The organism is Acinetobacter colistiniresistens, assembly GCF_024582815.1.
Classification (GTDB): domain Bacteria; phylum Pseudomonadota; class Gammaproteobacteria; order Pseudomonadales; family Moraxellaceae; genus Acinetobacter.
In genome coordinates, this window is sequence record NZ_CP102099.1 from 1,325,835 (window position 1) to 1,787,207 (window position 461,373).

Below are 461,373 nucleotides of genomic sequence, written 5' to 3' on the forward strand. Positions count from 1 at the left end.
TGTTGCTTGACCCACAAGGTTTTGTTTGCCAAGGCGCAGGCGAGAACGTATTCCTGATTAAAGATGGTGTATTACATACCCCAGATTTAGCAGGTGGTGCATTGGAAGGGATTACCCGTCAAACCGTGATTACCATTGCCAAAGACTTGGGTTATGAAGTGGTTGAACGCCGTATTACCCGTGATGAATTCTACATCGCAGATGAAGCATTCTTTACCGGTACTGCTGCGGAAGTGACACCAATCCGTGAATATGATGACCGTGAAATTGGTTGTGGTTCACGTGGTCCGATTACCACTGTGATTCAAAAGACTTTCTTTGATGCGGTACAAGGCCGCAATGACAAATATGCACATTGGTTAACGTATATCAAATAAGCGTTTAATATGTGCGAAGGCGAAGCTTAGGCTTCGCTTTTTTATTGACGAATTAATAATAAAAAAAGTCATAGGGTCTATGCTAAGATGAGCATATATTCAGTGCATATGATTGAACACTTTTGTTTTTTTTCGACAAAGTGAGCCGTCATATCTCAAGCATTTAAGGTTATCAGATGGTAGAGATTCAACAAAATTCGGCAACTCCTGAAGACAATGTGATTTTATGCATGAAGTGGGGAACCAAATATGGCGCTGAGTATGTCAACCGTTTGTATAACATGGTCAAACGTCATCTGACTTTGCCTTTTAAGATGGTCTGCCTGACGGATCGTACAGAGGGCATTGATCCCAATATTCAATGTTTCCCAATTCCATCGTTGGATTTACCTGCGGGGAGTCCTGAACGTGGTTGGAATAAGCTTTCAACGTTTGAACCGGATCTCTATGGCTTAAAAGGTAATGCACTGTTCCTCGATCTGGATGTAGTGATCATTGATAATATTGACTGCTTCTTCCAAGCGGAAGGAGAATTCTTGGTGATTCATGACTGGAAACGTCCTTGGCGCATCACCGGTAATAGTTCAGTTTATCGTTTTAAACTGGGAGCTTTCCCTGACATTTTGCCGTATTTTCGTGCAAACTTTAAACAGATTAGTCAAAAGTTCCGTAATGAACAAGAGTATCTGTCTTGGTTTGTGCATAAAGAAGGCAAGCTGAGCTATTGGGATAAAGATTGGTGCAAGAGTTATAAATATCACTGCTTGCGTCGAGTTCCCTTTGCTTATTTCCAGCCGCCAGTAAAACCGAAAGGTGCGAAAATCATTATTTTCCATGGCGAGATTAATCCACCAGATGCGATCAGTGGTGGCGGTGGTAAATGGTATCGTTATGTGTTGCCATCGGACTGGATTAAAGAGTCTTGGCAGTAATCCAAGCGTTACGTATCCTTAGAAGGGGTAGGTAGAATAAAAAAATCAGGCATTTCGCCTGATTTTTTGCTTTAAGTCTTGTTAAATATTGTGGTATTGGCGGTACCAATCAACAAAGTTTTTCACGCCATCGATCACTGAAGTCGCTGGTTTATAGTCCACATAGTTTTCTAGTGCAGAGCTGTCGGCAAAGGTATCAGGTACATCACCAGGCTGCAGAGGAAGTAGATCTAAAATCGCTTCTTTACCTGCGGCTTTTTCTATGGCCTGAATATATTCAATCAGTTTGACTGTACGGTTGTTCCCAATATTGAAAATTCTAAACGGGGCATTGCTGGTGGATGGATTTGGATGGTTGCTGTCCCAAGTCTCATCAGGTGTTGCAATCTTGTCGCTAGTACGAATGATGCCTTCAACAATATCATCAATATAAGTGAAGTCACGGGTATGATTACCGTGATTAAAGACCGGAATAGGCTTGCCTTCAAAAATATTTTTGGTGAACTTGAACAGAGCCATATCTGGACGTGTCCAAGGACCGTAGACGGTAAAGAAGCGTAGACCTGTAGTTGGCAATTTAAATAAATGACTATAGCTATGTGCCATGAGTTCATTGGCGCGTTTGGTTGCAGCATAAAACTGTAATGGATGATCTACGCCGTGTTGTTCACTGAATGGCATAGTGGTATTGGCACCATAGACACTACTGGTACTGGCATAGGTCAAGTGCGCTGTTTCAGCATAACGACAAGCTTCTAAAATATTGGTAAAGGCAATCAGATTGCTTTCCACATAGCTATGTGGATTTTCAAGTGAATAACGTACACCAGCCTGCGCAGCCAAATGAATTACACGATCAAAACTATGATCTTGGAAACATTGATCAACAATGGCTTTATTGGCTAGGTTTTCACGGATTAAACTAAAGTTGCCTGTATCTTGGCGTTCAGCCAATAATTGTAATTGCTGAGCACGTGCTTCTTTAAGAGAAGGGTCATAATAATTATTAAAATTATCAAAACCGACCACATCATCACCGCGTTCCAGCAGTTTTTTTGCAACACTAAAGCCGATGAATCCAGCAGCACCTGTGACTAGAACTTTCATTCATCGCCTCCAAAAATATCTCGGGTATAAACTTTATCTTGTACATCGAGCAAATCACTGGAGAGGCGATTGGCAATAATCACATCGCACGATTGCTTGAACTCATTTAAATCTTGGGTCACTTTTGACTTAAAGAAACTATCTTCATGGAAGGTCGGTTCATAAATGATGATTTCAATGCCTTTGGCTTTTAAGCGCTTCATCACGCCTTGAATCGCAGAGGCACGATAATTGTCTGAACCGCTTTTCATCACCAAGCGATAAATACCGACTGTACTTGGATTTTTGGCAAGAACAGAATCGGCAATAAAATCTTTACGGGTTCGATTGGCATCTACAATCGCTTTAATCAGATTGCTAGGTACATTGTTATAATTGGCCAATAGCTGTTTGGTGTCCTTGGGTAAACAATAACCGCCGTAACCAAAAGATGGGTTGTTATAATGATTACCAATGCGAGGATCAAGACAAACCCCATCAATCACTTGTTTGGTATCCAGACCGAAACTTTGCGCGTAGGTATCTAATTCATTAAAGAATGCAACTCGCATGGCCAAATAAGTATTGGCAAACAGCTTAATTGCCTCGGCCTCGGTTGAATGAGTCAAAAGTACAGGAATATCTTGTTTTATGGCACCTTCTAATAATAGATCTGCAAATTGTTGTGCACGTTCAGATTGCTCACCGACGATAATTCGTGAAGGGTAGAGGTTGTCGTGCAGTGCTTTACCTTCACGTAAAAACTCGGGTGAGAAAATAATGTTTTGGGTTTGATATTTCTGTTTGACTTGTTCAGTAAAACCAACAGGAACGGTGGATTTGACGATCATGGTCGCGTTCGGATTAATTGCCAGTACATCCTGAATGACACTTTCCACACTTTGGGTATTAAAGTAGTTGCTTTGAGGGTCATAGTCGGTGGGCGTGGCAATAATAATAAAGTCAGCACCTTGAAACGCCAGTTGTTTATCTGTCGTCGCTGTGAAATTTAACTTTTTTTCTTTTAAAAAAATTGAAATATCATGATCTTGAATCGGTGATACTTTGTTGTTCAGTAAATCTACTTTACTTTGGAGGATATCCAGGGCAATAGTTTCATGGTGTTGTGCAAATAGCATTGCATTTGACAACCCGACATATCCTGTTCCAGCAATCGCTATTTTCATAAGTACCTAACAGATTCGATATACATCATGGACGGGTTAATAGGATAACCAGAGTGACCCTAATTTAAAATCCCATTCTACGGGCGTAATCACCATACGTCCTGCATTCGGAGTGAGTGTGATTTCACTAAAATACACATGATCTTGAGAAAGTAAGAAATCTATCCGGCTATAGCCATATGCTAAACTGAGTTTTTCTGACAATTGAATAATATCCTGCAATTGTTTTGGCACAGCTAAAGCTGATGGGGAATTATCTTTAAGATCGACCCGAAATGGCTGTAACTGCCATTGTGTATCATAAATGTTTGAATAGTCTTTGCCTTGTGCATCTTGGACATCAATTTCAAGATATTCTGGACGACCTTCAAAGCAATGCACACGACACGTCGTAATGGTGGATTGGCTGACTGGATCTACATAGAGCTCAACATACTGTTCAACCAACACTTTAGGGCAAATATCTTTGTAGTGCCATTCCCGTTTTCTAAAATACATATTCATTTTGAGATGATTTTTGATTTTAGTAGAGGCTGCCGTGATATTAAATTTACTTTTATCACGACAGATCATGGCACTACCACTGTCATGGGTACATTTTAAAACAAATTGGTCGGGTAGTTGATCGAAGTTAATCTCATCAAAACACGTATAAACGCCAATCAGTGGAACAAAATAGGCATCACCAACTTTAGCTGAAACAAGTTGTCTTACTGCACATTTGTCAGCTAATTTTGTGAATAAGGGACTTCGCTCGAAAATCATTCGGGCTGTAACTTTTTCATTGAAGCTTTTTGGTGAGCAAAAATCAGGGGTATAACCTAATTTGCAGATAAACCGTTTAGTCAAGTACGCTTTATCTGAGACAAATTTAGTTCTAATTATTTTTGCTTGATACTCAAAGTAGTTATAAATCATCAGTCAAAAGATTAAATCCCGTCAAAGTAACCTGTAATTATAATAAAAATACCTAAATCCGTCTAATAAAAAGATGGAGAGTTTAGGTGTAAAATAATTCAAAAAGGTTTGATTTTGTTAAAGATTGTGAGGTTTTAAGTTGGGATTAATAAATCTGCTGAATGCAAAGAAATCATTTGTTGGTTGAACGCCTTATCGCTGTGAAAACTTAGAAAATTATAATATATTGATTTATATGAAATGATCGAGATTATTGTCCCCCTGCCATTACGAAAAGAGACTGCCTGTAAACAGGACAGTGGTGTTATCATAGGCCCTAGATTAAACATGCTGAGCCGTATTTTCGAGCTTTCTGATCGTTTAAGAGTGAATTGATGAGTGAAATGATGCAACCGGTTGATGTGGTAATTGCTTGGGTGGATGGTAATGATCCGAAGTTAAAACAGAAACGCATGCAGTATCAGGGTAAAACCCAAGCTTCTGATGCGATTAGTGATACCCGCTTTGCCAGCAACCATGAAATTTACTATAACGTTGCATCGATTTTAAAATATGTTCCATTTTGTCGATACATTTATATTGTGACGGACGGTCAGCAACCGCAGTGGATTAATGAATTTGTTCAGGATGGGATTTGTGAGGCGGATAAAATTCGCATCGTTGATCATCGTGAAATCTTTGCAGGTTATGAGCAATACTTACCGACCTTCAACACGCGTTCGATTGAAAGCATGATTTGGAATATTCAAGGGTTGTCTGATTACTTTTTTTATTTGAATGATGACTTCTTTTTTAACGCACCAGCGCAATTGGACGATATTCTGGTTGATCAGAAAATGGTGATTTACGGGCATTGGCAAAGTAGTTTTGCGCTCAAGGCCAAGCTTTGGTATCGACAGCTTTTAAATCAGTATTTTGCCAAGCCAATACAACCTAAGCATATGATTGCACAAATGTTAGGTGCAGATATACTTGGATTTAACAGGTTTTTCGAAATTCATCATTATCCACATGCAGTTGACCGAAAAATATTACAAGACTATTTACTGGCCCATCCCCAGTTTCTAGAAAAACAGATTCAGTATAAGTTTCGCAGTGTAGAACAAATCAATCCGATTTCATTGATGAATCATCTGAAAATTCAAAAAGATGAGGCCTTGCTGAAACCTGATCTTGAAATTGCGTATTTAAAAAATGAAAGCAGTTTAAGTCGCTTCTTGCAAAGTCTGGGGAATGAACAGATTAAATACGGGTGTATGCAAAGTCTGGATCAATTGAATGGTGCGGCAGCTGCTGAAATTTATGCAGCCCTAAACCAGAAATTGGCTGGCTATATCCCGAAAGTTTTATTGGCTGAAACGGCCAAAGGATAAATGATGAAAGTTGAAACTTATCTGATTAATCTCGATGGCAGTGATCAGCGTCTCGCCAATGCAACAGCCCAATTACAGCAACAGGGTTGGCCATTTACTCGTTTTGCAGCCTATGATGGGCGAGGTAAGGACTTATCAGAGTTCAAACAGTACGATGATGCAGAGGCTCAACGAATTTTAGGTCGTAGTCTGATCAACTCAGAGCTGGGATGTTATCTGAGCCATTATGGCTGTGTGGAAAAATTTCTTGCAACCGATGCTGATTATTTGCTAGTGCTGGAAGATGATATTCAGGTTTTGCCCAACTTTAAACACAATCTTGAGTCGCTGCTCAATTATCTGGATCAGCATAAAGCATTAGATTGGTATGTGGTCAATCTGGCAGCTAAAAAGAAAAAACTTGCCAAAGATATTGTTCAGATGGCGCATTATAACTTGTGGCATGCCTATTATTTTCCAATCCGTGGGGTCGGCTTGCTTTGGTCTCGTAAAGGGGCCGAAGAGTTTGTCAGACGTGGTAAAAATATAAATGTACCTGTCGATATTTTCTTTCAGGGCTGGCTCAGTAAAAATGGTAAAGGCTTAGGTGTTTGGGGCCCTTTTGTAAAACCTGCCGGATTGGACAGTGATATTTTGGGTACCGTTGCAACGCAGGGTATTCAGCGTAAGGATTTGGAAAAACGTGATTCTTCGCATGCTTTTAAAAAGCAGAAACGCATGTGGCGTGACCGTTTTTATGCATTTAAACATTTAATTTTTAATGAAAATTGTCTGCATAGATTGCCTGGTTTAAATAACAAGCTAAAGCAGTTTAAGAGCATGACTGAGTCCCTTTTATGAAAATATTAAAAAAATATTCTATCTCTTAAAATTTTATACGATGTATGCAAATAAAAAGAGAGGAACAAATGAAGCCATAGACAATGATGCAGATCTGATTGTATTAAATCCGATTGTGCATAATGCAATCATTCCTAAAAAAATATGGATGTATTGGGAGGGCTCTCTCTCTGGGTTTATAGAAAAGTGTGTTGAGCAAGTAAAAAAAACCAATCCACACTATGAAGTCAATTTTTTGACACCAGACACACTCAAGGACTTTTGTAATATTGATTTTGATCGTTTTCAGCACATCACCCCACAACAAAAGGCTGACCTGATTCGTTTGGATCTGCTGTATCAATATGGTGGAATTTGGTTGGATGCCAGTATTATTGTTTATGAAAGCCTGGACTGGATTCAGAGCCTGGTGACGAAAAACCAGACCAATAGTTTTGCTTATTATCGCGCCAAAAATACCACCATCAATGACTTTCCTGTATTGGAGAATTGGTTGTTGGCAAGTGAAGAAAAGAACATTTTTTTTAAGTATTGGCTTGAAGAGTTTACTAAAGCCATTGAAGTGAGTCCTAAAAACTACCTTCAACAGCTCAAGAAGACTGAGCCGCATTATCTAGACTTGTTCCAAGAGATTGGCCGTCTGGAATATTTGGTCGCTTACGTGGCTTGTCAGAAGGTGATGCGCGATCATTTGCCGAGTATGAGCTTAATTAACTGTGATAAAAACGCATTATTTATTCAAGTAAAACACCAATGGAGTAAAGAGAAAGTTCTTATCGATATGGCGATCAACTCACCACCCGTAGAAATGCCGAGACTAATCAAGCTTGCTGGGAAGGAGAGGAAAACCTTGAGCCATTATTATGAAAAGGGAATGTATTTAAAAGGTTCATTGTTGGACATTTCTTAACAAGACTCGAAGAAATTGAGGGTGAAAGGGAGCATGGAAGCAAGTAGAATAGCAGTAAGACCAATGTTTCTATTGCCATGAAAAAATTTGTTATCAGTTTATCTACTGCACATGAGCGCAGGGTACATATCAATAGCGAATTCAGTAAGAAAGGTATCGATTTTGAATTTTTTGATGCCTTGACACCTGAACCAGCAGCATTATTTGCCCAAGAGCTTGGTTTAAATATCGATGAGTATGCTTTAACAAAAGGTGAAGTGGCATGCTTCATGAGTCATGTGTTTTTGTGGAAAAAGATGGTGGACGACAATATTCCACATATGGCTATTTTTGAAGATGATATTTATTTGGGCGATAATGTAAGTGTTTTTTTAACAGATGCGTTGTGGATCGAGCAAAATTGGCATTTGATCAAAATTGAAGAATTCACTCCGAAGGTCGCTCTAGGCCAAAAAATTAAAGAATTTAATAGCACTCCAGATAGAGCGTTATTTGAGCTTAAAAGCAAGAATCTTGGCACCGCAGGTTATATTTTATCCTTGCATGGAGCTAAGCAGTTAATCAATTATATTCAATCTCTCGATCAGCTGATTGCATTAGATCACCTTATGTTTGAAAAGCTTATTCAAGATAAAATCTTATCTGTATCTCAGATGAAACCTGCCCTATGTATTCAAGATGTAACACTTTATTCAACAAAAGACAGTGTGAAGTTTGCAAGTCATTTGTATAAAGAGCGTTTGGTACGAATGCAATATAATAAGAAACGAGGAATGAGTAAAATTCTTATTGAGCTGCAAAGGATTATTTTGCAAATAAGAAATTTAATTTTTTTAAAGTCAGTCGGATTTAAATAGGGACGTATGTGAAAAACTTTGTCATCAGCTTAAAGTCAGCATCTGATCGTAGAACTCATATTGAAAATCAGTTTGGCAATCAAAGTATTCCCTTTCAGTTTTTCGATGCAATTGAGCCTGTTCAGATTGAGAGTCAGGCTGAAAAAATTAATTTCACGCTCCACCAAGGAGATTTAACCAGAAATGAGCTGGCGTGTTTATTAAGTCATGTTTCTCTATGGCAAAAAGTTCTTGATGAGAAAATACCTGCGATTGCGATTTTTGAAGATGATATCCATTTAAGTGATGATGCTGAGTTATTTCTAAAAGATGCAAATTGGTTAAAGGTCGATATTGTTAAGCTAGAAAAGTCTTATAAAAGTGTGATTTTAGATTTAGATCAGCTACAGGTTTTTGATGATAAAGATTTTGTGTTGCGAAAACTTAAAAAGCCACATTTGGGCGCTGCTGGATATATTTTAACGTACAATGGCGCTGTAGCATTACTGGATTATATAAAGCAACAGGATACTCTTGATCATGTTGATCAAATTGTTTTTCGCAACTATATCAACGAGGGTGGACTGGGCATTTATCAATTAAATCCAACGCTATGTATTCAAGACTACATACTCAACCCTGAGGATCAGAAATTTAAGACTACACTTCAGTGGCGTGATAAAAAAAAGGTCAAACCACAGGGATGGAAAAAGTTGTTAAGAGAATTCAACCGAATTTTTACTCAATTGTTTGAAGCCCCTTACAAGACCAGCTTGAAATTCATAAAGAAGCAGCAGGATTAGCTTACTGAGTTCTGTGTACAGCTTTAAATTTTACATTTTAATTGTATATAATTGTGATTTATAGTCTAAAGGATAATGGTTCCATAGGTGAGCGTTTTTGTTATTAGTTTAGATTCAGCACATGAAAGAAGACAACATATCAGGGAGGAGTTTAGTAAAAACTCAGTTGTTTTTAATTTTTATGATGCAATTACACCAAAAACCCTATCTTGTGCTGCAGACAGTGTCCAGATTGATTTAACTCGTAAAGGTGTCTTAACGGATGGTGAACTTGCCTGCTTGTTAAGCCATGTTATGCTTTGGAAAAAAATTGTTGATCAAAATCTCGAATACATGGCAATTTTTGAAGATGATGTTTATCTAGGTGAAGATATACAAAGTTTTTTTAAAGATTTTGCATGGATTCCTGATGATATCCATATCATAAAGCTAGAGGCTTTTGATAAGGAAGTTGATCTTTCATTTTTTTCAAAATTATCAAAAAGCGGTAGAGGCTTATATCATTTAAAAGCAATGCATTTGGGAGGGGCTGGCTATATTTTATCAAAAACTGCAGCCAAACATTATCTTAAGTTGATTGTAGATATGCCAGAGTTAGTGCCTGTAGATCATATTTTATTTGGCTGTGATGTTAAAAATGGAAAATATAAAGTCTATCAAATGACGCCAGCCATTTGCGCGCAAGATTTCTATATTTATAATAAATATGATAACTTGCCGAGCCACTTGGAAGTGGAACGTTCGGTTCGCCATCATGCAGAGAAGCTGCTACGACTTCAACAAAAGCAGAATATGAGCCTATCTGTCAAAATAAAGAGAGAGCTTTTTCGATTATTTCGGCAAATTTTGAAACTTAAAGATTTTTCTGCTTATCGGAGGGTGAAGTTTAAATAGTGTGAATCAAATAAGTCTTCACTTATAGAGAGATTCATCTCCACCTCTAAACCGTTTATAGCCCCACATGTATTCAGCAGGAAAGCGGTTAATCATTTGTTCAACCGCTCGATTGAGCGCGGTTGTGGCAACTTCGATATCTCGATCATAGAGCTGAGGATCATTTAGATCATCACAATACACATCAAAACCGTCACCATCTTCACGACGGAAACAACTGAGGCCAACTAAACGGCATTGGGTTTTCTGTGCCATTTTGCTGGCCAGAGTACTGGTTAGACAAGGGATTCCGAAAAAAGGAACGACAACTCCACCAGATGGATCAGGTACATGATCAGGTAGAATGACACTGAAACCACCTTGTTTTAAGTTTTTAAACAAGGCTTTGACGCCAGATGCATCAGTAGGAACCAAAGTGGCGTTAAGACGCTGACGTGCGTGCAGGGCAAATGCATTAAAGCCTGAGTCTTTCATTGGCTTATACATGATGGTCGGTATACCATATTGATGCACCCATGCATTCATCATTTCCCAAGTGCCTAAATGAGGGGTAATAATCAATGCACCTCTTGGATCACTGAGTGCATCTGTTAATACCTTTAAATGATGTACCTTCTGAATCTGCTGAATGCTCCATTCAGGAGGCATTGCCCAGCATTTACCAGATTCGACATAACTGAGACATTGCTTGGTCACACTCTCTCGAGCCAGCCGTTCTTTCTGCTCTTGACCGAGTTCAGGATAAGCCAGCCCAAGATTGACTCTGGTTTTCCACAGCATACTTTTATTCGGATTTTGATTAATAACGTAAGCTGCCACTTTTGCGATACTGCGCAAAAATGCTAAAGGTAGAAGACGAAGAAGTGTAGGATAAAACGACATGCTTTTAATCTTGTTTATCGGCGTTGCCTTTAAGTACCATGTAGATCAATGCAACGAAGATCAGTAAGGCACCTGCTAAGCTACTGACACAGAAGTATAAAATACGTTGATTGGTATTCATATTGAAGAGTTCATTTGCCAAGATGTAACGCATAAAGAACCATTGAGCAAGTGAAAACACAATAATGATAATTGCATGTCGACGTACATCAGGACGCATTGCCATAAGACTGACCTCTCAATAAAAAGCAGTCTATTATGCCATTAGCGGACATGATCTCAAAGTATAAATCCTTATTTTACCTTCCCGTTGCGGGACTATAATTGTTCCTCATCTCCTAAAAGGAGGGGAATTGTAGGGATATAAAAAACCCTGCACGGGGGGCAGGGTTCTTGTTGAAGCATAAACTCAGAGTTTATTTTTCTTCAGCTTTAGGTTTTTCGCGTAAACGAATACCCAAGTCACGCAATTGATTTGCTTCAACTGGCGCTGGTGCTTGAGTCAACGGACATTCAGCAGTCTTGGTTTTCGGGAATGCAATCACATCACGAATCGAAGATGCACCTGTCATGAGCATAATTAAGCGGTCAAGACCAAATGCCAAACCACCGTGTGGAGGCGCACCGTAACGTAATGCATTGAGTAAGAAACTGAATTTCTCTTCAGCTTCTTCTTCACCAATACCTAAAGCTTCAAAGATTGCCTTTTGCATCTCTAAAGTATAGATACGAAGTGAACCGCCACCGATTTCAGTACCATTCAATACCATGTCGTAGGCAACAGAAAGTGCTGCACCAGGGTTACTCTTCACTTCTTCAACGCTTGATTTTGGAAGTGTGAATGGGTGGTGAACAGAAGTCCATTTGCCATCATCAGTTTCTTCGAACATTGGAAAGTCAACAACCCAAAGTGGTGCCCACTCACAAGTTGCAAGGTTGAGATCATGACCGATTTTGACACGTAGTGCGCCCATTGCATCGTTTACAACTTTGGCTTTATCAGCACCAAAGAACACGATATCGCCATTCTCGGCACCAACACGTTTTAATAGATCAAGCACGATTGGCTCGATGAATTTAACGATTGGTGATTGCAGACCTTCGATGCCTTTTTCAAGTTCGTTGACTTTGATATAAGCCAAGCCTTTAGCACCGTAGATACCTACGAATTTGGTGTATTCATCAATCGCGCTACGTGGCAGTGAACCTGCACCAGGTACACGTAAAGCTACAATACGGCCTTTCGGATCTTTAGCAGGGCCAGCGAACACTTTGAACTCAACGTCTTGCATTAAGTCTGCAACGTCAACAAGTTTTAGCGGAATACGCATATCTGGTTTGTCAGATGCATAGTCACGCATTGCGTCAGCGTAAGTCATACGTTCAAATTTATCGAATTTTACATTCAATAATTCATTGAACATTTTAACGGTTAAGCCTTCCATTAAATCCATAATGTCATCGTCACTCATGAACGATGTTTCAACGTCGATTTGGGTAAATTCAGGCTGACGATCCGCACGTAAGTCTTCGTCACGGAAACATTTGGCAATTTGGTAATAACGGTCAATACCGCCAACCATCAACAACTGTTTGAACAATTGTGGTGATTGTGGAAGTGCGTAGAAGCTCCCATTTGAAACACGGCTTGGCACTAAATAGTCACGTGCGCCTTCTGGGGTTGCACGTGTCAAAATTGGGGTTTCAACGTCTAAGAAACCATGATCTTCAAAATAGTTACGGATCAAGTTGGTCACTTTAGAGCGGAAACGCAAGCGCTCGAGCATTTCTGGACGACGAATGTCCAAGAAACGGTATTTCAAACGAATTTCTTCTGAAATATTGGTGTTTTCGTCATTCAATGGGAATGGCGGAGTATCAGAAGCTGCAAGAACTTCGATTTCTTTACCTAAAACTTCAATCTGACCACTCACCATGTTGGCATTTTCAGTACCTTCATAGCGGCGACGCACACGGCCTGTAATTTTTAATACAAATTCAGAACGTGCTTTATCGGCTGTTGCGAATGCTTCAGGGGTATCTGGATCGATCACCACCTGTACTAAACCATCACGGTCACGCATATCAAGGAAAATTACACCGCCATGGTCACGGCGACGGTGAACCCATCCGCATAACGTAACGGTTTGATCGATTTGGGCTTCAGTTAAAGAGCCACAGTAATGAGTGCGCATCATATTGAATTATGTATCCAAACTATATTGGCTGTAGAAGGTGAATGCGTAAACAGCGCAGCACCAATGAAGGGGAGATTATGCCTTGTTGAACGTAGAGTCTCAAGTCTTAATATTTTCAAGAGAATTTAAAACGGATGCTTTTTGTTAAAACGATTTCAGCCGATGGTTGCGATACAAAAATAAGAAGAATAAACATGAGACCGTGAATAGACTTAAGCCCGTTTGTGTAAACTCATTGATGGATTTTCCAATGAAGAAATAGCGTTCGCTATGCCAAAGTGAGGAAGGTATATATCTGCTATAGTCCCATACAGAGAGAAGTGCTGAAGCGGTACAGATGATCAGGCTAATCACGAAAAACCATCTCTCTTGAGTTGAACTTGGCTGAGTGCCTTTATGCTGCTGATAATAATGCCAGCACATCTGCATTAAAATCGGGAGTGTGATGAGAGATGAACCGATCTGTAAGACAAAATGCAGAGGGTAATTAACACCCAGTAGAGATATGTTTTGTGCAAGAAGTTGTTTAAATGCAAACGTACGAAAGTCGAGATGAGTTAGCCCATCCCAGATTAAATGTGTTGCACTCCCTAAAAGAATGGCAAAGCAACTCATCAAGATGAAATTAACAGCTTGATCAAAGGAATTGATATGTAAAGGATGCTGAATGCCCAGAACGCGGTAGATGACAGGTCGGTAAATTAAATACCAGAACAAGCAAAACAATAGACCCATCGGCAAGTTGGGAAATAAAAGACCAGACCATTGATGCGTAATGGCAATAGTTTCCTGCGTGAATAACCGGTATAGATCAGGAGTCATACAGCCAATGGCTAAAGCAGCGACAGGTAAATGTCCTTGACTGAGTTTAGAGAGTGGCGGCGCAAGAACAGCATGTGAAAGGGTAAAAGGCATAATAAGATAGCCAATAAAGATAATTAGATGCTACATCGGGGAAAAAGCGGCAACAATATTTTTCTGTAAATAAACGATGATTACTATTCTGCCCTTGTACTCAGTTGTTTTATAATTGTAATTTTGTTTCAATAGCACGTTGTTTTTTATGTTGTTGATTGGTTGATAATCTAACTTGGGTGCTGTAGGGGTTTAATTTTATTATGGGTTTTTATTTAAACTTCTTGGGTGAAACTAGAGTTTCGAAGCTGATTTCATTAACGATATTAATTTTATTTTTATTATATTTTTAATGAAAATTTTAGAGTTTGGTATCTTTCAATTTTTATTTGCTAGCATTTATTTATGTTTTAATAAAAAATAAAAAGTGGTTGTTAATATTCCATTGGTTCTATTTTGTCTAATCAGTTTTTTACGTTCAGTCTAAGTTATTATCTTTTGATCGGTTAGATGATATCCCTCCAGGCGGGCCTTATCGGACTTATAAAAATATTGTCAATCAATACTTGTGGGTAATTCCACTGTGCTTTTTACCTACTATTTATAGTTACTTTGGCTATAGGGTTAAGAATTTTTTATTATTCTTTATATTGTAATTGGTTTCTTAATGTTTTATAGCTGGGCTGTTGGATTTCAACTTGATTTTGACCGAGGCTTGTTTGCACAGTTTTATAATCCGATTATTTCATATGATATTGTATTCGTATCTTTAAGCATTGTGGCTTTGGTTTTCTCATTTTATTTAAGAGGCTATTGGGCATATCTATTATGCAGCATTAGCTTGCTGAGTTTATTTATTTTTATATTACATGGTTCTAGAGGAACTTGGTTAATTGTTCCTTTTTACTTTTATTTTTAATATTGTTTTACTATAAAACTCAGAAAAAAGCTTTTATTTGTTGGCGGAGCATTTTTATTTTTGTAATTATCAATGCCATTATTCCGAACTCTCCGTTGTTTAGTCGTCTCGATGATTTTCAAAATGATAAAAATGCAATAGAAAATCAAAGTTATCAAAATAGTACCGGTGCAAGATTGGTGATGTGGGAGAATGCAATTGAATTGTTTGAAAAACACCCTCTGATCGGGGTCAGTGCCTATGGTGTTGAGCAAGAGCAATGTCGCCTAGCAGAGCAAGGGATTTTACCTAGTTGTTTCCAACATAAGCATAATATTTTCTTTCAGGATTTAGCTGCAAATGGTTTGATCGGTTTAATGGGGCTTATTATTTCATTACTTACTCCGCTGATGTTTTTCTTTTCTCAGTTTTCTAGCAGAAACGAATTGGTTCGAAATTTGGCACTCGCAGGATTTTTATTTGTTTTTTCATTCTTTCTGAGTGGATTGACAGAATATTATCTGTTTTTCCCTTATGTCACTTATATTTTCTTTTTATAACAGCAAGCTTGATGAGTTTTATCATATTGAAAAATATGAAATAAATTGTGATGAAATCAACCGATATGTCGAAGGATAATGTCGGTTTTTCTAAAAAGTGTTGGTTAACTTGTCATAGCATAGTGTTGAAAAATGACTATTCATGGAATCATGGAGAAGTTGTGTGGCAAATGTTTTTATGAGACGGTTTCTTATTGCAAAATAAATGAAATGTTATAATATTACAATGTAGCAAACAACTGATTTGAGACATGGTATGTCATTTTCCAAAAATATTCTGACCTTATCTATTTTAGCTGTTGTATCTGTGTCCACATTTGCAGCAGAAACTGAACAGGTTTCAACCCTAGATACAATTCGAATTAAAGCACATCCACTTGAGCAAACCTCTAAAGATTTTGCGGTTGCCGATACGGTTGTGGACCAAAAACATTTACAGCAAGGGGCCGTAACCATTGGTGACGCACTGAGTAGTGAGCCTGGTATTTATTCCAATCAATTCGGTGCTGGGTCAAGTCGTCCTGTGATTCGCGGTCAGGATGGTCCACGTGTGAAGGTTCTACAAAACTCTTCTGAAAACATTGATGTATCTACCTTGTCTCCAGATCATGCGGTGACGGTTGATCCAGCATTGGCGAAGCAGGTCGAAGTGATCCGAGGGCCATCAACCTTATTGTTTGGTGCTGGAACGGTCGGTGGTTTAGTCAATGTTACGGACAGTAAAATTCCAACGCAAATGCCTGCAAATGGTTACGAGGGGAATGTTGGATTACGCTATAACACGGGTAGCGATGAAAAACTGGCCACCGCTGGTGTCACGGTTGCTTTAGGCGATCAGGTGGCTTTACGTGTGGAAGGTTTAAATCGAGAAGCAAATGACTACATTGCACCAGACTATTTCCATGAAGGTGAAAAAGAGCGTCGTGTAGGCAATACTTTTGCTAAAGGTGAAACGGTGAATGTCGGTTTATCCTGGATTTATGACCGTGGTTTTACAGGAATTTCATATAGCAATCGTCAAGATAAATATGGTTTACCAGGCCATAGCCATGAATATGAAAGTTGCCATTTACATGGTTTAAGCTTGCATTGTGGAGATCATGATCATAATGACGGGAATGATCACAGCCATGATCACGCAGATGAGTCTGGTCCTTGGATCGATTTAAAATCTGAGCGTTATGATGTGCGTACTGAACTAAACGATCCATTTGCGGGTTTTAAAAAGTTACGTGCTCAAGCCAGTTATACCGATTATAAGCATGATGAAATTGAAGAAGGCACGATTGCTACGCGCTTTAAAAACAAGGGCTATGATGGGCGTCTGGAATTGGTACACAATCCCCTCGGTCCTTGGGAAGGTGTGATTGGAACCCAATATGGTCAGCAAAAACTGGAACTCACGGGTGAAGAAGCGTTCTTGGCACCAAATACCACCAAGAAGTGGAGTGTTTTCGCCTTGGAGCATGCTCAATTTAATGATGTACATGTGGAAGTCTCAGCACGTGCAGACCAGCAAAAAATTGATATTGATGACTCATCGAAAAAAGATTTCAGTGGTTCGGCCTTTTCTGTTTCAGGTGCCGCCAACTGGGAATTTGCACCGAACTATAAACTTTCATTGGTAACTTCACATCAAGAACGTTTGCCTTTGGCACAAGAGTTATATGCGAATGGCGGACATTTTGCGACCAACACCTATGAGTTAGGTGATGATCAATTGAAGAAAGAGAAGTCTAATAATGTGGAATTAGGCTTCCATTATGACGATAACAAGTTTGACTATCATGTCCATGTATATCACAACTGGTTTGATGACTATATCTACGCACAAACTCTAGACCGCTATAAAGATTTCCGCTTGGTGAAATATACACAAGATCAGGCACGTTTCTACGGTGCCGAGGCTGAGGCTGGCTATCAAATTTCGCCAATTTATAAAGTTGGTGTATTTGGAGACTATGTTCGTGGCAAGATCGACAATGAAAATGCACCAAGAGTACCAGCAGGCCGTCTAGGTACCAAAGTAAATGCGGACTTTGGTGATGGTTTTAGTGGTTCAGCGGAATATTATCATGTGTTCCAGCAAGACAAAATTGCAGCCTATGAGACGGATACCCAAAGCTATAACATGGTGAATCTGGGTGTGGCATATACGGGTAAATATAGCAATGTTGGTGATTACCGCGTATTCCTGAATGCGAATAACCTGCTTGACGATCAGGTTTATCAACATGCATCGTTCTTGTCGACGATTCCGCAAGTGGGCCGTAACTTTACCGTTGGGGTAAATTTTAACTTCTAATTTTTCACTTAAATCTTATTGAAAAATCAAAGTATAAGCTCTAGCCTTAGTACATTAGGCTAGGGCTTTTTTTGTTTATATGCGTATCTTCCAACGAATTCATCGGAAATTAAACTGGTCAGGTCGTCGTTACATGGCAGTCATATTGTGTATTTTTGCGATTGGATACATTGCTTCGGCAATTTATCACACGGTAAAACCCCTCCCGAAAGGGCTGGATTTTACGGGTCAGTTGCGTCATGCCAATGTGAAGTTTTTGGCGGATCAGACTTATATTGATACGCAAGGTCAACAGCAGGTTGATCAGCATATTTTCAAAGAAGTTTTCCAGTTGATCGATCAGGCACAAACCACGATTGTGCTGGATATGTTCTTGTTTAATCAGGAAGTCGGAAAGTCCAAAGTCAAACAGTTTCCTTTGATGCAAGAATTGACGGATGCCTTGGTTGTGAAGCGTCGTTTGCATCCAACGATTGAAATTGTGGTGATTACCGATCCGATTAACTCGGTTTATGGCGGTATGACACCTCAGCATTATCAGCAGTTACGTCAGGCGGGGGTAGAAGTCATCGAGACGGATTTAAAACCGCTCCGTGCCTCGAATCCACTCTGGTCAGGTTTCTGGTATATCTGTTGCCAGAACTTGGGGAATAATCCAGAAGGGGGATGGTTAAGCAGTCCATTTGGCAAGGATAAAGTGACTTTGCGTAGCTATTTGGAACTCTTTAATTTTAAAGCCAATCATCGTAAAACTTTGGTCGTGGATACGGTGGACGGCTGGAAAAGTTTGGTAACTTCAGCCAATCCACATGATGGTAGTTCGCATCATAGCAATGTGGCGTTGGTGGTGGATGGCCCAACCGCGATTGATATACTGCAAACCGAACAAGCAGTGGCCAATATGTCTAATGGCTCTAGTCCATTTGTGATCATGGGCGGGCTGGCAGAAGATAAAAGCTTACCTCAAGTCCAAGTGCTGACTGAAAAGGCCATTTATGAGGCTGTCTTAAAGATGATTCAGACTGCGAAAAGTAAAGAGCATCTGGATATGGCCATGTTCTATTTGTCGGCACGCAATATCATTGATGCGCTGAAGCTAGCACAGCAACGTGGTGTCAATATTCGCATCATGATTGATCCGAACAAAGATGCGTTCGGTCTGAAAAAGAATGGTATCCCAAATCGTCAAGTGGCTTCGGAACTCCATGCCGCTGGCATTCCAATTCGTTGGTGTGACACGCGTGGCGAGCAGTGCCATAGCAAAATGCTGTTGAAATATAATGCGCAGCAAGCAGAAATTATTCTGGGTTCAGCCAACTTAACTGCACGGAATTTGAAAAATTATAATCTTGAGACTGATATGCGGGTGATTGGTGCAGCACAAGCGCCAGTGTTTAAAGATGCAGGACAGTATTTTGATGCAGCGTGGAGCAATGCCAATGGTCGTCAAATTACGGTTGATTATGCAAAATATGCAGATGAGTCAAAGGTGAAATACTGGCTGTATCGTTTTATGGAATGGTCGGGGTTATCGACGTTTTAATTGAGCAGAGCAGGTGTTCGACGGAATGGCAAAAATTAAACTGACTACTAGGCAGGATCAGCAGCTTGATTTAGCTGTGCATCAACTCCAGCATTATGCTGATATTGTTGAAATTCACAGTTGGGCTGAATTGCTGGAATGCTATCTGAGCCTGAAACAAGACGTTTATCCCAAAAAAGTGTTTCTGATTCTAGATGATGCAGCACAGGCAAAATATACCTCGATGCATGCAGTTGAGGATGACCGCTTGTATGTTGATTTTAGTGATGATCTGAACGGGATTGAGGTTGGTGATCCAAGTTGGGAACAGACCTATCAAAATGTTTGTGTACCCAAGCAATTGCGGCATTATCTTCAACAGTTGAGTGATCCAGCCCATCAGCTGCGCTTTGAAAACTTTGCTGAGAAAATGCAGCATTACGATGAAAGTGATTTAGAGGCGATCATTTATTTTAATCAAAATCTATTGATTTCAATGGAGAGTGTGATTGAAGTGAAAGTCGCGGATGTTGAAACCGAAGCACTGAAATTGGCGATGTTACCGAACGGTTATTTTTCTTGTGATTTTGATCCATTTGAAAACTTTGCCATCATTGGAAAAATGCAGCACTATGGTTTTGAGTTTATCGGCCTCGGGGCGGCTTTATTGGGGTGGATCAAAACATCAGCGTTTAAAGTGAATACGATTGATGACTTGGTTCAGGATCTTGCTTTGATTTACCCTTTAGATATTTCTCATCAGGAAAAAATAAAAGCCCTGATTTTAAAAAATGATTATCTGATTTTACCTTATTCGGAATCACCACAAGAGTATTTGGGCTACGACTTATAGTGCTTCACAGCCGCATCTCAACGAGCTTAGGTATCATTGATCATTAAGCTCGTTGAAAAGATGACAAGTCTTCAGATCAAGGGCTCGGAGGAATCAACTGATCCAAATCCTTATCGGCCAATTGCTCAAGTTCGCTTAAATCTGTTTTGATTTTCCACTGAGTTTCATCTTCGACTGGATTGGGTAAACGGGCTTCTAGCCAGTCACAGACCACATCTGGTGTGAATTCTGGATGATTACACTGGATTACCCACGCCAAGAAATCTTTAGCTTCACCGTTCATGTACGGGGGAGGAGACACGGGAAAGAACTGAGTGGGTAAACGTTCATTGGTGGATAAATAATTGAGGACGTGCCCGAGTTCTTGAACCGTTTGCCATGCCAGCGGATGCTCAACATCAATGTTGAATTTAAACCACCACGCATGTTGACCATCTGCACCATGCGCAACGATACGAGATTCTTGTACGCTGGGAACTTTACAGAAAAATTGATAGAGACGATCAAAATTCATTTCAGCCACAGATGTTGCCTCAAAACCAAAAAATTGATTTTAGCATATCTAATGATGGCTTTAGGCAGCTGCTGTTTATCAATGCAATGCAACAGCTGATCTGAAAAAATATTATTACAACATCAGTGCTGGTTTTTTATTCTAAAATAAAAACATACTCTGATTTTAGGGAGATCATGATGATGCAATCTAAACGCTATATTTATGGCTTAGCGGTTCTATTGGGCTTTCTGCCTGTGATGAGCTATGCAGATAATGCATGGGGTGGTTATCGTGGCGTAGAACGTCACTCTTCTCATCAAACCTCATCTTCCTATCAGCCACCTGCACAAGATCCATTCGCATTCTCGAATCAGCGTGATACGCCAACAGCACCGCCAAAAGGCTATTATTATCAGCCCAATCAAAATAACTATTATCCTCGTCCGAATCACCGTCCTGGTGTGCGTGTTGAATATTATCCAGAGACACAGTATGAGCGCAGTTACCGAAGCGGCTCCTTTGTGGTTGGCAATGAATTACCCGGTCAATTCAGGAATGAACGCTATATCGTTCGGGACTGGGATTATTATTCATTACGTGAACCGCCGCGCGGTCGTCATTGGGTGATGGTGGATGGACGTTATCTTTTGGTGACGGATGATAGTTTTACTATTGAGATTATTCGCTGATTTTAAATCATTTTCTTATATTTAGGTGGTTGATAACTCTCCATAATTTCTTGGATTTCATTACAAAGTTTTGCAATGTGACAGGTTTTATTCATGCTTTCTCCTAGAGTTTTTCTTAATCTGGTTTCAGATCGAAAAATAGAGGATCAAACAATGAAAAAGACAGCGGTGTTATTGGTATCGACTTTAATGCTCGGTATATCTGCTTCGGCAATGGCAGATTCAAATCGTTGGAGTCATGATTATAAAGATCGTTACGATCAGCGCTATGATCGTTATGACCACCGTTATGATCATCGTGAACAACCACGTTGGTCGAATGGAGATCGTGGTAAGCATTATAGTCAATATATTAATTTTAAACGTGGTGAGCGTTTACCTTCCGAGTTCCGTAATAACCGCTATATCGTCTCAAATTATCGCTACCATCGTTTGTATGAGCCACCGCGTGGTTATAACTGGATGCAAGTACAAGGCAAATATGTACTGGTTGATTCCCAATATCGTGTCTTCCGCGTAGGATAAGATCGCGAATAAAGAAAGCAGGCCAAATGCCTGCTTTTTATTTATGCCAGTTCGTCATCTTGTGGTCGAGGTGTTTTATTGGAAGGCAATTGTTGTTCCTGATCTTTGCCCCGAATCACAGAAGGGTAGTTCCATGATGCAAAACGAACCACCAAAATCGCCACCGCTAAAATTAAGATCGAACCTGTGGTGATGACTAAATCCATCGAGGCTTTATGGTTATGCTGAATATCGGCGATCAACAGGCGAGTGAGGGCGGTAATCGCGACATAAATCAAAAAGCGCACTGGCATATGGTTGGTCTTGAAATAAATCCCCACCATGGCGCCGAGTTCTAAATAGATAAATAAGAGTAAGATGTCATCAATGCTGGCGTACTGTTTCACCGTCAGAATTTCGATCACGGTATGCACGGCTGACCATGCAATCATACAGCCGATAATAAATAAGGCTAAATAATGAAAGGCTTCAACCGCATAGTGACCGAAGCGGTCGAATAGGCGAGATAAACCTTCAAGTTTCTCTTTAGGGTTCGACATAGCGATTCAGATGCTCAACATGATTATTAGAATATTATGCAAGTTTTATGCTGATTTTATTATAGCGATAAAAAAAACTGCCTCAACCAAATGGCCGAAGCAGTTTTTATGACCAAGCTAAATTAAGCTTGATTGGTGAAGTAATCTTCGCTGAAGTTCATGATCAAGTCAGAACCCGCTTTGATCTTCGCTAAACGCGCATCAATTTCAGGCAGGATACGGTCTACAAAATATTGTGCCAAAGCCAGTTTGTTTTGGTAGAAATCACCAGACTTGTCTTTAGCCGCGGCAGCAATTTTCGCAAACATATAGGCGAAGCTGAGTAGGCCGACTGCATGTAGGTAATCAACCGCAGCAGCATTTGGGAAATCTACGTTTTCAGCTGCTTGCTCAATAATGAACTGCGTGATCGCTTCGATTTCAGTGGCTGCGTCTAAAGTTGCATCTTTAATAAAGTTCAAGTCCGTATCTAAATCATTGGCAAAGTCACGAATCTCTGTGATGTATTCTGCGATGAATGCACCACCACATTTAATGGTTTTACGACCAATTAAATCTTGAGATTGAACGCCGTTGGTTCCTTCGTAAATTTGAGCAATACGAAGGTCACGGATACATTGTTCCATACCCCATTCACGGATATAACCGTGTCCACCGAAGACCATTTGTGCATCTAGAGTTGCTTGGAAAGCCGTGTCAGTCAAATACGCTTTTGCAATTGGTGTTAATAAGGCAACGCGGTCGTTGGCTTTCTTCACGGCTTCAGCATCAGTCGAGAATTTGGTAATATCCAGTTGTTGACCGACATATACTGCAAATGCACGAGAAGCTTCGTTGTTGGCACGGACATTGAGCAACATACGACGTACATCACCATGTACTAAAATGCTATCCGCTGGCTTGTTTGGTGATTGAACGCCAGACGCGCTACGACCTTGTAAGCGGTCAGTCGCATATTGTGCTGCATTTTGATAAGCAAATTCAGAAGCCCCAAGACCTTGAATACCCATCGACAAACGTTCGTAATTCATCATCACGAACATCGCTGCAAGACCTTCATTTTCTTTACCTACGAGGTAACCTTTAGCACCATCAAAGTTCATCACACATGTTGCAGAGGCTTTGATGCCCATCTTGTGTTCGATTGAGCCTGGGCCAACCGGGTTACGCTCACCTAAAGAACCATCTTTATTGACCAAGAATTTCGGTACGATGAATAACGAAATACCGCGTGAACCCGCAGGCGCATCCGGTGTTTTCGCAAGAACAAGATGAATGATATTCTCAGCGAGGTCATTATCACCGCCAGTGATGAAGATTTTAGTACCGGTAATGTTATACGTACCATCTTCATTACGTTCAGCTTTAGTTTTGATGATCCCTAAATCCGTACCCGCATGTGGTTCGGTTAAGCACATGGTACCTGACCATTCACCAGAGTAGATTTTAGGTAAATAAGTTTCTTTTTGCTCTTGTGATGCATAGCTGTTTAAAGCCATACCTGCACCCACAGAAAGAAGCGGGTAGAGCATGAATGATGGGTTGGTCGCGAATAACATCTCATCAGACAGGACAGTCAGCATTTTTGGCATGGCCTGACCACCCCATTCTTCGTCCGCACCTAAGCCGATCCAACCGCCTTCAGCGTATTGACGGAATGCTTCTTTAAAACCTGCCGGGGTGAAAACTTCACCATTTTCCCAACGTGCGCCTTCTTCATCACCCGTACGGTTTAACGGATGTGTCACGTTTTGGGCAAACTTCGCCATTTCTTCTAAAATTGCTTCAGCTGTTGCAGCATCTACATGAGCCAGTTTCTCATTAGACTGCCAGAATTGTTCTGCTTTAAATACATCATTCAAGATGAATTTCATGTCTGCTAAAGGCGCATTGTAAATTGGCATAATCGTTCCCTTCTAGGCACAGTGTTATGTGCAAAGTGATCAAATAAAACGAACAAATAAATTGAATGGTATCAATTTAGCATTGATTAAACAAAAAAAGGACGGTCAAAACTGACCAGTCCTTTTTCTGTGATGAACGTTGCATCTCATTCTAAACTATGTTTAGAAAGCGAAGTGTTCCGCATCAAGTTCAAACAATGGCGCAACGCCAGTTGAAAGTACGTCTACATGTGAGCGAACACGTGGCAAGATCTTCTTGAAGTAGAAACGAGCTGTGGTGATTTTCGCATTGTAGAAGTCAACATCAGTCGTACCTTCAGCCAATTTCTCTTGCGCAACAAGTGCCATACGCGCCCATAAGTAAGCAAGCGTGACATAACCTGCGAAGTAGAGGTAATCAACTGCAGCTGCACCCACTTCATCTGGATTCTGCATCGCACGCATACCGATTTGCATGGTGATATCGCCCCATTCTTTGTTGGCAGCAGCCAATGGCGCAATGAATTCTTGCATTGCCGCATTGTCTTTGTTTGCTTCAACAAATTTATGGATGATCTTGGTGAAGTCTTTCAACATTGCACCTTGAGTTTGCAATACTTTACGACCTAACAAATCAAGCGCTTGAATCTCGGTGGTACCTTCGTACAAGCAAGCAATACGCGTATCACGTACGATTTGCTCCATACCGTGTTCAGAAATGAAGCCGTGACCACCAAAGACTTGTACACCGTGCTTCGCAGATTCAGAACCCGTTTCAGTTAAGAATGCTTTTGCAATTGGCGTTAACAAAGACAAGATGTTGTCAGCAAACTTACGCTCTTCTTCAGTGGCACCTTTTTCAACGATGTCTGCGTATTGAGCCAATAAATAAACTAGTGCACGACCACCTTCAGCAAATGATTTTTGCGTTAAAAGCATGTTGCGAACAGCAGGGTGAACGATAATTGGATCAGCTTCTTTTTCAGGTGCTTTAGGACCAGAAAGAGAACGCATGGCTAAACGGTCTTTCGCATAAGCCAAAGCGCCTTGGAAAGACGATTCAGATGCAGATAAACCTTGAACCGCTGTACCAATACGTGCTGTGTTCATGAAGGTGAACATACAGTTTAAACCACGGTTTTCAGGACCAATCAAGTAACCTTTTGCTTGATCAAAGTTGATCACGCAAGTTGCGTTACCATGGATACCCATTTTGTGTTCAATCGAACCACAACGAACCGCATTACGCTCGCCGATAGAACCGTCAGCATTCACGTGGAATTTAGGCACGATGAATAATGAAATCCCTTTTGTACCTTTTGGCGCGCCAGGTAAACGTGCAAGTACGATATGGATGATGTTTTCAGCCATATCATGTTCACCAGCAGAGATAAAGATTTTCTCGCCAGAGATTGCATAACTGCCATCTGCATTTGGTTCAGCTTTAGAACGGATAATACCAAGGTCAGAACCTGCATGAGATTCAGTTAAGCACATGGTTCCAGTCCAAACACCAGAAACAAGGTTTGGCAAGTAAGTGTTCTTTTGTTCGTCAGAACCGTGATGTTCTAACGTGCGCACCGCACCATGAGAAAGACCTGGGTACATACCCCATGACCAGTTAGCTGTACCGACCATTTCAGAGATCGCAATCCCTAAAGAGTTTGGTAATGCTTGACCGCCAAATTCTTCATCAGCAGAAAGAGATGGGAAACCAAGTTCGATATATTTTTGATACGCTTCTTTAAAGCCTGTAGGAGTCGTTACAACGCCGTCATTCCAAGTACAACCTTCGCGGTCGCCCACTTGGTTTAAAGGAGAAAGTTCGTTTTCGCAGAAATCAGCCGCTGCTTCTAAATATTGATCAACCAATTCACGGCTTACTGTGTCTTGAAATGCAGGAAGTTTCGCGTAATGTGCTTCAGCATTTAATAATTCGTGCAATACGAACTGCATATCACGTAAGGGTGCTTTGTATTGTGGCATAGCGGGTTCCTCAATACTGGTTAAACCAGAGTTATAATCTTAGTCAATGTTTAATGTGCCCAAGAGCACCATTTGGTAACGCTAATCGTGCAACAAGTTATAGTTCGGTACAAGCTTTTGCAGGTCATTTCTTAGTGACTGCGAAGTCAAAGTTTATAGTTCAATCTGCTTAAGCGTGTAGATTGTAGGTGGTTTTCTGGATTTTGACTTAAATTGCAGAGGTAAAATCGTAAGCAGCTGTGTAGTTAAAAATATAGCTTTTATCTCAATGAAAAAAAGGCGCTTGAACAGCGCCTATGAGGAAGAGGGGATTAAGTGGTTGCGTTAGTTTGACGCTTGAATTGGGATTTGTCTGGGGTAAAGCGGACCTCACAAGTCCCTTGAATGACACGATTATTCCATTGAACATTGACACGGTCCCCGATACGTTTACCTTGGCAAGCCTGTTCAATCTGCGCACGTTGAGCCTGATGTTCCTGACGCATTTGTTCACGTTGTTCTAAGCGTTGCTCACGTTTGGCTTGCCATTCAGCACGTTGTTCTGGTGTTAGAGGCGCACGTTGCATATTATGGCGGTGATGATCACGATCCATCGATTGTTCCGCTGGCGCGGTCGATTGACATGCAGCCAAGCCTAAAACAGAACTGAGTAGAGTGGTCATCAATACGATTTTTGTCTTATTCATTGTTTTATCCAGCGTTATCAGTTGAGATGTGATGGTTAAAGATTAGATAATAAAGATGAAGAAACAATGGAGAGTTTTTTTCGACCATGTTGGTTACAATCCACAAATAGAACACTATTGAGACCCAGCTTTTGAATGTTCGTCGCGTGCCCTTAGCCTTACGCCTGTTTTTAACGGTATTACTCACTACCTTGCTGATTGCAACGATCAGTCTGGGAGTTTTGCATTGGACCATGCAAAAGAACTTTGCCCGTTATGTGGCCGATGTGGAAATGCAAAAGCTGGATCGTTTGATTGCCAACCTAGGCAATGTCTATACGGTTTATCATGACTGGGGTAATGCAATTCAGGCACAAATTCTACAGATTGAAGGCACAGCGGCGCCAGATGACTATGATCGACTGTCTCAATGGTGGTTACGTCGTCAGTATGATATTGCCTTGCAGCAACGTTATTTTAATGATCATACCCTGTTAAGTATGTCTCCCTCTTTAGCACAAAATAATGTGGAGATCAGAAATCGGCAGATTTTCAATGATGAAGAACTCAAAATTCTGAAACAAAATTTACCTTCTGAATATCAGCCTTTTGAGGGGCTACGCTTTCCCTTAAGCCCAAGTCAGTTCCGTTTAAAGAAAGATGGAAAAGAGGACAGGCAGGAAAGCAAATTAAATACCTCGATGGAACACGGCAAAAAGCGTTTTGTCTCGATTCCTGACCGTTTGGGTTTGAGTTCACGCCTCTCTTTATATGATGAAAAGCAGCAGTTTATTGTGGGTGAACCCGCCACGGATCAGATCTCGTTCCGTCCAATTATTGTGGATGATCGGGTGGTGGGCTATCTAGGACTAAAACCTGTATTAGATCAGGATGATGCATCCAGTATTAACTTCTTTAGTAATCAAAAACGCTATTTACTTTTGGTCTATGCATTAACGGTGCTCTCAAGTTTGGTGGCTGCCTTATTGATGGCAACGTACTTTAAAAAGCCAATTCAACGCTTATTGAATGCAACGTTAGAATTGACCCGTGGTAATTATCAGCATCAGGTGATGATTAAGCGTAATGATGAGTTGGGTGATTTGTCTAATCAGCTCAATCATTTGGCCGATATTTTACATCAGCATGAAGAATCTCGTCGTCAATGGGTGTCAGATACGTCACATGAACTGAAAACACCCTTGGCGGTATTACAGGCCCAAATTGAAGCCATGCAGGATGGGATTCGTAAAGGCACGCCTGAGCATCTGAATGCCATGATGCGTCAGGTCAGTACTTTGAAAAAGTTAACTCAAGATTTGGCTGATCTGGCTCAAGCCGATGCACAACAGCTGAAATGCTATTTTGCTGAAGTCAATCCATGGGATGTGGTCGTACAAGAAGTCGAAAATTTCAAATCGACATTTGAGCAAAACCAGCTTGAGGTGATGTTGTCAGGAGAAGGTACAACCTTATCTTTAGACCGTGATCGCTTTAAACAGATTATTGTCAATCTGCTAGGTAACTGCGTTCGTTACACGGAACAAGGTGGAAAAATACAGATTCATACTCAACAAGATGAGCAACAATGGATAATGTATGTGGATGACAGTCCATTGGGTGTGAATGATGAGCAACTGGCACGTCTTGGTGAGCGTTTCTATCGTGTTGATGATTCACGTACCCGTAGTACAGGCGGAACCGGCTTAGGTTTGGCTTTATCATGTAAACTGGCACAAGCCTTAGGTGGCTCACTCACTTTTGAGCATTCACCTTTAGGTGGATTACGTTGTGTGCTGACTTTCCCAAAACAGATCAAATAACTTTTAGATCCTCTTGTGTTGAGGATGATGGATAGGATGAAAACCATGAAACATATTATGTTGGTTGAAGATGAAGTTGAACTGGCACAGTTGGTTCGTGATTACTTAGAAGCTGCTGGTTTTGAAGTCAGTATGTTTCATGATGGCCAAGACGCCTATACCCAGTTTCAACAACGTAAACCGAGTCTCATGATTCTGGACTTAATGGTGCCACGTATGGATGGCCTAACCATTTGCCGTAAAGTACGTGAGCAGTCTGACTTACCCATTATTATGGTCACGGCCCGTACTGAAGAAATTGATCGTGTTTTGGGGCTGAACATGGGGGCGGATGATTATATCTGTAAGCCTTTTAGTCCAAAAGAATTGGTTGCCCGTGTACAGGCGGTATTACGTCGGTTAGAACGTAAAGCGGAACCTGAGCAAAATGATTTATTCCGTATTGATAAAGCGCAGCAACGGATCTGGTATCAACAAAAAGCACTAACCTTGACGCCAACCGAGTTCCGCTTATTAGAGCTGTTTTTAGAACATCTTGGACAGGTCTATTCACGTGCACAGTTGCTCGATCATATCAATCCAGACAGCTTTGATGTGGCAGACCGTGTGATTGATAGCCATATTAAAAACCTGCGCCGTAAGATTTCAGAGGCAGCAGATACAGGAAATCGTCATGAATGGATTCAGGCGGTATATGGTGTCGGTTATCGTTTTGAATATCCAGATGAGTAAATCATTTACCTTATCCGATAATATCGCTTGGGTTGCTTTCGCTCCGATTGCGCGGTTACAAGACCTTGCACTGTTATAGTCCCTTGTGCCGCTTCAACGCCTTGCACTGCTATAGTCGCAGTTCATATCCAAGAAAATGTGGAACAGTTTTCACGGATTAGCTGATGATTTGTTCTTGGTGTAGAAAGCCTGAAAATAAGATGAGTCTTGAAGATAATAAGGATGAAGTAGGTAAAAAGTTTTATCCTGTGGATAACCACAGTGTTATCCACAGAAAATGTGGATAGTTTCGCAAAGCTTTTGTCGAAATTATCTTCTTTTCTGGTGATAACTTAAGTATCAGCTTTTTATAAGTAGAGAAATTTTACATTACTTTACAATTGCTTGTGATGTATTGTGACGGTGAACTGTGACTGATTTCAGATGATAAACTTATCCTCTGCATAAGCCTTGTGCAGTTTGATCATTGCCTTTATCCGCAAAACCAACCTGAACGGTTATCTCATCATGGGTGAATAATAATAGGGGTATGGTCAGAGACCAATAGCCATATTTCATCCATATCCGAGTTGGTCACTGCAATACAGCCCAGCGTCCAGTCTTTACGTGGCATATAGCTTGCGCTTGCAGGAACGGATGTGGCTCGTGTTGGCACAGTACCGTGAATCATCACATTACCACCCGCAGATTGGCCCTGCTGTTTGGCATAGCTTATATCATCCACATTGGGGTAAGAGATATGCAAAGATTTATAGTAAGCACTCTGTGGATTGCGCCAGTCAATTGAATAGCTACCTTCAGGGGTTTTACCATCACCTTCAAACTGTTTGTGTCCGATTGGATCAAAGCCTAAACGGATTGGATAGCTGCGAATGACTTCCTGTTGATGTTTCAATTGTAAAATGCGCTGGCTTTTAAACACTTCAATTGAGGTCACGGGTTTACTCTGTTGGAGCTTTTGTATTTCTTGGGCTGAAAGGGGCTGATGTACCGATCCCAATGTCGGAATGAACTTGCCATACTGGAAGTAAGCCAGTCCCAATAACAGGATTAAAATCGCACATCCAATCATCAGCCCAATTTTCATAGATTTCTTCTGCTAAGATGAACAACTGACAGAAATTTCAGGCATGTCACTTGGCAATGGTGAGATATCTGCTTCTGTTTCTAAGTCAGGCTGTTTTTGATAAGGCTGATTCAGTAACTTAAACAAACGATCAACCTCGCTAAAATCACCACGCTCCGCAAGCTCAATGGCTTTCTGTGCCATATGGTTACGCAGGGTATATTGTGGATTAACTTGTTGCATCAGCGCATCTAAGGCATCGGTATCTTGATGCTGTCGGATATTTTGATAGCGGGTCAGGAAATCATCGAACTGCTGCACATGGATACAATCATTTCTTAAAGCTTTGTAATCCTGTTGTTGTAAACGCAGAAAACTTTGGGTGTAATCCAATTGCTCGGTTTGCAAAATTCCGAGAAAGGCAAAACTACAATCCAGACTGTCTTTATGAAACTCTGGCAGCCCCATTTTTTGACATAGACCTTGCCCATAATGTTGTAAGAAGGTCGGCTCAAACCGTTCTAAACATGCTGCTAGATCGAGTTTGAACTGTTCTTTATTTTCTGCTGTTGCCAATGGAATTAAGTTATTCAGCCACGTCCATAGATTCCAATGACCAATACTGGGTTGATTCTGATAGGTATAACGGCCTTGGTAATCGGAATGGTTATTTATCCAATTCGGGCGAAAACGTTCCATAAAGCCATATGGACCAAAATCCAGAGTGGAGCCAGTAATATTGAGATTGTCAGTATTCATCACCCCATGTGCAAAGCCCACCAATTGCCATTTGGCAATCATAATGGCAGTGCGCTCAATCACTGCTTGAGCAAATGCAAGAATCGGATTTTCAGCTTCTAGGCATTCTGGATAATGCCATTCAATACATTTTTGTGTGAATTCAGCTAACAGTTCTGGGGCATATTGATTGATCCACTCAAAATGACCCAAGCGGATATGACATTCAGAAGTACGCAACAGCATTGCACCGAGCTCAAGGGTTTCGCGCTGCACGCCTTGAGTCGAGGTGGTAAAACCCACAGCATGACTGGATGCAACACCCAGTGCATTTAATGCATGACCAGCTAAGTATTCACGTATGACGGAACGTAGGACTGCTCGGCCATCACCCATGCGTGAGTAGGGGGTTGAACCTGCACCTTTAAGATGAAGGTCGATGGTTTGTCCTTGCCGATTCAGGATTTGCCCGATCAATAGGCCACGACCATCACCGAGTTGCCCAGCCCATTGTCCAAATTGATGCCCCGCATAGACCATCGCGAGTGGAGGAAATTCAGCAAAAGTTTTTTGACCGCTACAAATTTCAACCCAGTTGGCTTTATCTTCTTCGTTCCATTGCAACTCATCAGCCAAAGCTTCATTAAAATGGCCTGCTTTAGCACCACGCAACGGACTTGGTTGTTGCTGGTGATAGAGTTTGGGGTTAAGCGAAGCATAGCGGGAATTGAATTGCATAAACGAAACATCAGAGAGGACTGAATCTTGACTATAGCAAATATCAGCATGAAATGGTGAGCCGTTGCGGGAAGAGCGTGTGGATGAGTAGACATAAAAAATGGCCTCTTGAGAGACCATTTTCGTGAAGCAATTTGTTATTCAGAAACAGGCGCTTTTTTAATGTTGCGCATCAAGGTTTCTAAACATTCACGATGATGGCTTAAGCGATGTTCAAGCAACTGAAAATCAACTTTAAGTTTGTGATCCATCTGATGGATTTTTTCAGCCATCGCGGCTTTCTTCGCGTGAAGTTCTTGTTCTTTCAGCTTTGCCCAATCATTTAAGGTATGGGTAAAAGCTTCATATTCTTGGGCAATACGTTGTTTCATTTGCACGATGTCGGTATTGACATCATGACCATAAATCGCCAAGTCACGTTCAGCATATTTAAACTTCATCGCAAGTTCAGCTTTCTTGATATTAAAGCTTGGAATACGACGTAGATTTTTTGCCAAACCGAGTTTAGAACTGGTCCAGATCAACCATTTGGTTGGGTCATATTGCCACCATTTCACCCCATTACGATAGTCGTACTGGAAGATATGGTGATAATTGTGATAGCCCTCACCCCAAGTGAAGATCGCCAACACAAAGTTGTCACGTGCGGTGTTTTCATCGGTATACGGACGTTTGCCCCACATGTGGCAAAGCGAGTTGATGAAGAAGGTGACATGATGGCTAATGATCAAACGCAATAAACCACCAAGCAAGATGACGCCCCAGATATCGCCTGTTGCCCAACCAATTAAGCCCAGCACACCAACATGAACCGCAATCACCATTGGTACATAGTAGTTGTGTTGGAACATCACCAGTTTATCATTCAGCAAATCAGGGACATTTTTGAAATCGGGTTCTGATGGAGAGTGGTCGCGGATCATCCAACCTAGGTGAGCATACCAAAATCCACGTTTGATTGAATAAGGATCTTGGTCGACATCATCGACATGACGGTGATGCGTACGGTGCCCCGAAGCCCAGAACAAAATACTGTTTTGAACGGCAAAGGTACCACCAATCATCAATAAAATTTTAAGCGGTAATGCCGCTTCATAAGCACGGTGTGCCCAAAGACGGTGATAGCCTGCGGTAATTCCCAAGCTGCTGAGTGCAAGCAAGAAGATCATGCTTACCCACGCACTTACACTAAAATCATAATAATAAGCGTACAAAGGAATTAAAATAGCGGCAAGAATTGGTGTTCCAATTAAGGTAATGCTAGCAGTCCAGTTGATGGGTGCCTTTTTGAGTGGGGCGGAAGTCATATCCGTCAGCGCTCCTAAAAACCTTGTTTGCACAAGATAATAAAACTAAACGAGATAGCAAAACCAATCATGACGATATATTGCTATTTTATCACTGATATTAGCATGTCCAAATCAGTTAGCACTAGTATTATTCTACAGTTGTATCGAAAGAACAGTAACAGAATTCATTCATAAATTTGATCAATGAATTAAAAGGTGAAATAAATCAATGTCTGAGCAAATTACCATGAAAAATCCGATTTTTTCTTTGAAGGCATTTTTTAACAAAACTTTAATATTCTCTGCTGCGGTCATGCTTGCAGCCTGCCAAAGCCAACCGAAACCAGTGCAGAAACATAGCTTACAACCTAAGCGAGTGGCTCAACCCCCTACAATGCAAGTGCGTAAGAGCGTGGATGGTGTTCAAGATATTGAATGGCAGATCATCAGTATCCAGAATAGAAAGGCATTGTTCTTTAATCAGTACCCAAGTTTCTCGCTTAACTCGGCCTCAAAGATGGTGACAGGTCATACTGGCTGTAACAATATCTATGGGCGCTATAAATATGACTTTGCACAACGTAAACTGGATTTTGATGTGATGGCACAGCATCAGAGCTGTAATCGTGCTCTAGCGCAAGAGGCGGACTTGATGGATGCGATTCAACGGGTTGAACGCTTTCAGTTAGAGGGTACAAACTTATATTTATTAGATGCCAAAGGGCAGCGTTTGATTCAGGCACAACGCAAATGACAATAAAAAGGCGGAATGATTTCCGCCTTTTTATGATTTGAAATACTGCAACATGGTACTTGGGATATCGGTAATTAGACCTTGAATGCCGAGTTGTTGTAAATGTTTGGCACGTTCAACTTCATTCACAGTCCAGACACTGATCTCAAGATTAGCCTGTTGAGTCCGTTGAATGATTTCATCTGTTGCCAATAAATCTCCCCAACCAATCTGGCAACAGCCATACTGCTGCGCTAACTCGATCGCATATTCACCAATGGGAATTTCAACCAGTAGTCCACGTTTAAAAGAACTCTGTTGTTGCTGTAGGGCAGACAGGATTTTGACATCAAAGCTGGTAATGGTTGCGGTGGCTTCAAAACCTTTTAAATCATGCTGCAATTGTATAATCAAGCGCTCTGCGGCTGCTTCGTCTGCAACTGCCTTAATCTCCACTTCGATATGTTCAAAGTCAGTGAGGCAATCCAGTACTTGTTGCAGACTAGGAGTATATTCTTCAAAGGCCCATGCTTGCCACTGATGTCGATGATCAAATTGTTGGGCTTCAAGCAAGGTGCTACTTTCTACCTGTTGTGAACGACCTGCCGTACGTACAAAGTCCTCATCATGAATCACCACCAAGTGGTCATCTTTCAGTTGGCGCACATCAAATTCAACGGCACGTACACCTAAATCATGCAGATAGCGGAATCCACCTAATGTGTTTTCGGGCGCTTCGCCACGCGCACCACGATGACCAATAATTCGCATCTTTATCTATCCAACAAATGATTATGCTTGATCGATACTGTCATTAATATTCTTTTGCCACAACACTTCGTTACCACCTTCAGCACGTTGTAAGGCACGTGAAGCAACAAACAGCCAGTCCGATAATCGATTGAGTAATTGTAATGCGGTTGCCTGAATATTTTGGTCACGATGATGTACTGACAATAAAGCACGTTCTGCACGACGGCACATTGCACGAGCTTGATGTGCATAACTACAAGCTAAAGTGCCTGATGGTAAAATGAAGTCTTTTAACATCGGCAGCGATTCATTCATGTGGTCGATTTCTTTTTCAAGAAAATCAATGCATACGGGCTGCAGTAAATGATAGTTTGGAATACACACCTCACCGCCTAAATCGAATAGCCAGTGTTGGATCAGACTTAAACTTTTGTCCCAACGTGCTTTATCTGCAACTTGGCTGGCACTGATTTGTGCACGAAGCACGCCAATGGTGGCATTGAGTTCATCGACATCGCCTAAAGCTGCAATGCGTAAATCATCTTTGGCAACGCGTGAGCCATCCCCTAGGCCAGTTGTGCCTGAGTCACCTGTACGGGTATAGATTTTACTTAAACGATGTCCCATAGTGCTGTTTCTCTGATCCTGAAAATAAAAAGGGGATAATGTCGGTCAGAACATTACCCCGAAACTGGAGTTAAGAAAATATTTTTTATGATTTTATCACGCAATTAATAACGGAATGTGACACCCGCAGAAGCTAGGCGACCGCCGTTGATGTACCAAGAACCAAAATTATAAACTTCCTGATTGCGTACATCACCGATATTTTGGATGTTGGTAAATACTTTCACATTTGGATTAATGTTCCAATAAGCATTCAGATCCACAGTAGCAGAACCTGGTACTTGATTGGCACTGCTGGTCTGACTTGAATTTGCTTTACCACGTGCGATGACAGAAGCATTGATCCCGACATTATCATATTCATAGCCAGCGGTTAGGGTTAAACGCTGACGAGGGCGATAAGCAATATCACGATCAGTTTCATCGTTTATACTACGCGCATAGGCATATTGTGTGTTGATGTAGTAGATATCATTTGACCATTTCAGGTTAAATTCACCACCCGTAATCTTTGCTTTATTAATGTTGATATTCTTTGAAACAGGGAAAGTTGAAACCCAATCTCCGTCACAAGTTGCAATACAGGTATAAGTAATTAGATTATCAATTTCAGTATAATAGGCAGATAAGCCCGCACTTAAACCATAATTTAACTTTTGATCAAAGCCAATTTCATATGACGTGCTTTTTTCAGGTTTAAGTTCGGTATTCCCACCCCATTGTGTATACATTTCATTCAGAGAAGGGGCTCTAAAGGCTGAACCAATGTTGGCATAAACACTCGTTAGAGGGAGTAGCTGATAACGAATAGCTGCTTGCCCTACTGTATGCGTACCGAAACGTTCATTATCTTCTACACGAACACCGACCTGTGTACTGATACCATTATCTTGGTATTGATGTTGTAAATAATAGCCAACAGAATCAATGCTTTGTTTCTTATCTTTAATGCTTGGTGTTTCATATTCAGAATCAAGATAATTTACCCCAAATAAAACATTTTGATGAGGTAAAAGATTCCATTTCAGGCTTAGATCTCCTTCATTGCTTTCAGTATTATAATAAGACTTATCTGTTGGAATTTTCTGTTGATCTCGAATATTTGAGTAACGAGCATTTAAAGTGAAATCAGAATTTAATACATATGCTGCTTTGGCATTGATGACCTGATTCTTAAAGTCACGTACTGCATTGTTTACATTCATATTGTAGTTGTAGTAAATGCTGCGACCTTGGTTTTGATTGATTTCAAGGCTCGTGTCGATTTGATCTTTTTGATAATAACCGACTTTTGTGTAGTAACCTTTTTGATCAAAACCTGCTTTTTCATTTTTATTTTGGATATTTAAAATTGATGTCCCATCAGATTCGAGACGTTGTCCACCGATTTGTGCATAAAAACCAGAAGCATCGACATAATCAGCACTTACTAAGGTTTTATAAGTATTATTTTCTCCATAGATGCCTGTGAGTTGTGCTCCAGTTTTTTCTGGTGTGATTGTAATCATATTAATTACACCACCAATTGCATCACTGCCATATTGCACAGAGGCAGGGCCTTTGAGTACTTCAATTTGTTGAATATGTGACGTATCTAAAAAAGCTGAAAATAAAGGGGATAAGTTATTTTGATTGTTTAGACGAGCACCATCTTGTAAGACTAGTGTTTGCGCTGGTGATGTGCCTCGTAAAGAGAGTTCTGAAATTTGCCCGATACCACCTGATTGTTTTACATAAACAGAAGGATCAAGCTGAATAAGATCAGAGAGGTTTGAAATTGGGTTTTGATGAATGGTTTTCGCATCAATTACATTGATTCTTGCAGGCACATTTTTAATTGATTCAGGTGTTTTTGATGCTGTCACAACAATCGTATCTAGCGTTGCAGTTTTATCGCTTGATTGATCTTGAGCAAAAGCTGGTGAAGAAAACCCCATCGCAATAGCGATAGCCCCAACTAAACGCGTTGGTTGAAAAGCAGTAGACATGCGTACTCCAGACATTCACCCGTCGTGAATGATAATGTGGAAATAAACAACAAGCAGGTCTCCGGACTTCACTATAATCATTAAATAAATGATGTTACTCATCATCTTCCCACATCATACCGATGCAGTGATTTGGCGTTGAGCTGAGATGAGTGATTCGATGTTACCGTTGCGAGGGCAGTGTCGGAATTTCACCAACTTCCCTATAAGCAAAAGAATTTGCTTTAGACTTGTTGCAAGATTACGCAAAGTATAAAGTGTTAACGTTTTTTAAACAATTGCAATTCCGAATGAACTTTGCCCAAAGTGGGTCAAATTGCATTACAATGCCAAAGTTTCAAAAATATTCAGTTTAAATTGGACAGCTCATGTGCCAAAGCCAAATGCGAACCCGCGCCAAGATTTGTGGAATTACCCGAGCACAAGATATCTATGCCGTTGTCGAGTCAGGTGCAGATGCGATTGGCTTTGTCTTCTTTCCACCGAGCCCACGTCATGTCAGCATTGAGCAGGCAAAAACCTTGGCAGAGCTGGTGCCGCCCTACGTACAGTTGGTTGGCTTATTTGTAAATGCCAGCGCTAAAGAAATACAGACGGTGCTTGATTCAGTTCCTTTGGATGTATTACAACTACATGGTGATGAAACACCTGAACAATGCCAACAAATTGCATCACAATGCAAACGTCGCTGGTATAAGGCCATTCAGGTTAAACCAGACCTGAATGTGGTGGCTGAAATTCAACGTTATCAGTCCACAGGTGCCAGTGCCGTGCTGTTGGATGCATGGCATCCTGAATTGAAAGGTGGCACAGGGCACAGTTTTGACTGGAACCAATTTCCACAACTTGAAATTCCACTCATCTTGGCAGGGGGCTTAACCCCTGAAAATGTCAGTGAAGCTATTGATACTACAGCGGCATTTGCTGTGGATGTCAGCGGAGGCGTCGAATCCGCAAAAGGTATAAAAGACCAACAACTGATTGAAAAATTTATGCAAGGAGTCCAACGTGGATCAGCAAAGCCTTAGTCAAAAAAATCAAGTGATTGACTACACCCAGTTTCCAGATGCGCAAGGGCATTTCGGTATTCATGGTGGACGTTTTGTATCAGAAACGCTGATGGCTGCACTTGAAGACCTCGAAAGTCTTTATGGTCGTATGAAGAATGATGCTCAATTCTTGGCTGAATTTGACCGTGATCTTGCCTTCTATGTTGGTCGTCCTAGTCCGCTGTATTATGCTGAACGATGGTCTCAGCACCTCGGCGGTGCGCAAATTTACCTGAAACGTGAAGACCTGAACCATACCGGTTCGCATAAAGTTAATAACACCATTGGTCAGGCATTATTGGCAAAGCTGTCGGGTAAGAAGCGTATCATTGCGGAAACTGGTGCGGGTCAACATGGTGTGGCGACGGCAACGATTGCGGCGCGTTTAGGAATGGAATGCGTGGTGTACATGGGCGCTGAAGACGTGAAACGTCAGGCCATGAATGTCTATCGTATGCGTTTGCTGGGTGCGACGGTGGTACCTGTACAAAGTGGTTCAAAAACATTGAAAGATGCCATGAACGAAGCAATGCGTGACTGGGTCACCAATGTTGATAGTACTTACTATGTGATTGGTACCGTGGCTGGTCCGCATCCATATCCACAATTGGTTCGTGATTTCCAATCGATTATTGGACGTGAAGCGCGCCGTCAAATTCAAGAACAAGCAGGGCGCTTGCCAGATGCTTTAGTCGCTTGTGTGGGGGGGGGGTCAAATGCGATGGGCCTGTTCTATCCGTTCCTGAATGATCAGGATGTGAAAATGTATGGTGTTGAAGCAGCAGGCTATGGCATTGAAACAGGTAAACATTCTGCACCATTAAATGCAGGTCATGTGGGAGTATTACATGGTAACCGTACTTACTTGATGTCGGATGCGCAAGGCCAGATCATTGAAACTCACAGTATTTCGGCAGGTTTGGATTATCCAGGTGTTGGTCCTGAGCACAGTTTCCTAAAAGACATGAACCGTGTTGAATATGTGCCAATCAACGATGATGAAGCCTTACAAGGTTTCCGTGATTTGACCAAGATTGAAGGGATTATTCCTGCACTTGAAAGCTCACATGCAATGGCCTATGTCACTAAACTTGCGCCAACCATGTCAAAAGATCAAATCATTATTGCAACAGTTTCAGGTCGTGGTGATAAGGACTTGATGACGGTTGCACGTATTGATGGCGTTGAAATGGTTGATATGTAGGTCTTTACGATGCCAAGTTTGTTTGTGGTGATGTTGGGTGGTCGGCATGCAAGAGCCAATACTGAAGTGCATGATGTGGTAATCGCAATAGGCACATCTTTGCAAGAGGTAATTCCACAGCTCAAACAAGCTTGGTTTGGTGAAGCCAACGGTTTACATATCGATGCTTGGGCACAGATTTCAGGTGTGCAATCGCAAGGTGTGAATTATCAAATTCTGTTTTCTGATGCAGCGCCTTCTGCCTCGGATGAAAAGCTCTATTTGATTAATCTGGGGGGATATTCAGCGGACATCTTTGGTGAGTTGCATCATTATCACTTGGTTGTTGCAACAGATGCTATAATTGCAAAACAGCTAGGTAAGCAGTTTATTGGGGTGGATTGGCATAAGCCGCATACCGATCGTGTGATCGATGTGGATGACTGTCTCCCGATTGATCATGTTGCAGGGCGTTATATTCATTTGGTTCAAGGCGAGTTTAACCCCACCATTTGGGAAAATACCTATTTACCGATTTGATCCTTCTTAACGAAAGCTTAACTTTAAGAAAAAATTATAAAACGTTGCCAATCTCGTATATAGCACTCTCAAATTGCAACTTTTTTGTAGCACTATTTACAATTCGTCCGATTAGACTTAAAACTCAAATAAAACTCTTTGGAGTAATAAAAATGGGTCTGTTAGATGAAGTAGGTAAAATTGCGGGTGCGATTGTCGCTGAACAAGGTGTCGATAAATTGGATCCAGATGCGGGTTTTCTAGAAAAAGCGGCAAGTGCTTTTGCTGGCTATGAAGCTGCAAAAATTGCTGAAAATAAATTAGAAAATCATGATAGCGACGAGCAGGAGTCTGAACCGGCAAGTGATGATGACGCCTAATTCAGTGTCTTGGTTATTCAAAGTTCAAATATATTTAAACGAGTAGTGAAAAACAGGGAGGCAAAGGCTTCCCTGTTTTTTATTCTATGTGTAATCAAGGAATTACTTTGATTCGATCTGTTTTGGGTGCAGTTAGTGGAGAATATTGAGCGACATATTTCTCTAACGCATCAATATCCTGCCCACCACCAACTGGATTTTTCCCTTCTTTTAAGACGGTAAAGTTATCACCACCATCGGCAAGGAAACTATTTACCGTAACTCGATAGACCTTGCTGTCATTTAACGCTTGTCCTGCAACTAAAATATTGCTGGCACGTGGTGAAACCGAGCTGTCTTTCTTATAGGAATAACTGAGCTCTTTCGATGGTTGCAAGATACGTACTGTTCCAGTATTGGCACCTGACCATTGTTGTTCTAACACATCACGAATTTGTTTGCCTGTCAGGCTGACCGTGACAATCGAGTTGCCGAAGGGCTGTACAGTAAAAACATCGCCAAAAGTAATCTGGTTGCTACTGTTCACCAATAAATCGGCACGTACACCGCCTGGGTTCATCAGGGTAAAGTCTGAACCTTGATTACTTGCACTCAAAGCCATCGCTTGTTGCGCATCGGCAATTAAATTACCCAGTGCACTTTCACCGCTTTCGGTTGCATTACGATTAATAACACCGTTGGCTGTGCCGACCACACGTGCTGAAATGGTGGTGACTGCTTGACGATATTTATCTAAAATCGCTTCAATGCTTGGCGTTTTATTAAATTTCTCATACAGATTGGTCAAGTTTACTGTGGTTGCGCCAGAGCTATAGGCTTCACTTTGAACAGGGACTTGTTTGGCATCTTTTTTAATCACATGACCTGTTTTGCCATCCAGTTCTAACTGAATATTGGTAATAATCGTGCCATATTGCCCCGCAGAAGTCAGCAAGAATGGTTTTTGTGGATTCTTGGTCGCGTAATCACAAATATATGATTGATGGGTATGACCTGAAACCACCACGTCAACCGCAGGGTCTAGGCGATCCAAAATACCGAGTAGTGGGCCACTTAAACCATCGCAAGTCTTCTTATTAAATTTAGTACTTGGGGCAACACCTTCGTGCACGACAACTACAATCGCTTCAATTCCTTGTTTCTTTAATTCAGGAATTAAGGCATTGACGGTATCCGCTTCATCCTGAAAGTCGACATCTTTGATTCCTGCCGCCGATACGATACTTGGCGTAGCTTTCAAGGTCATCCCGATAAAGGCAACTGGAATACCGCCATAAGTTTTGACTTTATAGGCAGGGAACAAGGTTTTCTTTGGATCAGCCTTCATCGAGACATTGGCTGCCAAGAAATTAAACTTTGCACCCTCGAATTTTGGATTGATTTGACAAGGTTTGGCACTGGTGTACTGCTGACAGCCACCATTTTGCAAACGACGTAATTCATCTGTTCCTCGGTCAAACTCATGATTTCCCACTGCATTGAAATCAATCTGAATGTCATTCATGGTTTCAATGGTGGGTTCATCTAGGAACAGAGAGGAAGTGAGTGGAGAGGCGCTAATCAAGTCACCTGCTGACACGACGGCATTGTTTGGATATTGCGCGCGTAGTTTTTTGATGGCATCGGCAAAATAACTGACCCCTCCGACTGGGATACGTACTGTTTTGCTGTTATCACTTGGATCATCGGCTTCAATAAAGCGTTTTGGTGGCTCTAAATTGCCGTGAAAATCATTGAAGGCAAGGATGTTGATACTTTGATTTTTGCGTTCAACGGTCGGTGTCTGGTTATTATCATTGTCGTCATTACACGCCGTTAAAGCCAGCATCATGAGACAGAGTACATTTGCTTTTAAGAGTCGTTGAGTCGTCATGTTTTTTGATCGAGTGGTATAAGATTGTTTTTTAAAATAAAACTTCTGTATGAATCTTTGATGAAATTATGAGCTAAAGAAGTTTATTAATCGCTTGGATTTATCGGGGGAATGTGAATTAAGTTGCACTTCTTTATATAGAAATAGTAGTAAATTTGATCACTTACAGTCTATTATGGGCGTAGATGCGACCTCGCAATCATGGAATATAAAATGGATTTAATACAAGCCAATGGTCAACCGCGTTATGGACGTTTTGAGCAAGTACCTTCTCGTATTAACTTGGATGACTATGTCTATAAAACGCCTTATGGTCAGATACTCAAAGGCTGGCGCAAACAACTTAAATATAAGAAATTTAAATTCTGTGGTTTGCAGCACGCAAATTACAGTATAGGTGTCGCAATTGTCGATCTATCCTGGGCGGGTCATGGCTTTTTCTATGTCTATGATCATCAGTCTGAAAAAGTGATTGAATGGAATGCAATTCAGCCACTGGCATTAAAAACACAACTGGATGAACAGCCTTTATTTAGTCAAAGCTCTTTTAAAAAATCGGCTTATCAATTCGATATGCAGCATGCCAATGGCGTGCGTTATATCCAAGTCACCAAACATGGTGAAATTCAGTTAAAAGCACGGATTTTTTGCGCAGGTACCGACGCACTCAGTTTATGTAGTCCGACGGGCATTAATGGCTGGACCTATACCCAGAAGCAAACCACGCTGGCAGTTGAAGGATTCTTTATGAGTCCTGATCAACAACAGATTGAATTCAATGCGCATAGTCTTGCTGCATTAGACGATACCTGTGGTTTCCTACGTCCTGAAACGGCTTGGTTTTGGTTGTCTTGCCAGTTCCGTGATGCGCAGGATCGTCGGATTGGATTGAACCTTGCTTCAGGAGTGAATGAAAGTTTTGGTAATGAAAATGCCTTGTGGGTCAACGGGCGTTTGTATCCTTTAACCGATGTGCTATTCGAACAGCAAAATGAAAATACTTGGTCGATTCGCTCATTAGGTGGCTGTTTAAACTTGATGGTAGAAACAGGTTGGTGCCGTTTTGAAAATATTAACTTGCGCCTAATTGGCAGTCAGTTTAATCAATGGCAGGCCAAAGTCAGTGGGACGATTGCGCATGACCAAGTCGAATTAGTGGTATTAGATAGCCAATATGGTTTGTTAGAACAACATTATGCGAAGTGGTAATAACGAAAATAAAAATCCCCTCAATCGAAAGGGGATTTTTTAAGGAAGTGATTTAAAGCCCTGCTTGCCAAAAAGCCTCACCTGCGGCAATCGGATCATTGGTTTTGGCCAAAGTGTCAATCCAGACATCGTATTGGCGAATCACCGGATGCTGATTCGGATGAAAATCTTTTTTAAACCAGTCACGATATTGCGCTCTTTTTGCGGTTAAAATACCGTTACGGCCAAAGAACCACGGCAAGCCTTTACGTGCCATATCAAAACGTTGTCTTAAGTTGAAACCATCGGTTTTGAGCATTACATCAGTACGATACAGGGTAAAACCAAACATCATCACGGTAGTAAAGACCAAGGCAAAACGACGAGTTGTTTCAGGCACTTCGCCAACTTCTCGCATTACATCAAAAGCCACATCCCGATGTTCCATTTCTTCAATCGCATGCCAGGCAAAAAGTGCACGGACAAAAGGATCTGCTTCGGCCAATGTTGCTTTTTTACTGTAAAAGGTATCGGCCATCAGTGCAGTTAGATGCTCGGCTGCTGCAGTCATGGCAATGTTGTATTGAGGAGAGCGATTTTTCAGTTCAAATCGAAAGATTTTCTTTAAGCGGGCAGTGAACTGTTCTACAGGCATGCCCTGATCTTTCATGATCTGGTTCATTTTGTCATGGGCAAGACCATGTTGCGCTTCCTGACGAATAAAATCAGCCACACGTTCCTGCAAGTCTGGATCATCAATTTTGTCGCGGAATAAACGGACACATTCAATAAAATAACGCTCGCCATCAGGAAAGGTCAGGCTTAAAGCATCAAACATACGGGTGCGGAACGGATCACCTCCAAACCAGAAGCGTGGTGCTTGATCGAGATGGAAGTCCAGTTTGGTTCTGACTACCGGATCAACTTGATAGGAAACATGTGCATTCATCGTGACTATTCCTTGTTTTTCTTCATGTACTCAGTATGGAAAAACTCCGATGAAATGTTTTGACAGTTACAGCCAAGTTTTATACAAATAACGACAGATCGGGATGAGATTGGCGTATGTCAGTTAAAATAATAATCGGATATCTGCGTTTGTTTAATCGCGTACTACAACAGGAACAAGTTGATTTGTCTAAAGTTGTTGCACCTGAGCTTTGGCAAGCCTTTCAAGCCTGTTTAGAAAATCCAGATGAAAAAGACTTTGATGTCGAACGCTATGCCTTACTACTACAGGCCGCTCAGCCGCACTTCACTCGTCCGATTACTTTGGTGCTGGCTGAACATGCCAATCTACAAGATTTGGGATTGATGGGCTATTTGGCATCGACCAGTATTGACTTGCAGCAAGCATTGCAATTATTGCAACGTTATTATTCTTTGGTGTTTAAACAAACCAATTTAGAACAGCTTGATGTACAACAGTATCCTGAATATATTCAAATTATTTGGAGCGCATCCTATAGCGACTATCGGGAAATGTATGAGCTTAATCTGGCCTTGATCTTTAAAATTGCGCAGTCGATTGTGCAAGATGCTTTAGTGCCACCACAGATTATTCAATTTGGCTATGCACCGCATACAGCACTTTATCATTTTGAGAAATTTTATGGCTGTCCGATCCAAATTCAGCAAGGACAGTATGCCATTCGCTTTTCCAATCAGATTTTAAAGGCAAAGAGTATTGCCGCAGATCAGCAACTGAACCATGTGTTATCGACTCAAGCACAGCAGTCATTGAACAGTGTTAGTTCTTTTGAAGTTCAACAGCAGCAATTTCGTCAGAAAATACATGCCTTTATTGAGCAAGGTGTATTGCAGCAGGAAGAGCTGTTGCAGCGTTATGTCGCGAAACGCCTGCATTGTTCGGAACGGACTTTACAACGTCAGCTTAAAGCCTTTGAACTGAATTTTCAGGATGTGCTGGATCAGTATCGCTTGGAACAGAGCAAGCTGTATTTGCAGCAAGGGAAGTCTTTTTCTGAGATTGCGGAGCGGTTGAATTATGCTGATCAGAGTGCGTTTGGACGGGCATTTAAGCGTTGGACAGGAGTTACGCCTAAGCAGTTTTTAAAATCTCTTTAGATTTTAAATATAGCGCTAGGCTTGATTTAAATTATGGTATGAAATGTGATACGCGGAAATGTCATCCACAACCTGAGTAAGCCAAAGCGACTAAAGCTTTGGTGAAACGCAAGTAAGAAATGAACCTTGCGGAGCTTCAATCGCTCCTCATGTGGATGACGGATGCCTTTGGTTACTTTGGGCTAAACCAAAGTAACTCGCCGAAGGCATATCCTAGAATACGATGAGAACTAGGAGGGACGTCCTTATGATCATTGTTAATTTCAACAGATGAATAAAGAACTTATAACACGCTGTATTATTTTAACGTGTTTTGAGGCGTGGATAATTAAAGACAATGGCAAGCACTGCACAAACCGCAAGAATCCAGCAATAATAAATATTGCTAATCAATTCAACAGGTGACAGTTTGGCAATCGAGCAGGCCAAAAGCAGCTGCGCGCCGTAAGGGATAATCCCCTGAATGACACAAGAAAAAATATCCAGTAATGCGGCACTACGTTTTGGATCTACCCCATATTCTTTCGCCACTTCACGTGCCATATCACCCGATAAAATAATCGCAACGGTATTGTTGGCCACAAATAAATTCGAAAAGACCACCAGAAAGCTGATGCCCAGCTCACCAGCACGTTGTTTGCCAAATTTGAATAGGCGAGTAATAGCATAGATGCGTTGGATCAGCCACTGCAAACCACCTTCTTTTTGCATCAAGGCAGATAGTCCACCCAGCAACATGGAAAGTAATGCCACTTCAAACATGCCAACAAAGCCATCATAAATTGCACTGTTCAGTTTAAGCAGGTCAAAATCTGGCTTTTCAATCAGTCCCATCAAGCCGGATAAAATCACGCCGATCATCAGCACTGCTAATACATGTAAACGGGTAAAAGCAAGAAAAAATACCACGACATAAGGCAGAATCAGCCAAATATCATAGGGCTTGGATTGAATCGCTTCTGCTTCATGACTCATGAAGATATAGACCAACAAGGTCATGATCGCGGCAGGAAGTGCAATCCAGACATTGACCCTGAATTTATCTCGAAGTTCAACATTCTGGCTACGGGTTGCAGCAATGGTGGTATCTGAAATCATGGATAAGTTATCGCCAAACATGGCGCCGCCGACGACTGCACCAATCGCATAGACGGGTGCAATATCTGTGGCTTGGGCGAAACCAAAGGCAATGGGGGCACAGGCTGCAATGGTGCCCATAGAGGTTCCCATTGCGGTCGCAATAAACGCAGCAATGATAAACAGCATGGGTAACACAAATTCTGGCGAAATCAGTGACAGCCCTAACTGTACGGTTGCATCGACACTGCCAATGGCACTGGAAACACTGGCAAAAGCTCCTGCCAGCATAAACACCATAAACATTAAAATCAGATTGGGATGACTGGCACCTTCTAGGAATTCTTCAATGGCTGCATTGAGTTTTTGTTTGTATAGTAGCAAAGCTAAAATAACGGCTGGAATCGCGGCTACAGGTGCTTTGACCTGATAAAAGGCAAATTCTGTCCCGATCATTGAATGATAGACACCACTCCCGAGAAAGATGATCAAAAATACCAATAGCGGTAGCAAAGCAAGAGCACTGCTTTGTACTTTTTCCTGAGAGTGGGCAGACATAAAAAATAAAAAGAAAACTTAAAAATTGCGGCTAGTATAAAGGAGCTTGGCCGATTTCTAAAATGTCATGTAATCAGCCTGAAATTAGGAAGCTTTGATCATTGAGAAAAAACTCAAAATATAGATAAATGTACACGAGGCGTTGTAAGTCGCAAGATTCACGGTCGCAATCACGTCAAACTCTGTTCAATGAACAAAAAATAGCGTTACAATGCAGTGTTTTTGTATGACTACAAACAACTCCTCAATTTATATAAATCAAGGAAAGCATAATCCTATGTCACGTCTTGCCACTCGTTTTGAACAGCTTAAATCTCAGCAACGTAAAGCGCTTGTTTCTTATGTGATGGCAGGTGATCCGCATCCACAGGTGACTGTTCCTTTACTCCATCAAATGGTGGACGCAGGGGTTGATGTCATTGAACTGGGGCTCCCATTTTCTGACCCAATGGCAGATGGTCCTGTGATTGCTTTAGCCGCTGAGCGTGCTTTGGCAGGTGGAACCAGTACTTTAGATGCATTGGATATGGTGAAAGCCTTTCGTGAAAAAGATCAAACGACACCTGTTGTTTTGATGGGATATTTAAATCCTGTCGAAGTGATTGGTTATGACAAGTTTGTGGCTTATGCGAAAGACTGTGGTGTTGATGGTGTACTTTTGGTGGACTTGCCGCCAGAAGAGTCAGAACAATTAGGTGAAGTTCTTAAACAAAATGGAATGGATCAGATCTTCTTGCTTGCGCCAACCTCAACCGATCAACGTATCCAGCATGTGGTCAATCAAGCCAGTGGCTTTGTTTACTACGTGTCACTGAAAGGTGTCACTGGTGCAGCCACTCTAGATACCTCCGAAGCTGCAGCACGTATTGCAAAAATTAAGTCTAAGACCAATGTGCCAGTGGGCGTCGGTTTTGGAATTAGTGATGCAGCGTCTGCAAAAGCGATGGGTCAGGTTGCTGATGCCGTGATTGTAGGAAGTGCTTTCGTTAAATCTTTTGCGACATTGCCAGCCGATCAAGCTGCGCAACAGACGGTGAATAAAGTGAAGGAGCTTCGAGCTGCGCTCGATGAGTTAGTATGAGTCAAGAATTAACATCAGGGAAGGTCCTTAACCCTTCAACACCTTGGACGGAACGTCATGTCCCTGGTATTCAGGTTGCAGATCAACAGCAGACATTCAAAGCGACCTTTACTGAGCCAACGATTGAGTGTCCAGAATGCCATGCATTAGTGACACGTACTGCAATGTCATTTAATGCCTATGTGTGTCCACAGTGCGATGAGCACTTACATATGCGTGCGCGCGATCGTTTGAACTGGTTCTTTGATCAGGTCAACGCTGAGCTAGGTCAAGAGTTTGGAGCCAAAGATCCCTTAAAGTTTGTAGATAGCAAACCTTATCCAGATCGTATTCGTGAAGCACAAGACAAAACCGATGAAACCGAAGCACTTGTGGTGATGCAGGGCTCTTTAAAAGGTCTAGATCTCATTGCGTGTGCCTTTGAGTTTGATTTTATGGCAGGTTCAATGGGAACTGTGGTTGGTGACCGTTTTGTACAAGCCGCTGAGCGTGCGATTGCCTTACATCAACCGATGATCTGTTTTGCTGCTTCGGGCGGTGCACGTATGCAGGAAGGCATGTTGTCTTTGATGCAAATGGCGCGTACTGCTGCGGCAATCCAGAAAATGAAAGATGCCCGTGTTCCTTATGTCGTGGTATTGACTCATCCTGTATATGGCGGCGTGACCGCTTCATTGGCCATGCTCGGTGATGTCCATATTGCTGAACCGAAAGCCATGATTGGCTTTGCAGGCAAACGTGTCATCGAACAAACTGTGCGTGAAAAACTGGAAGAACCATTCCAACGTGCAGAATACTTGCTTGATCATGGTGTGGTCGATCAAATTGTTCATCGTCATGCATTACGTGATACTGTATACAGACTTGTTGCAAAACTGATGAACTTACCTTGAGACCGCACGCTCCACATTCAACGGATACATTAACAACATGGCTCGATTATTGGGGCCATGTTCACGTTACAGGCATTGATTTAGGTTTAGAACGCGTTATTCCTGTTGCTGAAAAGTTGGATGTAATGCAACTTACGGCCAAAGTATTTACTGTTGCAGGTACCAATGGCAAAGGCTCAACCACAACCACTTTAGCTGCGATTTTAAATGCACAAGGTTATAAAGTCGGTCTTTACCAATCACCGCATATTTACCGTTTTAATGAACGGGTAAAGCTGGCAGGTGCAGAGGTCGATGACCAAAGTCTGGTAGATGCGTTTGTTTTAGTCGATCAGGCCCGTCGTGAATGTGGATTAAGTCTTTCTTTTTTTGAAGCAACCACGTTGGCTGCTTTTGTTATTTTTAAACAACAACAATGTGATGTCTGGGTACTCGAAGTTGGTCTGGGTGGCCGTCTTGATGTCGTCAATGTGATTGACCCTGATATTGCCGTGATTACCAACATTGGCTTAGACCATGTTGATTGGTTGGGTGATACCGTTGAAAAAATTGCATTTGAGAAAGCTGGCATTATCCGTCCAAATATTCCAGTGGTATTTGCGGGGCAGCAGCAACTTCCACAAGCTATTCAAGATAAAGTGAATGATGCCCAAGCGCAATTATACGCCTTAGATCGTGATTATTTTTATCAGCTCAATGATGACGGCGAAACATGGTCATTTGCATCGTCGGGTACAACTTTAAAACTTCCTGTTGGTCAGCTTGCGCTAGAAAATATTTCAACTGCTGTGGCTGCGGTATTGGTGAGTGGAGTTGAGGTTTCTCAAGCAGCAATTACCACCGGTATTCAACAGGCTCGCTTGCAAGGCCGTTTTGAAATACGCCAGATTCAAGATAAAACTGTGATTTTTGATGCAGGCCACAATGCACATGGCGTCGAATTTTTATTGAAGCAGTTGCGAAAATTCTTAAAATACAATAAACAGTACACAGAAGTTGTTGCTGTATTTTCAATGTTGGCTGATAAAGACATTCCTTCGGTCACTGATTTACTAAAAACAACAGTAAAAGATTGGTTTATTGCTAATTTAGATGTGCCTAGAGCCGCTCCAGTGCAGCAAATCCAAGAAGCATTGCAAGGGCAACAGGTGTATGAGTTTGGCAGTATCCAGCAAGCGTTTGAAACTGCGCTGAAACAAGGTCATAACAATCAGCTGATTTTAGTCTGTGGTTCGTTTCATACTTTAGAAGCGGTCTGGGAGTATTTAGAAGAATGTCGATGAATAACAAGCAACGCTGGATGGGTGGCGTTGTTCTATTAGGTGGTGGTGTTTTATTGGCAGCATTACTTCTGAAAGGTAATCAAGAAATAGAGCAAGATCAGACTCACGCGCCCGTTACTCATCCGATTCCCAAAACAGAGTCTAAGCCGAAAACAGCTCAGCCTGCTCAAGACAGTGAAATGGTGTCATTACAGCCTTTGGCCGTTGATGTTGAAACTGAAAAACGTTTGCTGGAAGAACAACGCCGTTCGCGTGAAAAAGCGGTTGCAGAACAAGAAGCACGTGCTGCTGAATTTTTAAAGATGCAGCAGCAAGCGGAAGCAGCGGCAGCACGTAAGGCGGCAGAGGAATACGCGGCGATTAACGCGCGTCGAGCAGCGGCTCAGGAAAGTTCAGACAATATTCCACCAGAGCTTGTTGAAGATGAAAAAGCCAAGGCACAGCGCCTTGCAGAAGACAAACGTAAAGCCGATGAAAAGAAGCGAATTGAACAGCAAAAAAATGATCAGCAGAAATCTGATACTGACAAGAAGTTAGCCGAAGACAAACGTAAGGCTGAAGCTGAGAAGAAAGCAGCAGAGGAAAAACGTAAGGTTGAAGCTGATAAGAAAGCGGCGGAAGACAAACGTAAGGCTGAAGCTGAGAAGAAAGCAGCAGAGGAAAAACGTAAGGCTGAAGCAGACAAGAAAGCAGCAGAAGACAAGCGTAAAGCTGAAGCAGACAAGAAAGCAGCAGAGGACAAGCGTAAAGCCGAAGCTGAGAAAAAGGCTGAAGCAGAAAAAGCACGTGATCTCATGGAAAATGGCGATAAGAAATGGATGGTGCAAGTCGCATTGGCTGCGAACCAAGCCAATGCCGATGCTGTGGTGTCTAAATTACGTGCTAAAGGCTATAAAGTAACTACTAGTCCGACTTCGAAAGGAATTCGCATTATGGTTGGCCCAGCCAAAGATCGTGATATTGCGGATGCAACCCGTAAGAAGATTACCTCTGATGAAAGCTTGAATATGAAATCGGCTTGGGTGATTGACTGGGTTCCACTTGACCAGCGATAAGTAAGACTCTTTGGATTCGTGGACTAAGAAGATGGATTCGACAGTTGTCGTTGAATCCATTTTACATTTTCAGGGCTGAATAAAGGATCAATGTTTTTCCAGATCACATGGAAGCCGTAACCACCTTGTTTCATTTCTTTCACTGCCTCATCAATGGACCAGTTTTCAAAAATAATACGGTACATGGCAATGGTTGCCCCAGTACGATCAGAACCGTGATAGCAATGTACCAATACTTTTTGATTATTTTGTTTGGCCGTTTGAATGGCACGCATTGCTTCTAATAAGTCTTCACGATTGATCGCCCAAGTATAAATGGGAATATGCACCAGATTAAAAGGTTGATCTTTTAAAACTTTGGCATCTTCATTTCTAGAACGTAGATTAATGACGGTCTCAATTTTATATTTCTTCAAAATAGGGATCAATTCATTACTGGGTTGGTCACTGCGGAACACATCATTGCTAATTTGATAAAAATTATGCGTTGGTGAAATGAGCGTTCCCCAGTTTTTTGGACGTTGCTCACCATCTAGGCTAGGATGTTTCATACATCCACCTAAGCTAAGTATTGAAATGAGCGTAACGGTAATGAGCGTTGTTTTCATATTATTGATAACGATTGAATTCGACTGGATCATGCGCACAAATTAACTCAATGCTTGGCTCTTGTTGAGCGAGATATTGTAACTGTTTGAGGTTGTGCAAACGCAGTCGGTTATCTTCAGCCAATAAACGTTCAGTCAGGTTGAGGGCTCTCAATTTATTTTTCGGATTGAGCTCCAGATGGGTGTAGTAGGCATCACCACAAAATAACATCCAACCATCCACTTTTTTGATCGCAATGCCACAGTGCCCAGCCGTATGCCCGATTAGGGGAATCATTAAAATCTCATCGTGAAATAAAGGAAGCCCTTGGACTTTTTGCAGGTTAAACCATGGCTCGCCATCGTTGTGTTCAGCAAAGTTCCAATGACGATGCTGTTTAAATTGTTCTGTTTTATAGCGCAATTTTCCCTTAGTTGTGAGTAATTGGGTGGCATTAAACTCCGCAGCTAAGAGATGTATGGTCGCATTGGGGAAATCGGAAATTCCACCAGCATGGTCAAAATCCAGATGAGTCACAAAAATATGTCTGACATCACTTGGGTTAAAACCGAGTTGCTGAATTTGCTGAATGGCGGTCAGTTTGAGGTTCGGCACAATCGAACCGAATTGTTTCAGTAAACGGCCTAAGCGTTGTTCGGTATGTAAATAATCTTGTGTACCTAAGCCTGTATCAATTAATACCAAGCCTTGATCCGTTTCAACCAAGAGGCAATGGCAGACCAAGTGGGCTTTCCAGCCCTTTTGTCCAAACAGGGGAGCGCAGACTGGACAAAAACTTCCGCAATGAAGATGGTGAATGTTATAGATCATGATGCTGTTTTTATTCTGTAGCGGATCGAATTATTCTTATAACGTATTGATTAAAAAAATACCAAAATAAATTTAAGCGGTACAGAAAAAGCCTATTCAGAGAATAGGCTGAGATGCATGTTATTCAATCTTGATTGGATTTATTTATTACAGATGCGATTGCGCTTTAATTTCTTAACTCACAGCATAGCTGTTCGACTTCTTGCGAAGCTTCAGTCGCTTCTCAGGAACGAGCGTTGCTCGTTTGATCCTCACTCAGGCTGGGGCGTGAGTCTTAGATAAGATTTGACGGCTTTATAGCCTTTCGGGAAGCGTTGTTTGATTTCTTCTTCATCTTTCAATGAAGGCACAATCACCACATCTTCACCTTGCTGCCAGTTCGCTGGTGTTGCCACTTTGTGGTTATCGGTTAACTGTAGTGAGTCGACGACACGCAGCACTTCATTAAAGTTACGACCTGTTGAAGCTGGATAGGTAATAATCAAACGCACTTTTTTATTTGGATCAATAATCACCAATGAACGTACAGTTAAGGTCTCACTGGCATTTGGGTGAATAAATCCATATAGTTCAGACACCTTGCGATCTTTGTCGGCAATGATCGGGAAATTAACTGTGGTATTTTGTGTTTCATTAATGTCCTGAATCCAGCCTTTATGTGATTCGACATCATCCACTGAAAGGGCAATGGCTTTTACGCCGCGCTTGTCAAACTCATCTTTTAACTTTGCAGTGTAGCCGAGTTCGGTGGTACAGACTGGGGTGTAGTCCGCAGGATGGGAAAAAAGGATTCCCCAGCTATCACCTAAAAAGCCATAGAAATCAATGTCGCCTTGGCTTGATTGTTGCTGGAAATTCGGGGCGGTATCGCCTAAACGTAATGTCATGATCAGTCCTCTATACATTCTTTATGTTTTCTATCTGCTTCCAATATGCAGGATCTACTTTATAAATAAAATTATTGTTTTTGTATTTTATTATGAACTTTTGAGATATTGATTATTGATCTTGTTAAAAAATGAGCAGAAATTCACATTCAAATCGATGTAAGTTAAATGCAAATTTGCTACATTAACGCATCTTTAGTGATGTGACGTCAGAATCGCCTCGCAGATTTTTTTGCCTGTTTGAATGCAAAGCACTTGTAGTTCTTATTTCTGACTCCATAATAACAGCTAAGAAAAAATTAACCGACCTAGGGTTTGTTGTTATTGACAAACCTTATAACAAACAGGATTAGAGAGTTTATTCATGTTGGCAAGTCTGATCGGAGGTATCTTCGGTACAAAAAATGAGCGTGAGCTCAAACGCATGCGTAAAATTGTTGAACAAATCAATGCGCTTGAACCGACGATATCTGCTCTTAACGATGCAGACCTCTCTGCAAAAACTCCAGAATTCAAACAGCGTTTTAGCAATGGCGAAAGTTTAGATAAATTAATGCCAGAAGCGTTTGCGGTGTGTCGTGAAGCAGCAAAACGTGTCATGGGCATGCGCCATTATGACGTGCAGTTAATTGGTGGTATTACCTTACACGAAGGTAAGATTGCCGAAATGCGTACAGGTGAGGGTAAAACCCTGATGGGTACTTTGGCCTGTTATCTGAATGCATTGAGCGGTCAGGGTGTTCACGTGATTACCGTGAACGACTACTTGGCACAACGTGATGCTGAGTTAAACCGTCCATTATTCGAATTCTTAGGCCTTAGCATTGGGGTGATTTACTCGATGCAAATGCCAGATGAAAAAGCACAAGCCTATACTTCCGACATTACCTACGGAACCAACAACGAGTTCGGTTTCGACTATCTTCGTGACAACATGGTGTTTTCTCTGCAAGAGAAAAAGCAACGTGGTTTAAGCTATGCCATCATCGATGAAGTCGACTCAATCTTGATTGACGAAGCACGTACGCCGTTGATTATTTCAGGCCAAAGTGAAGATTCATCTCATCTTTATCAGCTGATTAACAGAATTCCTCCAACATTACGTCCACAGAAAGAAGAAAAAGTGGCTGATGGCGGACATTTCTGGGTCGATGAGAAACAACGCTCAGTTGAAATGACTGAAGTTGGTTATGAAACAGTTGAACAAAAACTGATTGAAATGGGCTTGTTGGCTGAGGGTGAGAGCCTGTATTCAGCAACCAACCTGAATTTGGTACACCATGTCACCGCTGCAATTCGTGCGCATTATCTTTATCAAAAGAATGTGCATTACATCATCGGTGTGAATCCACAGACGCAGAAAGAAGAAGTCATTATTGTGGATGAAAGTACGGGTCGTACCATGCCAGGTCGTCGCTGGTCTGAAGGTCTGCATCAAGCGGTTGAAGCCAAAGAAAACATGGAAATTCAACCTGAAAACCAAACCCTTGCAACTACAACTTTCCAGAACTATTTCCGTCTGTATAAAAAGCTTTCAGGGATGACCGGTACTGCCGATACTGAAGCTGCGGAAATGAAAGAAATTTATGGCTTAGACGTTGTGATTATTCCAACACACCGTCCAATGGTTCGTGTCGATCATAACGATTTAATCTATCTAAACCGTAATGGTAAATACACCGCGATTATTGAAGAAATTACCAATATTCGTCAGCAGGGTGTTGCACCGATCTTGATTGGTACAGCAACCATTGAAGCCAGTGAAATCTTGTCTTCTAAGTTGCTACAAGCTGGTATTCATCACGAAGTCTTGAACGCAAAACAACACGAACGTGAAGCGGATATTATTGCGCAAGCGGGTAGTCCGAATGCGGTAACAATTGCCACCAACATGGCAGGTCGTGGTACCGATATCTTGCTGGGTGGTAACTGGAAAGCCAAGCTTGCCAAAATTGAAAACCCGACCCCTGAAGACGAAGCCCGTTTACAGGCGCAATGGGAAAAAGATCACGAAGATGTTTTAAGTTCTGGTGGTTTACATATCATTGGTTCTGAGCGTCATGAATCACGTCGTATTGATAACCAGTTGCGTGGTCGTGCAGGTCGTCAAGGTGACCCAGGTGTATCACGCTTCTATCTATCACTTGAAGATGACTTGATGCGTATCTTCGCGGGTGATCGCGTGGTTGCCATGATGCGTGCAATGGGCTTGCAAGAAAGTGAAGCCATTGAACATAAAATGGTCAGTCGTTCAATCGAAAACGCCCAGCGTAAGGTTGAAGCCCGTAACTTTGATATTCGTAAAAACTTGTTGAAGTACGATGATGTAAATAACGAACAGCGTAAGATCATTTATTCACAACGTGATGAAGTTCTAGCTGAAAGCACACTTCAAGACTATATCGAAGAAATGCATCAGGAAGTGGTGAAAGGTTTGATTGCAAACTTTATTCCACCTGAGTCGATTCATGACCAATGGGATATTGAAGGTCTGGAAAGTGCCTTACATAGTGATTTAGGTATCGAACTTCCTGTACAGCAATGGTTAGACCAAGATCGTCGTTTGGATGAAGAAGGCTTAGTGGCTCGTATTTCTGATGAAGTCATTAATCGCTATCGCCAACGTCGTGAGCAAATGGGTGATGAATCGGCAGCAATGCTTGAACGTCACTTTATGTTGAACTCACTGGATCGTCATTGGAAAGATCATTTGGCTGCGATGGATTATTTGCGTCAAGGGATTCACTTACGTGGCTACGCACAGAAAAATCCTGAGCAAGAATACAAGAAAGAAGCCTTTAACTTGTTTGTAAATATGTTGGGTGTGATCAAGTCCGATGTGGTGACGGATTTATCTCGTGTTCATGTCCCGACGGCAGAAGAATTGGCAGAACTTGAAGCACAGCAACAACGTCAGGCGGAATCGATGCGCCTTTCATTTGAGCATGATGATGTCGATGGTTTAACGGGTGAAGTGACTATTTCTGAGGAAACGGAAGGATTTGCCAATACGAATGAATTCCCTGTGCCTGAGAGCCGCAATGCACCTTGCCCGTGTGGTTCTGGTTTAAAATACAAGCAGTGTCACGGCAAAATCTAGGCAGCGACATAGGTTGAGCTAAAATAAAAAAGCAGAGCATGAAGCTCTGCTTTTTTTACGAGAATTTACTTGAGTCTAGGCACGCTTTGTAGTTTCATAATTGCACTTAGAGATCTTGATTGAGTTCGCATTAAAAGCGGGAAGACAATGAAAAAACCATTACAACTTTTAATTTTGGCAAGTGTTGCAGTATCGGGTTTTGCATTTGCAGATGATGCGCCACAAACCACAACAGTGGATAAAGTACTGGCAGCAAAGGGTAGTAATACCGCTGAAGCACAAGTCAAACGTGAAGTGACCACCGTCATTAGTCCACGTACTGGTATTCGCTATACCTTGGGTGACACTGAGAATCGTCCAATCGTAATGCAAACAGCCGCTATTGCACCTGCAAATTCAGCAAATATTAACCGTATTGTGGCATCAAACCCTGCATTGTCAGCACAAAGCCAAGAGAAGGCGAAGATTGCTCTCATTGGTGAAGCAGCTGTTCAAGCGGCGAATGCTGCTGCGGCCCAGACAAGTACACAAACAGCAAAAGCAAATTAACATCAGTGTGTTTTCCATAAAAAAAGAGATGCATTAGCATCTCTTTTTTTATGGAAAACACAGTAGCTTATAGAAGGCTTGGCAGCAAAATCAAGCCAATCAGGATGGCAAATAGTAACCATTTTGACACATAGTACAGCGGACGGTTACGCTCTTTTAGGCCACGGCCATAATGATGTACTGCATAACCATATTTAAAAATACGGTTAATAAAACCAGTCTTGTCTTGATCATCATTGGGCGAGCTTGCAGCAGACATGACATTGCGGCCAAACCAGTGATTAAACCGCTGTGCCCAGCCCCATTTCATTGGACGCTCAATATCACAGAACAAGATAATACGCGTTTCATCAGTTTTGTTTTCTGCCCAGTGCACATAGGTTTCATCAAACACGGTGGCTTCGCCATCTCTCCAGCTATAGCGTTCCTGATCGACTTCAATAAAACAATCATCGCTATTCGGTGTTACCAAACCAAGATGATAACGGACAGAACCTGCATAGGGATCACGATGTTTACCTAAATAACTCCCAGACGGTAGTTCAGTAAACATTGCCGCTTTGACGGAAGGAATACTTTCTAATAAAGCAACTGTTTTTGGGCAAAGTTGTTGCGCAGAGGGATGGCTGTCTTGATACCATTTCAGATAAAAGCGCTTCCAGCCTCGTTTAAAAAAGGTATTAAAGCCTGCATCATTATTTTTTTCAGAGGCTTTGATTTGATTCTGGAGCTGAATTGCTTCTTCACGAATCACTTGCCAGTTATCTTGCAATGGTTTGAGTTCTGGAAACTGCGCCACATCGAAGAAAGGCTGGTTTGGCAACTTGGAAAAGCCAGTCATAAACATGTTGATTGGCGCTAAAAATGTCGAATGGTCAAATAATTGTCGAGATGCTTTTAAGCGCTCTTTACCGCGTAGATAGGTATATAAAAAGCTGATTAAAAATACGGCAACGATAATCACTGCGTACATAACACAATCGTCTAAGAAAAATGAAGGCGATTATTTTAGCATAAAAAATATTTGGATGAATGCTATCCTAAATGTAACTTTATAAGATAAAAATGATGATTTAAATGGTAATTCAGATGGTCCAAATTGATATTGTATAGACCATCTGAATAAAGATTCTAAATATGATTATTTACATCTTCATATTTGGTTTCACGAATCATTAAAAATGCAATCAGGGAGAGGATTGAAGCAACACTGAGATATAATCCAACTGCACCAAGCCCATAACTTTCTGCCAATTTTGTTGCAATGTAGGGCGCAAAGGATGCTCCAAAAATACCGGCCAGATTAAAGGTTAATGCAGAACCTGTATAACGGACGGAAATTGGAAAAATCTCAGATAAGACCGTACCAATTGGCCCATAGGTTAGGCCCATAATCGAAAGACCAATACACAGGAACAAGAACACTAAAATTGGACTACCTGAACCTAATAGCGGAGCAAAACATAATCCGAATAGGGCAGAAAGAATACACACCGCAATCGACGTATTTTTACGACCGAATTTTTCTGCCAAAATTGCCGACAGTGGAATAAAGGCGGCAAAACATAGGGTCGCCACCAGTTGTAACACAAGGAAGTCGCCCCGTGCATAACCAAGTTTAGTGGTTCCCCAATTCAGTGCGAACACAGTGGTCAGATAGAACACCACGAAAGTACAAATGGCAGCAATGGTGCCAAGAATCAGCATGGGTAAGTGTTTGGTCATGACTTCTTTAAAAGGGACATTCACTTCTTTTTGCTTGTTTAATACTTTTTGGAAGGCTGGGGTCTCATGTAGTTTTAAGCGAATGTATAAACCGATCAAGACCAATGCTGCACTGGCAATAAATGGGATACGCCAGCCCCAGGTCATAAAGGCTTGTTCCGACATAAAAGCATTCAGTAACAGAAATGAACCCGTAGCAAGGATGAAGCCAAGCGGCGCTCCTAATTGCGGGAACATACCATACCAAGCGCGCTTGCCTTCTGGCGCGTTCTCAGTGGCAAGCAGTACGGCACCACTCCATTCACCACCTAAGCCTAAACCTTGGCCTAAACGGCATAGGGCAAGCAATAATGGGGCAGCGAGACCAATTTGTGCATAGGTCGGAAGCAGACCGATACACACGGTAGAAATTCCCATCGTGAGCAAGGCTGCAACCAGCGTGGCTTTACGTCCGATCCGATCACCAAGATGTCCAAAGAGTGCTGCACCAATGGGACGAGCAATAAAGGCGATGGCAAAGGTTGCCAGTGATTTGAGTACCGCAGCGCCATCGCTACTTTCAGGGAAAAATAAATGTGGAAAAATCAGAACAGCAGCTGTGGCATAGATATAAAAGTCAAAAAACTCAATCGTGGTACCGACAAGGCTGGCAAATAATACCCTTACTTTTGAATTACTGGCCACTTCTGGGGTGGCCGTCGTAGTGCTCGACGACATACAAGACCTTCATGTTATTTATTCAAGAACATATAGGGGCTGCGGCCATTTCACTTTACGAGCTATAGCTCTCATTGCGACAGTGGGAATTTTTTAGGCGGTACAAGGAATGCCTTGCGAAACTTAGTCATTCTAAGTAAGCAAGATATAACGCAGTAACGGCAAAAATATCCCTGTCCTTGAGCTTCGCCTTGTACTGCAATTAAAGCAGGGCTTTGCTCTTGCTCAGGGTTATGGCTAAAACTTCTCTAAACTGCGTTATGAAACTTGACAAGGGGATACCATTGCCTGCGTTTCATACCTTGTTTATGTCGTTTTAGCCAATAACGCAATGTATGGATGAAACGTCAACAGCCCCTAATGACTGTCTTGAAAAATTCCTTTTGAATGTGCAGTTTTACTTCGAAAACTTAATGCTATATATGGACTTATAATACATAACAATAGATTGCCAAAAAGTGTAATCCTGCCCCTAATAGCACAAAAACATGCCAAATTGCGTGGGTATATCTTACCTTTTTTAAGGCATAAAACAATGTGCCGATGGTATAAGCCAATCCCCCTGCAATCAGCAGTTGTACCGCTTCTTTAGACAGGTAATGTTGCATATCATCCATAACCAAAACAGCCAGCCAACCCATGACTAAATAGGCGGCTAAAGAAAGTTTTTGGAAGCGATGAATGAAGACCAGCTTAAACAGTGTACCGATCAGGGCAATGACCCATAAGGCAATCAGTAAATAATGCGCTTTGGCCGTTGGAATGGCGATACTGAGAAAAGGGGTATAGGTGCCTGCGATCAGATAGTAAATCGCGGTATGATCCAGTTTCTTGTACCAATAACGTTTGCGTTCGTCTTGGGCAAAGTGATACAGCATGGAACTACTCAGTAATAATACCAAGCTAAAGCCATAGACCCATAAACTGATCCATTGTCCCAAAGGCAGGCCATAGCCTTTGATGATCAAAAAGACTGAGGCAATTAAAGCCAGTACTGCGCCAGCCCCATGACTATAGGCATTCATCAGTTCTTCTTTGGGGTCATAGTCCAGTAATGTGTTTGTGTTCATCAGGCGCAGTCATATTGCATAAAAATACAACTGTATCGTAATGCAATTTCCCTTTTAAAGTAAGACGCTTTAAAATTTAGTTTCTATTTGTCAGGTTTTCATTATGTTTGCGCCGAATTTTTCTTTTGAACAAGAACAGCAGTTTTTCTTGGATATCCAGCAATCTATTGAAAATAAAAGCTTTGATCGTCTGATTTTGAGTCAGTACAAAGGCGAAATGGCGCAATTAGAAAAGATGACCTTCCGTGTAATTGAACTACAGGGTCAGGCAAGCTTGTCTTGCTTATATCATTACACTACACAAGACATGACCAAAAACTATGCGATTGATGAAGGTTTAGAAAAAATTGCTGAGCTATTGAACCTGTCTAAGCAAGCCAATCTATTCACTTCTGATCAAGATGTTCAACTCAAGAAAAATAAAAAGAAAGCCATGTTGAATACTCAGAAAAAACAAGTGTCAACCCTCAAAGTTGAACAGCAGCATGATCGTGAAAAGCAACGTTATGTGCAACAGCAGAGTCCATTTTTAAAACATCTGGGGATTACCGATGAAAAAGGACACATCATTCCAAGCATGGCACGTAAGTGGAAACAGATTAATAAATTCATTGAAATCTTTTCACATGCCTATGAGCAGATTGATGCATCGCAGCAAGAATTGAATATTGTCGATTTTGGTTCAGGAAAGGGCTATTTGACCTTTGCCTTATATGATTATCTGCAAGCGCAACAGAAAACCCCGTTAATCACGGGCGTTGAGCTACGTTCAAATTTGGTTGAGTTTTGCAAGAATGTAGCTGATCAAGTCGATTTTAATCATCTTGATTTTTTTGAAGGGGATGTGCGGAGTTATCAACCTGAAAAGCTGGATGTGATGATCGCCTTACATGCCTGTGATATTGCCACTGACTTCGCCATTCATACCGGTATTCGTCTGAATGCGTCAATGATTATGTGTGCACCATGTTGCCATAAGGAACTCCGTCCACAGCTGCAAAGCCCAGAGGTGTTACAGCCAATGTTGCAATTCGGAATTCATGCGGGGCAACAGGCGGAAATGCTGACCGATACTTTGCGTGCCTTATTGCTAAAAGCCTATGGTTATGAAACTAAGGTATTCGAGTTTGTCTCTTTGGAGCATACCAGTAAGAATAAAATGATATTAGCGACCAAACGCAAACAAATTCAACAGCCCGATGCCAAGATTATGCAGCAGATCCAAGCTTTAAAAGCCATGTATGGTATTGAAAAACAAAGTCTGGAATTATTATTGCAAGATCAAATGCCCATCGAGAATATTGGCTGTAAGTGCTAATAGCATGAATTGATTGCTGGATAAATCTAACGATATCAATCAATATGGGTTGATATCGTTACTTATGCGATAGGGTTATAAATAAAAATTGAAGAATAACAAGTCGAGTCATTCCAATGATGAAAAACAAAATTTATCTCGCTGTTTTGCTCTTGGTCTTCTCCAATTTAAGTAAAGCAAAAGAATTTGAGAGTCCACTCAATCAGAAGGGAGTCGTCAGTTTTAATCCTTCAACACAAGCCAGAGTCCGTTTATATGGTCAAAATGGTCAGCAAATATATATGCAGCATACTTTTGATTGTAAAAATAGAAAACAGGGCATACGTGAAAATTTAAGTGGCTACGGGGCATGGAATGCTTTTAAAACCTATACTCGAATCAATATGAATTATTCGATTGGTATGCCACGAACAATCATACAAAAGGACATTGAGCAGAATTTTAATACCTATCAGATGGTGACCTATAAGGAATATGTGGTGACTGCTAATCAACCGATCAGCCTGCATGGATTTGTAGTAGGTACAGAGCGTACTACAGGTAAAGCCAAACTGGTCGATGGATGTGAGAATACGGAAGCTTCATTTAAGCCACAAGCAGGCCGCGAGTATGAAATATTGGGAGAAAATGAAAACCAGAAATGCCAATTCAAGGTCTATGACTTAGAATCGAGACAACTGGTTTCTGTCTCAGAGCAAGCCTATATCTGCCCAAAAGATAAGTGGAAGTTTTGGGGGAAAGGTGAGTAATAATTAGCGCTTTAATTTGGGAAGGCAGATGACAAACTTCGCGCATGAGAAGTTTGTCAGGATCTAAAATCCGTTAATGCTGTTCGGTTGCGATTTCCGAAGCAGCTGCTGGTTCAATATGTTGCTGTTGTTGCGCTTTACGTTGTGCACCGGGACTGTTCTAAATTTTGTGTAAGTACTTAATTTTCATTTATCCTTCAGAGGATAATTACAAAAGGTACTTCACATGGATGAAGCAACAATCAAAAGTATGGCTGCCGAATTGGCTAAAGGTCTAAAAACACCAGAAGACTTAAACCAAATGACAGCAGTCTTTAAAAAATTCATGATTGAAACTGCACTCAATACTGAACTTTCAGACCATCTCGGTTATGAAAAGCATCAGTCCAGGAAAGGCTCAAATAGCCGTAATGGGTTTAGTTCTAAAACCATTACAACTCAAGATGGACAACTGGCTTTAGATATTCCCCGTGATCGAGAAGGTTCATTTGAGCCACAAATTATCAAAAGCACCAAACACGCATCACCAGTATGGATGACCAAATCCTCTCACTGTATGCAAAAGGAATGACTAATAGGAAATTGTAGCCTTCTTCAAAGAAATGTACGATGCCGATGTCTCAGCATCTCTCATCAGCAAAGTTACCGATGCTGTGATTGAGCAAGTGACTGAGTGGCAAAATAGAGCCTTAGATAGCCTTTATCCTGTTGTCTATCTTGACTGTATTGTTGTCAAAGTCCGTCAGCACTCCAATGTGATTAACAAGTCCGTATACCTTGCTTTAGGCATCAATATGGATGGACAAAAAGAATTACTGGGTATGTGGATTGCTCAGACAGAAGGTGCCAAATTCTGGCTGTCAGTCATGACAGAGCTAAAAAATCGAGGAGTACAGGATATTCTTGTTGCCTGTGTAGATGGATTAAAAGGCTTTCCTGACGCGATAGCCTCCGTTTACCCTCATACTGATATTCAACTGTGTATCGTGCATGTTGTACGCAATAGCCTGAGATTTGTAAGCTGGAAAGACTACAAGGCTGTTACCTCGGGTCTGAAAGCGATTTATCAGGCAAGTACAGAGGAAAATGCTTTAAAGTCCCTAGACATCTTCTGTGATCAATGGAATCACCAGTATCCCAAAATTGGAGAATCCTGGCGGGCCAATTGGGAAAATATCCGAACGATCTTTAGCTATCCAGCCGAAATACGTCATGCAATTTATACAACAAATGCGATTGAGTCGTTGAATAGCGTAATACGCCATTCAACGAAGAAGAGGAAAATCTTTTCATCTGATGACTCAGTAAAGAAGGTCATTTACTTAGCAACATCAAATGCTGCGAAGAAATGGACGATGCCAATTCAAAATTGGCGTTTAGCAATGAATTGGTTTACGATTCAGTTCGATGATCGATTAAAAGATCATTTATAAAAAATGGAACTTACACAAAATAATTTACAGGCTCTTGTGCACCTGGCATATAATCCGGTTCTTGGGTCATGGCCAAATAGAAAAAGCTTAAAAAGATGGTACTGAGCACCCCGACAATGATGACAAATTTCCATCCCAATACGGTTTCTTCATTTGAATCTTTTTTTGGGGATGGCTGGTTATTCATAATAAATTCCAAAAATAACAAAAACAAAACTAGATTTTGCGCCTTTTGCGGCTGATTTGCCAAGTGGAAATATACACTTCTTGATTGTGTTGAGTGAGTCAGCACTTTGAATGGTGCACACAGACGAGATTTCTGTCATCTCATCCGTTTTATCATCGGCACGATGTGCGGCCATTCAAAGTGTTGTTGATTTGATCTAAAGAGGGTTAAAGCGCGTTCCAGTCTTCAATCGCCTTAAAGCCTGTTTCCAGACCGACATCATAGCTATAGCGAATCTTGGCCTTATCCTTGGAAAGACGACCTGCCATGTTTTTTAAATCAGGGGGACACACTTCCAGAATTTTCTGGTCAGAGGCTGAGCGGGTAAATTCGACAGCATCGTTATAACGTTGGGTGCGAGTCAAAAGACTATGTGCAAAACCACGTTGCTGCTTAAACAGGTATTTGGCAAGCAATTGGTCACCTTTACTGCTGGCCTTATAATAATTTTTTGGGCGAGTTCGGAGTACCATGAGTTTAGAGACATCATGCTGTTGCGCTGCCCAATGTACGGGCAAGGCATCGGCAACACCCCCATCAAAGTAGGGCTCACCAAATACTTCAACGGCTTGACGTGTTAATACTGGAATCGAGCTCGAGGCTCTTAATCCGTCAAGAATATTGTCTTTCGAAGCTTTGATATAGGTGGCTTCACCTGAAATAGCATGGGTCAACACCATATAAAATTCAGGATGATTGGCAAATAGATGGGCTTGATTGAGAGGATGTTCTTTTTCAACGATGTCCCACATCCATTTTAAATCCAGTAAGTCACCACCTTTGAAAAAGCGACCATATTGGATAAATTCAGAACGAAGTGAGTGGTCGAGGTAGAGATTTAGCGTACGACCTTGCTGTGCGGCAAGATAATTGGCGACATTGGTCGAACCTGAAGAGACACCAACGCAGAGATCAAAAGGGTTAAATTGTTGCTGTAAAAATGCATCTAAGACACCACTGGTGAATGCGCCACGCATGCCACCGCCTTCAACGACCAGTGCCTGACGATTTTGTTGAAGCATTGAAAATCTCGAGTACCATGATAAACCCATGTTTTACACGGATTTATCATATTCGACAATAACACTTTAGTGATTGTGTTGATGTGCTTCAGTTGAGCCAGTTTCTGTCGACATTGAGGATTGTGACATTTCAGCAGGGGTTGCCGCTTTTTTCTGGTTCATTGGCATATAATCTGGTTCATTGTTAATAGCCAAGTAGAAAATCACCATAAACAAAAAACTAAGAATTGTGGTGATAATTAATGCTTTCCAGCCCCAAGGCGAAGTTTCTGGGCAGAGTTTTTCAGACATAAGAAATTTCCAAATGATGCAAAAAAATAAAGCAGAATTACTGAAGTTATAGCATAAATTGTGATGCATTACTCAGATGTTTTGCTGTGATTTTGTCGAACCTATAAAAAAGCCCGTATAGACAAGGAGTTCCATACGGGCCTTAATCGGCTTGGCTAAATCGAGATTATTGAATCACTGCCTTTTGTTGCGCTTTCTCTCTCAATAATTTTGGTGGTGTGAAACGTTCACCATATTGATCGGCTAGTTGCTCAGCACGTTGTAAGGATTTTTCAATGCCATTTTGATTCAGGAATTGAATCGCACCCCCTGTCCAAGGAGCAAAGCCAATTCCAAAAATCGAACCGACATTGGCATCAATCACAGATTCTAATACGCCTTCTTCATAGCAACGCAACGTATCCAGAGCCTGCACAAACAGGAAACGGTCAATCATGTCTTGTTCAGAAATATTGTTGTCTTTTTGCCAGCGACTGAGCCCATCCCATAAATGTTTTTTACCATTTTCAGGATAGTCATAGAAACCTGCACCGGCCGCTTTGCCTTTACGGTTTAGCTCGTGAATCATGGTGTGTACCACCTCATCCACTGGGGTTTTTGGTAAATCTTTGCCTTCCGCTTGCAGGGCTTTACGAGTTTCTGCTGCAACATGTTCAGTCAAGGTTAGAGAGACTTCATCCTGGATCGCCAGTGGGCCAACCGGCATACCTGCTTTCAATGCGGCCATTTCAATTTTGGCAGGGTGTACACCTTCTGCGAGTAAACGCATTCCTTCTTGGATGAAAGTACCAAACACGCGACTGGTAAAGAAGCCACGGCTGTCGTTCACCACGATTGGAGTTTTGGCAATTTGCTGAACAAAGTCATAAGCCTTGGCCAAAGTTTCGGCAGAGGTTTGTTTGCCTTTGATAATTTCAACCAGTTGCATCTTATCCACTGGGCTAAAGAAATGCAGCCCAATGAATGTTTGAGCATCTTTACTCGCTGTCGCCAAACCTGTGATGGGCAGGGTCGAGGTATTCGATGCAAAGATTCCACCTTCAGCCAAATATTGTTCAGCTTCTTGGGTCACTTTGGCTTTCAGTTCTTGATTCTCAAACACTGCTTCAATGATCAGGTCACAGCCTTGTAAGTCAGCTGCATCTGCTGTTGCGGTAATCAGTGCAAGCACTTGATCACGTTTTTCTGCCGTCATACGACCTTGTGAAACACGTTTATCCAAAAGTTTCTGTGAATAAGCTTTGCCTTTTTCTGCATTTTCAACAGAGACATCTTTCAGGATCACAGGAATGCCTTTGATTGCAGTTGAATAGGCAATGCCTGCACCCATCATCCCTGCACCTAACACACCGACTTTGGTCGCTTGCCATTTTGCAACTTCAGCAGGGCGGCTCGCGCCAGACTTGATTGCATTCAGACCATGCCAGAAGGTACCGATCATATTTTTAGAAATCTGACCGACCGTGAGTTGAGTAAAGTAACGTGATTCGATACGCAAAGCGGTATCAACATCAACCTGTGCACCTTCAACCGCAGCCGCCATGATCGCTTCAGGCGCAGGATAGCAACCTTTGGTTTTGTCACGTAGCATCGCAGGGGCAATCGCAAGCACTTGTGCAACTGCAGGCGTTTTGGGATCGCCCCCCGGAATTTTGTAGCCTTTCACATCAAAAGGTTGTTGCGATTTCGGATTGGCTTTGACCCAAGCAATGGCTTTGTCTAATAGCTCTTGCTCATTTTCAGCAGTGTCATGTACCAGACCCAACGATTTTGCTTTATCCACGCCAAACTGCTTACCTTCCATCAAGAATGGAAATGCATTTTGTAAGCCCAACAAACGCACCATACGCACGATACCGCCACCACCTGGCAGCAAGCCTAAGGTCACTTCAGGCAAACCAAATTTGGTTTTTGGATCATTGATGGCAATACGGTAATGGCAGCCCAACGCAATTTCCCAACCACCACCCAGTGCCGTACCATTTAAGGCAGCAACAACAGGTACACCTAAAGTTTCAATCGTACGTAAGTCACCTTTGAGCTCTTCAATCATTTTGAAGAATTCAGTAGCATGTTCAGGTTGTACTTGAATCAATTCATCCAAGTCACCGCCTGCAAAGAAGGTTTTCTTGGCAGAACGGAAAATAATGCCTTTCAGATCCGTTTCTGTTTTAAGCTTTTGGCTGACTTCATTGAGTGAATCACGGAATTCTGCATTCATGGTATTGGCAGATTGACCCGATGAATCAAGAGTAAGAATTACAATATTGTCCGCGTTTTTTTCGTATTTAATAGCGCTCATGTTGTTCTCCTCACACCAACTCAATAATGGTGGCAATCCCCATTCCACCACCGACACACAAGGTAGCCAAGCCACGTTTTTTACCTTGACGCTCTAATTCATCCAGCAAAGTGCCTAAAATCATCGCGCCAGTCGCACCCAATGGATGGCCCATGGCAATAGCACCGCCATTGACGTTGACTTTCTCGGCAGGAACCTTGAGTTCATTGATAAAACGCATTACGACTGCTGCAAAGGCTTCGTTGACTTCAAACAGATCGATGTCATCAATCGTTAAGCCAGCTTTGGCCAAAGCTTTACGTGCAGCAGGGGCAGGACCTGTCAGCATGATGGTTGGGTCTGTACCTACCAAGGCGGTTGCCAGTACTTTGGCACGTGGTTTTAAACCTTGTTCTTTGACGGCTTTTTCAGAAGCCAATAACACCACCGCAGCACCATCAACGATGCCTGAGGAGTTACCCGCATGATGTACATGGTTGATTTTTTGTGCTTCAGGATACTTCTGTAGCGCAACCGCATCGAAGCCCATTTGTCCCATCATTTCAAAGCTGGCATTGAGTTTTGCCAAGCCTTCAACCGTGGTATTGCCTTTAATAAATTCATCTTTTTCCAAGATCAGCACACCTGAATGATCTTTAACAGGCACTACGGATTTGTCGAAATAACCTTTGGCTTGAGCCGCAGCCGCTTTTTGCTGCGAACCTACGGCAAAAGCGTCTACATCTTCGCGGCTATAGCCATCTAAAGTGGCAATTAAGTCTGCGCCAACACCTTGTGGCACAAAAGACGATTTTAAGTTGGTTTCAGGATCAAGTGCCCAAGGACCACCATCAGAACCCATTGGGATACGTGACATGGATTCCACGCCACCGGCAACTACCACATCTTCCCAACCTGAACGGACTTTTTGTGCTGCCAAATTGACCGCTTCTAAGCCAGATGCACAGAAACGGTTGATTTGTACGCCGGCCACATCATCATTCCACCCTGCGGCAATCGCAGCGGTTTTGGCAATATCGCCCCCTTGATCTGCAATTGGAGTGACACAACCTAAAACAATGTCATCGACTTTTGAGGTATCCAGTTGGTGACGTTGTTGTAATTCATTCAATAATGATGTGAGTAAAGTAATCGGTTTGACTTCATGCAGTGAGCCATCTTTTTTTCCTTTTCCGCGTGGCGTGCGAATGGCATCAATAATGTAGGCCTCGCTCATAGGTTTTCCTTGTATCACCTTAAAATTGTTGTTTATCGAGTGTACTCAATTTAAGTGTCAGTGCAATGATGATAAACATTGACAAGTTTGATGTTTTTCGCCAATGGGCTGAGAAATTCAGACAATCGTTAATTTTGGTGTCTTTTGATATGTCTGACAGTGTCTTCGATTAGACTAGGGCTTGAAAATGAGAGATAGAAATGATGAGCGAAAGCACATGATAAAAACCAAGCACCACTATGCCGTGATGGCATTGATCTTGTCACTTTTGGGATGCGATACCTCGGGACGGGATGTTGATAACAGCACAGCAAAGCAGGATAAAAACAAGATGAGTCAAACCTATTCCAATCAAGTTGCTGATGACAAAATGTTGTTGGTATTGTCTGCACCTTCTGTACATGACCCTTATTACAAATCTGCTTTTCAACGGATTGTCGATTTCCAGATTGATTATGCCAAGTCCATTTTGGGTAATGATAATGTGGTGATTGTGGTCGATAAAGACACCAAACCGTATTTCACTGGCAAAGTGCCAGAAGACATTTTACTGGTGGATGATGTCCGTGATATCTGGATGCGTGATTTCACCACGGTTAATCCAATGCAACCGGTGCAATTTACTTATACGTGGGCGTCGATGACGCAGAAGCAAAGTAAAGATGTGCAAAAAAGCTTTAGTCGTTTTGCAGATCGCTATCAGATTCAAAGCGCCAAAACTGATTTGATGATTGATGGGGGGAATTTGGTTGATGACTATGCGGGTCGTGTGATTACCACCACACGTTTCATGGAAGATAATGAACTGAGTTATAACGAGGCCAAACAAGAGTTAAAAGCCACGTTGGGTGCAACCGAAGTTGCCATTTTAGAACCAGATGAAGAAGTACTAGCACATTCGGATGGCATGGTCAGTTGGGTAGATAAAAATACCTTGTTGGTGAATGACTATTCAAAAACGCCTGCATTTAGAACAACGGTGATGAAGGAGTTAAAAGCTTCATTTCCAACTGCAAAAATTGTCGAAGTGCCTGTGGAATATAAAACTAATCCCAAAGGGCAATGGGAAGGTTTTGAGTCGGCTTGTGGGGTGAATTTAAATGCCACGGTCACGCATCATAATATTTATGTGCCGACCTTTAATATGCCGCATGATCAAAAAGCACTTATGATTATCCAGCAAAATACCAGTAAGAAAGTTATTCCTATAAATGCCGAAAGTGTTTGTCCAATGGGCGGTAGTGTGCGTTGTCTGACTTGGCAGGTAACTGGAGACAATGCCGTGAAACTTATTCAAGCGGCGAGAGATAAGTGATAGATGTGTCATTATTTAAATAGGAAGAAGAGAAACATTGAGTGCTTATGAATAACGTCGAGAAGCCATGAAGTTTATCAATGTCGTCGGTACATCTGCTGCTGGAAAAACCACTTTTGCTCGTCAACTTGCTCAAAAGCTAGGATTGTCTTACATTGAAATGGATGATTTATTTTGGCTGGATGATTGGCAAGAAACACCTGATCATGAGTTTTTTGCTAAATTACAACATCAAATGGATCAAGCCGCTGGTGGATGGGTGCTTGATGGTAATTATTCTCGAACTCAAGATTTGAAGCTTAAATATATTGATACGATTATTTGGCTGGATTATTCATTTTCGTTAAATCTGTACCGCTCAGTTAAAAGAGCAATTAGTCGAGCGGTGACACAAAAAAGATTATGGGAAAATTCCAATAATCGAGAAAGTTTCAAGACCAGTTTTCTGTCTAAGGATTCGATTATTTTATGGATGATTACCCATCATGCTCAAAATCGTAAAAAGTATTTGGCGATGATGAATGATGCTCGATATCAGCATATCCAGTTTATTCGTTTGACTTCGCCAAAACAGACAGCAGTATTTTTAAACGAGATGGATACTCATTTATTTAACTTGTAGAAAGAAGCTTATCCAGATTGCTTAATCTGATAAATCTAAATGAAAGAATTGGTTGTAGGGTGATTCGTTATATTCTGCGAAAGCAGCACCTTCAACAAATCCAAACTTCTTATACAGTTTGATTGCGGCATCAAAGTGAACGTCTTTTCCTGTTTCTAAACTGACTCTTTGATAGTGACGTTGTTGAGCGAGTTTTAATAAAAATTCAAGCAGTTGTGCTGCGACCCCTTGACGTAAATGGGCAGGATGAGTCCGCATAGATTTGATTTCTGCGTGGTCGGGTGTCAGTTCTTGGATTGCGCCACAGCCCAGTAATTGCTCATCGTTCCATAAGGTATAGACGCTAATTGAATCTTTTTGCAGACTGCTGAGGTCTAATGCAAAACTATGTTCCAGTGGGGTATTTTGATGTAGACCATGCAAATGGAGATAAATCAAATTTTGAACTTGTGGATGGCAGAAGTCAGCTTTTTTAATGATCATTGTTATTCAAGCAAATTGTAGAGGTCTGCTTGATTATTAGCACATTTAAAAAGCAATGTTCAACTGTATAAAGTTGAACATTGCTTTGTTGTTATATTAGTTGTGATGGCCATGCAACTGACGATATAAACCAGGGGTTACTCCCGTCCATTTCTTAAAGGCACGGTGGAAGGTACTGGTTTCACTAAAGCCGACTTGCTGTGCTACATCTTCAAGGGTGAGATTTGGTGTCAACAATAAATGAATTGCAGCATCACGACGTAAGGCATCTTTTACGCCTTGATAGCTTTTACCTTCTGCAGCCAAACGACGACGTAAGGTTTGCGGTGATAAATACAACATTGCCGCGACATCATTCAGTGTTGGCATTTCTTCACCAATCTGGCTCTTTAATACATCACGGATACGCGAAGTCAATGAGTTGGTATTTTTGAACTTCACTAACAACTGGGCAGGTGCTGCTTTCAGGAATTCTTCTAAAGTTTTTTCATCTTGACGGATCGGGAGATCCAGATAATCGGCAGCAAATGTAATTTCGGTGCGTGGTGCATCGAACTGCATCACTGGAGCAAAAAACAAGGCATCATATTCATCGGCATGATTTGGACGCTCATAACCAAAATGCACGCGCTCTAAAGGTAGACGACGTTCAATTAACCATGACGCAAGACCATGCCAGATCATCAGCATGCTTTCAGTAATAAAGTGATCTGGGTCTAAAGCTTTGGGAATGTGTGGAACCAAACGTGCTTCATGTTTATCACGCTCTAAGCTGACCGCCCACTCATCTCCAAACAGTTTGTAGAATTGAGAGGAGAGTTCCAGTGCCTGACCAAGCGTTTTGGAATGGATAATCAATTGGCACATGATGGCAAAAGTACCTAAACGACGCGGTTGTATATCAAAACCGACATGTTCGTCTTGGGTGACCATCCATAACATTTTTATAAAACGGGTGTACTGCTCTGGAGAGATTCGAGCCTTCGGTTGGCGGAGTAGTTCTGCTTCTATGCCGACATGTGAAAGTAATGTTTCAACGTCCATGCCTAGGCGTTTAACACCTGTTAAAGCCGCATTCACGAAGTGGATGCTGATCGTATCACGGCTCATATTGAATCCTTCAGTTTCTTTACTATTCACGATAATTGACCTAAATAACCGTCTAAAATAAAAAGGGCTTGTTGGTTGATCAGATATAGCTGCGACAATAGACATTTTTTAGATGGTACAAGGCGTGGCTTGTGAAATTTAGTACTTCTAAATGAGCATGACATAATGCAGTAGCATCAAAAAATGCCTTTGTCCCGTAGGGTTGTAACAAAAATTTCCTCATACATCGTTATAAAACTTGGAAATGAATTATCATTCCTGTCGTTTCATGCCTCGTCTGATAAAATTTTTGCCAACAACGCAACATATATATGATCAATTAACAAGCCCTATGGCAATTGACAAGAAAAATAATTGCGCCTTGTATACATGTTAAATTGCCGAAACTATCAAGGTAAATGGCTGAACATGACATTGTTTTTGTGTTTATCCACACCTAGTATAAAAGAAAATTTAAACAAATTGAGTAAAAAATATTATGCCATCTGCACTAAAGGGATTGAAAGTCCTCGACTTTTCGACTTTGTTACCAGGACCATTTGCCAGTATGTACCTTGCGGACATGGGTGCAGAAGTTATCCATGTTGAATCACCGACTCGTCCCGATCTGGTACGGATTATGCCACCCTATGCTAACGGTCAGGCCACTGCACATAGTTATCTGAATCGAAATAAACAGTCGATTGCACTCGACCTGAAAGATGCCGCTAATATTGAACTGATCAAAAATAAAATCTCTGAGTTTGATATTGTGCTGGAGCAATTTCGTCCTGATGTAATGCGCCGTTTAGGCTTGGATTATGAAACTTTAGCTGAGATTAATCCGCGTTTAATCTACTGTTCCATTACAGGCTATGGTCAGACAGGAACATATAAAGATCGGGCAGGACATGATATTAACTATTTAGCACTAGCAGGCGTGTCGGGGCATAGCGGTCGTCAGGATGGTGGTCCACCACCACTGGGGATTCAAATTGCAGATGTGGCGGGCGGCTCTTTGCATGCGGTGATTGGTATTCTTGCTGCTGTGGTTGAGCGGCAACGTAGTGGTCTTGGGCAATATATTGATATTTCCATGACGGATTGTGTGGCGAGTTTGAATAGTATGGCCGCTTCAGCAAGTCTGGCAGGACAAACACCGCAAGCTGCTGAGGCAGGCATGCTGAATGGTGCGAGCTTCTATGACTATTATCAAACCAAAGATGGGCGTTACTTCTCGGTGGGGAGTTTAGAACCACAATTTATGGCGGGTCTGGCTACAGCTTTAGAGTTACCTGTACTGCTTGCCAAAGGCACATCCTTTGATCCAGAAGATCGACAAGCGGTGAAACAAGCCTTGCAGGAAAAGTTTCAAACTCAAGATTTTGCTGCATGGCAGCATCTATTCCAAAGTTTGGATATCTGTGTTGAACCTGTACTCAGTCTGGATGAGGCATTGGTCTCGCCCATCGCGCAGCAACGGGGTTGGGTGGTAGAAGTCCCATTATCGGAAAATGCAGCACAAACTGAGCCTCAGTTGGCCTGCCCAATCAAATTTTCTCGTTCACAAATGAAGTATGCTTTTATTGGTCAGGGTTTGGGTGAGGGTAAATGGTAGAAAATATGTGCGACTAATCACTGATTGTTAAAATATTGTACAGATTGTTAACATTTTGAATAAGTTGTAATTTAAAAATAAGAGTAACCTTTTATACACAATAACATAAAAGGTTACGTAAACATGACAATCTCTAAATCTATGATTGTTTCCTGTTTATCCGTTCTCTCATTGAGTCTTTTCACACAACATACTCAAGCAGCTTCTTCCGCATTTGATCCAAATGGTCAATGGCTGTTTGGTGATTGGAACGGTCAACGCACTGCGTTGCAAGAACAGGGTTACAAATTTTCTGCTGATTACACTGGTGAATTTGCAGGGGTTTTAGATTCTAAACAACACTCAAGCCATGGCAGTGAATTCACTGGGCAGTTGGCTTTAGGTACTCATTTCGACCTGAATAAAATTTTAGGTTGGCAGGATACTGAAGCCCAAATCACGGTAACCTATCGTGATGGTCAGTCTTTGTCTCAAACTGCAGATGCCTTACAAGGACATCTTAGTTCTGCGCAAGAAGTCTGGGGGCGTGGTCAAACATGGCGTTTAACTGACCTGTGGATCAAGAAGAAATTTTTAGATCAGGCTTTGGATATCAAAGTGGGTCGTTTCGGCGAAGGTGAAGATTTCAATAGCTTTGACTGTGATTTCCAAAACTTGGCCTTATGCGGTTCTCAGGTGGGTAACTGGGTTGGTGACCAATGGTATAACTGGCCAGTAAGCCAATGGGCATTGCGTGTCAAATACAACTTGCAACCAGACCTATACGCACAAATCGGGGCATATGAATATAACCCTGAAAACTTGCAACGTGGCAAAGGTTTTAACCTGAGCACAGATGGTTCACGTGGCGCGATTATTCCAGCAGAAGTGGTCTGGACTCCAAAATTGAGTGCGCAGTCTTTACCAGGCGAGTATCGTTTTGGTTATTACTATAGTACTGCTGATGCTGCTGAAATTGAAAATCCTGCCAGAACCGGACATAAACAGGGTGGCTGGTTTACAGCGAAGCAGCAGCTCACTCGCCATGATGGTCAGTCTGATCGTGGTTTAACGGGCTTTGTGAATATTACAGTTCACGACTCGAAAACCAATTCGGTTAAAGACATGCAAAATGTTGGTTTAATCTATAAAGGCCCATTTGATCAGCGCCCTAAAGATGAACTTGCTTTGGGTGTCGCGCGTATTCATGCCAACGATAAAAATAATGGTTTACTGGATGACGAATATAACACCGAGTTGTATTACGGCATTCATGCGACCAACTGGTTGACCATTCGTCCAAATATTCAATATGTCCATCATGTCGGTGCACTGAAAGATGGTGATAAGACTTGGGTTGGCGGGATTAAGTTCCAAACCATTTTCTAATTTCGATATTCGGGCAACTTTGCAGCGTGAGGCCAGACATGGGTGAGATCTGCAAAGTTGTTGTGATTTGAACTCGACCATAAAAACAGACCTTTTTTGCTTTTTATGGATCCAAAATATAAAAGATGCAAGGTGATCTTATGAATCAATCTGCTTCAAAATCTGGGCTTAGAACATTGACGGTGGTGATTATCGCCCTCATTGCATTGTTCTTGCTGATTGGTGGTATCTGGCTCGCAGTAATTGGTGGGTCTTTTTATTATGTGATTGCAGGCGTACTGTTACTGGTTGTAGCAGTACAACTTTATAAACGAGCGTCAGGGCCTTTATGGGTCTATGCTGGATTGATGTTAGGTAGCGTTGTTTGGGGTGTTTGGGAAGTTGGAACCGATTTCTGGGCACTGGCACCGCGTCTTGATATCCTCGGCATTTTGGGGTTGTGGTTACTGGTACCTGCGGTAACGCGTGGTATTGATAATCTCAGTTCGAGTAAAGTCGCGCTATCATCGACTTTAGCGATTGCGATTGTGGTGATGGTGTATTCGATCTTCAATGATCCACAAGAAATTAATGGGGTGATTCAAACACCTCAGCCCGCACAAGCGAAAGCAGTGGAGGGTATCGCACCTGAAGATTGGCCAGCATACGGTCGTAGTCAGGGTGGTGAGCGCTACTCGCCATTGACACAGATCAATGATAAAAACGTTAAAGATCTAAAAGTAGCTTGGACATTGCGTACTGGCGATTTCCGTACTGAAAATGATTCGGGTGAAACCACCAATCAGGTCACACCAATCAAGATTGGCAATAACATGTTTATGTGTACGCCACATCAACATTTGATTTCAATTGATCCTGCGACAGGTAAGGAAAAATGGCGTTTTGATCCGAAACTCAAAGCGGATAAAACTTTTCAGCATTTAACTTGTCGTGGTGTGATGTACTACGATGCGGCCAATACCACTGAATTTGCAACCAGTTTACAGGCGAAAAAGTCGAGTTCAACTGAGTGTCCGCGTAAAGTATTTGTACCTGTGAATGATGGCCGTTTAGTTGCTGTGAATGCAGATACAGGTAAGGCATGTTCTGACTTTGGTCAAAACGGTGAAGTAAACTTACAGGAATTCATGCCATACGCCTACCCAGGTGGTTATAACCCGACTTCTCCAGGTGTGGTTTCTGGTACAACTGTGGTGATTGCTGGTTCTGTAACGGATAACCATTCGAATAAAGAGCCTTCAGGTGTCATCCGTGGTTATGATGTCAACACGGGTAAGTTGTTATGGGTATTTGATACAGGTGCAGCTGATCCAAATGCAATGCCTGGTCAAGGCACAACGTTTGTACATAACTCACCTAATGCTTGGGCGCCGCTTGCCTATGACTCAAAACTGGATATCGTCTATGTACCAACAGGCGTCGGTACACCAGATATCTGGGGGGGTGACCGTACTGAGTTGAAAGAGCGTTATGCCAACTCAATGCTGGCGATTAATGCAACGACAGGTAAGTTGGTCTGGCACTTCCAAACCACACATCATGATTTGTGGGATATGGATGTACCATCACAACCTTCATTGGCCGATATTCAAGATAAATCAGGTCAAACAGTCCCTGCGATTTATGTATTGACCAAAACAGGGAATGCCTTTGTTTTAGATCGTCGTAATGGTCAGCCGATTGTACCGATTACAGAGAAACCTGTTCCGCAAACGGTGAAATGGGGTCCTCAAACCAAAGGTGAGTTTTATTCAAAAACTCAACCGTTCTCTGACTTCGATTTAGCACCAAAAGACAAATTGACGGATAAAGACATGTGGGGTGCCACCATGTTTGACCAGTTGATGTGTCGTGTGAAATTTAAAAGTTTGAACTATGATGGTATTTATACGCCACCTTCTGAAAACGGAACTTTAGTATTCCCTGGTAACTTGGGGGTATTTGAGTGGGGTGGTATGTCTGTGAATGCGGACCGTCAGGTTGCAGTCATGAACCCGATTGGTTTACCGTTCGTAAGCCGTTTAATTCCAGCAGATCCAAATCGCCAAGCGGTTGCACGTGGTGCTGGTACGGAGCATGGCATGCAACCGATGTATGGCACGCCATATGGTGTGGATATCAGCCCGTTCCTTTCCCCATTAGGTTTGCCATGTAAACAACCAGGCTGGGGCTTTGTTGCTGGTGTGGATTTAAAAACCCATGAAGTGGTCTGGAAAAAACGTATTGGTACCATCCGTGATAGCTTGCCAACATTATTCCAATTACCACCAGTGAAAATTGGTGTGCCTGGTTTAGGTGGTTCGATTTCGACTGCGGGTAATGTGATGTTTGTTGGTGCAACACAAGATAACTATATTCGCGCATTCAATGTTTCAAATGGTGACAAGTTATGGGAAGCACGTTTACCTGCGGGTGGACAAGCAACACCAATGACTTATGAAGCCAATGGCAAACAGTATGTGGTGATTATGGCGGGTGGACACGGTTCATTCGGCACCAAAATGGGTGATTATCTCGTGGCTTATGCATTGCCAGATAAGAACTAATTTCATTTAGAAATTATCCGAAAAAGCCTAGATTCGTCTAGGCTTTTTCTTTTTGTGGCAATTAGATAGGCTTATCAATAAAACCGTTATTAAATATGCAAAAAAAGCATTTTGTTGATGAATGAAAGCTCGCTATGCTAGTCGCCTTTATAATGAATGACTAGCCATACGCCATGTATTTATATACGGATTTCGATCAACAGCTGATTAACCAACGTGTTGCTCAGTTTCGCGATCAAACAGAACGCTATTTAGCAGGAAAATTAACAGAAGACGAATATCGTCCATTACGTTTGCAAAATGGTCTGTATGTGCAACGTTATGCGCCTATGCTCCGTATCGCTGTGCCGTATGGCTTGATGAATACCAAACAACTTAGAAAAATTGCTGAAATTGCGACTGAATATGACCGTGGCTATGCGCACGTTTCAACGCGTCAAAATATTCAGTTGAACTGGCCTGCATTAGAAAATGTCCCTGATATCCTTGCTGAACTGGCAACGGTACAAATGCATGCCGTACAAACCTCAGGTAACTGTATCCGTAATACTACGACTGACCAGTTTGCAGGTGTAGTTGCGGGTGAAATTGCGGATCCACGTCCGACCTGTGAATTGATTCGTCAGTGGAGTACCTTCCATCCTGAATTTGCCTTTTTGCCACGCAAGTTCAAAATCGCGGTTTCGGCTTTAGCAGAAAAAGACCGTGCTGCCACAGCATTCCATGACATCGGTGTTTATCTGGTGCGTAATGATGCAGGCGAAATGGGTTACAAAATTATGGTGGGTGGTGGTTTGGGGCGTACCCCGATCATTGGTAGTGTGATCCGTGAATTCTTGCCACGTGAAGATTTGATTGCTTATTTGGAAGCAACTTTACGTGTGTATAACTTGCATGGCCGCCGTGATAACAAATACAAAGCACGTATCAAAATTTTGGTGAAAGCTTTAACACCAGAAGTATTTGCACAAAAAGTGGAAGCTGAGTTTCAGCACACACGCGAAACATTAAAGATTCAACCTGAAATCTTGAAAAAATTGGATGAAGAGTTCACTCCATTTGCTTATCAAGATTTAGAAGATCAAGATTTCACAGCTTTGTTTGCCGAACATCCGAAATTCAAACAATGGTTTAACGTTAATACCAATGCACATAAAGTCAAAGGCTATCGTATTGTGACGATTTCCTTGAAGCGTGCCGGCGTTGCTCCTGGTGATGTCACCACTGAAGAAATGAACTTAATCGCAGATTTAGCCGATAAGTATACCTTTGGTGAGTTCCGTACCACCCATGAACAAAATATTTCGTTGGTTGATGTACCACAAAAAGATTTATTTGAATTGTGGCAAACGCTTGAACATCACAACATGGCGCGTGCGCATATTGGCTTTATTACCGATATTATTTGCTGTCCAGGTGGCGACTTCTGCTCATTGGCCAATGCCAAATCAATTCCGATCTCGGAAGCGATCAGCCGCCGTTTTGAAGATTTAGACACGATCTATAATTTAGGTGAACTGGATCTAAACATTTCTGGCTGTATGAATGCTTGTGGTCATCACCATGTCGGCAACATTGGTATTCTCGGTGTGGACAAAAAAGGTGCTGAGTTTTATCAGATCACGCTGGGTGGACATGCTGATCATGATGCATCATTAGGGGATATCCTAGGCCCATCTTTTGCTGCAGATGCTGTACCTGATGTGATTGATGAAATCTTGAATACCTACCTTGACTTACGTAATGAAGGTGAGCGCTTTATTGATACTTACCGCCGTGTCGGCATTCAACCATTTAAGGAGCGTGCTTATGCTTAATACAACGCTACAAGTGCTGTTTAAAGATGGCACGATTGCTGACAATAGCTACCAAATCATTACCGAAGAGGGCGTTGTTCCACAGGGGGATGTGGTGCTTACAACGGCACAGTTGGATCAATTAGCACATGTACAAGGTAAGAAGGCGTTGTACATTACTGTTGATGATTCACCTGAAACACACCAATTTCCATTAAATGAACTGGATGCGATCTTTATTGAGTTTGCAGGTTTCAATGATGGTCGTGGTTATTCATTTGCTGCTTTATTACGTCGCCAAGGTTATCAAGGTGAGTTACGAGCGGTCGGTGATATCTTTAAGGACGTTTTAAACTATTTAAAACGTTCTGGCTTTGACACTTTTGTGGTGAAAGAGGGTAAGGATATTCATGAAGCGGCTGCAGGGCTTCAGGACTTTACCAACCCTTATCAAGCTTCAACTGCTGTGCCACAGGCAAGTTATCAAACTGGTGCGTAAAGAGATTGAAACAAAAAAAGCTGAACTTTGGTTCAGCTTTTTTATTTGATGCAGATTATTCATCTAACTGGCAATTGATCATCCATTTAATTCCAAACTGATCGGTAAAAGCGCCATAAAGCGCACCCCAGAAGGTCTTTTCGAGTGGCATTTCAATTTGGCCATTCGCAGACAAAGCATCAAATAGTCGTTGCGCTTCATCCAACTCATCCGGGTCAAGATTGATTGAAATATAGTGATTTGTACCTTGGGTAAAGACACTGTTGGGAGCACAGAACTGGTCATTGGTATCAGATGCCATCAATACGGTAAATTCATTGATGGGTAAGGACACATGTAAAATTAAATTTTTATCGGCTTCTGATAGGCTAATACCTTCAGTCGGTGGCATATCACCATAACGACTAAGCATGGCAAATTCACCACCAAACACAGATTTATAAAAGTTAAATGCTTGTTCTGCTTGTCCTTTGAAATTTAGATAATGATTGAGTTGCATGGGGGACTCCTTGTTGTTTTTTTATACAATGCATAACTTATCGGGATTTTAGCAATGGATGCATTATTTTTTGTAATCCCAAACCTAAAAAATCCTGCATTACGCAGGATTTTTTGAACAAATTGAAAAATTATTTAGATCAATTCAATTGCGACCGCAGTTGCTTCACCACCACCGATACACAGTGCAGCAACACCTTTCTTACCACCTGTACGTTTAAGGGCGTGAATCAATGTCAGGATGATACGAGAGCCTGTAGAACCAACAGGGTGGCCCAATGCACAGGCACCGCCATTGATATTGACTTTTTCAGCATCTAATTTGAAATCATCGATTGGGCACATGGTGACCATCGCAAAAGCTTCATTGATTTCCCATAGATCGACGTCTTGCGCATCCCAACCAGCTTTGTTCAATACTTTTTGAATTGCACCTACAGGAGCAATGGTAAATTCAGAAGGGTGCTGTGAGTTTGAAGCAGTTGCAATAATTTTTGCCAAAGGCTGTAAACCACGTTGCGTTGCAACATCGCTAGATGTTAACACCAGTGCAGATGCACCATCCGAGATTGAGCTTGCGTTTGCGGCGGTAATGGTTCCGTCTTTTGCAAAAGCGGGTTTAAGTGATGGAATCTTGTCAATTTTTGCACTTAATGGTTGTTCATCCTGATCAATCACCACGTCGCCTTTACGTGTCGAAACGGTAACAGGTACGATCTCATCCTTAAAGTAACCTTCAGTAATGGCCTTTTGTGCGCGTTGCAAAGAACGAATCGCAAAATCATCCATTTGTTCACGTGTATAGCTGCGTTTATTGGCCATATCTTGGGCAAATGAGCCCATTAAACGACCTGTTTCCGCATCTTCTAAGCCATCAAGGAACATATGGTCTTTAATTTCACCATGGCCCATACGATAGCCAGCACGTGCTTTAGGTAATATATACGGTGCGTTGGTCATTGATTCCATACCGCCCGCAACGACGATTTCTGCACTGCCAGCCTTGATCATATCAGTTGCTTGCATCACGGCTTTCATGCCAGAACCGCAAAGCTTGTTAATAGTGACTGCACCGGTAGAATCTGGTAGACCTGCTTGACGCATGGCTTGACGTGCAGGGCCTTGTTTTAAACCCGCTGGTAAAACACAACCCATGATTACTTCTTCTACATCGGTTGGTTGTAGGCCAGAACGAGCAATTGCTTCTTTAATTGTTACTGCACCTAGTTCTGGTGCTGTTACACCTGAAAGTGCACCTTGGAAGCCGCCCATTGCTGTACGAGCGCCGTTAACGATTACGATGTCAGTCATGATGTGTCTCCACACTTATAATTTATAAAAATGTTCCAAACTTAAGCAGTATAGTAAAAAAAGCATCTGAATAAAGTGTTTTACCTATTTTAGGCTAGACTGAAGAGTTTTTAGCAACGCGATAACTTTTCGAAACGTATATTACCCATTCGGCTTAACATAATTTTCGTATGATAGTTTGGAGAGGTTGAGCAATAGATGAAACTGCCGTTGGATGCTAGAGGAAGACCATTGCTGGATTGAAATATAATAGAATCGGGGGTATTGCCAAATGCTCTATAGCTTAAATGACCATATTTATGGTTGAGTGCAATTGTAAATAACAATGTTTCCTCTGCATCTCGTTGTCTATTCCGATTGCTATCAATAAATCCAATAAAACCTTTATTCCAGTCATGATCACAATGAATCTCATCTGAACTTGGGCACAGCATCACATTTTGATGATGAAGTTGTGCATCCGTTTTTGCTTTTTGTATATGAATTGTGAGGATTCTTTTAAGGTAGGCAGCTTCGTTTGAGATCATAATTTCACGGAAATAGGGGACTGCAAAGGTGGCAAGAATGGCTAAAACTCCAAGCGTGATGATTAATTCGATTAGAGTCAGTCCATGGAATTTAAACATATTATCTCTTTGTGTTTTTATTAAATTTTTGATTAACAAATACTTGGATTGATTTTTTATAATCCAGAACAGGATCGGTAATAAAAATATTACTAATAAATTAATTAAGAAATACTAAATCGCAAGCTTTAAAACCATAATTCATCCCAATATTAAATGGGAATTGAAAATTTACTGAACTACAACGGAAATTGTAAGAAATTTTGTCAATAATTTACGAGGTTAAAGTTATCAAGCACTTGGAAAATTCATCAAGTGTTTGTATGATTCAAAGTGAAGTGAATAGCTTAAAAAATAATACTGTTGGACATTCGTGTTCTCAGGACGAAAAATCATAGGCTAAGCTTACACAACAAACAATTGTTATCTCTGGAGGATATCCATGAAATTGAGTCGTATTGCACTTGCTATGCTTGTTGCTGCTCCTTTAGCTGCTGCTAATGCGGGTATTACAGTAACACCATTGATGCTTGGTTACACATTCCAAGATTCTAAAAGCAACAATGGTCCTAAGCATTTAACAAATGCTCCTGAAATTAAGGATGACTTATTTGTTGGTGCTGCACTAGGTGTTGAATTAACGCCATGGTTAGGTTTTGAAGCTGAATACAACCAAGTTAAAGGTGATGTAGACGGTTCTACTCCTAATGCTAGCTACAAACAACAACAAATCAACGGTAACTTCTATGTTACTTCTGATTTGATCACTAAAAACTATGACAGCAAAATCAAGCCTTACGTATTGTTAGGTGCTGGTCATTACAAATATACATTTGATGATGCTACTCCAGCTCAATTGGGTCGCGCTGGTCGTGGCTTGAAAGAAGAAGGTACTTTGGGTAATGCAGGTTTTGGTGCTTTCTGGCGCTTGAACGATGCTTTGTCTCTTCGTACGGAAGCTCGTGGTACTTATAACATCGATGAAGATTTCTGGAACTATACTGCACTTGCAGGCTTAAACGTAGTTCTTGGTGGTCACTTGAAACCTGCTGCTGCAGTAGTAGAAGTTACTCCAGTTGAACCAACTCCAGTTGCTCCACAACCACAAGAGTTGACTGAAGACCTTAACATGGAACTTCGCGTATTCTTCGATACGAACAAGTCTGACATCAAGCCACAATACAAGTCTGAAATTGCTAAAGTTGCAGAGAAGTTAGCTGAGTACCCGAATGCGACAGCTCGCATTGAAGGTCACACAGATAACACTGGTCCACGTAAGTTAAACGAACGTTTATCTTTAGCGCGTGCTAACTCTGTTAAGTCTGCACTTGTTAACGAATACAACGTAAGCGCATCTCGTTTGACAACTCAAGGTTTCGCTTGGGATCAACCGATTGCTGACAACAAAACTAAAGAAGGTCGTGCTATGAACCGTCGCGTATTTGCTGCGATCAGCGGTAGCCGTACTGTTCTTGTACAACCAGGTCAAGCTAGATAATCTCTAGTTAAGATCATAAAAAAGCGACTCAATTGAGTCGCTTTTTTTATGGATATAAGTGTTTTTGTGGCATTGATGTAAAAGTAAACAATACTTGGTCAAAAACTAGCATAATCTGATTTTAATCTTGAGCGTTGCATGGGGATTATTTAGTTTTATTGAAAAGATTTTGGTAGCTTGTTAAAATTTTGATTAAAAAGTGATAAGCTCTCAGCGCTTTATTTGACGTTGTTAAATGAGAAAGTTCTAGCTTTTTGGGCGAGAAATAGGTCATTTTTTCAGTGGCTGCAAACTAAATGTTGTTAAATACTTGGAATGTTGGCCAAGTATTTGTATGATTCAACACCAAGTGAATGACTGAAAAAGATGCAATAAAGCTATTTCTCAGTATTCAAAATTATTAGATAGAGTTTAGAGAACAACAGTTTTTGTTTTGGAGGATATTCCATGAAATTGAGTCGTATTGCACTTGCTATGCTTGTTGCTGCTCCTTTAGCTGCTGCTAATGCGGGTATTACAGTAACACCATTGATGCTTGGTTACACATTCCAAGATTCTAAAAGCAACAATGGTCCTAAGCATTTAACAAATGCTCCTGAAATTAAGGATGACTTATTTGTTGGTGCTGCACTAGGTGTTGAATTAACGCCATGGTTAGGTTTTGAAGCTGAATACAACCAAGTTAAAGGTGATGTAGACGGTTCTACTCCTAATGCTAGCTACAAACAACAACAAATCAACGGTAACTTCTATGTTACTTCTGATTTGATCACTAAAAACTATGACAGCAAAATCAAGCCTTACGTATTGTTAGGTGCTGGTCATTACAAATATACATTTGATGATGCTACTCCAGCTCAATTGGGTCGCGCTGGTCGTGGCTTGAAAGAAGAAGGTACTTTGGGTAATGCAGGTTTTGGTGCTTTCTGGCGCTTGAACGATGCTTTGTCTCTTCGTACAGAAGCTCGTGGTACTTATAACATCGATGAAGATTTCTGGAACTATACTGCACTTGCAGGCTTAAACGTAGTTCTTGGTGGTCACTTGAAACCTGCTGCTGCAGTAGTAGAAGTTACTCCAGTTGAACCAACTCCAGTTGCTCCACAACCACAAGAGTTGACTGAAGACCTTAACATGGAACTTCGCGTATTCTTCGATACGAACAAGTCTGACATCAAGCCACAATACAAGTCTGAAATTGCTAAAGTTGCAGAGAAGTTAGCTGAGTACCCGAATGCGACAGCTCGCATTGAAGGTCACACAGATAACACTGGTCCACGTAAGTTAAACGAACGTTTATCTTTAGCGCGTGCTAACTCTGTTAAGTCTGCACTTGTTAACGAATACAACGTAAGCGCATCTCGTTTGACAACTCAAGGTTTCGCTTGGGATCAACCGATTGCTGACAACAAAACTAAAGAAGGTCGTGCTATGAACCGTCGCGTATTTGCTGCGATCAGCGGTAGCCGTACTGTTCTTGTACAACCAGGTCAAGCTAGATAATCTCTAGTTAAGATCATAAAAAAAGCGACTCAATTGAGTCGCTTTTTTTATTTGAGTAATTTAAATATGGAGTCATTTTGTTCTCCTTGGTCGTTAGGGGGATTTTGAGTTACCACATCTGTTTTTTTAGTTGCTGTTTGGCATCCTGTCTTGCACGGCGATGCTGGGCTCGCGGCTTTTCTGTTTCATGAACGCCACCTTTGTGTAATAAAGGGGAGAGTGCAACAGGGTTGCGCACTTTGATTTTAGGCATTTCCTTGAGTTTCATATCATTAACCTTTAATGCATAAGATTTGTTTGAGGGTGTGTACAATTTCGATCAAGTCCGCTTGGTTTGCCATAACTTGATCAATATCTTTATAGGCAGCTGGAATTTCATCAATCACAGCGCTGTCCTTTCGGCATTCAATCCCTTGGGTTTGCTGAATCAAGTCATCTTGGCTAAATAGCAGTTTTGCCTTACTGCGGCTTATCTTTCTACCTGCACCATGTGAACATGAGCAAAAGGACTCTGGATTGGCCTTGCCTTTGACGATATAAGAGCGAGCTCCCATTGAACCTGGGATAATGCCCAATTCATCCTGACCTGCCCGAATTGCACCTTTACGTGTTATCAATAGATTCTCACCAAAGTGGGTTTCTTGACTCACATAATTGTGGTGGCAGTTAATTGCTTCTTTGGTCATTTGAAAAGGTGATAGTAGTGGACGAATCGCTTCTAGGATCAGACGCATCATTTCACGTCTGTTTTCAAAGGCGTATTCTTGTGCCCATTGCACGGCTTCAACATAATCGTCAAAACTATTTGAGCCTTCAGCAAAATAACTTAAGTCTTTGTCCGGAACGTGACCGAAACGATGCTGTGCTTCTTTCTTTGCCAATTCAATGAAATATGTACCGATCACATTGCCTAAACCGCGGCTACCTGAGTGTAGCATGACCCAGACGTCCTGATTTTCATCCAGACACAGTTCAATAAAATGATTGCCGCCCCCTAAGGTCCCCAGCTGTTTTTGCCAAGTGGCATCGAACTTTCTAAGCATTCGAACCAGACCTGGATGTTTCTTGATGATGGGTTGTAAGCGTTTTTCTAGCGGAATAATACTAGAAGCTTTAGCTTTCACTTGTTTGTGTAATTCAAAGCCGACAGGGACTTTGCGTTCAATTGCATGGCGTAATGGTGCTAGATGATCTGGTAGTTGTGACGCTTTAAGATTGAGTCGAATCGCATTCATGCCACAACCGATATCAACCCCTACGGCTGCGGGGATGATGGCATTTTTTGTGGGAATCACGCTACCTACAGTCGCACCTTTGCCGACATGTACATCAGGCATCACGGCAATATGTGAATAAACAAATTGTAGTTGTGCCATTTTTTTCAGTTGTTCAATACTTTCGCTATCAATGTCGTTGGTGAAAATTTTCACTGGAACGCCATATTCAGCCTCAGCATTGAGAATTTTTTGTATGCCCATTTTCTTGTCTCGGGTATTTTAATTGTTGGTCCGAATAGGCGTAAAAAAACCTAGCGAATGCTAGGTTAAATAGAGCATTCGGACAAGCGATCATAATATTTGAACACTTGTCCGTGAGTTGACAGTGCCAAATCTTATGGTGTAGTTCCTAGTTGTAATGGCATGCTGTCGTCCTCCTATTATGTGGTGCCGTTGAAAATATGAGCGCGATTTTACTCATATTTTCATTTGGGTCAAGTTTTTATTCGCCTTCTTTGACATTCATATCTTGATATGCGATCAGTTTAGTCTTGTGTTTCCACTTATAACCGAGCCAAATTGCCAAAAATAATGGAATGCTGATATAGGTTGAGAGCAACCCTAACCAATCAATTTTTCCACCGAGCAGAGCTTGATAGTTTTGACCTAAGATAATGATCGAACAAAGAATAAATGCAAACCATGGTGCAAATGGGAAAAACTTGGCGCGGTAAGCAAGGTCTTCAACCTTATAACCTTGTGCGATATAACCTTTACGGAAACGATAGTGTGAAATCGCAATCCCAAGCCAGACAATGAAGCCACACATGCCTGACATATTGAGTAACCAGTTGAATACCTGTTTCTCACCAATGAACGTGGTTAAGAAACACAGCGCTGCAACCGCAGTCGTTGCGTAGAGGGCATTCATGGGTACACCGCGGCCATCCAGTTTCGAGAACCATTTTGGCGCGCGGCCTTCTTTGGCCATATCAAATAACATACGGGTAGAAGAATACATTCCAGAGTTACCCGCAGATAAGATTGCACTGAGAATCACCGCATTCATTAAACTTGCTGCGAAAGCAAAGCCTGCTTTTTCATATAGTAATGTAAATGGTGAAAGTGCAATATCTTCACTTTGAGCTGCTTTTAACAACAGTGGGTCGTCATAGCTGACCAATGTCCCGATAATAAAGATACACAGGATATAGAACAGTAAAATGCGCCAGAAGATCTGTTTAATCGCTAAAGGAATGGTTTTCTTCGGATCTTTAGATTCACCCGCTGCAACCCCCACCATCTCAGTCCCTTGGAACGAGAATCCGGCAATCATGGCAACCCCGATCAGGGCTTGTAAGCCACCGACAAATGGCGCTTCTTTGTAAGTCCAGTGCTGAAATACCGATACATTAGGTGTCAGCATGATTTTAGCAATCATCCAGATCCCAATGACAATAAACACGATAATGGCAATGACTTTGATCAAGGAGAATAAAAATTCACTTTCACCAAAACCTTTCACCGTTAAGGCATTAATCCCAAAAATAATGGCTAGGAAGATCGCACTCCAGTAGAACCCGGGAATATCGGGAAACCAGAATTTCATGATGAATTGAACCGCAACCAATTCAAATGCAACAGTAATCGCCCAGTTGTACCAATAGTTCCAACCTAAAGCAAAACCAAAGCCGTCTTCGACATAGCGACTGCCATAGGTAAAGAATGCACCCGATGTTGGATTGTGCGTGGCTAACTCACCTAAACTGGTCATCAAGAAGTAGATCATGATACCAATGAGCGCATAGGCCAGTAAGGCACCGCCGGGACCGGCAGTTGCAATGGTCGAACCAGAAGCAAGGAATAAGCCTGTGCCGATCGATCCACCAATCGCAATCATGTTCAGGTGACGTGCCCCGAGCTTACGCTGAAGGTGTTGAGGAGCAGATGTATCGCTCATAAAAATTCCTTAAAATGTTTATTTTGCACAGGCATATAACACCTTGAATCCTTGTTGATCTGCCTTAACCAAACATTGACCAAAATTTTGCTCAATGAGGGGCGGGTAATTCAGAAAACGATTGGCTACGATCCATAATTCACCTGCATTTTTCAGATGCTGTTTCGCACGTTGGCAAAGTTCTTCACTGGCATCGTAATTGGTATGAATCCCCTGATGAAAAGGTGGATTGCTTACGATGGCATCCAAATCTTTGGGTGCATCGACGAAACCAGTGACAGCATGTAGATTTAACTGATTGAGATTCAGATTGTTTTTCTGAAAAGTCAGCTCAGTTGACCGTAATGCAAATGCATCAACATCAAGTGCAAAAATTTGTTGGTTCGGATTTAGCTTGGCTAAATAAGCGCTAATAATTCCAGCACCACAACCAAAGTCGGCAATCTTACCTGATTTTACTTGGCTAAGGTAAGGGACTAATATGGCTGTTCCGACATCTAAATGATTTTGACTAAACACACCGGGTAGGGCGCAGATCTCTAATTGATCTTGATCTATCTGAACTGTATAGCTTTTTAACCAGTTTTCAAGTGGTTTTAACTGTTCAGTTTTTTCAATTTTCATTTGCCAAAATTGACAGTGACGTGCGCTATCGAGTTTTAATGTTTTACCATAAGGCTGTAATTGCTTGGCCGCTCGCTCAACACCGCCTTTTTTTTCACCCACTAAAAAAACCTGCTGATCCAGTTTTAGGTGGCTCATGACAACATGCAGAATATAGTTTAATAATTCTTTTGATTTAGGAACAAAAATAACAACTTGATCAAATTGGGCTTGAGGAAACTCAACTGAAAAATGTGAGTTGATATCAGTTTTTAAAAAACCTAGATGATCAGCATAATTCCAAGTCCACACGGATGCTTGGGCTTTTTCGGGTAAATTTTTGGCGAGCTGATCATTGGGCGCATTGATCAATAAGACTTGGCCATTTAAATAATCTTGCTGTCGGATGACAACTTCACTACGTGGATCCATTTTGATCTCTCATCAAAAACAAAGCCCAGTCGTGAAACTGGGCACTTGCGATTGTTTGTTGATTACTTATGTGTGTCAGGTAAAACAATGTTTAAAATCAAAGCGGCAATACCGCCAGTTGCGACACCAGAGCTAAAAATATTTTTAAATAGTTCAGGCAGGTGTTCAAGAATTTGAGGAACTTGAGCGACACCTAAACCAAGTGCAAGTGAAATCGCAATAATCAGCAGGGCGCGACGGTCGAGATGAATACTCGAAAGAATATTAATCCCAGACGCGGCTACAGCCCCAAACATCACCATCACGGCACCACCAAGGACCGCTTGTGGCACGGCTTGAATTACAGCAGCTACTGCAGGGAATAAGCCTAAAATCACGAGCAGCACGGCAATCCAGATTCCGACATAGCGGCTTGCCACACCAGTCAATTGAATGACACCATTGTTTTGTGCAAATACTGAACTTGGGAAAGTATTAAAGATACCTGCTAAGAATGAGTTTGCACCGTTGACCAGTACGCCGCCTTTAATGCGTTGCATCCAAACTGGACCATCAACTGGTTGATTCGATATTTTACTGGTCGCAGTGACGTCGCCAATTGCTTCAAGTGAAGTGACCAGATAAATGAATGCCATTGGAATGAATAAGCTCCAAGAGAAACTTAATCCAAAATGCATTGGGGTTGGAATTTGAATTAATGGTGCATCATTGAGGACAGCAAAGTTCAGGTGTCCCATAAAACCGGCAAGAATATAGCCAATCACCAGTGCAATTAAAATGGCTGAACTTTTCACCCAAACAATGCGGATTCGATTCAGTAAGATAATAATTCCAAGAACAGTACAGGACATGATCAAGTTGTCTGCATTGGCAAAAGTATTGTCTTGCATGGCGGTATAACCACCGCCCATGCTGATCAAACCTTCTTTAATCAGAGTAAGACCAATCAATAGCACCACAATGCCTGTGACTAACGGAGTAATCAGCTTTTTCACCCAAGGTAAAATTCGTGATACACCCATCTCAATAAATGAACCGGCAATGACGACACCAAAAATGGCGGCCATCACTTGCTCAACTGGGGTGCCTGCAGCCACCATTGCACTACCAATCCCGATGATTGGTCCGATAAAATTAAAGCTGGTACCCTGAACAATTAACAATCCGGCACCAAAAGGGCCAACTTTTTTACATTGTAAAAAAGTTGCAATTCCTGAGATGATCAGTGACATGGAAAGGATCATATTGGTGTCTTCACGCGAGACGCCAAGTGCCAAACAAATCAGTAATCCAGGGGTCACAATCGGGACTAAAATCGCCAAGAGATGCTGTAGAGCGGCTAAAAATGCAACAAAAGGTTTCGGTCGATCATTGAGTCCATAGACCAGATCAAGCTGCTGCTGAGGTTGTGAATTCGACATGGGAGTATAAAAAGCGAGAGGCATTAGGGCAATATTCTAATAGAGTTAGCTCGCTTTACCAACGATTCAATGACACTTCGTCAGAAAAAAAATGCACTGTCAATAAACTGTCACTACTAAAGTTTAGTATTTTTCTGTATAATTTGCCCTCAAATTTAAAGCGTATCGAATTTTACATGTCAGATATTAAAACTCTCCGTAACATTGCCATTATTGCGCACGTCGATCATGGTAAGACGACTTTAGTCGACAAACTTTTACAACAATCAGGTGCTCTTGGTGATCGCGCAGGCGAGATTGAACGTGTTATGGATTCTAACGCGCTTGAGTCTGAACGTGGTATTACCATTCTTGCAAAAAATACTGCAATTAAATGGTTAGATGCACGTACAAACACTGAATACCGCATTAACATTGTTGACACCCCGGGACACGCCGACTTCGGTGGTGAAGTTGAACGTGTAATGTCGATGGTTGACTGTGTATTGCTTCTTGTAGACTCACAAGAAGGTCCAATGCCACAAACTCGTTTCGTAACGCAAAAAGCGTTCGCACGTGGTTTGAAGCCAATCGTGATTATCAACAAAGTTGACAAGCCTAGCGCGCGTCCAGACTGGGTTATCGATCAAGTTTTTGATTTGTTTGATAACTTAGGCGGTACTGACGAACAGTTAGACTTCCCAGTTGTCTATGCTTCTGGTCTTCGTGGTGTTGCTGGTCCTTCACCAGAAGAATTAGCGGAAGATATGACACCGTTGTTCCAAACTATCGTTGATATCGTTGAACCACCAGCAGTTGATGTTGATGGTCCTTTCCAAATGCAGATTTCATCACTTGACTATAACAGCTTCGTAGGTGTTATTGGTGTTGGTCGTATTCAACGTGGTTCTGTAAAATTAAATACACCTGTTACTGTTATCGATAAAGATGGCAATACACGTAACGGCCGTATCTTAAAAATCATGGGTTACCATGGTTTAGAGCGTGTTGATGTTGAATCAGCTTCAGCTGGTGACATCATCTGTATTACGGGTATTGATGCATTAAACATTTCCGATACGATTTGTGATCCTAAAAATGTTGAAGCATTACCAGCATTGTCTGTAGATGAACCGACTGTATCGATGACTTTCCAGGTAAACAACTCACCGTTTGCTGGTAAAGAAGGTAAATTCGTAACTTCACGTAACATTCGTGAACGTCTTGACCGTGAATTGATTCACAACGTAGCACTTCGTGTTGAAGATACTGACAGCCCAGACCGTTTCAAGGTTTCAGGTCGTGGTGAACTTCACCTTTCAGTCTTAATTGAAAACATGCGTCGTGAAGGCTTCGAAATGGGCGTATCACGTCCACAAGTGATCATGAAAGAAATAGATGGCGAAAAACAAGAGCCATACGAAAATGTCACTTTTGACGTTGAAGAACAGCATCAAGGTTCTGTAATGGAACAAATGGGCTTCCGTAAAGGCGAAATGACCAATATGGAAGTTGACGGTAAAGGCCGTATCCGTATTGAAGCAACTGTACCTTCACGTGGCTTGATTGGTTTCCGTTCTGAATTCCTAACCATGACTTCTGGTACAGGGATCATGACATCAAGCTTCTCGCATTACGGTCCAGCAAAAGCAGGTACTGTTGCGAAACGTCAAAATGGTGTGTTGATTTCTATGGTTCAAGGGACTTGCTTGGGCTATGCATTATTTACGCTTCAAGACCGTGGTCGTTTATTCGCTAAACCACAGTTGGAAGTGTATGAAGGTATGATCATCGGTATTAACTCACGTTCTGATGATATGGTTGTAAACCCAACCAAAGCGAAACAGTTAACTAACGTTCGTGCGTCAGGTACTGATGAAGCTTTAACTTTAACACCTGCAATGGAATACACGCTTGAACAAGCGCTTGAATTCATTCAAGATGACGAGTTAGTTGAAGTAACACCAAAATCGATTCGTATCCGTAAGCGTTACTTAACTGAAAACGAACGTAAGCGTAACCGCGATAAATAATTTTTCTTCACCGAAAAATGACAAAACCGCTAAATTTATTTAGCGGTTTTTTATTGCATAAATCTGATGGGAAGGACATGCTTAAAGACATATTTTTATGAAAATAAAAAGTGTTGTTAAAGTGTGAAATAACTTTCTTTTTGATAAAAATATTAAATTATCAGCATTATGTGGATAACCGCACCTGTGTAATAAACAATGCAAAAACAGGCCGCGATCAAGTTCAGCTCTGGAGAGTTATAGATGAGTATTATTAAAGAATTTAAAGAATTTGCCATCAAGGGCAATATGATGGATTTGGCGATTGGTGTCATCATTGGTGGTGCTTTTGGTAAAATTATTGATTCATTAGTGAAAGATATTGTAATGCCAGTGATTTCATGGATCTTGGGTGGCAATGTAGATTACACCAACTGGTTCCTTATCCTCGGCGATAACCCGAACAATGTGACGACGTTGAAAGCGGCACAGGATGCAGGACTGAATGTCTTTGCGTATGGTAGCTTCTTAACTATTCTTATTAATTTCTTGTTATTAGCATGGGTTGTGTTCTTATTAGTGAAAGTGATGAATCGTATTCGTAAACAAGAAGAGGCTGCACCTGAGCCAGAAGCAACGCCAGAAGATGTTCAACTGTTACGTGAAATTCGTGATGAGTTGAAAAAACAGGGCTAAGTGAGCTTGAATAAAAAACGGCATCTGAGATGCCGTTTTTTATTGTCTATTGGAACAGGACCGTGCTGGATAGTGGCGTAAAATCGTCATTTCTCATAGAAAAAAAGCTGCTTTCATTTTAAGATGCTGTACATATTGTGAGGGGGATCAACCAACATGAACCGATTATTTGTATATGGTACATTATGCCCAAATCGAGAAAATGCCCATATTTTGGGAGAAATCGGTGGCGACTGGCAGCAAGCTTCGGTGCATGGCACGATTCATATTCTAGATTGGGGGCCAGATAAAGGCTTGCCTGCTATCGTTCTGAATGAAGCAGATTCTTTGGTTGAGGGATATTTGTTTAGTACTGACAAATTAGAACAAAACTGGCAAATGCTGGATGATTTTGAAGGGATACAATATCAACGTGTAAAGACTCAGGTTCAGTTGTCTAATGGTGAAATGACATTGGCATGGACCTATGTGATGAGGCCACAGGATTAAAAGATTTATTCTCGGAACTGACTGTTGAGCTTAAATCTAAATTTAAGCTCAAGTAGACCGATTATCTCAAACTGCCCATACGGAATTTGACTTCAACCAAATGAAAACCAAACTGGCTTTTAATCGGACCATGTAAAATACGTTCTGCTGCGCTAAAGACCAGTTTATCGATGACAGGCACCAACTGACCTTTTTTCACCTCGCCGAGTTCACCACCACGTTTGGCTGAGTTGCAGGTTGAATATTGCTTGGCAACTTTTCCGAAATCTGCACCTGATTGAATCCGCTTTTTTAGCTGCTCAGCTAAATCTTTATCTTTGACGAGAATATGTCGAACAATCGCAGTTTGCATGATTTGTTCTCCTTGGGATATCTGAATAAGCCTAAGCTTTTTTTAACTTCAATGGTTGGCATTGCGGGCAAAATACGCTGGCACGTTGACCAAGCTTTAAGTTTTCCAGTGTGGTTTCGCAATTTACGCACATTTCGCCTGCACGCCCATAGGCCAAAAGCGTCTGTTGAAAATAACCATTTTCACCCATGGCATTGCTATAGTCACGCAAGGTAGAGCCACCAAGATCAATTGCCTGTTTTAAGATGCGTTTAACTTCAATGACCAGTTTTTCTACCTGTGTTTTGCTTAAGGTTGAAGCTGGCTGTGCAGGATGAACCCCGATATTGAATAAACTTTCAGTCGCATAAATATTGCCGACACCAACCACCACATGATTATCCATCAAAGCAATTTTAATGCCGACATTCTTTTTACTCAGTTTTTCACCTAAGTAAGCCGCATTAAAATCTTCACTGAGTGGCTCAGGGCCGAGTGTGTCGATCAGTTTGCTTTGATTGGCTTGGTCTAACCACAAAATGCAGCCAAAACGACGTGGGTCGTGATAGCGGAGTTGCAAATCCTCAAAATCAATCACCAGATGATCATGCTTTCTCAGCGCTTCATTAGCTTGACACAAACGAAAGCTGCCAGACATACCCAAATGCCAGAGCATCTGATCTTGTTCAAATTCGGCCAGAATATATTTAGAGCGACGTTTCAGTTGCGTTAGACGTTGTCCAACCAGTTTGTCGAGATCGTTGGGAATTGGCCAGCGTAAACTCGCATTCAATACAGTGACGGCTTGAACACGTTGCTCTAAAAGAGGGAGAAGGCTGGTTTTGGTGGTTTCAACTTCAGGAAGTTCAGGCATATAGAGCTCAAGTTGTTTCAACAACAATACAATGAGGGTAAATGTTTCACTTACAATTATGACGGTATTTAATTTTATTTGCCAATGCAGATCGGTAACGTTCTTGATGATGGCCGTAAAATTTAAATAGGTAAGTTAAATATAAAATAATTAGATGCTTACTTTTAAAAATCATCCTTTTGAAATTTTGAGAAATAAGGAATCTTCATGCCTTCACTGAAAATTAACCTTTTATATGGTTGCGTCGCAATGTGTATGGGGGTGGGTAATAGCGCTGTCTGGGCGGGTGAATCTGATGCTGAGCAAGCTGTGCAATTGCCATCAATTAAAGTCGAGGCAACACGCACCGACACTACATATATACAAACACCAGCCTCAATTTTTAGGGTGGATATGCCTAAAGATGATCAATCAGCACAAGTGAATTTAACAGAGGTTGTTAAAGGAATTCCAAGTCTTCAATTACGTAATCGTGAGAACTATGCACAGGATTTGCAATTGTCAATGCGCGGTTTTGGTGCACGCTCTACTTTTGGTGTGCGTGGCATTCGTTTATATACCGACGGTATTCCGGCAACGATGCCCGATGGGCAGGGGCAAACCTCAAATATTGATTTAAGCAGCTTGAGCCATCTTGAAGTATTAACGGGCCCATTTTCATCACTATATGGCAATTCATCAGGCGGCGCGATTCTGGCAACAACCAGAGAGGGGCAGGGTAAAGACTCGATTGAAATGAGTTATGCTGGGGGCAGCCACAATAAGAATCGCGCGGGTATTGTGTTGCAAGGCGGTGCTAAAAATCAAAATGAACCGAGTTATGTGATTAGCTCATCTTATTTTGATACCGATGGTTTTCGAGACCATAGCGGAGCAAACAAGGTTTTAAGCAATGCAAAACTGACGTGGAATTTGGATGATGGTAGTAAGATTAACTGGATCACTAACTACGTCAAGATTGATGCTGATGATCCTAGTGGCTTAACACGAGCAGATTGGGAAGTGAATCCAAGACAAGTGGCAAAAAATGTTTTGGATTACAATGCACGTAAAAAGATTGATCAAACCCAAACAGGGCTTACATGGTCAAAACCAATCAATGACCAAAATGAACTGTATGCGATGGCCTACATTGGGCAACGTCAAGTAACACAATATCAATCGATTCCAGATATGGTTCAAAAAAATCCAGCGACACCGTATCAAGCTGGTGGAGTAATTGATTTTAAACGTGATTATTATGGTGCAGACTTCCGCTGGACGGGGAAGGACTTACTACCGAATACCCAGTTCAGTGCAGGTGTGGCAATTGATGCGATGAATGAAGGTCGACAAGGCTATCAAAACTTTAATGAGACTGGGGATAAAGGGGTAAAAGGAGCCCTGCGCCGTGATGAGCGTAATACCTTGTGGAATGTCGATCCTTATTTACAGGCTTCATGGTCTTTTTTACCAACGATGCGTCTAGATACAGGTGTGCGTTATAGTAATGTGCATTACGAATCGAAAGATCATTATATTGTTGGTCTGAATGGGGATAATAGTGGCAAAACTAGCTATGAAGAAGTATTACCTTCAGTGGCTCTAAGTTGGCAAGTTATTCCAGAAGCTTTACTCTATGCAAGTTATGCCAAAGGTTTTGAAACGCCAACATTCACTGAGATGGCTTATCCTGCAAAAGGTGGCAGCAGCACGCTAGACTTAAGACCTTCAAAAAGTGATAACTATGAGGTGGGTCTAAAATCTTCAAATGTGTTAGGTGATTTTAATTTGGCTACATTCTACATTCAAACCAAGGATGACATTGTTGCAGCTGAAAATATTGGTGGTCGTGCAACTTTTAGGAATGCAGATAAGACTTTACGCAAAGGTGTTGAGTTGGCTTGGAATAAAGCGCTTTGGAAAGATTTGGCCATCAATGCTAGTTATGCCTATTTAGATGCGACCTTTGATTCTAAAGTTCCTGCGGTTGGAAAAGTTGCTGAGATTCCTGAGGGAAATGCAATTCCTGGAATCGCAAAGAGCCAAGCTTTTATTGGTTTGGCGTGGAAACCTGAGCAGGGCTTTTACGCAGGTGCAGATGTGCAGTATATGGATAAAGTGTATGTTAATGATATTAATAGTGATGCAGCACCAAATTATACGGTCGCGTCATTGTATACTGGATATGCGTGGAAATATGCAGACTGGGGAGTGAGTGGTTTTGCACGCGTAGATAACCTGTTCGATAAAAACTATGCAGGCTCGGTGATTGTTAACGAAGGAAGCAACCGCTTCTTTGAACCCGCAGATGGGCGTAATTGGAGTGCTGGGATTAAAGTCAGCAAACAGTTCTAAGTGAAAACAAGCAGCACTTACAAAGTGCTGCTTGTGGCTTTTTATTTTTTGGTTGGCGCTGCTTTTTTCGCAGCAATGGCTTCGTTAACTTTGACTAATGATTCTTTCGCATTTGGATAGTCCACAGCCGCTAAGCGTGAAAAGATATTTTTTGCCTGCTCTAAATCCTGATCGATAATACTGCCATTGGCAAGCATATTGCCAAGAATCATGAGAGAGGGTGCATAATCCTTTTTGGCAAGATCCTTTAAGCTCTCAATTGCTTGCTGTTGCATAAACGGGTTTTTATTCTTAACCCCAATACCAAGGTCATAAACTGCTTTTAAATTTCGTGCCGGATAATAATCCTTTCGGAGGAGAGGCAATAATTTCTGAATGGCGAGTTGGTCGTATTCAGGTTTTCCTTGGCGGAATAGAAGATCTGCAAACTCAACGGTTGCTTCATCTGAGCCTTGGATCGAGGCTTTTTCTAAATATTCTTTATACTTTTGTGGATTCTTGCCTAGGCCAAGCGTACCTTTGTGGTAGGCCTGAGCAATACTAAAGCTGGCTGGGCCATAGCCTTTAGTTGATGCGTCTTGGTAATATTGTAATGCTTTTTTCTCATCTTTTGCGGTACCTTGACCTAGCTGAGTCATGTAGCCAAGATTATAAATCGCTTGTTGATTACCCGTTGTGGCTAAACGTTGCATTTCTTGAAAGGCAGCAGCATAGTCCTTTGCTTCGTAAAGTTGGGTTGCTTTTGTAAAGACAGGATCGGGTTTAATGGTCGATGTTTTTGCGTCTGCTGCGAAAGCACTATGACTAACAACAGTAATTAAACTCGCAATCAGCAATTTTTTCATGTTTATTTTTCCTTTCATGTTGATCTGCTTTCATCCCTTGTATGGCAGAACTCAATATGCTGTCCTCATCATAAAAGTTTAGGCAAAAATGTAAATAAGGATTTTGTATAAATCGTGGTGAAATGAAAGAACCTAAATTAACTATTTTATATGAGTTAAGAACTATTAAATCAATATCTTATGTTTTATTTTTTTAGATAATCGCTTGTGACCCTTCTGTGGCAAAAGAGTCATAAGCCTTCATCATTGCATATTATTTGTTACTGCTGGCTTCCTGTAAAAGCTGCTCAATCTGTTCAGCATTTTGTGGGCTGCCAGAGAGCCGCATGCCATTTTGTAAGAATAGGGTCGGAGTGCCATCAATTTGTAATTTTTGACCCAAGGCTAAATTCTTTTGTATTGGGGTTTCACACTGAGCTGCATTTTTTGGTGCTTTACGATGCAGCATATAATCTTCCCAAGCTTCGTACGGATTTTTGGAACACCAAATTTTATTGGCAACCGCTTCTGCCTGAGGATGTAATTTTTTCAGTGGGAATAAGAACAGATAAACTGTGACATTATCTATAGAGGTCATATGCTGTTCAAGTTTTTGGCAATAAGGACAGTCAGGATCGCTAAAGACGTACAGGATACGATCTCCCTTGCCTTTGACATATTTGATTGCTTGATCGAGCGGCAGTTGTTTGACATCAATTTTTCCAAATTCGGCTAAGTGCTCTTCGGTCAGATTTTTCTTGTTTTTGACATCGAGGAGGTTACCGAAAAACAGATACTTGGCGGTTTCATCAGTATAGATGATTTTACCTGCGGCATAGACTTCATAAATACCCGGTAAAGGAGAAGGACTAACCGATTTGACCGGAATATCTGGATAATTCTGTTTGAAGTTGCGTTCCAGTGTTTTGCTATCGGCATGTAATGTTTGTAAGCCAAAAAGGCTAAGCGTGATAGCGGATAACCATGTTTTGATCGTTATTTTCATGTGGAATCGATTGTGTTGAGAATATAGGAACAATAACGTCGATTTAAACTTTCGACAAGAACAGCGATGAAACTTTATTTTAAATAGGGCTGCATCGCCAATTGAAGTAATTCAATCAGCTCAGGGTCCATATAGTGATAGTCATCTGGAATATCGAGCACAAACACTTTTTTATGCGCTAGTTGTTTGGAAAACTGTTCTTTGATCTGTTGCTTGTGTCGAGATTCCATCACAAAGATTTGCTCAGCCCAAGCAATGTCTTTTAATGAAATGGTGTGTTTGGCATGACGGCTGGTGCCAGCTGAACGGGTACGTAGACCATACCCTTGTGCGAAAATACGTTCAGCTGTTGGACTGCGCCATTGGTTACGGCTGCAAATAAAGAGAATATTCAGAATCAAAGAGTCCAATAATTAAAACGGGCATCATGTAAAGATTGAGCTTTAGAAATGCGAGGATATTCGATTCTTAATTGCTTTGCCCGAGCAAGTTTAACTTGTCTTGTATAGAGATATTTCCATTGCTTTACAGGCTTCCACAAACGTGTTGTGTGTCTACAGTCTCGGCCTCGAAATAAAAACTTTTGCTTACGTCGCCATGCTCGGTTACGTTGTTGTGCTAAATCATCCATTATAAAAAACTCATGAGTTAATCGGGTTCAGCAGCCGCGATAACACATGAGTTTTTACTATAATATTAAAGCCTAATTTCCACAAGGATTTAACTTGGTCGAGCGACATCGCCATTCAGTGTTTCAGGCAGCTCTAAAACAGTTACACCAAGTTCTGTTAAGGCTGCGGGTTTGGCAATCACAAGTGCCAGATAACCAGTTTCAAAGGCAACACTATTGACTACTTCAACATCTTTACTGAGTTGCGTTGCTGGGGCTGGCAGACCACCTTCGGCTTGAATTAAATGCAACCAATGCTTTGGTTTGGCTTTAAACCAAAGACGTGCCACGATTTCTTGGCCAAGATAACAGCCCTTATCAAAATGTACGCCATCGCGTTGATGTAATCGTAATTCTTGTGGTTGGAATAGGTGTTCTGTACTTTGACTAATCCAAGCTTGCCCAGACTGAATTGCCTGAACTTGCCAAGTACTGATATCGCTTACTGTTGCAGAAAACTCAGTTTGAATACCATTTACTGTTGGGTAAACAGGGCTGATTTGTTCTAACTTCATTTTAGAAAAAGCACCAAACTTTTTAATATGCTTAGCAAATTCTTCGGCTTGGTCCTGCGTGGTCACAAGTTCAAAGCTCTCTGGGGTGAGTCTTTTAATCCATAAACCAAAATGAATACGTCCTTTTAAATCACAAATAGCGGTATAGCGATTTTCATTTTCAGGTATCCGTTCGACATGAATGGTCACCTGACCTTGTAAAAATTTCTGTGCATCTACACCATTTAAGCTAAAAGCAGTAAAAGCAAGCTGGCTCATAGATCAATCCTAAATCTGCGTTCTGATCACTAAAATATGGATTGTTATTTTGCGCCATTTTTCACAAAAAAGCAGCTTTAGATTCTCGATAATCGTGCTCAAATGAGCGATTGAAGGCATGGCATTTGTACAGCAAATCGCTATGATAAATCGATCCAGCGCAAGAATTGTAAGATTGGAGAATAATAATGACGGGTACAGTAAAATTACATCGTGTATTAAATGCGCCACCTGCTCGGGTTTTTAAAGCCTTTTTAGATCCAGATGCCTTGGTCAAATGGTTACCACCGCATGGATTCACAGCAAAAATCCATCATCTTGATCCACAAGAGGGTGGTAGCTATAAAATGTTATTTACCAATTTTTCAACAGGACACTCTCATTCTTTTGGTGGAAGCTATATCGAACTGGTTCCCAATGAACGCTTGCGTTATACCAGTCGTTTTGATGACCCAAACCTGCCCGGTGATATTCAGGTGACGATTCAACTCAAACAAGTATTGGTCGGTACTGAAATCCATATTACCCAAGAAGGGATACCAGACGTGATTCCAGTTGAAGCGTGTTATTTAGGCTGGCAAGAATCATTGTATTTGCTTGGCTTATTGGTGCAGGTTGAGATTCCAGATTAGAAATTGAAAAAGCAGAATCAGCTTAAAAATACAGTTTATGATGATGACATCGGGGGATGCTATGTCAGGACAAGCAATTGTTGAACACCGTGAACAGCTTGCACGTCGTGCAATGCGAGAAGCTTTAGAAAACCAACAGGCCGAAGACAGTGTAGAGCTATTTATTCAACACCATCTTGAGGAGGTTGAATCTGCATATTGGCAAAAACATTTTGGGACACCTACTCCAACACCGTTACAGGTGTTAGAGATTTTAGTCTTGGATCATCAATGCGATGATGACGGCTTAGAACCGCATGAGATGCTTGATTTTACTTTGCCCGATGGAATGACCAATTATGTGATTTGTGTAAGTTTTGATGCAAAAGGGCAGGTGATTGATATCGCAATGGAAAGCTAAGCCTAAATTGTAGGCGAGTGTGTATGCAAATCGAGATTAAACGTATTTATGATCCTATCGCCGTTTCCGATGGCAAACGTGTCTTGGTAGATCGTTTATGGCCGAGAGGAATATCGAAAGAACGGGCACATTTGGATTTATGGCTCAAGGAAATTGCCCCCTCAACCGAGTTGCGACAGGCATTTTGTCATCAAGCCGAGCATTGGCTGAGTTTTCAGCAGGGCTATTATCAAGAATTAAGTCATAATCCACATGTTCAAGAACTGAGAGAGATGGCCAAACAGCAACCTTTAACGCTGATTTATGCGGCCAAAGACCCAGCCTTGAATCATGCTTTGGTACTGAAGAATTATCTACTTGGGAAAGAGATTCAAGGCTGAAATTTTGAAAAAGTAGCGTCTATCCATCATAATAGCCTTTTGAGTTTTTTTTATGTCTTTTCCAAATTGCCCACAATGCCAATCAGAATATACTTACCAAGATGGCGATTTATTGATTTGTCCTGAATGTTCACATGAATGGAAGGAAGGGGAAGCTGTTGCTTCAGAAGTACAGGACATTATTAAAGATGCCAACGGAAATGTCTTGGCTGATGGTGATAGTGTAACGGTCGTGAAAGATCTAAAAATTAAAGGTTCATCTTCTGTGGTGAAGGTTGGAACAAAGGTCAAAAGCATTCGCTTGGTTGCCGATGCAAGTGATGGTCATAACATTGATTGTAAAATTGATGGTGTTGGTGCGATGAAACTTAAGTCTGAATTCGTGAAAAAAGTTTAATCATCTGATCTAAAAAGGAGTATGTAGATGCTCCTTTTTAGATTTAGGCTGGAGAGGTAATTATTTTCTTTATCTGCTATTTAGTTGATTATTTTAACTGAAATTGTGGAGCGTTGTGATCACGGGATTAGGTATTAATCGCTCCTAAGTAATAAGGTATGATCTTGATTAAAGCATAATATATTGATTTATTATTAATAATCATTGTGTTTCTATGGTGCTAAGTCGATTCACAGTTTTTACATAATCGACAACTTTTTCAGTAGAAAAATTTATACTTGAAATTTCATCAAATAAATAGCTCTAATAAATGAAAATCGAACGTCCTTGGTATAATGAATATCAGAAGTATAATGTTGCTTATCAATTAAAATCACCTAGCGAGCATGAATCTTTAATTGAGATGCTAGAGCAATCTTTTCAGCAATTCAGTAATGCTGCTGCTTTTATTTTTTATGATCAAATCCTTTCTTTTACTGAGCTTGATCAGCTTAGTCTGCGATTTGCCAGTTATTTACAACAGTTAAATTTAGCTCAGCAAACCCGCATTGCAATCATGCTCCCGAATTTACTGCAATATCCAGTCATTGCCTGTGCCATTCTTCGTGCGGGTTATATTGCAGTTAATGTGAATCCTCATTATACCCCCCGTGAGCTTCAGTATCAGCTCAATGATTCTGGCGCAGAGGTCTTGATTATTATTGATGATGCGATTCCAGCTTTTCAGCAAATTGAAGCACAAACCAAGGTCAAGACGATTATCCAGACCTCGATTCCGGATTTATTGACGGAGGAAACACGATTTAAATATCCACACTTGCAAGAAAGCAAAGTGGTTCAACATGAGCTTATCGGTAATGTATATCAATTTAAAAGCATCATGAATGAGGTTGGTTCTACGCATTATCAACGCCCAGCACTCCAGCTTCATGATATTGCCTTACTACAATATACTGGTGGCACAACGGGTCTTTCAAAAGGCACCATCCTAACGCACGGTAATTTATTTATTAATACTTTGCAGATGGATGCCGCTTTTTCTTCAAATTTGTTGTTATCGTCTCAAGGTGGCAGTAGTCGAATTTTATGCCTTCTGCCGTTTTATCATATATTTGCTTTTTCTTTCAGTATTTTATATAGCCTTTATTTAGGTCAGACGGTCGTACTCATATTGAATCCACGCGACATCAATTACATTCTAGACGCTTGGCGCCGTTACTCTCCAAATGTATTTCCTGGTGTCAACACGATATTTAATACTCTCGCCAATCAACCTGATTTTAAGGAAATAGATTTTTCTGACTTCAAACTGGCCGTGAGTGGCGGGATGCCAACCTTGCAGGCAACAGCAGATTTATGGCAGCAGTTGACGGGCAATATTATTTGTGAGGTCTATGGCCTTTCTGAGACAGGGCCTTTAGCTACGTTTAATCCCAAAGGGCAAACGACTTTTAGTGGCAAGGTGGGTATCCCGGTCCCCTTAACGGATGTCGTGATTATTGATCAGCATGGCAATCCACTGCCCTATGGTCAGCCAGGTGAAGTGGCCATACGTGGCCCACAAGTGATGCAGGGCTATTGGCAAAAACCAGAAGAAACAGCACAGGTTATGACTCGGGATCAACTGTTCCGTTCAGGTGACATTGGCATAATGGATGAGCAGGGATTTATTGAACTGATTGATAGAAAGAAAGATATGATCGTTGTTTCTGGATTTAATGTTTATCCAAGGGAAATTGAAGAAGTTGTCGCCCAGTATCATAAGGTGCTCGAGGTGGCTGCGATTGGGGTAAAGGATGAAAAATCTGGTGAAGTTCCAAAAATCTTTATTGTGAGTAAAGATCCATCTTTAACGGAAGAGGAAATTTTAAGCTATACCAAAGCTCATTTGACCGCCTATAAATGTCCAAAATATATTGAGTTTGTACAAGAGTTACCGAAATCAAATATCGGAAAAATACTACGTCGACATTTAAAAGAACAACAGTAGGAGATGTTTGGCCTTGGTCTGGTTTTATAGTTTGATGCAGTCGGTCAATTACTAAAATTGAACAAAAAACAAGCTTTTTAAACTGGGATAGCTGAACTATATTGGTGGAGATAACAAACAATGATTAACTCCAATAAATAGAGGTTCTTATGTCAGGGTGGTTTGAAGTAAGTAAGGCGAGTGATGGGCAATATCGTTTTGTACTTAAGGCAGGAAATGGTGAACCAATTTTAAATAGTGAATTATATAAAACCAAAGCAGCAGCATTGAATGGGATCACATCAGTACAGAAAAATAGTCCTGATGATGGTCGATATGATCGCTTAACCTCAAAGAATGAAAAACCATATTTTAATTTGAAAGCAGCCAATCATCAGGTCATTGGAACCAGTCAGCTGTATTCCAGTGAGCAGTCGCGTGACAAGGGCATTGAATCTGTGAAAAATAATGGGCCATCTGAAACTATTAAAGATTTAACTGTTTAATCAATAAAAAAGCCGTTTCATTGAAACGGCTTTTTTATCTCTAGAGTTCAGATTAGCGGATCAATTTCGCCAATAATTCTTCTTTATTGAGGTTGCTGGCTTCAGCATCACGACGGCCTTTGTATTCGAAGGTACCTGCATCGAGACCCTTTTCACCAATCACGATACGGTGTGGAATACCCATCAATTCAAGATCAGAAAATTTTACGCCTGGACGTTCGTTACGGTCATCCAGTAGGACATCATAACCCTGTGCTTGCAATTCTGCATAAAGTGCTTCAGCGGCTTCGAGAGTGCGTGGTGATTTATGGGCATTCATTGGCACAATCGCAACTTCAAAAGGTGCAATCGCTTGAGGCCAGATAATCCCTTTGTCATCAAAGTTCTGCTCAATAGCAGATGCGATCACACGAGTCACGCCGATACCATAGCAACCCATGGTCACGGTGAGGGGTTTGCCATCTTCACCCAGCACTTTACAGTTTAATGCTTCTGAGTATTTGGTACCCAGCTGGAAGATATGACCAACTTCAATCCCGCGTTTAATTTGAATTGTGCCTTTACCATCTGGAGATGGATCGCCTTCAACTACGTTACGCAGGTCAAAGAATTCGGTAAATGTCGCATCACGATCCCAGTTTACTCCAGTTGCGTGCTTGTCGACTTCATTTGCCCCCGCAACGAAGTCAGACAGTACCGATGCAGCACGGTCTACAATCACGGTGAGCCCTTTTTCAACTAAGCCTTGCGGGCCGCAGAAGCCTGCCGTTAAGCCATGTTGTTGCAATTGCTCTTCAGTGGCAAATGTTAAAGGTGCTGCAATTAAGGGATGCTTTTCAGCTTTAATATCATTGAGTTCATGGTCACCACGCAAGAACAGGGCAACTACAGGTGTATTGCCTTTTTCATCTGTTGGACCTTGTACCAATAATGCTTTGACAGATTGTTTTGCATCGGCATTTAAGAACTGACACACATCAGCAATGGTTTTCTGATTTGGGGTGTCAACCACGCTGTAGGCTTGGGTTGCAGCAGCACGTTCACCGACCAAAAGCGCTTCAGCCATTTCAACATTGGCTGCATAGTCAGATTCAGTAGAGAAGGCAATATCATCTTCACCGCTGGCTGCAAGGACATGAAATTCATGTGATGCAGAGCCACCAATTGATCCTGTATCTGCTTGTACTGGACGGAAATCCAGCCCCAGACGGGTGAAGATACGGCTATAGGTGTCATACATCACATCATAAGTTTCTTGTAATGATGCTTGATCGATGTGGAAAGAATAAGCATCTTTCATGATGAATTCGCGAGAACGCATTACACCGAAACGTGGACGAATTTCATCACGGAATTTGGTTTGAATTTGATAGAAATTCAACGGCAATTGTTTATAACTTTTCAGTTCATTACGTGCTAAATCAGTAATGACTTCTTCGTGGGTTGGCCCAAGCACGAATGGATTGTCATGACGATCTTTAAAACGTAGAAGTTCTGGCCCATATTGTTCAAAACGGCCAGATTCTTCCCAAAGCGCTGCAGGTTGGGTCACTGGCATAAATACTTCCAATGCGCCAGAGCGATTCATTTCTTCACGTACAATCGCATCTACTTTCTTTAAAACACGCGTTCCCATGGGCAACCAAGAGTATAAGCCAGAAGCGAGTTTACGAATCATCCCCGCACGTAACATCAGCTGATGAGAAATGACCTCAGCATCATTTGGGGTTTCTCTTAACGTTGCAAATAAAAAGCGGCTTGCGCGCATGGAAACTGTCCTAAAGTTAAGTGTTATTTAAAAAGTGCTACAACAACGAGCAAAATAATATGCCCAGTTTTGGGCAATGGGCATTATGACATGAATCATTCAATTTGGCGCAGTATAAAGTAGAGCTGAGTATTTAAATATTCGAATTACTTAAAATTTAATGTCGAGATTGTAAAAGGGCATATGGATTAAGTCGGGCCCAGCGCATTTAAGCGCTGGATAATATCGCTATACTCGACTTCAGTCTTGTGATAGGCATTACGGAGGCTTTCCACCGTTTTTTTGATGTTCTCAATATTTTGAGTGTTATTTTCCAGATTGTTTTTAAGCTGTGCTGGCAGTACTTCACCTTTACGATGATATTCCATCTCCTGACGTTTAAACGCGATTTTATCCTTTTGTAATTGTTGTAATTGTTCTTGCTGATAGTTTAGCTGTTTTTTCAGGTTCGCCAAAATTTGGTCTCGTTTTGTTGCGGCAATTTGTGGGTTGCCATAGGCGCGTTTTAGTCTTAAGTCCTGTTCGCGACGACGCGCTACGGATTCCCGTTGTGCAGATTGTTGGGCATCTGCTGCTGCGTTGTAGGGGTTATTCCGTTTTATCACTTGCATGTTGCGATCTAGTGCTTCGTAGCCGTAACGAATATGATTTGGGGAAACGGAAGTGCTGACATTGGCAACGCCATTTTTGTCATAGTAACGATACCAGACAGCTTTAGGTTGTTCTGTGGTAGCAGCACTGGAATAGCTAACAAAACACAATAGAAAAAATGAACAAATGTAAGTACGAGTAATCGTTGTAAAGTGACCCATGCGAAAACCGCACTTTAACGAACCAGTCATTACATTCCCCGAAAAAAGTTAATTAAATCACTTATTTTTAAATAATAATCAGTTGTATATTAGTGCTAATTTCTACATTTAAAAATAGTTATTCAGCAAAAAAATTAGGAATTTAATTAAAAGTGTGAACTGTTTGTGATTGTGTAGAGAAACTGATAGGTTGGTTCAAAAACTTCATTGATAATGCAAGTAAAGATATGTTAAAAATATCAACTAATCTGTATAAAACAAATTAAACCAACCATAATTTGTATTGAGTATTGGGGCGGGACAATAAATGGAAGATAAATTTCAAAATTTAAAGGTGATGGTGATTGACGATTCAAAAACGATTCGTCGTACAGCTGAAACGTTATTGCAGCGTGAAGGTTGTGAAGTCATTACCGCTGTTGATGGCTTTGAAGCATTGTCAAAAATTGCAGAAGCCAATCCTGATATCGTTTTTGTTGATATCATGATGCCTCGTTTAGATGGTTATCAAACCTGTGCATTAATTAAAAATTCTCTAAGTTATCAAAATATTCCAGTGATTATGCTATCAAGCAAAGACGGTTTGTTTGACCAGGCAAAAGGGCGTGTTGTGGGCTCGGATGAATATTTAACCAAGCCATTTAGTAAAGATGAGTTGTTAAACGCGATTCGCAACCACGTTAGTGCATAATAAAAGTTAAGATTGAGGAAAAAATGGCTCGCATACTTATTGTAGATGATTCACCTACAGAAACATTTCGCTTTAGAGAGATTTTGACAAAGCACGGTTATGACGTTATTGAAGCGACCAATGGTGCTGATGGAGTCACAATGGCTCAAGCTGAATTGCCAGATTTGGTGCTGATGGATGTGGTGATGCCAGGGATGAATGGCTTTCAGGCAACCCGCCAAATCAGTAAAGGTAAGGATACACAACATATTCCTGTTGTGATTGTCAGTACCAAAGATCAGGCCACAGACCGTGTGTGGGGTAAACGTCAAGGGGCTTACGACTATTTGACTAAACCCATTGATGAACAGCAACTTATTGATGTCATTAAACAATTATTAAGTTAATTTTTTGCTCAAGTTGAGCCTTCTCATTACTCAATACGGGATAGGGTATGGCAGCAAATGGATTTATCGAATTGCTTCGTTTATCCAAGCGAGGCAATAAACAATACACTTCAACTCAAAATGAAGTCAGTCGTTGGTCTGGTATTGCATTTGAGATGTTAGGGCAATATTTTGTTGCGCCTTTAGGGGAAATTTCGGAGGTGATTTATCCGCCGAAATATACACCAGTACCAAATACTCAGGCGTGGGTAAGAGGTTTGGCCAATATTCGTGGACGTCTGCTTTCAGTTTCTGATTTAACACATTTTATTTCAGGGCAACGGAGTCAGTTTTCACCAACGCAAAAAGTGATTTGTATTAGCCATCAAGACCATTATGTGGGGTTGGTCGTCGATCAGGTTTTGGGGATTCAACACTTTAACAAAAAGAGTTTTTTCTCCCAGAATAATGATCTGGATAATAAGCTGAAAGATTATTGCCAAGGTCATTTCCATCAACATAATCAACAATGGCATGTGTTTTTATTGAGTCGTTTGTTAAGCAATCCTCAATATATGAATGCATCAATAAAATTTATAAACTAATTCTACGCTACGGAACATAAACGCGTATTCGGGGAGAAGCTGATATGGGCTTTAAACTTAAAAAAAAGAACGGCAATGGCGATAGTGCCGGGCTGAAAAAAGGCGGTGCGTTCTTCGATAATATTCGAACGCAACTTGACCAGTTTTCGCGCTTATTCGGTGAAACAGAGAAATCAAAACCGATTATCTATCGCGCTTTAATTGCTTTGGCCCTTGCAGTTATTCTCCTCATTTACTTATTCGTAAGTGTTCCTCGTTCGAATCAACTCACCCGTAGTCTCGGTGAGTTGCGTTTGTTATCACAAACCATTTCACGTCAAGCAACGGAAGCTACTGCATCTGGTACACCAGAAGCAATGAAGAAGTTGGTTGAGTCTGAAAAGCAATTTGCTGAAAACCTGAGTACCGTTGAAAGCGTGTATGGTAAAGGTTCGGATGAATACAAGAAGGTGAGTGGGCTTTGGGACAATGTTTCTAAAAACATTGACCTGATTGCATCGCAACAAAAAGTTATTAACCAGCTTTACGATACCAACATTTCGATTAGTGAAACCATTCCTGAGATTCAGGCTGAATATAACTTGATGGTTGATCAGATGGTACGTGAGAACATGCCGAGTAGTCAGGTAATCATTACCAAGAACCAGGTGTTCATTGCCGAGCGTATTTTACGTTCGATCAACTCGGTACTGGTGGGAACAGATAACTCAAACGTTTCGGCGAATGACTTTGGTGCCGATATTGATACCTTTGGTGTGTATCTAAATGCGCAGTTGAATGGAAGTGCTGAACTGGGTGTAGACCGAATTAGTTCTGCCGCTTTACGTGAATCTGTGGATAGTATTAAGTCTGACTACGATGCAGTATTGAAGTCTGCGGCAGCAACAGTACTTCAAAACGCCAATCAGATTGTTCGTGTACGCCAGGCATCTTCACAAATTTTCACCCAGTCAGATGCACTTCTTACTTCACTGAATGATTTATCGAATAAATCTGAAGGCGGCTGGGGTAATGTCTTTGCTGGTATTGTTTTAATTTTATCGTTAGCGGCATTGGTGTTCTTTGTATTACAACTCTTGATGTTACGTAGTAATACCGATAAAGAGCGCGTAACACGCTTACAAGATGAATATGACCGTAACCAAAATGCGATTTTACGTTTACTTGATGAAATTGCAGACTTGGCAGATGGTGACTTACGTTCATATGCAACGGTATCAGAAGATTTTACAGGTGCGATTGCCGACTCGATTAACTTTGCGATTGATCAGTTACGTGACCTTGTTTCCCGAATTACCGATACCTCGCAAGAAGTTGCACGTTATACCCAAGACACTCAGAACATTACCAACCAGTTGGCAGAGGCATCTGAGCATCAGGCACAAGAAATCGCAGGGGCATCTGCGGCAATGAACGAAATGGCATTGTCAATTGACCAAGTATCTGCCAACGCATCTGAGTCTGCTGACGTAGCACAACGTTCAGTACAAATTGCAACCAATGGTGCGCAAGTGGTAAACCGTTCGATTGAGGGGATGGATCACATTCGTGAACAGATTCAAGAGACTTCGAAACGTATTAAGCGTTTGGGTGAATCTTCACAAGAGATTGGTAACATTGTCTCGCTGATTAACGATATTGCCGACCAAACCAACATCTTGGCATTAAACGCTGCGATTCAGGCGTCGATGGCGGGTGAAGCGGGACGTGGTTTCGCGGTCGTAGCCGATGAAGTACAGCGTCTTGCAGAACGTTCTGCTTCCGCAACCAAGCAGATTGAAAGCCTGGTAAAAACCATTCAGACGGATACCAATGAAGCTGTAATCTCGATGGAACAAACCACGTCGGAAGTTGTCCGTGGTGCGAACTTGGCGAAAGATGCGGGGATTGCACTAGATGAGATTCAAACGGTATCGGGTGACTTGGCAAAACTGATTGCAAGCATTTCCGATGCAGCGAAACTTCAGTCTGCCTCAGCAAGTCATATTGCTACGACGATGAATGTCGTGCAGGAAATTACTTCACAAACGACAACAGCAACGTTTGATACAGCGCGCTCAGTATCTGAGTTGGCAAACATGGCTGAATCATTACGTGAGTCTGTAACTGACTTTAAGTTACCAGACTAAACCGAATTGGAAAGGCAGATGGGGGTGTCTGCCTTTCCATTTTTAAAGAGGTTGGATATCTCAACAAGATGATGGTGCAGTGGGACTACATCTTGTGTAATAGATAGACGTAATTTTTACCCACATTGGTGGATAAAAACGAAAGAAGCAGCTATGAAACAAATATTAAAAACGTTAGTTGAAACGATGACGCTTCCTGAAGACAGTTATCTTGAGCAAGATGCAGAGATTCTTGAGATTTTTATTGAAGAATTAGATGAAATCTTTGTTGAGTTAGAACCATTACTCGTTCAGTGGGCGGAACAACCACATCAGCAGAATGTGTTGAGCGATATTCGCCGCCACTTTCATACCTTAAAAGGTTCTGGAAGAATGGTGGGAGCTAAATCTTCAGGTGAGTTGGCATGGACAGTTGAAGATACGCTGAATCGTGTTATCGCAGGCACGATTAGCTTGAATGCAGATATTCAGCGTTATGTAGAAACAGTGTTCAATATTTATCGTTTTAAACTTTGTCATGATTTTAAAGCAGTTCAACAGCATTTAATCGACTTTAGACCTTTGGTCGTGTTGGGACAGCAATTACAACAACAGCAAAGTCCTGAACCAGCCTTAGCAGAATTACTTCATCTTGCGACTGATTTAACCAGTGAAGAGCAAATGACTGGACTTGAGCAGATGGAGGAAACAGCAACCACTGATCTCGAACAGCAGCAGGTTGAGCCTGTATCTGAACTTGAATGGGCGGCACCGTTTGAAGATGAGGCACTGGCTAAAGAAACCTTGGCCATTTTCCAAGAAGAAGCCGAAGAACATCTAGCCACCATCGACCAATTTTTGCAGAATGATCGCCCAAGTAACGACCATTATAATACCTTGATTCGTGCATTACATACCTTACGTGGCAGTTCTGCCATGGCGCATGTGAATCACGTTTTTGAGGCGAGCTCAAAAGTTGAGAATCTATTTAAAACCTTATTACAAGAAGAGTTGGATTCTAGTTCGGATGAAACGGCTTTGCTGACGCATTATGCGCAGTTTGTACGGGATTATTTGCATACATTAAAACAACAGGCTTCACAGCAGAAACTCGATGAAATCTATCAGACGTTTAATGTGGCATGGGACAGTTACGATTTCCAGCTTGAAGAAAAGAATGGTGCTGCAATAAGACCGCAAGGCTTGGTATCTGAGTTGCTTGAACTCAATATCAATGATCTTTTAGATGTCGAATTTGATTTTGAGAGTCGTGCCCGTCAGGAGTTCCCTCAATACCTGCAACTACTCAGTCAACAAACAGAGACCTTGTTACAGCATACGCATCATCATGCAACCATCGGGATGTATCAATACACCAGTCTGTTGCGTTCTAGCTATCAAGATCTGATTTTTAAGCCAAGTTTACTGCATTTGGATTATGCATTTGAGCTCTATCACCAAGTCCATCAACAGTTTATCCAGCTATTTGATACCTTGGCGGCGGGACAGCGCGTCACTTTAACCAAAGCACATGAACGTGTTTTAAATGAGTTGAGTTCATTTACACAACAAAATGTTGAATCTTTGGATGACATATCTGTTGTAGAGGAAGAAGATGCAGCTGAAGAAACAGCAGCGACTGAAGCTCATGCAAAAGCTGGTTCAGCTATTCAAACAACGGATTTTTCCAGTCAATTTGCGCTCGATAAACAGCAGTTGCAGTCAAGTGAAGCAAACCGTGATTTTGACCCGGATCTCGTGGAGATTTTCCTTGAAGAAGCAGATGAACTGCTTGGCGGAATTGATACTGACCTGAACACTTGGGCAACTGATCATCAAAATATCAATGCGTTAAAGAATCTGATGCGTTATTTGCACACCCTAAAAGGGGGAGCAAATATGATTCAGGCACGTCATATTGGCTTGATTGCGCATGAACTAGAAACTCTCTATGAAAAGTTAATTAATCAGCAGATTCAAGCAACACCACAATTGCTTACAGCGATTCGTTCAGTTCAGGATGATATTGCCGATCGTATCCAAACCATTCGTGATCAGCAGGTCGATTATCCTGCCACGCATACTTTAGCTGTGCTTGAGCAGTTATCGAAAACAACAGTTGTTGCTGAGCAGCTTGAACGTGAAACTGTGCCAGTCACCGTGCCTGAGCAACTAAAAACAGCCGAAATGGAAGGCGATGATACGGAAGTTGCTCTTACTGCGACGCCACATAAGGTTGAATCGATAACGACGACGATTGATGTTACTGCATTTGCAGCGCAACTCGCGCTGGATAAGCAGCAGTTACCGTCTGATCAGGCCAATCGTGACTTTGATCCAGACCTGATAGAGATTTTCCTTGAGGAAGCCGATGAGTTGCTGGTCGGGATTGATGCGGATCTGAATACGTGGACGACGGATCATCAAGATATCAATGCCCTCAAAAACCTGATGCGTTATTTGCACACCTTAAAAGGGGGTTCAAATATGATTCAAGCGCGTCATATTGGTTTGATTGCGCATGAATTAGAAACCATTTATGAGAAGCTGATCAATCAACAGATTCAGGCGACACCACAACTGATTGCCATTATTCGTTTGGTACAGGATGATATTGCGGATCGTATTCAAACCATTCGTGATCAGCACACCGATTATCCATCGACCCATGTGGTGCAATTATTGCAACACGCTGATCAATCGGATGTTGCTTCTGTTGAGTCTGGGCTTGAAACAGCACACGAGTTTGAAAGAGTTGAGTCGAGCCAAGTCGAGACTTTGCTGGAACAGCCTGAGTCTGTCAAAACCGAAACGCTGGTCGATGAACAGCCTGTTGACGTTGAGTCAGCGTCTGAGTGGGTTGAAACCGAAGTTCTTGAGCATACTGCAGCGGCACAACTGCCGCAGACAGTGCTGGAGCCTACGGATGATGACGTTCGTTCTCTGGTTGAGCAAACCTTCCTTGAAGAAGCTGAAGAACTGCTGGAGCAAGCACAAGGCTTATTGAAGCAATGGTTTGAGCAACGGGGTAACCGTAGTTTATTGCTACAGTTACAACGTATTGCGCATAGTCTGAAAGGTGGCGCGCGCATGGCTGAAATGGATGCCATTGCGATTATCGCCTACCATTTAGAGAATGCTTTTGAGCAATTTGGTGTACATCATTTCAATTCGAATGTGTATGACAACCTGCTCAATACCGCATTGGCATGGTTAAATGATGCCATCTCTAAACGTCAATATGCAAATTTTGACGGCTTGAAACAAAGCTTGGAGAAGATGGAGTTTGTCGATGTATCTGCACAACTTCCTCAGAAGCTCTCGACCAAAGATATCTTTACACCTGAATTTACCATGGAGTTTGTGCAGGGGGATGGCACTGAACCTCCATCGATGTTGGGTGAGTGGGAAACCACGGAACGCATAGAACAGAACAATGAAATGATTCGTGTCTCTGCTGAGGTCATCGAGAAGATGATTGACCTGTCAGGGGAAAATGCGATTAACCGTTCACGTATTGAAATGGATTTGGGTCAGTTAGGCAGTACGTTGACGGAAATGGAATTGGCAATCAAGCGTTTGGCGGATCAGTTACGCCGAATGGAAGGTGAGTTGGAAAGCCAGATTATCGCCCGTCATGGTGGCGAAGAGGCACGTTATGCAGACTTTGACCCACTGGAAATGGACCAATATTCATCGTTGAATCAGCTCTCCAAATCACTTGCTGAATCGGCTTCGGATTTGGTTGATTTTAAAACGACACTGTCTGAAAAAATACGTGATACTGAAGGCTTATTACTACAACAGTCGCGGATTCAGGCTGAAATTCAAGAAAGCCTGATGCGTACCCGTCTGGTTCCATTCTCTCGTCTATTGCCACGTCTGCAACGTATTGTGCGCCAAACGGCATCGACGTTGAATCGACCAACAGAACTGGTGGTGAACAATACTGAAGGTGAATTGGACCGCAGTATTCTTGAGCGGTTGGTTGCACCATTTGAGCATATGTTACGTAACGCGATTGACCATGGTATTGAAGATCGTGAACAGCGTTTACAAGCACAAAAACCAGAAACTGGGCATATTGTGTTGAACATTGGTCGCCAAGGGACAGATGTCGTGGTGACGTTCAGTGACGATGGTAAAGGGATTGATGTTAACCGCATCAAAGAAAAAGCGTTACAAACTGGCCTCATGACCAAAGATCAGAAACTGGATCAGGAAGAAATTCTACAGTTTATCTTCCATCCAGGCTTTAGTACGGCAACCCAAGTGACTCAAATCTCGGGTCGTGGTGTGGGTCTTGATGTGGTTCAGAGTGACATTAAGGCCTTGGGTGGTCATGTCAGTGTCGACTCTACGCTGGGTAAGGGAACAACCTTTACCATTCGCGTACCAACCACGGTTGCCGTCAGTGATGCCTTGATGGTAAAAGCAGGCGATCAGCAGTTTGCCTTCCCATTGGCTCAGATTGACCGTATTGTTCGTATCTCTCCATTGGCGTTAGAACAATACTTTGAAAGTCAGGATGACTATTTTACCATTGACCAAGAACGTTATCGCTTACGCTACTTATCCGAGTTCGTTGCAGGACAACCTGTTCCTCGCTTAAGTGGAGTGGTTCATTCTTTACCTGTGTTGTTGATTAAAGGTGCTCAAGGACAAACCACAGCCCTGTTGGTTGATCAACTGATTGGTTCACGTGGACAGATTGTCGTCAAACCGGTGGGGCAACAGTTCTCCAATATTGGGGTGATTGCAGGTGCAACGATTCTTGGTGATGGTCAGGTCTGTTTGATTCTGGATGGTCAAAATATTGCACGACAAGCGCAGTCTACTGCGCGGAGTAAGCAGGCAGATGAGACATATAGCAAACAGCGTTATGATGAGCGTCGCTTGATTATGATTGTCGATGACTCGGTGACCGTACGTAAGGTGACCTCACGTCTGTTAGAGCGTCAAGGTTATGATGTAGTGACCGCGAAAGATGGTGTGGATGCCATAGAACAGCTTGAAACCGTGAAACCAGACCTGATGTTACTGGATATTGAAATGCCGCGTATGGATGGTTTTGAAGTGTCGAATCTGGTACGCCATCATGAAATACACCGCGACTTGCCGATCATCATGATTACATCACGTACTGGTGAGAAGCATCGTGAACGTGCACTATCACTAGGCGTTAACCAATATATGGGTAAACCATTCCAAGAAGAAGCACTCTTGGAGAATATTGAAAGCTTACTTACGGTGCGCTAAGAGGTAAAAAATAATGGTTAAGAAAAGCGCAAACTCGGCGTTGGGACAAATTGACCAACAAGAGTTACAACATTTAATTACGGTTTCCACGGGGTTTATTGATGCATACATTATTGAATGTCATCAAAACGTACCCATGCTGTTGCCACAAAATATTGTATTGTCAGCAATGGATACTCAAACCAATGTTGATCATATTGAATGGCATGATTTAAAACTTCCTGTATACGCGGTCAATGATCCGATGCAAAAACAAGGTGTGGCCCTGGTTGTCGAAGGAGATGATGTATCACAACGCTTTGCCCTAGTTTGCAATCAAATGCCTGAGTCGATCCGTTTACGTATTTCGGAAGTGGTCGATGAAGAAGGTGAAGTTGACGATAGCAAGGTGTTTAAATATGTGAAGATGGGGGAAAACCGATTTTATGTCCCACATCTACAGAATATACAGACCCAACTTGGACTGTAATAAAAGGAACTCATCAGAGTTCCTTTTTATTTATACATTTTTATTTTAGGCAAGTAGTTCGACTAGAATTTGTTCGTAGATTTCAGCCAATGGTTCTAATTCTGCGACATTCACATGTTCATTGATTTGGTGGATTGTTGCATTCAATACGCCCAATTCAAGTACTTGTGCACCTGTTGGTGCAATGAAGCGACCATCAGAAGTGCCACCACTGGTTGAAAGTACCGTATCAATCCCCGTGACATTTTTAATCGCGGTTTTTGCCGCATTGACCAAGTCACCTACAGGCGTAAGAAATGGTAAGCCCGATAACGTCCACTGAATATCATAATGAAGGTGATGTTGATCCAAAAGTTCGACTACGCGTTGTTTTAAGATATCCGCAGTCACTTCCGTTGAGTAGCGGAAATTAAACGTAACTTGTAATGTGCCTGGAATCACATTGGTCGCGCCTGTGCCAGCCTGAATATTGGAAATCTGGAATGAAGTCGCAGGGAAATATTCATTGCCATTGTCCCAAACGGTTTCACATAGCTCATTTAAGGCTTTAGATGCGGTATGGATCGGGTTTTCTGCCAGATGTGGATAAGCAACATGACCTTGCTTGCCGTGTACAGTTAACACGGCATTGAGTGAGCCACGACGGCCATTTTTAACGATATCGCCAAGTTGATTGGTACTCGATGGTTCACCGACCAAGCACCAGGTCATTTTTTCATTACGTGCTTCCAATGTCTCAACCACTTTCACTGTCCCATTGATGGATGGGCCTTCTTCATCAGAAGTGATTAAAAAAGCAATTGAACCTTTATGATTTGGATGTTTAGTCACAAAACGTTCAGAGGCAACCACCATGGCAGCCAAAGCAGTTTTCATATCAGCAGAACCGCGACCATATAATTTACCATCACGAATACTCGGTAAAAATGGATCGGAATTCCATGCATCTAAATGGCCCGTTGGAACAACATCAGTATGGCCTGCAAAACAGAATACCGGACTTTCAGTACCACGACGTGCCCATAAATTATCGACATCTTCAAAGCGCATGTTTTCGATGTTGAAACCAATTTTTGCTAAGCGTTCTGCCATGATATTTTGACAATCATGGTCTATCGGGGTGACAGAAGGTTGGCGTAGGAGTTGTAAACTAAGTTCGAGCGTATCGGAGTGATTCATGCGAGATGGAGCTAAATCTGGTGAAATGTGAACCGATATAATAGGGGAATATTGTGGAGAAAGGTATTAAAAATAAACCTTATCTAGGTCTAGATAAGGTTTGGTAAGGCGGGTTGTATCGAATTACATTTTATTTTGCGTTTTTTCAGCCGTTTGAGTTACTTTGTCACCAGCTTTAGATACATCCTTACCGATACCTTTAAATGTATTACAACCAGTTAAAACAAAAGCAGTCATGATTGAAGCAACTAAGATTTTTTTCATCATCTTCTCCGTTTAAATGTAATTATGATGTACTTAAGAGGCTAAAAAATTTAGCATTAAATGAACATAAGGGTTTGATGGTAAATGTGTTATAAAATGTTACTCTATGAACTAATGAGTTTGTTTAGGTTTGCTAAACAATAATGAGGGCTGGCGAAACATATAAAACACAGGAGTCGGTGAATCCTGATAATAAAGACCATTGCTCCACCAGACTGCTGTTTCAGAAGTGGGGTACCGATCGGGACAAAGCCATTCATGCCGCTGTAAGCGATAATAAGCTGTTTCAGGAAGATCAGTGCCCCAATGACCTAAACGCCTTGAGGTGTTAATCCAGCAAGGCAGGTTGAGGTGGTGGGATTCTGCTGGAAGATATAACTGTCCCTTCATCACCGCAAATTTGCGTTGGATCTGATGATGATTTGCTTCAGTAAACTGGAACTGACGCTCGGTAAAATGTTTTAATTTACGCTGTAAAGTATCTTCTCGGTTCAGTCCATACCACTGTGCTAAATCTAGCTCGCCTTCACCTAAGTAGTATTTTAAAGCCACTTCCCAGTGCTCTATTTCTTGAGTGTCTTGATTAAGAAGTAAAAAATCAAGTTCGCCTAATGTGATAGCACCTGCAATTTTTTGAATACTATGTCCAAGGAGCTGGTACGGATGATAAGCGTCATCTAATAACCAAAACCACAATAGATTTTCAAAACGCAAACCAAGCCGAGTACTTTTGAGTTGCGCCAGAAAATCAATTAAGGGTTGGGGCTGCTGATCAAGTTGTTTTAAGCGGTTTTCATAACCTAGATAGTGATCTAGCCAGTTCTGATTTGAATGAAGCTCAAACGGATGCTTAATGTTTAAATCAGGTGGAATTTGAGCCAAAATATTCGGACTGGCAATACAAAATGCTAAATGTCGTACGATGGGGTGCTTAAACTGTAACCACGGCTCAAAATAGCAAGGGGTGGTAATCATCTTAGACATGAAGTCACTCAATCATTGAAATAATAGGTTAAGTTTAAGAAACGACACTAAAAACGCTTTATACTAGCACGGTTGTAAACAGGTATTGGTTAATGGCTCAATGAAAACTTTGTTCTGGCGTAGTTTGGTCGTATTTTTTATTACGTTGGGAATCATTGGGGCGATTTTACCGGGAATGCCCACGACAGTATTTCTGATTCTTGCCGCATGGGCTGCTTCCAAAGGTTGGCCTGAAATGGATGCGTGGTTACTCAATCATCCTAAATATGGTCCGACCTTACGCAACTGGCGTGAACATGGCACTGTGCCACGTAAGGCAAAATGGATTGCCAGTATCATGATGTTGATTAGCGGTATTTTGATGCTGTTTACCAATGCGCCATTTTGGGTCAAAGTCTTTACCGATGTCACCATGTTTATTGTTGCGGTATGGTTGTGGTTACGCCCCGAGCCTGAGCAGCGTTAAGAAAAGCAACGCTTTTTAGCTGCGCAAGACGAGCAGCTATGCTGCGAGTGGCGAGGATAAACAAACTTAAAGCAACGCTCTTGCGAAATGTATTTCTCATGCGCAAGACCTTGCGCCAAATATGGTTCATATGCTGCGAGTGGCGAATTAAAAGAAAAGCAACGCTTTATGCTGAGGGGTGGCTAAAGCCCTGTAACAAGAAGACTATGCCTAAATGCAAGAGATGAAATAAAGGCTGGCAATGAGAAAAAATACAAGGGTTGTGCGTTTATACTTATATTTAAAACTCACCCATGATTAAAACTACGGAAAAGTACAAGAAAAAAGCGCCCGTCTATGTTGAAATGAAGTTGTTCCATCCGTTATTGAGATAAAAATGAGCTATACCTTAGATCAGGCAGATATTGTCATTGATTTAGCACAACAAACATTACATTTGCCAAAACAGAATAAATTTTATGTGATCTCTTCTGGGAAGAACGGTATTGGTGAACAGGAGAATAGCGGGAAAACGCCTCGGGGTTGGCATCAGGTCGCACAAAAGATTGGTGAGGATGCACCTAAAAATGCCGTATTTATTGCACGTCAGCCCACAGGGGAGGTCTATGACCAGCAATTGGCTCAGCAATTCCCGCAACGTGACTGGATCTTATCGCGAATTTTATGGCTGGATGGTTTAGAGGAAGGCTTTAATCATGGAGAAGGGCACGACACGTTTAAGCGTTATATCTATATTCATGGGACACCCGATACAGAACCGATGGGGATTCCCATGTCGCATGGGTGTATTCGAATGAAGAATGATGAAATTCTCGAACTATTTGGACTCGTTTCTGAGCAAGCGCTGGTTTATATCTCAGAACATGCCATCGAAAATGAGCTAAGAAAATAGCAATAAGTGCTTAAATAAAATACAGAAATGTCGGTTTTTTCAAGGAATTACTTATTTTTTAATCACTCGTGCGGTTTTTTTGGAAAAGAATGGCAAAAGCGTTTGACAGGCTGTAAAGATTCTCTATAATGCACCTCACAAACGATGAAGACGTTAAGGGCGCTTAGCTCAGTTGGTAGAGCGTCTGCCTTACAAGCAGAATGTCGGCGGTTCGATCCCGTCAGCGCCCACCAAGCCTTTACGTTAAGACTCAAGTGCAGCGGTAGTTCAGTTGGTTAGAATACCGGCCTGTCACGCCGGGGGTCGCGGGTTCGAGCCCCGTCCGCTGCGCCACTTAAGTTTTAATCGTCGTTTGCTGTGATTGCAAAATTATCGTGCAGCGGTAGTTCAGTTGGTTAGAATATCGGCCTGTCACGCCGAGGGTCGCGGGTTCGAGCCCCGTCCGCTGCGCCACTTTAAGATTGCAAGAATAGCTAGAGTTGATTAGATAGGATTAACATCCTTGATATTCAGACAGATTTTAAAGTTATACTTTAAGTTTGTTACCTCGCTCAGGGCGCTTAGCTCAGTTGGTAGAGCGTCTGCCTTACAAGCAGAATGTCGGCGGTTCGATCCCGTCAGCGCCCACCATAATTTGTGACACTTACTTCTGTTTGGAAGTAATACCGTGCAGCGGTAGTTCAGTTGGTTAGAATATCGGCCTGTCACGCCGAGGGTCGCGGGTTCGAGCCCCGTCCGCTGCGCCATTTTCTTGATATCATTTTAAGAGAATGTTAGTTTTAACAAGTATCTTTATACTTGATCTCTGATACGAGATGCCATTAGAAAAATCAAAGATTTTTCTCTTGCGCTCAGACAAAGCTTCGCTTTGTTGATCCTCGCTCAGGGCGCTTAGCTCAGTTGGTAGAGCGTCTGCCTTACAAGCAGAATGTCGGCGGTTCGATCCCGTCAGCGCCCACCATATTTCTTCTCAAATTCCTCATTGTTGTAATCACTATAAAGTTATTTTATTATTAGCATTAATAATGATTCTAATAAGACTTACTCTATGAGAAATCCTTATCAACGCAAGGCTGCGTCGAAATCTCAAGCTACCCCCGTCAATTCTTCGCTCAAAGAGAGCTATCGTCAATTTATTCAAAATATTATTATACAGCGTCAGGTGATTGCGCTCTATCATGACGGTTGGGCACTATGCTCAACTCCATCTGGCCAGCATGCTTTATCGGTTTGGCAGAGTAAAAGCTTGGCAAAGTTATTGATTAAAGACAATTGGGTGCAATATGAGATTCAGGAGGTCTCCTTATTGGCGTTTATTGAAAAAATAATTCCCTTTCTAAAAGAAAATAATACGATTTTATCTCTGGACTTGACCCCGGAAGGAAATAATATCTTGGTTTCCCCAGATGCTTTATTATTGGATATTAATAATTTTCTGTACCAAATCTATTTGCAACGTCCAGATGTATTTGCTGAGCTAAAACTTCCGTTACCACGCGATATTCGTTTGCATAACTCAGCATCATCTTGAGATCGGGAGGAGCGTCCTCAATCAATATTCATTGAGTAGCCAACCACTGGCATAGGCGAAGTATTCTCTTAACCATGCATTGTAGCGTGTTGCCAAAGGTGTGCTTGCACCAAGCATGGTAATATCGCGATAGCCTTGTTTCTTGGCAATGGCTGCTGCACGTAAGGTATGGAAATCGCTGGTCACAATTGCAATCGGCTGTTGAATGCTAATCTGTTGTGCCTGCAATAACTGCTGGCTATTTTTAAGATTAAGTTCGGTGCTGGTGCTTTGATCTTCCAAAATGATTTGAGAGGCAGGAATCTGATAGCGCTGTTGTACATAGTTTGACATGACGATGGCTTCACTCTGGGTTTCGCCAAAATCAATACCGCCCGTCATCACCAATTTAGCTTGTGGTTGAGCCAAAGCAATCGGGGCAGCACGATCCAGTCGTTTGGCCAGCGTCGCAGAAGGTTGCCCATTTTCAATACCACTCCCTAACACAATAATAGCCTTAACAGGAGAGATGGTTTGCGCTTGAGTATTATTGTGAGAAAGATAATCAAAGAAATAGCCTAAGCTAACAACCCAGATCCAGAAGCACAGCCAGCCAAAGCGCCAAATCGAGTGCAGGCGAAAATGATAGAAAAAGAAACGCTCAATATGATAATAAAAATAAGCGTAAAGACAGAAAAATAGACCAAGCAGTAAGGGGAGTACTGTTCCGATATGAATCTTCTTAAAGGCGATGAGAATGGCACCATCTAAGAACAAGACTGAACCGATAAGGGCTAAAACAATACGAACCCATGAACTTATTTGCATAATCTTAATTGTAGTCGATTTGAATCGTGCTAAGTGTATGCAAAATTCTGAGAAAGGCAAATTCTCTTATGGTCTGATGAAAAAAACGAGTGACTAGCACTCGTTTTTTAGATCGGACAAAATTAATAAACATCGCGACGATAACGTCCCGCCTGCCTTAATTCATCTACTGTTTCCTCGCCGAGAATATCATTCAACGCTTGATCGACCCCACTTGCCATGCCTTCAATACTGCCACAAACATAGATTACGGCGCCTTGCTCAATCCATTTTAGCAATTCATCGGCATTGCTGCGTAAGATATCTTGTACGTAGATACGTTGTTCTTGGTCGCGGGAAAAGGCGAGGTCCAAACGTTGCAGGCTCCCCATGTTTAACCAGGCTCGAATGGTTTCCTGATAGAAGAAATCACGTTCGCGTTGACGTTCACCAAAGATCAGCCAGTTGGCGGTGTAGTTTTGTCGATTCCGTTGCTGTAATAAACTCATGAGTCCAGCAATGCCTGTTCCATTACCAATACAGATAATTGGACGGTTATCGTCAATCAGATGGAAAGATTCATTGGTGCGAATACGCAGAGCAATCGTTTGTTTTAGTTGGGCAAACTCCGTGAGCCAACCTGAACCTAGACCAAGTTGACCTTGTTCATCCTGTTGTTGACGAACCACCAGTCGTAATATTTGCTGCGAAGGAATGCTGGCAATCGAATATTCACGTGTCGGTAAGCTTGGAAGTTGTTCCAATAAATCTTCAAGCGTGCTGAAAGGTTTGATCTCGACCCGTAAATTCTTATCCCAAAGCAGCTGTTCAATTGTTTGACTCAATGACTCAACCAGACTGTTTGCTGGAATTTGATATTGGATCAAGAAATTTTGAATTTCAGCTAAGCTATTGGCTGGTTGTATCTCCGCAATATCACCTGCATGCCAAGTCATATCTGAAGCTGAGCTGAGCTCGATGTTATAGGCGGCTTGTCCTAAGCTATTCGGATTGAGCAATGTGCGTTCAGCGAGAGTCCATTGATCAAACACTTTCTCGATATTCATGGCATGTAGTTCATGCTTGGTCACGACTGAAAGGGCCTGATTCCAGCGTTGAATATCGTTGGCATTGGCATTATCGACTTCGATTAAGTCAAATAATGCTTGGGCTTTGCATTGTTTTAGCCACGTATCAACAGCATAACCAAAGCTACAATAGCTATCTGGGTATTCTTTTGATCCCAGCGCAAGCACTGCATATTGCATTTGGCTGAGGTCGAGGTCTTGTTGCATCAGTTTTTTGCTAAAACTGGCGGCAAGATCGGGTGCTTCGCCTGTGCCATAGGTACTGATTACAAATAAAACCTGTACTGCTTGTAAAAGGTCTTGTTCCGTCAATTGTTGAATCGGTTTGACTGTGGTTGGCTGCTGCGCTTCTTGCAAGCTGGTTGCTGTACGCCAAGCCAATTGTTCAGCCACGCCTGTTTGCGATGCATAAGTAATCAGCCAAGGTTTGGCATTCGGATCAATTGGCTGTGCGCTGAGTGATTGACGGGCTGCGAGAGTGAGTTTCTTCTGCTTGCGACGTTTTAGATAGAGCATCCAGCCTGTTATAAAGAACAGTGGCATTGCCAATGAAGCCAGCATGGCAATAAATTGATAGGTTGAACCAAAGAAGCTACCCCGATGTACAGGCAGCATACTGCTCATGATTTTTTCATTGAGCTTTTTGTCTTCATACAGTTCAAACTTTTCAAATTTATTTTCTTGATAGTTATAGACCGCTTGATTGCGTGCGCGCTCATGCTGAGGAATGGCATCAACAAAGGAAAGCTCAACTTTAGCATCTTCACGTTTTGGAATATTCAGGGTCAAGCTTGAGTATTCACGGCCGATCTGTGCATTTACTCCAGTCCATGTTTGCGTCAGGATGGTGCTGACCTGTGCTTTGGCCAGTTCTGGTGGTTTATCTTTGCCGCGTTCATTATTATGCTGATTGCGTTGTGGTTGTTCAACGCCCATGACTTTGAACATGCCGGCACGCCACCAGTCATAAGACCAATATAAGCCAGTACATGCAAAGAGCAGATAGAACACCACTACCCAAGTTCCAACTACAGCATGCAGATCCCAAATAAAATTACGGCCTTTCAGTTTGGGTTTAATAAAGAACCATTGTTTAAAAGTGTGTTTCTTTGGAAAGCGTAGATAAAGCCCACTCAAAACAAAGAAAATCAGCATCAATGTAGATGCGCCAGTAATCTGCGCACCGAACTCACCTGCGGTTAAATTACGATGCAAACGCTGAATAAATTGCAGCGTGTCACGCCCCTTAATGTCGGGTAGGACTTCTGCGGTATAAGGGTTAACCATCATATTGTAGCCACGACGTGCACCTTCTTTTTTAATATTGACGGTAGAAGAGGCTGTGGGGTCTGAAGCGATAGTAATGCTGTTAATTTCAATCTCGGGTTGTTGCTGATTGAAATGTTGATACAGCTGGGCAGGGCTAAGTTTAGGTGTTTGAGCAACTTCAACGACATAGCTGTCTTGGTTGATCCACTTTAGAATTTGCGGTTCGTATGAGTAGATTGCACCCGTGACTCCCATTAAAGAGAGAATCAGCCCTGCGGTAATCCCTAAAAACCAATGGATCTGAAAGAAAACTTTTTTAAACATGGTCAAAAAATGAAAAGATAATGGAATTCATGTAAAAATTATAACCCAAGAATAAGAACATAATATGGATTTTGTAGGTAATATTGATTTTGATTCTCATTTATTTTATGGGTATAAAAATTTATATCACCTTGGATATTGGTTACGTATTTTTACTAGTAAAACTGATTGGTCTGTATACAGGTGGCTTTTATTGTTTATAATTTAGTTAAATTAAAAACAATGATAAGGATATCTATATGCCTCTGGCTATAATTGTGCAAGGATGCAAGACAGATCATGGTGGTGTGGTTATACAAGGACACCCAAGTATTTCAATTAATGGTATTGGCATGGCGGGCAAAGGCTATATGGTCGCCTGTCCTAAATGTAAAGGTGTGTTCCCAATTTCTGAAGGCGCAGAAAACTTTATCCTGCCTGATGGTAATCCTGTCGCTTTGGCTACGATGAAAACGGCATGTGGTGCAACCCTCCTTCCAAGTTCATTTTTGGTGGTTGTAGACCCAAGCTCACCCTTTGGTTCTCAACTGATGGGGAATCCTAATGATGAAGGTGAAGATACAGTACCACCACCTGAAGATCATACAGGGCGGTTTCAATTGGTTGATCAAAATACAGGACAACCAATTACGAATCGTCGTGTAAGAGTCACTTTAGCTGATGGTACCAGTACGATGTATGCAAGTGATGATCAAGGCTTTACTGATTGGATTTATACGCCTTCTGAGCAAGAAATTCATCTCAATTTAGTGGATGAATTAGACAATGGCTGAACAAGGAAAACCTCTTGGAACATTAAAAACGGCACCTGCTCAACTTCAAACAATTAAAGTTGTTGCTATTGGAAATGATCAACTGGACCCACAAGACAAAGAAGTGATCTGTAAGGCAATTTGCTATTGTGATGCCAGACCCAATAAAGGTAAGGCAGGGCATAATCAGTACCAATCATGTGTATCTGAGCGTTTAAAGGAACTAGATCGCTTCTTGGGGCATCATAGCCCTTATAAGCCCGAAGTAAACTATGACATGCATAAAAATCCCCCTGAACCCATCATGGACAAAGGAATTTTAACTAAGGCTCATGACTATCTTCCTGGGTGGATTAAGAAATACTGGGAAAAGGACAAAGGCTATCCTTATGAGGCTGGCGAAGGTATGGTTCGTCGACCTGATGTGGTCATTGTCAAAGACCCCACCAAACCACCCACTCAAGACAATATTAAACAGGTGGTTGAAATTAAGTTTGGTACTGATGATTTTGGAAAAACTCAAAAAGAGGAATATGCAAAGATTGCAGGCAATCGACATAAAGTTAAACAGCTAGATGCGAATGAATGTGATTGCGGCAATCAAAAAGACGATAATGCAAGCGAAGTATCGACTGCAGCAGCTTGGGCTACTGCAATAGCTGGAACACTTTTATATTTTATTTCCAGAGGAAAAATCCCTCGACCACGTTTCCCATTACCTAAACCAACACCAGCTTGGTAATTTTGGACAAAGTTATGCATTTTAAAAATCAAGAAGATTATAAAGTTTGGGCAGATCAACAGGAAAAAGGCGCAATTGGTGGAGGTATTTTCACTCCCCAAGGTCCAGAAGATTATGTTGGGGCAATCCCTGCCATTCGTGCCGTCCTTTATTTTAAAGAAGGCTATAGCGATGAAATGCGTGAAGCCATAGTGCAATGCTTTGATGATTATCAAAAAATTGCTAAAAGTCATTTAACATGGTTATGGCAAGATGAACCACCCAAAGGCGAAAAAGCAACTTCAGCCTATAAAGATACAAAACCATTAACAGATATTTTGAAATCCTACAGCCAAATGAAAGCATTTAATTTGCTATATACCAGCGGAAAGGAGAAATTTGCGACGGGCGCATGGGAGTGTAATATTAGCGGAAAAAGTAAATGGCAAATAGAAAATGGGACATATCAAAGTACCTTAACTTTTTCGATGCCTGTTGAATGGGTAGAAGAAAACACCAAAGTTTTTATTGAGTTATTTATCAACTGTGCTCGACGCTTAAAAGCCAGTCATGGTTATGCGGGCTATGCTTGTATTATTTCTCAAATCCGTGATGACAAGAATGAACCGACAGAAGCCTATTTATCTCGTAAATTTTGGGCAATGGATATCGGGAATCCATTCCTTGACGCAAGTTATTTGCTTAATGGCATAAAAACAGTCAGTTGGCTCACTGCAATTAACAACGAATGGTTTAATAAAATTCGTGAAGAAGAAGCCTTAAATAGTGAGTTACCAATGAGCTGGTTTATTGGGTACGATTATGGGACTGGCATCGTGATTCAAGCAGGCAATCTCCCTTTAAGTGGTTCTGACGAAGTTGACCCTCTGCCTGCACCTTATGTCTTACTTAATCGTATCCTGAAGCCATTACGAGTCGAAAGGATACAGACGCTGCATAGAGGCAATTACGATACAGAAGAAATACCTCTGCTTAAAGGTTATCGAGCCGAAGCATGGATGAAACGTTTTGACATTAAAGATGATCAGAAGCTTGAGTATTTAGGCAAGCTACAATCTGAGCCAAAGCTAAACTCGAAGCATGCATTCTTAGATCGGCGTGTGGATTGGGGGTAGGTCTTTGCATTTTAAAAATCAAGAAGATTATAAAGTTTGGGCTGATCAACAGGAAAAAGGTGCAATTGGTGGAGGTATTTTCACTCCCCAAGGTCCAGAAGATTATGTTGGGGCTATTCCTGCCATTCGTGCTGTGCTTTATTTTAAAGAAGGCTATAGCGCTGAAATGCGTGAGGCGATTGCACAATGTTTTGATGACTATCAAACCTACGCCAAAGAACATTTGACTTGGCTGTGGTTATCAGAACCTCCTAAAGGGGCTGGTTCAGACAGTACTGAGTTCAAAAAGACAAAGCCCATACGTGAGATTTTTAAGTATTATAGCCCAATGAAAGCACTTAGCTTTCTTTATACCAGCGGCAAAGAAAAATTTGCTACAGGCGCTTGGGAATTTAATATTGGCGGAAAAAGTAAATGGCAAGTGGAAAATGGGACATACCAGAGTGTTTTAACCTTTTCTATGCCAGTCGAATGGGTTGAAGAGAATACCAAACTATTTATTGAATTATTTATTAACTGCGCGCAACGCTTAAAAGCCAATCATGGTTATGCAGGCTATGCCTGTATCATCTCTAAAATTAGATCTGAAAAAAATGAACCTACAGAAGCTTATTTTTCTCGGAAGTTCTGGGCAATGAATGTTGGTAACCCATTCTTAGATGCTAGTCATTTATTAAATGGTATAAAAACAGTCAGTTGGCTCACTGCAATTAACAACGAATGGTTTAATAAAATTCGTGAAGAAGAAGCCTTAAATAGTGAGTTACCAATGAGCTGGTTTATTGGATACGATTATGGGACTGGCATCGTGATTCAAGCAGGCAATCTCGCTTTAAGTGGTTCTGACGAAGTTGACCCTCTGCCTGCACCTTATGTCTTACTCAATCGTATACTGAAGCCATTACGAGCCGAAAGGATACAGACGCTGCATAGAGGCAATTACGATACAGAAGAAAATCCATTAATTACAGGTTATCGAGCCGAAGCATGGATGAAACGTTTTGACATTAAAGATGATCAGAAGCTTGAGTATTTTGGCAAGCTACAATCTGAGCCAAAGTTAAACTCTAAACACGCATTCTTGGATCGGCGTGTTGATTGGGGGTAGGTCTTTGCATTTTAAAAATCAAGAAGACTATAAAGTTTGGGCTGACCAACAGGAAAAAGGTGCAATTGGTGGAGGTATTTTCACTCCCCAAGGTCCAGAAGATTATGTTGGAGCTATTCCTGCCATTCGGGCTGTGCTTTATTTTAAAGAAGGCTATAGCACTGAAATGCGTGAAGCGATTGCACAATGCTTTGATGATTACAGTCAAATTGCTAAAGAACATCTAACTTGGCTTTGGCAAGACGAGCCACCAAAAGGTGAAAGTGAAAGTATAACCTTTAATAAGGCCAAGCCTATACGTGATAGCTTGATGAAAGCTTTCTATTTTTTATACACTAGCGGTAAAGAGAAATTTGCGACGGGAGCATGGGAGTTTACTGTTGGTGGAAAAAGTAAATGGCAATCAGAAATGGGGATTCATCAGAGCGTTCTAACCTTTTCCATGCCCGTGGAATGGGTTGAAGAAAATAGCAAACTTTTTATTGAATTATTTATTAACTGCGCGCAACGCTTAAAAGCCAATCATGGTTATGCTGGCTATGCCTGTATTATTTCTCAAATTAGAGAAGATAAAAATGAACCAACTGAAGCCTACTTATCTCGAAAATTTTGGGCAATGGATGTTGGAGATCCGTTCTTAAGTGCAAAATATCTTATCAGCGGAATAAAAACAGTCAGTTGGCTCACTGCCATTAGCCATGAATGGTTTAATAAAATTCGAGAACAAGAAGCCTTAAATAGTGAGTTACCAATGAGTTGGTTTATTGGGTACGACTATGGGACTGGCATCGTGATTCAAGCAGGCAATCTCGCTTTAAGCGGTTCTGACGAAGTTGACCCTCTGCCTGCATCTTATGTCTTACTCAATCGTATCCTTAAGCCATTACGAGTCGAAAGGATACAAGCTATTCATTGGGGAAATCAAGATACTGAGGAAAACCCTCTAATCAAAGGTTATCGCGCCGAAGCATGGATGAAACGTTTTGACATTAAAGATGATCAGAAGCTTGAGTATTTAGGCAAGCTACAATCTGAGCCAAAGCTAAACTCGAAACATGCATTCTTAGATCGGCGCATAGACTGGAATAACGCATCTAATCTGCTTTAAAAAAAATGATGACATTATCCTTAATTTTTCTTTTATTCATCCATTAAAAAAACCTCCCAGCAAGGGAGGTTTTGGAATCAATCTTTAAAGCTTAGATTGATTTGGCAGCACCAACGGTTTCGTTTAAATGCTTGCGTACGGTATTGAAAGAGAAGTTCTTTGAATCCATGCGTTTTGGCAAAATATAAGCGCCTTGTTGTTCTTCACCTTTTGGCGTTTTTACTTTGAAGTTCACCAAAATAAAATCAGGAGAACTATACCATTCGTAAATGTCTTTCCAGCCAATAGTTGCAGTACCTTCTTGTAGGCCCATTTTTTGGCGCATTACGATACCATGTGGTTGTACCCCTAAACGTAAGCCTTTGATTTCCTGTACTGGGAATTCAGTCATTTTACGTTTAACGTACCATTCCAGACCAAAACGTTTGATCAGATAGAACAGTACCACACTGATAATCACGACCCAGCAAATCACGGTTGAGTAGGTTGAATAATATTTAATAAGTCCTGCAGCAACCAATGAAAGCACAACCAGTGCAATCATAATCATCCATGCTTTGCGGCTGAATTTGTTGGTACTACGCCAAATCATCAGTTGAGCTTGACGTTGTTCAGCTTCAGAAACTTCATAAGGAACAGGTTGTAGCGTATAAGCGTATAGCGTTTTGGCGGTCATAGTATAAAAAATGAGTATATAACTGGGTTTAGTTTAACATCTATTGGCATGCAAAGATATTATGCCAATGGCGAATCATGGGAGCGGTTGCAATCTCAACGGCTGTTAAAGTGAAGCAAATTCGGTACCCTCTTCATTCGGTTCATGGCTCAGGCTCTGTTTTAGCATACTGAGACGCGTTAATACGCTGAGCATCAGTGAAAGTTGCTGTAAAATGATGAGCGATTTTGGATCATTATCATTATTGTCACTCAGGCGCTCACGGATGGTTTGCATCAGGTTTTGCGCAGATAGATCAGGAACTTCATCTCTCAGTAGTGCCCCTTGGATATCATCCAGAGCCTGATCAAGTAAGGCTAAGACTTCCTGATCTTGAATTTGCTCTCGATGCGCCCCCAATGCGGCGATATAGCTTAAAAAAGTATGGCTGAGACATAAAAACTCAAACGCCTGACTTTTTTTATTGATATCGATATTCGGTTCTGTCGCAATGGTTGAGATCAGTGATGCGACTTCTGCATCGGTATTATGTGCGGTGCGGCGTACCACCCGATAATTTAAAGCATTGTTGCGACCTTGATGATATTGTTCAACCACTTCCGCAAGGTATTTACATTGTGCCTGTAAAGAACGTTGAATCGAGCGGGGCAGTCTGCGGAATTTCCAGTCTGGCCAGATAAAGCTGACCCCAAACCATGCCAAGGCACAACCAATCACGGTATCAATCAAACGTGGAAAACCTGCAGCAAAAGCAGAACCATCTAAATTAAAGTTAATGAGGGCAAGGATCGTAATAAAAGCGGTCGCTTGGGCATATTGTTTACTGCGCAATTCAAGGAACAGTACACCGCTCAGAATCAGCATTACCAACTGTCCTTCGATCGAAGGAATAAAATAGATAATCGCCAGACCGACAATAATCCCGACCAGTGTGCCGATGATACGAAGGTATAAGCGGCGTTTGGTGGCATTGAAGTTGGGTTGGCAGACAAACAAGGCGGTGAGTAAAATCCAGTAGCCGTAAGCAATATTGGTGAGCTGAATAAACAGATAGCCAATAAAGAGGACGATGGATAAACGCACGGCATGACGGAATAATACCGATTCAGGCGTGAGATGTTGTTTTACCCGTACCATGATGTCATTCCAGCCCTTGAGATCATCATCTTTAAGCTGGCTCTCGGTATGCTCTGCATTAATCTTTTGCAGATTACGTTCAGTCTCCAAGTTTTGTAACTGAGCATCAATTGATTTGAGATTTTGATACAGTGCAAACAGGGCATTGATCCGGACTTGATCATATTGACCCTCTTCACGCAGTTTTTCCAGCGATAGACGCAAGTTCTCAAAACTGTGTTTAAAGCGTTTGTTATGCGTATAACGGGTACGACTTAAAATCGATTGGGCCAAGTCCTGACAGGCTTTGCCTTGGATGGACAAAATCCGCTGAAAACGAAATAAAATATCGCTATGTTGAAATACCTTTGCCAGCTTTTGATAATCAATATGGGCTGAGTCAGCGCGTTCATGGATGTCTTGTGCTACGAAATAATATTGCAGACTACGTCGAGTGTCTTTTTGCCCTCGGTCACCTTTGAGACGTGTTAATAATGACATGCGAAGATCATTAAAGATTGCGACTAACTTACCGTTTTCCATGGCGATATCAATCATACTTTGCTGATAGCTGGAAGGGGTCATGTCCACATCAAATAAGTTTGACTTGGCAAACAGGAAACTCCCCAGAGCCGTGTAGGATGCAGCAAGCTGATCTTGAACTTTTCGGACTGGAAAAAGCAGGAAGCTAATGGTAGAAAGCAAACCATACCATGCAGCACCCGCGACCAATAAGGCAGGTTGCATATACCATTGTTCAAATAAGTGCACACCCAGCATGGCATAGACCGAAATCACCAGACAGCCATAGGCAATGGTGGCATAACGACGGCCCAAAGAACCCAATAAAATCCAGCCGATACATGAGGCGATTAAGCCAATGGCAAAAGCGACAGGATAGGGGAATAACAGTTGTACCGAAGCGGCGGTAATAAAGAAACCAATATAGGTATAGAGCAGATTTTGGATGCGCACTGAAAAGCGATCATCAATATCACTAATCGCGGCGGCAACTACACCCAAAGTCAATGGAATGGTGGCCAATTGATAATTTAAAAGATAGGGAACAAAAGCTGTACCCGTAAAGGCGATTAACATGCGCACGTTATACATAAACGTGGTGTTATAGGTTGCTTGTCTTAAACGTCCGAACCAAGGATTCAAAGTTTGTCCTTTTTGTATTCTGCAATCGATTTTCTCATTCTTATTATGCACAAATATGTTGAGGATGCTAAGCTTAGAATCTAAGTAATAGATGGAAAGTAGAGCATTATGCAGGCAGAGCAACCCCATCAGCGTCAATATTCAACAGCATGGATTTTGTTGCTTGCCTTGTTAACCGCATTAGGGCCCTTATCAATTGATATGTACTTACCCGCTTTGCCACAAATGGCAGATGAGTTTGGGGTCAGTACACAAATGGTGGCCAATACCTTGCCTGCTTATTTTTTAGGGTTGGCGATTGGACAATTGATCTATGGACCTGTCAGTGACCGCATTGGCCGTAAAAAACCCCTATATTTTGGTTTGGCACTGTATGCAATCGCCAGTCTGGCTTGTGTGTTCGCCACCAATGAATGGGCCTTGATTGCCGCACGTATCTTTCAGGCCGTGGGCGGCTGTGTGGGCGTGGTCATGGCACGGGCGACCATCCGTGATCGTTTGGACATGCAAGGTTCTGCACAAGCGTTTTCCAGCATGATGATTGTGATGGGGCTGGCACCAATTCTGGCGCCTATTTTTGGCGCATGGATTTTGAATTTCTTCCCATGGCAGGCGATTTTTATCACCTTGTCGATGATTGGGGTGCTGTGTTGGCTATGTGTGCATTTCTTCTTTAAAGAATCTCTGCCTGTCGAACGCCGTTTAAAACTTTCGGCTTATCAGGTCACGACGCTTTATGCCGCAATTTTCAAAGACGAAAGCTTCCGTGTGCCGATGTTTGCGGGTTGTTTAACGGGAGCAGCCTTATTCTGTTATATCAGCTCGGCTTCTGAAGTGTTTATGGGGCAATATGGCTTATCCCAACAGCATTTCTCTTATGCCTTTGCGTTAAATGCCGCAGGGATTATGTTGATGTCATCTTTCAATAAACATCTGAATAGCCGAATGGGGATTTTCCAGCGTTTGCGCTTAGGTGGTTTAATCCAGTGTTTTGGTGCCTTGATTGTACTGAGTGCAGGTTTAATGGCAGATGCGCCCTTGGTCTTGTTAATGTCTGGTCTATTCTTGGTGGTGTCTGGAATTGGTTTGACGGGGCCAAATGCCATGGCTTTGGCCATGTCTCAGCAAGGTGCGCGTGCAGGCACAGCCAGTGCCATTATGGGCAGTATGCAATTTGCCTGTGGTTTGTTGGCAGGATTGATGTTGAACTTCTTGGTCTGGAAAGCATCTTTAAATATGGGCATCATGATGCTGCTGTTTACCAGCGCTGGCTTTTTCGCGATTTTAAAAGTTGGACAACAGCAACAAAGCAGTCTCTCTACTTAGAGACACTGCTTGACCTCCAGACTTAGTCTAAAAAGACCGTGAAGTTTTCTACCGGTTCGCGAGGGGTAATAAATGTGTTGACGATATGTTCAGGATCAGCATGGCCTAAAGCTACAGCACAGACCAGTTCCTCATCTTCAGGTGCACCCAGAATATCGAGTACGATAGGATGAAAATGATTCCATGCTGCTTGTGGACAGGTGTCTAAGCCACGGGCTTTAGCGGCGACCATGACATTTTGGATCATCATGGCAATATCCATTTTTGAACCGATGCCCATAATCTTGTTGACGGTGAAATACAGGGCAACAGGGGCATCGAACAATTGGAAATTACGTAATTGCTGCGCCGCCATTTTTTCTTTCTCGCCTTTCTGGATACCCAATAAGCCATATAGTCCCCAACCATTGGCACGACGACGGTCAATGAAGGGTGAGATCCAGGTTGCAGGATAGTAGGCGAAGGTTTCTTGATATTGGGCTGCCAGTTCGGGTTTTTGCAGGAGTTCAATTTGCGCGCGACAAACACGGTCAATCATTTCGTTACGTTTTTGCCCGGTCACCACATACACTTTCCACGGCTGCACATTGGTCCCTGAAGGAGCACGACTGGCCACAGCTAAAATATCTTTGATGGTTTGGGTGTCAACAGGAGTATCTAAAAATGCACGTACCGAATGGCGAGAGGTGATGGCATCATCCACATAGCGGACTTGTTCCGTGTTCATAAAAACTCCTTATCATGTTGGTCTTGTGGTATCTGCAGACTATAAATCAATAAATAAACTTTCGTGATAATTTTCACGGCAAAATTTAACCGAGTATAGAAAATAGCCGAGAAAATAAAAGAATTAATGCGGCCTGTTACGCATTTTTGATATTTTGTTTAGTTTGTGTGAAAAAGAAAACTATTAGTAACATAATGAAATCGAAAAACTATTTTTTCATTGCTGTCAAAATGAGCAAAACTCCTTAAATAAAAAGTACACACAATATCCGAAATTTATGCATAATACGCCCTTTTTAAAAAATTGATTAGGCTTTCCTTACTGATAGGGTGAGGGGGATTTTCTATTTCGGGCATATTAAGTTTATCCGGCTATATGCTTATGGAAAATGTTGAAATATACACCAGATACAAGGAGCTTCTCATGAGTTTATCTCTCATCCGTAAGCCGTTCGTAGTACAAGGTTTGGCAATCACTGTTGCAGCCTTGATGATGAACAACACCCATGCTGCCAGCGAGCAAGAACAGATTCAGCAACTTCGTGATGAAGTGAAAGAATTAAGAGCGTTGCTTCAGCAATATGTTCCCCAAGCAAAACAACAAAGTGTGCTTGTTCCAGGACAGGAGCATTCTAATTTAAAGGAAACACATCCGGATCATCCTGCAAATGTAGCAGTTGCTCCTGTAGTACCTCAAAAATCACAACTGGTCTTTAATACCGCCTCTGGTGCGGAAGTTAAATTACATGGTTTCTTACGCGGTGATGCTTCTTATCAAGCTAAAGGTGGCGATGGGATCTTTAACCGTATCAATAAAGTCGATTTAGAAGGCGCTGAAAAGAACAGTGATCGTTTCTATAGCACGGCCACAGTGACGCGTTTAGGACTTGATTTTAAAGCGCCTGTTGAAGGGGCGAAGGTCGGCGGTAAATTAGAAGTAGATTTCCGCGGTGGTAGCAGTAATGACACCATTCGTATCCGTCATGCATATATGACCCTAAATGACTGGTTATTTGGTCAAACCACCTCGACTTTCCTGGCAACCGACTTGCAGCCAGAAATGCTGGATTTCAACTCACCGCTGGGTATTGGGACTTACCGTACACCAATGGTTCGTTATAGTGGCGCACTGAATCCAGATACACATTATTTTGTGGCCTTGGAAAAAGGCAATGATGACAATCGCGCGCCTGCTTTGACTTCAAAATTGAAATATGATTTTGCAGAAGGTAAGGGCACGACATCTGCACGTGCATTGATTACCGAAGCACGTAGTAGAGCGGCTTATAATAATGATAAGCAACTGAGTGCCAATGATTCTGAGTTAGGCTGGGGCGTTGCGGTTGGTGCAAAATATAAGTTCACTGATGAATTACAGGCGATGATCGATTATTCGCATGTTAAAGGTGACAGTAAATTCTTGTTGTATACCAACAATGCTTACAACGTAAACCCAAATAATTTTGCTTTAAACCTAAATGAGTTTGATGCCCTGACTGTGGGCACAACCTATCAAATTACACCAAAACTGCGTAGTACCTTGGCTTATGGCGCGATGTTTGCTGATGATAGCAATGATTTTGCTAAGCAGGCTGTTGTCGCTAAAGACACTGCGCAGAATAAAACCTTGCAACAAGGTTGGTGGAATATTATGTATTCACCTGTCACACCGATTACGTTTGGTCTTGAGTATATTTATGGCGAACGTAAAACTTTTGATGGACAAAAAGGTAAGGATAATCGTGTAGGAGCAATGGCTCGCTATAACTTCTAAGCCATCTATCCTGTAGGTGTAAATCATCCGTGAAAACTGAATTGCTGAATACAGGCAAAGTTCTTGCTTAGAACTGTATGCTTTTTATTAAGTTGATTGAGTTTTCACTCATTTTGAGAGTTACTATTTTATGCGTTCCAACGTGGCGAAAAAACCATCGGAAGAACAATTAAAATAAACGGAAGAAGATATGGAATTTACTTTTAATGGTTTCTACACCCTAATTTCGGCGGTGATCGTCTTGTTATTAGGGCGTTTACTCGTTAATAAAATTGACTTCTTAAAACGCTATAACATCCCTGAGCCTGTTGCGGGTGGTTTGGTTGCAGCAGTACTTTCACTGCTTGTACACTCACTTTGGGGCTACAGTATCGTCTTTAGTAGTGAGTTACAAACCAGTTTTATGCTGATCTTCTTTGCTTCGATTGGCTTAAGTGCTAATTTCATGAAGTTGAAAGAAGGTGGTATTGGTTTAGTGATTTTCCTGATCTGTGTCGCATCATTTATTGTGGTACAGAATGCAGTTGGTATGAGCCTTGCAACGATGCTGGGTATTGATCCTTTGGTCGGTTTGATTGCAGGTTCAATCACATTGACGGGTGGTCATGGTACCGCAGGTGCATGGGGCGAAATTCTTGAAACCCAACATGGGATTCAAGGTGCTTTAGCGTTAGGTATGGCGAGTGCAACCTTTGGTCTGATTATCGGTGGTATTATCGGTGGGCCATTGGCGAAACTATTGATCAACCGCTATAGTCTTGCTCAAGCGCAAACGCCTGCAGAGATCAAAAATCGTGATACGCATCTGGATCAGCATCCTGATGAGCTTGCACCATTTGAAAATCCCCACCAAGTCCGTTTAATTACTGCGGATAATGCGATTACGACCTTGGGGATGTTTGCTGCATGTTTAGCATTTGCAGAATTCATGACTGGCTTTAGTAAGGGTACATGGTTCGAGTTACCAACTTTCGTTTGGGCACTTGGCGGTGGTGTGATTTTACGTAATATCTTAGAAAGCGTATTAAAAGTAGATATCTTTGACCGTGCGATTGATGTGTTTGGTAATGCGTCATTATCACTTTATCTCGCAATGGCATTGCTTTCATTGAAATTATGGCAATTGGCCGATTTAGCTGGTCCACTTGTTGTGATCTTAGGGGCGCAAACCATTACCATGGCATTGTATGCAGCATTCATTACCTTCCGTGTCATGGGTAAAAACTATGATGCAGCGGTATTGGCAGCAGGTCATTGTGGTTTTGGTATGGGTGCAACACCAACCGCAGTTGCAAACATGCAAGCGATTACCAATATGTATGGACCATCTCATAAAGCCTTCTTGATTGTTCCGCTTTGTGGTGCGTTCTTCGTTGATTTAATTAACGCAACAGTAATTCAATTAATTTTGAAATTCTTTGCCTAAGTCGGATCAAAAGCCCCAAGCGGGGCTTTTTTGATTCATCCATTGTTATCGTATATGTACGGATGTACATAAAATATTTAAAAGCGAATAAGTGATGAATGAAAAATTAAATGACACCCTGATGGCTTGGGTAAGTTTTTTCAATGATCCTTTATGGGACTTTCTCGTTGTTTTCCTGCTTGCAGTCGGTATTTTCTATACTATTGCAACGAAAGCAGTACAGATTCGAATGTTCTTCCACAGTATTAAGGTGATGAAGGGCAGCCGTAGTAAAGCTGAAGAAAAAGATTCACATGGACTTACACCGTTTCAGGCGTTTGTAACGGGGCTAGCAAGCCGTGTTGGTGTAGGTAACATTGCTGGTGTAGCAATCGCGATTGCGATTGGTGGACCTGGTGCGGTGTTCTGGATGTGGTTTACAGCATTACTAGGCATGAGTTCTGCATTTATTGAATCATCGCTCGCGCAGCTGTTTAAAGTGAGAGATAGTAATAGCAAGCAGTTCCGGGGTGGGCCAGCGTACTATATTACTCAGGGTTTACGCAGCAAGACCTTTGGGGTGATCTTTGCTCTGGCATTGATCTTTACGTATGGTTTCGTATTTAACTCAGTTCAAATCAATGCGATTGCAAACGCTTCTTCGCATGCATGGGGCTGGGACAAAGCCAATCTGGTTGCACACCTAGGTGGTGTTGATCTGGTTATTTCATGGGTTGGTCTTGCACTTGTTGTCTTGGTTGCATTAGCCATTTTTGGTGGTATTAAGCGTATCGCAAAGTTTGCTGAAATGTTTGTACCATTAAAAGCTGGTCTTTATCTTTCAGTTGCGTTGTATATCGCATTAAGCAACTATGAGCTCCTTCCTGGAATCTTCAAGTTGATCTTTAGCGAGGCTTTCCAGTTTAATGCCGCAGCGGGTGGCTTCTTTGGTGCCATGATTTCGATGGCAATGATGCAAGGGATCAAACGTGGTTTGTTCTCCAACGAAGCGGGTATGGGTTCGGCGCCGAACGCAGCTGCAGCATCTGATGTAAAACATCCAGTCAACCAAGGTTTGGTACAGATGCTTGGTGTTTTCGTTGATACCTTTATTGTGTGTACCAGTACAGCGATCATTATCTTGGTTTCTGGTGTTTACCATGATGCGGGCTTTGTCGGAGTTGAACTGACACAACGTGCTTTAGAGTCTCAAGTAGGAAGCTGGGGTGGCGATTTCCTTGCGATTCTGTTGTTCTTATTCTGTTATTCAGCCGTATTAGGTAACTATGCTTATGCGGAAAGTAATGTACAGTTTATCAATAACAATCCGAAAGTGATGTTCATCTTCCGAATCTTTGTATTGGTCATGGTGTACTTCGGTGCAATTGGTAGTGTTCCATTGGTTTGGTCAATGGCTGACTTATTCATGGGGATTATGGCAACCATTAACTTGGTCGCAATCTTACTGTTAACGCCAATGGCGCGTACATTATTGAAAGACTATACCTCACAGTTGAAGCAAGGTATTAAAGAGCCTGAGTTTAAAATTGATAAATATCCAGAATTGAAGAAAAAAGTCGATTCAGATATCTGGTAATTGAATTCTGCCAAGATTGATCAAATCTAAAAGCTCCTTTCGAGGAGCTTTTTTTATGAACTTTTTATGAAAAATACAAAAAATTGATACAGTTTTTGGATGAGTAAACGCTAAAATTTGAGCAGTAGATATCGTAGATATGGCAATTGTGGCTTATGAAACAGCTTAAATTATGGGTGTTGGGTCTTTCCATGACTGTGTTAGCAGGGTGCCAAACAACATCACATTTAAAACCCGTGATTGAGGATGCCCAAGCTCAAGCTGTGAACCAACCCTTTACTGCCATTAAACAGCAGCAAAAACGCCCCGTGATTGCATTGGTTCTGGGGAGCGGCGGCGCGCGCGGCTATGCCCATATTGGTGTTATTGAGGTTCTGGAGCGGCAAGGGATTCGCCCTGATTTTATTGTGGGTACCAGTGCGGGCAGTATTGTAGGATCGATCTATGCCAGTGGCAAAAGTGCTGCCGAGTTGCGTGATATTGCATTAAAACTCAAAGCCAATGACGTTCGCGAAGTCAATGTGAGCCTCAAGGGCTTTTTTGATGGTAAAAAAGTAGAAGACTATATCAACGAGCAAGTGCATAACCTGCCATTAGAAAAAATGAAAATCCCAATGTATGTGGTGGCAACTGAATTAAAAGATGGCACCCGAACCGTATTTAATTATGGCAATACTGGACAGGCTGTGCGAGCTTCAGCATCCATTCCAAGTATGTTTATCCCAACTAAAATTCATGATGTTGAATATGTCGATGGTGGCTTGGTCAGCCCTGTACCTGTGCAGGTTGCACGTGAGCTGGGGGCAGATGTGGTGATTGCTGTGGATATCCTTGCACAACCGATTCATACCGAAACCAGTAATGTCTGGGGGCTATTCAATCAAAATATCAATATCATGCAAGGGCGTCTGGCCGAAGAAGAACTGAAAGAAGCGGATATCGTGATTCAGCCTGACTTGCGTGAGAAAGCGCATATTTTTGATGTCAAAGGCCGTGAGATGACCATGCAAGCAGGTGTTGATGCTGCCAATGAAAAGTTAGCTGAAATTCAATGGGCGATTCAAAGTAAAAGCTATCCAGCACAAAATGAACAGCAGGATATTGCCTTGAAAATGAGTACCTCCGTACCACGTTAAATTATTCTGTCATGATTGCCATAATGGACTTAAGTGTTTGAGTCCATTTACTAAAATCGCTTGTCGATAAAAACAAATTGTAAATCATCTACAAAAAGCTATCAAAAAGTTGAAAAAACAGGTAAATAACTACAAATCATCAAACTTTTTATCAGATCATTTTAAGTTTTAGGCCATAGGATGACCTAGTCAAATGAATCGCTACATAACAAGGATTGTTAAACACCATGTTTAAGTCTTTCTTTCCGAATCCGCGTCCGTTTTTTATTTCAGTCATCGTCTGGTTAGCACTCAATATGTTGCTCTGGTATACAGGGGGGCATAGCTGGGGGGAATATCTAGGTTTTCCTAAAGGCTATGCTGATGCTGAGCTATCAATTAATGTCAGTCGCTTCTGGGCACCTTCATTTCTTTGGTTTTATATCTGGTTTTTTATAGCAACAGCATTATTTGCTGGATTTTGGCGGATTTTCTCAGACAATAAATGGCAGCGTTGGTCGATTTGGGGTTCTGCATTTATCCTGTTTAATATCTGGTTCAGTGTTCAGGTTGATGTGGTTATTAATGCTTGGTATCAACCCTTTTATAATTTAATTCAGAAAATGGTATCAAGCGGAGGTGGCGAACTTAATCTGCTTTATACTGAGATGTTGACTTTCATTTTTATTGCGATGGTCTATGTCACAATCGCTGTCCTGAATCTATTTTTTGTCAGCCATTATATTTTTCGCTGGCGTACAGCAATGAATGAATACTATACCCAATTTTGGGATAGACTCCGTCATATTGAAGGTGCTTCACAGCGTGTGCAAGAAGATACCATGCGTTTTGCAAAAACTTCAGAAAGTTTGGGAGTAAGCTTTATTGAAGCAATAATGACCCTGATTGCCTTTTTGCCAATCTTGTTGCAACTTTCAGTTCATGTAAAGGTTTTACCAGTCGTTGGAGAAATTCCCCATGCTTTAATGATTGCTGCTTTAGGTTGGGCAATCTTCGGGACAGTTGTTTTGATGTTGGTGGGATATAAGCTTCCAGGTCTGGAGTTTAATAATCAAAAAGTTGAGGCTGCATACCGTAAAGAATTAGTCTATGGTGAAGATCATGCGACTCGAGCTGATCCTTTAACCTTAAAAGAGCTCTTTAGTAAGGTTCGTTTGAATTATTTTAAATTGTACTTTCATTATACGTATTTTAATTTAGTACGTATCTGGTATCTACAACTAGATAATTTATATGGAATTTTTATACTTGCGCCTTCAATTGCTGCAGGTGCAGTAACTTTAGGAATCATGATGCAAATTCTGAATGTATTCCAACAAGTGAGAAAGTCCTTTCAATACCTTATTACATCATGGCCAACAATTATTGAACTATTATCCATCTATAAGCGTCTTAAAGCGTTTGAAAAGACCTTGGATTAATGGTTTAGTTATTTAAATTGAAAAGCCTTAGCTTGATGCTAGGGCTTTTTTATTACCAACGATTTTAGCCAGTTTGTGGTTTTTATGTGAAAAGTGAATATATATTGCAACGAAAATCACTTTATTTGATGAAACTACTTCACTATAGTCGCTTGATAAAATTAATGATCTCTCATTTTTCTTTTGTATAACTTAGAACCTAAATAAATAGGATAAATCATGAAACCTGTATTGCTTAAAAGTGCATTGGCGCTGGCACTGACGGCTTTTACTGCACATGTATACGCAGACTCTGCCATTCAATCTTCCACAACGCAAAAAATCTCAGGTATTGACCAGCAATATATTGATCACAGTGTGTCTTCCAATCAGGACTTTTATAACTATGTGAATGGCACATGGCTGAAAGATACTGAGATTCCTGCTGATAAATCACGCTGGGGTGCATTCAATGAGTTGCAGGAGTTATCGACCAATCAATTGCACACTATTGTTGAAGCACTGAGCGCACAAAAATGGACAACTGGGACTGTTGAGCAGAAAGTTGCCAGCCTGTATGCCAGTTTCATGGATGAAAAAGAAATTGAGGCACAGGGCATCACACCGTTAAAGCAAGAGTTGGCACGAGTCGATGCAATTGCAAATAAAAAAGAGCTTGCTACGTTAATGGGGCATTTCTCTCGCATCGGGGTCAGAACGCCGTTTGATATCAGTATTGATCAAGACATGAAGCATTCTGATGTGATGATTGCGGGACTGGCACAGCGCAGACTCGGTTTGCCTGACCGTGATTATTATTTAAAAGATGACCAGAAGTTTGTGGAAACACGTACCAAATATCTCAAGCATATTGAACGCATGCTACAACTGGCAGGCGATCAGCAAGCGGCACAGCACGCAAAAGAAATTTTAAAGCTTGAAACCGACTTGGCTAAGATTCAGTGGAGTAATGTCCAGAACCGTGATTTATCTAAGCGTTACAATATTTACCGACTGAAAGACTTAAACAAGTTGAGCCGTAGCTTTGATTGGGATGCTTATCTCAATACCGTCGGGGTCAAGGACAAAATCCAGACCATGAACCGTACCGGGTTTGTCGGAGACTCAATATTCTGAGAGACTATTCCGATGAAAAAACCAAACTATACCCCCGAAATTAGAGAAAGAGCGGTTCAATTACTAATTGAATCTGAAAAAGATTATCCATCGAATTGGGCAGCAGTTTCCGCAATTGCTCCTAAAATTGGCTGTACTCCTGAAACACTTCGTGTTTGGTATCAAAAATACTTAGATCAACAAAATCCCGCCAAAGTACAACAGGTATCTGACCAAGAAAAAATGAAGCAAATGGAACGTGAAATTAAAGAATTAAAACGTGCCAATGAAATTCTACGTAAAGCAGCCGCTTTTTTCGCCCAGGCGGAGCTCGACCGCCCACACAAATAATGGTGGATTTTATCCATAACAATAAGGCGTTATATGGTGTTGAAGCGATTTGTAGAATTTTACCGATTGCAGCTTCGACCTATTATCGGGCTTTAGATTTCGTTGATAACCCAGAACATCGAGCGAAACGTGCTCTGCATGATTTACATCATGCAGAGCAAATCAAACGTATTTGGAAAGAAAGTTCAGGTCGATATGGTGTACGTAAAGTTTGGCAAAAATTGAAACGTGAGGGTTATGTTATTGCACGTTGTACAGTTGCTCGATTGATGCAAAAGCTAGGTATACAAGGTGTTTGGCGTGGTAAGAATAAACAAACCACCCGTAGCCGAGATGATCAAAAACGAGCAGATGATTTAGTGAAACGGAATTTTAGTGCTGATCGACCTGACCAATTATGGGTCAGTGACTTTACGTATATTCAAACACATTCAGGCTGGGTCTATACCGCCTTTATTATTGATGTGTTCTCACGAGCAATTGTTGGATGGAAAGTATCTACACGGATGAATACAGATATGGTGCTCGATGCATTGGAGCAAGCATTGCACGATCGAGGCATGCCAAAGAATGTGATTCATCATTCCGATAGAGGTGTTCAATATCTTTCTATTCGCTATACCAATCGTTTAGATGCTGCAAATTTACGAGCATCAGTCGGTACGACAGGTGATTCATACGATAATGCTCTGGCTGAAACGGTGAATGGCTTATACAAAACAGAGGTGATTGAATATTTAAAAGCAGATTGGCAAGGTTTAGCAGATGTACAACTTGCGACACTAAACTGGGTAGATTGGTTCAATAAAAAGCGTGTACACAGTGCACTGGGTTATGTATCGCCTTTTGAGTTTGAAGCAATGTACTATGATAAGATTAACCCGTTAGGTCAGGTGGCCTAACTTAAATAAAAAAGTCTCCGACAAACCCGGTACGGTTCACCATTCAAGTGCATCAAATCAGCTATTTTAAAGCGCTTGATCCTGTCCTCAATCAAACACCTCTCAATGTATGGAAGGCGTATTTTAAATGGAACCTGATCAGTAATTTTTCGCCATTCTTGAACAAAGCCTTGGTTGATGAAAGCTTTGCCTTCTATGGTAAGACTTTACGCGATGTTGCCGAGCAGGAAGTGCGCTGGAAGCGTGGTGTGCAAACTGTGAATGGGGTACTGGGTGATGGTCTGGGCAAGATCTATGTAGAAAAACATTTTTCTGCGGATAAAAAACAGCGTATGGATGCCTTGGTACAGAATCTGATTCAAGCCTATGATCAAAGCATTAGCCAACTGGACTGGATGAGTCCTGCAACCAAATTACAGGCCAAGAAGAAATTAGCCAGTTTGTCGATTAAAGTCGGCTATCCAAACAAATGGCGTGATTATTCTGCGCTAGAGATCAAAGATGGTGACCTGATTGGTAATGTGATTCGTGCCAGAGAGTTTGAACATCAAGACAGTCTGGATAAATTGGGTAAGCCTGTTGATCGTGACGAATGGTTTATGTCACCGCAAACCGTGAATGCCTATTACAACCCGTCATCAAATGAAATCGTTTTTCCTGCTGCAATTCTGCAACCGCCATTTTTTAATATCGATGCCGATGATGCAGTGAATTATGGTGGGATTGGCAGTGTGATCGGGCATGAAATCAGTCATGGTTTTGATGATCAAGGCAGCCAGTTTGATGAGTTGGGTAATATGCGCAACTGGTGGACCAAGCAAGATCATCAGAAATTTAAAGCCAAAACACAGGCCTTGATTGCCCAATACAATGCCTATGAACCCATTGCGGGCTATCACGTCAACGGTGAACTGACTTTGGGTGAAAATATTGCCGATAACTCAGGTCTATCGATTGCTTATAAAGCGTATCAAATTTCGTTAGCAGGGAAGCCTGCGCCTATGATCGAGGGGCGTACCGGTGAGCAGCGCTTCTATATGGGCTGGGCGCAAGTCTGGCGTGCCAAAACCCGTGAAGCGCAAGCGATAGTGTATTTAAAAACTGATCCGCATGCACCCGATAAAGTGCGTGCCAACGGAGCTTTAGTCAATCAAGCGCCGTTCTACGATGCTTTCAAGATCAAAGCGGGAGATAAAATGTATTTAGCGCCTGAAAAACGGGTCAGTATCTGGTAGTTCGAGATGCAATAAAAAACCTGTATCAAGCAGGTTTTTTATTGTCATTTTAAAGGAAGGCGATTCCAAGTCCTGCGCCTGCGGCCATGACCCAGAGGGGATGAATCTTTTTAAACATGCCGAGAATCGCGGTTACAATCACGATGACGACCAAAAGCAGGTTTTGTGCAGATGCATCGGCAATCAACCACGCACTGACCAGAACCAAACCCACGGTAATCGGTTTCAGCGCTTTTTCAAAGCGTGCCCGTAATGGATTGGCTTTAAAGCGTTCCCAGAATTTCAGCGCATAAATGGTAATGATGGAAGATGGGCCAAACTTCGCCAATGAAGTGACTAACAAACCGGCTGGCCCTGCCACATGCCAGCCGACCAAAGGCACAATCATCATATTCGGGCCGGGGGCAGCCTGTGCCATGGCAAACAGTGAACTAAACTGTTCTGCGCTCATCCATTGATGCACGGTCACCACTTGGTGTTGCATTTCAGGCAGGATGGCATTACCACCACCAAAAGCCAGTAGCGAAAGTTGAGTGAATACAATTGCAAGTGTCAGCAAAATCATGATTTTTTCACTCCTAAAACCAGCATATTAATGGCCAGTAAAATTGCTAAAGTCAGGGCTAAGGGCAGCTTGATCCAGATCATAAACACGAAAGTCAGGCCAATGGTAAAAAGAGTCAGATAGCTTTTTAAAATTGGCTTGAGCATCTTAAATCCTGTTGCAAACAGCAAGCCTGCGGCAGCCGCTGCCAAACCTTGAATCATGTGTTTAACGGCAGGGAGATACTGAAAATGCTCATAGACCTGATAGATGATCAGCACAATTGCTGTTGGGGCGGAGATTAAACCGAGCACTGAACTGATCGCACCTTTCACGCCTTGGAATTCCATTCCAATGGCAACGGCCATATTGATGATGTTGCCGCCCGGTAATAACTGGCAGATACCCAGCAAGTCGGTAAATTTGCCAGCATCAATCCATTTATGTTCTTCAACGATAATGCGATGCGCCAGTGGCAAAACACCACCAAAACCCATCAATCCCAATTTCATAAATCCCGTAAAAAGTGCCTTACAATCAGGAGCAGTCGTTAGTGGTTCACTCGCTATTGATAGGGCTTGGGCTTTCATTGGATTACCTTTCTGTTCAACCTTGTGAGCTATAGCATGGAAGATTTGTGGTATATTCACAAATGCTATTTTTGCCGCTATCTATACTTTTAAGGTATGTATGATTGATATTCATAAGCTCAATGCATTCGTTGCTGTGGTAGAAGAAAGCAATATTTCCAAAGCCGCAGTTAGACTGCATATGCAACAGCCACCGTTGACCCGATTGATTAAAAGTCTGGAAGAAGAGCTGGATACCGCTTTGCTCAAACGTCTGCCTCGTGGTGTGGAAGTCACTGAAGCGGGTAAGGCTTTATATCAGGAAGCCATCACCATTTTGGCGCATGCCCAGTCGATTCCCAAACGGGTGAAAAACATTGCCCAAGGTTTGGAAGGTCAGATCAATATTGGCTTTACCAACTCGGCAGGTTTGCATCCTTTTTTGCCTGCCTTATTACGTCAATTCAGGGAACAGTTTCCTGCCGTCGCCATTCATTTGGAAGAAGACAGCAGTACCGCCTTAACCGATGCAGTGATCAATGAAAAACTGGATATCGTTTTTCTGCGCAAACCCGCGCCGATTCATGCCGCAGTTCAAAGCATTCATGTACTGGATGAGCCCTTGATTGTGGCCTTACCGAGTAATCATCCTTTGGTTGAGCAAGAGGGATCAATCCGCCTACTCGATTTAGAGCCGTATGAGTTTGTGTTGTATCGCCGTATTGCGGGGCAGGACCTGTTTGATAATATTTTGGCAAATTGCTATCAGGCCGGGTTTAACCCGAATATTGTGCAGGAAGCACCACGTCTAACTTCGAGCCTTAATCTGATTGCGGCGGGGATTGGATTATCAATTGTCCCCGCATCGATTCAGGATTTCTGGAATAAACAGATTGTGTATAAAGCGCTAGAAGCGAAAAAGCCGTGTATCGCCCCGATTTATGCGATTTGTCGTGCCAAAGGCAATAGTGTTCGGGTGGAGCATTTTTTAAATCTACTCAAAGCCAGTCAAACGACTTGAAAGTTTTAGGTTACTAGTGGCTAAAGTGATAAAAATTTAAAATTGGCCCAAGCAAGTGCTGTTGTGATTGATCCAGAGTGACGGTGATTTCTCTAAAATTAAAGGTGTCCTCGTCATGGTATTTCGCCACACCATGGGTTTTATTGTTGAAGTTCGGAATCTGATAACTAAAGAAAGCCACATTTTTAGAGGGATGAACCACAGTGACCAATTTTTTTGGGTCTTTATAGCCACCAAATTCATTTTCAATACTTTCTTTTAACAGGTTGGGAAAGTAAAGCGTGGCATTGGGCATACCGCAACCGACACAAAAGGATGAATCGTATAATTCTATGGCCTGTTTTTGATTTGGACTCATCAGCAAGGCCGAACCCGTACCATTTGCGCCCGCATGTGCCTCCACATCGTACCAATCTTTAGGTACAAGTACGACACCAATTTCAGGTAGCGCAACTAATTTGAGTTGCTTGGCCTGATGTGTATCTAGCTTAAAGTCAAAATGGCAACTTTTTGCGGTACAGCTTTTAAAGTCTTTTAATAAGCCTTCATCGGCAGGATTCAGTGCTGTGACCCCATAAAAGGGAACACGGACATTGTTGACAAAGGACACTTCGCCCAAGGCATAAATTTGGTTTTCGGACTTTCGCTCTTGAGAAGTGTTTGAAAATTTAGGAAAAATAGGCTGAAAGGTACTAACCTCTGCATGAGTTGAAGTGGTTGATAATGTGAATAAAACAGCGGAAATAGTGATGAATGTTTTCATTTTAGTGTGCATTTTGGTGTGAGTTAAAATTAACATGTTGTTTGAAATATGGGGGAAAGCAGATTTTAATCATAATAAAAAAATAGACTGAATGCTACTTAGGTTTTCATTGCTCTAATTAATAGGATAAGAATTTATAAAGGCTTTTCTAGTTAGAATTCATGCCTTATTACAAAACTATGAATTAATAATAATTACATAATTTAGTTTTTAAAAAATTAAAGGAACAAAGGTAAAGCAACTAATCTAGTGCTGATATTTTCTTAATTAGAGCTAGTCAGATATGCAAGCATTTATAACAAGAGGTTGCTTCACCGATCATGGTGGTAAAATTTTGGAAGGCGAGGAAATATGGTTAGTCGATGGAAAGGCTATTCATCTAGAAGGAATGACTCATTACTGCCCGCGGTGCAAAGTTTTATCAAAAGCGATTGCTACTGAAAGAGGATTCATACAAGTTAATGGACGAAATCCTATTGTTGCTGGTGATGTTTCTACTTGTGGTTCAAGGTATATAAAGATTTCAGATTTAGCTGTCCGTAGCAGTAATTCTGGAAAAGATACTTTCGTAAACGTCGTACCTCTACTAACAGATTATGTAAATGGTCAATTCTTCTCTGATCAATTTATGCTTGTTGACCAGAAAACAGGAAATGTACTATCAGGTATTCCATATTTAATACATAGAGAAAATGGGGAAATAGAAGAAGGCGTTACTGATGAAAATGGATATACAAAAAATATATCGAATAGTGAAAGAGCTGAAAATATAACAATAGAAATCAATAATTTTGATTTGGAAAGATTTTTAATGAAAACTTTAAATAAGACACTTACAGTAGGGGGTAACAATAAAAAGATCCAGTAAAAATTGAGGTGAGAACTTCCTACAGAATTACGATTATGGTAAATAATAACGATGTTATGGTTGGTACTCATGCTGGAATGTTGCTTATCAGCCCGAAGGGGTTTGAGATATTTGATCCCAATGGAAGTTTTTATTATCCAGAAATTGCTGAAGGGCGGTTACGACTGTTCCCTGTGTATGAGCCACAAAAGAGAGCTGATGTCTATAGAAGTTACTTAGAATACCAACTAGCTGATGGTGGTGAAGTGTATATTTATACATTTTATCTTACTAAAGATGAGTTCCTAAAGATTGAAGACAGAATTTTAAATGAAGAGGGTTGCAGTGGTGTTTTGAGCTGCACTAGATGTACCTCCAATGCAATCACAGGGATTGGTGTATTTAAGAATTTACCACCTGATATTTTCTTACTATCTACGTTGAAAAGGAACTCGATAAAATCTCTAATCCCATAAAAATATTGAGAAATAAACCATGACGAAGTCAAGCTATCTAGGGTGGGGATTACTCAATTTACAATTGATTATCGGTTTTGCTTATTCTTATGATTATTTTCATAGACATATTATTGTAGACCATGTTTTAGCTTTTACTTTGTCAGTTATTTTTATTGCGAATATTTTTTTCTTTTTACTCAATTTATTAAAAATTATTCTCTTAGGGCATTTATTTCTATCATTTTCTCTAGTGTTGTAGTCTCTATATTATTTATTCAACTCAATAGCGAGGATGCTCATTTCATTGTGAGTGATGTTCTTCTTTTGTTTGGGTATATGATGCTTAGAATGTTACTCTATATTACAACTCCTCTTGCATTCTTGATTGAATTTTTTTAAAGAAAAATAATTAAAATTTATTTAAAAACAGTGATTTGATTTATTTTGTGTTTTGGTAAAGTTGCTTAATCTGTAGCGTTAAAAACGTATATAGTATGAGTAATCATGTCAGTATTCATAATGATTAAAACAATAACATTCAATTTAGATGGTCTAGAGCATAAATCTTATGAAAAAGATCCTTTTAGCCTGTTACCTTGCTGTCCTGAGTTCTAGCGTCTTTGCCCAAGAGACCAAAGGTCTTGCATTTTATCATGAAGATTGGGAAATATACTGTAGCAATACAGGCACTTGCCGAGCAGCAGGTTATTATCAGGTATATAGTGATGATGAACCCGCATCGCTGTTATTGACCCGTCAGGCTGGTGCGCGGCAACCTGTACAGGTCGAATTTGCATTGTCACGTTTTCAAGAAGTTTCCATGCCAGCAGAAAAACTTAAAAATATCCATTTTTATGTCAATGGCAAGGACTTGGGGCAGGTGGTTTTAGAGGAGGGCACCGATTTTCCAGTGATGGGAAAACTTTCTGCAAACCAAGTGAAGGCCTTATTACAACAACCCAAGAAAACAACCAAAATTGTTTTTAAAAATACCAATCTGCAATGGCAAATCTCAGATACAGGAATGGCTGCCGTATTGCTAAAAATGGATGATTTTCAAAAGCGTATCGGTACAGTGGGCGCTTTGATCCAAAAGGGTAAAGCTGATGAATCGAATGTATTGGCAGCTCAACCCAAACTCATCGTAAAACACATCAAAACGTCGAGTAAACCTTATTTGACCTTACGGCCAAGTGATAAACGCTATGCCGCACTCTATCAAAATCTGATGGCGAATCAGCCACTGCCTAAAAAAGAAGAATTTTGTAGAGGGGCTTATAATGGCAAGCAAACAGCACCTCAAGCGATTGATCTGTATAAATTGACCAATAAAAAAGTATTGGCAGCGACCTTATGCTGGCAGGGTGCTTATAACGAAGGCTATGGTGCATGGGTGTTGGATGAGTCACTTGCAAATCAAGCCACTTTTGTGACAGAGCATTCCACTGATTTTCATGCAGGGATTCTCAGTAGCGCTCAGAAAGGGCGTGGCTTCGGGGATTGTTGGTCAAGTGATGAATGGGTCTGGGATGGTCAGCAGTTTGTCCATACCAAAGACCGATGGACAGGGATGTGCCGAAGCCTTGCGGCAGGTGGGATTTGGGATCTTGATCAGATTGAAGCCGTGGTTAAGTAATACCGTGAAGATAAAAATAGCCTAAGGAGATAGCATGCTCACAAATAAGATGATTTTAGGTGCAATGATTTTGCTGGGCGCATCCACCTGTTTGAGTGCATCTGTTTTGGCTGCGCCCTTACAAATTCTGGAATTTAAAAAGGGGCAACTGAGTGCAACGGAACAGACGCAACTCTGTGAACAAGTGAAAGAGCTGTGTCAGAGGAAACCACAATGGCTGAGTTTAAAAACACCTGATCAAAGTTTATGGTTATTGTCTGAGGGTAATATTGCCCAGTTTAGTCATTCGAATTCTGGCTTTAAAGTATTGACGCAATGGCAGATTCCATTAGCGCCTACTGAGGAAATTGCACGATCAAAACAATATATTTACCCTAAACTGTTTCCAATGGATCAAAACCGTTATGCGGTTGCGCTGATTGATACTTTGACAGAATCATATTCAGGTGGCGGTGCTAGTGTTGAACGTGCCAGTTTTTATGAGTTACAGAATTCAGGTCAGACGCATCGTTTTATTGAAAACTATCCTTTTAATTTTAGCCGTATGATTCGGGCCTGTTTCTCGGAACAGGATTATGAAAACTCTAAGGGCAAGTGCCATGATGAAGATGGTTTGAGCCTAGATATCCGTCCGATTAAGCCGATGCTTTGGCAATTTCGTTATCGCTACAGTTTGGATGTATCACCTGCGTCAGATTCGGGAGAGAAATCATTTAAGGGCAGTCGTAACCTGAATATCGATTTAAATAAAGCACCTGAGCAACCGAATATTCCAGCAGAGTGGGATTATGAAGGTGCAGGTTGAGTGATTTACCATCTTCATGGTTTTTACATTTTGTCAAAGCTTTGAGTGCGTGGGTTTACGCAATTTACAGCGTCATAACAGATGATCTTGTCAGAGCATGGTACAAAGGGAAAGATTGCAATTTGGAACTGTGCTTATGTCTCGTGTTTATACTTCTGCCCGCCGTAAATTTTCTCATTTGAGTTGTTCTGTGTTGATGGCTGCGGCTGTGTTGGGCACAACCCAAGTGGCGATGGCAGGGCCGACGGTCGATCAATTGAGTGATTGTTTGGTGAAGGCGACTACCGCTGCGGATAAGACCACGGTTTTGCAATGGACTTTTACTGCTTTGGCAGCGCATCCTGATTTAAAGTCTTTCAGTAATGTGACACCTGAGCAGAAAACCCAGTTGGATCAGAAGCTGGCACAGGTGTTACAGCGTGTGATTGTGGAGCAGTGTTCGAAACAGACCAAAGCCGTGATTCAGGCTGAAGGAATTCAAGCCGTTGGACAGGCTTTTCAGCAGTTAGGTCAGAGTGCAGGTCAGGATATTGTTAAAGACCCAGCGGTCAGACAGCAGTTGCAAGGCACCTTGCGTTATATTGATTTAAATAAATTAGTGACGACTTTTTTAACGCCTGATATCTGGAATAAGTTGGGTGTGGTTAGGTAATAAAAGGAAACCCTCTTGCAAATTGTAATTAATACAAGAGGGGCCTTATTTATCAGAGTAAAATTAATTTTAATTTTTCGGTAAGTAAAATTTTTCTTTTATGATAGTAATTATCGAAATTCGCTAAAGCTAGGTCAATATTAGGAATTAAGTGATTTTCAAGAAAGGAAACTCTATCTTTGTCCTTTGTTTCTAGCTCGATCCAATCAATAAGTTGTTTCCCGTTTTTTGACATATTTTCATTTGCATCAAGCATTTGAAGATTACATACACTATTATATGATGCCCAGTCATATTTGGACTTATCATTGTCAGATAAGTACTTGAAACTAGATTCAGGATGAATATGATCTTTGTGGAAATTATTGTTTTTATAATCCAAGTGTGGATATAGTAGGCTTAAAATAGAGAATGCATATTTGTTTTCCTTTTGTGTGCTAAGGATATCTTCGATGAAATCATCATTAATAGCAGTATCTTTCCGAATCTGAGAGAATATATTTTGATCTGGAAATGAGCTTATCTCAGATAATAAATACTCTTTGTTTATATCGTTTGTAAATGCTTTTCTAATTTGGGCTAAAGTGTTGTCAGATGTTCCACCGAAAACTCTTTTTATTAAAACGATGTGTAGCCATTTTTTTATAATTTCACGATCATTTTTATAAGACTTTATATTGTTAAAGTCTTTGTAAATATCTCGATGATAAATATAATATATTATTGGGATTACAGCATTCTTTGATGTTAAAGTATAGTCAGTAAATCCAAATGATTTAATTGTGTCAAATGTAGATAGAATTGAGTCTCTTATTGTTTCCCATTCAGACTCAAATATTTTAGCATTTTCTCTCGTAAAATTAGTCACTTTGAATTTTATATCTTTATTGTGGAGATATAAAAATGTTTTTAAGATTAGGTCCTTAGAAATGGTAAAACCTTTATCTCTAATGTTGTCAACTAGTTTGTGGATTTCTTTTCTAGCATCTTTTGTTTCCCAATTTGCAACTGCAATTGACATTAAAAGGTCAGAGAAGTTTAATGGTTCACCACCACTATTAATTCTAATAAATATATTTAATGCTTTGTCTAGATTTTGCTCTTCCTCTAAGAAGTAGTTAATTGTTTTATACTCTAATATCGTTCTTCTTAGTTGTCGTAATGCAATTCTTGAAAATGGATTATTAATGTTTTCAACAAATAAATCAAATTTCTGCTCTGAGACATAGTTTAATATACAACCGACTTTAAACCATTCTTGATTACCATCTCTATAAATTTCGGCTTGCTTTGTTGCTGCTACTTCTAAGAAGGAAAACTCATAATATCTACCATCTTCCTCATTTTCTAATGGTTGAGTAATGTTTAAATATAAATGTCGGGTAGGAATAGACGATTCGGTATCTTCCCACTTTTTACGATATTCTTTATAAGCGTAACTACCTTTTAACCCTATATATAAAGATGTTAGACGTTGTTGACCATCTAAGATTGCGTAAAAGGTTTGAAGACCATTTGTTGAAATTTCTTTATTATGAGTGTTGTAACGATCTCTAAAATCGTTAATAAATTTATAATTTTTAGCAGTGTCTTCTTTTACTTCCCAAAAAAGGAATGAGCTAATTGGATAGTTTCTCATGGTGGAGTCAAAAAGCCATTCTATTTTTGAAGATTCCCAGACAAATTCTCTTTGAATTGCTGGTAATAGAAATTTGTTTGTTTCAATTTTTTCAATTGCATTTGCAATAGTTATTGGTGTTTGGAATGACATATTAAACCTTAAAAGCCCCGTATCAAAAGTGGTCTTTTATTTCATAGAAATAATATGTTAGTCAACTATTAATCAAATTTTTCTTAATTCATTAGTTTTATGCTTTATTAATTACATCTCACAAGCCTTACCCTCATATTCATAACGGTTAACCTTGTAAGCTTGACCATCCCAACGATAAATGGCAAAGCAGAATCCAGGTCCACCATTCTCAATATCAGGCCAGCCATTTTTTCCTGTCGTTTTTAGTAATTCTAGTATACCAGAATTACTAAATAATTGCTTCCATTCTCCATTTTTTTGCTGGGAAACTACATAATAACCAACCCCTGTATTGCCATAACACATGGTGCCGTAATCTGAAACGATTGCATCTTTTAGCCCATCACCGTTTAAATCGGCATAAGCTGTAATTTCACCGACTGAACAATCACTTTTCCAGCCTTTTTTACTTTTTGTAAAACCTGCTGCTTTAAAAATAGCATTCGTATCGGCTTTAGGGACTTGAGGTATTTGTGCAAAATTAGAATTGCTGATCAAAAGCAAACAGGTACTCAGGAGTAATCTATTTTTCATAAGTTGAATGATCATGTCAGTTTTAATTTAAAAATTTATTGTGTGGATATTTTACCCTATAAAAACCAAAAAACCCGCTCTAAAGCGGGTTTTCTTTTGAAATCAGATCAGTTTAACCAATCAATTTTTTCATTAATTCATTCACTTGAGCAGGGTTAGCTTTGCCTTTTGCAGCTTTCATAACTTGACCAACAAGACCGTTAAAGGCTTTTTCTTTACCAGACTTGTACTCTTCAACCATTTTTTCATTGGCTGCAAGCACGTCTTTGATAATCGCTTCAATCGCGCCGGTATCGGTTTCTTGCTTTAAGCCTTTCTCAGCAATGATGTCATCCGCAGATTTTCCTTCTGCTTCCCACATAAAGCCAAACACTTGCTTTGCGATTTTACCGTTGATGGTATTGTCGATAATGCGTGCAATCATGCCGCCCAATTGCTCAGCAGAAACAGGAGAGTCCGCCAATTCCAGGCCAGCTTTGTTTAAAGCGCCTGAGAATTCACCCATTACCCAGTTTGCAGAGACTTTACCTTGTGCAGCACCGCCAGCAGCGACTACAACTGCTTCGTAGAAGTCCGCCATTTCGCGTGACAGCGTCAATACATGCGCATCGTACTCAGTCACACCGAAGTCAGCGATAAAGCGCGCACGGCGCGCTTTAGGCAGTTCTGGAAGGGCAGCGCGTGCCGCTTCGATCTGCTCGTCAGCAATGATCACAGGTAATAAATCTGGATCTGGGAAGTAGCGATAGTCGTTCGCTTCTTCTTTTGAGCGCATTGAACGGGTTTCCATCTTGTTCGGATCGAACAAACGGGTTTCCTGATCAATCTCGCCGCCGTATTCCAAGATTTCCATCTGGCGTTCAATTTCAACATTGATCGCTTGCTCAATGAAACGGAATGAGTTGAGGTTTTTCAACTCGCAACGCGTACCAAAAGGTTGACCCGGACGACGGAGTGATACGTTACAGTCAGCACGGAATGAACCTTCTGCCATGTTACCGTCAGAAATTCCTAACCAACGCACGAGCGTGTGAATCGACTTGATATAGGCAACCGCTTCTTCAACTGAACGCATATCTGGCTCAGATACGATTTCAAGCAATGGTGTGCCCGCACGGTTTAAGTCGATACCCGACATACCTTCGAATTGGTCATGGATCGATTTGCCTGCATCTTCTTCAAGATGGGCACGAGTCACGCCTATACGCTTCACAGTGCCATCTTCAAGCTGGATGTCGATATGACCCAAGCCAACAATCGGATTGTCCATCTGGCTGATCTGGTAGCCTTTTGGCGAATCTGGGTAGAAATAGTTCTTACGCGCAAATACCGAGGCTTGGTCGATATAGGCATCAATCCCCAAACCGAAGCGAATCGCAAGATCAACCACTTCCGCATTCAATACAGGCAATACGCCCGGCATGGCTAAATCAACAAGGCTGGCTTGCGTATTTGGGTCTTGACCAAATTCAGTCGATGAACCAGAGAAGATTTTAGACTTGGTCGCCAACTGCGTGTGGATCTCGATCCCGATAACGACTTCCCAACCGTCAATTAACTTTAACTTTTGAGCTTCAGCCATTATGCATTCTCCTCAGCAATTGCCGCACGTTTGGTATGCCAGTCTGTGTTTTGTTGATATTGATGCACAATCGAAAGCAATTGTGATTCTGACCAGTAGTTACCAATCAACTGTAAGCCCACAGGCAAGCTGTCTTTATCAAAGCCAACAGGTGCGTTGATGGCAGGTAGACCTGCCAAGTTCACAGCAAGGGTATAGATATCGCCTAAATACATTTCAGTCGGGCTGAGATTCGCACCGATTTTGTAAGCAGTGGTTGGTGCAGATGGTGCAGCAATCACGTCGACATTTTCAAATGCTTTAAGGAAGTCTTGCTGAATCAAGCGACGTACTTTTTGTGCTTTCACATAGTAAGCATCGTAGTAACCCGCAGAAAGGGCATAAGTCCCGATCAGGATACGACGTTGTACTTCGGCACCAAAACCTTCTGAACGTGAACGTTTGTACAAGTCCATCAAGTCCACAGGATTTTCACAACGGTAGCCATAACGTACACCATCAAAACGTGATAGGTTCGAAGAGGCTTCCGCAGGTGCGATCAAGTAGTAGGTTGGTACATAGGCTTCAGTCATGTTGAGATCAATCTCAACCAAGGTCGCGCCCATGTCTTCAAGCTTTTTCAACGATTCTTCAACGCGTGCTTTCACATCAGTGTCTAAACCTGCCACATTGAAGTATTGCTTTGGAATACCAATGCGTAGGCCTTTCACCGCTGTGCCGTTTAAGTTGGCAACGTAATCGTCCACTTCTTTGTTGATTGAAGTCGAGTCTTTGGCATCATGACCTGCAATCACATTCATCAAATACGCACAGTCTTCTGCCGAACGCGCCATTGGGCCGCCCTGATCCAGTGATGATGCATACGCAATCATACCGAAGCGAGATACACGACCATAGGTCGGTTTTAAGCCAGTTAAGCCGCAGAATGAAGCAGGTTGACGAATGGAGCCACCCGTATCGGTTCCTGTTGCGATCGGCGCAAGATCAGCCGCGACAGCCGCAGCAGAACCACCAGATGAACCACCCGGAACATGATCCAGTGCCCAAGGATTCGAGGTTGCACCGACATAAGAGTTTTCAGAGGTTGAGCCCATTGCGAACTCATCCATGTTCACCTTACCTAAAGTCACGAGACCCGCAGCTTTCGCTTTTGCAACCACCGTTGCATCGTATGGTGAAATGAAGTTATCCAGCATTTTTGAACCGGCAGTGGTTTTAATGCCTTGGGTACAAAAAATATCTTTGTGCGCAAGCGGAATACCTGCCAGCGCATGGGCATTGCCTGCTTTCAGTGCAGCATCAGCCGCATTTGCTTCCGCAAGCGCCTGTTCTGTAGTCACTGTTACATAACTTTTTACTTTTGGGTCAATTTGGGCAATACGCTTCAAATAATGTTCAGTCAATTCGCGTGATGAAAATTGGGCTGTTTTTAAGCCTTCAGAGAGTTCACGGATTGATAAGCGATGTAAATCTGTCATATGAAAAATTTCTTTACATTCTAAATATAAAATATTGACTAATCGAATAAATCTTATTCAATTACGCGAGGTACGAGGTACAAACCTGCTTCTGTAGCAGGCGCGACCGCTTGATATTCATCACGATGGTTGCTTTCAGTCACAACGTCAGCGCGTAGGGGTTGCGGGTTGTCAAATGGGCTCTTTAAAGGCTCAACATCATCGGTATTAATGCCTTTCAAGCTTTCCATCATGCCAAGGATTTTATTTAAACTTTGAGCATATTCAGCAGATTGCGTGTCATTGAGAGATAAACGTGCAAGGTGTGCAATTTGCGATACCGTTTGCGCATTTAAGTCTGTTGTCTGCTGAGCATCTGATGATGTAGACATAACTTTACCTAATTCAGTATTAAAAAATTTCAAAATATCGTGCGTTATAATAAGCGATTGACTTGTTCAAATCATCACATTTAGTTAAAGTTGCCACCTTGTATTCACACAAAGTTTAATTGAGAACGCCCCCGTGATTCTAAAACGACTAATTGGCTTGTTTTCGCCGGATTTAGCCATTGATTTAGGTACTGCAAATACACTTATTTATGCACCAGGCCGTGGCATTATATTAAATGAACCAACTGTTGTGGCAATTCGCCATAGTGGTTCACAAAAAATTGTTGCCGCTGTAGGTCTCGATGCTAAACAAATGTTAGGTCGTACACCAGCGAATATTTCAGCGATTCGTCCTATGAAAGACGGTGTGATTGCTGACTTTGAAGTGACTGAGACCATGTTGAATCAGTTTATTGGCAAAGTGCATGAAAAGCGTTTATTCCCACCAGCACCACGTGTCGTGGTGTGTGTACCATGTAAATCAACCTTGGTTGAGCGTCGTGCAATTCGTGAGGCTGTATTCAATGCAGGTGCACGTGATGTTCGCTTAATCGAAGAACCGATGGCTGCAGCAATTGGCGCAGGTATGCCAGTTGAGCAAGCATGTGGTTCGATGGTGGTTGATGTGGGTGGTGGAACGACTGAAATAGCAATCATTTCATTACAAGGTTGTGTTTACGCAGACTCATTACGCATCGGCGGTGATGTGTTTGATGAACAGATCATCAACTACGTTCGTAAAGCGCACGGTTGTGTGATCGGGGAAACCACAGCTGAAGTGATCAAGAAAGAAGTGGGTATGGCTGTGACTGACGGCAAAACCCTCGAAATCGAAGTTCGTGGCCGTAACTTGGCTGAGGGTGTACCTCGCGCGATTACGGTGACTTCTGATGAAATCACACAAGCAATTGCCGATCCTTTACAAAGCATCGTGAGTGCAGTGAAATCTGCGCTTGAGCAAACACCACCTGAGCTGTCTTCGGATATTGCAGAGCGTGGTATCGTGTTGACAGGTGGCGGTGCATTGTTGCGTAACCTCGATAAATTGCTTGCTCAGGAAACAGGTTTACCTGTGATTGTTGCAGATGATCCTTTAACTTGTGTCACTCGTGGTGGTGGTAAAGTATTAGAGTTCTTTGACAATCCAAACCATGACATGCTTTTCGTTGGTTAAATCATAAGGACTAGGCGGTGCAACCGAATCTTTTTTCAAGACAACCGCCATCTTTTCGCTCATTTGTCATTGCGGTCATTACATGTTTGGTGGTGCTTTTCTTTGATTGGCGCATGCCCTATGTAATTCAGCCAGCAAGGGATGTCTTGTATGCCGCGTATAACCCGATTTATGCGCTGGCAAGCTATCCTGTACTGTCGCGAGAATGGCTTAATCAACAAACCAAATCTGAAGCTCAATTGCGCCGTGAAAATACCGCGATGCAAGCAGAACTTCTTCAAGCTCAAGTCCGTCTACAAAAACTTTCAGAACTTTCTGCGGAAAATAACCGTTTAAGAGGGCTTTTGGATACCCCATTGATTATTGATGGGCGTATGCAGATTGCGGAAGTGATTGGAACGGATGCAGACCCATTGCGCCATATTATTATCGTTAACCGTGGTTCCGTCGATCATTTAAGAGTCGGGCAGACGGTGTTGGATGATAAAGGGATTATGGGACAGATTATTAATGTCTATCCTCATAGCGCGCGTATCATGCTGCTTTCTGATAAAGAACATTCGTTGTCAGTACGTTTAGAACGGACAGGCATGCGTGCAATCATTTCAGGTACAGGTGATTTGGGTCAACTCAAAATGGAATATGTACCAACCAGTGCCAATATTCAGGTTGGAGACAAAGTGTTTAGTTCCGGTTTGGGTGAACATTTTCCAGCAGGTTATTTAGTGGGTACTGTATCTAAAGTCAGTCGACATACGTCGGGTGAGTTTGCTGAAATTGATGTCACGCCGGCAGCTCAACTTGCCAGTGGTCATCATGTGGTGGTGCTATTCTCTGAATCCTTAGCGCAGGAGCAACCTTATGCCGATCGCTAAGTTAAATTATGAGAAGCGTAAAGATCCACTCTGGATGATTATCCTGTCTATTGTGGTGGGTTCAGTACTCATGGTCTATCCAATGGCCTATGAGGCCTCTGGATGGCGTCCATGTGTCATGCTGATGATCATGCTGTTCTGGATTCTCTATCAGCCCGTGTGGTGTGGGGTCTGGTTTGCATTTGGCATGGGACTTTTTGCTGATCTGTTGCTGGACGCACCATTTGGCTTAAATGCGCTGAGTTTTGTCATTATCACTTTTGGAATACGTTATTTTATTCGGGAACGCCGTATTCTGACTTTTGGCAATTCATGGGCAATTGCGCTGATTGCAGTGGTTGCACATCTGACATTTTTGTGGATTAGCCAGACCATCGCAGGCGCGCACTTTTCGATTGCACGACACTGGCAACCCTTGGTGAGCAGTGTGCTGGTATGGCCTTTAGTTTATTATTGTTTACATAAATGGCGCATATAATTCTCGCATCAAGCTCGCCTCGTCGGCAGGAGCTGTTACAGCAACTAGGACTGGATTTCGATACCTATCGTCCAGATGTCGATGAGACGGTGCGGGATGGCGAAACAGTTGCGCATTATGTCGAGCGCTTGGCGCGAGATAAGGCACGGATTGTTTTAAATAAATATCCAGATGCCATCGTGATTGCAGCAGATACCAGTTTAAGTTTCGCTGGGCAGATTATTGGCAAACCAGAGTCGAAGCAGCATGCTTTTGCTATCTGGTCTGCACTTTCTGGGCAATGGCACGATGTCTACTCTGGTGTTTGTGTGGCAAGCACGACTCAGATGTTGAGTACCGTGGTGGCAACGCAAGTTGAGTTACAACAACTCAGTCATGCAGACATGGAAAAATATTGGGCAACAGGCGAGCCGATAGGCAAAGCGGGTGCGTATGCAATACAGGGAATTGCAGCGCAATATATTCCGCAAATCCGTGGCAGCTATAGTAATGTGGTTGGTTTGCCTTTGCATGAGACAGCACAGTTATTAGAAAGGGTTAAAGCACTACGCTAACACTTTCGGGTATAAGAATTTTTATAAAGTTTTGAGTTTGTTATGGCAGAAGAGTTGCTGATTAACGTCACGCCGATGGAATGTCGTGTGGCCTTGATTGAAAATGGTACGGTCAATGAACTATTTGTTGAACGAACTGTAAAACGTGGCTTAGTAGGGAATATCTACAAAGGCAAAGTAGTCCGTGTACTCCCAGGGATGCAAGCTGCTTTTGTGGATATCGGTTTGTCTCGAACCGCTTTTTTGCATATTAACGATATGGTGTGGTCGCGTTCGCAGCCAACCCCCAACGTTTTTGAGCTGTTACACCCCGGTCAAATGCTGACTGTTCAAGTCATGAAAGACATGCTTGGCACTAAAGGCGCACGTCTCAGTACCGATCTTTCCATTCCTTCTCGTTATCTGGTGTTGATGCCTTATGGCAACCATATTGGTGTGTCACAACGGATCGAGTCTGAAGAAGAACGTGATCGTTTGCGTGGCATTATTGAAGGCATTCAGGCTGAACATAATTTACCAGGCAGTGTGATTGTGCGTACGGCTGCTGAAGGGGTCGATGATGCTGCGATTGCGCAGGACATGTGCTATCTGAGCAAGCTGTGGGAATTTATTCAGCGTAAACAAAAAGAAGCTGCAACTGCTGAACTGATTTTTGAAGAATTACCTTTACCGCAACGGATTGTGCGTGACTTGGCCAGTGATGAAACTGCGAAGATTTATGTCGACTCGCGTGAGATTCATGGCAAGCTGAGCGAGTTTGTGAGTGAGTTTGTGCCGACCATTCAAAACCGTTTAATCCATTATCCGGGCGAAAAGCCGTTATTCGATTTATACAATGTCGAAGAGGATATTCAAAAAGCCTTACAAACTCGCGTGGCACTGAAGTCAGGTGGTTATCTGATGATTGACCAGACCGAGGCCATGACCACCATTGATGTGAATACCGGTTCTTATGTCGGTGGTCGCAGTTTGGAAGACACCGTATTTAAAACCAATATGGAAGCCACTCAGGTAATTGCAAGGCAACTTCGTCTGCGTAATTTGGGTGGTATTATCATTATTGATTTTATTGACATGCAAGAAGCCGAGCATCGTGAAGAGGTGATGCGTCAGTTTGAGCGTATGCTGGAACGTGATCACGCCAAAACTAAAATTACGCAGGTTTCTGAGTTGGGTCTGGTCGAAATGACCCGTAAGCGTACCCGTGAATCTTTAGAACATTTGTTGTGTGAGTCATGCCCAACCTGTCAGGGGCGCGGTTATGTGAAAACAGCAGAGACAGTATGTTACGAGATATTTCGCGAGATCTTGCGTTATGCCCGTGCATTTGATTCCAAGGGTGGCTTTACTGTCGTTGCACATCCAGCAGTGATTGACCGCTTACTAACAGCAGAAGCCCCAGCTGTCGCGGATTTAGAACATTTTATTAATCGTGTGATTAAATTCCAGGTTGAAAATCTGTATACGCAAGAGCAATACGATATCATTTTAACCTAAAGTTGTAACAAGATTTCGCTTAAGCCTTGTTACAACTGAAATTTTACTTTCTATCACGAATTTTAAATACTAGAACCATAAAATGAGCCATAGGTACTTTTAGGTGCCTTAGCAAATAATATGAGGTATAGATCATGAATGTGAGTGAAAGTTTAGTGAACCACGGTTTTAAGCATGTTTTGGACAGTAATCCTGTAAACACATGTTATATGGTAGACAGTCAAGGTAAAGAAGTTCAGATTACCACGGCAATGATTCGTTTGGCTTGCCACCAGCTGTTGCAGCGTTGTCGCACAATTAAAAAATAAGGGGCCATTGAAAGCCCCTTAATTTTTCTCTGGGCAATTAATTTGCCACTTTCTGCGGTAAATCCTGAATGGCTTGTTCAAAGCGTTGAATTTCATCTTCTAAGTGAGTGAGTAAGTTTTGCATCTTAGGCAAAGCATTACGGCACGCAATCAAACCCACTTCCAATTTATCCAAATAACTTGTCATGGTGATATTGAGCGCCTGACCATCCATTACAATTGATGCAGGGTAGAGCGCATCTAACTTCGCACCATTCCAATATAAAGGCTCGCGTGGACCAGGTACATTAGAAATGACCAGATTGAAAGCTTGGCGTTTCGGGAGCATACCTGACGCAATATTTAAACCTGCGGGACCATATACAACCGCACTATAGTTCAAGATTTCATTGGCGGTCATACGACTAAAACGCTGTTTAGAGTTTTGTACGCTACGGCGAATAATTTCCAGACGCTCAATCGGATCTTCAATATGCGTGGCAAGATTGGCCAGAATCATGGTGATACGGTTACTGACATCTGAATCATCAGTACGAACTGAAGCAGGTACCATCGCAATGAGCGGTTTCTTTGGTAAACTGTTATGACTGAGCAAATATTCCCGTAAAGCACCTGAGCATACGGCTAAAATGACATCGTTTAAGGTCACGCCCAATGATTTGGCAATACGGCGGAAACGTTCGAGCTCAAAAGATTGTGCTGCAAAGCGACGTGAAGAGCTTACACGTTGATTTAATATTGAAGGGGGGGCCTGAAAGGTCGAGACATAATCTGGATTTTTGCCCATTTCTTTAAAAATAGTCTGGGAAAGTTCTTGCATAACTTTCGGCGCAACTTCCAGTTGCGATTTGATCCCTTCCATCACACCTTTAATTTTACTGACCGTTGGTGGTTTCGGGGCTTTAAGACGTTTGGTGCGTTTTCCTTCTACACACCAGAGTGGCACCACATGTTTTTCATTCGGGTCTTGCGAAAGTGATTTTTCAATCAGACGCATACCGGCTACGCCATCGACCATGGCATGATGGATTTTGAAATACATGGCGAAGCGATTGCCCTCAATGCCTTCAATAATGTCACAGGTCCAAAGTGGCTTGGCACGATCAATTAAAGAACTGTGCTGTTGCGAGATGTACACCAGAAGTTCACGAATACGTCCCGGATTGGGTAAGGCAATATGGCGGAAATGATGGTCGAGATCAAATTCGCTGTCCTCACCCCAAAATAAACCATTCAATTGGTTATTGAATGGGGGAACGGGAATGCTCTTAGATTGTCGAATTTCATTGACGAGATCATGAACAAATGTGGGTGACGCATTCTCTGGAAGCTCAAACAAAAACAACCCACCTACATGCATAGGTTGTTGTCTTTTCTCTAGCGAGAGAAAGATAAAATCAATGGGGTGTAGTGGGCGCATAGCAGATCTAGCCTCTCATCGCATTTTTTCTAAGATACTCTCTTGGAGCTCTTATTAGAATTATTGGAACCGTTCTGCGCAGTATATACTGTTTGTTCTGGTTAAAATATGACTTTAGACAACCGAGTCAGCGAAAATAAAACCACTGACGAATCAGTGGTTTTAATATACCAAATCTTTAATTGATTATTTTTTGAGGTTGCCAGCATGTAGGCCGCATTCTTTATGCGTGGCCTCTTCCCACCACCAGCGACCTTCGCGTTCATGTTGATTTGGCAACACTGCGCGTGTACATGGCTCACAACCAATTGAAATAAAACCACGTTCATGCAATGGGTTATATGGAATTTCCATCATTCGGATATAACTCCATACATCAGCACTGCTCCAGTTCGCCAGTGGATTATATTTAATCAACTGCTTGCCCTCACCAGAAAAACCGACATCCGCTTGAATCACAGGCACTTCGCTACGGGTCGGACTTTGATCCTTGCGCTGGCCCGTAATCCAGCCATCTAAGGTTGCCAGTTTCTTACGTAGAGGTTGTACCTTACGGATTCCACAACATTCCTGATGTCCATCTTCAAAAAAGCTAAACAGGCCTTTTTCAGTGACGAATTGCTGAACAGCAGTAGACTCCGGGAAGCAAATTTCAATATCGATCTTATAATGCTTACGAACTGTTTCAATGAACTGGTAAGTCTCTGCATGTAAACGTCCCGTATCCAGACTAAACACACGGAAGGGCTTACCTAGACGCGAGGCAATATCAATTAGAACAACATCTTCTGCACCAGAAAATGAAATTGCGATTTCACCTTGCTGGCTTAATGCAAGTTCTAAAATTTCTCGTGGCGATTTATCTGCGTATTCAGCAGCGAACGCATCTACAAGGTCAATAGTCGGAATAACAGTCATGGATGTTCCTGGCGATAGGCTTGGGCACAATTGTAAATCATTCGAAGCAAAGCAGTTTGCTTATGTCAGATTTTAATCTTGCAGAATATGTGATTTTATTCCACAACAGCACAAAAATTGAATAATCTTAGTGCTATGATACAGCAATTTTTAACCAACATTGGAAGCATTCATGGAAATCGTATGCCTAGATCTTGAAGGGGTTTTAGTTCCAGAAATCTGGATCAACTTTGCAAAAAAAACAGGGATTAAAGAACTAGAAGCCACCACACGTGATATTCCGGATTACGATGTGTTGATGACACAACGTCTGAATATCTTAAAACAGCATGGTTTGGGCTTAAATGATATTCAGGCAGTGATTGCAGATATGGGCCCTTTTGAAGGAGCCAAAGAGTTTGTTGAGTGGGTACGTACCCATTTCCAACTGATTATTTTATCAGATACTTTTTATGAGTTTGCTCATCCATTGATGAAGCAATTGGGATGGCCAACCATTTTCTGTCATAAACTTGAAACCGATAAAAATGGCATGATCACAGCTTATAAATTACGTCAACCTGATCAAAAGCGTCAGGCGGTAAAAGCATTACATGGTTTGAATTTCCGCGTGATTGCAGCAGGGGATTCTTATAATGATACCACCATGCTGGGTGAAGCAGATCATGGTTTCCTGTTCGATGCACCAGCAAATGTGATTGCAGAATTCCCTCAATTCCCGCCATTGCATGGTTATGAAGCACTTAAACAGGCGATTCGTTCGGTATCGCAACGTGATATTCCAGAATAACTCGTCCTCTCTAACCCTCCTTTGCTAAAGGAGGGAACTGCCCCTCTTGATTAAAGAGGGGCTGGTAGAGATTTTTTAGAATTTATAACCAATCTTTAGACCATAGGCGATGGCATTGTTATTTTCAAACTCTGCGACATAGGCTGGCGTATTAAATTGTGAACCTGATTGTGCTTTTGCATCGCCCAGCCAGAAGTATTTCACACCACCTGCGATAAAATAATTTGGAGCAGGGCTGTATTGAACACCAACCCCTACATTCCAGTAGCCTTCAGTTGGCCCAAGTGTGGTGACTGGGTTACCTGCGCCAGAGTCCCAACCAACGGATAGATTACCTGCCCATTGGTCGTTAAATTTACGACCAATACCTGTTGTAATTGAATATTGATCATCGGTATAGGCAACCAGATCAAAACCCTCTTTTTTACCTGTTGCCGCAACGATTGGTGGTAAGGTTGAAGCCGCACCAAATTTATAGGGACGGATGGCGAAGTCTTTCCAGTTCACCCAGCGTAAATTGGCAAATGCAACGGTGTTTTCCATAATTCCAGTTTGGAAATCGAGGTTGATCGATTGTGGGGTGGTGATTTCAGTTGTACCTTCTGAATGATTAATTTTATTTAGAACTGCATCCAAACCTGCACTGCCAGTCATGCCTGCAATACCATGATTTTCATAAGCATTCATTTCATGCTTGATTTTTGCACGGTAAGTCAAAGAAGCTTTGAGTGCAATTTCAGGAATTTGATAAGCAACACCCGCTAACCAGCCAACGGCTTCATCTTTGCCTGTTTTGAAGTCATAACCACTGTAGGCATTATAACTTTTGCCACGTAACAGTACGGTACTATCTAGGGTTTGATAGACCGCACCCGCATAAATATTCCAGTTTTGATTCGGTTGATAACCGAGTAGCAGATTTAAGTTTTCAGTATCAACTGTAACTGATGTGCCGCCTTTAAATGGAACAGGGCGGCTTTCGATAAAGTTACTTTTGCCCGTGTATTCTGCATCTGCGCCATAGGGCTGATCATAAATCAAACCAATCGAAAGTTTTTCTGTGGCTTGAATTTTTAAGGCTGCATTGGGCGCGTAATAGTGATTGGCCATATCACCTGTATTATTTTTAGATGTGTCTTTACCCGAAACACTCGGATCTAGAACGGTGATACCTGCTTCAAAATAGTTATTTGGCTGTAAAAAAGCGGCAATTGATTGACCTGAGCGATCCAGTGCTGCGGCGAATGTTGTTGTTGGAACTAAGCTAAGTAGAAGAGCCGTTTGAATAGCATTCAGCTTCATTAATATGTTCTCTCAAATCACTTTGTAACAGAATGGCGCGAAAAGTAACATAGTTTTTATTCGCTTAAATAATTTACAAATGTCAATAAATGAACGGTAAAGTCACTGAAAATACTTGAGCATTCACGGTTTTTATTGATGGTTTTAAACTTTGTATCACTGCTGATTTATTTAGTTATGATTTTGATTTTATTTATTAAAGTTGTATAAAAAAGGCCATCCCAAGATGACCTTTTATTGAAAACTGTGGATTAGAAGCGATAGCCCATTTTTAAGCCATAGGCGATTGCATTGTTGTCTTTAAACTCTGCAACATATTCATTTCCACCTGCTTGAGCACCAGTTTGTGCTTTAGCATCGCCTAACCAGAAATATTTCACGCCAGCAGCAATAAAGGTTGCTGGCGTCGGGCTAAATTGAAGACCGACACCCACGTTCCAATAACCTTCTGTAGGACCAAGTGTTGTTACAGGGTTACCTGCACCAGAGTCCCAACCTACAGAAACGTTACCAGCCCATTGTTCGCTTAGCTTACGGCCAACACCTGCGTTAACAGACCATTGATCATCAGAATATTCAACTAAGTTGAAACCGTTTGGACGACCAACTAAACCACCGATTTGTTGAGACAATAAACCGAACTTGTATGGTTGGATTGCAAAGTCTTTCCAGTTGACCCAGCGAACGTTTGCAAACGCAACTGTATTCGCCATGATACCTGTTTGGAAATCTAAGTTAACAGACTGTGGCGTTGTAATTTTGGTCTTTTTACCCGCACTGCCTTCTTCAAGTGCTTGTGCTTGAGCTAATGCTTGAGCAGGAGTAATGCCCAGTAAACCTGCTAACACGGCTGGGTTGTTAACCAACGCAGAGGTTACAGAGAAATTTTCATTAATATTTACTTTGTGATCGATTTCTGAACGATATGTCAAAGATGCTTTAAGCGCAATCTCAGGAATTTGATAAGCTGCACCGACTAACCAACCAGCACCGCCAGTTTCTTTGATATTCGCATCATAGCCATTGTAGATACTATAAGCTGTACCACGTAGGTTTACATTACCTTTAACTGTTTGGTAAACACCACCAGCATACAGGTTGATGTTTTTAACTGGTTGATAGCCAAAAACAAGAGAAATATTTTGCGTATCTACTTTTACTGAAGTATTACCTTCGCCTAAAGCTGCATTTGCATCAGCAAGACCTTTTTGTAATGCTTTTACTGGTGCACTATTTAAGAAGCCTTGAGTGACTGCTGCTTGAGCCTGAGCAGGGGTCATACCACCTTGCACAAGTCCAGCAATTTGCTGTTGGCCTGTTGGAGAGCTTAAATAATCAGTTACTTTCTTTTGTACTAAAGCATTTGTTTTTTCAACAGGTAGAACAGTATCAGAGCCAGGGTTCGATACAAAAACGTTGTTTCCAGAATATTGAGCATTTGCACCATAAGGTTGGTCGTATAATAAACCGAAAGAAACGTTGTCAGTCAGTTGTAATTTTAATGCTGCGCTAGGGAAATAATAGTCATCCGCCATATCCCCAATTTTTCGTGTTGTTGATGATGTGCCAGCTTCTTGGCCTTTCACTGTTGGGTCTAGAACCGAAATACCCGCTTCAAAATAGTTACCCGGCTGAAAAAAAGCAGACATAGATTGACCTGAACGGTCTAACGCAGCTGCAAAAACTCCAGTTGCAGGCAGCGTTGCTAAAATCATGGCAGTGCTAAGATGTTTTAATTTCATTGTAAATCTTTCCTTGAACTTCAAGATTCTTAAGTGTTAAGAAGCTATGATCTGACAACAAAAAAGTTATCTATCGTGATTGGCTATAACTTCATGTAACAAAAATACCATAATTAGAATAAGAGTAAATGTTCTAAATGAACTATGCAGTATGCTGGTTTTGTTGAAATTGGATAAAAATAAATCTTAAAAATTTATATACATATGTGTTTTTATTTGTAAAATAATGATAAATATAAATTATTCTTCTCAAATAATAATCGTTATTTTTTGCATTTTTCAAAATAATGTTTTTATTTGGTCAAAGATTTTTGTAAAAATGAGATTTATTTCTCCACATATGCCTTTTAGGCAAAATTTTAAGCGGATCAGATCAGTCTTGAATAATTTTACGCAAAATTTACGCCTTGCACTTTTTTCAATATAGAGAATTTACGTCCCTCATTTCCATACTAAAGCTGACCTATTTTTTAAATGGCATTTGCTATGTGGGAATTTATTTCTGTCTTTATTGTTTCATTGCTATTGGCTTATCCACTTGGCATTTATCTTGCCGATGTGATGCAAGCCAAACCAATGAAAAGTGACTGTTTGTTTAAATGGATTGAGCAGCCAATCTACGCATTTCTCAATGTAAAGCAGGTCGGAATGAACTGGCGACAATATCTCACTGCATTTCTACTCAGCAACCTGTTATTGCTTGGGGCAAGCGTCATCATTTTAATGACTCAGGCATGGTTACCACTGAATCCAGATCATATTCCCAATATGAATTGGGACTTGGCTTTACATACCACCATTTCATTTTTGACCAATACCAATCAGCAACATTATTCTGGACAGGCTCAGTTGTCCTATCTATCGCAAATGACAGTGATTGTCGGTTTACAGTATCTGTCTCCGATTATGGGACTGGCATTATTGGCTGCAATGCTAAGAGCCATGTTTTTACAATCTAATCATGCGCAAAGTAACGATAAAAAGCGTTGGAACCAGATCAATCTGGGTAATTACTGGATGGATATCATTCGGCCTTTATTTCGATTCTTTATTCCTTTAGGTCTTGTCCTGTCTGTATTTTTGACCTTTCAAGGTGTTCCTGCAACATTGTCTGCAGGGCCAACAGCACAAGTTCTAGATCAGACCACAGAAGTTAAAACACAACATATTCCGCTTGGTCCAGTTGCACCCATGGTAGCGATTAAACAGCTTGGCAGTAATGGTGGAGGGTGGTATGGCCCAAATAGCAGTGTGCCTTTGGAAAATCCAACGCCTTTATCTAATGTGATGGAGATGATTGCGATTTTACTGATCCCACTGTCAGTCGTATTTATGGTGGGACGTTTTATCCAGCGTAAAAAATTAATGTGGATGATTTTTGGCACCATGTTGTTGATGTCATTGGCTTCGACTGTATTGACTCTATGGGCTGAAAAATCATCTTTAACTCCAAATCTGGCTGTGATGGAGGGCAAGGAGTTCCGGTTTGGTGTGGAGGCTTCTGCACTTTGGGGTAGCTTAACCACCCAAGTGAATAACGGCTCAGTCAATATGATGCATGACTCAGAATCTCCACTGACAGGACTGGTTGAACTCTGCAATATGCTGATTAATGCCATCTGGGGAGGCATTGGTTGTGGTCTATTACAGTTCTTTATTTATCTGTTTTTAGCGGTCTTCATTGCAGGTTTGATGACTGGACGTACTCCTGAACTGTTCGGCCGAAAAATTGAAGTTACCGAAATTAAGTTGTTGGCGCTGGTGATTTTATTACAGCCCGTGGTGATTCTTGGATTGACCGCAATCGCGATTGCTTTCCCATCCCTGACAGCCAACTCAAATCCAGCTTTTCACGGTATTAGCCAAGTGTTCTATGAGTATGTCTCAGCCTATGCCAATAACGGTTCTGGTTTTGCAGGGTTGGGTAATAACACACTCTGGTGGAATTTGAGTACGAGCATTGCGTTATTAGCTGGGCGTTATAGCGTATTGATTATTCCTGTTTTGATTGCCGTCAGTTTAGCAACTAAACCACAAGCCACTGAAAGTAAAGGCTCTTTACATATTGAATCTCCTACCTTTGCACTGACTTTGATCGGCATCGTACTGATTCTGACCTTATTGCAATTCATGCCAGTGTTGGTGATTGGCCCAATTGCCGATTATTTATCAATAAAAGTTTAAGTGTGGAGCAAATACAATGAAACACTCAAATGCGACACAACAGCTGGATATTTTGAATAAAGAAGTTATCCAGCAGACTTTTTATAAACTGTTACCTCAACATGCGTTTAAAAATCCAGTGATGGCCTGCGTCTGGATCGGAACTGTCCTAAGCCTCATCGCAACCATAATGGGGAATGCAAGTCTGGTTTTTGGCTTGGTGTTAAGCAGTATCTTGTTGGTGACCGTATTATTTGCCAATTATGCAGAGGCTGTTGCGGAAGCTAAAGGGCGTGGACAAGCGGCTTCATTGCGTCAAGCGCGCGAGAATTTAACAGCAAACCGCGTTGCTGATTTGGATGCACTCCCGGAAGTTGTTTCTGCAAATCTATTAAAAAAAGGTGATTTGGTCATCGTTAAAGCAGGGGAAATTGTGCCTGCAGATGGTGAAATCATTCAAGGTTTTGCCACTATCAATGAATCAGCGGTCACAGGGGAGTCTGCACCAGTATTGCGTGAAGCCAATACGGATCGTTCAGGGGTGATTGGTGGAACCAAAGTGTTATCCGATCAAATTACAGTTTGTGTTAGTAACGAAGCTGGTCATAGCTTTTTAGATCGCATGATTGCTTTGGTTGAAGGCGCTAACCGTCAAAAAACACCGAATGAAATTGCACTGGGTGTTTTACTGAATATCATGACCCTCACCTTTATTGTGGTGGTGGCAACCCTGCCATTTATTGGGGCAATGGTCGGTGTCAAAATCAGCTTGGTCTTATTAATTGCGCTGTTGGTGTGCTTGATTCCAACCACAATTGGCGGTTTGTTACCTGCAATTGGAATTGCAGGGATGAACCGTGCTTTAAAAGCCAATGTTCTGGCTAAATCTGGTAAGGCTGTTGAGGTTGCGGGTGATATCGATGTATTGCTGCTGGATAAAACGGGAACGATCACCTATGGTGACCGCCAAGCCACAGCCTTTTATCCACTGGCAGGTGTGAGTCCAAATGAGTTGCGCCAAGCTGCTATGCTGACCTCTTTTGCAGATCCAACCCCTGAGGGGAAATCTGTGGTCAGTCTAGGCAAAGAATTGGGGGAACATATTCAAGAGCCGAAAGATGCAGAATTTATTCAGTTTAGTGCATCGACACGGCTGTCTGGCGTCGATTTGGCCACTGGGCAACGCATTCGTAAAGGTGCTGTTGATGCCATTCTTAAATTTACCGAGCAAAATATTCAGGACAACTTTGAACTCAAGACTCGCGTCGAACAAGTGGCTTCTAAAGGTGCAACACCTTTGGTGGTAGCCTCAAATCATAATATTCTCGGTGTGATTGAACTCTCCGATGTCATCAAGCAGGGCATTAAAGAACGTTTTGCGCTGTTGCGTGAAATGGGGATTAAAACCATCATGGTTACAGGCGATAACCCGTTAACCGCTGCAGCAATTGCGGCTGAAGCTGGAGTAGATGACTATATTGCCGAAGCCAAACCCGAAGATAAACTGGCCTGTATTCGTCTAGAACAAGCAGCAGGTAAGCTGGTGGCGATGGTGGGGGATGGTACCAATGATGCGCCTGCTTTAGCCCAAGCGGATATTGGCCTCGCCATGAACTCTGGGACTCAGGCAGCTAAAGAGGCGGGTAATATGGTGGATTTGGATTCGGATCCAACCAAATTACTGGATGTGGTTGAAATCGGGAAACAACAGCTAATTACGCGTGGAGCATTAACCACTTTTTCCCTTGCTAACGATGTTTCCAAGTACTTTGTGATTTTGCCTGCGTTATTTGCTGTGGCAATTCCTCAACTGGATGTACTGAATATCTTGCGCTTAAGTAGTCCAAGCAGCGCTGTGATTTCCGCGCTGATCTTTAATGCGTTAATTATTCCAATGCTGATTCCACTTGCCTTAAGAGGAGTTCAGTTTAAGCCTGCCAGTGCTCTGCAATTATTACGCCGTAATATGCTGATTTATGGTGTGGGTGGGGTGATCTTTCCGTTTATTGCGATCAAGTTGATTGACCTTGTTGTGTCATTGTGGATTTAGGAGTGAAAAATGAATACATTAGAAAATCTTCCATTGTCTGTAGATACACACGCGTTATTACGTCCTGCTTTAGGGCTGATTTTGGTCGGCTTTTTAATTGCTGGTGCGCTGTATAGTGGTGCTGGTGTCGCGCTGGGACAGTTATTCTTTCCCAAACAGGCCAATGGCAGTTTAATTGAGCTTAATGGCAAGATTATCGGTTCAAGCTTAGCTGGACAAAGCTTTGTCAGTGAGCAATATTTTCATGCGCGTCCAAGTGCATCCAACTATCAATTGGATACAATGGCTGGGAGTAATCTGGCTATTTCAAACCCAGTACTGCAAAAACAGATTAAGGAAAGAACAATGCAGTTTGCTCAGAATAATCATATTTCCGGGCAGCAGGTTCCACTTGAAATGATTACTGCATCAGGCAGTGGTATTGATCCAGACATTTCACCAGCAAGTGCGTTATTGCAGGTAAAACGTGTAGCACAGCAGCGTCATTTGTCTGAGCAGCAGCTACATAATTTAGTACAACAACAGATTCAACCTGTTCAATTAGGTTTGTATGGGCAAGCACGAATTAATGTGCTGAAATTGAATCTGGCATTAGATCAATTGTCATCGACCCAACGTTGATAGAGCACAGGATATGCAGATCGACCGAAATAATAAAGCAGATGCATGGTTGGCGCATAGTCAACGGGAGCAATCTGGTCGTTTAACCATTTTCTTGGGTGCGGCACCAGGTGTGGGAAAAACCTATGCCATGCTGACACGGGCACATGAGTTGATGCAGCAAGGTTCTCATGTGGTGGTGGGCGTGGTGGAAACGCATGGTCGATCTGATACCGAGCGTTTAATTCAAGGCTTGAATGTGATTCCAAGAAAGGCCGTGGACTATCAGGGTCGTATTTTGGAAGAGATGGATCTTGATCAGATCCTTAAATTAAAGCCTGAAATTGTGTTGGTGGATGAACTCGCACATCGTAATGTGCCAAATAGTCGGCATGAATACCGTTGGCAAGATGTCAATGAACTGTTGGATGCAGGGATTGATGTCTATAGCACCTTAAATATTCAGCATCTGGAAAGTCTCAATGATGTGGTCTATCAAATTACAGGGATTCGCGTTAGCGAAACAGTTCCGGATGCATTGCTCAAACGTTTGAAAGATATTCGCTTGGTTGATCTGCCTGTGCCTGAGCTGTTAGAGCGTATGAATCACGGCAAGATTTATTTAGCGGATGTTGCACCGCATGCCTTACAGGGATTTTTCAAGCCCGCACATTTAACTGCTTTACGTGATCTCGCGATTCAAACGGTGGCAGGGCAAGTTGAAATGGATTATCGGGAAAAATTTGTCGCACAGGGACAAATCATTCCCATTCAAAATCATGTGATGTTAGCGATTGATGGGTCTGAGTTTTCAGAAGATTTGGTACGACGTGCACACCGTATTGCTGAAAGACGTAATGCGATATGGAGTGTCATCTCGATTCAAAAAAGCAAGATTGAAAACAAGCAAACTTTCGCCGTGACTAAAGCGTTTAATTTGGCACGTAAACTTGGTGCCGATACGTATTTACTATATAGCAATCATATTGCTTCTACGATTTTACAAGCGGCTTATGACTATGGGGCATCCAATATTTTATTGGGGAAAAGTGCTAAAAAATCAGTATGGCAGCGCTTATTTTCAGATCATATTGCCGATCAGTTATTAGAGAAACAGCATCCTTTTGAGATTACTTTTGTGCAACCATTAAAAAGTAAAAATCAAAGCACTGTACCCAACGTAGATCATTCTTATCGTGCTTGGTTAGAGCAGGGCCTGGCCTTTAATCCGCGTGAGCTCGTTGAAAGTATCGTGATAGTGTTGTTGGGCCTAATCGCCGCGACGGTCAGTGATCATTTCATTGGTTATAGTGAACTGGCCTTAATTTTTGTGGTTACTGTGCTGGTGGTGGCGATGCGTGCAAGGATGCTGATTACTATCATTAGCGTGTTCATCTGTTTCCTGCTGTATAACTATCTATTTATTGAACCCCGCTTTACCTTTCGAATCAGTGCTGAACGTGGGGTCATGACCATTATTATTTTCATTGTCTCTGCTTTGTTGGTCGGACGGTTGGCTAATCAGTTACGTGCTCAGGTGCTGAGCTTGCGTGCTGCAAATTCAGTTTCATTGCAACTACAGGAGTTGGAACGAAAGCTTTCAGTTTGTGTGGATATTGAACAGGTTTTAAATGTTGCCAAACAACATGTAGAAAGTGCTTTGAAGGCAACAGTTTGGCTAAGGGTTGGCACGCAAATGCTGGATGATCATGTGCGCTTAAATGAAAAAGATCAGATTGCTGCTGATTGGACTCAAAAAAATGGTAAACCCTGTGGACGTTTTACCAATACATTGACTCAGTCTGAATGGTGGTTTAACCCCTTAAACCTAGAGGGCGAGCATGGTGTGATTGCGATTCGATTTCAGCCAGATACAATGCCCATAAACTTTGAACAACAACGTTTGGCTGAATTGATGATTGAAGATATTGCACAAACGGTCTCACGGGTGCAGTTATCTTTACAGCTGGAGAATTCCAGAGTGGTTGCTGAAACAGAAAAATTGCGTTCAGCCTTACTCTCTTCTGTATCCCACGATCTGCGTTCACCACTGGCAGCAATGATTGGTTCAGCAGATAGTCTGAAATACTACGGTGAACAGATGTCTGAAACGGATCGGAATGAATTACTGGATACTATTCATGTTGAGGGCGAGCGTCTGGATCGTTATATTCAAAATTTATTGGATATGACCCGTTTGGGACATCAGGGCTTAACCCTGAGTCGTGCTTGGATTGGTGTGGATGAATTAATTGGATCGGCAACACAGCGGTTAAAGCGCTATCAGCCTCAGTTGAACATTGATGTCTCTATTCAAGAGAACATCCCGCAGTTGTATGTACATCCTGCCTTGATTGAACAAGCGATTTTCAATGTCTTGGAAAATGCCGCAAAGTTTTCACCTGATGATAAGCCTATTGAGGTCGACATTCAGCAGGTAGAAAATGTCTTACAAATCGACATTGTGGATCAGGGTGTGGGTATTCCAGAACAAGAACGTGAACAGATCTTTGACATGTTTTATACCATGCAGCGTGGAGATCGAGGTAAAACGGGAACGGGATTAGGTCTTGCAATTGTAAAAGCGATTATTGGGGCGCATATGGGCAGTATTGAAGCTTTGGTGGGGCCATATGGTCAAGGCTCTTTAATTCGAATACGATTACCACTTCATCAGGATTAAAAGTATATTCATGCCACAGACAATGAATCCACATGCATCGATTCTTATTATTGATGATGAGCCGCAAATTCGGAAATTTCTGGACATTGCCCTACGTGCGCAAGGCTATCAGGTACAGGTGGCTGAAAATGGAATGAAGGGCTTGGAAATTCTGGCATCACGCGGTGCTGATTTATTGATTCTGGATTTAGGGCTGCCTGATATGGATGGGCAGGAGGTGCTGATTGAATTGCGGCAATGGAGTGATATTCCTGTGATTGTGCTTTCAGCACGTCCAGATGAGAATCAGAAAATTCAGCTCTTGGATGCGGGTGCCAATGATTATGTAACCAAGCCTTTTAGTATTCAGGAGCTCTGTGCCCGAATTCGGGTCATGTTTCGCAATAAGCCACAACCGTCTGAGCACAATCTGGTGTTTAATGATGGACAACTTTGGGTGGATGTGGCTGAACATGCGGCCAAACTGGCTGGTGAAGACATTACCTTAACCAAAAAAGAATTTCAGTTGTTGGCCCTGTTGATTCGTCATCAAGGCAAGATTGTGACGCAAAAACAAATCATGACCGAGTTATGGGGCATTAGCCATGAAGAGGATACCCACTATCTTAGAATCTTGGTCAAAAAACTCAGAACTAAAATAGGGGATTCCGCAGTGACGCCCAAGTATATTTTCACCATTGCGGGAGTTGGATTACGCTTTGGTGAATAATGAGTCTATGTTGTCGTTGTAATGAGCCATTATGAGTTTAGTAAAAAATCAGCATATGCTGCGCGTAGCTCTGTCTTAACAATTTTCCCGGTACCGTTGATCGGGAGCGCATCAACAAAAATGACGGCATCTGGAATCTGCCAAGAGGCAATTTTATCGGCAAAATAGGTCAGCAGGTCTTGTTCGGTTAATGATGAATGTTCTTGTTTTACCGCAATTAAAATTGGACGTTCATCCCATTTGGGGTGGCGTGCAGCAATTGCGGCAGCCATACGAATTTCAGGATGGCCTACGGCAATATTCTCTATTTCAACAGATGAAATCCATTCACCACCTGATTTGATTAAATCTTTAGCGCGATCGCGGATGGTCATGTAACCATCAGAATCAATGGTTGCGATATCCCCTGTATCAAACCAACCATCTGAAGTCAGAGAGCTTTTTGCTTGATTGAAATAGTGGTCAACCACCCATGGGCCACGAACCTGTAAATTTCCTTGTGTCTGCCCATCATTTGCGAGCGGTGTCATAGTTTTTTCATCAACAATACGTAATTCTATACCAAAAGGTGGACGACCTTGGCTTTGGCGTAATTTCTCAAGTTGCTCCGTATTTAATGTCTCATGTTTTGCCTTGGGTTGATTGGCTGTGCCCAGTGGACTTATTTCTGACATCCCCCATGCATGAATCGTGTCACAATGATAAGTGTCTCTAAATTCACGGATGATAGACGGTGGGCAGGTTGCGCCACCAACAACATTGCGCTGCAGACTTTGCAAGCGGCTGCCTGTTTTTTGGGCAGCAAGCAATAGGCCTTGCCAAATGGTAGGAACCCCCAAGGCCACTGTTACTTTATAATCATCAATTAAACGAACGAGGCTATCCCCATCTAAATTTGGACCAGGCAGAATGAGCGAACTCCCGACCATTGCTGCTGCATAGGGAATACCCCATGCATTGACATGGAACATGGGAACCACAGGCATGACAATATCTCGAGCAGAAATATTTAAAGAGTCGGGGAGTGCAATGGCCATTGTATGCAGTAAGGTCGAACGATGGCTATATAAGACTCCTTTGGGATTCCCCGTGGTGCCCGAGGTATAACATAAGGAGCTCGGTGTTTCTTCCTTGAATTGCGGCCAATCAAATTCTACGGATTGATCTTGAATTAACTCATCATAAAAAATAACGTTTGGAAGTGCGTTAGCGACGCTTTCATCATAGGCGCTTAAACAGATCAATTTTTCAACCGAAGGAATTTTATCCTCAAGCGCACTGATTAATGGTAAAAATGTACTGTCGAAGAAAATAACTTTATCTTGAGCATCATGAATAATAAAGGTCAACTGCTCTGGAAATAATCGAGGGTTAATCGTATGGCAAACATAACCGCATCCAGAAATGGCATACCATGATTCTAGGTGACGGCGGTTATTCCATGCGATTGTGGCAATACGATCACCCTCGCTTAAATTAAACGCCTTGAAAGCATTTGCTAAGCGTTTACTATTCTGCTGGATGTGTTTCCAATTCGTAGTGCTGAGTTGGCCATCGATTTCACGTGAAAAAATGGCCGTATCTGCGTGATATTTTGCTGCATGCTCTATTAAGTTACTAATCAATAAATCCTGATGTATCATTTTTCCAAACATTTTTTATCCTTTTCACTACTTGGTGCGGTCAATGCTGCTGTGAACCTGAAGTTCACTGTCTTAATATTTATGGTGAATGACTGAAATAAAATGATATTTAAAAGACAAGTTCATGAGGAGTGATATCTCTAGAGATGTACCACACCTCGAGTACAGTGAGAACTTGATGCGTAGCAAAATGAAAGTAGCATTGAGAAAAATAGTGGTCAATATGAAAGCGAATTTTATTCATATTAATCATGCAAAGGCTGAATAATTCAACACGTTTCAGCTTGTTGACTCGCTTCAACGCCATAAAGACGGTTATGGTAATTTGAATGCATAAATTTTAGAAAAAATTAAAAAAGGATATGTTGGAAACGCTAATGATCATTTTATCGGATTAAACCAAGAAAAATGGCTGCATATTCAAGCTTGTTGCAGTGGATTAAGTGATAATCAGATGCTGATAATGTGCAATATTTTTGAGGCTGTAAAATAAATTTTTATTATAATTAATAAGAGTTTAGCTTGTTGGTTGTTGTGCGCAGTTTTCTGTTTTTTAGTATATACTGGTTAAGCTTTTTAATGTCTTATTCGAGTCAAAATGAAAAAATTATTAGCGATTACCGCATTCAGTTCTTTAGGTTTAATGGCCTGCTCAACCACAGAAACATCAAAATCAATTCAGAGTCCACAAGTAACGGCAGCGGTACAACAGATTAAATATAACGGGGTTAAAGTACCTGTTTCGATTGGTAAGTTTGATAATCGTTCTAGCTATATGCGAGGTATCTTCTCTGACAATGTCGATCGTCTTGGCGGACAGGCGAAAACCATTTTAGAAACCCATCTACAGCAAACGGGCTATTTCTCGGTTTTAAATCGTGACAACCTATCTGAACTGAAGCAAGAAGTGGGGAATAGCAATACGGCTCAAACGATTAAAGGTGCACGTTATGTGATTACAGGTGATGTATCTGAGTTTGGCCGTAAAGAAGTGGGTGATCAGCAATTATTCGGTATTTTAGGCCGTGGTAAGCAACAGATTGCTTATGCCAAAGTGAATTTGAATATTGTCGATGTGAAAACGTCGGAAATTGTTCATTCAGTACAAGGTGCGGGTGAATACACACTCAGTGCTCGTGAAGTACTTGGTTTTGGCTCTACAGCCTCTTATGACTCGACCTTAAATGGTAAGGTACTGGACTTAGCGGTACGTGAAGCCGTCAACAATTTGGTCACTGATATTCAGAATAATCGTTGGACTGCACAATAAACTAGGCCGCTGTAAAATGAAAAAAATTGTTTGCGCCTGTCTGATCAGCATCGGGCTGGTTGGTTGTGCTACAGGGCCTCAACCTCTGTATAGTTGGGGCTCTTATACACAACAGACGTATTTGATGTATAACGCACCAGAAAAAGCCACACCCAATGCACAAATCATCAAGCTAGAAGCGGAAATCGAAAAAGCCAAAGCGAAAAATCTCGCTGTTCCACCTGGGCTATATGCACATCTGGGCTTGTTATCTTTGCAAGAGAATAATGCGCAAAAAGCAGTTGAGTATTTCCAATTGGAACGACAAGTGTATCCTGAATCGACTGTATTGATGAATCGCTTGTTGCAGAAAATGAATGCCAATGGAGGAATTGCAAAACCATGATCAAGGCATTTTTAGTTTCTAATCTTCTGCTTGCAGGTTTAGTACTTACAGGCTGCGCATCATCTCCTGCGGTGAATAAAGACATGACGGTATATAAGCAGCATATGCCGAAATCGATTCTGGTGTTACCACCAGTCAATGATTCACCTGAGGTAAAAGCAACTTATAGTTATTGGCCAACTGTTGTTACACCTGTTGCTGAAGCAGGTTATTACGTTTTTCCAATTTCTGTGGTTGATTCGATGTTTAAAGAGAACGGTGTGACCAATGGTCATGATGCGCAAAGCATTTCGCCACAGAAATTACAGGAAATTTTTGGTGCGGATGCTGCGCTCTATATTCGAATTAAAGAATATGGTTCTAAATATCAAGTCATTCAAAGTGTTGCAACCGTGAGCGTGGAAGCAAAACTGGTTGATTTGAAGAGTAATCAAATCCTTTGGACAGGTGAAAAGAAAGCGGTTCAATCCAGCAATAATGGCAACAATGATTTGCTTAGCTCATTGGTCGGTGCATTGGTGGAACAAATTGCCGGGAGCCTAAATGATCGTGCTTATCCTTTGGCAAGCATCGTCAATACCCAATTATTTACACCGACACAGCAGAATCCTGGTTTGGGTTTACTCTATGGACCACGTTCACCGAAATACCAACAGGACGGTATGTTAAAGTGATTTTTTAATCATCGATATCAAATAGAAAAGCCTCTAAATGAGGCTTTTCTATTTTTATGGCTTATTTTAGCGTTGGGTCACCCTGTTTCAGGAAGAAACGTAAAGTAAGCTTTTGTACCCAAGTTCCATAAGGCGGATAGAATAGTTGCGTTGGGAAGAAACGATGGCGCGCAAATACGGTTTTCGCATGTGAAAGCTCACGTAAGCCTTCTTCACCATGATAAGTCCCCATTCCTGAGTTCCCGATCCCACCAAAGGGCGCATCATGGTTGACCACATGCCAGCCCCAGTCATTGATGGTCACACCACCAGAATGGGTTTGTTTTAAGATGTACTCACGTTCCTGTGCATCAAGGCTGAAACAGTACAACGCCAAAGGACGCTCACCGGCTTGAATATAGTGAATTGCATCATCCAGTGTGTCATAAGCAAGTACAGGTAAAACGGGGCCAAAGAGCTCTTCTTTAAGAATACGCATGTCTGCTGTGCAATTCAGCACGATATGTACAGGCATACGACGTGCATCTTGCGCTCGATCGTACTCACCACAAACAATGATTTGAGCACCTTTGGCCTGTGCATCATCCAGTATCTCAAGTAAACGCTTCAGATGACGATCACTGATAATCGAGGTGTAATTGTTATTATGATGAATATTGTTGCCATACATCTGGGTGAAATTGGATTGGCATTCTGCGACGAACTCATCCACTTTTTCTTTAGGTACCAGTGCATAGTCAGGTGCAACACAGATCTGACCACAGTTGGTTGCTTTACCATGTAATATACGTTTCGCGGCATCGGCCAAAGGATAATTTCGGCTGACGAAAGCTGGAGATTTGCCGCCTAATTCTAGTGTTACAGGTGTAAGGTTTTCAGCCGCTGCGCGCATTACCACACGGCCAATCGCAGGTGAACCTGTGAATACAATATGGTTGAATGGCAAGGAGGTAAATTGAGCAGGGTCGAGAATTTCCTCACCAAAAACTGCGACTTCATCTTCACTGAAAATCTCAGCTAGCATACGTCTCACCACTGCATTGGTGGCAGGTGTCACTTCAGGCAGTTTAATCATGACACGATTGCCCGCAGCAATGGCAGCAATTAAGGGTCCTAAGGCCAAGTAAACAGGGAAGTTCCAAGGCACAATCACTCCAACCACACCTTTGGGTTGGTATTGCACACGTAAACGGTTAGATAAAAAGAGCAGTTCAGTCTGACGTTTGCTTGGACGCATCCAACGTCTCAAATGGCGAATCGCATGTTCTGCTGCAAGCACTGAACCGAGCAAATCGAGTAATTTTGATTCATCAACTGAGCGGGAACTAAAGTCAGTATGAATGGCGTTTGTAATGACATCTTGATAACGGATGATCTGTTTTTTAATGTGCAATAGCTTACTGCGGCGGTCATCGAGATCTGGATAGGGGTGAGCATCAAAAGCGATGCGTTGTTGTTTAAAAACCGAAAGCATATGTTCAGTTGCTGAATCGCCGAATGGTTGAGATGTTGAAAGTGTCATTGTTGTTCCTTTCATGCTTATTAGTAGAAGAGACTTTATGATTAATGCGTTTTGTAGTCGATATTCAATTGAGACAACAAAAAGTAATTTCGTGCCATTATGCATCATCACTCAGGGGATGAGGTGAAAAAATGCGTAAACATGCTGATAAGCATACGGTGATTAAAGCTCAATATAATCAGGCAGGATTGCATCTGAATGTAACTTTGTTTGGTATAACCCGCTTATTCAATGAAATACCGCAACATGGCGATTCCATAGCTGAGGTGTTGCAGCAGGAGGGGACAGGCATTGCATATGAAGCGCTGATAGACAAGCGCAACTGTGATTGATCGGTGAGTTTTGGTTTGGCTCAATGCAAAGTTTGATTGAATGAGTTAGAAGCCCTCATTTCAGGGAAAAAACGATTACAGCCTTCCCCGTATCTAATTATGCTGAAAAATATCAAAAAGTATTTCACTGTCTCGTAGCGTGTGATGGAGATGTCATGCAACCGGATATTTTCTAACAGCTCAAGAAATTGCAGAGCAACTAGATGTGTCTAAATGAACTGTGTAGCGGTGCTTGCTTGACGGAGACCGAAGAGTAAATTTTAGATAGCACCAAAAGACGGTGTGCTGAAGATTCCTTGGCCTCAAGCTTGAGTATTGATGAAAGATTGGGCTTTACTGATACCTCAAATTTAGAAAAGCTTATCGACGCTGGGCAGGGGGGGCACCAAATGAATATAGGGTGCATAAAACAATAGGGTTTGAATTTAAATAATGGTTGTTTTTATCAAAATATGATTTTTTTAATTTTATTTTAATATCTTGCAATTATAATAATGTTTGTCAGTTTTTGAGGCTTTAAAAATTATGTCGACTTCAATTCATGTTAACTTGAATAGAAGTTTTATAAATAAATGATATTTGCTTTGATTATGTTTTAACGCGGGCAGTTATTTTTAACCTAAAAATGCACTATAATGTGGCGTTTTTATTCTAGAGATATCTTGTTTTGATTGTTTATTATTTGGTTGGTTTTACTGTTTAGTATATAATTTATAATTAAAAACATTAATAATCATAATTTTATATTTAATATATGGTTGTATTATTTTAAAGTATTTTTCATGTGAATGAGTGTATTAAGCATATAATTAAATTAAATGAATTGCCTAAACTTAAATCGCATAGAATTTGTGCTGGACTAGGGTAGCGGTTTACCCAATAAAAAAACTTAATATGCTAAGGATTGCTTTCAATGCTGACTTTTTTAGGTATCAGCATGATCATGTGTTTCATGTATTTGATCATGTCAAAACGTCTCAGTGCATTAGTTGCATTAATTTTAATTCCATTTATCTTTGCAATTATCGCTTGGGGCTTAGGGTTTTATTTTGACAGTCTAAGTCATATTCAATTAACTGAACTCGGCAATACGATGCTCGAGGGAATTAAAAAACTTGCACCAACAGGAGTAATGCTACTTTTTGCAATCTTATATTTTGCATTAATGATTGATTCAGGGTTATTTGACCCATCAGTTAGATGGATTTTAAAGAAAGTAAAAGGTGATCCATTAAAAATTACTTTAGGAACCGTATTTTTAACTTTATTGGTTTCTTTAGATGGGGATGGTTCAACCACTTATATGATTTGTGTGGCAGCCATGATGCCTCTATACAAACGCGTCGGCATGAACCCTCTGATTATGACCTGCCTGATGTTGCTCTGTAGCGGGGTCATGAATTTGACACCATGGGGTGGGCCAACCGCACGTGCAGCGAGTGCTTTACAGGTCGATGCCAGTGAAGTCTTTATTCCAATGATTCCATCCATGATTGTGGCAGCTGCTTGGTTATTCTTCTTGGCCTATCTTTATGGCATGTACGAGCGCAAACGTTTAGGTGTGATTGAACTGGTTGATATTAGTCATGCGGATGAGATTTCCATTTCCAAAGATCCAGAAGCTCAGCGCCCACATTTACGTTGGTTTAACGGTATTCTAACGCTCGTTTTAATGGCTTCTTTGGTAAAAGGGATTTTACCAATGTCGATCTTGTTTATGCTGGGCTTCTGTATTGCCTTGGTGGTGAACTATCCTTGCGTCAATATGCAGAAAAAGCGTATTGCAATGCATGCAGACAGTGTATTGGCCGTGGTTGGGGTTATTTTTGCGGCAGGTGTTTTTACTGGAATTCTGTCTGGTACAGGTATGGTTGAAGCGATGTCTAAAGGCTTCGTAGCTGTGATTCCACCTAGTCTAGGACCGTATCTGGCACCAATTACAGGGGTGTTGAGTATGCCATTGACATTCTTTATGTCAAACGATGCCTTTTATTTTGGTGTATTACCGATTTTGGCTGAAGCTGCTTCACATTATGGAATTGCACCAGTTGAAATTGCACGTGCTTCTATTGTCGGTCAACCCATTCACTTATTATCTCCACTGGTTCCTTCAACTTATTTATTATGTGGTTTGGCTGCTGTTGAAATGGGGGATCATCAAAAGTTTACCCTGAAATGGGCATTTATTACCTGTTGTATATTAATGGGTAGTGCTTTGATATTTGGTGTTTTTCCATTTTATAATATTTGAGCTGGATTATTCATATGCTTTTATATTCTGGAAAATATGAAAGCAGATTATCTTGAGTCTATTTTATTTTAATTTTTTGCTTGAAATATAGCCAAATAGGTGTGTTTTTTAATTTTTTAGATGGTTAGGTTAATAACAATGAAGATGAAAATTGTATTTGCAATGCTAATGAGTATTGCCGCAAGTTCTACTTTTGCAGCTCCAAAAATCTATGGAGAAATTGATGTAAGTTTGGATTATTTGCCTGAAATAAATGCAAATTCATCTAATCGTGACGTATGGAAAGTGAACAGTAATAGTTCATTTCTCGGGATCAAGGGTGAGGAAAAATTAACCGAACATTTAAGTGCGATTTATTTAGCAGAATGGGCATTTTACGCAGATGGTGATAAAACAGACTGGTCGCAACGAAATCGTTTTGTTGGATTAAAAGATGACCGTTTTGGTGCAATTAAAGTTGGTAAACATAATACACCATTAAAGGATTTATCCAGCCCTGTAGATAGTTTTAATAACTATATCAGTAATAAAGCCGATATTACGGGTATTATGACGGGTGAAAACCGGGTCAATAATGTCGTGGTCTATGACTCACCTGAAATTGCATTGAATGGCGGTAATATCGAAGCCAGTGTTTTACTTGCAACAGGCGAGAGTCGAGGGATTGAAGATGACAAACGTGGCGGTGTAAATGTTGCGGGACGCGGTTTAGGAGATGCTTGGTCTGCATCGCTCAGTTATAGCCATCCATTATTTTTAGTGGGTTTAGGCTATGATAAGGCTATTCCAAGTGACTTTTTAGGACATGGTTTGTTGAATGCGGCAGAGACTGAAACCCAAGTGGAGGAGGTCTTCGCAGCTGCGAATACAGTCCGTGTCATTGGTCGTTTGACACCAATTGAAGGACTAGCTCTGAAAACGCTTTACCAGACCTCTAAAGTTGCGGATAAAAAAGGTAATGATCAGGCCGCGATGAATATTGATGATTCACAAGGCTGGCTGATTGGTGCTGAATATAAATTGCCGAATCAATCCAAATGGGCAGTGAAAGCTCAGTATAGCCAAAATTCAACCAGCTTTAAAAATGGTGAGTCAGATTTTGATGCGAAGCAATTACTGGTGGGTACCGATTATTCATTTAATAAGCAAGTGAAACTCTATGGTTATGCAGGTTATTCAATCTTTGAGCAGGCGAGTGCGAAAGATAAGCAACCTGTTGTAGGCAGCGGTTTAGAATTTAAATTCTAAAAAGTAAATATCAGCAATAAATAGGATGAAGCCATCCTATTTATTCTATAAAATGAGAGACTATTCTCGTTTTGAATAGATAAAAATTTTTGTTTTTGTTATCTAATTAATTGAAAAATAAAATAGAAAAAATTCACAATTATTTCATTTTTATCTAGTAAAGTGGTGTTATAAAACTGTCATGGACTGTGTGGATAGAAAAGAAAATGATTTTCGAAAATTTTAATATCTTTTTATTCAATAATATCAATTCCTTTGCTACGGAATTTCCTATTTTAGATAAGCTTGCCATTTTTTTTGCAAATGATTTAAATACGGTATTTATCGGTTTTCTGGTCTTTCTGTTGGTGATTCAATGGAAAACCTATAGTCTTTTATTTGCGAAAACATTATTGATCGTTCTATTTTCACTGATATTAAGTGATTTGATTGAGTTCTTTTATCACCATCCACGTCCATTTCAGCTCAATTTAGGACATAAGCTGATTGGCCATGGGGCAAGTTCTTCTTTTCCAAGTCAGCATACTTTAACGGTTACCATCATTGCATTTTCGTATTGGATGGCCGGATTTAAAAAGCTTGGTTTACTTGGCTTAGGTGTGGGCGTGATTGTGGGTCTATCTCGGATTTTTGTGGGGGTGCATTTCCCATTTGATGTTATGGGGTCATTTGTAATTGGCTTTTTCCTAGTTGTTGCAAGCAATTATGCTTTAAAAGAAATGACACTCAGAATAAGACGGATCAAACCGATTCGGTTGGTCGACTAGAAGTGATTTAGGTTGATAAAACCTTGTTACGCTAAAATGGGGCAATGCTCCATTTTTTATTGTCGTTTTATAAAAAAATTACTCGATAGTCCCAAGAGTTTACGCACTGTTTACGTTACTTCTGTGCTGGTCTCTACTAAGCTGATTCTAACCCTATAACTCGAGTGACCAGCGATGAGTGCTGTACTTGTTGAGATCAATCATCCATCTACATTTAAAAAGTTTATCCAGAGTAAAAATGACAAGATTGAAGGTGATGATATCTCTGTTGCCAAACATCAATTTTTAGAAGAAGTTGAAGCTTATTTAGAACGCTACCCAGATACACAACATATCGATATCTATTTGTGTGATTTGAATGGACATTTACGCGGTAAACGCATTGATATTGGTTGTCTGCGAAATCTGACCAAAGGTTGTTATTTCCCCTTGTCCATTTATGCCATGAGTTTAGAGGGCAAGGTCATTGAGGAGACTGGCCTTGGGAAATATATTGGAGAGCCCGATTATTTATGTGAACCTGTTTTAGGAACACTACAACCCCATGCGATTGAACCTGAAACGACTGCACAATTACTACTCAGCATGAAACAGAACATGCATCAAGATTGTTTATTCGAACCGCGCAACATCCTGAAAAAAATCAGCGCCCGATTGCATCATCAAAACTATTTTCCCTGTATTGCAGCAGAAATTGAGTTCTATTTACAGCCTTTGAACATGGCGGGGGATGTTGAGGAAACCATAACGCAATGTTTTGATATCAATACCTCTGACCATTATCAAAATGTGCTGAATGAGATTGAATGGGTTGCAAAGCAGCAGGGTATTCAGATTACCGGTATTGTCTCTGAGTCTTCTTCAAGTCAGTACGAGATCAATCTGCAGCATACGACAGAGATTTTAAAGCTATGCGATCAAATCATGTTGTTAAAAAGAACAATTAAGCAGATTGCCAATAGATATAATCTGCGTGCCAATTTTCTGGCGAAGCCTGAGATACATAAAGCAGGCAGTGGGATGCACTTCCATATGAGCCTTTTAGATCAGAATCAAAAAAATCTGTTTAGTTCAAATGCGGAGCCATCCGAAGCACTGTTAAAAGTCATGAGTGGCTTATTGTTATTTATGCCTGATTCAATGGCAATTTTAGCGCCAAACCTGAATTCCTTCCGCCGTTTCAAGTTCGGCCATCATGTACCGCTAGAGGCGAATTGGGGCGTTAATAATCGTAACGTGGCAATCCGCATTCCTTGTTCAGATCAAGACAATCAACGTTTGGAGTATCGGGTTGCCGGAGCGGACTGTAATCCTTATCTTGCGATTACAACCATGTTGATCGGTGCTTTGCATGGTTTAAGCCATCATTTAGCCATACCGAAACAGGCACATGAGTTAAAGCTGCAAAGTGAGCACATACTGTTACCGACTGAACAAATGCAAGCATTGAGGCTATTGAAGGCGAATCGGTATCTGAATGAATATTTAGGCAAAGCATTTGTCGATGTTTGGTGTACCGTGAAGCAAGCCGAATATCAGAGTGTTTATAGCCAGATTACCAGTATAGAAAGAAACTGGGATATTTAGCAGGTTGTCGTTATTTACATTGGAGCCTGATAGGGTATGCGCTTAGCGGGACTCGAACCCACGTCGGTCGCTTAGGAGGCAACTGCTCTATCCAGTTAAGCTATAAGCGCATAATTTTATGATTATAAACAAAAAAGTGATTGCATAAGCAATCACTTTTTAATGAAACCGATCAACTGTTAATCTTCAGTTTTACGATTTAAAAACTTATAGAAAATAAACATGGCGACGATCCAGATCGGAATCATCAGTACAGATTCTTTAAAGCCTTGTTGCCACATGATATACAGCACTACACCAATAAATGCCAAAACCAGATAGTTACTGAACGGAGACCATAACGCCGGGTATGAGGTCTTGATTTGTGCTGTTTTGATATGACGTTTGTATTTCAAATGGGTCAAGCTGATCATGGCCCAGTTTAAAACGAGTGCACCAACAACGACATACATTAAATGTCCGAGCGCATCTTCCGGCACAAAGTAGTTTAACAGCACACAACCAAAGATCAGGAACGCAGAGAGCAGTACTGCTGGAACTGGGACGCCTTGTTTATTGGTTTTGGTAAAGACTTTCGGTGCATTACCTTGTTGAGCCAAGCCAAATACCATACGGCTATTGGCATACATTCCGCTGTTATAGACGGATAATGCTGCTGTCAGGATAATAAAGTTAAGTAAATGTGCTGCCCAACCAATTCCCATCTGACTGAAAATCATCACGAATGGACTTTTATCTAAGCCACCAAGATCGAGTTGGTTCCAAGGCACAAGTGATAAGAGAATGGCAAGCGAACCGACATAGAACACCAAAATACGAATGACCACTTGGTTAATCGCTTTAGGAATGGTTGTCTTTGGATCTTTGGCTTCTGCCGCAGCCATACCAATCAGCTCAATTCCCCCAAAGGCAAACATCAAGAAAGCCAGCATATAGAACAAGCCTTCGAAGCCATGCGGGAAAAAGCCGCCATGTGACCAAAGGTTGCTAAATGAGGCTGTTGAGTTGGCATCTGCAGTGAAGAGGAGGAACAAACCAAACAAGATCATGGCAACCACAGCAGTTACCTTGATGATTGCTAACCAGAACTCTGATTCACCATAAAATTTAACATTGGTCAGGTTTACTGCCGTAATCACGACAAAGAAAAATAATACAGACTGCCATGCCGGAATTTGCGGCCACCAGTAATTAATATATTTCCCTACAGCCGTTAGCTCAGTCATGGCGACAAGGATGTAGAGAACCCAGTAATTCCAGCCGGTGATAAAGCCTGGAAATTTACCCCAATACTTATAAGCAAAATGACTAAATGAACCAGCAACAGGTTCTTCCACAATCATTTCACCTAAGTGGCGCATGATGAGAAAAACAATCAAGCCGCCAATTGCATACCCCAAAATAATGGATGGTCCAGCAGACTGGATAATTTGCGCAGAACCTAAAAATAAGCCCGTACCAATCGCTCCACCCATGGCAATGAGTTGGATATGGCGGTTTTTTAGTCCACGCTGAAGTTGAGAAGAATCGTTGTTCAAAGGACTGAGCTCGACGAGGAATTAACGGGATTATTCTAATAGATTCAAAGATTTTCGCCTAGTAAAAGTACAGCAATCCCATGACTGTGAAGTTGTCTTAATAAGTTGTTTAAAATCATGTTGTTGCTTTTTTTTCTGAAATAGACTCGGCTTTATCTTGCTACAGTTGAACAGGGTTTTGTTTTTCCAGCCCGATAGATTTGCATTTATGCCATTGTTAAGCCTTGGAAATATACGCAATATAATGTACAGATTTTACCCATGATGACTGATCCAACAGTAATTGGTCGTATGGTATTTTTGGCTGCTGTGCAGTAACTTGAGACCTAAAACATCGCTGCACCAAGAACATGATAAAAGGATGAAATTGACATGAGCTCAGTACCGCAAATCAAAGTCCCAGCAACCTATATGCGTGGTGGAACAAGTAAAGGTGTATTTTTCAAACTGGATGATTTACCTGAAGCGGCACAAGTAGCAGGCAAAGCGCGTGATCAACTTCTCTTGCGTGTCATTGGGAGTCCAGATCCTTATGGGAAACAGATTGATGGCATGGGAGGGGCGACCTCCAGTACCAGTAAAACCGTCATTTTGGCAAAAAGCACCCAGCCAGAACACGACGTCGACTATTTATTTGGTCAAGTATCGATTGATCAGCCTTTTGTCGATTGGAGTGGAAATTGCGGTAATTTAACGGCTGCAGTGGGTTCATTTGCCATTTCAAATGGTTTGGTTGATGCAGCGCGGATTCCTGAAAATGGTATTTGCACAGTACGGATCTGGCAGAAGAATATTCAAAAAACTATCATTGCACATGTTCCTGTGAGTAATGGACAAGTACAGGAAACCGGTGATTTTGAGCTGGATGGGGTGACTTTCCCGGCAGCGGAAGTGCAAATTGAATTTTTAGATCCTGCCGATGATGGTGAGGAAGGGGGCGATATGTTCCCGACAGGAAATGTGGTGGATCAACTGGAAGTGCCTGAAGTCGGCACATTTCAAGCAACTTTTATCAATGCAGGAATTCCAACCATTTTTCTGAATGCCGAAGAGATTGGCTATCAGGGCACCGAATTACAAGATCAGATTAATGGTGATACCGCTGCATTGGCACGTTTTGAGAAAATCCGTGCCTATGGTGCAGTACAAATGGGCTTGATTCAGGATATTTCAGAAGCAGCAGCACGTCAGCATACGCCTAAAATTGCCTTTGTCTCCCAACCGAAAAATTATAGCTCATCTAGCGGCAAAGCGGTTGCGGCAAGCGAGGTCGATTTACTGGTACGTGCTTTGTCGATGGGCAAGTTACATCATGCCATGATGGGTACTGCTGCGGTGGCGATTGGAACAGCGGCAGCGATTCCCGGCACCTTGGTGAATTTAGCCGCAGGGGGCGGCGAGCGTGCAGCGGTGCGTTTTGGTCATCCATCTGGAACCTTACGTGTTGGTGCTCAGGCAGAGCTGATTGATGGCACATGGTCAGTGAAAAAAGCCATCATGAGCCGCAGCGCCCGTGTATTGATGGAAGGTTGGGTACGTGTACCGGGCGATGCTTTCTAATTTTTCATTCTAAATTTATTGCTAAGGCCTTCATTTGAGGGCCTTATTATTTTGAATCGAATAAAAACACAAACTCCTTTTTTTCCGATAAAAAGTGTTATGATGTCGACATTCTGACAAGTCTTGTCAACTTCCTTTTATCAAGATTTCCCGAGGCAATTGTGTCATCTATTTCTCAAGTTAATGCGGATGTTCTCATACAAGCTCAACAACGTATTCAACAAGATTTATTGACAGCATTGGCTGCATTTTCAATTCCAGAACCTTTAAAGGCTGCCGTTCATCATGCAGTAATGTTAGGTGGAAAGCGCATTCGTCCCGCACTCTGTTATGCAGCAGCTTCGTTACAGCCGAATCATAATTTTGCAGCGGCGCGTCGTGCCGCAGTTGCAGTTGAACTAATCCATTGCTATTCATTGGCACATGATGATTTACCTTGTATGGACAATGACTTGCTCCGCCGTGGCCAACCCACCTGCCATGTCGCCTTTGGTGAAGACACGGCTCTATTAGCGGGTGATATTTTACAATCGATGGCCTTTGAAGTATTGGGTAGCCGCTTGTTTGACGAACAAGGACAGGGAACCGAGGCTGCGATTGTCTTGAAGCAGGTACAGATTTTAGCAACCGCCAGTTCAAGAATGGTCTGTGGTCAAGTTCTTGATTTACAGGCAGAAGGGGCGGCTAAACAGGTAGATCAAGCAGAATTAGAGAATATTCACCGTAATAAAACAGGTGCATTGATTCAAGCAGCGATCATGATGGGGGCCGTAACCATCTTTGCAGGTACTGATCAGGCGATTCCAAAGTTACGCCAGTTTGGACAGAGCATTGGTCTAGCCTTTCAAGTGCAAGATGATATTTTGGATATTACGGCGAGCACTGAAACTTTAGGTAAAACAGCAGGCAAGGATGAGCAAATGCAAAAATCGACTTATCCTGCCTTAATGGGCTTGGCGCAGGCACAAGTTTATGCGCAAACCTTACATGATCAAGCTTTTGAAGCCCTCGCTTATTTTGGTGAAGATGCCAAAGAGCTCGTTGCGATTTCTCAATTCTTGCTCGCACGTAAAAGTTAAGCTAAGCGATAGCCCTCTACTTGATGAATAATAAATAACAATGGAGTGCGGTTATATGAATGATGAACAATTAGAACAACTTGCACTTGAATATGGACAGCAACTGGCTTTTTCCATTCAGTCACAGCCTTTTGGCCCAGATTGTGAGGTATTCAAGATCTGCGATAAGGTGTTTATGTTAATTGGGGCTTATTCGGGCAAGTTGCTGGTGACGATTAAATGTAAGCCTGAGAAAAGTCTGGAATATCTGGAGTTATATCCTTCGATTTCAGCAGGCTACCATATGAATAAGAAACATTGGATCTCAATTGGCAGTGGTCGTGAAATTACAGCTGATTTACTGCAAGACTTGATTCAAGATTCCTATGATCTGGTGGTGGCAAAACTTCCTGTCAAAGATCGAAAGCTGATCCAGACAGTATAAAAAATAAAGCAGCGATAACGCTGCTTTATTTTTTAGGAACAAAGGGTTTAGTGTTTACCCATAATTCCACGAATGGCATTCAGCACATCGGCTGGAAGCACCACAGTTTTTGCGTTACTTGATTTAGAAAGATCCTGCATCGCTTTCACATATTGCTCACCGAGTAAGTAAGCCACAGGAATTTCTTTATCGCCTACAGCAGTGGTGACCATTTCAATGGCACGTTGTGATGATTCAGCAAGAACCACTTGTGCCTCTGCATCGCGACGAGATGCTTCTAAACGACCATCCGCTTCTAGAATTGCGGCCTGCTTTTCACCATCAGCTTTGGTCACCGTCGCACGACGTTGACGTTCAGCTGCTGCTTGAGCTTCCATCGCAGCTTGCATGGTGTGTGAAGGTTGAATATCTTGGATTTCAACCGTTTTCAAGGTGATGCCCCAATCTGAAATATCATCAGAAATCGCTGCTTTCAGTTTCGCTTTAATATGATCGCGAGAAGAAAGTGCATCATCCAAATCCATTTCACCTACAATTGAACGCAATGAAGTTTGAACCAGATTTTGGATGGCCCAAGTATAGTTTTCAATTCCGTACACCGCCTTTTCTGGTGTGGTGAGATTGATATATGCTACGGCATTCATTACCAACACGGCATTATCACGGGTAATCACTTCTTGCGAAGGAATATCCAAAACAATATCTTTGGTGGTAATTTTATAAGCCACCTCGTCAACATAAGGAATGACAAAGTTTAGACCAGGACTCAACGTAGTATGGTATTTACCTAAACGTTGTACAATCCATTTATAACCTTGGGGAACAATACGAACCCCTTTAAAAATAGTAACACCGATAAAAGCTAAAAAAGCTAAAACAACAATCGTACCGACAGACATTAGAAACCCTCTTTGTGTTTATGACGTATGAGGTTGAACGACCAAATCATTACCCAAAATATCAACCACGCGAACGCGATCACCCACTTGTACTGGAACAGAACAGCGGCAATGCCATTCATCAGAACCTAAAACAGGCATTGAGAAGCGTACAATCAGTTGCCCATGTTCAAGTCCGGTCTGGATAACCATACCAACCTGACCAATGGTTGCTTCGCGAGGGAGCCCAGCTTTGGTTTTGTCAATAGACAGTGGTTTAATAAACTTGAACCAAAGAATCGTGCATAAAATAGATAAAATACCCCAAGTGATTACTTGGGTGGTAAAGCCCATCATGGGGAAAAGCCACAGTAAAATACAAACCATAACTGCTGCTATACCAAACCATAATGCAGCAAAAGCAGGCAAAATCAATTCTGAAAGAATCAGTAAAATCCCTAATACAAACCAGTGCCAAGGTTCAACTACAAATTCCATAGATTTGCTCGTCTCATTAAATGGAGTGGAGGTGAAAAAATATTCACTTTAAGCACTGTAGCAGATGATTATCTTGATGAATATACAAAGATTGTTTTTTTAGTTAGGAAGGGGCAGATGATATTTTTTTAAGATCAACTGCCCAAGATTCTAATTAGAATTTAGATTTTGGAGCTGGTTTCAGTGCAGCAGGAGAATTTTTAAACGTTGTGATCGCATTTTGGATTGCTGTGATCTTGGCTTGAGCTGCTTTTTCACCTTCTAAAATAGCTTCATTACTAGACTTAAGGTCTAATGCGCCAAGATGGCCAACTTTAGGTTGAATCACCACAGTGGCTTGATTGAGCTCTTCATTAATACTTTGTTGACCCATAATATTAATAGTTTGGTCTAATAAGCCCCACATGCTTAAAGGCTTACCTCCAACTGGACGAGCAGAAATATCGACGGCAATCACAATATCCGCACCCATATCTTTTGCAGTTTTAACAGGGATTGGACTGACCAAGCCACCATCTACATATTTGGTGTTGCCAATGACAGCAGGAACAAAGACATTAGGGATACTGCATGAGGCACGTACTGCCTGACCTGCATTACCTTTAATAAATTCTGCTTTTTTACCGCTGTCTAAACGTGTTGCAACTGCGGCAAAACGGATTGGGAACTGTTCAATCGGTTTATTGCCAACCTGCGTGTTGACGTAATTCTGAAGTTTCTGCCCCAGAATAATACCCTGACTATTTAAGGTTAAGTCACGCAAATCCGATTCTTGTAATTTCAGGGCGAGATTTTGCATTTGATAAGGTGTCTGCCCACTGGCATAAATACTACCCACAAAACTACCAGCACTGGTCCCTGTAACAATTTTTGCTTTAATCCCATGTGACTCTAGTACTTTAATGACACCGATATGGGCGAAACCTTTAGCACCTCCACCACCGAGTGCAAGTGCGATTACTGGTTCACGTGCTTTAATCGCCATCGTAGAGGGGGCTTTCTTTGCGGTTTGATCACAACCCAATAATGCGAAGCCAAGAATAGCCAAGCAAGACAGTCGAGCAATTTTCATATCGAATGCAGATAAAATGTACAAAAAAGATGGGCACATCAGAGCAGATTTGCCTCTATTTTTCTAGTTTTTTTTCACAAGTTTTTGTAAGGGAGCTGCCAGCCAATGTGGGTTCTTGGGAGAGAAGTGACCTACATAACATTGCATGATCTGTTCAAGATCCTGTTGATAGTGTCCCGTTGGAATAAAGGCACCTAAACAATAAATGGTTTTATGGTCATAATCAAAGGCGAACATTACAATCGGAATACCTGCTGCATGGGCGATATGGTAAAAACCGCTTTTCATTTTTTTGGCTTTTTTACGCGTACCTTCAGGTGCCATTCCAATCCAGATTTTATCGTGTTGGCGAATGCTGGCAACCACTTGCTCGGTGAGGCCATGCGCACTATCTCGATGTACAGGAATGAGTCCTGCCCAGTTTAACAGTGGCTTCAATGGTGGCTTAAATAAGCTGTCTTTACCCAGTACAGTAATTTTTAAGCCTAGTCCGCCGATAGCGAGAAAGCCATACCAGCCGTCAATATTGGAGGTGTGTGGAGAAATAATCGCAACAGCCTTGGGAAGATTGGGAATTTCCCCGACAACAGTCCAGCCTTGGCTTAAAAAAATTTTCTTACATAACGTACGACTATAAAGCGATCCACGTTGTGGTACTAACGGGGGTAGATCTGGAAAATCCTGCGACATAAATTATAATATGTAATGACAATTACAATGATGTTAAACGCTCATGATCGACACTGCATTGGCAAAAAATAAGATTTTATTGCTATGCCGATGAAAGGATTGGATACTTGAGCTCCTCTTTATCTACGGTTATGGAAAACTGAAAATGCTTAATCTTCGTCAGGTTTACATTTTATTGTTTTCCTTATACTGGGCGCAGGGCTTACCTGTAGGTTTTATGACCCATGCGCTGCCTGTGATTTTAAGGGCACAGGGGGTGTCCTTGGCGCACATTGGTGGTTTTGGCTTATTGATGTTGCCTTGGTCGATTAAAATTTTTTGGGCGGCTTATGTGGATCGGTCTGCCATCTCAAGATTAGGCCACTACCGCAGTTGGATTCTTCCTACTCAACTTGCGAGTGTACTGATTCTGATTGTCTTGTCATTTTTCCCGATTCAGGCTTTAAACCAACCCTATTATTTGCTGATTTTTTTTGCACTCCTGTTCCTTATGAATTTAACTGGCGCAACGCAGGATATAGCGACAGATGGTCTGGCAGTCAATTTACTGAAAAGTGATCAACAACACTGGGGCAACACCTTTCAAGTGATCGGATCTCGTTTAGGTTTTATTGTAGGCGGAGGGGCAGTACTTTGGTGTCTTGATTGGCTGGAGTGGCAAAAGACCTTTCTGGCTTTGGCAGCACTGGTCTTGCTCAATACGCTGCCTGTTTTGTTTTATCGTGAACCGCAACACATGAGTAAAGGGGTAGCTAATATCGCTGATAGCGTTTCTTTAGTACAGGCGATCAAAGCTTATCTCGCTTATTTTCAGTCTTCTTCAGAACTAAAAGCATGGTTGCTGGTATTAATTAGTTTTAAAGTGGCTGATGGTTTAGCAGGACCTTTGTTAAAACCTTTAATGGTGGATATGGGCTTGAATTTCACCCAGATTGGGGTGTTTATTACCATGTTTGGTGCAGTTGCTGCATTGTTAGGAGCTGCCATTGCAGGCTTATTATTGAAGTATTTTTCCAGAACGCAAAGTTTGATTGTTTTTTCGCTGCTTAAGATCTTGAGTTTGGGGGCTTATACTATTTTGGCTCATGCTTACGAAGCTGGGCATGAAATTTCTCCAATCTGGCTTTATGTGGTCAATGCGGTTGAAGATGCCTGCTCTGCCATGCTGTTAGTGGTGATGTTAACCTTGGTTATGCAATACAGTCGTAAACAATTTGCTGGCACAGATTTTACCTTTCAAGTCTCGATTATGGCGACTGTGAGTGGCTTTCTTTATTTATGGAGTGGAGTCGTTGCGGATTGGCTCGGATATTTTCATTATTTGATTGTCATCTGCATGATTGCTGTGCTTTGTTTGTGGCCAATTATTTACTGGAAAAATTATGTAAGATGAAAGCATATTTTTATTACCGTTTTTTTACTAAACCGAACAGATGTGAAATGACAAATAGGGTTAAGTCCTTATGCTTATCTCTAGATTGAATGCTCTTCGTCGGATTTTTTATTTTTTGAATATCGCCAGGTGATTATGAAAAGTACTTAATTTGTTTTCTAATGATTTGATATATAAAATAATTTTTTAAAATATAAAAATATGGTTTAAAATCTGTGGCAGAGTTTATCACTGGCTGCAAATTAAACTTTAGTCGAAATTAGAATAAATAAATAAGATTTTAATCGTTTTGTCATATAAAGTTACTGTGTAGGATTTGTTACAAATTTAACCAGGATGTAAACAATGAAAATCAAAATTGTAACAGCAGCAGTGCTCAGTTTACTTGCAACAACCACATTTGCAGCGCCAACACTGTATGGTGAAATCGATGCCAGCGTTGATTATTTACCAGAAAAAAATGCGACTAAATCAAATAAAGATGTTTGGGAAATTAGTTCAAACAGTTCATTTATAGGAATTAAAGGTGATGAAAAACTCACTGAGCGTTTAAGTGCAGTCTATGCAATCGAGTGGGGGTTTAGTGCGGATGGCGATAGCAGTGACTGGACACAGCGTAATCGTTTTGTCGGTTTAAAAGATTCCCAATTAGGTACTTTAAAAATTGGTAAGCATGATACGCCAGTTAAACAGTTATCGAGTGTCGTTGATACCTTCAATAACTATGTCGCAAACAAGGCGGATATCACGGGTATTTTCACAGGTGAAAACCGTATTGATAATGCTGTGATCTATGAGTCGCCAGCAGTTCAGTTATTAGATGGTGCTTTTAAATTCAATGCTTTACTTGCAACAGGTGAGTCTTCTGGTATTAAACAGACTAGCGGCGGTGCAAAAGTTGCAGGTGGTGGTTTGGGAGATGCATGGTCAGCGACAGTCACCTATGAAAACCCATTGCTGGTTGCGGGTATCGGTTATGACAAAGCGATTCCAAGCACTTTCCTTGGTCGTGGTTTCTTAAATGCAGCTGAACCTGCGATTTCTGGTGGAAGTCTATTTGCAGCTGCCAATACCGTCCGTGCCATTGGTCGAGTTAATCCTGTTGAAGGTTTAGCGCTTAAAGCACTTTATCAGACCTCTAAAGTTGACGCGGTTGCTGGCAATGCATCAGGTTCAGAAAATATTGATGACGCGCAAGGCTGGTTATTGGGTGCTGAATATAATATTCCTCAAGCGAAGAACTGGACAGTAAAAGGTCAATACAGCCAAAATGATACTAGCTTTAAAACCAATACAGCTGATTTTAAAGCAAAACAAGTTATTGCAGGCGCAGACTATGCATTTAACAAACAAGTCAGAACCTATGGTTATGCTGGTTATCTAACGCTTGAGCAAGCAAGCAAAAAGGATAAGCAACCTGTTGCAGGTCTAGGCTTAGAATTTAAATTCTAAATTATCCTTCTTACTGAACACCCTTTAAGTACACCTTAAAGGGTGTTTTTGTTTGTATGGGATATGACTTGTAGTATAGTAAATCCACTACATTGAATGATTTTTTTAAGAATAAAACTAGGGTACGTAATGGAGAGATCACAAATCAGCGGGATGATGTGAAATTAAATGTCTCCCTCGATTTGTAAGTAAATCTAGAACCGAATTGCAGATATTATTGCGCCTATTATTATTTAGTTTAAGTCATTTTTAAGTTTTAATTTTTATCTTAGAGACGCTAAGAAGTTTATTTTTAGATTATGATGACCATGCTGCTACAGAAACTCAAGACAAGACCTATCTCGCTGTTAACTTTTAATGCCTTAGTTGCTATTTGGTTAGGTGTATTTTTAAATTTTGCTTTTTATAAAAAAATGGAGTCTCTTACCCCATATACTGGAATGAAAGCTGGTTTTTTTGTATTGGCTTCTATATTGGTCGTTGTTGCCATATATAACTTTCTTTTCCAGCTTCTAAGCTGGAAATGGACTGCAAAACCACTTGCAATTGCCTTGGTTTTTATTGGAGGCTTTGCTGCTTATACGGTCAATACATTAGGTGTCTGGATTACCTCTGACCAAATTCAAAACTTGATGCAAACCAATGTTGCAGAAGCACGAGATACCTGGTCATGGCATCTTGTGGTATGGACATTAGGTATGACCATCTTGCCGATTATTGTAATCTTGTTGGTGAAGATTAAACCTGAACCTGTACTACGCCAATTATTAAAAAAGGTGATTGCTTCTGTACTTTCTTTAGCTATGGTTGCTGGGCTTTTATTTGTTTTTTATGTTGATTTTGCAGCAATTTTTCGTGAGAACAGAGATCTGAAAGGAATGATTTCTCCTCAAAATATGATCGGATCTTTTATTTCATATTATAAAAAGAAAGCTCCGAAAGAAAATCTCCCATTGGTGACTTATGGTGAAGATGCACAGCATGTAGAAGCGGCAAAAGGTTTACCTAAGCTGATGGTATTGGTTGTGGGTGAAACAGCACGTGCAGAAAATTTTTCACTAAATGGATATGGCAAACAAACCAATCCTAAATTAGCAAAGCAAGACATTATCAACTTTTCCCAAGTCAGTTCTTGCGGTACAGCAACAGCTGTGTCGGTTCCTTGCATGTTCTCTGGTATGCCAAGAGAAGATTATAATGAGCGCCTTGCAAGTCATCGTGAGGGGTTACTTGATATTGCCCAACGAGCAGGTTATCAAGTGACTTGGATTGACAATAATTCTGGTTGTAAAGGTACTTGTGATCGCGTGCAACAATTCCAGATTCCTGAACCGATTCAGAAAAAGTGGTGTAAAGATGGAGAGTGTTTAGATGAGATGCTGGTTGATAGCCTAAAAGCGTATATTGAAACGATTCCAAAAGATGATACCCGACCACATTTGGTGGTATTACATCAAATGGGGAGCCATGGCCCAGCGTATTATAAGCGTGTACCACCAGCCTATCGTGTGTTCAAGCCGACATGTGATACCAATGCTATTCAGGGGTGCAGTAAAGAAGCTTTGGTCAACAGCTATGACAATACTTTGCTTTATACCGACCATATTTTAGATTCATTGATCGAAACATTAAAACCAACAACGCAGTATCAAACAGGTTTGTGGTATTTATCTGATCATGGTGAGTCGACAGGTGAGAGTGGCATGTATTTGCATGGTGCACCTTATGCCATCGCACCCTCTCAGCAGACCCATATCCCAATGCTGATGTGGTTTTCAAATACATGGCAACAACATGCAGCTAAACAGATGCAATGCCTGAAACAACAAAGTAATACTAAGCTCAGCCAAGATAATTTGTTTCCAACAATGCTGAGCCTGCTTGATGTAAAAACTAAAGTAATTAACTCCAAAGATGACATGTTGCAAACATGTCCTAACCCTTAAGGTGAAATGAAATCATGACCAAGATCTTGATGATAGAAGATGATTTTATGATTGCAGAGTCGACATTGACTTTATTGAGATACCATCAATTCGACGTAGAGTGGGTCAATAACGGGGTGGATGGATTGGCTTTACTCACCAAGCAATCCTTTGATTTAGTATTATTGGATTTGGGTTTGCCTTTAATGGATGGGATGCAAATCCTCAAACAGATCCGTCAGCGTAGTTCATTGCCTGTTCTAATCATTTCTGCAAGAGATCAGTTGCAGAATCGTGTCGATGGGCTGAATCAGGGGGCAGATGATTATCTTATTAAACCTTATGAGTTTGATGAGTTGTTGGCCCGCATTAATGCTTTACTACGTCGTGGCAGTAATGAAGCAGCCCAGCTTAAGAGCCAATCTCAGTTACTTAAAAGCGGCGAACTCATACTGGATGTAGAGCAACATTTGGCGACCTTTAAAGGGCAACAAATTGAATTGTCAAATAGGGAGTGGGCGATCCTGATCCCGATGGTTTCACATCCAAACAAAATTTTTTCTAAAGCCAATTTAGAAGATAAGCTGTATGATTTTGATAGTGAAGTGACCAGCAATACCATTGAAGTCTATGTGCATCATTTGCGTGCCAAATTAGGTAAAGACTTTATTCGTACCATCCGTGGTTTAGGTTATCGTCTAGGACAATCTTAAATTTATGAAAACAGCAAAGCATTATTCACTTAAGAAAAGGTTGATTTGGGGTACTTCCATTTTTAGTGTGGTGCTCGGCTGTTTTTTAATTTTAGCAGCGTATCGGATTTCATTACACGAAGTTGATGAGATTCTGGATACTCAAATGCAATACATGGCAGAGCGATCAATTTCGCAACCGATTCTGCCTGTTTCAAGTCGGGTTGAATTGCATCGAACATATCATGAAGAAGATTTGTTGATTGATATATGGGCCTATAAAGATCAAAGTCATTTATGGCACCAAACGCAATTATTGATTCCTCCAGTGAAACAAGCTGGTTTTTATACGCAGGACACACCACAGGGCAAATGGCGTGTGTATGTTGTGCCTTTGCAGGACTATCAGGTTCAAGTCAGTCAGCAGGAACAGGTACGTCATGCTTTTGCATGGGAGTTAGCTGGCAGCATGTTTGTTCCTTATATCTTGCTGCTGCCAATTGCTATTTTTGTTCTCGCTTTCATTATTCGCTTGAGTTTAAAGCCTTTAGAAGATTTTAAAACAGAGCTGACCCAACGTGACTCAGATGGATTGGCACCCATAGACAGCCAAAATTATCCGCAAGAGTTGTTGCCGACCATTGAAGAAATGAACCGTCTATTTGAGCGCATTCAGCATGCTCAAACCGAACAAAAACAATTTATTGCCGATGCTGCCCATGAGCTCAGAACACCTGTCACAGCATTAAATTTACAAACCCGGATCTTGATCAGTCAGTTGCCTGAACATGAATCTTTGCAAAATCTCAGTAAAGGACTAGCCCGTATTCAACATTTGGTCACTCAATTGTTAGCGTTGGCAAAGCAGGATGTTGCACTTAGTTTAATTGAACCAAATACTAATTTTCGTTTGAATGATGTGGCATTAAATTGTGTTGAGCAATTGGTGAATTTAGCCATGCAAAAAGAGATTGATTTGGGATTTGAGCGTAATGATCCTATTGAAATGCAAAGTCTTGAATCAACAGTTCATTCGATTATTTTCAATTTGATTGATAATGCAATTAAATATACCCCGAATCAGGGAGTTATTAATATCTCGGTGTACAGTGATGCGGATGATTTTGCCTATATCCAGATCGAAGACAGTGGGACAGGCATTGATCCTGAGCAATATGATAAGGTACTGAAACGCTTTTATCGTGTACATCATCATTTAGAAGTCGGGAGTGGACTTGGTTTATCGATAGTCGATAAGGCAACGCAACGTTTAGGTGGTATTTTGACTTTGTCTCGCAGTATCGAATTAGGAGGGTTGAGTGTATTGGTCAAACTCCCGAAAAAACTAGCCCATCACGACTATAGTCATTAAAGATTAATGTGAGCTGTTTAGTGCTTGGTCTTTTAAATAGCGTAAGAAAAGTACACATTTTTGAATACGTTTGCCATCATTGCCAACTTTACTGACATTAAAATGCAATACCCAATTTAAGCGTTTACCAACTTTACAAATGTCTTTATAGACTTGAGGTTCATCTACGAGTGCCTGATAGAGTAACTTGCTTGCTTGCTCAAGTTGTTCAAATTCAAAGTGGTAAGCGGTTGAAAAGATAAAGAGCAACCAATCACGTACAAAACAGTCATGTAGGCTGAGTACATCTTTGGGATCGGTTTCAAAATCAATAAAAGTAAACTGATTTTGTTCATCGACCAAAATATTACGAGCAAATGCTTCGCTCAAATAACCTTCTTGTTGATGAATATTACGAATAGATTGAATGGCTTGATTAAATAACTCAAACTGTACTTCGGGATGGTCTTTTAAACTGGCAATCTTTTGATCGAGCTGATCTACCTGACTGTGACGTTGAGCGCCGACATCCTCCAATAAAATACCTTTTTTTGATACAGCCAAAACATTGGGTGTTGAGACTCCTAGTGCATTGAGTTGCTGGATTCTGCTAAATTCGCATTCAATTGCAGTTGCTCCACCTTGGTTTGGAACAGGGGTTATTGAGCCTAAGTTAAATATTTTTGCTAACCATTTTAATGGCGTATATAGCCATAGCCCATGACGTTCAGATGCTTTTTTTAACCATACTTTATGGGAATCTAGTTCATAAGATTGAATAGATGATTGCTGCGTTGGTAAAGTGGATTCTAAAAAGGTTTGAAAGTCAGTCATATGGAAGAAAAAATATCCTAAAGTGATCGTGAAGTGCATCATGGATTTTGGTGCTGGGCTCACTTTACCACATCAACTGTTGTTATCGGTACTGCCTTATGATTTGCAGCTTGTTGATGACGTTTATAGGTGATTGCATATATAACAAGATTCACCGCAATACAGAACCATGCCGTCCACAAGTTATGACTAAGAAAATGAGCACCGCGCATCATTTGCGCCCAGCCCATGGCAAAACCAATAACCATTCCAGCAAAAAGATAGAACCATGCACGTCCCTGATGACTTAAACGATAAACAAAATAGCCTGTGACCAAGGCAAACCCTGTACTGGCATGTCCACCTGGAAAGCAGTGTCCTGCCGTTGCTGAAAAATCCCAGATAAAGCCTGTTGCTGTTTCATGGGTCATATACCAAGGACAGGCATGAGCCGAATGTGATTTGAAGAATCCAACCACAGCGGTACACAGGATGCTCACCCAAAACATATAACCGTATTCCCAGCGCTTTGCTTTGAGTTTTTCAACTTTAAATGAGGCACACCATAAAAAGAAAAAGATCAGATACACTGCTATGAGTAGGTTTTTGACATAGCTATGGTTGAGTTTATCTAGAAACCAGTCATCTTTGTAAGGGAATGTCCCTTGTAAACTGACCCAAGGTTGAATCAGATGTAAATCAATTATGCCACCGACTGGAAACACGAAGAATAAGATGAAAAAGCTAAGCATTAAGAGAAAGCTGGTTAGTGCAAAAAAAGGTGTTTTCAGAATCATTGAGCCTATTATTAAAATCAGATGAAAATTTGTGTTATTTAATGTGAACAAGCTTAATAACCTCTTAAATATACCTAAAAAAGTACCAAATGAGGATATTGATAAAATAAAAAACTAGCAAAAATTTTTATATTTTCAAAGCTTGGTTATTCAAACCTGTTAAATATCTGGAACAGGGCATATCACGACGTTTATTCTGTTGTTGTATCATATAAGCAGCCATTGAGACTGCTTACATTGGGGATGTATGAAAAACTTAATGCAGAATTTTATCTAGAAATTGCTGAGCTCGTTCCCCACGTGGTGCACCAAAGAATTCATCTTTGGAGCAGTCTTCAACAATTTTTCCTTGGTCCATGAAGATGACACGATTGGCGACTTGGCGGGCAAAGCCCATTTCATGGGTGACACACATCATGGTCATCCCTTCTTTGGCCAGCCCGACCATCACATCAAGTACTTCATTGATCATTTCAGGGTCAAGTGCAGAGGTCGGCTCATCAAATAGCATCGCAATCGGGTCCATACTGAGGGCACGCGCAATTGCGACCCGTTGTTGCTGACCTCCAGAGAGTTGTGCTGGATATTTATTGGCATGCGCACTCAACCCCACACGATCCAGATAGGCGAGTCCTTTTTTATTGGCTTCCGCTTCTGAGCGTCCAAGCACCTTGATCTGAGCAATGCTCAGGTTTTCGGTAATACTTAAGTGTGGAAACAGTTCAAAGTGCTGAAATACCATACCGACTCGACTCCGCAGTTTGGTCATATCGGTTTTGGGTTCATGCACAGGCACGCCATCGACAAAGATTTTGCCTTGCTGAAATGGCTCAAGCCCATTCACTGTTTTAATCAAGGTGGATTTTCCTGAACCCGATGGGCCACAAACCACCACCACTTCACCTTGGCAAATTTGAGTACTGCATTCAGTCAGTACCTGAAATTGTTCATACCACTTACTGACATTTTGGAGGTCTATCATTACTTTATTGTCACTCATACACTTAACCTCCTTTGTAAACGTTTCACTGCGAATGTCGCGAGAGCGCTGATAGTGAAGTACACCAACCCTGCAAATAAAATATATTGGGTAAGCAGAGACATTAAATCGCCACGAACATAATTTGTTCTGAAAAAATCGAGTAGTCCAATCGCATAGACCATGGTGGAATCCTGAAACAGGATAATGGTTTGTTGCAGTAATAACGGGGTCATTTTCCTGAACGCCTGAGGCAGAATAATTAGTCGCATCGACTGCCCATAGCTCATGCCCAAGGCTTGAGCTGCTGCAGCTTGACCTTTGGGGACGGATTGAATGCCTGCACGTACAATTTCAGAAAAATAAGCCGCTTCAAACAGCATGAAGGCCACGATACTTGAAACCAAAGCAGTATCAATGGTCAGGTATTGGCCTGTGATTGCGGTATAAAAAAATGGCACTGCAAAATAGAACCACATCAATACTAATAGCAGTGGAATGGAACGGAACAGGTCGACATAAGCCTGTGCAATCCAATTCAGAATTTTGATTGAAGACAAACGCATCATTGCTAGTAGCGTACCGATGGCGATACCACCAATAGTGGCAATCACCACCACTTTTAAGGTGATGCTGAATCCATACCAGAGTGCGGGGCCAGACTGCTGTAAGTCATTTAGAAAAGAAGTGAATCCATCCATATTACTTGCCTCCTGAGATTAAACCAGGAATACGCAGGCGTTTTTCCAGAAGGTTCATACTAAAAATGAGGCAGATGTTGATCACGATAAAAATCAGTGTGACATAGGTATAAATTTCGATGGTGTTCTGGGTATATTCACTAATGGTTTTCATCTGTGAAATGAGTTCTGCCACCCCAACTAATGAGGCGACCGAGGTGTTTTTCACGCAGTTGGTCAGTTCAGAACTCAGTGGCGGCAAAATGGTACGAAAAGACTGCGGTAGAATGACATAGCGATACAATTGTGCCGTAGTAAATCCCATAGCATAGCCAGCATTGATTTGCCCTTTGGGTAAAGCCTCAATGCCTGTCCGAACCTGCTCACATACACGTGCTGCAGTGAATAAACCGAGTCCGACACTGGCGGAAATCAGCGCGGTGGTATTGGCGCCCAGATCATTGATCCACCAGCTTTTAATCGGTGCAGGCAGAAAGTTAGGAACGACATAAAACCAAATAAATAATTGAACCAGTAAGGGCACATTTCTAAATAACGTCACATAGGCCGTACCGATTGCTCTGGCGGTTCTATTGGGAAGTGTGCGCATGATGCCAAGAATACTGCCGAGCAGTAGGGCAATGCTCCATGCAACCACAGCAATCACAATGAGCCATCCGAGGCCCGTGACAATCCAGTTCAGGTAGGTGGTATCGCCGATGCCTGTTGATTGCCACAAAACACCCCAGTTCCAGCTATAATTCATAACAACTCCTGAGTAGAGTCGGGACAACATCCTCTGTTTCCCGACCCCACAATACTATTGTTGCGATAAGGGGAGCGAATTACTGATCGCGATCATGTGGGGTGCTGATTAAGGCTTTGAGCTGATCGGTCATGGCAAAGTTCAAATTAATATTTTTTGGTGGAATCGGTTGCTGGAACCATTTTTCATACATCTTGTTGATTTCACCAGACGCATAGGTTGCCTTAATGGCATCATCAACCACCTGTTTAAAGCCAGTATCACCTTTGCGCAGCATACAACCATAAATTTCATGGATGGGTGCTGTGCCGACAATTTCCCATTGATTCGGATCTTTAGCTTTGGATTTTTCTCCTGCCAGCAGGATATCGTCCATCATAAACGCGACAGCACGACCATTTTGTAGCATTAAGAATGATTCAGCATGGTCTTTGGCAGAAATGATTTCGCCAATGCCAAGTTCTTGTTGGTGTTGACGGATATAGCGTTCAGACGTCGTACCCGCAGTGGTGACCAGTTTTTTACCTTTTAAATCGGCAAAGTCTTTAATGCCCGAATTTTTAGCGGTGAGTAGTCGAGAACCCACTTCGAAGAAACCGACAGAGAAATCGACTTGCTGCTGGCGTTCTTTATTGTTGGTGGTGGAGCCACATTCCAGATCTACCGTGCCATTCGAGACCAGTGGAATCCGGTTCTGACTGGTGACCAGATTATAGCGGATTTTCAGATCTGGCATATTCAGCTTCTGCTTTACAGCTTCAACGACTTTTAGTTGCAGATCATGTGCATAACCAACCGGTTGGTTTGGGGTAGAGGCAATATATGAAAAGGGAATTGATGAATCGCGATAACCTAGCACAATCGTGCCAGAACTTTTGATTTTGTTTAATGTTCCTGAAGCCGATGCACTGCCTTCAGTCGCTTTGTCGCCAGCCGTTGGCGCTTTGTTATCGCTACAGGCACTGAGTCCAAATATCAAAGTGCCTGCACAAAGCAGAGAGGTCATGGTGCGTTTATAAATCATGTACAAAACTCCTTTTGTATCGTTATGATCACATGCGTCATTGTTGCGGTTTAACCGTTCATTTTTATGAAAAATAATGTGTTCTTTTTGGTGTATTAAAAAACATTATTTTTCATCTTAATGGAGTTGAATGCACATGCTCAAGCGATATTTTTTACGGTTTTGTTAATCGTAATGTGGATGAGTGGCGTAATTTAAAAGTTGTAAATTACCGTAAAAATTGCAAGAAATATAAAGCATGATATGTGCCATGATTACCATCTGGATTTGAGTGACGGCGGGGAGCGGTCTGGAAGCCCGATTGGGGTGCTGATCTCCATAAACAGCGCAATTGAGTTGAAATTAATTCGATATATTGGAATGCAATTGCGATCTGTTCAATATAAAAAAAGCGACGTTGCCGTCGCTTAAAAGGGTGTTACATTTAGAACATGGACTCTTCAGAGTTGGCTGAAATCTTATGAATGGAAAGATCTGCACCACGATATTCATCTTCTTGCGAAAGACGAATCCCCATTGTGGCTTTTAACAGGCCATAGACAATAAAACCACCAAGCAAGGCAATGATGATACCGAGACCCGTACCAATGATTTGCGAGATGATGGAAACACCACCGAGACCACCGAGCGCCTGTTGTCCAAAGATGCCTGCTGCGATACCACCCAAGGCACCGCATACCCCATGTAATGGCCAGACACCTAACACATCATCAACTTTCAGTTTATTCTGAGTATAGGTAAACAGGTAAACAAACAGTGCACCCGCCGTACCACCAATGATTAACGCACCAATTGGGTGCACAATATCTGAGCCTGCACAGATTGCGACCAAACCTGCCAAAGGACCATTGTGTAAGAAGCCAGGGTCATTTCGGCCCATAAAGTTGGCTGCCAAAGTACCACCGACCATTGCCATCAGTGAGTTAATTGCCACCAGACCAGAGATGGCTTCAACCCGTTGTGCACTCATCACGTTAAAGCCAAACCAGCCCACGATCAGAATCCATGAACCTAAAGCAAGGAATGGAATAGATGAGGGTGGATGGGCGCTGACACGACCATCATTCTTGTAACGACCATGACGGGCACCCAGTAAAATCACCGCAGCGAGGGCAATCCAGCCACCCATGGCATGCACCACAACGGAACCTGCAAAGTCATGGAAACTTGCACCAAAAGAGTTCTCTAACCATTTTTGCAGACCGTAGTTACCATTCCAGATCATGCCTTCAAACAAAGGGTAGATCAGGGCAACCAAGATCAGTGTGGCAATGGCTTGCGCACGCATTTTGGCACGTTCAGCGATACCACCCGAAATAATCGCGGGAATTGCCGCAGCAAAAGTCAGTAAGAAGAAACAGCGCATCAGGTTATAACCATGATCGGCTGCTAAGGTACTGCCTGCATGGAAAAAGTTTTGACCATATGCAATCCAATAGCCTACAAAGAAATAGGCAATCGCTGAAATGGCAAAATCGGTGAGGATTTTACTCAATGCATTGACTTGGTTTTTATGGCGCACGGTGCCCAATTCCAAGAACGCAAAGCCAGCGTGCATTGCCAATACCAGTACTGCCCCGAGCAGTAAGAAAAATAGATCTACGTTTTGCATAGTGGTGCTCAAAAAAAGTGCTAAATTTTATTTTGATGCAAATATTTGATTCGTTTTCTGCACCAAAATGGATTTAGTAAATCTAGAAACTCAAGCTGTATTGCAACAACTTAATTTGATGCAATATCTAAAGCAAAAAACGCACCAATTTAGAAGTTAAATTGTAATTTTGGTGAAAAGTGGTGCAATTTGCTTAAAAATAGCACGGTTTTGGACATTACTGAATAAAGCGAGCCGAGAGAACGCGCATGAAGATCGGTAGATGATTTTTTACTGTAGTAAGCAACAGGGATCACCACTTTTCATCTTCAAGAGTTTCAAGATAAAAAGTGGCGCTGACGGAGCTGTGTAGTTACATGACTGGTGGGCTATACGTGAGGGTACGGCCTAAAATCCACAGTAAGAACAGCACTAAAGGCAGGTGGAATACCAATTGAGTCACAGTAAAACCAATCACGTCTTTGGCTTTGAGTTTTAAAATCCCGAGCATTGGCAGCATAAAGAAGGGATTGATCAGATTTGGTAAGGCTTCGGCTGCATTATAAATCTGCACCGACCAGCCTAAATGCACTTGTAAATCATTGGCTGCTTGCATCACATAAGGCGCTTCAATAATCCATTTACCACCGCCAGAAGGAACAAAGAAACCCAGTACCGCAGAGTAGATGCCCATCACAATTGCAAAGGTTTCTTTCGAGGCAATCGAAACAAAGAATTCAGCAATATAATGCGACAGCGATAAATCCTGACTATTCAGTGCTTGGGTCATAATAAAGGCGATACTGCCGTAGAGCGGGAACTGGATCAGAATCCCCGACACCGCAGGCACTGCCTGACTCACTGCATTGAGGAAGTTTCGCGGGGTACGATGTAGTGCCAGACCAAGCATCAAGAACACAAAGTTATAGGTGTTAAGACTGGAGATGGCGATGATGGGATTGGTTTTGGAAAATTCGATAAACATCCAGATCAAACCTAGTGCCACCACAATAATGGTCAATAAGGGTGAGTTTTCCAACCAGTCTCCTGGTCGGGTTGATTTAACTTCAGTTTTTTCTTCTTCATCAAAACTCAGCTCAAAATCCTGCATGGTTTTGACATTGTCACCCTTTGGTGCAGACCAATAGGCAATCGCAATCGAGACAATCACTAAGATCAGAGTCATTAGCATGGATTGCCATAGGAAGATGGTTTCGGTAAATGGAATCACACCGGTGAGGTTATAGATGGATTCAGGCAAACTGGCTTTATTGGCCTGTAATTGTGCCGCAGACGAACTGATGCCTAGTGCCCAGGTTGCGCCCATACCAATAATGGCAGCGGCGGCGGCAGCACGGTAGTCCATCTGTAGCTCTTTTCGTTTTGCCAACGCAATTACCAACAATGCGGTCAAAATGGTACTGACTGCCCAATTGACCAGAGAAATCAATAAGCTGACCGTGGCGACCAAGACAATGGCACTGCGACCTGAGTGCGGGATACGTGCCATTTTCTGGATCAGTTTTTTTACAGGTGCAGAAACCGAAACCACATAACCGACAATAATCAGCATGGTCATTTGTAAGGTGAAAGGGATTAAACTCCAGAAACCATTCCCGAAGGAGCTTGCGACATCTTGTACCGATGCACCAATGCCGATGGCAGCAAAGGAAACGATAATCACACCGAGCAGAGCAAAAATATAGGAGTCAGGAAACCATTTTTCCGACCAGTTACTAATCCGCAGGGCAAACCGTTCTAACACGGCAGGTTGTTTATTCATCTTGAGCATCCATTTTTAATTTTGTTGTATCTCATCCATTTGTCCTAAATGAATGTGCTGTTCCCGAAAACAGCGAAAAGTGATGCCATTACAGCATCACTTCAACGAGAAAAATAAAAGGGTGTGTAGGGTTAAGCTTTGGCTTCAATCAACAGCTCAACACCTGTAGCAGCTTGAATTTGCTGCTCAGTCACATCAGGCGCTAACTCCACCAGTTTGATGCCTTCAGCAACAACATCCAAAACACCTAAGTCGCTAATAATGCGATGTACGACTTTTTGACCTGTCAGTGGTAAGCTGCACTGTTTGACGATTTTGGCAGTCCCGTCTTTGGCATTGTGTTCCATTAACACCACCACACGCTGTACGCCTGCAACCAAGTCCATCGCACCACCCATGCCTTTGACCTTCTTGCCCGGAATCATCCAGTTGGCCAAGTCACCTTGCTCGGAGACTTCCATGGCACCCAAAATGGCAATGTTGACGTGTCCGCCACGAATCATGGCAAAGGATTCACTGCTTGAGAAAAAGGCTGCACCTGCACGCGCGGTGACGGTTTGTTTGCCTGCATTGATTAAATCAGGGTCAAGTTGCTGTTCTGTAGGAAACTCACCAATGCCGAGCAGACCATTTTCCGATTGCAGCCACACATCCATATCCTCTGGAATGTAGTTGGCAACTAGGGTTGGCAGGCCAATACCCAGATTGACGTAGAAACCATCTTGTAATTCTTGTGCGGCACGTTGTGCCATTTGTTCACGTGTCCATGCCATGATTATGCGTCCTGTGCTTTGAGGGTTTTTTGTTCGATTCGTTTTTCTGGCGTGGCATTCAGCACCACACGATTGACGTAAATCCCTGCTAAATGGATTTCATCTGGATCCAGTTCGCCAATTTCTACAATCTGTTCTACTTCAGCAATGGTGATTTTTCCTGCCATTGCACATTCAGGGTTAAAGTTTTGAGCGGTTTTACGGAACACCAGATTGCCGGCTTTATCCGCTTTATAGGCTTTGACCAAGGCCACATCTGCGGTAAGAGAGGGTTCCAGAATATAGGTACGACCATTAAATTCGCGTTGTTCCTTACCTTCAGCCACCAAGGTACCTGCACCTGTTGCAGTATAAAAAGCAGGAATACCAGCACCGCCCGCGCGTAGTTTTTCCGCTAATGTGCCTTGTGGGGTGAGCTCAACTTCGAGTTCACCATTTAGATATTGGCGTTCAAATTCTTTATTTTCGCCCACATAGGAAGAGATCATTTTTTTAATTTGTCGGGTCTTGAGCAACACACCCAAGCCAAAATCATCAATACCTGCATTATTGGAGATACAAGTCAGGCCTGTGACACCTGTTTCTTTCAGCGCCTGAATCAAGGCCTCAGGAATACCGCATAAGCCAAAACCGCCAACCGCAAAAGTCTGCTGATCTTGCACCACGTCTTGTAGTGCCAGTGCTGCGCTTGAATAGACTTTATTCATTTTTTTACCTGTAAATTCCTTGGTTTCTAATAGTTTTAGCACTCAGGGGTTATTTACAGAAGTTTAAATTTCTAAAGGATTAATGAGGGAAACTCATTAATACAATAAATTTCATCTAATTCACTCAACAGGGCACGATAATAGGGCGAATCTGTTTTGGCGTATCAGCCGAAAGGGCTTAGCCAAAATCATGTTGTAGCAAGATCTCGATAAACTCGGCTGAGATATTGGAAAGCTCAAAGTCCTTCTTATACACAATGCCAATCGCTTGCGGCAGTTTGCCATCTTCAATTTCAATCAGCACATTATGTTCCTTGTCGATGAAATTCTGAAAATGGCGCGGTATCGCACTGACCCCCATATCTAATGCCACAAAGCTGGAGAGGGAACTGATCTGATGACATTCAACTTTTAAATCTAATGTCAGATGGTTTTTAAGACAGTTTTCTTCAATCAAATGCCGAACAATCGAGGGATGTTGCAAGGTCACAAAGGGATTTGCACACAGTTGTTTCCAACTGATCGAATCCGCGCTTGCCAAAGGATGTGTTTTTGGTAAGAGCGCAAGAAAATCTTCCTCAAATAAGGGCTTAAACTCCAATTGATCATTGCGTGGCGGTTCAAAGCAGATCCCTATTTCAAAAATGCCATCCTGCACATTTTCCAGTACTTTTTCATTGGGAATATCATGAATGGAAAAGCTGATATTGGGATGTTTGGCTAAAAAGTTATGAATCACTTGCGGTAAAATCGCATGGGTGACAAAGGGCATCGAAGCAATATTCAATGTTCCGCGATTGAGTTTAAAACGTTGTTTGACGTCTTTTTCCATATCTTCCCAATTGGCCAGTAATTTCTTGGCATAAGGAATCAAGGATTTTCCTTCTTGTGTCAATTCAACCCGACGGGTATTGCGTTTAAACAGTTTGCCACCGAGTTCTTCTTCCAGTGATTTGATACTTAGACTTAAAGCAGATTGACTGAGATGCAATTCAGCAGAGGCATTTGCATAATTCAGGGTACGAGTTAAAGCCAGAAATGCTTTGAGTTGCTTTAAAGTCATGGTGGACGACCTATGCGGAAAGTTTTTGATTTATATGCTGTAATTTATAAAAAAAACAGCACATTGTGACTGGCATTTTTGTTAATTCGCTGATGCGAGCCAAGCTGTTTATTTTTAAAAAATTGGCAAATGATTATTGAGTTATTTTATCTTAACCCGGATCCTGCTTAAGCCGATGATTCCTTAATTTGAATTGTTGGCTTATTTTGATGGGTTAATTGATATGCGCATAGCGAGGCATAAATTCCTCCAAGAAATCCATGAATACTACGTGCTTTACTCGTCACTAAATTGTATTGCCCCTTCAATAAACTGAATAATGTTTCTATCTTATTGCGTTGTCTTAGGTGATATTCATCTGATGCACAGAGTTGAATAGCCTGCATATTCTTTCGATGATAAGTAATTAAATCAATACCTTGATCTTTCAATCTGATTTTTAATTCTTGGCTGATGTAACCTCGATCCCCGTAAAGTTTTGCTTCTATACCAGCAACCAATTGCTCAACCATTTTTATGTCAGCAACATGTCCATTCGATAAAGCAGAACAGGCAATTTCACCAAATTGATTCATCGCAATATGTAATTTACAGCCATAAAACCAGCCCATTGAGCTTCTACCACGTGATGCAATTTGGACTAATGATTTATGACGCTGAATCCGTTGATTTTTACAAACTGGCAGAGTTGTTGAATCAATCCATAAATATTGTGTAGTTTGGTCTTTCATCAGCGCCACATGTAAAGCGTGTAGGGCCAATTGGTGCATATTGATCAGATGAATCATCCTTTGATAGCAAGGCAAGTACTTAAATAAATGGCTTTTATCTTCTTTTAACCAGGTGAAAAAGGCTTTGAAATTATTGAAATGAGAGCATTTGTACCAAATGGCAATAAAGCAGATTTCTGAAATTTTGAGTTGAGCAGTTCTGATTCTTAAGGAACCACAGTTTTGTTTGAGAAACTCCCAATAAGTTGATTCAAATTTAAGAAAAAAATCATCAATTACGCAGAATAATTCGGTACTATTGAACATCAGGACTAGAGTTGTGAGTTTGGTGTGGTAACTCAACTGATGGCTCTAGTCCTCTTATTTTTCAAGTCAATTTCTTATCCGCGATTCGGGTTATCTTAATATCTAAAAATGGATTTTAAAAAGAATAAGCTAAATATACTTTGATTGGATTAATGAGTATTTTTGAATAGTTGATTTGTTTTATTAATCAATTAAATTATTTAGGTGTTATTTTTGTATCTTTATGATTTTTATGATTAATTTAAATATTTTATTTTGGTTTAATGATATTGTTTTTATGATTTTAATGCTATTTTAAAATACGTTTTAGCATGCATCTTTGCTTTAGATTCTGTACTGCAGTTCGCAGTATTTTAATTTTGTTTATGGTTAGGATAACCACCACATAGTATAAAAAAAATAATTTGGTTGACCCTGACATATATTCTTTGGAATGGAGTAAAAGAATATGTGGGACTTATTTGTCATTCTGCTGTCTTTAGGCTTGCTGATGTACACGGCCTATCGCGGTTTTTCCGTGATTTTAATGGCACCGTTATGTGCATTGCTGGCGGTTTTTCTGATTAACCCCGCCAATGTACTGCCGTTTTATTCGGGCGTTTTTATGCCGAAAATGGTTAATTTCATTAAAGACTATTTTCTGGTGTTCTTGCTGGGTGCGATCTTTGGCAAAGTGGTGGAAATGTCAGGTATTGCCGAGTCGATTGCCCGTACCATTGTCAATTTGATTGGTGCAAAGAAAGCCATTTTAACCGTGGTTTTACTGGGAGCGATTCTGACCTATAGCGGTGTTAGCTTATTTGTGGCGGTATTTGCGATTTATCCATTTGCCAATCAGTTGTTTCAACAGGCCAATATTCCAAAACGTTTGATTCCCGGCACCATTGCCTTAGGCGCATTTACATTCACCATGGATGCCTTGCCGGGTACACCACAAATTCAGAACGTGATTCCGACCACCTTCTTTGGTACCAATATCTATGCAGCACCGTTTTTGGGTGTAATTGGCGCAATCTTCGTCTTAAGCATGGGGCTGTTGTATCTAGAGTCACGCCGTAAAGCTGCTGCTCGTGCAGGTAAAGGTTATGCTGGTTTTGCTGCTGAAGATGCAGCCATGCAAACGACTGCTAATGTAGAGCTATCTCAGCAAAACAACGGTTCAGTGCTGCGTCAAGGTATGGCCTTTGTGCCGTTGATTCTGGTTGCGGTGATGAACCGTTATCTATCCACAGCCATCAAAGAATGGTATCCGAATGGCTTTGATTTTAATGCAATTGGTTTAGCCAACTACACTGTTGATGTGGCAAAAACAGGGGCGATTTGGGCTGTCGGTTTAGCCTTGATTGTTGGCATTATTGCCGCAATTTTATTTGATTATCAACGTGTAGTGACCAATTTCAAAGAAGGTGTGAATGCCAGTATCAGTGGTTCATTATTGGCGGTGATGAACACTGCATCGGAGTATGGTTTCGGAGCGATTATTGCGGCATTACCGGGCTTTGCTTTGATTAGCCATGCACTGGGGACGACCTTTACCAATCCTTTGGTGAATGGTGCAGTGACCACGACAGTGCTGGCAGGGATTACAGGTTCCGCATCGGGTGGGATGAGTATTGCTTTGAGCGCGATGGCAGAAACCTACAATGCAGCGATTTTAGCAGCGGGTATTCCCCCTGAAGTGATGCATCGCGTGGTAGCGATGGCATCGGGCGGTATGGACACGCTGCCGCATAATGGCGCGGTGATTACCTTACTTGCGGTCACAGGTTTAACCCATAAGCAATCCTATAAAGATATTTTCGCAGTGACGATTATTAAAACCTTGGCGGTATTTGTGGTGATTGCTGCATTTACATGGTTTGGTATTGTCTAAGGCAAATTTTAATTTCAGCTTGCCCGTTTTGACAGGTGAGCAATCAAAATGATCAAGAACAGGAGTAGCACAGTGACTCAACAACTCGAAGCCAAAGTGGCCTTTATTACTGGTTCTGCGAGCGGTATTGGTTTAGAAATTGCGAAAAAATTTGCGCAGGAAGGTGCCAAAGTGGTGATTTCTGATGTCAATGCTGAGAAATGTCAGCAAGCCGTGGAGCAGTTAAAACAGCAGGGTTTTGAAGCCCTATCAGCGCCTTGTGACGTAACTGATGAACAAGCTTATAAAGCGGCAATTGATTTGACTACACAAACTTTTGGGCGTCTGGATATCCTGATCAATAATGCGGGTTTTCAGCATGTTGCAGCAATTGAAGATTTCGCCACTGATATTTATCAGAAGCTGGTTCAGGTGATGCTGACAGGTTCATTTATCGGGATTAAACATGCATTTCCAATTATGAAAGCACAACAATATGGTCGTATTATCAATATGTCTTCGATCAATGGATTGATTGGCTTTGCTGGTAAGGCGGGGTATAACAGTGCTAAGCATGGCGTGATCGGCTTGACCAAAGTGGCGGCTTTGGAATGTGCGCGTGATGGCATTACTGTGAATGCATTATGTCCGGGTTATGTGGATACGCCGTTGGTACGTGGGCAAATTGCCGACTTGGCCAAAACCCGTAATGTGAGTCTGGAAAGTGCTTTGGAAGATGTGATTTTAGCCATGGTGCCACAGAAGCGTTTACTCAGTGTTGAAGAAATTGCCGACTATGCGATTTTCCTTGCCAGTAGCAAAGGGGCAGGAATCACAGGACAGGCGGTGGTGATGGATGGTGGTTATACTGCGCAGTAATCCGTTTATGTAATTAAATAAGCCACTCAATATAGTGGCTTTATTTTTTATGAAGTTGATTCTATTCGAGTGCCGCTACTTTCGCCGTCTGATTATTGCTACACTTTTTTATTTTTAGGCAGATGCATTATGTCTTTTGATCTCAAAGTCAGTTTAAAGCAAAGGGCTGAACCATCTGCACAGCAGAAAAAGCTGAATCGCCTGATTGATCTAATAGAGCAGCAAAAAATCAGTCTTGCCGCATGGCAGAATGCCCAAGCCGAGATTCAACAACATACACGGCAAAAGCTGATGCCTGTGTATAGTGAACTACATGAAATCTTGTTTCAGCAGTTAGATCAACTTTGGACGCTGTTACAGCAGCATGCGTTTTCCAAAGCGGATATGCAGCAACTGGATGAAAAAATTGCCCAGCTTGCCCAAATGTTAAAGCGTTCCAAGATGTTGAAGGATGAACAGTTAAAGCTGGTCAAGCAGATCGATACTTTTTATCAGCAGCATGCACAGCAATCGGCTAAAAAGAATAAAAAACTACAGTCAGCCAAGTTTGAACAGGATGAAAATTCTGAGCAAAGTGAAGCATTAGAACAAGATGAGTTTGAGCAATATGCGGCTGAACAGCAACAAGCCCGTGAACAAGCTAAACAACTTCGACAGCAACAGAAACGTGAACAAGCAGAGCAGATGGCAGCGCAGTCGCTGAAAACGGTGTATTTAAAAATTGCTGCGATGATTCACCCCGACCGTGAGCAAGACGAGACCAAGAAAGAAGAAAAAACTGAGTTGTTCCAACAGGCGAGTCAGGCCTATGAACAGCAGGATTTGTTTTACTTGCTCAAGCTTCAATTACAGCTTGAACAGAACAAAGGTGTTGGTAGCAAAGAGTTATCGGCTGAGCAGGTGAAGTTTTATAAACTGGCGTTGGATGCGCAAAGTCAGCAACTTGAAAGCCAAATTGACGAAATTTTAGATTCTTTTCAGTTGGCGAAAAAAGTCAAAGCCGAGCATCTGCATATTAGTGATGTGTATAAAGCCATAGATGCTGATTGTGCTGAGTTAAAGCAGCAATTGAAGTGGGAAAAAGAACGTTTAAAGTATATGAAAAAGGTGAGTGGGGTGGAGATGTTGTTGGGGCATGGGGTGTTGTAACCTCTCCCTAACCCTCTCCTAGAAGGAGAGGGAATGTCACGTATCAAATTATAAATTAATTCACAAAGGATGCTCCCTCTCCCCTTGGGAGAGGGCTGGGGTGAGGGAAATTAAAAATAGGAGAAAAAATGAAACTAGACCCACAATTATTAGAATTCGCTAAAGCCATGCGCAGTAATGCGACAGATGCAGAACATCTGATGTGGCAAATACTACGTGCCAAACGATTTATGAATCTAAAATTCCGTAGGCAGCATGTTATTGCACCATATATTGTAGATTTTTACTGTCATGAACTGGGTTTGGTCATTGAGTTAGATGGTAGTCAACATAATACAGATGATGGTCGAGCTTATGATTTTGAGCGAACGAAGTTTTTAGAAGCTTTGGATTTAAAAGTAGTGAGATATTGGAATCATGAGATTTTAAAAAATACTGAGAGAGTGTTGGATGATTTATGGAATGTTTGTTCGCATTTAAAAAGAAAAACACCTCTCCTATGAGGAGAGGGAATACTGCATATTAGGTATAGGGCAATATTTTGTAATTTGAAAGGAATCTAAGAACTTAAAACTTGAATTTATTTTTAATAAAAAGGGCTGAATAATCAGCCCTTTATACATTAAATTAGATCAAACAAGCAACACTTTACAGCGCAGCAATTTGCTCCATACTTTGCTTAATTTTCGCTAACTGATCAGCAAACTCAGCCAATTTCACTTTTTCACCCTCAACAACCGCTGCTGGTGCTTTTGCTACGAAACCTTCATTTGAAAGTTTATTGGCAATTTGATCATGTTGCTTTTGAACCTTATCCAAGTCCTTCTGCAAACGACCCAATTCAGCTTTAGGATCAATCAAGCCTTTCATTGGTACGAATACCGATGCATGGCTAACAACGCTAGAACAAGACAACGGTGGTTCTTGCTCATTGCTTAAGAACTCAATGCTTTCAACTTTCGCCAATGCTTTGAATAAAGCTTCGATACGGATGATTTGCTCACGCTCAGCATCAGAAATGTTCTTGAGTAAAACAGGCAATAAACGCGCATTACCTAAGCCCATTTCACCACGAATATTACGTACCGCACCAATCAAACCTTGTAACCACTGCATATCTGCTTCAGCTTGATCATTGACTTTGGCTTGATCAGGCACAGGATATTGCGCAGTCATAATGGTCGCACCGCCTTTGCCTAACATCGGCGCAAGCGTTTGCCAGATTTCTTCAGTCAAATACGGCATCAACGGATGAGCCAAACGTAAAGACGCTTCCATCACGGCAAGTAATACACGGCGAACTTCAGCTTTACGTTCTTCAGACACATTGGCATCGTTCAGAACGGGTTTGGTTAATTCAACATACCAGTCACAGTATTCATTCCAGATAAAGTCATAGATCGCTTGCGCAGCAAGGTCTAAACGATAGGTAGCGAATGCTTGATGTACCGCAGCTTCTGCTTTTTGCAGACGGCTCATGATCCATTTTTCTGGAAGTTCCCAAAGCTCTGGACGCGCTTCTTGAGCAACGGTTTGGCCTTCAACATTCATCAATACGAAACGGGTTGCGTTCCAGATTTTGTTGGCAAAGTTACGGTAGCCTTCAACACGTTTCATATCGAACTTAATGTCACGACCCGTATTGGCAAGTGCACAGAACGTGAAGCGAACTGCGTCAGTACCATAAGCTTGAATACCTTCTGGGAATTCTTTACGGGTTGATTTTTCAATCTTCGCCGCTTGTTTCGGGTTCATCAAACCCGTCGTACGTTTTTGTACCAAAGTCTCAAGATCAACACCGTCAATCAGGTCTAATGGGTCAAGCACGTTACCCTTAGACTTCGACATTTTTTGGCCTTCGCCATCACGAACCAGACCGTGTACATAAACCGTTTTAAACGGGACTTGTGGCGTACCATCTTCGTTCTTCATGAAGTGCATCGTAAACATGATCATACGAGCAACCCAGAAGAAGATGATGTCAAAACCGGTCACCAATACATCAGTTGGATGGAACGTATTGAGGAAATAGTTTTCCGCATCTTTCTTGGCATCGCCAGTCCAACCTAGAGTTGAGAAGGTCCACAACGCAGAAGAGAACCATGTATCCAGTACGTCTTCATCTTGGTTTAACACAACATCCGCAGGGATGTTGTTTTTAGCGCGGACTTCAGCTTCGTTACGACCGACATAAATGTTGCCTTCAGCATCATACCAAGCTGGGATACGGTGACCCCACCAAAGCTGACGCGAGATACACCAGTCTTGGATGTTGTTCATCCACGCCATGTACATGTTGCTGTACTGCTCAGGAACGAACTTGATACGACCATCTTGAACCGCTTCAATTGCAGGTTGTGCCAATGGTGCAATTTTTACATACCATTGGTCTGTCAATAATGGCTCAACGATCACACCTGAACGGTCACCACGAGGTGGTTTCAGCGTATAAGGTTGGATTTGATCTAACCAGCCTTCAGCTTCAGCTTGTTCAACCAGTTTTTTACGCGCTGCAAAACGCTCTAAACCAATATAGTCCGCAGGAGCAGGGATGGTTTTAGAAATTTGCTCGCCTGCTTTGGCAATGTATTCAAACTCAGCCAATACTTCTGCATTTTTATTGAAGATATTGATGATTGGCAATTCACAACGCTTACCGACTTCATAGTCGTTAAAGTCGTGTGCAGGGGTGATTTTTACACAGCCTGTACCGAATTCTTTATCGACATATTCATCTTTAACGATTGGAACAGCACGACCTGTAATTGGTAGGATAATGTTCTGACCCACAAGGTGTGTATAGCGTTCATCATCCAGTGCCACAGCAACCGCAGTATCACCTAACAAGGTTTCAGGACGAGTCGTAGCGACAACGATATGGTCTTTACCATCATGGGTACGAAGGTTTTTATCTTCAAAGAAATATTTGAAGTGCCACAATGAACCTGCTTCTTCTTTATCTGATTCAACTTCTAAATCTGACAGGGCCGTTTGTAGTTTCGGGTCCCAGTTGACGAGGCGTTTGCCACGGTAGATTAAGCCATCTTCATGCAGTTTAACGAAGACTTCTTTGACTGCATTGGATAAACCTTCATCCATAGTGAAGCGTTCACGCGACCAGTCTACTGAAGAACCTAAACGACGGATCTGACGGGTGATGGTATTGCCTGATTGCTCTTTCCATTCCCAGATTTTTTCGATGAATTTTTCACGACCTAAGTCATGACGGCTGACACCTTGCGCTCCCAATTGACGCTCGACCACCATCTGCGTTGCAATCCCTGCATGGTCAGTCCCGGGTTGCCATAAGGTGTTTTTACCCATCATACGGTTGTAACGGGTCAGTGCATCCATGATGGCATTGTTAAAACCATGCCCCATGTGCAGGCTACCCGTGACGTTCGGTGGCGGAATCATGATACAGAATGATTCACCTTGACCTGAGGGTTTGAAATAACCTTGTTGTTCCCAGATTTGATACCATTTCTTTTCGATCTCGGTTGGATCGTAAGTGGTTGCAATATTTTGAGCAGATTGAGCGTCAGTCATAGTACAGAAGATTAAAATTGAATAAAAAATTAGATCTATTGTAGCAAAAAATCCTCGCTTCTGTAGGCATTTCAGCCTGAGCGGATGTGAATGATAAAAGCCGCTTAAAGAATGACTAATTTGCGGTTTTTTGAACTGTTATAGAAGGGTGTTTAGTACATCTTCATAAAATGGTTTTGATTACCGCTAATTGGCTACTCAATTACCATAACATCTTTATAGACTTCATTTTTTTCTAAAAAAGCCGATGAAAGGCGTTGGATTTTTATACAAATAGGATTAGATTTGTCTAATGCATCACATAACTTAAAAATATTGATGCTTAAAACAACAATATAAAAATGCGAAAAACTAAAAAAGGTGCTGCTCATGACTTATTCAATCCTGTTGAAAATTAATGACGTTACACATGGACAATTTGAAAGCATTCGTCAGCAACTGAATGCAGGCACGCATGAAAGCCAGTCTCGTATCTTGGGTGAAGTGCTGTCAGAAATTGCCTGTGAGATTGTCGAGCAGGTCTTTTCCGTGTTATTGATCCAAAATCGCCAACCGAATCAGTTAACCCAAAAATATACGGCTGAATCTGAGAAAGTAATTCAACAGATTATTGCTGCGGTACGCAAATATATGCCATGGTCGATTGCGTTATTTGGCAATGAGCGTCTCTGTCCATTTGCCAATTATTTTTCCAATATGATCAAGTATCACGATGAGCTGGTCTATGTGTCTTATCCGATTGATCGGCAATTGGTTCAGCAAGCACATACGCTCGTTACGCAACTGAAAAATAATGAAATCAGTGAGATGGTTGATGTGTTCCAAACCTTGATTCAAATTGTCGATTTAGGCGTGACCAGCTTGATTCGTGAACCGAAAAAATGTCTGAATTTTAATACTGTAGTGGATAAAACTTTAAATGGAGTGATTAATATGACGGCACATTTAAGTTATAAGCGTTTAGAGAAAATGGGCAATCAGGTGGATAGTGATGCGGCAACAGATTGCGTCAAGCATTTTTTAGCATTTATGCATGTCGATACAGAATAGAGTGTGCTAAATTCGGCAAGTACAATGCAAAAAATGATAGAAAAGTTGATCTGATAAAAGGGCTTGTATCACAAGCTCTTTTTTATGTGATCTAAAAATTAGGGTTATTAGAATGAAGACCGCCGTTTTTTTAAATATTCATGCGGATACTTATGCAAGATTTGCACATATTCGGACGCAGTTATTACAAGGAAATAAAGAGAGTCAGGCTAATGCTTTAGGTAATGTTTTATCTGAAATGGCTTGTGAAGTGATTGAACAGGTTTTTATAGTGCTATTACAAGAAAACCAGCAGCATTCACAAACGGGTGAATCTGAAAAAGTCATACAACAAATTTTAGAGGCCATTCGCAAGTATATGCCATGGTCAATCTCGTTCTTTGGCAATGACCGCTTAATTCCTTTGGTCGAATATCTTTCTAAAACCTTATATCTTGAAGATGAACGTATTTATATGACTTATCCTGTTAAGCAGCAATTGGCTGAGCAGATCCAAGCATCCAGCCAGAAACTTATACAGGGTGATCATGCTGAAATTTTAAAAGCATTGAAATTATTAACCGAAGTGATTGATGTTGGGGTAACTCATTTAATCCGCGAACCGAAGAAATGTTTGAAGTTCAATTTTGTGGTCGATAAAACCTTAAATGGAGTGATTAATATGACCACTCATCTTGGTTATAAGCGTCTGGAAAAATTAGGTTCGCAAATTGATCAGCAGTTGGCTGCAACATATGTGGATTACTTTCTTAAGTTTATGCGTCAGCAAGCATAGGTAGAATATCAAAATGGCAAAACTCAAAACGCTTGAAAATAAAGTGGTCTGGATTACAGGCGCTTCTTCCGGTTTAGGCAAAGCCTTGGCACGGGAATGTGCCTTGCAAGGCGCACAAGTAGTCCTGACTTCACGTCGTTATGATGAACTGGAAGCGGTACGAGTGGGTTTACTTAAACCTGAACAACACCTTTCGATTGCAGCAGACATTACTGATGAAGCTCAAGTCCGCCATGCCCATGAACAGGTTTTGGCCTGTAAGGGACGGATTGATTGGTTAATCAATAATGCGGGTTTGAGTCAACGGGCCCTGATTCAAGACACCACCATGCATACTGAACGTGCCATTATGGAAGTAGATTATTTTTCCCAAGTCTTCTTTACCAAAACCGTATTACCCACTTTTCTGCAACAAAAATCAGGTCGGGTGGTGTTTGTTTCCAGTGTGGCAGGCTTGTTGGGTACGCAATATCGTGCCACGTATTCTGCTGCTAAGGCGGCGATTCATATGTGGGCCAACAGTTTGCGTGCTGAAGTAGCGAATGATGGGGTTGAAGTCTCGGTGGTCTTTCCTGGTTTTGTTAAAACCAATGTCTCTTTTAATGCGCTGAATGGTGAAGGAAAACCGCAAGGGTATCAGGATGAAGCCATTGAAAATGGTCTCGATGCCGATGTTTTTGCTGAACGGGTGGTGGAATCCTTAATGGCAGGCGAGCAATATATTGTCGTCGGTGGGAAAAAAGAGCAATTGGGTGTGTTGGTCTCTCGATTGTCACCCAACTTGTTGTATAAGATGATTCGCAAAATGAAAGTGAAATAAGTGTGAACAATCGCAAGAAAGCCGTTTTTAATTGGAGCGGTGGCAAAGACTCATCCCTCGCATTGTATAAAGTCTTACAGCAGGACGAGTTCGAGGTGATTGCCTTATTAACCACGGTCAATGAAGAAACAGAGTTGTCGTCCATGCATGCCATTCCACATGCACTGTTGGAAAAGCAGGCCGAGAGTATTGGTATTCCACTCTATCCTGTATTTTTGCCAAAGAATCTGCCTGTCTATGAACAACGGATGCTGGATGCTGCCCATCATTTTAAAGCCCAAGGTGTTGAACATTTCATCTTTGGTGATATCTATCTCAGTGATGTGCGTCAATATCGGGAAGAGCGTTTACATCCATTAGGCATTGAAGTGGTTGAACCCATTTGGAATCTCAACTCTAACCAAGTCATGCAGAATTTCTTGGATTCAGGGATTAAAACCAAAATTATCGTGACCGATGCCAGCAAGCTCGATGCGTCGTTTATTGGGCAAGATATCGATGCAGCGCTAATTGGGCGGATGCCGAGCGACGTCGATGTCTGTGGTGAAAATGGCGAATACCATACCTTTGCTTATGCAGGTGGGTTATTCAAGTTTCCTGTGGAATTTGAAATTGCTGAAACGCGGCAGATGTCATATGAGTTTAAGCTGGAGGATGGGGAGGAGAAAACCTATCATTATTGGCAAGCGATCTTTGCCGAATCCTAAGCAAAAATCCTGTGTCATACACAGGATTTTTTTAATGTGTGTTGATGATTGCTGTTCCATAGGCAAACACTTCAACCATCCCACCTTGCATCCCCAATTCAGTGGTACTGAGTCGAACGCCCATAATCTGATTGGCACCCATGGCATCTGCTTCTTGCTTAAGACGAATCACAGCTTCACGGCGTGCACGTTCCACCACACTTTCATAGCTGACTAAACGCCCGCCGAAAAAGTTTCGAATGGTGGCCAATACATATTTAAAATAGTCATGTGAGATCACTACATTACTGCTGATCATTTGCCCACGCGCTGTGGTTTGCACAAAACGATTGGTATCAATTCGAATATGTGCAAATTGTTTTTCTTTCTGCTCCAGTTCGCGCAAGTGTTTTTGTTCGATATGACGACCAAAGCCCCAGCCAACTGCGAAGAGAATCAAAAACAGAACAATCTGAAAAATTAATCCTTCCATGTCGTTGCCTATGCAGCAAATGGATCAGGCAATTTAGGGGCAACTGGTTGCACTACCACAGCGGTACCGTAGACAAACAGTTCAGAGGCGCCTTGGGCAATATTTGAAGTTGAAAAGCGAATCCCGACAATGGCATTCGCGCCCAATGCTTGAGCCTTGTCAATCATACGTTGTGTGGCTTCCTGACGTGATTCCTCCAGTAGTTCGGTATAACCTGTCAATTCACCACCCACGATATTTTTTAAACCAGCCATCAGATCACGGCCGACATGTTTACTGCGCACGGTGCTGCCATAAACCACATCAAGCTGACGTAAAATTTCGTGACCCGGTACAGACTCTAAACTGCTTAGTAACATTGTATTTTCAAAAATCATTAATCTATTTACTTTGAAGATAAGAAATATTCGCAATTGTTGCAATAAAAAGCTCACCGAAGTGAGCTTTTTATTGCAAAAGATAAAAATTATTTTTTGCGTAATGCTGTTGTGAACTAGAAGGCTGATGCGTTATGGTTTCACTGGTCGTCGCTTTTATGCCACCACCCAATGTTTTATACAGCTCGACTTGGTTGTTCAAGTCTGCTTGTTGTAATAACAATAAACCTTGTTCAGCCGAATAAGCCGAACGTTGCGCATCCAATACCGTTAAATAGCTATCAATACCTGCACGGAAGCGGGCATTAGAAAGTTTATAGGTGGTATTGGTCGCATCGACTAAACGACGTTGAGCGGTTAAGCGGTCGCCAATGTTGGCACGCGTCGCCAAAGCATCGTTCACCTCACGGAAAGCCGACTGTACTGACTTTTCATAGTTAGCCAGTGCAATTTTTTGATCGGTTTCAGAGATCTTGATATTGGCTTTACGTGTACCCCAGTCAAAAATTGGAATATTTAAGCTAGGTCCGATTGACCATGCGCCATGACCAGCCTTGAACAGATCACTTAAATCAGTTGAGGCATAACCCGCAGAACCGGTTAAGCTAATGGTTGGGAACAATTGCGCTTTAGCAGCACCAATATTCGCTCCTGCAGCACTTAATTGGTATTCAGAAGCTTTAACATCAGGACGGTTGTTGAGCAAATCACTTGGTAAACCTGCACTTAAAGCACCTTTTTGGGTAATGCGTGCGACCTGTTGTTGTGGCAACAAGTTTTGAGGCACTTGCTGACCCACAAGTAAGTTCAACAGGTTTTGTGCCTGTGCGACTTGGGTTTTGTAATTTGCAACATCGTTACGGGCAGTCTCTACTGAAATCTGTGCCTGACGCACTGGGATTTCACTATCAATACCAACATCGAAACGTTTCTTGTTTAAGTTAAACGAATCTTGTTGAGCTTTCAGCGTCTGATCAGCCAATTTTAAATGTGCATTGGCATAAGAATAGTTTAACCAAGCTTGAGTCACTTGACTGATCAAGCTGATTTGCGTTGCATCACGTGAGCTCTGCGTTGCAAGATAGCTATCCAAAGCTGCATCTTTCAAGCTACGTACACGACCCCAGAAATCCAACTCATATGCAGTAAGGCCTAAGCCGACTTGATACGTTGAATATGGATTATTTGGGTTCACATTTGGAGAAACTTGACGAACCGCACTGCCACTTGCACCAATCGTTGGTAATTGGTTGTTTTCCGAAATTTGGTATTGCTGTTGCGCTTTTTGAATATTCAAAGCCGCAGTACGTAAATCACGGTTATTGGCAAGCGCCAGATCAATCACTTGCAGTAAACGTTGATCAGCAAAGAAATCTTTGTAACCTTGTTCTGCGATTGATTTTCCAGAAGCATTACCATAAGACGCGTAGCTTTCAGGAATATCTGAGCTTACAACAGGCTCTGGCCCGCGCATGCTTTGGCAGGCAGCCAAAGACAGCGCGAGTGCAGAGATTGCAATGCCACGACCGGAAATAGACCATACAGTTTGCATCACGATCAATGCTCCTGATTATTTAAAGTTTTAGGTTTGTACTTAAAGATACTACGAATCCACACGAAGAATACAGGGATGAAGAAAATACCTAAAAGTGTTGATGAGAGTACACCACCGAGTACACCATAACCGACTGAGTGTTGGCTAGCTGCACCAGCGCCACTTGAAAGGGCTAATGGTAAAACACCTAAACCGAATGCAAGTGTGGTCATGATAATTGGACGTAAACGCATTTTTGCAGCATGTAAAGTTGCTTCAAAAAGCTCCTCACCTTGTTCCTGTAATTCTTTTGCGAATTCTACGATCAAGATCGCATTCTTCGCAGATAGACCAATTACAGCGACAAGTGCGACTTGGAAGTAAATGTTAAAGGATAAGTTTGGATCACCTTTAATCGTCATCCCTAACCATGTCAAAGCAAAGGCACCAATAATACCTAAAGGTACAACCAGTATGACAGACACAGGGACTGACCAGCTTTCATATAATGCAGCAAGACACAGGAATACGATGAGTAAAGAAAGAACTAATAGTGGACCTTTCTGGTCACCAGAATCACGTTCTTCTAACGATAAGCCGGTCCATTCATAGTCAAAACCAGTTAAGCCCATAGAGGGTAACTTACCTACGATTTCTTCCATGGCTAACATTGCATCACCAGAGCTAACACCTCTTGCCGGTGTACCTTGGATGTTGACAGATGATACGCCGTTATAACGCTCTAAACGAGGAGAACCATAGGTCCATTCACCTTTGGCGAATCCAGAAAATGGAACCATCTCACCTTTATTGTTGCGGACATACCACTTGTTTAGGTCTTCAGGCATCATACGGGTATCCGCTTCACCTTGGACATAAACTTTTTTCACACGACCGCGGTCAACGAAGTCATTGATATATGAACCACCCCAAGCCATGCTCATGGTGCTATTAATATCTGCAATACTGACACCCATTGCACCTGCTTGCGCTTGATCAATGGTGATTTGATATTGTGGTGTATCTTCTTGACCATTTGGACGAACACCTGCAAGACGTTTATCTTGTGATGCCATACCTAGAATAGCATTACGTGCAGCAATCAGCTTTTCATGGCCTTGACCACTTGCATCTTTTAACTGAAGATCAAAGCCCGAAGCCACACCCAATTCAGGCATTGCTGGTAGCTGTAGTGGCATGATGTAAGACGCATCTTTCACAATCATGTTCAATGCCATACCACGTTGAATGATGGCACCAATCTGTGATTCTGGTGTTTTACGTTCACTCCAGTCTTTCAACTTAATGAAGGCTAGACCTGCGTTTTGCCCCACCCCTGTAAATGAGAAGCCAGAAACTGTAAAGATTGACTCTACATGTTCTTTTTCCTTATGTAGGAAGTAGTCGGTCATTGTGCTGATGACTTTGTCGGTACGCTCCAAGCTTGCACTTGGTGGTAATTGCACCAATGTCATGACCACACCTTGGTCTTCATCTGGTAAGAATGAAGTTGGTAGCATTTTGTATAAACCAACGATACCGACAAAAGTAGCAAGGTAAATTACCAGAGAAAAAATCCAATGGTGAGTCATACGATTCACACCATTTTTATATTTTTCTGAAACCTTTTCAAAGCTACTGTTAAACCAACGGAAGAAACGCGCAAAAATATTGTTGCTTTCTGGCTGGTTTGGATCGTGTTGTTTTAACAAGGTCGCACATAGGGCAGGGGTAAAGGTTAAAGCAATGAGTAAAGATAAGATCATTGCTGTAACCAAAGTGATCGAGAACTGACGGAAGATGACCCCAGTTGTCCCACTGATGAATGCCATTGGTACGAATACAGCTGTTAAAACACTGGTAATACCAACTAAAGCACCCGAGATCTGACTCATTGACTTTTCAGTTGCAGGCACAGGTTCGAGATGCTCTTCCTGCATCACCCGTTCAACGTTTTCGACCACAACGATGGCATCATCCACCAACAGACCAATGGCGAGTACCATTGCGAACATGGTGAGGGTGTTGATCGAGAAGCCGAAGATATTAATCACGGCAAAAGTACCCAGTACAACCACAGGTACCGCCAGCGTTGGAATAATCGTTGCGCGCCAGTTCTGCAAGAACAGGAACATGACGAGGAATACCAAGACCACTGCTTCGATCAGGGTATGTACAACACTTTCAATCGATAAACGAATAAATGGAGTGGTGTCATATGCAAGTTTGTCTTTTAAACCGCTTGGATAGTTATGACGTAACTCAGATAAACGCTTTTCAACGGCCGCTGCGGTATCTAGGGCGTTGGCACCTGTTGCAAGTTTGATTGCAACACCACCTGCTGGATTACCATTAAACTTTGAGTCGAATTGATAGTTATCTGAACCAAGTTCAACACGAGCAACATCACCTAAGCGAACTTGTGCACCGCCTGCAGTATTTTTCAGGAAGATGTTTTTAAATTGTTCAGGTGTTTGCAACATGGTTTGTGCATTGACTGTGGCGTTAAGTACCTGACCCGCAGTTGCTGGTGCGCCACCGAGCTGACCAACCGCCACTTGCGAGTTTTGGGCACGAATGGCAGTTGCAACATCATTTGGCGTCAAGTTAAAGCTGGTCAGTTTTGCTGGATCCAACCAGATTCGCATCGCATAAGAGCCACCAAACACTTGGAGTTCACCGACACCAGCTACACGACTGAGTGGCTCAGAAATATTTGAGTTCACATAGTCTTTAATATCTGATGCAGAAAGACTGTTATCTGGTGAGTAAAATGCAATAACTTGCATGAAGCTTGCACCAGACTTGGTGACCTTTACCCCTTGACGTTGTACGTCAGCAGGTAAAAGTGCTGTTGCTGATTGTAGTTTGTTTTGAACCTGAACTTGGGCGATATCTGGATCAACACCTTGTTCGAAGTTTAGGTTAATCGATGCTTGACCATTACCTGCACTGTTTGAAGAAATATAGCGTAAACCGTCCAAACCATTCATTTGTTGTTCAATGATTTGAGTCACGGTATTTTCAACAGTTTGAGCAGATGCCCCAGGGTAAGTTGCAGAGATTGTTACCGTGGGGGGAGCAATTGTTGGATATTGTGCAACAGGCATTTTTGTCAGCGTGATAATACCCGCCAACATAATGACCAGTGCAATCACCCAAGCAAAGATTGGGCGATGGATAAAAAATTGAGCCATGCAATCTACCCCTTAAGCTTCTGCAGTTGCTTTTTGTTCAGCTTTTGGTGAATTGGCTTTTTGTTGTTCAGCTGCTTTTGGCGCTGTATTTTGACCTTCAGCTGCTTTTGGTTGATAAGGTTTGGCAGACACTTCTTGTCCTTCTTTCACCTTGGCTACACCATCAACAACAACTTTATCACCAGCTTGTAATCCATTAGTTACAATCCAGTCCTGACCTTTTACACCTACGGTTGTAATTGGACGAGTCTCAATTGTGCCTTTGGCATTGACCACTAAAGCAACGGCTTGACCTGTCGGTAAACGAGATACAGCTGCTTGTGGAATTAGGTATGCGTTTGGCAAAACGCCTTGTGAGATTTTAGCCGTTGCATACATCCCTGGTAAGAGCAAGTGGTTTGGATTGGAGAACACTGCCCGTAATGTCACCGTACCTGTATCTGGGTTTACACTGGCGTCAGAGAAAGCCAATTGACCTTCAACTGGGTATTCTGAACCATCTTCAAGCGTGATCTTGACACGGGTATTGTTGCTGTTGTTTAAACTGCCTTTGCTTAACTGTTGGCGTAGACGCAGTAATTCAGCACTCGATTGATTGATATCAACATAGATTGGATCAAGTTGTTGAATTGTCACCAAAGGATCTGCTTGATTTGCAGTGACCAATGCACCTGGCGTCACCGAAGAACGGCTAGACTGGCCTGAGATAGGCGCGCGAACTGTTGAGTAACCTAAAGTAATTTCTGCATTTTTCAATGCTGCTTCAGATGCTGCAACATCAGCTTCAGCCAATTTCACTTGCGCATTGATATCATCATATTCCTGTTTAGAAACCGCATTGGTTCCAACCAGTTGACGATAACGACCTTCTTTCACGCGTAAGGCATTTAAGTTTGCTTGTTGACGCAATAAGGTTGCACGAGCATTGTCTGCTGTGGCACGGTTGGTATTGGCATCAATTTGATAAAGTGCTTGACCTGCTTGAACGTAGCTACCCTCAGCAAATAATCGTTTTAAGATCACGCCACCAGTTTGTGGACGAACTTCCGAAACTTGGTATGCTGAGGTTCGCCCTGACAGTTCGACGTTTTGTTCAACACTTTGTGGTTGAGCGACAATGACACCCACTTCTGGAGGCGGCATTTTTTGGGCAGCAGCAGCTTGCTGTGCATTTTTAGGGTCTTTGCTACAACCAACAAGCGCAATGCTTGTTGCTAATGCGCAAGCAGTTAGGGCAGGAGCCCAAAGCTTAGCCGACATCATTATTCCACCTCAATTTAGATTTTTTATCTAAAAACAAATTGTTGCTGAAAGTGCTTTGATACAGCCAAAACCAAAGCAACGAAGTCCAAATCAACCCAATTCCCCAACCGGCAAGTACGTCAGTTGGGTAGTGAACCCCAGCGTAAACTCTAGATATCCCCATGAAGATAAACCATAAAGTAGATACTAAAATGACACTGTTGCGATGTTTATATTGTTGACACAACAATATGGCTAAACTCGCAAGGGTTGCAGCATAAAGGCTATGGGCACTTGGGAAGGATGCGCCATAACTTTGAACCAAGTGATAAAACTCCATTGGTCTTGGCCGATCAATACTCCATTTCAGAACCCAACCAATCGCAATACTGCCACTCACACTAAAAGAGATAAATATCAAATTTTTATAATTTTTAATCCAAGTTTGGTAAAGACACAAAAATGTGGTTAAAAATAGTAAAAAGGCATCCCACCGAGTCTGGAAAGCAGAATTGTTACATGATTAAGCGTAAATGAACGGTGCTCAAAAAAAGCTTGAACACTCAAAAGATCTAAAGTTGATGCGTTGGGATTGATTAATCCAATCACACCAAGTCCTAAAAAAAAGCAACCAATACAAAGCAATAGGTAAGGCATCCGCTACTCATTTTTTGCTTAACCGATGTTTAGGGGTGTTGAGTGTTTGAAAGTGTACTCGCGAGTACACTTTTGGTCAAGTCTTGAAATTTTATGATAATTTCATTTCTATGTTTTTTAAGATGTAGTAAAAAACATAACAAAATTTGATGTATATCTCATTTTTACTTTGATCTTTTCATCTGTTAAAAGAGGTTCTACTTATCATAAATGCTCTAGTTAATATTGTAGAGGATCTTCTAAAGGTGTAATTCAACCCAATTAGAACATATAGATTTATATCGACTTTTAGGCTTCAAGTACAGTATTTAGAAATGAAGTACTAATTATTTGTTAACAGTGTCAGGTTACTAACCAAGCGGGGAAATGAGCTGGTATAACTTAAATCTTTCCATTTCTTTTGAGAGACGTAGGCGTTGAGGTCATAGTCTCTCCTGATCATAGGCGATACCGTGACAGAGCAGAGGTCTATTGATTAATAGATGTAGGGAATACCAATCCATTTAAACTATTTTTTGGTTGGCTGATTATGCGCAAAAATAGTTCAAAGGTTAGACTTTTACTTTGAGGTCTTTGTCTGTAAAAGCTTAGTGGGGTGTTGGACTATTTTTGCTTTGCTCTTCAACCTCGACCGGTTGCTTTGGAGGCCAGAAAAAATCACTTGGTCGCGTGAGAAAGTGGGTGGTTACTAATTTTGCTAAGGGCTTCCATTGTGCAAAACGCACACGTCGTGCACGAAGTGCAACAATAATGGTCAAGGTAAAGCTAACAAATAAGTTGGTTAAACCAATCAGCATCACACCAAGAAATGAGACTAAAATCAAACCAATGTCAGGACTGCCAATGGTCATTAAACCTTGAATAAAGTTTGCTGAAGCAAAGGCGATGTGACGAATATCTAAAGGCAAGCCTAAAATAAATCCAATGGTTCCCATGCTGCCAAGCATAATCCCGAACAGAAAGTTACCAGCCAATGCCCCGAGATTGGTTTCGATATAATTGGCAAACTTGTCTAAGCGTTTTTGCCCCATCCAGCGTTTTAGGCTTCGATGCTGTTTTAAGCGAGGACCGACTTTACGGTAGACTGCCAAGTTATCGAAATAACCTGCAATTAGACCAGAGAAGAATAAGCACACACCAGCAATTGCCGCATGTGGAACAGCTAAAGAGGTGAATGGATTCAGGCTGTGTAAGAGTGTGGCCGATTTGGCATGACTGAGTAAAGGTTCGCCCAAATTGTATTGCCATAAATAGGTAATTAATGCTGCAGTTGGGATGGCAATCGAGATATTGCCTAAAATGGCGATGAACTGGGTTCGGATAATATTAATAATCAATGCGGCCAGTTCTGCAATCTGTGCGGTTTTGCTGCCTTTTTGTTGCTGTACGGTTGAAGCCAGAGCGGCTGCAGTCATGGCTGGCTGCTTGGTGGCAACGGTAAAGTGCAACACATGAATCAGCATAAAACCAAGCGCATAGTTCATGCTGTATAAAAAAGCATGACCAAACGGCGCCAGTACCAAACGGGCTGTTAAAATCTTGAGTGTTGCCATGGTGGCAATAATCGCACCAGCACCAGCGGCTGCTTTATACATGCCAAAGAAGCCGGCTTTGTCTGTACTTACGTAATGTTCACCTGTTTTACTGGCATTTTCCGTCACCTGTAAGGCAATTAACTCACTGGTTGAGGTGAGTAAATGACGGACACTTTTCTCATTATAATGCGCTTTGGTTAAGTCAGTGATTAACTCACCTAATGCCGTGTATCGAGCGTCATTCTTGCTGGCCAGTAAGGTCAGTAACAGTTCGATACGGTCAATGGCTTGCTCTAGTAGCGACAATAAATAGGTCAGACTGATACTGACACCAATCCGTTTAGTGGCACGGCGAATTTTCAGTACGACTTCACGACATTGATCCAGCATTACAAAGGCTTGAGAGGCATCTGGTGGCGGTAAAACTGCAACCGCATCTTGGTCATCAATCTGTTTTTTATATTTTTCAATGAACTCTACAATTTCTCGGTTTTGTACCAGAAAAGGAGATTCATATTCCGTAATATCGGGTTGTGCATTGATAAATTCAGGATATAAGCCGATCCCACTGATCCGATAAGATAGTACCGTAATGGCTTTAATGAGCTCATTCTTTGAAATCTGTTTTTCAGTAGTATTGCTTTGACTTTCACCTAACAGGTTAAAGAGCGTAATCCAGTCCTGATTGTCAATCAGATCGAGCCATTCACTGTCATTTTCCTGATGAAAGACTTTCCCAATCAAGGTTTTGAGTTGTTGGCCATCTTCGACTAAAGGAAGGAAATGTGCGCCTAAACGTTGTCCTAACTGATTCCAGAAGCCATCCAGCGAGAGAATGCCGCTATCGGCATATAAACTAATCTGTTTATATTGGCTGATCAGTTTCAGTAAAAAATTCTGTACGAGAATTGCTGATGTTGGTGTCAGCAATAATATTTTGATCAACGCATGAATACGTTGTTTGACTTCATCTGCATCATTGGAATTTTTGGGGCGTATCCGATTGACCAGTTCAATCAGCAGTTGTTCATCAAGAACAGCTTGAGGTTGATCAAGCTGTTCCTGCATTTTTAAAAAAAGATCAGATACAGTTAATTGCATAGATAGTCAGAAAATTATTGTAGTCGATGTAAAGCCATTAAAGTCAAATTGATCAGTGCTTGGCGATATTCATTATCTGGTAGCGCTTTTAACGCCTCTAAAGCGGCATCCGTTTCTTGTTGGGCACGTTTTTGACAGTAATCTAGGCCACCTGAGTGATGAACAATTTCAATCACTTTATCTAAATGCTCCACACCACCCGTTGCAATACTACGACGAATGATCTCGTGATCATCACCAGTTGAATGCGCTAATGCTGAAATTAACGGTAAAGTCGGCTTGCCTTCCATTAAATCATCACCAATATTTTTACCTAATGTTTCTGCATCAGAGGTGTAATCTAAAATATCGTCAATAATTTGAAAGGCATTACCAAAATGACCTGCGAAGCGACGCAAAGGTTCACGATATTCTTCCGTCCCTGCCAAAATGGCTGCGCCTTCGGTGGCGAGCTCAAATAAACGGGAGGTTTTACCGTGGATAATTCTTAAATAGGTTTCTTCAGTGGTTTCTGGCTGGTGCTGAGATTGCAGCTGTAATACTTCACCTTCTGCGATTTCACAGGTTCCTGTTGAAAAATCTTTTAATAAGGTCATATTATTTAAATCGACCAATAAATCAAAAGCTCTTGAAATCAGAAAGTCACCGACCAAAACAGCAGTCTGGTTGTTCCAGGTTGCATTTGCAGTGGGGCGACCACGGCGTAGGCTCGATTCATCTACGACATCGTCATGCACCAAGGTCGCGGTATGTAGCATTTCAATCACGGCTGCCAAGTGTTGTGCTTGTTGCATATTGGCTAGACCGCAGGCACGCGCAGCGAGTAAGCACATGATCGGACGCATACGTTTACCGCCTGCTTCTACGACATGCTTGCTGACACTCATCACTAAACCGACTTTAGAGCTAATTCCTTCATTAATGAGGCGATCCATCGCAGCAAAATCTGTCGCAACAGGGGAGAGAATGTCTTGCTTAAAATCGATAACCATATGAAGAAAAACCTCGTATAGGTGGGTAATGTTGCCAAGTGTATCAATTAATCGGCCACTTAACAGTTATACAGACTGTGTAATCCGTCATTTAAGACACGATGGTGAGTTTTTTGGTCTTAATTTAGACAGAAAAGGGAGTTTCCCACCGAATGCCATCACTTTAATTATGGCGTTGTAAAAACACAGCTTGTTATCGTTGCAATTTGTTTTTTTAAATGTATTTCAAATTTTGATCAGAAGCAATCAAAACAGTTCGTCATCAATCTAATTGATTTTGCTCAAAAATTCAAACAAGTTAACGATATCCATATGTTTATGTAAAATCACTTGTTGTTTGATCAATTTTCACTTAAAATTTGTCCCCTTGTATAACCCCAGTGGCGTTCGTCTTAAGATCGGTATATCCCTTTATCGACACGACGACACGGGCAAGTTGGAGTACATTATGTACGCAGTAATCCAAAGCGGTGGTAAACAGCACCGTGTTGTTGAGGGTGAAACCCTTAAAGTAGAATTATTGAAAGCTGAAACTGGCGCGACTATTACGTTTGATGACGTATTAATGGTTGTTAACGGTGACAACATTCAAATCGGTGCTCCAGTTGTAGCTGGCGCAAAAGTAACTGCAGAAGTAGTTGGCCATGGTCGTCACGACAAAATCCGCATCATCAAAATGCGTCGTCGTAAACACTACCGTAAGCAACAAGGTCACCGTCAATGGTTTACCGAGTTGAAAATTACTGGTATCGCAGGCTAATACGAGGAGTAAATAGACATGGCAACTAAAAAAGCCGGTGGATCGACGAAGAACGGTCGTGATTCGAATCCTAAGATGTTAGGTGTTAAAGTTTACGGTGGTCAAACTGTAACTGCTGGTAACATCATCGTTCGTCAACGTGGTACAGAATTCCACGCTGGTGCAAATGTTGGTATGGGCCGTGACCATACTTTATTTGCTACTGCTGACGGCGTAGTAAAATTTGAAGTGAAAGGTCAATTTGGCCGTCGCTATGTAACTGTTGAAGCTTAAGTTTTAATAGTTCGAAAAACCCGCTTTTAGCGGGTTTTTTTATATGTACTGGATTTTTGCAGTATGTATTGGTTTTAAGATTTCCCAAAAGCCCCGCGTTTTAAATCCTCATAGGCCTGTAAAATTTCCGCATAACTGTTCATCACAAAAAAGCCATGTCCATTGATTGGCTCCTGCAAAGATGGCGCAGATAAAAATAGCAGATCACTATGCTCTAATGCCGTAATTGAAACATCGGTATCAAAGCTCGACATTACCGCTAAGGCTTGTTCTTCCAAAATGTCTTCATGTTCAGTGAATTGAAGCTTACCTTTACGGAGATAAATTAAAGTGCTGTCGCCATGCTGGGCAGGAAGTATTAACGGATGCCCTTTATTTAAATGAACGTCTAAGACCTGCATCGGGCTAAATGTTTGTGCTATGCCCTGAATATTTTGAAACTGTCCCGCCACAATCCGCACATAGCCTGCATCTTGTTCGAGTGGTACTTTAGGGATGGTGTGATTCAATAAACTTTGATAACGCGGTGGAGACATCTTATCTTTTGCGGGAAGGTTGACCCATAATTGCAGCATTTCAAAGTATCCGCCCCGTTCACGAAAGGCAGGGCTAAAATGTTCTGTATGCTGAATGCCAGAGGCTGCAGTCATCCATTGCACATCACCTTGTCCGATGATTCCGCCTTGCCCGGTTGAGTCTTGGTGTTGTAGTTCGCCCGCAAACACAAATGTCACCGTTTCAAAACCACGGTGTGGATGTTCATTCACGCCTTTTTTACTGCTTTTTGGCGCCAAGCGCCCTGGCCCTAGGTGATCTAGCAATAAAAAGGGGGAGGTGGTATTGCCCAGCTCTTGATAAGAGAACACGGAAAGAGCTGGATAAAAATCACCAATCGCAAATCGAGTGTCATTGCGGTGGATAAAGGCAAGACTTTTCATGAATGATACAGGTTAAAATCATTGGTTTTTAGCTTAGCAAATGTTGATGATCCGTCTAGATTCAAGCTGATCAATAATTTTCCCTGATCGGACATTGACGAATGCCACTGGTGAATGGTCGAAAAGTTAATTTTCGTTCTTACAATCTCTACATAAAGGCTGTAACTTCATACATAATGCAGAACTTTGCGACACGAATTACACAAAACCATTGCTTTTCTTCATTTTTTTAATGATCAAAAACAGTAAGATGTCGTCATACCAGTAGAAATCTGATAGAAGGTTGTTTTTATGAATTTCGTAAAAAAAATGGCTTATGCTGCAACGTTAAGTGCAATGACACTTGCTCCTGTTGTGAGTAGTCAGGTCTTCGCTGCACCAGTTGCTGCATCGGCCCAGCAAGCCACGACCAGTTTGGTTCAACAGCTATCTGGCTTGCAACGATTCACCGCAGATTTTGAACAAACCACAAAAGTGGCAACCAGTAATAAAGCAGTACAAAAAAAGGGTTTAACTGCTCAACATATGAATCAGGCTTTTAAGGGGACGATGAAAGTTGAACGTCCCGGAAAGTTCTATTGGGAGACCACGAGTCCAGCAAAACAAACGATCGTGACTACAGGTAAAGTGGTGTGGATTTATGATCCAGACTTACAGCAAGCGGTACGTCAAAGTCTGGATGACCAAATTGCCAATACGCCTGCATTGTTGTTATCAGGTAATACCAATCAGATCATGCAAACATATCGTGTGACTCAGCCTGACCGCACCAAGTTGTATTACACCTTGTATCCAAAACAGGAAGATGGGGCTTTCCAAAGTCTGACCATTAGTTTTGGAGCGAATAAAGCGCCCAACTTGATGGTATTACAGGACTCTTTAGGTCAGACCACTTATGTGCGTTTTAGCAACCTGAAAGTGAATCAGCCGATTCCAGCTTCGGTGTTTAATTTTACCCCACCTAAAGGCACCGATATTATTGATCAGTAATCGATTGCCTCCTCTAAAAAGCCGCAACTGTTGCGGCTTTTTTTCTGGGCGAATTCTGGATACATTTTTTAATTTCATCTCTGGGCAAGGCTTTGTATAGTGAAGAAAAACATCAGAGACTTGCATGACGATGAAGACTTCACAATTATCAAAAATGATTCCACTGCTCCCAATTCTGACAGTTGTTGCACTTGCGGGTTGCCAACCCAAAAAGGACAGTTCAGCGACAACGGAAAAAGTGGATATTCCATTGATTCATGCAAAAGTCATGGCGGTTAAACTGCCAAAACAAAAAGTGTGTCTGGAGGATGGCTGTACCACTTATGATTTACAAACAGTTGAAACCAATCAGAAATGGATTGATGACTATTTCGTAAACCGGATGAAAAAGGCCGAGCCAAATGCATTTTCCAATATTGCGGATCAAAAAGTAAAAGTTCCAGCGGATGAGCCATCGCAAAGTGAAAGCAGTACTTATGTGCGTTTTATTGGGCAAAACTATAATCTAGCGACTTTTGCGATTCAGACTTATTCCTATTCTGCGGGGGCGGCACATGGTATGTCACATCAAGAATTTGTGAATTTTGATTTGAGCAATAAAAAACATATCACGGTCAGTGAATTGCTCAAGCCTGATATGAATACCAAACTGCGTGATGAACTGTATGCATCCAATCAAAACTGGCTCGAAGACCATAGCATCAAGAAAGAGCAACTCCAGATCAGCGATAACTATTATTATGGTGTGAATGGTATCGTATTTGTTTATCCGCTGTATGAACTGGCGTCCTATGCTGAAGGCATGAGTGAATTGACGTTACCATATTATGCTGCCAAACAGTTTGTGAAGGCGGAATATTTACCGAGCCTGCCTAAAGATCCAAACTAGTTCTTCTCCAGCATCTACATCTCAGGTGTAGATGCTGAGACTTTGTTGCCAATCGCTGTATTTTTTTAGGTTAAAGCCTTACACTATAGCCAGTTTTTTTCTCTATTCATGATTGATTATGATCGACCCAAAATTACTTAGAAATAATATCGAAGCGGTCAACGCTGCTTTGGCAAAACGTGGTATTCAGCTAAATGTGCAAGAGTGGGCTGATTTAGAAGCTCGCCGTAAAGATTTGCAATCCAAAGCTGAAAACTTGCAAGCTGAGCGTAATGCGGGTGCCAAGCAAGTCGGTCAAATCAAAAAGTCGGGTGGAGACGCTTCTGAAATCATGGCGCGTATGGCAGCCATTGGTGATGAGATTAAAGCTGCGGAAGTGGCTTTAGCTGAGTTGCAAGCCGAGCTTGAGCAAAAATCATTGGCGATTCCAAACTTGCCTGATGAATCTGTTCCCTTTGGTAAAGATGAAAGCGATAACCTTGAAATCTTAAAATGGGGCACACCACGTCAATTTGATTTCGAGATTAAAGATCATACCGACCTTGGTGAAATGATGGGTGGTCTGGAATTTGAAACTGCGACCAAATTAACAGGCTCACGTTTCAGTGTTTTGAAAGGTCCTTTGGCGCGTTTACAACGTGCTTTGGCTCAGTTCATGCTGGATACACATACGCTTAAAAATGGCTATACCGAAGCTTATGTCCCATATTTGGTCAATGCAGACAGCTTACGTGGTACAGGTCAACTGCCTAAGTTTGAAGAAGATTTATTCAAGCTACAAGGTGAAAAAGAGTATTACCTGATTCCAACGGCTGAAGTGCCAGTAACCAACTTCGTTCGTGACGAAATTATTGATGCTGATCGTTTACCACTGAAATATTCTGCACATACCCCATGTTTCCGTAGCGAAGCAGGTTCTTATGGTCGTGATACCCGTGGTTTGATTCGCCAACACCAATTCGACAAGGTCGAAATGGTGCAAATCGTGAAACCAGAGCACTCTATGCAGGCACTTGAAGAATTGACTGCACACGCAGAGGGTATTTTGCAGGCATTGGGCTTACCGTACCGTAAGATTTTGCTCTGTGGTGGTGACATGGGCTTTGGCGCAGTTAAAACCTATGACCTAGAAGTCTGGGTACCAAGCCAAGATACCTATCGTGAAATTTCAAGCTGCTCAAATATGGGCGATTTCCAAGCACGCCGTATGAAAGCACGCTACCGTGTCGATCAGAAGAAGATCGAATTGGTGCATACCTTGAATGGTTCAGGTTTAGCGGTGGGTCGTACCTTGCTTGCGGTGATGGAAAACTATCAACGTGCTGATGGTTCAATCGAGATTCCAGAAGTTTTACGTCCATATATGGGCGGTGTTAGCTATATCGACTAAACTTTGCATCGAATGTGTGTGCATCGTTTTTGCTTGAGCTCAGTCAGATTGAAAATATAGAGGCGTGATGTGGAAATTTTCCCAATCTCTTTAAAGTTGCAGCAGCAACGTGGTCTGATTGTGGGTGGTGGGCATATTGCCTACCGCAAAGCAAGCCTGCTCGTCAAAGCTGGTGCAATCGTCGATGTGATTGCACCAGACATCCTTCCTGAATTACGCCAACTGGTTGAGCAATCGACAGGGCAATATATTCAAGCGCCTTTTTCTGAAAATGTTTTGTCAATGCCTTATCGCTTGGTGATTGCTGCGACAGATCAGCCCGAAGTCAATAAAAGTGTATTTGAACAGTGTGAACAGCGTCATCTGCTGGTGAATAGTGTTGATGATATTCCGCATTGTCGCTTTATGGTGCCTGCGATTATTGATCGCTCGCCCTTGGTAATCTCGGTGGCTTCCAATGGCGCATCACCCGTGTTATCCAGACAGCTACGTACTCAGATCGAAACCATTGTGCCGCATGGTATGGGCAAATTGGCTGAATTTTCAGGCCAGTGGCGTAAGCAAGTCAAAGCCAAAATTGCCAATCCAGACGAACGCCGTGTCTTCTGGGAAAACCTGTATGCCAGCCCGCTGAAAGAACAGGTTTTCAATGATAATATCGATGTAGCCAATGATCTGATTGAGCAGGCTTTAACAGAATGGACTGCGCCGAAAGGTGAGGTGTATCTGGTGGGAGCAGGGCCGGGTGATCCAGAACTGCTGACTTTAAAAGCCTTACGTTTGATGCAACAAGCCGATGTGGTGATTTATGACCGTTTGGTGTCAGCACCGATTCTAGATTTGTGTCGCCGTGATGCTGAAAAGATTTATGTGGGTAAAGCACGTTCTAATCATTCTGTTCCACAAGATGGTATCAACGCCTTATTGGTAGATTATGCGCAACAAGGTAAACGTGTATGCCGCTTAAAAGGTGGTGATCCTTTTATCTTTGGGCGTGGTGGAGAGGAAATTCAAGAGTTGGTGGAAGCCAATGTGACGTTCCAAGTTGTGCCGGGGATTACCGCAGCTTCAGGTTGTTCGGCTTATGCGGGTATTCCACTAACGCATCGTGATTATGCGCAAAGTGTGCGTTTCCTGACAGGGCATTTAAAAGAAGGCTCACCTGAGTTACCTTGGAATGAACTGGTTTACGAAAACCAAACTTTAGTCCTTTATATGGGACTGGTCGGTTTGGAACGTATTTGTGAGCAATTGATAGCCCATGGCCAGCGTCCAAGCATGCCTGTGGCCTTAATTTCCAAAGGTACTACCCCTGAGCAAAAAGTGGTGGTAGGTACATTGGCAGACATCGCAACCAAAGTATCTGAACATCAGATCGTGGCGCCGACTTTAACCATTATTGGTGAAGTGGTGAGTCTACGTGAACAGTTAAAATGGCAATCCCTCCCAACCTCCCTTTAAAAAAGGGAGGAGTCCCCCTCTTTTTTAAAGAGGGGCTAGGGGAGATTTTAAAGTAGAGAAAATTTGTGATTCATGTCGTTCTATATGAGCCTGAGATTCCAGCGAATACAGGTAATATCATTCGTTTATGTGCCAATACAGGTGCGCAGCTACATTTAGTCAAACCATTGGGTTTTGAGCTGGATGATAAGAAGTTGAAGCGTGCAGGTCTGGATTACCACGAGTGGGCGAGAATGCAAATCTGGGACAATATCGAACTTTGTCTTGCCGACTTAAAAACCAAAGGCGTTGAGCATGTCTTTCCGCTTACCACCAAAGGGACAGCGACACCGCAAACGGTTAATCTGAATCGCCCAGTTGCTTTGTTGATGGGGCCTGAAACCCGTGGTCTGCCAGAGCAGGTGCGTTTGATGTTCCCGCAAGAGCAATGGATTCGTTTGCCGATGGCGGAAAATTCAAGAAGCTTAAACCTTTCGAATGCAACTGCCGTGATTGTCTATGAAGCGTGGCGACAACAGGGGTTTAAACAACTCTAGTTTCGCAGCTTAGAGATCACCATACGGGCTGGCCACAACCAACGTATAACCATTCAGATCTTTAAACCAAATCTCCCGGTGATGTGCATTGGGGTTGTATTTGGGGCCTTCTAAAATTTCGGCTTGATGGGTTTGTAAATTCTCTGCAATCTCATCAAATTGAGTACTTTCAAACCAAAGTAAAACGCCGTTACCAACTACCCGTTTCGGGTCTCCGATATGTGAGTGGTCATGGGCTTGCCATTGATGCAATTGCAGCACCATGCACTGCCCAAACAGCAATTGTTCATATTCTCCGCCACCATGTCCGCTCTTTAAACCCAGTACCGTTTGATACCACAGGCTGGTTTTCTCAACATCGGCTACCGCAATCAAAGGCTGTGGGTACATATGCATCTCACGAAATTATTCGAATTGTTGTTGCTGTATCGTATCAAAACGTTGTTGAGCGTATATTACTTGTTCGATGTTACTTTCAGCCCAATCTTTGAGTTGGTACGCCATTTCTGCAACTTCCAGACCGAGTGGTGTGAGTGAATAATCAACCCGAATCGGTGCCGTATCTTGTACTTGTCTTTGAATAAAGCCATCACGTTCCAGCATTTTTAGTTTCTGGGACAATACTTTAGGTGAGATGCCTTGAATGCTCTTTTTGAGTAAATTGAAATGTTGGGTATCTCGGGCGAGTGTATTGATAATCAACAAAACCCATTTGTCTGCAATTTTTTCAAAAAATAAACGAGCAGGACAATGTTGTTGATAAATATCATATTTTAATGCCTGATTCATAGCGACAACCCTCATTTCTACAATGTGATGCCCGTAGTTACCAATAGGTAACTAATTGACATCTAGTTTCTAAAATATATCATTAAATCGAACTTTTGAAAAATTTTGGATAATCCCATGACAAAAATTGCGGTTGTATATTTCTCTGGCTATGGCCATACCAAAGTGGTTGCTGAAACTTTTGCAGGTGCGATTGATGCCGCTTTGATTGAAATTGATCAGAATGGTGAGATCACAGAGCAAGACTGGCAGACTTTAAATGATGCGCAGGGTATTGTTTTTGGCGCACCGACGTATATGGCGGCAACGCCTTGGCAATTTAAGAAATTTGCCGATGCATCTTCAAAAATCTGGTTTACCCGTGGTTGGCAAGATAAAGTCTTTGCAGGTTTTACAAACAGCGCGAGTTTGAATGGTGATAAGCAAGTGACCTTGATTCAATTACAAACCTTGGCCTCTCAGCATGGTGGTATTTGGGTGAGTTTGGGGTTATTACCAGCCAATACCAAAGATGCAAAACGTGAAGATGTAAACAACTTAGGTGGCTCGGTTGGATTGCTGGTTCAGTCACCATCGGATGCGAGTACCGATGAGATTCCGACAGGGGACTTGGAAACAGCGAAACTTTATGCAAAACGTGTGAAGTCGATTGTTGAAAAATTGCATGGTTGAGCTTTTAAGACAATAAAAAAGGCGCATTTAGCGCCTTTTTTATTCCGTTAACAATTAGTGTCTGTCATCAAATTCATTATGCTGTGGTGCATTGTATTTGAAGCCTTTGGTCTTGTAGGCAAGATAACCGACACCAATGACGGCCCAAGCCAAACCAATCTGTAAAGCTAATTTGTCAATTTCCAACCACATCATAAACACGCTGGCGAAACCCAGTGTTGGGATAATGATATAGCTGATAATGTCTTTTGGTGTCTTGTTCTTGCCATCTCTCAACGCATAGCGAGAAATCACCGAGAAGTTAACAAAGCTAAATGCAGTTAATGCACCAAAGCTAATCAAGTTCACGATATGCTCAAGATCAAGGAAGCCTGCAGATAAAGCCACAACACCAACGATCAGGATGTTGTAAGTTGGGGTGTGTAAACGTGGGCTAATATGACCGAATAATTTTTTATTGATTACACCATCACGGCCCATCACATACATCAAGCGTGATACACCTGCGTGTGCCGAAATACCTGATGCCATCACTGCTACCACTGCAAAGTAGAGCACCATAGTCTTAAATGCCAGACTACCAATGGCTGCAACCATGACTGGTTGAGACTCATCCAGTGGGTTGAAATAGGTCGTCGGATTACTTGGGAAGTAAAGCTGAATAAAGTAGGTGCTGACAATGAAGATGATACCCGCAAGTAATGCTGTGGTGAAAATTGCACGTGGCAAGGTTTTTTCAGCATCTTTGGTTTCTTCTGCCAGTGAAGAAAGCGCATCAAACCCGGTAAACGAGAAGCAGAGTACGGTCGCACCTGCAATTAACGCCCCGACAGAGGTCACTTCATTCCAGAATGGCGCAAGCGACCATAACTCAGCTTTGTCTGGATTGAGTGTGCCATCGGCATACACACCTTGTGTAAGTAGGATATAGACCTGATACACAAAGTAGAAAATGACACCGAGCTGGATTACGACAATGGTACTGTTAAAACGCGCGACAAAACGTGCACCAAACAGGTTGATCACCGTCATCAGAACGGTTAAACCAATTACCCAAATCCAGTTATTTACTTCTGGGAAGAGTGCTCTCAAATAAATATCGGCAAGAATGATATTCACCAGAGGAGAGAGCAAATAATCTAACCATGAAGACCAACCCACCATAAAACCAACATTAGGGTGAATCGACTTTTGGGCGTAAGTATATGCAGAACCAGAAGACGGATAACGACGAATCATATGACCATAACTGATCGACGTTAAAAGAATTGCAACTAAGGCAAATATGTAGGAAGTCGGTACATGACCACCACTTCGTTCAGATACTAAACCAAATGTATCAAATAAAGTTAATGGTTGAATATAAGCTAAGCCAATAATGATGATGTGCCAAAGCACAAGATTCTTTTGAAGCTTCGCTGTTGGTTGAGTCCCAGATAAATTTGTCAACGGCGTTATCCTCATAATCGTTGATCAAAGATCAGCCATAGTGTTAAGGATCGTTTGAGACAAAAACGATCCCCCGTACAAAAAACGAAAGTGCGCCAATCTATCCTAAAACACTATAAATTGTCAGTACTTTTATGCTTTTTTTAGCAATTTTTTTGCCAATTGGGTAAATAAATAGATGAATAAAGATTCATTTAAAAATACAAAGCCCCGATATTCAATCAATATCGAGGCTTTTAAGTGCTAAATCTTGATTTAACTCAGTGTATTACCATGCTTTTTGTAAGATTGCACGAATGTCCTGCAAGTTTGCTTCTTTCGGATTGTAAATGATGGAACCATCATTCAGCGCCTTGTCAGCCACTTCATCCAGTTGTGCTTCAGTGACTTTACCTGTTTCACGTAAAGTGCGTGGCAATTTGGTCAGGCTGAATAAACGATCACGCATCGCTAAAATTGTGGCAATCGCTTTGTCTGCACGTAAATTGGCTGGCGTTTGAGCATAAATATCAGCACCCGCGAGTGGCAGCAGTAACTCACCAATCTTGTCGCCATTAATTTCTTTGTTGTAATCCAGCACGTAGGGCAGGAATAAGTTCATGCATAAACCGTGGGGTAAATGTGCAACTGCGCCCAATGCATGACCCAATGAATGAACTAAACCGACCATTGAATTCGAGAACGCAATCCCTGCCATGGTAGAAGCTTGAGCCAGTTCTAAACGACCTTGTACATCGCTTGGATTGTCTAGAACTTTGAACAGATTTTCGCTGATCTTTTTAATGCCTGCACTGGCATAGGCATCACTGAGCGGGTTAGCAGCTAAGCAGGTATAGGCTTCGACACAGTGCGTCAGTGCATCCATGCCAGTCATGGCAGTCAGATGTGGCGGTAAAGTTTGGGTCATGCGTGGATCAAGAATCGCGGCATGTGGCATCAAGTAATAAGAGGCAAAAGCCAGTTTGACATTACGTTGTGTATCCGAAACTACGGCAACCATAGTGGCTTCCGAGCCTGTACCAGACGTTGTTGGGATCACAAAGAAAGGTTTTAGTGGTTTTGGTAGGTTATGTGCCCCTGAATATTGCAATAAATCGTCACCACCTTCAGACACCAAGATATTGGTTGCTTTAGAGGTGTCGATGACAGAACCACCACCAATCGCAATGATCGCATCACATTTTTGCTTGCGATACAGTTCTGCGGCTAAGCGAACCACTTCCAAGCTTGAATCGGGTGGAACATCATCAAAGATCGCACCAATCACCGCATCGGTGGTACTGAATGCTGCTTCAATTGGGCTGAGTAAACCATTGGCACGCACACCTTTATCAGTAATGACCATGGGGCGTTTTGCACCAAGCGTCGCAAGTTCAAATGGGATATGCTCTAAGGCAGCGTTACCAGCAATGACTTTTACAGGACAGAAAAACTCGTAATAAGGCTTAGCCATGTTATGCGCTCCGTTTCAGATATGATTTTGCGACTTTAAGATAGATATTTTTGGCACCCGTGAATTTTTCTTTTAATGTTAATTCAGCAGGGTAGCGTTTGACTGCAAGTGAAGCGATTAGCTTAGGTAAGATCAGGGCTTCCATTTTATTCAAGCAACGCACTAGACGAATCGCACTTGAAACATCACCATCGGCAATCATACGGTCATTGGCAAAGGCTTGTGCAGTACTTTCCTGAAAAGAAAATACCAAAAAAGCATGAGTTAGATGCTTGAAGGTAATGGTTAAATCAGGCTTGCCTTTGTAATTGGACAATAGTTCTAATTGTTTTTCTTCGGTTACTCGAGCAACAAATGCAGGTCCATTGGGGAAAACATTCATTGAAAGGATAAAACCAATAGGAAACTTGGACACTTCCTGTTGTACTTCATCATCCACTTGGCTTGCCATTACGAGGCCACGACCCACAACATCCATCATGAGTTTGACGTAGGCAAATTGCAAGGTGGGCTTCACGGCTTTGGTTGAAATCACTTGCTTATCCCTTGTTAAAATTATGCTAAAGCTAATTTAGAGTATTTACTCTAATTTATTTTTGTGGAATTGAAAAGTAAATTATTCAGATTTGACTATAGGGTCATTAAAGAGCTGTGTATCTTTTAAATAGCCAATAAAATCCGTACACAGTTGTTCGAAGCTTGGGTAATCTTGCAGTAAGTCTTGTAAACGCACCATTTCCAAGCCTGCGTAACCGCATGGATTGATGGTTTGAAAGCCAGTGAGGTCACAGTCAATATTCAGGGCAAGGCCATGATAACTACGACCACGACGGATTTTAAAACCTAAGGAACCGATTTTGCGTTCATCCACATACACGCCCGGTGCATCAGGTTTGGCATAGGCATCGATATTGTATTGTTTGAGCAGATCAATCATGGCTTGTTCTGCAAAACTAACCAAGGTGCGGACATGCCATTTCAAGCGATTCAGGTCGAACAGGAAATAGGCAACCAATTGACCTTTGCCATGCCATGTGACCTGCCCACCACGATCGGTGTGTACAACCGGTAAATGACTGTGCATCAGAATATGCTCTGCTTTACCTGCCTGTCCTTGGGTCAAGACATCTTGATGTTGTAGCAGCCAAACTTCATCAGGGGTGTTTTCATCACGATAGGTTGTGAAGTCTTTCATGGCTTCAAAACGAGTCGTGTAATCTTGTAGATCTTTAAAACAGCGAATGATTAAAGTCGGTTTTGCAACGCTCATTACAGCAGAATTTCCTTGGCAGCTTTGAATGGATCGGTCGTTGAATTATGGAGTGATTTGAGTCAGATAAATAGGGATGGATTGAAAAGTTGTGCTTTATTTTTTATTGCAAAAAAAATCCAAAACACTTTCGCATTTTGGATTTTTTGATTAAAGCGCTGTCTTAATTAAAGGACAGGCTGCAAGATCAGCATATAAGGCATGAACTTGTTCTAACTCTTCGAAGCGCAATTGTGCGGTTAAAGAGTGGTATTTACCTGTACGTGAAGGCTGAACTTTTACAGTGTCGCCATCAAATTCTGGGAAGTGCTTCTGCAAAATATCAACAACAGCCACTCGAAGTTCATCCCCTGCATTACCAATCAATTTGATTGGATAGTCCATTGGGAAAACCCAAAGATGTTCTTGTAATTCACGAGAAGGAGTGCGGTCTAACATGAGCAACCTCTTAATTTGAAACGCCTGCATCAGTGCAGGCGCTTTTGATCTAATACATAAATGGGGATGAAGTGTTGAACTTCAAGTCCTGCGCTAAACCAATACCATGCATTGCTCTAGCACAAGATTTCCCAAAGATTAGTCGTTTTCCAGGAATGAACGTAAGTGTTCTGAACGAGAAGGGTGACGAAGCTTACGTAATGCTTTCGCTTCAATCTGACGAATACGTTCACGTGTTACGTCAAACTGTTTACCTACTTCCTCTAAAGTATGGTCGGTTGGCATATCAATACCAAAACGCATTTTCAATACTTTCGCTTCACGTTCAGTTAAGTTTTCAAGTACTTCACGAGTCGCTTCTTTTAAGCCTTCTGAGGTCGCAGCATCCACTGGTGAAGTGATGTTTGAGTCCTCAATAAAGTCACCAAGATGCGAATCTTCATCATCACCGATCGGTGTTTCCATCGAAATCGGTTCTTTTGCGATTTTAAGTACTTTACGAACTTTAACTTCGTCCATTTCCAGACGCTCACCTAATTCTTCAGGAGTCGGTTCACGGCCCATTTCTTGAAGAAGTTGACGAGAGACACGATTGATCTTGTTGATGGTCTCAATCATGTGTACTGGAATACGAATAGTACGTGCCTGATCCGCAATCGAACGTGTGATCGCCTGACGAATCCACCAAGTTGCATAGGTCGAGAATTTATAACCACGACGGTATTCAAACTTGTCTACGGCTTTCATCAAACCGATGTTACCTTCTTGAATCAAGTCAAGGAACTGTAAGCCACGGTTGGTATATTTTTTCGCAATCGAAATTACCAAACGTAAGTTCGCTTCAACCATTTCTTTCTTGGCACGGCGAGCTTTTGCTTCACCAACCGCCATACGTTTAGAGATATCTTTGATATCTTTCACGTTCAAACCAAGGTCTTTTTCGATATCGGCAATCTTTTGCTGGAATGCCAACACGTCTGGACGAACTTTTTCCAAATGTGCTTTGGTTTCAGCAGGTGCTTTCGCGATTTGCTCATCTAACCAAGCTGGATTTGATTCTTGCTCAGGGAAGGTGGTACGGAACTGGTTACGGTCCATACGGCCACGACGCACTGCATAACGCATGATTTCACGTTCATTTGAACGGATTTGCTCATGTGTACCACGAATCATTTCTGAAATGATGTCAAATAAACGTGGCGTGAATTTGAACATCATAAATACGGCAGCAAGTGCTTCAAGGGCAGCTTTTGCTTCTTCGCTATTGCGACCATGTTTTGCTACAACAGATTTGGTTTCATTCCAAGCTGCTTCCAATTCAGAGAAGCGAACTTTGGCAACTTCTGGGTCTGGACCTGAATCACCTTCAGAATCATCATCACCTTCAGACTCTTCTTCTTCATCGTCATCATCAAGCTTGACATCTTTGCCTTTAGAAGAAGAACTATCTTCTTCTTCAATTTCAGCTTCTTCTTCAAGAACTTCAGGAATATCTTCGTCAGTTTCTGGGTCTAAATAACCAGAGAGAATATCGGCAAGACGACGCTCGCCAGTTAAAAAGTCATTATATTCTTGTAAAACAACTTCAACAGCATTTGGCCAGTAAGCAATCGAGTGTAAAACGTCACGAATACCTTCTTCGATACGTTTTGCAATGCTAATCTCGCCTTCACGTGTAAGAAGTTCAACCGTACCCATTTCACGCATATACATACGTACAGGGTCTGTGGTACGACCAGGCTCACTTTCAACCGATGCTAATACGGCAGCAGCTTCTTCTTCGGCAACTTCATCCGCTGCTTCAGTTGATTCACCAAACATGGTGTCGTCAGTTTCAGGCGCACGTTCATGCACTGGAATACCAACGTCTTGAAGCATCTGGATGATGTCTTCAATCTGCTCACTTTCCGTAATTGAGTCTGGTAGATGATCGTTAACCTCAGCGTAAGTTAAATAACCTTGTTCTTTGCCTCGGCTAATCAGAGCCGCTACTTGCGAAGTAGGGGAATTCATATCGCTCATCTTTGCTTACTCTTTTGTTGAATCTGTGGCGGTGAAAAACCGTGCATGATAGCACAATTCACGATGAATGTTTTGGATTTGATCCGTTTGCCTTAAATAAAAAATTGATTTGCTTTCACGCTTGTTACTTGAATATGGGGTTAAGTCATATTTTTTCAAGAGCAATTCCTACTTAAAGATTTTTTTTGATTGTTGCCGTTGTTGGATTATAAATACACAAAAAAACTGATGAAAAAAAGTACAAAACACGATTTTATAGCAAAAAAATCAAATAAAACTTGACAAGGGTGCGGAAGACCGATAAATAGCGGCTAGACCCATTTATATTTTTCATTAGAGGTACTTAGTGTCTTCTACAGATTTTGAATTAGATGATGATAACTACGGTGAAGATGATGTTAGTTTTGATGAGTCATCGGGTAAAATCAGCGCCAAAGAATCATTAGAAAAACGTCGTTTGATTGATGAGTTGTTAGCGCAACGTCGCTTAGAACGAGAATTAAAAGATTTTGATTATGATTTCGACGATGATGATCTTGATGACGAAGACTAAGCAAAATTGCTGAGACTTCATGTCTGAAAATGTTATGCTGTTGCCGATGTATTTTTAAAATTGGATGAAAGAATGAGCACGTTAGATTTAGACTTATTAAGTAATTATCTTGACGGTGATCAAAACGAATACGGTCTAGATTTCGCAGCGACTCATGGCTTTTTGTGTGCAATTGCCGTTGGTCCAAAATTTGATCGTTGGTTAGATGAGCTTTTTGAGAGTAATCAAAACAAGCTTCCTGCCGAAGTGCTTGAACAGGTCAAGCTTTGGCTGGAGTCAATTCGTCAGGATTTAGCCAATGAAAATGGAATCGAGTTTCCATTTGAAATCGAAGAAGCAGATGTTGAATCAAGCTTAGGCGATTGGAGTGTTGGTTTTGTTGATGCCATGTTCCTTAATGAGGAAGCGTGGTTTGCGCCTGAATTTGAAGAGCAACTGATCGATTTAACTTTACCGATCATGGTCTTTAGCGGAATTGATGAAGAAGATCCACAAATGGAATCTTTCCGCCGTAATGGCCAGTTGATGGACGAATTGGCAGAAGAAATTCCTGAAAATTTAAATGAACTCTATCTCATGTACCACACGCCAGCGTGATGTGACATGTTGCACTGCGATGAGCACAGTGCATGTATGACCGAACAAGTTAAAGATGAAAACGCCCGAGCAGGGCGTTTTTTTATGCCAATCGTTTGCTGTGATTGTTGCGCTTGAAAGGGAGATTTAAAAATGAGTGAAAAAAAGACCTATGCCTAAAGCACTGAGGATGCAGCCAATGACTCGATTAATACTGACTTGTTGGGCGAGAATTCTGTTGCGAATAAGCGGTGTGGAACAAAACAATGCAACCAAGCAAAACCAAACCAAATGACTGCCAGAGATAAAAACACCATATCCGATTAATGTGTGCAGGTTGTTGCCACTGGTCATCACCTGTGAATAAATGCTCATGACAAACAGTGTGGTTTTGGGGTTGAGGCTGTTGGTGAGGAAACCATGTCTGATGGCCTGCCAGCGCGTGATATCACAGTTGTTTTCGTCAAACAGAATGGGGGGGAGTGTAAAGGTTTTATAACCAATATAGATCAAATAGCCTGCACCGATATATTGAATCAGTTGAATTAAACTGGGGATGTATTGTTGTAAAAAGCTCAGTCCAATCAAGCTATAACTGATATGTACCCAGACACCCATTGCAATACCGTAGGCGGTACACATGCCTAAATGGCGGCCATAGAGATAACTGTTTCGGGTGACAAGGGCAAAGTCTGCACCTGGACTAATAACTGCAAGCAGGGTAACCAAACCCACAGCAATGATTTCATTCACTCATTTATTCCTAAATTGCTTCATTAAAGATTTTTTATATTTTTCATATTCTTGTTATATTTAAAATTGAAGTTAATTCCTGTTATGTATGAGTTTTTGGAATGATTGAGCGATTGTCTTTGAATTCACTTAAGTTTTTTTATTATGTGGCGCGTTATGAAAGTGTCACCATTGCTGCAGAAAAGCTATTTGTGACTCAAAGTGCAGTGAGCAAACAACTTAAAAACTTAGAACAAGTTTTGGGTCTGGTGTTATTTGTGCGCGAAGCCCGAAAATTAAGTTTAACATCGGAGGGTGAAGTCCTGTTTGAATGCTGCCAGCAGGTGTTTCAACAGATTGATCAATGCTTATTGCAATTACAGCAGCACAGCAAAGTACAAAACAACCTGATTCTGTCCTGTGAACCTACACTGGCAATGAAATGGTTGATTCCTCGCTTAGCTCAATTTAAGCGGCTTTATCCAGAGTTCGAAGTCAGCCTGTTAACCGCAGGTGGAGCGGTTGATTTTAAACAACAAGGTATTGACTTGGCTTTAAGACGAGATGATTTTGTTTGGGGGGAGGCTGTTTATAGTGAGAAAATTGCAGATGAACATATGCTCTGTGTCAATTTGAAAAAGAATAAAGAGTCACCTGCGAATATCTTTATTTCAGCATCACGTCCTAAATTGTGGCAGCAGTTTAAAACACGTTACCCAGCGCAATGCAAAGGGATTAAACAAACGTCATTGGAGCATTTTTATTTATGTATTGAGGCCTGTTTGGCTGGGTTAGGGGCGACAGTTGTATCTGCATATCATGTTGAAAGGGAAATAAAATATCAAATATTGGATTGCGTGAGTCCGGTTTATCGAGATGGATCATCATATTTTTTATTATCAGCTGGGGCATTTGAGGAGGATGTGCGTAAATTATTATTTAGAGATTGGCTGAGAGACGAGATGAATAAGAGTCAACAATGGTTTGATCGTGTGAATGATAATAAAACTGAATAATTAAAATATTGCCGCAAGCGTTTTCCTTCTGTTTTTTCCTCCTCAGGGCAGATTAATGATGCCACAGCGGGTAATGCAGATGGAGAGGCTCTGGTTCATGCAACAACCAATCAAAATAAAATAATTTAAAATCACACTTATTGGTTGAAATAAAAAAAGCCATCTTTCGATGGCTTTTTTTATTACTTACAGGCGTTTTCTTTTTGCTGCGGCAATTTGTGACTGACGCATGCGGAAGCCCGCTTTTTGCTTGTCTGAGGTTTTATCAATACAGTAAACACAAGACACGCCATGTTCATAGCTTGGTAATTCTGCTTCAACTTTGGTCAGTGGCCAACCACAAGCATGACACTTGATGTTTTCGCCTTCTTCAACCCCATGGGTCACCGCAGTACGGCCGTCAAACACGAAGCATTCACCTTCCCACATGCTTTCTTCAGCAGGGGTTTCTTCTAGGTATTTTAAAATACCGCCTTTCAGATGATACACCTCGTTAAAGCCTTCCTGAAGCAGGAGTGAGGTTGATTTTTCACAACGGATACCACCCGTACAGAACATCGCAATTTTTTTGTCTTTGTGCTGTTCAAGGTTCTGTTTTACGTATTCTGGGAATTCACGGAAACTTTCAGTTTTCGGATCAACGGCACCTTTGAAGGTCCCTGCTTTATATTCATAGTCATTACGTGTGTCGATCAGAATCACGTCATCACGGCTAATCAGTTCATTCCATTCTTTCGGGTCAAGATAGTGGCCAACCAAATCACGTGGCTTCACTTCTACCCCTAACGTTACAATTTCTTTTTTGAGTTTGATTTTCATTTTACGGAATGGTTTTTCAGAACTCTGAGACTCTTTATATTCCATTGCGTTAAAACCTTCGTTCAGAAGGAATTGATGTACAGTATCAATGGCTGCGCGGTCGCCAGCAACGGTACCGTTAATGCCTTCAGACGCTACAATCAGAGTTCCACATAAATTGATGTTTTTCACTAAGTCGATAAGACGTTGTTGCAGATCCGCTGCATCTGAAACTTCTTTAAATTGATATAGTGCCGCAACAACCCAATTATTGGTCGCTTGCTGTTCTACAGGTGCAAGCTGTTCTACAGTAGCGTTCATGGATAACTCCAAATGTATTAAGATAGAAAAATAAGGCGCACATTTTAGCGCGAAATCGGAAAATAAGCGAGAAAACCATAAAATAAATATGGTTTTAGAGGAGTTGGTTTTGAGTAATGATCGTCGAATCCCATCATTGACCCCATGTGCTGGGCGTTGTTCAACGGTGTTTGGTGATCTGGTCTGCCGTGGCTGTCGCCGCTTTAATCATGAAGTGATTCAGTGGAATGCCTACACCCCAGAGCAGCGCCTAATGGTATGGAAACGCTTAGATGCACAACTGGATCAAATCCTTGTGCCTTTACTGCCATATGCAAATTTACAGCATGTTGAAAGTTTTATTCAAAATAAGCGTATCCGTGTATTAGATAATGCCAGTAATGGACGTAAGCTTTATCATGCCTTAAAAATTTGTGAAAAAAATAAACACTTGGCTCATGATAGTGGTCTGGGGATTGCTGATGCGCAGGTTAAGCCGATTTGGGATGAGTTTGAGCGCCGTGTGCTGGCTTTGGCAAAGGCAAGCTATGAATTGGCTTGGTTACGTGCCGATGGAATTAGTAATACACTACTGCGTGCACTGGAACTGGAAGAAGATGAGATTTAAACAATTTAGTGCTGAAAAAAATTCATGGATAATTAAATAGCGAGATTATATCCGTTTGACTATCTTTATTGGGATGCGGCTATTTTAGTCCGATCAAATAGGCTTGAAAGTCGGAAAGCGCTTGGGTTTCTGGCGAAATACTGAGCGATGATCTGTTGGTCTTTTTCACGAATCAGGCTGATTTTAAAACCATGTGTGGTGCTGCCAGAAGAACGTCCTCTGCTGCGATAGAGTTTTTCAGTAATAAGGTAAGTATGTTGCCCATCACTCAAATGTCGATCAGCTAAAACTTTTAATTGTACAGGCTGCTGAAAACGGTACAGCACTTTCAGTTGCTGATAGAACTCGTCATAGACATAAACCTGTTGCTGATCTGCAAAAAGATAGCTGAAATTTCCGGGATAGGGTTCATTGCTTTGACTGCCCAGCAGTTGTAACTGAGCGGCGTCAACAGGTGTTGTTCCCCAGAATTGATGCTCAGCAAAATCGGGCAGGGGCTGCTCATTTAAATAATAAGCGTGGCCATCGGTTGCTAAATTCAGATTTTGACTAAAACGATTGCTGCCACTCATAATTTGAGTCTGTTTAGCATTAAGCCCCTGAAGCTTTTTATCTTGGTAGTACACAACGCTTTGATCATGAATATATTGGCTGCTATTGGAAAATGCTTGGCTCTGTTGTGGGTTTAAACCGCTTAAAGCATGTGTTTTGTAGTAGACCTGTTGATCATCTTTTGCGTAAAAATAGACCAATGCATTGAAAGTAGGATGCAAGACCGCAGTAAAGTTAGCCGCATTCGCGTTGGCTAAGTGTTTATCTCGAAAGTAGACCTGTTGATCGTCTTTGCTGAAATCATTGCCTAAATAGCTTGTTCGGGCAGAATTTAAGCCAGATAAGATGTGGTCTTGCCAGTAAACATACTGTAGTGTTTTACCGACATTGCTATACAGCTCAGGCGCACGATCAGGAAGGTTATTCAAGGCTAAACCAGTAAACTGATCAGCTTTTACTTGAGGGAGTAAAAATGTCCCTTGACCCTGTTTAAGAATATAAACCCGATTTAGATAGGTTTCAAAATTTGTGCCAGAGATTGCCTGTGTTTGTTGATGGGGGATTTCGACGCTGCCATCGTTAAATTCATGCCAAAGTAGATAGCTCATAAAAAGGCTAAAGCTGACTAAAATACCAAGCGTTAATCCGATTGCAAACCGTCTCTGTTTTCGTTGAAAAGTGTCTAGCGCTTGCTGATCTGCAATGAGGCGAATGATGTCAATATGGGTTTTCTTGTGCAGGCTTGCGCTGCTGATCCGTTGCAACTGGTTTTGTTTCGCTAGAGATTCCAGCTTTTTCCAAAACTTGAAAAAATCACTGTGCTGTTGAGTTAAAGTAGCTGGCCACATCCATGAATTAAAATAAAAATACTGTCGATAGGGTGCGGTTTTGCTCAGAAGACTAAAGCTGTGAATTTGAGCTTGCTGCTGCCGAAGCTGTATTTGAATCAGATCCTGCCAATTGAAAAAAACAGATTGCTTTGCATCATCCAGCGCAATGCCTTGCTGGTATAACTTAAAGGTGATGGAGCGTCTAAAGTACTTCTGATAAAGCTGGTTATACAGGTAAACAATGGCAAGCAATAAGCCGAACATTAAGGCGATATTGAAAAGCTGGGCGAAAAAAGGAATAAACTGATAAAAGTAATACAGGCTTGAATCATAAATAAAGTAAATGAAAACCGCCCAAGTCAGTATGATCATCAATAAAAACAGCGTAAAGAACGCAATTTTCATTTCAAATATGAGTAGGGTGACCTGTATTAAAACAGAGGATTTTTTTATCATCAGCTTAGTGATTGGTTATGCCAAAAATGTTGTTTAAGTTTTATTTGAAGAGCATAACCGATAAAAAGAAAAAAGGATGCATCTGCATCCTTTTTTATCAACGCCAATCGAAATTAACGTTTGATGTCGCGCTGGGTCGAGCCTGTGTAAAGCTGACGTGGGCGACCGATCTTGTAAGGACCACTGTGCATTTCTAACCAGTGGCTGATCCAGCCAACGGTACGTGCAAGTGCGAAGATCACGGTAAACATACCCGTTGGGATACCAATCGCTTTTAAGATGATACCTGAGTAGAAGTCTACGTTCGGGTAAAGCTTACGTTCAACGAAGTACGGGTCGTTCAGTGCAATACGCTCAAGTTCCATTGCAAGTTGCAATTGCGGATCGTTGATGCCTAATGCAGCAAGAACTTCGTCACATGTTTCTTTCATGACTTTTGCACGTGGGTCGAAGTTTTTGTAAACACGGTGACCGAAGCCCATCAGTTTAACTTCTTTACGTTTTACTTTTTCCATGAATTCAGCAACGTTTTCTACGCTACCAATTTCATCTAACATTTTAAGTACGGCTTCGTTTGCACCGCCGTGAGCAGGTCCCCAAAGTGCAGAGATACCAGCAGAGATACATGCATACGGGTTCGCACCAGTAGAACCGGCAAGACGAACTGTAGACGTAGACGCATTTTGTTCATGGTCAGCATGAAGCGTGAAGATACGATCCATTGCACGAGCAAGAACTGGATTTACTTTGTAATCACGGTCAGCAGGCGTAGCAAACATCATGTGTAAGAAGTTTTCTGCATAACCAAGGTCATTACGTGGGTAAATGAATGGTTGACCTACCGTGTACTTGTAGCTCCATGCTGCAAGTGTCGGGATTTTCGCGATTAAACGAATTGCAGTAATTTCGCGGTGATTAACATCTTCGATGTCTAAGCCGTTGTGATAGAACGCAGATAACGCACCAACAACACCAACCATTATAGCCATCGGGTGAGCATCACGACGGAAACCATTGAAGAAACGGCTAACTTGATCGTGAACCATGGTGTGGTTGCGTACTTTCGCATCAAATTCTGCTTTTTGTTCAGCATTTGGAAGCTCGCCATTTAAAAGTAAATAGCAAGTTTCTAAGTAGTCTGCTTGAGTCGCTAATTGATCAATTGGATAACCGCGGTGTAATAACACACCTTTGTCACCATCAATGAATGTGATCTTAGATTCGCAAGCCGCTGTCGCCATAAAACCAGGATCGAAAGTAAAGTGACCAGATGCCAATACATCTTTAACGTCAATTACATCTGGGCCCAATGTGCCGCTGTAAATTGGTAATTCAATTTCTTTGCCATCAAGCTGTAATACGGCTTTTTTGCCAGTTGCTGCAGACATTCAATAGATCTCCTGTCCTGGTGAATGATTATCTGACTCGAAATACTAATCTTGTCATGTGCGAATCAGACGGTGTCAAAATTTGCTATAAGATTAGTGGCTACTAAAATTTTGTCAATTATACTTAGGGATAAAAAATGACGTTGCTACAGTCAATTAGTCATTCAGTATCGAAGAAAAAACTGAGTAAAATCACAGCACCGGTCGAGTATAATATGTCAAATCAAGTTTTAGGTGCATAAAAAAAATGAAGCACCAGTCCAATTGTAAGTAAATTTTTATTTGGCTGGGATGTTGCTGCTTATAAAATAACTACTTATCACGCTTCGCAGCCCTATATGGCTTGTGTTTTGGAGTGAACTGTTCATTCAGAAAGCGATTAAAAACTTTACATGTAGCCTAATAATTGAGGGCTTATAGAGTAATTGGTTGTCTAAAAAATGACTGATTGATTTTGAACAATTGAATCATAAAAATAGATTATTAATTAACCCGAATCGCGGATAAGAAATTGACTTGAAAAATAAGAGGACTAGAGCCATCAGTTGAGTTACCACACCAAACTCACAACTCTAGTCCTGATGTTCAATAGTACCGAATTATTCTGCGTAATTGATGATTTTTTTCTTAAATTTGAATCAACTTATTGGGAGTTTCTCAAACAAAACTGTGGTTCCTTAAGAATCAGAACTGCTCAACTCAAAATTTCAGAAATCTGCTTTATTGCCATTTGGTACAAATGCTCTCATTTCAATAATTTCAAAGCCTTTTTCACCTGGTTAAAAGAAGATAAAAGCCATTTATTTAAGTACTTGCCTTGCTATCAAAGGATGATTCATCTGATCAATATGCACCAATTGGCCCTACACGCTTTACATGTGGCGCTGATGAAAGACCAAACTACACAATATTTATGGATTGATTCAACAACTCTGCCAGTTTGTAAAAATCAACGGATTCAGCGTCATAAATCATTAGTCCAAATTGCATCACGTGGTAGAAGCTCAATGGGCTGGTTTTATGGCTGTAAATTACATATTGCGATGAATCAATTTGGTGAAATTGCCTGTTCTGCTTTATCGAATGGACATGTTGCTGACATAAAAATGGTTGAGCAATTGGTTGCTGGTATAGAAGCAAAACTTTACGGGGATCGAGGTTACATCAGCCAAGAATTAAAAATCAGATTGAAAGATCAAGGTATTGATTTAATTACTTATCATCGAAAGAATATGCAGGCTATTCAACTCTGTGCATCAGATGAATATCACCTAAGACAACGCAATAAGATAGAAACATTATTCAGTTTATTGAAGGGGCAATACAATTTAGTGACGAGTAAAGCACGTAGTATTCATGGATTTCTTGGAGGAATTTATGCCTCGCTATGCGCATATCAATTAACCCATCAAAATAAGCCAACAATTCAAATTAAGGAATCATCGGCTTAAGCAGGATCCGGGTTAATTAATTATATTTACTATATAAATGAGCAGTATTATTTTTGACTATATATAAAGGTCGAAAAATTATGCTGCTAGAATGCGAAAAATGAACTTTTTGTGAAATAACAAGAAAAGAATTTATAAAATAAAAAGTATCTATAAAAAATAGTATTTTATTTTTATCATTACAAAACAATTAGATAGTTATTTTTGATTGGACTTGATGGATTTATCGCTGCTATTATGTGTGTGAATGATTCTTATTTAAAGTTTTTTTCGACTAAAGCGAAAGTTGATTGTTTGTATTTTGATATTTCACGTTTTATAATTCGATGTCGTTTATAGGTTAGGCATGTGCTGTGCTTGCCTAACAATGCCAGCTTTCCTTTGAATTAATTCAAACAAACTCCGGATGGAGTTTCTACCTACAGGATGCCCGCTGTGAAAAGCAACAGACCTGTCAATTTGTCCATGGGTCAGGTGTTAGCGGTAAATTTACGCTCACCCGTGGCTATTGCATCAATTCTACACCGTCTATCAGGTGTAATCGTATTCTTATTAGTCGCAGTTCTTTTATGGATTTTGGATAAATCTTTATCTTCACCAGAAGGATTTGACTACGTTAAAAATGTCGTTTTCGGAAATATCATTGTACGTTTCATCGTATGGGTATTTGTAGCTGGCTTGATTTTCCACTTTATCGCAGGTGTGAAGCATTTACTTGCTGACCTCGGTTTTGCTGAAGAACTTCAAAGCGGTCGTATCGCTGCTACAGTGTCATTGATCTTGTCTGCGATTGGTATCGTCGCAGCATTCGTATGGATTATGTTCTGATGAAAAGTGCTACAGGTTTAACAGGTTCAGGTTCTCGCGATTGGTATATCCAACGTGTCAGTGCTGTAGTGTTAGCTGCATACACTGTGGTTTTGTTTGGCTGGATCCTTTGCAATAGCGGATTTGGTTATGAACAATGGGCGGGCTTTATGCTGACTTTGCCAATGAAGATTTTCTCTTTGTTGGCAGTATTGGCGCTCGTTGCACACGCTTGGATTGGTATGTGGCAAGTCTTTACTGATTATGTAACGACTCGTCAAATGGGTCCTTCAGCTTCAGGTTTACGCCTTGTACTGACTTCTGCTGTCATTATTTCAGTGTTCGTGTACGCAATCTGGGGTATCCAGATTTTCTGGGCAAATTGATAGGAAGAGATCATGGGCGCAATTAACCCTAAAGAAGATTATTCAAATATTCAAAACCTCACTTTTGATGCAGTCATCGTTGGTGGTGGTGGTTCAGGTATGCGTGCTGCTTACCAACTTGCTCAAGCGGGTTTAAAAGTTGCAGTATTGACCAAAGTATTCCCAACACGTTCGCACACGGTTGCTGCTCAAGGCGGTATTGGCGCATCGTTAGGTAATATGCAGGAAGATAATTGGCATTACCACTTCTATGACACGGTGAAAGGTTCTGACTGGTTAGGCGATCAGGACGCAATCGAGTTCATGACGCGTGAAGCACCAAAAGTTGTTTACGAGCTTGAACACTTAGGTATGCCGTTTGACCGTAACCAAGATGGTACGATCTATCAGCGTCCATTCGGTGGTCACTCTGCAAACTACGGTGAAAAAGCAGTTCCACGTGCGTGTGCTGCTGCTGACCGTACAGGCCATGCCTTATTGCATACCTTGTATCAAAGCAACGTTAAAATGGGCACCCAGTTCTACGTTGAATGGATTGCATTAGATTTAATCCGTAACGAAGAGGGTGATGTTCTTGGTGTAACCGCAATTGACCAAGAAACAGGTAACATCGCAGTATTCCAAGCGAAAGCAACCTTGTTCGCTACAGGTGGTGCGGGTCGTGTTTACCGTGCATCAACCAATGCTTATATCAATACTGGTGATGGTCTTGGTATGGCTGCTCGTGCGGGTATTCCATTACAGGATATGGAATTCTGGCAATTCCACCCAACGGGTGTTGCTGGCGCAGGCGTATTGTTAACGGAAGGTTGTCGTGGCGAAGGTGCGATTCTTCGTAACAAAGATGGCGAACCATTCATGGAACGTTATGCGCCGACTTTAAAAGACTTGGCACCGCGTGATTTCGTATCACGTTCAATGGACCAGGAAATTAAAGAAGGTCGTGGTTGTGGTCCTAAAGCCGATTATATCTTGTTGGATATGACGCATTTAGGTGCTGAAACCATTATGAAACGTCTGCCATCTGTATTCGAGATTGGTAAGAAGTTTGCAAACGTTGACTGTACCAAAGAGCCAATTCCAGTTGTACCAACAATCCATTATCAAATGGGTGGTATTCCAACCAATATTCATGGTCAAGTGGTTGTTCCGCATGGTGTGGAAGAGGGTGAATTCTCTGCACACTATGATAAAGATACTAAAGAGTATTCTTATAAAGGTACGCGTGATTATGTGAAACCTGTAAAAGGTTTCTATGCAATTGGTGAATGTTCTTGCGTATCAGTACATGGTGCAAACCGTTTGGGTACCAACTCATTGCTTGACCTTGTGGTATTTGGTAAGGCAGCAGGTGAACACATCATTGATTATGTGACTAAGCATCATGGCGATGACTATGCACCGCTTCCAACTGATGTCTTGGTTAACACCCTGGAGCGTATTCGTAAGTTGGATGATTCAACCACGGGTGAAAATGCACAAGAAGTTGCTGATGCAATCCGTGACATCGTACAAGATCACGCGGGTGTATTCCGTACTCAAGCATTGCTTGATAAGGGTGTAAAAGAAATTCTTGCGATTGAGCCACGTGTTCGTAACATTCATTTGAAAGACAAATCTAAAGTATTTAACACAGCACGTGTTGAAGCATTAGAAGTTGAAAACTTGTATGAAGTGGCGAAAGCGACTCTAATTTCGGCTGCTGCGCGTAAAGAATGTCGTGGTGCGCATACGGTTGTTGACTATGAGTTAGCACCTGACCACCCAACCTATTCATATGGTCGCCGTGATGATGAGTGGATGAAACATACATTATGGTATTCATCAGACAATCGTCTTGAATATAAGCCAGTACGTTTCAGCCCATTAACGGTTGAAGCAATTGAACCTAAACCACGTACATTCTAATCGGGAGAACAAAGATGAGTAGAGGCACTCGTACATTCGAAATCTACCGCTATGATCCTGATAAGGATAAAGCGCCGTACATGCAAACGTTCAAACTTGAGTTAACCGACAAGCACCGTATGTTGCTTGATGCGTTACTTGCGTTGAAAGTGCAAGATGAATCATTAACATTCCGTCGCTCTTGCCGTGAAGGTATTTGTGGTTCGGATGGTGTGAACATCAATGGTAAAAATGGTTTGGCGTGCTTGTGGAACTTGAACGACTTACCAGAGAAGATTGTGATCCGTCCTTTACCTGGTTTACCAGTAGTAAAAGACTTGGTTGTAGACATGAACCAGTTCTATGATCAATATGACAAGATTCAACCGTTCTTGATTAACAATCAGCCAGCACCAGCGAAAGAGCGTTTACAGTCTCAAGCAGAGCGTGAGCACTTAGATGGTCTGTATGAATGTATTCTTTGTGCATGTTGTTCAACATCATGCCCATCATTCTGGTGGAACCCTGATAAGTTCCTTGGACCATCTGCATTGTTAAATGCATACCGCTTTATCATCGATTCTCGTGATACGGCAACACAAGAACGTTTGGCTCGTTTAGATGATCCGTTCTCTTTGTTCCGTTGTAAAGGGATCATGAACTGTGTATCTGTATGTCCTAAAGGTTTAAACCCGACAAAGGCAATTGGTCACATTCGTAATATGTTGTTAGATCAAGCAGGTTAATCTGTTTTTCTAATGTGAAAAAGGAGCTCCGAAAGGGGCTTCTTTTTTTATTTGAATTTGATTGAGAAATGAAAATGCTTGTTTGTTAATTTGGGACTTGAATTTTGGCAATTTGGCCTAAAATATTTATAGATTTTGCTGTTAAATAAAATCAAAACAATCAATATATTTAAAATATTGGTTTATTTTTCATCAAATTGAATAGCATTTGTGCAAGATTTGTAGAGAATGTTTATTTTTGATCGATTGGAGTGCAACTTTTATCAAAAGGGCGGTATATTAGAATATAATTTGATATGTGTATTTCGCTGCTTTATGGATGGTATGTGTCAAAAAATCAATCCAAGCATGAGAACATGTTAGGATTTCTGCCACACATGAAATCAAAAAATAAACAGATTCTGGATGTTATCATTGGATAGGGTCTTGTAGATTTGTACAGGTTTCATCAAAAAGTCAATTTAGAAAAGTTAAAAATTTAGTTAATTTTTCTAAAATGATTTGCAAAAAATTGCTCGATTTCATCGAGTATGAAAAATGAGTTATGGATCTTGAATTGAAGGTGCATAGCTCATTTGTTACATCAAAGGGAATACTCCTGATGTGTAGTAATAATGTCTCAAGGTTGGATGATCTTGAGTAGTAGTGTCGTGTTTACCAATTTGACACTATGAATCATGGGTGTGCTTAAAAGGCAGCCTGTATTATTTTTTGCAATAGGAAATGGGTCCAAAAATGCAAGAAGTTGCTGACGCATTGCGTCTTGACACTGAACTTTCCGCTGATAGTGCAGCGTATATTGAAGAGCTATACGAACAGTACCTAACTTCTCCAACCTCAGTGTCAGAGGATTGGCGTGAATATTTCGATAAATACCCTAAAGGTGATCAACCACACGGCAGTGTGCGCGAGCAATTCCTCCTTTTGGGGCGTAATGCAAGCCGAGTTCAGCCTGTTGTACAAAGCACTGTAAGTACAGAACATGAGCGTCGTCAAATTGGTGTTTTACAACTTATCGCTGCTTACCGTAACCGTGGTCATCAAAAAGCTAAACTCGATCCATTAGGTCTGGCGAAACGTGAAGACGTTCCTGACCTCGATTTATCTGCTCACGGTTTAACGAAATCTGATCTTGATACTGTATTCAATACAGGCAATCTCGCAATTGGCAAAGCAGAAGCAACATTGTCTGAAATGGTTGATGCCATGGAAGCAACTTACTGTGGTTCAATTGGTGCAGAATACATGCACATCGTTGACACTAAAGAAAAGCGTTGGATTCAACAGCGTTTGGAAAGTGTTCGCGGTAAATTCAATTTTACTAATGATCAGAAAAAAGGTTTCTTGGAGCGTTTAACTGCTGCAGAAGGCTTAGAGAAATATCTTGGTAACAAATTCGTTGGTGCGAAACGTTTCGGTGTAGAAGGCGGTGAGTCTTTTATTCCAATGATGAACGAAATCATTCAACGTGCAGGTAGTGTCGGTTGTAAAGAAGTTGTGATTGGTATGCCACACCGTGGTCGTCTCAACCTTCTTGTTAACATTATGGGTAAAAACCCTGCGGATCTTTTTGGTGAGTTCGAAGGTAAGAGCCTGCATAAAAAAGGTTCTGGTGACGTAAAGTATCACCAAGGTTTCTCTTCAAACGTCATGACTCCAGGTGGCGAAGTTCACTTAGCATTGGCGTTTAACCCATCCCATCTTGAAATCGTTGGCCCTGTGGTCGAAGGTTCAGTACGTGCACGTCAAGTTCGTCGTCGTGACATTGGTGGTGATGATGTACTGCCTGTTATCGTGCACGGTGATGCTGCATTTGCAGGTCAAGGTGTAAACCAAGAAACCTTCCAGATGTCACAAACACGTGGTTACACAGTGGGCGGTACCGTTCATATCGTGATCAACAACCAAGTGGGCTTCACGACATCTGATCCACGCGATACACGTTCTACAGAATACTGTACTGACGTTGCAAAAATGATTCAGTCGCCGATTTTCCATGTCAATGGTGATGATCCTGAAGCTGTTATTTTCGCGACTCAAATTGCACATGACTTCCGTCATGAATTCCGTAAAGATGTTATTCTAGACTTGTTCTGCTATCGTCGTCGCGGTCATAACGAGGCAGACGAACCATCTGCAACTCAACCATTGATGTATCAAGTGATCAACAAGAAAGCGACGACACGTACCTTGTATGCGGATCAACTGGTGCAAGAGAAAGTACTTGATCGCTCAAGCGCAGATGCGATGGTTGAAGGCTACCGTTCTGATCTAGAAGCAGGTAACCACGTTGCCAATGCCTTGGTACGTGAACCAAATAAAAAGATGTTCGTCGATTGGACACCTTATTTGGGCCATGAATACACCGATCTTTGGGATACAACGTTCAGCATTGATCGTTTGAAAGAGCTTGGTTTGAAAATGAATACATTACCAGAAGGTTTTGTATTGCAACGCCAAGTTCAAAAAGTGATTGATGACCGTGTGAAAATGCAAACAGGTGAAATGCCACTCAACTGGGGTGCTGCTGAAACTTTAGCTTATGCATCTTTGCTTGATGATGGCTTCCTTGTGCGTATCACGGGTGAAGACGTGGGTCGTGGTACATTCTCACACCGTCATGCCAAATTACATAACCAGGTTGATGGTTCTGTTTACATTCCGCTTTGCCATATTAAAGAGAATCAACCGCGTACTGCGATTTACGATTCTTTATTGTCTGAAGAAGCTGTGCTTGCATTTGAATATGGCTATTCAACTACATTACCGAAAAGCTTGATCGTTTGGGAAGCACAATTCGGTGACTTCGCAAACTGTGCGCAAGTGGTGATTGACCAGTTTATCGCTTCGGGTGAAACCAAGTGGGAGCGTGTATGTGGTCTAACCATGTTGTTGCCACACGGTTATGAAGGTCAAGGTCCAGAGCATTCATCTGCACGTTTAGAGCGTTTCTTGCAGCTCTGTGCTGAAGACAATATGCAAGTGATGACACCAACGACGCCTGCACAGATTTTCCATGCATTACGTCGTCAGGCAGTTCGTCCGATCCGTAAACCGATGATCGTAATGTCACCTAAATCATTACTCCGTCATAAACTTGCGACTTCAACTTTAGATGAATTAGCAAACGGTTCATTCCAAACAGTGATCGATGAAATTGATCAAATCAACAAAGCTGACGTAACTCGCTTAGTGCTTTGCGGTGGTAAGGTTTATTACGATTTACTCGAAAAACGTCGTGAACTTGGTTTAAACCATGTAGCCATCGTGCGTATCGAACAATTGTATCCATACCCAGAGCAACGCTTGGCTGAAGTTATGGCTGAGTATCCAAACATTCAAGAACTTGTTTGGGCACAAGAAGAGCCGAAGAACCAAGGCGCTTGGTTATTCATCGTTCCTCGTTTGTATGAAGACGTTCTTAAATCTGGTAAACAAATCCGTATTAGCTATGCTGGTCGTGACGCTTCTGCCGCACCTGCTTGTGGCTCGCCATACTTGCATGCAAAACAACAAGCTCAGCTTATCAATGACGCACTTGCGATTGAAGTTGATCAATCAGGAGATTCTAAATAATGGCAACCGAAATTAAAGCACCGGTATTTCCAGAGTCAGTTGCTGACGGTACGATCGCAACTTGGCACAAGAAAGTAGGTGAACCTGTATCACGTGATGAAGTGATCTGTGACATTGAAACCGATAAAGTTGTTTTAGAAGTGGTTGCTCCAGCTGATGGTAGCTTAGTTGCAATCATCAAAGATGAAGGCGATACCGTTCTTTCTGACGAAGTGATTGCTCAATTCGAAGCTGGTGCTGTTTCTGCAGCTGCTCCTGAAGCTGCTGCCCCAGCAGAAGCTGCACCTGCTGCATCTGCACCTGCGGCTGCTGCGTCAACTCAAGCAGTTGATCAAAACCAAGCACCTGCAGTACGTAAAGCATTATCTGAAACAGGTATCAATGCTGCTGATGTTCAAGGTACAGGCCGTGGTGGTCGCATCACCAAAGAAGATGTTGCGAACCATAAGCCAGCTGCATCAGTTCAACCATTAAGCGTTGCTGTAGGCGAGCGTATCGAGAAACGTGTTCCAATGACACGTTTACGTAAGCGTGTTGCTGAGCGTTTATTGGCAGCTACACAGCAAACTGCAATGTTAACTACGTTCAACGAAGTTAACATGAAGCCAATCATGGAAATGCGTAAGCAATATAAAGATGCTTTCGAAAAACGTCATGGTGCGCGTTTAGGCTTTATGTCTTTCTTCGTTAAAGCTGCAACTGAAGCGTTAAAACGCTACCCAGCTGTAAACGCATCTATTGATGGCGACGATATCGTTTATCACGGTTTCTATGACATCGGTGTAGCAGTTTCTTCTGACCGTGGTTTAGTTGTTCCAGTACTTCGTGATACTGACCGTATGAACTATGCAGAAGTTGAAAACGGTATCCGTGACTATGCTTTCAAAGCACGTGACGGTAAATTAGGCATCGAAGATATGACTGGCGGTACGTTCACAATTACGAACGGCGGTACTTTCGGTTCATTGCTTTCAACTCCTATCTTAAACCAGCCACAAACTGCAATTTTGGGTATGCATAAAATCCAAGAGCGTCCTATGGCGGTGAATGGTCAAGTTGAAATCTTGCCAATGATGTACTTAGCGCTTTCTTATGACCACCGTTTAATCGATGGTAAAGAAGCAGTAGGTTTCTTGGTAACAATCAAAGAATTGTTAGAAGAGCCAGCTAAACTCATTCTTGACCTATAATTTTTTATTTAAAAATCCCCCTAAGTCCTTCTTGAATTACAAGAGGGACTTTCACAAGTTTGATCAGTTTTAAGGTTTGTGAAATTTCTTCTCTGATAAAAGAAGATAGGGGAGATTCATTGGAGATAAAGATGTCTCAACAGTTTGATCTTGTTGTCATTGGCGGTGGACCTGGTGGTTATGAAGCGGCAATTCGTGCAGCTCAACTTGGTTTCAAAGTCGCTTGTATCGAAAAACGTATTCACAACGGTAAGCCATCTTTAGGTGGTACCTGTTTAAACGTGGGTTGTATCCCTTCTAAAGCATTGCTTGACTCTTCTCACCGTTATGAAGCTACAGTTCACGAGCTTGCTGAACACGGCATCACCACGGGCGAAGTTAAATTTGATTTAGACACTTTGTTGGCACGTAAAGACAAAGTTGTAGATCAATTGACCGGCGGTGTCGCTCAATTACTAAAAGGTAATGGTATCGAGTGGTTACAAGGTACGGGTAAATTACTTGCAGGTAAAAAAGTAGAATTCACACCATTTGAAGGTGATGTACAGGTTTTAGAACCGAAGTACGTGATCCTTGCAACTGGTTCTGTACCTGTAAATATTCCAGTCGCTCCTGTTGATGAAGACTTGATTGTTGACTCTACTGGCGCATTAAAATTCCCCGAAGTTCCTAAGCGTCTTGGTGTGATCGGTGCAGGTGTTATCGGTCTAGAGCTTGGTTCAGTATGGCGTCGTCTTGGTTCAGAAGTTGTTGTGTTTGAAGCATTAGATGCTTTCTTACCAATGGCAGACAAAGCATTGGCGAAGGAATATCAAAAAATCTTGAAAAAACAAGGTTTAGATATCCGTATCGGTGCAAAAGTTTCTGGTGCTGAAACCAATGGTCGCGAAGTAACGGTTAAATATAACCAAGCTGGCGAAGACAAAGAACAAGTTTTTGACAAGTTAATCGTTTGTGTAGGCCGTAAAGCATATGCAGAGGGTTTATTGGCAGAAGATTCTGGCATTAAACTCACTGAACGTGGTTTGGTTGATGTCAATGATCAGTGTCAAACATCTGTTGAAGGTGTTTATGCGATTGGTGACTTGGTACGCGGTCCAATGCTTGCACATAAAGCAATGGAAGAGGGCGTAATGGCAGTTGAGCGTATTCACGGTCACGCTGCTCAAGTGAACTACGACACCATCATCAGCGTTATCTACACGCATCCAGAAGCAGCTTGGGTTGGTTTAACTGAAGAACAAGCCGCTGAAAAAGGTCATGAAGTTAAAGCTGGTCAATTCCCGTTTGCGGTGAATGGTCGTGCATTAGCTGCTGGTGATACTGCTGGTTTTGTGAAGTTCGTTGCTGATGCGAAAACAGATCGTCTTTTAGGTATGCACGTTGTGGGTCCTAATGCATCTGACATCGTACACCAAGGTATGATCGCGCTTGAATTCGTTTCTTCTGTTGAAGACTTGCAATTGATGACTTTCGGTCACCCAACTTTCTCTGAAGTTGTACATGAAGCGGCGCTTTCTGTTGACGGTCGTGCAATCCACGCGATTCAACGCAAGCGTAAATAAGACATAAGGTGTGGTTCGCCACACTTTTTTGAATGATGATGATTGTCTGGTTCAGGCAATCATTTATTCAATATGTAGCAGTCTGATTTTAAGAAGATCTGGGCTGTATCACACAAACAACATAGTAGGTAACTAAATGAACTTACATGAGTATCAAGCTAAAGCATTATTGAAAGAATATGGCATGCCAGTACAAGAAGGTATCTTGGCAACAAATGCAGACGAAGCAGTTGCTGCATTTGAACAGCTTGGTGGTAAATTCGCAGTAATGAAAGCGCAAGTTCATGCTGGTGGCCGTGGTAAGGCTGGCGGCGTTAAAGTTGCAAAATCTAAAGAAGATGTCATTGAATTTGCTAACAACATCATTGGTACTCGTCTTGTAACGTATCAAACAGATGCAAATGGTCAGCCAGTAAACAGCATCATCGTTGCTGAAGATGTTTACCCAGTTGAGCGTGAGCTTTACTTAGGCGCGGTTGTAGACCGTTCTAGCCGTCGTATTACTTTCATGGCTTCTACCGAAGGTGGTGTAGAAATCGAGAAAGTTGCGGAAGAAACGCCTGAAAAAATTATCAAAGTTGAAGTTGATCCTTTAGTTGGCTTACAACCATTCCAAGCACGTGAAGTTGCGTTTGCTTTAGGTTTGAAAGACAAGCAAGTAGGTCAATTTGTAAAAATTATGGCTGCTGCTTACCAAGCATTTGTTGAAAATGACTTTGCATTATTTGAAATTAACCCACTTTCAGTTCGTGAAAATGGCGATATTTTATGTGTAGATGCGAAAGTAGGTATTGACTCTAACGCGCTTTACCGTTTACCTAAAGTTGCTGCTTTACGTGACAAATCTCAAGAAAATGAGCGTGAATTAAAAGCATCTGAATTTGATCTTAACTATGTTGCTTTAGAAGGTAACATCGGTTGTATGGTGAATGGTGCTGGTCTTGCAATGGCAACGATGGACATCATCAAACTTTATGGTGGTCAGCCTGCAAACTTCCTTGACGTTGGTGGCGGTGCTACGAAAGAGCGCGTAATCGAAGCGTTCAAAATCATCCTTGCTGATACGTCTGTACAAGGTGTTTTAATCAACATCTTCGGTGGTATCGTACGTTGTGACATGATTGCTGAAGCAATTATTGCAGCGGTTCAAGAAGTAAACGTAACTGTACCAGTTGTTGTTCGTTTAGAAGGTAACAACGCTGAGTTAGGTGCTAAATTACTTGATGAATCAGGTTTGAAATTAATTTCTGCGAACGGTTTATCTGATGCCGCAGAAAAAGTTGTAGCTGCAGTTAAAGCGTAAGGAGTATCAATCATGAGCGTATTAATTAATAAAGACACTAAAGTATTGGTACAAGGTTTTACTGGTAAAAACGGTACTTTCCACTCTGCACAAGCTTTAGACTACGGTACAAAAGTTGTCGGTGGTGTTACTCCAGGTAAAGGTGGTACAACTCACCTTGACTTACCAGTATTCAACACAATGAAAGAAGCAGTACGTGAAACAAATGCAGACGCATCTGTTATCTATGTACCAGCTCCATTCGTTTTAGACTCAATCGTTGAAGCGGTTGATTCAGGTGTTGGCCTAATCGTTGTGATCACTGAAGGTGTTCCAACAATCGACATGCTTAAAGCTAAACGCTACTTAGAAACTAACGGTAACGGTACTCGTTTAGTTGGTCCTAACTGCCCAGGCGTGATCACTCCAGGTGAATGTAAGATCGGTATTATGCCTGGTCACATCCACCAACCAGGTCGTATTGGTATCATCTCACGTTCAGGTACATTGACTTATGAAGCTGTTGCTCAAACAACTAAGCTTGGTTTAGGTCAGTCTACTTGTATCGGTATTGGTGGTGACCCAATCCCAGGTATGAACCAGATTGAAGCACTTCAATTGTTCCAAGACGATCCAGATACTGATGCAATCATCATGATCGGTGAGATCGGTGGTACAGCGGAAGAAGAAGCTGCTGAATTCATCAAATCAAACGTGACTAAGCCTGTAGTGGGTTACATCGCTGGTGTAACTGCGCCTAAAGGCAAGCGTATGGGTCACGCTGGTGCGATCATTTCTGGTGGTCAAGGTACTGCTGAAGAGAAATTTGCTGCATTTGAACGTGCGGGAATGGCTTACACACGTAGCCCAGCTGAGCTTGGTTCTACTATGTTGCAAGTTTTAAAAGAGAAAGGTTTAGCGTAATACGTTAGATTTTAATCTTTAAAAAACCCCAATGGAAACATTGGGGTTTTTTATTGAGTTGTAGGGCTATTCAATTTTGTTTTACAGCACTTTCTTTTAACCTAAGACAGCTGTTAATTCTTGGGTATATTGAGAAATACCATCCAGATTAAAAAATTCGACTGTCAACGCTTTACTTTGAGGATCAATATTCACTTCACCGAAGAACTGGTAACCATCCAAAGGCGAGAGATTCGCTTTACCCGCAGGTGGGGTTTTTTCAAAGATTACTTGCCCACCAAACGTTGCATCCATTTCATTGGGGCCAAAAGTACCCGCATTTAGTGGTCCTGCGACAAATTCCCAGAAGGGCGAAAAATCAGTAAATTGAGCTTGAGTATTATCATAATAATGTGCGGCGCAATAATGAACATCTGCAGTCAGCCAGACTATATTTTTTACTGCTTTAATACGACGGAGTAAGCCTGCAATTTCCAGTTCACGACCAAGAGGCACTCCATTGTTGCCATTGGCAATTGCCTCCCAAGTTTTAGCAATACCGTCAGCGACGCCAAAATTATCTTGCACATTTAAGCCGATGGGCATATCCGCTGCAATTACTTTCCATACGGCTTTTGAATTTGATAATTCATTTACCAGCCAGTTGACTTGTGTTTCACCTAGAAATGCGGAGTCTGCATTTAAAGTCGTCTGCAAATTGGTACTATTGCCTCCACGATACGAGCGCATATCCAGTACAAACACATCGAGTAATGGGCCATAACTGATTTTACGGTAAATGCGTTGATCGCTGAGTGCCTCGCTTGTCCAAGACATAGGAGAGTATTCTAAAAACGCCTGTTTACCGCGAGAACTCAGCGTATGAATGTCTTTTTCGGTATAAGCATTATTTTTGCTGAGGTCTTTCGTTGAAGACCAGTTATTGGTAATTTCATGGTCATCCCATTGCCAAATTTGGGGGACTTCGGCAGCGAATCTGCGTAAGTTTTCATCCATAAAATTATAACGATAGCGACCACGGAATTCTTTCAGGCTTTCGGCGACTTTACTAACTTCTTCTGTGACAATATTTTTCCAGATGCGTTGCTCATCTGGTTTTAAGGATTGTCCTGCTTGTAAAGTCACGGTACTTTGAATTGGGCCATCCGCGTAAATGGTGTCGCCACTATGAATAAAAAAGTCTGGCTGACGTAGGCGCATCGTCTCCCAGATTCTCATACCTCCAATATCGGGATTAATGCCCCAACCTTGTCCCGCAACATCGCCACCCCACACAAAACGAATGGGGGAGGTAGCTGTTGTCATTGTGCGGAAGCTACCGGTATAGAGTTCACTGATGGCATTGTTTTGGGTCGCATCTTCAAAGCTAACCCGCAAAAAAATATGCTGATCATTGGGCAAGCCTGTCAGGTTCACTCGTCCTGTATAGTCACTGGCTGCGGTTACTACTGGACCTGATATAACTTTAGGTTGTTTAAAACGGTCAGTAAAGTCATATTCTACACGTAGTTTCGCAGCTCGATCCGCTTGTGCCCAAATGGTTGCATTGCCATTGCGGACATCACCAATTTGAATCCCAGAAGGCAGTTTAGGTCTGGCATGTTCTGGAAGAATAATTGCCGGAGCTTTGTTGTCACTTAGGCCGCAGGCAGCCAGTGTTGAGAAGGATGCAACGCCGACCGCTAATTTCCCACTATTAATCAAGAAACGACGACGGCTTTGGATAAACTGCGACATATTGACATCTCATTTATTTGCTGAGGTGGAGATTTTGCAGTATGAGAAGCCGAAGTGAATGAATGATGACAGCATCATGTGAATTTTTGAATAAAACCGTAAGTGCAGATTGGCTTTATAAAAATCAAAAATCGGCTGCAAGGCAACCGATTTTTCAAATGATTTAAAGTACTTTAGCCCTAAGATTTTGAATCTACACCTTAGATTTCACTTTTAGGTTTTAACCCTTGAGTCAAACCATTGATATCGCCACCTTGTAAGCCTAATTCATTCATTAAGCTATCAATCAATGGCGCTTGTGAGCGGTAGCGTAGGGCACTATTCACAACCTGATCGGATAATGAAGCCGTTGTGCCATGTTCGGTATTTTCAGCTGAAACGGCAGAACCACCTGCAAAGCCATTTAAACCATTGACTTGTAAAATCTTGATGTCATCAATATTTTCCATTGGTTTGACGCTTTCACGAATGATCTCTGGTAAATGCTTTAACAAGGCCAAACGGACTTGCATTTCAACCTGTTCGGCCGAAAGTACATTCGATGCTTCATTGACTGCACGGGTACCCTCAGCATCGACTTGATATTGTTTTTCTAAAGCTTGAGCAAATAAGATTTTTGCATCTGCTTCACCTTTGGCTTTTAAACGAATCTTTTCAGCTTCCGCTTCTGCTGCAATACGCACAGCTTCAGCTTCATCGGCAGCAGCTTTTTTACCTGCATCAGCAGCAACCGTAATTGCAATCGCTTCTTTCTCCGCTGTTTGCTTTGCAGCAACCAGTTCAACTGCTTTTTGACGCTCAGCGCGTTGTGTTTCGCGGACGGTTACCACTTCTTCTTCTGCCTTCACAGCTTCAGCACGGGCTTTGTCGGCATGTGCTTTTGCCTCAGATTCAGCACGAGATTTTTCAGCAATCGCAATGGCACGATCTTGTTCTGCCAGTTCAATGGTTTTCTTCTGCTCAACCTGGGCTTTCTGAATCAACTGCGCTTTTTGAATATTTTCGTTTTCTACATCACGAGCAGAGGCGATACGTTTAATTTCGACTTCACGTTCTGCCGCAATACGTGCTTCTTCTGCTTCACGTTTTTTGCCTGCTTCTTGTGATGCAATTTCAGCGAGTTGTTCCGCTTTACGAATCGAGATTTCACGCTCTTGTTCTAGTTTGGCATATTCCTCTTCGCGAGAAATCCCTAAACGTGCACGTTCTGCTTCCAAGTTCTTGGCACGAATCGCAAGATCAGCATCCTGTTCAATGTCATTGCGCTTTTTACGACGATCTTCAATGGTTTCGGTCAGCTTGGTTAAACCCTCGGCATCGAAGGCATTTTGTGGATTAAAGAATTTAAAGCTGGTTTGGTCTAGACCCGTTAAAGAAACCGTTTCTAATTCTAAACCGTTCTTCGATAAATCCTCTGACACGACTTGTTGAACTTTCTGAACAAAGTCGACGCGTTTTTCATGTAGCTCTTCCATCGCCATTTCAGCCGCAACGGCACGGAGAGAGTCGACAAATTTACCTTCAACCAAATCTTTTAATTCGGGTGGAGACATGGTTTTACGTCCCAAGGTTTGGGCTGCGGTTGCAATTGATTCGGCAATTGGTTTAACGCGAACATAGAACTCAGCCATGACGTCAACACGCATGCGATCACGGGTAATCAAAGCTTGGTCTGCAGCACGTTTCACTTCCAGACGTAAAGTATTCATATTGACTGGAATAATTTCATGCAACACGGGGAGAACAATTGCACCGCCATTTAAAATGACCTTTTCACCGCCAAAACCTGTACGGACAAAAGAGACTTCCTTGCTCGAACGGGTATATAAACGTGCGATGATGAAGCCAATAAAAATAAGTGCTGCAAAAATAACACCAGCAATAATTAAAATTTCAGTCAATGCTGAACTCAACATGTAAACACCCTCATGTAGTAGTAATTGATATAAAATTAAGCTGCAATCGCTTGGAATCCAATTTTGGTTCTTTGCGTTAAAATAACGTCCTGGCCTGGATGAAAAACTAGATCAAATTCAGGCTCAACCAAGACGTAATGGGTCTGGCCAAATTGATCTTTCACTTTGGCTTGTGCAGGGGAGTTTGGTTTTGCCTCCCCGAGAATGATATGTGCTGTTCTACCAATTAAATCATCGCTTCGGATTGCTGTGGTTTCATCTTTTGGAATAATTTTGGCAATCAGCGCAGCGCTATAACGGACCAGTGGCATACACAGGACCAGGCAAGCGGGTGCAATGATCCAGGCAGATAGATATTGTTCAGTGAACTGGAAAAAAAGATCCTGAATAATTAAACCTGTCAGTGCATAAAGGGTTAAAAAGATAATTAACCAGATTAATAAGGGAACTTTGCCTAGATAAAGCCATTCCAGAAGTTGGGTCAGTACATTTTCAGGTTGTTCTAAGGAAACATGTGCATGATCAACATCGGTCAGACTATCAGGTAAGAACTGTTCTATAAAGCTGGAACTCCCGCCAAATAATAGCAGTATAAATTCAAGAATACCGATAAATAGGCATAGCATCAAAGCAATGCTAAAAACGAGATTAGAAGGATGTGTCAAGAGATCCAGGATCATCACGATTACTCTTATTTCTTTTAGAGCGATTTAACAAATTTTTTATAAAAATAAAACAGTTATAAGAGTAAAGAGATTTTGTCTAAATTTCAATCTAAATCATTCATTTTCTTATAGACGAAAAAACGCAATGATTGGGGTTGTCATTGCGTTGAACAACGAATCTGTTTAAAACAGTTTCGGTTGAAAGGAGAAATGTCATGAGATTAGTGTTAGCTAACCTACAGGGTCATACTATTAAAAAACCTGACTAAGTTCATAGGTATTCATGTTAACTACTGTTAATTGATGTTAATAAGTGACGAAAATTGTTAGTTTTACGGTTTTTGTAGAGTTCCAAAATTAAACTTAAATCAAAGAGTTAAAATAAAAAAAGCCCAATTATGGGCTTTTTATGAGAAAAGTAACGTAAATTAAAATTTGAACAAACCTAATCCAGCTTTTACTTCATCCAGTGTTTGTTGAGTAATATCACGACATTTGTCGGTACCATGTTTTAGAATATCCATGATGTAATCAGGATCTTTTTCTAATTCCGCACGACGTTCACGAATCGGCGTGATTAATTCTTTAAGTACGCCTTCTAAGCGTTTTTTCACGGTACCATCACCTAGACCGCCACGACGATAATGTGCTTTTAACTCTTCCACTTCTTCTTTGTTTGGATCGAAGGCATCGAGATAAGTAAATACGATATTGCCTTCAACCTGACCTGGGTCTTCAATACGTAAATGGTTTGGATCGGTATACATTGCATTGACTGCTTTTTTAATGTCTTTATCCGAAGCATTCAGCACAATGGTATTACCCAAAGATTTCGACATTTTGGCTTTACCGTCAAAACCAGGTAAACGTGCCATATTTGATAACAGGGCTTTACATTCTGGGAGGAGATCATGGCCAATTTGACGATTGACACGACGTACGACTTCGTTGGTTTGCTCGATCATTGGAATTTGATCTTCCCCAACAGGTACGACAGTGGCTTTAAATGCAGTAATGTCTGCGGCTTGTGCAATTGGGTAGCATAAGAAGCCAGCAGGGATATCACGTTCAAAACCACGCATTTGAATTTCAGATTTAATGGTTGGGTTACGTTCTAAGCGAGCCACCGTCACATAGTTGAGGTAAAGCATGGTCAATTCATTCAGTGCAGGTAAGCATGATTGCACACAAATGGTGGTTTTAGTTGGATCAATCCCAACAGCAAGATAGTCGAGCGCTACTTGAAGAATATTGTTGCGCACTTTATCTGGATTATCAGCATTGTCTGTCATTGCTTGTGCATCAGCCAATAACAGATGTTGGTGATGACTGTCTTGTAGACCTACACGAGAGCGTAATGAACCGACAAAGTGTCCCAGATGAAGTTGTCCGGTTGGACGGTCGCCTGTCAAAATGATAGGACGTTGATCAATATTACTCATGCTACGTTCCAAGATTCAGTTATTTCATAGATATAAGATTGATATTATTGTACGAGAAATAAATTTTTTCGTCAGCGATTATTTTAACTTTTTCTAAAAATCGTATTGTGCTTTCACCATGTAATTCTACAATAGCCGTATAAATACAAAGCGAAGGAATAAAAATGGCGAGTGGTTTATTACTATTATTAGATGATATTGCAACAATATTAGATGATGTGGCACTGATGAGTAAAATGGCAGCAAAGAAGACGGCTGGGGTACTGGGCGATGATCTGGCGCTTAATGCTCAACAGGTGAGTGGTGTCCGTGCTGATCGGGAGTTGCCTGTAGTCTGGAGCGTCGCCAAAGGTTCATTTGTAAATAAACTGATCCTAGTTCCATTGGCCCTACTAATTAGTGTGGTTGCGCCTTGGTTGATTAATCCATTGTTAATGATTGGTGGATTGTTTCTATGTTATGAAGGTGCTGAGAAAGTCATTCATATGTTGCTACATAAAAAGGCAAACACCAGTGAAGAGGCAAGCCAAAATTTGCAGGAAATCGAGGTGGATCTCGCCAAATTTGAAAAAGAAAAAGTAAAGGGCGCAATTCGCACAGACTTTATTCTTTCGGCTGAAATTGTGGTGATTTCGTTAGGTACGGTTGCAACAGCTGCATTTATGACTAAAGTGACAGTATTAAGTATTATTGCAATCATAATGACGATCGGGGTGTATGGTCTGGTTGCAATGATTGTGAAAATTGACGATTTAGGTTTATATTTAACCCAACAAGCTTCTGAATTCAAAAATAAAATAGGTCAAGGTTTACTGGCGTTTGCTCCAATTTTAATGAAAATATTGTCTATTGTCGGAACGGTTGCAATGTTTTTAGTGGGTGGAGGCATTATTAGTCATACCATACCTTTATTACATCACTTTACTGAAGAAACGGTTGATCATTTAGAGTTAATCCCGAGTATTGGTTCAATTATTGGTGCAGTAACACCAATGTTGATTAATTTGGGTGTTGGCTTAGTTGCAGGTATCGTGGTTTTGATGATTATTAATCTGTTTCAGAAAGCTTGGCCGAAGGCATCCGCTTAAACCTAGATTGTCATCATCAGCATTATATGAGGTAGCTATGCGTTGGAGAGATCGTCGAGTCAGTACCAATGTTGAAGACCGTCGCGGGGGTGGCGGTGCAAAAGCAGGTGGGATTAGTATTATTGGTCTGGTGGTGGCTTTTGTCGCCTGGAAGTTTTTTGGGGTCGATCCTCAACAAGCCTATCAAGCTACACAGGCGGTCACCAATGCACAATCTTCTCAGCAAGGCAGTGCACCACAAAACTTGACTGCTGAGCAGAAAGAGGCCAGTGATTTTGTTGGCACGGTGTTGGCAGATACAGAAGATACCTGGACACCTGTTTTTAAACAGCTTGGAATGACTTATAAACCGCCTCGGCTGGTACTGTTTAGTGGTGTGGTTCGATCAGGTTGTGGTACAGCTCAATCTGCTATGGGGCCTTTCTATTGTCCTGCGGACCAAAAAGTTTATATCGATACTTCTTTTTTTAAAGATATGCGTCAGCAAATGGGGATTTCTGGTGAGAAGAATCAAACTGAGCTTTCTCGTCAAGATCAGGCTGGAGATTTCGCGCAGGCCTATGTGATTGCCCATGAAGTGGGACATCATATCCAGAACTTATTGGGTATTTCTACACAAGTGCAACAGGCACGTGCGCAGGTGAATCAAGCCCAAGGTAATCAACTTTCTGTTCGGCTAGAGCTACAAGCGGATTGCTTTGCCGGAATTTGGGCACATCAAAACCAAAAACGAACCCAGTTTTTAGAGCAGGGAGACATTGAGGAAGCGATGGATGCAGCAGAGAAGATTGGAGATGATTATTTGCAACGTCGTGCAACAGGTCAGGTCGTTCCTGATAGTTTTACCCACGGTACTAGTGAACAACGAATGCAGTGGTTTCAAACAGGTTTGAAATCAGGAGATATCAATCAATGTAATACCTTTAAATAGGATTGATGGATATTTGTCCTTGATTTTTATACGGAAGATATACGAATCACAAGAATAATTAACGTAAAATAACAAGGTCTATGCTGAGTTGAGGATGATTGGTTTATTATTGCATCTAAATCATTTTTGAATAAAAATAAAATATGAGATGTTTAAACTGCAGCATAGGCCTTCATTTTCTATTCAATTGCAAAAAACGCTTTTAGATTTTATAGTTGATCGGGATTATAAAGTTTAAATAAAGTCTTTGTGTTAAAAACGAAATAAATAAAGAGGTTGTATGGGTAATTATTTTCTTTTACAAGCATTAACTGTGATTTTTGCTTTATCCATTGCCACTACAATTTTTAATAAAAGGATCTTGGGTTTTCCTCAAGCTATTGGTGTTCCCATTGTTTCCGCTATTTTTGTCTTTATTTTACAGTGGGGTGCAAGCCTACTTAATGGTAATCAATTTATTACCATTAATATTCAGAATATTGAAGCAGCTGTAAGAAATATTGATTTTTATGATTTTCTTATTAATGGTGTCATTTGCTTTATTCTAACCTCTTCTGCCTTGAAGTTTAAAATTTCAGACTTAAGAAATCATTGGAAGCCAATTAGTATCTTAGCTACGATTGCATTGGTTCTATGTGCCGGATTTTATGCAGGATTGCTATATTTATTCCAATGGCTGGTTGGCTATCCCGTACCCATCGGTGTGTTGCTATTATTAGGTGCGGCATTGGGGGCAACGGATCCAATCGGCGTTAAAGGGGTATTGAGTTCTATTCGGGCACCTCATCATCTTATTGTAAAACTGGAAGGAGAATCATTATTTAATGATGCAATGTGTATTGCCTTATTTATGACGTTATTAAAAGTTTTACAAGGTGAGCATTTTTCACTATTGGCAACAGTTGAAACATTATTATATGAAATCTTTGTTGCTGTAATTATCGGTTTTGCATTTGGTTTCGCGATCTTACGTTTACTCCGTGGTAAACATGAGATGGAATCTCTGATTTTAACCACTGCCTTACTTGCCAGTGGATCATATCTCGTGGCTTTATTTGCACATGCCTCTGCCCCTATTGCCTGTGTTATTGGCGGACTTATCGTTGGGAATAAATGGCAAGAAATTCGTGAACAGCGCGAAATCCGTGAGGTCAATCACTTTTGGCATACGGTTGAGGGGATCATTAATTCATTCTTGTTCACCTTGATTGGCTTGGAGTTGTTTATTCTTGATTTGAGTGCGAACCTGATTATTGGTGGGATCATTGCTTTTATTATTCTGCACCTATCTCGGTTTGCTGCAAATTTTGCCGCTTTTGCCCTGTTTCCATCTTTCCGCAAAAAAAGCTATAACGGCAGTTTAGCAATTTTATCTTGGGGGGGAGTTCGTGGCGGGATTTCACTGGCGCTGATTCTTGCTGTCGCGAATATTCCTGAATTAAGCCAATATAGTAGCATCTTGATTGGTTATACCTTTATTAGCGTATTGCTGTCGGGGGTAGTCTGTGGTCTTGGCCTGCCAGCTGTGATGAATGCATTTTACTATAATCCAAGTGAACAAAAAGACGGTTTGAAAGGTTGGTATCAGCGTATGTGCAATAAGATGAACCGCCGTGGCTTTAAATACATTGTAGGTGAAGATGCTTTAGGTAGAGAAACTATCACGATTTATAATCCAGAGATTTTATTGGATCAGAAGACAGAAGATGGTGTTGCAACAATGCATCATCCGAATAAGAGAGAAGAGGTGAAACGATTGGAAAATCCTGATAATTTTTAACCTTATATTTTAAACTTTTAAAAAGCCTTTATAAAATAAAGGCTTTTTTGTTTTGTAAAATTAATAATATTGTTTAATTTTATTTGAGTGTTATTTTTGTTGTAATTTTTCTTTTAAAATTAATTTAAAATTTTATTAAGTTTTGTTTAAATGCCTTTTGGGAATTTATCTTTCTTTATTTTCATTTGTTTAAAAATGTAAATTAAAAATATAATAAATCGTTTTTTATTTTTTTATCCTTTTAAATCATTATCTTGTTTCGTTGTTTAAAAAGTATTTCAATGTGTTTTTATATTTTTGTTTTGTGCGCTATTTAACATTTATTTTGTTTGCATTAAAGTGGTGCTGTGAACTCTATCACTTAGAAACAATAATTTAAACTTAAGTTAATAATGTAATTAAGAATTGATTAAATATTTATAATTTATAATGAGGAATATAACCATGTCTCAAATACAAATTATTTCCAAGGAAAGTCACCAAACCCTTGTAAATATAACGGGAAAAACAGCCACATTGCCTTCTGAACCTTCAGTTGTATTAATTAAGGTCTCTGCAAATGATATTTCAGTTGTTAAGAGAGATGGTGTAAATGCGGTTGTAGTATTAAAAAATGGCGAAACAATTATTATTAAGGATTTCTTCAATAATGGTGAAGTAGCAGATAATAGTTTGGTGCTTCAAGGTGAAGATAATCAATACAGTTACTGCGATTGCAACAGATCCGGCAGGTAACCCATCATTACCGGGTACTGGAATTGTCGATACGGTTGCGCCAGATATCAGTTCAGTCGGATTTGCGATCAATGCAGTCACAGCGGACAACGTGCTGAATGCAGCAGAATCTACAGGCAATGTTACCTTGACAGGAACATTAACCGGTGTGCCAGCTGATGCGGCGAAAACAGTAGTGACTGTTATTGTCGATGGGGTAAGTTATACCGCTACAGTGAATGCAGCGAATGGCACATGGAGTGTCAGTGTTCCAGGTAGTGGCCTGGTCGCAGATGCAGATAAAATCATTGATGCCAATGTTAAATTTACAGATGCAGCAGGTAATAGCAGTACGGTTACAACTACCCATGCCTACAGCGTAGATGTGACTGCACCGAATGCACCAGTCTTAAATCCGATCAATGGTGTTGATCCAGTGACGGGCACAGCAGAACCAGGTTCAACGGTGAAAGTGACCTTCCCTGATGGCAGTACAGCTCAAACCACAGCAGATCCAGGTACAGGTGTGTGGACCGTACCGAACCCAGGTAATTTACCAAATGGCGGTACAGTTACTGCGATTGCAACAGATCCGGCAGGTAACCCATCATTACCGGGTACTGGAATTGTCGATACGGTTGCGCCAGATATCAGTTCAGTCGGATTCGCGATCAATGCAGTCACAGCGGACAACGTGCTGAATGCAGCAGAATCTACAGGCAATGTTACCTTGACAGGAACATTAACCGGTGTGCCCGCTGATGCGGCGAAAACAGTAGTGACTGTTATTGTCGATGGGGTAAGTTATACCGCTACAGTGAATGCAGCGAATGGCACCTGGAGTGTCAGTGTTCCAGGTAGTGGCCTGGTCGCAGATGCAGATAAAATCATTGATGCCAATGTTAAATTTACAGATGCAGCAGGTAATAGCAGTACGGTTACAACTACCCATGCCTATAGCGTAGATATCACTGCACCGAATGCACCAGTCTTAAATCCGATCAATGGTGTTGATCCAGTGACGGGCACAGCAGAACCAGGCTCAACGGTGAAAGTGACCTTCCCTGATGGCAGTACGACAACCGTCACAGCAGATCCAGGTACAGGTGTGTGGACCGTACCGAACCCAGGTAATTTACCAAATGGCGGTACAGTTACTGCGATTGCAACAGATCCGGCAGGTAACCCATCTTTACCTGCTACAGGCGTTGTGGACACGGTTGCACCAGTTGTTACGATTGTGAATGAGCTCAGCAATGATGCTACCCCCGCTTTAAGCGGGACTGTAAATGATCCTACTGCGAAAGTGGTGGTGAGCGTCGATGGTGTGAACTATCCTGCCACCAACAATGGCAATGGCACCTGGACCCTTGCAGACAACACCTTGCCAACGCTGACCGATGGTCCACATACCGTGACAGTCACAGCGACTGATCCAGCAGGAAATGTGGGTACAGCGACAGGTACAATTACGATTGATACGGTTGCACCGAATGCACCTGTCGTGAATCCGATCAATGCAGTTGATCCGATTACCGGTACGGCAGAACCAGGCTCAACAGTCAAAGTGACCTTCCCGAACGGCAGTACCGAACAGGTGACCGCCGATCCAGTCACCGGGGTCTGGAGTGTACCGAATCCGGGTGGCTTGTTGAATGGTGAGGCGGTTACCGCAACAGCGACTGATCCGGCAGGAAATGTGTCCTTGCCAGGCACTGGAATTGTGGATACGGTTGCGCCAGATACCAGCTCTGTCGGATTTACGGTTGATGCAGTCACAGCGGATAACGTACTCAATGCAGCAGAATCTACTGGTAATGTTACCTTGACAGGAACATTAACCGGTGTACCTGCTGATGCGGCGAAGACGGTAGTCACCATTATTGTCGATGGAGTAAGTTATACTGCTACAGTGAATGCAGCGAATGGTACATGGAGTGTCAGTGTTCCGGGCAGTGGCTTGGTCGCAGATACAGATAAAATCATTGATGCCAATGTTAAATTTACAGATGCAGCAGGCAATAGCAGTACGGTTACAACTACCCATGCTTATAGCGTAGATGTAACTGCACCGAATGCCCCTGTGTTACATCCAATCAATGCGGTTGATCCGATTACCGGTACAGCAGAGCCTGGTGCAACAGTCAAAGTAACCTTCCCGAATGGCAGTACCGAACAGGTGACTGCAGACCCAGTAACTGGGGTGTGGAGTGTACCGAACCCGGGTGGCTTGTTGAATGGTGAGGCAGTGACTGCGACAGCAACAGATCCAGCAGGAAATGTATCCTTACCAGGTACGGGCCTTGTGGATACGGTGGCACCGATTGTTGCCTTGGACAATCTGTTAACCAATGACAGCACTCCGTTATTAACGGGTACAGTGAATGATCCAGATGCGAAAGTGGTGGTGACTGTTGATGGTGTGAACTATCCGGCCACCAACAATGGCAATGGCACCTGGACGCTTGCAGACAACACCTTGCCAACGTTGACCGATGGTCCGCATACCGTGACCGTCACAGCGACTGATCCGGCAGGGAATGTGGGTACAACCACAGGTACAGTAACCGTTGATACGGTTGCACCGAATGCCCCTGTGTTACATCCAATCAATGCGGTTGATCCGATTACCGGTACAGCAGAGCCTGGTGCAACAGTCAAAGTGACCTTCCCGAATGGCAGTACCGAACAGGTGACTGTAGACCCAGTAACTGGGGTGTGGAGTGTACCGAACCCGGGTGGCCTGACCAATGGTGAGGCGGTGACTGCGACAGCAACAGATCCTGCAGGCAATGTATCCTTACCAGGTACGGGCCTTGTGGATACGGTTGCACCGATTGTTGCCTTGGACAATCTGTTAACCAATGACAACACCCCGTTATTAACGGGTACGGTGAATGATCCAACAGCGAAAGTGGTGGTGAGCGTCGATGGTGTGAACTATCCTGCCACCAACAATGGCAATGGCACCTGGACCCTTGCAGACAACACCTTGCCAGCACTGACCGATGGTCCACATACCGTGACCGTCACAGCGACTGATCCGGCAGGGAATGTGGGTACAACCACAGGTACAGTAACCATTGATACGGTTGCACCGAATGCCCCTGTGTTACATCCAATCAATGCGGTTGATCCGATTACCGGTACAGCAGAGCCTGGTGCAACAGTCAAAGTAACCTTCCCGAATGGCAGTACCGAACAGGTGACTGCTGATCCAGTCACCGGGGTATGGAGTGTACCGAATCCGGGTGGCCTGACCAATGGTGAGACCGTTACAGCAACAGCGACTGATCCGGCAGGAAATGTGTCCTTACCAGGTACAGCCGTTGTGGATACGGTTGCGCCGATCGTTGCTCTGGACAGTTAACCAATGACAACACCCCGTTATTAACGGGTACGGTGAATGATCCAACAGCGAAAGTGGTGGTGAGCGTCGATGGTGTGAACTATCCTGCCACCAACAATGGCAATGGCACCTGGACCCTTGCAGACAACACCTTGCCAGCACTGACCGATGGTCCGCATACCGTGACCGTCACAGCGACTGATCCGGCAGGGAATGTGGGTACAACCACAGGTACAGTAACCGTTGATACGGTTGCACCGAATGCCCCTGTGTTACATCCAATCAATGCGGTTGATCCGATTACCGGTACAGCAGAGCCTGGTGCAACGGTGAAAGTAACCTTCCCGAATGGCAGTACCGAACAGGTGACTGCTGATCCAGTCACCGGGGTATGGAGTGTACCGAACCCGGGCGGCCTGACCAATGGTGAGACCGTTACAGCAACAGCGACTGATCCGGCAGGAAATGTGTCCTTACCAGGTACGGGCCTTGTGGATACGGTTGCGCCGATCGTTGCTCTGGACAATCTGTTAACCAATGACAACACCCCGTTATTAACGGGTACGGTGAATGATCCAACAGCGAAAGTGGTGGTGAGCGTCGATGGTGTGAACTATCCTGCCACCAACAATGGCAATGGCACCTGGACCCTTGCAGACAACACCTTGCCAGCACTGACCGATGGTCCGCATACCGTGACCGTCACAGCGACTGATCCGGCAGGGAATGTGGGTACAACCACAGGTACAGTAACCATTGATACGGTTGCACCGAATGCCCCTGTGTTACATCCAATCAATGCGGTTGATCCGATTACCGGTACAGCAGAGCCTGGTGCAACAGTCAAAGTAACCTTCCCGAATGGCAGTACCGAACAGGTGACTGCTGATCCAGTCACCGGGGTATGGAGTGTACCGAATCCGGGTGGCCTGACCAATGGTGAGACCGTTACAGCAACAGCGACTGATCCGGCAGGAAATGTGTCCTTACCAGGTACAGCCGTTGTGGATACGGTTGCGCCGATCGTTGCTCTGGACAATCTGTTAACCAATGACAACACCCCGTTATTAACGGGTACGGTGAATGATCCAACAGCGAAAGTGGTGGTGAGCGTCGATGGTGTGAACTATCCTGCCACCAACAATGGCAATGGCACCTGGACCCTTGCAGACAACACCTTGCCAGCACTGACTGATGGTCCGCATACCGTGACCGTCACAGCGACTGATCCGGCAGGGAATGTGGGTACAACCACAGGTACAGTAACCGTTGATACGGTTGCACCGAATGCCCCTGTGTTACATCCAATCAATGCGGTTGATCCGATTACCGGTACAGCAGAGCCTGGTGCAACGGTGAAAGTAACCTTCCCGAATGGCAGTACCGAACAGGTGACTGCTGATCCAGTCACCGGGGTATGGAGTGTACCGAACCCGGGCGGCCTGACCAATGGTGAGACCGTTACAGCAACAGCGACTGATCCGGCAGGAAATGTGTCCTTACCAGGTACAGCCGTTGTGGATACGGTTGCGCCGATCGTTGCTCTGGACAATCTGTTAACCAATGACAACACCCCGTTATTAACGGGTACGGTGAATGATCCAACAGCGAAAGTGGTGGTGAGCGTCGATGGTGTGAACTATCCTGCCACCAACAATGGCAATGGCACCTGGACCCTTGCAGACAACACCTTGCCAGCACTGACTGATGGTCCGCATACCGTGACCGTCACAGCGACTGATCCGGCAGGGAATGTGGGTACAACCACAGGTACAGTAACCGTTGATACGGTTGCACCGAATGCCCCTGTGTTACATCCAATCAATGCGGTTGATCCGATTACCGGTACAGCAGAGCCTGGTGCAACGGTGAAAGTAACCTTCCCGAATGGCAGTACCGAACAGGTGACTGCTGATCCAGTCACCGGGGTATGGAGTGTACCGAACCCGGGCGGCCTGACCAATGGTGAGACCGTTACAGCAACAGCGACTGATCCGGCAGGAAATGTGTCCTTACCAGGTACAGCCGTTGTGGATACGGTTGCGCCGATCGTTGCTCTGGACAATCTGTTAACCAATGACAACACCCCGTTATTAACGGGTACGGTGAATGATCCAACAGCGAAAGTGGTGGTGAGCGTCGATGGTGTGAACTATCCTGCCACCAACAATGGCAATGGCACCTGGACCCTTGCAGACAACACCTTGCCAGCACTGACTGATGGTCCGCATACCGTGACCGTCACAGCGACTGATCCGGCAGGGAATGTGGGTACAACCACAGGTACAGTAACCGTTGATACGGTTGCACCGAATGCCCCTGTGTTACATCCAATCAATGCGGTTGATCCGATTACCGGTACAGCAGAGCCTGGTGCAACGGTGAAAGTAACCTTCCCGAATGGCAGTACCGAACAGGTGACTGCTGATCCAGTCACCGGGGTATGGAGTGTACCGAACCCGGGCGGCCTGACCAATGGTGAGACCGTTACAGCAACAGCGACTGATCCGGCAGGAAATGTGTCCTTACCAGGTACAGCCGTTGTGGATACGGTTGCGCCGATCGTTGCTCTGGACAATCTGTTAACCAATGACAACACCCCGTTATTAACGGGTACGGTGAATGATCCAACAGCGAAAGTGGTGGTGAGCGTCGATGGTGTGAACTATCCTGCCACCAACAATGGCAATGGCACCTGGACCCTTGCAGACAACACCTTGCCAGCACTGACCGATGGTCCGCATACCGTGACCGTCACAGCGACTGATCCGGCAGGGAATGTGGGTACAACCACAGGTACAGTAACCGTTGATACGGTTGCACCGAATGCCCCTGTGTTACATCCAATCAATGCGGTTGATCCGATTACCGGTACAGCAGAGCCTGGTGCAACGGTGAAAGTAACCTTCCCGAATGGCAGTACCGAACAGGTGACTGCTGATCCAGTCACCGGGGTATGGAGTGTACCGAATCCGGGCGGCTTGTTAAATGGTGAGGCGGTGACCGCGACCGCGACTGATCCGGCAGGGAATGTGTCCTTACCAGCAACAGGAACAGTTGCGACTCCAGCTGATTTGATTGGTGCGATCACCGTACCAGATGACTTAAATGGCGATGGTATCCTGAATGCTACGGAATTAGGCAATGATGCTAGCTTCAATGCACGTGTTGCTTTAGGACCAAATGCAGTTGCAGGTACTGTAGTGACTGTTAATGGCAATAACCATATCGTGACAGCAGCAGATTTACTCAATGGGTATATCACGGCAGCAGTTGCAGTGGCTGGCGATGGCTCCTTGGTCATTCATGCACAAGCGGTGGATGCTTATGGTAATGTGGATAAAGCATCAGATGTAACAATTATAGTGGATACAACGCCTCCTGATATTAGTACTGCTGCAATTGCGATTAATGAGCCTGTAAATTATTTTGTGTAAGTTCCATTTTTTATAAATGATCTTTTAATCGATCATCGAACTGAATCGTAAACCAATTCATTGCTAAACGCCAATTTTGAATTGGCATCGTCCATTTCTTCGCAGCATTTGATGTTGCTAAGTAAATGACCTTCTTTACTGAGTCATCAGATGAAAAGATTTTCCTCTTCTTCGTTGAATGGCGTATTACGCTATTCAACGACTCAATCGCATTTGTTGTATAAATTGCATGACGTATTTCGGCTGGATAGCTAAAGATCGTTCGGATATTTTCCCAATTGGCCCGCCAGGATTCTCCAATTTTGGGATACTGGTGATTCCATTGATCACAGAAGATGTCTAGGGACTTTAAAGCATTTTCCTCTGTACTTGCCTGATAAATCGCTTTCAGACCCGAGGTAACAGCCTTGTAGTCTTTCCAGCTTACAAATCTCAGGCTATTGCGTACAACATGCACGATACACAGTTGAATATCAGTATGAGGGTAAACGGAGGCTATCGCGTCAGGAAAGCCTTTTAATCCATCTACACAGGCAACAAGAATATCCTGTACTCCTCGATTTTTTAGCTCTGTCATGACTGACAGCCAGAATTTGGCACCTTCTGTCTGAGCAATCCACATACCCAGTAATTCTTTTTGTCCATCCATATTGATGCCTAAAGCAAGGTATACGGACTTGTTAATCACATTGGAGTGCTGACGGACTTTGACAACAATACAGTCAAGATAGACAACAGGATAAAGGCTATCTAAGGCTCTATTTTGCCACTCAGTCACTTGCTCAATCACAGCATCGGTAACTTTGCTGATGAGAGATGCTGAGACATCGGCATCGTACATTTCTTTGAAGAAGGCTACAATTTCCCTATTAGTCATTCCTTTTGCATACAGTGAGAGGATTTGGTCATCCATACTGGTGATGCGTGTTTGGTGCTTTTTGATAATTTGTGGCTCAAATGAACCTTCTCGATCACGGGGAATATCTAAAGCCAGTTGTCCATCTTGAGTTGTAATGGTTTTAGAACTAAACCCATTACGGCTATTTGAGCCTTTCCTGGACTGATGCTTTTCATAACCGAGATGGTCTGAAAGTTCAGTATTGAGTGCAGTTTCAATCATGAATTTTTTAAAGACTGCTGTCATTTGGTTTAAGTCTTCTGGTGTTTTTAGACCTTTAGCCAATTCGGCAGCCATACTTTTGATTGTTGCTTCATCCATGTGAAGTACCTTTTGTAATTATCCTCTGAAGGATAAATGAAAATTAAGTACTTACACAAAATTTAGAACAGTCCCATTGGCTGCTATTACTTGAGGCTTTAGAACGAGTGATTGATGGAAAGCTGCAACTTCAAGAGCTGCTTACTACAGACCATGCACTACATACCGAACAGGCTGATCTCTCCGATTTGATCTTGCAACAACGCTACACTGTTCTAGCCTCATTGCAATTACTGACTTTTAATCCAACTCAAAACATCCAACAGGTTCTTGGTTTTCATCTATTTCATGATTTAGCCGAGATGCGGATGAAGCTTACAGAAAAAGCCAGAAAATTTGATTTGCACATTGGCGATAAAAATAGCCTTAAAAACTTATACTGTTTGGCTCAGGCAATATTTAGTATGCCAATGGCGTTGTTACAACAAGTTTTTGTTAAATCACTGAATCTAAATGATCTGGATATTGCAGCCACCAGTTCCTTAATGACGTGTAAGGCACTTGATGCAATTCTTTATCTCACTGATCAAAAGCAAGATTATTACTTTTCTTACCTCCATCACAATCAGACACTTGGTATTTTCCAGTTATTAGATCAGTTACATCGTATTGATCACTTAGCTCCGTATTATCATTATTTCCAACAAGGTCGGTTACCCACCAAGCAGCGCCAAGCCAAGACAGAATGGATCAATATTATTGGTGATACTTATTTCGGTGAGTTTTATACAGCTAAAAGAAAAAATAAAGGCATTGATGATGCCTTACAACGCTATGGTTACAGTCACTCTTTTGAAGCGATCAAACCATTCTTTGGCGCAGATGATATTAATATTGCCAATTTAGAAGCTGTTTTCAATCTCGATGAACATTCAGGTTTATGTGGGAAAAAAGACTATATTTTGGGGGCAAAAGCGCAGGAAACTTTAGACGAATTTAAACAGATTCATCTCAATACACTGTGTTTGGGCAATAACCATCTCAAAGACTATGGCGACGCAAGCCTAAAACACACTTTAACCCAGTTAGAGCTTGCCAATATTGATTTTATTGGGGCGGGCAATGATCAACAACAAGCTCATCAATGTCTAGAAATCATCAATAATGCAGGGCAATGTTTGGCTATTTTTAATGGCTATTGGCATCGGCAAACGGCCTATCAAGATTACGATTTTTATGCACTGGGTCATAGTGCTGGGGTGGCATGTATCAATGCCGTTTTATTTGAACAGATTATGCAATATCGTTTAGCACATCCAGAGCACAAGATCATGGTGATTTGTCATTGGGGTGTTGATTTCAGACCTATCCATCCTGAGCAAAAGAAACTGGCAAATGTGCTGACACAGATCGGGGTAGATATGGTGATTGGACATGGTGCACATACCCTTCAACCGATTCAATCGATCAATCAAAAACCTGTTATTTTTGGAATAGGGAATGGTGTATTTAATAGCAATGGTGATTTTGAGAAATATCAGGCTTTGCCCTATGGAGCCATTGTTCGAATCAACGTCATGGAGTGGCAGTTAAAGCTGTATCCGATTTATACACATAACCGCAAAACCTTTTGGCAACCACGTATCGTTGATCAGGAACAGTTTCAACAAGCCAGAGCATTATTGACTCGTCAGTTAGACCCAACTCATTACAGTGTGGGGCAAGATCATTTGGGTACTTATATTCAATTCAGTTTTTAAGGATATTGCTGGTAATTATTGAGCATGGTATTGACCTGTTTTGTTGTAAAGCCAAGATTACGCAGACCGCCACTACCTAAATGGCAGTCATAACTGCTCATGATATTGGTTGGTGTTGTCTTGGTGGCTTTAGGAGAACATACATGGCCGAGGCCAAAGGCATGTCCCATTTCATGAATACTGGCTGCTTGGGTTTGATAATTGAGTCTTTTCCAGTCAATCAGAATAAAGGGTTGCCCTTGATTGCGAAATCCCCAACTGGTGATATCGGCATCTTTGAGTTTTTCACTATAAGCATCGTAAATAATAAATAAAACTTCTTTACTTTTCCTGCGAGGAAAACAAGCGTTGACCGCACTTGGTAGTTTTGCGGGAATGATTACTTTTGATTGACTTAACTGGTTGGCGAGATCACATTTACGTTTACTAAACTCTTGGAATGAATAGTAATGGTGGATTTTAAACGTAAAGATTTTATGATTATTTTCATCGACAAAATATTGATTCAGAATGGCTAATTCTTTATTCATCTGCGCTTTGTTATCTAAGGCTTGAACTTCGGGGCGATTGCTGGTCACAATAAAGCTGACATTAACCACAGGTAAATCACGTCTTTCTTGAGGATATTGAGAACGGGACGTTTTTACGGTTGAATTTTGAGTTGTACAAGATGTACCGATGATCAAGAATAATAAGCTTAGCGCTGTGATTTTTAATCGCATTTTTTATTCTCTCAAGTTGTTGTGTTTTAATTGTTGTAAAGCTAGCTTTTCGCATGATTTTGATCATCTTAGCAGATTTTTGGAGCTTGTATGGTGCAAGATACCAATGAACTACATCGACAAATTTTAGAAGTGATTGCCTTAATTCCTTATGGAAAAGTGGCAAGTTATGGGCAAATTGCCAAGCTGGCTGGTTTGCCTAAACATCCACGTTTGGTCGGTTATGTACTTAAGCATTTAGACAAAGACAGTGAGATTCCCTGGTATCGTGTGATTAACGCACAAGGCAAGATCAGTGTGACCCGAATCAATGAGAAAGGTGAAAATGTTCAGCAGAATTTGTTAGAGCAGGAAGGGGTGTATTTATTAAATGGCAAGGTCAGTTTAAAAATCTTTGCTTGGCAGCCTTAACTTTTAAATTAGCTCATTTTATCAGTGAAACATAAATGAAAATTGAATTTATAAAACATGACTATGAAAATGAATTAGATACCGTACTTTATGGTTTAAATGTAGATCAATATCAATATGACCAAGAAAAATTATTTTTCATAATTGTCTCAATCCTCAGATAATTACTGAAATGGACGCGTTGAAATTATTCACTAGAACAAAAAAGATTATCTCTTTGGACTCTATTTAAGCTGTCATCAAAAGAACCTCCATGAAAAGATGAGTGATCAAATATATTTTTGCTTCGATTTTGCATATCAAAATAATGATTTAGTTATTTTCTATTCTTTTGATGGGGAGGAGGACGCAGAATTGGAGTTAAATGAATTCTTTAAGAGAAAAGAGCTGATTTATAAATATTTAAAGGGTGAATGTGGTCAAAAATATTGGTTTGCTCTCAGTGATTTTGATAAGAAGTGCTGGTTGGATGTTAGTTATCTGAGAGCTCAACTAGTGCAAAAGGATGATCGTATTGTTAAAGAAATTATTTTGGATGGGGCGTATATAGAATCTGAATTAGATTTATATTGCTATATTGGCGAAGAAGTTTGTGGGGTATTAGGTTATATGGGGTGTAATTCTATGGCATTAAGAGATTGTTTGACTGATGAGATTAGACCAATTCAGTATCCTTTACGCATCGTATGGAAAAATTTTAAATACTCAAAACAAAAATTTAACCAAGATGATATTCAGTACTTTATTGATCTATTGTCTCAAAATGCCGATTTGCAAATTTGCTGACTGTACTTATCAACGTACAATCAATACGGGAATATGACTTTCTGCTAAAACTTTCTGCGCTACACTACCGAGCACAAACTGTTTAAAGCCTGTGCGCCCATGCGAGCCCATAATGATCAAGTCTGCGCCTAGGTTCTGTGCTGCCCCAATAATTTCTTGATGCACTGAAAACCCTTCCAGAACTTGTGTTGCAACCGTTAAACCATGCTCTTCAAACTTTTTTTCAGCTTTGCTGAGATTGTCTTGAGCATAACTTCGGACTCTTTCTATTAAATCATTGCTTTGCCCCATACGAATATAGGCATCTGCAAGATAAGGATCTAAAGTCATCACTTCAACCACCGTGAGTTCACTGTCTAGGGCTTTCGCCAACTGAGCTGCTTCACGAATGACATTCGCAGCAATTTCAGAGTCGTCAATTGCCACTAAGATTTTTTGATAAGCCATGTTGGATACTCCTTATATTTATGATTTTACGTTGAATTCAGTCAATAAAATTTGATTAATATATAAGCTATGGTTCTATTCTAAACCTGTTAGGATGAGAATAAAACCTAGCATTTTTATAGGGATAGTTATTATTTATAGCATTATGGTTAAGTTTGGATGGATTCAAGAATAGATGAAATTTCCATGAAAATAAAAGACATGTATCACCATAATTTATCTATAAAAGCGGTCTTAATTACGCTCAAAGAATTGAATCAGTGCATCCACATCATCAGTCTGCAATTGTTCACGCATCTTTAAAATCTGCTTTTCATCTAAGTCATAAAGCTTCAGGGAAAGCAGTTTTTTAATATCTTGTTCAGAAAAACGGTATCTAATCACTTTGGCAGGGACACCACCGACAATCGCATAAGGCGGTACATCTTGCGTGACCACAGCACCTGTTGCAACCACCGCACCTTCACCCAATTTGACCCCTTGCATGATCATGGCACGGCTACCAATCCAGCAACCATCGGCAATCACCGTATCACTTGCGGTCTGAAAGCTACGTGTATCAAATGGGAAAGTTGAGATCCAGTCAGGGCGATGCAATTGATTACCACCCATCATAATCACGCATTCAGCCCCAAAGCAGACAAAGTTGCCAATATGTAGTTGGTCAATGGGCTTCTCAGGCGTAGCTGCCTTGTCATGCAGATAGCGCACCACACAGCGCTCAAAACCTTGATCCCAATAAGCCGAATAATAAGAATAATTGCCTTTGATATGGATATTCGGATTTTTCACCGTTTTTGCAATAAACTCGAACTCACACCAATGTTTAACAGGGGAGTTGATTAACTGTTCGGCCATAAAGGAGATATAAAAAATAGGGAATTCGCCATTATACCGAATTGTAATTCAAGCTGAACCAATAATCTCAATTCAGCCTGTGAGCTGACGGCTAAGTATTGGGAGGAATACGCGCAATGACTTTAATCTCAAAGTCAAAACCTGCCAGCCAAGTCACGCCAATAGCAGTCCAGTTGGGATAAGGCTTTTGTGTAAAGATCTGATTTTTAACTTTCATGATTTTATCGAATTGTTGTTCAGGATCTGTATGAAAAGTAGTGACATCAACAATATCATCGAAAGTGCAGCCAGCCGCTGCTAATGTCGCTGCTAAATTTTTGAAAGCTTGTTCTACCTGTTGCTCGAAATCGGGTTCAGGCGAGCCATCTTTACGGCTACCCACTTGCCCTGAAACAAAGAGTAAATCTTTCGATTGAATTGCAGCTGAATAACCATGTTGTTCATATAAAGCATGGCGGTCTTGGGGAAATATTGCAATTCTCGTCATGTCTGTTCTCCTTCAATATTTAAATTAGCAATCAGTAAAAATCATTTAACTTTCACATACGCCTCGTATGTAAACATAATTGACATACGAGGCGTATGTCAATTAAAATTTTTGTGATGATCAACTGGTGAAATACATGTCTGTTCGTGAACGAAAGATGGCGGAAACTCGTATAAAGCTGATTGAAGTAGCACGGCGAGCATTTGCTAAATATGGCTATGCCGATACTTCAATGGATAAACTCACAGCAGAAGCAGGGCTAACCCGTGGGGCGCTCTACCATCATTTTGGTGATAAGCGTGGTTTATTTGCCGCAGTTGTTGATCAGATTGACTCACAGATGGCTGAATTTGCTCAGCAGCATCTGGAGCAGCCAGATGACCTCTGGGAAGGATTATTACTTGAAGGGCAGACTTATATTAAAAATGCTTTAAATCCTGAGTTTCAGCGTATTGTGTTACGTGATGGACCTGCAGTGTTGGGTGATCCAGCGCATTGGCCAAGTCAAAGCAGATGTCTGCAGTCTACACGTGAGTGTATTGAGCAACTTTTGGCAGCAAATCGAATTAAAATGATAGACCCAGAAGCAGCAGCAGTATTTTTAAATGGCGCTGCCATGAATGCTGCATTATGGGTAGCCTCTAGTGAAAATCCTGAACAGTTACTCCCCGAAGCCTTAAATGCTTTTCAAATTTTCGCATCAGGTTTTTTGAAAAATATATAGCTAATTATGTTTTATCTAATATCTGAAATATAAAAACCCCTCAAAGTGAGGGGTTAATTGCATATAGAATATTAAATATATTCCACACTTACGATTTCGTATTCAACTTCACCTTGCGGTGTTTGAATTTTCGCTTCGTCGCCTTCATTTTTACCTAAAAGACCACGTGCAATCGGTGAATTCACTGAGATTTTATTGATTTTAAAATCTGCTTCATCATCACCGACAATTTTATAAGTCTTACGTTCTTCCGTATCCAGATTTTCAATGGTTACGGTCACGCCAAAGACCACACGGCCATTTTGCTCAAGTGTTTTGACATCAATTTCTTGTACTGCGCCCAGTTTACCTTCGATATCCTGAATACGACCTTCGCAGAAACCTTGCTGTTCACGCGCAGCATGATATTCAGCATTCTCCTTTAAATCACCGTGTTCACGAGCTTCCGCAATCGCTTGGATAATACGTGGGCGATCCACTGTCTTGAGCTGTTGTAATTCTTTCTCTAAGGCAACCTTGCCTTCGGGAGTCATAGGATAACGTTGCATTCTGGTCCCCTCTAAATTGGTTGGGAAAATACAGGATTAAAAAAAGAAAAAGCCCGCCACCAATAAGGTGACGGGACTTTATCGGTAGAGAATTAACCTACAGTTTGTAAATCTTGCAAGCGGTATACATCCATTGGCAATTTCACAGCAAATGCTTGGCAAACTGCTTCTGCACCGTTAATTGTCGTGGTGTAATATACTTTGCCTTGGAGGGCAGCACGACGAATCATGGCAGAATCATACTGAGCTTGTTTGCCTTCAGTTGTGTTGACAATAAGATGAATTTCACCATTTTTCAAGCGGTCTACAATATGTGGGCGACCTTCGGTCACTTTATTGACTGCTTCACACTCGATACCCGCTTCTTTGAGCACACGATGTGTACCATTTGTTGCAACAAGTTTAAAGCCATAAGCAATCAACTTTTTCGCAACATCAGCGATGTATTTCTTATCTGATTCACGAACCGATAAGAATGCATGTTTGACTTCACCTTCAGTTGGCAAGCCCGGTAAACGTTCATTTGAACCTAATACCGCTTTGTAGAATGCTTCACCAAAAGTTTTACCTACACCCATGACTTCACCTGTAGATTTCATCTCAGGCCCAAGCATTGGGTCTACGCCAGGGAACTTGGCGAACGGGAACACGGCTTCTTTTACAGCATAGTGTGTTGGGATGATTTCTTTGGTGAAACCTTGTGATGCTAAAGATTGGCCAGCCATACAACGCGCCGCAACTTTTGCTAAAGAGTCACCAATACATTTAGATACGAAAGGAACAGTACGTGATGCACGTGGGTTCACTTCAAGTACATAAATGTCGTCACCTTTAACCGCAAACTGAACGTTCATCAAACCGATAACGCCAAGTTCTTTTGCCATAGCCACAGTTTGGCGACGCATTTCGTCCTGAACTTCTTGTGAAAGCGAGTACGGAGGAATCGAACATGCTGAGTCACCTGAGTGAATCCCTGCTTGCTCAATGTGCTGCATGATCCCGCCAATCACAACGTCTTTACCGTCAGATACGCAGTCCACGTCAACTTCTGTTGCATCGTCAAGGAAACGGTCAAGCAGGACAGGGGCTTCATTCGATGCTTGAACTGCTTCACGAAGGTAACGTTTAAGTTCATCTTCGTTATACACGATTTCCATTGCACGGCCACCCAATACATAAGATGGACGCACAACCAGTGGATAACCCACTTTCGCAGCTTCTGAAATACCTTCTTCAGCAGATTTTACGATGCTGTTGTTCGGTTGGCGAAGCTGTAAACGTTGAATCATTTGCTGGAAACGTTCACGGTCTTCTGCACGGTCAATTGCGTCAGGTGATGTACCGATAATTGGAGTACCTGCTTCTTCCAAAGCACGTGCCAATTTTAATGGGGTTTGACCACCGTACTGTACGATCACGCCTTTAGGCTTTTCGGTACGTACGATTTCAAGTACATCTTCAAGAGTAACAGGTTCGAAGTAGAGACGATCAGAGGTGTCATAGTCGGTTGAAACCGTTTCAGGGTTACAGTTCACCATGATGGTTTCATAACCGTCATCACGCATTGCAAGCGCAGCGTGTACACAACAGTAGTCAAACTCGATCCCTTGACCGATACGGTTTGGACCACCACCAATCACCATGATCTTGTCACGGTTTGATGGATTTGCTTCACATTCTTCATCATAAGTTGAATACATGTAAGCAGTACCCGATTCAAACTCGGCTGCACAAGTATCCACACGTTTGTAAACTGGATAGACACCCAAGTTCCAACGATGCTTACGGAATTGTTTTTGTGAAATACCCATTAAGTTGGCAATACGCAGGTCAGATAAACCTTTGCGTTTGAACGAACGGATATTGTCAGCGTTTAAGTCACCAAAGCCTAAAGTTTTTACTTGCGCTTCAGTTTTGATGATGTCTTCAATTTGAATCAGGAACCAACGGTCGATTTTGGTTGCTTCAAATACGTCATCTAAAGAGAAACCGTGGCGGAATGCATCGGCAACATACCAGATACGCTCAGGGCCAGGCACTTTAAGCTCTTTTAAGATGATGTCTTTGGCATTGGCTGTACCCGCTTCAACTTTTTCATCAAAGCCACATACACCCACTTCAAGACCACGAAGTGCTTTTTGTACAGATTCTTGGAAGTTACGACCAATTGCCATCACTTCGCCCACAGATTTCATCTGAGTCGTCAATACAGGCTCAGCTTGCGGGAATTTTTCGAAGTTAAAACGAGGAATCTTCGTGACAACATAGTCAATCGACGGTTCGAAAGATGCTGGTGTTACGCCGCCCGTGATGTCATTTTTCAATTCATCAAGGGTATAACCCACCGCAAGTTTCGCTGCGATTTTTGCAATTGGGAAACCTGTTGCTTTAGATGCAAGTGCAGATGAGCGTGATACACGAGGGTTCATCTCGATCACAACCATACGGCCGTCTTTCGGGTTAATACCGAATTGAACGTTCGAACCACCAGTTTCAACACCGATTTCACGAAGAACTGCAACCGATGCATTACGCATCAATTGATATTCTTTGTCTGTCAATGTTTGAGCAGGTGCAACGGTGATTGAGTCACCAGTGTGAACGCCCATTGGGTCGAAGTTTTCGATCGCACAGACGATAATACAGTTGTCGTTTTTGTCACGAACAACTTCCATCTCGTATTCTTTCCAACCAATCAATGATTCATCAATCAATAATTGGTGTGTCGGAGAGAGGTCGAAACCACGTTCACAGATTTCAAGGAATTCTTCGCGGTTATACGCGATACCACCACCAGAACCACCCATGGTGAATGATGGACGAATGATCACTGGGAAACCGAAGCCCGCTTGAATCGCCAACGCTTCTTCCATTGTTTCAGCAATGGCCGCTTTTGGACATTCCAAACCAATTTTACGCATCGCGATATCAAACAGTTTACGATCTTCTGCTTTTTCAATCGCTTCTTTTGATGCGCCAATCAGTTCTACATTATATTTTTCAAGAACGCCGTGCTCGTCTAAAGCAAGGGCACAGTTCAATGCAGTTTGACCACCCATGGTTGGCAGGACTGCATCTGGACGTTCTTTTTCAATGATCTGAGCAACAGTCTGCCAAGTGATTGGCTCGATATAGGTTGCATCCGCCATTGCAGGGTCAGTCATGATGGTCGCTGGGTTAGAGTTCACCAAAATAACGCGGTAACCTTCTTCACGAAGCGCTTTACATGCTTGCGCACCTGAATAGTCAAACTCACACGCCTGACCAATGACAATAGGACCAGCACCAATAATTAAGATGCTTTTAATATCCGTACGTTTAGGCATTATTCGCTCCTTAATTACTTCTTAGCGGCTTCAATAAGTTCGATGAAATGATCGAACAATGGAGCACAGTCATGTGGACCTGGGCTAGCTTCAGGGTGACCCTGGAAGCTGAATGCTGGTTTGTCAGTACGATGGATACCTTGGTTTGTACCGTCAAACAGTGAACGATGTGTCACTTTTAAGTTTGCAGGTAAGGTAGTTTCATCGACAGCAAAGCCGTGGTTTTGAGAAGTAATCATCACTGTACCATTCTCAAGATTTTGTACAGGATGGTTGGCGCCGTGGTGACCGTGATTCATTTTCATGGTCTTCGCACCCGAAGCAAGCGCTAGAATTTGATGACCTAAACAAATACCGAATACAGGTAATGTTGTGGTTTCAACAATGGTTTTCACTGCTTCAATGGCATAGTCACATGCTGCTGGGTCACCAGGACCATTTGACAAGAACACGCCATCTGGATTCAATGCGAGTACTTTTTCAGCAGGGGTTTGTGCAGGAACAACTGTTAATTTACAACCACGGTCTGCGAGCATACGTAAGATGTTGGTTTTGACACCATAATCGTATGCAACAACATGAAATTTAAATTCTGGTTGAGTAAAGCCTTGACCCAAAGTCCAAGAACCTTCAGTCCATTCGAAACCCGTCGGATCACAGCACTCTTTTGCAAGATCTAAACCGTTCAAACCGCCGAATGCACGTGCCTTGGCAATAGCTTCTTCTTCTGTAATATTTTCGCCAGCAAGGATGCAACCATTTTGTGCACCTTTGTCACGTAAAATACGCGTCAATTTACGGGTATCAATATCAGCGATTGCAACAACATTGTGTTGTTCCAAGTACTCACTTAATGATTGTTCAGCACGGAAGTTACTGTGCAATAAAGGAAGATCACGAATAATTAAACCATTCGCCCATACTTTATGGATGCGACCTGATTCAACGTCTTCACTATTACAGCCAGTATTTCCAATATGAGGATAAGTCAGCGTCACAAGTTGTTGCGCGTAACTTGGGTCAGTCAAAATTTCTTGATAACCAGTCATGGCGGTATTAAAAACGACTTCACCAGTCGTACTACCCGATGCACCGATAGACGTTCCTTTAAAGATCGTTCCATCTGCGAGGGCTAAAATGGCGGGGGTGCTCAAACCAAAGCTCCTGAACTAAGACCACAAAAATAGGGCTGTAAAAAAGCGAGTAGACATAAAAAAAGGCAGGCCGTCTTAAAAAAACATGCCCCTCCTTCCAGTCTGCTCGCTTGTAACTTAACAGCGCATTATACGCATGAGTGGGTGAAAAGTCTATGTGTTTTATTTATTAAAGTCAGGAATTCTCGAATTCTTTTTTAAGAGGCGGACAAAGCTGTCTATTGCAAAATCGATCATCCGTATATCGATATGATGAGATATTATGCAAATTGTCTAACAATTTTTAAGGTGTTTAACAAATGAGCGTTTTATCTTATGTCTAGCCGAAAAATCAACAATCAAAAATGAGGGAAATTAAAATGGCTGCAAATCAAACAACACCTGCTGCAACTGCTGAAGAAGTGAAAGAGGTTGTCGTTGAAAAAACGACCAAAGCCAAAGAAGCCGTTGCAGAAAAAACGACTGAGGTAAAAGAAGTCGTTGCTGAAAAAACTGCAAAAGCGAAAGAAGTGGTGGCAGAGAAAACAGCAAAGGCAAAAGAAGTGATTGCCGAGACTCAGGAACATGCCAAAGAAGTAATTGCTGAAACGCAAGGTCAGGTCAAAGAAGCACTGGCTGAAACACAAGAGAAAATTGAGACCGAAGCGAAAGAGTTGAACCAAAACATTCAAAATCAATTGACTCAACTGAAGCAGGATATCTTAGAGCGTATTGAAGTGATTAAAACCCAACTCAATTCTTCTCAAGGCAACTTGCTTGAATTGAAAAATGCATTGAAAACTGAGTTAAACGCATTGATTGAAGATTTAACTAAAGTGAGCAAAGAACTGAAAGATGACATTAGCCAGATTTCAGTAAAGCATAAAGATACTTTAGTGGGTAGCTTTAAGCGTACCAAAGAACAAGCAGTTGAAGCTTGGAATAAGGTTCGTGCCAGCTAATTTGGCATAGCGATAAAAAAAGCGAGAATTTTTCTCGCTTTTTTTATTTAGAACTGATGTAACCAGTCGCGCTTATTATGGAAGTCTGCTTGAGGACTACTGTGTTGCATTGCAAAATAATGCAGACCTTGTGTCGTGTTCAAGACCGCTGTTAAGCCAATATAGAGGTCTGCCCATTTGAGTTGATGCTCACGCATAAATTGGGACAGATCTAAACTGACATTCAATCCATAATGCGTACGTTGCAAATGATTGAGTTCTATATCATAGGCAGCGATAGGCGGCATATCTTCAGGAAAGCGGTATTCTTCAAATTGATAGACTTGCCAAGCTTGAGAAGGGGAAAGGTTGATTTCACGATAGAAATCCTGATCTTTCACACCTACAAAAATTTCATAGCAAGTTTGTTCCCATAAAAAGTCACGACGTGGGTGCGCTGTGACTTGATCTGGGTAAATCAAAAATTGATTTGGGTCACGCACCCAAAAACCAACATTTAAGCTTGCTGGTGTTTGTTGCTCAATCGCTCCAACCACGGTAATGGCACTAAAGCGATCAAAAGCCGACAGTTCATAACTTGCCATCGTAATTACTTATTACTTAAATGAGCAAAACGAACCAAGTTAGACAGGTGTTGGTTTTGTTTGGCTGCTTTTTTATAGAGCAAAACAATTTTACCAATTTTTTGTACAGACTCAGCGCCTGTTGCTTCAACAATGGCATCAATAACTGCGCCACGTGCATCACGGTCTTCACCCGCAATTTTCACTTTAATCAATTCGTGATCGTTTAAAGCACGATTTGTTTCTTCAATGACGTTTTCTGTAAGACCTTGGCTACCAATCATTACAACTGGATTAAGTGCATGACCGATTTGACGTAAACGCTTACGTTCATGGATAGATAAAGCCGCCATTAAAAATACCTGATTTGGAAAACGACCTAGTATAACTTGCATCCCGATTCTAAGATAGATTCATGAGCATAGCACTTGCAACAAATATGTGAAAAATTGACGAAATCATCAATGACAATAATCGGAAAAAATCTGTAAAAGTTCGTGTGAATGAAGTACATCCGTACTGTATTGAGAGTAATTTTCACGTACAATGATGCATCAGAAGTTTTTTGAAATTTAGTGAGTTATGGCGACACGCATTACCAATCAAAAATTGTCTAAAAGCAGTCGTGCATGGATGAGAGAGCACTTAGATGACCATTTTGTAAAGAAAGCACAGAAGGAAGGTTATCGCGCGCGCGCGGCATATAAGTTACTTGAAATTCAAGAAAAATATAAAATGATCAAGCCCGGCATGACCGTGGTTGATCTGGGGGCGGCACCAGGTAGCTGGTCGCAAATTGCGGGTAAATTGGTGGGTGCCAATGGCTTGGTCATTGCATCAGATATTTTGGCAATGGACGCACTTCCAGATGTAACCTTCCTGCAAGGTGACTTCCGAGAGGAAGAAGTTTTCGAAAAATTGTTAAATATTTTAAATGGACGTCAAGTAGACGTTGTAATTTCAGATATGGCCCCCAATACATCAGGTAATAGGGCTGTTGATCAACCACGTCAGATTTACTTATGTGAGCTGGCTTTGGATTTTGCTCAAAAAGTACTTGGGCCAAACGGACAGTTTATTGTTAAAGTGTTCCAGGGTTCAGGATTTGATGAATTCCGAAAACAGGTGGTCGATAGTTTTGATGTATTAAAAACAGCCAAACCTGCGGCATCACGTGCTCGATCGAAAGAAGTTTTTTTGATTGGCCAAGGTCGTAAAAAGGCATTGCAATAAAAGTGTACTTGCCAAGTTGTTAAAAATTGTGCATTTTGTACCTTTTAAGTTTTTTGCAACGCAAATTCATTGCTGTTTTTGTGAAGGTCAGCCAAGATTAGGTATGATCAAATTAGATTGATATGGGAATAAAGCCTTGAGCGATTACTTCAAGAATGCCGTATTGTGGCTCATCATACTCGGTGTTCTGATTTTGATTTTTAGCAACGTCAGTGACCGCAATAAGCCTGCAGCGATGAAATATTCTGATTTCGTTGCAGCGGTGAATGCTGGGCAAATTAAACAAGTCACAATTGACGGTTTAAATATTAATGGTGAAAAAACCAATGGTTCTTCATTTGAGACGGTTCGTCCTCAAGTTGAAGACACTGAGTTGCTACCAAGCTTGAATAAACAAAATGTAGTGGTTGAAGGCACAGCGCCGCAACGTCAAGGCATTTTGATGCAACTTCTCATTGCGAGTTTCCCAGTATTGCTCATCATCTTATTATTCATGTTCTTCATGCGTAATATGGGCGGTGGCGCTGGTGGCAAAAACGGTCCTATGAGCTTTGGTAAGTCAAAAGCAAAAATGTTATCTGAAGATCAAATCAAGCTAACATTTAGTGACGTCGCTGGCTGTGACGAAGCAAAACAAGAAGTGGTTGAAATCGTTGATTTCTTAAAAGACCCTGCCAAATTCAAACGTCTGGGTGCGACCATTCCACGTGGTGTACTGATGGTTGGTCCTCCAGGTACAGGTAAAACATTATTGGCGAAAGCAATTGCGGGTGAAGCTAAGGTTCCATTCTTTAGCATCTCGGGTTCTGACTTCGTTGAAATGTTTGTCGGTGTCGGTGCTTCTCGTGTTCGTGACATGTTCGAACAAGCTAAACGCCATGCGCCATGTATCATCTTTATTGATGAGATTGATGCAGTCGGTCGTCATCGTGGTTCAGGTACAGGTGGTGGTCATGATGAGCGTGAACAAACTCTGAACCAAATGCTTGTTGAAATGGATGGTTTTGAAGGCAATGAAGGCGTAATCGTTATTGCTGCAACCAACCGTGTAGACGTATTGGATAAAGCCTTGCTTCGCCCGGGTCGTTTTGACCGTCAGGTGATGGTGGGTTTACCGGATATCCGTGGTCGTGAGCAAATCTTGAATGTTCACTTGAAGAAATTACCTTCGGTGACAGGTGTAGATCTTAAAGTACTTGCACGTGGTACACCGGGCTTTTCTGGTGCGCAACTTGCAAACTTGGTCAATGAGGCTGCATTGTTCGCTGCTCGCCGTAATAAAAACACGGTAGATATGCACGACTTTGAAGATGCCAAAGACAAGATTTACATGGGTCCAGAGCGTAAATCGATGGTGATTCGTGAAGAAGAGCGTCGTGCGACAGCTTACCATGAAGCCGGCCATGCGATTGTTGCTGAGATCTTACCGGGTACTGATCCTGTGCATAAAGTAACGATTATGCCGCGCGGTTGGGCACTAGGTGTGACTTGGCAGTTGCCTGAGCAAGATCAGACCAGCCACTATAAAGATAAGATGTTGAATGAACTTTCAATCTTGTTTGGTGGTCGTATTGCAGAAGAAGTCTTTATCAACCAAATGTCGACAGGTGCATCTAACGACTTTGAACGTGCCACTAAAATGGCGCGTGCAATGGTGACCAAATATGGTATGTCAGATAAGCTTGGTGTAATGGTGTATGAAGATGAAAACCAAAACGGTTTCTTCGGTAATGTGGGTAGCCGTACCATTTCTGAAGCTACGCAACAAAAAGTAGATGAAGAAGTTCGCCGTATTTTGGATGAACAGTACAAAGTTGCACGTGATATCTTGGAAAATAACAAAGATATTGCACATGCAATGGTAAAAGCATTGATGGATTGGGAAACAATCGATCGTGACCAAATCCGTGACATCATGGAAGGTCGTGAGCCTCAACCACCTAAAGTTTATGTTGCTGATAATCCAGTGGCTGCATTTGAACCACCGAAAGATGGTCCATCTACACCACCGCCGTTACCAGCAATGGGCTAATCAACGATGAGATAAAAAGAGCGACTTCGGTCGCTCTTTTTTGTTTGGATTTCATTCTAAATTGAAAATAAATCATCAGCGTCGACATGGCAGTCTTGTTAATATAGTCACATTCCAATATGGAGCGTTTTGATGCAGTTGATGCTATTAGCACCGTGTCAGTTACAGTGCGGCCGTTTTAGATTAGATCTCTCACAACCCCAAGTGATGGGGATTTTGAATGTGACACCTGATTCATTTAGTGATGGGGGGCAGCATCATCAAAAAGATCAAGCTATCCAACATGCGTTGCGGATGATGGCAGATGGGGCAAGCATCATTGATATTGGTGGAGAGTCAACCCGTCCGAATGCATCACCTGTTGCTTTAGCAGAAGAAATCCGCCGTGTCGTCCCTGTGGTTGAAGCATTGTCCAGATACGATGTGATCTTGTCGATTGATACCAGTCAGCCAGAGGTGATGCGTGCAGCTGTACAGGCTGGTGCGCATATCTGGAATGATGTCCGTGCCTTAACACGGCCACTGGCGTTGGAAACAGCAGCAGAATTGGATATTCCTGTAATTTTGATGCATATGCGGGGTGAACCCACCAATATGAACCAGTTGGATCAATATCGGGATGTAACTGAAGAGGTGATTTTGGAGTTACAACAACGTCTGGATCAAGCGATTGCTGTTGGTGTTAAAGCTGAAAATATCATTATCGATCCTGGTTTTGGTTTTGCTAAAAATGCACAACAGAATTTTCAGTTACTGAATGAATTCTGGAAATTGAATCGAATGGGCTATCCCATCCTATCTGGGTTATCGCGGAAACGTTTTATTGGTGAAGCATTGAATGGTGTACCTGCGCAAGAACGTACCGTGGGGAGCGTAATGGGACATTTGTTGAGTATTCAACAGGGTGCCAGTATTGTTCGTGCTCATGATGTGAAAGCCACCAGTGATGCCATTAAAGTATGGAAAATGATGCAAAATAACTAAGCTAGTCTGAGTCAGTAGAGCGCTTAAGGCTCTATTGACTTGCTGAAGAAGATTCAATATAACAAGCCTATAAGATAAGATGGGCAATATAATAAAATGGAAGCTAAAACAATTACATATAGAAGTCTATGGCTGTGCGCACTGATTCTAAGTCTTGGTTTTATTATCTCGGCTGCGGTGATGGGTTATGCGCTTAAACAGTTAAATAACAATAAAAACTCAATTATAGTCAAAGGATTAGCTGAAAAACCGATTCAAGCAGACTCGGCGCGCTGGGAAATCAAATTACAAACCAACCACACTTCTGACACGATTCCACAAGCCTATCAGTTACTGGATCAGCATATGCAGGCTTTGCAGCATTTTTTTGTTGAACATGGCTTTAAGGCTGCTGATATGCAATTGGGGAATAAAAGTTCACAGCCGTATTATGAGGAAGTGAATATGGGGGAGGGACGCATCAATCGTGAGTTTAAAGGCTATTTAGCCATGCAGTCTTTTGTGATTAGCAGTCGTGATATCAAGAAAATTGAAAAGGCAGCCCGTGATGCTTATTTGCTTGATGAAAAAGGAATTGCCATTGAACAGAAGCCAGAGTATCTGGTGTCTAATCTTGAAGAAATCAAAATGTCGTTAATTGCCAATGCGACCAAGAATGCCTATAGCCGCGCAAATGAATTTGCCAAGGTCGGTGGAGCCAAAGTCGGGATGATGCGTTCAGCCAGCCAAGGGGCATTCTATATTCTGCCTGAAAGTGGCTCTGACGATGACAGTGATTATGGAGGAGCTTATGACAAGGCCACCATCAACAAAATTGCCCGTGTGGTGGTGACGATCAATTATGCGATTGAATAAAGCTTTAGCTTTAAATCATTGATAAGCCGTCTTAGAAAGATACATACAAATACGGTGTCGCTTTATTTTTTTGCATACAATCTTTGCATATTTATTTCATTTGAAAAGACAAAATAGAATTTGGGAATTTAAGCATGCATCCATCTACAAAAATACTCACACTTAGTTTGCTCAGTTGCATGATCATGGCGTGTAGTCTGCCGGTTAAACACAATGATCAGGCAATGATTGAAACGACAATGCCTGTGTCACCAGCCCCGATGACCATGTCAAATCAGGGCTTGGCTCAGACACGAAAAATGATCGCACCAGCATCTTATATTGCCATTATGCCGAGTATGGAGCGACCACGCTTAGAGCAGAATACTGAAAAGTACCAAAAGAATGAGGTCAATCCTGTTCATCGTGTTGCGGATCAAGCGGTCTCAACATTTAGTATTGATGTCGATACAGGCAGTTATACCAATACCCGTCGTTTTTTAAATGATGGCCGTTTCCCTCCTGTTGATGCGGTCCGTGCAGAGGAGATGATTAATTATTTTGATTATCAATATCCGCAGCCGAATAGCATACATCCATTTTCGGTCACAACGGAAACAGTCGATTCACCATGGAAAGAAAATGCCAAGCTGATCAAAATTGGGATTCAGGCCAAAGATCTCACCACCAAGCAATTACCCCCTGCTAATCTGGTATTTTTAGTGGATGTTTCTGGCAGTATGGACTCAGCAGACAAACTCCCCTTGGTCAAACAAACGTTACGCTTACTCACTGAGCAATTAAGAGCCCAAGACAAGGTTACGATTATTACTTATGCCAGTGGTGAAAAGTTAGTTTTAGAGCCGACTGCGGGTAATCAGAAAGACAAGATTCTCGCAGTGATTAATAGTTTACAAGCGGGCGGAGCAACTGCTGGTGAGCAGGCGATTCAACTGGCCTATAAGCAAGCTGAAAAAGGCTTTGTTAAAAACGGGATTAACCGAATTTTATTAGCGACCGATGGCGACTTTAATGTCGGGATTACCGATTTTAATACTTTAAAGGGGATGGTGGCTGAGAAACGCAAAAGTGGGATTTCGTTAACGACTTTAGGGTTTGGAACAGGAAACTATAATGAACAGTTGATGGAGCAACTGGCAGATGCTGGAGATGGCAATTATAGTTATATCGATAATAAAAATGAAGCGAAAAAAGTAGTACAGCGCCAGCTTTCATCGACTCTCGCCACGGTCGCACAAGATGTTAAAATTCAAGTCGAGTTTAACCCTGCTACAGTGAAAGAATATCGTTTGGTGGGATATGAAAACCGGATGTTGAAACAGGAAGATTTCAATAACGATAAAGTCGATGCTGGTGATATTGGTGCAGGACATAATGTCACCGCACTTTATGAAATCATTCCAGTTGGTCAACAAGGTTGGCTGAATGACTCGCGTTATCAAGCAACAACAAAAACAGATGCAGCGAAAAAGTCTGAATATGCTTTTGTCAATGTGCGCTATAAATTGCCAAATCAGGAAAAAAGTATTTTGCTCAATCAAGCGGTGAAAGCCGACAGCAAAACACTTGCCCAAGCCAATTCGGATACCCGTTTTGCGATTGCAGTGGCTGCTTATGCGCAGCAATTAAAAGGTGGGCAATACAATGGTGCGATCGGCTGGGATCAAATTATTCAGTTGGCACAGCAATCTGCACAACCAGATCCTTATCAAATGCGTGAAGAATTCGTAGAGCTTGCCAAGATTGCTAAAAGCTTAAGTGCGAAAAAAGATTAAGCTATATTTTTTAAAAAGCGGTCGGAAAGGCCGCTTTTTTTATGGCTAAATATCGTGATTTTGGTGAGATTATGTTATAAGCATGGCGTTTTAGTGGCATATTATTTTTTATGTTTGAAGATTTACTCCTCCCCATGTTTGACGATGAATATTATCCCGATATTCTCGTTGCTGAAGTGAAGCAGCATATTCAACAGTTTTCTAAAAAGGTCAGTCGTACCGATTTATCTGAAACTGAAATCTATCGTTATGCACATCAGACCCTGAGCGAAATTAACGAAATGAAACCTCAGTTTGAAGATTTGGAGTCTAGTTTAGACGATACTGCCGCAGATTATATTGCGGAAGCCATGATGATGGTGGTGCAAGATGTCGGTTATCTCGACATTGAAATGGAAGAATTGATTGCCAATCGAGAGTGGTAAATTACACTCTCGATTGGTTTCTATAATAAGTACAACTATTTCGTAGCAACTTTATTCCAGAATTTTGGCAAAACAATTTGCCCTGAAATCCATGCTTCGATTTTAGGCTGTTGTATTCTCTGATAATACACACTTTCGCTGTTGATCAACAAGCCTAGTGTATCTCCCTGATTCAGTTGTCCATAAACACTTGGTAATTCGATAGTTTGCGTTTTTTCATTATGACTTGCTGAGTTTAGTCGAATCTGATCATAACTCCGTTTCTTTGCTGGGTTAAATGGGGCGGTTTGGTCATTTAAAATGGTATATTTTCCCGTGCTCTTTGATTTAATTGCCATGGAGATAAACATGGTCGAGTCTGCATATTTCGATGTTGTTTCCATGTTTAAACTCAGCAGCGCTGAGCCAGTGATTGAGATTGGCTGCTGGGCAGTATGGATGGGTACAAAGACAGCTTGGACTTTTGTGGGTGCGATCCATGTTTTTTTCAAATCATAGCTGCTAATGGGGTGAAGATCGCTAAAATGATTGACGGGACTTTGATCGACGCATAACGCTGGTAATGATTCAGCTGGGGATTGATCTTTTAACTTTTGGTTAAACCACGCCAAAATCGTTTTTTGTAGATTGTACTGCTGTTGATTTCCACAATGTACGGATTGGCCAATATACCAAAATGGGGTACTTCCATGGGGTGAATGCTGAACAAAAGGCTGTAAATGTCCACCTTGTACCCCGATCAAATGTACTTCATGCTGCGCTTGTTGCATACATTGCGCTGCTTTAACTCCTTCATTGAAAGGGAAGAGCACATCTCTGAAACCTTGAATAATCAGGGCATCTGCTTGCGGCGCTTGATTATGATTGCAAAACCAGCTGGCTTGATGGGTGTTGAGAAAATTATAGGTGGACTGCTTTAACTGCCCTTGTTGGGTATCCAAGTAGGCTTGTTTGAGAGCTGGATCAAATTTATTCCAGTTCCACCAGTCTCCAATCAGATTAAGAAAGCTAATCCAGTTACTTTTCGGCACGCCATTCGGTGCAAGGCTATCCACGATGTCATACCAAGTGGTAATCGGAACAATGGCTTGCAAACGTCGATCTATTGCTGAAGCAAGATACTGCACACCACCCGCATAGGACTCACCAATCATACCAGTACGGACGCCGTTTTGATTTTTGGCCAGTTGTGGTAGATTTTTTTCAGCCCAGTTCATTATCGTGATGACATCTTGTGCCTCTTTCTCTGGATCGGTGAGGCGAATTTTTCCCTGACTATCGCCATGACCACGTTGATCATAACTAATTACCCAATAGCCCTTCTGCCACGCTGTTTTTGCAACTTGCCCTGTGGGTAATAAAAAACCATATAAACTGAGTTCTGGGCGCTTCATCCGAGACAAACCGAAACCATGGGTATGTAACAATAATGGGGCAGTTTGATCTGATTTTAACTGTGGTTGATACACCGTAAACGCAATGACTGTACCGTCGGATGCAGTGGTTTTGGCTTGGTAATAGCGCTGTTTGAGTTCTGCGGTTTTAAGCGTCATCGAAACGGGTGGTGTTGTCGCATGTACACAACCCTGTAAGAGCAAGATTAGACTACAGCAAAGCCATAAAACGTAAGAGCGCATCGATTATTTCATCCTTGATCAAATCTATGAGACGTCGTGCGGAGTGTTGCTACAGTGTACTTGAGTCAATCTAGAGTTACTATCACGGATTGGTCGTGTTGCCTGACCCATCCGTTTGCATATTTTATTGTAGGCGTGGTCGATTGCGATAGGCATAAAGAAATAGGCCGAGGCACAGCAATATTAAACCAATGACCAAATGTGAGCTGATAGGCTCATGATTCAGCCAGATCCCCCAACAGGTGGCAAACACGGGTGTCAGAATGGTAATCAGCATCACGGTGGTTGGATTAAGTTTCTGGATTAAATGAAAATAAAAAATCATGGCCAGCACAGAAGAAAATAAGGCGCTATATAACAATGCCAGACAGGTCTGCAGACTGGGAAGTTGTGTCGGCATTTCTGTAAGGAAAAAGGGTAATAAGCACAAGTAGCCGAACCATGAAATCAAAGTTGAGCCTGTGGTTTGAATAATGGGATGAATCTCGGCACCAACTTTGGCAACGGCAAACATTGAAAGCACATACAGTAAAACTGCAATGAACTCATAAAGCAGACCAAGCAAATCCAGTTGAATATGATCAGCACCAATCCCCAGTGTCAGGGATAAACCTAAAATTGCTACGGTTAGTCCATACCATTGACGTTTTAAAAACTGTTCTCGTTTTAAAATAAAGACTGCAATTAGACCTGACCAGAGGGGTGCCGTGCCATAAATAATTGAAATCATGCCTGAGGAAACACGGGTTGCACCCATATAACAAAAGGTCATCGAACCAAATAAACCCACTGCACCCGCGCTATAACTAATAAAAGCTTGAGGTGTCAAAATAAGCTTTTGTCGAAAATAAAACAGGCAAATCAATGCCAATGGAATGGCGATACTGAAGCGAAAAAACAGTCCCCAAGCCCAATGAATTTCATGCACTGTCAAAACTGCGGCCAACGGTGTGAATGACCAAATGAGTACCACTGCAATAAATTGACCGACTGTAGCAAGGCGAGGGGAAACGAGGGCCACAGTCGGTTGCATCTGTGTGCTGGAAATAAGATTCTTCTCGGGTAACTGGCTCATGTTGAGACTCCTGGTATAGCAACGGTAGATCGGTTTAAAAAATTTAGACAATAAAAAAGGTCGCTGTTGTGGCGACCTTGCAGTTCAAATGATGTTTTAATTAGTCATCGGATGAATGGGGGCAAAGTCTCCTTGCAAGGAAATGCAGACACGTCGCCACGCTGCATGGGCAGAAATGCCATGCAAAATAATCATGTTGAGTGCTGAAGAAACTTTGTTGCTGAACATATCAAAAATCTTAAATACGCTTTAGATTTTTATAGCATAGGCTCTGGGTGAAAAATAGTCGTTTTCTCAAATTAAGATAAAAATATCAGTCAAGAGAATAAACAATTGGGCATTGCTTAAATTGCAGATTTTTCCATAATGATGCGATCAAATTCTGAAAGAAGTTTGCTCTTGTCTGCTTTAGAAATTTTTGCGGTGATCATTAGCCTGATTGGTGTGACCTTAACCATTCGACGAAATATGTGGTGCTGGTGGTTTAATTTTCTCGCTTGTAGCTTATACGCCTATTTTTTCTTTACCCTCAAGTTATATGGTGAAACGATCCTGCAATTTTTCTTTATTGCGATGAATGTGTATGGGTTTTATTACTGGCTCAAAGGTAAACGTCAAGAGCATGATATCCGGATTGAGCCGATTGCCAAGACCACGGTATTGGCACAAATGGCTTTAGCGCTAATTTTTGGTGTGCTGTTTGGTTTGATTCTGAAGCACTTTACTGACGCTGCTGTCCCGATGTTGGATTCACAACTGGTGGCCTTTAGTTTACTTGCAACTTATTGGACGAGCCGTAAGCATATTGCCACATGGATTCTGTGGATTTTTGTCAACATCATCTATGTGGGGATGTTTAGTTACAAAGAAGTTTTCCTGACCGCAGGACTCTACGCTACTTTTGTTGGATTAGCCGCTTATGGCTGGTGGCAATGGACGCAGGTCAAGGGGAAACAGTTAGCCTCTTGATTCAAAGGGCAGCTGAGCTGCCCTTATTTATAGCTCATAGGTTATTTCGAGGTCGCTTGATAGTTTTGTACCGCTTGGCGACCTAAAGCAGGGTCATCGGTAAAGACACCATCCACACCCGCTTTGAAATACAGTTGCATTTCTTTGAGCGATCCTGTAGGGCAACGTTCAGCTGCTTTGGCTTTATCTGTACTACATTTCAGTGTATCTGGCAGGAAGTTGTTTTCAGGACGGAAAGTATATGGATGTACTTTTAAATTGACTTTATGTGCATCGGCAATGAAAGAAGTGGTTTGTGTCATTGCCGCATCTTTAAAGACATAGACTTTCCAAGGACCGACACCATTGGCGTAGGCTGAAACGTCTTTGAGACCCTGTGCCGTTGCCAGATCAGCATAGGTTTTAGGATTATTTTGTGCGACGTAATCTGCTGGTCTTGTTTCTGGCGCATCATAGAGTTGAATCAATTGAGCGCGTTTAACACTTTTGTGTAGATCAAGTTGGTTCTTTAAATATTTTAAATTACTGACTTCAAATGATTGTAGATAAATTGGCGCAATATCGCGGCTATATTGATACTTAGACAGTGTTTTAAGCAGCGGGTCTTCCAGCGCCAAATTCTGTTGCTGGAAGTAGGTTGGATGTTTGGTTTCAATATAAAGACCAATGATTTTTCCTGTTTTTTTATAGTGGGCTTCTGCCAGTTCAATAATTTGTTCTAGGGTTGGAATAGGATAGAGGTCATTGTATTTTTGATTGTCAGGTCGAAATTGTGGAATACGTTCACGTGCTTTAAGCTGCTGTAATTCTTTTAAGGTGAAATCTTCGGTAAACCAGCCTTCTAATGTCACGCCATCAATGACTTTGGTTTTCTTACGGTCGGCAAACTGAGGCAGGGTGGCAACGTTAGTGGTTCCACCAATTTCATTTTCATGACGAGCAACCAAAACACCATCCTTGGTTGAAACTAAATCTGGTTCAATAAAATCTGCGCCATCATCAATGGCTTTTTGATAAGACGCAAGCGTATGTTCAGGGCGAAGAGCACTTGCACCACGGTGTCCAATCACTAGTATTTTTGGAAGTTGGTATTCAGGTTGAGTGGTATTGCCTTGATTATTATTGTCATCATTACAACCTGCAAGACTGATTAGGCAGAGACAAAGAGCAGCTTTTTTAAACATGTATAAACTCATCAGTTTTTATTTAAGCCCTTAGTGTGAAAGCTAAAGTTCTCAAATAAATGACAATTTGATGATGCTTTTGTGAAAATATCAAGAATTTTATAGTGAAACGGGATTTGCCATTAAAAAATCCAGTCTTCTTTGGGTAAAACCGGATTTTCATGGCACAGATTAAGTTTTTTGTTTCCAATAGGGCCAATTGATCTCTGGGGTAAACTGATAATTTTTATCTTGCCAGTACGATTGCTGAGGAGATGATTTATCTTTTAGTCCCATGATATGCATGAGGTTATTATCCAGTTCAGCAGTATTCAAAATTTTGTCCTTATTGACACCCGTGACCTGTAAGTGATCGGACCACATAATTACAGGCACTTGATAACCTGCTTTGGTATTTGGACTATGTCCAGCATAGTCAATTTCGTGTCCGACTTCATTGCCATGATCCGACACAACCGTGAAAGATCTAAAATCTGGTGCGCCATCTGCTTGCAATGCATCTAAAAATTTGGCGAGTAGCGAGTCTTCGTATAAAACGGCATTATCATAATCATTCCGTAACGAACGTATCCATGGATCAATCTTACGACTTTTTAGTTCACTCTCCACCTGATCATTACTGGCGCTGCTAAATTTATTAAATGCCGCAGGATATCGCTCTTGATAGTTTGGATGTGCACCAATCAAATGCAGAATAATTAGTTTTTTGGGATCTGGATCAGCAAGTGCCTGCTGATAATCTGGAATCAAGCTTTCGTCTAAAGAGGTACTACTTCGGCCGGAACGGGTATTTTTATAAATGGCTTTGTCTGCATAGGAACCAAATAATGACGATAAATAAGTATCATCTTGGTTGCTGAGCCAATAGATTTTATAACCTGCAGCACGTGCATAAGCCAAAATACTTTCTGGTGAATATTTGTCATGTTCAGCGGCTGGACTTTCTGTCAACAAGACTCGCAAGGCGTTAATGGTTGAGGGGGATGGAGAAAAGGCATTGCAGAAGACCTTGATTTCAGCCAGTCGTTTAGCCAGTTCCGGCGTGGTATCTCTTGCATAACCACACACCCCTAAATTTAAGCTAGTGAGACTTTCTGAAAGAATTAAAACATGGGTCTGTTTGCCTGCAGCGTGTTGGGTCAGTTCAAGATTCTGACGAGCACTGACATCCCACTGCTGATGAACATCTTTATGCTGTTTAATACGGTCTTTGAAATCCTGTATTTTTGTTTGGAACTCTGACCAGAAGATTACAGGATGTACCTTACGTGAAGGTTTCATCAGGTAGCTGGTTACAGTCAGTACCATAAGCAGAATAATGCAGCCACGATAAAAATGACTGGCCCAAAGCTGCTTGAAGTGGATGGGCTTCACAAGTTTAAACACGGATAAACTATATAGTGTCAGCACACAGAGTAAAGCAAAAATTACAGCAGCAATGCTCAGCAGATGTAGCTGTAAGAACTCCCAGATTTCTTGATGGTTGGTATTGGCAATCGCTTCAATAATAAAATAGGCTTCATTATCACTATTGAATAAAAACCAGGTACTCGAACGCAGCAAGGCATCGAGCCAAGCAATAAACCACCAAGCAACGGTGCTCACATACCAATATCCCTTTTGGCGAGTAATCGCTAAATAAATGAGCAATACACCTGGCAAAGATAAACAGCCGAGCCTCAAACCATCTGATAAATTACCTGCGATAATGAGTACCCCACCTGTGATGAGGGCGGGTAGCAAAATTAACAGCAGAATATTTAAGTTTTTTAAGCTGGCCTTCATATGTGCCTAATAAAATCGGGAGGGGAAATGAGCGTGCTAATATCGGTTTAAGTATCAGACCTGTCAATTACAAATTGAGAAGTATTTGATTGCACAGCAAATTAAAGTAAACATTACAGCTAAACTGTTTAAATCGGGAAAATTCAACGCAATGATTTGTGCTGAAGCAGTTCAAAATCCATCATTTCTCCTCAATTCCCGCTTTTTGAAATGATATGTTAAGAGGGATGGCGTTTGCATGAAAGCTCGGTAATGATCATGGACTGAGCGTATTTGTATTTATCGTATTTTTGAAAAAATTGACTGTTTCAACAATGGAATGAACAGCCATGTTATCTAAGTTTTTTATTCATCGCCCAATCTTTGCCAGTGTTCTCGCTATTATTGTTATGGCTGTTGGCTTATTTGCAATTTTAAAGTTACCTGTAGAACGTTATCCCGATATTGCACCACCCCGAATCACTGTTGCTGCAAACTATAGTGGAGCAGATGCTCAAGCGGTAGAAGACAGTGTTACTCAGGTTTTAGAACAACAAATTAAAGGTATTGATCATCTGCTCTATTTCAATTCGAGTAGTGATGCCAGTGGTAATAGCCGAATTAGTCTGTTCTTTGATCAGGGGACCGATCCCGATCAAGCACAGGTACAAGTCCAAAATGCAATTAATGGTGCGATCAACCGTTTACCCGAAGATGTACAGCGTCAGGGAGTTAATGTTCGTAAATCCTTAAGTGATTCTTTTATGGTGATCGGTCTGGGGGATAAATCAGGGCGTTCAACCAATTTGGATATTTCAGATTATCTCACCAATCACTTTGAACTCAATCTCAGCCGAATTGAAGGCATTGGGGAAGTGAGCGTATTTGGCTCGCAATATGCCATGCGTATTTGGCTGGATCCACAGCGTCTGGAACGTTATCAATTACAAGTGAGTGATGTCCGTACGGCACTTGAAAATCAGAATGCGCAAGTCGCCGCTGGTGCAATTGGAGATTTACCAACAGCGGATGACCAGTATTTAAATGCCAAGGTAACGTCGGGTTCGTTGTTAAGAACACCTGAACAATTTAAAAATATTATTGTCAAAGCCAATACAGATGGCAGTTTTGTCTATTTAAAAGATGTCGCACGGGTTGAAGTCGGTGCTGAAAATTATCAGGTCTTTAACCGTTTAAATGGTTATCCTGCTTCAGGACTTTCACTGTCCTTGACCGTCGGGGCCAATGTGATGCAGGTGGCCGATGCGGTCTATAAGGAAGTTGCCCGTTTAGAGAAAACATTACCAGAAGGTTATTTTGTGGTTTACCCACGTGATGATACACCTTTCGTGAAAGAGTCGATGTCACAAGTGGTGTCTACCTTGATTGAAGCCATTGGTCTGGTGGTCTTGGTGATGTTTATCTTTTTGCAGAACTGGCGAGCAACCTTGATTCCAGCAGTCACGGTTCCTGTGGTCATTCTCGGAACCTTCGCCGTATTAGCCGTTTTAGGGATGAGTATCAATACTCTGACCTTATTTGCGATGGTATTAGCGATTGGTTTGTTGGTCGATGACGCGATCGTGGTGGTAGAGAACGTTGAACGTCTGATGCATGAGCAGCAACTCAGTGCCAAGGAAGCTTCAATTCAGTCCATGCATGAGATTAGTGGAGCCTTAGTCGGGATTACCTTGGTTCTCACAGCTGTATTTATTCCAATGTCATTCTTTAGCGGCGCGACAGGCATTATTTATCGTCAGTTCTCGATTACCCTCGTGGTCGCAATGGGACTTTCATTACTTGTGGCGTTGATTTTAACCCCGGCACTTTGTGCCATTTTATTGAAACCACAGCAAAAACAGGCGCGTTGGGCGATCAAGTTCAATCATGGACTGGACTATATAAAAACGCGTTATTTGAATGTTTCACAAAAAGTCATTAATTTTAAAGCCATTTCACTGTTGGGTATTGTGTTGCTGATTGGCTGTTTTATCTGGGTTTATCGTGATCTGCCAACCAGTTTTCTACCACAAGAAGATCAGGGCTTGTTAGGCGTTCAATTCCGTTTACCTGAAGGAACACCGATGAGCAAGACTGAAGAGGTAGGCAAACAAATCTCAGATTATTTTCTTGAACATGAAAAAGCCAACTTGAATGGTGTCATGGTGATTCATGGTCGTAACTTTTCTGGAACAGGACAGAATCTTGGTCAAGCCTTTGTGTCACTGAAACATTGGAATGAGCGCAAAGGTGCAGAAAACAGCGCACAGCAGATTCGTGCACGGGCTATGCAATATCTTTCACAAAATAATCAAGCACGTATTATGGTGTTGATGCCCTCGGTAATTCGTGGTTTAGGTAATTCTGACAAAATGGAGTTCTGGTTACAGGACACCAAGGGCCTAGGCCGAGAAAGTTTATTGAACTCTTTCAAACTGCTACAACAGCAGGGCAATGCGCTAGGCCCAGTCGCAAATCTCGACAAAAAAGGCAATGACGATCAGGCTGTGCTGAATATCAAAATTGATCATAAGGCTGCGATGATTCATGGTCTTAATGTCAGTGAAATTAACCGAACCCTCTCGACGGCGTGGAGTGGCAGCTATATCAATGACTTTATTGATCGTGGACGAATTAAACGGGTCTATTTACAGGGTGATGCGCCATATCGTTCTAAGCCTGAAGACCTGAATTATTGGTATGTAAAAAATACCAATGGTCAAATGGTGCCATTCTCACAATTTAGCCAGATTACATGGCAAGGTGCCCCACCAATGTTAGAGCGCTTCATGGGCTATCCAGCGATCAGTTTGGAAGCAGACGCAGCCAATGGATTTAGTAGTGGACAAGGGATGCAAGCCATTCGTGGCTTAGTTGATCAAATGCCTGATGTAGGGTTGGAGTGGAGTGGCTTGTCTTATCAGGAACAAGAGTCCAGCAATCAGGCGATCTGGTTATATTTAATCTCGGTTGCCTTTATTTTCCTTTGCCTTGCAGCACTCTATGAAAGCTGGTCAATTCCTTCTGTGGTAATGGCGGCGATTCCACTCGGGATTGGAGGAACGATTTTATTTAGTTATTGGTTTGGTTTCGCCAATGATATCTATTTCCAGATTGCACTGCTGACTACTATTGGTCTGTCCTGTAAAAATGCCATTTTGATGGTTGAATTTGCAGCAAGCTTGCAACAACAGGGACGAAGTGCGCTGGAAGCTGCATTACAGGCAGCAGGCCTTCGTCTCAGACCAATTCTGATGACCTCAATTGCCTTTGGTGCGGGTGTGATCCCCTTGATGTTTTCGAGTGGTGCAGGCGCCTTAAGCCGACAGGCGATTGGTTATAGTGTATTTGGTGGGGTTGTGTTTGGCATCATTCTGGTACTGATCTTTATTCCATTTATGTATGTCTTGGTCAGAACTGTATTTAAACCAAAAGCGAAAATAGAAACTGCTTAAAGGCAGTAAAATTAGCAGTAGAAATGAACAATTCGTGCCCTGCATAACGGTTCGAATTGTTCATTTTTGTTGTCTAAGTTGAGAAGATAAAAAAATATTTGTAGTATTGCCGTGCCGTATAAGCGGTTGAATGAGGATTGATTGCCTACATGGACACCCAGAGTTGTAATTTTTCAAGAATTACACGTTTTTATATTTCCCAAAATCTGAATGAAGACCGTTACTCGACAGTAAAATAATCTGTTGTATTTGGCTCTTCGTTGCAGATAATTGTAGTGAAGAGGCAGATATGAGCTACAACAATTTTTTATATTTATTAAATGATGCGTTAAAGAATAATCATATTGAACTTGCGCTGGCGTCGGTTAAAACTTTTCGGGCCGTTGATATTGCTGATGTATTGACACAATTATCGGTAGAACAAAGTCAATTACTACTGACGCATTTACCAGAACGCGCTTATGTTTTTTCTTATCTTCCTCCCCATGAACAAGCCAAACTTGCTCAAACCATGCCAAGAAATATTTTGGCTGAAATTATTGGGGAAATGTCATCGGATAAACGGGCCGATGTATTTAAGCATCTGGATGAAGAGCAGCAAAATGCACTATTGCCTGCATTAGCGCAGGCGGAACGAGAAGATATTCGTCAGCTTTCATCCTATGTGGAAGGAACCGCTGGGGCCATCATGAGCTCGGAATATGCCACGCTCAAACCCGATATGATGGTCAAAGATGCGATTAAAATGTTGCGTCTAGAAGCACCAGATACCGAAATGATTTATTTTGCCTATGTGCTGGATGAAGCACGTAAAATTTTGGGTGTTTTGACTTTAAAGCAGTTAATTCTTGCACCTGAAGAGCAAAATATTAATGAACTGATGGAAACCAATGTCCTGACAGCCTATGTCGATACCGATCAGGATGAGGTGGCCAAAACCATTGCCCGTTATGATTTACTGGCCTTACCGATTATTGATCATCAACAGATGATGGTCGGGATTGTGACTTATGATGATGCCATGGATGTGGCGAGTGAAGAAGCAACCGAAGACTTCTTGAAGGTTGGTGCGGTCAATGCATCGTCCAAACTAAGCATTAAATCGGCTCCTATTCTGCAACTCTATCAGAAGCGGGTATTCTGGCTGGTCTTTCTGGTTTTTGGAAGTTTATTGTCAGGAATTGGGATTGCACACTATGAAGATGTGATTGCACAGCATCTGGTGTTGGTGTTTTTCTTGCCTTTGTTGGTGGGAAGTGGCGGTAATGCAGGCTCTCAATCTTCTACCTTGATGGTTCGGGCGTTGGCAACAGGGGATGTCCAGTTTAAAGACTGGTTCTATCTACTTGGGCGCGAAAGTCTGGTGGCTTTATGTCTTGGCGGAACGATGGCCGTTGCGGTTTCCTTGTTGGGTTATTTCCGGGGGGACGAATTGGTCGCTTTGGTACTGGCCCTGAGTATGATGGGGATTGTGTTAATGGGCTGTTTGATTGGCATGAGTTTACCTTTTATTCTGAATAAAGTCGGTTTAGACCCTGCCAGTGCTTCTGCACCTTTGGTGACGTCGATATGTGATGCGACAGGGGTGATTGTGTACTTGTTTATTGCATCGATGATTTTATTCTAGACCGTAATAATAATTGTACCGACAAAAGTTCAAAACTACTTTATTCTCAAGCATAAACATTGTTTTAGGTTAAGTGAATGACTGATCGATCACAACAAAAAAAATTAACTCAACAGCAAGCCATTGCTATTGAGCGTGATTTAGCAAAATTCGCCAACACCATGGACAGTCTGGTTCGGATTCCATTTACCAAACAAGGCGTGGGGGCGGATGCCGCACTGAGTACCATTCCTTTTGCCGGTGATGTCGCAGGTTTTGTTTTAACGCTATACGCTTTTAAAAAAGCCCGAGAAGTCGGTGTTCCACAGCACAAACTCAAGGGGGTGGTGAAACTGGCGATTATGGATATGTTAGTCGGCTTTATCCCGATTATTGGTACGGTCTTTGACGTGTTTATCCGACCTAGCAGAAAGACGCTTGAGATTGTACATGCGCATATCCGTGAGGAATATCAGGTCCACAGTGATATCCATGTGGTTCATCCGTTTTTACACGAGTCACTGGAACAAAAGCAGAAAACATCCGCATTTTGGCGTAATCCAGTGGTGAGCTGGATCTGGTTGCGTATTCCCGATTTATTAGGAATCGCGGTATTGATTTTATTGGTGGTTGCGGTCTGGGCAGGTTTGAGTTATATGTGGGATTTTTATCGATCTTTCCAAGCTCCTTAAGATATACCGAATAAAATAAAGCCTCCATCTTGGAGGCTTTATCATTTATCTGATACTGATTATTGAACGTTTAATTGCTGTAATGCTGCAACACGCTGTTCAATGGTTGGGTGGGTTTGGAAAAGAGCCGCTAAGCTAAAACCTTGTTCCTTACCTTCCGCAATCGCAAATGCTTTCATTTCTTTTGGCATTTGATCTGGCATTTCTGATTCAGCTTGTAAACGAAGCAGGGCAGAGATCATTGCTTGTTTACCTGCTAAACGTGCACCCGCTTCGTCTGCGCGGTATTCACGTTGACGAGAGAACCACATCACGATGGCAGAGGCCAAAATACCAAAGACGATGTCAAGTACAATCGTAATGGCAAAATAAGCAAGTCCTGGTGCTTCACCATCTTCACGACCAAAGACATTACGGTCGATGAAGTCACCTGCAATACGTGCAAAGAACATGACGAAGGCGTTGACCACACCTTGAATCAAGGCAAGCGTGACCATGTCGCCATTAGCAACGTGACCAATTTCGTGAGCGAGTACTGCACGAAGTTCATCTTTGTTCATACGCTCAAGTAAACCCGTAGAGACGGATACTAGCGCATCGTTTTTATTCCAACCTGTCGCAAATGCATTGGATTGGTAAGAAGGGAAAATACCTACTTCAGGCATTTTAATACCTGCACGTTGGGATAATTGAGCCACTTCTTGTAATAACCAAGCTTCTGCTTGACTACGAGGTGCATTTGGGTCGATTAATTCAGTTCCAGTGGTTTTTTTAGCCATCCACTTCGACATGAATAAGGAAATTAAAGAACCCACCATACCAAAGACAAAACAGACGACTAATAGGTTGCCTAGATTCAAGCCACCCGCGCCATGGTAACTACCGACACCGAAGAGTGACAAGATAATGCCAGCTACAACCAGTACCGCGAGGTTGGTAAGCAAGAACAAACCAATCCGCATCATTGAGAAAATCCTCTTATAAATTAAAACTGATCTGATTTATAAATTATAAATCATAACGCTAATATGCAGGGCGAACCCTAAAAATTCAAGCAAAAAATAGGCATAGATACATTTAGCCTATAAAACAGTGAATTGAATGTGAAACAGGGACTTAAAGAGAATTTTGTTCAAAAAATATCAGCTAAAATCATCCTGTGAGAATAATGCCCCAGAATTATTAATTACTGAAATGTATTCGGGCTGAAGCGGTGGCATTGGTGGTGGTGTAAGTGCCTGATGGCGCGTCGGTAAAGGTACCATCCGCCAAGGTAATAATTTGGCGATTATATTGTTTTGGCGCAGGAGGTGCTGCTTCTACAGCTTCATTGACAGGGGCGCTATAATTTGCCGATTGAGCTAAGACTTGGCCATTAGTCGCAGCATTGTTTGAATTGTTGAGCGAAGTGCCGAGACCCGAGGCATAGAGATTTTGATAACGGCTAGTGACGCGACGGACGTAATCTTGTGTTTCACGAAATGGTGGAATGCCGCCATATTTATCAACATTGCCTTCGCCTGCATTATAGGCTGCGATTGCAAGTCGGGTATCGCCATTAAAACGTTTGATTAACCAACTGAGATAACGTGCGCCGGCAAAGATGTTCTGCTGTGGGTCATAGGCATTGTTGACATTAAAGCGGCGTGCTGTTGCAGGCATCAATTGCATCAAGCCTTGAGCACCCACAGGGGAGCGCGCATTAATATTGAAACCCGATTCGGTATGCATCACTGCCTTAATTAACCCTTCCGAGACACCGTGTTGTTGTGCTGCTTGGCGGATCAGGTGATCAAAGGCATTTTTATTTCGACTATAGCTGGGTAAGACAGAAGCTTCACTTGTGCCCCAGTTACTATAACTATGAATATTGCTGTCAGGGTAATACGTCGCTTTAATCACTTTTAAGTGACTGTACTCGGCTTTTTTCTTATTGGTGAGTAGGGTGGTGCCATTATTGTCTTTAAATTGGTAAATGGTCTGCCCAGCATGACTAGACGCTGTACTATTAAAAAAAACGATTGATCCCAGACAAAGAGCAAAAAAATAAGTTGTTTTGTTCATCGTTATAATATTCACGAAAGGATGAGCATAAGTTCTATTCCGAAGTTTAACAAAAAAAGTAAAAAGAACTTTTGCTACAATTTTTTTATTTTTCACTGTCAGACAAAAATCAAGTCAATTTGTTCGAATGTTCAGCAAAAAAAATTAAAAAAATTTTAAAAACTAAGTCTTGACTTATGTAAGTCATTGTTTTTAATTTGATAAAATAGGTGGTTAAAAAATGATCAATCTAATCGGAAGCCTTATTTTAAGATAAAAGCACTTTGTCAATAGCTAAGAAATCCACAAATTTATCCACAGCTTTTGTGGACAACTGTGGAAAAGTTTGAATTATAAGCAATCCAGCGCATCTAGGATTATTTTGATCAGAATTTTACCAGTATGAAACTCAAATATGACGATTGAAAGAAATTGAAAAATTCTTTAGATGCGCATCTTTTCGGAATGAGATAAAATCTTGCGGTATTTTTGTTTATGAGTAAATCACGTCTATGTACGCGCCAGTGGAGTCCAATCAAGGATTTAATTTCAAGCCAGAACTTCCGACAAGTTCGGCGTATTATCGCCTGTTGAAGAAACTTCGTCGTCAGGTGGGGCATGCAATTCGTGATTACAACATGATTGAAGATGGTGATAAGGTCATGGTATGTGTGTCTGGTGGTAAAGACAGCTATACCTTGCTGGATATCTTGTTGCAGTTTAAACGTATTGCACCGATCAATTTTGATATTGTGGCGGTGAATCTGGATCAAAAACAGCCAGGTTTCCCTGAAGATGTGTTGCCACGCTATATGGAAGAAAACAATATTCCATATTACATCTTGGAAAAAGATACCTATACCATTACTAAGCGCCTAACCCCTGAGGGTAAAACCTATTGTGCGGTGTGTTCACGCTTACGTCGTGGTTCGTTATATGGTTTCGCTCAAGAGATTGGCGCAACTAAAGTCGCGCTAGGCCACCATCGTGATGACATCATGGCCACTTTCTTTTTGAATTTATTCCATGGTGGTAGTTTGAAGGCAATGCCGCCAAAACTGCTTTCTTCCGACAAAAAGAATATTTTGATTCGTCCTTTGGCCTATGTCGAAGAAAAAGACATTATTAAATATGCTGAGTTACGCCAGTTCCCGATCATTCCGTGTAACTTATGTGGTTCACAAGAGAACTTGCAACGCGCCATCATTAACGACATGTTACGTGAGTGGGATAAGCAGCATCCAAAACGCTTACACAGTATCTTTGGTGCACTACAGAACGTTTCTCCATCACAACTGGCGGATCGTGAATTATTTGATTTCGAAGCGTTGGATGGCCAACGTGAATTTGATCTGAAAGATCCAGAAGAGATGAAAAACCGTCTGGATGTGGTCAATCTGAGTTTTGCTGCTGAGTAAAGTGTAAAACTTTTTGAAAAGGTACTTGTTAAGTACCTTTTTTATAAAAATTTAAAAATTGAATCCTGCGTACAAAAAATCATAGCCTAAAATAAAAATTACATGCTATAACAGGGCACAAGCAAATTGCTTCATGTGATGTTGTCTGGATAGATGGCACAAGAAATTGAACAAATACATTTGAGGAATAATCATGGCTGCATTTTTAACTGATGATTGGTTTGCAACTGTTGAAAAACTGACTGCTGAAGCTGGTGATTTAAACTTGCCACCTGCACTTGCGAATTTAGCGATTAACTTGGTTGTAACAGATGCAGCCGGTAATACAGAGTTGGCTTTAGATGCGGGTAAAATCCAAAAAGGTTTATCTTCAAATGCTAAAACGACTTTGAACATGGATGCTGAAACACTACGTAAAGTATTCTTAGAGTTTGATATGGCTGCTGCAATGCAGGCATTCATGACAGGCAAAATCAAAGTACAAGGTGATATGTCTCAGCTCATGGCTTTACAAACCGCTAAGCCGAGCCAAGAGCAAAAAGATTTATTCAAGAAAGTTCTTGAGCAAACTGCTTAATTTCTCTCTTCATAAAAAAAGCTTACCCTGAGGTAAGCTTTTTTTTCATTTAATTTAGACATCTACACGGTTGTTGGTTTTGAGATGCTCTAAATAGGTACGAATACGGGTAACGTATTGAACAGCTTGCTTATAACGACCGTTACGTGCTTGATTACGCTGTAAATGATCGTACAGGTTAACCCATTGGTTCGGATCTTTACCTTGTGCACGGATTCTTTTTTGAATCTGGCTGACTGCACCTGGTCCCATATTGTAGGCAACCAATGCATACCAGTTACGGTCCGGATAAGGTACGTTAGAAAACTGATCTAACATCAGATCAAAGTATTTGGCACCGCCTTGAATACTTTGAACAGGATCGGATCGATTACTTACTCCCATCGCTTGTGCTGTACTATTGGTCAACATCATCAAACCACGGACACCAGTGGGAGAAACTGAAGTCGGTTTCAGATAGGACTCTTGATAGCCAATGGCTGCAAGCAAGTGCCAATCTAAATTGTATTTAGAAGCACTCTGTTTGAAACTGGCCTTGTAAATTGGTAAACGTTGCTTCAAATCTCTTTGAATAGTTGACCAAGACTCAGGCTTAACCACATTTCGGTTATAGAATGAGGCCAGTTGCTGTGTCATACCAGATTGTTTACTTTGACAGATAAAACCACTGGCAGTTAGTGTGAGTGGATCATCGGCCTGTTTAAATACCCAATTCAATTGAGGGTTTAAACCATTTTTGCTCAAACTTGCCTGATCACCGCAACTTGCCGAAAATGAAACCAGTTGTTTATTTTCAATTGCAGCCAGATTGGCGGTTGTCATCGCAATGTTTGCTTTACCTTGTGCAACCCACTTTAATGCTGTGGCATTGTCTGGAACGGTTTTGAAATCGAGTTTTACATTTAAGCTTTGTGCATATTTGCGCGTTAAATCGTATCCAAAACCATGTAGGAATTTATCTTCCTGGAAGACGGTTGTTGGGCTTTCAACAGCAACTACGGTTAGGACATTTGTGTTCACAACGGTATTGTATTGATGTGATTTCTCAGCATTCAAGCTATTGAACGGCAGGATTGCAACGCCTAAGGCCAAAGCTTGAAAAGGTCGTTTGGAAGATAAAGAGTTAAGGCTAGGCCTCGACCCAGAACTTGAATTACTGTGCATGTTGTCTCCGCTACAGGTAATTTATGCCCAAAAATTTCAGCAAAACAATGCCTTAACTTTTAAAAGTTGATAAATTCAATAAGGGGTGGGCAAGTCATGAACGTCATTCAAAATGACATTAATTAAAGGGAAAATAATGCAAATATTTCACAATATTTACAAAGTGTATAAAAATAAACAAAAACAAACTTAGGGGCGCATATTAAGCGGCAAAATAAAGAATGTCAAATTTTGCTCAATAAAAAGCGAGAATTGCATCACAAACCTATGATTCGAAAAAGAATAAAATTTATACACTTTAGTCATGGTGAAATAAGGAATACAATGCAAAAACTTGTAAATGGACTGTTGTATTCACGTATTAGGGCTTATGAAATCGAATTTAATTACGCGTACTGGACATGATCTATTGGTTGCTGAGTTGAAGAGACTTTGGCATGAGGAGCGACCTGAAATTACCAAGAAGGTAAATTGGGCAGCAAGTTTAGGTGATCGTTCTGAAAATGCGGACTACCAATACAATAAACAATTACTGAGAAAAATTGATCGTCGTGTTCGCTATCTAGGAAAACGTTTAGAAGAATTAAAAATTGTAGATTATGTACCTGAGCAAGAGGGCAAGGTCTATTTTGGTGCCTGGGTTGAAATCGAAAATGAGGCTGGAGAGCGAAAAAGCTTGCGTATAGTTGGTGTCGATGAAATTTATGACCACCACCCCCAACATATCTCGATTGAGTCACCTATGGCACGTGCACTACTGAGTAAACAGGTCGATGATGAAGTAGAAGTGCATACACCATTAGGTAAAAAACTGTGGTATATCAACTCAATTCGCTATGAAAAGCCTGAAAATGCATAAAAAAACAGGTTGTTGAGTTTATTTTGAGCATTTGATGCATGTTTTTAAATAAAAGATTTGCCAAGTCTAACTTTTATTTATATGATAGCCGCCATTGGAAGCGTGGCAGAGCGGTTTAATGCACCGGTCTTGAAAACCGACGAGGGTGTGAGTCCTCCGTGAGTTCGAATCTCACCGCTTCCGCCAAATTCAAGTTTCTGACACTGTTTAACACGATATAAGTTTATGATTTATAAGGTTAAAGTTGGAAATTTACAATATGACAAGCCGTGACGCACTACGCCAATCGGGTGTTATAAAGTAGTAAAAAATGCAGTAAGATAATTTCTTACTGCATTTTTTTATGTCTAAATTATGGCAACTCGTGGAATCAATAAGCTTAGTGCTTTACAAGTTAAAAAAGCCAAACCTGACCCTGATAAGATGTATAAGCTGTCAGATGGTGGAAATCTTTATTTGCGTATTGATCAGGGCGGTAGCAAATACTGGATATTCAATTACACACGTCCATTCTTAGGCAAGCGTAACGATTTATCTTTAGGTACTTACCCTGAAGTTTCCTTGGATGATGCCCGTACGATTCGTGATGAATATAAAAAACTCATCAAGCAGGGTATTGATCCAGCAATGGAGCGGATTGAAACCAAGTCTCAGAAACAGAAAGAAGCAGAAAACACCTTTCGTATCGTCGCTGAAGCATGGTTGTATAAACGTGAGCTAGAGCAAAAACAAGATGAAGAGACGATCCGTCGTTTAAAGCACGATGTCTATCCCTACGTTGGTGATTTAACCTTTCCACAGCTTACCTTGGAAATCCTTGAGATTAAGGTTTTTAAGCGCATTATCGAGCGTGGGGCTTTGTCTGTTGCCAAACGGCTTAAATCAGACCTCAACCAGATCTTTAAATCAGCGCGTAAAAAAAAGCTGATCCAGTACAATCCCATTGAAGATATTGAATTACCAAAACCACAGGGTGGAAACTTTGCAGCCGTGACAGAAGAGCAGGACTTGGCTCCGATGCTGAATAAAATCTGGAACTATTCCAAACTCTATACACGTTGCTTGCTAACCACGCAGGTGGCGTTAAAAATCTCTGTGCTGACTTTTCAGCGACCTGGGGAGATACGTAAGCTGAAAAAAGAGTATTTCTATCGTGAGGAGCGTTGCTTTAAATTTACAGCCAGTAAAACCAAGCAACTTCATATTGTGCCATTGTCAGATCAGGCCTTTGACTTGATTGAGTCAATTATTGATCTGCATCCATACAGCAAATACATCTTTGTGGGGCGAGATGGTAAAACCTTTATTTCTGACAATACCATCAACTCAGCTTTAAAACGCTTGGGCTATGGTGGTGAACAGACGGCACATGGCTTTAGGGCAACTGCTCGTACCATGCTAGATGAGATTTTGGAGCAGCGAGTTGACTTTATTGAACATCAGTTAGCCCATAAGGTAAAAGACAATAATGGTACAGCCTACAACCGAACCAAGTTTCTAAACAATCGTCGTGAGATGATGCAGGAGTGGGCTAACTATTTGGAATCATTGCTTGAATATAGTGAACTGAAGTGAGAAGAATGCTGATCTTGTAATTAAATTGCTAGGAAAAAATATTAAAGACAAGTCTAAGAGAAGCCAATTTTTTTCAAATTGGCTCTGTTTACTTTAAAGAAATGAGGTGTTTATGCATAAGTAATTAATTTTATATAATGACCATTGTCTTAAATAGCAGTTGTAATGAGTGCTGAGTGAGTAATTTTTAAGCTATCTCTTCACAAGAGGATAAAAGACGTTTTGCATATGCATATGCTCTAACTTTTACCCATGTTTCATTTATCATGAAACACCAAATTAATAGAAAAATAACGTGTAGGATGATTAGAACATAGTATTCAGATGGTAATAAGCTTAGAGAGTTTATATCAACATATTTATCTTTGAATTTAACAAAGATTATTGAAAGACTTATTAGTAAGGAGGCTAAGATAATTACTATAGCTGTGGTTTTAAAAGCTAATAGATTTCTGCTAAATCCACAATTCATATTTTCTTTAAGAATTAAAGGATATTTTTACTATCTCTTGTTTTTTCTTTTAGGTAGTTAATTGCTGAAATATAGTATTGATCAGCATTAGCAGGATTAGACCTTTCAGCTCTTTCAGTAACATTTTTAAAATTTGATACTAGGGAAACTAGCTTTTCTCTATATCTTTGTTTTGTATATTTATCAAGCTCATTGTTTGAATGGCGTAAAATAAGAGTTGTAGGGGCACCACCCCATTTAGTAAATAATGGCTGTTGAATTAAATTTCCTTTTGATGACATTTGGTTGGAAAAAAATTAACTACTCCACAAGTCAATAAGATTGTTAACAGAGAGCCTAATAGTGTTCTAAGTGGTTCAAACAGTATATATGCCGTTAATATAATTGGTAACACAATAAAGAGTGCAGGTCTTACTCGTGCAGAAAGTGAGTATTGATCAAAATAGTTGGATAGTTTCACTATATTTTCTCATTCTATAAAGTATATGTAGTTTCGGTAGGATGCAGGTTTTTTAGTATTAGGCGTTTAGATACTCCTATACAGGAATTCTAAAGACTTACTCTCGCTCTCCCAAGGTTATCAGTAAAATTTATAGCTAACTTCAGGGATGGAGAAATTCAAAAGTCCAACAACGCATAACTTACTAACTAAAATAAATCATTAAATTTTAATTGAAATATAAAAAATAGCTACCACTTATTATACAAGAATGATTTTGGGGTTTTAAGTTGATTACAAGTTATGAGATAGAGTTTTTGCCTGTTGGAAATGGGGAAAAAAGTGGAGATTGCATTCTTTTTCATTACGTTGAAGATAATGTAGAAAAAATCATTGCCTATGATGGTGGAACTCAAACATCTGGCAAAGCTATGGTTGAACATATTAAAAAATACTATGGTATGGATAAGATTGACTATCTGAACCGTACCGGGTTTGTCGGAGACTCAATATTCTGAGAGACTATTCCGATGAAAAAACCAAACTATACCCCCGAAATTAGAGAAAGAGCGGTTCAATTACTAATTGAATCTGAAAAAGATTATCCATCGAATTGGGCAGCAGTTTCCGCAATTGCTCCTAAAATTGGCTGTACTCCTGAAACACTTCGTGTTTGGTATCAAAAATACTTAGATCAACAAAATCCCGCCAAAGTACAACAGGTATCTGACCAAGAAAAAATGAAGCAAATGGAACGTGAAATTAAAGAATTAAAACGTGCCAATGAAATTCTACGTAAAGCAGCCGCTTTTTTCGCCCAGGCGGAGCTCGACCGCCCACACAAATAATGGTGGATTTTATCCATAACAATAAGGCGTTATATGGTGTTGAAGCGATTTGTAGAATTTTACCGATTGCAGCTTCGACCTATTATCGGGCTTTAGATTTCGTTGATAACCCAGAACATCGAGCGAAACGTGCTCTGCATGATTTACATCATGCAGAGCAAATCAAACGTATTTGGAAAGAAAGTTCAGGTCGATATGGTGTACGTAAAGTTTGGCAAAAATTGAAACGTGAGGGTTATGTTATTGCACGTTGTACAGTTGCTCGATTGATGCAAAAGCTAGGTATACAAGGTGTTTGGCGTGGTAAGAATAAACAAACCACCCGTAGCCGAGATGATCAAAAACGAGCAGATGATTTAGTGAAACGGAATTTTAGTGCTGATCGACCTGACCAATTATGGGTCAGTGACTTTACGTATATTCAAACACATTCAGGCTGGGTCTATACCGCCTTTATTATTGATGTGTTCTCACGAGCAATTGTTGGATGGAAAGTATCTACACGGATGAATACAGATATGGTGCTCGATGCATTGGAGCAAGCATTGCACGATCGAGGCATGCCAAAGAATGTGATTCATCATTCCGATAGAGGTGTTCAATATCTTTCTATTCGCTATACCAATCGTTTAGATGCTGCAAATTTACGAGCATCAGTCGGTACGACAGGTGATTCATACGATAATGCTCTGGCTGAAACGGTGAATGGCTTATACAAAACAGAGGTGATTGAATATTTAAAAGCAGATTGGCAAGGTTTAGCAGATGTACAACTTGCGACACTAAACTGGGTAGATTGGTTCAATAAAAAGCGTGTACACAGTGCACTGGGTTATGTATCGCCTTTTGAGTTTGAAGCAATGTACTATGATAAGATTAACCCGTTAGGTCAGGTGGCCTAACTTAAATAAAAAAGTCTCCGACAAACCCGGTACGGTTCATCATTTATAAAAAATGGAACTTACACAAAATAATTTACAGGCTCGCCATAAGGATTCAGATGAACAATAATGTAACTTTAGCTTGTAAGCTTTATTAGAAGCTTATGTGGTATATGAGAATGAATACAACACAAGTGCTCATGTTTTACAGCTCTTTAGTTTAGAGACTTTACTGGGTTATTAATATAATGAATATCTCTTTAATATCTTAAGTAGTATTGCTCTAATTTATATTTATTCATAATTGATTGTGGATAATCAATTCATTACATAGAAGAAGAAAATTATGTAAAAATTTAAATAGCTTCCTAGTTATATGTACTTCACACAAACTAGGAAAATCAATGAATACATCTATTCCTACTCTTAATGAATCTAAAGTATTAGTTGAGATAGAAAAATTCATTATCTCTATGTCGTATGAGAGCTATACTGAGCAAGGTTTTAAAGATGGTTTAATGGAGTTCATTCCTCAATTTAAGGCAATTTATAAATCTCACTTAAAATATGCTCAAGGTATTGAGACCTTTCATTTTTTGATGAAAGCTATTGATGAAATGTTGAATGGTCAACCTATCTCTGCTGTAAAGCATCTTACTCATAGACAAATAGCTTTATTGTTAGAGCGTTTAAGAGAGGGTAAGTTGAATATTGCACTTGAGATCATCCAATTAAAGGCTCAAGAAAAACGTAATCAGCGTAGTCTTCGCGAGTATCTACAAAAACTAACTCAGCATTACTCCAAACTATTATTTATTCGTATAGATTTGAGTGTTGAGCTCAAACATCAGCATACTGTAGATATTGAGCAATTTAATGCCTATCTACGCACTTTTATAAATAGAGTGCAAAACCAAGATACTTGCTTTAAAGGTCTACAAGGTTACGCATGGGCTTTAGAGCATGGGGAGCAGAAGGGTTATCACTGTCATCTTCTACTAATCTATGATGGGCATAAACATCAAAAAGACTTCGGAATGGCAATACAGGTTGGGCAGTGTTGGAGTGAGATTACGGCTAACCAAGGTTATTACTTTATTTCTAACTCCCCTGAGTACAAGGAGCAACTTCTACGGAAGGGTAAGTTGGGTATTGGTATGATTCATAGGAGTAGACCTGAACAAATTCAGAACGCAATCAATGCAGCTATGTATTTGGTGAATCCTGAGAAAGATAACCAACATCTTCGCGCAAGAATTAAGGATATGCGTAGCTTTGGCAAAGGACAGTACGAGCTTAATAAGCGTAGAGGGACTATTTAAGCTGAGTAAAAGCGTTCAACAGGATAGGTGGTATGAAAGTGGGATGTGTAATGTATTACTGCAATACACATCCTATGTAATAATAATTAATCCAATCAATACAGCTATCTTTGGGGGTTAGGAAACTTTAAGTCGAATATACATATGATAAATTTGAGATGAGTCATTCGGTTTACGTTTATCTATTTCCAGATAATTTAAATTTTCTACTAATGCGCTTAGTTTCTCATAACCGTAACTACGAGGATCGAAGGATGGGTCACTTTTAATCATATATCCACCTACTCCAGATAAAGCAGCCCAATCTGAATCTTTGGATGAAGCATTAATAGCAACTTTTAGTGCATCTTTTAACTTTTTATCTTTAGATAAGGCAACTTTTCTAGGCACTTTGGGCTGTTTCAGATCCTCTGTTTCAGTTGATGCTACTTCTTCAACTTTAGGTGTAAGATTTTCAACAAAAATAAATTGATCACATGCAACAATGAAGGCATTCGGAGTCTTTTTTTCTCCAAACCCATATACAACTAATCCATTTTCTCGAATTCTTGTTGCTAATCTTGTAAAGTCACTATCTGAAGAGATCAAGCAGAACCCATCTAAATGACTCTGATGCAGTAGGTCCATTGCATCAATGATTAGAGCAGAGTCGGTTGCATTTTTCCCAGACGTATAGCTAAATTGTTGGACTGGTTGAATTGCATGTTTATGTAATTCTTCTTTCCATGATTTTAAGTTTGGTTTAGTCCAATCACCATAGATTCTTTTGATGTGGGCTGTGCCAAAACGAGCGATTTCTTTTAGTAAGTTTTCACAAACAGAAGCTTGAGCATTGTCAGCATCGATCAAGACTGCAAGTTTTAAATTATTTGTTTCAGACATTGATTGATTTCTATCAAGAAATTAATTAAATCTATAATGAAATAATAGTAAATACAACATCTTGTTGTTTTTATTGTTTCAAATATATTTTTGTACTATGTTAATTTTATCAAATTAACATAGTCTGGATTATAGTGTTTGAACCGTACCGGGTTTGTCGGAGACTCAATATTCTGAGAGACTATTCCGATGAAAAACCAAACTATACCCCGAAATTAGAGAAAGAGCGGTTCAATTACTAATTGAATCTGAAAAAGATTATCCATCGAATTGGGCAGCAGTTTCCGCAATTGCTCCTAAAATTGGCTGTACTCCTGAAACACTTCGTGTTTGGTATCAAAAATACTTAGATCAACAAAATCCCGCCAAAGTACAACAGGTATCTGACCAAGAAAAATGAAGCAAATGGAACGTGAAATTAAAGAATTAAAACGTGCCAATGAAATTCTACGTAAAGCAGCCGCTTTTTCGCCCAGGCGGAGCTCGACCGCCCACACAAATAATGGTGGATTTTATCCATAACAATAAGGCGTTATATGGTGTTGAAGCGATTTGTAGAATTTTACCGATTGCAGCTTCGACCTATTATCGGGCTTTAGATTTCGTTGATAACCCAGAACATCGAGCGAAACGTGCTCTGCATGATTTACATCATGCAGAGCAAATCAAACGTATTTGGAAAGAAAGTTCAGGTCGATATGGTGTACGTAAAGTTTGGCAAAAATTGAAACGTGAGGGTTATGTTATTGCACGTTGTACAGTTGCTCGATTGATGCAAAAGCTAGGTATACAAGGTGTTTGGCGTGGTAAGAATAAACAAACCACCCGTAGCCGAGATGATCAAAAACGAGCAGATGATTTAGTGAAACGGAATTTTAGTGCTGATCGACCTGACCAATTATGGGTCAGTGACTTTACGTATATTCAAACACATTCAGGCTGGGTCTATACCGCCTTTATTATTGATGTGTTCTCACGAGCAATTGTTGGATGGAAAGTATCTACACGGATGAATACAGATATGGTGCTCGATGCATTGGAGCAAGCATTGCACGATCGAGGCATGCCAAAGAATGTGATTCATCATTCCGATAGAGGTGTTCAATATCTTTCTATTCGCTATACCAATCGTTTAGATGCTGCAAATTTACGAGCATCAGTCGGTACGACAGGTGATTCATACGATAATGCTCTGGCTGAAACGGTGAATGGCTTATACAAAACAGAGGTGATTGAATATTTAAAAGCAGATTGGCAAGGTTTAGCAGATGTACAACTTGCGACACTAAACTGGGTAGATTGGTTCAATAAAAAGCGTGTACACAGTGCACTGGGTTATGTATCGCCTTTTGAGTTTGAAGCAATGTACTATGATAAGATTAACCCGTTAGGTCAGGTGGCCTAACTTAAATAAAAAAGTCTCCGACAAACCCGGTACGGTTCAGTTATGAAGAAATGGAAGGTTTTACCTACCACCCAATTTTTGAGACACAACGACTCAACTTTAAGTAAGCAAAGAAAGCAACAAATACATGCCAAGATTTCGGCTAAAACTTCTATTGTTCTTCCAACTGCTGTTGAGGAAAGTAATGATCCACAAGAAGCTGATTTACAATATGATGAAGCTGTAACTTGGATTAGAGAGAATACGAGAGGCAATGATTTCAATGTTTTATTAACTGATAATATTAATTATGGTTTTATCAGAAATTGTTTAGGGTTAAAGTTTTATGCAATTGGCATCTGTATATTAGTTCTATTGGTTTTTATTGTTCTTTTTTTCTTTTCTATCCTACAGATAGTTTTAGTAGAGAAGCTATTTTAGCCTTTTTAAAGGTGCAAAAAATGGCTATTTGGCTTACGGTAGGATTAACATTAGTCATGTTGATTTTATGGATAGCTGTTGTAACAGAATTCAAAGTTACAAAAGCAGCTCACAAGTATGCTAACTCTTTATTAAATTCAACATATAAACTTTAATTTATAAGAGTGCGTTGCAGTGTGGAAGGAAACATATAACCCTTCAGGAAATGTTTTTCTTCCAACTATGATCATGAGAAAACCAACGAAATCATGAATACTTTCTTTGACTAGCTTTTTCATTGAGTTCTCATCTGTAGATGAAGGAAAGGGGATATCTTGTGGATGTGTATGCCAGTCCCCTAAGAAATGTAAACCTAACTTATAATTTTCTTTAATTTCTGCTTGCTCGGCTTTAGCATTAGGTACATACCCGAATCTTGTTCGCCAATCTTGCGGACGAGGGCCTGTAATACCGATTATTTTAGTTGTATTGTGACCATTATACGAACCGAATAGTTGGCCTCCTGCTTCTCTAGAAAAGCAGGATTTTTGCTTATATTTTTCTAAATGTTCTAAAACTTCTGGTGAGAACTCGACAAAACCTAAATTTTCAGGTAATTCAAATGTCATTTTATTGTATTTCATTTCTTTTTCTTACATTGATTGCAAATATTACAGTTGAAAAGAGCTGTTTTTTCATACTCGAAAGCTCCATTAAAACCATTAGGCCTATACTTTAAGTGTTCTTGACTCCATTCTCCATGATGTTCTTTAATTTGGGAGGTAGGGCCAGCATATACACGATGCACTGAATTCTTAACTTTGTGGGTTAAAAAATCAATTGATAGACGGGTAACTATGAATTCTGCTCGACTAGCATCCAATGGGCCATAAGGTTGAAAAAGTGTGCCACACGCTGGTTCTGTTTGCATATAACCGCCTTGATCCCATTTTGTTTCTGGATTTTTTAGGATACCATTTTCATCCAATATACATTTTAATGAAATTTCTTGATCAAGTATGGCAACAGCATGTGAAGCCACCCCATTTTCATCTAACCAGCCATAAATTATGGGTTGTGGGGGGGAATAACTGTCTTGCCAATCAGAGAGCTGCCCTTCAGCGCTCCACTCACCCATACAAGATATAATAAGATTATTATCATTAATGATATTAGAATGCTCTTTGAATACTTGTTGCCAAGTTTTAGGATAGCTTTCTACTTTGAGATGAGGGTATTTTTTCCTATTTCTAATTTTAATTCGTCAGATTTATATTTATTTGTTGAATTGATACCTAAAGCATGTCTACCTATATTTGAAGGAACTAAGATTTCAGGATCAATAAGAATTAAGTTACCAATACCAGACTGGGCAAGACGCATAGCAACCTGTGATCCTAATGAGCCACACCCCAAGATTAATACTTTTGCATTCTCAAGATACACTAGACTTCCATTTTGATCCCTACCATGTACCCATTGTGCATCAAGTCGTTGAACATCCTTATTCTTTAGCATTCCTCTTTTTCTTCGTAATAATAGGTTGATCCTTTGATTATATACTTTCTTTCTTCTGAAGCCATTGAGACTTTGTGCACTTAATTCTGTTGCAATAAGGCCTATCCCATTAGGTGACTGAGCACCTAATACAATTAATGCTTTTTCATTAAAAGGAATGTTTGAAAGAACTCTAATAATCTCATTTGAAGTATTACGTAATAGCTTTAAAAGGGCTCTTGGATTTTTAGGAAACGGTGGCGTTGGTGGCGTGCTCAGGAAACCAAAAACTCCAACTTTAATATCCGAAATATCAAAATAAATATTTTCATTTTTTAACCAAGATTCTATCTGTTCTATATTTTCTCCAACCAATTGATATTTTTTAGAGGTCCATATATAAGTTAAACGAGCGGTACGGTTATTAATATTTAATAGTGATTTAATCGCGATAGATTTATTCGAATGATCCCAGTAAGATAAAAATTCTTTACTAAACTCTTCTTTTATATAATTTTCATCATTTTGGCATCGTTCTATTAACTCAATTGCGTTTAGAAGACATTGATGAATATTAGCTTCAATTTCAATTGTATTTAAAAGAGGTAAACACAAGAGTCCATTAGGTTCAACATGAGGCCATTTTAAGAAATTATCCGTATCTTTATATGCTATTCGGATAGGGGAGTAAGGAAAGTATTCATCTAATAAAATATGGAAATTGAATATTTGATTTGAGGTTTGCAAACTTATTGCCCACCCACAAATGAAAATCTTACCTGTGTAAGAAGAAAGTACTTTAGTTGCTAATGTCTTAACGACATTAGCATTAGCCTGTAACCATTTCCACAACAGCGTTTTGGATGAATCAAACGTACTTCCAGAACTTTGAAGCGATTTAAGCATATCTACGACCACTAGCTTTTTCTGTTTCTCTTGGTGTTACACCTGGTTCTGCACCGAAGAATCCTCCACCTTTCTTAGTACCTAATTGTGGCCCTGTTGAAGTAATTTCTATTGTTAGGACATCTTCTTTACATTCCTCAGCTACACATAGAAATTTTCCATTAACTCCATTTAAAATCTCCTCGTATTCTTCTTTTGCTCGAATACATGGAGGATCATTTTCATCATCTTGTATCGTTTTGCTACTTGCGATAATAAATGCTTGATTTTTAGCTTGTGCTAATGCTTGACGAGCATCTACATCTACCACTGCTTCACGTTTCTTTTCTGACCAACTATCATGCGATAAAGAATGCCATGAACAATGATGAGGAGAAAGTAATACATTGTATTCTAATCTTTCTTTTTTCAATGAGTTACGACGCCAAACTCGTTCCCAATTCTGTACTTCTGCGTCGGGAAATGGTGAAAGAAGAGCTGATTGATCCTGCTAAAATGGTAAAAGTAGCTAATAAACAGCAATCTGTAAAAGATGTTTATAATGATAAAGTTGACGATGTAAAAAGATTTCACTCAAAAATTACCAATAAATATCATCCATGTACCTACATCAACTATGGACATGACCCCAAACATTCAAGTTTTGGAACACTCACTTGGACTTTAGACCAAGCATTGCGAGGTTTAACAGCTGAGCAAATGAAGAGGTTACCTCGTGTAAGTGCGAAGGAAATAGAAGCTTATAATCAGGGTGTTGCAAAAGATGCGATGAAAATGGGGCAAAGTGCAATGTACTATATGAAAGCCAATACAAAGGAAAATAACGGGTTAAGATATATCAGATTAACGAGTGGTAAATTCGGTACTTTTAAAATTTCTTCTCAAAACTCAGACGGTGATGGGACAGTACCTTATCAGTCAGGTTGTGCACCATTAGGCCAAAGTGGGGTAAAACAAGTATTTAAAATGAAAGGGTTTAACCACCAAGGTAGTTATAACAATACCCATGTCAAACGTTCTGTACTTTACTCGATCGTAAAAATTATTAAAGAAAATAATATTCAGCCCAAATATAGGTAGATTAAAGGGAATAGATATCCTTTTTTTCTTAGATTCTGTTGTGTAAGTTCCTTTGGCAGGAGCTATTATTTTTAAATGGAATATACTTCTGCCATTTTAGGCAGAAGTACTGATTCTATACCATTTATTTTTCACAAAAATTTGCCCAATCAGCCATTAGGCCTTTACGTTTTTCTAGATATGCTCCACGTAGGTAAGCAGCTTCTACCTCATCAGGTAGTTTATGAGCTAATACATGTTCGCAGACTTCTCGAGGGTAGTTAGTTTTATCCGCTGACCAGTCACGGAAAGTAGTATGGAAACCATGTGTTGTATCACTCGGTTTCGTTTAGGATAAATCAGGAAAGGGGGAAATGTCAGGCTGGAGTTAGAAAACGGAAATTATGCAATAGGAAATCGAACTCAATATATCTAATTTTGATTCTTACTGAAATAACATAACTAGAAACAAAGAAATTCATATGTAGTAAAAATAGTAGTAAAAAATTAAATATAAAATAATTTGTTGTTTAGTATCAATTCGATAGGCTTTTGATGTGACTGTCACCGCTTCCGCCAAATATCTAAATAAGCCCTTGTTTTTGCAAGGGCTTATTTTTTATATATTTATCCTTCAATCTACCCACATAAAAAGTTGGATTGAATTAAGTTAGCTTGGCTTGTTCATGTATTGATATGGCTATATAAAACAAATCTATTTGAAAGAGCTATAATATATTCATCAACAATCATTGTTATGCCATAAAGTTGCATCGGGATTATTTAGCGGTAGGGGGTAGTTTTTTTATCTATTTAAAATTTTTATGCGTTGCTGATTTATGTAGAAAATAGATATATAAAACAGTTAATTCTTGAGCATCGGGATCGTAATTTTGAAGTGCAAGAACACCATGCAAATTTTTTGAATGTCCTGTGTTTTTTAATCAAGAATAACAAGAAACAGTCTAGGTATTTTCAAACCTGCATAGTAGCTTTAATATCCATACAGCTTGAAAAAGCTCCATTTTCTAGACACATAGCTACAAAAGACATGCATATAACCGTTAGAACCTTAATAAGAAGGTTAGGTGCAGAAGGAAGTAACTCTGGTTCAATTTTACAGGACGTGAGAGTCGCTCTTGCAAAATGTTTAGAGCGCTAGACGTAAAGAGTGACCTATATTTCTAGGTTTTTTTGATTGCTTTGGAAGTGCACTTTTATTATCTGGTTTCAGTCAATTGTTGCAATAACACCAAACAAATATGGAGAATATTACAAGGATAGCTCGTCACTCAGTATATGAATCGTGATATGCAATAAGACTAGTCAATGATCTAAGATATTGATATAAAGCATAAAAAGCCCTTATGTAAATAAGGGCTTTTTTATTTCTCTGTATTTTAGATTAACAACTTAGTTGCAATTGCCCACATCATAAGTCCAACAACAACATCTAAAACTCTCCACGAGCTGGCCTTTTTAAACAAAGGCAACAAAACTCTTGCACCATAGCCGAGTGCAAAAAAGAAAATCCATGAGGCGAGGATTGTACCTGCCGCAAATAAATAGAGCTGATCCACAAACTGTACCGAAATCGAGCCGACCAGAATCACAGTATCTAAATAGACATGTGGATTGAGCCAAGTAAAGGCAAGACACATCCCGATAATTTTAAGCAGTGAATCTTTTTCAATATCACTTGGGTTGAGTGCCGAACTATTTTTTATGGCTGAATAAAAATTTCTAAGTCCATACAAAAATAAAAAAGCAGCGCCGAAATATTTGGCAATTGTGACAATCAAAGGAAAGTCGATCACGATTTTAGAAAAACCCGTGACCCCGAGATAAATCAAAATAGAATCCGAAAGTGCGCAGATTAAGCAGACCCAGAAAACATGTTGCTGCTTCAAGCCCTGTTTCAGGACAAAAGCATTTTGTGCCCCGATCGCTAAAATTAAAGAAAAGCCGATGCCAAGCCCATAGAAAAATGCAGTCATATTTTAGCTCCTCAATCATGTCGGTAGTCTGTACTGGCTTTGGATTGAAAAGAATCACAGTGTCATTTACAGATGAATTTAGGCAAAAGCAGTCCGTCTAACGCTTGGATCAAGTGTTAGAGGCTTTTCCTGTTGAAATTTACTCTTGGCTATTATCTTTTTTATTTTTAAAAGTCAGTAAAATTAAGATTGTTTGAGTTTGGCTAAATTTTTTAAGGTTTATATCCTGAATAAGAAAACAATGTGAGTTATTCTTTTGTGGTCGCTGAAGAGGAGGTGTTTTGACGTTGTAACAAAGCCTATGTCGTGTGCAATAGATTGTGCTTACAGGTTTACTTATCTGAAATTTATATTGCTGAATAAGCAGCGTATAGGAACAGCTTTGTGTAACAAAACGACTTAAAATAGTGTTGTCCGAATTTCCCCCCTTATTTTTCCATTGTTCCCCCTTATTTTTGGAATCATTTTAAATAAAAATTAAAAACAGTCGACACAGGAAGTGTTCGAGGCAATAACCAAGCAAACATTTAAAAAAATAAGTCAGTGAGTCAGGCATGGACCTTAGTCATAATATTCTGAGTGTAAACAATCTAATGCTCATCAAAACACGAAAAGTAATTGCGCTCGGTTTTGCGACACAAGGTCTTGGCTACGCTACCGTGATGACCGCACTGCCTACGATAAAAGGCCGATTCAAGCTTTCGGATGATCAGTTATCGTTGATTATTCTGGGAGTATGCATTGCAGCGGCACTCGGTTCAATTTTAGCTGATCGGATAGCAGTCAAACTTGGATCACGAGCTGCTGTTGTGACGGGTTTTATTTTTGAAGCCATCGGAATCGCAATTGCTGCATTGAGTCCCAATGTGATCCTGATGATTGCTAGCTTTTTACTTTATGGGCTTGGACTCGGCTGCTTAGATGCAGCACTAAATATGCAAGCTGTTATGATGGAACAGCGGCTTGGTAAAAGTGTATTTGGTGGATTCTTTGCTTGCTATACAGCGGCTGCATTCTTAGGTGCATTAATGATGTCAGCCACTGTTTCAACTTCATTGGGAGCAACGACAGCATTATGCATTGCGGTATTGATTGCATTGCTCACCTCGCAACTCTCTAGACGCTGGTTATTTCAGCAGAAACAAGGTTCAGAATTACATCCGCAAGAGAAACCGGCAATTCCATATCAGCAACTTCTCATTTTTGGGGTGATTATTCTGATTGTATTTACGGTCGATTCCGCAATCAGTACATGGAGTTCAATTTATCTCAAAGATGTTTTAGCCAGCTCTGCAACGATTGCTCCTTTAGGTTATGCAGCGTATCAAATAGGGATTTTACTCACACGCTTAAGCCTCGATTATCTGCTGCAATTTAAAACAGCGACCTGGGTTGCTTTGGTCACACTCCTGATCGGCGCATTGGGTTGTGTATTAGCTGGTATAAGCCATTCATTAATGACCGTTATTTTAGGTTTTGCACTGGCCGGTGTTGCTGTAGGCGCATTGATTCCACTGACCTATTCTGCTGTTGGCCGTTTAGATGAAAACCGACGAGATGAAATTATTGCGCGTGTGAATATTTTTAATTATGGCGGCGCGGTCGCAGGTGCGGTCATTGTTGGGTTGCTAGCCACACCTTTTGGTTATGCGCCGTCGTTTATAGGTTTGGCATTTGCCTTACTCAGTATTATTTATTTGAGAAAGCGATTGGGCTGATCTACATCAATCAGGACTAAGTCCTTTGTGCTGGTCAGGATTCGGGGGAACCGGCAACGATCTTGGAAAAATGAGTGACGCCAAGGTAGACCAGAATTCGAGCTGAAAGTAGCTAGAACCCTTGTCGAAGGAATGGGAAATTTTTCAGATAGAAAATTTAACTGTTAAGGTTATCTTTTTTATTTTTGAAATTTAGTAAAATTAAAGATGCTGGGGATTTCCTAAATTTTTCTAAGGTTTATATGCTGGATAATAAACAATGTGAGGCCTTTTTTGCGGTCGCAGAAAATGGAAGCTTCGAACAGGCTGGTGTGAAACTCTATATTACTGCTTCAGCCGTAACCTTGCGGGTGCAGGCGCTTGAAAAGGAATTGGGGCAATTATTGCTGATTCGTGGTCGTCCCTGTGTACTCACGCAAGCGGGGCAGCAATTGTTTGAACATTTGCAGCATATAAGACGTTTGGAACAAAATTTATTACACGGTTTGACGGGGAGTGCCGAGTCGAATTTTTTTAAGACGGTGATTGGTTCAAATGAAGATTCTTTAGCAACATGGTTACTTCCAGCACTAAAAGAAGTTTTATTGAAAGAAAAAATTGTAATTGAGCTTAGAACCGATGATCAGTCTCATACTTATTCATTATTGGAGAGGGGAACGGTCAGTGCCTGTATTTCGATTGAGGATAAACCGATGCGGGGCTGCAATGCTGAATATCTCGGTGTGATGCGCTATCGAATGGTTTCGACTAAACACTTTCGAAAAAAATGGTTTGCCGAAGGGGTGCATAGAGAGAACCTCCGGATGACGCCAGCCATTATCTTTAATGAGAAAGATCGGATGCATTTCGATATCTTGGAAAAAAGATATGGTTTGATGAAAGGAGCCTATCCTTGTCATTTGATTCCATCATCAGAGTCTTTTGTCACGGCGATTAAGTTTGGACTCGGCTATGGCATGGTGCCTGAATTGCAGCTGAATGCTGAAAATAAAGAAGATGGACTAGAGGAATTATTGCCTGAAGCAAAAATCGAAATTCCATTATATTGGCATCACTGGACTCAACAATCGAAACCTTTGCAGCTTCTTACTGAACATATTGTAAATCATGCTCGATTAATTTTGGCCTGAGATGAGAGAGTAACAATAAAAAATATTATATCATGTATAGAGTAAGATTTTAAATGCATGAGCTAACATTACTTCTAAAACGGTTAATCGGCGAAATGAAACCTAATAAATGTTTAGAAGTAATGTCAAAACTAAAACAAGCCTAAATATTATATTGGACGACAATGCTTAGAAAATTCTAGAGCTTCCAACATATTGTTTGGAGACATTATTTAAGGCGGTTAATATACGGCTAGTATCTTTCGTGCTTAATGCTTCATTCAGCTCATGCATATACGTTACAATTTGTGCTTTCACTTTGTCTGCGAAAACTGGCGTGACAGCTTGATCTTCATAAAGTAAGACGTAATTTTTTGCAAAACCATAAATAAGAAATAATGAACAATGTTCGAGTGGATTTTCTGCCCTGATAATGGCTTGTTCACATTCATTTTTTAATTGTTGGTAGGCATCCGTTCCATTTGGAAGAGTTTGAAACGTTTCAAAGATCGCTTGGAAAGTCATTTGAATTACTCGCTCAAAAAGAAAATCTACAGATGATTGAACTAAAAATCAAGGGATAATTTTTTATTTATGGTGCGCTTTAATGTCTGATCATTCATATTAGGTTATGGCTGATATGAATTTTAATTGAATCATGGGAAAGGGGTAATATGATGCTGTGGTTAAATCAAGTTGTATGAAATTTGAATATTGATAAAAATACAGAGATGAATTTTTAAAGTATTTTTACATTTTCCATACTTGTGATATACAGGCAATACCAATTAAAAAAGTATGAATATGGGAAAATAATAAGAATTATTTGATTTTTATCATTTTAGGTGATGGTTGTGAAAAACATTTTATTACCCGTAATTTTCGCTTTTAGTTTGGTGGGCTGTACTTCAATTACCACGATGTCTCCTGCTCAATTTAATCAATTAACAACTACCCAGATTCCTTTTGCAGGAAGTTGGGCGGGTGTGGTGGGGCCTTCTTCTACCGTTCTAAGTTTGAATCGTCAGGGCAGTGGGATGTTCTGTGTCGATAATGGTAAAGAGCTGATGTCGTATAAGGTAAAGTTGGTCGATAGTGTGCTATACACCGATCAAGGGATAAAGTTTAACGTGAAAGAGTTAAACAATAACAACGCCAAGATTCACATGAGTCTGTTGGGCTTGGGGGGAACCTTTGACTTAAACAAAGATGATCAATTGAAGCATGTAACAGTACGTTGTAAGCAAGTTTTGAGTGGATCATAAATCTATCGCTAGATCTTATTCCATGTCATGACGGCATTTCATGTTTTCCGCTGATCAAGAGAGTGCTATGTTTTCTCCTTATATTCATGCATTTGCATTATTTTTCTCACTTTTAAATCCTTTCCTTATGAGCGTCTATATGGTGGGGATGATTCGTAATACAGATGCGAAGATATTTAGTAAGGCCTTGATTCAAGGGAGTCTGATCGCTTTCGGGGTGTTTATTCTGTTTGCTTGGGGTGGGGAGAATATTTTCAGTCGCTATTTGAATGTGCGTTTTGAATCTTTCCAGATTTTTGGTGGTCTCATTTTCTTGGTCATTGGTTACCGCTATGTGTTCCAAGGTGCTGAAACAATTGGTGAGATGCGCGGGGCACCTGAGCATTTAGCTGGTACTATTGCCATGCCTTTTATGATTGGTCCTGGTACCATCAGTGCAGCTGTTGTGACTGGGGTGAGTGTACCTTTTACTGGCGCAATGGCGGTTATTGCACTGACCTTGATTTTGACTTGCAGTATTTTGATTTTGATGAAATTTGGTCATGATCATTTGCGCTATAAACATGCAAAATATATTGACCGCTATTTTGATATTGTTGGGCGGTTATCGGCGCTGCTGATTGGTACCATTGCCATTGATATGATTGTGAATGGTATTGTTGGCTTGATTCGCTCTGCTAATCTTGGTTAAGGAATGTTTTCAAGTTGCACTGAGGAGATTGGAGCAGCTTTTATTTGATTTGCACGTTCATGGCATTTCTATTAGATAAAAGCGCTTCAATGTCATTATTTTGAATAAAATCATAGAAAGATCATAAAAATAATTGATGATGTTTTAGCACTTTACGCATATTTTTATAGGCGTGAATAAAGGATAATAATCACGTTACAGTCTCTATGAGTTCTCTCCATGTATCAATTAGATCAAGCTAACCAAGCACCTGACGATCAGTCAGCGTTGACGATGACTGTTTTGATGACACCTGACATGGCTAATTTTTCAGGTAATGTTCATGGTGGAACGATTTTGAAGTTGCTTGATCAAGTCGCTTATGCCTGTGCAAGCAGATACTCGGGTAGCTACGTCGTAACTTTATCTGTTGATCGTGTCAATTTTAAAGAACCCATTTATGTGGGCGAACTGGTTACTTTCCTTGCCAGCGTGAATCATGTTGGGCGTACCTCAATGGAAATTGGCATCCGTGTAGAAGCGCAAAATATTCAAAAAAGAACCATACGACACACCAACACCTGTTATTTCACCATGGTTGCTGTTGATGAGCAACGTAAGCCGAAAGAAGTTCCAGCATTAAATCTGGATACTGAATGGAAACGTTGTCGTTTTGAAGCAGCGGAGCAACGTAAGGCGACACGTTTGCAGGAAGTTCATCAACCTTCATGTAGTGTGTTTAAAAAATCGACGCAATGTTAAATCATTATCCATGCTTTAAAAAAATAAAGATCGAACCGCAGCATGGTTCGATCTTTTTTTACATTTGTAATGAGATAAGCGTTAAGTCATTACAAATGTGGGTCTAAAGGTCTGGAGGAACCTTCAGATCGGTTTAGTTTGTTGGTGCTGGAGTCGATGCTGGTGCTTCAGTCGCAGTTGCATCAGTTGCTGCTTGAGTTTCTGGTTGTTCTTGAGTTGAAACAACGACTTTATCTTCAGTTTGAGCCTCTACAGGTGCTGCAAATGTCGATGCTGCTGCAAGTGTAAGCGTCGTCGCAAGAAGTGTTTTGATAAGTTTCATGTTTGGCATCCTTTATTTCATTTAAAATAACAGCCTCAATAAAATGATTTAGGGCATCTAAATCGCTTATTCGGCATGAGGTTCATGCTATGTGCCAAACGCTGATGCGGCAATATTCTTAACAATCTATTACGTCAATCTTAACAATATGAAATATTGAATCTCCTTATGTAGTTTCTATGTAAAACATCATGAAGAAATTAAGGATGAAAATGTATGAAAATATGTTTTTTGATTAAAAATTAACCTTGTTTTTACGCGTTTAAACATTCGATTAAGTTTTATTAAAAACGAATAATTGGATAAATCACTTATATTTAGAATCTAAATAAGATTTTTAGATTTACTTTGTGATAGATGTCTCTTTATTTTTATTTAGTGTTGTTTGGGTTGGATTGCTTGCACTATTTTAGAGTTTATTTTATTTCATTCATTTTTCTCTTTAGAATGAAATAAATTCTTAAGACGAGTTGGCCGTGAAATTTGTTGCTCCCAAAACAGTTCCCACCCATATTATTTCTGGCTTTTTAGGAGCAGGTAAAACCACATTGTTGCAGCATTTATTGACCCAAAAACCAGAGCAGGAAGTCTGGGCAATCCTGATGAACGAGTTTGGGCAAATTGGAGTGGATCAACAACTGATTACACAGCAATCCGGTTATGCAGTGAAAGAGTTATTAGGTGGGTGCTTATGTTGCAGTAGTAAGTTGCCCATGCAAATCGCATTGGCTCGTTTGCTTAGTGAAAGTAAGCCTGATCGTTTGTTTATTGAACCAACAGGTTTAGGGCATCCTGCACAATTATTAGAACAACTCACTGAACCACATTGGCAAAATAGCTTGGCCATGCGGGCATTGGTGATTGTGGTCGATGGCAGTCGCTTACATGATCAGGACTGGGTCGAGCAGAATTTATATCGTGATCAATTTAAAGCTGCACAAATAGTGGTGTTGTCGCATACGGACTGCATGACAACAGCAGACCATCAGGCCTATACAGCCTTAAAACAAGAATATGAAACGTATGTCCAACACTGGATTGAAGCTGAACATGGGCAAGTGCAGATGCAGCAGATTGATATTGTGCAGCAACCGTTGCAACGCAAGATTCAACCTTTACTCAAGTTGCAACAAGCACAGCTCGCTGCTGAGCAACTGCCACAAATAAAGCAGCTTCCCTATCATTATGTTGAAATGGCTCAAGGCTATACGGTAGCAGGTTGGAAGTTGCCTAAGCGTTGGCAATTCAGCTTTTATGATCTGTTAGATCTTCTGTGTGCTCAGCAGGATTGGCTACGAATCAAAGGTATATTTAATACCGATCAGGGGTGGAAAAGTTTTAACTTTAATCCGCAGCAATTTAACTATCAATCTGCTGAAGAGAGTATTGATAACCGAATTGAGATTATTGGCCAATCGGCACAGGATTGGCTGTTATTTGAAACACAATTATTGAGTTGTCGGATTGATCAGATTAATGGCTAAGATGATCAAAGCACATATTTTTGTTGAAAAAATAGAGTATGCTTAGCGCCAAATTTGAGTACACCGTATTGAAGAGTATCGTTTATGGCGTTAAAAGCAACAATATATAAGGCAGATCTGAATATTGCCAATATGGATGAGCATATCTATGCCGATTATCAACTGACACTGGCTTTACATCCATCTGAAACCATTGAGCGTTTGATGGTTCGTATTCTGGCTTATGCACGTTATGCTGATGAACGTTTAGAATTTACCAAAGATTTATTCGAAACAGACGAACCCGCATTATGGCAAAAAGATTTGACGGGATTATTAGAAAAGTGGATTGAAGTTGGTTGTCCGTCTGAAGATAAAGTGAAAAAAGCCAGTGCACGCTGTAAACAGGTTGCAGTGGTGACCTATGGCTCTCAAGCCGATGATTGGTGGCAGAAAAACACCAAAATTAAAACCCTGAGCAATGTGGAAGTATGGCAGTTGGCACCCCAAACTACGCAAGCACTTGAAGGCTTATGTGAGCGGACCATGCAGTTACAGCTCAATATTATGGATGGTGAATGGACCTTGTTAAGTAATCAAGGTCAAGTCGACATCCAGTGGCAGCAATTGCAATAATTTTAGTTTGAGTGATCTGGAGAGATATTAATGAGCACAGAATTAGAAATCATTGATTTAAAAGTGGGTGAGGGTAAAGAAGCAGTGAGAGGTGCTTTAATTACGACACATTACACTGGCTGGCTTGAGGATGGTACCAAGTTTGATTCGTCACTTGATCGTGGCAGCTATTTTGAGACCGTGATTGGAACGGGTCGTGTGATCAAAGGTTGGGATCAAGGCATTATGGGCATGCGTGTGGGTGGAAAGCGTAAACTGATTGTACCAGCTCACTTGGCTTATGGTTCTCGTAAAATCGGTAAAATTATTCCAGCCAATGCCAATTTGACTTTTGAAATTGAGCTTTTTGATGTAAAAACACGCGACGAATAACATTTCGCACGCACTGAAATTCAAGTGATTGGGTTAGGTTTTTCAACAAAATCACTTGAAAATCATATGTATAAGTTGGTACTGTCGATTTTATAATAAGATTCTGATTTTAAAACTATTTCTTTTATCTGAATTTTATTACAGGCTATGAAAAAATATTGCTTCTACATACAGTCCTGTATATCTTTGAGTTGAAAGGGCAATTTTTTGATCAGCTTTAATTTTGAATAGCAATGTGCTTTTCAAGTGTTTGAAACTTTGCTCTCTGGGTGGCTAGAAGTGGATTGGGGTGAATCCCTTGATAGCAACCGATTATAAAAATGTAACATAAGTAAGATAAAAATTGAGTGAGTAGAGGCTGATATGAATGATTATCTGGATATCACGGCATCGGAATTATTAAGAGAGTTGGATCATTTTTTTCTGATAGATACCCATGACGGTGCGCAAACAGGCTTTTGGGTCAACGAAAAAGCATTGACTGATAAACATTATTGGATGGATGGGAATTATAAAGTTGAAATTCTCAGGTCATTGCAACCATCACATCAATATGCTCCCCATGACTATAAAATCACTCGTTTGGCTTTGGGTGAGAATGATACGAATGTCGTGTTATTGGACTATGATGGGGTGCATAAAAGAATCCAGACTTTTCGTCGAGGAGAGTGGGTGAATCGTTTGAATAAGTATTTTTATCAGAAAGAGCGTCATTATTTACAGCAGCTCGCCGATCATCCGAACTTTCAGTCAATTCAGTATTAAATAGATAACTGTCTTAGTTTGCCTCTAATCTTGATCAAATAGATTTGAGGCTGTTCTTCTCGTTAAAATATATTCAGTTAAAGTGTGATTGATTTCATAAAAAATATATTTAAGTTTATTTTCAGTTTTTAAAATTATAAATACAATCCTTAGTTCTTGCTGACCATTCAAAAATATCTTATCAGTCCATTAAACTGTAAGATGATAAAGGCATGATCTGCGATCATTGAATTCCAATTTTGAGACGATATCTCTATGACAACACGTTTCGTGTCTCCGACCTTAAAAGTTTTTCTTGGTCTCGTATTTGGAGTAGTTGCCTGCTCCACAACTGTTGCGGCGAATTCGCAAATTGATGCAACCACATTAACCGTCATTGGATATCATGAAATCACGGATCGAAAAGATGCCTTGATCCCAAGTTACGCGGTTACAGCAAAACAGTTTGATGAGCATATTGATTGGTTGCAAAAGAATGGTTATCACTTTATCAATGTGGATCAACTAATCAAGGCTCACCAAGGTAAATATAAGTTGCCAACTAAGCCCGTGTTATTGACAGTGGATGATGGTTATCAGTCTTTTTATCAAAATGCTTATCCGGTTATTCGGGCGAAAAAGATCCCTGTGGTTTTGGCTGTGGTTGGTTCGTGGCTGGAACCCAAAGCAGGACAGAAAGTCGATTTTGGTGGCGAACTGATTGAGCGAAATAAAATTCTGAGTTGGGATGAGCTTAAGGAAATGCAAGGCAGTGGTCTGGTTGAAATCGCCAGCCATAGTTATCATTTACATCAAGGGGTAAATGGTAATCCGCAGGGAAATTCAGAGCCTGCTGCGATCACCCGTATTTATGATCCTAAAACCAAGAGTTATGAAAGTGATGCCGCTTATCAGGCACGAGTTTTCAAGGATCTTAAAAAAAATAATGAGTTATTAAAGTCACATGGTTTACGCTCACCACGTGTGATGGTTTGGCCGTATGGTCGCTATAATATGCAGCTGGTGCAGATATCTAAACAGTTAGGGATGCCGATTACCATTACTTTGGATGATGGGGCAGACCATGCCAAGCAATCGCTGCAAAATATGAGTCGTATCTTAATTCAAGGGAATATGTCGACCAGTACCTTGGCACAAGAGATTAAAAATCGGGAATTGAATCTAAATGACAATAATCGACCGCAAAAAATCATGCATGTCGATTTAGATTATATCTATGACCCAGATGCCAAACAGCAAGAACGTAATCTAGATCATTTAATTGATCGTATTAATGGTATGGGGGTGAATACTGTTTATTTGCAAGCCTTCTCCGATCCTGATGCCAATGGTTCTGCAGATATGGTTTACTTCCCAAATCGCCATATTCCAATGCGTGCAGACTTATTTAACCGTGTCGCTTGGCAGATTCAGACACGGACACCTGTACAGCGTTTATATGCCTGGATGCCGCTGTTGGCATGGGAACTACCAAAATCGGATCCTGTATCAAAAGATTTGGTCGAAACTCAGCAGGCTAAAGCAGGTGAGCATCTGAATATGGGCTATATTCGTCTCAGCCCATTCTCGCCAGAAGCGCGTCAAACCATTAAAGAGATTTATCAGGACTTAGCGAAATCGACACCATTCGATGGTTTGTTGTTCCATGATGATGTGACATTGTCCGATTATGAAGATGCGAGTCCAGAAGCCTTGGCGGCCTATGCAAAACAAGGTTTACCAACAGATTTAGCTAAGATTCGTGACAACGATGCAGATTTACAGAAATGGACAGCATATAAAACTCGTTATCTAGATGACTTTGCGATGGAGCTTGCAGCGGAGGTGCGTCAATATCAACCTTTCCTTGTGACAGCTCGTAATCTGTATGCACAGGTGGCTTTAAATGCCTATGCTGAAAACTGGTATGCTCAATCTTTGGAGCAATCCTTAAATCGTTATGATTTTACTGCAATTATGGCAATGCCATATATGGAAAAATCGGATAATCCAACCAAGTTTTATACGGATATTCTCAATCGTGTGAAGCAATATCCGAACGGCATTAAAAAGACCGTGATGGAGTTGCAGGCAGTAAACTGGCGTAATGATCAAAAAGTTCCATCTGAAGAAATGGCAGCGACGATCAAGTCTTTATATGAGCAGGGTGCAATGCATGTGGCGTATTATCCAGATGATCCGATCAAAGGACATCCAGATGTCGAAACCATGCATAAGGCTTTTAGTCTAAAATCATCTCAATTAGTACCATAGTCGAGTAATGTAGATGAGTTGGATTGCTTTATTGTGGTCATACGCCATTAAGTTTGTTTTTTACTATCCATTATTTATGTCGTATTTATGGATGGTCGGGGCAATCATTTTTTATTGGAAAGAGCGCCAAGATCCACCATATCAGCAACCTGCCGCTTTGCCTGAATATCCGAAAGTTGCGGTATTGGTACCGTGTTTTAATGAAGGTGATAATGCAGAGGAAACCATTAGTCATGCACTTAAGCTGGATTATCCAAATTTTGAAGTGATTGCGATTAATGATGGCAGTTCTGACAATACTGGTGAGGTGCTAGATCGCTTGGCTACTCAATATGAAAAATTACGAGTCGTTCATTTGGCGCAAAACCAGGGTAAGGCGATGGGACTACAAGCGGGTAGCTTGATGACCGATGCTGAATTTTTGATTGGAATTGATGGGGATGCGTTACTGGATCCCTATGCGGCTAAATGGATGATGCGCCACTTCTTGGAAGACCCAACAGTCGCGGCAGTCACGGGTAATCCACGTATCCGTACGCGTTCGACCCTATTGGGGCGAATACAGGTTGGGGAGTTTTCTTCAATTGTCGGCATGATTAAGCGTGCTCAGCGAACCTTTGGTCGTCTATTTACAGTTTCTGGTGTAATTACGGCCTTCCGTAAAAGCGCCGTGCATCAGGTCGATTATTGGTCGCCGAATATGCTGACTGAAGACATTGATATTACCTGGAAACTACAGCGTGCAGGTTGGGATGTACGCTTTGAACCAAATGCCTTGGTGTGGATCTTAATGCCAGAAACCTTAAATGGTTTGTGGAAACAGCGCTTGCGCTGGGCTATGGGTGGGGCACAGGTACTGATCAAGAATATTGACGTTTTCCTCAAGCCCAAGCTTAATTTTTTATGGCCATTGATGTTTGAGTTATGTTTAACACTCGTTTGGTCATATTTAATGCTTATAATGGCCGTGATCTGGTTACTGCATTTTATCTTTGCGATTCCAGCTCTGGCTGTGGTGAGTTCACCATTTTTACCATATGGTAGTGGAATTTTATTAGGTGCGACCTGTTTAATTCAGTTTGCTTTAAGCAAATGGATGGATAGTCGTTATGAACCAAACCTTGGAAAAAATTATTATTGGATGATTTGGTATCCTTTTGTGTTTTGGTTGATCACGATTACTGCTACAATCGTCGCCTTTCCAAAGGTACTGTTGCGTAATGATGGGAAGCGTGCCCGTTGGATTAGCCCAGATCGTGGAATTCGTTGAGTCTAAAGATTTATTTTGCTGAGTAAAAAGCAATGAAAGCAGACAGTTTGATTATTGATGTACGTCGCCAGTTGCCATGGCATAAACGTTATTTTTCAACGACAACAACCGCAATGATGTGGGCGGGGTGGTTGCTGTTGTGGCGTCCATTTATTTTGGTGTGGGTGTTGGTTGAGTTACAAAAAACGCATATCGCACAGCGTTTAATGACGGCCTTTGGTGATGGGATTGAGCATGGTGTTACAGCACTATTTATGTGTGCAATTGCATTATTATTATGGAGCTTTTTGCCTTCAAAACGTATACACCAAAAGCATGCGGTAGAAAAGACCTTGCCAGATTATGCACGTTATTTTGAATTGCCTGAGCAAGAGATTCAGGTAGGGCGTCAGCAGAAAGTCAGCATCGTGCATCATGATGAGAATGGTAAGATTATTCGCGTAGAATAAGTTGACTGATTAAAATCAAAAATATCGAATGCCTTAATATTTTTATTAAGGCATTTTTTATGCAAGATTATTAAATTTTAGGCATAAAAAAACCAGCTTACGCTGGATTTTTATTTGCACCATATTTCACTAGCTGAAACATGGTGCCCGAGGCCAGACTCGAACTGGCACGCTTTGTGGGCGGGGGATTTTAAATCCCCTGTGTCTACCGATTTCACCACTCGGGCATGTGCGCAATAATAGAGGACACATTAAAGCTTGGCAAGAGTAAAACAGACGATTTGCTTTCTTTTCAATCAATTCATGTGTTTATCTGATGAAAATTAAGCACTGTCATATAACTTTCATGATTCTTTCATCAAACTGAGATCAAAGTTTCATCTACGCGAGTTAATTTAAGTCATTTATTTATAGTGATAAAAGTTAAGGTAGCTATCCAAATGACAGCAAAAATTTCACGACGGGAACTCATTCAAAAAAGTCTATTCGGTTTCGGGGCATTATCTTTATCTGCGGGATTTACCGGTTGTAATGACAGTTCGGATAAAGAAACAGCAGTATTACAAGTGAACTTTGAACACGGAGTGGCTAGTGGGGATCCTTTGCAAGATCGAGTGATCTTATGGACACGTTTAACACCAAGTGACAGTAGTGCGCGTTTACAAGTGACTTGGGAAATTGCGCTAGACTCGCAATTCAAGCAAATTATTAAAACTGATAAAGTCACGACTACAGCAGCCCAAGATTTTACTGTGAAAGTAGATGCGACAGGTTTAAAACCAGATCAAAGTTATTTCTATCGCTTTAGCTTTGGCGATAAGTTTTCACCGATTGGACAAACCAAGACCTTACCAACCAGTACCTCAAAGGTAAGTTTTGCGGTATGTTCATGTTCCAACTATCCAGCAGGCTATTTCTATGTGTATCGTGAAATGGCCAAGCAAAATGTTGATGTGGTTATTCATCTGGGGGACTATATTTATGAATATGGTGCAGATGGCTATGCAGCAGAAGATGCAGCGAAATTGGGGCGGACACTTGCAGCAGACAATAATAAGGAAATCATCAAACTAGAGGATTATCGCAAACGTTATGCGCTGTATCGTAAAGACAAAGATTTACAGGCACTACATCATCGTCACCCATTTATTGTGATTTGGGATGATCATGAACTTGCGAACGATGCCTGGCGCGATGGGGCTGAAAACCATCAGCCAAACGAAGGGCCATTCCTTGATCGTAAGCTCGCGGCTTTACAGGCTTATTTTGAATGGATGCCAATCCGTCCTGTGGATGAACAACACACCAAGATTTATCGCCAATTCGATTTCGGTAATCTGGTTCAATTGACCATGCTGGATACCCGTATTATTGCACGTGATGAACAGTTGGACTATGCCAATTATATGACGACGAATGGTTTGGATATTGCAAAATTCCAAGCAGATTTGACCAACCCAGCACGTACTCTAATGGGCTATACCCAACGTGACTGGTTAATTGGTAAGTTACAGCAGTCAAATGCAGCATGGAATGTACTCGGTCAGCAGATTCTGATGACCAAGATGTTGGTTCCAGCGGAATTACTACTGGCTTTGGCTGAAATTACTGCAGGTAATCCGAGTGTGGACACCTTAAATAAAATGAATGCGCAAATTACTGAATTGGTGACTTTAAAGATTCGCCTGCAAAAAGGTGATCCAACTTTAACAGCACAAGAAAAAGCGCGTGTATTAACTGTTGCACCTTATAATCTGGATGCGTGGGATGGCTATTTTGCTGAGCGTGAGATTGTGTATGGTGCTTTGGCACAATTAAAGAAAAAGGTGGTGGTGCTGGCGGGGGATACTCATAATGCTTGGTCGTCAAACTTATACAGCAAAGATGGGGCATTTGTTGGGGTGGAGTTGGCAACCAGTTCAGTGTCTTCACCAGGTCTGGAAAAGTATTTAAATATTCCACTTGCACAATTACAGCAGTTTGAATTTGCATTCACGACCTTGATTGATGAGTTGAATTACTGCAACTTAAATCAGAGAGGCTATTTGATTGTTCAATTTGATACTGCACAAGTGCAATCACAATGGATTTATGTCGATTCGATCAAAAAACCTGAATATGTGATTGATACAACCCGTGGTTATCAGTTGGTTTTAGATAAAAACTTACTGCCAGTAAAAACAGGGCAGCAAGTGGCTTAAAGTTAAAAAAGCGAGGGAAGGCCAAGTCAATGTACTTGGCTTTTTTATTCTGAGCTAAATTTTAGGCATAAAAAAACCAGCCTGCGCTGGATTTTTATTTGCACCATATTTCAGTAGCTGAAAGATGGTGCCCGAGGCCAGACTCGAACTGGCACGCTTTGTGGGCGGGGGATTTTAAATCCCCTGTGTCTACCGATTTCACCACTCGGGCTTTACCAATGGAGGCGGAGGTCGGAATCGAACCGGCGTACACGGAGTTGCAGTCCGCTGCATGACCACTCTGCCACCCCGCCATCTCTTGGTGATGCACATATTAGCAATCTTTAAAAAAAAAACAATAGTGTTTTTCGCGAATATGCACATAAAAACAACATCTAAAAGAATATTGCTCAAATTATCATGTATTATTTACGCAATTGATTCATACCCACTTTGGAGATGCGCTGTGGCATTGGTTTTAGACGGTCGTGCATTAGCAAAACAAATTGAAACGGATTTGTTGGTACGTGTAGAAGCTTTAAAAGCAAAATCGGGGCGTACCCCTATCTTGGCAACGATCTTGGTGGGTGATGACGGTGCATCTGCAACGTATGTGCGTATGAAAGGTAATGCGTGTCGTCGTGTTGGCATGGATTCGCTGAAAGTTGAGTTGCCAAAAGAAACTACAACTGAGCAGTTATTGGCTGAAATTGAAAAATTAAATGCCAATCCAGATGTGCATGGCATTTTGCTGCAACATCCAGTGCCTGAACAAATTGATGAAAGAGCATGTTTTGATGCGATTGCACTGGAAAAAGATGTAGATGGTGTGACTTGTTTAGGTTTTGGTCGTATGGCGATGGGCGAAGCTGCTTATGGCTCTGCAACGCCAGCAGGTATTATGACCATCTTGCAAGAAAACAAGATTGAAATTGCAGGTAAGCATGCTGTTGTTGTGGGTCGTTCAGCAATTCTGGGTAAACCGATGGCGATGATGTTGTTGCAAGCCAATGCAACCGTCACGATTTGCCATTCACGGACTAAAAACCTTGCTGATTTCGTAAAACAAGCTGATATCATTGTTGGCGCAGTGGGTAAGGCTGAATTGATTCAAAAAGACTGGATCAAGCAAGGTGCGGTTGTGGTTGATGCAGGTTTCCATCCACGTGATGGCGGTGGCGTTGGTGATATCCAATTAGTTGGTATCGAAGCGGTTGCTTCTGCTTATACGCCTGTTCCAGGCGGTGTAGGTCCAATGACGATCACCACCTTGATTCGTCAAACTGTAGAAGCTGCTGAAAAAGCATTAGCGTAAAATGATTAATAACCCCTCGCGAAGAGGGGTTTTTTAGAACTAAACAAATATGAGCTGTACTTTTCAATTTGCAAAAGCACCTGAGCAATTGCTTAAAGCATTGCATGAGGTGATTCCAAACACCGATTTGCTGGCGCAACAGTTACCTGAAACGCCGATTTCACTCTGGTTGATTCCACCTGTCTTCCCAACCGATCGCTTGGATGATGAAGTCATTCGAAGAATCTGGAATGAAACGCCATACTGGATCTTTTGCTGGGCCTCAGGTTTGGCGATGGCACAATGGCTGTTGGCAGAACCGCATCATGTTAAAGATAAAGTGGTGCTGGATTTTGGGGCGGGTTCTGGTGTGGTGGCAATTGCCGCAAAAATGGCGGGTGCCAATCGGGTGATTTGCTGTGATATTGATCCAGTCAGTCTTGCATCATGTCGTGAAAATGCCTTGTTAAACGATGTTGAACTTGAATATCTGGATGATTTGTATCAGTCCGAGCCAGTCGATGTGTTATTGGCGGCAGATGTACTATATGACCAGTCCAATCGTTTCTTTCTTGATGAGTTTTTAAAGTTTTCACCTGAGGTATGGGTGGCGGATAGCCGTGTCAAAAACTTTAGTCATCCACAATATCTCAAAATTGATGAGCGTAGTGCAACGACTTGGCCTGATTTGGATGAAGCCAAAGAGTTCCGAAATGTCAGTTTTTATCGGACTAAATAAACCACGTCCAACCAATGAGCAAGATGAAAATCGCTGGGTGAAGCAATAAAAATCTTAACAAAACAGTCTGAAACACCATGTTAAAACATTGAGTGAAAGAGCGACACGATAAGTTTCAACTTTATTGAGTGAATCAACGGCGAAAAGCAAAAGGAGCATGATATGGCGATTCAGCAGTCTGATGATGGTAAGCACGGCACATTTCAGTTATTTGAAGGTGAAGTGTTGGCAGGTGAAATGGCCTATACTTGGGCTGGAGGTGAGATGTTGATTATTGATCACACCGATGTGAATGAGGATTTTCGCGGTCAGGGAGTGGGACGTAAGCTTCTTGATGAATTGATCGCTTTTGTGCGTGAGCGTGAGGTGAAAGTAATTCCCTTATGTCCTTTTGCAAAATCTGTATTTGATAAGGATCCATCGATTCGTGATGTGTTAAAAGTATAAAAATAAGTATGGATGTATTCAGTTTTGAACACATCCACTTGGATTGAACAAAACCATCAAGAACAAGTATAACGAACCACTTTAAGTGTCGTTGGACGTGCCTCAAGTGCTTGGCGGGTTGCATAACCTTCACTATTATTTAAATCGGGTGAGTTCGACAGGCCAAAAGTTGTGCGACTGTTGCCCAGTTTTACACCATATTGTTCCTGTTGAGCAGGATTCATGATTTCGTTAACACTCAGTACTGAAATTTTGTAGTTTTTTTCTACACCAAGAACTTGTTTGCACGCATGTTGTAATTTTTTCTCATCCACATCGCGATTGCTACGGGCCGCAAGCGTATAAGAAATTGTTGCAGAAGACGTTGTTTTATTTTCGATTTGGTATCCTGTCATACCATTATATTGATGTGGGCTACTTTGACAGGCTGCAAGAACAAGAGCACCGCTCACAATTAACAATAAATTCGTTTTTTTCATATCAATGATCCCGTTATTTCTGCTTTTAGTATCGCATAAAATAAGTTTTTTATTGTGAGGAATCTTTAAAATACAGGCTATTCATCGTTTTTTAGCTTCAAATTTAAAGAAAGAATTTTCGTTTTCGAACAATTTTGCATATAATCTGCCAAGTTTTTTATTTAATACAGAAGTCATTGCTTTTTTGCAGTATTGGAGCCCGTTTTTTAACGGGCATTTAATTTATTGCAAGATAGGGTTTGTTGAAATTTGACTTAGCCCTCAATTAAGCAAGTCTGGATAGGTATGTCATGATCTCTACAGATAGTCAAAAGAAATACGTGGTTGCATTTGACCAAGGTACAACGAGTTCACGTGCGATCGTGTTGGATCACGATGCGAATGTCATCAGTATTGCTCAGCGTGAGTTTACGCAAATTTACCCGCAGCCAGGTTGGGTTGAGCACGATCCAATGGAAATCTGGGCGACTCAAAGCGCCGTATGGGTTGAAGCTTTAGCGCAAGCAGGTATTTCTAGCGAGCAAATTGCAGCGATTGGGATCACCAATCAACGTGAAACCACGGTGATTTGGGATAAGCAGACTGGCAAGCCTATTTATAATGCAATTGTATGGCAAAGTCGTCAAAGCAATGAAATTTGTAATCAACTGCGCCAAGACGGTTGGCAGGATTATGTCCACAAAGTAACAGGTCTGGTACTTGATCCGTATTTCTCGGCAACTAAAATTAAGTGGATTCTGGATCGCGTTGAAGGCAGCCGTGAACGTGCAGAACGTGGTGAGTTGCTATTTGGTACGATTGATACCTGGTTACTTTGGAAATTGACCAACGGTCAAGTGCATGTCACAGACTATACCAATGCTTCACGTACGATGTTATTCAATATCGAGACTTTGCAATGGGATGACAAACTTCTTGAAGCGTTAAACATTCCAAAAGCAATGTTGCCTGAAGTCCGTAGTTCTTCCGAAATTTATGGTTATACCCATACCATTAGCGGACAAGAGATTGGAATTCCGATTGCAGGTATTGCAGGTGATCAACAAGCTGCGTTATTTGGACAAATGTGTGTGGAAGTGGGGCAAGCAAAAAATACCTATGGTACGGGTTGCTTCTTGCTGATGAACACGGGCAAACGTATTGTTCAGTCTGATCATGGTTTATTGACCACAATCGCGTGTGGTCCGCGCGGTGAAGTGAACTATGCATTGGAAGGTGCGGTATTCAATGGTGGTTCTTGTGTGCAGTGGTTGCGTGATGAACTCAAGGCGATTAATGATTCGCATGATTCTGAATACTATGCAACCAAGGTCAAAGACAGCAATGGTGTCTATGTGGTCCCTGCATTTACTGGTTTAGGTGCGCCATACTGGGATCCTACCGCACGTGGTGCAATCTTGGGGATTACCCGCGGTGTGAGCATCGAACACATTATTCGTGCAACGCTCGAGTCGATTGCTTATCAAACCCGTGATGTTCTGGATGCCATGCAGCAGGATTCGGGTGAAAAGTTACGTACCTTACGTGTTGATGGTGGTGTTACTGCCAATAATTTCTTGATGCAATTCCAAGCTGACATTATGGGAACTTCAGTAGAACGTCCTGCAATGAAAGAAACCACGGGGATGGGGGCGGCATTCTTGGCTGGTTTGGCAGTCGGTTTCTGGTCGGATTTGAATGAATTGAAGAGTAGAATGACGATCGAAAACACCTTTGTGCCAGAGTGCAGTCAAGATGTGACTGAGAAACTTTATAAAGGTTGGTTAAAAGCAGTCGGACGCACTCGTGATTGGGCGGAAGATTAAGCTAAAATAGCTCCAATTTAAGCGGACTTAAAACAACACAGGATGGATGAGCATGAGCTTGATACTACGCCAACAGAAAACCCTCGAGTTAGTGAGAGAACGTGGCTATATCAGTATTGAAGAACTTGCTCAACATTTTGATGTTACCCCACAGACGATTCGCCGTGATATCAATCAATTGGCAGATGAAGGTTTGCTCCGTCGCTATCATGGTGGGGCGGCGCATGATTCGAGTGTAGAAAACACTGAATACACAATGCGTGTTGGGCACATGCTGGAACAAAAAAGAATGATTGCAGCCGCAGTGGCTGCAGCTGTTCCTGATTATGCCTCTTTATTTATTAATATTGGAACCACAACAGAAGCCATTGCACATGCTTTGTTGAATCACACGGGTTTAAGGATTATTACCAATAATCTTAATGTCGCCAAAATCCTTAGTACCAAAGAAGATTTTGAAGTTTTGATTGCCAGTGGGCGTGTTCGTCCAGATGGTGGAGTCATTGGTCAGGCGACGGCAGACTTCTTTAAACAATTTAAAGCAGATTATGCGCTGGTCGGGATTAGTGGGATTGAGGAAGATGGTACGTTACTCGATTTTGATTTTCAGGAAGTGTGTGTGTCTCAGGAAATTGTATCTAGTGCACGTCAGGTATTTCTTGCGGCAGATAGCAGTAAATTTGGCCGTAATGCCATGATTCGTTTGGGGTCGCTAAAGCAGGTGGATTGTATTTTTACCGATCAACAACCAAGCGAAGAATTTATGAAAACAATCCGTGAGCTAGATGTTGCTCTGGTTGTTGCCGAATAGATCTTCACTTTCGAAAAATTGTTACTTTTCTTGAGCCGAGTGTCTCTGGCTCAGGTTTATTTAAATAAGAAGAATGTTGTAAGCCCGAGCGGTCTTTGCATTGCTCAATCGTGATCTTTTTGTATACATCTATTTTCAGTTTTGATTATTTATCTAAAAATGCCTATAAATTGGCATTTTTTTGACTATTTTTGTTGTTTATTTTCATTTTGCATGTTTTAATGTTCGTTATTGAACAATAATGAAAATTTGCGGTGACTTATGCAAACTTCTCCTCAGTCAAATGACAAAATTTACGACCTAGCTGTGATTGGTGGTGGTATCAATGGTGTTGGTATTGCCGCAGATGCTTCGGGTCGAGGCTTATCTGTATTCCTATGTGAAAAAGATGATCTAGCCAGCCATACCTCTTCTGCAAGCAGTAAGTTGATTCATGGTGGTTTACGTTATCTTGAACATAAAGAGTTCCGTCTTGTACGCGAAGCCTTGGCCGAGCGTGAAGTGTTATTGGCAAAAGCACCGCATATTATTCGACCAATGCGTTTTATCATGCCGCATCGTCCACACTTGCGTCCAGCTTGGCTAATTCGGACAGGATTGTTCTTCTACGATCATTTGGGTAAACGTGAAAAGTTATTGGGTTCAAATAATGTCTATTTTAAAGAAGACAGCCCATTAAACTCAGCGATTACGCGTGGTTTTGAATACTCAGATTGTGCTGTTGATGACTCTCGTTTAGTGGTGCTCAATGCAATGCATGCCCGTGAAAAGGGTGCTGACATTGTGACGCGTACCCGTTGTTTATCGGCACAACGCGAAGGGCAGTACTGGGTTGTTGACTTGGAAAATGCACAAGGCCAGTTCCAGATTAAAGCCAAGGCTTTGGTGAATGCGGCGGGTCCGTGGGTTGCACAGTTTATTAAGCAAGATTTGCAGCTTAAATCACCCTATGGCATTCGCTTGATTCAAGGTAGCCATATTATTGTGCCGAAGCTGTATGAAGGTGATAAAGCCTTTATTATGCAGAATGATGACCGTCGTATTGTGTTCGCAATTCCGTATTTAGACCAATACACCATGATTGGTACGACGGATCGTGAATACCAAGGTGATCCAGCACAAGTGAAAATTACACAAGAAGAAATTGATTACTTAATTGAAGTGAGTAATGCACACTTTAAGAATCAATTGACGCAAGCGGATATTATTTCGACTTTTGCAGGCGTGCGTCCACTGTGTGATGATGAGTCAGATAATCCATCGGCGATTACGCGTGACTATACTTTGGCATTGTCTAAAGAGGGTGATGAGCAAGCGCCGTTACTTTCGGTTTTTGGTGGTAAGTTAACCACGTATCGCAAGCTGGCAGAATCTGCAATGCAGCAATTAAAGCCATTCTTCCCTGAAATGAAGGGGAGCTGGACTGCAACAGAAGCATTGCCTGGCGGTGAAAATATGGAGTCGGCTGAGCAGCTGGCAAAAGAAATTCGCGCACAAGTCACAGATGCTTCAGAAGCTTTAGCGAAACGTTGGGCATCTGCTTATGGCTCACGTATCTGGAGTATTTTGGGCGAAGCAACCTCGGTTGAACAGCTGGGTCAGTATTTTGGCCAAGGCTTATATGCAAAAGAAGTCGACTATTTGTGTGGTTCTGAATGGGTAACGAACAGTCAGGATATCTTGTGGAGACGTTCTAAACTCGGTTTGAACTTTGCGCAAAATGAAATTGAAAACCTGGATGCTTATTTGGCAAATAAACCAAACACCACTGTTGCTGCTTAAAAGTTATTGATAAAAAAGCCCCTTGTCCATGCATGGACAAGGGGCTTTTTTATTTTTTGTTTGGGCTGAACCTTTACGGTTTAGTATTTAAACTTGAGTGCAACGCTGTAGTTCGCTGGCTCACCATAAAAGGATTGACCATCGGTAAAGCTATTTAGATATTTTTTATTGGTCACATTATCGGCATTGGCTTGAATGCTGAAACGCGGGTTAACTTCATAGCTTGCCATTAAATTGATCAGTGCATAATCGCTTTGTTGAAGATAAGTGGCATAGGTAGGGTCTAAACGACTGATTTTACTTTGCCATTTTAAACCGGCACCAACTTTCAGTTTTGGTAACTGTGTTGGAGAGTAGGTGGTGAGGAGGTTAAAGCTTTGTGTTGGGTTGTAGGTTCTGGCTGCCCCGCCATTTTTTAAATCTTGTAAGCTAAATTGAGTGTAACCCAGAGAAACATTGACTTGATCGGTCAACTGACCAGCCAAACCAACTTCTACACCCTGTGAGCGTAGGTCGCTGATTGCGACTTTACGATTAAGTGGATTGCCATCCGTAGCGCGTAGCGGATAGTTATTTTCTTCCGTTCGGAAAATGGCCAGTGTTCCCGTTAACTTGTCATCTAGCCATGAGCTTTTGAATCCAAGTTCGTAACTTTGTCCTTTGATTGGATCTGCGACTTTCCCCGTCGCTTCATTAACTGAGGTCTGTGGTCTAAAAATAGAGGTATAACTCATATAGCCTGTATATTCAGGTGTGAAGTTATAGCTAAGGCCTGCATAAGGTGAAACTTTACTTTCATTATAATTCATTGGTGCATTATAGCTTGAGCCTTCACTTTTGGCCTGAACATAGTTTGCGCCTAAGGTTAATTTGAGGTCGTCATTCAGATGAAGGCGTGTGGCAGCATAAACCGATTGGTTGCGTTGCGTATAGTCAGCTGTTTGAGAAAAATTAGACCAACTTACACTACTGGGTGTCCAACTCGCCCAATCGGTTGTATAGGGGCTATTGTCAACATAGCTGATATTGCTATCCAGAAGTGTTCCTTTTTTCTCATGGTCATTTTGATGACTTTTGGAGAAGGTATAGCCAACAATGGCTTCATGTTCGCGATTGAATAGGTCGAATTTACCTTGCAAATTAAAATCGGCAGTATGTAGTTTATTGTTTTCCAGAAAGCCACTTGGAGTGAGTGAAATGCCTGAACCGTCTGCTTTAGGGTAGCCATAATAGTAGAGTAGCTGGCTTTGGCGATCTTTTTCGTTATAGTTGTAGCTTAGATTGGCAGACCATGTTTCTAAGAATTTTTGCTTTAACTCAATGAAGGCATTGCGTGATGTGTTGTCCCAGTAAGCCCAATCTGGATTCGGGTTATAAGAGCGGTCATAACTAATTTGTTTGCCTGAAGCATCCATGAGCGGGAGCGCACCCCAATTGTTGGCATTCGGCTTGTTTTTTTCTTGACTGGCACCGATAGTCAATAACGTCTGGTCTGTAATATCCGCTTCTAGAACCCCTGCAATCCCATTTTTCTCAGATGAGTAACGGTCTAAATAGGAATGGCCCGTTTGCTCGAATCCAGACAGACGACCACGAATATTTGAAGAGAGGCTGCCAGAAACATCAGCTTCGTAGCGTTGGGTATCCCATGAACCATAGCTTAAACCTGCATTGGCTTGGAATTCTTTGGTTGGGCGTTTGCGAATATAGTTGATGGTCGCACTTGGATCGCCAAATGCATTGGTCAGTGCATCTGCACCTTTGATGACTTCTATGCGGTCATAGAAGTAACTATCTGGGTTGGTGTCATTATAGTTCCAGCCACTCGCGGGAAATCCGACTCCATCGACCAGAATATTTGAAATTTCGAATCCCCGTGCCATATACACTGAGCGGTCAGTTTCGGAGGAGTTGACGATAATGCCTGGTGTGTTATTTAAAATATCTCTAGAGCTGGTTAATCCAAAATCTTCAATTTGTTGACGTGTCACCACATTAATGGTTTGAGGGATTTCTTTGGCTTCAATATTGAGTTTAGTAGCGCTAGCGCTGTTTTTAATCGTGTATGCCTGAGTTTTTTCACTATTATCATCATCTTGAATCGCTTGCACTTTGATGCTTGGGAGTTGTTTTGACCCTTCATCTAGCGCATGGCTGTATGAACTAATGGAGATAAATCCTGAGATGGCTAAAAAGAGAGGTGTACGCTTAAAAAAGGGGGGGAGGCTCATGTCTACAACCATGTAAATGAGAAATATTATTATTATAATTATTGTTAATATTTATTAATTTTGCAATTTATTTCATTGTTAGGTTAATGGGAATAGTTGTATTGATAGGCGAATTTAATAGAATTTTTCGAAGAGGCGACAATAAAAAAGGCCGCCGAAGCGACCTGTGATCAGTTATGTCCAGTCAAAGGTAAATAAGACGCGTCGAGTTTCGGGTTGATAAAACATCAAGATATTGTCGGCACCGTGATTGCAATATTCCCAACCCGATGCGGAAGCAATAAAATAATAACGTCGTTCATGTTGATCAAAGATCTGTACAAAACAATTGTCATCTTGTTCAATATTTTTCAATTTAAGTTGTTCTCCGATGGGATAGCACCAGTTGCCATAACTTGCATCACCACCCAATTGATTGAGTAAGATGGCGGGTTTCTTATTCTGATACTTGACATCAGAGGTGCTAATTACTCTTTTTTGTTCTAAGAAACGTTGTTTGACCTGTTGAAAATCCGCATGCATTTCTTGGCTATGATTAAAAACGTCAGTATATGAAGCTTGATTGTTATTTTCTAGAATAAAATAGTGCTGATCAGCTAGCCAATGATATTGAGATTGTTCATCTAGTTGTAAAATAAACCAATTTTCATGCGCAAATTCATTGTGGAACTCCGTTGTTTCTGAGCCGATGTAGCATTCATAAGGTTCAATGGGATTGACTAAATGAATCCAGCCTTGCCATTCAGGATTGATCTGGGCAAGGTTAATCGAAATGAGGGGGAGTAAATGTTTTGTGAGAAAGGAGTCTCTGGCTGCAAAGACAGTGTCTGAGTCTGGGAGTAATTTTAAAAAATCTTGTGCAGTTGTAATGTCTTGTTGCATAACTTTTCCTGTTTAAATCGATGAGATACAGATCTCTTTATATTTTTAAACTGACTTTTGCTTGCACATTAAAGTCTTAATTTGTTCATCTTCGATGGGTGAAAATCACGTTTAAGGCTGTTAGTTTATTATAGTTTGTCAGCTTAAAATGACAAAAAAGGCCGCCGAAGCGACCTTTTTATGTCAATGATGATTAAGCAGATTTAACCGCTGCTAATAATTCATTTTGACGATCTTTAAGCGCTTGAGGTAAGCGAGCACCAAGTTTAGTAAATAGCTCAGTGTGGCTTTCAAGCTCTTTGATCCATTGATCTTTGTCTTGAGCGGTAACAGTGTTGAATTGCTCTTTAGAGAAATCAAGACCAGTCCAGTTCAATTGTTCGTAAGTTGGAACATAGCCAATCGGTGTTTCAGTCGCTTCTGCACGACCTTCACAACGATCAATGATCCACTCAAGAACACGCATGTTTTGACCAAAACCAGGCCATACGAAGTTACCTTCGGCATCACGACGGAACCAGTTTACGTTGAAGATTTTTGGTAGTTTGTTACCCGCAGCTTCAGCTTTCGCGCCGACTTTTTTGCCCATGTCTAACCAGTGACCGAAGTAATCAGCCATGTTATAACCCGCAAATGGAAGCATTGCGAATGGGTCACGACGTACGATACCTTGTTGACCAACAGCTGCGGCAGTGGTTTCAGAACCCATGGTTGCTGCTTTATAAACGCCATCCACCCAGTCAAATGCTTCAGAAACTAAAGGTACTGTGTCTGCACGACGACCGCCAAAGATGAATGCAGAGATTGGTACACCTGCTGGATTTTCCCAGTCAGCGTCAATCGAAGGGCATTGACCTGCAGAAACAGTAAAGCGTGAGTTTGGATGCGCTGCTTTTTCGCCTTCAACGTAAGGTTGACCTTTCCAAGTAATCAGGTCTGCTGGAACTTCTTTAGTTAGACCTTCCCACCATACTTCGCCGTCTTTGGTCACTGCAACGTTGGTATAAATCACATCTTTATGCATCGTTGCGATACAGTTCGGGTTAGTCTTGGTATTTGTACCAGGCGCAACACCGAAGAAACCAGCTTCTGGGTTGATGGCATATAAGCGACCATCTTCACCTGGTTTAATCCAAGCAATATCGTCACCTACAGTCTCGATCTTCCAACCTTCATAGCCCGCTGGTGGAATCAACATTGCAAAGTTGGTTTTACCACAAGCAGAAGGGAATGCTGCTGCGATGTAGTGTTTTTCACCTTGTGGGTTGGTCACGCCTAAAATAAGCATGTGTTCAGCTAACCAGCCTTGCTCACGACCCATTGCAGACGCAATACGTAATGCCAAGCATTTTTTGCCTAGTAGTGCATTACCGCCGTAGCCAGAACCGTAAGACCAGATTTCACGTGTTTCTGGATAGTGAACGATATATTTTTCATTATTACATGGCCAAGCAACATCTTTCTCGCCATCTTTAAGAGGTGCAGCAACAGTGTGTACACATGGGATAAACTCGCCATCTGTGCCTAACACGTCATAAACTGCTTTGCCCATACGTGCCATTTTTGTCATGCTGACAGCAACGTAAGGAGAATCTGTTAACTCAATACCAATATGAGCAATGTGGCTTCCTAAAGGACCCATCGAGAAGGGAACCACATACATGGTACGGCCTTCCATTGCACCGTCAAATAATCCATTTAATTTTGCACGCATCTCAGCAGGAGCAACCCAGTTATTGGTTGCGCCAGCATCTTCTTGATTTTGAGAGCAGATATAAGTGCGATCTTCAACACGAGCAACGTCAGAAGGGTCAGAATTTGCAAGATAAGAACCAGGATGTTTTTCTTGGTTAAGTTTTTGCATGGTGCCGTTAGCGATCATCAAGTCCATCAGACGTTGATATTCTTCTTCGCTGCCGTCACACCATTCGATTTTTGCTGGTTTGGTTAATTTTGCAATTTCTTCCACCCATGCAATTAGCTTAGGGTGACGAACGAATTCTGGTGCGTTCACTTGGGTCATGGTGATGCCTTTTTAAAGTGTGTACAACGTACAAGTTCTATCTACTGGATGGCAGTAAGACAGAGGAAGTAAAAAAAGTGGCTGTATTAAAGCATAAAATCATAAAAATATAAGACTAAAGAATAGGTGGGGGATTAAGGTACTTAGGGATAATTATTTTTATTTTATTGTTTTTAAACAACTTTATTATTTTATATTTTAGTATTTTGTTTATTTATATATATTATTTTTGTTATAAATCATGTTTTAAAACAATAGTTTAATTTATTTTTTGCTTTTTTGAGAATTGTTATTGATTATATGAATGAAGCTCATTCAAAATTTACATAAACAAGCTTTTATTTGTTGATTTTGTAAACAAAAATATGATTATTCTCGCCCTTAAGGTTGATGTTAATGACTCAGAATTTACAGCCTTTATCTATTATTTATAATCAAAAATCAGGTTTTCATGCAGCGCAACAGGATGAAGAATATGAGCGTCTCATGACCTTCTGGACGCAATATGGATTCGAAATCCAGGTATTTGAATTAAATCAGCAGGTTAACTTTGATGAGATGATGCAAGATGTTTTACTTCGGCATCGACAGGCTGATTTTCGTGGTGTAGTGGTTGCTGCAGGTGGGGATGGGACTCTGAATGCGGTTGCCAAGAAGCTAATTCATACCGATATCCCGATGGGAATTATACCGTTGGGAACGTTTAACTATGTGGCTCGGGCATTAAATATTCCAATTGATGTTGCTCAAGCGGCAGAAGTAATTGCAACAGGAAAAATACAAGATGTTCATGTGGCAGCGATCAATGACCAGATTTATTTGAATAATGCGAGTTTGGGGCTCTATCCTTTATTTATTAAGAAACGTGAACTTTATAATCAACGGTTAGGGCGTTTTCCCTTAAATGCCTATACATCGGGTTTAGATGTATTGCTGCGTGAATATAAGTCATTGAAATTAGCTGTCACTGTAGATGGTCAAAAATATCCAGTTGCGACCCCATTGATTTTCTTTGGTAATAATCAACTGCAGCTTAGTGATATGAAATTAAGAATTGCGAAATGTGCTGCAGATGGCAAGTTGGCAGGTGTTGTCGTTGCGAAAAGTGATCGTCTCAGTTTATTGAAAATGTTATGGAAACTCATTCAGGGCAAAATTGATCAAGCTGCTGATGTGTATTCATTTTGTGCCGAGCATATACAGGTTGACTGTAAAAAGCCAAAATTAACCGTAGCTGTGGATGGAGAGCTTATGGAAATGCAAACCCCGTTAAAATTTTCAGTTGAAAAATCTGCATTAAAAGTGATGGTTCCTGATGCTATTACATCTGTCTGACCTACATTTTGGAACGGAACGTGAAGTTTGTATTCAGGCGATCAAGCGGTTTTGTCTAGAGCATCAACCAGAAGCAGTGGTTGTCAGTGGTGACCTCACCCAGCGTGCACGTTTTAAGCAATTCTATGCATGTCGTCAATTTTTAGATGCATTGTCGATTCCTTATCTGGTGGTTCCTGGCAATCATGATATTCCACTCTTCCATATCTGGAACCGTTTTTTCTCGCCCTTTGTTCGTTATCAGGCGTTTTTTGGTCGCTTGGAAACCACATTGGAAACAGAGCATTTTTATATTGTAGGGATGAACAGCATTCGCCGTAGATACCATACGCGTGGACATATTTCGCTGGAGCAAATCCACGAAACTGACGAAAAGCTAAAGCATGCGCCGTTGAATAAACTTAAGTTGGTGACCTTCCATCAGCCTTTTTATACTTTTCCCAATCAGCATGGGGATAAGGACTGTCCTGTGCTCGCGAAAATTGCATTAGAGCGCTGGGGGGAACGGGGCTTATCAGGTTTATTGCATGGACATCTGCATAACGTGGCTGTGCATGATTTAAATCAGATTTTCCAATTGGGATTTGATCATCCAATTTTAGATATTCATGCCGGTACAGCAACTTCGAATCGATTACGTTTTGGATTAACCAATAGTTTTAATGCGATTTTGAATGATGGAACGGTTGAACATTATTGGTTAGATGAAACACAGCAAGCCTTTTTGAAATCAGAAAATGTTGTTTAATTCAGCAGCGCCATACTGTTGTGATTAAAAAAACATCTATAAATAGATTTTTTTTTCATTTCCCCCTTGAAGCCATTTTTTTCAACCCCACAAAAGTGGCATATCAAAATTTTATGTATTGCCAAGAACTGGCGGTACACATTAATCAAAAAGACTAAGTCTGATGGAGTTAACTATGAGCAACATTCGTCCATTACATGATCGTGTTGTGATTCGTCGCGTAGAAGAAGAAACTAAAACGGCTGGTGGTATCTTACTTCCAGGTTCTGCTGCTGAAAAACCATCTCAAGGTGAAGTAATCGCAGTAGGTAATGGTCAGATTACTGACAGTGGCGTTCGTGCTTTAGACGTTAAAGTTGGCGATAAAGTATTGTTCGGTACTTATGCCGGTACAACAGTAAAAGTAAGTGGTGAAGAGCTCTTGATCATGAAAGAGTCGGATATCTTAGCGGTACTTGAAGGTTAATCCAAACATAACTCAAAAATTATCAGATACAGTAATTTAAAAAGATTCGGAGTTTAACATGTCAGCTAAAGACGTAAAATTTGGTGATTCAGCGCGCTCAAAAATGATTGCAGGCGTAAACGTACTTGCAGATGCGGTGAAAGTCACTTTAGGCCCTAAAGGTCGTAATGTTGTGATTGATCGTTCTTTCGGTGCACCGCACATCACTAAAGATGGTGTAACAGTTGCGAAAGAAATTTCATTAAAAGACAAGTTTGAAAACATGGGTGCTCAACTTGTTCGTGAAGTTTCTTCTAAAACCAATGACATCGCAGGTGACGGTACAACAACTGCAACTGTACTTGCTCAAGCAATCTTAAATGAAGGGATCAAATCTGTAACTGCAGGTATGAACCCAATGGATTTAAAACGTGGTATCGACATTGCAGTGAAAACGGTTGTTGAGAATATCCGTGCCAATGCAAAACCTGCAGATGACTTCAAGGCAATTGAACAAGTCGGTTCGATCTCTGCAAACTCTGACACTACTGTTGGTAAGTTGATTGCGCAAGCAATGGAAAAAGTGGGTAAAGAAGGTGTAATCACTGTAGAAGAAGGTTCTGGCTTCGAAGACGCTTTAGACGTTGTAGAAGGTATGCAGTTCGACCGTGGTTATATTTCTCCATACTTCGCGAACAAGCAAGATACATTGACTGCTGAACTTGAAAATCCATTCATCCTTCTTGTTGACAAAAAAATCAGCAATATCCGTGAATTGATCACGGTATTAGAAGCTGTTGCTAAAACAGGTAAACCACTTCTTATTATCGCTGAAGATGTTGAAGGTGAAGCGCTTGCAACACTTGTTGTGAACAACATGCGCGGTATTATCAAAGTATGTGCGGTCAAAGCACCTGGTTTTGGTGACCGTCGTAAAGCAATGCTTCAAGACATCGCGATCTTGACTGGCGCGACTGTGATTTCTGAAGAAGTGGGTATGTCTTTAGAACAGGCTTCTCTTCAAGATTTAGGTACTGCACATAAGATCACTGTTTCTAAAGAGAACACTGTGATTGTCGATGGTGCTGGTAATGCAGCGCAAATCGCTGAACGTGTTCAACAGATCCGTGCACAAATTGAAGAATCAACGTCTGAATATGACAAAGAAAAACTTCAAGAACGTGTTGCTAAATTAGCTGGCGGCGTTGCAGTCATCAAAATTGGTGCAGCAACTGAAGTTGAAATGAAAGAGAAGAAAGACCGTGTAGATGATGCACTTCACGCAACGCGTGCTGCAGTTGAAGAAGGTGTTGTTGCAGGTGGTGGTGTTGCACTGGTACGCGCAGTGAATGTGTTAGATAACTTAAAAGGTGCTAACGAAGATCAAACTGCGGGTATTAACATTTTACGTCGTGCAATCGAAGCGCCTCTTCGTCAAATCGTTTCTAATGCAGGTGATGAGCCTTCAGTTGTGATCAATGCAGTTAAAGCGGGCGAAGGTAACTTCGGTTATAACGCTGCTACTGGCGAATATGGCGATATGTTGGAAATGGGTATTCTTGATCCAGCGAAAGTAACGCGTTCTGCACTTGAGCACGCAGCTTCTGTTGCTGGTTTGATGTTGACAACTGAATGTATGATTACTGATATCCCAGAAGATAAACCAGCTGCTCCAGATATGGGCGGTATGGGTGGTATGGGCGGCATGATGTAATACATCTTCGTCTAGATCAGAAAGTCCCTGCAGATGCAGGGATTTTTTATGCCAAAAACATAATGGTTCGTGAAATTTGATAATTTGTGACATTTTTATCCAAATTGTGGATTTAAGATGGTTTTAATATATGATGATTCTAACAATATTTATAATTGGAATTTAGTAGGATAAATAAAAGAATATATATCTTATTTTTTATAAGATACTGAATATAATTTTATAATACTAGAATTGATATTTTACCGATAGTTGTAAATGTTGATCTTTATTTTGGTAGGTACGATATGATTGACTTTAATTGTGTGAATGAGTATGGATTATATCCAATCATTGAGGTTAAAGAGCTTTATAAATATAAATTAAGTTATTTAAAGTTAATAGAAGAAATGGCTTTGCTAAAAAAGAAAATGAACTACTTAAGCTATATCTCATAAAAGCCATTCATAAAGATTTTATACCGGATTAGTATCAAGTAGCGCGTTAATTAACTCATAGACTAGTTGTTTTTGCTTTGGTGAGAGTTGTGCAAATTTTTCAGGTAAGTCTATTTGTGTGAGTTGGATACCAGAATGAACTGTTTCAGGATGCGAGATTTCTACTGAAGCGTCTCCAAAGCGTAACCACTGACTGGATACTTCTAGCCATGCTGCTAAAAGTTGTAGTTTGTCTTGACTCGGAATGGCAAGACCTAATAGCCAATTATTTGCAGTTTGGACACTTACTGATTTTCCACTGTACCTCAGATTAAACTCCCTCGCTAACCATGTTGGGCTGGTTTTGGCCCAAGGATGGTTTGAAAGTGCTTCTTTCAGTCTCAGGCTAAAAGCCTGCTTTTCATTTGTTTCGTGCATAAAAGATATTAAGCCTTATTGAGTAAAATCTTATTTATAACCATAAGCTTAACAACCTTATTTTATTTTGCTACTAAAGATCAAGATAGTGCTTATATGATTTTTGTTGTGTAGAAAAAAGAGGAAGTATAAAAGTTTTTGGATATCAAATTTTTGTTGATAAAATTTTAAAGTGAAACTAGAATTCTTCATTGAGGGAATCCTAATTAAAAAATCAAAAACATTATAAGTTGTTGTTTTTAAAATAGGAAAACTCAAAAATTAAAAAGGAGAGATAAAAATGAGTTCACATTTGAAAAAAACGTCAATTGCATTAGCAGTTGCTGCTTTATCTGGAATGGTATCTGCTGCACCAATAGAATTAGCAGAGACAAAAACAGATACGGTATTAAATAATGATTATCAACAAACAGTAGGGCAAGAGGAGACTAATGTGCAAGCGGGGAGCTATAGCTCTCAACAAGATATTATTATGCAGGGCACAAAGCTGGTTGGAGCGCTTGTTAGTCAAACCACACCTGTTGTAAATGGACCAGAAACGCAAGTTGGTGGTATTAATTATCGTAATTACACCTATCAGGAAATCCGTAAGGGGCTTTTAGAGTCGCGCGATAATAAAAATACAACGACGACTGTGGCTGGAACTACAACTAATTTAAGGAGTTGGAATGATAGATTGGCAACGGGAAACGTCACTCGAACTGCAAATACACGGGTACAACTTGATAAAACAGTTAACCCAGCGACTGAAATTAAGGCGACTTCTAAGCGTTTGGATGATACTGGATTTACATTTGCAGCAGATGATGTGAACACTGTAATTGGAGCGCACACTGCAACTAATGCAGGTGTAGTTGAAGATGTGACATATGCAGCTACAGATGAACGTATACGCTCTGAAAAGTATTCAACCACAAATTCTGATTTAACCACTGAAGCAAAACTGGGAGGAGATGCGAAGCCTGTTTCTGGGCAGACGATTCGTGTGGGTACGGTTGAATCTAAATCTAGTCAAAATAATGTTGATTATCAAGCAACATCCGATTCAGCAACAGGTATTATAAAAAGTAAAAATGCTGATGGTCTATTGTCTAGCAGTGAGCAAAGTTGGTCAGATCATACAGTTTCTACTGATTATCAGTATCAAAATAATGATCCAACTAAAGATGTTGTTGCTTTTAATTTAAGTGCAGATAAAAAGTCTATTTTAGAATCTACAGTAGATACCAATAAATCAGCATTCAGTTCCAAAAATGTTGATTATGATGATGTAAATACGGCTGGGCTAGATTATAAAAAAGAATCTAAATGGTCTCAGGATAATACGAAAGAAAGTATGCTGGATGGTTTTATTCGTGTTGATAAAGGGGTAAATGAGTTTACCGAAACACAGTTTAACCAAGCTGCTTTAGGTACTAGTGATGCTTTAGATTTTATTCGTACATCTAAATCGAGTTCAGAACAAAAATATCGAGATTTTGTAACTAATGAAAATGGTGAAGTTATATTAGCCAATGCTAAACCGACAGTAAAAACAGAAACTGAGGAGAATAATACGTTTGAGTCGTATGACTCAGCTTATCAGCCAACTCGTTATACGGCAGATAATAGCAAGCGCGGTATTCTTAAAGGTGATGCTTACAATACGCAAATTTTAAATGATGGTACACCAACGATCTGGACTGATACGAATGTCCAGAAATCTACCATGAACGGTACGGCAAGTAAGATTGTGACCCACAAACAAGATGGCGATTTCCAGGAATATTGGAAGACTTCACTGGATAACAGCACAATATATGCACGTAACTCACAAGAAAATATTGAAGTTGATCGTGATCTCGTACGGGCTGGGACTCACGATAATAAATTCCTAAGCAAAATCATTGGTGTCTCAGTGGCTGAATCCGCAAAAGCAGATGACTTTAAAATCGGTACTGTCGCTGTTGATGTAAATGGGAACAAATTTACAGCAGCCGATGTTCATAACTGGAAAGATGCAGAGGGAATAGATCATTATTATGTTGTGATTGGGCAAGACGCGAATGGGAGCGATATTCGTAGTGAGGTGACGTTTAAAGCGGGTAAACCATTAGAGACCAAAGCAGCTGAACAACAGACAGTGACTACAGAGCTTGGATCGGTCAATCGTAATGATAAAGTGACAATGGGACAGGAGATTGCTTACCATACCACCGATAAGTCCACTTGGGATAATAAAGAAACTACCAGAGATGGTGGTACTGTATACCGTGCGAATAAAGGAACAAATGAAACTGATATTAAAGTCTATTCAGTTGGCAAAAATGCACTTCACCGTGAGGCCATAGAAAATATATCGAGCGAAACGATTGAAACTGAATTCGATCGCCTGAATGGGGATATCGTTTTTAAAAGTGCTAAACCTATTGTAAACACTGTTAATTACGATAAACGTACAAGCCAGCAAACAGATCGTTTATTTCAGGAGGGGCAAGATAAAGTACGTGAAAACATTGCTACTGCTTCTTATGAAAGTAAAACAACAGATGCTGTTGGCAAAGTTCAGACTAGTCGGGATGGTCACGATAATATAACTACTGTTGACTATGCCAAAGGAAAAGAACTAGCCCAAACGGTTATGAAAGACAGTGCTGATAAGATTAATTTAAATGCTATAACGAGCAATGTTGGTTATAACTATGATGGAACGGCTAAAGCCAATATTGATGCTAATACATTACGTGGTGATGGAACGGTAGCTGCTGGTTTAGCAGTTAAAAATGCTAGAGTTGGGAATATTATTGTTGATACAACGCTGAGTACATCAAGTTTAGAGGACAGAAAAACATATCAAGATGGTGGAGCAAAGGCATTAGAAAACAAAACAACCAAAACAAATATCCAAACTGTCACCTATGCAGACGGGACAACAGGGACTGTAAAAAATGCAGATAACCAAGAATCGACGATAACTATATTTAATAAAGGAAAAGCAGACAAATATCGTGAATCGGCAACAACCATCCAAACTGAAAATTCAGGTAAAACCTTCCAGCAAGATGCTGATGGTGACATTATTCTAGCCAATGGTGAACCTGTCGAACAAGGTACGGTGAGTGATAAGCAAACAATAAAAACAACTGAAAATCTTTACCAAATTGGTCAGGAGCGAAAGGCTGATGAGATAATCGTTACTGATTCTTCAAAAGTTATGACCAATGTTAATGGTTCAACCCGTAATTTGACTGCAAGTACAACGGAGCAAAATATTGAATATAGGACTGGGCAAAAAGATGGCATGGTATTTAATGATAGTTCAGCAACAACAAGTGAATTAAAAACTAAAAATACTGACAATAGTGGTTTTACCTATAAGGTTGATAGTCAAAACAGTACTGTAATTAACAATACAACAGGCAATGTTGAGGATGCCAATCGTGGTGTGTTGTCTGCTGTTCAAGGTAAAGATTATTTATTAGCAAAAGGCGAAGTAAAATCTTTAGATAAACAAGAATGGACAGAGTCGTTGACCGCTGATGGTAAAGATACCGTCAGTATCACACGAGGCAATGAAACCGTAAATCGTACAGATAGCAGTGCTACGTCAACGATTTATGGTTCTGAAACGGTCACTCCTGTTAGTGGAGGGACGGCAACTGTTGAGAAGAAGCAGGTGAATGTAACAGATAAATTTGGTATTGGTGAGTCTTCGACGCTTAGTCGTACTGATACCAAAGTTGCCTCTGACAAGTCTGCGACGAGTATAAAAGAAACACGTACAGATAACGTGAAAGGTGTGGTTTTAACCGCGACACAGACCAATGTAGATACATCTGGGCAATCTACGACTACTGAGCAAAAAACGACAATTGATGCAGGTCATATTACTACAGGCCAAGTTGTCGCGGATCGGATGATATTGCAAGGTAAGGATGTACAAGGTGAAATTAACCGTTTAGATAGCCGTGCGGATCAATTAAACCGTCGTGTTGATGATGTGCAAAAAACAGCTTATCGTGGTATCGCGATTGCATTAGCAGCGCAACAAGCTGTACCGAACATTCAACCTGGCCAAGTCGCCGTATTTGGTGGCATAGGTCATTATGAAGGTGAAACTGCTGGATCTCTTGGCGTTGTCACTTCCTTTACTGATCGTATTTCAGCAAGTGGTGCTTTAGGTTTTGCTGGTGGAAATGAGTTTGGTGGACGAGTCGGTGTCGCTTACTTATTTGGAGGCAAGTAACGCATTGAGCGTAAAATCTAACAAGAGCGAGGAGAGTTTGCAGCTAATGCCAATTGGCTAGGATTAGTTTTAAACTCTGCTCTCTAAGACCATGATCTGTTAAGGTTGTCTTTATCAGTATTAGAGACAACTTTTTTATCTAAACAAAATAATCATCCATGTAAAAAAGATAATCGCTAAAGAGACAAATTGCGCAGCACTGCCCATATCTTTGGCATTTTTAGACAGTGGATTTTTTTCCAAGGAAACGCGATCAACGACGGCTTCAATGGCTGAGTTAAATAGTTCCACAATAATCGCCAGTAAGCAGACAGCGACCATTAGGGCTTGCTCAACTGCGGTGACATTCAAGAAGAAACTGAGCGGGACCAGAATTACATTGAGCAATAAAATTTGTCGGAAAGCAGCTTCATAGCGAAAAGCAGCTTTAAAACCAGCAACTGAATAGCCTGTGGCATTGAGAATCCGTTTAATGCCATTTTTGCCTTTATAAGGAGAGTATTGCGTCATTACGATGGAGGAATTAGGGAAAGTCCTAGTATAAGAGCAAAGATGTTGCAGTAAATTGGCAATATGTCGCATGCGTGTAGCAAGAGCAGCATTTTTCGGTCATTTAATCGCTGCAGAGTTGTATTTATGAATTGTCAATTAGAAGCCTGCTAAGGATAATAGGCAGAGATTTATTGATGGAAGCTTCTGTATGAAAATTATCGCAGATGAAAATTTGGCATTTACCGATTATTTCTTTGCGGAATTTGCAGAAATACAGCATCGTGCAGGACGAACGCTGACACAAAGTGATGTGCAGGATGCGGATGCACTTTTGGTTCGGTCGGTGACTAAAGTGAATCATGCGTTGATTGATCAGAGCAAAATAAAATTTGTGGGCAGTGCCACCATTGGAACAGATCATCTTGATCTGCAAGCATTAGAACAACAACATATTGTTTGGAGTAACGCACCCGGCTGTAATGCTCAGGCAGTCGCAGAATATGTCATTACCGCTTTACTTCATTTAGATTGTGACCTTTTAGAACAGAATAAGGCGTTTACTTTGGCCATCGTGGGATTAGGCAATGTCGGAAGTCGTCTGGCTGTGATGGCTCAATTACTAGGCTGGAATGTGATTGGCTATGATCCTTATGTGCAATTGGCTGGCATTGAAAATGTAAGTTTTGCTGAGTTGTTAAAGCGTGCCGATGCCATTTCAATTCATGTACCTTTAACGGTATCGGGTGATTATCCAACACAGCATTTATTTAATGCGGCCACATTTGCTGAGATGAAAGCAACGGCGATTTTAATCAATAGTGCACGTGGCCCTGTGATTCAGCAAACTGCGTTAATGGATGATATTGCAAAGACAAAACGCCAAGTGGTGCTGGATGTCTTTGAATTTGAGCCAGAGATTTCACAAACACTTTTAGACATGCTGGCTTTGGCGACCCCGCATATTGCAGGTTATAGCTTGGAAGGTAAGGCCAGAGGCACGCAAATGATTTATGAAGCCTTTTGCCATAGCTTTAAATATGACATCTCGAAGCGTTTTGAAAGTCAATTGCCACCAGTAGAACAATATTTTGAGCAGCGGGATTTAAAAGTGGTACTTAAGCAGTATTTGACGCAGATTTATGATATCGCTGCGGATGATCGGCAACTTCGTGGCTGTGTCCAAAACGGGAAGGTTGAGCAAAAAGCATTTGATTTACTTCGTAAAAACTATCCTTTGCGCCGTGAGTGGGCTGCACACGGTGGGCCAAAAGCATGAGTCAAGTAATGAAAACCTACCAACCGACCTGTTCAATCGATGCTTTAAAAGCACGCGCAGAAATGTATCGTAAGATTCGCCAGTTTTTCGCCGAGCGTCAAGTGCTTGAGGTGGAAACGCCAGTCTTGTCGCAGGCGGGAGTAACCGATGTGCATTTGGCTTCAGTACAGGTGCAACGCCATATTCATGGCAAATTAAATACCCAGTATTTACAGACCTCTCCCGAATTTCCAATGAAGCGTTTATTGGCCAGTGGCAGTGGGCCGATCTATCAAATCTGTAAAGTTTTCCGCGATGATGAGCATGGTCGTAAGCACAATAGTGAATTTACCATGCTGGAATGGTATCGACCTGGGCTCGATTTGAAAGGATTAATGCATGAAACTGCTGATCTGTTAGAAAGCTGTTTGGCGCATCGCTTTGGCGAGATCCGTCCTGTTGTTCTCAGTTATAAACATGCGTTTCAGGATCGTTTGGAAATTAATCCTTTACAGGCAAGTCTGAAACAGCTTAAAGACACGGCCAATCGGGTTGGCCTGAATCTTGATTTGGGTGATGACCGTTTGGGCTATATGGATCTGTTATTTTCTCATGTTGTAGAACCTAGCTTAGGCTTTGATACTCCTGTATTTTTAACGGATTTTCCGCCTGAAATGGCTTCGCTGGCAAAAGTGAAACAGGATGCAGACGGTGAACTGGTTGCAGCACGGTTTGAGGTGTATATCGAAGGCTTGGAGCTAGCCAATGCCTATGATGAGCTTTTGGATGCCGAGGTTTTGGCTTCTCGTTTTCAGGCAGATAATACAGAGCGTGCCCAGCAGGGATTACCTGTCATTCCAACAGATCAGCATTTGTTAGCAGCCCTACCGAATATGCCAGAATGTTCAGGTATTGCTTTAGGTGTGGATCGGTTATTAATGGTGGCCATGAATCAGCTCAACATTGATCAGGTGATTGCCTTCCCCGCCGAGATTGCATAAGGGGTATTCGAGATTATATCCACTGCATCAACAATTGAATCAATTCACTTTGTCGGTGCGTGTTGGTTTTCTTGAAAATCGATTGTAAATGTTTTTTTACGGTATCTGCTTGAATATCATGTGTAAGGGCAATTTCTTTGGTGGTTTTACCTTCAAGCAGTTGCTCGCAGATTTTGTGCTCAACAGGGGTAAACATAAAAAGTTGCGTACAAATGTCTTTCTGGTATTTGGGCTTAGGCTTAAGCCCTGAGAATGTTGCCAGTAAGACTGGGCGTAAACCAAAAATCTTATGTGTTTTTTCCGGGCTGAGTAAATCCAGTGTTAGGAATAAATGTTGATCTAGCATCATGACTTTGCTGCGTTCTGCATGTGCCAGATCGTGATGATTTTTATAAAGACGTTCTAATTCAATCAAGTTCTGATCGAATTGTTGTTGCTTATTCTCACTTAACAGAAAGCGGCGTTGCTTAATCTGGATCTGTTCATTCGATGCTAATAATTGTTCTGCCTCAGTATTAATTTCAAGGATATCGCCATTCAGATTAATAATTGCGATCGGCTGATTCATTTTTTGAATCAGTTGTGATCCGAGTAAGGTCATGCTGGAATATTCAAAATGATGCCGATATTGCTGAATCTTTTGCCGCAGCATCGGTAAAATCTCGTACACGGGTTCTAGCTCAGTGCAGTTTAAAGCACCACGATCAGGACTGGTGAGAAAGGCTAGAATGACACAAACTTTGTGATCATAAATCACCTGAATGGCTGAGCAGAAGCGTAGATTCAGCGGTTGCAGTACACGTTGATAGACTTGAGTTTGAATAATTTCATGTTCTTGAAAATGTTGAGTGCAATGCATCCATCCCTTCATTGGCCCTAAAAGCATTTTCTTTAAACGCGGGTCATCATCTATGGCCAAGCGGATTTGGGTTAGTGCGGCTTGTTCAAGTTGATTGGCATCAAAATCGACGCCGTGATGGACACTGAAAGAAAGCGCTTGTACCTCAAGGTCGACAGCCAGCAGTTGGGATGCCTGTAGATCAAAGTAATGGTTCAACTGTTCCAGAAAAATCATCCAATCATCAGCATGCTGAACCTTGTTCAATATTTTGAGGACAGCGCCATGTTGGATTAGATTCATCTAAAAATTCCATCAGAAGAATAAAATATATCCTTGTAGTTTATATCGGTTGTTAATAAATGAAATTACTAATTGGAAAAAATGTGATTTATTATGCAATTATCGGATGAAGTGGATTATTTGGTATAAATAAAAAGGCGATAAGATACCTAAACCTATAAAAACTTAAGCTGGATTCATAATTACTTTGTAATGGGAAAGGTTCAATTTCATCACTGAACAATCAGCTTGAACAGAACGAGTGCAAAAGAGAATGCACCAGAAATTTGATGCATTATTTTTTTATTCACTTTGAACGCGATATTGAATTTCTTACGCATAGGTCGTCAAAAATGCTGAACAGCAGTCGATATCAGGATTGCGTGCGTAAGATGGTTCTAAACCCGACATGGGTTGCGGCTAAATCAAATTCTTGTGGGTAACGACTACTATTTCGATAACGAGCACAAAAGTTAGAAGCGCATAAAAAAGAACCACCTTTCAATACATATTGCGTTGCAGTGCTGTTCTGTTGTCGCAGTTCCGCATAATTGCCCATGTGTTGATCATGTGCGCCGTGATAGACAGAAGACGTCCACTCCCAGACATTGCCAATCATATCGAATAATTGAAAGGCATTGGCGGGGTAACATCCCACGGGAGCTACACCGTCGAAGTGATCTTCCGCTGTATTGTTGAGTGGGAATTCACCTTGCCAGTAATTGGCTTGGGGATGTTGATGCGCATCTTGAGGTGCTTGGTGTAAAGGGGTATCTGTTGTTGATCCAGCTTTGGCGGCATACTCCCATTCTTGTTCGGAAGGTAAATCTCGCCCTAACCAGACCGCATAATGTTCTGCATCATTTTTGGTGACATAACGCACAGGTTCGGAGGGAAGAGGAGCTTGACCTGCTGCGCCGTTGGGGGTTTTCCAAGAGTAATCGCTTTTCAGTTGCCACCATTGATTCGGATGATTGACATCAGGGGAAAATACAGCGGCCTGTTTTTGTTTTTCCGCATCGGTGACATAGCCTGTTGCTTTGACAAAACTGGCAAATTGGGCCACGGTCACCTCCGTTTGGTCAATCCAGAACCCTTCAACTTGGCGTTGTGGTTTGCCAAAATTCAGCTCATCAGGGTAGGCTAAATTGGAACCGAGTTGAAATGTTCCTTTCGGAATCCAAACCATGCCCGCAGTTTTACTGTGTTGCCAAGCATGGGGTAAGCCGGAATACTGTTGGCATTGCGGCAATGAGCCAAGGGATGCTGTGGCGGTCGCCGTTTGGCGATGGGACGTTGTGGTGTCTGGGGCAACTTTGCTGCAGCCTGCCACAAGGGACAGGCTGCAGAGTGAGATTAAAATGGGCGAGAGTTTCATTTAAGGAAGTATTCCTTGACGCCATTTTGTTGGGTGTATTTATTATAGACATCCACCAACTCTTGCAGCTTGGCTGGGTTCTCCTGCGCAAGATTTCGAGTTTCTCCTCGGTCATTTTTGAGGTTGTAGAGCTCCCATGTACCCGTCCCAAGTCCAGATGTTCCTTGTAGGGCGATTTTCCAGTCTCCTTGACGTGCATATTTACTGCCATGTAATTCATCAGCAAAACTAAAGTTCACAGGGCGAATTGCTTGAGCCTTATTTTCAAGTATGGCTTTCCAAGAATAGCCACTTGGTGTATTAATTTGGCGACCTTTGTATTGGCCTTGTGGAATGGCAATGTTGGCATAGTCAAGAACCGTTGGGAAAACATCCAGAACGGAAGCAAAGCCATGATAGGTTGCTTGCGCTTTGCTTTGATCAGGTAGCTTTACAATCGCAGGTGCGGTTGTTGCGCCTTCGCCTGCCGTATCTTTCCAAAGGTGAAAGGGTGCAGCACTGACTTCTGCCCAACGTGGCCCGACATAATGGTAAGAGCTTGAGGTTCCGACATTATCAACGCTATTATCAAACCCAGATTCAGCTCCATAATTACCACGGATAAAACCTTCTGCACCATTGTCAGACACAAAGAAAATGAGAGTATTGTCATAGAGATTATTGCGTTTTAGATATTGAATGACCCGACCGATGTTGGCATCCAGATTTTCGACCATACCCGCATAGATTTCCATTCTGCGTGCTTCCAAGGCCTTTTGCTCAGGTGAAAGTTCATTCCATTTACCGTATTTTTGTGGTGCATTTTGTGTGGCAATAGGGTCTGCAGCTGTAAAGTTGGCGGGGATCAGTCCGAGTTGTTTCTGGCGGGCGATCCGTGCATCTCGAATCACATCATAGCCGACATCATAAACACCACGATAGCGGTCACGATATTCGGTGGGTGCCTGTAAGGGCCAATGTGGAGCAGTATAGGCTGCGTAGGCAAAAAAGGGCTTTCCAGAGTTTTTACCTGAGTCTAAATAGCTAATCAGTTTATCGGTGTAATAATCGGTTGAGAAAAAATTATCAGGCAGAGATGAAATTGGGACAGGTTTGCCATCTTCAGTATAGGTTGCATTACGTTTATAGGCCGAAGGCGCTTGTTTAAAATGTAGGTCTAGACCTTGTAACAAGGTAAAGGAATGGTCAAAACCTTTGGCATGTGCATTGCTTGCATCGGTTAAGCCTAAATGCCATTTGCCACTGATATAGGTGCGATAACCATTGTCTTTGAGCACCTCTGCGATGGAAAGTGAGCGTTCATTTAAATAGCCCTCATAACCTGGCTGTCCTTTTAGGTGCGGTGGTGTAAGTTCAGCCATGGCACCAATACCAGCCAAATGATGGTCTGTGCCCGAAATCAATTGCGAGCGGGTCGGGGAACAGGTTGGTGCAGTATGATAATCGGTTAGAATGCGGCCTTCTCGCGTCAGGGCATCAATGTTTGGAGTACGAATTTCTCCACCAAAAGCCCCTAAATCTGAATAGCCTAAGTCATCGGCCATGATGAATAAAATGTTAGGTTGCTTTTTGGTTTCAACGACAGTGTTGGAATTATCAGAATCATTATTACTGCAAGCTGAAATTGACAGACTAAATAATGCAATTGAAAGCGTGCTCAGGAGGCTTTTACGAGACATGAGAATCGACTTAATTTTCTATAAGGATTAAGGCAAGTTTAGAGTGATGATTTTTATGATAAAAATAATTAAAATTTGATTGTTAATCTTAAAAAAAGCAAAGCCCCGAGCGAGGGGCTTTGTTCTGGAATGCTTTAAAATGGAATTTTGGTGAGCTGATTGAGAAAATGCGGAACCACTCTTGGTTCCAGAATAATGGTCACGACCACACCATAGGCAGCTCCCCACAGGTGAGCACTGTGATTAATATTACTATTGCCGCGTTGACCTGACCAGATACTATAAGCCACATATAAAATGGCAAAAATAATGGCAGGAACAGGAATGAAGAAAACGAAAATCAGGTTCCACGGCTGGAACAGGATATAGGCGAATAGGACTGCTGAAACAGCACCAGAAGCCCCTAGGCTGGTCCAGCGGGCATCATGGCGATGTTTTAGGTAGCTGGGTAGAATCGCTACAATCAGTCCGCCGAGATAAAATAAAACAAAACCCATGTCATAGAAAAACTGACGGTAGAAGCTTTCAATGATATTGCCAAAGAAAAACAGCGTGATCATATTGAACAATAAATGTGTTCCATCGGCATGAATGAAACCATGCGTGATAAAACGATCATATTGTCCACGTTGCATAGCTGGCGGCCAAAAAATTAAACGATTCATTACTGCTTGATTGGAAAATGCCAATAAGGAAATTGCCACAGTAATAATAATCAGTGTCACAGTGTGACCAAAGGGTAGAGGTAACATATAGCTTTTAAATTGATCAGTGTCTAAGCAATAATGCCATTAAAAACTTAATAAACAATGATCTTGCATAGAATTCCTACAAAAATGGTTGATTTTTTTTAATTACCCTCCATCTTCGGTTAATATAACGACATCAGCTTGAGGATTATTGTTATGTCGACTGAGAACACCAACACTGCTGTCGCAGAAGAAATTCCAAACCTTTTAATTACTCCCTCTGCACAAGAGTATTTAGGTGATTTATTAGCAAAGCAAAATACACCAGGGATTGGCGTTCGTGTTTTTGTAGAGAATCCGGGTACTCCACGTGCTGAATGTTGTATGGCATATAGCGCACCTGAAGAAGTGGTGCCAACAGACTATAAACAGGATTATCCTAACTTTCCTGCTTATGTCGACGCGCCATCAATTCCCTATTTGGTTGATGCGGTGATTGACTACAACAAAGACCGTTTTGGTGGTCAATTAACGTTCCGCGCACCGAACTCAAAAGTGCCACGTGTTGGGCCAGATGCATCGATTGAAGAACGTATTACCTATGTGCTGCAATCTGAAATTAACCCAGGTTTAGCAGGGCACGGCGGTAACTGTAGTTTAGTTGAAGTACAGGATAGCCCGGAACATGGCCTGACCGCAGTGCTGAAATTTGGTGGGGGTTGCCAAGGTTGTTCTGCAATTGATGTCACCTTAAAACAAGGTGTGGAAACAACGTTGAGACAACACGTGCCTGAGTTACAGCGCGTAGTGGATCAAACCGATCATACGCAGGCTGAAGGCGCTTATTTTAAATAATTGCTTGAAAGTGACCGTAATAAAAAAAGCCTGTTAAAGGGCTTTTTTTATTTTTTGATCAAAACAGGGGGGCTTTTTTCTTTATTTCATAAATAGATGTATTAGAAGATAATGAATATTTAAATAATAATAATTATCATTTGTATTGAGTTTTATTTGTTTTTTGTTAGAATCTTCATCAATTTTTAAGCAGATCTTAAGATTTTTTTGAATCGGGTGGGAATATGTCCAATACAATCGTGCGTCAATCATTGCTTACCATTTCCGTGCTGAGTGGTATGATGACAATTGCACATGCAGCAGAAACTCAAACCAATAAAGATGCAGTGCAATTAGACAAGATCGTGGTAACGGCAAGTGGATTTGAGCAGGATATTAAAAAAGCAGCAGCATCTATTTCAGTACTGACGCAAGAACAAATCAACAAAAAAGCATATCGCGATATAACCGATGCCTTGAAAGATGTACCCGGGGTGGTGGTTACAGGCGGGGGAAGCTCAAGTGATATCAGTATCCGAGGTATGGGCAGTGCTTATACCGTGATTATGGTGGATGGGAAAAAAGTAAATTCACGCTCGGTACGACCAAATAGTGATAACTCCGGGATTGAACAGGGCTGGTTGCCGAATATTGGGGCGATTGAGCGTATTGAAGTGATTCGTGGCCCAATGTCTGGTTTATATGGTTCAGATGCAATGGGTGGTGTCATTAATATCATCACCAAAAAGAATGCCACCGCGTGGACTGGCTCGGTTAAGGTCGATACGACATTACAAGAAAACTCGGACTCAGGAAATCAATACCAGAGCAATGCATATATTGCAGGCCCATTAATTGCGAATCTCTTATCTTTTAAAGCCAATGGACTGTATTCTCAGCGTGATGAAGATAAAATTTACGGTGGGTATAGCAAACAGAAAATTCGTGCGGGTGGGGCGGCATTCAGTCTGACACCCAACAATGATCATAGCATTGATCTTGAATACCAGCGTTCGATTCAAAATCGAGATGCGACGGTTGGGAAAAGTATTTCTCCAGTACAAACAGGACGGAACCGACCTGTAAATTCGTTAACTGACTATTATCGTACTGAATATAGTTTAACCCATCGTGGCAAGATTGCTGCAGTTGAAACACATTCTTATATTCAGCGTGAAGAAAATGAAAACCCATCTCGTAATATGGAAGCGACCAACACCACCGTTAATACCATCAATAAAATTAATTTAGGACGTAATAGCCTCAGCTTTGGTGGAATGTACTTAAAGGAAGAGTTGGATGACAAAGGCAATCAGTTAAGTGTGGGCGGGGCAAAACCCGTTTCGAACCTTGATCGTTATAGTTGGGCCTTATTTGCTGAGAATGCCTGGAATATCGTGGATGACTTTAGCTTAACAACCTCGCTGCGTTTAGACAAAGATGAAAAGTTTGGCGATCACTGGAGCCCCAAAGTCTATGGAGTTTGGGGGCTCAATGATAATTGGGTGATCAAAGGTGGTGTTTCTACAGGCTATAAAACACCAGCACTTCGTGCCACAGTTGCGGAATGGGGCCAAGCAACGGGTGGTGGACAAAGTAAGGGGGTGATTGTTGGAAATCCAAATCTAAAACCTGAGAAAAGTGTCAACTATGAGGTTTCCTTTAATTGGGATAATTTGGATACCCTGAACGCAGGGCTCACTCTGTTTAATAGTGAATTTAAAGACAAGATCACTGAAGTCAGAACTTGTCAGGGTAAACCTGGTGAGATGAAATGTGATTGGTTAGGCGAGAAGTTTGATTTTGTCAGCTTGCGTGAAAATGTCGATAAAGCCAGTATGCGTGGTGCAGAAGCGACCTTTGGCTGGCAAGTCTTAGCAAATGTCAACTTGAGTGCCAATTATACCTTCACCGATACCGAGCAAAAAAGTGGTATCAACAAAGGCAAGCCTTTAAATGAAATGCCAAAGCATATGTTCAATACGACTGCGGACTGGGAAATTAATGACCAGTTCTCAAGTTGGGGCCGTGTTAACTACCGCAGTAAAACTTCGGATTATTTAAGCCGCACTGCAATGGCGAAAGGCAAACCTGCCTATACCATGGTGGATGTCGGGTTAAACTATAAGCCAACACAAAATATCGCAGTTGCAGCAGGGATCTATAATCTATTTGACAAAGAAATTGATAAAGATACCTATAACTATGTCTTAGATGGCCGCCGTTACAATCTTGGCGTGACATATAGTTTCTAAGTCGAAGCAGCAAAAGGATAGGGCAGAAAATGCCTTATCCTTTTTTATTTAAAATTTGATTGACTGGCTCAGAATAATAAAATTTCTCTAAATAAGCACGTGCACGCTGTCTTAAATAACCCGTGCTAATCACTTGCTGTAAAACAGGGCTGAGCAAATGACTGAGCTCATTTTCAATCAACGCTTCGTCGATATTCAGATCACGTAGTAAAAGATCAAAGCTACGTTCCTGATTACGGGCATACCATGCATAGACGCCATCATGCACTTGTTGCTTCAGGTAAGGGGTTTGACGAATATGTTCCCAAATCTCATGTCCCATGCCCACGGTCTGCGGCAGGTCTTGGACTTCGATATAATTTTTCAATACAGATAAAGGCATCACTTTGATTTTATGCCAGAGATTGGCCTGAAAATGATATAGCTTGTCATCATTGAAGTGCTGGTTTAATACCTTTTCACTCATTTGACTGATTTTTTGAATATTCTTTTGTAAGTAGTTTCCGATCGCTTCATTTAGATTTGAATCGGTCACGGTTTCTAAGACCGATTTCCCCATTTTCATAAAATGTCCCACACCTGGCACACGCTTAGACATGGAATTATCCAGATAGTCTTGGATAGAGTGTTGAATCAGTTGAGTGATCAGTGCAGAAAAAGCAGGGTTATTGACGATGGTTTTAATCAGGCGTTGGCGATGTCCACTTTTGCTGGCTACGTATTGCGCAATCGAATCAATGGTGAGGACTGGAATCACATCTTCAATGCGAGTTTGATCATTGATGGGATGAATCAAGGCAAAACGGATATGTTCAGCAATTTGTTCGACTAAAAATGGACTGGCAGGTGTAGCTAAAATCTGCTTTTCAATCAGGTCAAAGATTTGTTCAAATGACCACAGATGTCCTAACTGTTGTAAGCGCAACCAATGATAGAACTGCTTAAACTCATGTTGAATGGTTTCTGCTTGTGCAAACTCATGCTCTAAAAAGTCAAGTTGTGCATCAATCAGTTGTTCTATCATTGGCTGTTTAGACATAAAATCTCAAATCGTTATGGTAAATTTAGGGTGAAGAAGAGGTTGCTGGCTTTTGTACCTGAATCTTGCTTAAAAAGGGAAGGTATTGCTGTACCACCAATTGATCTGCTTCCAAGATCGGCATATGACCTACATTGTCCAAGATCACTGGTGTTTGGGCATTCTTCAGGAGCGATTTTAACTCAGGCGCTACTTCAACATTAATAATCTTATCTTGTTTGCCCCATAGGATCAGGGTCGGCGCATCAATTGAGCGAGCCAGTAGGGCAAATGAATCTGGTGTATACAGCTTATTCAAAGCAATGATTTGGTCGACCATTTTCTTGGTTTGTTCAACTTGACCAATCATCATTTTCTCTTGTGCTTGTGCAATTTCCTTTGGAATGAACGGTGGTGTAAACATGGCTTGTTGCATTAAGAAGTTAAAGTCACCTTTCTTACTCACAATCATGTTTTTTACTTGGGTTGGATCTTTAAGATAAGGCGTGTTAGCAGATTTATAGACCCCCGCAGCATCAATCAAGAATAGGCTTTTGGTTTCAAATGGGTATTGGCCTGCATATAGCATGGCAATTGAACCGCCTAATGAATGACCTGCAACATGAGCTGGCCCTGTCAGATTGGCTGCTTCGACAAAACGACGCAATTTTTCAGTTACGTTAGGTACTGAATAATCAAAATCTTTGGGAACCTGTGTTTCACCGCTGGCGGGTAGGTCTGGAATGATGACATGGTAGTTTGCAGTTAAGGCGCGTGCAACACGATTCCAGTTGTCTCGACTGCCAGCCAAGCCATGAATTAAAATGACAATAGGTTTACCCACTTGACCGCCTTCACTATAAGACCAAGTGATATCTCCTACCTTTAAGGTCTTGCTTTGTAAGCCAGCCCAAGTCCGTTCTTGTTGGAGCAGATTTTGGAAACTCATCTCAATTTCCGCAGCCTGCGTGGTGCTGATCGCGATTGTAGTCAAACTGCATGCCAGTAAAGCCGCAGTTAATGTCCTGCGAAAGGGCATGGCAAATTGGTTTTTTGTATTCATTGCTCTATCCTTGATCTATTTTTACACTCATGGATTATTGGGGAAAGTGCGAAAGGAGTCATTTGCATAATCTACAGCTGTATGGAAATTCTTGCCAATGAAATCATCATTTTTCCTTTATTTTCCTGATTAAAAGATTAGCAAGTGTTCTGAGAGTTTTTATTTTTGTCAGTGACTTTCAAACAGGTGCACATTAAACTGTCCGCTCAGGTCAATTATAAATGGATACACGCATGCTCACCGCACAAGAAGCATTAGATCGTTTAAAAGCTGGTAATGCCCGTTTTGTAAAAGGAGAGGCAGTTCAACAAAGATTATTGTCTCATCAGGAACGTGCCGAAATGGCAAGTGATCAAAATCCTTTTGCCATTGTTTTAGGCTGTTCTGACTCACGTGTACCTGCTGAAATGGTATTTGACCAAGGTTTAGGTGACCTGTTTGTAATCCGTGTTGCGGGCAATATTGTTGCACCTTCACAGGTGGGCAGTGTTGAGTTTGCGGCAGAGCGCTATGATTGTGCAGTCGTGGTGGTTTTAGGCCATAGCCATTGTGGAGCGATTCAAGCGACCATTGATACCTTGATGCATCCAGAGCAACCCCCGTCATCGAATTTGATGTCGATCGTGAATCGTGTGCGTCCTTCGGTTGAAATCTTGATGCAAACCGAATTGAAAAACGATTTGAAAAAACTCTCGGCCCATGCAGTTCGTTCCAATGTATTTGCCTCAGTGAATCAACTACGTCACGGTTCTGCTGTGTTAGAAAGTTTAATTGAGAAAGGCAAAATGATCGTGGTCGGAGCTGAATATTCGCTAGAAACGGGCGAAGTTAGTTTCTTCGATTTTTAAAGTAGATGGCGAGTTGAGAAACTCGCCATAATTTTATGATTAATGCTTTATATCCTTCATTGATAAAATCTGGATGTTTCAACCCAAAGAGCATTCTGCAATGAATATTATGCCTGTATCTGAATCCCTGATGGCAGATTGGTTGGGATTGAGAAAACTGCTCTGGCCTGATCATGACGAGGCACATTTACAGGAAATGCAGCAGCTACTTCAACAGACACAAAGCTTACAGCTACTCGCATATTCAGATACTCAACAAGCGATTGCCATGCTAGAAGCATCGATTCGATATGAATATGTAAATGGCACGCAAACTTCACCCGTTGCATTTCTTGAAGGAATTTATGTCCTTCCTGATTATCGACGTTCAGGCATCGCAACACATCTGATTCAACAAGTAGAAGCATGGGCAAAACCGTTTGGATGTACTGAATTTGCCTCGGATGCAGCCCTCGACAATCGTATTAGCCATGCGATGCATCAGGCGCTTGGTTTTCATGAAACTGAACGTGTGGTTTATTTCAAGAAACACATTGGCTGACGCGCTAGTAATCAATGCGTGATTTATAAAGCGCCTTTAATATAAGGGTAAGCTAAATTTAACAGCATGGGTTGCGCTTTGGCGTTGGGATGAATTTGATCATTTTGAATTAAATGCTTATGCCCAGCGATGCCTTCTAAGAAGAAGGGCAACAGCTTTACTTGATATTGTTGGCTAACCACTTTGTAATTATTTTCAAAAGCAGTGTTATAGGCAGTTCCATAGTTCGGCGGAATTTTCATACCAAACAATAAAACATTGGCCTTCTGTTTTTGGCTAAGCTGTACCAATTGTGCAAGGTTTTTTTGAATCATTTGTGGCGGTTGGCCCCGTAAACCATCATTTCCTCCAAGCTCAATCACGACGACTTCTGGCTTATAGGTTTGTAACAGTTTCGGAAGTCTTGCCAATGCACCGCTGGTGGTTTCACCACTGACACTTGCATTGACCACTTCGTGCTGTTTCGGATACTGTTGGTCTAAGCGTTGTTGTAATAACTGAACCCAGCCTTGCTTTACATCAATGCCATAACCTGCGCTGAGGCTATCACCCAAAATTAAAATAGTCTTTGCTGAAACCCATGTTGGGGTCAAACACATTGTGATGATCCCAATTGCTTTTGATACTGACCCGATAACTTTAGATTTTTGCATCGCATTTCAAATTTGTCCTAAAGGATACGTGACATCATGCCACAACCGATTATCTCTGCCCAAAAAGTTACACAAAATATTCAAATCAATCAGCAAAGTCTCAGCATTTTAAAAGACATTGATTTAGACATTTATCAAGGTGAACAGATTGCGATTACAGGTCGATCAGGTTCAGGAAAATCAACCTTATTGGGCATTCTTGCGACACTGGATCGACCAAGTCTGGGCGAATTATGGGTGTGTGGGGAAGCTGTGCATACTTTAACGGAAGAACAACGGGCCCGTGTTCGTTTAGAAAATATTGGCTTTGTATTTCAGTCTTTCCAACTGTTACCCCAGTTAAGCGCATTGGAAAATGTGATGCTGCCACTACGCTTGCAGCCTGATTTTAATTTCAAGCAGGCGGAACAGAAAGCCTTGCTATGGCTGGAACGGGTGGGCCTGATTCGACAAGCACAGCAAACACCGAAAGTACTATCCGGAGGGGAGCAACAACGTGTTGCGATTGCACGTGCCTTGATTGCGGAGCCGAAAATCATTTTTGCTGATGAGCCGACAGGCAATCTGGATGGACAAACTGCGGAAGAGGTTGAGCAACTGTTATTTGATTTAAATCAGGAGTTAGGTACGACCTTAGTCCTGGTCACTCATGATCAAAACTTGGCTGCACTTTGCCAACGGCATGTCAAACTGGTTGATGGTCAAATTCAGGAAATCGTCAAGCAGCCGGAGGGGATATGAGTTCAGTGCTGAAACCTTTACTGCAGCAAAGTTTTCGTACAGGTGGTTTATATCTCCTGATTATTGCGCTGTCTTTGGCAATCAGTGCAACCACGGCACTTAAGTTCAGTAATACCCAAGTGCAAAATGCTGTTGCGTTACAAGCAGCTGAAATGTTGGGTGCAGATCTGGTTCTATCTGATAAGGAGCCCATTCAACTCATTTGGCTGCAACAGGCAGATAAGCTGAAGTTACAACATGCAGCAGTGACTGTATTTAGTTCGATGGCACATAACCAAGATCAGTTTGTGATGGTCAATGTCAAAGCGGTGGATGATCATTTCCCATTACGTGGCCAATTACAGATTCAACCCAATGCAGGAACGATACAGCCAGGTCAGGTTTGGCTAAGTCCGCGGGCGATGGATCTGTTGCATACCAAACTAGGTGAGCCGCTTGCGATCGCAGATGGTCAGTTTAAGGTTACAGGCATTATTGAGCGTGACTCCAATCAGGAAATGGGTTTCTCTGGTTTTTCTCCTACAGTGATTATTCATCAGGCTGATATCGCCAAAACCAATGCTGTTCAGGTCGGGAGTCGAATTGAGTATCGACTGCTCCTTGCAGGAGAGCCAAAGCAAACCCAAGCCTTTAAAAAAGCTTTTCAGCAATCTCAAAAGCTTGAACAGGAGATTGATCAGCCAGTAGATCAACAGCTGGAGAGTGAGCAGGGTTCGCTGAAACTTAGAGATGCCAGCCAATCCAATAGCCGTTTGATGAAACCGATCGAAAATCTGGATACCTTTTTACAGCTTGCCAATTTATTGACCATTTTGCTCTGTGGTATCGCGATTGCTTTAACCAGTCAGCGTTATGTGCAACAGAATCAGGATCATATTGCGTTGATGCGTTGTTTAGGTGCGAGTAAGCGACAAATTTTATGGGCGTATATTGCCTTGCTTGGCATCGTCAGTGCCTTGTCAATTGTACTGGGGAGCTTAATTGGAATTGCGTTGGGCTATGGTTTGCTACAACTGATGTTGCAACTGATTCCACAGCTGCAATTGAGCTTTGCACTGGCTGATTTGCTTTATGCTTTACCGATTGCAATTTTTACCAGTGTGATGGTGCTGATTGGCTTTATTTTGCCGAGCATTTGGCAGTTGTTAAATACGCCTCCGATTCGGGTGATTCGCCAACAAGAGCGTTCACGTAAGTCTTATCTGGCAATGTTCGCAATTGGTATTGTCAGTTTGATTCTATTTAGTTTGGTGTTGAGTGATAACTTACAATTAAGCCTGTTGGTGTTAAGCGCAATATTGTTGCTTTGCGTGATTTTGTATGTGGTGATTTGGCTGCTACTCAAGACGATTAAACAACTGAAACATCCTCTTGCTGCCTATGTAAGGATTCCACATCAAACCGCTTTGCAGGTCACAGCATTGGCTTTAGGCTTGAGCTTGATTACAGTCTTGAGTGTGCTAAGAACTGACCTATTACAACGATGGCAACAACAATTGCCAGTGGGGACGCCGAATCAATTTGTTTATGGTCTGCCACCATTTGATATGCCGCAGTTTAAACAGCAAATTGAGCAAAATGGTTGGCAGTCAACGCCACTTTATCCGAATATTCGTGGGCGTTTGGTTGCTAAAAATGGTCATGCCTTTGCACCCGAACTGGCCAAGCAAAACAATTCATTGCGCCGTGAATTGAATTTGACTCAAACAGATCATTATCCTAAAGACAATGTGATTACCCAAGGCGTTGCCAAATTTAGCAAAATAGGGCAAGTGTCAGTCGAGCAAAAAACCGCACAGGAGCTTGGCATTCAAATTGGGGATCAACTCAGTTTTAGTTTGCCAGAAGGAACATTAGCAGCAACGGTAGTGAATTTACGTTCTGTTGAATGGGAGAGCTTTAGTCCGAATTTTTTCTTTATCTTCTCACCTAAAACCATGGATGAAAATGCAGGAAGTTATTTGGGCAGTTTTTATCTGCCCCCTGCGGATCAACCGAAAATGGTGCAATTGATTCAACAGTTTTCTAATACAGTATTTATTGATGTGGGGCGGGTGCTGGATGAAATTAAACGCTTGGTGAATGTGCTGGTACAGATCATAACGGTACTGGCTGCCTTAGTCGGCTTCTCTGGCGTATTGGTACTGATTGCATGTCTGAATGTGTTGATGGATGAACGCCGTAAAGAGGTTGCCTTACTACGTTCATTTGGCGTTGCCAAGAATAAGTTAAAACGTATGCTCAGTCTGGAGATTGGTTTTATTGGCCTGTTGGCCGGTGTGGTGGCGTGTTTGTTCGCCGAAGTGATTAGTGCGATTGCCAGTCACAGGATGCAAATGGCAGTGCAATGGCATCCTGAGATTTGGCTGATCTTACCGCTGAGCATGATGATCATTTGTACCTTGATTGGTCGTTATCGCCTGAGCTATTTATGCGATATCCCACCTTTACAAAGTCTAAGAGAAATCAATCAGTCTTAGAGGCTTAACTACTTTTGGCACAGGATTCTATGCTTTAAAGGATTGAATCCTGTGCTGGTGTAATGAGGAGTGATCATACGATCACTGTAAAGATTAGCCCTCTAAGGGGATGAGCTGCGGATTCCAGACAATTTCCCATAGATGCCCATTGGGATCGGTAAAATATCCAGCATAACCGCCATAAAATGTACTTTGAGCTTCTTTGATGATGGTGGCTCCAGCTTCTTTTGCGTGCTGCATGATCTCATCAACTTCATTCTTGTGAATGACATTATGTCCAATCGACATGGCAGTTGAACTGATAGGATGTTTGATTAATCCTGCATCCCGAGCGAGATCATCTTGCGCAAAGATTGCAAGCTTGAGTCCATTGTGAAGATCAAAGAAGGCGACAGCGCCATGTTCAAACTCTCGTCCAATAATGCCTTCAGTTGGAAATCCAAGACCATCACGATAAAAAATAAGAGATTGTTCTAGGTCGATAACACCAAGTGTTAAAACAGAAATTCGTGGTTTCATATCTATATCCCTTTTGATTTCATAGATAAACTTATCCAGCATAAGTGTATTATTCGTCATGGGCCGTTCATGGAATAACGGAAGAACTCGTATTGACGAGGGAATGGGCCAACCTTCCCAAACCTAATCTGTTTTAGACTCAATCAGCATAATCAGAGGTGAAAATTCAGTCAATAAGAACTGTGTATTCATGTATTTTATGAGGCTCAACGCAGCGCATTCCGTGATGAACTCCTGCTTCTATCAGTGTAATTTCTGCTCTACAACGCCGAAGAGAAATCCATCAGTCTTAGAATGTTGACTGGTTCTGGCGCAAGATTTCATGCCATAAAGGATTGAGTCCTGTGCTTAACGCCGTGCAATACCAATAAAATGCAGCAAGTAAAATAAATCCAATCATTAAAGCCATGATTTGGAATACAACTTTATTCTGCATTTTTTGGCTGAAATACCATGTTGCTGCCAGTAAAGCACCCATCAGCATGCCACCGATATGTGCGGCATTATTAATACCTGAAACGGTAAAACCAAAGATGAGGTTAATCCCCATAATCATCAGTAATGATTTTTTATCGAGCCAGAAGCGTTGCTGCGGTAAGGGCGGAAATAAGGACACTACGGTGAGTGCTGCACCGAGACCCATCACTGCACCTGATGCACCTGCACTGATCCGTGGTAAGAGATTTGGATCAAAGTGCTGCAACAGTTCATAGCCATCACGAATGCTTAAATAGCTTGATAGGACACTGCCCATTAAACCTGCAAGAAAATATAGTCCAACATAATAACTTCGTCCAAACAGTTGTTCCGCAATACTGCCAAAGATATACAGCGCCCACATATTCAACATCAAATGAATCATGCCAAAATGAAAAAACATACTGCTGAATAGGCGTTCTGGTTCACCAGTAAAAGTCAGTGGAGTAAAATCTGCACCCCAGGCAATTGCATCTACTGGGGCAGGGTCGGTAATATTCACCCCTGAAAGAATTTGCCAGCCAAATAATCCGACATTGACTGCAATCAGTAGCGCAGTGAACCACCAGGTTTGTATTTGCAATTTTTGATTGATTTGTGGTGGAGTCGTTTCAGTCATATGTTTAGGCTAGTTATTGATATATAAAATAGCTTAGCATGAATTTATTGCACGATGGAGTGATGCAGTTTAATGAAAGCCTTTTTAGCACGCTTAGTAATGTTGGTTGTTGGCGTCATTCTCCTGATCCAACTGTGGATTTTTAGTAGTTTGCTATGGTGGCGTACCCACCCTGTTGAAACCACGATGTTTATGCGTTGGGACTATTTAACCGACTTTAAACCGATCAAACAGGAATGGCGTGATTACGATGATATTAGTGATAATTTCAAGCGTGCTATTTTAGCGGGCGAAGATGCCAAGTTTATTCATCATCATGGTTTTGACTGGGCGGGAATTCAATTTGCATTAGAACGAAATAGTGAAAAAGGTGAGCTGGTGGCAGGCGGTTCAACGGTTTCACAACAGCTGGCTAAAAATTTATTTCTCTATAATCAGCGCTCCTTCATCCGTAAGGGTCAAGAAGCAGTTGCAACGTGGATGATGGAACGGATGTGGTCAAAACGCCGTATTTTAGAAGTGTATATGAATTCGGTTGAATTTGGTCAAAATATCTATGGCGTTGAGGCCGCAGCTCAATTCTATTATGGCAAAAGTTCGAAAAGTCTAAGTCGAGAGCAGGCGGCTTTCTTGGCGGCTTTACTCCCAAATCCAAAGTATTATCAAGACAATCGCAATGATCGTAAGCTGCAGTATCGTAAACGTGTGATTTTAAAATATATGAATGCCATACAACTTCCACAATAATTTGCTGAATTTCAAAAAAAGCTCAATATTTTTGGGCTTTTTTTACCAAATTGACATAATTTTGCAGCATACTAAAAGCATCACTTGATGAATGATAATGCGACAAGGTTCAGTATGAATACTGCAGTGACGACAACAGCGCCAATAGAATATAGTTATAACGATCGTTATATTAATCGTGAACTTTCAATTCTCGATTTCCATCTTCGAGTACTTGAGCAGGCTGTCGATCCACTTCACCCATTATTAGAACGGATGAATTTCCTGCTGATTTTTTCACGCAACCTTGATGAATTCTTTGAGATTCGCGTTGCAGGGATGATGGAGCAATTAACCTTAGGTAATGAAAGTCGTACCCCAGATGGTTTAACCCCAAAACAGGTGTTAGAACAAATTTCAAAAACCACACATGCTGCGATTGAACGTCAATACCGGATTTTAAATGAAGAAATATTGCCGAAGTTACGTGAAGAAGATATTTGCTTCTTGCGCCGTGGTGAATTAACGCCTGCGCAATCGGCATGGATTAAGAAGTATTTCCAAGAGCAGGTTGCTCCTGTACTCACTCCAATTAGTCTTGATCCCGCACATCCATTTCCACGCTTAGTCAACAAAAGTTTAAATTTCATTGTGACTTTGGAAGGGAAAGATGCATTTGGACGTCAGATTGATCTCGCAGTTGTCCCAGCTCCGCGCTCTTTACCACGTGTAGTACGCTTACCTGATGAACTTACTAATGGTAAAGAACATCATGTGATGCTGTCAGCGATTATTCATGAACATGTCTCTGATTTATTCCCTGGGATGACAGCAACAGGTTGTTACCAGTTCCGTGTTACTCGTAATGCCGATCTGGCCTTGAACGAAGATGTAGAGGATCTGGCCAAAGCGTTGAAAGGGGAGCTGAGCTCGCGTCGTTTTGGCCGTGCAGTACGTCTGGAAGTCACACATAACTGTCCAAAGCATATCTATGAATACTTGTTGGATGAGTTCGATTTGAACGAAGAGCAATTGTATCGAGTAGATGGGCCAGTGAATTTGGCGCGGTTACTGTCGAATTTTAAACGTCCACATTTACGTTATGACTCGCATACCCCTGTGATTCCAAAACCATTTAAAAAGTCGGAAAGTATTTTTGCCGCAATGCAAAAACAGGATATTTTGCTACATCATCCGTTTGAATCATTTGCACCAGTGATTCAATTGTTGCGTGAAGCGGCCCGTGATCCCCAAGTGTTGGCGATTAAGCAAACCCTTTACCGCAGCGGCGCTGATTCAGAAATCGTACAGGTACTTGCAGAAGCAGCCCGCAATGGTAAAGAGGTGACGGCAGTAATTGAACTGCGTGCCCGTTTTGATGAAGAATCAAACATCGAAGTGGCCAACGTTTTGCAAGAAGCGGGTGCAGTGGTCGTTTATGGCATCGTTGGGTATAAAACGCATGCCAAAATGATTCTGGTGGTACGCCGTGAAAACAATAAACTGGTACGTTATGTGCATTTGGGGACGGGGAACTATCATGCCACCAATGCACGTATTTATACCGACTATGGTTTGATGACCACCGATAAAGACTTGTGTGAAGATGTACACCGTATTTTTCAGGAATTAACGGGTATGGGGAAAATGGCGAAGCCGAAAAAGCTACTCCATGCGCCTTTCACTCTGCATGCACAATTGATCAATTATATTGATGAAGAAATTGTCAATGCCAAAGAAGGCCGACCTGCACAAATCATTATTAAAGTGAATGCATTAACCGAAGTTCAATTGATTAATAAACTCTATGAAGCATCGCAGGCCGGTGTTCAGGTTGACCTGATCATTCGTTCGATTTGCTGTCTACGTCCTGGTCTGCCAAATCTTTCAGAAAATATTCGTGTTCGTTCGATTGTCGGGCGTTTCTTGGAACATACTCGGGTTTACTATTTTAGTAATAATGGTAATCCACGTATTTATGGTTCAAGTGCGGACTGGATGGATCGCAACTTATTCAACCGTGTTGAAGCCTGTTTCCCGATTGAAGATCCTGCATTGAAAAAGCGGATCTACCAACTCGGTTTATTGAATTATCTCAAAGATAATCAGCAAGCATGGGTGTTACAAGGCGATGGTGTTTGGGATCGTGCACGACCCGTGGAAGGTGAAGAGCCGCATAATGCACAGCATACTTTGCTAGAAGCAATTAAATAAGTTCATAAAAAAACCGACCTTGATGAGGCCGGTTTTTTTATTGTCGAGATTTAGTTGGTTTTCATTTCTAGGACCAGTTGATTGACCAGATCAGCTGCTTCTAATTCTCTGATTTGTGCTACATTACTGCCTGCCCAAAAGGCGCCATAACTAAAATCCTGCTGTGCATTGGCAATGCTCATGAGCTGTTTGGCCAGATCATAAGTATAAGGATATGGTGGTGTAGCGGGTCGATGCGGTGAATCGATTTGGGTATGCCATGTACCAATTAAACCGCGTGCCGGACGGCCTGAGAGACTGGCACTGACTTGAGTTAATGGTTGACTGAACAGGGCTTTCCGATAAGCGTTGTTGGCACTGGAACTTTTACATTGAATAAATGCGGTTCCTAGTTGTATGCCTGATGCACCAATTTTTAGCATTTCTTTGGCATGGTCACCATTCATGATACCACCTGCTGCAATCACCGGAAGATGACAGTGCTGGGTGATGAGTTGAACCAGATCAGCAGTCTTTATCGCAGCATCAAAATGTTGATTGAAGATACCACGATGCCCGCCTGCCTCGATTCCTTGAGCAATAATAATGTCAATACCTGCGGCTTCAATCGCTTGTGCTTCAAGTAAGTTGGTTGCAGAAACCAGTGTGACAATACCCGCATTTTTTAAGGCCTGTATTTGATGTGGGTGGGGGATGCCAAAATGAAAGCTGACTGCTTTGGGGCGTGTTTCCAGTACGATATTGAGGAAATCATCATTATCTAAAAAGCTGGGATAGATACAGTTGAGCTGAGTTGGCGCTTTCGCTGCAAATTTCTCAAATTGGGGGCGAAGATAATCAATCCACTGTTGAGCTATTTCCTGCTGCAGGGAGACCGATTGATGGCAAAAAAAGTTAACCTGAAAGGGCTGATCTGTCAGTTCTTGAGTTTTTAAGATTTGTGCTTTGGCACTTTCTGCTGTATTGGCTCCTAATCCTAAAGAACCGAAAGCGCCTTGATTGGAAACCTCAGCTGCGAGTTCTGGTGTAGAAACACCTGCCATTGGCGCGAGTAAAATTGGATGCTTGATTTCTAATAATTCTAAAATTGACATGAAGCAAGACTCATTACATTTTGTATCACCTTAACGTAAAAACAAAAAACCATGCAAATAATAATCGCTATTTAAGTATTGAATATAGACAGACTTTTAGACTTAAAAAGTATTTTAAATCGGGGTGACATTAAAGAGCGAACCGACCCAACTTGAGAATGCCATCGCCAAAATGCCCCATACTGTAATCCGCAGACTACCTTTTAACATCGAGGTGCGTGCAAAATAACTGGATAAAGCACCGAGCAGTGCCAGTGAAATAATGCCTGTGATCAGGACTGAACGTGCGATCCATGTGCTTGGACTAAGCAGAATTGCCAGCATAGGTAAGGCAGCACCGCAAGAAAAAGAAGCGGCAGAGGAAAGCGCTGCTTGGACAGGATTGGCTGCGGTATTTTCATGGATACCGATCTCATCGCGTGCATGGGCGCCAAGCGCATCATGCTCAGTAAGTTGCGTGGCAACCTCATGGGCAAGTTCAGGGTTTAGGCCGCGCGAAATATAGATTTGTGTGAGTTCTTTGAGTTCAGCATGTGGGTTTTTTTCCAGTTCTCTGGCTTCAAAACGAAGATCTGATTTTTCAATATCTTCTTGGGATTTGACGGAAATGTATTCTCCAGCTGCCATTGAGGTTGCACCTGAAATTAACCCAGCAATACAAGTAATCAATAGAGTATGTGAGCTTGCACCACTGGCAGCCATTCCCATAATTAAACTGGTTACGGAAATGATGCCATCATTGGCGCCTAAAACAGCGGCCCGTAGCCAGCCTGAACGTTGTATCACATGAGGTTCTGCATGTTGAGAAAAAGACATAATTTTGCTCTTTAAACAGGGTTTAATCTAATCTGGTTTTACAGGGTAATGTATGATTTGTTTGTAAAATTCTATTGATGATTCATAAACTTAATCTATTATAAAATAACTTATTTTAACGATAGCATAACCATGATTTGGTTATTATATATGAATAATTTAACACTTTAACTTTTTGGGTTACATTGATTTTTATTGTCCATATTATGAGTATTTTTAGTTGAGATCTGCGATGAAAAATTCCAAAAATACGCTGCTGAGCCATACGCTATTACTTTTAGGTCTCACTTTACCGATACAGGTCATGAGTGCCGAGCCTGATTTCGTTAAAGAAGGGGATGCAGCATATAAACCAGGCAATCCAATTTATGACCGTTGGGATAAATTTTATAAAATTGAGCAAAGCCAGCCAGAAGAAGCTGAAAAAATTCTGATCGAATTAGGGCGATTGACACCGCAAGATATTAAGGTATGGAAGAGCTTGACTTATTTGCAGATTCGTCTCAATAAGCAAAAGGACGCAATTCAAAGCGTACGTAAAGCTGAACAGTTAGCGCCGCAAGATGAGCAACTCAAACTGCAAGAAGCCTATTTATTGAATCAGCAGAAAAGAAATCAAGAGGCTTTGGTCATTTTTAAACATTTATCGACCTCATCAGATGCAGAGATCGCCGCAAAATCACAACAAGCCGTACAGAACTTAAGTGGTCCAGCCGTGCAATCGACTTTTAAAGATATTTATTTTGCTCCTTCCTATGAGTCACGCTATGACGATTTCATTTTCCCATTAAAAATGCGTTACGGTAAAAACTTGGAGGGTGGTCGAGCCCAAGTGTATGGCTTTGTGAATTTGAATCGTGACACCAAATCCAAAGGTGGGGTACGCCCAGAAATTATTGATGAAAATGCTGTAACACTCGGTGTCGGGGCAAATTATCAGCCTTGGCAATCTATTCCAGTCCGTGCTTATCTGGAAGTGGGTGGTAGCTATGATTTGATTGACCGTAATCGGGATAAATTTCGTGAAAGTGTAGTCGGCGGTGTTACCGGTTATCAGGAATGGTACGCCAATCCAGCCTTAGAACAACGCACAATCTGGAATGATTACTTTACTGATTTATATGGCAATGTCGCCAGTTATTCACGAGAAAATTATAACATCATTGCTGACCTGAGATTACGTTCTGGTTTTAATCTTTATCGCGGTGAGGCGGGTACGGTACAGGCCTATGGCAAACTGCATACCCTCGCGGACTCTAAGGGCGAAAATTATAATAATTTATTTGAATATGGGGCAGGGCTTGCCTGGCAGCCTTTTAACTATGTTCCTGTAAAATTGCGGGTTGAGCGTTTATACGGCCGTTATTTAAAAGATGCTTTAGCCGATGGAACAGAAAATTATAACAACACACGTACTGAACTTGTATTTTATAAGGATTTCTAACAATGAAAAAACTCATTTCAATTGTCTTTGGAACACGACCTGAACTGATTAAATTAGCACCAGTTATTCTACTGGCTCAACAGGATGCCCGTTTTCAGGTTGAGGTTATTTTTACGGGTCAGCATGACGAATTGGTCCGAGATGCCATTGAATTTTTTCAAATAAAAATTGATCATCGTTTGAAAATGATGAATGCTGGGCAAAGTCTAAATCAGTTACTGATACAGGGTTTAAGCCAGTTAGAAGGTATTTTTAATGATGGTCAACAGCGTAGTGCAATTGTCATTCAAGGTGATACCACTACAGTTCTAGCCGCAGGCTTAGTTGCTTTTTCTATGAAAATTCCTGTGGCACATGTAGAGGCAGGTTTACGTTCATATGATTTAGAGCATCCATTTCCAGAAGAGGGAAATCGCCAACTGGTATCCAGAATTACCAAGTGGCATTTTGCACCAACGGAGCAATCGAAACAAAATTTACGACAAGAGCATATTGCTGCGGAAGGAATTACAGTAACAGGTAACACTGTGGTTGATGCTGTTTATTTAGGTCGTGAACTCATCCAGCAGCAAGGTACGCAACTGAATCAATTACAGCAACATGGACTCAGCTTTCCAGCACAGGCGAGAGTTGTGCTGATTACTGCACATCGTCGTGAAAATTTTGGCGAAGGAATTCAAAATATTTGTAATGCTGTAGCGTATTTGGCAGAAACATATCCGGATGTCCATTTCGTTTGGCCTGTGCATTTAAATCCTGCTGTGCATGATGTTGTTCATGCAAGATTTGATGGACATGCTCAAATACACTTAGTTAAACCACTGGATTATCCAAGTCTACTTGCCGTCATTGATCGGGCGAGCTTTATTTTGACAGATTCGGGTGGCTTACAAGAGGAAAGTCCTTCATTCCATAAACCGGTGCTTATTTTAAGGGAAACAACTGAGCGCCCAGAAGTTGTACAGGTTGGAGCGGGGATTTTGGTTGGAACTGATCAAGACAAGATTATTCAGGAAGCAGAAAAATTATTATCGGATCAAGCTCATTATGCCAAAATGGCAAATGTGCCAAATCCATTTGGTGATGGCAAAGCATCACAGCGAATTCTGGACCAGATCGCTTTAGGTTAATTTATGATGTTGTCTTTGTGCTAAAGCCATATTTAAGCTTATACCATAAGGCAACACTATAGACGCTGAAACGGTTCATATAATGTGGACCATCAAAAATATATACGGTTTGTCCTTCATAGGCCTTGAGCTGTTGAATGATTTCCCATGGATAAGCTGAACGGAATTGTCCTTCCTTTACAGGACGGAAGGCTTCTAGGACAATCACGATTTTATCTTTCCCAAACTCTTTTTGTAAGTCATCTAAAACTGCCCGTGCTTGCTGAGGGGTACGGGTGCCGACACCAACACCATCTTGAAAGAATACACCAGTGTGATTGGGTAACCAGCTTTTTAACCAAGAATCCAAGTGCTCTGGCATTTGTTCAGCGCTGTAAATACTAATCCAGAGTGGTTTTGGTAAAGTTCGAATTGCTTTGGCAAGGTCATCCACACAGATCCAGGTGGGATCGGCCTCGACTGGAAAATAATATCCCTTAAGTGCGATATTCTTTGTATTCTGAATAATTTTTTTGGATTGTTCGGCAAGTTGTAATACATTGGAACGTGCTTGTTTTTCATCATACTCTCCAGCTAAGCCGAGCAGAATATTTTGTGCCCATGTTTTTTGCTGGAGCTTTTTTAGATTAATATTTTTATCCCATTTTTCCAGACCAAGATCATGGTCTAGCCATGATCTGGATTGCACCACAGACCATTGGGGAACAAACGTAGAGACACCGAGCAGCTCCCAGTTACCATTTGGTGGGGTTGTGGCTAAGTCTGGCTGCCAAAATATACCTTCAATGTGTGGAGGCTGCACATCTGTTTCAATATGAGCACAACCTCCTAAAAACAAGAGGGTTGATAAAGCGAGTGTAGTTAAAACTGTTGATTTATTCAGCTTTATTTTTAGCATTTGGTCTTTTTCGCCAGTACCAGAGCAAGATTGCCAAAACCATGATAGCAGAGATTATAACAACCAAGATAAAGAATGATGATTGTTTAATAAGAGGCGCTTTTTGATTTCCGACAAGAATCTTTTGTAAAATAAAGACTTGCCCACTTTCGGTGACCAGTATTTTACTGGCATTGTTGGGAATATTCTGTTGAATTTTCTCCCATAATTTGCTGAAGTTTTGCGCACCTTGAATGGAGTCGGTAATAATATCAAAACGTTGGTCATGGAAACTGACTAAAAAACCATTCGCTGTTGCAGGTGGGTAAAGTGTATTTTGATGCATTAAAACTTGTTGACGATAAATATTGGCATTCACCTGAACATTGAGAAGCTCTGGTTTATTCGGATCCAATTTCACCAGATTTAAGGGAATTGGATCATTGGTCATGAGCATTTTCTTTGCCACTTGACTGGTGGTCATCGCAATTTCCAGACTTCCAGCATTGCCATCAATGGCGATGGTTGGATGTGTTGCAAAGCTCATTGACAGTGAAGCAACCCCATTTTTAAGCTTATGGGGTAATTTTACCGTCGATTTTTGTGTATCAATCCACAGAGAACCTTTGGCTGTTGGTAAACATTGTGAGTTTACAATCACAGAATTTTCAAGTTTTAGATTAAAGGTTGTGTTATTTGAAATGGTTTTCGCAAAATAGTTAAATTGGCGATTCACTGGATCTGAATCTAAGTTGGCTGTTTTTAAACTGCCTGCCAGTCCACCATCAATCCATGTGGTAATGTTGGAACCTTCCAGTAATCCACTTTGGACTCGTAGCGCAATTTGCCCTTGTAAAATATCTGTGGGTTGCCAGACGGCAGGGAAATTCAGGAACAGGTTTTTTTCAGCCTGATTTAAACGGAAATCATTGATACCTAAGTCTGCCAAGGTATGGATTTGTCTTATTTTAGCCCACTCTGGTGCGGCAAGTTTATTTGGCAGGAACGTTGCAGAGGTATCCAGTTGTTGTAAATAATCTTGATTGAGTAAGCCATTGATTGCCGAGACCAGTTTTTCTGGCTGATCATATTGAATTTGTAATGTAGGAATATCATTTGTGCTACTGATTTGAACCAGTGTTCCTTTTGGTAAGGCAGTTGCTGATTTGATAATTTCAATATAAAAGTTTGGGTTTTGTTCTGCGGGCGCATTCTGTTCATACCACTGAATCGGAGTGACAGAACCCCAAGCACTCATTAAACGTCCTAACATCGAAGCTTCATTGACATTTGCTAGGTTGTATTTCAGTACCCCGACAAAAGGTGCAGGACGAACGACTTGAGGGTTAAACAAAGCGTCAGGTAAATCTTTGAGGCGATAAATCGGTCGGTGACGAATATACTCAATTTTGGAATTACTTAAATAAGTCACTTGATCCACATCTTCACTACAGAACGTGGTTTTATCAGCAGCTGGAGAGGTTGTGGGTGAGTATTGCTGTAAAATAAAATCTAAACGATGAAAACCACTTTGAGTAACTGGAATATTGAAACTTAGAGTACCGTCACCATTTAAGGTGGTGTTGTAGATCAGTTTATCATCCAGTTTGACCAAAAGGGTGGTGAAATGCTCAGTAGAATAATCACTGATGAAGCGGATATTTTGCCATTCAGAACCTTTCCCCACATAAAAGAAGTGTGGCTCGATGGTGTATTTATTGGAGGTATTGATATTATCAAACTTCCATGTATTCAAGGTATCTGCCGATGCAAAGATGGGCAAGGAGAGAGCAACACTTGCAACGAAGACTTTGAAGAGCGGATGATGTAAAGTTTTATTTTTCATTTATTTTTTCTCCTTGCTACGCTCAGTTTTATACCATTGTAATGAATTGCCTTGGATCTTATTTTTGAGCATGTCATAAGCAGCTTTAAACACGATAAATAAGAACACTTGTGAATACGTAACGTAAGATAAGACTGAGAAGAAATAGAGTTGAGGTTTGGCTTTTTCTAAAGATAGAGTGAACCACATTTGCGCCACATATAAGCAGAAGGATAAGCCCCAGAGCAGGGTAAATGGCCCTGGAACAGTAATCCCTGCGATACCAAGTAGACCTAAAGCTAAGGTGATATGACTCCAGATCAGCGCTGGAACAAACAACACATAGCACATGATGTTATTGAAGATTTCGATACCAATTGGAAAAGGTTTTCTGAGCGCAATTGGAAGATACTTACTGGTGACGTAGAAGTTACCTTGAGTCCAGCGTGAGCGCTGTTTGATAAAGACACTTAATGATGGAGGGTCTTGCTGCCAACCCACGGCATAAGGAACCCACTTAATGCGTCTTTGTCCAAGGAAGATACGAAAGCTCATCTCTGTATCATCTACCAAGGATTTTTCATCAAATCCTCCCAGCGTTTCCAAAGCATCTCGCCAAATGACATAGTTTGTCCCCATGAGGGTGGAAAGTTCGAAACGCTGCCAACGGCCGCCTTGAAAAATCCACTGAAAGAAAATGAATTCAATCGCAATAAAACGGGTCAAAATACTGTCTCGCCAGTTACGGGTACGAACTTTACCATTTACTGCAACTAATTTTTTATCTGCCATTAAGGTTTGAGCTAAGAGACGGACACAGTCTGGTTCTGGAGTACTGTCAGCATCGTAGACCACAATCAGCTCCCCCTTGGCATGGGGTAAACCATTATTCAGGGTACGGGATTTTCCTTTACCTCCCATTCCTTTGGGCACATTGACAATTTTAATGCAGGGGTAAATGGCAGCCATACGTTCGGCAATTTCCAAAGTATTGTCTTTAGAACCATCATTAATCAGTAGTACTTCATAGGCATGTGCTGGATAATCCTGCTGTGCAATGGCATGTAAGGTATCTTCAATGACGACTCCTTCGTTATAAGCGGGAATCAAGACACTTAAAACGGGCCAATGTTCAGGCACAGGCAAATTTTCGAGTTCTTTCGCCGCATTTTTAGAGTATTTCCATGCCTGAAAACTTAGCCAAGCCCAGAATGCTTGTGGAATCCAAATCCCAAGAAAGCCAAATAAGAAAAGAATATCAATTGCGGGCATTTATTCTTCTCCTGCGGATAATTGAAATAATCAGGATCAGCAATAGTCCACCACCAAGTAATAATGAAATCCAAGAAATTGAACTTCCAAAAGTACTCAGCAGGCTTGGATAATGCGCTGAATAAATATAGTCGAGCGGGATAACGACAGTACTCAGAGTAATCAGGATATAGCCCCATAGGCTCGTTTCTATACCCTCTTGAGTACTGGTAAACTGAGTACGATTCAAATCCCAAGAAATCCCAAGCTGAGGGTATTCGATGTTATTGAGCGGCATACCGAGCGGTGGATTAATCACGACTTGGTACCCCGTACTTTGTGAGGGATCGGTAATAGCCTGATAAAAATAGTGTTGATGATGTTGAATTTTTCGTGCAGGAATCGGCAATTCATCAGGGCTATTCGATTGAATGATATAGCTGCCAGCAGGTTGAGCAATGATGTTTTCATCCCAACCTGTTTCAATTAGTGCAGCGAGAGGACGTAATCCAATTGCCGTTGAAAAAGTGGCTTTGGCAGCAAAATATTTTGAATGGGTCATTTGATAGAAAGCTATGGGAATGGCGCCTTGATTGACCGCTTTTTTGATTTCATAATATTTAATCGCACTAAAATATTCATTTGGTAAAATCACACCAGGCCTAATCCCTTTGGCAATCAATTGCTTAAAACTTTCTGAGTTTAATTGGTCAGATGTAAATATTGGCCACCATGTAGCGGGTTGGGGGAAAAGTTCCGCAACGGTTTGTGGGGTTTCAAGCTGAGTACTCGAGTCCGTTTTGGCAAGCTGAATATTACAATGATAGTACCGTTGATAAAATTGCTGTAGGGTCGTATCAGGAAACTGGCTGGTGGCGACCAAGATACCGCAAATGTTGAGCAGTAAAGACATTAGCGCACCTCACTGCTTGCAGGAGCCAGGTATTCTATATGTTGTTCAATGTTGAGTTTAAGTACAGTGAGTGCCTGAAGATCTTGAATAAATAAGGGGTAGCTTTGATGTTCATCAAGTGTTGAATCGTGTATGACAATACTTTTAATTTCACTGAGTTCTTCATTAATAAAATGGTAAATTACACTGTCTCGTTCATTAGACAGGATTGCCATAATTTTATTTTGCGTTTCTTTCCAGATATCCTCACCCAGCATTTCACGAATAAGTACAGTATTGTTGATATGGGTACTAATAATTTTATAATGATCTTTCTGCGTTAATTTTAAAAGCTTTCTGAGTTCAACCTGAAAATGCGTTAGCGCTGTTAATGGCAAAATATCATGTTGATAATTACGGTCATAGCTTTGGATTGCACGGAAACTTTTAAGGGCATTTTGAATATTATGACGGATTGCGCTGAGAAAAATTGGAGTAATTGGCAGAACAAACAATAACAAAAGTTGGCGTTCAATATAGGTTTGATTGGCCAAATCAAGAAAGAAATATACTGCAACGCCAATAAAGGTAATGAGCCCTAGCAGTAATGCCATGCCAACGTTGAGGAATGCGCCAGCGATTAAGAGTAAAAGTAGAAAAACCCAACTTCCACGATAACTTGCGGGTAACCACTCATACGCCACTATACCCATAAAGATTTGAGCTGAAATAATCCATAAGACGAGTGCAGGAGCTGGATTTTTTGCATAATAATTTTATTTTAATAAATGTCTTTTATAACCAAGTTAGCATTATTTTACGGTTTTTACGACAGTTTTTCTGTTGTTGGCTTTGTAAAATAATTTTATAAACAGTTACATACAGTATAGTATGTATTTCTTTAGAACAAAAAACATCCAAGATAACAGTTTTTTTATTTTATGTAATCTTCAGGAAGGAAGCTTAAATGCTTCAATTGCACGAAGACGGCTCATTTTTAAATCAACGATTGGCTGAGGATAGTTTATCGATAAGCCCTGATGCTTTGCATAAGGTTCATGGATTGTTTTGTGATCAAGCTGGGCCAGTTCTGGAACCCATTGACGAATATATTCACCTTCTGGATCAAATTTCTGTGATTGAGTGATAGGATTAAATACTCTGAAATAGGGTACAGCATCGGTTCCTGTGGAGGCACACCACTGCCATCCACCATTATTGGCAGCCAAATCCCCATCAATCAAATGCTGCATAAACCACTGTTCGCCTTTACGCCAGTCAATCAGCAAGTTTTTGCTTAAGAACATGGCACAGATCATACGAACACGATTATGCATCCAACCTGTTGCGAGCATTTGCCGCATGCCTGCATCAATAATTGGAATTCCAGTTTGGCCTTGTTGCCATTTTTTTAAAGCAATGGGATCATCCCGCCAGCGGATTTTTTTAGTGGCAGCTTGAAAGGGCAGATGTTTTGAAACCTGAGGGAAGTCAAACAGGACATGTTGATAAAACTCGCGCCAAAGTAATTCATCTAACCATGTTTGTTGGCCTTCAGACTGAATTTCAAAATGGCCATGCTGTTGCCGAAATAGCGCTTGTAGACATTGGCGAATGGAAATAATTCCGATATTTAAATAGGCTGAAAGCTGACTAGTTCCCGCTACAGCAGGAAAATCTCGTGCCGTTTTATAGCCAGCCAATTGTTTATCAATAAATTGATCGAGTAACATGAGTGCGTGTTGCTCGCCCACTTGCCATTCCGTATAGCGAGTGGTTGATATCTGTTGAATATAATTGCTATGCAGTTGCTGAAGATCACTCTGTTGAAAAAGCGAATCGTCCAGTGCTATAGGGTGTTGAGTCTGAGGTGCTGGGTAGCATTGTGGCAAACCATGCTGTAAACGTTGATAGCAGGTTTTCTTAAATGCACCAAAAACTTGATAGGGTTGATTAGATTGGTTGCGAATCGAAGCGACAGGAAATAGGGTTCGGTCATGGAAAAGTATCAATTCTTTTTGTTGCTGATTCAAAAATTTTTGTACAGACTGGTCCCGTTTTAATTCATTAACTGCTAGCTCGATGTTGGCATAAATATTATGGATAGGAATGCGTTGGGCAAGTTGCTTGAGAAAATCAGGGATGTCCTTCCAGAGTGGGATGATTTGCACTAATAAGGGAATATGCAAATGTTCAAGTTGCTGTTTTAAGGCTTGGAGTTGGCGTAGATAGAACTCAATTTTAATGGGTGCATCGTGATGTAACTGCCATTGTTCCGGTGAGAGGATCACCATTGCAATACAGGGACCAGCTTGAGTCGCATGCCAAAGTGCAGCATGGTCATGAATTCTTAGGTCCTGACGGAACCAAATCAATTGATAAGCAGTAGACATCATTAAGCTATTTTAAGAAGAGAATATCTAGACCTTAAGCGATTTTTTAATTTTGTAAAAGTATTGGCAATAAAAAAGCAAAGCCGAAGCTTTGCTTTTCCATCTAATTCAAAAAGAATTAGTGGTGGTGACCACCTGCACCATGAACATGGCCGTGATCTAATTCTTCTTGAGAAGCATCACGGATTTCAACGATTTCAACTTCGAAAGTAAGATCTTGACCAGCAAGTGGGAAGTTCGCATCAACGATGATGTTGTCGCCTTCAATTGCTTTAACGGTTACGATTTGAACACCGTCATCAGTTTGAGCTTGGAACTGCATACCTGGTTGGATGTTGTCCACGCCTTGGAACATTTGAGCTGGAACTTCTTGAACTAAGTCTGGGTTATATTCGCCATAACCTTCAGCAGCTGGAACGTTTACAGTGAATTTTTCACCAACAGTTTTACCTGTAAGTGCATTTTCTAAACCAGGAATGATGTTGCCCGCGCCGTGCAAATATGCAAGTGGTTCACCTTGAGATTGGTCAAGTGTTTCACCCTCAGCGTTTGTTAAAGTGTAGTGGAATGAAACCACGTGGTTATTTGCAATAGCAGTCATGTTTTGAATCCATGTCATCAATAGTTTTAAACTGTAATATCATAAAGTGAAAAACAGATTTTGTTGACCATTTTCCACTTTTTGAAACGATTTAGTCAAATATTGAGACGAAATATCAAATTTCAACTCAATACAGTTTAATTTTTGGACGGACACGACGCGTTAAAAAATCTTTCATGGTGAGCATGCCTGCTTGAGTATAGCCATGAATATTGGCCTGATGCAGTCGATATAACGAGACGTACATGGTTTTGGCAATAAAACCTTGTACGCTTACATCACCCAGCAACTCTCCTACGGCTTGATTGTGGCTAAGTGACACTAGAGATCCTTTCTCGTTAAATGTGAACATTGGTTGAGGCGAGCCAGATAAACGTGCAGCCATTGCATCGACCAAAAAAGTGGCCTGCTGACTTGCTACTTGGGCACGTGGTCCTAATGGTGGCTGACGTGCATCAAGTTGACAGTTGGCACAGTCACCGAAAGCAAACACATTGGGATCAGAGTAGGTTTGTAAGGTTGCATAGACCATTAAGCGATTGATTTTGTCACGTTTAAAATCATGGAAGGATTCTAGGACTTTGGGTGCTTTTACACCGGCTGCCCATACTGTAATATCTGAGTGTAAGACACTGCCATTACTAAAATAGACATTTGATTCATCAACCTTTTGTACTTTATGTTGGGTCAGAATTTCAATCCCCATTTTCTTCAGTTGTTTGGCACTATGTGCAGCGGTTTTCTCTGTGAGGGCAGGCAAAATACGATCAGAAGCTTCAATCAGGGTAATTTTGACTTGTTTAGGGTCAATTTTCTTTAGACCATACCGATAGAAGTTTTTGGTGGTTTCAATCAGTTCTGCTGCCAGTTCAACTCCCGTTGCACCTGCACCTACGATTCCAATATTTAAGGCACGTTCATTTGGCTGACTTTGTGCTTCGATATAGAGATGGAACAAATCTTGTTGGAAGATATCGGCCTGTTGACGACTATCGAGAAAATGGCAATGTTCACGTACACCTTCTGTGCCGAAGTCATTGGATACGGAACCGACAGCAAGCACAAGTGTGTCGTAGTTTAGCGTCTGGATAAGAGGGGTATGTTCTTTGGAAAGCTGTGGAGGAGAAAGTGTAATTTGTTTTTTATCTTTATTAACATCAACGAGAGTACCAAGGACAAACTCAAAATGATGTTTTTCGGCATGGGCAAAATAATTGGTTTGTTCTTCGTGGGGATTGAGCGAGCCAGCTGCGATTTCGTGAAGGAGAGGTTTCCATATATGCGTGAGGTTTTGGTCGACTAGGGTAATTCGGGCTTTCTTACGTCTCCCAAAACGTTCACCTAGTTGTGTCGCAAGTTCTAAACCACCTGCGCCACCGCCTACAATCACGATATGATGTAAGGTTTTACTCATGATTAACCTAATTTTTTTGTGAAAGGATGGCTGGATTATGCCATCCTTTTTTCAAGATTGTATTGGTAATCTTGATAGAAAAAGTAGGTTTTTTTTAACCTTGATTTAAAGGGTAAACTTTTGGGTTTTTAGTGTCATTTGTTGAAAAAAAACTGAACAGATTAGAAAACCAGATCATGATTTTCTGGAAAATATTGGCTTCCTCAATCTGTACATCATTCTCGATTTGTAAGCTGCGGATCAACTGGTTGTTCTGATAAATTGATACGGTAGCCAAGTTCATAGCTTGTTTTAAAGGTGCAGTTAAGCGTTGTTCATTCAATTCAATATTAATGCGTGTATTGGTAGTTTCAAGAGGTTCAACCGTGGTGACTTGTTGATTGGCATCACTCAAATGAATGCGTTGAGTCAATAAATCAAAGGTATTTAAGTCAATTGGTGTTGTTTGACCATATAAAGAGGTTGTCACAATGGTCGGCTGCTGTGTTTCGACCCTAAATATTTTCAAGGTTGATTTAATCACGGGCAGTTCTGCAATCAATCTTTGCTTAGGAATAACTTCTTCATCACGGGTATAGGTATAAGCCAGGTTCATTAACTTGTGTGCAACCTCAGCACGTTTCACTGCGCTTGGTGTACCTAAAACAACAACGATAAGGCGACGCTTTTCAATTGGTGAATTCAAGGTCGGGCGTTCAGCGGTTAAGGCTAGGTTATAACCCGCTGCCTTGGTGAAGCCGGTCTTTAAACCATCTGCAGTTGGATCCATTTTCAAGGCAAGGTTGGTAGCATGGTGAAAATGCTGGTTATAGCTAAAGCTTGGCATTTTTGAATAATATAAGTATTCAGGAGTTTGCTTCACAATCGCTTTTGCCAACAAGCTGAGATCTGCCGCAGTTGAATAATGATCGGTCATGGTAATCCCAGCAGGGTTGCTGAAATGGGTATCTTTCATACCTAAGGCTTGTGCTTCCTGATTCATTCGCGCAACAAATTGTGGCACGCTGCCCGAGATTTTTTCAGCTAAAGTCACAGCTGCATCATTCGCAGACATCACGATCAGCCCTGCCAAAAGTTGATCAACCGAAATTTGTTCACCAGCTTTCAGATACATTTGTGATTCATCCCACATCACAGTACTCACAACTGGTGTTGCGGTTAGAACTTCTTCTTTACGTAATTTACCGGCTTCAATCTCTTTTAAGGCAATATAGGCCACCATCATTTTAGTAAGAGATGCAGGGGCTCGCTGAACATGGCTATTATGTTCTGCAATGATTTGCCCTGACTGGGCATCAATCACCGACCAAGCTTGAGCTTCAACTGTTTCAGGAGCAATGCTCAGTAAATTTGCATGTGCCAGATTTGCACAGATGAGACTCAACAATGTAAAGAGGGGGAGAAGAAATTTCACGTGAATACCTTGTATAGCCGATCCAGTGGCCTTAAATGTGAGAGGAGAATGCTATGACTTTTTTGTTGAAGAATCTAGGGGCTATTGACATTTTATATATGAATTGCGTTGTAGGCTAAAAATTCATCAGACGAGACATGAAACGCAGGGAATGGCTATTCCCTTGCCAAGTTTCATAACGAAGTATGAGGGTATTTTAGCCCCAACCCTTTGGGACAGGGGCATTTTTTGTCGCTACTACGTTATACCTTGTTCATTTAGAATGACTAAAATTCACAAGACATGCCTTGTATCGCCTAAAAAATCTCCACTGTCGCAACCATAGATAAAGTGACAATAGCCCCTAAACTTTTGCTGACAATTACGACATCTACGCATGACTTTGTAAAAAAATGCTAAGCTGTGCGAAATTGTTCCCATTTTCATGATTAGAAATTATGTTGCACTATCAAATTGAGTTCGACGATTATCGCCAACACCTGATTCATGTCACCTTACGCTTTCTTGCCAATCCAAACCAAGAATTGTGGTTGCCAACCTGGATTCCTGGCAGTTATTTGATTCGGGAGTTTTCCAAGCACATTGAATCAGTGAAGGCCTCTGATGAAGCAGGACGATTACTGAGTATTAAAAAAACCGAGAAAAACCGTTGGCGCTTATTCAATACCGATCATGAACTGATTACGGTTGAGTATGATGTCTATGCGTATGATCTGTCAGTACGCGGTGCCTATGTCGATCAAACTCGTTTGTACGTGAACCCTGCTTGTGTCTGTTTAGGATTAAAAGATCAAGAGCAATCGCCATGTGAGCTGGAAATTTTTCTACCAGATGAGTTAAAGCATTTTCAAATTGCGACTGGTTTGCCAAACAAAAGCTTGGTCAAAGGACGCTTTACTTTAAAATCAGACAATTACGACCAGTTGATTGATAGCCCATTTGAATTGGCTGATCAGACTCGCTTTAGTTTTCAAGCCCATGGCATTCCGCATGAGTTTGTGATTTCAGGAAAACACAGCACCAATTTGACCCGTTTACAAACGGATATTGAAAAGATCTGTCAAACTGAAATTCAGATGTTTGGTTCAGCACCCTTCCAGAACTATACCTTTATGACCATGGCGACAGGAAGTAGCTATGGTGGTCTGGAACATTGCAATAGCACCAGTTTAATTACGCCACGTGATGATCTCCCGAAGGCAGATGAAGCAGTAGAACCATCAAAAGATTACCAACGTTTCTTAGGGTTATGTAGTCATGAGTATTTTCATTCATGGTTGGTGAAGTTTATTCGTCCTGAAAACTTTAGCCATTACGATTTACATAAAGAAGCCTATACCAGCTTATTATGGATTTTTGAAGGTTTTACTTCTTATTATGATGATCTGGTTTTGTTGCGTAGTGGGGTGATTTCACAACAATCATATTTAGATTTATTAAAAGCACAAATTGATCGTTATCTGCAAAATCCTGGGCGTATGATTCAATCGGTTTCAGAGTCGAGCTTTGATGCGTGGATCAAATTCTATCGTCAAGATGAAAACTCGAATAATGCTGGAACCAGCTATTATAACAAAGGCAGTTTAGTGGCACTTTGTTTAGACTTAGGACTACGTTTACGTGGTTCAAACCTTGATGCTTTAATGCGTCGTTTATATGAAAACACCCAGAATGGAATTCAAGTCAATGATCGCACCATTTTTGAATTGTGTAGTGAACTGACAGGCGATAACTGGATTGAGCAGATCAATCATCTAATTAACACGACTGATGAATTACCACTTGATCAACTGTTCCCAGAGTTTGGTTTGAGCTACACCGTTAAAAGTGACAAGGCTTTACCGTTTGGCTTAAAAGTTGTAGATAAAGCTGAAGGGGTTGTAGTGCAACAGCTTCGTCGTGATAGTGCAGCAGCACAAGCGGGTTTATCTGCCAATGATGTGATTGTTGCGATTGATGGTATCAAGGCTTCGGAGAAGCTTTTAGCCAAGTACGCAAAACAACAAGGCACATTTACGGTCTATGCATTCCGTCGTGATGAGCTTTTGCAATTTGAACTTCAAGCGGGTGAAAATGAATTGACCACGGTTGAATTAAACGTTGAAGATCAGCAAAAAGTTGATCGTTGGTTGAAGAGCTAAGACTTAGTAAAAAGGACGCGATAAGCGTCCTTTTTATTAGCTCCCACGATAAGTCGAATATCCGTAGGGGCTGAGCAGTAATGGAATGTGATAGTGCGGTAAGGTTCCATCAACTTCAAAAATAACTGGAACTTCAGGAAAAAAACTACTTTGCTTTTGCGCTTTATACCAGTCACCTGTTTTAAAAGTCACTTTATAAATACCCGACTTTAATTGTTGTTGCGTCGGATAAAGGGCAGTAATTCGGCCATTTTGATCAGTTTTGGCCTGATTGATCTCTATCCACTGATTTTTTTGTTGTGCTTCGAGAACAACGGTGACATCAGCAGCAGGTAGACCATTTTGCTGGTTGAGAACATGCACACTCAATGGGTTTGTTGCTGCGAATAAGCTGCTTGTAGCCGATAGTGCGGCGATGGTGAATAGATTTTTATACATAACAATATTCTACCTTTGTTGATCAATGTTTTCGTCTGTATTGCCGTCAGTTGTTGTGAGGGCAATACATGGGCATGGGATAAGAGTACAAAAAAACAATGCTAATCAGTGCTTTAAAATTTTAAAATGAATATCTTGCACCTAAATAAAAGTCACTTGAATATAGGTGTGCTTTCATCTGTTCATCTTGAAGAGTGCGGGCATTCGTAAAGTTATTTAAACCACTCTCGGCTTTGCCTAAATCGACATAGCGATAACCCAAATCTAGATTTAAATTTTTAATGGCTGTGTAGGTTGCGCCTGCACCTAAGCTATAAACCAATTGTGTTTCGGTATTGGCAAGGTATTGACGTGATATATTGCCTTGCCAACCGGATGATTGTGTACGTGCTACTCCCAAGCCGAGATTGCCGTAAATCGCTACATTTCGGATTACTTCGAAATCACGATAAGCATTTAGCATTAAACGTTGTGTCTCAACTTTGTGATGATTGAAACTCGTGGGAAAATTGGTTGAGCCACTAGTAAACTCAGCATCATTTTTAAAGGTGTATTCAGCTTCTGTACGCCAGCCATTGCCAAAATCATAGCCAAATCCAAGAGATGTATTGATTAAATCATCCTGATCGTTACCTGTTACAAATTGACCAATCCCAGGGCGTAAACTGGTTTGCATATTCTTCGCCTTTAGCTCCGCAGCAGTCACTTTTGCCGAGACAAAATAGCCCGTAAGATTGGTATCTTGGGCAGAGCTGAGTGATACGCTGGTAAGTAAAATAGAAGAAAAAGTAAGGCGAGTAATTAGGTTGTCCATATTCATTTTCCCAAAATCAAACAAGGCGACTGAGTAATAGAAAATCTTTATTTCCTCAGGACATGGTAAAAAGAAATGAATTTGATCATGATGACAATTGGATTACCGATTTGTAATCTTAGCGAGGGATAAACAAGGTTAAGATGTGGAATGCATATTCTAATTGTTGAAGATGAATTCAAAATCGCACAGTTTCTAGCGAAAGGATTACATGAGTCTGGTTATACCTGTGCCGTTGCAGCAGATGGCATAGAAGCATTGTCACGTTTGCAACAAGAAGCATTTGATTTATTGATTTTGGATGTGATGTTGCCACAATTGGACGGCTGGCAAGTTTTGCAAACGTTACGGACTTTTTCGAAAATACCTGTATTAATGCTGACGGCAAAAGATCATGTTCTGGATCGGGTGAAAGGATTAGAGTTTGGCGCAGATGACTATCTGGTTAAACCATTTTCATACGTAGAATTATTGGCACGAATTAAAAGTTTATTACGTCGTGTGCCAAAGGTCGAAAAAGAGGTTTATCAAATTGCTAACCTGAGTTTAAATCGCTTGAGTCGGGAAGTTCATCGAGCCGACACCAAGATTGATTTAACAGCCAAAGAGTTTGTGTTGTTACAACTGTTACTTCAACATCGTGGAGAAGTGTTAACACGAACGCAAATAGCCTCAATGGTTTGGAATATTAATTTTGATACGGATACTAATGTGGTGGACGTTGCAATACGTCGCCTAAGGGCAAAGATTGATGATCATTTTGCGCCCAAGTTGATATATACCGTGCGGGGCATGGGCTATAAGGTCGATTTAAAAGATGGACATAATGGGTAAATTGTCTTTGGCTTCGCGCCTGAGTCTGGCTTTTAGTCTGATTTCTTGTGTGGTTTTTATCAGTATTGGCGGGTTGTCTTACCAAAACTTCAAAGCAATAGTCTATACCCAACAAGATAAAGCCTTAGCTGCGCGAATTAGGCGGATGGACGTCTTTTTGACTGATGCTCATTCAGCCAATATTTTAGTAAAATATCCCAAGCTTTATGAAAATATGGTGGGGCATGAAGACAGTATATTTATCGTCAAAGATGCACAACATGATTTGATAAAGATCAATCCGCTGCAGGTCAGTATTCCAGCATTCAATTATTCAAATCAAATTCAGTATGCGAATAATACAACGGAATATCCAAGTACTCGTTTTGCTTTCCAAACAATTCAATATGGCCGCCAACAACAGTATTATTTAATTGCAGGTCAGCAATGGGCAGCAGTCAATACGATGCTCAAACAATATTTCTGGAAAATTGTATTTTATAGTGGTTTGGGCATTTTATTATCGAGTTTGTTGGGTTTTATGGTAGGACATTATCTGTTCCGTTCGATGCGGCATTTGATCGCTGAGACCAATAATATCAATGTTCAAAAGCTTAATTCACGTATCCATATTAAATCAAACAACATTGAGGTTCAGCAACTCAGTCAGGCAATGAATGAAATGCTAGATAAGATTCAGCAGGATTATCAAAAACTATCGCAGTTTTCAGAAGATATTGCACATGAACTCAGAACTCCTCTGAATAATTTAATGGGGCAAACTCAAATCTTATTATCCCAGTCTCGTCCGGTCGAAGAGTTGGAAAATTTATTATATTCACATTTAGAAGAATATGAACGGCTGACCAAGATGATTGAAAGTATGTTGTTCATTGCCCGTTCGGAGCATGCAGAATACGGACTGGAAAAACAGGCGTTAAATGTAAAACAGCTAATCGAGACGATTGCGGATTATTTTGATTGCGTAATTGAAGAACGTCAAATGAGATTGGTGTTTGATCTGCCAGATGATTTGAGTATTGTGGCAAATGCAGCCTTAATGCAGAGAGCGATTGCGAATTTAATCAGTAATGCGGTATTGCATGGTAAAGAACAGGGGACTATTGCATTACAGGCCTATCAATCTGATCAACATGTGGGGATCATTGTGCAGACGGAAGGTGTTTTTATTGAGGAAAAACATTTACCACATCTATTTGACCGATTTTATCAAGTCGATCAGAGTCGGCATCAAAAAGCACGAACGGGAGGGCTAGGTTTAGCTATTGTGAAGTCAATTATGCAACAGCATGACGGTATAGCAGCCGTTGCAAATCACCATAACGGTATCGCATTTAAATTGATCCTACCACTAAAGAATTAACGAATTATTCATCTAAGTCTGTCAGAATAAGCCTGCTTATTTAGTGACTTATGTATTTGTTTGCTAAATGATCAATTCGGTGTGTAGCTTTAAGGCTGGTAGCGGTTTGTATTTGAAAAGACAAAACTTGACCGCATATATACATCGTACAATGCTACTATTATATCATTTTGTAGTATTTTTTATCGAAATGTCGTTATCACAGGATATTGCGTTGACTCGCATGTGATGAACGCTGATACTCTCAAGTTTGTTTCAGCAAATCGGTTCTAGGAACTGGGCCAAAAGCGCAGTTTTCCGTAACTCAATCCAACACAAGGGGCTATATATGGCTGGTGGAAAGTCAAAAATCATTTACACACTGACTGATGAGGCGCCGTTATTAGCGACTTATTCATTGCTACCGATCATTGAGACCTTTACCAAACCTGCTGGCATCGAGATTGTAAAAAGTGATATCTCTGTTGCAGCACGTGTACTCGCAGAATTTTCAGATTACCTTAAAGATGAGCAAAAGGTAAACAATAACCTTGCTGAGTTAGGTCGTCTTACCCAAGATCCAGATACAAACATTATTAAACTTCCAAACATCAGTGCTTCTGTTGCGCAGTTAGTGTCTTGTATCAAAGAGCTCCAGTCGAAGGGCTATGCAATTCCTGATTATCCAGAAAACCCAACAACTGAAGAAGAAAAAGAAATCAAGGCACGCTATGGTAAATGCCTTGGTTCGGCAGTGAATCCGGTATTGCGTGAGGGTAACTCTGATCGCCGTGCGCCAGCTGCTGTGAAAAATTATGCAAAAAAACACCCGCATTCAATGAGCGAGTGGAAACAATGGTCTCAAACTCACGTTTCTCACATGGACGAAGGCGACTTCTACCACGGTGAAAAATCTATGACTTTAGACCGTGCGCGTAATGTGAAAATGGAACTCATCACCAAGTCAGGTGAAACCATTGTGCTTAAGCCTAAAGTTGCGCTTCAAGACGGTGAAATCATTGACTCGATGTTTATGAGCAAAAAAGCCCTATGCGATTTCTACGAGAAAGAACTCGAAGACTGTCGTGAAGCAGGCATCCTGTTCTCATTGCACGTTAAAGCAACCATGATGAAAGTATCACACCCGATCGTTTTCGGTCACTGTGTGAAAATTTACTATAAAGATGCTTTCGAAAAACACGGTAAATTATTCGACGAACTCGGTATTAACGTGAACAACGGTATGGCGGGTCTTTATGAAAAGATCGAAACTTTACCGACTTCACTCCGTGAAGAAATTATCGAAGACTTACATGCTTGCCAAGAACACCGTCCTGCGCTTGCAATGGTTGATTCTGCAAAAGGCATTACCAACTTCCATTCACCAAATGACGTGATTGTCGATGCTTCTATGCCTGCAATGATCCGTGGTGGTGGTAAAATGTGGGGTGCTGACGGCAAACCTTATGATTGTAAAGCGGTCATGCCTGAGTCGACATTCGCACGTATTTACCAAGAAATGATCAATTTCTGTAAGTGGAATGGTAACTTCGACCCACGTACCATGGGTACTGTGCCAAACGTTGGTTTGATGGCGCAAAAAGCTGAAGAATACGGTTCACACGACAAGACTTTCGAAATTTCTGAGGCGGGTATTGCCAACATCACTGATCTAGATACTGGCGAAGTGTTAATGAGTCAGAATGTAGAAGAAGGCGATATCTGGCGTATGTGTCAGGTGAAAGATGCACCGATCCGTGACTGGGTGAAACTTGCAGTTACACGTGCACGTAACTCTGGCATGCCTGCAATCTTCTGGTTAGACCCGTACCGTCCACATGAAAATGAATTGATCAAGAAAGTTGAAAAATACTTGAAAGATCATGACACCGCAGGTCTTGATATCCAAATCATGTCACAAGTACGTGCAATGCGTTATACGCTTGAACGTGTTGCGCGTGGTTTAGATACCATTTCAGTAACGGGTAATATCTTACGGGATTACTTAACTGACTTGTTCCCGATCATGGAATTGGGTACTTCAGCAAAAATGTTGTCAATCGTGCCGTTAATGGCCGGTGGTGGCATGTACGAAACAGGTGCGGGTGGTTCAGCGCCGAAGCATGTTCAGCAGTTGGTTGAAGAAAACCACTTACGTTGGGATTCTCTCGGTGAGTTCCTTGCATTGGCAGTGTCTTTAGAAGAGCTTGGTATCAAAGAAGACAATAACCGTGCGAAATTGCTTGCCAAGACACTTGATCAAGCAACAGGCAAACTTCTTGATAACGACAAGTCTCCATCACGTCGTACAGGTGAGTTAGATAACCGTGGCAGCCACTTCTACTTGGCATGGTACTGGGCTGAAGCATTAGCAGCTCAAGACGAAGATGCTGAGTTAAAAGCGAAATTTACGCCACTTGCAAAAGCATTGGCTGAAAATGAGCAGAAGATTGTGGCTGAGCTTGCGCAAGTACAAGGTCAAGCTGCTGATATCGGTGGTTACTACGCCATTGACCCTGCGAAAGTCAGTGCCGTAATGCGTCCAAGTTCTACATTGAATGCAGCACTTGAAACAGCTTAAGTTTTAAAATATTACTGACATTTTGTTGGTCGTGAAAAAAGCCGATGCGAAAGCATCGGCTTTTTATTAATATGAGTCGGATTTTTCGATTTTTGGGGTTTTAAAGTAAAAGATGGAACAAACTCGGGCTGATACGCATTCCTCTGTTTTTATGGCAGCTTTTTATTGTTACATCTAGCTTATTATATCGTTTCGGAATCCACTTACAGTTTTATTGAAAATCATATTTATCAAAAGAAACAAGAATATGTTGAAGCAGATGAGAAAATAAGAGTTTATGTAGAAAAATATCAGGCCAAAAAAACGACATACTATTTTGAGCTTTACAATGATGGTTCTTATCTCGGAGATATTTTCTGTGGTGCTACTATGATTCATTTATGTCGGGAGTGGAGTGATTATCAGTATGGCTTTAAAGTCGAAAATTTAGCCTACGAAGCCCGAGTGAATGATTTAGGTGAGGTGAAGTCGGTTAGAGTTAAATATTTTGACTTAATTAATAATGATAAATATAAAATTATAAATAATAGGGAGTTTTTCTCCATCATTATCAACACTTGTTGGTAAATTAATGATCAGTCTTATTTTTGCTCTCTGCGTAAATCTTTCGATCTTGATTTATTGGTGTAAAATTCTTCGTGAAAGACAGTTAAATAAATATAAATATGATTACTTTATAATTTATGGTTGTCCCTTACTTATGTTGGGTTATTTCATAAAATGTATTTTTGATATTTATTCTTTTGTATTCTGAATCATCTGTTGTTTAGCGCATGTTTTAAAGCCCACGAAAGTGGGCTTTAAAACATCTAAATTCTAACGGCCATTACGGTTACGACCGCGCGGTGCTTTGGTGTTTGGACGGGTTGTGCCATTGGTCTTACGACGTGGTTTATCTGCTTCGTCAGTTTGCCAGATACGGGTTGTACCACCACCTGCTTTTTTCTTGCCTTTAAATGGTTTTTCACCTTTTTCTTCACGTGCTTTATCTTTGGCGCGAGAGAAATGCGGTTTATTATTCGATTTTTTCGCGAAAGAACGACCTTCATAAGGCTTATCGGCTGGAACATCTTTAAAATCTGGATAAAGCAAAGGTTCGATTTCCAGTTGTTCACCAGGCTGTAAACCTAGTTTAACCAGATCAATTGTACCAATTTGAGTACGAATCAGACGTAAAGTTGGGAAACCCACAGCAGCGGTCATACGACGCACTTGACGGTTACGGCCTTCACAGATTTGTAATTCGATCCAAGTCGTTGGAATATTGGCACGGTAACGCACAGGTGGATTACGTTCCCATAGCCATTCAGGTTGATCGACTTTACGGGCTTTGGCAGGTAAGGTCATCCCATCTGCAAGTTCAACACCCTTTTGCAGTTTTTCGATTGCTTCTTCTGTGACATCACCATCAACTTGAGCCAGATAAGTTTTATATTTCTTATTGTCTGGATGGGTGATGAATTGATTTAAACCACCATGATCCGTAAGAAACATTAAACCTTCAGAGTCTAAATCTAAACGTCCTGCAATACGAAGTTCAGGATCTTTGATAAAACTTGAAACTGTTAGATGTTTTTCATCTTCGCGAAACTGTGACAAAACGTCAAAAGGTTTGTTAAATACGACTACTTTCATATGAATATACTACTTTGGTTATGGGCGGCATCATAACAATAACGGTTTCTATTTAATGGGAAAATGTTGTTATTTCCCGTATAAATCTCAAAAAAACCAGTTTTGAACTAAACTGTTTCATGCAATAAAAAACGAAAGTATGCCAGAGAAGGCATAGACATAATCGCTAAAATACATGAGGGAGAACCTACAAAATGGGTTATCAGAAGATCGTGGTTCCTACGGATGGAGACAAAATCACAGTAAATGCAGATCTGTCACTAAATGTTCCAAATCGTCCGATCATTCCTTTTATTGAAGGTGATGGTATTGGTGTGGATATTACACCAGCAATGAAAGCAGTAGTAGATGCCGCTGTGCTAAAAGCTTACGGTGGCAAACGTTCTATCGAATGGATGGAAGTCTACTGCGGTGAGAAAGCAGACAAAATTTACGGCAACTATATGCCAGAAGAAACTTTTGATGCTTTACGCGAGTTTATTATATCAATAAAAGGGCCATTAACCACACCTGTTGGTGGTGGGATTCGTTCTTTAAATGTGGCATTACGCCAAGAACTTGATTTATATGTCTGTGTGCGGCCTGTTCGTTGGTTTAAAGGAGTACCTTCACCCGTGAAGCATCCTGAACTGACCGATATGGTGATCTTCCGTGAAAATTCGGAAGATATCTATGCTGGGATTGAATGGCCAGCAGATTCTCCCGAAGCGAAAAAAGTAATTAAATTTCTGCAAGAAGAAATGGGCGTCACCAAAATCCGTTTTCCTAAAGATTGTGGTATCGGGATTAAACCAGTGTCTAAAGAGGGGTCTCAGCGCCTAGTGCGTAAAGCGATTCAGTTTGCAATTGATAATGACAAGCCTTCGGTGACCTTGGTGCATAAAGGCAACATTATGAAATACACCGAAGGTGCATTTAAAGAATGGGGGTATGAACTGGCTATAGAACGTTTTGGTGGTCAGTTACTGGATGGTGGCCCGTGGGTAAAAATTAAAAATCCCAAAAATGGTAAAGACATCATTATTAAAGATGTCATTGCTGATGCGTTCTTGCAGCAAATTTTAATGCGCCCTGCAGACTACTCGGTGATTGCGACCCTGAACTTAAACGGGGACTATATTTCTGATGCACTGGCGGCAGAAGTGGGTGGAATTGGAATCGCACCGGGTGCCAATATTGGCGGCGCGATTGCCATGTATGAAGCCACTCATGGCACAGCACCCAAGTATGCGGGACAAGATAAAGTCAATCCGGGTTCGATTATCTTGTCTGCTGAAATGATGCTGCGTGACATGGGCTGGACGGAAGCAGCAGACTTCATCATTACTGGTATTTCTGGAGCGATTTCAGCCAAGACAGTGACCTATGATTTTGAGCGTCTCATGTCAAATGCAACTTTGTTGCGGTGTTCGCAATTTGCTCAAGCCATTATTGAACATATGAAAGATTAATTTTCACTTGCAGAGAAAGGGCGGTTATACCGCTCTTTTTATTTTTAAATGAGTGAACGAAGTCATATTAAAATAATATACAAAACTGCAGATATAACCTATGTTAGGGTTTTATAAAATAAAATCTGGGCATTATGGCAGAACGAAAATATGGTCAGGCTGCAGCTAAAACGATCGAAACATTCTCCAGCTTGGACTGGTATGGACAAGAGCTGAATAATCAGAAATATGAAAAGGTACTCTTTGTTGATCTGGATCTGTCTGAGGCGAAAAGCACTGGGGTAATTTTTAATGAATGTACATTTCGACAAGCACGGTTTAATGCATCCGTTCATCAAAGTAGTGCATTTTTAAATTGTACCTTTATCTCGTGTAATTTCTTTGACAGTAAATTTACCGACTGTAAATTTGTTGGAAGTATGTTCAGTGATTGTCAGTTTCATTATATGCGAGTTGAAGATAGTGATTGGGCTTTTGTGGGATTGCCTGATGCAGATTTAGAAAAGGCTGCATTTTTAAGAACCCGTTTAAGAGAAGCAGATTTGACCGGCGCCCGTTGTCAAGGCAGTTCAATCCGAGATAGTGATTTATCTGGAGCGTGGTTACACCGCGCAGATTTTACTGCATGTGATTTAAGGGGAAGTGACTTGAGTGCCTTGGATCCGAAAGAGTCACAAATTAAGGATGCAATTATTCAACTTGATCAAACCTTGCTGATTGCAGAAAATTTGGGCTTTGATGTCAGGCTCGATTGAGTTGCTGTGTAATGGTGCTGATAAAAATGAGTGGGATGTACCACTCATTTTTATGGGAGATAAAATCAGTTTTCTTTAGGCTAGGACAGATAGAGTCGGATAAAAGGCACCAATTGTTCGCCAATCACGATACCCAATAAACCCAGTAATGCAACAATTGGTGGTGCGGGAGCTTTCACATCAAGGAGGTAATACAGCACGCCAACCAATACACCGACAGCCAGCGACAATAAATAAATCTTCATATTTGGTAGGTCTTAGTCCACTTTTGCTTTGCAGAAAGGGTCAATTTTAGGATTACTGTTCCAGATGTATTCAGCCTCTTCCGCGCAAAGTTGCGCAACCTGTTCACCTTGAGTGTTATGAATAAAGGCAAGAGTCATATCCATACCTGCACTCACACCTGATGAAGTATAGAATTTTCCATCAATTACCCAACGGGCTTGGGCTTGCCATAACACTTGGTCATTGAGTTTTTGTACAAACTCGAATGCCATTTTATTCGACGTTGCTTTAAGGCCATTTAAAAGACCTGTCGCTGCAACTAATGAACTGCCTGTACATATCGTGAGTACGTGTGCACTTTGGGTTGCTAAAGTTTTAAGCTCATCAAGAAACTGCTGGTTATTCATCAGTTCAAATGTCACGATCCCCCCCGGAACCAATAGAATACTTTGTGCATTGGTTTCAATTTCACTAAAAGCTTGGGTTTGGATGCAGACACCATGCTTATTGGAAACCAAGCCACCATTTAGGCTATAAAACTGCACTTGGTAGTGCGCTTGCAATAAGCCAAACAACTCGACCGGGCCCATGATGTCGAGGGTTTCAAAATCTTCAAAGACGATGGCATTAACGGGGATACGCATTGCTTTTCTCACTTGTTTAATCTGCGTAATACCATAGAGAGCTGCAAATTTTTTATTGTGAATATTCTGTATGGCTTATTTTGAATTATGCTAAATCAGTGGACTTTTGGCCTGATCTGTTAGCAAGCGGAACATATTTTTAGCTTAAATTTTAAACATTTAAGCTGGTTGAATTAGAAAAACTCTGGTGTATCGTAAATTTAGAAAAATCTGTATCTATCATTTCTAGACCAGATGTTCAAAATAACTGGAAAATAGAGAGAGTGTTGTGTCATGAAGATGTATCAAATTGATGCTTTTACCCAACAATTATTTAAAGGAAATCCGGCCGCGGTTATCGTTGTGGATGAATGGTTAGATGACCATTTGATGCAGAATATTGCGATGGAAAATAATTTATCAGAGACCGCATTTGTCAGAACACTTGATGACAGTAATTATGAGATTCGCTGGTTTTCTCCACTGGATGAGGTGGCTTTTTGTGGGCATGCGACTTTAGCCAGTGCTTTTGTACTGTTTAAAGATTTCACTCAAGCAACAACCATTCAGTTCCATGTGCGCGAGCTCGGAATTTTTATTGTCAGCCAAGCTGCTGATGGCAAAATCAAAATGAACTTTCCAATTCGAAAAGCTGAATTAGTCTCTGATTTTCCTCAGGAACTACGTGAGGCGCTGACGAAACCATTTAAAGCTGTTTATCGTAATGCTCAAGCTTATATTGTTGAATATGAAACCGTGCAGGATGTATTGGATGAACAACCTGATCTGGAAAAATTAAAACAACTTGGCAAGATTCGTACAGCAATTACTGCTTCACAGCCGGATGTTGCCATTACCGCACGCGGCGAAGGGACGTTTGATTGCGTTTCTCGCTATTTTGCACCCGCAATTGGCATTGATGAAGATCCAGTCACGGGTTCGATCCATACCGCGATTGTCCCGCTTTGGGCCGATAAATTAAACAAGAAACAATTGGTGGCTTTTCAAGCTTCTGCACGTGGCGGGATTCTGGACTGTGTGATTGAATCTGAACAGCGTATTGAAATTTCAGGTTATGCAAAATTATATATGCAAGCTGAATTGCTAATCTGATTTTTAGCTTAAATTGTGCAAAAACAAAGATAAAAGCTGTTTAAATAAACAGCTTTTTTCAAAACATAACTATTAAAAATGCGAATCGTTCTCTACTATAGCTTGACGTTTTTATTTAAATCACCAAAATTACTTGGATAAATTATGTTAATGCGGTTTAAGCAGCTTACTCTCTCTCTTTGTTTGATCGGGTTGAGTGCGACGTCTTGGTCTCAGACAGTACTCGTAAAAAGTGAAAAAAATATCGAAGAATATAAATTAGATAATGGTTTTCGTGTAATTCTTGCGCCAAATGATAAAGAAAACAAAGTCTATGTAAATACGGTTTATTTTACGGGTTCACTGAATGACCCGAAGGGTAAAGGCGGTCTGGCACATCTATTGGAACATCTGGCTTTTAAAGGCACGCAGAATGTGAAAGGCGATGAGTTCCAGCGTCGCCTGGATCAATTTACCCTGATGACCAATGCCAGCACCGATTACTACTCGACTAAATATTTAAATATTGTTCGTCCTGAAAAGAATGCATTGAATGAAATTCTGTACCTCGAATCTGAGCGTATGGACAAATTGGTACTGCAAGAAAAATTTGTGCCTTCTGAAATTGAGATTGTCAAACGTGAACGTGAAATCCGTATGGATCAACCTTTTGCGGTATTGATGGATCAAATGTGGAAAGCCGCTTATGGCAACCAATATTTGGGCCGTTTGCCGATTGGTGATCTACCCGAGTTAAAGTCCATTCAGCTGAATGAATTGAATCAGTTTTATAAAACTTGGTATGCGCCGAATAATGCGGTGATGGTGATTTCAGGTAAATTTGATAAGACCGAAGTGCTGAATAAGATTGATCAATATTTTAGTCCAATACCAGCACGTGCTGTGCCTGCCCAGGTACAAGTGCCTGTTCTGGATTCAAGCAAAATTGAACAGCGCCAATTTACCGTGCAAAAGGGCAGTGATTTAGCCAAATTCCACATCTATATGAATGGTAAAAATACCAAGCTGCAGCCTGCGTTAGCATTGGCACCGGCACTCTATACCATGCAACCTAGTGGTATCCTGTATAAAAGTATGGTGGAGACGGGGATCAGTACCGCAGTACAGTCAACCACATGGTTAGATCAAGATTTTAATTTGGTGTTTATGGGGGCAATTTATGCACCGAATCATGATGCCAAAAAGGTCAATGATGCACTCACGGCAGGTGTAGAGAATAGCCACGAATTTAGTGAGGCTGAGTTACAACGGATTAAAAATATCACGCAAAATGATGCGGATACCATTATGAATGATGCGGTGGCGTTAGGATCACGTCTGAGTGATTATGCCGTTTCATCTCATGGTCAATGGGATCAGTACTTTAAAGATTTACAATCAGTTAAAGATTTAAAATTAAAAGATGCCAATCAAAACTTAAAAGAATTTTTAGTAGCATCCCATCGTATTTCAGGTGATATTTTGCCAACACCTGAAGATCAGAAGAAGGCGATGACGCTAAAAGCTGATAATCAGCCAAAAACGCTAGATCAAAGTGCAGAAAAGCCTGAACCGTTAAAGGATGTCAGTGTTTATCAGCAGGAAGTCAGCCAGTTTATGACGCAGTCTGCTCAACAATTGCAAAAGAATGAGCAGAAAATTCAGCGTGGCGAGTTAAAGAATGGTATTCGCTATGCACTCTTCCCAACGCCTACACGTGATGATAAAACCTATGCCACCATTAGTTTAGATTTTGGTGATGAAAAAACATTATTTGGCAAAGGTGTGACCTTAGATTTAACCAGTTATTTGATGTTACGTGGATCTGAAAAGCATACTTTGCAAGAAATTACGGATAAAGCAATTGCTGCAAGTGGTGGGGCATCGGTCAGCTCGAATGGCAATGGTTTTACCATTGTGATTCAGGCGAAGAAAGACAAGTTTGAAGATTTCTTCAACTTTATTGTGGATGTGGTTAAACAACCAAAATTTTCACAAACTGAATTTGATCTGGCAAAAAATCAGAGCTTATCGGTATTGGATCGTCCATATACAGAACCTGCGGTTGTGTCATCGATGACTTTATCGAAAATTCTGGAAATCTATAAACCAGGCGATATCCGTTATCACTTTGAACCAGAACTTGCGAAAAAGCAGATCAGTGAAGTCACTCAGCCACAAATTAAACAGTTCTATGAGCAATTCTTTGTGACGGATCATGCCCAAATCGCTGTGACAGGTGATTTTGATGCTAAGAAAATGCAGAAGACCTTACAAAAGGCCTTTGGTTCTTGGAAAGCAAAGCAGCCGTTCACGAAAGTGACAGGTCAATATACGGTGTATAAAGCGCAGAAAGTACATGCTTTATCGGAACAGCGTGAATTTGGTAGTTATCAAAGTGTACTGGCGTTGCCTGTTGGTTCATACCATAAAGATGCACCAGCTTTGATTATCCTGAGTCATATCTTGGGGAACTCGCAACTCTCATCGCGTTTGGCACAAGAGTTACGTGAGAAGAACGCCTTGGTATATGGCTTTGGTAGTGGCCTAGATCTTGATCCTGATATTGATGATGGTACGTTGAGTATCACTGCAAATTATACTTCTGGTCGTTCTGAGCAAGTTTCGCAATCGGTACATAAGGTATTGAATGAGTTACTGAGCAAAGGCGTGACTGAGCAGGAAGTGGAAGCAGCCAAAGCCGATATCATGAAAAAACGGGTGACCGCTTTAGAGGACGAGCGCAATATTCATGGCATGCTCACGGGGCAGTTAGAGCGTAACAAGACTTTGTTGGATCGTGCTGAGCGAGATCAAGAACTTGCGAAACTGAGCAAAGAAGATGTCAATGCGGTAATCAAGAAATACATCAAACTTGATCAGTTTGTCGAAGTCATGGCTGACCAATACGGGCAAGCACAAGATCTGAAATAAATCATAAAAATAAAGCCACCAAATCGGTGGCTTTATTTTTAGCAGAAATGTTTAATGATCATGTTTATGCGCATGAAAATCTTCATTCTTACGGAAGCGTAAGTAGTTTTCAAACTGTTCACAGTATTCGTCAAAGTTGTCTTCCAGCATCATTTGGAATTGTTGCAGTAGATAAGACATTACTTGCTCTTTGGCATCACGCATTTCTTCGCCGTCTTTAAAGTTATTGGCTGCAACCCAGGTATTAAAACGGGCAGTGGCGAATAACATGGCTGCACTGACTTGACCACGTAATTCTTCTGGTTTAGCTTGCTGACCTTTGGGTGGTCGGCAGAAATCATTGGCAAGCTTAATGAACTCATCTGCACGCTCAAAAAAGACTGCATTTAAAGCTTCTTCTTCCGTCACATCAGTGGCGTTAATTTTTTGAGACATGGTTTTTCCCAGCGACAAGTTAAGACACATTATTATAGACAAAGCCTTGTCGAAACTAAACCTTTGCCTTAACCTAAAATAGCCTAAGCAATTAGAATAACCACTATGCAAGATGCAATCGCGATTCAAAGCTTAAAAACGGATATTGCTTTATTACGCCAGCATATTTATCCACCCCAATATTTAGAGCATGTCGAAGGCTTGCCGATTTATTATGGGCTGAAAGAGGATGTAGATGAGTATTATCGGCAGTGGCAACCGCTGATTGAAAGAGCACAACAGTTATGTCAGCCTTTTATGGAAGACGAAATTGTGGATGCGATTCACTTACCCAGTCACTTAAATCTGCCGCTTTTTTTCTTTCAGGTGGATCGGATTCGGATCAATAAAACCCGTGCCAAAGAGTCTAAAACTTTTCGCGGTGTGGCGGCTTTGTTAGAAAAATGTGGCCAGTTTGAGACCGATCAGATTTTTGCGATGCAGGAATGGTTGGGCAGTGACGATACTGCGGCCTTAGTTGCACATCGTGAATTTATTGATTTACGTACCTATGTATTTCAGCATGGGCAAAGTGACTATACCCGTACTCGGTTTTATATGAATGGCGTGATTTTAAGTGTAGAGCCGCATTTTAAATTGGTGGATGCACGGGACAAGCCACGTAAGCAGCGTAATGATAGTTATAGTGATCCGATTGCTGATAATGGTACGTGGAAGATTTTTGGGAAATATCGGTAAATGATTTAAGCTTAATATGGAGATATTATCTGCCTGCTAAAGAACTAATTTTCATTTTCCGTTAAGGTGAGTAAGACCTCAAAAATTATGAATAACCGAATACCTTTTGTATAGGTGGTGCCTTACTTTTGACTGGGCAAAAGTAACAAAACCCCTCTGTTAAGCTGATGGCACATCCTTGATGCCACAGCTTAACGGCGGCATCCATGCCGCCAGCACGATAACAGAGTGAGGTGATTTTCCCTTGTGCAGCAATCAATCCTCATCCCAAAAAATATCTTTAGCAGATAAACCCTGTAGCTTTTTATTCGCTTTCTTGGCCACATGTGGTTGTTGTGCCTTGACCCAACCTAAAGCAAATAAAAATTGTGGATGCTTCACAGCCTGTTGTTCAAAGATCTGTTCGGCGACAAAGAGATCATTATAAAAACCTAAATACTCCTGAATCGGCTGCAACTTATTTAAGAATTGTCGAACTTGTTTTTCAGGATAAATCCCTGCAATAAAGTCGATGCAATAACGCAATTGTTTAACGCGTTTACGGGTACGGTGTTGTTGCTCGACTTCTAGCTTCGAAAATTGAGAGGTATCTTTAAGAATTTTTTGATACAACTTGGTTAAGCTTTTAGCCGCTTGTTTAGAGAGTTTAGATTTAGACTCATGCTCACTATAGGTAAAGCTGAACAATGCTAAAAATAGCTGTGTGGTTTGAGTATGGCTTAATAACTGAGAAACACGACTGTCAACCTTATCAGGGAGTGGAAAATCAAAATCACAAACTTCTTTGACTAAGGGAATGACCGAATCTTGAATTGCATCGTTATCACGTGATTGCCCCAAAGCTCTAAAAATATCAGCCAACTGACTTTCCCATGCAGGATCAATGTGCGCAGACCAGTTTGAGAAATGTTTTAAAGCTGAACGCAAACGTCGTAAGCCGACACGTGCTTGATGAATATGGTCTGTTTCTGCTACACCATCAGCGATTGCAGCCGTATTAGGCAAGATATGATTGAGCGTATTTTCGATCATCAGTTTAAGGGCTTGTTCAGCACTGACATTTGTTTCTAAATTTAGTGTTTTTGCTTTGGTGGCAGGGGAAACCCGTTTACCAATGGCCAGTAAATTGCCCCGTTCAGCTTTACTGCGTACATCAAGCCAGAGCTGATATTTGTCTACCCAGGTTTTGGCAAAATCTATCAGAGACTGTGCCGAGCCTTGTTTGAGCTCAAATTCGACTTCACAGATTTTGGCTTGATCAGTTGGGGTGCGAATTTCTCCATCATCCAAGCAGACTTCAATATGCGAACCTGCAAACTCGAAGACATGGAAGGTACGCTGTACATCAGTTTGAAATTGCAACTGTAGCTCAGCAGGCTGTTCACCTAAAACATCACGGAGTACGCTTTGCACGGTTTGATTATGTTTATATAAAGATAAATCCAGCTCAGGTTCTTCAGCGCATTTGCCTAAATAAATATCTTCTTCGATACGTTGTAAATGGTTCTTACTGGCGGCCTTAAAGGTTTGCACCCAATGCTCACCTTCCTGACGCAGACGAATGGCGATGTAATTCTTTGCCAGTAAGCGATCGGCAGTGTCATAGTATTTTGCTTGCAGGTGAATTTTCTGTGCTTTTTGCTTGCTTAACAGCTGTAATACACTTTTTTTCTTAGATTCAGGCAGTTGAAATTTTAGCTCTATTTCCATGAAGTTATGACTCCTGACCACCGACAATGATAAATATAAAAATAGTATAACTTGTTGATCTCAAAAATCATTGTAAAGTTGTTTTAAGCAGGGAAAGGATGGCACGCAATGACTTTATTTTGTACAGAAAATGCATTAACGTGTGGAGAGTCTTGCACGATTAGGATGATCTTAAAATGAATGCACCAGCGAATATTACCCAGCCAGTGGAATTTTCATTACCCATTAAAAACTATGACGAATTTTATCATTTTTATTTAACCGAACACCGCAATATCGCCAGTCGCCGTTTACATGCAGCAGGCAGTTCGATTGGTTTATATTTCTTTAGTCAAGCCATCCGTAAACGTCAGGCAAAATATGCGGTATATGGTTTAGTATCAGGCTATGCCTGTGCTTGGGTTGGGCACTTCTTCTTTGAACATAATAAGCCTGCCAGCTTTAAACAACCGCTGTATAGCTTTATTTCGGATTGGCGCATGTTGTCTGATGTTGCACGTGGTCGTTTAAGTCTGATTGATCGTAAGTTTGATAAAATTGAGTCGTAAATCAACGTATATTTAAAAATTATAAAGCGACATTCGGTGTCGCAAAGCTGCTTCGGCAGCTTTTTTATTGTTTATCGTTCCAGTAAGATCATAAAAAATGAGGGAAAAACAAAAGAATGGAACAACTTAACTCATCTGATTTAAAAGCAATCTTACATTCTAAACGTGCCAATCTTTATTATTTAGAACATTGCCGGGTGATGCAAAAAGATGGGCGAGTGCTGTATCTCACCGAAGCAAAGAATGAAAACCAATACTGGAATATTCCCATTGCCAATACCACGGTGATTTTACTGGGTACAGGAACATCGATTACGCAGGCTGCGATGCGAATGTTGTGCAGCGCAGGAGTGTTGGTTGGTTTTTGTGGTGGTGGTGGCACGCCATTATTTGCTGGCAGTGAGGTGGAATGGTTAACGCCACAAAGTGAATATCGCCCAACTGAATATATGCAGGGCTGGATGAGCTTCTGGTTTGATGATGCCAAACGTTTAGATGTTGCAAAGCAATTTCAATTTGCTCGTATCGAATTTATCCGCAAAATTTGGGCTAGAGACAAAGATTTAAAGGATGAAGGTTTTTATCTGGATGATTTAGATATTCAGCAAGCTTTAGCTGGTTATGAAAAGAAAATTCCTAATATGGTCAAAGTGGGTGATTTACTCCTCGCCGAAGCGCAGATGACCAAGCAACTTTATAAAATTGCAGCAACTCGTTGTAAGTTGAGTTTTGAACGTAATCCAGAGCAAGGGGATTTAGCCAATGATTTTTTGAATCATGGCAATTACTTAGCCTATGGCCTCAGTGCGACAACACTTTGGGTCTTAGGTATTAGTCATAGTTTTGCTGTGATGCATGGCAAAACCCGACGTGGTGCTTTGGTCTTCGATGTGGCTGATCTCATTAAGGATACGGTGGTTTTACCATGGGCGTTTATTTGTGCCAAAGAGGGGCTGACTGAGCAAGCGTTCCGTCAGCAGCTGTTGCAAAAATTCACAGAATATCGCTGTCTGGATTGGATGTTTGAGCAGGTGAAAGAGAAGGCTATGTTAAATTTAAAATAGATACATCTAGTATGGTTGTTTTTATTTTTAATTGGTGTTATTTTGCTCAGTATCAATATGAGAGGAGATACACCTATGTTCAAAAATAAGCTTTTTGTAGTATTTTTTATTTCATTGATATGGTCAGTGAATATTTCTGTGAATTTTAATCCAGAAATATATCTTGATTTTACATTTAGAAAATGAGTTATGAGTATAATTAATACCAACTGTCACATAGACAGCTTAGAAAATACTAGATGTATCTTGGATATGTCTTTTTCACAGCCGCATAGGTTGTTTAGCAGGGCTAATATAAGTCTAAGACTTGTATTAGCCCTCATTAATTCTAATGAATATGAGGTTACTGGTTTATGATCGTAACCTTTATCTCTCAGTGTGAAAAGAAAGCGATTGCTCGAACTCGTCGTGTGCTCGATGCTTTTGCAGATCGGATTGGTGATAACACATGGCAAACAGTGATCACTGAAGATGGATTGTTGGCGGTCAAAAAATTACTTAGAAAAACTGCGACGAAAAGTACAGCGGTTTCATGTCATTGGATACGTGGTCGTCGTAGAAATGAATTGATGTGGGTTGTAGGAAATCGTAATAAGTTTAATGAACAGGGGATAGTCCCCGTAAATACCACAAAGAAAAGCTTGTCTCAAAATAAATGGGAAAATGACTGGCATTATTTACCATTAATCAAAGCATTAGTTGCTGTGTCTGCTTTACTGCATGATTGGGGTAAAGCAACGGTATTATTCCAGCAAAAATTACTTGATAAAAATAACCAATTTAAAGGTGATCCTTTACGTCATGAATGGATTTCATGCCTATTATTAAATGCCTTGGTGCAATCATCAGGCAATATAGAGTCTGATGAGGTTTGGTTAAATCTATTTATTAATCAAAGTTGGGATGAGGAACTTCTCCAGCAAATGATTGTAAAAAAATCAGATCAATCAAAAGTTTTAACTCAGCTTCCACCATTCGCTCAATTAGTTGCGTGGCTGATCATTTCACACCATCGCTTACCTAATTTAAAAGATGATAAAGATTCAAAAAGGTATGCTGCTGAACCTGCAAATAGTATTACAGAATTATTTGAATGTATCGAAGCAAACTGGGGCTATCAAAATAAATTTCATGAAAAGGATTACCAGCAACGACTTAAATTATGTTTTCAGTTTGAGCAAGGCTTACTAAGCCAATCTACTGAATGGACAAAACAAATTAAAAAATGGTCATCACGGTTATTACAGGAAGCTCAAGTATCAGGACAGATTTTTATTGATGGTAGTTGGCGAGTGATTTTACATCATGCGCGCTTATGTCTAATGTTGGGGGATCATTATTATTCATCGTGTGAGGCGGATAAAACATGGAAAACGAGTTTATCACTCGTTGCAAATACAGATGCTAAGACTAAGCAGGCCAAACAATTTTTGGATGAACATCTAGTTCGAGTCAGTGACAATGCTATGCGGATAGCTCAGTCTTTAAGTCGTTTAGCTGATGAGATGGAATCTGCTTATAATATTCAAAAATTAAAAAAGAAAAGTCCATCAGGTTTTGAATGGCAGGATCAGGCTGCTAAAGGGATTCAGCAATTTATTCAAAAAAATGAAGGGGCTGAGAAACAGGGTTGGTTTATTGTCAATATAGCAAGTACAGGGAAAGGAAAAACCATTGCAAATGCGAAAATTATGCAAGCCTTATCTAAGGACGGACAATCATTACGTTATATTTTAGCTCTAGGCTTAAGGACATTAACTTTACAAACAGGGGATTCATACCGTCATGATATTGGTTTAGGTAATGATGAGCTAGCTGTTTTAATTGGTTCAAAAGCTGTACAGGAGTTGCATCATCAAAATGCCAGAAATGATCAACAGGACAAATTAAATATCGAGGAAATCGGTTCAGAGTCATTAGAGGCGTTATTAGAGAATGAACTGGATTACGACACGATGCCCCAAGCCGATTTTATGAATGCTTTATTCCCTAAAAATCAAGAACAACGTAATAAGGCATTTCTATATAAACCTGTTTTAGCTTGCACCATTGATCATATTATGGCAGCGACTGAAACCAAGCGTGGTGGCAAATATATTTTACCGAGCTTAAGACTTTCGTCCTCAGACTTGGTCATTGATGAAGTGGATGATTTTAATGCTCAAGACTTAGTTGCTATTGCTCGACTGGTGCATCTTGCAGGCATGTTGGGACGAAAAGTGATGATATCGTCAGCAACTATACCTCCAGCATTGGCTGAGGGATTTTTTAATGCCTATCAGCAAGGCTGGGCTTTGTACTCTGCCTTTAAAAAACTAAAAAATAAAAATATCGTTTCGATGTGGGTTGATGAGTTCAAAACAAAAATTCAAACCATTGATTCGAATACGCCAAAAGAGCTTATACAACAATATCAAAATACACATGATCAATTTGTAGATCTTCGGACAGCAGTATTAGTTCAGCAAGTTGTGAAACATAAAGCCTATATTGTGCATTGTGCTGATCTTGTAGTCGAAAAAGAAGTTCAACGTTTAGATCAAAGCTTGCAGTCTCAATATTTTGGACGGATTCAGCAGAATGCTGAACAATTACATTTGAGTCATCACAGTATTGATCTTAAGACAGGTAAAAAAGTCTCTTTTGGTGTAGTGCGTGTTGCCAATATTCCACCTTGTATCGCTTTAACTCAATACTTACTCAATGCAGAATGGTCACAGGGCATAGCGCCTCGTGTTATGGCATATCATAGTCGTCAAGTTCTGTTGCTACGTAGTGAGCAGGAACGGCATTTGGATCAGGTTTTAAAACGTAAAGAAAAAGAAGGAGAGCAAGCAACCGCATTTTCAGATAATGTAATTCGCCAGCATTTAGATTCGATTGAAGATGAACATGTGATTTTTATTTTGGTTGCAACCCCAGTAGAGGAAGTTGGTCGAGACCATGATTTTGATTGGGCCATTGTAGAGCCATCATCTTATCGTTCGATTATTCAATTAGCAGGACGAGTGTTACGTCACAGAAAATTGGAGCAGAATATCGAAAAGCCAAATATTGCTTTAATGCAATATAATTTAAAAGGATTAAGAAAAGCTAAGGCTGCTTTTGAAAAGCCTGGTTTTGAACTTAATAATGATAAATTCCAATTACTCACGAAAGATTTAAAAGAATTACTCGATATTTCAGATGTGAGTTTTAATATTAATGCCATACCAAGAATAAAAAAGAATTGCCCATTACAAACAAGAAAAAGGCTAGCAGATCTTGAACATGCAGTAATGGCTGATGCGTTAACCTCATACGAAAAATTAGGAGCAAAACCATTAAATTCGTGGTTAACACAAAAATGGTTTTTAACTGCTTTACCGCAAAAAATTATACAATTTAGGCAAAGCTCTCCGAATATTCAGATTTTTGCTGTTTGGAGAGATCATAAGCTGATACTCTGTGAAAAAAATGATTTTGGTCATTATATTGATCGGAGTAGTTTTTATAATATTGATTATTTGCAATTAAATAATTTGGAACAAAAAAGATTATGGTTGAATAGGGATTATTACGACATTTTGTGTCGCTTGACCCTTGATCATTTAACTGGAAATGAAGAAGATGTCGAAGCAAAGATTGAAAGGCTATCGGAACGTTATGGGGAGATTATGTTGCCTGAGTATGATGAGAATAAACGATTAATGTATTCAGAACAGTTTGGCTTGGTAGTTTCAAATAAATAATAAGATGGAAAGGATATGGCAGAAAGTATTCATGCATTTTTAAATGAGCGTAAAGAGCTTTGGCTAAAAGATCGTTTAAAAAAAGCAGAAAGTGATGTTGAAACTTTAACTTTGCAACATCAGGCAGATAATAAATTTAGTTTAAATGAATGGTTACCTGATGCAGCAAAGCGTGTAACCCAGCTTGCAATGGTGAGCCACCCAAGTAAGTTTAGTCATCCAAGTGCCAAGACTTCAAGCCTTATTGCTAAGGCGAAACATTGTAATGATGGCTATTTACGCAGTGGTAATGTGAACTATTCATTGGATGTATTTGGTAATGCTGCTGCAATGGATGTATTTAAGTTCTTATCTTTACCGCTTACTGAAAAAATGACGGTTTTGGATGGTTTCGAACAGGGTAATCAAGAGTTGCGAATTTTAATTACGCATGCAGGTTTAAATTTTGAAACATTGAGTTCAGAATTTTTAAAAATTAAAGCCGCAGACCATTCAGTAAAGACAGATCATTTAGTAAAACAGGTCTATTTCCCAATTGATCAATCTGAATATAATTTATTATCTATTTTAACTTCATCTGGTTTAATTACTCGACTCAAACAAGTCATTGATGCCATGCGTTTTTCGGAAGAAACCAAAAAAGCTAAAGAATTGCGTAAGAAAAATGAACATGATGAAATTGGTTATGTGGACATACTTGATCTAACAATAACTGCGTATGGTGGAACTCAACCACAGAATGTTAGTGTTTTAAATAGCCAAAATGCGGGACGAGCTTATTTACTGTCGAGTTGCCCACCAGTATTAGAAAAAAGAACGATTAGACTTCCTAAAACTGATTTTTTTATGCAGTGTTTATATCGAAGAAATTATCAAGACAGCTTTATTCAATTACATAGATTTATGCAGCTTGATCTAAATAATATGGATATTAGAAATGCGATAAAAAATATTATTCAATTTGTGATTGATCAAGTGTTACTACAGGCATTAAAGACTAGACAATATGCAATTGAAGGGTGGACAAATCAAGATTATTACGCAAACTTACCGAAAATGCAGCGAATTTGGCTAGATAAAACTTATCAAGTCGAGCGAGAAGAAAATAGTGACTGGCGTGACGAATTAAGCCGAGAAATAGCGCGTTGGATATTACGAAGTTATGAAAAAGTAATTAGTGATGCTTATATGTTGGGAACAGTTGAGTTGGTTGAAGTTAAACAGCGTGTAGAAAGCTCATTACAACAAGCAAAGGAGTTTTTCTAATGCGTCATTTTTTATTGATTTCTCATTTAAAACTTCACAATGCCAATGCCATGAGTAGCCCATATACCATTGGATTTCCAGCAATGACAGCTTGGCTTGGCGCAGTCCACGCTTTGCAACGTAAATTACAAGCTAAATCATGTGATGTGGCTTTAACTAAAGTTGCGGTATGTTGTCATGAGTTTAATTTGCAAACCTATAAAGGACAGGGCGATTTTGTCCATTCAATTATTGGTACCGCAAATCCATTGGATAAGGATGGAAGTCGCCCCGCTTTTATTGAGGAAGCCCGTTGCCATTTGGAAGTTTCACTTTTAGTTGAAATTGAAGATTTGAATAACAAAAAAAGAGAGCAATTGTTAGAACTTGCTTCTGAGCTAATTTGTAGTATGAAATTTGCAAGTGGAGATGTTCTTACACTGAAGAATTGTCAAATACTGGATTTTGATGAAGATGAAGATCATGACAAGGAATTAAAACCAATCCTCAATAAACTCATGCTTGGGCATGTACTGGTTGAGCGTCGTGATCTCGTAATAGACAGTATGAATCAAGGTAAGGATGCTTTAGATGCGCTTTTAGAATATTTACAAGTCACGCATAGCTCGAGTGTAGATGAAGATAACAAAGTGACATGGACATCAAAGCGGAAAGCTCAAGGTTGGCTCGTACCTGTCGCTGTTGGCTTTCAAGGAATTTCTGATTTGGGATTCGCAAAAAATCAAAGGGATGCCAATACACCACATCGGTTTGCCGAAAGTGTTTTAACTTTAGGTGAATTTTTGATGCCGTATCGCATAGAACATCTTGATCAAATGTTATGGCAATACCATTTTGATTCAGAAAACAATTTATATCTCTGCCAAAACGCTACAACAAATTAATTTGATATTGAAAAAGGAAAGACTCATGGCTAAAAATGAAAAAACAGTCGCAAGTGTACTCGCATTTGAAAAGAAACTTGTTCCATCTGATGGATATTTTTATGGAATGACTTGGGATAATCGCAACGAACAAACCGCTTTAAAACTTATTTCCAAATCAGTCCGAGGAACGATTTCAAACCGTTTAAAGCCTACTGTTGCCAGTGATCCATTGAAGTTGAATGCTGAAGTTGAAAAAGCCAATTTACAAACAGTAGATGTTTGTGCTTTGGGTGAGCATCAGGATACTTTAAAAGTTGGTTTTACTTTGAAAATATTAGGTGGTGTTGAAAATCCATCTGCTTGTAACAATGAAGCTTTTTTAAACTCTTATCAAGCCGTCGCAAAAAGTTATATTAACAAATATGGCTTTACAGAGCTTGCGAAGCGTTACGCGCTCAATATTGCCAATGCTCGTTTTTTATGGCGGAATCGTGTCGGTGCGGAAAAAGTAGAGGTTGTGATAACAATAAATGATCAACCTGCTATAACATTTAATGCTTTGGACTATCCACTGCATGATTTTGACCATGTAGATGAAAAATTAAAAACATTGGCTGATCAAATCGCTCAGGCTCTAAAAGGTGACACAGCATATTTATTAATTAAAGTTGAGGCTTATGCCTTGGTGGGTAAAGCGCAAGAGGTTTATCCAAGTGAAGAATTGGTTCTTGATAAAGGTAAGGGTGATAAGAGTAAAATCCTCTATCAAGTTAATGATGTTGCTGCAATGCACTCTCAAAAAATTGGTAATGCACTACGTACAATTGATACTTGGTATCCTGAGTTTGATGATAAAAAAACAGCAATCGCGATTGAACCTTATGGTGCGGTCACAAATCTTGGAAAAGCTTATCGTACTCCTAAAGAGAAAAAAGACTTTTTTACCTTATTTGATAAATATGCTTTAGGTGAGCCGTTAGAAAATCTGGAGCAAGAACATTATGTTATGGCTGTTTTAGTGCGTGGTGGGGTATTTGGTCAAAGTGCGAAGGATTAATAATGCAATATTATCAAGAAATCACTTTAATTGATCAGGATGAAATTTCACCTTATTTTATTTGGTCAAAAGTGTATACCCAACTCCATATTGCTTTTGCAGAACATACAGATGATCAAGATAAGAGTCGCTTGGGTGTCTCTTTTCCTCAATATCGTATTAACCAGCAAAAGAATATTGGTTTTTTGGGTGCGAAAATTCGTATTTTTGCCAATACAGAAGTTGAGTTACAACAGCTTAATCTGGCGAAGTGGTTGGAACGGCTTGTGGACTATGTCCATTTCACTCAACCACGTGAAGTACCTCAAGCTAAAATCACGGGTTACGCTCATTATTTTCGAGTTAATCCAAAGATGAATTTAGAAGAGCGTATTATTCATCAAGCACGGCGCCACAATATTTCATTGGATCAAGCGAGACAGCACTTTAAGGAATATATTGATCAGCCTGTAGTTGAGCCTTATGTGAGTTTAAAAAGTCTGAGTGCCAAGCGAGAAGAAAATATAGATCGACCATATCGCCTATATATTGGTAAATCTGTTGTCGATGAGGCAAAAGATGGAACATTTGGAACTTATGGGTTAAGTCGTTTCTCAACTGTACCAGAATTTTAACCCAATATTTTTTGACTCTTTAATAGCTTAATAAAATCAATGAGTTACAATAAGTTGTTTTTGATTGGGTAAAATGCCTAAATCTATATTAACTACTTGTTGTAACTTATATTTTTACTATAATTTTATAGTTCATGGCGGCATACGCCATTTAGAAAACCAAGCGTTTTCATCACCAAACGGAGTTGTTGTTCATGGCGGCATACGCCATTTAGAAAATACATGGGTTCATCTCCAGACACCTCCAACTGTTCATGGCGGCATACGCCATTTAGAAATCGCTGAAACCACACATTCGGGCATAATGCTTGTTCATGGCGGCATACGCCATTTAGAAATCTGTGCACTTTCCTCCATCCCATAAGCAGTTGTTCATGGCGGCATACGCCATTTAGAAAAAGAAAAAAGCCTTGTAATCGACATTAAAACAGTTCATGGCGGCATACGCCATTTAGAAAGCGATGAGGTCTACAACAAAGACTCTAAAGATGTTCATGGCGGCATACGCCATTTAGAAATCTAAAGCGTTAATTCAATATAGCAAAAAATAGTTCATGGCGGCATACGCCATTTAGAAAGCCACCAAAATGTGACAAAACAGACCCTTATGGTTCATGGCGGCATACGCCATTTAGAAAATTGCTTCTGCAATGCTATCAGTCTACTTGACGTTCATGGCGGCATACGCCATTTAGAAATCAAAGAAGCCATTGCAATGCATGCCCAAGATGTTCATGGCGGCATACGCCATTTAGAAAAAGAACACAAGCTACATTTGAAGTTCAAACAAGTTCATGGCGGCATACGCCATTTAGAAACGAGGGTGGCTTAAACTCTTTCAAACTTAAAAGTTCATGGCGGCATACGCCATTTAGAAATACCTTTGTCCGGCTGGTGTATGGACAATAGGGTTCATGGCGGCATACGCCATTTAGAAATTTTGCAGGTTTTGCATTTAAATCCTTTACTCGTTCATGGCGGCATACGCCATTTAGAAAATTTGCTTCAATCAATTCGCGATCTGATTCGAGTTCATGGCGGCATACGCCATTTAGAAATAAAGATGCCATATCTTGAGGTTTTTTCTATTGTTCATGGCGGCATACGCCATTTAGAAAACTTGATGATGTTGGCCAACGCTGCATGTTTCGTTCATGGCGGCATACGCCATTTAGAAATTCTCCGTCACGCTTAGTCATGTTCTTAGCACGTTCATGGCGGCATACGCCATTTAGAAAAACAATTTCAATCGAAGGTTTCTTAAGCTGGAGTTCATGGCGGCATACGCCATTTAGAAAAGCGTAAGCGCCAGAAGCAAACAATAGAGGCGGTTCATGGCGGCATACGCCATTTAGAAATGTATGCGCAAAAGTTCATTAAGTTGGATGTGGTTCATGGCGGCATACGCCATTTAGAAAAACAGCAGAATCATAAAATGCAGCTCTGGCTTGTTCATGGCGGCATACGCCATTTAGAAAAAGCCTTAAATTATATTGCGGAGAATGAGCAAGTTCATGGCGGCATACGCTATTTAGAAAACACGTAAAACCTGTTGCAGTAGCACCGCAAAGTTCATGGCGGCATACGCCATTTAGAAACTGACGGATTTTTACATTGAACGAATTTTGTTGGTTCATGGCGGCATACGCCATTTAGAAATAGATTTTGCAAAGGAATCTTTAGATAAAACAGTTCATGGCGGTATACGCCATTTATAAAACAGACTGTAATAGGAAAATGTTGTCAGTGAGTACTTCTTTTATCTGATAGAAGCTACTAGTACATATCACGACAAATATTTTTTGCTATATTGAATGATATACCACCTTTTTTTGTCGTGCCTATGAATTGCTATGATATGTACTATGATGAGCTGGTTGAGCTTATTTATAAAATTCCTTTAAGCACAGAAGGATGGAATCAATTTGCTACACGTCTTAACCGAGTTCTAGGTTTATCTTTGGTACATATTCTTGCACTAGATTTCCAAAAACAGGCTTTTTCGTTTAGTTATAGTGTTGGCGTGATTAAAGAAGAGGAGATTGCAAGTACAGAGGTTAAATATCTGCATTATTCGGTTGCAGATGATCCACGCTGGGGGGAGTTTCTAAGGCCAGATCGTACTGGTTGGTATCAATGCCACTACACCGTTTCTGATGAGTTTGTTGCTCAATCAGCCCTTTATCAAAATATTTTATTACCAATACAGGTACGTTATACCGCAGCGCATGAACTTATTTTAGATGATAAGTTGTGTGTATTGTTGGGCGTATTTACTTCACTCGAAAGGCAACCATTAAACAAAGAGGATTTAGAGTTTTTAGATCAACTCATTGTGCATCTAAAACGAGTTGTGGCCATTCAAAGACATATCTACGAGTTTTCTAGTAAAGCAATTATGGGATATGCATTGATTGATAAACTTTCTCAACCAATTATGCTATTAAATTTAGCTGGGCAGGTATCTCATTCTAATTTGGCTGCTAAGCACTTATTTAGTAAAAGCAAGATACTCGAGATTGAGGATAATCGGCTTATCTTGCCAGAACCTTACCAATCTCAATTGATGGATAACCTACAACATATTGAATATTTGTTTAAGTCGAGACAATTATTGTCTGAGCAAATATTGGACGATGGCTGTATAAAAATAATAGATCAAAACAACGAAATTCTTTATATTTTCGCAACGTTACTAGTTTCAGAACAAGAAATGAAAGCTTTTGGAATCAGGCCTTCTGTGATGTTGACCTTCTATCACCCAAGCCACTCATCTACTGTAGATGCTCATTTACTCCATGCAGCATTTAATTTATCGCCAGCGGAAGCTAGGGTGGCTTTGTTACTCTTAGAAGGTGACCTACCCAAAGAAATCGCAACGAAGCATCAAGTTCACTTAGATACGATCCGTAAACAATTACAATCTATTTATAAGAAAACGTCGACAAGTCGCCAAGCAGAACTAGTTAAATTACTATTAAATATTCCGCGTTATAATTTAAACGCTTAAAAGTAGGTTTTATACCTCATTCATGGAATAGACGAAGTAATCATTTTCTTTAACACTAAAGAGGTTGTCATTTTTAGTAGGGAAAGAAAAATGAGATATTCAGTATTTAGCCTTTTCATTGGCAGTTTGTTATTAGTGGGTTGCGGTGGTTCAGATAATTATAATAATGATTCGAGTAGCTCATCCAAAAACAATGGTAGTTCAGAGCAACCAAGTACTAAACCTGCTGTAACGACGGAACTAGTTAATGAAATGAGCGGTATTGCATTACGTGAGGCATTACAGTCAGGTTTGGTTCATACTTTAATTTCGGGGACTGACGAGGTGCTTGATGGTCGGCAATGTAAAACAGGAACAATGACGCATGCGGAAAGTAGTTTTACCTTTAATGGCTGTGAAGGCATCTACGAGGAAGCCAATGTTAAAGTGTCAGGGCAAGTTACGACTGAAAATGATAGCTATACATTTAAGAATCTCACTCTAACTTACCCAAGTGGTGAAACACAAAAGATTAATGGCAGTTTACAAATTTTAGAGAATCCAGCAAGCGTAAAAATTACTTCGTCACAACTGATACTTGATGCACAAGAGCTCAATTCAGCTAAAAAACTAATTCCAATTAACTATACGATTAAAGATTATCAACTGGTTTGGACACCGAGTGATGCAACTCATGTACAGTTACAAGTAAGTTCAAAATTAAAATCTACAGGTCGAGAAGGCGGGGATTTTAATATGGCTTTTGATAATTTCATGACACCATTCAATATTCAAAAAAATGAAAAAGATGATTTAATTGGAAACCCCTATACAGGAACATTAACGATTACAGACTTAAATCAAAGTGAAAATATCATTACTATCAGAGCACTAGGTGTAAATCAAAAAGCCCAATATACATCTATTGGTGATCAGCGTTTTGATAAACAAATTGCATGGGAAGAACTGTTAGATTATTAATTTCTTTTGTTATGTTGAAATACGTAATTTTTAGATAAATGATCGAGATTTTAGATTTATTAATACTTTAATAAAGTAAGGTTTTATCCTTGATGTGGTTTAAAATTTTTAATAAGATTTATTTTAATGTTGGTGAATAAATTTATAGCTGTACATTGATTCCTATGTGCAGCTTTTTATATTTTACAGAGTCTATTCCTCATTTATGGAATAGACGTAAACATAAAACTCTCTAATATTATAACTATGCGTTTAGTGAGGAGAGCATCATGAAGTATTCAATATTCTGTGTCTTAATCGGTAGTTTATTACTTGCTGGGTGTGGAGGGGGAAGTGATAGTGAAAAGTCAACAACAGGTCAGGTTCCTAATAAAACTGAGTTAGAATCGATTTACCAAAATACTCAACTTTACTATACCTTTGAGATGCAAAGTAATATTGGGAAAACTTATAAATCAACGATTACTTTATCGGTTAAACCTGATGGTGGAATTATTGGGGAATGGAATTCACCATTTGGGAATTTTCAACTGTTAGGCAGTGCGGGAAATTATTCTCCAGAAAAATACTTATCTTGTTTTGAAAAAGGGGGGATTACAAGTGAGTGTCTTGGTTCATCACTATTAAATAGCAATCCTGGTGTTTTATTTATTTCAGCCAGTAATTCTCAAAAAACACAAAATTGTAGTCTAGTTGAGTCTATTTCTAAAAACAAGGATGGATCTATTTTAATAAAACCTTTAAATCATGTTAATTTAAATGCTGTTTGTAAAGATGCTGATTCTGATGAAAGGTATTTTGCAAAAGATTTAAATGTTTCTATTAATGGTGCTGTGCCTATCATTATTTCAGGATCAACAGATGCTACTAGTTCTGATCATAATAATTTTATTAGTTGGGATAACAGTGTGAATGGAACAATTGTTAAAGATGGTAGTAATCAGAGTTTTGCTGTTCAAGTTTCGGACGGTATTGTAGTTGATCTTCAAAGAAATACACGTTTAAATGGGACACAAGTACTAAAAAATAATAATGCAGATTTAGTGATTGATGGCAAAGTTGTAGGAAATGTTGGATATACAACGGCGACAAATGGAGGCCAAATTACAGTTTTTAATTGTAAAACTGGTGGACAGATGACTTTTACAATATCAGGTAATCAGTATACATGGAATTGTCCAAATGGAAGTTCAGGAAGTACAGGCAGCTCTGAGGAAAATTCTAATGATGAGAGTTATGTAAATTGGAATGGAAATGCGAATGGCTCAACGATTAAAGATGGGAATAATCGGAGCTTTGCAGTTTACTCTTCAAATCGTATGCTTGTAGATATTCAAAATGGTATAGAGCTTAGAAATGCGATAGTGAACAATAATGCGAATTTGATTGTTGATGGTAAAGTGATTGGTAGTGTTGTGCAGGCAACGGCTTCAAATGGCAGTAAAATTGCTGTTTTAAATTGTAGTACTGGCGGTCGAATGACTTTCTCAAATTCGGGAAGTCAATATACATGGCATTGCCCTGATGGAGGAACAGGTAGTACATCTGGCAGTAATTCAGGAATGAGTGGCGGAAAACAAGGTATTAGTGCAACTCAGTGTATAAGGCTGGTTGATCAGGGTAATGATAAATATGTATTCCGCAATAGCTGCTCAGATATTATTAATATTTCTTATACTATTAATGGATTAGGTGGAACATATATTACCTTGCGTGCAGGTGAGAGTACTCTAGATACAGTTTCAAAAACAGATCAATATTTTTATAATGCATGTGTTTTCCCATCTGTACCTGTGTCTGATAAAGGAGGATGTAATTCATATTAACGATTCCGTGATTTATCAATGATTCCTTCTTAGCCACTTAATTTGTGGCTTTGCTTATAATAAACCTTGTATCTTAAATTTTAAAGTGACTACAAAAACTTCATTAATAGCTGTACCAATTCACTTTGTCGATGTGTTTTGGTCTTAGTGAAAATAGACTGTAAATGTTTTCGGACAGTATCCAGTTGAATGTTGAAAGTATGCGAAATCTCTTTTAATGTTTTGGAGTCCAACAACTGTTCACAGATTTTATTTTCTACAGGTGTAAAGAGGAAAATCTGTGTGTATAGTTCTCTTTGATATTTAGCCTTGTGTTTCAAACAAGAAAAGTTCGCTAATACGACAGGACGTAAACCAAAAATCTTATGTGCTTTTTCAGGAATGAGTAAATCTAGGGTTAAAAATAAATCACGATCAAGTACCAGTGTTTTAGTCCGTTGTGCATAATCCAATGTTTGATAATGATTATAATTGTGCTCTAACTCATATAAATGCTGACTAAACAGACTTTGGTAATGCTCATTAAAAGAAAATCTTCGTTGATAAAAATGTAGGTGAGGATTATTTTCACATAATTGTTTTGCTTCATCATTTAACTCTAAAACAGTTCCATTCAAATTGATGATTGCAATTGGTTGTTTAATTTTTTGGATCAGCTGAGAGCCTAATAGAGTACGCGTTGAATATTCAAAATGATGACGATGCTGCTGAATTTTTTGTTGTAACATCGGTAGCATGTCATAAACAGGCTGTAATTCTGAACTGCTCAACGCCCCACGATGCGGGCTGGTCAGGAGTGCCAAGATCACACAAATTTTTTGATCATAAATGAGTTGGATTGCAGAACCAAATTGTATATTCAGTGGTTGTAAGACCTGCTGATAGACTTGTGTTTGATTAATTTCTTGTTCTGTAAAATGTTGTGAATCATGCATCCAGCCCTGAAATGGGGCTGAGATTGATTTTTTTAAACGTGGGTCATCGTCAATTTCTAGGCGTATATTGGTCAAAGCCACTTGATTGAGATAGTCTGCATCAATATTCAGACCATGATGCACACTAAAAGACAGTGCTTGGACTTGCAGATCAACTGCTAGAAGCTGAGACAATTGTATATTAAAAGCATGATTCAGATGTTCCAAAAACATGACCCAGTCATCAATATCTTGAACTTTTTCCAAGACTTTCATGACTGCTCTTTGCTTGATTAGATCCATCTAAAACCACGGCAAGAAATCAAATGATTTCAGTTATTTTATAATAGCTTCATGAGCACGAAAATGAGCAAAAATAAAAAATAACTGGTTTAGACAACTATCCGATGAAATGTAATATAGATCGAACTGTACTGTAGTTTCACCAATAGCAAAATTTAAAGTGCTTTATTGATCTTGGTAGCAATCAGAGCTTCTATGCACAATCAATATAGCTTATGACATCAATATTCTTTACAGTATCAATTGAAAAGTGTTCTAACTGAGTGATTTATGCGCGGTCTATACCTCATTACCAATGATGATCCAATCCAACTATTATTAGAAAAATTAGATGTGGCTCTAGCAACAGGACAGATTGCGATTCTGCAATATCGTCGTAAAAAAGTAGCAAAAGCTGATCAGCCAAGTGAAGTCGAACAGATCAAAGCACTTTGTGAAAAGCATCAAGTCCCATTTGTGATTAATGATGATTTGGCACTGGCTGAACAATTTGGTTTAGGTGTGCATCTTGGACAGTCCGATGGTGAAATTAGCGATGCGGCTACACGTTTGCCATCAGGTGTGATTATTGGGCGGACTTGTCTAAACTCATTAGAACTGGCTGAAAAGGCAATTGCGGATGGGGCGACTTATGTGGCATTTGGTGCGGTCTATGCCACCTCAACCAAACCAGAAGCGGGTAATGTAGGCATCGAAGTCATTCAGCAGGCGAAACAAAAGTTTGCTGTACCGATTTGTGCGATTGGCGGGTTGACCGTTGAAAATTCTCAAGTGGTGATTGAGGCTGGTGCGAGCCTTTGTGCAGTAATTAGTGATATATTAGGCCGATCAACAGCCGAAATTCCTGCTCGTGTAGATGCATGGGCAAAGTTATTTGACTAATTATATGTATCCGCTTCGCGGAACCTTTATTGTTTCTCGGAACGACAACGTTCCTCGTCCTCGATTCTAGGTTGAGTCTTTTATGAGCTTATCTCCAAAGCAAGAACAGCTATTTAAACAAGCAAATAAACATATTCCAGGTGGGGTTAACTCACCTGTACGTGCATTTAACGGTGTTGGCGGTACGCCAGTCTTTATCGAAAAGGCAAAAGGGGCGTATTTGTGGGATGTTGATGGCAAACGCTACGTAGACTATGTCGGTTCATGGGGCCCAATGATTTTGGGTCACGCACATCCAGATATTATTCAAGCAGTACAAACTGCGGCGGAAGATGGTTTAAGTTTTGGTGCGCCAACTGTGCACGAAACGACGCTGGCAGATACGATCTGTGACATTATGCCATCCATTGAGTTGGTGCGTATGACCAGTTCAGGTACAGAAGCAACCATGACCGCGATTCGTCTGGCACGTGGCTATACTGGCCGTGACAAAATTGTGAAATTTGAAGGCTGTTATCACGGTCATTCCGATTCACTATTGGTAAAAGCAGGTTCAGGTTTACTGACTTTAGGCGAAGGTGAGCCAACGTCAAAAGGGGTGCCTGCTGATTTTGCCAAACATACCTTAACGCTGCCATATAATAATATCGAAGCGCTGAAAGAATGCTTTAGCAAGTTTGGTCATGAGATTGCAGGTGTGATCATTGAGCCTGTTGCAGGTAACATGAACTTGGTGACACCAATCGATGGTTTCTTGCAGGCGATTCGTGATGTGTGTGATGAATACAAATCAGTCTTCATTATTGATGAAGTGATGACGGGTTTCCGCGTCGCTTTGGGCGGTGCGCAATCGGTCTATAACGTGAAACCAGATTTAACCACTTTGGGTAAAATTATTGGTGCGGGTTTACCGGTCGGTGCTTTCGGCGGTAAACGTGAAATCATGGAATGCATTGCACCATTAGGGGGTGTTTACCAAGCAGGAACTTTGTCGGGTAACCCATTGGCCATGCGTGCAGGCATTGCGATGTTCAAGCATCTTCGTGAACCTGAGTTTTATGACAAGCTTTCAGCACAGTTAGCCAAATTACTGGCAGGTTTACAGGCTGCGGCAGACGAAGCGGGGATTCCATTTAAAACCCAGCAAGTTGGCGGTATGTTTGGTTTGTATTTTACCGATCAAGAAGATATCACCAGCTTTGATTCAATGTTGGCTTGTGATGTTGAAGCATTCAAGAAATTCTTCCACGGCATGTTAAAGCGTGGCGTCTATCTTGCACCATCAGCATTTGAAGCTGGTTTTATTTCATCAATGCATTCTGATCAGGATATTGCAGAGACCATTCAGGCAGCAAAAGAAACCTTTGCTGAAATGAAATAACGCTGCGATACATACATAAGCCCGATTTATTCGGGCTTTTTTAATGGATATATCTTTAATCTGAAATGAATAGAAAGCTTAAGGTATTAAAAAAATAAGGATTGGCCTTAACGCAACCGTACTGATTTGCTACCTGTTTATAGGATAAACCTTAGCGATGAACAAAAAAGATAAATAATCTTTATTGTACCGCCAGCTAAAATAATGCTTGAATAATAAACTATATTTGCGCTGGTCTTAGGCTGTGCTTTGGGCTTGCGTAGGCTGTAGATTGCAGTTGTATCACATCTAAAAGCTTTTTATAAGAAACGCATAGGAATGGAGTAAAACATGAAAACTAAACATTATTTAACGTCCGCTGATGTGGAAATTCTGGTTGATGCAGCCTTGCAATATGCAACAGCGCATAGCTTTAATGTCAGCATTGCAGTTGTGGACGACGGTGGAACCTTGTTAATGATGAAGCGCATGGATGGTGCGTCGGTACTCTCAACAGAGATTTGTCAAGAAAAAGCCAAATCTGCTGCGGTCAGCCGTAGAGCAACCAAGGTATCAGAAGATATGATCCGTGATGGAAAAGTTGGCTTTTTAACGATTAATGCGGCAAA

At 41.2% G+C, this 461,373-nt stretch carries 397 protein-coding genes, 11 tRNA genes, 9 pseudogenes, 1 CRISPR repeat array, 1 riboswitch and 3 other annotated features (2 of these 422 running past the window's edge); of the genes and pseudogenes, 235 read left to right on the forward strand and 182 right to left on the reverse strand.

From position 1 onward, the window contains the following. Together NQU59_RS06430 and NQU59_RS06435 are read left to right on the forward strand one after the other, a co-directional pair. Positions 1-377 carry the 3' end of a branched-chain amino acid transaminase gene (locus NQU59_RS06430; protein ID WP_005244271.1) on the forward strand. The gene continues 550 nt to the left of window position 1, outside the view, so 377 of the gene's 927 nt are visible here — the last part of the coding sequence; the start codon falls outside the window, past its left edge; the stop codon is at positions 375-377. A gap of 176 nt (positions 378-553) precedes the next feature. Then, complete coding sequence (locus tag NQU59_RS06435; protein WP_005244269.1) at positions 554-1,309, forward strand: hypothetical protein; 756 nt, start codon at positions 554-556, stop codon at positions 1,307-1,309. A gap of 81 nt (positions 1,310-1,390) precedes the next feature. On the opposite strand, the gene NQU59_RS06440 is transcribed toward NQU59_RS06435, so the two are convergent. Genes NQU59_RS06440 through NQU59_RS06450 form a run of 3 tightly spaced genes read right to left on the reverse strand, consistent with a single transcriptional unit; the run spans position 1,391 to position 4,500 of the window. Then, positions 1,391-2,416 carry an NAD-dependent epimerase gene (locus NQU59_RS06440; protein ID WP_005244267.1) on the reverse strand — a complete coding sequence of 342 codons (1,026 nt, stop codon included), beginning with the start codon at positions 2,414-2,416 and terminating at the stop codon, positions 1,391-1,393. After that, complete coding sequence (locus NQU59_RS06445) at positions 2,413-3,582, reverse strand: nucleotide sugar dehydrogenase (RefSeq protein ID WP_005244265.1); 1,170 nt, start codon at positions 3,580-3,582, stop codon at positions 2,413-2,415. Before NQU59_RS06445 ends, NQU59_RS06440 begins: the two co-directional genes overlap by 4 nt. 36 nt (positions 3,583-3,618) lie before the next feature. Continuing rightward, the gene (locus tag NQU59_RS06450; RefSeq protein WP_005244263.1) at positions 3,619-4,500 is read right to left on the reverse strand and encodes an ATP-grasp fold amidoligase family protein; all 882 of its coding nucleotides are present in this window, start codon (positions 4,498-4,500) and stop codon (positions 3,619-3,621) included. A 374-nt stretch (positions 4,501-4,874) separates the two neighbouring features. Here NQU59_RS06450 and NQU59_RS06455 point away from each other — a divergent pair, with 374 nt between their 5' ends. The 6 genes and pseudogenes from NQU59_RS06455 (at position 4,875) to NQU59_RS06480 (ending at position 10,156) form a co-directional block, all read left to right on the forward strand. Continuing rightward, a complete protein-coding gene (locus tag NQU59_RS06455; protein WP_005244261.1) occupies positions 4,875-5,873 on the forward strand; it encodes a Stealth CR1 domain-containing protein in 999 nt (332 codons plus the stop codon). 3 nt (positions 5,874-5,876) lie between these two features. Further along, positions 5,877-6,632 (forward strand): annotated as a pseudogene (locus tag NQU59_RS06460) (glycosyltransferase family 25 protein); the annotation flags it as partial. A 121-nt stretch (positions 6,633-6,753) separates the two neighbouring features. Beyond that, positions 6,754-7,623, forward strand: coding sequence for a glycosyltransferase family 32 protein (locus NQU59_RS06465; protein ID WP_257065355.1), 870 nt, complete (start codon positions 6,754-6,756; stop codon positions 7,621-7,623). 77 nt (positions 7,624-7,700) lie between these two features. Beyond that, positions 7,701-8,480, forward strand: a complete 780-nt coding sequence (locus NQU59_RS06470; RefSeq protein ID WP_043971044.1) for a glycosyltransferase family 25 protein — start codon at positions 7,701-7,703, stop codon at positions 8,478-8,480. A gap of 8 nt (positions 8,481-8,488) precedes the next feature. Continuing rightward, positions 8,489-9,262: a glycosyltransferase family 25 protein gene (locus tag NQU59_RS06475; RefSeq protein WP_005244256.1), complete on the forward strand. Its 774-nt coding sequence runs from the start codon at positions 8,489-8,491 to the stop codon at positions 9,260-9,262. A gap of 87 nt (positions 9,263-9,349) precedes the next feature. After that, a complete protein-coding gene (locus NQU59_RS06480; RefSeq protein WP_005244255.1) occupies positions 9,350-10,156 on the forward strand; it encodes a glycosyltransferase family 25 protein in 807 nt (268 codons plus the stop codon). A gap of 18 nt (positions 10,157-10,174) precedes the next feature. Here NQU59_RS06480 and NQU59_RS06485 read toward each other — a convergent pair whose 3' ends face one another. From NQU59_RS06485 to NQU59_RS06500, 4 genes are all read right to left on the reverse strand, one after another. After that, positions 10,175-11,038: a lysophospholipid acyltransferase family protein gene (locus tag NQU59_RS06485; RefSeq protein WP_257065356.1), complete on the reverse strand. Its 864-nt coding sequence runs from the start codon at positions 11,036-11,038 to the stop codon at positions 10,175-10,177. A 4-nt stretch (positions 11,039-11,042) separates the two neighbouring features. Beyond that, the gene (locus NQU59_RS06490; protein ID WP_257065357.1) at positions 11,043-11,264 is read right to left on the reverse strand and encodes a hypothetical protein; all 222 of its coding nucleotides are present in this window, start codon (positions 11,262-11,264) and stop codon (positions 11,043-11,045) included. 190 nt (positions 11,265-11,454) lie between these two features. Beyond that, positions 11,455-13,236 (reverse strand): aspartate--tRNA ligase, encoded by a 1,782-nt coding sequence (gene aspS, locus NQU59_RS06495; RefSeq protein ID WP_005244249.1) that lies wholly within the window; start codon positions 13,234-13,236, stop codon positions 11,455-11,457. 144 nt (positions 13,237-13,380) lie between these two features. After that, positions 13,381-14,151, reverse strand: coding sequence for a DUF4184 family protein (locus NQU59_RS06500; protein WP_005244247.1), 771 nt, complete (start codon positions 14,149-14,151; stop codon positions 13,381-13,383). A gap of 825 nt (positions 14,152-14,976) precedes the next feature. Here NQU59_RS06500 and NQU59_RS06505 point away from each other — a divergent pair. The 4 genes from NQU59_RS06505 to NQU59_RS06520 all read left to right on the forward strand — a co-directional run bounded on the left by NQU59_RS06505 (position 14,977) and on the right by NQU59_RS06520 (position 20,229). Continuing rightward, positions 14,977-15,549 carry an O-antigen ligase family protein gene (locus tag NQU59_RS06505; protein WP_257065358.1) on the forward strand — a complete coding sequence of 191 codons (573 nt, stop codon included), beginning with the start codon at positions 14,977-14,979 and terminating at the stop codon, positions 15,547-15,549. A 256-nt stretch (positions 15,550-15,805) separates the two neighbouring features. Next, a complete protein-coding gene (gene znuD / locus NQU59_RS06510) occupies positions 15,806-17,854 on the forward strand; it encodes a zinc piracy TonB-dependent receptor ZnuD (RefSeq protein ID WP_257065359.1) in 2,049 nt (682 codons plus the stop codon). 79 nt (positions 17,855-17,933) lie between these two features. Then, entirely contained in the window at positions 17,934-19,397 is a 1,464-nt protein-coding gene (locus NQU59_RS06515) for a phospholipase D family protein (RefSeq protein ID WP_257065360.1), read from the forward strand. Positions 19,398-19,422: 25 nt separating this feature from the next. Further along, positions 19,423-20,229, forward strand: a complete 807-nt coding sequence (locus NQU59_RS06520; protein ID WP_043971037.1) for a hypothetical protein — start codon at positions 19,423-19,425, stop codon at positions 20,227-20,229. Positions 20,230-20,305: 76 nt separating this feature from the next. Here the strand turns inward: NQU59_RS06520 and NQU59_RS06525 are convergent, their stop codons facing one another. Then, positions 20,306-20,743: a hypothetical protein gene (locus tag NQU59_RS06525; protein WP_026040138.1), complete on the reverse strand. Its 438-nt coding sequence runs from the start codon at positions 20,741-20,743 to the stop codon at positions 20,306-20,308. 179 nt (positions 20,744-20,922) lie between these two features. Between NQU59_RS06525 and NQU59_RS06530 the strand changes: the two genes are divergently transcribed. Both NQU59_RS06530 and NQU59_RS06535 read left to right on the forward strand, forming a co-directional pair. Continuing rightward, entirely contained in the window at positions 20,923-21,414 is a 492-nt protein-coding gene (locus NQU59_RS06530) for an RcnB family protein (protein ID WP_043971035.1), read from the forward strand. A gap of 153 nt (positions 21,415-21,567) precedes the next feature. Beyond that, on the forward strand, positions 21,568-21,939 hold the full coding sequence (locus tag NQU59_RS06535) for an RcnB family protein (protein ID WP_257065361.1): 372 nt from the start codon (positions 21,568-21,570) through the stop codon (positions 21,937-21,939). Positions 21,940-21,980: 41 nt separating this feature from the next. Here the strand turns inward: NQU59_RS06535 and NQU59_RS06540 are convergent, their stop codons facing one another. The 4 genes from NQU59_RS06540 to NQU59_RS06555 form a co-directional block, all read right to left on the reverse strand. After that, positions 21,981-22,478: a phosphate-starvation-inducible protein PsiE gene (locus NQU59_RS06540; RefSeq protein ID WP_005244229.1), complete on the reverse strand. Its 498-nt coding sequence runs from the start codon at positions 22,476-22,478 to the stop codon at positions 21,981-21,983. A 122-nt stretch (positions 22,479-22,600) separates the two neighbouring features. Continuing rightward, on the reverse strand, positions 22,601-24,382 hold the full coding sequence (locus NQU59_RS06545; RefSeq protein ID WP_005244226.1) for an acyl-CoA dehydrogenase C-terminal domain-containing protein: 1,782 nt from the start codon (positions 24,380-24,382) through the stop codon (positions 22,601-22,603). Positions 24,383-24,544: 162 nt separating this feature from the next. Then, a complete protein-coding gene (locus tag NQU59_RS06550) occupies positions 24,545-26,347 on the reverse strand; it encodes an acyl-CoA dehydrogenase C-terminal domain-containing protein (RefSeq protein WP_005244225.1) in 1,803 nt (600 codons plus the stop codon). A gap of 311 nt (positions 26,348-26,658) precedes the next feature. Then, entirely contained in the window at positions 26,659-27,033 is a 375-nt protein-coding gene (locus NQU59_RS06555) for a hypothetical protein (protein WP_005244222.1), read from the reverse strand. Positions 27,034-27,164: 131 nt separating this feature from the next. On the opposite strand from NQU59_RS06555, the gene baeS reads away from it, so the two are divergent. Together baeS and NQU59_RS06565 are read left to right on the forward strand one after the other, a co-directional pair. Then, positions 27,165-28,835 (forward strand): sensor histidine kinase efflux regulator BaeS, encoded by a 1,671-nt coding sequence (baeS, locus tag NQU59_RS06560; RefSeq protein WP_043971030.1) that lies wholly within the window; start codon positions 27,165-27,167, stop codon positions 28,833-28,835. 45 nt (positions 28,836-28,880) lie between these two features. After that, positions 28,881-29,567, forward strand: a complete 687-nt coding sequence (locus NQU59_RS06565; RefSeq protein WP_004652437.1) for a response regulator — start codon at positions 28,881-28,883, stop codon at positions 29,565-29,567. Between the two features lie 505 nt (positions 29,568-30,072). On the opposite strand, the gene NQU59_RS06570 is transcribed toward NQU59_RS06565, so the two are convergent. From NQU59_RS06570 to NQU59_RS06580, 3 genes are all read right to left on the reverse strand, one after another. After that, positions 30,073-30,654 carry a L,D-transpeptidase family protein gene (locus tag NQU59_RS06570; RefSeq protein WP_257065362.1) on the reverse strand — a complete coding sequence of 194 codons (582 nt, stop codon included), beginning with the start codon at positions 30,652-30,654 and terminating at the stop codon, positions 30,073-30,075. Positions 30,655-30,666: 12 nt separating this feature from the next. After that, positions 30,667-32,109: a protein adenylyltransferase SelO gene (locus NQU59_RS06575; protein WP_257065363.1), complete on the reverse strand. Its 1,443-nt coding sequence runs from the start codon at positions 32,107-32,109 to the stop codon at positions 30,667-30,669. A 137-nt stretch (positions 32,110-32,246) separates the two neighbouring features. Next, complete coding sequence (locus tag NQU59_RS06580; RefSeq protein ID WP_005244213.1) at positions 32,247-33,416, reverse strand: acyl-CoA desaturase; 1,170 nt, start codon at positions 33,414-33,416, stop codon at positions 32,247-32,249. Positions 33,417-33,627: 211 nt separating this feature from the next. On the opposite strand from NQU59_RS06580, the gene NQU59_RS06585 reads away from it, so the two are divergent. Next, positions 33,628-34,152 (forward strand): META domain-containing protein, encoded by a 525-nt coding sequence (locus tag NQU59_RS06585; protein WP_005244211.1) that lies wholly within the window; start codon positions 33,628-33,630, stop codon positions 34,150-34,152. A 30-nt stretch (positions 34,153-34,182) separates the two neighbouring features. Here the strand turns inward: NQU59_RS06585 and NQU59_RS06590 are convergent, their stop codons facing one another. The 3 genes from NQU59_RS06590 to NQU59_RS06600 form a co-directional block, all read right to left on the reverse strand. Then, a complete protein-coding gene (locus NQU59_RS06590) occupies positions 34,183-34,902 on the reverse strand; it encodes a glycerophosphodiester phosphodiesterase (protein ID WP_043971026.1) in 720 nt (239 codons plus the stop codon). Positions 34,903-34,923: 21 nt separating this feature from the next. Further along, on the reverse strand, positions 34,924-35,511 hold the full coding sequence (locus NQU59_RS06595) for a cob(I)yrinic acid a,c-diamide adenosyltransferase (RefSeq protein ID WP_005244207.1): 588 nt from the start codon (positions 35,509-35,511) through the stop codon (positions 34,924-34,926). A gap of 104 nt (positions 35,512-35,615) precedes the next feature. Beyond that, entirely contained in the window at positions 35,616-37,499 is a 1,884-nt protein-coding gene (locus tag NQU59_RS06600; protein ID WP_257065364.1) for a TonB-dependent receptor plug domain-containing protein, read from the reverse strand. 35 nt (positions 37,500-37,534) lie between these two features. Continuing rightward, positions 37,535-37,748, reverse strand: a riboswitch (cobalamin riboswitch). A gap of 119 nt (positions 37,749-37,867) precedes the next feature. On the opposite strand from NQU59_RS06600, the gene NQU59_RS06605 reads away from it, so the two are divergent. The 4 genes from NQU59_RS06605 to NQU59_RS06620 all read left to right on the forward strand — a co-directional run bounded on the left by NQU59_RS06605 (position 37,868) and on the right by NQU59_RS06620 (position 40,630). Then, positions 37,868-38,527 carry a phosphoribosylanthranilate isomerase gene (locus NQU59_RS06605; protein ID WP_257065365.1) on the forward strand — a complete coding sequence of 220 codons (660 nt, stop codon included), beginning with the start codon at positions 37,868-37,870 and terminating at the stop codon, positions 38,525-38,527. Next, the gene (trpB, locus tag NQU59_RS06610) at positions 38,508-39,752 is read left to right on the forward strand and encodes a tryptophan synthase subunit beta (protein WP_005244201.1); all 1,245 of its coding nucleotides are present in this window, start codon (positions 38,508-38,510) and stop codon (positions 39,750-39,752) included. The genes NQU59_RS06605 and trpB overlap by 20 nt, the downstream gene beginning before the upstream one ends. 9 nt (positions 39,753-39,761) lie before the next feature. Further along, complete coding sequence (locus NQU59_RS06615; RefSeq protein WP_005244199.1) at positions 39,762-40,271, forward strand: DUF1543 domain-containing protein; 510 nt, start codon at positions 39,762-39,764, stop codon at positions 40,269-40,271. 152 nt (positions 40,272-40,423) lie between these two features. Next, positions 40,424-40,630, forward strand: a complete 207-nt coding sequence (locus NQU59_RS06620; RefSeq protein ID WP_005244197.1) for a hypothetical protein — start codon at positions 40,424-40,426, stop codon at positions 40,628-40,630. A 94-nt stretch (positions 40,631-40,724) separates the two neighbouring features. Here the strand turns inward: NQU59_RS06620 and NQU59_RS06625 are convergent, their stop codons facing one another. Next, positions 40,725-42,503 (reverse strand): bifunctional metallophosphatase/5'-nucleotidase, encoded by a 1,779-nt coding sequence (locus NQU59_RS06625; protein ID WP_005244195.1) that lies wholly within the window; start codon positions 42,501-42,503, stop codon positions 40,725-40,727. Positions 42,504-42,716: 213 nt separating this feature from the next. Here NQU59_RS06625 and NQU59_RS06630 point away from each other — a divergent pair, with 213 nt between their 5' ends. After that, the gene (locus NQU59_RS06630; RefSeq protein WP_005244193.1) at positions 42,717-43,712 is read left to right on the forward strand and encodes a DUF2804 domain-containing protein; all 996 of its coding nucleotides are present in this window, start codon (positions 42,717-42,719) and stop codon (positions 43,710-43,712) included. 52 nt (positions 43,713-43,764) lie between these two features. Here NQU59_RS06630 and NQU59_RS06635 read toward each other — a convergent pair whose 3' ends face one another. Further along, positions 43,765-44,640, reverse strand: a complete 876-nt coding sequence (locus NQU59_RS06635) for a metal-dependent hydrolase (RefSeq protein ID WP_005244192.1) — start codon at positions 44,638-44,640, stop codon at positions 43,765-43,767. 116 nt (positions 44,641-44,756) lie between these two features. Between NQU59_RS06635 and NQU59_RS06640 the strand changes: the two genes are divergently transcribed. Continuing rightward, a complete protein-coding gene (locus tag NQU59_RS06640) occupies positions 44,757-45,779 on the forward strand; it encodes an AraC family transcriptional regulator (RefSeq protein ID WP_005244190.1) in 1,023 nt (340 codons plus the stop codon). A 303-nt stretch (positions 45,780-46,082) separates the two neighbouring features. Here the strand turns inward: NQU59_RS06640 and NQU59_RS06645 are convergent, their stop codons facing one another. Continuing rightward, positions 46,083-47,414 (reverse strand): Na+/H+ antiporter NhaC family protein, encoded by a 1,332-nt coding sequence (locus NQU59_RS06645; RefSeq protein WP_257065366.1) that lies wholly within the window; start codon positions 47,412-47,414, stop codon positions 46,083-46,085. Positions 47,415-47,691: 277 nt separating this feature from the next. Between NQU59_RS06645 and trpA the strand changes: the two genes are divergently transcribed. Genes trpA through NQU59_RS06665 form a run of 4 tightly spaced genes read left to right on the forward strand, consistent with a single transcriptional unit; the run spans position 47,692 to position 51,726 of the window. Then, positions 47,692-48,495 (forward strand): tryptophan synthase subunit alpha, encoded by an 804-nt coding sequence (trpA, locus tag NQU59_RS06650; RefSeq protein WP_257065367.1) that lies wholly within the window; start codon positions 47,692-47,694, stop codon positions 48,493-48,495. Continuing rightward, positions 48,492-49,388 carry an acetyl-CoA carboxylase, carboxyltransferase subunit beta gene (gene accD, locus NQU59_RS06655; RefSeq protein WP_005244181.1) on the forward strand — a complete coding sequence of 299 codons (897 nt, stop codon included), beginning with the start codon at positions 48,492-48,494 and terminating at the stop codon, positions 49,386-49,388. The genes trpA and accD overlap by 4 nt, the downstream gene beginning before the upstream one ends. Then, positions 49,385-50,671: a bifunctional tetrahydrofolate synthase/dihydrofolate synthase gene (gene folC / locus NQU59_RS06660; RefSeq protein WP_257065368.1), complete on the forward strand. Its 1,287-nt coding sequence runs from the start codon at positions 49,385-49,387 to the stop codon at positions 50,669-50,671. Before accD ends, folC begins: the two co-directional genes overlap by 4 nt. Beyond that, positions 50,662-51,726 carry an SPOR domain-containing protein gene (locus NQU59_RS06665; RefSeq protein ID WP_257065369.1) on the forward strand — a complete coding sequence of 355 codons (1,065 nt, stop codon included), beginning with the start codon at positions 50,662-50,664 and terminating at the stop codon, positions 51,724-51,726. The genes folC and NQU59_RS06665 overlap by 10 nt, the downstream gene beginning before the upstream one ends. A gap of 23 nt (positions 51,727-51,749) precedes the next feature. Here the strand turns inward: NQU59_RS06665 and NQU59_RS06670 are convergent, their stop codons facing one another. The 3 genes from NQU59_RS06670 to NQU59_RS06680 all read right to left on the reverse strand — a co-directional run bounded on the left by NQU59_RS06670 (position 51,750) and on the right by NQU59_RS06680 (position 54,032). Beyond that, positions 51,750-52,334, reverse strand: a complete 585-nt coding sequence (locus NQU59_RS06670; protein WP_257065370.1) for a dual specificity protein phosphatase family protein — start codon at positions 52,332-52,334, stop codon at positions 51,750-51,752. A gap of 1 nt (position 52,335) precedes the next feature. Next, positions 52,336-53,145 carry an MBL fold metallo-hydrolase gene (locus tag NQU59_RS06675; RefSeq protein ID WP_005244173.1) on the reverse strand — a complete coding sequence of 270 codons (810 nt, stop codon included), beginning with the start codon at positions 53,143-53,145 and terminating at the stop codon, positions 52,336-52,338. 251 nt (positions 53,146-53,396) lie between these two features. Further along, entirely contained in the window at positions 53,397-54,032 is a 636-nt protein-coding gene (locus NQU59_RS06680; RefSeq protein WP_257065371.1) for a peroxiredoxin, read from the reverse strand. Between the two features lie 364 nt (positions 54,033-54,396). Between NQU59_RS06680 and secA the strand changes: the two genes are divergently transcribed. Together secA and NQU59_RS06690 are read left to right on the forward strand one after the other, a co-directional pair. Next, on the forward strand, positions 54,397-57,132 hold the full coding sequence (gene secA / locus NQU59_RS06685; protein ID WP_257065372.1) for a preprotein translocase subunit SecA: 2,736 nt from the start codon (positions 54,397-54,399) through the stop codon (positions 57,130-57,132). 147 nt (positions 57,133-57,279) lie between these two features. Next, positions 57,280-57,681 (forward strand): hypothetical protein, encoded by a 402-nt coding sequence (locus NQU59_RS06690; RefSeq protein WP_005244170.1) that lies wholly within the window; start codon positions 57,280-57,282, stop codon positions 57,679-57,681. Between the two features lie 67 nt (positions 57,682-57,748). Here the strand turns inward: NQU59_RS06690 and lpxO are convergent, their stop codons facing one another. From lpxO to trhA, 3 genes are all read right to left on the reverse strand, one after another. Beyond that, positions 57,749-58,654 (reverse strand): lipid A hydroxylase LpxO, encoded by a 906-nt coding sequence (lpxO, locus tag NQU59_RS06695; protein WP_005244168.1) that lies wholly within the window; start codon positions 58,652-58,654, stop codon positions 57,749-57,751. A 158-nt stretch (positions 58,655-58,812) separates the two neighbouring features. Then, the gene (locus tag NQU59_RS06700) at positions 58,813-60,123 is read right to left on the reverse strand and encodes an MFS transporter (RefSeq protein ID WP_005244166.1); all 1,311 of its coding nucleotides are present in this window, start codon (positions 60,121-60,123) and stop codon (positions 58,813-58,815) included. A gap of 428 nt (positions 60,124-60,551) precedes the next feature. Then, the gene (gene trhA / locus NQU59_RS06705; protein ID WP_005244165.1) at positions 60,552-61,193 is read right to left on the reverse strand and encodes a PAQR family membrane homeostasis protein TrhA; all 642 of its coding nucleotides are present in this window, start codon (positions 61,191-61,193) and stop codon (positions 60,552-60,554) included. 103 nt (positions 61,194-61,296) lie between these two features. On the opposite strand from trhA, the gene NQU59_RS06710 reads away from it, so the two are divergent. The 3 genes and pseudogenes from NQU59_RS06710 (at position 61,297) to NQU59_RS06720 (ending at position 64,693) form a co-directional block, all read left to right on the forward strand. Next, positions 61,297-62,511, forward strand: coding sequence for a class I SAM-dependent methyltransferase (locus NQU59_RS06710; protein ID WP_005244163.1), 1,215 nt, complete (start codon positions 61,297-61,299; stop codon positions 62,509-62,511). A 116-nt stretch (positions 62,512-62,627) separates the two neighbouring features. After that, positions 62,628-63,260 (forward strand): hypothetical protein, encoded by a 633-nt coding sequence (locus NQU59_RS06715; RefSeq protein ID WP_005244156.1) that lies wholly within the window; start codon positions 62,628-62,630, stop codon positions 63,258-63,260. Positions 63,261-63,486: 226 nt separating this feature from the next. After that, positions 63,487-64,693 (forward strand): annotated as a pseudogene (locus tag NQU59_RS06720) (IS256-like element ISAba26 family transposase). 34 nt (positions 64,694-64,727) lie between these two features. Here NQU59_RS06720 and NQU59_RS06725 read toward each other — a convergent pair. The 6 genes and pseudogenes from NQU59_RS06725 to NQU59_RS06750 all read right to left on the reverse strand — a co-directional run. Further along, positions 64,728-64,880 (reverse strand): annotated as a pseudogene (locus NQU59_RS06725) (hypothetical protein); the annotation flags it as partial. Beyond that, positions 64,873-65,055: a hypothetical protein gene (locus tag NQU59_RS06730; protein ID WP_010590162.1), complete on the reverse strand. Its 183-nt coding sequence runs from the start codon at positions 65,053-65,055 to the stop codon at positions 64,873-64,875. The pseudogene NQU59_RS06725 and the gene NQU59_RS06730, both read right to left, overlap by 8 nt. A 31-nt stretch (positions 65,056-65,086) precedes the next feature. Continuing rightward, a complete protein-coding gene (locus tag NQU59_RS06735; RefSeq protein WP_005244152.1) occupies positions 65,087-65,941 on the reverse strand; it encodes a patatin-like phospholipase family protein in 855 nt (284 codons plus the stop codon). A 66-nt stretch (positions 65,942-66,007) separates the two neighbouring features. Continuing rightward, on the reverse strand, positions 66,008-66,232 hold the full coding sequence (locus NQU59_RS06740; protein WP_005244151.1) for a hypothetical protein: 225 nt from the start codon (positions 66,230-66,232) through the stop codon (positions 66,008-66,010). 166 nt (positions 66,233-66,398) lie between these two features. Then, the gene (locus NQU59_RS06745) at positions 66,399-68,534 is read right to left on the reverse strand and encodes a 3-hydroxyacyl-CoA dehydrogenase NAD-binding domain-containing protein (RefSeq protein WP_257065383.1); all 2,136 of its coding nucleotides are present in this window, start codon (positions 68,532-68,534) and stop codon (positions 66,399-66,401) included. Positions 68,535-68,544: 10 nt separating this feature from the next. Next, a complete protein-coding gene (locus NQU59_RS06750; RefSeq protein WP_032870030.1) occupies positions 68,545-69,750 on the reverse strand; it encodes an acetyl-CoA C-acetyltransferase in 1,206 nt (401 codons plus the stop codon). Between the two features lie 217 nt (positions 69,751-69,967). Here NQU59_RS06750 and NQU59_RS06755 point away from each other — a divergent pair, with 217 nt between their 5' ends. Continuing rightward, on the forward strand, positions 69,968-71,065 hold the full coding sequence (locus NQU59_RS06755; protein ID WP_257065386.1) for an agmatine deiminase family protein: 1,098 nt from the start codon (positions 69,968-69,970) through the stop codon (positions 71,063-71,065). 67 nt (positions 71,066-71,132) lie between these two features. Continuing rightward, positions 71,133-71,687 carry a shikimate kinase gene (locus NQU59_RS06760; RefSeq protein WP_005244144.1) on the forward strand — a complete coding sequence of 185 codons (555 nt, stop codon included), beginning with the start codon at positions 71,133-71,135 and terminating at the stop codon, positions 71,685-71,687. 21 nt (positions 71,688-71,708) lie between these two features. Here the strand turns inward: NQU59_RS06760 and NQU59_RS06765 are convergent, their stop codons facing one another. Together NQU59_RS06765 and NQU59_RS06770 are read right to left on the reverse strand one after the other, a co-directional pair. Then, positions 71,709-72,170: a GNAT family N-acetyltransferase gene (locus NQU59_RS06765; RefSeq protein ID WP_005244142.1), complete on the reverse strand. Its 462-nt coding sequence runs from the start codon at positions 72,168-72,170 to the stop codon at positions 71,709-71,711. A 96-nt stretch (positions 72,171-72,266) separates the two neighbouring features. After that, positions 72,267-73,280, reverse strand: coding sequence for an AraC family transcriptional regulator (locus NQU59_RS06770; RefSeq protein WP_005244141.1), 1,014 nt, complete (start codon positions 73,278-73,280; stop codon positions 72,267-72,269). A 478-nt stretch (positions 73,281-73,758) separates the two neighbouring features. Here NQU59_RS06770 and NQU59_RS06775 point away from each other — a divergent pair, with 478 nt between their 5' ends. The 5 genes from NQU59_RS06775 (at position 73,759) to NQU59_RS06795 (ending at position 81,086) form a co-directional block, all read left to right on the forward strand. Further along, on the forward strand, positions 73,759-74,877 hold the full coding sequence (locus NQU59_RS06775; RefSeq protein ID WP_005269351.1) for a CaiB/BaiF CoA transferase family protein: 1,119 nt from the start codon (positions 73,759-73,761) through the stop codon (positions 74,875-74,877). A 144-nt stretch (positions 74,878-75,021) separates the two neighbouring features. Next, positions 75,022-76,245, forward strand: a complete 1,224-nt coding sequence (locus NQU59_RS06780) for a carbohydrate porin (protein ID WP_257066193.1) — start codon at positions 75,022-75,024, stop codon at positions 76,243-76,245. Positions 76,246-76,385: 140 nt separating this feature from the next. Next, positions 76,386-78,791, forward strand: a complete 2,406-nt coding sequence (locus NQU59_RS06785) for a glucose/quinate/shikimate family membrane-bound PQQ-dependent dehydrogenase (RefSeq protein WP_005244129.1) — start codon at positions 76,386-76,388, stop codon at positions 78,789-78,791. Positions 78,792-78,964: 173 nt separating this feature from the next. After that, a complete protein-coding gene (locus tag NQU59_RS06790; RefSeq protein WP_005244127.1) occupies positions 78,965-80,608 on the forward strand; it encodes a nitrite/sulfite reductase in 1,644 nt (547 codons plus the stop codon). Continuing rightward, complete coding sequence (locus tag NQU59_RS06795) at positions 80,601-81,086, forward strand: DUF934 domain-containing protein (RefSeq protein WP_005244124.1); 486 nt, start codon at positions 80,601-80,603, stop codon at positions 81,084-81,086. The genes NQU59_RS06790 and NQU59_RS06795 overlap by 8 nt, the downstream gene beginning before the upstream one ends. Before the next feature lie 55 nt (positions 81,087-81,141). Here NQU59_RS06795 and NQU59_RS06800 read toward each other — a convergent pair whose 3' ends face one another. The 3 genes from NQU59_RS06800 to NQU59_RS06810 form a co-directional block, all read right to left on the reverse strand. Further along, complete coding sequence (locus NQU59_RS06800; RefSeq protein ID WP_005244123.1) at positions 81,142-81,585, reverse strand: VOC family protein; 444 nt, start codon at positions 81,583-81,585, stop codon at positions 81,142-81,144. Positions 81,586-81,719: 134 nt separating this feature from the next. Beyond that, a complete protein-coding gene (locus NQU59_RS06805) occupies positions 81,720-82,895 on the reverse strand; it encodes a thiolase family protein (protein ID WP_257065394.1) in 1,176 nt (391 codons plus the stop codon). 110 nt (positions 82,896-83,005) lie between these two features. Then, positions 83,006-83,521 (reverse strand): GspH/FimT family pseudopilin, encoded by a 516-nt coding sequence (locus NQU59_RS06810; RefSeq protein ID WP_005244120.1) that lies wholly within the window; start codon positions 83,519-83,521, stop codon positions 83,006-83,008. A 382-nt stretch (positions 83,522-83,903) separates the two neighbouring features. Here NQU59_RS06810 and omp38 (NQU59_RS06815) point away from each other — a divergent pair, with 382 nt between their 5' ends. Together omp38 (NQU59_RS06815) and omp38 (NQU59_RS06820) are read left to right on the forward strand one after the other, a co-directional pair. Next, positions 83,904-84,959: an outer membrane protein Omp38 gene (omp38, locus tag NQU59_RS06815; protein ID WP_005244119.1), complete on the forward strand. Its 1,056-nt coding sequence runs from the start codon at positions 83,904-83,906 to the stop codon at positions 84,957-84,959. 447 nt (positions 84,960-85,406) lie between these two features. Further along, positions 85,407-86,462, forward strand: coding sequence for an outer membrane protein Omp38 (gene omp38 / locus NQU59_RS06820; protein WP_005244119.1), 1,056 nt, complete (start codon positions 85,407-85,409; stop codon positions 86,460-86,462). Between the two features lie 109 nt (positions 86,463-86,571). On the opposite strand, the gene NQU59_RS06825 is transcribed toward omp38 (NQU59_RS06820), so the two are convergent. The 5 genes from NQU59_RS06825 to NQU59_RS06845 form a co-directional block, all read right to left on the reverse strand. Then, a complete protein-coding gene (locus NQU59_RS06825) occupies positions 86,572-86,730 on the reverse strand; it encodes a hypothetical protein (protein ID WP_005244118.1) in 159 nt (52 codons plus the stop codon). Between the two features lie 4 nt (positions 86,731-86,734). Further along, entirely contained in the window at positions 86,735-87,940 is a 1,206-nt protein-coding gene (locus NQU59_RS06830) for an RtcB family protein (RefSeq protein WP_257065397.1), read from the reverse strand. Positions 87,941-88,181: 241 nt separating this feature from the next. Beyond that, positions 88,182-89,639 carry an amino acid permease gene (locus tag NQU59_RS06835; RefSeq protein ID WP_257065399.1) on the reverse strand — a complete coding sequence of 486 codons (1,458 nt, stop codon included), beginning with the start codon at positions 89,637-89,639 and terminating at the stop codon, positions 88,182-88,184. Between the two features lie 18 nt (positions 89,640-89,657). Continuing rightward, positions 89,658-90,674 (reverse strand): methyltransferase, encoded by a 1,017-nt coding sequence (locus tag NQU59_RS06840; protein ID WP_005244115.1) that lies wholly within the window; start codon positions 90,672-90,674, stop codon positions 89,658-89,660. Between the two features lie 62 nt (positions 90,675-90,736). Beyond that, positions 90,737-92,095, reverse strand: a complete 1,359-nt coding sequence (locus NQU59_RS06845) for a uracil-xanthine permease family protein (RefSeq protein WP_010590226.1) — start codon at positions 92,093-92,095, stop codon at positions 90,737-90,739. Positions 92,096-92,271: 176 nt separating this feature from the next. Here NQU59_RS06845 and typA point away from each other — a divergent pair, with 176 nt between their 5' ends. The 3 genes from typA (at position 92,272) to NQU59_RS06860 (ending at position 95,271) form a co-directional block, all read left to right on the forward strand. Continuing rightward, positions 92,272-94,107 carry a translational GTPase TypA gene (typA, locus tag NQU59_RS06850; RefSeq protein ID WP_005244111.1) on the forward strand — a complete coding sequence of 612 codons (1,836 nt, stop codon included), beginning with the start codon at positions 92,272-92,274 and terminating at the stop codon, positions 94,105-94,107. Positions 94,108-94,350: 243 nt separating this feature from the next. Beyond that, positions 94,351-94,782 (forward strand): large conductance mechanosensitive channel protein MscL, encoded by a 432-nt coding sequence (gene mscL / locus NQU59_RS06855; protein ID WP_005244106.1) that lies wholly within the window; start codon positions 94,351-94,353, stop codon positions 94,780-94,782. A gap of 156 nt (positions 94,783-94,938) precedes the next feature. Further along, positions 94,939-95,271, forward strand: coding sequence for a gamma-glutamylcyclotransferase family protein (locus NQU59_RS06860; RefSeq protein ID WP_005244104.1), 333 nt, complete (start codon positions 94,939-94,941; stop codon positions 95,269-95,271). 61 nt (positions 95,272-95,332) lie between these two features. On the opposite strand, the gene NQU59_RS06865 is transcribed toward NQU59_RS06860, so the two are convergent. Both NQU59_RS06865 and mutM read right to left on the reverse strand, forming a co-directional pair. Then, the gene (locus NQU59_RS06865) at positions 95,333-95,623 is read right to left on the reverse strand and encodes a peptidylprolyl isomerase (protein ID WP_005244102.1); all 291 of its coding nucleotides are present in this window, start codon (positions 95,621-95,623) and stop codon (positions 95,333-95,335) included. A gap of 31 nt (positions 95,624-95,654) precedes the next feature. Continuing rightward, positions 95,655-96,476 (reverse strand): bifunctional DNA-formamidopyrimidine glycosylase/DNA-(apurinic or apyrimidinic site) lyase, encoded by an 822-nt coding sequence (gene mutM, locus NQU59_RS06870; protein ID WP_005244100.1) that lies wholly within the window; start codon positions 96,474-96,476, stop codon positions 95,655-95,657. Positions 96,477-96,683: 207 nt separating this feature from the next. Here mutM and NQU59_RS06875 point away from each other — a divergent pair, with 207 nt between their 5' ends. Continuing rightward, positions 96,684-98,813, forward strand: a complete 2,130-nt coding sequence (locus NQU59_RS06875; protein WP_257065403.1) for a TonB-dependent receptor — start codon at positions 96,684-96,686, stop codon at positions 98,811-98,813. Positions 98,814-98,854: 41 nt separating this feature from the next. Here NQU59_RS06875 and NQU59_RS06880 read toward each other — a convergent pair whose 3' ends face one another. From NQU59_RS06880 to ygfZ, 5 genes are all read right to left on the reverse strand, one after another. Next, positions 98,855-99,658: a tetratricopeptide repeat protein gene (locus NQU59_RS06880; protein WP_005244089.1), complete on the reverse strand. Its 804-nt coding sequence runs from the start codon at positions 99,656-99,658 to the stop codon at positions 98,855-98,857. 253 nt (positions 99,659-99,911) lie between these two features. After that, entirely contained in the window at positions 99,912-100,643 is a 732-nt protein-coding gene (locus NQU59_RS06885) for a DsbC family protein (RefSeq protein WP_043971698.1), read from the reverse strand. 74 nt (positions 100,644-100,717) lie between these two features. Further along, positions 100,718-101,038, reverse strand: coding sequence for a low molecular weight protein tyrosine phosphatase family protein (locus tag NQU59_RS06890; protein WP_005244084.1), 321 nt, complete (start codon positions 101,036-101,038; stop codon positions 100,718-100,720). A gap of 2 nt (positions 101,039-101,040) precedes the next feature. Beyond that, positions 101,041-101,274 (reverse strand): hypothetical protein, encoded by a 234-nt coding sequence (locus NQU59_RS06895; RefSeq protein ID WP_005244081.1) that lies wholly within the window; start codon positions 101,272-101,274, stop codon positions 101,041-101,043. Between the two features lie 89 nt (positions 101,275-101,363). Further along, positions 101,364-102,086, reverse strand: a complete 723-nt coding sequence (gene ygfZ / locus NQU59_RS06900; protein WP_257065408.1) for a CAF17-like 4Fe-4S cluster assembly/insertion protein YgfZ — start codon at positions 102,084-102,086, stop codon at positions 101,364-101,366. 182 nt (positions 102,087-102,268) lie between these two features. Here ygfZ and NQU59_RS06905 point away from each other — a divergent pair, with 182 nt between their 5' ends. From NQU59_RS06905 to NQU59_RS06930, 6 genes are all read left to right on the forward strand, one after another. Further along, entirely contained in the window at positions 102,269-102,718 is a 450-nt protein-coding gene (locus NQU59_RS06905) for an SRPBCC family protein (protein WP_373463005.1), read from the forward strand. A 37-nt stretch (positions 102,719-102,755) separates the two neighbouring features. Beyond that, the gene (locus NQU59_RS06910; protein WP_005244075.1) at positions 102,756-103,118 is read left to right on the forward strand and encodes a DUF2004 domain-containing protein; all 363 of its coding nucleotides are present in this window, start codon (positions 102,756-102,758) and stop codon (positions 103,116-103,118) included. Between the two features lie 23 nt (positions 103,119-103,141). Then, complete coding sequence (locus tag NQU59_RS06915; RefSeq protein ID WP_043971706.1) at positions 103,142-103,498, forward strand: DUF488 domain-containing protein; 357 nt, start codon at positions 103,142-103,144, stop codon at positions 103,496-103,498. A gap of 52 nt (positions 103,499-103,550) precedes the next feature. Continuing rightward, entirely contained in the window at positions 103,551-103,895 is a 345-nt protein-coding gene (locus tag NQU59_RS06920) for a zinc ribbon domain-containing protein YjdM (RefSeq protein WP_005244069.1), read from the forward strand. Between the two features lie 316 nt (positions 103,896-104,211). Further along, the gene (locus NQU59_RS06925) at positions 104,212-105,885 is read left to right on the forward strand and encodes an AMP-binding protein (protein WP_257066211.1); all 1,674 of its coding nucleotides are present in this window, start codon (positions 104,212-104,214) and stop codon (positions 105,883-105,885) included. A gap of 149 nt (positions 105,886-106,034) precedes the next feature. Continuing rightward, positions 106,035-106,370 carry a YegP family protein gene (locus NQU59_RS06930; RefSeq protein ID WP_257065410.1) on the forward strand — a complete coding sequence of 112 codons (336 nt, stop codon included), beginning with the start codon at positions 106,035-106,037 and terminating at the stop codon, positions 106,368-106,370. A gap of 52 nt (positions 106,371-106,422) precedes the next feature. On the opposite strand, the gene NQU59_RS06935 is transcribed toward NQU59_RS06930, so the two are convergent. Both NQU59_RS06935 and NQU59_RS06940 read right to left on the reverse strand, forming a co-directional pair. Continuing rightward, positions 106,423-108,138, reverse strand: a complete 1,716-nt coding sequence (locus NQU59_RS06935) for a proline--tRNA ligase (RefSeq protein ID WP_257065411.1) — start codon at positions 108,136-108,138, stop codon at positions 106,423-106,425. A 188-nt stretch (positions 108,139-108,326) separates the two neighbouring features. Continuing rightward, positions 108,327-108,980 carry a hypothetical protein gene (locus tag NQU59_RS06940; protein WP_043971709.1) on the reverse strand — a complete coding sequence of 218 codons (654 nt, stop codon included), beginning with the start codon at positions 108,978-108,980 and terminating at the stop codon, positions 108,327-108,329. Between the two features lie 277 nt (positions 108,981-109,257). On the opposite strand from NQU59_RS06940, the gene pilG reads away from it, so the two are divergent. From pilG to NQU59_RS06970, 6 genes are all read left to right on the forward strand, one after another. Beyond that, on the forward strand, positions 109,258-109,641 hold the full coding sequence (gene pilG, locus NQU59_RS06945) for a twitching motility response regulator PilG (protein WP_005244059.1): 384 nt from the start codon (positions 109,258-109,260) through the stop codon (positions 109,639-109,641). A 23-nt stretch (positions 109,642-109,664) separates the two neighbouring features. After that, positions 109,665-110,027, forward strand: a complete 363-nt coding sequence (locus NQU59_RS06950) for a response regulator (protein ID WP_257065414.1) — start codon at positions 109,665-109,667, stop codon at positions 110,025-110,027. Between the two features lie 47 nt (positions 110,028-110,074). Further along, on the forward strand, positions 110,075-110,611 hold the full coding sequence (locus NQU59_RS06955; protein WP_005244057.1) for a chemotaxis protein CheW: 537 nt from the start codon (positions 110,075-110,077) through the stop codon (positions 110,609-110,611). 44 nt (positions 110,612-110,655) lie between these two features. After that, positions 110,656-112,740, forward strand: a complete 2,085-nt coding sequence (locus tag NQU59_RS06960; protein WP_043971712.1) for a methyl-accepting chemotaxis protein — start codon at positions 110,656-110,658, stop codon at positions 112,738-112,740. A gap of 153 nt (positions 112,741-112,893) precedes the next feature. Continuing rightward, positions 112,894-117,978: an Hpt domain-containing protein gene (locus tag NQU59_RS06965; protein WP_257065419.1), complete on the forward strand. Its 5,085-nt coding sequence runs from the start codon at positions 112,894-112,896 to the stop codon at positions 117,976-117,978. Between the two features lie 13 nt (positions 117,979-117,991). After that, positions 117,992-118,447 (forward strand): hypothetical protein, encoded by a 456-nt coding sequence (locus NQU59_RS06970; protein ID WP_005244051.1) that lies wholly within the window; start codon positions 117,992-117,994, stop codon positions 118,445-118,447. Between the two features lie 45 nt (positions 118,448-118,492). On the opposite strand, the gene dapE is transcribed toward NQU59_RS06970, so the two are convergent. The 3 genes from dapE to NQU59_RS06985 form a co-directional block, all read right to left on the reverse strand. Beyond that, on the reverse strand, positions 118,493-119,626 hold the full coding sequence (dapE, locus tag NQU59_RS06975) for a succinyl-diaminopimelate desuccinylase (RefSeq protein WP_005269425.1): 1,134 nt from the start codon (positions 119,624-119,626) through the stop codon (positions 118,493-118,495). A 123-nt stretch (positions 119,627-119,749) separates the two neighbouring features. Next, positions 119,750-119,893 (reverse strand): entericidin A/B family lipoprotein, encoded by a 144-nt coding sequence (locus NQU59_RS06980; protein WP_168926886.1) that lies wholly within the window; start codon positions 119,891-119,893, stop codon positions 119,750-119,752. Positions 119,894-120,001: 108 nt separating this feature from the next. Further along, positions 120,002-120,874, reverse strand: coding sequence for a DUF1853 family protein (locus NQU59_RS06985; RefSeq protein ID WP_257065424.1), 873 nt, complete (start codon positions 120,872-120,874; stop codon positions 120,002-120,004). A gap of 100 nt (positions 120,875-120,974) precedes the next feature. On the opposite strand from NQU59_RS06985, the gene NQU59_RS06990 reads away from it, so the two are divergent. The 9 genes from NQU59_RS06990 to NQU59_RS07030 all read left to right on the forward strand — a co-directional run bounded on the left by NQU59_RS06990 (position 120,975) and on the right by NQU59_RS07030 (position 123,763). Beyond that, on the forward strand, positions 120,975-121,340 hold the full coding sequence (locus tag NQU59_RS06990; protein WP_005244046.1) for a YbaN family protein: 366 nt from the start codon (positions 120,975-120,977) through the stop codon (positions 121,338-121,340). Between the two features lie 376 nt (positions 121,341-121,716). Beyond that, positions 121,717-122,232 carry a cell wall-recycling L,D-carboxypeptidase ElsL gene (gene elsL / locus NQU59_RS06995; protein ID WP_005244045.1) on the forward strand — a complete coding sequence of 172 codons (516 nt, stop codon included), beginning with the start codon at positions 121,717-121,719 and terminating at the stop codon, positions 122,230-122,232. Between the two features lie 157 nt (positions 122,233-122,389). After that, positions 122,390-122,465 (forward strand) — tRNA-Val (locus tag NQU59_RS07000). A gap of 23 nt (positions 122,466-122,488) precedes the next feature. After that, positions 122,489-122,565: transfer RNA gene (locus tag NQU59_RS07005), tRNA-Asp, on the forward strand. 43 nt (positions 122,566-122,608) lie between these two features. After that, positions 122,609-122,685 (forward strand) — tRNA-Asp (locus tag NQU59_RS07010). 101 nt (positions 122,686-122,786) lie between these two features. Beyond that, positions 122,787-122,862 (forward strand) — tRNA-Val (locus tag NQU59_RS07015). Positions 122,863-122,901: 39 nt separating this feature from the next. Next, positions 122,902-122,978: transfer RNA gene (locus tag NQU59_RS07020), tRNA-Asp, on the forward strand. A 139-nt stretch (positions 122,979-123,117) separates the two neighbouring features. Further along, positions 123,118-123,193, forward strand: a tRNA-Val gene (locus tag NQU59_RS07025). Positions 123,194-123,280: 87 nt separating this feature from the next. Next, on the forward strand, positions 123,281-123,763 hold the full coding sequence (locus tag NQU59_RS07030; RefSeq protein WP_005244044.1) for a DUF2750 domain-containing protein: 483 nt from the start codon (positions 123,281-123,283) through the stop codon (positions 123,761-123,763). A 21-nt stretch (positions 123,764-123,784) separates the two neighbouring features. Here NQU59_RS07030 and NQU59_RS07035 read toward each other — a convergent pair whose 3' ends face one another. Together NQU59_RS07035 and NQU59_RS07040 are read right to left on the reverse strand one after the other, a co-directional pair. Next, positions 123,785-124,570 (reverse strand): YdcF family protein, encoded by a 786-nt coding sequence (locus NQU59_RS07035; protein ID WP_005244043.1) that lies wholly within the window; start codon positions 124,568-124,570, stop codon positions 123,785-123,787. Between the two features lie 122 nt (positions 124,571-124,692). Further along, on the reverse strand, positions 124,693-127,230 hold the full coding sequence (locus NQU59_RS07040) for a sulfite reductase flavoprotein subunit alpha (RefSeq protein WP_257065429.1): 2,538 nt from the start codon (positions 127,228-127,230) through the stop codon (positions 124,693-124,695). 239 nt (positions 127,231-127,469) lie between these two features. Here NQU59_RS07040 and NQU59_RS07045 point away from each other — a divergent pair, with 239 nt between their 5' ends. The 5 genes from NQU59_RS07045 to NQU59_RS07065 are packed head-to-tail and all read left to right on the forward strand — an operon-like array spanning position 127,470 to position 132,055. Further along, positions 127,470-128,003: a PAAR domain-containing protein gene (locus NQU59_RS07045; RefSeq protein ID WP_005244039.1), complete on the forward strand. Its 534-nt coding sequence runs from the start codon at positions 127,470-127,472 to the stop codon at positions 128,001-128,003. Further along, positions 127,996-128,724 carry a VRR-NUC domain-containing protein gene (locus NQU59_RS07050; protein WP_257065431.1) on the forward strand — a complete coding sequence of 243 codons (729 nt, stop codon included), beginning with the start codon at positions 127,996-127,998 and terminating at the stop codon, positions 128,722-128,724. Before NQU59_RS07045 ends, NQU59_RS07050 begins: the two co-directional genes overlap by 8 nt. Positions 128,725-128,738: 14 nt before the next feature. Then, positions 128,739-129,839, forward strand: a complete 1,101-nt coding sequence (locus NQU59_RS07055; RefSeq protein ID WP_151742663.1) for a type VI immunity family protein — start codon at positions 128,739-128,741, stop codon at positions 129,837-129,839. A 4-nt stretch (positions 129,840-129,843) separates the two neighbouring features. Then, positions 129,844-130,947, forward strand: coding sequence for a DUF3396 domain-containing protein (locus NQU59_RS07060; protein WP_257065436.1), 1,104 nt, complete (start codon positions 129,844-129,846; stop codon positions 130,945-130,947). A gap of 4 nt (positions 130,948-130,951) precedes the next feature. Next, positions 130,952-132,055 (forward strand): DUF3396 domain-containing protein, encoded by a 1,104-nt coding sequence (locus NQU59_RS07065; protein WP_257065438.1) that lies wholly within the window; start codon positions 130,952-130,954, stop codon positions 132,053-132,055. A 91-nt stretch (positions 132,056-132,146) separates the two neighbouring features. Here NQU59_RS07065 and NQU59_RS07070 read toward each other — a convergent pair whose 3' ends face one another. Both NQU59_RS07070 and yccS read right to left on the reverse strand, forming a co-directional pair. Next, entirely contained in the window at positions 132,147-132,731 is a 585-nt protein-coding gene (locus NQU59_RS07070; protein WP_005244031.1) for a YcxB family protein, read from the reverse strand. 105 nt (positions 132,732-132,836) lie between these two features. After that, positions 132,837-135,011 carry a YccS family putative transporter gene (gene yccS / locus NQU59_RS07075; protein WP_005269434.1) on the reverse strand — a complete coding sequence of 725 codons (2,175 nt, stop codon included), beginning with the start codon at positions 135,009-135,011 and terminating at the stop codon, positions 132,837-132,839. Between the two features lie 108 nt (positions 135,012-135,119). Here yccS and NQU59_RS07080 point away from each other — a divergent pair, with 108 nt between their 5' ends. Further along, complete coding sequence (locus NQU59_RS07080) at positions 135,120-136,337, forward strand: multidrug effflux MFS transporter (RefSeq protein WP_043972609.1); 1,218 nt, start codon at positions 135,120-135,122, stop codon at positions 136,335-136,337. 22 nt (positions 136,338-136,359) lie between these two features. Here the strand turns inward: NQU59_RS07080 and NQU59_RS07085 are convergent, their stop codons facing one another. Further along, positions 136,360-137,064, reverse strand: coding sequence for a nitroreductase (locus NQU59_RS07085; RefSeq protein WP_005244024.1), 705 nt, complete (start codon positions 137,062-137,064; stop codon positions 136,360-136,362). Positions 137,065-137,487: 423 nt separating this feature from the next. Between NQU59_RS07085 and NQU59_RS07090 the strand changes: the two genes are divergently transcribed. From NQU59_RS07090 to NQU59_RS07125, 8 genes and pseudogenes are all read left to right on the forward strand, one after another. Further along, positions 137,488-138,837 carry a DcaP family trimeric outer membrane transporter gene (locus tag NQU59_RS07090; protein ID WP_005244022.1) on the forward strand — a complete coding sequence of 450 codons (1,350 nt, stop codon included), beginning with the start codon at positions 137,488-137,490 and terminating at the stop codon, positions 138,835-138,837. Positions 138,838-139,027: 190 nt separating this feature from the next. Continuing rightward, entirely contained in the window at positions 139,028-140,263 is a 1,236-nt protein-coding gene (gltS, locus tag NQU59_RS07095) for a sodium/glutamate symporter (RefSeq protein WP_005244019.1), read from the forward strand. Positions 140,264-140,357: 94 nt separating this feature from the next. After that, positions 140,358-141,839, forward strand: a complete 1,482-nt coding sequence (locus NQU59_RS07100) for an alanine/glycine:cation symporter family protein (RefSeq protein ID WP_005244017.1) — start codon at positions 140,358-140,360, stop codon at positions 141,837-141,839. Between the two features lie 155 nt (positions 141,840-141,994). Continuing rightward, on the forward strand, positions 141,995-142,975 hold the full coding sequence (locus tag NQU59_RS07105; RefSeq protein ID WP_257065459.1) for a patatin-like phospholipase family protein: 981 nt from the start codon (positions 141,995-141,997) through the stop codon (positions 142,973-142,975). A gap of 227 nt (positions 142,976-143,202) precedes the next feature. Then, positions 143,203-144,396: a peptide antibiotic transporter SbmA gene (gene sbmA / locus NQU59_RS07110; protein WP_257065460.1), complete on the forward strand. Its 1,194-nt coding sequence runs from the start codon at positions 143,203-143,205 to the stop codon at positions 144,394-144,396. 219 nt (positions 144,397-144,615) lie between these two features. Next, a pseudogene (locus tag NQU59_RS07115) lies at positions 144,616-145,476 on the forward strand (M13 family peptidase); the annotation flags it as partial. A gap of 48 nt (positions 145,477-145,524) precedes the next feature. After that, positions 145,525-146,744, forward strand: a protein-coding gene (locus tag NQU59_RS07120) for an IS3 family transposase (RefSeq protein ID WP_107114716.1) whose coding sequence is annotated in 2 segments (ribosomal slippage) — positions 145,525-145,801 and positions 145,801-146,744 — 1,221 coding nt in all. Because the reading frame shifts where the segments join, the coding sequence is not laid out codon by codon here. Beyond that, positions 145,800-145,916: a sequence feature (AL1L pseudoknot), on the forward strand. It overlaps the preceding gene by 117 nt. A 38-nt stretch (positions 146,745-146,782) precedes the next feature. Then, a pseudogene (locus NQU59_RS07125) lies at positions 146,783-147,979 on the forward strand (M13 family metallopeptidase); the annotation flags it as partial. A gap of 49 nt (positions 147,980-148,028) precedes the next feature. Here NQU59_RS07125 and NQU59_RS07130 read toward each other — a convergent pair. Both NQU59_RS07130 and NQU59_RS07135 read right to left on the reverse strand, forming a co-directional pair. After that, positions 148,029-148,544 carry a chromate transporter gene (locus NQU59_RS07130; RefSeq protein ID WP_005244007.1) on the reverse strand — a complete coding sequence of 172 codons (516 nt, stop codon included), beginning with the start codon at positions 148,542-148,544 and terminating at the stop codon, positions 148,029-148,031. Beyond that, positions 148,541-149,113, reverse strand: a complete 573-nt coding sequence (locus NQU59_RS07135) for a chromate transporter (RefSeq protein WP_005244006.1) — start codon at positions 149,111-149,113, stop codon at positions 148,541-148,543. The genes NQU59_RS07130 and NQU59_RS07135 overlap by 4 nt, the downstream gene beginning before the upstream one ends. A 100-nt stretch (positions 149,114-149,213) precedes the next feature. On the opposite strand from NQU59_RS07135, the gene NQU59_RS07140 reads away from it, so the two are divergent. Continuing rightward, positions 149,214-150,113, forward strand: a complete 900-nt coding sequence (locus NQU59_RS07140) for a LysR family transcriptional regulator (protein WP_005244004.1) — start codon at positions 149,214-149,216, stop codon at positions 150,111-150,113. 13 nt (positions 150,114-150,126) lie between these two features. Here the strand turns inward: NQU59_RS07140 and NQU59_RS07145 are convergent, their stop codons facing one another. Beyond that, positions 150,127-150,876, reverse strand: a complete 750-nt coding sequence (locus tag NQU59_RS07145) for a DUF4850 domain-containing protein (RefSeq protein WP_257065461.1) — start codon at positions 150,874-150,876, stop codon at positions 150,127-150,129. 283 nt (positions 150,877-151,159) lie between these two features. On the opposite strand from NQU59_RS07145, the gene NQU59_RS07150 reads away from it, so the two are divergent. The 5 genes from NQU59_RS07150 to NQU59_RS07170 all read left to right on the forward strand — a co-directional run bounded on the left by NQU59_RS07150 (position 151,160) and on the right by NQU59_RS07170 (position 155,274). Continuing rightward, complete coding sequence (locus tag NQU59_RS07150) at positions 151,160-151,744, forward strand: PAAR domain-containing protein (protein WP_257065462.1); 585 nt, start codon at positions 151,160-151,162, stop codon at positions 151,742-151,744. Positions 151,745-151,779: 35 nt separating this feature from the next. Beyond that, the gene (locus tag NQU59_RS07155) at positions 151,780-152,199 is read left to right on the forward strand and encodes a hypothetical protein (protein WP_257065463.1); all 420 of its coding nucleotides are present in this window, start codon (positions 151,780-151,782) and stop codon (positions 152,197-152,199) included. A gap of 550 nt (positions 152,200-152,749) precedes the next feature. After that, on the forward strand, positions 152,750-153,817 hold the full coding sequence (locus tag NQU59_RS07160; RefSeq protein ID WP_257065464.1) for a DUF1176 domain-containing protein: 1,068 nt from the start codon (positions 152,750-152,752) through the stop codon (positions 153,815-153,817). A gap of 34 nt (positions 153,818-153,851) precedes the next feature. Further along, a complete protein-coding gene (locus tag NQU59_RS07165) occupies positions 153,852-154,622 on the forward strand; it encodes a hypothetical protein (protein ID WP_257065465.1) in 771 nt (256 codons plus the stop codon). 136 nt (positions 154,623-154,758) lie between these two features. Further along, a complete protein-coding gene (locus tag NQU59_RS07170) occupies positions 154,759-155,274 on the forward strand; it encodes a hypothetical protein (RefSeq protein ID WP_257065466.1) in 516 nt (171 codons plus the stop codon). A 52-nt stretch (positions 155,275-155,326) separates the two neighbouring features. On the opposite strand, the gene NQU59_RS07175 is transcribed toward NQU59_RS07170, so the two are convergent. The 5 genes from NQU59_RS07175 to gatC all read right to left on the reverse strand — a co-directional run bounded on the left by NQU59_RS07175 (position 155,327) and on the right by gatC (position 161,052). Next, positions 155,327-157,045, reverse strand: coding sequence for a DUF262 domain-containing protein (locus NQU59_RS07175; protein ID WP_257065468.1), 1,719 nt, complete (start codon positions 157,043-157,045; stop codon positions 155,327-155,329). A gap of 111 nt (positions 157,046-157,156) precedes the next feature. Next, entirely contained in the window at positions 157,157-157,636 is a 480-nt protein-coding gene (locus NQU59_RS07180) for a hypothetical protein (protein WP_257065469.1), read from the reverse strand. 97 nt (positions 157,637-157,733) lie between these two features. Beyond that, positions 157,734-159,203: an Asp-tRNA(Asn)/Glu-tRNA(Gln) amidotransferase subunit GatB gene (gene gatB, locus NQU59_RS07185; RefSeq protein WP_257065470.1), complete on the reverse strand. Its 1,470-nt coding sequence runs from the start codon at positions 159,201-159,203 to the stop codon at positions 157,734-157,736. Next, positions 159,203-160,681 (reverse strand): Asp-tRNA(Asn)/Glu-tRNA(Gln) amidotransferase subunit GatA, encoded by a 1,479-nt coding sequence (gene gatA / locus NQU59_RS07190; protein ID WP_257065472.1) that lies wholly within the window; start codon positions 160,679-160,681, stop codon positions 159,203-159,205. The genes gatB and gatA overlap by 1 nt, the downstream gene beginning before the upstream one ends. A gap of 53 nt (positions 160,682-160,734) precedes the next feature. Next, a complete protein-coding gene (gene gatC, locus NQU59_RS07195; RefSeq protein ID WP_004652310.1) occupies positions 160,735-161,052 on the reverse strand; it encodes an Asp-tRNA(Asn)/Glu-tRNA(Gln) amidotransferase subunit GatC in 318 nt (105 codons plus the stop codon). A 133-nt stretch (positions 161,053-161,185) separates the two neighbouring features. Between gatC and NQU59_RS07200 the strand changes: the two genes are divergently transcribed. The 6 genes from NQU59_RS07200 (at position 161,186) to NQU59_RS07225 (ending at position 165,938) form a co-directional block, all read left to right on the forward strand. Next, positions 161,186-162,226: a rod shape-determining protein gene (locus NQU59_RS07200; RefSeq protein ID WP_005226999.1), complete on the forward strand. Its 1,041-nt coding sequence runs from the start codon at positions 161,186-161,188 to the stop codon at positions 162,224-162,226. 17 nt (positions 162,227-162,243) lie between these two features. Further along, positions 162,244-163,101 (forward strand): rod shape-determining protein MreC, encoded by an 858-nt coding sequence (mreC, locus tag NQU59_RS07205; protein ID WP_005243984.1) that lies wholly within the window; start codon positions 162,244-162,246, stop codon positions 163,099-163,101. After that, positions 163,088-163,579, forward strand: a complete 492-nt coding sequence (gene mreD, locus NQU59_RS07210) for a rod shape-determining protein MreD (protein ID WP_005243982.1) — start codon at positions 163,088-163,090, stop codon at positions 163,577-163,579. Before mreC ends, mreD begins: the two co-directional genes overlap by 14 nt. Continuing rightward, positions 163,567-164,133: a Maf-like protein gene (locus NQU59_RS07215; RefSeq protein WP_257065477.1), complete on the forward strand. Its 567-nt coding sequence runs from the start codon at positions 163,567-163,569 to the stop codon at positions 164,131-164,133. Before mreD ends, NQU59_RS07215 begins: the two co-directional genes overlap by 13 nt. A 42-nt stretch (positions 164,134-164,175) precedes the next feature. Then, positions 164,176-165,630: a ribonuclease G gene (rng, locus tag NQU59_RS07220; protein ID WP_043972646.1), complete on the forward strand. Its 1,455-nt coding sequence runs from the start codon at positions 164,176-164,178 to the stop codon at positions 165,628-165,630. A gap of 134 nt (positions 165,631-165,764) precedes the next feature. Further along, positions 165,765-165,938 (forward strand): PA1571 family protein, encoded by a 174-nt coding sequence (locus NQU59_RS07225; protein WP_005243969.1) that lies wholly within the window; start codon positions 165,765-165,767, stop codon positions 165,936-165,938. 37 nt (positions 165,939-165,975) lie between these two features. Here NQU59_RS07225 and NQU59_RS07230 read toward each other — a convergent pair whose 3' ends face one another. Beyond that, complete coding sequence (locus tag NQU59_RS07230) at positions 165,976-167,358, reverse strand: WS/DGAT/MGAT family O-acyltransferase (RefSeq protein ID WP_005243968.1); 1,383 nt, start codon at positions 167,356-167,358, stop codon at positions 165,976-165,978. 186 nt (positions 167,359-167,544) lie between these two features. Beyond that, on the reverse strand, positions 167,545-168,276 hold the full coding sequence (locus NQU59_RS07235; RefSeq protein WP_005243966.1) for a phosphoadenylyl-sulfate reductase: 732 nt from the start codon (positions 168,274-168,276) through the stop codon (positions 167,545-167,547). Between the two features lie 172 nt (positions 168,277-168,448). On the opposite strand from NQU59_RS07235, the gene thrH reads away from it, so the two are divergent. Further along, entirely contained in the window at positions 168,449-169,066 is a 618-nt protein-coding gene (gene thrH, locus NQU59_RS07240) for a bifunctional phosphoserine phosphatase/homoserine phosphotransferase ThrH (RefSeq protein WP_033134753.1), read from the forward strand. Between the two features lie 75 nt (positions 169,067-169,141). Here the strand turns inward: thrH and NQU59_RS07245 are convergent, their stop codons facing one another. Next, entirely contained in the window at positions 169,142-170,368 is a 1,227-nt protein-coding gene (locus NQU59_RS07245) for an OmpP1/FadL family transporter (protein ID WP_257065483.1), read from the reverse strand. 251 nt (positions 170,369-170,619) lie between these two features. After that, positions 170,620-172,110, reverse strand: a complete 1,491-nt coding sequence (locus tag NQU59_RS07250) for a long-chain fatty acid transporter (RefSeq protein WP_005243962.1) — start codon at positions 172,108-172,110, stop codon at positions 170,620-170,622. Positions 172,111-172,596: 486 nt separating this feature from the next. Here NQU59_RS07250 and kdpA point away from each other — a divergent pair, with 486 nt between their 5' ends. From kdpA to NQU59_RS07275, 5 genes are read left to right on the forward strand one after another with little or no spacing between them, the layout of a single operon-like run. Continuing rightward, positions 172,597-174,294 (forward strand): potassium-transporting ATPase subunit KdpA, encoded by a 1,698-nt coding sequence (gene kdpA, locus NQU59_RS07255; RefSeq protein ID WP_043972652.1) that lies wholly within the window; start codon positions 172,597-172,599, stop codon positions 174,292-174,294. A 16-nt stretch (positions 174,295-174,310) separates the two neighbouring features. Continuing rightward, entirely contained in the window at positions 174,311-176,323 is a 2,013-nt protein-coding gene (gene kdpB / locus NQU59_RS07260) for a potassium-transporting ATPase subunit KdpB (protein ID WP_257065493.1), read from the forward strand. Between the two features lie 9 nt (positions 176,324-176,332). Next, entirely contained in the window at positions 176,333-176,944 is a 612-nt protein-coding gene (gene kdpC / locus NQU59_RS07265; protein WP_005243955.1) for a potassium-transporting ATPase subunit KdpC, read from the forward strand. 13 nt (positions 176,945-176,957) lie between these two features. After that, positions 176,958-179,606 (forward strand): sensor histidine kinase, encoded by a 2,649-nt coding sequence (locus tag NQU59_RS07270; RefSeq protein WP_257065495.1) that lies wholly within the window; start codon positions 176,958-176,960, stop codon positions 179,604-179,606. Positions 179,607-179,616: 10 nt separating this feature from the next. Continuing rightward, positions 179,617-180,315 carry a response regulator gene (locus NQU59_RS07275; protein ID WP_005243950.1) on the forward strand — a complete coding sequence of 233 codons (699 nt, stop codon included), beginning with the start codon at positions 179,617-179,619 and terminating at the stop codon, positions 180,313-180,315. 29 nt (positions 180,316-180,344) lie between these two features. Here NQU59_RS07275 and NQU59_RS07280 read toward each other — a convergent pair whose 3' ends face one another. Continuing rightward, positions 180,345-181,970 (reverse strand): long-chain fatty acid--CoA ligase, encoded by a 1,626-nt coding sequence (locus NQU59_RS07280; RefSeq protein ID WP_005243948.1) that lies wholly within the window; start codon positions 181,968-181,970, stop codon positions 180,345-180,347. A gap of 586 nt (positions 181,971-182,556) precedes the next feature. On the opposite strand from NQU59_RS07280, the gene NQU59_RS07285 reads away from it, so the two are divergent. From NQU59_RS07285 to NQU59_RS07295, 3 genes are read left to right on the forward strand one after another with little or no spacing between them, the layout of a single operon-like run. Next, a complete protein-coding gene (locus NQU59_RS07285) occupies positions 182,557-183,228 on the forward strand; it encodes a CsgG/HfaB family protein (RefSeq protein ID WP_257065498.1) in 672 nt (223 codons plus the stop codon). A gap of 16 nt (positions 183,229-183,244) precedes the next feature. Continuing rightward, positions 183,245-183,613, forward strand: a complete 369-nt coding sequence (locus tag NQU59_RS07290; protein ID WP_257065499.1) for a DUF4810 domain-containing protein — start codon at positions 183,245-183,247, stop codon at positions 183,611-183,613. Continuing rightward, positions 183,610-184,287: a DUF799 domain-containing protein gene (locus NQU59_RS07295; protein ID WP_257065505.1), complete on the forward strand. Its 678-nt coding sequence runs from the start codon at positions 183,610-183,612 to the stop codon at positions 184,285-184,287. Before NQU59_RS07290 ends, NQU59_RS07295 begins: the two co-directional genes overlap by 4 nt. 61 nt (positions 184,288-184,348) lie before the next feature. Here NQU59_RS07295 and NQU59_RS07300 read toward each other — a convergent pair whose 3' ends face one another. Beyond that, entirely contained in the window at positions 184,349-185,809 is a 1,461-nt protein-coding gene (locus tag NQU59_RS07300; RefSeq protein WP_257065507.1) for a coniferyl aldehyde dehydrogenase, read from the reverse strand. A 131-nt stretch (positions 185,810-185,940) separates the two neighbouring features. On the opposite strand from NQU59_RS07300, the gene NQU59_RS07305 reads away from it, so the two are divergent. The 5 genes from NQU59_RS07305 to NQU59_RS07325 all read left to right on the forward strand — a co-directional run bounded on the left by NQU59_RS07305 (position 185,941) and on the right by NQU59_RS07325 (position 191,994). Then, the gene (locus tag NQU59_RS07305; protein WP_257065509.1) at positions 185,941-186,141 is read left to right on the forward strand and encodes a hypothetical protein; all 201 of its coding nucleotides are present in this window, start codon (positions 185,941-185,943) and stop codon (positions 186,139-186,141) included. A 913-nt stretch (positions 186,142-187,054) separates the two neighbouring features. Continuing rightward, positions 187,055-188,392: a CitMHS family transporter gene (locus tag NQU59_RS07310; RefSeq protein ID WP_043972675.1), complete on the forward strand. Its 1,338-nt coding sequence runs from the start codon at positions 187,055-187,057 to the stop codon at positions 188,390-188,392. 138 nt (positions 188,393-188,530) lie between these two features. After that, a complete protein-coding gene (locus NQU59_RS07315) occupies positions 188,531-189,640 on the forward strand; it encodes a porin (RefSeq protein ID WP_257065513.1) in 1,110 nt (369 codons plus the stop codon). Positions 189,641-189,846: 206 nt separating this feature from the next. Next, on the forward strand, positions 189,847-190,407 hold the full coding sequence (locus tag NQU59_RS07320) for a phosphatase PAP2 family protein (protein WP_257065515.1): 561 nt from the start codon (positions 189,847-189,849) through the stop codon (positions 190,405-190,407). Between the two features lie 174 nt (positions 190,408-190,581). Beyond that, on the forward strand, positions 190,582-191,994 hold the full coding sequence (locus tag NQU59_RS07325) for a glutamine synthetase family protein (protein WP_257065517.1): 1,413 nt from the start codon (positions 190,582-190,584) through the stop codon (positions 191,992-191,994). A 37-nt stretch (positions 191,995-192,031) separates the two neighbouring features. Here the strand turns inward: NQU59_RS07325 and NQU59_RS07330 are convergent. Beyond that, positions 192,032-192,104: transfer RNA gene (locus NQU59_RS07330), tRNA-Arg, on the reverse strand. A gap of 69 nt (positions 192,105-192,173) precedes the next feature. Then, entirely contained in the window at positions 192,174-193,532 is a 1,359-nt protein-coding gene (locus NQU59_RS07335; protein WP_005243926.1) for an amino acid permease, read from the reverse strand. Positions 193,533-193,904: 372 nt separating this feature from the next. Here NQU59_RS07335 and prpF point away from each other — a divergent pair, with 372 nt between their 5' ends. The 3 genes from prpF (at position 193,905) to NQU59_RS07350 (ending at position 196,595) form a co-directional block, all read left to right on the forward strand. Further along, entirely contained in the window at positions 193,905-195,092 is a 1,188-nt protein-coding gene (prpF, locus tag NQU59_RS07340; protein WP_005243924.1) for a 2-methylaconitate cis-trans isomerase PrpF, read from the forward strand. A gap of 161 nt (positions 195,093-195,253) precedes the next feature. Further along, entirely contained in the window at positions 195,254-196,171 is a 918-nt protein-coding gene (locus NQU59_RS07345) for a polyprenyl synthetase family protein (RefSeq protein WP_257065528.1), read from the forward strand. Between the two features lie 55 nt (positions 196,172-196,226). Further along, positions 196,227-196,595 carry an MmcQ/YjbR family DNA-binding protein gene (locus tag NQU59_RS07350; protein WP_257065530.1) on the forward strand — a complete coding sequence of 123 codons (369 nt, stop codon included), beginning with the start codon at positions 196,227-196,229 and terminating at the stop codon, positions 196,593-196,595. A 47-nt stretch (positions 196,596-196,642) separates the two neighbouring features. On the opposite strand, the gene NQU59_RS07355 is transcribed toward NQU59_RS07350, so the two are convergent. The 4 genes from NQU59_RS07355 to NQU59_RS07370 all read right to left on the reverse strand — a co-directional run bounded on the left by NQU59_RS07355 (position 196,643) and on the right by NQU59_RS07370 (position 199,733). Next, on the reverse strand, positions 196,643-197,494 hold the full coding sequence (locus tag NQU59_RS07355; protein ID WP_005243918.1) for an SPFH domain-containing protein: 852 nt from the start codon (positions 197,492-197,494) through the stop codon (positions 196,643-196,645). A gap of 18 nt (positions 197,495-197,512) precedes the next feature. Beyond that, positions 197,513-197,971 (reverse strand): NfeD family protein, encoded by a 459-nt coding sequence (locus NQU59_RS07360; RefSeq protein WP_005243912.1) that lies wholly within the window; start codon positions 197,969-197,971, stop codon positions 197,513-197,515. Positions 197,972-198,125: 154 nt separating this feature from the next. After that, positions 198,126-199,043: a patatin-like phospholipase family protein gene (locus tag NQU59_RS07365; RefSeq protein ID WP_010589833.1), complete on the reverse strand. Its 918-nt coding sequence runs from the start codon at positions 199,041-199,043 to the stop codon at positions 198,126-198,128. A gap of 63 nt (positions 199,044-199,106) precedes the next feature. Beyond that, entirely contained in the window at positions 199,107-199,733 is a 627-nt protein-coding gene (locus NQU59_RS07370) for a lysophospholipid acyltransferase family protein (RefSeq protein WP_043972350.1), read from the reverse strand. Positions 199,734-199,878: 145 nt separating this feature from the next. Between NQU59_RS07370 and NQU59_RS07375 the strand changes: the two genes are divergently transcribed. The 5 genes from NQU59_RS07375 to NQU59_RS07395 all read left to right on the forward strand — a co-directional run bounded on the left by NQU59_RS07375 (position 199,879) and on the right by NQU59_RS07395 (position 206,567). Further along, positions 199,879-201,126 (forward strand): MFS transporter, encoded by a 1,248-nt coding sequence (locus NQU59_RS07375; protein WP_257065533.1) that lies wholly within the window; start codon positions 199,879-199,881, stop codon positions 201,124-201,126. Between the two features lie 345 nt (positions 201,127-201,471). Then, complete coding sequence (locus NQU59_RS07380; RefSeq protein ID WP_043972344.1) at positions 201,472-202,578, forward strand: porin; 1,107 nt, start codon at positions 201,472-201,474, stop codon at positions 202,576-202,578. A 308-nt stretch (positions 202,579-202,886) separates the two neighbouring features. Continuing rightward, complete coding sequence (locus tag NQU59_RS07385; protein ID WP_043972358.1) at positions 202,887-204,524, forward strand: phosphoethanolamine transferase; 1,638 nt, start codon at positions 202,887-202,889, stop codon at positions 204,522-204,524. 14 nt (positions 204,525-204,538) lie between these two features. After that, complete coding sequence (locus tag NQU59_RS07390; protein WP_005243900.1) at positions 204,539-205,216, forward strand: DNA-binding response regulator PmrA; 678 nt, start codon at positions 204,539-204,541, stop codon at positions 205,214-205,216. Between the two features lie 4 nt (positions 205,217-205,220). Next, positions 205,221-206,567: an ATP-binding protein gene (locus NQU59_RS07395; protein ID WP_005243898.1), complete on the forward strand. Its 1,347-nt coding sequence runs from the start codon at positions 205,221-205,223 to the stop codon at positions 206,565-206,567. 3 nt (positions 206,568-206,570) lie between these two features. Here the strand turns inward: NQU59_RS07395 and NQU59_RS07400 are convergent, their stop codons facing one another. The 12 genes from NQU59_RS07400 to NQU59_RS07455 form a co-directional block, all read right to left on the reverse strand. After that, complete coding sequence (locus tag NQU59_RS07400) at positions 206,571-207,380, reverse strand: hypothetical protein (RefSeq protein ID WP_005243890.1); 810 nt, start codon at positions 207,378-207,380, stop codon at positions 206,571-206,573. 59 nt (positions 207,381-207,439) lie between these two features. Next, complete coding sequence (locus NQU59_RS07405; protein ID WP_257065545.1) at positions 207,440-208,156, reverse strand: phosphatase PAP2 family protein; 717 nt, start codon at positions 208,154-208,156, stop codon at positions 207,440-207,442. Positions 208,157-208,412: 256 nt separating this feature from the next. Continuing rightward, complete coding sequence (locus NQU59_RS07410; protein WP_005243886.1) at positions 208,413-209,156, reverse strand: amino acid ABC transporter ATP-binding protein; 744 nt, start codon at positions 209,154-209,156, stop codon at positions 208,413-208,415. Then, positions 209,153-209,836: an ABC transporter permease subunit gene (locus tag NQU59_RS07415; RefSeq protein WP_005243884.1), complete on the reverse strand. Its 684-nt coding sequence runs from the start codon at positions 209,834-209,836 to the stop codon at positions 209,153-209,155. Before NQU59_RS07415 ends, NQU59_RS07410 begins: the two co-directional genes overlap by 4 nt. A 1-nt stretch (position 209,837) precedes the next feature. Continuing rightward, a complete protein-coding gene (locus tag NQU59_RS07420; protein WP_257065548.1) occupies positions 209,838-210,581 on the reverse strand; it encodes an amino acid ABC transporter permease in 744 nt (247 codons plus the stop codon). Between the two features lie 79 nt (positions 210,582-210,660). Continuing rightward, the gene (locus tag NQU59_RS07425; protein WP_257065550.1) at positions 210,661-211,605 is read right to left on the reverse strand and encodes a transporter substrate-binding domain-containing protein; all 945 of its coding nucleotides are present in this window, start codon (positions 211,603-211,605) and stop codon (positions 210,661-210,663) included. Positions 211,606-212,029: 424 nt separating this feature from the next. Next, positions 212,030-213,217 (reverse strand): ammonium transporter, encoded by a 1,188-nt coding sequence (locus NQU59_RS07430; RefSeq protein WP_016541382.1) that lies wholly within the window; start codon positions 213,215-213,217, stop codon positions 212,030-212,032. A gap of 352 nt (positions 213,218-213,569) precedes the next feature. Further along, positions 213,570-214,979 carry a short-chain fatty acid transporter gene (locus tag NQU59_RS07435; protein ID WP_005243877.1) on the reverse strand — a complete coding sequence of 470 codons (1,410 nt, stop codon included), beginning with the start codon at positions 214,977-214,979 and terminating at the stop codon, positions 213,570-213,572. A gap of 131 nt (positions 214,980-215,110) precedes the next feature. Next, entirely contained in the window at positions 215,111-215,752 is a 642-nt protein-coding gene (locus tag NQU59_RS07440) for a CoA transferase subunit B (RefSeq protein ID WP_005243875.1), read from the reverse strand. A 2-nt stretch (positions 215,753-215,754) separates the two neighbouring features. Next, the gene (locus tag NQU59_RS07445) at positions 215,755-216,459 is read right to left on the reverse strand and encodes a CoA transferase subunit A (protein ID WP_005243873.1); all 705 of its coding nucleotides are present in this window, start codon (positions 216,457-216,459) and stop codon (positions 215,755-215,757) included. Positions 216,460-216,637: 178 nt separating this feature from the next. After that, positions 216,638-217,522 carry a LysR family transcriptional regulator gene (locus NQU59_RS07450; protein WP_005243871.1) on the reverse strand — a complete coding sequence of 295 codons (885 nt, stop codon included), beginning with the start codon at positions 217,520-217,522 and terminating at the stop codon, positions 216,638-216,640. A gap of 167 nt (positions 217,523-217,689) precedes the next feature. Next, positions 217,690-218,559 (reverse strand): IS982 family transposase, encoded by an 870-nt coding sequence (locus NQU59_RS07455; RefSeq protein WP_161419859.1) that lies wholly within the window; start codon positions 218,557-218,559, stop codon positions 217,690-217,692. A 448-nt stretch (positions 218,560-219,007) separates the two neighbouring features. On the opposite strand from NQU59_RS07455, the gene NQU59_RS07460 reads away from it, so the two are divergent. The 4 genes from NQU59_RS07460 (at position 219,008) to NQU59_RS07475 (ending at position 222,942) form a co-directional block, all read left to right on the forward strand. Beyond that, positions 219,008-220,432, forward strand: coding sequence for a GntP family permease (locus NQU59_RS07460; protein WP_257065565.1), 1,425 nt, complete (start codon positions 219,008-219,010; stop codon positions 220,430-220,432). 48 nt (positions 220,433-220,480) lie between these two features. Beyond that, positions 220,481-221,290: a 3-hydroxybutyrate dehydrogenase gene (locus NQU59_RS07465; protein WP_373462985.1), complete on the forward strand. Its 810-nt coding sequence runs from the start codon at positions 220,481-220,483 to the stop codon at positions 221,288-221,290. A 129-nt stretch (positions 221,291-221,419) separates the two neighbouring features. Beyond that, positions 221,420-222,439, forward strand: coding sequence for a molecular chaperone DnaJ (locus tag NQU59_RS07470; protein WP_257065568.1), 1,020 nt, complete (start codon positions 221,420-221,422; stop codon positions 222,437-222,439). A 128-nt stretch (positions 222,440-222,567) separates the two neighbouring features. Next, positions 222,568-222,942 carry an endonuclease domain-containing protein gene (locus NQU59_RS07475; protein WP_257065570.1) on the forward strand — a complete coding sequence of 125 codons (375 nt, stop codon included), beginning with the start codon at positions 222,568-222,570 and terminating at the stop codon, positions 222,940-222,942. Between the two features lie 145 nt (positions 222,943-223,087). Here NQU59_RS07475 and NQU59_RS07480 read toward each other — a convergent pair whose 3' ends face one another. Beyond that, complete coding sequence (locus NQU59_RS07480) at positions 223,088-225,988, reverse strand: valine--tRNA ligase (protein ID WP_005243862.1); 2,901 nt, start codon at positions 225,986-225,988, stop codon at positions 223,088-223,090. A gap of 369 nt (positions 225,989-226,357) precedes the next feature. On the opposite strand from NQU59_RS07480, the gene NQU59_RS07485 reads away from it, so the two are divergent. From NQU59_RS07485 to NQU59_RS07500, 4 genes are all read left to right on the forward strand, one after another. Next, a complete protein-coding gene (locus tag NQU59_RS07485) occupies positions 226,358-227,038 on the forward strand; it encodes a hypothetical protein (RefSeq protein WP_005243860.1) in 681 nt (226 codons plus the stop codon). 112 nt (positions 227,039-227,150) lie between these two features. Beyond that, complete coding sequence (locus NQU59_RS07490; protein WP_257065590.1) at positions 227,151-227,813, forward strand: hypothetical protein; 663 nt, start codon at positions 227,151-227,153, stop codon at positions 227,811-227,813. A 13-nt stretch (positions 227,814-227,826) separates the two neighbouring features. Then, a complete protein-coding gene (locus tag NQU59_RS07495) occupies positions 227,827-228,633 on the forward strand; it encodes an SDR family NAD(P)-dependent oxidoreductase (protein WP_257065592.1) in 807 nt (268 codons plus the stop codon). Then, entirely contained in the window at positions 228,630-229,340 is a 711-nt protein-coding gene (locus tag NQU59_RS07500; protein ID WP_257066214.1) for an adenine nucleotide alpha hydrolase, read from the forward strand. Before NQU59_RS07495 ends, NQU59_RS07500 begins: the two co-directional genes overlap by 4 nt. A 31-nt stretch (positions 229,341-229,371) precedes the next feature. Here the strand turns inward: NQU59_RS07500 and NQU59_RS07505 are convergent, their stop codons facing one another. The 8 genes and pseudogenes from NQU59_RS07505 to sdsA all read right to left on the reverse strand — a co-directional run bounded on the left by NQU59_RS07505 (position 229,372) and on the right by sdsA (position 240,447). Next, positions 229,372-229,812, reverse strand: a complete 441-nt coding sequence (locus NQU59_RS07505) for a YbjQ family protein (RefSeq protein WP_257065594.1) — start codon at positions 229,810-229,812, stop codon at positions 229,372-229,374. Positions 229,813-229,820: 8 nt separating this feature from the next. Next, entirely contained in the window at positions 229,821-230,171 is a 351-nt protein-coding gene (locus tag NQU59_RS07510; protein ID WP_005243851.1) for a YbjQ family protein, read from the reverse strand. An 88-nt stretch (positions 230,172-230,259) separates the two neighbouring features. After that, positions 230,260-231,741 carry a multidrug efflux RND transporter AdeIJK outer membrane channel subunit AdeK gene (gene adeK, locus NQU59_RS07515; protein ID WP_257066215.1) on the reverse strand — a complete coding sequence of 494 codons (1,482 nt, stop codon included), beginning with the start codon at positions 231,739-231,741 and terminating at the stop codon, positions 230,260-230,262. A gap of 5 nt (positions 231,742-231,746) precedes the next feature. Beyond that, positions 231,747-234,920 carry an efflux RND transporter permease subunit gene (locus NQU59_RS07520; protein WP_257065596.1) on the reverse strand — a complete coding sequence of 1,058 codons (3,174 nt, stop codon included), beginning with the start codon at positions 234,918-234,920 and terminating at the stop codon, positions 231,747-231,749. A 12-nt stretch (positions 234,921-234,932) separates the two neighbouring features. Beyond that, on the reverse strand, positions 234,933-236,183 hold the full coding sequence (locus NQU59_RS07525) for an efflux RND transporter periplasmic adaptor subunit (RefSeq protein WP_005243845.1): 1,251 nt from the start codon (positions 236,181-236,183) through the stop codon (positions 234,933-234,935). Next, a pseudogene (locus NQU59_RS07530) lies at positions 236,170-236,819 on the reverse strand (phosphatase PAP2 family protein). Before NQU59_RS07530 ends, NQU59_RS07525 begins: the two are co-directional and overlap by 14 nt. 587 nt (positions 236,820-237,406) lie before the next feature. Continuing rightward, complete coding sequence (locus NQU59_RS07535) at positions 237,407-239,455, reverse strand: site-specific recombinase (RefSeq protein WP_257065598.1); 2,049 nt, start codon at positions 239,453-239,455, stop codon at positions 237,407-237,409. A gap of 14 nt (positions 239,456-239,469) precedes the next feature. Then, a complete protein-coding gene (gene sdsA, locus NQU59_RS07540) occupies positions 239,470-240,447 on the reverse strand; it encodes an All-trans-nonaprenyl-diphosphate synthase (protein WP_005269593.1) in 978 nt (325 codons plus the stop codon). 448 nt (positions 240,448-240,895) lie between these two features. Here sdsA and rplU point away from each other — a divergent pair, with 448 nt between their 5' ends. Next, the gene (gene rplU / locus NQU59_RS07545; RefSeq protein ID WP_004652230.1) at positions 240,896-241,207 is read left to right on the forward strand and encodes a 50S ribosomal protein L21; all 312 of its coding nucleotides are present in this window, start codon (positions 240,896-240,898) and stop codon (positions 241,205-241,207) included. 18 nt (positions 241,208-241,225) lie between these two features. After that, a complete protein-coding gene (gene rpmA / locus NQU59_RS07550; RefSeq protein WP_004640422.1) occupies positions 241,226-241,480 on the forward strand; it encodes a 50S ribosomal protein L27 in 255 nt (84 codons plus the stop codon). Between the two features lie 74 nt (positions 241,481-241,554). Here the strand turns inward: rpmA and NQU59_RS07555 are convergent, their stop codons facing one another. Beyond that, the gene (locus NQU59_RS07555; protein WP_257065613.1) at positions 241,555-242,418 is read right to left on the reverse strand and encodes a pirin family protein; all 864 of its coding nucleotides are present in this window, start codon (positions 242,416-242,418) and stop codon (positions 241,555-241,557) included. Positions 242,419-242,709: 291 nt separating this feature from the next. On the opposite strand from NQU59_RS07555, the gene lolA reads away from it, so the two are divergent. From lolA to NQU59_RS07580, 5 genes are all read left to right on the forward strand, one after another. Further along, positions 242,710-243,408, forward strand: a complete 699-nt coding sequence (gene lolA, locus NQU59_RS07560) for an outer membrane lipoprotein chaperone LolA (RefSeq protein WP_005243833.1) — start codon at positions 242,710-242,712, stop codon at positions 243,406-243,408. A gap of 124 nt (positions 243,409-243,532) precedes the next feature. Then, positions 243,533-244,297, forward strand: coding sequence for an RsiV family protein (locus NQU59_RS07565; RefSeq protein ID WP_257065618.1), 765 nt, complete (start codon positions 243,533-243,535; stop codon positions 244,295-244,297). 118 nt (positions 244,298-244,415) lie between these two features. Continuing rightward, on the forward strand, positions 244,416-245,687 hold the full coding sequence (gene serS / locus NQU59_RS07570) for a serine--tRNA ligase (RefSeq protein ID WP_004803122.1): 1,272 nt from the start codon (positions 244,416-244,418) through the stop codon (positions 245,685-245,687). A gap of 69 nt (positions 245,688-245,756) precedes the next feature. Further along, positions 245,757-247,148, forward strand: coding sequence for a siroheme synthase CysG (gene cysG, locus NQU59_RS07575; protein ID WP_043972282.1), 1,392 nt, complete (start codon positions 245,757-245,759; stop codon positions 247,146-247,148). 65 nt (positions 247,149-247,213) lie between these two features. Continuing rightward, on the forward strand, positions 247,214-247,684 hold the full coding sequence (locus NQU59_RS07580; RefSeq protein ID WP_257065623.1) for a tRNA (cytidine(34)-2'-O)-methyltransferase: 471 nt from the start codon (positions 247,214-247,216) through the stop codon (positions 247,682-247,684). Between the two features lie 9 nt (positions 247,685-247,693). On the opposite strand, the gene NQU59_RS07585 is transcribed toward NQU59_RS07580, so the two are convergent. Further along, positions 247,694-248,074, reverse strand: coding sequence for a VOC family protein (locus tag NQU59_RS07585; protein ID WP_257065625.1), 381 nt, complete (start codon positions 248,072-248,074; stop codon positions 247,694-247,696). Positions 248,075-248,089: 15 nt separating this feature from the next. Next, positions 248,090-248,473 (reverse strand): winged helix-turn-helix transcriptional regulator, encoded by a 384-nt coding sequence (locus NQU59_RS07590; protein WP_005243824.1) that lies wholly within the window; start codon positions 248,471-248,473, stop codon positions 248,090-248,092. Positions 248,474-248,590: 117 nt separating this feature from the next. Here NQU59_RS07590 and NQU59_RS07595 point away from each other — a divergent pair, with 117 nt between their 5' ends. Continuing rightward, positions 248,591-249,145 (forward strand): flavodoxin family protein, encoded by a 555-nt coding sequence (locus tag NQU59_RS07595; RefSeq protein ID WP_005269623.1) that lies wholly within the window; start codon positions 248,591-248,593, stop codon positions 249,143-249,145. 54 nt (positions 249,146-249,199) lie between these two features. On the opposite strand, the gene NQU59_RS07600 is transcribed toward NQU59_RS07595, so the two are convergent. From NQU59_RS07600 to rpoD, 6 genes are all read right to left on the reverse strand, one after another. Next, the gene (locus NQU59_RS07600; protein WP_043973205.1) at positions 249,200-250,594 is read right to left on the reverse strand and encodes an APC family permease; all 1,395 of its coding nucleotides are present in this window, start codon (positions 250,592-250,594) and stop codon (positions 249,200-249,202) included. A 268-nt stretch (positions 250,595-250,862) separates the two neighbouring features. Beyond that, on the reverse strand, positions 250,863-252,047 hold the full coding sequence (locus tag NQU59_RS07605; RefSeq protein ID WP_043973203.1) for an iron-containing alcohol dehydrogenase: 1,185 nt from the start codon (positions 252,045-252,047) through the stop codon (positions 250,863-250,865). A 1-nt stretch (position 252,048) separates the two neighbouring features. Further along, the gene (locus tag NQU59_RS07610; RefSeq protein ID WP_043973201.1) at positions 252,049-252,582 is read right to left on the reverse strand and encodes a hypothetical protein; all 534 of its coding nucleotides are present in this window, start codon (positions 252,580-252,582) and stop codon (positions 252,049-252,051) included. Between the two features lie 81 nt (positions 252,583-252,663). After that, a complete protein-coding gene (gene lipB / locus NQU59_RS07615; protein ID WP_005243802.1) occupies positions 252,664-253,317 on the reverse strand; it encodes a lipoyl(octanoyl) transferase LipB in 654 nt (217 codons plus the stop codon). Between the two features lie 150 nt (positions 253,318-253,467). Continuing rightward, positions 253,468-253,755, reverse strand: coding sequence for a YbeD family protein (locus NQU59_RS07620; RefSeq protein WP_004652212.1), 288 nt, complete (start codon positions 253,753-253,755; stop codon positions 253,468-253,470). Positions 253,756-253,893: 138 nt separating this feature from the next. Continuing rightward, complete coding sequence (gene rpoD / locus NQU59_RS07625) at positions 253,894-255,777, reverse strand: RNA polymerase sigma factor RpoD (protein ID WP_005243800.1); 1,884 nt, start codon at positions 255,775-255,777, stop codon at positions 253,894-253,896. Positions 255,778-256,123: 346 nt separating this feature from the next. Here rpoD and NQU59_RS07630 point away from each other — a divergent pair, with 346 nt between their 5' ends. Next, positions 256,124-256,330, forward strand: a complete 207-nt coding sequence (locus tag NQU59_RS07630) for a PA3496 family putative envelope integrity protein (RefSeq protein ID WP_005243797.1) — start codon at positions 256,124-256,126, stop codon at positions 256,328-256,330. A 72-nt stretch (positions 256,331-256,402) separates the two neighbouring features. Next, positions 256,403-256,927, forward strand: coding sequence for a YecA/YgfB family protein (locus NQU59_RS07635; RefSeq protein ID WP_005243795.1), 525 nt, complete (start codon positions 256,403-256,405; stop codon positions 256,925-256,927). Positions 256,928-257,053: 126 nt separating this feature from the next. Here the strand turns inward: NQU59_RS07635 and NQU59_RS07640 are convergent, their stop codons facing one another. Next, entirely contained in the window at positions 257,054-257,659 is a 606-nt protein-coding gene (locus NQU59_RS07640; RefSeq protein ID WP_005243793.1) for a LysE family translocator, read from the reverse strand. 101 nt (positions 257,660-257,760) lie between these two features. On the opposite strand from NQU59_RS07640, the gene NQU59_RS07645 reads away from it, so the two are divergent. Continuing rightward, a complete protein-coding gene (locus NQU59_RS07645) occupies positions 257,761-258,654 on the forward strand; it encodes a LysR family transcriptional regulator (RefSeq protein ID WP_257065640.1) in 894 nt (297 codons plus the stop codon). Positions 258,655-258,840: 186 nt separating this feature from the next. Here the strand turns inward: NQU59_RS07645 and trhO are convergent, their stop codons facing one another. Then, complete coding sequence (trhO, locus tag NQU59_RS07650) at positions 258,841-259,773, reverse strand: oxygen-dependent tRNA uridine(34) hydroxylase TrhO (RefSeq protein ID WP_257065642.1); 933 nt, start codon at positions 259,771-259,773, stop codon at positions 258,841-258,843. A gap of 109 nt (positions 259,774-259,882) precedes the next feature. Between trhO and NQU59_RS07655 the strand changes: the two genes are divergently transcribed. After that, positions 259,883-260,380 (forward strand): DUF1289 domain-containing protein, encoded by a 498-nt coding sequence (locus tag NQU59_RS07655; protein WP_257065644.1) that lies wholly within the window; start codon positions 259,883-259,885, stop codon positions 260,378-260,380. A gap of 65 nt (positions 260,381-260,445) precedes the next feature. Here the strand turns inward: NQU59_RS07655 and NQU59_RS07660 are convergent, their stop codons facing one another. Together NQU59_RS07660 and gltA are read right to left on the reverse strand one after the other, a co-directional pair. Continuing rightward, positions 260,446-262,218, reverse strand: coding sequence for a DKNYY domain-containing protein (locus NQU59_RS07660; RefSeq protein ID WP_257065646.1), 1,773 nt, complete (start codon positions 262,216-262,218; stop codon positions 260,446-260,448). Positions 262,219-262,331: 113 nt separating this feature from the next. Further along, positions 262,332-263,606 (reverse strand): citrate synthase, encoded by a 1,275-nt coding sequence (gene gltA / locus NQU59_RS07665; protein WP_004652200.1) that lies wholly within the window; start codon positions 263,604-263,606, stop codon positions 262,332-262,334. A 581-nt stretch (positions 263,607-264,187) separates the two neighbouring features. Between gltA and NQU59_RS07670 the strand changes: the two genes are divergently transcribed. The 10 genes from NQU59_RS07670 (at position 264,188) to sucD (ending at position 277,420) form a co-directional block, all read left to right on the forward strand. Next, positions 264,188-265,057 (forward strand): IS982 family transposase, encoded by an 870-nt coding sequence (locus NQU59_RS07670; RefSeq protein WP_161419859.1) that lies wholly within the window; start codon positions 264,188-264,190, stop codon positions 265,055-265,057. Between the two features lie 426 nt (positions 265,058-265,483). Then, positions 265,484-265,885 carry a succinate dehydrogenase, cytochrome b556 subunit gene (gene sdhC, locus NQU59_RS07675; protein ID WP_010589984.1) on the forward strand — a complete coding sequence of 134 codons (402 nt, stop codon included), beginning with the start codon at positions 265,484-265,486 and terminating at the stop codon, positions 265,883-265,885. Then, entirely contained in the window at positions 265,885-266,250 is a 366-nt protein-coding gene (gene sdhD / locus NQU59_RS07680; RefSeq protein WP_005243783.1) for a succinate dehydrogenase, hydrophobic membrane anchor protein, read from the forward strand. The genes sdhC and sdhD overlap by 1 nt, the downstream gene beginning before the upstream one ends. Before the next feature lie 12 nt (positions 266,251-266,262). Further along, on the forward strand, positions 266,263-268,158 hold the full coding sequence (sdhA, locus tag NQU59_RS07685; RefSeq protein ID WP_005243781.1) for a succinate dehydrogenase flavoprotein subunit: 1,896 nt from the start codon (positions 266,263-266,265) through the stop codon (positions 268,156-268,158). A gap of 14 nt (positions 268,159-268,172) precedes the next feature. Next, positions 268,173-268,883 carry a succinate dehydrogenase iron-sulfur subunit gene (locus NQU59_RS07690; protein ID WP_004664446.1) on the forward strand — a complete coding sequence of 237 codons (711 nt, stop codon included), beginning with the start codon at positions 268,173-268,175 and terminating at the stop codon, positions 268,881-268,883. 735 nt (positions 268,884-269,618) lie between these two features. Next, the gene (locus tag NQU59_RS07700; protein ID WP_005243780.1) at positions 269,619-272,459 is read left to right on the forward strand and encodes a 2-oxoglutarate dehydrogenase E1 component; all 2,841 of its coding nucleotides are present in this window, start codon (positions 269,619-269,621) and stop codon (positions 272,457-272,459) included. Beyond that, entirely contained in the window at positions 272,459-273,649 is a 1,191-nt protein-coding gene (odhB, locus tag NQU59_RS07705) for a 2-oxoglutarate dehydrogenase complex dihydrolipoyllysine-residue succinyltransferase (RefSeq protein WP_005243779.1), read from the forward strand. Before NQU59_RS07700 ends, odhB begins: the two co-directional genes overlap by 1 nt. 131 nt (positions 273,650-273,780) lie before the next feature. Then, positions 273,781-275,214, forward strand: a complete 1,434-nt coding sequence (lpdA, locus tag NQU59_RS07710; RefSeq protein WP_004652192.1) for a dihydrolipoyl dehydrogenase — start codon at positions 273,781-273,783, stop codon at positions 275,212-275,214. Positions 275,215-275,350: 136 nt separating this feature from the next. Continuing rightward, positions 275,351-276,517 carry an ADP-forming succinate--CoA ligase subunit beta gene (gene sucC / locus NQU59_RS07715; protein ID WP_005243777.1) on the forward strand — a complete coding sequence of 389 codons (1,167 nt, stop codon included), beginning with the start codon at positions 275,351-275,353 and terminating at the stop codon, positions 276,515-276,517. 12 nt (positions 276,518-276,529) lie between these two features. After that, positions 276,530-277,420, forward strand: coding sequence for a succinate--CoA ligase subunit alpha (gene sucD / locus NQU59_RS07720; protein WP_003655479.1), 891 nt, complete (start codon positions 276,530-276,532; stop codon positions 277,418-277,420). A gap of 96 nt (positions 277,421-277,516) precedes the next feature. On the opposite strand, the gene NQU59_RS07725 is transcribed toward sucD, so the two are convergent. From NQU59_RS07725 to trpS, 4 genes are all read right to left on the reverse strand, one after another. After that, positions 277,517-279,157 (reverse strand): alkaline phosphatase D family protein, encoded by a 1,641-nt coding sequence (locus tag NQU59_RS07725; RefSeq protein WP_257065656.1) that lies wholly within the window; start codon positions 279,155-279,157, stop codon positions 277,517-277,519. A gap of 200 nt (positions 279,158-279,357) precedes the next feature. Further along, entirely contained in the window at positions 279,358-281,073 is a 1,716-nt protein-coding gene (locus NQU59_RS07730; protein ID WP_005243772.1) for a flotillin family protein, read from the reverse strand. A gap of 35 nt (positions 281,074-281,108) precedes the next feature. Then, on the reverse strand, positions 281,109-281,753 hold the full coding sequence (locus NQU59_RS07735) for a YqiJ family protein (protein WP_257065658.1): 645 nt from the start codon (positions 281,751-281,753) through the stop codon (positions 281,109-281,111). 413 nt (positions 281,754-282,166) lie between these two features. Continuing rightward, positions 282,167-283,180, reverse strand: coding sequence for a tryptophan--tRNA ligase (trpS, locus tag NQU59_RS07740; RefSeq protein ID WP_005243761.1), 1,014 nt, complete (start codon positions 283,178-283,180; stop codon positions 282,167-282,169). A 164-nt stretch (positions 283,181-283,344) separates the two neighbouring features. On the opposite strand from trpS, the gene NQU59_RS07745 reads away from it, so the two are divergent. From NQU59_RS07745 to NQU59_RS18890, 6 genes are all read left to right on the forward strand, one after another. Then, a complete protein-coding gene (locus tag NQU59_RS07745) occupies positions 283,345-284,268 on the forward strand; it encodes a DUF808 domain-containing protein (RefSeq protein ID WP_005243759.1) in 924 nt (307 codons plus the stop codon). 37 nt (positions 284,269-284,305) lie between these two features. After that, the gene (gene ypfJ, locus NQU59_RS07750) at positions 284,306-285,199 is read left to right on the forward strand and encodes a KPN_02809 family neutral zinc metallopeptidase (protein ID WP_005243757.1); all 894 of its coding nucleotides are present in this window, start codon (positions 284,306-284,308) and stop codon (positions 285,197-285,199) included. A 280-nt stretch (positions 285,200-285,479) separates the two neighbouring features. Then, on the forward strand, positions 285,480-286,979 hold the full coding sequence (locus tag NQU59_RS07755) for a cation:proton antiporter (protein ID WP_005243755.1): 1,500 nt from the start codon (positions 285,480-285,482) through the stop codon (positions 286,977-286,979). Between the two features lie 444 nt (positions 286,980-287,423). Beyond that, positions 287,424-287,714 (forward strand): BapA/Bap/LapF family prefix-like domain-containing protein, encoded by a 291-nt coding sequence (locus tag NQU59_RS18855; RefSeq protein WP_373462988.1) that lies wholly within the window; start codon positions 287,424-287,426, stop codon positions 287,712-287,714. A 91-nt stretch (positions 287,715-287,805) separates the two neighbouring features. After that, positions 287,806-291,063 (forward strand): Ig-like domain-containing protein, encoded by a 3,258-nt coding sequence (locus NQU59_RS18885; protein WP_444876232.1) that lies wholly within the window; start codon positions 287,806-287,808, stop codon positions 291,061-291,063. A 32-nt stretch (positions 291,064-291,095) separates the two neighbouring features. After that, positions 291,096-294,479, forward strand: a complete 3,384-nt coding sequence (locus tag NQU59_RS18890; RefSeq protein ID WP_444876231.1) for a beta strand repeat-containing protein — start codon at positions 291,096-291,098, stop codon at positions 294,477-294,479. A 10-nt stretch (positions 294,480-294,489) separates the two neighbouring features. On the opposite strand, the gene NQU59_RS07765 is transcribed toward NQU59_RS18890, so the two are convergent. After that, positions 294,490-295,698, reverse strand: a complete 1,209-nt coding sequence (locus tag NQU59_RS07765) for an IS256-like element ISAba26 family transposase (protein WP_005202188.1) — start codon at positions 295,696-295,698, stop codon at positions 294,490-294,492. A gap of 107 nt (positions 295,699-295,805) precedes the next feature. On the opposite strand from NQU59_RS07765, the gene NQU59_RS07770 reads away from it, so the two are divergent. Continuing rightward, on the forward strand, positions 295,806-297,398 hold the full coding sequence (locus NQU59_RS07770; RefSeq protein WP_257065662.1) for a CapA family protein: 1,593 nt from the start codon (positions 295,806-295,808) through the stop codon (positions 297,396-297,398). Here NQU59_RS07770 and NQU59_RS07775 read toward each other — a convergent pair. Further along, positions 297,395-298,120, reverse strand: a complete 726-nt coding sequence (locus tag NQU59_RS07775; RefSeq protein WP_257065664.1) for a metalloprotease — start codon at positions 298,118-298,120, stop codon at positions 297,395-297,397. The two genes, NQU59_RS07770 and NQU59_RS07775, sit on opposite strands and share 4 nt — an antisense overlap. 90 nt (positions 298,121-298,210) lie before the next feature. Between NQU59_RS07775 and NQU59_RS07780 the strand changes: the two genes are divergently transcribed. Further along, complete coding sequence (locus NQU59_RS07780; protein ID WP_043973392.1) at positions 298,211-298,531, forward strand: MGMT family protein; 321 nt, start codon at positions 298,211-298,213, stop codon at positions 298,529-298,531. Positions 298,532-298,792: 261 nt separating this feature from the next. Next, complete coding sequence (locus NQU59_RS07785) at positions 298,793-299,317, forward strand: barstar family protein (RefSeq protein WP_257065666.1); 525 nt, start codon at positions 298,793-298,795, stop codon at positions 299,315-299,317. 9 nt (positions 299,318-299,326) lie between these two features. Here the strand turns inward: NQU59_RS07785 and NQU59_RS07790 are convergent, their stop codons facing one another. The 3 genes from NQU59_RS07790 to NQU59_RS07800 form a co-directional block, all read right to left on the reverse strand. Next, positions 299,327-299,764 (reverse strand): universal stress protein, encoded by a 438-nt coding sequence (locus tag NQU59_RS07790; RefSeq protein WP_005243734.1) that lies wholly within the window; start codon positions 299,762-299,764, stop codon positions 299,327-299,329. A gap of 234 nt (positions 299,765-299,998) precedes the next feature. After that, positions 299,999-300,622: a CatB-related O-acetyltransferase gene (locus tag NQU59_RS07795; RefSeq protein WP_257065675.1), complete on the reverse strand. Its 624-nt coding sequence runs from the start codon at positions 300,620-300,622 to the stop codon at positions 299,999-300,001. 91 nt (positions 300,623-300,713) lie between these two features. Continuing rightward, on the reverse strand, positions 300,714-301,109 hold the full coding sequence (locus tag NQU59_RS07800) for a RidA family protein (RefSeq protein ID WP_005243730.1): 396 nt from the start codon (positions 301,107-301,109) through the stop codon (positions 300,714-300,716). A gap of 136 nt (positions 301,110-301,245) precedes the next feature. Between NQU59_RS07800 and NQU59_RS07805 the strand changes: the two genes are divergently transcribed. Beyond that, positions 301,246-301,833, forward strand: a complete 588-nt coding sequence (locus NQU59_RS07805; RefSeq protein WP_005243727.1) for a TetR/AcrR family transcriptional regulator — start codon at positions 301,246-301,248, stop codon at positions 301,831-301,833. A 71-nt stretch (positions 301,834-301,904) separates the two neighbouring features. On the opposite strand, the gene greA is transcribed toward NQU59_RS07805, so the two are convergent. The 3 genes from greA to carA form a co-directional block, all read right to left on the reverse strand. Continuing rightward, a complete protein-coding gene (gene greA / locus NQU59_RS07810; protein ID WP_004651928.1) occupies positions 301,905-302,381 on the reverse strand; it encodes a transcription elongation factor GreA in 477 nt (158 codons plus the stop codon). A gap of 92 nt (positions 302,382-302,473) precedes the next feature. Then, complete coding sequence (gene carB / locus NQU59_RS07815; protein ID WP_005243726.1) at positions 302,474-305,707, reverse strand: carbamoyl-phosphate synthase large subunit; 3,234 nt, start codon at positions 305,705-305,707, stop codon at positions 302,474-302,476. A 14-nt stretch (positions 305,708-305,721) separates the two neighbouring features. Next, on the reverse strand, positions 305,722-306,861 hold the full coding sequence (gene carA, locus NQU59_RS07820) for a glutamine-hydrolyzing carbamoyl-phosphate synthase small subunit (protein WP_005243717.1): 1,140 nt from the start codon (positions 306,859-306,861) through the stop codon (positions 305,722-305,724). Between the two features lie 359 nt (positions 306,862-307,220). On the opposite strand from carA, the gene NQU59_RS07825 reads away from it, so the two are divergent. Next, entirely contained in the window at positions 307,221-307,802 is a 582-nt protein-coding gene (locus NQU59_RS07825; RefSeq protein ID WP_257065683.1) for a hypothetical protein, read from the forward strand. Between the two features lie 47 nt (positions 307,803-307,849). On the opposite strand, the gene NQU59_RS07830 is transcribed toward NQU59_RS07825, so the two are convergent. Continuing rightward, positions 307,850-308,386, reverse strand: a complete 537-nt coding sequence (locus tag NQU59_RS07830) for a DOMON-like domain-containing protein (RefSeq protein WP_005243715.1) — start codon at positions 308,384-308,386, stop codon at positions 307,850-307,852. 5 nt (positions 308,387-308,391) lie between these two features. Then, positions 308,392-308,718 (reverse strand): ribosome assembly RNA-binding protein YhbY, encoded by a 327-nt coding sequence (gene yhbY, locus NQU59_RS07835; protein WP_004774823.1) that lies wholly within the window; start codon positions 308,716-308,718, stop codon positions 308,392-308,394. Positions 308,719-308,947: 229 nt separating this feature from the next. On the opposite strand from yhbY, the gene rlmE reads away from it, so the two are divergent. The 6 genes from rlmE (at position 308,948) to NQU59_RS07865 (ending at position 315,669) form a co-directional block, all read left to right on the forward strand. Then, positions 308,948-309,598, forward strand: coding sequence for a 23S rRNA (uridine(2552)-2'-O)-methyltransferase RlmE (gene rlmE, locus NQU59_RS07840; protein WP_005243712.1), 651 nt, complete (start codon positions 308,948-308,950; stop codon positions 309,596-309,598). Positions 309,599-309,734: 136 nt separating this feature from the next. Further along, positions 309,735-311,630, forward strand: coding sequence for an ATP-dependent zinc metalloprotease FtsH (gene ftsH, locus NQU59_RS07845; RefSeq protein WP_004651936.1), 1,896 nt, complete (start codon positions 309,735-309,737; stop codon positions 311,628-311,630). Positions 311,631-311,762: 132 nt separating this feature from the next. Next, complete coding sequence (gene folP / locus NQU59_RS07850; RefSeq protein WP_257065687.1) at positions 311,763-312,614, forward strand: dihydropteroate synthase; 852 nt, start codon at positions 311,763-311,765, stop codon at positions 312,612-312,614. A 96-nt stretch (positions 312,615-312,710) separates the two neighbouring features. Next, entirely contained in the window at positions 312,711-313,469 is a 759-nt protein-coding gene (locus NQU59_RS07855; protein WP_005243710.1) for an SIMPL domain-containing protein, read from the forward strand. Between the two features lie 134 nt (positions 313,470-313,603). Next, complete coding sequence (locus NQU59_RS07860) at positions 313,604-315,244, forward strand: vWA domain-containing protein (protein ID WP_257065688.1); 1,641 nt, start codon at positions 313,604-313,606, stop codon at positions 315,242-315,244. A gap of 110 nt (positions 315,245-315,354) precedes the next feature. After that, positions 315,355-315,669, forward strand: a complete 315-nt coding sequence (locus NQU59_RS07865) for a DUF5713 family protein (protein WP_043973409.1) — start codon at positions 315,355-315,357, stop codon at positions 315,667-315,669. A gap of 35 nt (positions 315,670-315,704) precedes the next feature. On the opposite strand, the gene NQU59_RS07870 is transcribed toward NQU59_RS07865, so the two are convergent. Together NQU59_RS07870 and NQU59_RS07875 are read right to left on the reverse strand one after the other, a co-directional pair. Next, complete coding sequence (locus NQU59_RS07870; RefSeq protein ID WP_257065692.1) at positions 315,705-317,306, reverse strand: CocE/NonD family hydrolase; 1,602 nt, start codon at positions 317,304-317,306, stop codon at positions 315,705-315,707. 124 nt (positions 317,307-317,430) lie between these two features. Beyond that, the gene (locus NQU59_RS07875) at positions 317,431-318,381 is read right to left on the reverse strand and encodes a DMT family transporter (protein WP_257065694.1); all 951 of its coding nucleotides are present in this window, start codon (positions 318,379-318,381) and stop codon (positions 317,431-317,433) included. A 366-nt stretch (positions 318,382-318,747) separates the two neighbouring features. Between NQU59_RS07875 and pnuC the strand changes: the two genes are divergently transcribed. After that, a complete protein-coding gene (gene pnuC, locus NQU59_RS07880) occupies positions 318,748-319,350 on the forward strand; it encodes a nicotinamide riboside transporter PnuC (RefSeq protein ID WP_257065696.1) in 603 nt (200 codons plus the stop codon). A 41-nt stretch (positions 319,351-319,391) separates the two neighbouring features. On the opposite strand, the gene NQU59_RS07885 is transcribed toward pnuC, so the two are convergent. Together NQU59_RS07885 and NQU59_RS07890 are read right to left on the reverse strand one after the other, a co-directional pair. Further along, entirely contained in the window at positions 319,392-320,534 is a 1,143-nt protein-coding gene (locus NQU59_RS07885; RefSeq protein ID WP_032861874.1) for a glycerophosphodiester phosphodiesterase, read from the reverse strand. A 171-nt stretch (positions 320,535-320,705) separates the two neighbouring features. Then, positions 320,706-322,319 (reverse strand): phosphoethanolamine transferase, encoded by a 1,614-nt coding sequence (locus NQU59_RS07890; RefSeq protein ID WP_005243697.1) that lies wholly within the window; start codon positions 322,317-322,319, stop codon positions 320,706-320,708. 329 nt (positions 322,320-322,648) lie between these two features. Here NQU59_RS07890 and NQU59_RS07895 point away from each other — a divergent pair, with 329 nt between their 5' ends. The 3 genes from NQU59_RS07895 to NQU59_RS07905 all read left to right on the forward strand — a co-directional run bounded on the left by NQU59_RS07895 (position 322,649) and on the right by NQU59_RS07905 (position 328,051). Beyond that, on the forward strand, positions 322,649-325,753 hold the full coding sequence (locus NQU59_RS07895; protein ID WP_257065699.1) for an efflux RND transporter permease subunit: 3,105 nt from the start codon (positions 322,649-322,651) through the stop codon (positions 325,751-325,753). A 289-nt stretch (positions 325,754-326,042) separates the two neighbouring features. Next, positions 326,043-327,380, forward strand: a complete 1,338-nt coding sequence (gene mgtE / locus NQU59_RS07900; protein WP_257065701.1) for a magnesium transporter — start codon at positions 326,043-326,045, stop codon at positions 327,378-327,380. Between the two features lie 77 nt (positions 327,381-327,457). After that, positions 327,458-328,051 carry a DUF4112 domain-containing protein gene (locus NQU59_RS07905; RefSeq protein ID WP_005243691.1) on the forward strand — a complete coding sequence of 198 codons (594 nt, stop codon included), beginning with the start codon at positions 327,458-327,460 and terminating at the stop codon, positions 328,049-328,051. Positions 328,052-328,110: 59 nt separating this feature from the next. Here NQU59_RS07905 and htpX read toward each other — a convergent pair whose 3' ends face one another. Further along, a complete protein-coding gene (gene htpX / locus NQU59_RS07910; protein ID WP_004660837.1) occupies positions 328,111-329,016 on the reverse strand; it encodes a protease HtpX in 906 nt (301 codons plus the stop codon). Between the two features lie 217 nt (positions 329,017-329,233). Beyond that, entirely contained in the window at positions 329,234-330,115 is an 882-nt protein-coding gene (locus tag NQU59_RS07915) for a lytic transglycosylase domain-containing protein (protein WP_005243689.1), read from the reverse strand. A 491-nt stretch (positions 330,116-330,606) separates the two neighbouring features. Here NQU59_RS07915 and ttcA point away from each other — a divergent pair, with 491 nt between their 5' ends. Together ttcA and NQU59_RS07925 are read left to right on the forward strand one after the other, a co-directional pair. Then, positions 330,607-331,512, forward strand: a complete 906-nt coding sequence (ttcA, locus tag NQU59_RS07920) for a tRNA 2-thiocytidine(32) synthetase TtcA (protein WP_005243687.1) — start codon at positions 330,607-330,609, stop codon at positions 331,510-331,512. 193 nt (positions 331,513-331,705) lie between these two features. Next, positions 331,706-332,089: an SCP2 sterol-binding domain-containing protein gene (locus tag NQU59_RS07925; protein WP_004651955.1), complete on the forward strand. Its 384-nt coding sequence runs from the start codon at positions 331,706-331,708 to the stop codon at positions 332,087-332,089. 54 nt (positions 332,090-332,143) lie between these two features. Here NQU59_RS07925 and NQU59_RS07930 read toward each other — a convergent pair whose 3' ends face one another. Continuing rightward, the gene (locus NQU59_RS07930; protein WP_005243680.1) at positions 332,144-333,253 is read right to left on the reverse strand and encodes a transglycosylase SLT domain-containing protein; all 1,110 of its coding nucleotides are present in this window, start codon (positions 333,251-333,253) and stop codon (positions 332,144-332,146) included. A gap of 370 nt (positions 333,254-333,623) precedes the next feature. On the opposite strand from NQU59_RS07930, the gene greB reads away from it, so the two are divergent. From greB to NQU59_RS07945, 3 genes are all read left to right on the forward strand, one after another. Further along, on the forward strand, positions 333,624-334,112 hold the full coding sequence (gene greB / locus NQU59_RS07935; RefSeq protein WP_257065714.1) for a transcription elongation factor GreB: 489 nt from the start codon (positions 333,624-333,626) through the stop codon (positions 334,110-334,112). 96 nt (positions 334,113-334,208) lie between these two features. Next, a tRNA-Ser gene (locus NQU59_RS07940) sits at positions 334,209-334,298 on the forward strand. Positions 334,299-334,466: 168 nt separating this feature from the next. Next, a complete protein-coding gene (locus NQU59_RS07945; RefSeq protein WP_257065716.1) occupies positions 334,467-335,687 on the forward strand; it encodes a tyrosine-type recombinase/integrase in 1,221 nt (406 codons plus the stop codon). Between the two features lie 486 nt (positions 335,688-336,173). On the opposite strand, the gene NQU59_RS07950 is transcribed toward NQU59_RS07945, so the two are convergent. Continuing rightward, the gene (locus NQU59_RS07950; RefSeq protein ID WP_257065726.1) at positions 336,174-336,440 is read right to left on the reverse strand and encodes a hypothetical protein; all 267 of its coding nucleotides are present in this window, start codon (positions 336,438-336,440) and stop codon (positions 336,174-336,176) included. A 448-nt stretch (positions 336,441-336,888) separates the two neighbouring features. Between NQU59_RS07950 and NQU59_RS07955 the strand changes: the two genes are divergently transcribed. The 3 genes from NQU59_RS07955 to NQU59_RS07965 all read left to right on the forward strand — a co-directional run bounded on the left by NQU59_RS07955 (position 336,889) and on the right by NQU59_RS07965 (position 339,649). Further along, complete coding sequence (locus NQU59_RS07955; protein WP_257065728.1) at positions 336,889-337,116, forward strand: hypothetical protein; 228 nt, start codon at positions 336,889-336,891, stop codon at positions 337,114-337,116. Between the two features lie 12 nt (positions 337,117-337,128). Continuing rightward, a protein-coding gene (locus NQU59_RS07960) for an IS3 family transposase (protein WP_107114716.1) occupies positions 337,129-338,348 on the forward strand; the annotation gives its coding sequence in 2 pieces (ribosomal slippage) (positions 337,129-337,405 and positions 337,405-338,348; 1,221 coding nt in all). Further along, positions 337,404-337,520: a sequence feature (AL1L pseudoknot), on the forward strand. It overlaps the preceding gene by 117 nt. A 383-nt stretch (positions 338,349-338,731) precedes the next feature. Further along, positions 338,732-339,649 carry an inovirus Gp2 family protein gene (locus tag NQU59_RS07965; RefSeq protein ID WP_257065730.1) on the forward strand — a complete coding sequence of 306 codons (918 nt, stop codon included), beginning with the start codon at positions 338,732-338,734 and terminating at the stop codon, positions 339,647-339,649. A 117-nt stretch (positions 339,650-339,766) separates the two neighbouring features. Here NQU59_RS07965 and NQU59_RS07970 read toward each other — a convergent pair whose 3' ends face one another. Beyond that, positions 339,767-340,531, reverse strand: coding sequence for an NYN domain-containing protein (locus NQU59_RS07970; protein ID WP_257065731.1), 765 nt, complete (start codon positions 340,529-340,531; stop codon positions 339,767-339,769). Positions 340,532-340,745: 214 nt separating this feature from the next. On the opposite strand from NQU59_RS07970, the pseudogene NQU59_RS07975 reads away from it, so the two are divergent. Both NQU59_RS07975 and NQU59_RS07980 read left to right on the forward strand, forming a co-directional pair. Further along, positions 340,746-341,936: pseudogene (locus tag NQU59_RS07975) on the forward strand (IS3 family transposase). Beyond that, positions 340,993-341,108, forward strand: a sequence feature (AL1L pseudoknot). It overlaps the preceding pseudogene by 116 nt. Positions 341,937-341,978: 42 nt before the next feature. Then, positions 341,979-342,356 (forward strand): hypothetical protein, encoded by a 378-nt coding sequence (locus NQU59_RS07980; RefSeq protein ID WP_257065732.1) that lies wholly within the window; start codon positions 341,979-341,981, stop codon positions 342,354-342,356. Positions 342,357-342,493: 137 nt separating this feature from the next. Here the strand turns inward: NQU59_RS07980 and NQU59_RS07985 are convergent, their stop codons facing one another. The 4 genes from NQU59_RS07985 to NQU59_RS08000 form a co-directional block, all read right to left on the reverse strand. Next, on the reverse strand, positions 342,494-342,979 hold the full coding sequence (locus NQU59_RS07985; protein ID WP_016660199.1) for a Mov34/MPN/PAD-1 family protein: 486 nt from the start codon (positions 342,977-342,979) through the stop codon (positions 342,494-342,496). Continuing rightward, a complete protein-coding gene (locus NQU59_RS07990; protein ID WP_257065737.1) occupies positions 342,976-343,473 on the reverse strand; it encodes a hypothetical protein in 498 nt (165 codons plus the stop codon). Before NQU59_RS07990 ends, NQU59_RS07985 begins: the two co-directional genes overlap by 4 nt. Before the next feature lie 80 nt (positions 343,474-343,553). Beyond that, positions 343,554-344,738 carry an E2/UBC family protein gene (locus tag NQU59_RS07995; RefSeq protein ID WP_257065739.1) on the reverse strand — a complete coding sequence of 395 codons (1,185 nt, stop codon included), beginning with the start codon at positions 344,736-344,738 and terminating at the stop codon, positions 343,554-343,556. Beyond that, positions 344,731-345,150, reverse strand: a complete 420-nt coding sequence (locus NQU59_RS08000; protein ID WP_257065741.1) for a hypothetical protein — start codon at positions 345,148-345,150, stop codon at positions 344,731-344,733. Before NQU59_RS08000 ends, NQU59_RS07995 begins: the two co-directional genes overlap by 8 nt. Positions 345,151-345,197: 47 nt before the next feature. On the opposite strand from NQU59_RS08000, the pseudogene NQU59_RS08005 reads away from it, so the two are divergent. Then, positions 345,198-345,818: pseudogene (locus tag NQU59_RS08005) on the forward strand (esterase/lipase family protein); the annotation flags it as partial. Between the two features lie 124 nt (positions 345,819-345,942). Here the strand turns inward: NQU59_RS08005 and NQU59_RS08010 are convergent. Together NQU59_RS08010 and NQU59_RS08015 are read right to left on the reverse strand one after the other, a co-directional pair. Next, positions 345,943-346,157 (reverse strand): annotated as a pseudogene (locus NQU59_RS08010) (tyrosine-type recombinase/integrase); the annotation flags it as partial. Between the two features lie 1,040 nt (positions 346,158-347,197). Then, a complete protein-coding gene (locus NQU59_RS08015) occupies positions 347,198-347,794 on the reverse strand; it encodes a LysE/ArgO family amino acid transporter (RefSeq protein WP_257065743.1) in 597 nt (198 codons plus the stop codon). Positions 347,795-348,348: 554 nt separating this feature from the next. Between NQU59_RS08015 and NQU59_RS08020 the strand changes: the two genes are divergently transcribed. Both NQU59_RS08020 and NQU59_RS08025 read left to right on the forward strand, forming a co-directional pair. Continuing rightward, the gene (locus NQU59_RS08020) at positions 348,349-349,512 is read left to right on the forward strand and encodes an MFS transporter (RefSeq protein ID WP_257065745.1); all 1,164 of its coding nucleotides are present in this window, start codon (positions 348,349-348,351) and stop codon (positions 349,510-349,512) included. Between the two features lie 242 nt (positions 349,513-349,754). Continuing rightward, positions 349,755-350,642 carry an ArgP/LysG family DNA-binding transcriptional regulator gene (locus NQU59_RS08025; RefSeq protein ID WP_257065747.1) on the forward strand — a complete coding sequence of 296 codons (888 nt, stop codon included), beginning with the start codon at positions 349,755-349,757 and terminating at the stop codon, positions 350,640-350,642. A gap of 168 nt (positions 350,643-350,810) precedes the next feature. Here NQU59_RS08025 and NQU59_RS08030 read toward each other — a convergent pair whose 3' ends face one another. Further along, positions 350,811-351,146, reverse strand: a complete 336-nt coding sequence (locus NQU59_RS08030) for a hypothetical protein (protein ID WP_005243553.1) — start codon at positions 351,144-351,146, stop codon at positions 350,811-350,813. 323 nt (positions 351,147-351,469) lie between these two features. Here NQU59_RS08030 and NQU59_RS08035 point away from each other — a divergent pair, with 323 nt between their 5' ends. From NQU59_RS08035 to NQU59_RS08045, 3 genes are all read left to right on the forward strand, one after another. Then, positions 351,470-351,886, forward strand: coding sequence for a J517_1871 family lipoprotein (locus NQU59_RS08035; protein ID WP_043972560.1), 417 nt, complete (start codon positions 351,470-351,472; stop codon positions 351,884-351,886). 67 nt (positions 351,887-351,953) lie between these two features. Beyond that, positions 351,954-352,577: a MarC family protein gene (locus NQU59_RS08040; protein ID WP_005243549.1), complete on the forward strand. Its 624-nt coding sequence runs from the start codon at positions 351,954-351,956 to the stop codon at positions 352,575-352,577. A gap of 219 nt (positions 352,578-352,796) precedes the next feature. Then, positions 352,797-353,318, forward strand: coding sequence for an acyl-CoA thioesterase (locus tag NQU59_RS08045; protein WP_005243546.1), 522 nt, complete (start codon positions 352,797-352,799; stop codon positions 353,316-353,318). Positions 353,319-353,451: 133 nt separating this feature from the next. On the opposite strand, the gene NQU59_RS08050 is transcribed toward NQU59_RS08045, so the two are convergent. Then, a complete protein-coding gene (locus NQU59_RS08050) occupies positions 353,452-353,640 on the reverse strand; it encodes a hypothetical protein (protein WP_005243545.1) in 189 nt (62 codons plus the stop codon). A gap of 476 nt (positions 353,641-354,116) precedes the next feature. Between NQU59_RS08050 and NQU59_RS08055 the strand changes: the two genes are divergently transcribed. The 7 genes from NQU59_RS08055 (at position 354,117) to pgaD (ending at position 360,848) form a co-directional block, all read left to right on the forward strand. Continuing rightward, complete coding sequence (locus NQU59_RS08055) at positions 354,117-355,124, forward strand: CobW family GTP-binding protein (RefSeq protein WP_257065754.1); 1,008 nt, start codon at positions 354,117-354,119, stop codon at positions 355,122-355,124. Positions 355,125-355,208: 84 nt separating this feature from the next. Beyond that, positions 355,209-355,739 carry a YaeQ family protein gene (locus NQU59_RS08060; protein ID WP_257065756.1) on the forward strand — a complete coding sequence of 177 codons (531 nt, stop codon included), beginning with the start codon at positions 355,209-355,211 and terminating at the stop codon, positions 355,737-355,739. Between the two features lie 30 nt (positions 355,740-355,769). Beyond that, positions 355,770-356,111: an FKBP-type peptidyl-prolyl cis-trans isomerase gene (locus NQU59_RS08065; protein WP_005243541.1), complete on the forward strand. Its 342-nt coding sequence runs from the start codon at positions 355,770-355,772 to the stop codon at positions 356,109-356,111. A gap of 363 nt (positions 356,112-356,474) precedes the next feature. Then, positions 356,475-356,876 carry a hypothetical protein gene (locus tag NQU59_RS08070; RefSeq protein ID WP_005243540.1) on the forward strand — a complete coding sequence of 134 codons (402 nt, stop codon included), beginning with the start codon at positions 356,475-356,477 and terminating at the stop codon, positions 356,874-356,876. 255 nt (positions 356,877-357,131) lie between these two features. Continuing rightward, positions 357,132-359,129, forward strand: a complete 1,998-nt coding sequence (pgaB, locus tag NQU59_RS08075; RefSeq protein ID WP_257065758.1) for a poly-beta-1,6-N-acetyl-D-glucosamine N-deacetylase PgaB — start codon at positions 357,132-357,134, stop codon at positions 359,127-359,129. 13 nt (positions 359,130-359,142) lie between these two features. Next, on the forward strand, positions 359,143-360,399 hold the full coding sequence (pgaC, locus tag NQU59_RS08080; protein ID WP_144583926.1) for a poly-beta-1,6-N-acetyl-D-glucosamine synthase: 1,257 nt from the start codon (positions 359,143-359,145) through the stop codon (positions 360,397-360,399). A 32-nt stretch (positions 360,400-360,431) separates the two neighbouring features. Then, positions 360,432-360,848 carry a poly-beta-1,6-N-acetyl-D-glucosamine biosynthesis protein PgaD gene (gene pgaD, locus NQU59_RS08085; RefSeq protein ID WP_005243536.1) on the forward strand — a complete coding sequence of 139 codons (417 nt, stop codon included), beginning with the start codon at positions 360,432-360,434 and terminating at the stop codon, positions 360,846-360,848. 141 nt (positions 360,849-360,989) lie between these two features. Here pgaD and NQU59_RS08090 read toward each other — a convergent pair. Further along, a tRNA-Leu gene (locus NQU59_RS08090) sits at positions 360,990-361,075 on the reverse strand. A 213-nt stretch (positions 361,076-361,288) separates the two neighbouring features. Here NQU59_RS08090 and NQU59_RS08095 point away from each other — a divergent pair. Then, a complete protein-coding gene (locus tag NQU59_RS08095; RefSeq protein ID WP_257065764.1) occupies positions 361,289-363,049 on the forward strand; it encodes an alkaline phosphatase D family protein in 1,761 nt (586 codons plus the stop codon). A gap of 125 nt (positions 363,050-363,174) precedes the next feature. Here NQU59_RS08095 and NQU59_RS08100 read toward each other — a convergent pair. Both NQU59_RS08100 and NQU59_RS08105 read right to left on the reverse strand, forming a co-directional pair. Then, positions 363,175-363,260 (reverse strand) — tRNA-Leu (locus tag NQU59_RS08100). Between the two features lie 8 nt (positions 363,261-363,268). Beyond that, positions 363,269-363,342 (reverse strand) — tRNA-Cys (locus tag NQU59_RS08105). A 152-nt stretch (positions 363,343-363,494) separates the two neighbouring features. Here NQU59_RS08105 and folD point away from each other — a divergent pair. The 3 genes from folD to NQU59_RS08120 all read left to right on the forward strand — a co-directional run bounded on the left by folD (position 363,495) and on the right by NQU59_RS08120 (position 365,508). Continuing rightward, on the forward strand, positions 363,495-364,343 hold the full coding sequence (folD, locus tag NQU59_RS08110) for a bifunctional methylenetetrahydrofolate dehydrogenase/methenyltetrahydrofolate cyclohydrolase FolD (protein WP_005243532.1): 849 nt from the start codon (positions 363,495-363,497) through the stop codon (positions 364,341-364,343). A 49-nt stretch (positions 364,344-364,392) separates the two neighbouring features. Then, positions 364,393-365,061 (forward strand): class I SAM-dependent methyltransferase, encoded by a 669-nt coding sequence (locus tag NQU59_RS08115; protein ID WP_257065769.1) that lies wholly within the window; start codon positions 364,393-364,395, stop codon positions 365,059-365,061. A gap of 162 nt (positions 365,062-365,223) precedes the next feature. After that, positions 365,224-365,508 (forward strand): GNAT family N-acetyltransferase, encoded by a 285-nt coding sequence (locus tag NQU59_RS08120; RefSeq protein ID WP_043972578.1) that lies wholly within the window; start codon positions 365,224-365,226, stop codon positions 365,506-365,508. Positions 365,509-365,564: 56 nt separating this feature from the next. On the opposite strand, the gene NQU59_RS08125 is transcribed toward NQU59_RS08120, so the two are convergent. After that, complete coding sequence (locus NQU59_RS08125; RefSeq protein WP_005243526.1) at positions 365,565-365,987, reverse strand: hypothetical protein; 423 nt, start codon at positions 365,985-365,987, stop codon at positions 365,565-365,567. Between the two features lie 290 nt (positions 365,988-366,277). On the opposite strand from NQU59_RS08125, the gene glpK reads away from it, so the two are divergent. From glpK to glpD, 3 genes are all read left to right on the forward strand, one after another. Then, entirely contained in the window at positions 366,278-367,792 is a 1,515-nt protein-coding gene (glpK, locus tag NQU59_RS08130) for a glycerol kinase GlpK (protein ID WP_005243524.1), read from the forward strand. A 52-nt stretch (positions 367,793-367,844) separates the two neighbouring features. Then, entirely contained in the window at positions 367,845-368,603 is a 759-nt protein-coding gene (locus NQU59_RS08135) for a DeoR family transcriptional regulator (RefSeq protein WP_005243523.1), read from the forward strand. A gap of 261 nt (positions 368,604-368,864) precedes the next feature. Then, positions 368,865-370,385, forward strand: coding sequence for a glycerol-3-phosphate dehydrogenase (gene glpD, locus NQU59_RS08140; RefSeq protein ID WP_043972582.1), 1,521 nt, complete (start codon positions 368,865-368,867; stop codon positions 370,383-370,385). Between the two features lie 80 nt (positions 370,386-370,465). On the opposite strand, the gene NQU59_RS08145 is transcribed toward glpD, so the two are convergent. The 3 genes from NQU59_RS08145 to NQU59_RS08155 form a co-directional block, all read right to left on the reverse strand. Further along, entirely contained in the window at positions 370,466-372,628 is a 2,163-nt protein-coding gene (locus NQU59_RS08145; RefSeq protein ID WP_257065774.1) for a TonB-dependent siderophore receptor, read from the reverse strand. Between the two features lie 162 nt (positions 372,629-372,790). Further along, complete coding sequence (locus NQU59_RS08150) at positions 372,791-373,498, reverse strand: hypothetical protein (protein ID WP_257065776.1); 708 nt, start codon at positions 373,496-373,498, stop codon at positions 372,791-372,793. 193 nt (positions 373,499-373,691) lie between these two features. Beyond that, complete coding sequence (locus NQU59_RS08155) at positions 373,692-375,521, reverse strand: phosphoenolpyruvate carboxykinase (GTP) (RefSeq protein WP_005243517.1); 1,830 nt, start codon at positions 375,519-375,521, stop codon at positions 373,692-373,694. 396 nt (positions 375,522-375,917) lie between these two features. On the opposite strand from NQU59_RS08155, the gene NQU59_RS08160 reads away from it, so the two are divergent. From NQU59_RS08160 to groL, 4 genes are all read left to right on the forward strand, one after another. Continuing rightward, on the forward strand, positions 375,918-376,856 hold the full coding sequence (locus tag NQU59_RS08160) for a diacylglycerol/lipid kinase family protein (RefSeq protein ID WP_257065785.1): 939 nt from the start codon (positions 375,918-375,920) through the stop codon (positions 376,854-376,856). Next, on the forward strand, positions 376,837-377,604 hold the full coding sequence (locus NQU59_RS08165) for a metallophosphoesterase family protein (RefSeq protein ID WP_257065787.1): 768 nt from the start codon (positions 376,837-376,839) through the stop codon (positions 377,602-377,604). Before NQU59_RS08160 ends, NQU59_RS08165 begins: the two co-directional genes overlap by 20 nt. Positions 377,605-377,779: 175 nt before the next feature. Continuing rightward, positions 377,780-378,070, forward strand: a complete 291-nt coding sequence (locus tag NQU59_RS08170; protein WP_005243512.1) for a co-chaperone GroES — start codon at positions 377,780-377,782, stop codon at positions 378,068-378,070. Positions 378,071-378,128: 58 nt separating this feature from the next. Then, positions 378,129-379,763: a chaperonin GroEL gene (gene groL / locus NQU59_RS08175; RefSeq protein ID WP_005243511.1), complete on the forward strand. Its 1,635-nt coding sequence runs from the start codon at positions 378,129-378,131 to the stop codon at positions 379,761-379,763. Positions 379,764-380,218: 455 nt separating this feature from the next. Here groL and NQU59_RS08180 read toward each other — a convergent pair whose 3' ends face one another. After that, on the reverse strand, positions 380,219-380,617 hold the full coding sequence (locus NQU59_RS08180) for a hypothetical protein (RefSeq protein ID WP_257065798.1): 399 nt from the start codon (positions 380,615-380,617) through the stop codon (positions 380,219-380,221). A gap of 280 nt (positions 380,618-380,897) precedes the next feature. Here NQU59_RS08180 and NQU59_RS08185 point away from each other — a divergent pair, with 280 nt between their 5' ends. Further along, positions 380,898-384,842 carry a YadA C-terminal domain-containing protein gene (locus NQU59_RS08185; protein ID WP_257065800.1) on the forward strand — a complete coding sequence of 1,315 codons (3,945 nt, stop codon included), beginning with the start codon at positions 380,898-380,900 and terminating at the stop codon, positions 384,840-384,842. A gap of 135 nt (positions 384,843-384,977) precedes the next feature. Here the strand turns inward: NQU59_RS08185 and NQU59_RS08190 are convergent, their stop codons facing one another. Continuing rightward, on the reverse strand, positions 384,978-385,352 hold the full coding sequence (locus NQU59_RS08190) for a diacylglycerol kinase (protein WP_005243510.1): 375 nt from the start codon (positions 385,350-385,352) through the stop codon (positions 384,978-384,980). A gap of 190 nt (positions 385,353-385,542) precedes the next feature. Between NQU59_RS08190 and NQU59_RS08195 the strand changes: the two genes are divergently transcribed. Both NQU59_RS08195 and epmA read left to right on the forward strand, forming a co-directional pair. Further along, positions 385,543-386,610: a 4-phosphoerythronate dehydrogenase gene (locus NQU59_RS08195; RefSeq protein WP_257065801.1), complete on the forward strand. Its 1,068-nt coding sequence runs from the start codon at positions 385,543-385,545 to the stop codon at positions 386,608-386,610. Then, positions 386,607-387,590, forward strand: coding sequence for an EF-P lysine aminoacylase EpmA (gene epmA, locus NQU59_RS08200; RefSeq protein WP_257065803.1), 984 nt, complete (start codon positions 386,607-386,609; stop codon positions 387,588-387,590). The genes NQU59_RS08195 and epmA overlap by 4 nt, the downstream gene beginning before the upstream one ends. Positions 387,591-387,603: 13 nt before the next feature. Here the strand turns inward: epmA and NQU59_RS08205 are convergent, their stop codons facing one another. The 4 genes from NQU59_RS08205 to NQU59_RS08220 form a co-directional block, all read right to left on the reverse strand. After that, on the reverse strand, positions 387,604-388,731 hold the full coding sequence (locus NQU59_RS08205) for a helix-turn-helix transcriptional regulator (RefSeq protein WP_257065805.1): 1,128 nt from the start codon (positions 388,729-388,731) through the stop codon (positions 387,604-387,606). Between the two features lie 352 nt (positions 388,732-389,083). Further along, positions 389,084-390,088, reverse strand: a complete 1,005-nt coding sequence (locus NQU59_RS08210) for a formylglycine-generating enzyme family protein (protein WP_257065807.1) — start codon at positions 390,086-390,088, stop codon at positions 389,084-389,086. Beyond that, positions 390,085-391,767 (reverse strand): arylsulfatase, encoded by a 1,683-nt coding sequence (locus NQU59_RS08215; RefSeq protein ID WP_043972047.1) that lies wholly within the window; start codon positions 391,765-391,767, stop codon positions 390,085-390,087. The genes NQU59_RS08210 and NQU59_RS08215 overlap by 4 nt, the downstream gene beginning before the upstream one ends. A 134-nt stretch (positions 391,768-391,901) precedes the next feature. Beyond that, the gene (locus tag NQU59_RS08220; RefSeq protein ID WP_257065810.1) at positions 391,902-392,519 is read right to left on the reverse strand and encodes a rhomboid family intramembrane serine protease; all 618 of its coding nucleotides are present in this window, start codon (positions 392,517-392,519) and stop codon (positions 391,902-391,904) included. A gap of 153 nt (positions 392,520-392,672) precedes the next feature. Here NQU59_RS08220 and nfuA point away from each other — a divergent pair, with 153 nt between their 5' ends. After that, the gene (gene nfuA / locus NQU59_RS08225) at positions 392,673-393,311 is read left to right on the forward strand and encodes a Fe-S biogenesis protein NfuA (protein ID WP_005243499.1); all 639 of its coding nucleotides are present in this window, start codon (positions 392,673-392,675) and stop codon (positions 393,309-393,311) included. Positions 393,312-393,535: 224 nt separating this feature from the next. After that, positions 393,536-395,545: a ligand-gated channel protein gene (locus tag NQU59_RS08230; RefSeq protein ID WP_257065811.1), complete on the forward strand. Its 2,010-nt coding sequence runs from the start codon at positions 393,536-393,538 to the stop codon at positions 395,543-395,545. Positions 395,546-395,579: 34 nt separating this feature from the next. Here NQU59_RS08230 and NQU59_RS08235 read toward each other — a convergent pair whose 3' ends face one another. Together NQU59_RS08235 and NQU59_RS08240 are read right to left on the reverse strand one after the other, a co-directional pair. Next, entirely contained in the window at positions 395,580-396,584 is a 1,005-nt protein-coding gene (locus NQU59_RS08235; RefSeq protein WP_005243488.1) for a hypothetical protein, read from the reverse strand. Positions 396,585-396,609: 25 nt separating this feature from the next. Continuing rightward, a complete protein-coding gene (locus tag NQU59_RS08240; RefSeq protein WP_005243486.1) occupies positions 396,610-397,626 on the reverse strand; it encodes an alpha/beta fold hydrolase in 1,017 nt (338 codons plus the stop codon). Between the two features lie 233 nt (positions 397,627-397,859). On the opposite strand from NQU59_RS08240, the gene NQU59_RS08245 reads away from it, so the two are divergent. Further along, positions 397,860-398,474 (forward strand): carbonic anhydrase, encoded by a 615-nt coding sequence (locus NQU59_RS08245; protein ID WP_032861893.1) that lies wholly within the window; start codon positions 397,860-397,862, stop codon positions 398,472-398,474. Positions 398,475-398,574: 100 nt separating this feature from the next. Next, positions 398,575-399,015, forward strand: a complete 441-nt coding sequence (aac(6')-I, locus tag NQU59_RS08250) for an AAC(6')-Ighjkrstuvwx family aminoglycoside N-acetyltransferase (protein WP_257066222.1) — start codon at positions 398,575-398,577, stop codon at positions 399,013-399,015. 23 nt (positions 399,016-399,038) lie between these two features. Here aac(6')-I and NQU59_RS08255 read toward each other — a convergent pair whose 3' ends face one another. Further along, entirely contained in the window at positions 399,039-399,668 is a 630-nt protein-coding gene (locus NQU59_RS08255) for an arylesterase (protein ID WP_257065812.1), read from the reverse strand. 36 nt (positions 399,669-399,704) lie between these two features. Between NQU59_RS08255 and NQU59_RS08260 the strand changes: the two genes are divergently transcribed. After that, entirely contained in the window at positions 399,705-400,409 is a 705-nt protein-coding gene (locus NQU59_RS08260) for an ABC transporter ATP-binding protein (protein ID WP_016651652.1), read from the forward strand. After that, on the forward strand, positions 400,406-402,889 hold the full coding sequence (locus NQU59_RS08265) for an ABC transporter permease (RefSeq protein ID WP_257065814.1): 2,484 nt from the start codon (positions 400,406-400,408) through the stop codon (positions 402,887-402,889). Before NQU59_RS08260 ends, NQU59_RS08265 begins: the two co-directional genes overlap by 4 nt. Positions 402,890-402,982: 93 nt before the next feature. Here the strand turns inward: NQU59_RS08265 and NQU59_RS08270 are convergent, their stop codons facing one another. Both NQU59_RS08270 and NQU59_RS08275 read right to left on the reverse strand, forming a co-directional pair. Beyond that, positions 402,983-403,408 carry a VOC family protein gene (locus tag NQU59_RS08270; protein WP_257066224.1) on the reverse strand — a complete coding sequence of 142 codons (426 nt, stop codon included), beginning with the start codon at positions 403,406-403,408 and terminating at the stop codon, positions 402,983-402,985. 289 nt (positions 403,409-403,697) lie between these two features. After that, positions 403,698-404,504: a rhomboid family intramembrane serine protease gene (locus NQU59_RS08275; RefSeq protein WP_005243471.1), complete on the reverse strand. Its 807-nt coding sequence runs from the start codon at positions 404,502-404,504 to the stop codon at positions 403,698-403,700. A gap of 72 nt (positions 404,505-404,576) precedes the next feature. Here NQU59_RS08275 and mtgA point away from each other — a divergent pair, with 72 nt between their 5' ends. Together mtgA and ppk1 are read left to right on the forward strand one after the other, a co-directional pair. Next, positions 404,577-405,251, forward strand: a complete 675-nt coding sequence (gene mtgA / locus NQU59_RS08280; RefSeq protein ID WP_257065818.1) for a monofunctional biosynthetic peptidoglycan transglycosylase — start codon at positions 404,577-404,579, stop codon at positions 405,249-405,251. 114 nt (positions 405,252-405,365) lie between these two features. Continuing rightward, complete coding sequence (gene ppk1 / locus NQU59_RS08285) at positions 405,366-407,444, forward strand: polyphosphate kinase 1 (protein WP_005243456.1); 2,079 nt, start codon at positions 405,366-405,368, stop codon at positions 407,442-407,444. Between the two features lie 50 nt (positions 407,445-407,494). Here ppk1 and NQU59_RS08290 read toward each other — a convergent pair whose 3' ends face one another. Both NQU59_RS08290 and NQU59_RS08295 read right to left on the reverse strand, forming a co-directional pair. Beyond that, the gene (locus tag NQU59_RS08290; RefSeq protein ID WP_257065821.1) at positions 407,495-408,538 is read right to left on the reverse strand and encodes an NAD(P)H-dependent flavin oxidoreductase; all 1,044 of its coding nucleotides are present in this window, start codon (positions 408,536-408,538) and stop codon (positions 407,495-407,497) included. A 114-nt stretch (positions 408,539-408,652) separates the two neighbouring features. Then, the gene (locus NQU59_RS08295) at positions 408,653-409,354 is read right to left on the reverse strand and encodes a VIT1/CCC1 transporter family protein (protein ID WP_257065823.1); all 702 of its coding nucleotides are present in this window, start codon (positions 409,352-409,354) and stop codon (positions 408,653-408,655) included. Positions 409,355-409,586: 232 nt separating this feature from the next. Here NQU59_RS08295 and NQU59_RS08300 point away from each other — a divergent pair, with 232 nt between their 5' ends. Beyond that, positions 409,587-410,798, forward strand: a complete 1,212-nt coding sequence (locus tag NQU59_RS08300) for a tetratricopeptide repeat protein (protein ID WP_005243449.1) — start codon at positions 409,587-409,589, stop codon at positions 410,796-410,798. Positions 410,799-410,800: 2 nt separating this feature from the next. Next, positions 410,801-411,928: a non-hydrolyzing UDP-N-acetylglucosamine 2-epimerase gene (gene wecB, locus NQU59_RS08305; RefSeq protein WP_257065826.1), complete on the forward strand. Its 1,128-nt coding sequence runs from the start codon at positions 410,801-410,803 to the stop codon at positions 411,926-411,928. Between the two features lies 1 nt (position 411,929). On the opposite strand, the gene NQU59_RS08310 is transcribed toward wecB, so the two are convergent. From NQU59_RS08310 to NQU59_RS08350, 9 genes are all read right to left on the reverse strand, one after another. Next, the gene (locus NQU59_RS08310; protein WP_257065828.1) at positions 411,930-412,826 is read right to left on the reverse strand and encodes a hypothetical protein; all 897 of its coding nucleotides are present in this window, start codon (positions 412,824-412,826) and stop codon (positions 411,930-411,932) included. Then, positions 412,804-414,651 carry a hypothetical protein gene (locus tag NQU59_RS08315; RefSeq protein ID WP_257065829.1) on the reverse strand — a complete coding sequence of 616 codons (1,848 nt, stop codon included), beginning with the start codon at positions 414,649-414,651 and terminating at the stop codon, positions 412,804-412,806. The genes NQU59_RS08310 and NQU59_RS08315 overlap by 23 nt, the downstream gene beginning before the upstream one ends. After that, positions 414,652-415,902 (reverse strand): glycosyltransferase family 2 protein, encoded by a 1,251-nt coding sequence (locus NQU59_RS08320; RefSeq protein ID WP_005243439.1) that lies wholly within the window; start codon positions 415,900-415,902, stop codon positions 414,652-414,654. Further along, the gene (locus tag NQU59_RS08325; protein WP_257065830.1) at positions 415,889-416,794 is read right to left on the reverse strand and encodes a hypothetical protein; all 906 of its coding nucleotides are present in this window, start codon (positions 416,792-416,794) and stop codon (positions 415,889-415,891) included. Before NQU59_RS08325 ends, NQU59_RS08320 begins: the two co-directional genes overlap by 14 nt. Then, positions 416,794-417,486 (reverse strand): hypothetical protein, encoded by a 693-nt coding sequence (locus NQU59_RS08330; protein WP_257065831.1) that lies wholly within the window; start codon positions 417,484-417,486, stop codon positions 416,794-416,796. The genes NQU59_RS08325 and NQU59_RS08330 overlap by 1 nt, the downstream gene beginning before the upstream one ends. A gap of 237 nt (positions 417,487-417,723) precedes the next feature. Beyond that, a complete protein-coding gene (phrB, locus tag NQU59_RS08335) occupies positions 417,724-419,166 on the reverse strand; it encodes a deoxyribodipyrimidine photo-lyase (protein WP_026040237.1) in 1,443 nt (480 codons plus the stop codon). A gap of 118 nt (positions 419,167-419,284) precedes the next feature. Beyond that, positions 419,285-419,767 (reverse strand): FKBP-type peptidyl-prolyl cis-trans isomerase, encoded by a 483-nt coding sequence (locus NQU59_RS08340; RefSeq protein WP_004652066.1) that lies wholly within the window; start codon positions 419,765-419,767, stop codon positions 419,285-419,287. 127 nt (positions 419,768-419,894) lie between these two features. Then, on the reverse strand, positions 419,895-421,181 hold the full coding sequence (locus NQU59_RS08345; RefSeq protein ID WP_043972023.1) for an NAD(P)/FAD-dependent oxidoreductase: 1,287 nt from the start codon (positions 421,179-421,181) through the stop codon (positions 419,895-419,897). A gap of 94 nt (positions 421,182-421,275) precedes the next feature. Continuing rightward, positions 421,276-422,595, reverse strand: coding sequence for a D-alanyl-D-alanine carboxypeptidase PBP6B (locus NQU59_RS08350; RefSeq protein WP_257065838.1), 1,320 nt, complete (start codon positions 422,593-422,595; stop codon positions 421,276-421,278). A gap of 437 nt (positions 422,596-423,032) precedes the next feature. Between NQU59_RS08350 and NQU59_RS08355 the strand changes: the two genes are divergently transcribed. Then, entirely contained in the window at positions 423,033-424,736 is a 1,704-nt protein-coding gene (locus NQU59_RS08355; RefSeq protein ID WP_257065840.1) for a M61 family metallopeptidase, read from the forward strand. A 36-nt stretch (positions 424,737-424,772) separates the two neighbouring features. Here NQU59_RS08355 and uraH read toward each other — a convergent pair whose 3' ends face one another. Next, positions 424,773-425,174 carry a hydroxyisourate hydrolase gene (uraH, locus tag NQU59_RS08360; RefSeq protein WP_257065842.1) on the reverse strand — a complete coding sequence of 134 codons (402 nt, stop codon included), beginning with the start codon at positions 425,172-425,174 and terminating at the stop codon, positions 424,773-424,775. Between the two features lie 121 nt (positions 425,175-425,295). Next, on the reverse strand, positions 425,296-425,988 hold the full coding sequence (locus NQU59_RS08365) for an outer membrane protein (RefSeq protein WP_257065844.1): 693 nt from the start codon (positions 425,986-425,988) through the stop codon (positions 425,296-425,298). Positions 425,989-426,138: 150 nt separating this feature from the next. On the opposite strand from NQU59_RS08365, the gene NQU59_RS08370 reads away from it, so the two are divergent. From NQU59_RS08370 to NQU59_RS08385, 4 genes are all read left to right on the forward strand, one after another. Further along, complete coding sequence (locus tag NQU59_RS08370) at positions 426,139-426,822, forward strand: heavy metal response regulator transcription factor (RefSeq protein ID WP_257065855.1); 684 nt, start codon at positions 426,139-426,141, stop codon at positions 426,820-426,822. Beyond that, positions 426,806-428,185: a heavy metal sensor histidine kinase gene (locus tag NQU59_RS08375; protein ID WP_257065856.1), complete on the forward strand. Its 1,380-nt coding sequence runs from the start codon at positions 426,806-426,808 to the stop codon at positions 428,183-428,185. Before NQU59_RS08370 ends, NQU59_RS08375 begins: the two co-directional genes overlap by 17 nt. Before the next feature lie 328 nt (positions 428,186-428,513). Continuing rightward, the gene (locus NQU59_RS08380; RefSeq protein WP_257065858.1) at positions 428,514-430,745 is read left to right on the forward strand and encodes an NADP-dependent isocitrate dehydrogenase; all 2,232 of its coding nucleotides are present in this window, start codon (positions 428,514-428,516) and stop codon (positions 430,743-430,745) included. Between the two features lie 165 nt (positions 430,746-430,910). Next, the gene (locus NQU59_RS08385; protein WP_257065860.1) at positions 430,911-431,312 is read left to right on the forward strand and encodes a hypothetical protein; all 402 of its coding nucleotides are present in this window, start codon (positions 430,911-430,913) and stop codon (positions 431,310-431,312) included. A 249-nt stretch (positions 431,313-431,561) separates the two neighbouring features. Here the strand turns inward: NQU59_RS08385 and NQU59_RS08390 are convergent, their stop codons facing one another. Continuing rightward, positions 431,562-432,380: an rRNA large subunit pseudouridine synthase E gene (locus NQU59_RS08390; protein ID WP_005243414.1), complete on the reverse strand. Its 819-nt coding sequence runs from the start codon at positions 432,378-432,380 to the stop codon at positions 431,562-431,564. A gap of 194 nt (positions 432,381-432,574) precedes the next feature. On the opposite strand from NQU59_RS08390, the gene icd reads away from it, so the two are divergent. Both icd and NQU59_RS08400 read left to right on the forward strand, forming a co-directional pair. Continuing rightward, positions 432,575-433,831: an NADP-dependent isocitrate dehydrogenase gene (gene icd, locus NQU59_RS08395; RefSeq protein ID WP_016651673.1), complete on the forward strand. Its 1,257-nt coding sequence runs from the start codon at positions 432,575-432,577 to the stop codon at positions 433,829-433,831. A gap of 134 nt (positions 433,832-433,965) precedes the next feature. Beyond that, positions 433,966-434,586, forward strand: a complete 621-nt coding sequence (locus tag NQU59_RS08400; RefSeq protein ID WP_257065866.1) for a pentapeptide repeat-containing protein — start codon at positions 433,966-433,968, stop codon at positions 434,584-434,586. Positions 434,587-434,666: 80 nt separating this feature from the next. Here the strand turns inward: NQU59_RS08400 and NQU59_RS08405 are convergent, their stop codons facing one another. Next, the gene (locus NQU59_RS08405; protein ID WP_005243408.1) at positions 434,667-434,831 is read right to left on the reverse strand and encodes a DUF1427 family protein; all 165 of its coding nucleotides are present in this window, start codon (positions 434,829-434,831) and stop codon (positions 434,667-434,669) included. A 12-nt stretch (positions 434,832-434,843) separates the two neighbouring features. Continuing rightward, positions 434,844-435,455, reverse strand: a complete 612-nt coding sequence (locus NQU59_RS08410; RefSeq protein ID WP_005243406.1) for a DJ-1/PfpI family protein — start codon at positions 435,453-435,455, stop codon at positions 434,844-434,846. Positions 435,456-435,728: 273 nt separating this feature from the next. Between NQU59_RS08410 and NQU59_RS08415 the strand changes: the two genes are divergently transcribed. Both NQU59_RS08415 and NQU59_RS08420 read left to right on the forward strand, forming a co-directional pair. Next, a complete protein-coding gene (locus NQU59_RS08415) occupies positions 435,729-436,547 on the forward strand; it encodes a PhzF family phenazine biosynthesis protein (protein ID WP_257065871.1) in 819 nt (272 codons plus the stop codon). Between the two features lie 144 nt (positions 436,548-436,691). Beyond that, a complete protein-coding gene (locus NQU59_RS08420) occupies positions 436,692-439,460 on the forward strand; it encodes a M16 family metallopeptidase (protein WP_257065873.1) in 2,769 nt (922 codons plus the stop codon). Between the two features lie 51 nt (positions 439,461-439,511). On the opposite strand, the gene NQU59_RS08425 is transcribed toward NQU59_RS08420, so the two are convergent. Continuing rightward, positions 439,512-439,895: a DUF3144 domain-containing protein gene (locus NQU59_RS08425; protein WP_005243400.1), complete on the reverse strand. Its 384-nt coding sequence runs from the start codon at positions 439,893-439,895 to the stop codon at positions 439,512-439,514. Between the two features lie 105 nt (positions 439,896-440,000). On the opposite strand from NQU59_RS08425, the gene NQU59_RS08430 reads away from it, so the two are divergent. Next, entirely contained in the window at positions 440,001-440,633 is a 633-nt protein-coding gene (locus NQU59_RS08430) for a hypothetical protein (protein ID WP_005243398.1), read from the forward strand. A 255-nt stretch (positions 440,634-440,888) separates the two neighbouring features. On the opposite strand, the gene NQU59_RS08435 is transcribed toward NQU59_RS08430, so the two are convergent. Beyond that, positions 440,889-442,343 (reverse strand): CYTH and CHAD domain-containing protein, encoded by a 1,455-nt coding sequence (locus NQU59_RS08435; protein WP_257065877.1) that lies wholly within the window; start codon positions 442,341-442,343, stop codon positions 440,889-440,891. A gap of 176 nt (positions 442,344-442,519) precedes the next feature. Between NQU59_RS08435 and NQU59_RS08440 the strand changes: the two genes are divergently transcribed. The 10 genes from NQU59_RS08440 (at position 442,520) to NQU59_RS08485 (ending at position 457,285) form a co-directional block, all read left to right on the forward strand. Next, the gene (locus NQU59_RS08440) at positions 442,520-442,891 is read left to right on the forward strand and encodes a DUF962 domain-containing protein (RefSeq protein WP_005243395.1); all 372 of its coding nucleotides are present in this window, start codon (positions 442,520-442,522) and stop codon (positions 442,889-442,891) included. Between the two features lie 116 nt (positions 442,892-443,007). Beyond that, positions 443,008-443,955 (forward strand): type I-F CRISPR-associated endonuclease Cas1f, encoded by a 948-nt coding sequence (gene cas1f / locus NQU59_RS08445; RefSeq protein WP_257065879.1) that lies wholly within the window; start codon positions 443,008-443,010, stop codon positions 443,953-443,955. A gap of 353 nt (positions 443,956-444,308) precedes the next feature. Continuing rightward, positions 444,309-447,686 carry a type I-F CRISPR-associated helicase Cas3f gene (cas3f, locus tag NQU59_RS08450; protein WP_257065880.1) on the forward strand — a complete coding sequence of 1,126 codons (3,378 nt, stop codon included), beginning with the start codon at positions 444,309-444,311 and terminating at the stop codon, positions 447,684-447,686. A 15-nt stretch (positions 447,687-447,701) separates the two neighbouring features. After that, a complete protein-coding gene (gene csy1 / locus NQU59_RS08455; protein ID WP_257065882.1) occupies positions 447,702-448,952 on the forward strand; it encodes a type I-F CRISPR-associated protein Csy1 in 1,251 nt (416 codons plus the stop codon). Then, on the forward strand, positions 448,952-449,836 hold the full coding sequence (csy2, locus tag NQU59_RS08460; protein WP_257065883.1) for a type I-F CRISPR-associated protein Csy2: 885 nt from the start codon (positions 448,952-448,954) through the stop codon (positions 449,834-449,836). Before csy1 ends, csy2 begins: the two co-directional genes overlap by 1 nt. Before the next feature lie 25 nt (positions 449,837-449,861). Further along, on the forward strand, positions 449,862-450,875 hold the full coding sequence (csy3, locus tag NQU59_RS08465; protein ID WP_257065885.1) for a type I-F CRISPR-associated protein Csy3: 1,014 nt from the start codon (positions 449,862-449,864) through the stop codon (positions 450,873-450,875). 2 nt (positions 450,876-450,877) lie between these two features. Then, on the forward strand, positions 450,878-451,489 hold the full coding sequence (cas6f, locus tag NQU59_RS08470) for a type I-F CRISPR-associated endoribonuclease Cas6/Csy4 (RefSeq protein WP_257065887.1): 612 nt from the start codon (positions 450,878-450,880) through the stop codon (positions 451,487-451,489). Positions 451,490-451,619: 130 nt separating this feature from the next. Next, a CRISPR array of direct repeats spans positions 451,620-453,208; the repeat unit is 28 nt; unit sequence GTTCATGGCGGCATACGCCATTTAGAAA. Between the two features lie 124 nt (positions 453,209-453,332). After that, positions 453,333-454,499 carry a helix-turn-helix transcriptional regulator gene (locus tag NQU59_RS08475; RefSeq protein WP_257065889.1) on the forward strand — a complete coding sequence of 389 codons (1,167 nt, stop codon included), beginning with the start codon at positions 453,333-453,335 and terminating at the stop codon, positions 454,497-454,499. Positions 454,500-454,589: 90 nt separating this feature from the next. Next, complete coding sequence (locus NQU59_RS08480; protein WP_257065891.1) at positions 454,590-455,459, forward strand: hypothetical protein; 870 nt, start codon at positions 454,590-454,592, stop codon at positions 455,457-455,459. Between the two features lie 269 nt (positions 455,460-455,728). Next, positions 455,729-457,285, forward strand: coding sequence for a hypothetical protein (locus tag NQU59_RS08485; RefSeq protein ID WP_257065893.1), 1,557 nt, complete (start codon positions 455,729-455,731; stop codon positions 457,283-457,285). A gap of 89 nt (positions 457,286-457,374) precedes the next feature. Here NQU59_RS08485 and NQU59_RS08490 read toward each other — a convergent pair whose 3' ends face one another. After that, entirely contained in the window at positions 457,375-458,502 is a 1,128-nt protein-coding gene (locus tag NQU59_RS08490; protein ID WP_257065895.1) for a helix-turn-helix transcriptional regulator, read from the reverse strand. Positions 458,503-458,772: 270 nt separating this feature from the next. Between NQU59_RS08490 and thiE the strand changes: the two genes are divergently transcribed. The 3 genes from thiE to NQU59_RS08505 all read left to right on the forward strand — a co-directional run. Then, entirely contained in the window at positions 458,773-459,384 is a 612-nt protein-coding gene (gene thiE / locus NQU59_RS08495; protein WP_257065896.1) for a thiamine phosphate synthase, read from the forward strand. An 82-nt stretch (positions 459,385-459,466) separates the two neighbouring features. After that, the gene (gene hemL, locus NQU59_RS08500) at positions 459,467-460,765 is read left to right on the forward strand and encodes a glutamate-1-semialdehyde 2,1-aminomutase (protein WP_005243386.1); all 1,299 of its coding nucleotides are present in this window, start codon (positions 459,467-459,469) and stop codon (positions 460,763-460,765) included. 330 nt (positions 460,766-461,095) lie between these two features. Continuing rightward, positions 461,096-461,373, forward strand: the 5' portion of a protein-coding gene (locus NQU59_RS08505) for a GlcG/HbpS family heme-binding protein (RefSeq protein ID WP_257065897.1). Its footprint extends 139 nt past the window's final position; the window shows 278 of its 417 coding nt (coding positions 1-278); the start codon lies at positions 461,096-461,098; the stop codon falls past the right edge of the window.

What these genes read in the sequence shown, in the direction of transcription:
- groL (WP_005243511.1), top strand. Translation starts at nt 378,129, where the DNA reads ATGTCAGCTAAAGACGTAAAATTTGGTGATTCAGCGCGCTCAAAAATG.
- htpX (WP_004660837.1), bottom strand. Translation starts at nt 329,016, where the DNA reads ATGATGCGGATTGGTTTGTTCTTGCTTACCAACCTCGCGGTACTGGTT.
- pgaD (WP_005243536.1), top strand. Translation starts at nt 360,432, where the DNA reads ATGAAAGCAGACAGTTTGATTATTGATGTACGTCGCCAGTTGCCATGG.
- NQU59_RS07585 (WP_257065625.1), bottom strand. Translation starts at nt 248,074, where the DNA reads ATGTACCCACAGCCTTTGATTGCGGTAGCCGATGTTGAGAAAACCAGC.
- NQU59_RS07235 (WP_005243966.1), bottom strand. Translation starts at nt 168,276, where the DNA reads ATGACTGTTATTCCGACTATTGACCTTGTAGATGCGTTCGCTGCTGAA.
- trpS (WP_005243761.1), bottom strand. Translation starts at nt 283,180, where the DNA reads ATGAGTAATATTGATCAACGTCCTATCATTTTGACAGGCGACCGTCCA.
- NQU59_RS06950 (WP_257065414.1), top strand. Translation starts at nt 109,665, where the DNA reads ATGGCTCGCATACTTATTGTAGATGATTCACCTACAGAAACATTTCGC.
- NQU59_RS06575 (WP_257065363.1), bottom strand. Translation starts at nt 32,109, where the DNA reads ATGCAATTCAATTCCCGCTATGCTTCGCTTAACCCCAAACTCTATCAC.
- NQU59_RS07180 (WP_257065469.1), bottom strand. Translation starts at nt 157,636, where the DNA reads ATGATCATTCAACTTATGAAAAATAGATTACTCCTGAGTACCTGTTTG.
- NQU59_RS07430 (WP_016541382.1), bottom strand. Translation starts at nt 213,217, where the DNA reads ATGCAAAACGTAGATCTATTTTTCTTACTGCTCGGGGCAGTACTGGTA.
- NQU59_RS06615 (WP_005244199.1), top strand. Translation starts at nt 39,762, where the DNA reads ATGCCAAGTTTGTTTGTGGTGATGTTGGGTGGTCGGCATGCAAGAGCC.
- NQU59_RS08380 (WP_257065858.1), top strand. Translation starts at nt 428,514, where the DNA reads ATGGCTGGTGGAAAGTCAAAAATCATTTACACACTGACTGATGAGGCG.
- NQU59_RS06990 (WP_005244046.1), top strand. Translation starts at nt 120,975, where the DNA reads ATGAAAACTTTGTTCTGGCGTAGTTTGGTCGTATTTTTTATTACGTTG.
- NQU59_RS08370 (WP_257065855.1), top strand. Translation starts at nt 426,139, where the DNA reads ATGCATATTCTAATTGTTGAAGATGAATTCAAAATCGCACAGTTTCTA.
- NQU59_RS07785 (WP_257065666.1), top strand. Translation starts at nt 298,793, where the DNA reads ATGAGTGATCAAATATATTTTTGCTTCGATTTTGCATATCAAAATAAT.
- cas6f (WP_257065887.1), top strand. Translation starts at nt 450,878, where the DNA reads ATGCAATATTATCAAGAAATCACTTTAATTGATCAGGATGAAATTTCA.
- NQU59_RS08185 (WP_257065800.1), top strand. Translation starts at nt 380,898, where the DNA reads ATGAGTTCACATTTGAAAAAAACGTCAATTGCATTAGCAGTTGCTGCT.
- NQU59_RS07040 (WP_257065429.1), bottom strand. Translation starts at nt 127,230, where the DNA reads ATGTTTAAAAAAGTTTTCTTTCAGATCCATTGGTTTTTAGGGATTACC.
- NQU59_RS08040 (WP_005243549.1), top strand. Translation starts at nt 351,954, where the DNA reads ATGTTTTCTCCTTATATTCATGCATTTGCATTATTTTTCTCACTTTTA.
- mgtE (WP_257065701.1), top strand. Translation starts at nt 326,043, where the DNA reads ATGAGCTACAACAATTTTTTATATTTATTAAATGATGCGTTAAAGAAT.
- NQU59_RS07930 (WP_005243680.1), bottom strand. Translation starts at nt 333,253, where the DNA reads ATGCACAGTAATTCAAGTTCTGGGTCGAGGCCTAGCCTTAACTCTTTA.
- NQU59_RS06880 (WP_005244089.1), bottom strand. Translation starts at nt 99,658, where the DNA reads ATGAAAAAATTGCTGATTGCGAGTTTAATTACTGTTGTTAGTCATAGT.
- NQU59_RS06750 (WP_032870030.1), bottom strand. Translation starts at nt 69,750, where the DNA reads ATGAGCGAGGCCTACATTATTGATGCCATTCGCACGCCACGCGGAAAA.
- NQU59_RS08480 (WP_257065891.1), top strand. Translation starts at nt 454,590, where the DNA reads ATGAGATATTCAGTATTTAGCCTTTTCATTGGCAGTTTGTTATTAGTG.
- NQU59_RS06540 (WP_005244229.1), bottom strand. Translation starts at nt 22,478, where the DNA reads ATGTCGAACCCTAAAGAGAAACTTGAAGGTTTATCTCGCCTATTCGAC.
- NQU59_RS07410 (WP_005243886.1), bottom strand. Translation starts at nt 209,156, where the DNA reads ATGAGTGACAATAAAGTAATGATAGACCTCCAAAATGTCAGTAAGTGG.
- NQU59_RS06810 (WP_005244120.1), bottom strand. Translation starts at nt 83,521, where the DNA reads ATGTTTAAATTCCATGGACTGACTCTAATCGAATTAATCATCACGCTT.
- NQU59_RS06840 (WP_005244115.1), bottom strand. Translation starts at nt 90,674, where the DNA reads ATGGATCCACGTAGTGAAGTTGTCATCCGACAGCAAGATTATTTAAAT.
- NQU59_RS07355 (WP_005243918.1), bottom strand. Translation starts at nt 197,494, where the DNA reads ATGTCTGTCGGTACGATTGTTGTTTTAGCTTTTTTAGCTTTTATCGGT.
- NQU59_RS07360 (WP_005243912.1), bottom strand. Translation starts at nt 197,971, where the DNA reads ATGGAATTTGTAGTTGAACCTTGGCACTGGTTTGTATTAGGGATTTTA.
- NQU59_RS06845 (WP_010590226.1), bottom strand. Translation starts at nt 92,095, where the DNA reads ATGTCGAATTCACAACCTCAGCAGCAGCTTGATCTGGTCTATGGACTC.
- phrB (WP_026040237.1), bottom strand. Translation starts at nt 419,166, where the DNA reads ATGTCTACTGCTTATCAATTGATTTGGTTCCGTCAGGACCTAAGAATT.
- NQU59_RS07420 (WP_257065548.1), bottom strand. Translation starts at nt 210,581, where the DNA reads ATGAATTATAGCTGGAACTGGGGTGTTTTGTGGCAATCAACAGGCATC.
- NQU59_RS08145 (WP_257065774.1), bottom strand. Translation starts at nt 372,628, where the DNA reads ATGGTTGTAGACATGAGCCTCCCCCCCTTTTTTAAGCGTACACCTCTC.
- NQU59_RS07350 (WP_257065530.1), top strand. Translation starts at nt 196,227, where the DNA reads ATGAATGATGAACAATTAGAACAACTTGCACTTGAATATGGACAGCAA.
- NQU59_RS07440 (WP_005243875.1), bottom strand. Translation starts at nt 215,752, where the DNA reads ATGGCATGGACACGTGAACAAATGGCACAACGTGCCGCACAAGAATTA.
- csy1 (WP_257065882.1), top strand. Translation starts at nt 447,702, where the DNA reads ATGGCAGAAAGTATTCATGCATTTTTAAATGAGCGTAAAGAGCTTTGG.
- NQU59_RS07875 (WP_257065694.1), bottom strand. Translation starts at nt 318,381, where the DNA reads ATGAGCCAGTTACCCGAGAAGAATCTTATTTCCAGCACACAGATGCAA.
- NQU59_RS06795 (WP_005244124.1), top strand. Translation starts at nt 80,601, where the DNA reads ATGCTTAATACAACGCTACAAGTGCTGTTTAAAGATGGCACGATTGCT.
- ygfZ (WP_257065408.1), bottom strand. Translation starts at nt 102,086, where the DNA reads ATGAGCCAGCTTGCTTTTACTGCTTTTAGCTTAAATGGTGTAGATGCA.
- NQU59_RS07830 (WP_005243715.1), bottom strand. Translation starts at nt 308,386, where the DNA reads ATGGCAAGTTATGAACTGTCGGCTTTTGATCGCTTTAGTGCCATTACC.
- NQU59_RS08405 (WP_005243408.1), bottom strand. Translation starts at nt 434,831, where the DNA reads ATGAAGATTTATTTATTGTCGCTGGCTGTCGGTGTATTGGTTGGCGTG.
- NQU59_RS06940 (WP_043971709.1), bottom strand. Translation starts at nt 108,980, where the DNA reads ATGACTGGTTCGTTAAAGTGCGGTTTTCGCATGGGTCACTTTACAACG.
- NQU59_RS06920 (WP_005244069.1), top strand. Translation starts at nt 103,551, where the DNA reads ATGTCTTTTCCAAATTGCCCACAATGCCAATCAGAATATACTTACCAA.
- odhB (WP_005243779.1), top strand. Translation starts at nt 272,459, where the DNA reads ATGGCAACCGAAATTAAAGCACCGGTATTTCCAGAGTCAGTTGCTGAC.
- NQU59_RS07145 (WP_257065461.1), bottom strand. Translation starts at nt 150,876, where the DNA reads ATGAAAACATTCATCACTATTTCCGCTGTTTTATTCACATTATCAACC.
- NQU59_RS06485 (WP_257065356.1), bottom strand. Translation starts at nt 11,038, where the DNA reads ATGTCGTTTTATCCTACACTTCTTCGTCTTCTACCTTTAGCATTTTTG.
- lipB (WP_005243802.1), bottom strand. Translation starts at nt 253,317, where the DNA reads ATGAGCGTTGCAAAACCGACTTTAATCATTCGCTGTTTTAAAGATCTA.
- NQU59_RS07165 (WP_257065465.1), top strand. Translation starts at nt 153,852, where the DNA reads ATGCTCACAAATAAGATGATTTTAGGTGCAATGATTTTGCTGGGCGCA.
- NQU59_RS06775 (WP_005269351.1), top strand. Translation starts at nt 73,759, where the DNA reads ATGCCATCTGCACTAAAGGGATTGAAAGTCCTCGACTTTTCGACTTTG.
- NQU59_RS06530 (WP_043971035.1), top strand. Translation starts at nt 20,923, where the DNA reads ATGATGCAATCTAAACGCTATATTTATGGCTTAGCGGTTCTATTGGGC.
- NQU59_RS07805 (WP_005243727.1), top strand. Translation starts at nt 301,246, where the DNA reads ATGTCTGTTCGTGAACGAAAGATGGCGGAAACTCGTATAAAGCTGATT.
- NQU59_RS08210 (WP_257065807.1), bottom strand. Translation starts at nt 390,088, where the DNA reads ATGAAACTCTCGCCCATTTTAATCTCACTCTGCAGCCTGTCCCTTGTG.
- greB (WP_257065714.1), top strand. Translation starts at nt 333,624, where the DNA reads ATGAAATCGAATTTAATTACGCGTACTGGACATGATCTATTGGTTGCT.
- NQU59_RS07870 (WP_257065692.1), bottom strand. Translation starts at nt 317,306, where the DNA reads ATGCGCTCTTACGTTTTATGGCTTTGCTGTAGTCTAATCTTGCTCTTA.
- NQU59_RS06515 (WP_257065360.1), top strand. Translation starts at nt 17,934, where the DNA reads ATGCGTATCTTCCAACGAATTCATCGGAAATTAAACTGGTCAGGTCGT.
- NQU59_RS06785 (WP_005244129.1), top strand. Translation starts at nt 76,386, where the DNA reads ATGAATCAATCTGCTTCAAAATCTGGGCTTAGAACATTGACGGTGGTG.
- NQU59_RS07385 (WP_043972358.1), top strand. Translation starts at nt 202,887, where the DNA reads ATGCTGCTACAGAAACTCAAGACAAGACCTATCTCGCTGTTAACTTTT.
- NQU59_RS08150 (WP_257065776.1), bottom strand. Translation starts at nt 373,498, where the DNA reads ATGCAACAAGACATTACAACTGCACAAGATTTTTTAAAATTACTCCCA.
- NQU59_RS07490 (WP_257065590.1), top strand. Translation starts at nt 227,151, where the DNA reads ATGAAGACCGCCGTTTTTTTAAATATTCATGCGGATACTTATGCAAGA.
- NQU59_RS08345 (WP_043972023.1), bottom strand. Translation starts at nt 421,181, where the DNA reads ATGAGTAAAACCTTACATCATATCGTGATTGTAGGCGGTGGCGCAGGT.
- NQU59_RS07925 (WP_004651955.1), top strand. Translation starts at nt 331,706, where the DNA reads ATGGCTGCATTTTTAACTGATGATTGGTTTGCAACTGTTGAAAAACTG.
- NQU59_RS06500 (WP_005244247.1), bottom strand. Translation starts at nt 14,151, where the DNA reads ATGCCTTTTACCCTTTCACATGCTGTTCTTGCGCCGCCACTCTCTAAA.
- NQU59_RS07300 (WP_257065507.1), bottom strand. Translation starts at nt 185,809, where the DNA reads ATGACACTTTCAACATCTCAACCATTCGGCGATTCAGCAACTGAACAT.
- NQU59_RS08190 (WP_005243510.1), bottom strand. Translation starts at nt 385,352, where the DNA reads ATGACGCAATACTCTCCTTATAAAGGCAAAAATGGCATTAAACGGATT.
- NQU59_RS07620 (WP_004652212.1), bottom strand. Translation starts at nt 253,755, where the DNA reads ATGTTAGACCGCACTCCTTCTCGTGAATTACAAGAACATCTTTGGGTT.
- NQU59_RS07325 (WP_257065517.1), top strand. Translation starts at nt 190,582, where the DNA reads ATGAGTGCTGTACTTGTTGAGATCAATCATCCATCTACATTTAAAAAG.
- NQU59_RS07275 (WP_005243950.1), top strand. Translation starts at nt 179,617, where the DNA reads ATGCCACAGACAATGAATCCACATGCATCGATTCTTATTATTGATGAT.
- NQU59_RS06885 (WP_043971698.1), bottom strand. Translation starts at nt 100,643, where the DNA reads ATGAAAATAACGATCAAAACATGGTTATCCGCTATCACGCTTAGCCTT.
- NQU59_RS08245 (WP_032861893.1), top strand. Translation starts at nt 397,860, where the DNA reads ATGCTCACCGCACAAGAAGCATTAGATCGTTTAAAAGCTGGTAATGCC.
- NQU59_RS07315 (WP_257065513.1), top strand. Translation starts at nt 188,531, where the DNA reads ATGAAGATGAAAATTGTATTTGCAATGCTAATGAGTATTGCCGCAAGT.
- NQU59_RS07860 (WP_257065688.1), top strand. Translation starts at nt 313,604, where the DNA reads ATGCATCCATCTACAAAAATACTCACACTTAGTTTGCTCAGTTGCATG.
- NQU59_RS06745 (WP_257065383.1), bottom strand. Translation starts at nt 68,534, where the DNA reads ATGAGCGCTATTAAATACGAAAAAAACGCGGACAATATTGTAATTCTT.
- NQU59_RS07795 (WP_257065675.1), bottom strand. Translation starts at nt 300,622, where the DNA reads ATGGCCGAACAGTTAATCAACTCCCCTGTTAAACATTGGTGTGAGTTC.
- NQU59_RS08435 (WP_257065877.1), bottom strand. Translation starts at nt 442,343, where the DNA reads ATGGAAATAGAGCTAAAATTTCAACTGCCTGAATCTAAGAAAAAAAGT.
- NQU59_RS06445 (WP_005244265.1), bottom strand. Translation starts at nt 3,582, where the DNA reads ATGAAAATAGCGATTGCTGGAACAGGATATGTCGGGTTGTCAAATGCA.
- pilG (WP_005244059.1), top strand. Translation starts at nt 109,258, where the DNA reads ATGGAAGATAAATTTCAAAATTTAAAGGTGATGGTGATTGACGATTCA.
- NQU59_RS07460 (WP_257065565.1), top strand. Translation starts at nt 219,008, where the DNA reads ATGTGGGACTTATTTGTCATTCTGCTGTCTTTAGGCTTGCTGATGTAC.
- NQU59_RS07280 (WP_005243948.1), bottom strand. Translation starts at nt 181,970, where the DNA reads ATGTTTGGAAAAATGATACATCAGGATTTATTGATTAGTAACTTAATA.
- NQU59_RS08355 (WP_257065840.1), top strand. Translation starts at nt 423,033, where the DNA reads ATGTTGCACTATCAAATTGAGTTCGACGATTATCGCCAACACCTGATT.
- NQU59_RS07525 (WP_005243845.1), bottom strand. Translation starts at nt 236,183, where the DNA reads ATGATGTCGGCTAAGCTTTGGGCTCCTGCCCTAACTGCTTGCGCATTA.
- trpA (WP_257065367.1), top strand. Translation starts at nt 47,692, where the DNA reads ATGTCACGTCTTGCCACTCGTTTTGAACAGCTTAAATCTCAGCAACGT.
- cas1f (WP_257065879.1), top strand. Translation starts at nt 443,008, where the DNA reads ATGGAACAACTTAACTCATCTGATTTAAAAGCAATCTTACATTCTAAA.
- NQU59_RS08410 (WP_005243406.1), bottom strand. Translation starts at nt 435,455, where the DNA reads ATGCGTATCCCCGTTAATGCCATCGTCTTTGAAGATTTTGAAACCCTC.
- csy2 (WP_257065883.1), top strand. Translation starts at nt 448,952, where the DNA reads ATGCGTCATTTTTTATTGATTTCTCATTTAAAACTTCACAATGCCAAT.
- NQU59_RS07505 (WP_257065594.1), bottom strand. Translation starts at nt 229,812, where the DNA reads ATGGAAGGATTAATTTTTCAGATTGTTCTGTTTTTGATTCTCTTCGCA.
- NQU59_RS08030 (WP_005243553.1), bottom strand. Translation starts at nt 351,146, where the DNA reads ATGACTTTCCAAGCGATCTTTGAAACGTTTCAAACTCTTCCAAATGGA.
- NQU59_RS07605 (WP_043973203.1), bottom strand. Translation starts at nt 252,047, where the DNA reads ATGGCTAAGCCTTATTACGAGTTTTTCTGTCCTGTAAAAGTCATTGCT.
- mscL (WP_005244106.1), top strand. Translation starts at nt 94,351, where the DNA reads ATGAGTATTATTAAAGAATTTAAAGAATTTGCCATCAAGGGCAATATG.
- sucD (WP_003655479.1), top strand. Translation starts at nt 276,530, where the DNA reads ATGAGCGTATTAATTAATAAAGACACTAAAGTATTGGTACAAGGTTTT.
- lpdA (WP_004652192.1), top strand. Translation starts at nt 273,781, where the DNA reads ATGTCTCAACAGTTTGATCTTGTTGTCATTGGCGGTGGACCTGGTGGT.
- NQU59_RS06590 (WP_043971026.1), bottom strand. Translation starts at nt 34,902, where the DNA reads ATGCGAATTATTGGTCATCGTGGTGCGCGTGGCGAAGCGCCCGAAAAC.
- sbmA (WP_257065460.1), top strand. Translation starts at nt 143,203, where the DNA reads ATGTTTAAGTCTTTCTTTCCGAATCCGCGTCCGTTTTTTATTTCAGTC.
- mtgA (WP_257065818.1), top strand. Translation starts at nt 404,577, where the DNA reads ATGAAAGCCTTTTTAGCACGCTTAGTAATGTTGGTTGTTGGCGTCATT.
- NQU59_RS08440 (WP_005243395.1), top strand. Translation starts at nt 442,520, where the DNA reads ATGAATGCACCAGCGAATATTACCCAGCCAGTGGAATTTTCATTACCC.
- NQU59_RS08310 (WP_257065828.1), bottom strand. Translation starts at nt 412,826, where the DNA reads ATGCTAAAAATAAAGCTGAATAAATCAACAGTTTTAACTACACTCGCT.
- NQU59_RS08475 (WP_257065889.1), top strand. Translation starts at nt 453,333, where the DNA reads ATGAATTGCTATGATATGTACTATGATGAGCTGGTTGAGCTTATTTAT.
- NQU59_RS07730 (WP_005243772.1), bottom strand. Translation starts at nt 281,073, where the DNA reads ATGTTGAGTTCAGCATTGACTGAAATTTTAATTATTGCTGGTGTTATT.
- hemL (WP_005243386.1), top strand. Translation starts at nt 459,467, where the DNA reads ATGAGCTTATCTCCAAAGCAAGAACAGCTATTTAAACAAGCAAATAAA.
- NQU59_RS07160 (WP_257065464.1), top strand. Translation starts at nt 152,750, where the DNA reads ATGAAAAAGATCCTTTTAGCCTGTTACCTTGCTGTCCTGAGTTCTAGC.
- NQU59_RS06860 (WP_005244104.1), top strand. Translation starts at nt 94,939, where the DNA reads ATGAACCGATTATTTGTATATGGTACATTATGCCCAAATCGAGAAAAT.
- NQU59_RS07915 (WP_005243689.1), bottom strand. Translation starts at nt 330,115, where the DNA reads ATGAACAAAACAACTTATTTTTTTGCTCTTTGTCTGGGATCAATCGTT.
- sdhD (WP_005243783.1), top strand. Translation starts at nt 265,885, where the DNA reads ATGAAAAGTGCTACAGGTTTAACAGGTTCAGGTTCTCGCGATTGGTAT.
- ttcA (WP_005243687.1), top strand. Translation starts at nt 330,607, where the DNA reads ATGTACGCGCCAGTGGAGTCCAATCAAGGATTTAATTTCAAGCCAGAA.
- pgaC (WP_144583926.1), top strand. Translation starts at nt 359,143, where the DNA reads ATGAGTTGGATTGCTTTATTGTGGTCATACGCCATTAAGTTTGTTTTT.
- NQU59_RS07215 (WP_257065477.1), top strand. Translation starts at nt 163,567, where the DNA reads ATGGCGCATATAATTCTCGCATCAAGCTCGCCTCGTCGGCAGGAGCTG.
- gatB (WP_257065470.1), bottom strand. Translation starts at nt 159,203, where the DNA reads ATGGCTGAAGCTCAAAAGTTAAAGTTAATTGACGGTTGGGAAGTCGTT.
- NQU59_RS08325 (WP_257065830.1), bottom strand. Translation starts at nt 416,794, where the DNA reads ATGTCTTTACTGCTCAACATTTGCGGTATCTTGGTCGCCACCAGCCAG.
- NQU59_RS08070 (WP_005243540.1), top strand. Translation starts at nt 356,475, where the DNA reads ATGAATGATTATCTGGATATCACGGCATCGGAATTATTAAGAGAGTTG.
- NQU59_RS07990 (WP_257065737.1), bottom strand. Translation starts at nt 343,473, where the DNA reads ATGGGTGAGTGGAGCGCTGAAGGGCAGCTCTCTGATTGGCAAGACAGT.
- NQU59_RS07105 (WP_257065459.1), top strand. Translation starts at nt 141,995, where the DNA reads ATGAAACAGCTTAAATTATGGGTGTTGGGTCTTTCCATGACTGTGTTA.
- gltA (WP_004652200.1), bottom strand. Translation starts at nt 263,606, where the DNA reads ATGTCTGCAGCAACTGGCAAAAAAGCCGTATTACAGCTTGATGGCAAA.
- sdhC (WP_010589984.1), top strand. Translation starts at nt 265,484, where the DNA reads ATGCCCGCTGTGAAAAGCAACAGACCTGTCAATTTGTCCATGGGTCAG.
- kdpC (WP_005243955.1), top strand. Translation starts at nt 176,333, where the DNA reads ATGAATACATTAGAAAATCTTCCATTGTCTGTAGATACACACGCGTTA.
- NQU59_RS07670 (WP_161419859.1), top strand. Translation starts at nt 264,188, where the DNA reads ATGTTCAATAGTACCGAATTATTCTGCGTAATTGATGATTTTTTTCTT.
- NQU59_RS08180 (WP_257065798.1), bottom strand. Translation starts at nt 380,617, where the DNA reads ATGCACGAAACAAATGAAAAGCAGGCTTTTAGCCTGAGACTGAAAGAA.
- sdsA (WP_005269593.1), bottom strand. Translation starts at nt 240,447, where the DNA reads ATGGTTATCGATTTTAAGCAAGACATTCTCTCCCCTGTTGCGACAGAT.
- NQU59_RS08390 (WP_005243414.1), bottom strand. Translation starts at nt 432,380, where the DNA reads ATGAAAGTAGTCGTATTTAACAAACCTTTTGACGTTTTGTCACAGTTT.
- NQU59_RS08490 (WP_257065895.1), bottom strand. Translation starts at nt 458,502, where the DNA reads ATGGATCTAATCAAGCAAAGAGCAGTCATGAAAGTCTTGGAAAAAGTT.
- NQU59_RS07905 (WP_005243691.1), top strand. Translation starts at nt 327,458, where the DNA reads ATGACTGATCGATCACAACAAAAAAAATTAACTCAACAGCAAGCCATT.
- NQU59_RS06770 (WP_005244141.1), bottom strand. Translation starts at nt 73,280, where the DNA reads ATGAGCCGTGATACGATCAGCATCCACTTCGTGAATGCGGCTTTAACA.
- NQU59_RS07735 (WP_257065658.1), bottom strand. Translation starts at nt 281,753, where the DNA reads ATGATCCTGGATCTCTTGACACATCCTTCTAATCTCGTTTTTAGCATT.
- rpmA (WP_004640422.1), top strand. Translation starts at nt 241,226, where the DNA reads ATGGCAACTAAAAAAGCCGGTGGATCGACGAAGAACGGTCGTGATTCG.
- NQU59_RS06935 (WP_257065411.1), bottom strand. Translation starts at nt 108,138, where the DNA reads ATGCGCGCAAGCCGCTTTTTATTTGCAACGTTAAGAGAAACCCCAAAT.
- NQU59_RS08430 (WP_005243398.1), top strand. Translation starts at nt 440,001, where the DNA reads ATGCAAGATGCAATCGCGATTCAAAGCTTAAAAACGGATATTGCTTTA.
- NQU59_RS08060 (WP_257065756.1), top strand. Translation starts at nt 355,209, where the DNA reads ATGGCGTTAAAAGCAACAATATATAAGGCAGATCTGAATATTGCCAAT.
- uraH (WP_257065842.1), bottom strand. Translation starts at nt 425,174, where the DNA reads ATGTATAAAAATCTATTCACCATCGCCGCACTATCGGCTACAAGCAGC.
- NQU59_RS07890 (WP_005243697.1), bottom strand. Translation starts at nt 322,319, where the DNA reads ATGAAGGCCAGCTTAAAAAACTTAAATATTCTGCTGTTAATTTTGCTA.
- NQU59_RS07405 (WP_257065545.1), bottom strand. Translation starts at nt 208,156, where the DNA reads ATGATTCTGAAAACACCTTTTTTTGCACTAACCAGCTTTCTCTTAATG.
- accD (WP_005244181.1), top strand. Translation starts at nt 48,492, where the DNA reads ATGAGTCAAGAATTAACATCAGGGAAGGTCCTTAACCCTTCAACACCT.
- NQU59_RS07765 (WP_005202188.1), bottom strand. Translation starts at nt 295,698, where the DNA reads ATGGATGAAGCAACAATCAAAAGTATGGCTGCCGAATTGGCTAAAGGT.
- NQU59_RS07305 (WP_257065509.1), top strand. Translation starts at nt 185,941, where the DNA reads ATGCGTAAACATGCTGATAAGCATACGGTGATTAAAGCTCAATATAAT.
- NQU59_RS07885 (WP_032861874.1), bottom strand. Translation starts at nt 320,534, where the DNA reads ATGTTTAAAAAAGCTGCTCTTTGTCTCTGCCTAATCAGTCTTGCAGGT.
- NQU59_RS06665 (WP_257065369.1), top strand. Translation starts at nt 50,662, where the DNA reads ATGTCGATGAATAACAAGCAACGCTGGATGGGTGGCGTTGTTCTATTA.
- NQU59_RS08240 (WP_005243486.1), bottom strand. Translation starts at nt 397,626, where the DNA reads ATGAATACAAAAAACCAATTTGCCATGCCCTTTCGCAGGACATTAACT.
- NQU59_RS08365 (WP_257065844.1), bottom strand. Translation starts at nt 425,988, where the DNA reads ATGGACAACCTAATTACTCGCCTTACTTTTTCTTCTATTTTACTTACC.
- NQU59_RS06765 (WP_005244142.1), bottom strand. Translation starts at nt 72,170, where the DNA reads ATGATCATTAAAAAAGCTGACTTCTGCCATCCACAAGTTCAAAATTTG.
- glpK (WP_005243524.1), top strand. Translation starts at nt 366,278, where the DNA reads ATGATCTCTACAGATAGTCAAAAGAAATACGTGGTTGCATTTGACCAA.
- kdpA (WP_043972652.1), top strand. Translation starts at nt 172,597, where the DNA reads ATGTGGGAATTTATTTCTGTCTTTATTGTTTCATTGCTATTGGCTTAT.
- NQU59_RS08025 (WP_257065747.1), top strand. Translation starts at nt 349,755, where the DNA reads ATGCTGGATAATAAACAATGTGAGGCCTTTTTTGCGGTCGCAGAAAAT.
- NQU59_RS07045 (WP_005244039.1), top strand. Translation starts at nt 127,470, where the DNA reads ATGCCTCTGGCTATAATTGTGCAAGGATGCAAGACAGATCATGGTGGT.
- NQU59_RS08235 (WP_005243488.1), bottom strand. Translation starts at nt 396,584, where the DNA reads ATGTCTAAACAGCCAATGATAGAACAACTGATTGATGCACAACTTGAC.
- NQU59_RS07485 (WP_005243860.1), top strand. Translation starts at nt 226,358, where the DNA reads ATGACTTATTCAATCCTGTTGAAAATTAATGACGTTACACATGGACAA.
- NQU59_RS08035 (WP_043972560.1), top strand. Translation starts at nt 351,470, where the DNA reads ATGGTTGTGAAAAACATTTTATTACCCGTAATTTTCGCTTTTAGTTTG.
- NQU59_RS07310 (WP_043972675.1), top strand. Translation starts at nt 187,055, where the DNA reads ATGCTGACTTTTTTAGGTATCAGCATGATCATGTGTTTCATGTATTTG.
- NQU59_RS07295 (WP_257065505.1), top strand. Translation starts at nt 183,610, where the DNA reads ATGATCAAGGCATTTTTAGTTTCTAATCTTCTGCTTGCAGGTTTAGTA.
- epmA (WP_257065803.1), top strand. Translation starts at nt 386,607, where the DNA reads ATGAGTCAAGTAATGAAAACCTACCAACCGACCTGTTCAATCGATGCT.
- NQU59_RS08215 (WP_043972047.1), bottom strand. Translation starts at nt 391,767, where the DNA reads ATGTCTCGTAAAAGCCTCCTGAGCACGCTTTCAATTGCATTATTTAGT.
- NQU59_RS06490 (WP_257065357.1), bottom strand. Translation starts at nt 11,264, where the DNA reads ATGGCAATGCGTCCTGATGTACGTCGACATGCAATTATCATTATTGTG.
- NQU59_RS07270 (WP_257065495.1), top strand. Translation starts at nt 176,958, where the DNA reads ATGCAGATCGACCGAAATAATAAAGCAGATGCATGGTTGGCGCATAGT.
- NQU59_RS07510 (WP_005243851.1), bottom strand. Translation starts at nt 230,171, where the DNA reads ATGTTACTAAGCAGTTTAGAGTCTGTACCGGGTCACGAAATTTTACGT.
- NQU59_RS08420 (WP_257065873.1), top strand. Translation starts at nt 436,692, where the DNA reads ATGTTAATGCGGTTTAAGCAGCTTACTCTCTCTCTTTGTTTGATCGGG.
- NQU59_RS08120 (WP_043972578.1), top strand. Translation starts at nt 365,224, where the DNA reads ATGGCGATTCAGCAGTCTGATGATGGTAAGCACGGCACATTTCAGTTA.
- NQU59_RS07800 (WP_005243730.1), bottom strand. Translation starts at nt 301,109, where the DNA reads ATGACGAGAATTGCAATATTTCCCCAAGACCGCCATGCTTTATATGAA.
- sdhA (WP_005243781.1), top strand. Translation starts at nt 266,263, where the DNA reads ATGGGCGCAATTAACCCTAAAGAAGATTATTCAAATATTCAAAACCTC.
- NQU59_RS07660 (WP_257065646.1), bottom strand. Translation starts at nt 262,218, where the DNA reads ATGATAAAAAAATCCTCTGTTTTAATACAGGTCACCCTACTCATATTT.
- carB (WP_005243726.1), bottom strand. Translation starts at nt 305,707, where the DNA reads ATGCCTAAACGTACGGATATTAAAAGCATCTTAATTATTGGTGCTGGT.
- NQU59_RS07565 (WP_257065618.1), top strand. Translation starts at nt 243,533, where the DNA reads ATGACGATGAAGACTTCACAATTATCAAAAATGATTCCACTGCTCCCA.
- NQU59_RS06930 (WP_257065410.1), top strand. Translation starts at nt 106,035, where the DNA reads ATGTCAGGGTGGTTTGAAGTAAGTAAGGCGAGTGATGGGCAATATCGT.
- NQU59_RS07480 (WP_005243862.1), bottom strand. Translation starts at nt 225,988, where the DNA reads ATGACTGACGCTCAATCTGCTCAAAATATTGCAACCACTTACGATCCA.
- NQU59_RS07455 (WP_161419859.1), bottom strand. Translation starts at nt 218,559, where the DNA reads ATGTTCAATAGTACCGAATTATTCTGCGTAATTGATGATTTTTTTCTT.
- NQU59_RS06580 (WP_005244213.1), bottom strand. Translation starts at nt 33,416, where the DNA reads ATGACTTCCGCCCCACTCAAAAAGGCACCCATCAACTGGACTGCTAGC.
- NQU59_RS07290 (WP_257065499.1), top strand. Translation starts at nt 183,245, where the DNA reads ATGAAAAAAATTGTTTGCGCCTGTCTGATCAGCATCGGGCTGGTTGGT.
- elsL (WP_005244045.1), top strand. Translation starts at nt 121,717, where the DNA reads ATGAGCTATACCTTAGATCAGGCAGATATTGTCATTGATTTAGCACAA.
- NQU59_RS07285 (WP_257065498.1), top strand. Translation starts at nt 182,557, where the DNA reads ATGAAAAAATTATTAGCGATTACCGCATTCAGTTCTTTAGGTTTAATG.
- trhO (WP_257065642.1), bottom strand. Translation starts at nt 259,773, where the DNA reads ATGAACGCTACTGTAGAACAGCTTGCACCTGTAGAACAGCAAGCGACC.
- NQU59_RS07080 (WP_043972609.1), top strand. Translation starts at nt 135,120, where the DNA reads ATGCAGGCAGAGCAACCCCATCAGCGTCAATATTCAACAGCATGGATT.
- NQU59_RS07400 (WP_005243890.1), bottom strand. Translation starts at nt 207,380, where the DNA reads ATGACTGACTTTCAAACCTTTTTAGAATCCACTTTACCAACGCAGCAA.
- NQU59_RS08205 (WP_257065805.1), bottom strand. Translation starts at nt 388,731, where the DNA reads ATGAATCTAATCCAACATGGCGCTGTCCTCAAAATATTGAACAAGGTT.
- wecB (WP_257065826.1), top strand. Translation starts at nt 410,801, where the DNA reads ATGAAAAAACTCATTTCAATTGTCTTTGGAACACGACCTGAACTGATT.
- NQU59_RS08155 (WP_005243517.1), bottom strand. Translation starts at nt 375,521, where the DNA reads ATGACCCAAGTGAACGCACCAGAATTCGTTCGTCACCCTAAGCTAATT.
- NQU59_RS07085 (WP_005244024.1), bottom strand. Translation starts at nt 137,064, where the DNA reads ATGAACACGGAACAAGTCCGCTATGTGGATGATGCCATCACCTCTCGC.
- NQU59_RS08255 (WP_257065812.1), bottom strand. Translation starts at nt 399,668, where the DNA reads ATGCAAAAATCTAAAGTTATCGGGTCAGTATCAAAAGCAATTGGGATC.
- NQU59_RS06710 (WP_005244163.1), top strand. Translation starts at nt 61,297, where the DNA reads ATGTTTGCGCCGAATTTTTCTTTTGAACAAGAACAGCAGTTTTTCTTG.
- NQU59_RS08425 (WP_005243400.1), bottom strand. Translation starts at nt 439,895, where the DNA reads ATGTCTCAAAAAATTAACGCCACTGATGTGACGGAAGAAGAAGCTTTA.
- NQU59_RS07945 (WP_257065716.1), top strand. Translation starts at nt 334,467, where the DNA reads ATGGCAACTCGTGGAATCAATAAGCTTAGTGCTTTACAAGTTAAAAAA.
- NQU59_RS07825 (WP_257065683.1), top strand. Translation starts at nt 307,221, where the DNA reads ATGGCTGCAAATCAAACAACACCTGCTGCAACTGCTGAAGAAGTGAAA.
- NQU59_RS06875 (WP_257065403.1), top strand. Translation starts at nt 96,684, where the DNA reads ATGCCTTCACTGAAAATTAACCTTTTATATGGTTGCGTCGCAATGTGT.
- NQU59_RS07320 (WP_257065515.1), top strand. Translation starts at nt 189,847, where the DNA reads ATGATTTTCGAAAATTTTAATATCTTTTTATTCAATAATATCAATTCC.
- NQU59_RS06470 (WP_043971044.1), top strand. Translation starts at nt 7,701, where the DNA reads ATGAAAAAATTTGTTATCAGTTTATCTACTGCACATGAGCGCAGGGTA.
- NQU59_RS07375 (WP_257065533.1), top strand. Translation starts at nt 199,879, where the DNA reads ATGCTTAATCTTCGTCAGGTTTACATTTTATTGTTTTCCTTATACTGG.
- NQU59_RS07855 (WP_005243710.1), top strand. Translation starts at nt 312,711, where the DNA reads ATGGAAGCTAAAACAATTACATATAGAAGTCTATGGCTGTGCGCACTG.
- csy3 (WP_257065885.1), top strand. Translation starts at nt 449,862, where the DNA reads ATGGCTAAAAATGAAAAAACAGTCGCAAGTGTACTCGCATTTGAAAAG.
- NQU59_RS07950 (WP_257065726.1), bottom strand. Translation starts at nt 336,440, where the DNA reads ATGTCATCAAAAGGAAATTTAATTCAACAGCCATTATTTACTAAATGG.
- NQU59_RS06980 (WP_168926886.1), bottom strand. Translation starts at nt 119,893, where the DNA reads ATGATGAAAAAAATCTTAGTTGCTTCAATCATGACTGCTTTTGTTTTA.
- NQU59_RS06910 (WP_005244075.1), top strand. Translation starts at nt 102,756, where the DNA reads ATGATGATGACATCGGGGGATGCTATGTCAGGACAAGCAATTGTTGAA.
- icd (WP_016651673.1), top strand. Translation starts at nt 432,575, where the DNA reads ATGGGTTATCAGAAGATCGTGGTTCCTACGGATGGAGACAAAATCACA.
- NQU59_RS07090 (WP_005244022.1), top strand. Translation starts at nt 137,488, where the DNA reads ATGAGTTTATCTCTCATCCGTAAGCCGTTCGTAGTACAAGGTTTGGCA.
- NQU59_RS07965 (WP_257065730.1), top strand. Translation starts at nt 338,732, where the DNA reads ATGAATACATCTATTCCTACTCTTAATGAATCTAAAGTATTAGTTGAG.
- NQU59_RS07140 (WP_005244004.1), top strand. Translation starts at nt 149,214, where the DNA reads ATGATTGATATTCATAAGCTCAATGCATTCGTTGCTGTGGTAGAAGAA.
- folP (WP_257065687.1), top strand. Translation starts at nt 311,763, where the DNA reads ATGCAGTTGATGCTATTAGCACCGTGTCAGTTACAGTGCGGCCGTTTT.
- NQU59_RS07895 (WP_257065699.1), top strand. Translation starts at nt 322,649, where the DNA reads ATGTTATCTAAGTTTTTTATTCATCGCCCAATCTTTGCCAGTGTTCTC.
- NQU59_RS07595 (WP_005269623.1), top strand. Translation starts at nt 248,591, where the DNA reads ATGACAAAAATTGCGGTTGTATATTTCTCTGGCTATGGCCATACCAAA.
- NQU59_RS06525 (WP_026040138.1), bottom strand. Translation starts at nt 20,743, where the DNA reads ATGAATTTTGATCGTCTCTATCAATTTTTCTGTAAAGTTCCCAGCGTA.
- NQU59_RS08230 (WP_257065811.1), top strand. Translation starts at nt 393,536, where the DNA reads ATGTCCAATACAATCGTGCGTCAATCATTGCTTACCATTTCCGTGCTG.
- NQU59_RS06585 (WP_005244211.1), top strand. Translation starts at nt 33,628, where the DNA reads ATGTCTGAGCAAATTACCATGAAAAATCCGATTTTTTCTTTGAAGGCA.
- NQU59_RS07415 (WP_005243884.1), bottom strand. Translation starts at nt 209,836, where the DNA reads ATGGATGGATTCACTTCTTTTCTAAATGACTTACAGCAGTCTGGCCCC.
- NQU59_RS08045 (WP_005243546.1), top strand. Translation starts at nt 352,797, where the DNA reads ATGTATCAATTAGATCAAGCTAACCAAGCACCTGACGATCAGTCAGCG.
- NQU59_RS07985 (WP_016660199.1), bottom strand. Translation starts at nt 342,979, where the DNA reads ATGAAATACAATAAAATGACATTTGAATTACCTGAAAATTTAGGTTTT.
- dapE (WP_005269425.1), bottom strand. Translation starts at nt 119,626, where the DNA reads ATGAATCACTCCGATACGCTCGAACTTAGTTTACAACTCCTACGCCAA.
- NQU59_RS06520 (WP_043971037.1), top strand. Translation starts at nt 19,423, where the DNA reads ATGGCAAAAATTAAACTGACTACTAGGCAGGATCAGCAGCTTGATTTA.
- rpoD (WP_005243800.1), bottom strand. Translation starts at nt 255,777, where the DNA reads ATGAGCGATATGAATTCCCCTACTTCGCAAGTAGCGGCTCTGATTAGC.
- NQU59_RS07100 (WP_005244017.1), top strand. Translation starts at nt 140,358, where the DNA reads ATGAATGAAAAATTAAATGACACCCTGATGGCTTGGGTAAGTTTTTTC.
- NQU59_RS06700 (WP_005244166.1), bottom strand. Translation starts at nt 60,123, where the DNA reads ATGTCGTCGAGCACTACGACGGCCACCCCAGAAGTGGCCAGTAATTCA.
- NQU59_RS08375 (WP_257065856.1), top strand. Translation starts at nt 426,806, where the DNA reads ATGGACATAATGGGTAAATTGTCTTTGGCTTCGCGCCTGAGTCTGGCT.
- NQU59_RS07470 (WP_257065568.1), top strand. Translation starts at nt 221,420, where the DNA reads ATGTCTTTTGATCTCAAAGTCAGTTTAAAGCAAAGGGCTGAACCATCT.
- NQU59_RS07370 (WP_043972350.1), bottom strand. Translation starts at nt 199,733, where the DNA reads ATGTCGCAGGATTTTCCAGATCTACCCCCGTTAGTACCACAACGTGGA.
- NQU59_RS06620 (WP_005244197.1), top strand. Translation starts at nt 40,424, where the DNA reads ATGGGTCTGTTAGATGAAGTAGGTAAAATTGCGGGTGCGATTGTCGCT.
- nfuA (WP_005243499.1), top strand. Translation starts at nt 392,673, where the DNA reads ATGTCGACTGAGAACACCAACACTGCTGTCGCAGAAGAAATTCCAAAC.
- NQU59_RS06625 (WP_005244195.1), bottom strand. Translation starts at nt 42,503, where the DNA reads ATGACGACTCAACGACTCTTAAAAGCAAATGTACTCTGTCTCATGATG.
- NQU59_RS08270 (WP_257066224.1), bottom strand. Translation starts at nt 403,408, where the DNA reads ATGAAACCACGAATTTCTGTTTTAACACTTGGTGTTATCGACCTAGAA.
- NQU59_RS07395 (WP_005243898.1), top strand. Translation starts at nt 205,221, where the DNA reads ATGAAAACAGCAAAGCATTATTCACTTAAGAAAAGGTTGATTTGGGGT.
- NQU59_RS07690 (WP_004664446.1), top strand. Translation starts at nt 268,173, where the DNA reads ATGAGTAGAGGCACTCGTACATTCGAAATCTACCGCTATGATCCTGAT.
- NQU59_RS08260 (WP_016651652.1), top strand. Translation starts at nt 399,705, where the DNA reads ATGCCACAACCGATTATCTCTGCCCAAAAAGTTACACAAAATATTCAA.
- NQU59_RS07445 (WP_005243873.1), bottom strand. Translation starts at nt 216,459, where the DNA reads ATGAATAAAGTCTATTCAAGCGCAGCACTGGCACTACAAGACGTGGTG.
- NQU59_RS07450 (WP_005243871.1), bottom strand. Translation starts at nt 217,522, where the DNA reads ATGACTTTAAAGCAACTCAAAGCATTTCTGGCTTTAACTCGTACCCTG.
- NQU59_RS07230 (WP_005243968.1), bottom strand. Translation starts at nt 167,358, where the DNA reads ATGCGCCCACTACACCCCATTGATTTTATCTTTCTCTCGCTAGAGAAA.
- NQU59_RS07535 (WP_257065598.1), bottom strand. Translation starts at nt 239,455, where the DNA reads ATGCAATTAACTGTATCTGATCTTTTTTTAAAAATGCAGGAACAGCTT.
- NQU59_RS06735 (WP_005244152.1), bottom strand. Translation starts at nt 65,941, where the DNA reads ATGCTTCAACAAAATCGTCAGGCACTGGTCGTTGAAGGCGGTGGCATG.
- aspS (WP_005244249.1), bottom strand. Translation starts at nt 13,236, where the DNA reads ATGATGCGCACTCATTACTGTGGCTCTTTAACTGAAGCCCAAATCGAT.
- NQU59_RS06630 (WP_005244193.1), top strand. Translation starts at nt 42,717, where the DNA reads ATGGATTTAATACAAGCCAATGGTCAACCGCGTTATGGACGTTTTGAG.
- pgaB (WP_257065758.1), top strand. Translation starts at nt 357,132, where the DNA reads ATGACAACACGTTTCGTGTCTCCGACCTTAAAAGTTTTTCTTGGTCTC.
- NQU59_RS08165 (WP_257065787.1), top strand. Translation starts at nt 376,837, where the DNA reads ATGCTATTACATCTGTCTGACCTACATTTTGGAACGGAACGTGAAGTT.
- pnuC (WP_257065696.1), top strand. Translation starts at nt 318,748, where the DNA reads ATGATGCGATCAAATTCTGAAAGAAGTTTGCTCTTGTCTGCTTTAGAA.
- NQU59_RS08125 (WP_005243526.1), bottom strand. Translation starts at nt 365,987, where the DNA reads ATGAAAAAAACGAATTTATTGTTAATTGTGAGCGGTGCTCTTGTTCTT.
- NQU59_RS07495 (WP_257065592.1), top strand. Translation starts at nt 227,827, where the DNA reads ATGGCAAAACTCAAAACGCTTGAAAATAAAGTGGTCTGGATTACAGGC.
- NQU59_RS07590 (WP_005243824.1), bottom strand. Translation starts at nt 248,473, where the DNA reads ATGAATCAGGCATTAAAATATGATATTTATCAACAACATTGTCCTGCT.
- omp38 (WP_005244119.1), top strand. Translation starts at nt 83,904, where the DNA reads ATGAAATTGAGTCGTATTGCACTTGCTATGCTTGTTGCTGCTCCTTTA.
- NQU59_RS06670 (WP_257065370.1), bottom strand. Translation starts at nt 52,334, where the DNA reads ATGAAAACAACGCTCATTACCGTTACGCTCATTTCAATACTTAGCTTA.
- NQU59_RS06595 (WP_005244207.1), bottom strand. Translation starts at nt 35,511, where the DNA reads ATGGGACATCGTTTAAGTAAAATCTATACCCGTACAGGTGACTCAGGC.
- NQU59_RS06555 (WP_005244222.1), bottom strand. Translation starts at nt 27,033, where the DNA reads ATGAATAAGACAAAAATCGTATTGATGACCACTCTACTCAGTTCTGTT.
- NQU59_RS08265 (WP_257065814.1), top strand. Translation starts at nt 400,406, where the DNA reads ATGAGTTCAGTGCTGAAACCTTTACTGCAGCAAAGTTTTCGTACAGGT.
- NQU59_RS08485 (WP_257065893.1), top strand. Translation starts at nt 455,729, where the DNA reads ATGAAGTATTCAATATTCTGTGTCTTAATCGGTAGTTTATTACTTGCT.
- NQU59_RS06450 (WP_005244263.1), bottom strand. Translation starts at nt 4,500, where the DNA reads ATGATTTATAACTACTTTGAGTATCAAGCAAAAATAATTAGAACTAAA.
- NQU59_RS08400 (WP_257065866.1), top strand. Translation starts at nt 433,966, where the DNA reads ATGGCAGAACGAAAATATGGTCAGGCTGCAGCTAAAACGATCGAAACA.
- NQU59_RS07380 (WP_043972344.1), top strand. Translation starts at nt 201,472, where the DNA reads ATGAAAATCAAAATTGTAACAGCAGCAGTGCTCAGTTTACTTGCAACA.
- NQU59_RS07980 (WP_257065732.1), top strand. Translation starts at nt 341,979, where the DNA reads ATGAAGAAATGGAAGGTTTTACCTACCACCCAATTTTTGAGACACAAC.
- NQU59_RS08295 (WP_257065823.1), bottom strand. Translation starts at nt 409,354, where the DNA reads ATGTCTTTTTCTCAACATGCAGAACCTCATGTGATACAACGTTCAGGC.
- NQU59_RS08290 (WP_257065821.1), bottom strand. Translation starts at nt 408,538, where the DNA reads ATGTCAATTTTAGAATTATTAGAAATCAAGCATCCAATTTTACTCGCG.
- NQU59_RS07245 (WP_257065483.1), bottom strand. Translation starts at nt 170,368, where the DNA reads ATGAAGCTGAATGCTATTCAAACGGCTCTTCTACTTAGCTTAGTTCCA.
- mutM (WP_005244100.1), bottom strand. Translation starts at nt 96,476, where the DNA reads ATGCCTGAACTTCCTGAAGTTGAAACCACCAAAACCAGCCTTCTCCCT.
- NQU59_RS08275 (WP_005243471.1), bottom strand. Translation starts at nt 404,504, where the DNA reads ATGACTGAAACGACTCCACCACAAATCAATCAAAAATTGCAAATACAA.
- NQU59_RS07520 (WP_257065596.1), bottom strand. Translation starts at nt 234,920, where the DNA reads ATGGCTCAATTTTTTATCCATCGCCCAATCTTTGCTTGGGTGATTGCA.
- NQU59_RS08065 (WP_005243541.1), top strand. Translation starts at nt 355,770, where the DNA reads ATGAGCACAGAATTAGAAATCATTGATTTAAAAGTGGGTGAGGGTAAA.
- omp38 (WP_005244119.1), top strand. Translation starts at nt 85,407, where the DNA reads ATGAAATTGAGTCGTATTGCACTTGCTATGCTTGTTGCTGCTCCTTTA.
- NQU59_RS07365 (WP_010589833.1), bottom strand. Translation starts at nt 199,043, where the DNA reads ATGAAAATTGCTCGACTGTCTTGCTTGGCTATTCTTGGCTTCGCATTA.
- NQU59_RS06680 (WP_257065371.1), bottom strand. Translation starts at nt 54,032, where the DNA reads ATGACATTACGTTTAGGCGATACCGCCCCGAATTTCCAGCAACAATCA.
- gatA (WP_257065472.1), bottom strand. Translation starts at nt 160,681, where the DNA reads ATGACAGATTTACATCGCTTATCAATCCGTGAACTCTCTGAAGGCTTA.
- NQU59_RS08340 (WP_004652066.1), bottom strand. Translation starts at nt 419,767, where the DNA reads ATGACTGCTATTGCAAATAACCACGTGGTTTCATTCCACTACACTTTA.
- NQU59_RS07225 (WP_005243969.1), top strand. Translation starts at nt 165,765, where the DNA reads ATGAATGTGAGTGAAAGTTTAGTGAACCACGGTTTTAAGCATGTTTTG.
- NQU59_RS08195 (WP_257065801.1), top strand. Translation starts at nt 385,543, where the DNA reads ATGAAAATTATCGCAGATGAAAATTTGGCATTTACCGATTATTTCTTT.
- NQU59_RS07130 (WP_005244007.1), bottom strand. Translation starts at nt 148,544, where the DNA reads ATGATTTTGCTGACACTTGCAATTGTATTCACTCAACTTTCGCTACTG.
- NQU59_RS08320 (WP_005243439.1), bottom strand. Translation starts at nt 415,902, where the DNA reads ATGCCCGCAATTGATATTCTTTTCTTATTTGGCTTTCTTGGGATTTGG.
- cas3f (WP_257065880.1), top strand. Translation starts at nt 444,309, where the DNA reads ATGATCGTAACCTTTATCTCTCAGTGTGAAAAGAAAGCGATTGCTCGA.
- NQU59_RS07390 (WP_005243900.1), top strand. Translation starts at nt 204,539, where the DNA reads ATGACCAAGATCTTGATGATAGAAGATGATTTTATGATTGCAGAGTCG.
- ppk1 (WP_005243456.1), top strand. Translation starts at nt 405,366, where the DNA reads ATGAATACTGCAGTGACGACAACAGCGCCAATAGAATATAGTTATAAC.
- secA (WP_257065372.1), top strand. Translation starts at nt 54,397, where the DNA reads ATGTTGGCAAGTCTGATCGGAGGTATCTTCGGTACAAAAAATGAGCGT.
- NQU59_RS06805 (WP_257065394.1), bottom strand. Translation starts at nt 82,895, where the DNA reads ATGACTGACATCGTAATCGTTAACGGCGCTCGTACAGCAATGGGCGGC.
- thiE (WP_257065896.1), top strand. Translation starts at nt 458,773, where the DNA reads ATGCGCGGTCTATACCTCATTACCAATGATGATCCAATCCAACTATTA.
- ypfJ (WP_005243757.1), top strand. Translation starts at nt 284,306, where the DNA reads ATGCGTTGGAGAGATCGTCGAGTCAGTACCAATGTTGAAGACCGTCGC.
- NQU59_RS08415 (WP_257065871.1), top strand. Translation starts at nt 435,729, where the DNA reads ATGAAGATGTATCAAATTGATGCTTTTACCCAACAATTATTTAAAGGA.
- NQU59_RS06565 (WP_004652437.1), top strand. Translation starts at nt 28,881, where the DNA reads ATGAAACATATTATGTTGGTTGAAGATGAAGTTGAACTGGCACAGTTG.
- NQU59_RS07055 (WP_151742663.1), top strand. Translation starts at nt 128,739, where the DNA reads ATGCATTTTAAAAATCAAGAAGATTATAAAGTTTGGGCAGATCAACAG.
- NQU59_RS06760 (WP_005244144.1), top strand. Translation starts at nt 71,133, where the DNA reads ATGAAGTTTATCAATGTCGTCGGTACATCTGCTGCTGGAAAAACCACT.
- NQU59_RS06635 (WP_005244192.1), bottom strand. Translation starts at nt 44,640, where the DNA reads ATGAATGCACATGTTTCCTATCAAGTTGATCCGGTAGTCAGAACCAAA.
- NQU59_RS07155 (WP_257065463.1), top strand. Translation starts at nt 151,780, where the DNA reads ATGGTAAATAATAACGATGTTATGGTTGGTACTCATGCTGGAATGTTG.
- NQU59_RS07635 (WP_005243795.1), top strand. Translation starts at nt 256,403, where the DNA reads ATGAGCACGTTAGATTTAGACTTATTAAGTAATTATCTTGACGGTGAT.
- NQU59_RS07745 (WP_005243759.1), top strand. Translation starts at nt 283,345, where the DNA reads ATGGCGAGTGGTTTATTACTATTATTAGATGATATTGCAACAATATTA.
- NQU59_RS07790 (WP_005243734.1), bottom strand. Translation starts at nt 299,764, where the DNA reads ATGGCTTATCAAAAAATCTTAGTGGCAATTGACGACTCTGAAATTGCT.
- NQU59_RS06895 (WP_005244081.1), bottom strand. Translation starts at nt 101,274, where the DNA reads ATGGATGATTTAGCACAACAACGTAACCGAGCATGGCGACGTAAGCAA.
- NQU59_RS18855 (WP_373462988.1), top strand. Translation starts at nt 287,424, where the DNA reads ATGTCTCAAATACAAATTATTTCCAAGGAAAGTCACCAAACCCTTGTA.
- NQU59_RS06605 (WP_257065365.1), top strand. Translation starts at nt 37,868, where the DNA reads ATGTGCCAAAGCCAAATGCGAACCCGCGCCAAGATTTGTGGAATTACC.
- NQU59_RS06535 (WP_257065361.1), top strand. Translation starts at nt 21,568, where the DNA reads ATGAAAAAGACAGCGGTGTTATTGGTATCGACTTTAATGCTCGGTATA.
- thrH (WP_033134753.1), top strand. Translation starts at nt 168,449, where the DNA reads ATGGAAATCGTATGCCTAGATCTTGAAGGGGTTTTAGTTCCAGAAATC.
- NQU59_RS07035 (WP_005244043.1), bottom strand. Translation starts at nt 124,570, where the DNA reads ATGCAAATAAGTTCATGGGTTCGTATTGTTTTAGCCCTTATCGGTTCA.
- NQU59_RS07435 (WP_005243877.1), bottom strand. Translation starts at nt 214,979, where the DNA reads ATGAATAAACAACCTGCCGTGTTAGAACGGTTTGCCCTGCGGATTAGT.
- NQU59_RS06825 (WP_005244118.1), bottom strand. Translation starts at nt 86,730, where the DNA reads ATGAAACTCAAGGAAATGCCTAAAATCAAAGTGCGCAACCCTGTTGCA.
- glpD (WP_043972582.1), top strand. Translation starts at nt 368,865, where the DNA reads ATGCAAACTTCTCCTCAGTCAAATGACAAAATTTACGACCTAGCTGTG.
- serS (WP_004803122.1), top strand. Translation starts at nt 244,416, where the DNA reads ATGATCGACCCAAAATTACTTAGAAATAATATCGAAGCGGTCAACGCT.
- NQU59_RS07135 (WP_005244006.1), bottom strand. Translation starts at nt 149,113, where the DNA reads ATGAAAGCCCAAGCCCTATCAATAGCGAGTGAACCACTAACGACTGCT.
- NQU59_RS07170 (WP_257065466.1), top strand. Translation starts at nt 154,759, where the DNA reads ATGTCTCGTGTTTATACTTCTGCCCGCCGTAAATTTTCTCATTTGAGT.
- NQU59_RS06600 (WP_257065364.1), bottom strand. Translation starts at nt 37,499, where the DNA reads ATGTCTACTGCTTTTCAACCAACGCGTTTAGTTGGGGCTATCGCTATT.
- NQU59_RS06465 (WP_257065355.1), top strand. Translation starts at nt 6,754, where the DNA reads ATGTATGCAAATAAAAAGAGAGGAACAAATGAAGCCATAGACAATGAT.
- NQU59_RS07865 (WP_043973409.1), top strand. Translation starts at nt 315,355, where the DNA reads ATGTTTGAAGATTTACTCCTCCCCATGTTTGACGATGAATATTATCCC.
- gatC (WP_004652310.1), bottom strand. Translation starts at nt 161,052, where the DNA reads ATGTCTACATCATCAGATGCTCAGCAGACAACAGACTTAAATGCGCAA.
- NQU59_RS07700 (WP_005243780.1), top strand. Translation starts at nt 269,619, where the DNA reads ATGCAAGAAGTTGCTGACGCATTGCGTCTTGACACTGAACTTTCCGCT.
- NQU59_RS06960 (WP_043971712.1), top strand. Translation starts at nt 110,656, where the DNA reads ATGGGCTTTAAACTTAAAAAAAAGAACGGCAATGGCGATAGTGCCGGG.
- NQU59_RS06865 (WP_005244102.1), bottom strand. Translation starts at nt 95,623, where the DNA reads ATGCAAACTGCGATTGTTCGACATATTCTCGTCAAAGATAAAGATTTA.
- NQU59_RS06790 (WP_005244127.1), top strand. Translation starts at nt 78,965, where the DNA reads ATGTATTTATATACGGATTTCGATCAACAGCTGATTAACCAACGTGTT.
- NQU59_RS08170 (WP_005243512.1), top strand. Translation starts at nt 377,780, where the DNA reads ATGAGCAACATTCGTCCATTACATGATCGTGTTGTGATTCGTCGCGTA.
- NQU59_RS08020 (WP_257065745.1), top strand. Translation starts at nt 348,349, where the DNA reads ATGGACCTTAGTCATAATATTCTGAGTGTAAACAATCTAATGCTCATC.
- NQU59_RS06965 (WP_257065419.1), top strand. Translation starts at nt 112,894, where the DNA reads ATGAAACAAATATTAAAAACGTTAGTTGAAACGATGACGCTTCCTGAA.
- NQU59_RS06715 (WP_005244156.1), top strand. Translation starts at nt 62,628, where the DNA reads ATGATGAAAAACAAAATTTATCTCGCTGTTTTGCTCTTGGTCTTCTCC.
- NQU59_RS07070 (WP_005244031.1), bottom strand. Translation starts at nt 132,731, where the DNA reads ATGACCGCCAAAACGCTATACGCTTATACGCTACAACCTGTTCCTTAT.
- NQU59_RS06570 (WP_257065362.1), bottom strand. Translation starts at nt 30,654, where the DNA reads ATGAAAATTGGGCTGATGATTGGATGTGCGATTTTAATCCTGTTATTG.
- NQU59_RS07030 (WP_005244044.1), top strand. Translation starts at nt 123,281, where the DNA reads ATGAGAAATCCTTATCAACGCAAGGCTGCGTCGAAATCTCAAGCTACC.
- kdpB (WP_257065493.1), top strand. Translation starts at nt 174,311, where the DNA reads ATGAAACACTCAAATGCGACACAACAGCTGGATATTTTGAATAAAGAA.
- NQU59_RS06440 (WP_005244267.1), bottom strand. Translation starts at nt 2,416, where the DNA reads ATGAAAGTTCTAGTCACAGGTGCTGCTGGATTCATCGGCTTTAGTGTT.
- NQU59_RS07725 (WP_257065656.1), bottom strand. Translation starts at nt 279,157, where the DNA reads ATGTCGCAGTTTATCCAAAGCCGTCGTCGTTTCTTGATTAATAGTGGG.
- NQU59_RS07775 (WP_257065664.1), bottom strand. Translation starts at nt 298,120, where the DNA reads ATGCGATTAAAAATCACAGCGCTAAGCTTATTATTCTTGATCATCGGT.
- NQU59_RS06835 (WP_257065399.1), bottom strand. Translation starts at nt 89,639, where the DNA reads ATGAGCGATACATCTGCTCCTCAACACCTTCAGCGTAAGCTCGGGGCA.
- NQU59_RS06740 (WP_005244151.1), bottom strand. Translation starts at nt 66,232, where the DNA reads ATGTCTGAAAAACTCTGCCCAGAAACTTCGCCTTGGGGCTGGAAAGCA.
- NQU59_RS07175 (WP_257065468.1), bottom strand. Translation starts at nt 157,045, where the DNA reads ATGTCATTCCAAACACCAATAACTATTGCAAATGCAATTGAAAAAATT.
- NQU59_RS06640 (WP_005244190.1), top strand. Translation starts at nt 44,757, where the DNA reads ATGTCAGTTAAAATAATAATCGGATATCTGCGTTTGTTTAATCGCGTA.
- lolA (WP_005243833.1), top strand. Translation starts at nt 242,710, where the DNA reads ATGAATTTCGTAAAAAAAATGGCTTATGCTGCAACGTTAAGTGCAATG.
- sucC (WP_005243777.1), top strand. Translation starts at nt 275,351, where the DNA reads ATGAACTTACATGAGTATCAAGCTAAAGCATTATTGAAAGAATATGGC.
- prpF (WP_005243924.1), top strand. Translation starts at nt 193,905, where the DNA reads ATGAGCTCAGTACCGCAAATCAAAGTCCCAGCAACCTATATGCGTGGT.
- NQU59_RS08050 (WP_005243545.1), bottom strand. Translation starts at nt 353,640, where the DNA reads ATGAAACTTATCAAAACACTTCTTGCGACGACGCTTACACTTGCAGCA.
- NQU59_RS07050 (WP_257065431.1), top strand. Translation starts at nt 127,996, where the DNA reads ATGGCTGAACAAGGAAAACCTCTTGGAACATTAAAAACGGCACCTGCT.
- NQU59_RS07475 (WP_257065570.1), top strand. Translation starts at nt 222,568, where the DNA reads ATGAAACTAGACCCACAATTATTAGAATTCGCTAAAGCCATGCGCAGT.
- NQU59_RS08330 (WP_257065831.1), bottom strand. Translation starts at nt 417,486, where the DNA reads ATGGGTATAGTGGCGTATGAGTGGTTACCCGCAAGTTATCGTGGAAGT.
- adeK (WP_257066215.1), bottom strand. Translation starts at nt 231,741, where the DNA reads ATGCAAACTGTATGGTCTATTTCCGGTCGTGGCATTGCAATCTCTGCA.
- NQU59_RS08015 (WP_257065743.1), bottom strand. Translation starts at nt 347,794, where the DNA reads ATGACTGCATTTTTCTATGGGCTTGGCATCGGCTTTTCTTTAATTTTA.
- NQU59_RS08135 (WP_005243523.1), top strand. Translation starts at nt 367,845, where the DNA reads ATGAGCTTGATACTACGCCAACAGAAAACCCTCGAGTTAGTGAGAGAA.
- NQU59_RS08220 (WP_257065810.1), bottom strand. Translation starts at nt 392,519, where the DNA reads ATGTTACCTCTACCCTTTGGTCACACTGTGACACTGATTATTATTACT.
- yhbY (WP_004774823.1), bottom strand. Translation starts at nt 308,718, where the DNA reads ATGGCGGCTTTATCTATCCATGAACGTAAGCGTTTACGTCAAATCGGT.
- trhA (WP_005244165.1), bottom strand. Translation starts at nt 61,193, where the DNA reads ATGAACACAAACACATTACTGGACTATGACCCCAAAGAAGAACTGATG.
- NQU59_RS07780 (WP_043973392.1), top strand. Translation starts at nt 298,211, where the DNA reads ATGGTGCAAGATACCAATGAACTACATCGACAAATTTTAGAAGTGATT.
- NQU59_RS08160 (WP_257065785.1), top strand. Translation starts at nt 375,918, where the DNA reads ATGACTCAGAATTTACAGCCTTTATCTATTATTTATAATCAAAAATCA.
- NQU59_RS06970 (WP_005244051.1), top strand. Translation starts at nt 117,992, where the DNA reads ATGGTTAAGAAAAGCGCAAACTCGGCGTTGGGACAAATTGACCAACAA.
- NQU59_RS06730 (WP_010590162.1), bottom strand. Translation starts at nt 65,055, where the DNA reads ATGGCCGCACATCGTGCCGATGATAAAACGGATGAGATGACAGAAATC.
- NQU59_RS07250 (WP_005243962.1), bottom strand. Translation starts at nt 172,110, where the DNA reads ATGAAATTAAAACATCTTAGCACTGCCATGATTTTAGCAACGCTGCCT.
- NQU59_RS06915 (WP_043971706.1), top strand. Translation starts at nt 103,142, where the DNA reads ATGCAAATCGAGATTAAACGTATTTATGATCCTATCGCCGTTTCCGAT.
- NQU59_RS06955 (WP_005244057.1), top strand. Translation starts at nt 110,075, where the DNA reads ATGGCAGCAAATGGATTTATCGAATTGCTTCGTTTATCCAAGCGAGGC.
- typA (WP_005244111.1), top strand. Translation starts at nt 92,272, where the DNA reads ATGTCAGATATTAAAACTCTCCGTAACATTGCCATTATTGCGCACGTC.
- NQU59_RS07150 (WP_257065462.1), top strand. Translation starts at nt 151,160, where the DNA reads ATGCAAGCATTTATAACAAGAGGTTGCTTCACCGATCATGGTGGTAAA.
- NQU59_RS08300 (WP_005243449.1), top strand. Translation starts at nt 409,587, where the DNA reads ATGAAAAATTCCAAAAATACGCTGCTGAGCCATACGCTATTACTTTTA.
- NQU59_RS06545 (WP_005244226.1), bottom strand. Translation starts at nt 24,382, where the DNA reads ATGCCAATTTACAATGCGCCTTTAGCAGACATGAAATTCATCTTGAAT.
- NQU59_RS06675 (WP_005244173.1), bottom strand. Translation starts at nt 53,145, where the DNA reads ATGATCTATAACATTCACCATCTTCATTGCGGAAGTTTTTGTCCAGTC.
- NQU59_RS07755 (WP_005243755.1), top strand. Translation starts at nt 285,480, where the DNA reads ATGGGTAATTATTTTCTTTTACAAGCATTAACTGTGATTTTTGCTTTA.
- greA (WP_004651928.1), bottom strand. Translation starts at nt 302,381, where the DNA reads ATGCAACGTTATCCTATGACTCCCGAAGGCAAGGTTGCCTTAGAGAAA.
- NQU59_RS06800 (WP_005244123.1), bottom strand. Translation starts at nt 81,585, where the DNA reads ATGCAACTCAATCATTATCTAAATTTCAAAGGACAAGCAGAACAAGCA.
- NQU59_RS06830 (WP_257065397.1), bottom strand. Translation starts at nt 87,940, where the DNA reads ATGGGCATACAAAAAATTCTCAATGCTGAGGCTGAATATGGCGTTCCA.
- lpxO (WP_005244168.1), bottom strand. Translation starts at nt 58,654, where the DNA reads ATGTACGCAGTGATTATCGTTGCCGTATTTTTAATCAGCTTTTTATAT.
- NQU59_RS06435 (WP_005244269.1), top strand. Translation starts at nt 554, where the DNA reads ATGGTAGAGATTCAACAAAATTCGGCAACTCCTGAAGACAATGTGATT.
- rng (WP_043972646.1), top strand. Translation starts at nt 164,176, where the DNA reads ATGGCAGAAGAGTTGCTGATTAACGTCACGCCGATGGAATGTCGTGTG.
- NQU59_RS06455 (WP_005244261.1), top strand. Translation starts at nt 4,875, where the DNA reads ATGAGTGAAATGATGCAACCGGTTGATGTGGTAATTGCTTGGGTGGAT.
- gltS (WP_005244019.1), top strand. Translation starts at nt 139,028, where the DNA reads ATGGAATTTACTTTTAATGGTTTCTACACCCTAATTTCGGCGGTGATC.
- NQU59_RS07995 (WP_257065739.1), bottom strand. Translation starts at nt 344,738, where the DNA reads ATGCTTAAATCGCTTCAAAGTTCTGGAAGTACGTTTGATTCATCCAAA.
- NQU59_RS06755 (WP_257065386.1), top strand. Translation starts at nt 69,968, where the DNA reads ATGATAAAAACCAAGCACCACTATGCCGTGATGGCATTGATCTTGTCA.
- NQU59_RS07645 (WP_257065640.1), top strand. Translation starts at nt 257,761, where the DNA reads ATGATTGAGCGATTGTCTTTGAATTCACTTAAGTTTTTTTATTATGTG.
- znuD (WP_257065359.1), top strand. Translation starts at nt 15,806, where the DNA reads ATGTCATTTTCCAAAAATATTCTGACCTTATCTATTTTAGCTGTTGTA.
- NQU59_RS08115 (WP_257065769.1), top strand. Translation starts at nt 364,393, where the DNA reads ATGAGCTGTACTTTTCAATTTGCAAAAGCACCTGAGCAATTGCTTAAA.
- NQU59_RS06645 (WP_257065366.1), bottom strand. Translation starts at nt 47,414, where the DNA reads ATGTCTGCCCACTCTCAGGAAAAAGTACAAAGCAGTGCTCTTGCTTTG.
- NQU59_RS07970 (WP_257065731.1), bottom strand. Translation starts at nt 340,531, where the DNA reads ATGTCTGAAACAAATAATTTAAAACTTGCAGTCTTGATCGATGCTGAC.
- mreD (WP_005243982.1), top strand. Translation starts at nt 163,088, where the DNA reads ATGCCGATCGCTAAGTTAAATTATGAGAAGCGTAAAGATCCACTCTGG.
- NQU59_RS06550 (WP_005244225.1), bottom strand. Translation starts at nt 26,347, where the DNA reads ATGCCACAATACAAAGCACCCTTACGTGATATGCAGTTCGTATTGCAC.
- NQU59_RS06985 (WP_257065424.1), bottom strand. Translation starts at nt 120,874, where the DNA reads ATGTCTAAGATGATTACCACCCCTTGCTATTTTGAGCCGTGGTTACAG.
- NQU59_RS07425 (WP_257065550.1), bottom strand. Translation starts at nt 211,605, where the DNA reads ATGATTTATAAACGCACCATGACCTCTCTGCTTTGTGCAGGCACTTTG.
- NQU59_RS07555 (WP_257065613.1), bottom strand. Translation starts at nt 242,418, where the DNA reads ATGAAAAGTCTTGCCTTTATCCACCGCAATGACACTCGATTTGCGATT.
- NQU59_RS08095 (WP_257065764.1), top strand. Translation starts at nt 361,289, where the DNA reads ATGACAGCAAAAATTTCACGACGGGAACTCATTCAAAAAAGTCTATTC.
- rlmE (WP_005243712.1), top strand. Translation starts at nt 308,948, where the DNA reads ATGGCGACACGCATTACCAATCAAAAATTGTCTAAAAGCAGTCGTGCA.
- NQU59_RS07465 (WP_373462985.1), top strand. Translation starts at nt 220,481, where the DNA reads ATGATCAAGAACAGGAGTAGCACAGTGACTCAACAACTCGAAGCCAAA.
- rplU (WP_004652230.1), top strand. Translation starts at nt 240,896, where the DNA reads ATGTACGCAGTAATCCAAAGCGGTGGTAAACAGCACCGTGTTGTTGAG.
- NQU59_RS08315 (WP_257065829.1), bottom strand. Translation starts at nt 414,651, where the DNA reads ATGAAAAATAAAACTTTACATCATCCGCTCTTCAAAGTCTTCGTTGCA.
- NQU59_RS06690 (WP_005244170.1), top strand. Translation starts at nt 57,280, where the DNA reads ATGAAAAAACCATTACAACTTTTAATTTTGGCAAGTGTTGCAGTATCG.